The organism is Aeribacillus composti (assembly GCF_031760945.1).
Lineage (GTDB): Bacteria > Bacillota > Bacilli > Bacillales > Aeribacillaceae > Aeribacillus > Aeribacillus composti.
The window spans coordinates 3325403-3786775 of the sequence record NZ_CP134501.1 but is presented as its reverse complement, the minus strand read 5'-3'; the positions used below and the strand labels follow the sequence as shown (position 1 = coordinate 3786775).

Annotated in this window: 399 protein-coding genes, 14 pseudogenes, 3 CRISPR repeat arrays, 4 riboswitches and 1 other annotated feature (1 of these 421 running past the window's edge); of the genes and pseudogenes, 309 read left to right on the top strand and 104 right to left on the bottom strand. The window is 38.9% G+C overall.

The features are described 5' to 3' along the window. Nucleotides 1-1261: the 5' portion of an RNA polymerase recycling motor HelD gene (helD, locus tag RI196_RS18240; protein WP_066251807.1), read on the bottom strand. The gene continues 1082 nt to the left of window position 1, outside the view; only the first 1261 of its 2343 coding nucleotides appear in the window; its start codon is at nucleotides 1259-1261; its stop codon lies beyond the left edge, outside the window. 930 nt (nucleotides 1262-2191) lie between these two features. Between helD and RI196_RS18775 the strand changes: the two are divergent. Further along, nucleotides 2192-2314: pseudogene (locus tag RI196_RS18775) on the top strand (IS256 family transposase); the annotation flags it as partial. Nucleotides 2315-2600: 286 nt separating this feature from the next. Here the strand turns inward: RI196_RS18775 and RI196_RS18235 are convergent. From RI196_RS18235 to RI196_RS18225, 3 genes are all read right to left on the bottom strand, one after another. Beyond that, a complete protein-coding gene (locus tag RI196_RS18235; RefSeq protein WP_117016908.1) occupies nucleotides 2601-3383 on the bottom strand; it encodes a CsxC family protein in 783 nt (260 codons plus the stop codon). Between the two features lie 148 nt (nucleotides 3384-3531). Continuing rightward, a complete protein-coding gene (locus RI196_RS18230) occupies nucleotides 3532-6477 on the bottom strand; it encodes a BC_2427 family protein (RefSeq protein WP_311066695.1) in 2946 nt (981 codons plus the stop codon). Nucleotides 6478-6973: 496 nt separating this feature from the next. Then, on the bottom strand, nucleotides 6974-7852 hold the full coding sequence (locus tag RI196_RS18225; protein WP_311066496.1) for an IS982-like element ISGth1 family transposase: 879 nt from the start codon (nucleotides 7850-7852) through the stop codon (nucleotides 6974-6976). A gap of 139 nt (nucleotides 7853-7991) precedes the next feature. Between RI196_RS18225 and RI196_RS18220 the strand changes: the two genes are divergently transcribed. The 5 genes from RI196_RS18220 (at nucleotide 7992) to RI196_RS18200 (ending at nucleotide 13562) form a co-directional block, all read left to right on the top strand. After that, nucleotides 7992-8903, top strand: coding sequence for a LysR family transcriptional regulator (locus RI196_RS18220; protein WP_063388274.1), 912 nt, complete (start codon nucleotides 7992-7994; stop codon nucleotides 8901-8903). Nucleotides 8904-9054: 151 nt separating this feature from the next. Next, on the top strand, nucleotides 9055-10917 hold the full coding sequence (locus RI196_RS18215; RefSeq protein ID WP_311066694.1) for an IS1182 family transposase: 1863 nt from the start codon (nucleotides 9055-9057) through the stop codon (nucleotides 10915-10917). Between the two features lie 349 nt (nucleotides 10918-11266). Continuing rightward, on the top strand, nucleotides 11267-12316 hold the full coding sequence (locus RI196_RS18210) for an NAD(P)/FAD-dependent oxidoreductase (protein WP_311066693.1): 1050 nt from the start codon (nucleotides 11267-11269) through the stop codon (nucleotides 12314-12316). A gap of 334 nt (nucleotides 12317-12650) precedes the next feature. Further along, nucleotides 12651-13166, top strand: a complete 516-nt coding sequence (locus RI196_RS18205) for an acyl-CoA thioesterase (protein WP_082829614.1) — start codon at nucleotides 12651-12653, stop codon at nucleotides 13164-13166. Nucleotides 13167-13190: 24 nt separating this feature from the next. Then, the gene (locus RI196_RS18200) at nucleotides 13191-13562 is read left to right on the top strand and encodes a hypothetical protein (protein ID WP_063388277.1); all 372 of its coding nucleotides are present in this window, start codon (nucleotides 13191-13193) and stop codon (nucleotides 13560-13562) included. 233 nt (nucleotides 13563-13795) lie between these two features. Here RI196_RS18200 and RI196_RS18195 read toward each other — a convergent pair whose 3' ends face one another. Next, the gene (locus tag RI196_RS18195) at nucleotides 13796-15214 is read right to left on the bottom strand and encodes an NAD(P)-binding domain-containing protein (RefSeq protein ID WP_311066692.1); all 1419 of its coding nucleotides are present in this window, start codon (nucleotides 15212-15214) and stop codon (nucleotides 13796-13798) included. 608 nt (nucleotides 15215-15822) lie between these two features. Between RI196_RS18195 and RI196_RS18190 the strand changes: the two genes are divergently transcribed. From RI196_RS18190 to RI196_RS18180, 3 genes are read left to right on the top strand one after another with little or no spacing between them, the layout of a single operon-like run. Then, entirely contained in the window at nucleotides 15823-16545 is a 723-nt protein-coding gene (locus tag RI196_RS18190; RefSeq protein WP_311066691.1) for an ABC transporter ATP-binding protein, read from the top strand. After that, nucleotides 16542-17567, top strand: coding sequence for an ABC transporter permease (locus RI196_RS18185; RefSeq protein WP_311066690.1), 1026 nt, complete (start codon nucleotides 16542-16544; stop codon nucleotides 17565-17567). The genes RI196_RS18190 and RI196_RS18185 overlap by 4 nt, the downstream gene beginning before the upstream one ends. A gap of 31 nt (nucleotides 17568-17598) precedes the next feature. Further along, nucleotides 17599-18252, top strand: coding sequence for a TetR/AcrR family transcriptional regulator (locus tag RI196_RS18180; RefSeq protein ID WP_130156921.1), 654 nt, complete (start codon nucleotides 17599-17601; stop codon nucleotides 18250-18252). Nucleotides 18253-18468: 216 nt separating this feature from the next. On the opposite strand, the gene RI196_RS18175 is transcribed toward RI196_RS18180, so the two are convergent. Beyond that, nucleotides 18469-19218 carry a DeoR/GlpR family DNA-binding transcription regulator gene (locus tag RI196_RS18175; protein ID WP_066251483.1) on the bottom strand — a complete coding sequence of 250 codons (750 nt, stop codon included), beginning with the start codon at nucleotides 19216-19218 and terminating at the stop codon, nucleotides 18469-18471. 171 nt (nucleotides 19219-19389) lie between these two features. On the opposite strand from RI196_RS18175, the gene RI196_RS18170 reads away from it, so the two are divergent. The 5 genes from RI196_RS18170 to RI196_RS18150 all read left to right on the top strand — a co-directional run bounded on the left by RI196_RS18170 (nucleotide 19390) and on the right by RI196_RS18150 (nucleotide 23882). Further along, a complete protein-coding gene (locus RI196_RS18170) occupies nucleotides 19390-20085 on the top strand; it encodes a ribulose-phosphate 3-epimerase (protein WP_066251481.1) in 696 nt (231 codons plus the stop codon). Nucleotides 20086-20099: 14 nt separating this feature from the next. Next, a complete protein-coding gene (hxlB, locus tag RI196_RS18165) occupies nucleotides 20100-20660 on the top strand; it encodes a 6-phospho-3-hexuloisomerase (protein WP_066251479.1) in 561 nt (186 codons plus the stop codon). Between the two features lie 72 nt (nucleotides 20661-20732). Further along, nucleotides 20733-21890 (top strand): mannitol-1-phosphate 5-dehydrogenase, encoded by a 1158-nt coding sequence (locus tag RI196_RS18160; protein ID WP_144598301.1) that lies wholly within the window; start codon nucleotides 20733-20735, stop codon nucleotides 21888-21890. Nucleotides 21891-21923: 33 nt separating this feature from the next. Continuing rightward, on the top strand, nucleotides 21924-22361 hold the full coding sequence (locus tag RI196_RS18155) for a PTS sugar transporter subunit IIA (protein ID WP_066251473.1): 438 nt from the start codon (nucleotides 21924-21926) through the stop codon (nucleotides 22359-22361). A 102-nt stretch (nucleotides 22362-22463) separates the two neighbouring features. After that, the gene (locus RI196_RS18150; protein ID WP_066251470.1) at nucleotides 22464-23882 is read left to right on the top strand and encodes a PTS mannitol transporter subunit IIBC; all 1419 of its coding nucleotides are present in this window, start codon (nucleotides 22464-22466) and stop codon (nucleotides 23880-23882) included. A 939-nt stretch (nucleotides 23883-24821) separates the two neighbouring features. On the opposite strand, the gene RI196_RS18145 is transcribed toward RI196_RS18150, so the two are convergent. Next, nucleotides 24822-26099, bottom strand: coding sequence for a cation:dicarboxylate symporter family transporter (locus RI196_RS18145; protein ID WP_066251467.1), 1278 nt, complete (start codon nucleotides 26097-26099; stop codon nucleotides 24822-24824). A 283-nt stretch (nucleotides 26100-26382) separates the two neighbouring features. Here RI196_RS18145 and RI196_RS18140 point away from each other — a divergent pair, with 283 nt between their 5' ends. Then, a complete protein-coding gene (locus RI196_RS18140; RefSeq protein ID WP_375338773.1) occupies nucleotides 26383-27690 on the top strand; it encodes an ATP-binding protein in 1308 nt (435 codons plus the stop codon). Between the two features lie 4 nt (nucleotides 27691-27694). Then, nucleotides 27695-28624: a response regulator gene (locus tag RI196_RS18135; RefSeq protein ID WP_311066688.1), complete on the top strand. Its 930-nt coding sequence runs from the start codon at nucleotides 27695-27697 to the stop codon at nucleotides 28622-28624. A gap of 139 nt (nucleotides 28625-28763) precedes the next feature. Here the strand turns inward: RI196_RS18135 and RI196_RS18130 are convergent, their stop codons facing one another. After that, on the bottom strand, nucleotides 28764-29174 hold the full coding sequence (locus RI196_RS18130) for an Rrf2 family transcriptional regulator (protein WP_063388285.1): 411 nt from the start codon (nucleotides 29172-29174) through the stop codon (nucleotides 28764-28766). Between the two features lie 184 nt (nucleotides 29175-29358). Here RI196_RS18130 and RI196_RS18125 point away from each other — a divergent pair, with 184 nt between their 5' ends. Next, complete coding sequence (locus tag RI196_RS18125; protein WP_094244775.1) at nucleotides 29359-29988, top strand: NAD(P)-dependent oxidoreductase; 630 nt, start codon at nucleotides 29359-29361, stop codon at nucleotides 29986-29988. Nucleotides 29989-30228: 240 nt separating this feature from the next. On the opposite strand, the gene RI196_RS18120 is transcribed toward RI196_RS18125, so the two are convergent. The 4 genes from RI196_RS18120 to RI196_RS18105 all read right to left on the bottom strand — a co-directional run bounded on the left by RI196_RS18120 (nucleotide 30229) and on the right by RI196_RS18105 (nucleotide 34689). After that, on the bottom strand, nucleotides 30229-32151 hold the full coding sequence (locus RI196_RS18120) for an ABC transporter permease (protein ID WP_311066687.1): 1923 nt from the start codon (nucleotides 32149-32151) through the stop codon (nucleotides 30229-30231). Next, nucleotides 32141-32902, bottom strand: coding sequence for an ABC transporter ATP-binding protein (locus RI196_RS18115; RefSeq protein WP_117016894.1), 762 nt, complete (start codon nucleotides 32900-32902; stop codon nucleotides 32141-32143). Before RI196_RS18115 ends, RI196_RS18120 begins: the two co-directional genes overlap by 11 nt. A gap of 94 nt (nucleotides 32903-32996) precedes the next feature. Continuing rightward, the gene (locus tag RI196_RS18110) at nucleotides 32997-34001 is read right to left on the bottom strand and encodes a sensor histidine kinase (RefSeq protein WP_063389122.1); all 1005 of its coding nucleotides are present in this window, start codon (nucleotides 33999-34001) and stop codon (nucleotides 32997-32999) included. Next, entirely contained in the window at nucleotides 33994-34689 is a 696-nt protein-coding gene (locus tag RI196_RS18105) for a response regulator transcription factor (RefSeq protein ID WP_066251529.1), read from the bottom strand. Before RI196_RS18105 ends, RI196_RS18110 begins: the two co-directional genes overlap by 8 nt. 341 nt (nucleotides 34690-35030) lie before the next feature. Between RI196_RS18105 and RI196_RS18100 the strand changes: the two genes are divergently transcribed. The 6 genes from RI196_RS18100 (at nucleotide 35031) to RI196_RS18075 (ending at nucleotide 39370) form a co-directional block, all read left to right on the top strand. After that, entirely contained in the window at nucleotides 35031-35546 is a 516-nt protein-coding gene (locus tag RI196_RS18100) for a DUF4879 domain-containing protein (protein WP_311066686.1), read from the top strand. 6 nt (nucleotides 35547-35552) lie between these two features. Beyond that, nucleotides 35553-35906 carry a YolB family phage-derived protein gene (locus RI196_RS18095; protein WP_066251453.1) on the top strand — a complete coding sequence of 118 codons (354 nt, stop codon included), beginning with the start codon at nucleotides 35553-35555 and terminating at the stop codon, nucleotides 35904-35906. Nucleotides 35907-36145: 239 nt separating this feature from the next. Beyond that, nucleotides 36146-37051 carry a carbon-nitrogen hydrolase family protein gene (locus RI196_RS18090; protein ID WP_311066685.1) on the top strand — a complete coding sequence of 302 codons (906 nt, stop codon included), beginning with the start codon at nucleotides 36146-36148 and terminating at the stop codon, nucleotides 37049-37051. Further along, nucleotides 37017-37685 (top strand): GNAT family N-acetyltransferase, encoded by a 669-nt coding sequence (locus RI196_RS18085; protein ID WP_311066684.1) that lies wholly within the window; start codon nucleotides 37017-37019, stop codon nucleotides 37683-37685. Before RI196_RS18090 ends, RI196_RS18085 begins: the two co-directional genes overlap by 35 nt. A gap of 247 nt (nucleotides 37686-37932) precedes the next feature. Then, nucleotides 37933-38478 (top strand): hypothetical protein, encoded by a 546-nt coding sequence (locus tag RI196_RS18080; RefSeq protein WP_311066683.1) that lies wholly within the window; start codon nucleotides 37933-37935, stop codon nucleotides 38476-38478. A 442-nt stretch (nucleotides 38479-38920) separates the two neighbouring features. Continuing rightward, nucleotides 38921-39370, top strand: a complete 450-nt coding sequence (locus RI196_RS18075; protein ID WP_063389118.1) for an SgcJ/EcaC family oxidoreductase — start codon at nucleotides 38921-38923, stop codon at nucleotides 39368-39370. A gap of 275 nt (nucleotides 39371-39645) precedes the next feature. Here the strand turns inward: RI196_RS18075 and RI196_RS18070 are convergent, their stop codons facing one another. Further along, nucleotides 39646-41217 (bottom strand): bifunctional metallophosphatase/5'-nucleotidase, encoded by a 1572-nt coding sequence (locus tag RI196_RS18070; protein ID WP_311066682.1) that lies wholly within the window; start codon nucleotides 41215-41217, stop codon nucleotides 39646-39648. Between the two features lie 188 nt (nucleotides 41218-41405). On the opposite strand from RI196_RS18070, the gene RI196_RS18065 reads away from it, so the two are divergent. From RI196_RS18065 to RI196_RS18045, 5 genes are all read left to right on the top strand, one after another. Further along, the gene (locus RI196_RS18065; protein WP_133309174.1) at nucleotides 41406-42347 is read left to right on the top strand and encodes a phosphate/phosphite/phosphonate ABC transporter substrate-binding protein; all 942 of its coding nucleotides are present in this window, start codon (nucleotides 41406-41408) and stop codon (nucleotides 42345-42347) included. A 114-nt stretch (nucleotides 42348-42461) separates the two neighbouring features. Continuing rightward, entirely contained in the window at nucleotides 42462-43253 is a 792-nt protein-coding gene (phnC, locus tag RI196_RS18060; protein ID WP_311066681.1) for a phosphonate ABC transporter ATP-binding protein, read from the top strand. Beyond that, on the top strand, nucleotides 43237-44028 hold the full coding sequence (gene phnE / locus RI196_RS18055; protein ID WP_311067379.1) for a phosphonate ABC transporter, permease protein PhnE: 792 nt from the start codon (nucleotides 43237-43239) through the stop codon (nucleotides 44026-44028). The genes phnC and phnE (RI196_RS18055) overlap by 17 nt, the downstream gene beginning before the upstream one ends. Then, on the top strand, nucleotides 44022-44825 hold the full coding sequence (gene phnE / locus RI196_RS18050; protein ID WP_375293581.1) for a phosphonate ABC transporter, permease protein PhnE: 804 nt from the start codon (nucleotides 44022-44024) through the stop codon (nucleotides 44823-44825). Before phnE (RI196_RS18055) ends, phnE (RI196_RS18050) begins: the two co-directional genes overlap by 7 nt. A 109-nt stretch (nucleotides 44826-44934) precedes the next feature. Further along, nucleotides 44935-46857 (top strand): motility-associated ABC transporter substrate-binding family protein, encoded by a 1923-nt coding sequence (locus tag RI196_RS18045; protein ID WP_311066680.1) that lies wholly within the window; start codon nucleotides 44935-44937, stop codon nucleotides 46855-46857. Nucleotides 46858-47145: 288 nt separating this feature from the next. Here RI196_RS18045 and RI196_RS18040 read toward each other — a convergent pair. Continuing rightward, nucleotides 47146-47457: pseudogene (locus tag RI196_RS18040) on the bottom strand (IS256 family transposase); the annotation flags it as partial. Nucleotides 47458-47769: 312 nt separating this feature from the next. Between RI196_RS18040 and RI196_RS18035 the strand changes: the two are divergent. The 20 genes from RI196_RS18035 to RI196_RS17940 all read left to right on the top strand — a co-directional run bounded on the left by RI196_RS18035 (nucleotide 47770) and on the right by RI196_RS17940 (nucleotide 71896). Next, complete coding sequence (locus tag RI196_RS18035) at nucleotides 47770-48579, top strand: ATP-grasp domain-containing protein (RefSeq protein WP_063389112.1); 810 nt, start codon at nucleotides 47770-47772, stop codon at nucleotides 48577-48579. Nucleotides 48580-49218: 639 nt separating this feature from the next. Further along, the gene (locus RI196_RS18030) at nucleotides 49219-49560 is read left to right on the top strand and encodes an IDEAL domain-containing protein (protein WP_063389111.1); all 342 of its coding nucleotides are present in this window, start codon (nucleotides 49219-49221) and stop codon (nucleotides 49558-49560) included. A gap of 900 nt (nucleotides 49561-50460) precedes the next feature. Continuing rightward, nucleotides 50461-52389, top strand: coding sequence for a sigma-54-dependent Fis family transcriptional regulator (locus tag RI196_RS18025; RefSeq protein WP_144597642.1), 1929 nt, complete (start codon nucleotides 50461-50463; stop codon nucleotides 52387-52389). 205 nt (nucleotides 52390-52594) lie between these two features. Beyond that, on the top strand, nucleotides 52595-53584 hold the full coding sequence (locus tag RI196_RS18020; protein WP_144597639.1) for a thiamine pyrophosphate-dependent dehydrogenase E1 component subunit alpha: 990 nt from the start codon (nucleotides 52595-52597) through the stop codon (nucleotides 53582-53584). Between the two features lie 25 nt (nucleotides 53585-53609). Then, nucleotides 53610-54629 carry an alpha-ketoacid dehydrogenase subunit beta gene (locus RI196_RS18015; protein ID WP_144597637.1) on the top strand — a complete coding sequence of 340 codons (1020 nt, stop codon included), beginning with the start codon at nucleotides 53610-53612 and terminating at the stop codon, nucleotides 54627-54629. A 29-nt stretch (nucleotides 54630-54658) separates the two neighbouring features. Then, nucleotides 54659-56044, top strand: a complete 1386-nt coding sequence (locus RI196_RS18010; protein WP_144597635.1) for a dihydrolipoamide acetyltransferase family protein — start codon at nucleotides 54659-54661, stop codon at nucleotides 56042-56044. A gap of 391 nt (nucleotides 56045-56435) precedes the next feature. Further along, complete coding sequence (srtD, locus tag RI196_RS18005; protein WP_375338772.1) at nucleotides 56436-57017, top strand: class D sortase, LPxTATN-specific; 582 nt, start codon at nucleotides 56436-56438, stop codon at nucleotides 57015-57017. 728 nt (nucleotides 57018-57745) lie between these two features. Next, nucleotides 57746-58762, top strand: coding sequence for a LacI family DNA-binding transcriptional regulator (locus RI196_RS18000; RefSeq protein WP_066251427.1), 1017 nt, complete (start codon nucleotides 57746-57748; stop codon nucleotides 58760-58762). 76 nt (nucleotides 58763-58838) lie between these two features. Continuing rightward, on the top strand, nucleotides 58839-59720 hold the full coding sequence (locus RI196_RS17995; RefSeq protein WP_242009308.1) for a sugar phosphate isomerase/epimerase family protein: 882 nt from the start codon (nucleotides 58839-58841) through the stop codon (nucleotides 59718-59720). A 24-nt stretch (nucleotides 59721-59744) separates the two neighbouring features. Then, a complete protein-coding gene (locus RI196_RS17990) occupies nucleotides 59745-60920 on the top strand; it encodes a substrate-binding domain-containing protein (protein WP_130156907.1) in 1176 nt (391 codons plus the stop codon). 38 nt (nucleotides 60921-60958) lie between these two features. Continuing rightward, complete coding sequence (locus tag RI196_RS17985) at nucleotides 60959-62122, top strand: levoglucosan dehydrogenase (RefSeq protein ID WP_063389101.1); 1164 nt, start codon at nucleotides 60959-60961, stop codon at nucleotides 62120-62122. Between the two features lie 62 nt (nucleotides 62123-62184). Next, entirely contained in the window at nucleotides 62185-63684 is a 1500-nt protein-coding gene (locus RI196_RS17980) for a sugar ABC transporter ATP-binding protein (protein ID WP_066251423.1), read from the top strand. Continuing rightward, the gene (locus tag RI196_RS17975; protein WP_144597631.1) at nucleotides 63665-64669 is read left to right on the top strand and encodes an ABC transporter permease; all 1005 of its coding nucleotides are present in this window, start codon (nucleotides 63665-63667) and stop codon (nucleotides 64667-64669) included. Before RI196_RS17980 ends, RI196_RS17975 begins: the two co-directional genes overlap by 20 nt. Nucleotides 64670-64696: 27 nt before the next feature. Next, on the top strand, nucleotides 64697-65860 hold the full coding sequence (locus RI196_RS17970; protein ID WP_144597629.1) for a Gfo/Idh/MocA family protein: 1164 nt from the start codon (nucleotides 64697-64699) through the stop codon (nucleotides 65858-65860). Beyond that, entirely contained in the window at nucleotides 65857-66828 is a 972-nt protein-coding gene (locus RI196_RS17965; RefSeq protein WP_311066679.1) for a sugar phosphate isomerase/epimerase family protein, read from the top strand. The genes RI196_RS17970 and RI196_RS17965 overlap by 4 nt, the downstream gene beginning before the upstream one ends. Before the next feature lie 501 nt (nucleotides 66829-67329). Further along, nucleotides 67330-68538, top strand: coding sequence for an ABC transporter substrate-binding protein (locus tag RI196_RS17960; RefSeq protein WP_063389097.1), 1209 nt, complete (start codon nucleotides 67330-67332; stop codon nucleotides 68536-68538). Nucleotides 68539-68559: 21 nt separating this feature from the next. After that, nucleotides 68560-69432 carry a branched-chain amino acid ABC transporter permease gene (locus RI196_RS17955; RefSeq protein ID WP_063389096.1) on the top strand — a complete coding sequence of 291 codons (873 nt, stop codon included), beginning with the start codon at nucleotides 68560-68562 and terminating at the stop codon, nucleotides 69430-69432. Next, nucleotides 69429-70427 carry a branched-chain amino acid ABC transporter permease gene (locus tag RI196_RS17950; RefSeq protein ID WP_311066678.1) on the top strand — a complete coding sequence of 333 codons (999 nt, stop codon included), beginning with the start codon at nucleotides 69429-69431 and terminating at the stop codon, nucleotides 70425-70427. The genes RI196_RS17955 and RI196_RS17950 overlap by 4 nt, the downstream gene beginning before the upstream one ends. A gap of 10 nt (nucleotides 70428-70437) precedes the next feature. Beyond that, nucleotides 70438-71211 carry an ABC transporter ATP-binding protein gene (locus RI196_RS17945; protein WP_311066677.1) on the top strand — a complete coding sequence of 258 codons (774 nt, stop codon included), beginning with the start codon at nucleotides 70438-70440 and terminating at the stop codon, nucleotides 71209-71211. After that, nucleotides 71204-71896 (top strand): ABC transporter ATP-binding protein, encoded by a 693-nt coding sequence (locus RI196_RS17940; RefSeq protein WP_063389093.1) that lies wholly within the window; start codon nucleotides 71204-71206, stop codon nucleotides 71894-71896. Before RI196_RS17945 ends, RI196_RS17940 begins: the two co-directional genes overlap by 8 nt. Nucleotides 71897-72496: 600 nt before the next feature. Here the strand turns inward: RI196_RS17940 and RI196_RS17935 are convergent. Together RI196_RS17935 and RI196_RS17930 are read right to left on the bottom strand one after the other, a co-directional pair. Next, nucleotides 72497-73609, bottom strand: a complete 1113-nt coding sequence (locus RI196_RS17935; protein WP_063389091.1) for a cobalamin-independent methionine synthase II family protein — start codon at nucleotides 73607-73609, stop codon at nucleotides 72497-72499. 188 nt (nucleotides 73610-73797) lie between these two features. After that, nucleotides 73798-74325, bottom strand: coding sequence for a YceI family protein (locus tag RI196_RS17930; protein WP_311066676.1), 528 nt, complete (start codon nucleotides 74323-74325; stop codon nucleotides 73798-73800). A 559-nt stretch (nucleotides 74326-74884) separates the two neighbouring features. Between RI196_RS17930 and RI196_RS17925 the strand changes: the two genes are divergently transcribed. Continuing rightward, nucleotides 74885-75331, top strand: coding sequence for an alpha/beta fold hydrolase (locus RI196_RS17925; RefSeq protein WP_311066675.1), 447 nt, complete (start codon nucleotides 74885-74887; stop codon nucleotides 75329-75331). 455 nt (nucleotides 75332-75786) lie between these two features. Here the strand turns inward: RI196_RS17925 and RI196_RS17920 are convergent, their stop codons facing one another. Beyond that, nucleotides 75787-76440, bottom strand: coding sequence for an HAD family hydrolase (locus RI196_RS17920; RefSeq protein ID WP_311066674.1), 654 nt, complete (start codon nucleotides 76438-76440; stop codon nucleotides 75787-75789). A gap of 590 nt (nucleotides 76441-77030) precedes the next feature. Beyond that, complete coding sequence (locus RI196_RS17915) at nucleotides 77031-77816, bottom strand: HAD family hydrolase (protein WP_066251396.1); 786 nt, start codon at nucleotides 77814-77816, stop codon at nucleotides 77031-77033. Nucleotides 77817-77998: 182 nt separating this feature from the next. Between RI196_RS17915 and RI196_RS17910 the strand changes: the two genes are divergently transcribed. After that, nucleotides 77999-78298 carry a hypothetical protein gene (locus RI196_RS17910; protein ID WP_063389087.1) on the top strand — a complete coding sequence of 100 codons (300 nt, stop codon included), beginning with the start codon at nucleotides 77999-78001 and terminating at the stop codon, nucleotides 78296-78298. Between the two features lie 414 nt (nucleotides 78299-78712). Here RI196_RS17910 and RI196_RS17905 read toward each other — a convergent pair whose 3' ends face one another. The 3 genes from RI196_RS17905 to RI196_RS17895 are packed head-to-tail and all read right to left on the bottom strand — an operon-like array spanning nucleotide 78713 to nucleotide 80967. Further along, the gene (locus RI196_RS17905) at nucleotides 78713-79435 is read right to left on the bottom strand and encodes an amino acid ABC transporter ATP-binding protein (protein WP_311066673.1); all 723 of its coding nucleotides are present in this window, start codon (nucleotides 79433-79435) and stop codon (nucleotides 78713-78715) included. Next, nucleotides 79432-80088, bottom strand: a complete 657-nt coding sequence (locus tag RI196_RS17900) for an amino acid ABC transporter permease (protein ID WP_063389085.1) — start codon at nucleotides 80086-80088, stop codon at nucleotides 79432-79434. Before RI196_RS17900 ends, RI196_RS17905 begins: the two co-directional genes overlap by 4 nt. 57 nt (nucleotides 80089-80145) lie before the next feature. Beyond that, a complete protein-coding gene (locus RI196_RS17895; RefSeq protein ID WP_311066672.1) occupies nucleotides 80146-80967 on the bottom strand; it encodes a basic amino acid ABC transporter substrate-binding protein in 822 nt (273 codons plus the stop codon). Nucleotides 80968-81388: 421 nt separating this feature from the next. On the opposite strand from RI196_RS17895, the gene thiM reads away from it, so the two are divergent. Both thiM and thiE read left to right on the top strand, forming a co-directional pair. Then, nucleotides 81389-82195 (top strand): hydroxyethylthiazole kinase, encoded by an 807-nt coding sequence (thiM, locus tag RI196_RS17890; protein WP_130156408.1) that lies wholly within the window; start codon nucleotides 81389-81391, stop codon nucleotides 82193-82195. A 16-nt stretch (nucleotides 82196-82211) separates the two neighbouring features. Then, nucleotides 82212-82862, top strand: a complete 651-nt coding sequence (gene thiE, locus RI196_RS17885) for a thiamine phosphate synthase (protein WP_130156409.1) — start codon at nucleotides 82212-82214, stop codon at nucleotides 82860-82862. A 200-nt stretch (nucleotides 82863-83062) separates the two neighbouring features. Here thiE and metE read toward each other — a convergent pair whose 3' ends face one another. Next, nucleotides 83063-85360 carry a 5-methyltetrahydropteroyltriglutamate--homocysteine S-methyltransferase gene (metE, locus tag RI196_RS17880; protein ID WP_277986806.1) on the bottom strand — a complete coding sequence of 766 codons (2298 nt, stop codon included), beginning with the start codon at nucleotides 85358-85360 and terminating at the stop codon, nucleotides 83063-83065. 138 nt (nucleotides 85361-85498) lie between these two features. Next, nucleotides 85499-85698: riboswitch (cobalamin riboswitch) on the bottom strand. A 398-nt stretch (nucleotides 85699-86096) separates the two neighbouring features. On the opposite strand from metE, the gene nfsA reads away from it, so the two are divergent. From nfsA to RI196_RS17850, 6 genes are all read left to right on the top strand, one after another. Further along, nucleotides 86097-86846, top strand: coding sequence for an oxygen-insensitive NADPH nitroreductase (gene nfsA / locus RI196_RS17875; RefSeq protein ID WP_094246395.1), 750 nt, complete (start codon nucleotides 86097-86099; stop codon nucleotides 86844-86846). A 487-nt stretch (nucleotides 86847-87333) separates the two neighbouring features. After that, complete coding sequence (qoxA, locus tag RI196_RS17870) at nucleotides 87334-88299, top strand: cytochrome aa3 quinol oxidase subunit II (RefSeq protein WP_277986807.1); 966 nt, start codon at nucleotides 87334-87336, stop codon at nucleotides 88297-88299. 68 nt (nucleotides 88300-88367) lie between these two features. Next, on the top strand, nucleotides 88368-90263 hold the full coding sequence (gene qoxB / locus RI196_RS17865) for a cytochrome aa3 quinol oxidase subunit I (RefSeq protein ID WP_232515722.1): 1896 nt from the start codon (nucleotides 88368-88370) through the stop codon (nucleotides 90261-90263). 1 nt (nucleotide 90264) lies between these two features. Further along, nucleotides 90265-90879: a cytochrome aa3 quinol oxidase subunit III gene (qoxC, locus tag RI196_RS17860; RefSeq protein ID WP_063389078.1), complete on the top strand. Its 615-nt coding sequence runs from the start codon at nucleotides 90265-90267 to the stop codon at nucleotides 90877-90879. A 1-nt stretch (nucleotide 90880) separates the two neighbouring features. Beyond that, nucleotides 90881-91186, top strand: coding sequence for a cytochrome aa3 quinol oxidase subunit IV (qoxD, locus tag RI196_RS17855; protein WP_130156413.1), 306 nt, complete (start codon nucleotides 90881-90883; stop codon nucleotides 91184-91186). A 493-nt stretch (nucleotides 91187-91679) separates the two neighbouring features. Further along, the gene (locus RI196_RS17850; RefSeq protein ID WP_063389076.1) at nucleotides 91680-92381 is read left to right on the top strand and encodes a TrmH family RNA methyltransferase; all 702 of its coding nucleotides are present in this window, start codon (nucleotides 91680-91682) and stop codon (nucleotides 92379-92381) included. A 41-nt stretch (nucleotides 92382-92422) separates the two neighbouring features. On the opposite strand, the gene RI196_RS17845 is transcribed toward RI196_RS17850, so the two are convergent. Further along, entirely contained in the window at nucleotides 92423-92704 is a 282-nt protein-coding gene (locus RI196_RS17845) for a biotin/lipoyl attachment domain-containing protein (protein ID WP_235600486.1), read from the bottom strand. A gap of 293 nt (nucleotides 92705-92997) precedes the next feature. On the opposite strand from RI196_RS17845, the gene RI196_RS17840 reads away from it, so the two are divergent. Next, the gene (locus RI196_RS17840) at nucleotides 92998-93795 is read left to right on the top strand and encodes a glycerophosphodiester phosphodiesterase (RefSeq protein WP_242009305.1); all 798 of its coding nucleotides are present in this window, start codon (nucleotides 92998-93000) and stop codon (nucleotides 93793-93795) included. 343 nt (nucleotides 93796-94138) lie between these two features. After that, nucleotides 94139-95605: a nicotinate phosphoribosyltransferase gene (locus RI196_RS17835; protein WP_144597608.1), complete on the top strand. Its 1467-nt coding sequence runs from the start codon at nucleotides 94139-94141 to the stop codon at nucleotides 95603-95605. A gap of 61 nt (nucleotides 95606-95666) precedes the next feature. Here the strand turns inward: RI196_RS17835 and RI196_RS17830 are convergent, their stop codons facing one another. Further along, nucleotides 95667-96476 (bottom strand): bifunctional hydroxymethylpyrimidine kinase/phosphomethylpyrimidine kinase, encoded by an 810-nt coding sequence (locus RI196_RS17830; RefSeq protein WP_311066671.1) that lies wholly within the window; start codon nucleotides 96474-96476, stop codon nucleotides 95667-95669. A 142-nt stretch (nucleotides 96477-96618) separates the two neighbouring features. On the opposite strand from RI196_RS17830, the gene RI196_RS17825 reads away from it, so the two are divergent. Next, nucleotides 96619-97248: a TetR/AcrR family transcriptional regulator gene (locus RI196_RS17825; RefSeq protein WP_311066670.1), complete on the top strand. Its 630-nt coding sequence runs from the start codon at nucleotides 96619-96621 to the stop codon at nucleotides 97246-97248. 82 nt (nucleotides 97249-97330) lie between these two features. Beyond that, a complete protein-coding gene (locus RI196_RS17820; protein WP_311066669.1) occupies nucleotides 97331-98278 on the top strand; it encodes an SDR family NAD(P)-dependent oxidoreductase in 948 nt (315 codons plus the stop codon). Between the two features lie 137 nt (nucleotides 98279-98415). Here the strand turns inward: RI196_RS17820 and RI196_RS17815 are convergent, their stop codons facing one another. Then, nucleotides 98416-99051, bottom strand: coding sequence for a L,D-transpeptidase (locus RI196_RS17815; protein ID WP_063389070.1), 636 nt, complete (start codon nucleotides 99049-99051; stop codon nucleotides 98416-98418). A gap of 748 nt (nucleotides 99052-99799) precedes the next feature. On the opposite strand from RI196_RS17815, the gene RI196_RS17810 reads away from it, so the two are divergent. The 3 genes from RI196_RS17810 (at nucleotide 99800) to RI196_RS17800 (ending at nucleotide 102018) form a co-directional block, all read left to right on the top strand. Then, on the top strand, nucleotides 99800-100483 hold the full coding sequence (locus RI196_RS17810; protein WP_063389069.1) for a uracil-DNA glycosylase: 684 nt from the start codon (nucleotides 99800-99802) through the stop codon (nucleotides 100481-100483). A 523-nt stretch (nucleotides 100484-101006) separates the two neighbouring features. Continuing rightward, on the top strand, nucleotides 101007-101561 hold the full coding sequence (locus tag RI196_RS17805) for a YqxI family protein (RefSeq protein WP_311066668.1): 555 nt from the start codon (nucleotides 101007-101009) through the stop codon (nucleotides 101559-101561). 28 nt (nucleotides 101562-101589) lie between these two features. Then, on the top strand, nucleotides 101590-102018 hold the full coding sequence (locus tag RI196_RS17800) for a hypothetical protein (RefSeq protein ID WP_063389066.1): 429 nt from the start codon (nucleotides 101590-101592) through the stop codon (nucleotides 102016-102018). A 717-nt stretch (nucleotides 102019-102735) separates the two neighbouring features. Here RI196_RS17800 and speE (RI196_RS17795) read toward each other — a convergent pair. Continuing rightward, nucleotides 102736-103584, bottom strand: coding sequence for a polyamine aminopropyltransferase (gene speE, locus RI196_RS17795; protein WP_063389065.1), 849 nt, complete (start codon nucleotides 103582-103584; stop codon nucleotides 102736-102738). A 150-nt stretch (nucleotides 103585-103734) separates the two neighbouring features. Here speE (RI196_RS17795) and RI196_RS17790 point away from each other — a divergent pair, with 150 nt between their 5' ends. From RI196_RS17790 to RI196_RS17765, 6 genes are all read left to right on the top strand, one after another. Continuing rightward, nucleotides 103735-104040: a YwdI family protein gene (locus tag RI196_RS17790; protein ID WP_063389064.1), complete on the top strand. Its 306-nt coding sequence runs from the start codon at nucleotides 103735-103737 to the stop codon at nucleotides 104038-104040. Nucleotides 104041-104120: 80 nt separating this feature from the next. After that, nucleotides 104121-104492, top strand: coding sequence for a DUF423 domain-containing protein (locus tag RI196_RS17785; RefSeq protein ID WP_063389063.1), 372 nt, complete (start codon nucleotides 104121-104123; stop codon nucleotides 104490-104492). A 286-nt stretch (nucleotides 104493-104778) separates the two neighbouring features. Further along, the gene (locus RI196_RS17780; protein ID WP_117016867.1) at nucleotides 104779-104934 is read left to right on the top strand and encodes a cytochrome c oxidase subunit 2A; all 156 of its coding nucleotides are present in this window, start codon (nucleotides 104779-104781) and stop codon (nucleotides 104932-104934) included. A gap of 15 nt (nucleotides 104935-104949) precedes the next feature. Next, entirely contained in the window at nucleotides 104950-105423 is a 474-nt protein-coding gene (locus RI196_RS17775; RefSeq protein ID WP_094244737.1) for a cytochrome c oxidase subunit II, read from the top strand. Further along, entirely contained in the window at nucleotides 105420-107060 is a 1641-nt protein-coding gene (locus tag RI196_RS17770; protein WP_094244736.1) for a b(o/a)3-type cytochrome-c oxidase subunit 1, read from the top strand. Before RI196_RS17775 ends, RI196_RS17770 begins: the two co-directional genes overlap by 4 nt. 304 nt (nucleotides 107061-107364) lie before the next feature. Further along, nucleotides 107365-108546, top strand: coding sequence for an IS701 family transposase (locus RI196_RS17765; RefSeq protein ID WP_311066339.1), 1182 nt, complete (start codon nucleotides 107365-107367; stop codon nucleotides 108544-108546). 267 nt (nucleotides 108547-108813) lie between these two features. Here RI196_RS17765 and gerQ read toward each other — a convergent pair whose 3' ends face one another. The 3 genes from gerQ to hemQ all read right to left on the bottom strand — a co-directional run bounded on the left by gerQ (nucleotide 108814) and on the right by hemQ (nucleotide 111031). Continuing rightward, nucleotides 108814-109260 (bottom strand): spore coat protein GerQ, encoded by a 447-nt coding sequence (gene gerQ / locus RI196_RS17760; RefSeq protein ID WP_311066667.1) that lies wholly within the window; start codon nucleotides 109258-109260, stop codon nucleotides 108814-108816. 10 nt (nucleotides 109261-109270) lie between these two features. Next, the gene (locus tag RI196_RS17755; RefSeq protein ID WP_066251518.1) at nucleotides 109271-109648 is read right to left on the bottom strand and encodes a cell wall hydrolase; all 378 of its coding nucleotides are present in this window, start codon (nucleotides 109646-109648) and stop codon (nucleotides 109271-109273) included. A gap of 615 nt (nucleotides 109649-110263) precedes the next feature. Continuing rightward, on the bottom strand, nucleotides 110264-111031 hold the full coding sequence (gene hemQ / locus RI196_RS17750; protein WP_063389059.1) for a hydrogen peroxide-dependent heme synthase: 768 nt from the start codon (nucleotides 111029-111031) through the stop codon (nucleotides 110264-110266). Between the two features lie 225 nt (nucleotides 111032-111256). On the opposite strand from hemQ, the gene pta reads away from it, so the two are divergent. After that, nucleotides 111257-112231, top strand: coding sequence for a phosphate acetyltransferase (gene pta / locus RI196_RS17745; protein ID WP_311066666.1), 975 nt, complete (start codon nucleotides 111257-111259; stop codon nucleotides 112229-112231). A 76-nt stretch (nucleotides 112232-112307) separates the two neighbouring features. Here the strand turns inward: pta and RI196_RS17740 are convergent, their stop codons facing one another. From RI196_RS17740 to RI196_RS17720, 5 genes are all read right to left on the bottom strand, one after another. Next, entirely contained in the window at nucleotides 112308-112814 is a 507-nt protein-coding gene (locus RI196_RS17740; protein ID WP_063389058.1) for a YwhD family protein, read from the bottom strand. 15 nt (nucleotides 112815-112829) lie between these two features. Then, entirely contained in the window at nucleotides 112830-113492 is a 663-nt protein-coding gene (locus tag RI196_RS17735) for a site-2 protease family protein (protein WP_066251353.1), read from the bottom strand. A gap of 100 nt (nucleotides 113493-113592) precedes the next feature. After that, nucleotides 113593-114111 (bottom strand): YwgA family protein, encoded by a 519-nt coding sequence (locus tag RI196_RS17730; RefSeq protein ID WP_063389056.1) that lies wholly within the window; start codon nucleotides 114109-114111, stop codon nucleotides 113593-113595. 17 nt (nucleotides 114112-114128) lie between these two features. After that, a complete protein-coding gene (locus RI196_RS17725) occupies nucleotides 114129-115454 on the bottom strand; it encodes an HD domain-containing protein (RefSeq protein ID WP_063389055.1) in 1326 nt (441 codons plus the stop codon). Between the two features lie 177 nt (nucleotides 115455-115631). Next, the gene (locus tag RI196_RS17720; protein WP_063389054.1) at nucleotides 115632-115856 is read right to left on the bottom strand and encodes a YuzB family protein; all 225 of its coding nucleotides are present in this window, start codon (nucleotides 115854-115856) and stop codon (nucleotides 115632-115634) included. 182 nt (nucleotides 115857-116038) lie between these two features. On the opposite strand from RI196_RS17720, the gene RI196_RS17715 reads away from it, so the two are divergent. Beyond that, complete coding sequence (locus RI196_RS17715) at nucleotides 116039-116716, top strand: RsfA family transcriptional regulator (protein ID WP_066251351.1); 678 nt, start codon at nucleotides 116039-116041, stop codon at nucleotides 116714-116716. Nucleotides 116717-116942: 226 nt separating this feature from the next. Here the strand turns inward: RI196_RS17715 and RI196_RS17710 are convergent, their stop codons facing one another. From RI196_RS17710 to RI196_RS17700, 3 genes are all read right to left on the bottom strand, one after another. Continuing rightward, nucleotides 116943-117557, bottom strand: coding sequence for a PH domain-containing protein (locus RI196_RS17710; RefSeq protein ID WP_063389052.1), 615 nt, complete (start codon nucleotides 117555-117557; stop codon nucleotides 116943-116945). Nucleotides 117558-117576: 19 nt separating this feature from the next. Beyond that, nucleotides 117577-118410, bottom strand: coding sequence for an octanoyl-[GcvH]:protein N-octanoyltransferase (gene lipL, locus RI196_RS17705; RefSeq protein ID WP_063389051.1), 834 nt, complete (start codon nucleotides 118408-118410; stop codon nucleotides 117577-117579). 283 nt (nucleotides 118411-118693) lie between these two features. Continuing rightward, entirely contained in the window at nucleotides 118694-120754 is a 2061-nt protein-coding gene (locus RI196_RS17700) for a transglycosylase domain-containing protein (protein WP_063389050.1), read from the bottom strand. A 197-nt stretch (nucleotides 120755-120951) separates the two neighbouring features. Here RI196_RS17700 and speE (RI196_RS17695) point away from each other — a divergent pair, with 197 nt between their 5' ends. The 4 genes from speE (RI196_RS17695) (at nucleotide 120952) to argS (ending at nucleotide 125024) form a co-directional block, all read left to right on the top strand. Next, nucleotides 120952-121782, top strand: coding sequence for a polyamine aminopropyltransferase (gene speE, locus RI196_RS17695; RefSeq protein ID WP_082829608.1), 831 nt, complete (start codon nucleotides 120952-120954; stop codon nucleotides 121780-121782). Between the two features lie 93 nt (nucleotides 121783-121875). After that, the gene (gene speB / locus RI196_RS17690; protein WP_063389049.1) at nucleotides 121876-122757 is read left to right on the top strand and encodes an agmatinase; all 882 of its coding nucleotides are present in this window, start codon (nucleotides 121876-121878) and stop codon (nucleotides 122755-122757) included. Nucleotides 122758-122921: 164 nt separating this feature from the next. Beyond that, nucleotides 122922-123347 (top strand): YwiB family protein, encoded by a 426-nt coding sequence (locus RI196_RS17685; RefSeq protein WP_063389048.1) that lies wholly within the window; start codon nucleotides 122922-122924, stop codon nucleotides 123345-123347. Then, nucleotides 123348-125024, top strand: coding sequence for an arginine--tRNA ligase (gene argS / locus RI196_RS17680; RefSeq protein ID WP_144597590.1), 1677 nt, complete (start codon nucleotides 123348-123350; stop codon nucleotides 125022-125024). Nucleotides 125025-125542: 518 nt separating this feature from the next. On the opposite strand, the gene RI196_RS17675 is transcribed toward argS, so the two are convergent. After that, complete coding sequence (locus RI196_RS17675) at nucleotides 125543-126067, bottom strand: RNA polymerase sigma factor (RefSeq protein WP_063389046.1); 525 nt, start codon at nucleotides 126065-126067, stop codon at nucleotides 125543-125545. A 222-nt stretch (nucleotides 126068-126289) separates the two neighbouring features. Between RI196_RS17675 and RI196_RS17670 the strand changes: the two genes are divergently transcribed. The 3 genes from RI196_RS17670 to pyrG all read left to right on the top strand — a co-directional run bounded on the left by RI196_RS17670 (nucleotide 126290) and on the right by pyrG (nucleotide 131062). Beyond that, entirely contained in the window at nucleotides 126290-128407 is a 2118-nt protein-coding gene (locus RI196_RS17670) for a (Fe-S)-binding protein (RefSeq protein WP_311066663.1), read from the top strand. A 292-nt stretch (nucleotides 128408-128699) separates the two neighbouring features. Beyond that, a complete protein-coding gene (gene rpoE, locus RI196_RS17665; RefSeq protein ID WP_117016863.1) occupies nucleotides 128700-129254 on the top strand; it encodes a DNA-directed RNA polymerase subunit delta in 555 nt (184 codons plus the stop codon). Between the two features lie 203 nt (nucleotides 129255-129457). Beyond that, entirely contained in the window at nucleotides 129458-131062 is a 1605-nt protein-coding gene (pyrG, locus tag RI196_RS17660) for a CTP synthase (RefSeq protein WP_063389043.1), read from the top strand. 428 nt (nucleotides 131063-131490) lie between these two features. Here the strand turns inward: pyrG and RI196_RS17655 are convergent, their stop codons facing one another. Then, nucleotides 131491-132009, bottom strand: coding sequence for a DUF2529 domain-containing protein (locus tag RI196_RS17655; protein WP_063389042.1), 519 nt, complete (start codon nucleotides 132007-132009; stop codon nucleotides 131491-131493). 178 nt (nucleotides 132010-132187) lie between these two features. Here RI196_RS17655 and RI196_RS17650 point away from each other — a divergent pair, with 178 nt between their 5' ends. The 9 genes from RI196_RS17650 to RI196_RS17610 all read left to right on the top strand — a co-directional run bounded on the left by RI196_RS17650 (nucleotide 132188) and on the right by RI196_RS17610 (nucleotide 140054). Then, complete coding sequence (locus tag RI196_RS17650; protein WP_063389041.1) at nucleotides 132188-132559, top strand: response regulator; 372 nt, start codon at nucleotides 132188-132190, stop codon at nucleotides 132557-132559. Nucleotides 132560-132736: 177 nt separating this feature from the next. Beyond that, the gene (locus tag RI196_RS17645) at nucleotides 132737-133597 is read left to right on the top strand and encodes a class II fructose-bisphosphate aldolase (RefSeq protein ID WP_063389040.1); all 861 of its coding nucleotides are present in this window, start codon (nucleotides 132737-132739) and stop codon (nucleotides 133595-133597) included. Nucleotides 133598-133710: 113 nt separating this feature from the next. Further along, nucleotides 133711-134352 (top strand): fructose-6-phosphate aldolase, encoded by a 642-nt coding sequence (fsa, locus tag RI196_RS17640; protein ID WP_066251329.1) that lies wholly within the window; start codon nucleotides 133711-133713, stop codon nucleotides 134350-134352. Between the two features lie 285 nt (nucleotides 134353-134637). Further along, nucleotides 134638-135927, top strand: a complete 1290-nt coding sequence (gene murA / locus RI196_RS17635; protein WP_063389038.1) for a UDP-N-acetylglucosamine 1-carboxyvinyltransferase — start codon at nucleotides 134638-134640, stop codon at nucleotides 135925-135927. A 48-nt stretch (nucleotides 135928-135975) separates the two neighbouring features. Then, a complete protein-coding gene (gene glpX, locus RI196_RS17630) occupies nucleotides 135976-136941 on the top strand; it encodes a class II fructose-bisphosphatase (protein ID WP_063389037.1) in 966 nt (321 codons plus the stop codon). A gap of 272 nt (nucleotides 136942-137213) precedes the next feature. Then, nucleotides 137214-138491, top strand: coding sequence for a transcription termination factor Rho (gene rho, locus RI196_RS17625; protein ID WP_063389036.1), 1278 nt, complete (start codon nucleotides 137214-137216; stop codon nucleotides 138489-138491). Between the two features lie 138 nt (nucleotides 138492-138629). Then, a complete protein-coding gene (rpmE, locus tag RI196_RS17620) occupies nucleotides 138630-138830 on the top strand; it encodes a 50S ribosomal protein L31 (RefSeq protein WP_063389035.1) in 201 nt (66 codons plus the stop codon). An 85-nt stretch (nucleotides 138831-138915) separates the two neighbouring features. Beyond that, nucleotides 138916-139488: a thymidine kinase gene (locus tag RI196_RS17615; protein WP_063389034.1), complete on the top strand. Its 573-nt coding sequence runs from the start codon at nucleotides 138916-138918 to the stop codon at nucleotides 139486-139488. Between the two features lie 134 nt (nucleotides 139489-139622). Beyond that, on the top strand, nucleotides 139623-140054 hold the full coding sequence (locus RI196_RS17610) for a hypothetical protein (RefSeq protein ID WP_066251326.1): 432 nt from the start codon (nucleotides 139623-139625) through the stop codon (nucleotides 140052-140054). Nucleotides 140055-140143: 89 nt separating this feature from the next. On the opposite strand, the gene RI196_RS17605 is transcribed toward RI196_RS17610, so the two are convergent. Then, on the bottom strand, nucleotides 140144-140638 hold the full coding sequence (locus tag RI196_RS17605) for a MerR family transcriptional regulator (RefSeq protein WP_311066662.1): 495 nt from the start codon (nucleotides 140636-140638) through the stop codon (nucleotides 140144-140146). Nucleotides 140639-141200: 562 nt separating this feature from the next. Between RI196_RS17605 and prfA the strand changes: the two genes are divergently transcribed. The 27 genes from prfA (at nucleotide 141201) to spoIID (ending at nucleotide 165869) form a co-directional block, all read left to right on the top strand. Further along, nucleotides 141201-142271, top strand: coding sequence for a peptide chain release factor 1 (gene prfA, locus RI196_RS17600; protein WP_063389031.1), 1071 nt, complete (start codon nucleotides 141201-141203; stop codon nucleotides 142269-142271). Between the two features lie 3 nt (nucleotides 142272-142274). Beyond that, entirely contained in the window at nucleotides 142275-143135 is an 861-nt protein-coding gene (gene prmC / locus RI196_RS17595; RefSeq protein WP_130156429.1) for a peptide chain release factor N(5)-glutamine methyltransferase, read from the top strand. Between the two features lie 114 nt (nucleotides 143136-143249). Continuing rightward, nucleotides 143250-143894 (top strand): stage II sporulation protein R, encoded by a 645-nt coding sequence (spoIIR, locus tag RI196_RS17590; RefSeq protein WP_066251316.1) that lies wholly within the window; start codon nucleotides 143250-143252, stop codon nucleotides 143892-143894. A gap of 64 nt (nucleotides 143895-143958) precedes the next feature. Continuing rightward, entirely contained in the window at nucleotides 143959-144390 is a 432-nt protein-coding gene (locus RI196_RS17585) for a GNAT family N-acetyltransferase (protein WP_063389028.1), read from the top strand. Nucleotides 144391-144564: 174 nt separating this feature from the next. Continuing rightward, entirely contained in the window at nucleotides 144565-145608 is a 1044-nt protein-coding gene (locus RI196_RS17580) for an L-threonylcarbamoyladenylate synthase (protein WP_311066661.1), read from the top strand. Nucleotides 145609-145870: 262 nt separating this feature from the next. Further along, nucleotides 145871-146416: a manganese efflux pump MntP gene (locus tag RI196_RS17575; RefSeq protein ID WP_063389026.1), complete on the top strand. Its 546-nt coding sequence runs from the start codon at nucleotides 145871-145873 to the stop codon at nucleotides 146414-146416. A 262-nt stretch (nucleotides 146417-146678) separates the two neighbouring features. After that, nucleotides 146679-147083: a low molecular weight protein arginine phosphatase gene (locus RI196_RS17570; RefSeq protein ID WP_311067378.1), complete on the top strand. Its 405-nt coding sequence runs from the start codon at nucleotides 146679-146681 to the stop codon at nucleotides 147081-147083. A gap of 16 nt (nucleotides 147084-147099) precedes the next feature. Further along, a complete protein-coding gene (locus tag RI196_RS17565) occupies nucleotides 147100-148395 on the top strand; it encodes a methyl-accepting chemotaxis protein (protein ID WP_066251307.1) in 1296 nt (431 codons plus the stop codon). Between the two features lie 16 nt (nucleotides 148396-148411). Further along, a complete protein-coding gene (rpiB, locus tag RI196_RS17560; protein WP_063389024.1) occupies nucleotides 148412-148858 on the top strand; it encodes a ribose 5-phosphate isomerase B in 447 nt (148 codons plus the stop codon). Nucleotides 148859-148870: 12 nt separating this feature from the next. After that, the gene (locus tag RI196_RS17555; protein WP_311066660.1) at nucleotides 148871-149419 is read left to right on the top strand and encodes a TIGR01440 family protein; all 549 of its coding nucleotides are present in this window, start codon (nucleotides 148871-148873) and stop codon (nucleotides 149417-149419) included. Between the two features lie 503 nt (nucleotides 149420-149922). Further along, entirely contained in the window at nucleotides 149923-151164 is a 1242-nt protein-coding gene (glyA, locus tag RI196_RS17550) for a serine hydroxymethyltransferase (protein WP_311066659.1), read from the top strand. A 189-nt stretch (nucleotides 151165-151353) separates the two neighbouring features. Further along, nucleotides 151354-151983, top strand: a complete 630-nt coding sequence (upp, locus tag RI196_RS17545) for a uracil phosphoribosyltransferase (protein WP_063389021.1) — start codon at nucleotides 151354-151356, stop codon at nucleotides 151981-151983. Between the two features lie 169 nt (nucleotides 151984-152152). Next, on the top strand, nucleotides 152153-154399 hold the full coding sequence (locus RI196_RS17540; protein ID WP_311066658.1) for a S8 family serine peptidase: 2247 nt from the start codon (nucleotides 152153-152155) through the stop codon (nucleotides 154397-154399). A 183-nt stretch (nucleotides 154400-154582) separates the two neighbouring features. Continuing rightward, complete coding sequence (locus tag RI196_RS17535) at nucleotides 154583-154810, top strand: AtpZ/AtpI family protein (RefSeq protein WP_311066657.1); 228 nt, start codon at nucleotides 154583-154585, stop codon at nucleotides 154808-154810. A gap of 2 nt (nucleotides 154811-154812) precedes the next feature. Continuing rightward, nucleotides 154813-155196: an ATP synthase subunit I gene (locus RI196_RS17530; RefSeq protein ID WP_063389019.1), complete on the top strand. Its 384-nt coding sequence runs from the start codon at nucleotides 154813-154815 to the stop codon at nucleotides 155194-155196. A gap of 6 nt (nucleotides 155197-155202) precedes the next feature. Continuing rightward, on the top strand, nucleotides 155203-155913 hold the full coding sequence (gene atpB, locus RI196_RS17525) for a F0F1 ATP synthase subunit A (RefSeq protein ID WP_311066656.1): 711 nt from the start codon (nucleotides 155203-155205) through the stop codon (nucleotides 155911-155913). 69 nt (nucleotides 155914-155982) lie between these two features. Beyond that, nucleotides 155983-156195 (top strand): F0F1 ATP synthase subunit C, encoded by a 213-nt coding sequence (gene atpE, locus RI196_RS17520; protein WP_063389017.1) that lies wholly within the window; start codon nucleotides 155983-155985, stop codon nucleotides 156193-156195. 281 nt (nucleotides 156196-156476) lie between these two features. Then, nucleotides 156477-156941, top strand: a complete 465-nt coding sequence (gene atpF / locus RI196_RS17515; RefSeq protein WP_082829615.1) for a F0F1 ATP synthase subunit B — start codon at nucleotides 156477-156479, stop codon at nucleotides 156939-156941. Further along, a complete protein-coding gene (locus tag RI196_RS17510) occupies nucleotides 156938-157477 on the top strand; it encodes a F0F1 ATP synthase subunit delta (RefSeq protein ID WP_066251296.1) in 540 nt (179 codons plus the stop codon). The genes atpF and RI196_RS17510 overlap by 4 nt, the downstream gene beginning before the upstream one ends. Nucleotides 157478-157492: 15 nt before the next feature. Then, complete coding sequence (gene atpA / locus RI196_RS17505) at nucleotides 157493-159001, top strand: F0F1 ATP synthase subunit alpha (RefSeq protein WP_063389014.1); 1509 nt, start codon at nucleotides 157493-157495, stop codon at nucleotides 158999-159001. Nucleotides 159002-159091: 90 nt separating this feature from the next. Further along, a complete protein-coding gene (gene atpG / locus RI196_RS17500; RefSeq protein WP_066251293.1) occupies nucleotides 159092-159949 on the top strand; it encodes an ATP synthase F1 subunit gamma in 858 nt (285 codons plus the stop codon). Between the two features lie 36 nt (nucleotides 159950-159985). Next, nucleotides 159986-161404: a F0F1 ATP synthase subunit beta gene (gene atpD / locus RI196_RS17495; protein ID WP_066251292.1), complete on the top strand. Its 1419-nt coding sequence runs from the start codon at nucleotides 159986-159988 to the stop codon at nucleotides 161402-161404. 28 nt (nucleotides 161405-161432) lie between these two features. Further along, the gene (locus tag RI196_RS17490; protein ID WP_063389011.1) at nucleotides 161433-161846 is read left to right on the top strand and encodes a F0F1 ATP synthase subunit epsilon; all 414 of its coding nucleotides are present in this window, start codon (nucleotides 161433-161435) and stop codon (nucleotides 161844-161846) included. A 386-nt stretch (nucleotides 161847-162232) separates the two neighbouring features. Beyond that, nucleotides 162233-162463: a DUF1146 family protein gene (locus tag RI196_RS17485; protein WP_162877012.1), complete on the top strand. Its 231-nt coding sequence runs from the start codon at nucleotides 162233-162235 to the stop codon at nucleotides 162461-162463. Nucleotides 162464-162575: 112 nt separating this feature from the next. Continuing rightward, complete coding sequence (locus tag RI196_RS17480) at nucleotides 162576-163310, top strand: YwmB family TATA-box binding protein (RefSeq protein ID WP_311066655.1); 735 nt, start codon at nucleotides 162576-162578, stop codon at nucleotides 163308-163310. A 32-nt stretch (nucleotides 163311-163342) separates the two neighbouring features. Next, the gene (gene murA, locus RI196_RS17475; RefSeq protein WP_311066654.1) at nucleotides 163343-164656 is read left to right on the top strand and encodes a UDP-N-acetylglucosamine 1-carboxyvinyltransferase; all 1314 of its coding nucleotides are present in this window, start codon (nucleotides 163343-163345) and stop codon (nucleotides 164654-164656) included. A gap of 193 nt (nucleotides 164657-164849) precedes the next feature. After that, nucleotides 164850-165869, top strand: a complete 1020-nt coding sequence (spoIID, locus tag RI196_RS17470) for a stage II sporulation protein D (RefSeq protein WP_066251285.1) — start codon at nucleotides 164850-164852, stop codon at nucleotides 165867-165869. Between the two features lie 256 nt (nucleotides 165870-166125). On the opposite strand, the gene RI196_RS17465 is transcribed toward spoIID, so the two are convergent. Beyond that, nucleotides 166126-166563, bottom strand: coding sequence for a VanZ family protein (locus tag RI196_RS17465; protein ID WP_063389006.1), 438 nt, complete (start codon nucleotides 166561-166563; stop codon nucleotides 166126-166128). A gap of 134 nt (nucleotides 166564-166697) precedes the next feature. On the opposite strand from RI196_RS17465, the gene spoIIQ reads away from it, so the two are divergent. The 14 genes from spoIIQ (at nucleotide 166698) to RI196_RS17395 (ending at nucleotide 178975) form a co-directional block, all read left to right on the top strand. Beyond that, on the top strand, nucleotides 166698-167561 hold the full coding sequence (spoIIQ, locus tag RI196_RS17460) for a stage II sporulation protein SpoIIQ (protein ID WP_311066653.1): 864 nt from the start codon (nucleotides 166698-166700) through the stop codon (nucleotides 167559-167561). A 269-nt stretch (nucleotides 167562-167830) separates the two neighbouring features. Beyond that, the gene (locus RI196_RS17455; RefSeq protein WP_311066652.1) at nucleotides 167831-168334 is read left to right on the top strand and encodes a GNAT family N-acetyltransferase; all 504 of its coding nucleotides are present in this window, start codon (nucleotides 167831-167833) and stop codon (nucleotides 168332-168334) included. A 527-nt stretch (nucleotides 168335-168861) separates the two neighbouring features. Beyond that, nucleotides 168862-169596 (top strand): 5-oxoprolinase subunit PxpB, encoded by a 735-nt coding sequence (pxpB, locus tag RI196_RS17450; RefSeq protein ID WP_063389003.1) that lies wholly within the window; start codon nucleotides 168862-168864, stop codon nucleotides 169594-169596. Beyond that, nucleotides 169593-170381 (top strand): LamB/YcsF family protein, encoded by a 789-nt coding sequence (locus RI196_RS17445; RefSeq protein WP_063389002.1) that lies wholly within the window; start codon nucleotides 169593-169595, stop codon nucleotides 170379-170381. The genes pxpB and RI196_RS17445 overlap by 4 nt, the downstream gene beginning before the upstream one ends. Next, nucleotides 170359-171318, top strand: a complete 960-nt coding sequence (locus RI196_RS17440; RefSeq protein ID WP_311066651.1) for a 5-oxoprolinase subunit C family protein — start codon at nucleotides 170359-170361, stop codon at nucleotides 171316-171318. The genes RI196_RS17445 and RI196_RS17440 overlap by 23 nt, the downstream gene beginning before the upstream one ends. 595 nt (nucleotides 171319-171913) lie before the next feature. Further along, nucleotides 171914-172189: a sporulation transcriptional regulator SpoIIID gene (gene spoIIID / locus RI196_RS17435; RefSeq protein ID WP_063388999.1), complete on the top strand. Its 276-nt coding sequence runs from the start codon at nucleotides 171914-171916 to the stop codon at nucleotides 172187-172189. 144 nt (nucleotides 172190-172333) lie between these two features. Next, nucleotides 172334-173335: a rod shape-determining protein gene (locus RI196_RS17430; protein WP_063388998.1), complete on the top strand. Its 1002-nt coding sequence runs from the start codon at nucleotides 172334-172336 to the stop codon at nucleotides 173333-173335. Nucleotides 173336-173624: 289 nt separating this feature from the next. Beyond that, on the top strand, nucleotides 173625-174443 hold the full coding sequence (locus RI196_RS17425; protein ID WP_063388997.1) for a flagellar hook-basal body protein: 819 nt from the start codon (nucleotides 173625-173627) through the stop codon (nucleotides 174441-174443). A 16-nt stretch (nucleotides 174444-174459) separates the two neighbouring features. Next, a complete protein-coding gene (locus RI196_RS17420) occupies nucleotides 174460-175290 on the top strand; it encodes a flagellar hook-basal body protein (RefSeq protein WP_311066649.1) in 831 nt (276 codons plus the stop codon). Nucleotides 175291-175515: 225 nt separating this feature from the next. Further along, nucleotides 175516-175932: an IS200/IS605 family transposase gene (tnpA, locus tag RI196_RS17415; protein WP_094246129.1), complete on the top strand. Its 417-nt coding sequence runs from the start codon at nucleotides 175516-175518 to the stop codon at nucleotides 175930-175932. Beyond that, the gene (locus tag RI196_RS17410) at nucleotides 175933-177213 is read left to right on the top strand and encodes an RNA-guided endonuclease InsQ/TnpB family protein (RefSeq protein WP_311066648.1); all 1281 of its coding nucleotides are present in this window, start codon (nucleotides 175933-175935) and stop codon (nucleotides 177211-177213) included. It begins immediately after the preceding gene. A 134-nt stretch (nucleotides 177214-177347) separates the two neighbouring features. Beyond that, nucleotides 177348-177614 carry a DNA-directed RNA polymerase subunit beta gene (locus tag RI196_RS17405; RefSeq protein ID WP_094244698.1) on the top strand — a complete coding sequence of 89 codons (267 nt, stop codon included), beginning with the start codon at nucleotides 177348-177350 and terminating at the stop codon, nucleotides 177612-177614. Between the two features lie 198 nt (nucleotides 177615-177812). Beyond that, on the top strand, nucleotides 177813-178235 hold the full coding sequence (fabZ, locus tag RI196_RS17400) for a 3-hydroxyacyl-ACP dehydratase FabZ (protein WP_094244697.1): 423 nt from the start codon (nucleotides 177813-177815) through the stop codon (nucleotides 178233-178235). A gap of 479 nt (nucleotides 178236-178714) precedes the next feature. After that, nucleotides 178715-178975 carry a hypothetical protein gene (locus RI196_RS17395; protein ID WP_311066647.1) on the top strand — a complete coding sequence of 87 codons (261 nt, stop codon included), beginning with the start codon at nucleotides 178715-178717 and terminating at the stop codon, nucleotides 178973-178975. A 186-nt stretch (nucleotides 178976-179161) separates the two neighbouring features. On the opposite strand, the gene RI196_RS17390 is transcribed toward RI196_RS17395, so the two are convergent. Continuing rightward, the gene (locus RI196_RS17390; protein ID WP_311066646.1) at nucleotides 179162-179620 is read right to left on the bottom strand and encodes a YwpF-like family protein; all 459 of its coding nucleotides are present in this window, start codon (nucleotides 179618-179620) and stop codon (nucleotides 179162-179164) included. A 73-nt stretch (nucleotides 179621-179693) separates the two neighbouring features. Further along, nucleotides 179694-180095: a helix-turn-helix domain-containing protein gene (locus RI196_RS17385; RefSeq protein WP_066248034.1), complete on the bottom strand. Its 402-nt coding sequence runs from the start codon at nucleotides 180093-180095 to the stop codon at nucleotides 179694-179696. A gap of 260 nt (nucleotides 180096-180355) precedes the next feature. Here RI196_RS17385 and RI196_RS17380 point away from each other — a divergent pair, with 260 nt between their 5' ends. Both RI196_RS17380 and RI196_RS17375 read left to right on the top strand, forming a co-directional pair. After that, nucleotides 180356-180751: a hypothetical protein gene (locus tag RI196_RS17380; protein ID WP_117017298.1), complete on the top strand. Its 396-nt coding sequence runs from the start codon at nucleotides 180356-180358 to the stop codon at nucleotides 180749-180751. Nucleotides 180752-180898: 147 nt separating this feature from the next. Then, nucleotides 180899-181282 (top strand): single-stranded DNA-binding protein, encoded by a 384-nt coding sequence (locus RI196_RS17375; RefSeq protein WP_311066645.1) that lies wholly within the window; start codon nucleotides 180899-180901, stop codon nucleotides 181280-181282. 826 nt (nucleotides 181283-182108) lie between these two features. On the opposite strand, the gene RI196_RS17370 is transcribed toward RI196_RS17375, so the two are convergent. Next, nucleotides 182109-184856 (bottom strand): DEAD/DEAH box helicase, encoded by a 2748-nt coding sequence (locus tag RI196_RS17370; RefSeq protein WP_311066644.1) that lies wholly within the window; start codon nucleotides 184854-184856, stop codon nucleotides 182109-182111. Between the two features lie 49 nt (nucleotides 184857-184905). Next, on the bottom strand, nucleotides 184906-186522 hold the full coding sequence (locus RI196_RS17365) for an SWIM zinc finger family protein (RefSeq protein ID WP_311066643.1): 1617 nt from the start codon (nucleotides 186520-186522) through the stop codon (nucleotides 184906-184908). A gap of 178 nt (nucleotides 186523-186700) precedes the next feature. Here RI196_RS17365 and RI196_RS17360 point away from each other — a divergent pair, with 178 nt between their 5' ends. The 11 genes from RI196_RS17360 to RI196_RS17310 all read left to right on the top strand — a co-directional run bounded on the left by RI196_RS17360 (nucleotide 186701) and on the right by RI196_RS17310 (nucleotide 197706). Further along, entirely contained in the window at nucleotides 186701-186844 is a 144-nt protein-coding gene (locus tag RI196_RS17360; RefSeq protein ID WP_186439282.1) for a YwzD family small protein, read from the top strand. A gap of 348 nt (nucleotides 186845-187192) precedes the next feature. Beyond that, nucleotides 187193-187330, top strand: a complete 138-nt coding sequence (locus RI196_RS17355) for a hypothetical protein (protein WP_311066642.1) — start codon at nucleotides 187193-187195, stop codon at nucleotides 187328-187330. A 163-nt stretch (nucleotides 187331-187493) separates the two neighbouring features. Then, on the top strand, nucleotides 187494-188240 hold the full coding sequence (locus RI196_RS17350) for a YveK family protein (RefSeq protein WP_066248041.1): 747 nt from the start codon (nucleotides 187494-187496) through the stop codon (nucleotides 188238-188240). Next, the gene (locus RI196_RS17345) at nucleotides 188230-188928 is read left to right on the top strand and encodes a CpsD/CapB family tyrosine-protein kinase (protein WP_144597815.1); all 699 of its coding nucleotides are present in this window, start codon (nucleotides 188230-188232) and stop codon (nucleotides 188926-188928) included. Before RI196_RS17350 ends, RI196_RS17345 begins: the two co-directional genes overlap by 11 nt. 96 nt (nucleotides 188929-189024) lie before the next feature. Next, a complete protein-coding gene (locus RI196_RS17340; RefSeq protein WP_311067377.1) occupies nucleotides 189025-189789 on the top strand; it encodes a tyrosine-protein phosphatase in 765 nt (254 codons plus the stop codon). Between the two features lie 652 nt (nucleotides 189790-190441). Further along, nucleotides 190442-191323 (top strand): UTP--glucose-1-phosphate uridylyltransferase GalU, encoded by an 882-nt coding sequence (galU, locus tag RI196_RS17335; RefSeq protein WP_117017291.1) that lies wholly within the window; start codon nucleotides 190442-190444, stop codon nucleotides 191321-191323. Between the two features lie 19 nt (nucleotides 191324-191342). Then, complete coding sequence (locus tag RI196_RS17330; protein ID WP_375338771.1) at nucleotides 191343-192029, top strand: sugar transferase; 687 nt, start codon at nucleotides 191343-191345, stop codon at nucleotides 192027-192029. Between the two features lie 26 nt (nucleotides 192030-192055). Beyond that, on the top strand, nucleotides 192056-193318 hold the full coding sequence (gene wecC / locus RI196_RS17325) for a UDP-N-acetyl-D-mannosamine dehydrogenase (RefSeq protein WP_311066641.1): 1263 nt from the start codon (nucleotides 192056-192058) through the stop codon (nucleotides 193316-193318). Nucleotides 193319-193326: 8 nt separating this feature from the next. Then, nucleotides 193327-195327, top strand: a complete 2001-nt coding sequence (locus tag RI196_RS17320; RefSeq protein WP_311066640.1) for an alginate lyase family protein — start codon at nucleotides 193327-193329, stop codon at nucleotides 195325-195327. Next, complete coding sequence (locus RI196_RS17315) at nucleotides 195321-196418, top strand: glycosyltransferase family 4 protein (RefSeq protein ID WP_311066639.1); 1098 nt, start codon at nucleotides 195321-195323, stop codon at nucleotides 196416-196418. Before RI196_RS17320 ends, RI196_RS17315 begins: the two co-directional genes overlap by 7 nt. Before the next feature lies 1 nt (nucleotide 196419). Beyond that, nucleotides 196420-197706 (top strand): flippase, encoded by a 1287-nt coding sequence (locus RI196_RS17310; RefSeq protein ID WP_311066638.1) that lies wholly within the window; start codon nucleotides 196420-196422, stop codon nucleotides 197704-197706. Between the two features lie 268 nt (nucleotides 197707-197974). Here the strand turns inward: RI196_RS17310 and RI196_RS18690 are convergent. Further along, nucleotides 197975-198131, bottom strand: a pseudogene (locus RI196_RS18690) (IS66 family transposase); the annotation flags it as partial. Between the two features lie 502 nt (nucleotides 198132-198633). Here RI196_RS18690 and RI196_RS17305 point away from each other — a divergent pair. The 12 genes and pseudogenes from RI196_RS17305 (at nucleotide 198634) to RI196_RS17250 (ending at nucleotide 212947) form a co-directional block, all read left to right on the top strand. Beyond that, a protein-coding gene (locus RI196_RS17305; RefSeq protein WP_311066637.1) for an IS3 family transposase occupies nucleotides 198634-199796 on the top strand; the annotation gives its coding sequence in 2 pieces (ribosomal slippage) (nucleotides 198634-198895 and nucleotides 198895-199796; 1164 coding nt in all). Nucleotides 199797-200426: 630 nt separating this feature from the next. Then, entirely contained in the window at nucleotides 200427-201698 is a 1272-nt protein-coding gene (locus tag RI196_RS17300; RefSeq protein WP_311066636.1) for an O-antigen ligase family protein, read from the top strand. 84 nt (nucleotides 201699-201782) lie between these two features. Further along, a pseudogene (locus RI196_RS18770) lies at nucleotides 201783-202329 on the top strand (transposase); the annotation flags it as partial. Between the two features lie 991 nt (nucleotides 202330-203320). Continuing rightward, nucleotides 203321-204511: a glycosyltransferase family protein gene (locus RI196_RS17290; RefSeq protein ID WP_311066634.1), complete on the top strand. Its 1191-nt coding sequence runs from the start codon at nucleotides 203321-203323 to the stop codon at nucleotides 204509-204511. 2 nt (nucleotides 204512-204513) lie between these two features. Beyond that, nucleotides 204514-205374, top strand: coding sequence for a glycosyltransferase family 2 protein (locus tag RI196_RS17285; protein ID WP_311066633.1), 861 nt, complete (start codon nucleotides 204514-204516; stop codon nucleotides 205372-205374). Between the two features lie 19 nt (nucleotides 205375-205393). Continuing rightward, on the top strand, nucleotides 205394-206551 hold the full coding sequence (gene cps2T / locus RI196_RS17280; protein WP_311066632.1) for a beta 1-4 rhamnosyltransferase Cps2T: 1158 nt from the start codon (nucleotides 205394-205396) through the stop codon (nucleotides 206549-206551). A gap of 18 nt (nucleotides 206552-206569) precedes the next feature. Further along, entirely contained in the window at nucleotides 206570-207457 is an 888-nt protein-coding gene (rfbA, locus tag RI196_RS17275; RefSeq protein ID WP_311066631.1) for a glucose-1-phosphate thymidylyltransferase RfbA, read from the top strand. 17 nt (nucleotides 207458-207474) lie between these two features. Further along, nucleotides 207475-208032, top strand: a complete 558-nt coding sequence (rfbC, locus tag RI196_RS17270) for a dTDP-4-dehydrorhamnose 3,5-epimerase (protein ID WP_311066630.1) — start codon at nucleotides 207475-207477, stop codon at nucleotides 208030-208032. A 2-nt stretch (nucleotides 208033-208034) separates the two neighbouring features. Then, on the top strand, nucleotides 208035-209048 hold the full coding sequence (gene rfbB / locus RI196_RS17265) for a dTDP-glucose 4,6-dehydratase (RefSeq protein ID WP_311066629.1): 1014 nt from the start codon (nucleotides 208035-208037) through the stop codon (nucleotides 209046-209048). Then, nucleotides 209045-209887 (top strand): dTDP-4-dehydrorhamnose reductase, encoded by an 843-nt coding sequence (gene rfbD / locus RI196_RS17260; RefSeq protein ID WP_311066628.1) that lies wholly within the window; start codon nucleotides 209045-209047, stop codon nucleotides 209885-209887. Before rfbB ends, rfbD begins: the two co-directional genes overlap by 4 nt. Nucleotides 209888-210869: 982 nt before the next feature. After that, entirely contained in the window at nucleotides 210870-212396 is a 1527-nt protein-coding gene (locus tag RI196_RS17255; RefSeq protein ID WP_311066627.1) for a YifB family Mg chelatase-like AAA ATPase, read from the top strand. Between the two features lie 5 nt (nucleotides 212397-212401). Beyond that, nucleotides 212402-212947: a transposase gene (locus tag RI196_RS17250; RefSeq protein WP_094244295.1), complete on the top strand. Its 546-nt coding sequence runs from the start codon at nucleotides 212402-212404 to the stop codon at nucleotides 212945-212947. 536 nt (nucleotides 212948-213483) lie between these two features. On the opposite strand, the gene RI196_RS17245 is transcribed toward RI196_RS17250, so the two are convergent. Genes RI196_RS17245 through RI196_RS17230 form a run of 4 tightly spaced genes read right to left on the bottom strand, consistent with a single transcriptional unit; the run spans nucleotide 213484 to nucleotide 217519 of the window. Beyond that, nucleotides 213484-214311: an energy-coupling factor transporter transmembrane component T family protein gene (locus RI196_RS17245; RefSeq protein WP_130158466.1), complete on the bottom strand. Its 828-nt coding sequence runs from the start codon at nucleotides 214309-214311 to the stop codon at nucleotides 213484-213486. Next, a complete protein-coding gene (locus RI196_RS17240; protein ID WP_311066626.1) occupies nucleotides 214283-216013 on the bottom strand; it encodes an ABC transporter ATP-binding protein in 1731 nt (576 codons plus the stop codon). Before RI196_RS17240 ends, RI196_RS17245 begins: the two co-directional genes overlap by 29 nt. A 50-nt stretch (nucleotides 216014-216063) precedes the next feature. Continuing rightward, nucleotides 216064-216618 (bottom strand): ECF-type riboflavin transporter substrate-binding protein, encoded by a 555-nt coding sequence (locus RI196_RS17235; RefSeq protein ID WP_144597802.1) that lies wholly within the window; start codon nucleotides 216616-216618, stop codon nucleotides 216064-216066. A 31-nt stretch (nucleotides 216619-216649) separates the two neighbouring features. Then, complete coding sequence (locus RI196_RS17230; RefSeq protein WP_094244298.1) at nucleotides 216650-217519, bottom strand: SAM hydrolase/SAM-dependent halogenase family protein; 870 nt, start codon at nucleotides 217517-217519, stop codon at nucleotides 216650-216652. Between the two features lie 56 nt (nucleotides 217520-217575). After that, nucleotides 217576-217871: a binding site (T-box leader), on the bottom strand. A 319-nt stretch (nucleotides 217872-218190) separates the two neighbouring features. Between RI196_RS17230 and RI196_RS18685 the strand changes: the two are divergent. Together RI196_RS18685 and RI196_RS18680 are read left to right on the top strand one after the other, a co-directional pair. Then, a pseudogene (locus RI196_RS18685) lies at nucleotides 218191-218491 on the top strand (transposase). Continuing rightward, the gene (locus RI196_RS18680) at nucleotides 218476-218649 is read left to right on the top strand and encodes an IS3 family transposase (protein WP_375338821.1); all 174 of its coding nucleotides are present in this window, start codon (nucleotides 218476-218478) and stop codon (nucleotides 218647-218649) included. The pseudogene RI196_RS18685 and the gene RI196_RS18680 overlap by 16 nt, the downstream one beginning before the upstream one ends. Nucleotides 218650-219035: 386 nt before the next feature. Here the strand turns inward: RI196_RS18680 and RI196_RS17220 are convergent, their stop codons facing one another. Next, on the bottom strand, nucleotides 219036-220163 hold the full coding sequence (locus RI196_RS17220) for an ROK family protein (RefSeq protein ID WP_311066625.1): 1128 nt from the start codon (nucleotides 220161-220163) through the stop codon (nucleotides 219036-219038). A 177-nt stretch (nucleotides 220164-220340) separates the two neighbouring features. Here RI196_RS17220 and xylF point away from each other — a divergent pair, with 177 nt between their 5' ends. From xylF to RI196_RS17180, 8 genes and pseudogenes are all read left to right on the top strand, one after another. Next, entirely contained in the window at nucleotides 220341-221423 is a 1083-nt protein-coding gene (gene xylF / locus RI196_RS17215; RefSeq protein WP_311066624.1) for a D-xylose ABC transporter substrate-binding protein, read from the top strand. Between the two features lie 251 nt (nucleotides 221424-221674). After that, a complete protein-coding gene (locus RI196_RS17210; protein WP_375338820.1) occupies nucleotides 221675-223195 on the top strand; it encodes a xylose ABC transporter ATP-binding protein in 1521 nt (506 codons plus the stop codon). Further along, entirely contained in the window at nucleotides 223170-224336 is a 1167-nt protein-coding gene (locus tag RI196_RS17205) for a sugar ABC transporter permease (protein WP_311066622.1), read from the top strand. The genes RI196_RS17210 and RI196_RS17205 overlap by 26 nt, the downstream gene beginning before the upstream one ends. Nucleotides 224337-224369: 33 nt before the next feature. Continuing rightward, nucleotides 224370-225692, top strand: a complete 1323-nt coding sequence (gene xylA / locus RI196_RS17200) for a xylose isomerase (RefSeq protein WP_311066621.1) — start codon at nucleotides 224370-224372, stop codon at nucleotides 225690-225692. A gap of 86 nt (nucleotides 225693-225778) precedes the next feature. Continuing rightward, nucleotides 225779-227278, top strand: a complete 1500-nt coding sequence (gene xylB / locus RI196_RS17195; protein ID WP_311066620.1) for a xylulokinase — start codon at nucleotides 225779-225781, stop codon at nucleotides 227276-227278. Nucleotides 227279-227330: 52 nt separating this feature from the next. Beyond that, nucleotides 227331-228326 carry a Gfo/Idh/MocA family protein gene (locus RI196_RS17190; protein ID WP_311066619.1) on the top strand — a complete coding sequence of 332 codons (996 nt, stop codon included), beginning with the start codon at nucleotides 227331-227333 and terminating at the stop codon, nucleotides 228324-228326. An 85-nt stretch (nucleotides 228327-228411) separates the two neighbouring features. After that, nucleotides 228412-229470: an aldose epimerase family protein gene (locus RI196_RS17185; RefSeq protein ID WP_311066618.1), complete on the top strand. Its 1059-nt coding sequence runs from the start codon at nucleotides 228412-228414 to the stop codon at nucleotides 229468-229470. Between the two features lie 575 nt (nucleotides 229471-230045). Further along, nucleotides 230046-230421, top strand: a pseudogene (locus RI196_RS17180) (ISL3 family transposase); the annotation flags it as partial. A gap of 484 nt (nucleotides 230422-230905) precedes the next feature. Here RI196_RS17180 and RI196_RS17175 read toward each other — a convergent pair. Beyond that, nucleotides 230906-231559, bottom strand: a pseudogene (locus tag RI196_RS17175) (IS110 family RNA-guided transposase); the annotation flags it as partial. 41 nt (nucleotides 231560-231600) lie between these two features. Between RI196_RS17175 and RI196_RS17170 the strand changes: the two are divergent. Beyond that, complete coding sequence (locus RI196_RS17170) at nucleotides 231601-232026, top strand: phospholipase A2 family protein (protein ID WP_311066617.1); 426 nt, start codon at nucleotides 231601-231603, stop codon at nucleotides 232024-232026. 314 nt (nucleotides 232027-232340) lie between these two features. Here the strand turns inward: RI196_RS17170 and RI196_RS18765 are convergent. Then, nucleotides 232341-232607 (bottom strand): annotated as a pseudogene (locus tag RI196_RS18765) (IS1634 family transposase N-terminal domain-related protein); the annotation flags it as partial. Nucleotides 232608-233044: 437 nt separating this feature from the next. Here RI196_RS18765 and RI196_RS17165 point away from each other — a divergent pair. Beyond that, nucleotides 233045-234388 carry an MFS transporter gene (locus tag RI196_RS17165; protein WP_311066616.1) on the top strand — a complete coding sequence of 448 codons (1344 nt, stop codon included), beginning with the start codon at nucleotides 233045-233047 and terminating at the stop codon, nucleotides 234386-234388. A gap of 464 nt (nucleotides 234389-234852) precedes the next feature. Here the strand turns inward: RI196_RS17165 and pdxA are convergent, their stop codons facing one another. The 5 genes from pdxA to gabR form a co-directional block, all read right to left on the bottom strand. Beyond that, complete coding sequence (gene pdxA, locus RI196_RS17160; protein ID WP_311066615.1) at nucleotides 234853-235848, bottom strand: 4-hydroxythreonine-4-phosphate dehydrogenase PdxA; 996 nt, start codon at nucleotides 235846-235848, stop codon at nucleotides 234853-234855. Continuing rightward, nucleotides 235845-237137 carry a four-carbon acid sugar kinase family protein gene (locus tag RI196_RS17155; protein WP_311066614.1) on the bottom strand — a complete coding sequence of 431 codons (1293 nt, stop codon included), beginning with the start codon at nucleotides 237135-237137 and terminating at the stop codon, nucleotides 235845-235847. Before RI196_RS17155 ends, pdxA begins: the two co-directional genes overlap by 4 nt. Before the next feature lie 56 nt (nucleotides 237138-237193). Continuing rightward, the gene (locus tag RI196_RS17150; RefSeq protein WP_117017418.1) at nucleotides 237194-238177 is read right to left on the bottom strand and encodes a 2-keto-3-deoxygluconate permease; all 984 of its coding nucleotides are present in this window, start codon (nucleotides 238175-238177) and stop codon (nucleotides 237194-237196) included. A 160-nt stretch (nucleotides 238178-238337) separates the two neighbouring features. Then, complete coding sequence (locus RI196_RS17145; protein WP_117017417.1) at nucleotides 238338-240131, bottom strand: sigma-54-dependent Fis family transcriptional regulator; 1794 nt, start codon at nucleotides 240129-240131, stop codon at nucleotides 238338-238340. Between the two features lie 712 nt (nucleotides 240132-240843). Then, complete coding sequence (gene gabR, locus RI196_RS17140) at nucleotides 240844-242259, bottom strand: MocR-like transcriptional regulator GabR (protein ID WP_445958367.1); 1416 nt, start codon at nucleotides 242257-242259, stop codon at nucleotides 240844-240846. Between the two features lie 342 nt (nucleotides 242260-242601). Here gabR and RI196_RS17135 point away from each other — a divergent pair, with 342 nt between their 5' ends. From RI196_RS17135 to RI196_RS17125, 3 genes are all read left to right on the top strand, one after another. Next, nucleotides 242602-243984: an APC family permease gene (locus tag RI196_RS17135; RefSeq protein WP_311066612.1), complete on the top strand. Its 1383-nt coding sequence runs from the start codon at nucleotides 242602-242604 to the stop codon at nucleotides 243982-243984. Between the two features lie 225 nt (nucleotides 243985-244209). Next, a complete protein-coding gene (gene gabT, locus RI196_RS17130; RefSeq protein ID WP_066248811.1) occupies nucleotides 244210-245511 on the top strand; it encodes a 4-aminobutyrate--2-oxoglutarate transaminase in 1302 nt (433 codons plus the stop codon). Between the two features lie 105 nt (nucleotides 245512-245616). Beyond that, complete coding sequence (locus RI196_RS17125; protein WP_311066611.1) at nucleotides 245617-247014, top strand: NAD-dependent succinate-semialdehyde dehydrogenase; 1398 nt, start codon at nucleotides 245617-245619, stop codon at nucleotides 247012-247014. A gap of 31 nt (nucleotides 247015-247045) precedes the next feature. Here the strand turns inward: RI196_RS17125 and RI196_RS17120 are convergent, their stop codons facing one another. Then, complete coding sequence (locus RI196_RS17120; RefSeq protein WP_311066610.1) at nucleotides 247046-247210, bottom strand: hypothetical protein; 165 nt, start codon at nucleotides 247208-247210, stop codon at nucleotides 247046-247048. 1768 nt (nucleotides 247211-248978) lie between these two features. On the opposite strand from RI196_RS17120, the gene RI196_RS17115 reads away from it, so the two are divergent. Together RI196_RS17115 and RI196_RS17110 are read left to right on the top strand one after the other, a co-directional pair. Further along, a complete protein-coding gene (locus RI196_RS17115) occupies nucleotides 248979-249908 on the top strand; it encodes an Rpn family recombination-promoting nuclease/putative transposase (protein ID WP_311066609.1) in 930 nt (309 codons plus the stop codon). A gap of 534 nt (nucleotides 249909-250442) precedes the next feature. Further along, nucleotides 250443-251555, top strand: a complete 1113-nt coding sequence (locus RI196_RS17110) for a hypothetical protein (RefSeq protein WP_311066608.1) — start codon at nucleotides 250443-250445, stop codon at nucleotides 251553-251555. 763 nt (nucleotides 251556-252318) lie between these two features. Here RI196_RS17110 and nagA read toward each other — a convergent pair. Next, nucleotides 252319-253503, bottom strand: a complete 1185-nt coding sequence (nagA, locus tag RI196_RS17105) for an N-acetylglucosamine-6-phosphate deacetylase (protein WP_311066607.1) — start codon at nucleotides 253501-253503, stop codon at nucleotides 252319-252321. Nucleotides 253504-254014: 511 nt separating this feature from the next. Between nagA and RI196_RS17100 the strand changes: the two genes are divergently transcribed. From RI196_RS17100 to RI196_RS18835, 8 genes and pseudogenes are all read left to right on the top strand, one after another. After that, nucleotides 254015-254566 carry an RNA polymerase sigma factor gene (locus tag RI196_RS17100; protein WP_311066606.1) on the top strand — a complete coding sequence of 184 codons (552 nt, stop codon included), beginning with the start codon at nucleotides 254015-254017 and terminating at the stop codon, nucleotides 254564-254566. Beyond that, a complete protein-coding gene (locus tag RI196_RS17095; RefSeq protein ID WP_311066605.1) occupies nucleotides 254556-255314 on the top strand; it encodes a hypothetical protein in 759 nt (252 codons plus the stop codon). The genes RI196_RS17100 and RI196_RS17095 overlap by 11 nt, the downstream gene beginning before the upstream one ends. A gap of 2 nt (nucleotides 255315-255316) precedes the next feature. Further along, nucleotides 255317-256186, top strand: a complete 870-nt coding sequence (locus tag RI196_RS17090) for an ABC transporter ATP-binding protein (RefSeq protein ID WP_311066604.1) — start codon at nucleotides 255317-255319, stop codon at nucleotides 256184-256186. Continuing rightward, the gene (locus tag RI196_RS17085; protein ID WP_311066603.1) at nucleotides 256186-257439 is read left to right on the top strand and encodes a hypothetical protein; all 1254 of its coding nucleotides are present in this window, start codon (nucleotides 256186-256188) and stop codon (nucleotides 257437-257439) included. The genes RI196_RS17090 and RI196_RS17085 overlap by 1 nt, the downstream gene beginning before the upstream one ends. Before the next feature lie 11 nt (nucleotides 257440-257450). Further along, nucleotides 257451-258584 (top strand): hypothetical protein, encoded by a 1134-nt coding sequence (locus RI196_RS17080; RefSeq protein ID WP_311066602.1) that lies wholly within the window; start codon nucleotides 257451-257453, stop codon nucleotides 258582-258584. Nucleotides 258585-259452: 868 nt separating this feature from the next. Continuing rightward, nucleotides 259453-260412: an Rpn family recombination-promoting nuclease/putative transposase gene (locus RI196_RS17075; RefSeq protein WP_311067375.1), complete on the top strand. Its 960-nt coding sequence runs from the start codon at nucleotides 259453-259455 to the stop codon at nucleotides 260410-260412. A gap of 99 nt (nucleotides 260413-260511) precedes the next feature. Beyond that, nucleotides 260512-260710: pseudogene (locus RI196_RS18760) on the top strand (Rpn family recombination-promoting nuclease/putative transposase); the annotation flags it as partial. Between the two features lie 17 nt (nucleotides 260711-260727). Then, the gene (locus RI196_RS18835; protein ID WP_498633646.1) at nucleotides 260728-260832 is read left to right on the top strand and encodes an Rpn/YhgA-type helix-turn-helix domain-containing protein; all 105 of its coding nucleotides are present in this window, start codon (nucleotides 260728-260730) and stop codon (nucleotides 260830-260832) included. A 341-nt stretch (nucleotides 260833-261173) separates the two neighbouring features. Here the strand turns inward: RI196_RS18835 and RI196_RS17065 are convergent, their stop codons facing one another. The 5 genes from RI196_RS17065 to RI196_RS17045 are packed head-to-tail and all read right to left on the bottom strand — an operon-like array spanning nucleotide 261174 to nucleotide 265997. Then, nucleotides 261174-262595, bottom strand: coding sequence for a PepSY-associated TM helix domain-containing protein (locus RI196_RS17065; RefSeq protein WP_311066600.1), 1422 nt, complete (start codon nucleotides 262593-262595; stop codon nucleotides 261174-261176). Nucleotides 262596-262630: 35 nt separating this feature from the next. Then, nucleotides 262631-263332, bottom strand: coding sequence for an ABC transporter ATP-binding protein (locus RI196_RS17060; protein WP_117017156.1), 702 nt, complete (start codon nucleotides 263330-263332; stop codon nucleotides 262631-262633). Then, on the bottom strand, nucleotides 263329-264141 hold the full coding sequence (locus RI196_RS17055) for an ABC transporter permease (RefSeq protein WP_144597383.1): 813 nt from the start codon (nucleotides 264139-264141) through the stop codon (nucleotides 263329-263331). The genes RI196_RS17060 and RI196_RS17055 overlap by 4 nt, the downstream gene beginning before the upstream one ends. 43 nt (nucleotides 264142-264184) lie before the next feature. Next, on the bottom strand, nucleotides 264185-264727 hold the full coding sequence (locus RI196_RS17050; RefSeq protein WP_117017157.1) for a nitrous oxide reductase accessory protein NosL: 543 nt from the start codon (nucleotides 264725-264727) through the stop codon (nucleotides 264185-264187). Beyond that, nucleotides 264720-265997: a right-handed parallel beta-helix repeat-containing protein gene (locus tag RI196_RS17045; RefSeq protein ID WP_311066599.1), complete on the bottom strand. Its 1278-nt coding sequence runs from the start codon at nucleotides 265995-265997 to the stop codon at nucleotides 264720-264722. Before RI196_RS17045 ends, RI196_RS17050 begins: the two co-directional genes overlap by 8 nt. Nucleotides 265998-266327: 330 nt before the next feature. On the opposite strand from RI196_RS17045, the gene RI196_RS17040 reads away from it, so the two are divergent. The 10 genes from RI196_RS17040 to RI196_RS16995 all read left to right on the top strand — a co-directional run bounded on the left by RI196_RS17040 (nucleotide 266328) and on the right by RI196_RS16995 (nucleotide 278675). Then, nucleotides 266328-267011 (top strand): response regulator transcription factor, encoded by a 684-nt coding sequence (locus RI196_RS17040; RefSeq protein ID WP_063388886.1) that lies wholly within the window; start codon nucleotides 266328-266330, stop codon nucleotides 267009-267011. After that, nucleotides 267008-268411 carry a sensor histidine kinase gene (locus RI196_RS17035; RefSeq protein ID WP_066251154.1) on the top strand — a complete coding sequence of 468 codons (1404 nt, stop codon included), beginning with the start codon at nucleotides 267008-267010 and terminating at the stop codon, nucleotides 268409-268411. The genes RI196_RS17040 and RI196_RS17035 overlap by 4 nt, the downstream gene beginning before the upstream one ends. A 1878-nt stretch (nucleotides 268412-270289) precedes the next feature. Then, nucleotides 270290-271090: an SDR family oxidoreductase gene (locus RI196_RS17030; RefSeq protein WP_063388884.1), complete on the top strand. Its 801-nt coding sequence runs from the start codon at nucleotides 270290-270292 to the stop codon at nucleotides 271088-271090. A 115-nt stretch (nucleotides 271091-271205) separates the two neighbouring features. Further along, entirely contained in the window at nucleotides 271206-273146 is a 1941-nt protein-coding gene (locus RI196_RS17025; protein WP_311066598.1) for a BglG family transcription antiterminator, read from the top strand. Nucleotides 273147-273150: 4 nt separating this feature from the next. Continuing rightward, nucleotides 273151-273603, top strand: a complete 453-nt coding sequence (locus tag RI196_RS17020; RefSeq protein ID WP_186439333.1) for a transcriptional regulator GutM — start codon at nucleotides 273151-273153, stop codon at nucleotides 273601-273603. Between the two features lie 13 nt (nucleotides 273604-273616). Next, entirely contained in the window at nucleotides 273617-274171 is a 555-nt protein-coding gene (srlA, locus tag RI196_RS17015; protein WP_066251165.1) for a PTS glucitol/sorbitol transporter subunit IIC, read from the top strand. Nucleotides 274172-274191: 20 nt separating this feature from the next. Then, complete coding sequence (gene srlE / locus RI196_RS17010; protein WP_063388882.1) at nucleotides 274192-275211, top strand: PTS glucitol/sorbitol transporter subunit IIB; 1020 nt, start codon at nucleotides 274192-274194, stop codon at nucleotides 275209-275211. A gap of 84 nt (nucleotides 275212-275295) precedes the next feature. Continuing rightward, nucleotides 275296-275661 carry a PTS glucitol/sorbitol transporter subunit IIA gene (locus RI196_RS17005; RefSeq protein ID WP_063388881.1) on the top strand — a complete coding sequence of 122 codons (366 nt, stop codon included), beginning with the start codon at nucleotides 275296-275298 and terminating at the stop codon, nucleotides 275659-275661. 917 nt (nucleotides 275662-276578) lie between these two features. Then, nucleotides 276579-277130 (top strand): glutathione peroxidase, encoded by a 552-nt coding sequence (locus RI196_RS17000; protein ID WP_063388877.1) that lies wholly within the window; start codon nucleotides 276579-276581, stop codon nucleotides 277128-277130. Nucleotides 277131-277703: 573 nt separating this feature from the next. Further along, the gene (locus RI196_RS16995) at nucleotides 277704-278675 is read left to right on the top strand and encodes an MBL fold metallo-hydrolase (RefSeq protein ID WP_311066597.1); all 972 of its coding nucleotides are present in this window, start codon (nucleotides 277704-277706) and stop codon (nucleotides 278673-278675) included. A gap of 219 nt (nucleotides 278676-278894) precedes the next feature. Here RI196_RS16995 and RI196_RS16990 read toward each other — a convergent pair whose 3' ends face one another. Beyond that, nucleotides 278895-280076: an IS701 family transposase gene (locus RI196_RS16990; RefSeq protein ID WP_063388773.1), complete on the bottom strand. Its 1182-nt coding sequence runs from the start codon at nucleotides 280074-280076 to the stop codon at nucleotides 278895-278897. Between the two features lie 93 nt (nucleotides 280077-280169). On the opposite strand from RI196_RS16990, the gene RI196_RS16985 reads away from it, so the two are divergent. Then, entirely contained in the window at nucleotides 280170-281141 is a 972-nt protein-coding gene (locus RI196_RS16985; protein ID WP_311066596.1) for an endonuclease I family protein, read from the top strand. Between the two features lie 356 nt (nucleotides 281142-281497). Here RI196_RS16985 and RI196_RS16980 read toward each other — a convergent pair whose 3' ends face one another. Continuing rightward, nucleotides 281498-281665, bottom strand: a complete 168-nt coding sequence (locus RI196_RS16980) for a hypothetical protein (RefSeq protein WP_157727840.1) — start codon at nucleotides 281663-281665, stop codon at nucleotides 281498-281500. Between the two features lie 2 nt (nucleotides 281666-281667). Then, the gene (locus RI196_RS16975) at nucleotides 281668-282804 is read right to left on the bottom strand and encodes a carbon-nitrogen hydrolase family protein (RefSeq protein ID WP_063388870.1); all 1137 of its coding nucleotides are present in this window, start codon (nucleotides 282802-282804) and stop codon (nucleotides 281668-281670) included. A gap of 712 nt (nucleotides 282805-283516) precedes the next feature. Here RI196_RS16975 and RI196_RS16970 point away from each other — a divergent pair. The 9 genes from RI196_RS16970 (at nucleotide 283517) to RI196_RS16930 (ending at nucleotide 293489) form a co-directional block, all read left to right on the top strand. Further along, on the top strand, nucleotides 283517-285568 hold the full coding sequence (locus RI196_RS16970; RefSeq protein ID WP_311066595.1) for a BglG family transcription antiterminator: 2052 nt from the start codon (nucleotides 283517-283519) through the stop codon (nucleotides 285566-285568). 34 nt (nucleotides 285569-285602) lie between these two features. After that, nucleotides 285603-286082, top strand: a complete 480-nt coding sequence (locus tag RI196_RS16965) for a PTS sugar transporter subunit IIA (protein ID WP_311066594.1) — start codon at nucleotides 285603-285605, stop codon at nucleotides 286080-286082. Between the two features lies 1 nt (nucleotide 286083). Continuing rightward, nucleotides 286084-286368: a PTS sugar transporter subunit IIB gene (locus RI196_RS16960; RefSeq protein ID WP_063388867.1), complete on the top strand. Its 285-nt coding sequence runs from the start codon at nucleotides 286084-286086 to the stop codon at nucleotides 286366-286368. 45 nt (nucleotides 286369-286413) lie between these two features. Next, a complete protein-coding gene (locus RI196_RS16955) occupies nucleotides 286414-287676 on the top strand; it encodes a PTS galactitol transporter subunit IIC (RefSeq protein WP_063388866.1) in 1263 nt (420 codons plus the stop codon). 38 nt (nucleotides 287677-287714) lie between these two features. Continuing rightward, entirely contained in the window at nucleotides 287715-288749 is a 1035-nt protein-coding gene (locus RI196_RS16950; RefSeq protein WP_311066593.1) for a zinc-binding dehydrogenase, read from the top strand. A gap of 104 nt (nucleotides 288750-288853) precedes the next feature. Then, entirely contained in the window at nucleotides 288854-289036 is a 183-nt protein-coding gene (locus RI196_RS16945) for a hypothetical protein (protein WP_063388864.1), read from the top strand. Between the two features lie 24 nt (nucleotides 289037-289060). After that, nucleotides 289061-290116, top strand: coding sequence for a galactitol-1-phosphate 5-dehydrogenase (locus tag RI196_RS16940; RefSeq protein WP_311066592.1), 1056 nt, complete (start codon nucleotides 289061-289063; stop codon nucleotides 290114-290116). Between the two features lie 1116 nt (nucleotides 290117-291232). After that, nucleotides 291233-292306 carry a BtaManbiosPhlase gene (locus RI196_RS16935; protein ID WP_066251199.1) on the top strand — a complete coding sequence of 358 codons (1074 nt, stop codon included), beginning with the start codon at nucleotides 291233-291235 and terminating at the stop codon, nucleotides 292304-292306. A gap of 241 nt (nucleotides 292307-292547) precedes the next feature. Then, nucleotides 292548-293489, top strand: a complete 942-nt coding sequence (locus tag RI196_RS16930) for an MTP-1 family protein (RefSeq protein WP_063388861.1) — start codon at nucleotides 292548-292550, stop codon at nucleotides 293487-293489. Nucleotides 293490-293913: 424 nt separating this feature from the next. On the opposite strand, the gene RI196_RS16925 is transcribed toward RI196_RS16930, so the two are convergent. Both RI196_RS16925 and RI196_RS16920 read right to left on the bottom strand, forming a co-directional pair. Next, nucleotides 293914-295206 (bottom strand): MFS transporter, encoded by a 1293-nt coding sequence (locus RI196_RS16925; protein ID WP_063388860.1) that lies wholly within the window; start codon nucleotides 295204-295206, stop codon nucleotides 293914-293916. A gap of 610 nt (nucleotides 295207-295816) precedes the next feature. Further along, nucleotides 295817-296788: a 2-hydroxyacid dehydrogenase gene (locus RI196_RS16920; protein WP_311066591.1), complete on the bottom strand. Its 972-nt coding sequence runs from the start codon at nucleotides 296786-296788 to the stop codon at nucleotides 295817-295819. A 679-nt stretch (nucleotides 296789-297467) separates the two neighbouring features. Here RI196_RS16920 and RI196_RS16915 point away from each other — a divergent pair. After that, nucleotides 297468-297908 (top strand): hypothetical protein, encoded by a 441-nt coding sequence (locus RI196_RS16915; protein WP_311066590.1) that lies wholly within the window; start codon nucleotides 297468-297470, stop codon nucleotides 297906-297908. 208 nt (nucleotides 297909-298116) lie between these two features. Here the strand turns inward: RI196_RS16915 and RI196_RS16910 are convergent, their stop codons facing one another. Next, a complete protein-coding gene (locus tag RI196_RS16910) occupies nucleotides 298117-299037 on the bottom strand; it encodes a LysR family transcriptional regulator (RefSeq protein WP_130156678.1) in 921 nt (306 codons plus the stop codon). A gap of 156 nt (nucleotides 299038-299193) precedes the next feature. On the opposite strand from RI196_RS16910, the gene hpaB reads away from it, so the two are divergent. The 18 genes from hpaB to RI196_RS16820 all read left to right on the top strand — a co-directional run bounded on the left by hpaB (nucleotide 299194) and on the right by RI196_RS16820 (nucleotide 316955). Further along, complete coding sequence (hpaB, locus tag RI196_RS16905) at nucleotides 299194-300654, top strand: 4-hydroxyphenylacetate 3-monooxygenase, oxygenase component (RefSeq protein WP_130156676.1); 1461 nt, start codon at nucleotides 299194-299196, stop codon at nucleotides 300652-300654. A 163-nt stretch (nucleotides 300655-300817) separates the two neighbouring features. Next, nucleotides 300818-301798 carry a 3,4-dihydroxyphenylacetate 2,3-dioxygenase gene (gene hpaD / locus RI196_RS16900; protein WP_063388855.1) on the top strand — a complete coding sequence of 327 codons (981 nt, stop codon included), beginning with the start codon at nucleotides 300818-300820 and terminating at the stop codon, nucleotides 301796-301798. A 26-nt stretch (nucleotides 301799-301824) separates the two neighbouring features. Beyond that, on the top strand, nucleotides 301825-303249 hold the full coding sequence (locus tag RI196_RS16895; protein WP_311066589.1) for an aldehyde dehydrogenase family protein: 1425 nt from the start codon (nucleotides 301825-301827) through the stop codon (nucleotides 303247-303249). Nucleotides 303250-303274: 25 nt separating this feature from the next. Next, a complete protein-coding gene (locus RI196_RS16890; RefSeq protein ID WP_130156672.1) occupies nucleotides 303275-303751 on the top strand; it encodes a flavin reductase family protein in 477 nt (158 codons plus the stop codon). 4 nt (nucleotides 303752-303755) lie between these two features. Continuing rightward, complete coding sequence (locus RI196_RS16885) at nucleotides 303756-304640, top strand: FAD synthetase family protein (RefSeq protein WP_157727842.1); 885 nt, start codon at nucleotides 303756-303758, stop codon at nucleotides 304638-304640. A gap of 105 nt (nucleotides 304641-304745) precedes the next feature. Next, nucleotides 304746-305663 carry a 2,4-dihydroxyhept-2-ene-1,7-dioic acid aldolase gene (gene hpaI, locus RI196_RS16880; protein ID WP_130156668.1) on the top strand — a complete coding sequence of 306 codons (918 nt, stop codon included), beginning with the start codon at nucleotides 304746-304748 and terminating at the stop codon, nucleotides 305661-305663. Nucleotides 305664-305711: 48 nt separating this feature from the next. Further along, the gene (locus tag RI196_RS16875; RefSeq protein ID WP_311066588.1) at nucleotides 305712-306503 is read left to right on the top strand and encodes a fumarylacetoacetate hydrolase family protein; all 792 of its coding nucleotides are present in this window, start codon (nucleotides 305712-305714) and stop codon (nucleotides 306501-306503) included. Continuing rightward, nucleotides 306500-307234, top strand: coding sequence for a fumarylacetoacetate hydrolase family protein (locus RI196_RS16870; protein WP_066252144.1), 735 nt, complete (start codon nucleotides 306500-306502; stop codon nucleotides 307232-307234). The genes RI196_RS16875 and RI196_RS16870 overlap by 4 nt, the downstream gene beginning before the upstream one ends. Before the next feature lie 57 nt (nucleotides 307235-307291). Then, nucleotides 307292-307678 carry a 5-carboxymethyl-2-hydroxymuconate Delta-isomerase gene (locus RI196_RS16865; protein ID WP_063388848.1) on the top strand — a complete coding sequence of 129 codons (387 nt, stop codon included), beginning with the start codon at nucleotides 307292-307294 and terminating at the stop codon, nucleotides 307676-307678. A 22-nt stretch (nucleotides 307679-307700) separates the two neighbouring features. Further along, on the top strand, nucleotides 307701-309215 hold the full coding sequence (gene hpaE / locus RI196_RS16860; protein WP_311066587.1) for a 5-carboxymethyl-2-hydroxymuconate semialdehyde dehydrogenase: 1515 nt from the start codon (nucleotides 307701-307703) through the stop codon (nucleotides 309213-309215). Between the two features lie 56 nt (nucleotides 309216-309271). Then, the gene (locus tag RI196_RS16855) at nucleotides 309272-309928 is read left to right on the top strand and encodes a GntR family transcriptional regulator (protein ID WP_063388846.1); all 657 of its coding nucleotides are present in this window, start codon (nucleotides 309272-309274) and stop codon (nucleotides 309926-309928) included. A gap of 379 nt (nucleotides 309929-310307) precedes the next feature. Further along, entirely contained in the window at nucleotides 310308-311495 is a 1188-nt protein-coding gene (locus RI196_RS16850) for an ABC transporter substrate-binding protein (RefSeq protein ID WP_311066586.1), read from the top strand. Nucleotides 311496-311571: 76 nt separating this feature from the next. Next, nucleotides 311572-312453, top strand: coding sequence for a branched-chain amino acid ABC transporter permease (locus RI196_RS16845; protein ID WP_063388844.1), 882 nt, complete (start codon nucleotides 311572-311574; stop codon nucleotides 312451-312453). A 13-nt stretch (nucleotides 312454-312466) separates the two neighbouring features. Then, nucleotides 312467-313519 (top strand): branched-chain amino acid ABC transporter permease, encoded by a 1053-nt coding sequence (locus RI196_RS16840; RefSeq protein ID WP_066252130.1) that lies wholly within the window; start codon nucleotides 312467-312469, stop codon nucleotides 313517-313519. Next, a complete protein-coding gene (locus RI196_RS16835) occupies nucleotides 313512-314288 on the top strand; it encodes an ABC transporter ATP-binding protein (RefSeq protein ID WP_094244349.1) in 777 nt (258 codons plus the stop codon). The genes RI196_RS16840 and RI196_RS16835 overlap by 8 nt, the downstream gene beginning before the upstream one ends. Next, entirely contained in the window at nucleotides 314288-315025 is a 738-nt protein-coding gene (locus RI196_RS16830) for an ABC transporter ATP-binding protein (protein ID WP_066252126.1), read from the top strand. The genes RI196_RS16835 and RI196_RS16830 overlap by 1 nt, the downstream gene beginning before the upstream one ends. 102 nt (nucleotides 315026-315127) lie before the next feature. Next, on the top strand, nucleotides 315128-316462 hold the full coding sequence (locus tag RI196_RS16825) for an aromatic ring-hydroxylating oxygenase subunit alpha (protein ID WP_117017176.1): 1335 nt from the start codon (nucleotides 315128-315130) through the stop codon (nucleotides 316460-316462). Continuing rightward, nucleotides 316455-316955 carry a 3-phenylpropionate/cinnamic acid dioxygenase subunit beta gene (locus RI196_RS16820; protein WP_144597431.1) on the top strand — a complete coding sequence of 167 codons (501 nt, stop codon included), beginning with the start codon at nucleotides 316455-316457 and terminating at the stop codon, nucleotides 316953-316955. The genes RI196_RS16825 and RI196_RS16820 overlap by 8 nt, the downstream gene beginning before the upstream one ends. A gap of 369 nt (nucleotides 316956-317324) precedes the next feature. On the opposite strand, the gene RI196_RS16815 is transcribed toward RI196_RS16820, so the two are convergent. Next, on the bottom strand, nucleotides 317325-317960 hold the full coding sequence (locus RI196_RS16815; RefSeq protein WP_094244352.1) for a hypothetical protein: 636 nt from the start codon (nucleotides 317958-317960) through the stop codon (nucleotides 317325-317327). A gap of 222 nt (nucleotides 317961-318182) precedes the next feature. On the opposite strand from RI196_RS16815, the gene RI196_RS16810 reads away from it, so the two are divergent. The 30 genes and pseudogenes from RI196_RS16810 (at nucleotide 318183) to RI196_RS16670 (ending at nucleotide 352424) form a co-directional block, all read left to right on the top strand. Then, the gene (locus tag RI196_RS16810) at nucleotides 318183-318662 is read left to right on the top strand and encodes a V4R domain-containing protein (RefSeq protein WP_094244353.1); all 480 of its coding nucleotides are present in this window, start codon (nucleotides 318183-318185) and stop codon (nucleotides 318660-318662) included. A 61-nt stretch (nucleotides 318663-318723) separates the two neighbouring features. Further along, nucleotides 318724-319203 carry a hypothetical protein gene (locus tag RI196_RS16805; RefSeq protein ID WP_311066585.1) on the top strand — a complete coding sequence of 160 codons (480 nt, stop codon included), beginning with the start codon at nucleotides 318724-318726 and terminating at the stop codon, nucleotides 319201-319203. Nucleotides 319204-319248: 45 nt separating this feature from the next. Further along, the gene (locus RI196_RS16800) at nucleotides 319249-319767 is read left to right on the top strand and encodes a hypothetical protein (RefSeq protein ID WP_311066584.1); all 519 of its coding nucleotides are present in this window, start codon (nucleotides 319249-319251) and stop codon (nucleotides 319765-319767) included. 53 nt (nucleotides 319768-319820) lie between these two features. Continuing rightward, nucleotides 319821-319976 (top strand): annotated as a pseudogene (locus RI196_RS18675) (hypothetical protein); the annotation flags it as partial. A 351-nt stretch (nucleotides 319977-320327) separates the two neighbouring features. Beyond that, nucleotides 320328-320495, top strand: a complete 168-nt coding sequence (locus tag RI196_RS16795) for an aspartyl-phosphate phosphatase Spo0E family protein (protein WP_082829641.1) — start codon at nucleotides 320328-320330, stop codon at nucleotides 320493-320495. Between the two features lie 276 nt (nucleotides 320496-320771). Further along, entirely contained in the window at nucleotides 320772-321488 is a 717-nt protein-coding gene (locus RI196_RS16790; RefSeq protein WP_311066583.1) for a 5-formyltetrahydrofolate cyclo-ligase, read from the top strand. 250 nt (nucleotides 321489-321738) lie between these two features. Beyond that, nucleotides 321739-322692, top strand: a complete 954-nt coding sequence (locus RI196_RS16785; RefSeq protein ID WP_130156652.1) for an AAA family ATPase — start codon at nucleotides 321739-321741, stop codon at nucleotides 322690-322692. Between the two features lie 5 nt (nucleotides 322693-322697). After that, nucleotides 322698-323900: a DUF58 domain-containing protein gene (locus tag RI196_RS16780; protein ID WP_242513761.1), complete on the top strand. Its 1203-nt coding sequence runs from the start codon at nucleotides 322698-322700 to the stop codon at nucleotides 323898-323900. Continuing rightward, nucleotides 323900-326065, top strand: a complete 2166-nt coding sequence (locus RI196_RS16775) for a DUF4129 domain-containing transglutaminase family protein (RefSeq protein WP_311066582.1) — start codon at nucleotides 323900-323902, stop codon at nucleotides 326063-326065. Before RI196_RS16780 ends, RI196_RS16775 begins: the two co-directional genes overlap by 1 nt. 33 nt (nucleotides 326066-326098) lie before the next feature. Further along, nucleotides 326099-326200: riboswitch (purine riboswitch) on the top strand. A gap of 115 nt (nucleotides 326201-326315) precedes the next feature. After that, nucleotides 326316-327836, top strand: coding sequence for a glutamine-hydrolyzing GMP synthase (gene guaA / locus RI196_RS16770; RefSeq protein WP_311067374.1), 1521 nt, complete (start codon nucleotides 326316-326318; stop codon nucleotides 327834-327836). Between the two features lie 38 nt (nucleotides 327837-327874). Next, a riboswitch (purine riboswitch) is annotated at nucleotides 327875-327976 on the top strand. Between the two features lie 137 nt (nucleotides 327977-328113). After that, complete coding sequence (locus RI196_RS16765) at nucleotides 328114-329439, top strand: NCS2 family permease (RefSeq protein WP_063388831.1); 1326 nt, start codon at nucleotides 328114-328116, stop codon at nucleotides 329437-329439. A 184-nt stretch (nucleotides 329440-329623) separates the two neighbouring features. Further along, nucleotides 329624-329725, top strand: a riboswitch (purine riboswitch). A gap of 164 nt (nucleotides 329726-329889) precedes the next feature. Beyond that, nucleotides 329890-330378 carry a 5-(carboxyamino)imidazole ribonucleotide mutase gene (gene purE, locus RI196_RS16760; RefSeq protein ID WP_063388830.1) on the top strand — a complete coding sequence of 163 codons (489 nt, stop codon included), beginning with the start codon at nucleotides 329890-329892 and terminating at the stop codon, nucleotides 330376-330378. Beyond that, the gene (gene purK, locus RI196_RS16755) at nucleotides 330365-331492 is read left to right on the top strand and encodes a 5-(carboxyamino)imidazole ribonucleotide synthase (protein ID WP_311067373.1); all 1128 of its coding nucleotides are present in this window, start codon (nucleotides 330365-330367) and stop codon (nucleotides 331490-331492) included. Before purE ends, purK begins: the two co-directional genes overlap by 14 nt. 47 nt (nucleotides 331493-331539) lie before the next feature. After that, entirely contained in the window at nucleotides 331540-332838 is a 1299-nt protein-coding gene (gene purB / locus RI196_RS16750) for an adenylosuccinate lyase (protein ID WP_063388828.1), read from the top strand. Between the two features lie 90 nt (nucleotides 332839-332928). Beyond that, nucleotides 332929-333660: a phosphoribosylaminoimidazolesuccinocarboxamide synthase gene (gene purC, locus RI196_RS16745; RefSeq protein WP_063388827.1), complete on the top strand. Its 732-nt coding sequence runs from the start codon at nucleotides 332929-332931 to the stop codon at nucleotides 333658-333660. Continuing rightward, nucleotides 333648-333902, top strand: coding sequence for a phosphoribosylformylglycinamidine synthase subunit PurS (gene purS / locus RI196_RS16740; RefSeq protein WP_063388826.1), 255 nt, complete (start codon nucleotides 333648-333650; stop codon nucleotides 333900-333902). Before purC ends, purS begins: the two co-directional genes overlap by 13 nt. Further along, complete coding sequence (purQ, locus tag RI196_RS16735; protein ID WP_063388825.1) at nucleotides 333899-334582, top strand: phosphoribosylformylglycinamidine synthase subunit PurQ; 684 nt, start codon at nucleotides 333899-333901, stop codon at nucleotides 334580-334582. Before purS ends, purQ begins: the two co-directional genes overlap by 4 nt. Beyond that, nucleotides 334566-336782 (top strand): phosphoribosylformylglycinamidine synthase subunit PurL, encoded by a 2217-nt coding sequence (purL, locus tag RI196_RS16730; RefSeq protein ID WP_066252092.1) that lies wholly within the window; start codon nucleotides 334566-334568, stop codon nucleotides 336780-336782. The genes purQ and purL overlap by 17 nt, the downstream gene beginning before the upstream one ends. Continuing rightward, nucleotides 336767-338176 (top strand): amidophosphoribosyltransferase, encoded by a 1410-nt coding sequence (purF, locus tag RI196_RS16725; RefSeq protein WP_063388823.1) that lies wholly within the window; start codon nucleotides 336767-336769, stop codon nucleotides 338174-338176. Before purL ends, purF begins: the two co-directional genes overlap by 16 nt. Before the next feature lie 26 nt (nucleotides 338177-338202). After that, nucleotides 338203-339243 (top strand): phosphoribosylformylglycinamidine cyclo-ligase, encoded by a 1041-nt coding sequence (gene purM / locus RI196_RS16720; RefSeq protein ID WP_311066580.1) that lies wholly within the window; start codon nucleotides 338203-338205, stop codon nucleotides 339241-339243. After that, nucleotides 339240-339821 carry a phosphoribosylglycinamide formyltransferase gene (gene purN, locus RI196_RS16715; RefSeq protein WP_066252087.1) on the top strand — a complete coding sequence of 194 codons (582 nt, stop codon included), beginning with the start codon at nucleotides 339240-339242 and terminating at the stop codon, nucleotides 339819-339821. The genes purM and purN overlap by 4 nt, the downstream gene beginning before the upstream one ends. Further along, the gene (gene purH, locus RI196_RS16710; RefSeq protein ID WP_311066579.1) at nucleotides 339818-341356 is read left to right on the top strand and encodes a bifunctional phosphoribosylaminoimidazolecarboxamide formyltransferase/IMP cyclohydrolase; all 1539 of its coding nucleotides are present in this window, start codon (nucleotides 339818-339820) and stop codon (nucleotides 341354-341356) included. The genes purN and purH overlap by 4 nt, the downstream gene beginning before the upstream one ends. An 18-nt stretch (nucleotides 341357-341374) precedes the next feature. Continuing rightward, nucleotides 341375-342625, top strand: a complete 1251-nt coding sequence (gene purD / locus RI196_RS16705) for a phosphoribosylamine--glycine ligase (RefSeq protein WP_117017208.1) — start codon at nucleotides 341375-341377, stop codon at nucleotides 342623-342625. 372 nt (nucleotides 342626-342997) lie between these two features. Next, on the top strand, nucleotides 342998-344737 hold the full coding sequence (locus RI196_RS16700) for an adenine deaminase C-terminal domain-containing protein (protein WP_066250763.1): 1740 nt from the start codon (nucleotides 342998-343000) through the stop codon (nucleotides 344735-344737). 37 nt (nucleotides 344738-344774) lie between these two features. Continuing rightward, the gene (locus RI196_RS16695) at nucleotides 344775-345812 is read left to right on the top strand and encodes a DUF3048 domain-containing protein (RefSeq protein ID WP_311066578.1); all 1038 of its coding nucleotides are present in this window, start codon (nucleotides 344775-344777) and stop codon (nucleotides 345810-345812) included. Nucleotides 345813-345815: 3 nt separating this feature from the next. After that, nucleotides 345816-346121, top strand: coding sequence for a YerC/YecD family TrpR-related protein (locus RI196_RS16690; protein ID WP_063388817.1), 306 nt, complete (start codon nucleotides 345816-345818; stop codon nucleotides 346119-346121). Between the two features lie 211 nt (nucleotides 346122-346332). Further along, on the top strand, nucleotides 346333-347019 hold the full coding sequence (gene pcrB, locus RI196_RS16685) for a heptaprenylglyceryl phosphate synthase (protein ID WP_066250770.1): 687 nt from the start codon (nucleotides 346333-346335) through the stop codon (nucleotides 347017-347019). Nucleotides 347020-347046: 27 nt separating this feature from the next. After that, entirely contained in the window at nucleotides 347047-349227 is a 2181-nt protein-coding gene (pcrA, locus tag RI196_RS16680) for a DNA helicase PcrA (protein ID WP_311066577.1), read from the top strand. A 26-nt stretch (nucleotides 349228-349253) separates the two neighbouring features. Beyond that, a complete protein-coding gene (gene ligA, locus RI196_RS16675) occupies nucleotides 349254-351257 on the top strand; it encodes an NAD-dependent DNA ligase LigA (protein ID WP_066250775.1) in 2004 nt (667 codons plus the stop codon). Nucleotides 351258-351272: 15 nt separating this feature from the next. Continuing rightward, nucleotides 351273-352424, top strand: coding sequence for a CamS family sex pheromone protein (locus RI196_RS16670; RefSeq protein WP_066250778.1), 1152 nt, complete (start codon nucleotides 351273-351275; stop codon nucleotides 352422-352424). 84 nt (nucleotides 352425-352508) lie between these two features. Here the strand turns inward: RI196_RS16670 and RI196_RS16665 are convergent, their stop codons facing one another. After that, entirely contained in the window at nucleotides 352509-352667 is a 159-nt protein-coding gene (locus tag RI196_RS16665; protein WP_082829587.1) for a YjcZ family sporulation protein, read from the bottom strand. 273 nt (nucleotides 352668-352940) lie between these two features. Here RI196_RS16665 and gatC point away from each other — a divergent pair, with 273 nt between their 5' ends. From gatC to RI196_RS16645, 4 genes are all read left to right on the top strand, one after another. Beyond that, nucleotides 352941-353231 carry an Asp-tRNA(Asn)/Glu-tRNA(Gln) amidotransferase subunit GatC gene (gatC, locus tag RI196_RS16660; protein ID WP_063388808.1) on the top strand — a complete coding sequence of 97 codons (291 nt, stop codon included), beginning with the start codon at nucleotides 352941-352943 and terminating at the stop codon, nucleotides 353229-353231. A 16-nt stretch (nucleotides 353232-353247) separates the two neighbouring features. After that, entirely contained in the window at nucleotides 353248-354705 is a 1458-nt protein-coding gene (gene gatA / locus RI196_RS16655) for an Asp-tRNA(Asn)/Glu-tRNA(Gln) amidotransferase subunit GatA (RefSeq protein ID WP_311066576.1), read from the top strand. Nucleotides 354706-354718: 13 nt separating this feature from the next. Then, nucleotides 354719-356149, top strand: coding sequence for an Asp-tRNA(Asn)/Glu-tRNA(Gln) amidotransferase subunit GatB (gene gatB, locus RI196_RS16650; RefSeq protein ID WP_144597463.1), 1431 nt, complete (start codon nucleotides 354719-354721; stop codon nucleotides 356147-356149). A gap of 269 nt (nucleotides 356150-356418) precedes the next feature. Next, nucleotides 356419-357348 carry a diacylglycerol kinase gene (locus RI196_RS16645; protein ID WP_063388805.1) on the top strand — a complete coding sequence of 310 codons (930 nt, stop codon included), beginning with the start codon at nucleotides 356419-356421 and terminating at the stop codon, nucleotides 357346-357348. 196 nt (nucleotides 357349-357544) lie between these two features. Here RI196_RS16645 and RI196_RS16640 read toward each other — a convergent pair whose 3' ends face one another. Beyond that, on the bottom strand, nucleotides 357545-357700 hold the full coding sequence (locus RI196_RS16640) for a Fur-regulated basic protein FbpA (protein WP_082829588.1): 156 nt from the start codon (nucleotides 357698-357700) through the stop codon (nucleotides 357545-357547). Between the two features lie 180 nt (nucleotides 357701-357880). On the opposite strand from RI196_RS16640, the gene rlmD reads away from it, so the two are divergent. Next, the gene (gene rlmD / locus RI196_RS16635; RefSeq protein ID WP_311066575.1) at nucleotides 357881-359257 is read left to right on the top strand and encodes a 23S rRNA (uracil(1939)-C(5))-methyltransferase RlmD; all 1377 of its coding nucleotides are present in this window, start codon (nucleotides 357881-357883) and stop codon (nucleotides 359255-359257) included. Between the two features lie 139 nt (nucleotides 359258-359396). Here the strand turns inward: rlmD and RI196_RS16630 are convergent, their stop codons facing one another. The 3 genes and pseudogenes from RI196_RS16630 to RI196_RS18670 all read right to left on the bottom strand — a co-directional run. Continuing rightward, nucleotides 359397-359672: a hypothetical protein gene (locus RI196_RS16630; protein WP_311066574.1), complete on the bottom strand. Its 276-nt coding sequence runs from the start codon at nucleotides 359670-359672 to the stop codon at nucleotides 359397-359399. Nucleotides 359673-359941: 269 nt separating this feature from the next. Next, nucleotides 359942-360286, bottom strand: coding sequence for an efflux RND transporter permease subunit (locus tag RI196_RS16625; protein ID WP_311067372.1), 345 nt, complete (start codon nucleotides 360284-360286; stop codon nucleotides 359942-359944). A gap of 453 nt (nucleotides 360287-360739) precedes the next feature. Further along, nucleotides 360740-360847 (bottom strand): annotated as a pseudogene (locus tag RI196_RS18670) (IS3 family transposase); the annotation flags it as partial. Between RI196_RS18670 and RI196_RS16615 the strand changes: the two are divergent. The 3 genes and pseudogenes from RI196_RS16615 to RI196_RS16605 all read left to right on the top strand — a co-directional run. Further along, nucleotides 360842-361201, top strand: a pseudogene (locus tag RI196_RS16615) (phosphomannomutase/phosphoglucomutase); the annotation flags it as partial. The pseudogenes RI196_RS18670 and RI196_RS16615 sit on opposite strands and share 6 nt — an antisense overlap. 462 nt (nucleotides 361202-361663) lie before the next feature. Continuing rightward, nucleotides 361664-362011 (top strand): DUF3147 family protein, encoded by a 348-nt coding sequence (locus tag RI196_RS16610; protein ID WP_066250803.1) that lies wholly within the window; start codon nucleotides 361664-361666, stop codon nucleotides 362009-362011. Between the two features lie 15 nt (nucleotides 362012-362026). Beyond that, entirely contained in the window at nucleotides 362027-362410 is a 384-nt protein-coding gene (locus tag RI196_RS16605) for a DUF3147 family protein (RefSeq protein ID WP_066250805.1), read from the top strand. Nucleotides 362411-363123: 713 nt separating this feature from the next. Here RI196_RS16605 and RI196_RS16600 read toward each other — a convergent pair. Beyond that, nucleotides 363124-363537 carry a DUF4304 domain-containing protein gene (locus tag RI196_RS16600; RefSeq protein ID WP_130156622.1) on the bottom strand — a complete coding sequence of 138 codons (414 nt, stop codon included), beginning with the start codon at nucleotides 363535-363537 and terminating at the stop codon, nucleotides 363124-363126. Between the two features lie 363 nt (nucleotides 363538-363900). On the opposite strand from RI196_RS16600, the gene RI196_RS18665 reads away from it, so the two are divergent. Continuing rightward, entirely contained in the window at nucleotides 363901-364101 is a 201-nt protein-coding gene (locus RI196_RS18665; RefSeq protein ID WP_375338769.1) for an IS3 family transposase, read from the top strand. A gap of 163 nt (nucleotides 364102-364264) precedes the next feature. Further along, on the top strand, nucleotides 364265-364489 hold the full coding sequence (locus tag RI196_RS16595) for a hypothetical protein (RefSeq protein ID WP_311066573.1): 225 nt from the start codon (nucleotides 364265-364267) through the stop codon (nucleotides 364487-364489). A gap of 604 nt (nucleotides 364490-365093) precedes the next feature. On the opposite strand, the gene RI196_RS16590 is transcribed toward RI196_RS16595, so the two are convergent. Both RI196_RS16590 and RI196_RS18755 read right to left on the bottom strand, forming a co-directional pair. Further along, nucleotides 365094-365336 carry a DUF4368 domain-containing protein gene (locus RI196_RS16590; protein ID WP_311066572.1) on the bottom strand — a complete coding sequence of 81 codons (243 nt, stop codon included), beginning with the start codon at nucleotides 365334-365336 and terminating at the stop codon, nucleotides 365094-365096. 15 nt (nucleotides 365337-365351) lie between these two features. Further along, entirely contained in the window at nucleotides 365352-365885 is a 534-nt protein-coding gene (locus RI196_RS18755) for a recombinase family protein (RefSeq protein WP_445206688.1), read from the bottom strand. Here RI196_RS18755 and RI196_RS16580 point away from each other — a divergent pair. The 5 genes and pseudogenes from RI196_RS16580 to RI196_RS16565 form a co-directional block, all read left to right on the top strand. Further along, nucleotides 365775-367918: pseudogene (locus RI196_RS16580) on the top strand (type I restriction endonuclease subunit R); the annotation flags it as partial. The gene RI196_RS18755 and the pseudogene RI196_RS16580 sit on opposite strands and share 111 nt — an antisense overlap. A 479-nt stretch (nucleotides 367919-368397) precedes the next feature. After that, nucleotides 368398-370569, top strand: coding sequence for an McrB family protein (locus tag RI196_RS16575; RefSeq protein ID WP_311066571.1), 2172 nt, complete (start codon nucleotides 368398-368400; stop codon nucleotides 370567-370569). A 9-nt stretch (nucleotides 370570-370578) separates the two neighbouring features. After that, complete coding sequence (locus tag RI196_RS16570) at nucleotides 370579-372627, top strand: DUF2357 domain-containing protein (protein WP_311066570.1); 2049 nt, start codon at nucleotides 370579-370581, stop codon at nucleotides 372625-372627. 141 nt (nucleotides 372628-372768) lie between these two features. Continuing rightward, entirely contained in the window at nucleotides 372769-373047 is a 279-nt protein-coding gene (locus RI196_RS18660) for a transposase (RefSeq protein ID WP_375338768.1), read from the top strand. 764 nt (nucleotides 373048-373811) lie between these two features. Further along, a protein-coding gene (locus tag RI196_RS16565; protein ID WP_445958364.1) for an IS3 family transposase occupies nucleotides 373812-374958 on the top strand; the annotation gives its coding sequence in 2 pieces (ribosomal slippage) (nucleotides 373812-374083 and nucleotides 374082-374958; 1149 coding nt in all). A 363-nt stretch (nucleotides 374959-375321) separates the two neighbouring features. Here the strand turns inward: RI196_RS16565 and RI196_RS16560 are convergent. Beyond that, nucleotides 375322-375623: pseudogene (locus RI196_RS16560) on the bottom strand (transposase); the annotation flags it as partial. Nucleotides 375624-375743: 120 nt separating this feature from the next. Here RI196_RS16560 and RI196_RS16555 point away from each other — a divergent pair. Both RI196_RS16555 and RI196_RS16550 read left to right on the top strand, forming a co-directional pair. Continuing rightward, on the top strand, nucleotides 375744-376217 hold the full coding sequence (locus tag RI196_RS16555; protein WP_133309162.1) for a hypothetical protein: 474 nt from the start codon (nucleotides 375744-375746) through the stop codon (nucleotides 376215-376217). Nucleotides 376218-376292: 75 nt separating this feature from the next. Further along, nucleotides 376293-376853 carry a hypothetical protein gene (locus tag RI196_RS16550; protein ID WP_311066568.1) on the top strand — a complete coding sequence of 187 codons (561 nt, stop codon included), beginning with the start codon at nucleotides 376293-376295 and terminating at the stop codon, nucleotides 376851-376853. A 1370-nt stretch (nucleotides 376854-378223) separates the two neighbouring features. On the opposite strand, the gene RI196_RS16545 is transcribed toward RI196_RS16550, so the two are convergent. Continuing rightward, the gene (locus tag RI196_RS16545; protein WP_311066567.1) at nucleotides 378224-379546 is read right to left on the bottom strand and encodes a short-chain fatty acid transporter; all 1323 of its coding nucleotides are present in this window, start codon (nucleotides 379544-379546) and stop codon (nucleotides 378224-378226) included. A 215-nt stretch (nucleotides 379547-379761) separates the two neighbouring features. Here RI196_RS16545 and RI196_RS16540 point away from each other — a divergent pair, with 215 nt between their 5' ends. Further along, nucleotides 379762-380640 carry a LysR family transcriptional regulator gene (locus RI196_RS16540; protein WP_311066566.1) on the top strand — a complete coding sequence of 293 codons (879 nt, stop codon included), beginning with the start codon at nucleotides 379762-379764 and terminating at the stop codon, nucleotides 380638-380640. Nucleotides 380641-381186: 546 nt separating this feature from the next. On the opposite strand, the gene RI196_RS16535 is transcribed toward RI196_RS16540, so the two are convergent. Together RI196_RS16535 and RI196_RS16530 are read right to left on the bottom strand one after the other, a co-directional pair. Then, nucleotides 381187-382494: an MFS transporter gene (locus RI196_RS16535; protein WP_144598291.1), complete on the bottom strand. Its 1308-nt coding sequence runs from the start codon at nucleotides 382492-382494 to the stop codon at nucleotides 381187-381189. Nucleotides 382495-382664: 170 nt separating this feature from the next. Further along, entirely contained in the window at nucleotides 382665-384224 is a 1560-nt protein-coding gene (locus tag RI196_RS16530) for an AMP-binding protein (protein ID WP_311066565.1), read from the bottom strand. Between the two features lie 190 nt (nucleotides 384225-384414). Here RI196_RS16530 and RI196_RS16525 point away from each other — a divergent pair, with 190 nt between their 5' ends. From RI196_RS16525 to RI196_RS16515, 3 genes are all read left to right on the top strand, one after another. Continuing rightward, nucleotides 384415-385005, top strand: a complete 591-nt coding sequence (locus RI196_RS16525) for a TetR/AcrR family transcriptional regulator (protein WP_311066564.1) — start codon at nucleotides 384415-384417, stop codon at nucleotides 385003-385005. 899 nt (nucleotides 385006-385904) lie between these two features. Continuing rightward, a complete protein-coding gene (locus RI196_RS16520; RefSeq protein ID WP_311066563.1) occupies nucleotides 385905-387434 on the top strand; it encodes a malate:quinone oxidoreductase in 1530 nt (509 codons plus the stop codon). A 962-nt stretch (nucleotides 387435-388396) separates the two neighbouring features. After that, nucleotides 388397-388726, top strand: coding sequence for an antibiotic biosynthesis monooxygenase family protein (locus RI196_RS16515; RefSeq protein ID WP_130157541.1), 330 nt, complete (start codon nucleotides 388397-388399; stop codon nucleotides 388724-388726). A gap of 452 nt (nucleotides 388727-389178) precedes the next feature. On the opposite strand, the gene ald is transcribed toward RI196_RS16515, so the two are convergent. The 4 genes from ald to RI196_RS16495 form a co-directional block, all read right to left on the bottom strand. Next, nucleotides 389179-390309: an alanine dehydrogenase gene (ald, locus tag RI196_RS16510; RefSeq protein ID WP_311066562.1), complete on the bottom strand. Its 1131-nt coding sequence runs from the start codon at nucleotides 390307-390309 to the stop codon at nucleotides 389179-389181. Nucleotides 390310-390421: 112 nt separating this feature from the next. Continuing rightward, nucleotides 390422-391672, bottom strand: coding sequence for a PucR family transcriptional regulator (locus RI196_RS16505; RefSeq protein WP_311066561.1), 1251 nt, complete (start codon nucleotides 391670-391672; stop codon nucleotides 390422-390424). Nucleotides 391673-392093: 421 nt separating this feature from the next. Further along, complete coding sequence (locus RI196_RS16500; RefSeq protein ID WP_311066560.1) at nucleotides 392094-392321, bottom strand: hypothetical protein; 228 nt, start codon at nucleotides 392319-392321, stop codon at nucleotides 392094-392096. Nucleotides 392322-393144: 823 nt separating this feature from the next. After that, the gene (locus RI196_RS16495; RefSeq protein ID WP_063387708.1) at nucleotides 393145-393900 is read right to left on the bottom strand and encodes an amino acid ABC transporter ATP-binding protein; all 756 of its coding nucleotides are present in this window, start codon (nucleotides 393898-393900) and stop codon (nucleotides 393145-393147) included. Between the two features lie 1511 nt (nucleotides 393901-395411). Here RI196_RS16495 and isdC point away from each other — a divergent pair. The 10 genes from isdC (at nucleotide 395412) to RI196_RS16445 (ending at nucleotide 405566) form a co-directional block, all read left to right on the top strand. After that, entirely contained in the window at nucleotides 395412-396089 is a 678-nt protein-coding gene (isdC, locus tag RI196_RS16490; RefSeq protein ID WP_066250113.1) for a heme uptake protein IsdC, read from the top strand. A gap of 15 nt (nucleotides 396090-396104) precedes the next feature. Continuing rightward, nucleotides 396105-398879 carry an NEAT domain-containing protein gene (locus tag RI196_RS16485; RefSeq protein WP_311066558.1) on the top strand — a complete coding sequence of 925 codons (2775 nt, stop codon included), beginning with the start codon at nucleotides 396105-396107 and terminating at the stop codon, nucleotides 398877-398879. Between the two features lie 126 nt (nucleotides 398880-399005). Further along, nucleotides 399006-399887, top strand: coding sequence for a heme ABC transporter substrate-binding protein IsdE (gene isdE / locus RI196_RS16480; RefSeq protein WP_063387711.1), 882 nt, complete (start codon nucleotides 399006-399008; stop codon nucleotides 399885-399887). 29 nt (nucleotides 399888-399916) lie between these two features. Then, complete coding sequence (locus RI196_RS16475) at nucleotides 399917-400897, top strand: FecCD family ABC transporter permease (protein WP_063387712.1); 981 nt, start codon at nucleotides 399917-399919, stop codon at nucleotides 400895-400897. Beyond that, entirely contained in the window at nucleotides 400887-401684 is a 798-nt protein-coding gene (locus RI196_RS16470) for an ABC transporter ATP-binding protein (protein WP_130157533.1), read from the top strand. The genes RI196_RS16475 and RI196_RS16470 overlap by 11 nt, the downstream gene beginning before the upstream one ends. Then, nucleotides 401681-402448 (top strand): class B sortase, encoded by a 768-nt coding sequence (gene srtB / locus RI196_RS16465; protein ID WP_144598284.1) that lies wholly within the window; start codon nucleotides 401681-401683, stop codon nucleotides 402446-402448. The genes RI196_RS16470 and srtB overlap by 4 nt, the downstream gene beginning before the upstream one ends. 74 nt (nucleotides 402449-402522) lie before the next feature. Continuing rightward, entirely contained in the window at nucleotides 402523-403470 is a 948-nt protein-coding gene (locus tag RI196_RS16460) for an ABC transporter substrate-binding protein (RefSeq protein ID WP_311066557.1), read from the top strand. Next, nucleotides 403467-404462 carry a FecCD family ABC transporter permease gene (locus tag RI196_RS16455; RefSeq protein ID WP_311066556.1) on the top strand — a complete coding sequence of 332 codons (996 nt, stop codon included), beginning with the start codon at nucleotides 403467-403469 and terminating at the stop codon, nucleotides 404460-404462. The genes RI196_RS16460 and RI196_RS16455 overlap by 4 nt, the downstream gene beginning before the upstream one ends. Further along, nucleotides 404449-405264 (top strand): ABC transporter ATP-binding protein, encoded by an 816-nt coding sequence (locus RI196_RS16450; protein WP_311066555.1) that lies wholly within the window; start codon nucleotides 404449-404451, stop codon nucleotides 405262-405264. The genes RI196_RS16455 and RI196_RS16450 overlap by 14 nt, the downstream gene beginning before the upstream one ends. Beyond that, the gene (locus tag RI196_RS16445; RefSeq protein ID WP_063387718.1) at nucleotides 405234-405566 is read left to right on the top strand and encodes an antibiotic biosynthesis monooxygenase; all 333 of its coding nucleotides are present in this window, start codon (nucleotides 405234-405236) and stop codon (nucleotides 405564-405566) included. Before RI196_RS16450 ends, RI196_RS16445 begins: the two co-directional genes overlap by 31 nt. A 426-nt stretch (nucleotides 405567-405992) precedes the next feature. On the opposite strand, the gene RI196_RS16440 is transcribed toward RI196_RS16445, so the two are convergent. From RI196_RS16440 to RI196_RS16420, 5 genes are read right to left on the bottom strand one after another with little or no spacing between them, the layout of a single operon-like run. Further along, entirely contained in the window at nucleotides 405993-406421 is a 429-nt protein-coding gene (locus RI196_RS16440) for an OsmC family protein (RefSeq protein ID WP_063387719.1), read from the bottom strand. Between the two features lie 19 nt (nucleotides 406422-406440). Beyond that, a complete protein-coding gene (locus RI196_RS16435) occupies nucleotides 406441-407187 on the bottom strand; it encodes an amino acid ABC transporter ATP-binding protein (protein WP_066250100.1) in 747 nt (248 codons plus the stop codon). Nucleotides 407188-407199: 12 nt separating this feature from the next. Next, the gene (locus RI196_RS16430) at nucleotides 407200-407841 is read right to left on the bottom strand and encodes an amino acid ABC transporter permease (protein ID WP_130157528.1); all 642 of its coding nucleotides are present in this window, start codon (nucleotides 407839-407841) and stop codon (nucleotides 407200-407202) included. Between the two features lie 18 nt (nucleotides 407842-407859). Beyond that, on the bottom strand, nucleotides 407860-408690 hold the full coding sequence (locus tag RI196_RS16425) for a substrate-binding periplasmic protein (protein ID WP_063387722.1): 831 nt from the start codon (nucleotides 408688-408690) through the stop codon (nucleotides 407860-407862). 15 nt (nucleotides 408691-408705) lie between these two features. Then, complete coding sequence (locus RI196_RS16420) at nucleotides 408706-409329, bottom strand: TetR/AcrR family transcriptional regulator (protein ID WP_232515597.1); 624 nt, start codon at nucleotides 409327-409329, stop codon at nucleotides 408706-408708. 876 nt (nucleotides 409330-410205) lie between these two features. Between RI196_RS16420 and RI196_RS16415 the strand changes: the two genes are divergently transcribed. From RI196_RS16415 to cas2, 9 genes are read left to right on the top strand one after another with little or no spacing between them, the layout of a single operon-like run. Further along, on the top strand, nucleotides 410206-411153 hold the full coding sequence (locus RI196_RS16415; RefSeq protein ID WP_311066554.1) for a helix-turn-helix transcriptional regulator: 948 nt from the start codon (nucleotides 410206-410208) through the stop codon (nucleotides 411151-411153). Between the two features lie 59 nt (nucleotides 411154-411212). Beyond that, nucleotides 411213-411929, top strand: coding sequence for a CRISPR-associated endoribonuclease Cas6 (cas6, locus tag RI196_RS16410; RefSeq protein ID WP_063387724.1), 717 nt, complete (start codon nucleotides 411213-411215; stop codon nucleotides 411927-411929). 1 nt (nucleotide 411930) lies between these two features. Further along, nucleotides 411931-413661, top strand: a complete 1731-nt coding sequence (gene cas8a1, locus RI196_RS16405; protein WP_311066553.1) for a type I-B CRISPR-associated protein Cas8b1/Cst1 — start codon at nucleotides 411931-411933, stop codon at nucleotides 413659-413661. Next, a complete protein-coding gene (gene cas7i, locus RI196_RS16400) occupies nucleotides 413661-414548 on the top strand; it encodes a type I-B CRISPR-associated protein Cas7/Cst2/DevR (protein WP_311066552.1) in 888 nt (295 codons plus the stop codon). Before cas8a1 ends, cas7i begins: the two co-directional genes overlap by 1 nt. Next, nucleotides 414548-415255 (top strand): type I-B CRISPR-associated protein Cas5b, encoded by a 708-nt coding sequence (gene cas5b, locus RI196_RS16395; RefSeq protein ID WP_063387727.1) that lies wholly within the window; start codon nucleotides 414548-414550, stop codon nucleotides 415253-415255. Before cas7i ends, cas5b begins: the two co-directional genes overlap by 1 nt. Nucleotides 415256-415311: 56 nt before the next feature. Continuing rightward, complete coding sequence (gene cas3, locus RI196_RS16390) at nucleotides 415312-417528, top strand: CRISPR-associated helicase Cas3' (RefSeq protein WP_311066550.1); 2217 nt, start codon at nucleotides 415312-415314, stop codon at nucleotides 417526-417528. A 13-nt stretch (nucleotides 417529-417541) separates the two neighbouring features. Beyond that, nucleotides 417542-418042 (top strand): CRISPR-associated protein Cas4, encoded by a 501-nt coding sequence (gene cas4, locus RI196_RS16385; RefSeq protein WP_235600436.1) that lies wholly within the window; start codon nucleotides 417542-417544, stop codon nucleotides 418040-418042. Between the two features lie 5 nt (nucleotides 418043-418047). After that, nucleotides 418048-419028 carry a type I-B CRISPR-associated endonuclease Cas1b gene (gene cas1b, locus RI196_RS16380; protein WP_311066549.1) on the top strand — a complete coding sequence of 327 codons (981 nt, stop codon included), beginning with the start codon at nucleotides 418048-418050 and terminating at the stop codon, nucleotides 419026-419028. A gap of 2 nt (nucleotides 419029-419030) precedes the next feature. Beyond that, on the top strand, nucleotides 419031-419294 hold the full coding sequence (gene cas2 / locus RI196_RS16375; protein ID WP_063387729.1) for a CRISPR-associated endonuclease Cas2: 264 nt from the start codon (nucleotides 419031-419033) through the stop codon (nucleotides 419292-419294). 561 nt (nucleotides 419295-419855) lie between these two features. Beyond that, nucleotides 419856-421902: a CRISPR direct-repeat array (repeat unit 29 nt; unit sequence GTTTTATCTGAACTAAGTGGGATATAAAG). An 82-nt stretch (nucleotides 421903-421984) separates the two neighbouring features. Here cas2 and tnpC read toward each other — a convergent pair. The 4 genes from tnpC to RI196_RS16355 all read right to left on the bottom strand — a co-directional run bounded on the left by tnpC (nucleotide 421985) and on the right by RI196_RS16355 (nucleotide 427699). Next, a complete protein-coding gene (gene tnpC / locus RI196_RS16370) occupies nucleotides 421985-423562 on the bottom strand; it encodes an IS66 family transposase (protein ID WP_094245431.1) in 1578 nt (525 codons plus the stop codon). A gap of 61 nt (nucleotides 423563-423623) precedes the next feature. After that, entirely contained in the window at nucleotides 423624-423980 is a 357-nt protein-coding gene (gene tnpB / locus RI196_RS16365; protein WP_003352857.1) for an IS66 family insertion sequence element accessory protein TnpB, read from the bottom strand. Beyond that, on the bottom strand, nucleotides 423974-424294 hold the full coding sequence (tnpA, locus tag RI196_RS16360; protein WP_311066156.1) for an IS66 family insertion sequence element accessory protein TnpA: 321 nt from the start codon (nucleotides 424292-424294) through the stop codon (nucleotides 423974-423976). Before tnpA (RI196_RS16360) ends, tnpB begins: the two co-directional genes overlap by 7 nt. A 286-nt stretch (nucleotides 424295-424580) precedes the next feature. Then, nucleotides 424581-426363: a CRISPR direct-repeat array (repeat unit 29 nt; unit sequence GTTTTATCTGAACTAAGTGGGATATAAAG). A gap of 179 nt (nucleotides 426364-426542) precedes the next feature. Continuing rightward, a protein-coding gene (locus tag RI196_RS16355; RefSeq protein WP_375338766.1) for an IS3 family transposase occupies nucleotides 426543-427699 on the bottom strand; the annotation gives its coding sequence in 2 pieces (ribosomal slippage) (nucleotides 426543-427438 and nucleotides 427438-427699; 1158 coding nt in all). A gap of 82 nt (nucleotides 427700-427781) precedes the next feature. Beyond that, a CRISPR array of direct repeats spans nucleotides 427782-428138; the repeat unit is 29 nt; unit sequence GTTTTATCTGAACTAAGTGGGATATAAAG. Nucleotides 428139-428957: 819 nt separating this feature from the next. Between RI196_RS16355 and RI196_RS16350 the strand changes: the two genes are divergently transcribed. Beyond that, nucleotides 428958-430661 carry a methyl-accepting chemotaxis protein gene (locus RI196_RS16350; protein ID WP_311066547.1) on the top strand — a complete coding sequence of 568 codons (1704 nt, stop codon included), beginning with the start codon at nucleotides 428958-428960 and terminating at the stop codon, nucleotides 430659-430661. 115 nt (nucleotides 430662-430776) lie between these two features. Here the strand turns inward: RI196_RS16350 and RI196_RS16345 are convergent, their stop codons facing one another. Continuing rightward, on the bottom strand, nucleotides 430777-431106 hold the full coding sequence (locus RI196_RS16345; protein ID WP_311066546.1) for a CHY zinc finger protein: 330 nt from the start codon (nucleotides 431104-431106) through the stop codon (nucleotides 430777-430779). Between the two features lie 656 nt (nucleotides 431107-431762). On the opposite strand from RI196_RS16345, the gene RI196_RS16340 reads away from it, so the two are divergent. The 3 genes from RI196_RS16340 to RI196_RS16330 are packed head-to-tail and all read left to right on the top strand — an operon-like array spanning nucleotide 431763 to nucleotide 434120. Continuing rightward, entirely contained in the window at nucleotides 431763-432329 is a 567-nt protein-coding gene (locus RI196_RS16340; protein ID WP_130157422.1) for a tyrosine-type recombinase/integrase, read from the top strand. Between the two features lie 54 nt (nucleotides 432330-432383). Continuing rightward, entirely contained in the window at nucleotides 432384-432884 is a 501-nt protein-coding gene (locus tag RI196_RS16335; RefSeq protein WP_066250077.1) for a cation:proton antiporter regulatory subunit, read from the top strand. 9 nt (nucleotides 432885-432893) lie between these two features. Next, nucleotides 432894-434120 carry a cation:proton antiporter gene (locus RI196_RS16330; RefSeq protein ID WP_311066544.1) on the top strand — a complete coding sequence of 409 codons (1227 nt, stop codon included), beginning with the start codon at nucleotides 432894-432896 and terminating at the stop codon, nucleotides 434118-434120. Nucleotides 434121-434464: 344 nt separating this feature from the next. Here the strand turns inward: RI196_RS16330 and RI196_RS16325 are convergent, their stop codons facing one another. Further along, nucleotides 434465-435643: a M20 metallopeptidase family protein gene (locus tag RI196_RS16325; RefSeq protein ID WP_311066543.1), complete on the bottom strand. Its 1179-nt coding sequence runs from the start codon at nucleotides 435641-435643 to the stop codon at nucleotides 434465-434467. Nucleotides 435644-436725: 1082 nt separating this feature from the next. Between RI196_RS16325 and RI196_RS16320 the strand changes: the two genes are divergently transcribed. After that, nucleotides 436726-437901: an acetyl-CoA C-acetyltransferase gene (locus tag RI196_RS16320; protein WP_063386832.1), complete on the top strand. Its 1176-nt coding sequence runs from the start codon at nucleotides 436726-436728 to the stop codon at nucleotides 437899-437901. A 324-nt stretch (nucleotides 437902-438225) separates the two neighbouring features. Here RI196_RS16320 and RI196_RS16315 read toward each other — a convergent pair whose 3' ends face one another. Next, nucleotides 438226-439653 (bottom strand): DHA2 family efflux MFS transporter permease subunit, encoded by a 1428-nt coding sequence (locus RI196_RS16315; RefSeq protein ID WP_144598421.1) that lies wholly within the window; start codon nucleotides 439651-439653, stop codon nucleotides 438226-438228. Between the two features lie 177 nt (nucleotides 439654-439830). On the opposite strand from RI196_RS16315, the gene RI196_RS16310 reads away from it, so the two are divergent. The 5 genes from RI196_RS16310 (at nucleotide 439831) to RI196_RS16290 (ending at nucleotide 442897) form a co-directional block, all read left to right on the top strand. Then, complete coding sequence (locus tag RI196_RS16310) at nucleotides 439831-440673, top strand: TetR/AcrR family transcriptional regulator (RefSeq protein WP_144598416.1); 843 nt, start codon at nucleotides 439831-439833, stop codon at nucleotides 440671-440673. 66 nt (nucleotides 440674-440739) lie between these two features. Beyond that, the gene (locus tag RI196_RS16305; protein ID WP_063386830.1) at nucleotides 440740-441510 is read left to right on the top strand and encodes a threonine/serine exporter family protein; all 771 of its coding nucleotides are present in this window, start codon (nucleotides 440740-440742) and stop codon (nucleotides 441508-441510) included. Nucleotides 441511-441527: 17 nt separating this feature from the next. Then, the gene (locus tag RI196_RS16300) at nucleotides 441528-441953 is read left to right on the top strand and encodes a threonine/serine exporter family protein (RefSeq protein ID WP_063386829.1); all 426 of its coding nucleotides are present in this window, start codon (nucleotides 441528-441530) and stop codon (nucleotides 441951-441953) included. A 273-nt stretch (nucleotides 441954-442226) separates the two neighbouring features. After that, a complete protein-coding gene (locus tag RI196_RS16295) occupies nucleotides 442227-442613 on the top strand; it encodes a gamma-glutamylcyclotransferase family protein (protein WP_311066542.1) in 387 nt (128 codons plus the stop codon). 74 nt (nucleotides 442614-442687) lie between these two features. After that, entirely contained in the window at nucleotides 442688-442897 is a 210-nt protein-coding gene (locus RI196_RS16290; protein WP_311066541.1) for a hypothetical protein, read from the top strand. A gap of 15 nt (nucleotides 442898-442912) precedes the next feature. Here the strand turns inward: RI196_RS16290 and RI196_RS16285 are convergent, their stop codons facing one another. Genes RI196_RS16285 through RI196_RS16270 form a run of 4 tightly spaced genes read right to left on the bottom strand, consistent with a single transcriptional unit; the run spans nucleotide 442913 to nucleotide 448088 of the window. Continuing rightward, complete coding sequence (locus RI196_RS16285) at nucleotides 442913-444067, bottom strand: mannitol-1-phosphate 5-dehydrogenase (protein ID WP_063386827.1); 1155 nt, start codon at nucleotides 444065-444067, stop codon at nucleotides 442913-442915. 2 nt (nucleotides 444068-444069) lie between these two features. Beyond that, on the bottom strand, nucleotides 444070-444504 hold the full coding sequence (locus tag RI196_RS16280; RefSeq protein ID WP_063386826.1) for a PTS mannitol transporter subunit IIA: 435 nt from the start codon (nucleotides 444502-444504) through the stop codon (nucleotides 444070-444072). A 1-nt stretch (nucleotide 444505) separates the two neighbouring features. Beyond that, nucleotides 444506-446608, bottom strand: coding sequence for a BglG family transcription antiterminator (locus RI196_RS16275; RefSeq protein ID WP_311066540.1), 2103 nt, complete (start codon nucleotides 446606-446608; stop codon nucleotides 444506-444508). A 40-nt stretch (nucleotides 446609-446648) separates the two neighbouring features. Beyond that, nucleotides 446649-448088, bottom strand: a complete 1440-nt coding sequence (locus RI196_RS16270) for a PTS mannitol transporter subunit IIBC (protein ID WP_311066538.1) — start codon at nucleotides 448086-448088, stop codon at nucleotides 446649-446651. 289 nt (nucleotides 448089-448377) lie between these two features. Here RI196_RS16270 and RI196_RS16265 point away from each other — a divergent pair, with 289 nt between their 5' ends. From RI196_RS16265 to RI196_RS16220, 10 genes are all read left to right on the top strand, one after another. After that, entirely contained in the window at nucleotides 448378-450153 is a 1776-nt protein-coding gene (locus RI196_RS16265) for a putative bifunctional diguanylate cyclase/phosphodiesterase (RefSeq protein ID WP_311067370.1), read from the top strand. Between the two features lie 334 nt (nucleotides 450154-450487). Then, the gene (locus RI196_RS16260; RefSeq protein WP_311066537.1) at nucleotides 450488-451747 is read left to right on the top strand and encodes a hypothetical protein; all 1260 of its coding nucleotides are present in this window, start codon (nucleotides 450488-450490) and stop codon (nucleotides 451745-451747) included. Nucleotides 451748-451927: 180 nt separating this feature from the next. Next, a complete protein-coding gene (locus RI196_RS16255) occupies nucleotides 451928-453355 on the top strand; it encodes an aldehyde dehydrogenase family protein (RefSeq protein WP_311066536.1) in 1428 nt (475 codons plus the stop codon). Nucleotides 453356-453381: 26 nt separating this feature from the next. Beyond that, on the top strand, nucleotides 453382-454383 hold the full coding sequence (locus tag RI196_RS16250; protein ID WP_066250038.1) for a zinc-dependent alcohol dehydrogenase: 1002 nt from the start codon (nucleotides 453382-453384) through the stop codon (nucleotides 454381-454383). Beyond that, nucleotides 454380-456140: a thiamine pyrophosphate-binding protein gene (locus tag RI196_RS16245; protein ID WP_311066535.1), complete on the top strand. Its 1761-nt coding sequence runs from the start codon at nucleotides 454380-454382 to the stop codon at nucleotides 456138-456140. The genes RI196_RS16250 and RI196_RS16245 overlap by 4 nt, the downstream gene beginning before the upstream one ends. Before the next feature lie 36 nt (nucleotides 456141-456176). Next, complete coding sequence (locus RI196_RS16240) at nucleotides 456177-456581, top strand: cupin domain-containing protein (RefSeq protein WP_242009354.1); 405 nt, start codon at nucleotides 456177-456179, stop codon at nucleotides 456579-456581. 200 nt (nucleotides 456582-456781) lie between these two features. Then, nucleotides 456782-457804 carry a TRAP transporter substrate-binding protein gene (locus RI196_RS16235; protein WP_311066534.1) on the top strand — a complete coding sequence of 341 codons (1023 nt, stop codon included), beginning with the start codon at nucleotides 456782-456784 and terminating at the stop codon, nucleotides 457802-457804. Between the two features lie 101 nt (nucleotides 457805-457905). Continuing rightward, nucleotides 457906-458472, top strand: a complete 567-nt coding sequence (locus tag RI196_RS16230; RefSeq protein ID WP_375338819.1) for a TRAP transporter small permease — start codon at nucleotides 457906-457908, stop codon at nucleotides 458470-458472. After that, nucleotides 458473-459756, top strand: a complete 1284-nt coding sequence (locus RI196_RS16225; protein ID WP_063386816.1) for a TRAP transporter large permease subunit — start codon at nucleotides 458473-458475, stop codon at nucleotides 459754-459756. A gap of 593 nt (nucleotides 459757-460349) precedes the next feature. Continuing rightward, the gene (locus RI196_RS16220) at nucleotides 460350-461366 is read left to right on the top strand and encodes a LacI family DNA-binding transcriptional regulator (protein WP_066250028.1); all 1017 of its coding nucleotides are present in this window, start codon (nucleotides 460350-460352) and stop codon (nucleotides 461364-461366) included. Nucleotides 461367-461373: the final 7 nt, after the last annotated feature.

The following is a 461373-nucleotide window of genomic DNA, read 5'->3' as shown; positions in this document are numbered from 1 at the left end:
TAAGCAGCTCGATTTCTTCCTGCACCCATGGCTTAGTCCGTTCAAGCTTCTCCGCTTCATCGATTTGCTTGTTTAGCCAATCTGCCAGCTTTTCAAGTCTGCTGTGAAAACGGAGCGAGGTGTCGCTGCTATAAAACCTTTCTGTGATTTGTTTGGCGGTGATGATCGGTTTTCCTCTAAATAGAATATCTTTGAATAGCATGCCGGATAATTCCAGCGACTTACAGTATGTTTTAATCGTCTCGAAGAAACGGGTTGATGCCTTGAATCGGATGCTCGCAGTTCTAGTCCGGTATAAAGAGTCATCCGCTTCAGTCAACATATATTCCAATTGCTCGTATGGATCCTCGATTTGAAATTCTTTGCTCAGCCGATATTCCAAATATTCCTGAAAGGTGACCTGCTGCATATTCTCTTCGCCTAGTTCGGGCAGCACATTGGATACGTAGCTGTTAAACATCGAATTAGGTGAAAATAAAATGATTTGATCGGCTCTCAGCTTATCCCGATACTTGTAGAGCAAGTAAGCGATCCGCTGCAGGGCAGCCGATGTCTTGCCGCTGCCGGCGGGTCCTTGCACGATGAGCAGCCGCCCGCGATCATGACGGATGATCTGGTTTTGTTCCCGTTGAATGGTGGCCACGATGTTGTGCATATGTTTGTCTGTCACTCTGCCAAGCACCTGCTGTAAAATGTCGTCTCCAATGGTGAGACTCGTATCGAACATCGACTTGATAACGCCGCCGCGGATGATATATTGCCACTTTTTCTCCAGCATGCCGCGGACTGTGCCTCCAGGAGTAGTATATTCGGCCGGGCCGGGCGCGTAATCGTAGTAGACACTCGAGACCGGCGCCCTCCAGTCGTAGATCAGTATGTTCTCTCCGCTTGTATCCGTGAGCGTGGAGATACCGATATAGATTCGTTCAGCAGCTGAAGTCCCTTCCTCAATGAAATCGATTCGACCGAAATAAGGCACCTCCTGCATGCGGCGCAGGGTGGACAACCTCTTGAAGGCTTGTCTGTGGGTGCTTTGGCTCACGGACAGGTTCTGCGCCTGTTGTCTCAAGGCGATGATCGTCTCAAGATAATCGTCGAACGTATCAGTATTCACCTTGACGTCATCCCAAAAATGTTTGCGGAAATCAATCACTTCTTTTCGACGCTGGGAGGTTTCGTTTTCCAGCATGCCGATTTGCTCCACAATGATCGCCATTATGCTGTCCAATCGTTCTTGCTCCTGCCGAAGTTCTGTATTCATATTAAGCACTCCTTTAAAAAATAAAAATGGGGATTGACTGAAGAGGATTTATGTTTTATAATTATAATAGGGATACTATTTTTATAATTTAAACAAAATGTGTTTCTTTACTAATTTATCATAGTTTCTCAATTTTTTCAATGTATTTAACGCTGTCGTCGATATTATAAACAAGTTGAAATTGTATGTGATGAAGATAAAAAGTTACTGTAAGGCCATTAATTAAAGTATTTCTCATGCATGGAAGAGAACCGATGGTTTTCTTTTAGACCGTCTAATAAAGTTTGCAAAATCGTGTTATAATTGAATAAGTTTGTATATATAAACAGTCTAACTAAATTAGTTAGGCTGTTTTTTTTGTTTTGTAAAAATTCTTAAATAACTATGAAAGAAGGAAATTGGAATATGTATAAAGTTGATTACAAAGATTATCCTTTAATCAGAAGTTGGAAACAAAATTTAATGAAAAATCAATTATTGTCTATTTCCGTGTAGCATGCGAATTTTATCGGATAAATCATATAAGCGGATAAATCGACTATATAAAAGGATGTGACATCCTTGAATACAGGTGAAACTGATAGGGAGACATGTTCCAAAGTTGATACTGTAACTAAAACGAAAGCTGGATCTTATCGTGAAAGAGTAGAGGGAAAGAAACAATAATTTTTAGACAAGCCCATTGTGCTTGTCCATTTTAAATGCGAGGGGGAGATTTTATAATCGAGCAACATTCCGGAACATTTTCCTCAACACTTCAGCTTCATGTACGTATTCTCATGTATGTATACATATTGACGGACTGCACCTGTAGAAAATTCAACTCCATACTTGCGTTATTGCCGCTTTGCGGCCTGAACTCATCAGAGTGATTTTATGTCTCAGAAATTAAACTGTACGCAATCAGGTGATGGAAGATTATACACGGACTTTGATGATGCCTCTGCTGTTCTTGCGTTTCCTAAACGCTGCAAAAACCGCTTGAGACTTACCGAGCGTGTGGAACAACTCATTGAAGAGATTCGTATTTTTCCAAACCGTGAGTCCATCCTGGTGATTGGGCTGTCTTTCGAGAAATCGATGAACAACCTAACATGACTGAATACTAAGAGCGGCGCAAAAGCACTGGAACATATCAGAGTTACTCAAGATAATGGCAAATAAGCTACGCTTAGAGCTGCAGTGAGTGAACAAGGGAAAACGTTTAGGAAAGCCTGAGCTCTCGCAGCAGGTTCAGCCGATAAAGGGCTTAAATTTTCTTTTAACGAGAAAGCGAAGAAATAACAGTTAAAAAGAAAAGTAGAAGCCATGACCCAAAAAGTCACGGCTTCTGAACTAGTTATTTGTGTTTAGATCTGTTTGTGGCAGCATCTAAAGTTCCTTCAGGGAAACTAGGAGTTACTTGTGTAGCTGTAGTTTGAAATTGTTGAACTTGTAATAATTTCACAGTAAGATCTAAGACGATTTTTTCGCGCAATGTTTTAAACTGGCCTTCAGGTCCTACTTTAACTGGTGAGAAATCAAGTTCATAGAAGTTTGCGGCTATTAATTCACCGTATGGTTGTTCATTATATTTGACGAGATTTTGGAAGAAATATTTATCCAAACGAGGAACAAGGTCATTTTTCTCATTTAAGAAGAGAGCTTTGCTTTGATCAGAAATTCCTATTATTGGGAAAAGAAGGAAATCTCCGGTTGGAGCAGCGTCTGCAAGTTCTGTAAAACCAGAGAACGGAACGTCTGCAATTCTGTCTTGAAGTGCTCCATTGCAGTCTCTGGAAGCATATTCAATATCTTTGCGAATAAATCCTGATACAAATAATTTCGCTCTAGTTACTCTAAAATAGTCCGTTGTACCAATACGTGTAAATCTAACAGGTACTAGTTTCGCTTGTTCCAAAAATACGTTTTTTGTCACTCTCTTAATTTCAGTTGCTGGCGGATCAAGCGGAATATCTGCCTCTACTACAACTTGAATAGTTTTTTCTGCTAATACAACTGGAGTTTTAAGAGTTACAGTAACATCTGGTGTAAGAACTAAATCGGTATTTTCATTTGATAATGGTACTTGTTCTGTCGATTTTACTGGGCAAGCTGGGATTTGATGATCGTCTTTACTCATGAAAAAATCCACTCCTTAATTTTTTTTGAGTTTTCCAAACTCTGCATTAATACAATATGCAGCATTCATTTTTAAGTTTGGGCTTTTCACATAATCATTTTTCTCATTTTTAAATCAAAGAGTGGATTTCGTATACATTCGATGATCTCTAGATTCCATTGCCAGCATAACTGACCCGAACTTGTTGTACTTGTAATAAATGAACGATTAAATCCAATATAATTTTTTGGTGCAATTGACGATAGTAAGGTACTGATTCATTTTGTTTGGAACCTTCATTTCCGTTGTCTGCGGCAGTGTACTCAATATTTTGTGATATATATCCTTTTATAAATAAATTTCCTTTCAGTGCTGTACATGTTCCATTATCTAATGATGGGGAGAATTGAGTAGGTACGAATTTACAATTTGTTAGTACGACCTCTTTAGAGATTTCTTTAACGCCCAAAATCTCTTCTTCAAATACAACATCTTCTTCTAAAATTATTTCCATTTTGTATTCCCCTGCTACAACTGGAACTCTAATTTGTATAAAGTCATGAGATGTACAAGTTTTGTTATCTGTTTCGCTTGTTTTCGCAGCTTTTGAGTCATGCAGGGGAACTGCAATAGATTGATAATGATTATTTGTATTATTCTTACTATAAGTGTGTACAGTGTCAGTTAAAGAGATCATTTCATGAATTTTAGAGCAAACTAAACGACATTCAGGCTGTTCAGGATAATAAGTTGTCGTATTGAGTAATTTTGTGTTTAATTGAGGAGTTTGTTTATTGTTTAAGTCAAGAAATTCAGCTGAATTTTGAACTATATTGCTAAAGATAGGAGAATGAAGAAAGTCATCTATTTCTACAAAAGTCGAAAATGGTCTTTTTATAGTCATTGAACATGTTTTTCCATATTTGATAGATTCATCTGCATTATCAAAATTAATAGCTTTTTGATCATTCGTTCCATCCGATTCGGATGAAGGATGAACAGGCTCAAAAACAGAATCGGTCGGAGATTTTTTATTTATCTCCTGTTCAGCATGAGAAACCTCATCCGTTTTCACAGCATGTTCATCAACAGCTGAAGGGGATTGTTCAGGATCAGCTCCATCTGATAAATGAACCGGCTCAACTGTATTGTTAATAAGATGGATTTTAAAGATATCTTGATTATTTATTTCACCCGAATTGAATGAATCATGGGCAGATTCAAAAACGGAATCGGTTGGAGGATGATCCTTTGTCTCCTGTTCAAGACCAGCATGGAAATACTCATCCGTATTCACAGCATGCTCATCAACAGCTGGAGGAGATTGTTCAGGAACGGCATCGTCCGATGAATGAACTGGCTCAACTGTATAGTCAATAGGATTGGTTTCACTGATATTCTCTTGATCATTTATTTTATCTGAGCTGGATGAGTCATGGGCAAATTCAAAAACGGAATTGGTCGTAGATTGATTATTTGTCTCCTGTTCAAGACCAGCATGGAAATACTCATCCGTATTCACAGCATACTCATCAACAGCTGGAGGAGATTGTTCAGGAACGGCATTGTCCGATGAATGAACTGGCTCGACTGTATAGTCAATAGGATTGGTTTCACTGATATTCTCTTGATCATTTATTTTATCTGAGCTGGATGAATCATGGGCAGATTCAAAAACGGAATCGGTTGGAGGATGATCCTTTGTCTCCTGTTCAAGACCAGCATGGAAATACTCATCCGTATTCACAGCATACTCATCAACAGCTGGAGGAGATTGTTCAGGAACGGCATCGTCCGATGATGAATGGACTAGTTCGACTGTATGGTTAATAAGATTGATTTCACGGATATCCTTATGATTGTTTATTTCATCCGAGCTGGATGGAGCATGAACTAGCTCAAAACCCGAATTGGTTGAAGGTTGATCATTCGTCTCCTGTTCATCAAGACCAGTTAGAGAAATCTGCTTAATATGAGAAGCCTCATCCGTATTCACAGCATGCTCATTAACAGCTGGAAAAACTTGTTTAAGATTGTTTTCATCCAATAAATGAGCAAGCTCGACTGAATAATCAAAAGAATTGGTTTCAAAGTGATCCTCTTGATCATTTATTTCATTCGAGCTGGATGCAAAGGTATACACAAGTTCAAAAACCGAATCCATTGAATCTTGATCGTATTTCTCATGATGTTCAAAATCAGTTAAAGAAATACGCCTAACATGAGAAAAACCATCCATTTTCAAAGTATGATCATTACTAGCGAAGAGAACTAGTTCAGAATTGGTTCTATTCGATGATGAATGAGCTCTATCGACTGAATGATCAATAGGATCAGTATCAAAGCCATCTTCTTGATCATTTATTTCATCCGAATTGGATGAAGGATGAACAGGCTCAAGAACCGAATCGGCTGAGGGATGATCCTTTGTCTCATGGTCAGGGCTAGGTAGAGAAATCTGCTTAATATCATGGGAAGAACAATCCGTTTTCAAATCATGATCAGCATTAGCTAAAGGCATTAGTTCAGAATCGTTTCCATCTGATGATGAATGAGCTCTATCGACTGAATGATCAATAAGATCAGTATCAAAGTCATCCTCTTGATCATTTATTTCATCCGAATTGGATGAAGGATGAACAGGCTCAAGAACCGAATCGGCTGAGGGGTGCTCCTTTGTCTCATGGCTAGGGCTAGGTAGAGAAATCTGCTTAATATGGGAATCATCCGTTTTTAAAGTGTGGTCATCAGTTGAGGAAACGTGTTCAGGATCAGTCGTTCTATTCGATGGTTGAGTAGGACCACAGATGCTGCCTGTATGATTTCTTTTAGACATATTATACTTTTTGTATAAATTCATCAGTTTGGAAACATTATTTTTATTTTTGTTTAGTTTGGGCACCTTTTTTATACCGTAATTTTCATGTGAATCATCTGCTTCTGCTGTATCAATGCGATTTGGCACAATATCTGATTTGTGACTATCATCATCTTCTTCTGTATGCTGAAAATTGGGGCATACAGATTTTTTTTGAACTCTTGAAGATTTAAAAATGTTCATTTGTTTAGAACGTATTTGCTGCATCCTCTCATGGTGAATCCATGGAGTTTTCATGACACCTCACTCCCAAATTAACGAATTTTTACTGTATTTATTTATGCTTTATTTCCCGCATTTGTCCCTGTACAATTCAGGAAATTTCAAAAATAAGCTCTATGTAGCATTTTTCTCAAATCAGATGATTTGCCTGTTTCTCTTCAAAAATTCGATAAATGGGGATACCATGCCCGCTAATCTTTTTATAATATTGATATGGAATATAAAAATAAATGATTGCATAGATGAATGAAATGAAAAGTTTTTAGATATAAGAAGGGGAACTTGAAGGATTAAAAGAGGACAAAATTAGAGCTTTTTATTTCCGAATAAGATACTTCCATTGTTGAAATTAGCGTAATTAAACACAAAAACACAAGGGGCTGTCTAATTAATGAACTGCCCTAACAAGAACATCAAGATTTTATGCTTCGCCTATTTAATAAAACAAATTTAAAGCGCTAAAGTGAAAAGTGTGGTAAACTTTATTATCACCCGTGGTGCTAGTTGAGTCTTAACGCTCAACTAGCCCAAGAACAACAAGGGAGTAAGCCAGTAAAATACCATCCAGTGCCGTTTCAAATCCAGAAACCGAGTTCGCTCGAATCTCGGTGATCCGATACGAATCGACTAAAATCGAAAACACGGTTTCAATCACTTTGCGTTTTCGTTTCATCCACTGTTTCCATGCGTCGGATTGGAGAATTCGCTGATTTTTTCGAACGGGCGTCCAAAAAGCGACTCGATGCTCTTCGTACAGCTTCTTTTGCAGTTTTTGGCTGATGTACCCTTTGTCACCTAGGTTATATGGATGTGGAATTTGCGTCATGACGGTTTCAGCGGCCACCCGATCGTGACAAGACGCTTCAGTGACGACATATCCCATCGGAAGCCCTTGGTCGGTGACCTGCAGATGAAGTTTCAACCCATAGAAAGCGATCTTTTTCGAAGCACAATAGCCAATATCCGCAATTCCACGAAACCGTTTGGCGCGATACATTCGGGATGAATGACACAGCTCGATCGGCAAACTGTCCACGACCGCATACGCATGGTGTTGTCCACGCTTGGCCAGCTGGTGCCGCATCCACTTGATCGCAAAGCCAAGCGCTCGGCAGCGACGGTTGTATCGAGAACGTTCAGGGAACAAGTCCTTGGAAAACAAATTCCCGATCACAAACCGGTGCCAAGCCCGTTCGGAAGTGAAGCCTAACAACTTTCCAAGGACATGGACGGCGATGATGACCTCGTCCTTCTGTTTCAACAAATGAAGATTTCGACGTTGAAGATGAATCTGGATACTCGATAGTTGAGCTGATACAAAACACAAAATCGATACATATTGTTTTTGAAGTTTGGCTCGATCTGTTGTAAAATGAAAGTGCTCTTGCATGTGAATTCTCCTTTTAAATGTTTGGTCGCACTTTCATTTTAAGGAGATCCTCATGCAAGGGCTATTTTTATGCTTGTCTGATTTTATCTAGCACCACGGGTTTTATTATCATTAAAATGTAATAGGGTGTTTGATTCAATTGGAAATTAAACAATTGAAGTGTTTTCTTGAGGTTACACGTACCGGCAATTTTACCACTGCATCTGAGAATCTGTTCATTACGCAGCCTGCTCTCAGCAGAATTATCAAATCATTGGAGGATGAAATTGGAGCACCGCTTTTCATACGTACTAGAAAAAAGCTGATATTGACGGATGCAGGCCGTATTTTAAAAAAACATGCTTTAAAAATTGAAAATCAGTTGCAGCAATTGGATGCAGAGCTTGATAAAATGTTTATGCAAAGAAAACGACAAATTCGCATCGGGCTACCTACGATTACGAATTCCATTTTCTTCTCAAAATTGATTGCATCGTTTCATGAAGAATATCCAGAGGTGATTTTCCTACTAGAAGAGGATGGTTCCAAACCAGTTGAAGAGAAGGTTCTTAATAATTTATTGGATTTTGGGGTCGTTGTTCTTTCTGAGGAAAATGAAAGTCTTGACAGTATTATATTTGTGAATGAGAAATTAAAACTAGTTGTCTCTTCGTCTCATCGTCTGGCGGGAAAACAGGAAGTGTCTTTGCAGGAGCTAAAAAAAGAGGACTTTATTATGTTCGACCGGGATTTTGTGCTAAGAAATCTTGTCATCAATTCTTGTAGAGAAGCCGGTTTTCAACCGAAAATTATTTCGGAAACATCACAACTGGAGTTTATTCAAGAATTGGTTGCCTACAATATAGGTATTACTTTGCTGCCTGAAAGTACGTGTATAGAACTAACAGATGATTTTAAAACGATCACCGTCACTAATCCGGAAATCGAATGGAATCTGGCAATGATTTGGAGAAAGGATGCAAGCTTATCACAGATTGCGCAGGAATTTGTACGATTTGCAAAAGAAAAGCTGTCGACAGCTAATCCCGGACAGGATTCTAAATCCGATTGAGTCAACTATAAGAAGGGGGCTGTCCAAAAAGTCAGGGTAACTGACTTTTTGAAGCCCCTCATTTTTTCACTTTTAAAAAAAATGCACAAAAAAATCGTCCTTTCTAGTAAAATGAAGTTGCGACACAACATTACAGAAAGGACGATTTTTTATGAGCAATCAAATGATTACTCCTGAAAATTATAACACACAAATGACACTTCCTCTAGATGGAAAAGAAGAAAAAACTCCTGCTAAAAGAAATTTAGCCCCTACTTTCAAACCATATGACAACCGTCAAGTTCAAATGATTTATGATATTGAATCGCTCATACCCGAACATCACGTGGCACGTGTCGTGGACGAAATGGTGGAGGCGATACCAGATGAACAATTGTTTTCTCATTATAAAGGCGGCGGCAGAAGCTCCTATCATCCCAAAATGATGCTGAAAATCATTCTGTATGCTTATTCTCAAAAGGTTTATTCTTGTCGAGGAATCGAAAAACTCGTTAAAGAAAATATTCCTGCCATGTGGCTTTCAGCGATGCAACAACCAGATTTCCGGACAATCAACGAATTCCGAGGCGGACGGATGAAGATCCTAATGGATGAGTTATTTGAAGCGATGATTCTGAAGCTGATTGAAGAAAATTACATCACGATGGAAAACTACTTTTTGGATGGTACTAAAATTGAAGCCAATGCCAATAAGTATTCTTTCGTGTGGAAAAAATCAACCTTGAAATTTGAAGCGAAGGTAAGAGAAAAAATTCAAGAAACACTTCAGTACATTCAAGAATTAACCCAATTAGAAGCAGGAACAGCACAAAAAGAGGCGAAAGAAGATCCAGAAATCACGGAACAGAACTTGGAAGCCATCGCTCAAAAATTAGAAGAAAAAGTCGAAATCCTAACAGAGGAAATCGAACAGGAATCTGATACAAAAGTTCGGAAGGAAAAACGAACAGAACGCAAGAAATGGAAAAAACCTTTAAAACGGATTCGAGAAAATTTTTTACCTCGACTAGCCAAATACAAGGAACAGAATGAAATCTTTGGCGATCGTAACAGCTATTCAAAAACGGATAAAGACGCAACTTTTATGCGAATGAAAGAAGATCATATGAAAAATGGTCAACTGAAGCCAGGGTATAATGTGCAAATCGGGACAGAGAATCAGTTTATCTTGTTTTATACCATTCATCAACGACCAACCGATACACGTTGCTTTATCCCACATATGGAGAAGCTAGCCTCCACTTCATTACCGATGCCCCAAACAGTTATTGCGGATGCAGGCTATGGTAGTGAAGAAAACTATGTATATGCAGTTGGTGATGAGAAAGAGCCCCGGTTTGAGTTTCTGATTCCTTATGGGAGCTATGTAAAAGAACAAACACGTACATACAAAAAAGACATTAAAAATGCCAAAAACTGGACCTATTGTGAAGAGGATGATTGTTTTATTTGCCCGAATGGAAGGAGAGTAACGTTTAAAAAATACCAAAACAAAAAGAATCCATCTGGCTATGAACAAAGCTTCAAAATATACGAATGTGAAGATTGCACCGATTGCCCATTGAAAGCGAAATGCACAAAAGCGAAGGGAAATCGTCAAGTTCACTGGAATCCCATCTTTGAAGAAATGAAAGCAAAGGCCAAAACAGCCCTTGAATGTGAAGAGAAAGCCGCCATCTACGCTCGACGCAAAGTCGAGGCAGAAAGTGTGTTCGGTCACATCAAGGGCAATCGGTCGTTCCGCAGATTTTCTTTACGGGGGCTCGACAAAGTACATGTTGAGTTTGGGATTGTGGCATTAGCCCACAACTTCCTGAAAGTAGCCGGCATCCGCCAGCTACTTTCAGATAAAAATCGAAAAAATATAAAAGCAAGTGGAGAGAAACGCATTGTTTTTCTCCACTTGCTTCATTTTAGGGACTTATCGGACAGCCCCTTTTTTTACTTGAAGCAGAAACAAGAAAAAAGTGTCTTTTTTGTGTGGAGCCGTCTCTTGTACTTAAGCAGGGGTTAGGAAGGATTCATTTGAATATCATGTTTCATATGTTCGTGGAAGCGGCCGCTATCTTTTCATGAAAAATAGATAGAGGTTCTAGATGTCCGTTGATTTCCTGCATCTACAAACGATTCATAGATAGCTTGAAGAAAGACGGATGTTTCCAACGGTTAGAAACCGTCTGGGACTTGCTCTCGTTGTGCGATTGCGAGACAGTGGTCCGACCGTCCATAAACAATACGAGCTCTATATGGTGTAAAAATTTTTTTCAATAGTCAATCACTGTTCGTTGTAAAAGAGGTAAAAACAATGTATATTTAATTGAGAATGATAATCATTTACTGAGTTCTAGGAGAGGTGGAAATAGATGAAATATGACGAATTATACGATGTGACGATTATTGGCGGCGGACCAGCGGGGTTGTATGCGGCATTTTATAGCGGATTGCGGGAAATGAAAACAAAGCTGATTGAGTATCAGCCGCAATTGGGCGGCAAGCTTCATGTTTACCCGGAGAAAATGATTTGGGATGTTGGAGGACATGCACCGATTACAGGAGAACAATTAATTAAGCAGCTTGTCAAGCAAGGATTAACATTTAATCCTACAGTGGTACTAAATGAAAAGATTGAATCGATGAAACGAAAGGAAGATGGCACTTTTATATTGCAGGCCGCTTCTGGACGGCAGCATTTTTCCAAGACGGTCATTGTCGCAGTGGGAAGCGGTATATTGAAGCCGCAAAAACTGGAGATCGAGGGTGCAGAAAAGTTCGAGGTGGCTAATCTGCATTATACAGTGAAATCGTTAAAGCTCTTCAAAAATAAAACGGTCATCATTTCAGGAGGAGGCAATGCGGCAATTGATTGGGCGAATGAATTAGTGCCGATTGCTAAAAAAGTGTATTTGACGTATCGAGGGGAGATGTTAAAAGGTCATGAATCGCAGGTGACGCAGCTTCTAAACAGCTCGGCTACTTGTTATTTTCATACCTCGATTACCAAATTGATTGCCAGCGAGGACCATGAACGGATTGAACGAGTCGAGCTAACAAACCGTGAAACAGGAGAGATCACCTATTTATCGATTGATGAAGTAATTGTGAATCATGGCTATGAGCGCGATTCCTCCTTGCTGGAAAAAAGCGAGTTGAATATTCAAATGATTGACAATCACTACATTGCGGGCAACGCCCATAGCGAATCTTCTGTACCGGGACTTTATGCAGCGGGGGATATTCTAAAATACGATGGGAAATTGCATTTGATTGCGGGGGCCTTTCAGGATGCCGCAAATGCGGTAAATAGCGCTAAACAATTTATTGAACCTAAGGCTGATAAATTTGGCATGGTATCATCCCATAACGAAATCTTTAAAGAACTCAACCGAGAATTGATAAAGCAAATGATGAAATAAAAGTTTATTTGGAATAGAATGTAACACACGACCAAGCTCAATGATACGATCCCTTTATAGTAGACAGGAAAAAGAAAGCCTGTTCATCTGTCTATTATGGAGGGATTTTTCTATATGTGCTTTTTTATTCCTGTCTACTTGACTGGGGACAGCTCATCACACGGGTGGTTTTTTGTTTAGGTTAAAGAGCGCTTCCATACTATTTTGTTATGAATTGTATATAGGATTGGCATTGTATCTTTGCAAACCAGCTATATTATAATTCTCTTTGTAAAAATTCTAATACGGATGAAGCGTACGCTTCAAAAGTATTTTTATACGTAAGGTGATCATGATGGAAGCAAAAAAAGTTAAAGAAACACGTGTTGTTCAAACAGATCAAGTGCTCATTAATGATTTGAACAATTATCATACATTATTTGGCGGAGTTTTAATGAAGAAGATGGATGCATGTGCGACGCTTTCCGCCCGCAGACATACAAGGGTAAAGGAATGTGTTACGGCGTCGACCGACTCCGTTAATTTCCTTGAACCGATCCGGGTAAGTGATTCGGTTTGTATTGAATCATTTGTTAGCTATACAGGTAAAAGATCCATGGAGATTTTCTGTAAAGTGATTGCAGAAGATCTAGAAACTGGGAAACGAAGAATTGCAGCTACTGCATTTTTCACTTTTGTTCCCTTGGATGAGAATAAAAGACCGTTGGAAGTACCGCCTATTATTCCAGAAACAGAGGAAGAAAAATATCTCTACGAAACAGGAAAAGAACGTGAAAGCATTCGCAAGTTAAAAAGACAACAAAATAAAGAACTCGTGTCCAGACTTTCACTGAATAAACCGTGGGATTAATACGGAACAAAGGAATGATATAGTGTGATAATAGACTCTAGTTACGATGAGTTGAAAAATGCACAAACCGCTATCGAAAACTTAAAGGCAACAACACCAACTATTTATCGGAAATTTTTAAATATCGTCCATTTGACTCGTCAATTACAATATGGATATCAATATATGGGCTCTTTACTAATGGATGAAGACCCGGATCGATTCCAACCGAAATTTCAGGATGATTATGTATTGTCTATCTATCATCAGGAAATCGAAAAACTAAAAAAAGATAAAAGATTTCCGGAATTAAAACAACTGCTGCAATCATATAAACATATTAGCTATACAAACATTAGCAAGCTGGCTTTAGGGGAAAAACCAGCAGCATTAATTGGTCCAGCCGTGGTCCATTAATTGTTCGAAGGAAACTGAAAAAATTTAATTGGGTGGATCGAACTTTGATTCGATTCACCTTATTTATTTTTAAAGAGTGTTAAAAGGCCGCTTTCTCAGACCATAAATTCCTTGCATTACAAACAGCTGTCCGAAAAAAATATAAACGTTATTTTTATTTGAAAAAGGGGCGCCTCTTAGCTGAAAAATCAGCTTGAGACAGCCCCCACACTACCAACGGTTATTCTAAGGCCTTACTCCTTTTTAGTCCATTCACCGACAAATTCGATTTCGTTATAGGAATAGAAGTCTTTCAATATCTTTTCGCAATCATCTAAGAAAAGCTGATCCGCTACTTCTGACACGAGCTTGCGTATCCCGTATTTCAGGCCGGAAAGAGCAGCTGCTGTAATGCCGCAGCTGATCAAACCCGAATAGTTGAAAGCGAAAATTCCGTACAGAAGCTTTTTGCCCTTTTCATCGCGGCTTATAAAAGCGAAACCAGGGCTGAGATAAGGATGGGCATCAAGCATTGGATTGGCCAGCTCCTTCGGGGGATGATAGCGGTCTCCCCAACGAGCAATGTGGCTTTCGACAAGTTTCAGCTCCGGACGCAAAGCAGGATCAGTGACGAGTCCAGTGCAGATGATCAGAAAATCGAAGGTGAACTTGCCCTGAGGTGTGGTCACTACTGCACCTTGATCTGCAGCTTCAACATCAAGCCATGGTGCTCCTAAGTGCAGGTGAAAACCGGGCCATGAGGCTGCGCGTCCGAAGGTATCGTTGGTCGGCGGCTGATTATATTTAAAGAAATGAGCGATGATTGCATATTTATCAGCGTCCGATAGAGCTTGGAAACGTTCAATTAGACCGGAAACTTCCATATAGCGGATCGGATTGATACGCTGCAATTTCTTGCGGCGGACAAAGACATGAACTTCGGCCGCACCCTCTGATAAGGCAAAATTGGCATTATCAAAGGCAGATGCGCCGCCGCCCAAAATTCCGATCTTTTTCCCTTGTAGTGCTTTAAAATCAATTGTTTCTGAGGAGTGGGCATAGAGATGATGCGGCAATTTTTCAGCAATGAAAGGAGGAACATGCCATTCGCCACCGCCTTGAATTCCCGTGGCTAAAATAACCTTTCGTGCGAGCAATATGTCAGATGGTGCACCCGTTCCTTCAATATGAAGCCGATGAATCCCTTCATCAGTCGGCTCTATCAACTTCAACTTTACTTCATTGATGACGGGCAGATTGAGAACTTTCCGAAACCAGCGCAAATAATTCATCCAATCTCCCCGAGGAATTTTGTCTAGCGCTTCCCAGCCTTCCGGTCCGAATTGTGCTTCCCACCAAGCGCGGAAGGTTAGGGAAGGAATCCCAAGGTCGATGGAGGTTAAATGTTTAGGTGTTCGCAAGGTCACCATACGGGCGTAGGTTTCCCACGGTCCTTCCCAGCCCTCTCGGTTTTCATCAATGACAAGAATGTTGGATATCCGTTCGCGTAGAAGACCGAAAGCCGCACCTAAGCCGCTTTGGCCGCCGCCGACGATCACGACATCGTAGACATGCCCTTCAGGTTTTTTTAGCGTTCGCACCCAGCTTGGACCTCCGAAGGCGAGATAGGAAAGATCGGTTTTCACTTGTTTGTTTAATGCCTCTAAGCTCATCCTTTTTCACTTCTTTCAACTGTAAGATTTGAAAGTCACATATGTCAGCCTTATCCGTAAACAGAAATCCGCATGAGAAGAATTATTATATTGAATCAATCATTATTGTTTTTACAGTACCACTTGCCCATATAGTATCACTTCAACCATTTTTATTGAATGTGTATTGTATCTAAAATCTCCTTTAATCATTATGTAAAATAACTAAAAATGCTTGTTTAATTTCCTCTAAGGAACGAATACCAAGACTATCTTCATCTAGTCATTCCTGTAAAACACTCCTAATGAGCCAATAGCTAACCGATTGCCCCGATTTCTCCTGCATATTAATAAATGGGCATAATTTGTGCAAAAAAGCGCATCTTCTGATGTTCATTCCTCAGTCAATTTGTGTGGATGTTTTTTCTAGTTCAAATGCTTATTGTTGCTTTTTGTATAAATCCGCAGCAGTCAGCTTTTTTAAGACGATAACTATTAAAGCCGAATCTGTTTAAAAAATTTTTTCTATCATTTACAAAAAATGAGTGATTACTCACTTCACAAAATTCGTTTGCACAACTATAATGTATGTGAGTACTCACTCATTTTGTACGAAAGGAAGGGAAAAAATGGCCTCAATGATTATTGTCCGTAAAGCTGCGATTTCATTTGGGAAGGAAAAAGTGCTAAAAAATATTGATTTGGACGTAAATGAGGGAGAGATTTTCGGGCTTCTTGGTCCATCCGGCTCTGGGAAAACGACGTTGGTCAAAATGATCACAGGAATTTTAGAGGGAGATCAAGGAGAAATTTTTATCAAAGATCAAAAGGTTCCTTCACTCGAGCTAATGAAATCAATCGGTTATATGGCGCAATCGGATGCTCTTTATCAGGAGTTGACCGCGAAAGAAAACCTGGAATTTATAGCCGCTATTTACGGGCTAAAACGCCAAGAACGGAAGAAAGCGATTCAGGAAGTTTTGGAAATTGTCGATTTAACTGATCATATGGATAAAGTTGTCAAGGACTTTTCAGGTGGGATGAAAAGGCGGTTGTCTCTAGCTGCTTCGCTCATGCATAAACCGGATCTATTAATTTTAGACGAACCGACGGTTGGAATCGATCCAGTGCTTCGCCAATCGATATGGAGTGAATTAAGAAAACTAAAAAACAACGGGATGACCATTTTAGTTACGACACATGTCATGGATGAAGCGGAAAAGTGTGATCGTCTGGCCATGCTAAGAAACGGTTATATCATTGCTTGTGACACGCCGGAAAAGCTAAAAGAAAACCAAAAGGTCGATTCACTTGAAGAAGCATTTTTAGCATACGGGAGGAGTGAGAAATGAGAGTAGGAGCTGTTGTCATCCGAATTATAAGACAGCTGTTAAGGGATAAACGGTCGATTGCTTTATTGATCTTTGCGCCGCTTTTAGTTATCACTCTTGTATGGCTTGTATTAGACGGCGACCCATACGAACCGAAAATAGCAGCAGAAAATATACCGGCGCCGCTTGAGCAAGTATTGCAAAATGAATTGGAGAAAGATGTTGTTCAAATGTCCGAAAGTGAAGCGAAGGAGGCTTTTCAAAAAGAGGATTTAGATGCATTTATAACGATAAAAAATCATGTTCCGTATGTTTTGCTGGAAGGAAGCGACCCGACAGCCAATTCAGCGGTTATGAAGGTGATTCAAACCGCCTTCAGCTCCCTGTCAGACCAAAAAAATATTCAGCCTGATGTCGAATATTATTATGGCTCTGACAAAATCAATCTTTTTGATCAGACGGGTTCAGTACTAATCGGTTTTTTTGTCTTTTTCTTTGTTTTTGTGCTAGGCGGTATTTCATTTTTGCGGGAAAGAACACAAGGAACATTAGAAAAATTGCTGTCGACGCCGATTAAAAGATGGGAGATTGTAACAGGCTATTTGCTAGGATTTGGCTTATTCACGATTATTCAATCGTTCGTTATTGTCACGTATTGCGTATATGTACTTGATATTTGGATGGCAGGGGATTTTTGGCAGCTGTTAGTAGTTACATTTTTATTAGCCATCACTGCGCTGGCGCTTGCTACCCTTTTATCAGCCTTTGCAAATAATGAGCTGCAAATCATGCAGTTTATTCCGATTGTCATCATTCCACAAGCATTTTTTTCGGGAATCTTTAACTTGGAGACATTGGCAGAGTGGTTGCAAGTGTTGAGTAAATTTATGCCGCTTACTTACGGAGCGGACGCCATTCAAGAAATCATGATTAAAGGAAAAGACTTGGTCGATCTTTGGCAGGATTTGCTAATATTGTTCGGCTTTGTGCTGCTTTTCTATGTCTTAAATATATTTGCATTGAAAAAACATCGCAGGTTATAACAATAAAAGAGAGAAATAAGGAGGAAAGTGTATGGACCAGAAAAATTTTATGGACGAGTTCATGAAGGCAGCGAATCAAGATTTAACGCCAAAGCAGGCAAAAATTCTTCAAGCGGCAGTCGAAATTTTCGCCGAAAAAGGGTATGCTGCGACATCCACGAGCGAAATTGCGAAAAGAGCCGGGGTAGCGGAAGGAACGATTTTTCGCCATTATAAAACAAAAAAAGATTTGCTGATATCCATCGTTTCACCGATCATTATAGAATTTGCCGTTCCCTTATTTGCTGAAAGGTTTATCAATGAAGTTTTCCAGGATCAACGACTTGATGATTTTGAAGATCTGTTAAGGAAAATCATCCGTAACCGCTATCAATTTGTCAAAAACAATGTCCCATTGTTAAAAATTTTTTTTCAGGAAATGGCGTTCCATGCAGAAATTCAAGAAAAATTTAGCGCGGTTTTTACTGAAAAAGTTTTGCCTCAGTTTATAAAAGTTGTCAACCATTTTAAACAAAACGGGCAAATAGGAGATTTTCCCACCGAGACTGTCATACGTTTAACGATTAACTCGATCGTTGGTTTTTTCATTACCCGCTTTTTGGTCATGCCGGATTATCCATGGGATGACGAGAAAGAAATAGAATACACGATCCAATTTATTCGGAACGGGTTAAAGGGGATTTGACGGCTTAATCAATCATCAAAGATACATGATTTTTTGCAGGATAGTCTGCCCTGAAGGAAGACTATCCTCTTTTAATTAAATTGGAATTAACCAAGCGGTCTTCGAAATTTAGCAATATAGTATATATTAGCAATACCAGCGGCTTGTTGAATCTTATTTCATTTACCCTCGTTTTTTCTCATCAAACTGCTGATTGTCAAATTTGTTAATGCATTATCAATCAACCACCACTACTTGTTGGCTGCCATATATCTTTTTAATGTTAGGACTAATATTTTCTGTTATTAAGTATGTTAAATCTTTAGTAGGACATACAATGTGATTGGAAACAGTGCTTAATTTATCAGATGTTGCCATCCCTAATATTTCAGAAGAGATGGAAGCCATTTTCCGCTTTACTAATGCTTCTGATAAGCTTGGGACGCTGATTCCTATATAAGGATCAATTTTGTAAATTCCCATGATATATAAATCTGCTCTCATATTACTTAAAGATTCGACAGTGTCTATTCCTAAATTAACCATTGATTGTTTGAATAAAGTTCCGCCGATCATAATAACATCAATATGTTGATGATTAGTCAGAGCCATAGCGATTGGCGGGCTGTTTGTAATGACGGTGGCTTTTAATGTTAAAGGTAATTGGTTTACTAGATGTAAATTAGTCGTTCCTCCATCAATTAATAAAACCATGTCTTCTTTTATAAAGGATAAAGCTTTTTTAGCTAATTTAATTTTAACTTCATTAAACATGTGCTGCCTTGTTGAAAAATCAACAACAGGAGGCCCTATCCTCAAGGCTCCGCTATGAACCCTTTTAATAAGTCCGCGGTTATCAAGCTCCTTTAAATCTCTTCGAATTGTATCCTCCGAAACTGACAAACGTTTACTTAAATCGCTTGCAATAACTTTATGTTCTTCATTTAAAATCTGCAAGATTTTTTGTTGACGTTCTTCCTTTAGCATAGTGACTTTACTCCTTTAAGTCTTTCTTATAGTTTATCATAATTTCAACAATTGATCAAAACGCATTCGCGCAAATAATGGCACAAAAACGCAAAAACATGCTTTACTTTTCATTATATGCGTTTTATAATAAAGGAAAACATGCAAACACATGCAAATGGAGGCACAAACATGCAAAACAATAAAAAAATAACGATTGCACCTTCTATAATGTGTGCTGACTTATGTAATTTAGAAAAAAGTGTAAAAGAAATTGAGAAAGAAGGACTGGATACTTTACATATTGATATTATAGATGGACACTTTAGCCCTAGTATGCCATTGGGAATAGATACTATTAAGCAATTACGAAAAATAACTGATATGAATTTTGATGTCCACATTATGTCCAATAATAATGAATTTTTTATACAAGAGATGATCAAAATTGATGTACAACAAATATCATTTCACTATGAAACGAGCACTCATATTGATCGATACATTAACTTAATAAAAAACAATGGAATTAAAGCAGGTTTAGCACTCAACCCAGCAACTCCCCTGTCTGTCCTGGATTATATTTTGCCGCAGTGCGATACCATTTTGTTAATGTTAATCAATCCAGGCTTTGCAACTGATGAAAATGAAAAGCAAGTTTCTTATGCAATAAAAAAAGTAGAAGATTTGGCGCGATTAATAAAAGAAAAAGAATTGGATACAAATATTGAGGTTGATGGCAGAGTATCTTTAGACACAATACCAAGCTTAGTAAAAGCTGGGGCCGACATACTAGTTGCCGGGAGTACAAGCTTATTTATTCGAGACAAAAGTTTAGCTGAGAATAAAAAAGCGATGGAAAAATGCATCATAGAAGGTTTATTGTGAAAAGAGGGGAAATAATGGTTAATTACTATGATATTGTAAAGGAAATTACAAACGAACTCACCACTACTTTAAACCAAATTGATATGAATGAAGTCAATAAATTGTTAATCGAGATAAAAAAAGCAGATAAAGTATTTTTTGTCGGGGTTGGAAGAGTTCTATTATCTTTGAAAGCTATCGCTAAACGATTAGCTCATCTTGGTATTAAAACTTATATTGTCGGCCAAATCACTGAGCCTGCAATAACTGAAAAAGACTTGTTGATAGTGGGATCGGGAAGCGGAGAAACGGCTTTTCCATTAATCATTGCAAAGAAGGCAAAGCAATTTAAAGCAAAAGTTGCTCATATAGGTGCAAATCCAAATAGCTCAATGAATGAGTATTCAGATTGTTTCGTAAGGATACCAGTAGGTACAAAACTACAGCTGCCAAATGAAGTGAAATCTGTACAACCAATGACAAGCTTATTTGAACAAAGCTTATTGTTATTAGGCGACGCGTTAGCCTTAATGATGATTAGAGAGCAAAATATTGATATGTCTAGTCTTTGGCAATATCACGCGAATTTAGAGTAAAAAGTTAATAGCTTCGCTGGATTGGATATTCTTTGATAAAGAGTTTTAAGTATTGTAAAGGGAGATAATATTATGCTAGCGTTGCATTTTGGTGCAGGGAATATAGGGAAAGGTTTAATTGGTTACTTATTAAACAAAACTGGGTATGAAGTTTGTTTCGTGGATATAAATCAAAAAACGGTTGATAAATTTAACAATTACAATAGTTATCAGGTTGAGATATTAGATGATAATCATACGATAGAGACTATCTCTCCGGTTTCAGCATTAAACAGTGTAACACAAGAAGAAGAAGTGATCAATGCTATTGTGAATGCAGATTTAATTACAACATCTGTCGGCATCAATAACATACCTAAAATTGCTAATATATTAGCTCAAGGCCTTTTGAAAAGAGCAAAAGAAAATAAAAAGAAGATCGACATTATCGCAAATGAAAATGCAATTAACGCTTCTTCCAGTTTGAAACGTGAGATAAAGAGATATGTTTCAAATAAAGAAATGGAAAATATATGTACTTTTGTTGGCTTTCCTAATTCAGCTATTGATCGCCTAGCTTTATCAAAACATAGCGAAGGGGGTGAGAGTGTTCTTGTAGAACCGTTCTATGAATGGATCATTAACAAATCAGAAATCGTTAATGCAGATTCGCCTATTATAAAAAACGCAATCTATGTTGAAGATTTACAGCCTTATATTGAAAGAAAATTATATTTAGTGAATATGGGTCATGCGGCAACTGCTTATATTGGGTTTTTAGCAGGAGAATCTACAATACAGAGCGCTTTGAGAAATGCAAAAATTGAACATCTTGTACGGGAAACGCTAAATGAAGCTTCCCAATATATTTTAAGGAAATTTAATATGGACCCAAAAGATATGAGTGATTTTATTGAAAGAATTATAAAGCGCTTTAAAAACAAAAATATTAGCGACTCGATTTTGCGAGTAGGAAGATCGCCGATTCGCAAACTGGGCTATAATGAACGATTAATTAAACCCACTAGAGAACTTTTTGATTTAGGACTTTCAATAGAATATTTATCAGTTGCCGTTGCTGCTGCATTTTTATTCGATAACCCTGATGATGAAGAGTCTGTAATTTTGCAAAACTACATTTGTGAAAATGGGATCGAACAAGCCATTTTACATTTTACAGAGTTAGAAAATAAAACAATTAGAGAAAAAATTAAAGAAATTTATTATCAACTAAAAATACAGAAATGGTAGTGTAAATAGAATCATGAAGAAAGGTGAAACGGTGTGTTAAGTGAATATTTAAAAGGTAATATAAATTTCTTGAATAGAGTATCTTCATGGGAGGAATCTATAAGAGTTGCTTCCGATCCTTTATTAAAAAAAGGTAATATTACTCCTAAATATATTCAAGATATGATTGATAATGTCAATAAAAATGGTCCATATATAGTAATTGTTCCGGGAATTGCCATGCCGCATGCAAGAAACGAAGGAGGAGTAATCAAAACAGGCATTTCTTTTTTGAAATTACAAAACAACGTGCAGTTCCCAGAGGGAAAAGAAGTGAATATTATTATCGTCTTAGCGGCTGAAGACAATTCAAGTCATTTAGGTTTGCTATCCGACTTATCTTCTATACTAATTGATGAAGATGTTGTAAATAAGTTTAGAAATTCAAGCAATGAAGAAGAAATAATGAATGTTATTAAAATGGTAGAATAAAAAATGTTTTTTTGATTAAATTTAAAATTTAAACATCTTTTTTTTTCAAAAAAGTATAGAAATTTCTTCTATAAATATTGATATGAAGAAAGGGTGTTATACATGGAAAATGTAATTAAAGCCAAAACCCCATCTTTTCGTGCACGCATCCAAGCTGTTGGAGGATTCTTGACCAATATGGTTTTGCCGAATATTGGAGCTTTTATTGCATGGGGGTTATTAACAGCTTTGTTTATACCTTCTGGCTGGTTTCCAAATGAGAATCTTGCTAGTATAGTTGATCCGGCAATCAAGTATTTATTGCCTTTGCTTTTAGCAAGCACAGGAGGGAGAATGGTTGCCGGCCAAAGGGGCGCTGTAATGGGTACCATCGGAGCCATAGGGCTAATAGTTGGATCCGATATACCAATGTTTTTAGGCGCGATGATTATTGGTCCTTTGGGAGGCTGGCTTATAAAGAAATTTGATAAATTGATAGATGGTAAAATACCTGCAGGATTTGAAATGATTGTTAATAACTTTTCAATTGGTATTTTAGGCTTCTTTCTAATGATTTTCTCCTTTTATTTTATAGGACCGGTTATTGAAGCGGCAAATAATGTTGTTTCATCCGCTATTAAATCTCTAGTGGATACAGGGTACTTACCATTATTATCTCTTATTAATGAGCCAGCTAAAGTATTGTTTTTAAATAACGTCATTGATCAAGGAATATATTATCCTTTAGGTATGCAAGAAACGCTTGAAGCAGGAAAATCAATTTACTTTACCGTTGCGTCAAACCCAGGACCTGGTCTTGGATTATTATTAGCTTTTAGCTTTTTCGGCAAAAAGGCTGCTAAGCGGACTGCTCCGGGTGCTATAATAATTCATTTCTTCGGAGGCATTCATGAGTTATACTTCCCATATGTATTAATGAAACCATTAACAATTTTAGCAATGATTGCCGGCGGGATGTCAGGTATTACAACTTTTTATCTTTTCGATGCGGGTCTTGTAGCTGGACCTAGTCCGGGATCCATAATATCTTATTTAGCTTTAACCCCTAAAGGTAATTTCCTAGGAATCATTTCAGGTGTAATCGTAGCTGCGGTAGTATCCTTCATCGTTACTGCAATAATATTAAAGTTTGATAAAAAAACAGATGAAGAAGATTTTACAAGTTCAATCGAAAAGTCAAAAGCAATGAAATCTGAAGGGAAACAAATTTTAAATCCATCTAATGAACTGTCTAATACAAAAATAAGTAAAATTTCATTTGCTTGCGATGCAGGTGCCGGCAGCAGTGCATTAGGTGCAACCACATTTAGAAAAAGACTGCAAAAAGCAAATATTGACGGTATTGAAGTAAAACATTATAGAATAGAGGATGTTCCAGAAGACACTGACATTATCGTCGTTCATAAAGATTTATTAGAAAGAGCAAGATTATCTCATAAAAACAAAAGAATTATCACTATAGAAAATTATATAGAAGATCCTAATTTATTAAAATTAATTGATGAATTAGGGAAAAGGTAAACAAATGGTTTTGTGTAATTGGAGATTCTTTGCTTGCAAACGTTATCAACAATTTTATAGATATTAGTATTAAAAAGAAAAATAATCATTAGGAGATTAGAGATATGAAAACAGTACTCCCTTGAGATTTAACTTTTGTGGACGTGGTGTTTTTGCAAATGGCGCAAATAAGGCAATGCTCACTTTTGCAATCGCGGACGGCTCACCACGTCCACTATTCAAAATTAGATTGAACAAAGGCCCTAACTTATATAAGTTAAATAGCCTAAGATACCATAAATTTAATTTACGGTTTTTCTAATCTGAAATGAATTGAAAGCAATGGAACTCCTGATTTATCTTTTTAAAAATATGTTCAAAGTTTTTTAAGTTTCTATCTCTCTAATAAACGAAGAAGTTGTTTTATGGTAATTTTGCAAAATTAAGCGATACACCAATTATTTCAGATTCGGCTATTGTGATTTTGTGTTGAAGACAACAAGAAAATAATAAACATCCGTCCACTATAAAATTATTAATTTTCACTTTTTCAAACGTGCCTATTTCTAAGTCTTTCTATATAATACTTGAATTTGGAAACAGTTTCAAGTTTTATTTAATAATCATTATAGGTGACACCTTTTTTTCGAGTTTGAGCTGTCTGCTTATTCCTGTGAAAAATCATTCTACATGCGAAAAGCTTTTTGGGAAAGAATTGCACTTTGGAACAAACAAAGATAAAGAAATAATAGGAAATGACAGAAATGATGGAAAATACGCTCTGTTTTTTCTTAACGTTTAACTATGTAGAAAACGATCAAGATCAGAAGTATCATCTTTTACGAATGAATCTAACAAAGCTGTTGAAATCATTATCTTCAATCTATAGCAAAAGCCGGAATGGTATCATAACCACTCCGGCTTTTTGATTGCAAAGTTTTTGGAATTATATCGGTTATATTAAGCTGCGGATTGCTTATTATTTTTAAAAGAATTGATATATGAAATAGCTTTTTCAACATCGAACTGACCTTCCCATTTAGACATAACGACAGCGGCTAATGAATTTCCAATGACATTGACCACTGTTCTAGCCATATCGAGAATACGGTCAATACCTGCGATAAATGCAAGACCTTCAGGCGGGATGCCTACTGCTCCCAGCGTAGCCAACAATACAACAAATGAAACGCCTGGAACGCCTGCAATTCCTTTTGAGGTCAACATTAATACTAGCACCAATGAAATTTGATCAGCGATGGACAAATCAATGCCATACATTTGTGCTATAAACAGTGCTGCTAATGCTTGGTATAGGGTTGAACCATCTAAGTTAAAGGAATAACCTGTTGGAATGACAAATGCTGTAATGGATTTTGGGCATCCAAATTTCTCCATTTTCTCCATTATTCTTGGCATAACTGTTTCTGAGCTTGAGGTTGAATAGGCAAGGATAAGCTCTTCTTTAAGTAAACGGATGATGTGAAAAATGTTTAGACCGACTAATTTTGCAACAAATCCAAGAACGACGACAACGAAGAATAACATTGTTCCATAGCCGACAATTACTAATTTACCCAACGGCACCAATGATTCGATACCGAATTTAGACACAGTCACACCGATAAGGGCAAACACACCAAATGGTGCAAATTTCATCACTTGGTTCGTCACCCAGAACATCGTTTCAGCTGTACCTTGGAAAAAGGCAATGATCGGTTTTCCACGCTCTCCGATGGCTGTGACTCCAAGTCCGAAAAATACAGAGAAGAAAATGATCGCCAGCATATTTCCTTCAACAAATGCCTGGAAAATGTTTGGTGGAACAATGTTGACAAATGTATCAGCTATTCCGTGGCTTTCAACTGCTTCTGCCGTATCGACATAACTATGAATATCTGTTTTCTCTAATGAGCTCATATCGACGCCGGAACCAGGCTGAAAAATGTTAGCTGCTAAAAGTCCGACAATAATGGCGACAGTTGTAATAATTTCAAAATACAAAATTGTTTTTCCGCCAAGCTTTCCGAGCTTTTTTGTATCACCTACACTTGCAATACCGACAATTAAGCTGGAAATAACAATTGGAATGACGATCATTTTAATTAATCGTAAAAATATATCCCCAATTGGCTGCAAAAATTTCGCAACATCTGGGTTACCATAAAAAATAGTACCAACAACAATACCTAGTACAAGACCTATTAAAATTTGCCAAGCCAAGCTTATTCTTTTCATCATAGCACCTCTTTTCTTTTATAATTGCCTCCAAAACGAATGGATGACAAAATTGATTATCATTATCTTTTAAATGATTACTCGTCGAAATAATAAGCTATAATAATTAGTAGAGTTGTTTGCGAGAGCGCTTACGAGTTATCTCATCTAATTTAAAATTGAAACTACAAGATCAGACGATAAATCTACAAAATTCTACAAATTGATTATTTACTTCGTTTTTAAAATTCTAACTTTTATTCAATTTTTTAAGAGGAACCATTATAACAAGGTTGTGGTAATATTGAACTTGCACTCTCTTGAAAAAAAAGAACTTCAATTATTGGTTGCAATGATCATTTTGGTTCCGCTCGCTGGCGAAATTAAATTTTATCCATTTAATGAAGTTTATCGGGTGAGTTTTGGACCTCCAACATTGTTTATTTTTTTATTGTGGCTGAGAAAGGTACCAGCTGTTATATGTGGTGTTCTTGCAGGCTTATCAATTGTGACATTTCGGGTTCTTCTCGATTTGATATCCCTTACATCTGTTGATTGGATGGCTTCCATTCATACAAATTCCCCTTATTTTTTCTATTACTTCACGTATGCGCTTGTTTTTTCTGTTTTAAGAATTCACCGATTTTACAATCGACCATGGGTGATCGGCCTTTTGGGGATTGTGATAGAATTGGCAGCCGGGATTGTCGAGCTACTCGCTGAAAATATTATGATTGGAACGGTAATGACTTTAGATGCCTTTAATAAAATTATGATTATTGCCATATTCCGAAGTTTTTTTGTGATCGGTTTATTTAGTATGATAAAATTGCATGAATCTAAGCTAAGGGAAGCGGAGATTCAAAAACGAAATGAACATATGATCATGCTTGTATCGAACCTTTACGAAGAGTCGGTGCTATTAAAAAAATCCGTTCAAGATGCTGAGGAAATTACGAGGCAATCTTACAACCTGTATCAAAAATTGCAGGAGATCAGGAAAGGGAAGAAAAGGCTGTCGCTGGAGGAGCTTTCACGGCATGCCTTGAGGATTGCCGGCGAGGTTCATGAGATCAAAAAAGATAATCAACGCATTTTGTCTGGACTTTCAAAAGTAATTTCAGAAGAAAGCTCCCTTGATTATTTAGATGTCCGATCACTTTTATCAATCATTGTTCGAACACATGAGAAGTATGCTGAGCTGTTGGGGAAAAACATTGAATTCAGTATTGCATATAATGGGTCACATCCTGAGTATCATGTGTATACGTTTATTTCCATTGTGAATAACCTTGTCGCTAACGCAGTGGAGGCCATCAAAGGAACTGGCAGCATTGAGATTGCAGTGGAGCGGGAAAATGATTGGCTCCAAATACGCGTTCATGATGATGGTCCCGGAATTCCCGATCAATATAAAGATATTATTTTTAAACCAGGATTCACCTTGAAATTCGACAGCACGGGCAATTCATCAACAGGTATTGGGCTTTCATATGTGAAAGAATTGGCAGAAAAGCTTAACGGGGAAGTAAAATTTGAGCATCAGGAAGATAGCAAAGGGGCAACATTTATCGTTCGTCTGCCAATTGGAAATTTAACCCAGAAAAGGTGATTTTATGAGGTTTTTTATAATAGATGACGATGAGTCAATTCGTACTATGCTATGGCATATCATTGAAGACGAGGAACTTGGTGAAGTCGTCGGCGAAGCAGCAGACGGTGCTGATGTTAGCGGTGAATTTTTAAATTTGAAGAAAGTCGATATTTTATTAGTTGACCTGTTAATGCCCATTCAGGACGGCATTGAAACGATTAAGAAAATCAAGCCGATTTTTAAAGGAAAAATTGTTATGATATCGCAGGTGGAATCAAAGGATATGATCGGCCAAGCTTATGAATACGGAATCGAAAACTATATAACGAAGCCGATTAATAAAATTGAAGTATTGTCAATCTTAAAGAAGGTGATGGGTCATATACGTTTGGAAAAAACCATTCAGGATATCCATCACTCTTTATATAGTGTTATGAACGTTGATCATCTTCTAAAGCAAAATGTAAATCCTTATAAAGAAAATTCTCTTTCTGCCAGTGCACGATTCCTCCTTTCAGAACTAGGCATTGCCGGAGAAAGCGGCAGTAAAGATCTCATTGAAATCATGCAGTTTTTATATGATTACGAACAAGAGAAAACATTTGCCGGCGGATTTCCTTCATTAAAGGAGATATTTAGAAATATTGCGTTGAAGAAGCTTGGAGAAGCAGCCAGTGAAGAGGAGCTGAAAAGGGAAATTAAAGCGTCTGAACAACGTGTGCGAAGGGCGATCTATCATTCCTTGAACAACTTAGCGTCACTTGGGCTCACAGACTTCATCCATCCAAAGTTTGAAAATTACTCATCCAAATTTTTTGATTTCATTGCTGTTCGTCAAAAAATGGAGGAATTAAAAGCCGATCGGCCTGCAGCTGCATCGTCTATACGAATCAATACGAAAAAATTTATCCATGCTTTTTATTTTGAAATCAAGCACTTGATGGAGGAATAAAATCGATTTCAAAGATTCCCTGCATGCGTGCAAACTAATGAAAGTAAAAATGAATCATTCACCTTATTCAAAACAGCGAAACGGTCATAAGTGCCGAAAAAGAGGAAATAACTACAGCTTCATTTTTTATGGGCCATTCTTATTGTAAGAAATGGCCCATTACGTCTTTTAGGGATTGGCTGGACAGCTCGTCTTCCATCGCTTTTTGAACGCGCGTAAATGTGCTGTCCAGGGCGGATTGAATGTTTTTTCCAACGGGACAATTGGGGTTCGGATTTTCGTGAATAGCGAATAATTCATCTTTCGGTTCGACCGCTTTAAAAATATCCAAAAGTGTTATGTCTTCAGGGTTTTTTGTTAATTTTGCTCCGGTTCTGCCGGCATGGGAAGTTAATAGTCCCGCTTTCTTGAGCATGCTTGTAATTCGCCGGATCACCACGGGATTCGTGTTGACGCTTTTGGCAATAAATTCTGAAGACATATGCTCAAGGGGATTTGATGCTATTAAGATCATAATATGAATCGCCACTGCTAAACGGCTGTTAATCATAAGTTTCCACCACCATTTGTCACTATTTTAGTGACAAATTTGAAATTTTGTCAAACAGGTTGGCAGGCAATGATTTCCGGATGACAGCTTCAATCAATAAGTTGACAGGGATTTATATTTGTAACTATAATAGTTACATAAAATTTGTAACTGAATTGGTTACATAAAGGGAGGAAAATTGTTTATGAAAATTGCCGTTATTGGTGCAACGGGAAAAGCAGGAAGTTTAATAGTAAAGGAAGCAAAGGAACGAGGACATGATGTTACGGCTATTGTCCGCAATGCTTCTAAAGTGACTGATGTACCAGCTGTTGAAAAGGATATTTTCGATATTACATCAGAGGATATAAAAGATTTTGATGTTGTTGTAAATGCATTTGGCACTGCACCTGGTGAAGAGCATAAACATGTGGAAGCAGGAAAAGTATTAATCAATGCCTTGAAAGGAGCGCCTAATACGCGGCTTATTGTTGTAGGAGGAGCGGGCAGCCTGTTTGTCGATGAAGCGAAAACAACCCGCCTCTTTGATACGCCGGATTTTCCGAAAGAATATTTGCCGGTAGCGAAAAGCTCAGCTCAAAATTTGCAAGATCTTGAAAACTCTGAAGGGATTCAATGGACTTATATTAGCCCAGCTGCATTTTTTGATCCGCAAGGTCCGCGCACAGGTGAATATAAAGTTTCAGGCGATGTGCTTGCTGTCAACTCTGAAGGCCAAAGCTACATCAGTTATAGAGACTATGCGATAGCACTTGTAGATGAAATTGAAAACCGTAAGCACATTAATAAACGTTTTTCCGTCGTATCCAAATAAAAGCTTGATTGCCGAGCGGTGCAGATTTTCTTATTTTTTTACGGTTTGAGATTTGGGAGGATTTCGGGGGTTATTCATATAATGAAATATAAGCCTCAGACACCCTGTGGGGAGCTGAGGCTTATATTTTTCTATAAAGTTGAACAAACTACCCGTTTTTCACACGGGCGGTTTTTTTAAAAATAAAGAGGGGGTTCCCAAAAGTCAACTTATACTGACTTTTTGGACAGTTCCTTAATATTAAAGAGCCGCTTTTATTACTTTTTTATAATAAAGTACGGAGAGAAAGCCGAAAATCGAATACAAAGCTGTATATAGCAGCATGACGAGAATCATTGGCGTCCAGAGCTCTGTGCCGAATAAAAACCATCCGGATTGAACGGCAAAGTAGCTGTGGAAAAGTCCGATGATCAAAGGAATCCCAAAATTAAAAGCTTGTTTGGCTTGAACTCCTTTGAGCAAGTCGCCTTGTGTGAAGCCGAGTTTTCTTAAAATGGTATAATTTAGCTTTTCATCTTCGCTCTCATCCATTTGTTTGAAATAAAGAATGCAGCCGGATGTAATCAGAAAAGTTAAACCTAAAAAGCCGACAATAAACATGCTGAGCCCCATAGATCGTTTTTGATTGCTGCTCATGGCGAGCCGTGAATCATGATTGCCGCTAAACGTCGTTTTTTGAAAGATTTCATTAGCTTCCTGTATTTTAGCTTCATCTTGAATATCAATTCCTATATGAACAGACGGTTTCATGTCCATGTCCTTTTGTAAACGGTCAAATATCGTTTCGTCGACAATGGCAACAGGCAGGCCGCCGCTTGTGAAAAAATAGGAAATGTAGTATTCCTTTTGTAACCCTAAATATTTTTGCGGTATGACTTCGTGCCGGCCTTTTAATTCGATTTGACCGGAACTTTTCAGCGGCATAAACTTCTGCATCATATCGTTATACCCTGCAAAAAGAGTTTCATCTGGAGACAGATTGATCTTTTCTACATCGTCGTCACTAATGATTGGGAGAGTCATGGATGCCGGGTCAACTTTCATTTCCTTCAGCTTTGTATCTAATATTTTTTCCATATTGATGTTTGCGTGGATCACATCAATCATTTTTTCACTGTATGGAATGTGATGCGCATGTAATGCTTCTTTAAAATGCTTTGCATCTTCCGCATTCGTCAGAGCAAAATCGGCGGCAACATAATTTTCAGCGGATTTTTCCGATGAATAGTAGGAAATATAACTTAAAGATAACAATCCGATGGCAAGAGCAGAGACGGTTGTAATGATCGTTAATAATAAAGCATTTGACTTCATTCGGAACATAATCGATGAAAGAGATAGTACCTCATGAATATTTAAATAACCATCCTTCTTTTTTCTAATGAGATAAAAAATAAAGCTGACAGACCCTTTATAAAATAAATAGGTTCCGATAATGACAGATCCTAGTATAAAGATCATCGCAAGGAATAGCTCATTCATCGTAGTAAAATCGCCGCCAAATAACTTAGACGAAATATAGTAGCCTATAATGATGAAGAATATGCCGAGAATCCCGATAATCATTTCCAACAGGGATACTTTTTTTACTTCTGTAGTGGAAGCAACTTTAAATAAAGATAAAATGTTCTGCTTTTTAATAAATACGTAATTCAACAGCATGATACAAAGATAAATCGCACTAAAAACGATCACTGTTTGGATCAAAGCATTAGGTGAAAAAGTAAGCGTTGCAATGGCATTGACGCCGGTAATTTTAAACAAAATCATAATGAATAATTTGGAGCTGGAAAATCCAATAAAGACTCCAATGAATAATGAGCTGAAATAAATGATAAAATTCTCAGCCGTAAGAATGCGGAATATTTTCCCTTTTGTCATGCCGATTAATTGAAGCAAGCCAATTTCTTTACTGCGCCGTTTAATGAAGATGTTATTGGCATACAAGAGAAAGACAGTCACAATGACAATCAATAATACGGATGCAGTTCGAATGGCAGCAGCCCCTTTAATCGAGCCTTTTGTTGCATCCATTGACGGATCATATTGCAATGTGACAAACGCGAAATAAAGGGCTACTGTAAACATTAAGGCAAATACATATAAATAGTAGTTTTTCAGATTTTTTTTCAAATTACGGAAAATCAGCTGATTAATGCTCATTTTGCACCCCGCCTAATACCCCTTGGGTTTTCATAATATGCTGAAAGAACGTTTGTCTTGTTTCTTCCCCTTTTATTAATTGGGTATAAATTTGTCCGTCTTTTATAAAAATGACCCTGCTTGAGAAGCTTGCTGCAACCGGATCGTGGGTGACCATAACAATGGTGGCTTTTCGTTTTTGATTTAATTTTTGCAGCTTGTTTAATAGATCAGATGCCGACTTTGAATCAAGAGCGCCTGTTGGTTCGTCGGCGAAAATAATGCTCGGCTCATGAATAAATGCCCTTGCTGCTGAAGTGCGCTGTTTTTGGCCGCCGGAAATTTCATTCGGATATTTGTCTTTGATCTCATAAATTCCTAGTTCTGTCGCTAGTTCATTAAATTTTTGCTCCGCGTCTTTTTTTGCTGTTTTTGTAATGGATAAAGGCAGCAGGACGTTTTCTTTCACTGTTAGTGTATCGAGCAAATTGTATTCTTGAAAGATGAATCCTAAATGTCTTTTGCGGAATTCAGCCAGTTGTTTTTCTTTCATGCTTACAATGTCTTTTCCTTCTATTTTGATCGTTCCTTGGCTGACTTGATCAATTGAGGATAGAACATTGAGCAATGTTGTTTTCCCTGAGCCGGATGCCCCCATGATGCTGACGAATTCTCCCTTTTCGACACGAATGTCCAATCCCTTTAACACTTCTTGTTTATTAAATTTGTTTCCATAGCTTTTGTAAATTTTTGTTGCCTCTAAAATATACATATCGCGTCCCTCCTTGATATTTTTATCATAATCGTCCTTCTTGTATTTTTCCTTCGATTCAGCGAACAAAATGAAAAAGCATGTGACAAAATTGTCACATGCTTGTAATGCGGACAAATTCATTTTTCTTTGGAAAGGTTAAGGTAACAGTCGTTCCTTCTCCAAGCTTTGACTCTACTTTAATATCTATCAGCAATGTTTCGGCGGCTTTTTTCGCCAAGTATAATCCCATGCCTGTTGAGGCATTGTCCTGATGTGCGGTCGTGGATGTGAAGCCTTTGTCAAAAATGCGCGGCAGATCCTTCGGGTCAATGCCACGGCCAAAATCCTTCACTTTGATCATTGTTTGATCATTTTGCCGATAGCTTTGAATGATGATATCGGATGAATCGCTGTATTTTACCGCATTTGTTAACAGCTGTCTCATGATAAAGGCGAGCCATTTCGCATCGCTTAGCACTTCGGCAGCCTCTAGCTCGACCTCAAACCCAATTCCTTTTTGCATACACCATGATTGCAAAGCTTTTATCTCTTTGAAAATGAGTGGTTCCAGTGCAACATTTTCAATATATAAATCATTTTCCATGAAAGGAATCCGTTTTTGATGAAGCTGCTGGTCAAGCAGCAGATGAATGCGCAGCCATTCATATGTCAATTGTGCTTTGATAACTTCATCATCTAATCGTTCAATGATTAAATGCATCGCTGTCAGCGGTGTTTTAACTTCATGAATCCATGACAGCAATTCATCTTTTTCCTGCTCGAGCGCAATTCGATTTTGCGAAGCCTCTTGTTTCAAAAGCTTCGTTTGGTTTATTATCCGCTGTTCAATCATTTTTTCAAAAGGGCTTTCAGCATTCGCTATACTTGTTAAATCAAGGCTGTTTTCCCATCCTTCCAAGCTTTTATAAAACTTTGTTTCTTTATTGTAGCGGATGATGACAAAAATGAAAAAAATAATCATCAATAAAAAGACAATATAGAGAACGGACTTTAATGAAATGGTTGAATCAAGATAAGAAATAAAAAGGATAAACAGCTGCATGAATAAAAAGAGAAGGATCCAGCTCTTTCTTTCAATAATATATTTTTTAATCATATACGGCTGCCTCTTCCTTTGCCATGTAGCCTTGGCCGACTTTCGTTTCAATAAAGCGTCCCAACCCGAGCTCATCCAATTTTTTTCGCAAACGATTGACATTGACCGTTAAGGTATTATCGCTGACAAAGCGCTCATCCTCCCACAGGCTTTTGATTAATTCTGTCCGGCTGACGATTTTGTTTTTCTTCTCAAGCAAATGCTTTAATATCAATAGTTCATTTTTAGTTAGTTCAATTGTTCCTTTATCATTTGTGACCGTATTGTTCTCATAATCGACCGTCGCCCCGCACCATGCCTTCAGCTTCATTCGTTCTGTATTATAGTTGTATACTCGGCGGAGAATTGCTTGTATTTTTGCGATAAGCACCTCGAAATGAAACGGTTTTTGTATAAAATCATCCGCTCCAAGCTGCATTGACATCACCATATCGGTCGGGTGATCCCGCGATGATAAAAAAATAATCGGAACGTTGGAATGGGAGCGGATCATTCGGCACCAATGAAATCCATCAAACTTTGGCAGCTGAATATCAATGATGACCAAATCAGGCTTGATGGCTGTAAATTCTTCAATCACTTTTCCAAAGTCAGTAATGCCGTATACATCATAAGACCATTGTAATAACCGTTCTTTTATTTCATGAAACAGGGTGGTGTCATCCTCAATCAGCAAAATTTTAAACAATGCTTTCACCACACTTTTTTCACTTATGTTTGTTAGACTTTTTCCCGCTGTCCTATATTGTGCATGATTGAGCGGATAGCGGTGTTTTTTTGCGATTTTTCTATAATTGATTGTATAAATCATTTTCCGGCTTTCTGAAGATTGCTGTTCCCGAGGGAAAAAAATGATCTTTGCCCTTATTATAATTGATTTTACAAGGTAATTGAAACGGTTTAATGTTGCGATGAGCCGTTTTTCAACTCGTTTAAGAGTTTTAAAGGTTTATTAAAGGCGGATGTGAGGTCAGAATACTTCTTGTTAAATTTTGTTTTTATATTAAAAATATTCCAGTTTATACCGATATGAAAAATGGAAATTTTATAAAATATGGAGGAGGTTATTATGAAAAAAATTGTCGGAGTTATTTTTACGCTGGCTGTTCTATCATTTTCGTTCGTATTTGCATTCTTTCCTGCAAAAACTTCAGCTGCATCCGCACCACCATTAACGGATTTACAGATAATTGGTATTACGTCGGATGGAAAGATAATGAATGGGAAATCATTTCACCAAATCAATTGTCGGCAATCACTCCTTTAAAAGGGAGAAACATAAGAATTGCCATTTATGTTGAAGGTACTGAGCGTCCAGGCTTTCTTAGAATATATAATGGTGGAAGGGATATTACTTCTCAAACTCGTAAACCTTTAGCGGATGAACCTTTATCAGGATCTGACAAAATTGTGTATGGGTGGATCAAATATTATGAAATACCTATGAGGCTATTGACTACAGAATCGATCAGCATTTCAGCGTTAGATTATTTTTCAAATAAAACACTTTATGATCACATAAATTTTACAATTGTTAGGGAGTGATCTTATATGAATATTACTGAAACTCAATATTTTGCTGCTTATACGCAATTGACGCTTGTAGCTCCGTTCAAAAAACATTTGGAAACAGGCAGCCCTTATGGCAACGAGACCAGAGAAGAATACAACAGCAAAATGGATTTTTATGAATTTATGGACGCAATAAAGGAAGGGAAAATTGTAAATGAAGATTTAGCCAGAGAAACGTCTCATTTCCATAATAAAATTTTGGATGATAAGATGAGGTATGGTGGAGATCCATTTTTCAATGCTGAAGTAGCAAAAATTATTCAAAAAGCATTTAAACTCGGTTTAGTCGGAAAAAACGAAGAACTTATTGCCAAATACGAGCAAAGCATTTAAAAATGGAATAAAACAAGCCGCTTGAACGCCAAATCACCGGCAGTCAAACGGCTTGTTTTCGTTTTGTCTGTTAATTTTGAGTGAATTATTTCACTTCTAAATAAATAGTTCAAGTATTCTCTTTTGTTCCAGCAAAATGCTTTACACAAAATCAAATTAAATTAAAATAAACTGGTTTTATGTTATACTTTGTTCAGTAATAAGCGGGGAACAGATTATGATGAAGGGAAAGAGGCTACATGAAAATACGTGTATCTGCTGTTCAATATCATCTTCATTCCATCGAAAGCTTTGAAGATTTTGCAAACCAAGTAACGCATTATGTGAAAACCGCAGAAGAGTTTGATGCTGATTTTGTTCTTTTTCCTGAATTTTTTACGACTCAATTGCTGTCCATTCCGAATCAAAAGCAGACGATTCAAAATTTACCTCATTATACGGACCGATATTATTCACTATTTACATCGCTTGCTAAAGAAACGGGCATGCATATTATTGGAGGCACTCATATTATCGAAAAAGAGGGACGATTGTATAATACAGCCCATTTATTTTATCCCGATGGCCGGATAGCTGAACAAGCGAAGCTTCACTTGACGCCGACGGAAGTGAAAGAATGGCATCTGACTCCCGGAGAAACGGTTCAAATATTTGAGACCGAAAAAGGAAAAATTGCCATGTTGACTTGTTATGATATCGAATTTCCAGAAATCGTTCGAATTGTACGAGGAATGGGAGCTGACGTTGTGTTCTGTCCGTCTTGTACAGATGACCGCCACGGATTTCAACGAGTGCGGTATACAAGCCACGCCAGAACGATTGAAAATCAAATCTATGTGGTGACAACAGGGACAGTAGGTTCGCTTCCTACCGTTGATTTTATGAGGGCAAATTTCGGCCAGGCAGCGGTCATTACTCCGAACGACGTCCCATTTCCGAAAAACGGGATTTTGATGGAGGGGGAAATAAACCACGATATGATTATTACGGCGGATCTTGATTTATCTCTCTTATACAAAGTGAGAGAAAACGGATCTGTCACCACTTGGAGAGACCGCCGCTTTGATTTATATCCTGATTTAAGTGTTCATGGACGAAAGGGGAATGGAGATGAGCCGCTACAGAAAGAGATTTTATCTGAATAATCAAGGCCGCAATGTCGAAGTGGTGATAAGGAATTATAATGAAGCAGATTTTGATGAATTAATTGAAATTCAAAAGGAAAGCTTTCCGCCGCCTTTTCCATCAGAACTTTGGTGGAATAAAGAGCAATTAACGAATCACGTGACATTGTTTCAGGAAGGCGCTTTATGTGTTGAGGTAGAAGGAACGTTAGCAGGATCGATGACATCTTTAATCGTGAATTTTGATCCCGCCCATCCTGATCATACTTGGGAAGAGATAACGGACAACGGCTATATCCGTAACCATGATCCGAATGGCAACACTTTATATGTTGTGGATATTTGCATCCGTCCGTCCCACAGAAAGCTGGATTTAGGAAAATGGCTTATGCAATCAATGTACGAAGTAGTTGTCCATAAAGGATTGGATCGCTTGCTCGGCGGCGGCAGAATGCCGGGATATTATAAATATGCGGATGAGATGTCAGCTGAACAATATGTCGATGCTGTCGTCAGCGGAAATTTAAAAGACCCGGTTATTTCATTCCTTCTCCGTTGCGGACGGACGCCTCTTGGAATTGTGGCTAATTATTTGGAGGATGAGGAATCCCGTAACTATGCTGTTCTAATGGAATGGAAAAATCCGTTTAAATAAGTAATTGAAAAAAGCTGCTTGAACGCCAATTATTGGTGATACAGCGGCTTTTTTTCATGCTCGCTCTCTGCTAATATTTTAAACTTGCATTCACATGGAATATGAGCCAGTTTCCATATCAAACTTCGGCTTTTTGGATCTGTACTTCCGATATGATCGTTCGGCATTTACATATTGCAGCCATTGCCTATTCACTTTTGCCTAAGGTAAAATCAAGCATAATAAGGCATGACTGGGGCGATAAATAGTGGATGAACGAACGAGGCATTATTTTGCGGAATTGCAGTCAAGTGATAAAAATGCGCAGTACGAAGCGTACAGCAGCATTATGAAGATCACTGAAGAAAAAGTCGATTGGGCGTATGAAGTATGGGATCAGCTGAAGGAAGAGCTGACAAGTAAAGACCCTCATAAGCGCTCGCGTGCTGCTCAGTTTTTAAGCCGCTTAGCGATCAGCGATCCCGAACAGCGAATGTTGGAGGATTTTCCTCAAGTTTGGGAAGTAACCTATGATAAAAAGTTTGTAACTGCCAGACATAGTTTGCAGGCTATTTGGAGGATTGGTTTAGCTGGGGAAAAGCAAAAAGAGATGGTTATCCGTCATTTGGCAGCCCGGTTTGACAACTGTGTTGACGAAAAACATGCGACACTTATTCGGTTCGATATTATTCAAGGGCTGCGAAACTTGTATGATAAAGTGCAGGATGAAGCGATCAAGCAGCTTGCCTTCGATTTAATTGAAAAGGAAGAAGATCCGAAATATCAAAAAAAATATGCAGCAGTATGGAAATAGAAAAAAAGAGCCGTCAGTAGCAACACTCCCAGTAAATGAATGGCAATATGATTGAAAGAATGATTGTTTGCTGATTATGTAGTGGCTTTAGAGGATCGGAAGGTATTTGCAGACTGTCTCAGGCATTCATCTCCAACAGATTAATTGAAGAACAAACATATTCTTACAATAACAGAAGGAAAAATAATGCCCTTTTAAAGTGATTGCACATCAAATAAATGCCGTTTGAAGTGAAAAAAGAAGAAAATTTTCATTTTGAAGTATTATACGCTGTCAAGCTTCTATAAAAAATGCTTTTGATCATTCGTCTCAGCGTTTCAAAGCAGAGGTTTCAAAAGAAAAAACTGCACGTAAATATTAAATCGGCAACATTTTATAAAAAATAATTTTTCAGTTGATTGGCTATCATAGAACAAAGAATTACATTTCGGAGTGATAAACGATGGAAAATTCTCAAATAAATGAAGTTCAAGAGCTGTACCAGCAACTAATCAATGCGTGGAACAATCGAACTGCTAGCGGAATGACGGATCTGTTTACTAAGGATGGCGAAAGCATTGGTTTCGATGGCAGTCAGTCGATTGGACGCGATGAAATATTCGCACATCTCCAGTCCGTCTTTGAACACCACCAGACAGCTAAATTTGTCAGCAAAGTGAAAAATGTCCGGTTTCTAGCTCCTGATATCGCTATTTTACGAGCGATTGCCGGTATGGTTCCTCACGGCCAGTCCGATTTAAATCCTGATGTGAACACTCATCATACACTTGTTGCAGTGAAAACGGAAGGAATTTGGCGTATTCAACTTTTTCAAAATACTCCAGCCCAGTTTCATGGCAGACCTGAATTGGTTGAACAAATGACCGAAGAGTTAAGACAGCTGCTTAAATAATCCATGTCCTGTTCAGGGGAATGGTGAAATATACTTTCATGCAAAAAGAAGATTAGGAAAATCCTAAATCTTCTTTTTTGATGTGTGCGAATAAAACGCTTCACATTTTCATAACGAAAAAATCATTTTTATATAATCATCGTTGATATCAAATTTGTTATTAATGACTTTTTGTTGCTGTAAGCCTTTGTGATATTTGGACAAGTATTCTTTGATACCTATTAGTGGCATTTGTTTTAAATAAAAAGCGGGCAAATCGGAAAATGCTTTTACTACTATAAAACTACCCTCCAATTATGATTGCAAGCTGCGATGATAGTTTTGTGCTCTAATATGTAGTTGGCAATGAGTTCGGTCATGTCGATGGGGATATTTTTAACGATCGGTTTTTCTTTAAACATATCAAAATTGCCTGTTCCACCTGCGCGGTAGCTGTTCATGACGACATCATATTCTTTGTCAAGCTCCAATGGGCTGCCGTGATAATTTAGCTTCACAACTCGTTGGCCAACTGGATTAGAGATTTTTAATTCGTATTCAATTCCTTCCCACATATCATAATTGTAATGCTGCGGTTTAGGATATAAGAAAGCGGGATTGACAGAGATTGTTCCGTTTTGAACCGTAAAATACTTGGCGCTTTGCTCTAAAGCATCTTTAATATCTTGGCCGCTGATGCGGATGACAGTTAATGTGTTCGGATAAATATAATTGGAAACAATATCGCGCATTGTAACATGTTGTTTGAATCCAGGCAAGTCATTATTGAATAAGGCAGTGGCAGAAATATCAACTTTGGCTGTTTCCATTTGCACCTTATTGATAAATTCTATAAAAGGATTGTCTTGTAATCGGGTCTTCAATGGATCAGATACGGTCATGTCACCAATAACGGTTCCGATCGGCTGATCCAGCCATTTTTGCGTTTCTTGTTCAATATCGGATATCAATGCCAAAACATCTTGATTCGCTTCCATTTTTTCATCAATTTTGATTAAGTTGAAATGACTAACGATTGCGGGGCTGTTTCCATTTGCCTTCTGTCTAACTTTCATCGTCACTTCACCCAAAAATTGCCCCAGATGGCTTGGCTGAATGATTGTGATGCCGTTTAGTTTATCTGCGAGTGGGCGGTGCTGATGGCCTGTGATTAAAATATCAACACCCTCTAGTTCTTGGCACATTTGGTATGCTTGGTTTTCTCCTGTCAGCTGTTCTATAGGCTCTCCAGTTTGTAGATCTCTTTCAAATCCCCCATGATATGAGACGATCATCACATCTGGTTTTTCTTTTTGGCGAATATCGCTCACCCATAATTTAGCCGTTTGCAATGCATCTTTGAAAACAAGTCCCTCAATATTTCGCGGCTCTTCCCAATTAGGGATGAAATGAGTGGTTATACCAAGTACAGCAATTTTGACTCCGTCCAATACCTTGACGAGATAAGGTGTTCCAAAAGCGGGCTCTCCTGTTGTTTGCTTCAAGATATTAGCGGACAGCCAAGGAAAAGCTGATTGATCAATCGCCTTTTGTAAATAACTTCGTCCATAATTAAATTCATGATTTCCCAATACGCATGCATCATATTGGAGATCATTCATAACTTGAATCATCGGATTTTCACTGTCGGGCCTGTTTTTTGCATGGTAATAAGTCAACGGGCTTCCTTGAATCAAGTCTCCATTATCAAGTAAAAGTACATAGCCTTTTTTTCTTTTTTCTTTTATAATCGTGGCTATTTTAGCCAGTCCGAAATTTTGTTCTTCTTTGTCTCTGTAATTGGTCGGGTAAATGTAGCCGTGAAGATCGCTGGTTACAAGCAGATGAATCGCAGTTTCTTTCTCCATTATTTTCCTCCTTCTTTTTTTTCATCATAACAAATCGTTGTAAAAATGAAATAGATAATTGAATGAAAAGAAATAATTTACAAAGTTAACAAAATATTTGTGATATTTTGTAACAAAATTTACAAATAATTAAAAATTTGGTGTTAAAATGGAAATTAGATTTTCAAAAAGATATGGGGGAAATTAATATGTTTAAAAAATTAGTAGCTTTTGGAACAATACTAGCTTTAACAGCGGTGGTCATCAGCGGATGCGGGGACTCCAGCAATTCCCAACAAACTAATAGCAGCAAAGAATCAGATGGATATATTCCGGAAACTCTTTCTGTACAATTTGTACCTTCTCAAAATGCAGATACATTGGAGGCCAAAGCAAAGCCGCTTGAAAAGTTATTGGGAGATCGTTTGGGTATACCTGTAGAGGTAAGTGTTTCAACGAACTATAATACCATTGTTGAAGCAATGGAATCCAAAAAAGTAGATGTAGGATTTTTGCCGCCAAATGCTTATGTGCTGGCGAAAGAAAGAGGAGCTGCTGAAGTAATTCTTCAAGCGCAACGTTACGGAGTGGATGATGAGACCGGGCAGCCAACAGATGAACTAGTAGACAATTACAAATCAATTTTCGTAGTGAAAAAAGATTCTGGTATTACTAGTGTGAAAGATTTAAAAGGAAAGAAAATCGCTTTTCAAGATGTCACTTCATCTGCAGGTTATGTTTGGCCGGCCGCAACGCTGATGGATAATGGGATTGATCCATTAAAAGATGTACAAGGAATAACAGTAAAAGGGCACGACCAAGCAATTATTTCTGTTTTGAACGGTGATGTCGATTGTGCGGTTGTTTTCCAAGATGCCCGCAATACCGTAGCAGGAGATTACCCAACTGTTTTCGAAGATACGAAAGTCATTGAGTTTACAGAACCGATTCCGAACGATACGATTTCCGTCCGTTCCGACATGAATTCGGAATGGATTGAAAAAATCAAGCAAGCTTTCATTGATATTGGAAAAGACGAAGAAGGGCATGCGATTATAAAAGACATTTACACGCATGAAGGCTACATAGAATCGAAAGACAGTAACTTCGATATCGTCAGGGAGTATGCTGAAAAAGTGAAAACTGAATAATTTATTTTCATAAAATATAGCCAGGCGAATCGTTCGTACTGGCTAATCCTCTATGAATAGATAAAGCAACGTCGGGATGTTTAGATAAATATTTAAAAAAGGTTGGTATGCAGAGTGATAGAATTTCATCGTGTTACAAAAATTTATCCTAATGGTGTAGTAGGATTGGAAAATATTGATTTGAAAATTGAAAAAGGGGAATTTGTTGTGATTGTCGGTTTATCTGGCGCTGGCAAATCAACGTTGCTACGTTCTATTAATAGATTGCATGAAATTAGTTCCGGAGAAATAACAATAGACGGGAAATCCATCACGAAAGCAAAGGGGAAGGAACTCCGCCGCATCCGTCGCGACATTGGGATGATCTTCCAAAATTTTAATTTAGTGAAAAGGTCGACTGTTTTACGAAATGTTTTATCTGGAAGAGTTGGCTACCATTCTACTCTCCGAACCGTTTTGGGATGGTTTCCAAAAGAAGATGTGGATTTGGCCATGAATGCTCTGGAACGAATGAATATTCTTGAAAAAGCGTACACCAGATCGGATCAGCTTTCAGGAGGACAGCAGCAAAGAGTGTCGATTGCTAGAGCTTTGGCGCAAAAAGCTAAAATCATTTTAGCGGATGAGCCTGTAGCATCTTTAGATCCTTTGACAACAAAACAAGTAATGGATGATTTAAAAAAGATCAATCAAGAGTTAGGAATAACGCTTGTTGTCAACCTGCACTCGGTCGATTTAGCTAGACAATATGCCACAAGGATCATCGGCCTGAAAGCAGGACAAATTGTGTTTGACGGATCTGCTAGGGAAGCGACAGATAAACGGTTTTCTGAAATATATGGAAAGCCTTTTGAGGTGGGAATAAATGAAACGGATAGAGAGTTTAAATATGAATCGATTAACTAAACAAGAAATTCCTAAAGCACCTACTAAAATAAAGCATTACTTGACAGCAGCGTTGATTGTGCTGCTGATCGGCTGGAGCGCCTATCAAACGGAAAGTTCTTTCATCGATTTTGTTGAAGGGTTTCCAAATATGTTTGATTTGCTTGTACAAATGTATCCTCCCAGCTGGTCATATTTTGATGATATTGTTCCGGCAATGCTTGACACATTCCGCATGGCGGTTATTGGGACAACGATGGGAGCTTTGCTTGCGGTCCCATTTGCTTTGTTATGCGCAAGCAACATCGCTGCCAGCAATTGGATTTATTACCCGTTCAGATTTATTTTAAATTTAATTCGTACCATTCCTGAACTTCTTTTAGCCGCTATATTTGTTGCGATTTTCGGATTGGGGCCATTACCAGGAATATTTGCATTAGCTGTTTTCTCAATGGGCATTATTGCGAAATTAACTTATGAAGCGATGGAAAGTATTGATAAAGGCCCATTGGAGGCGATGACGGCAGTTGGCGCCAATAAAATTCAATGGATCGTCTACTCTGTCGTTCCGCAAGTGTCCCCTTACTTTGTCTCTTATGTTCTTTACACCTTTGAAATTAATATAAGGGCTGCAGCTATATTAGGACTAGTGGGAGCAGGAGGAATCGGAGAATATTATGATAAAACATTAGGTTTTCTTGAATACGACAAAGTGAGTACAATCATTATTTTTACATTAATGGTTGTTTTGTTGATCGACCATATTAGTACTAAATTGCGGGAGAAACTATTATGAAGAGTGTTGCAAGACCAGTTAAACCAAAAAAGAACCGGTTCATGCTTTGGAGTATATATGTGTTGTTGGCTGTTATTTATATATGGGCATTATCCGGTATTCCAATAGAAGGATTTAAAGAAACGGCCGGCCAAATTACAAAAGCGATTTTATCCGGCATTCTTTCTCCTGATTGGGGATATGTTTACTTGCCCGAAGGCGAAGATCTGCTCCGAGGGCTATTAGATACATTAGCGATTGCCATATTAGGCACATTTATTTCAGCTTTTCTATGTATACCGTTTGCTTTTTGGGCTGCTAACAATATGACGAAAGGGAAGATTGCGGCAGGAACAGGAAAATTTATTTTAAGCTTTATCCGGACATTTCCGGAACTAGTGATGGCGTTGTTATTTATTAAAGTAGTAGGCCCTGGCTCTTTTGCCGGTGTGTTGGCGCTCGGACTCCATTCCATCGGGATGCTTGGCAAATTGTTTTCAGAAGAAGTGGAAAATATTGATTTCGGACCAATTGAAGCTTTGAAAGCAACAGGAGCAAGCGGCTTGCAAACGCTGTGGTTTGCCGTTGTTCCACAAATCATTCCTGGGTTTATCTCTTACACCTTATATCGTTTTGAAATTAACCTCCGTTCCGCAAGCATTTTAGGAATCATCGGTGCAGGCGGAATCGGTACACCGCTTATATTTGCCATGCAGTCTCGCGACTGGAGTCGTGTCGGTATTATTTTATTAGGAATCATTGCCATGGTTACGATCGTCGATATCATTTCCGGCTATTTGCGCAAGAAGGTGGTTTAGCAGATGCTCATAAGGCAGCAATGTATATCGAAAGCTCCAGCAATAGCGGCTGAACTCAATAAAAGGCTTTTGCCTCGTTGAGTTAATAAATTATGGAGGTAGAGTAATTATGAGAAAGATGCTGTTGCAGGGCCTTGTGGCAGTATTGGCGTTTTTTATTTTTGCTTTGGAAAACGTAACTGTAAGTGCAGAAGGTCCGAATGATCCGGCCCCAATCTTAGTTCCTAGCGATCCGAACGGCAAGAAAGTTTTGTTTGATAACAGCCATGGGCAAACAGCAGGCCAGTCCGATTGGGTGATTGATGGTGCATTTTCCGATTTTGCCAATGCATTGCTTGAAGCGGGATATACAGTGAAGGAGCATCGGAGTTTAGATCCACTTACTCTGGAGGATTTAGAAGGTTATGATGTTTTTATTATTCCAGAGGCACAAATTCCTTTTAAGAAGTCTGAACAAGATGCTATTGCCGAGTTTGCAGAACAAGGGGGAGGCGTATTTTTTATTGCCGACCACTATAATGCCGACCGAAATTTTAACCGTTGGGATTCAAATGAAATTATGAATGGTTGGCGCAGAGGGGCTTTTGATAATCCAACAAAAGGAATGGATCAAGGTGAACAAGCTGCAATGGCTGGTGTTGAAAGCACCGATTGGCTAAGTGAAGAATTTGGTGTAAGATTTCGTTTTAACTCGATAGATAACACAACAGCAAATGTGATTATACCATCTGATGAATCCTTTGGTATAACGAGTGGCATTGATGAAATTTCGATTCATGCTGGTTCTACACTGGCTATTATGAATCCTGAAATTGCTAAAGGGATTGTTTATTTGCCTGATGGGCTTACTGTAGAAGAAAACAAATGGAGCAATGCAGTTGACGAAGGGGTTTATTTTGGCGGCGGAATTCATGAAGGGCCCTTTGTAGCGATAGGAAAAAAGGAAAGAGGAAAGGCCGCTTTCATCGGCGACTCTTCTGTGGTGGAAGACAGCACCCCTAAATATAGAAATGAAGAACACGGAGGAGTCAAGAGAACGTACGACGGATTTACTGAAAAAGATAATGGCCAATTGCTAATGAAAATTGTCGAATGGCTGTCTCATAAAGAAAGTTATCTGACCTTCTCTGAACTTGATATACCGCTTGATCAGCCTTCACCAATATTAGAAATGGAGACCCCAGAGCATTCTGAGGAGCTGAAGCCGGAGCCTTGGCGTTCACCGAATGAAGGTTATCTTTGGTATGATCAATCGACATTTGCTGACGGTTCATTTGGCTCGGAAATGGATCCTCCAAAAGATATTAAATATAACATTGAAACCCCTGAATATTTGCCAACTGGCGGAGAACCTTTTCAAGTAACACTCAAATTAACAGATATGAAACCGGGACAAGTCATTGAAAATGGGGAAATTCAAGTATATTTAGAAGGTGGTACATCAATTTCGCAAGTTCGGCTTCCGAATGGAACATGGCCTACCACTTACGGTTATCAAAGTGTTGGGAGCATTCAAGCTAATCAGCATGGTGTGGCGGAAAAAGTACTGACAATGAGACTTAACCCAACGGTACAAGACGGAACAACAGGATATATTCGCCTTCGAATAGGGGCTGGAAACAACGTCTTCACCAAAACAGTCAATATCGGTCAGTCAATTGTTGAGACGCCGCCTGGCGGTGAAGAAAAATATCAATTGTTAACACCGAAATTCATTCCGCTCGGAGGTATACCATTTCCGGTAGAAGTGGTGATGAGTGGTTTAACACCTGGCCAAGCAGTATCAAATGGACAAATTCAAATATATTTGTCAGGCGGGCAAAGCATTTCGCAAATCCAATTTGAGGATGGAACATGGCCAATCACTTACGGTTATTTCAATATCGGCAAACTGACAGCAGATGAAAATGGAAAAGCAAAGAAAACGATCATGATGCGCATTAATCCAAATGTTTCGGCGTATGAAGCCTATATCCGTTTGCGCTTAGGTTCGGGCAATAACGTTCTCACGCAGAAGGTAACTATGAGATAGCCATTACAAATTGAAAATGTGTTAGTGTGTATCAGGTTTTTAGAACAGTATTTTGCAACGGCAACGGGGGTAATAATTATGTTTACATTACCCATTCGATAAGGTATCACTAAAATGTTATTCAGCTGAAAGAAGGAGATTGTCTCAAAACATAAGACTAAATATTTACTCTTATGTGTGGAAAAGCGGTGTTCCTTATATGCCCCTTTTTACATTATTTAGTTAATATAGGGACGGTTCGATAAGTCCTAATAAGATGAAGCCAGTATAGAAAAACAGCTCATTTTTCTATACTGGCTTTTGTATATGTTTACAATTTTTACTAGAAAACAGCTGGCGGATGACGGCTATCCCTTCATGAGCCTCGGCAAATTCTTGAAGCTTTCTCTCCGCCTATTTCTCATTAAAATCCTGAATTGTTTTCCTCAGCTTTTGAGCTCAAACTGTACATCGACTTCAAACGTTTCCGAATCTCCTTGATCGTCTGTTCGATTACATTGGTCGCATACATCACGCTCCGAATACTGACTGGATTCGTCCATAATTGTCAGAAGGACATCCAAGTCGTTGCCGCGATTGCGCCTCTCTCAGATATTTGGTAATGACGGAATGGCAGATCATAAAATATTGCCTGCGCCCCGGGAGCAATGGTGATACGCTTTCTCAGGCAGCACTGGCGGGATCACTATAAATAAAAACAAGGGGATTCCCTTTTTCCGCTTCAGAGTCGAAGTAATAGCAAAAAAGCATCCGCCTGTTCTACGTCCTTTCAAGATGCCATAATGAAGTAAAAAATTTCTCACGGCATTTGAAAGGGGAAACTATTGAAAATTTTATTTGCGAAAAATTCATGAAGATTCTATTATTTATGTTAGAAAATTGTTATATGTTTTGGAGTGTGGTCACGAATTTATGAAAATGGTTTCCTTTAATGCATACCGGACCATCGGAATTCCAGGTGTACACTATATAAAGCCTGACAATATGTTTAAAGAATTAGAAACCATTCGACAAGCGGATATTGTTCTTTTTCCTGAGACGTGGCAAGCCCCTGCTCTAGTATACGGATTAAAGAAAAAAATTTTCCCAAGCATTGAATCATTGCAGCTGGGCTTTAGCAAAGTAGAAATGACGAGAGCGCTGTGGACGGTGGCGCCTGAGCATGTTCCATATACGGAAATATTGGCGAGCACCCCAAGCAATATCGAAAAAGTATTAGAAACGTTCCCGTTCCCATTTGTTGCAAAGGAAGTCCGGAATTCAATGGGAAAAGGAACCTTTTTAATTAAAAATGAGTATGATTTTTATCAATATGCTAATCAAAATGATGTTTTGTACGTACAAGAATATTTAGAAAACGACGGAAAAGATTTACGCATTTGTGTCATTGGAAAAGATATTTTCACCGCCTATTGGCGGGTTGGGGCGGAAGGGGAGTTTCTCCACAATGTTGCCCAAGGCGGAAGCCTCTGTTTTGAATTTATACCGCAAGAAGCTTGTGATCTTGTTTTGAATGTCTCGAAACAATTGAACATTAATCATGCCGGCTTTGATGTGCTAATAAGCGGAGGGCATCTTTATATTCTCGAGTTTAATGTTCTTTTTGGGAATATGGGCATCACAAAAAGTGGCTTATCAGTTGAAAAAGCAATTTATGAATATTTATTAAGTGAATTTGTGCCGCCTTTTCCAACATCACCGACTACAAAAAAGGTTATTTAAATCAATAAATGCTAAATGTTCATTTTTGTAGATTCATAGTGATACTTAATAAGGAAAAGACGGAAGAAATACAATAGTTTTTCTTATCATAGAGTGGGAAGCGGCCAATTGGAAATTTTTGTTTTTTAAATGGGAAATACAGTATGAGATTGCTTGTGGATAGAGCGTGCGCCAGCTTTGGAAAAGATGTTTAACGGGCTTCCTTCGTCGATTGTGTACATGCTTCAGGAAGAGCATGTAAAGGTTCATTTGCATGAAGAATTATTTTAAAAAAACTTTTTTTCTCGCTATTGCTCAGCTGATCACAAAGGGTAGATTTTTTCATCTTTAAACGAAAGGACAGCCGAAAGTTGCACTTTCCTTCAATAACGATTTGCCGCACAAAAGGTAAAATTTGAGCCGGCTGTCTGATTTATGTTTCACATGGAACAAATGTGCTGAACGTTTGTCTATTGCAATAAATATGAAAACATTTATTATAAGTTATATATTTGAAAAAATGGAATTTTAAAATTTTTATTATTTCCCAGGTTAAATTGTTTGCGTTCCCTTTATTATCATGTAATAATTTCTGTTAACAACTAGATATTTAGTATTTCAAAACAGATCTCTATAATACTGCAAGTGGTGGTGTATAAAATGGAAGGAATCAATCAGTTGCCAGTGAAAGTAGGGGATTGGGTAAAAGGAAAAACAAAAAGCGGCGAATTTATTTACGGTTATGTTGAAACGATAGATTCATCACAAAAGATTATAAGAGTAAAAGTTATGGCTTGTGACAATGAAATCGTCGTTGGTAAAACAGTTGAAACATTAAATCATTGGGTAAAAAAATTGCCCGTATCTCCAATAGAAAATGAAGAGCAGATTAAAGCATTAATTGATTTAGCCTTGTTAACAAAAGATGAAAATTGGTTTATGGAGCTGTCCAACAAATTAAAACAATTAACGAAAGAAAAGGAGAAAGAAAACATAATATAAATGAATAGGACAGCTCCGATGATAATTTTTTCACAATAATTTTTATGATCGTTTTAATACGATTCACGTTCCCCCGTTATAACTTTATGTTATCCTCCCAGAATATAGAGCATTTTATTATTTCAATATATTATACTTCTTTCCCATTGCCAAAAACCTTTATTCTTTTATAGCTGCCCACATTCCTACATTGTATATATTTTTTATCAGCTCAATTCAGTTGTTATGTAATGAAGGAAGACGTTTGAAAAACATCATCATACTGATCAATATTTGTTCACAATAGGGAGTTCTGCTTACATATGCAGAAGAACCGGCGGCATTTTTCAAAGTGATCGTTGGAACGTCGTTTCGTCTTTTTTTGAAGCATACTAAAAAATCACTGATTTTAAACATTAAGAATTACCGTTTAAATGCCATGAAGCCGTTTCATTTAGAAAGAACAAGGCTTTGCCAAATCACCATTCGATCAAGTTAATAACTGGTAATACAATTTCCAAACATATGCATAACGGAAAAAAGAGAATGATTTGGCCTTCCGTGCAGCAGCAAATAAGGCTGATTCCAATCTTTTGGAATCGGTTTTTTTTATGACCAATTTTGTACAATTTTGTCGATGTGTCCAGTACGATCGGCAACTGTAAATTTCTGTATTTACGGGATATCAAAAGAAGGGAGCCCCAATTTCTCATGATTGAAAAAGCAAAAGGGGGTTTCCAGCATTTTTGATTTAAAAAGTTTCAAAATAAAAGGAGCTTCATTCAGTGGATCGCTAGTTCTCACAGCTTTTTTGTAATGCTACAATAAAGGAGAATATTAAAAAATACGATAAACATTGTAAGCTGGCATGTGATGCGATTGGACGGAGAAGCTTCAATCAACAATTGAAGGAGGTGTTTTATGATGAAGAAAAGAGAGTATGTCAAACAATGTTGGAAGCGCTTTATTTTTGAAAATAAGCTCGACGAAAAATTATCTCCCATTGTAAAAGATTCATGGATTCGTTCCAAAGAAATGGAAGTTGACCCTTTTCAGCGATACGGTCAAATAAAAAAAATCGAAATAGACCATTACAAGCCTTTAATTGAATGTTCGGTTCCGTTTATGGAAGGATTGTATTCAATCGTAAAGGGCTCGGGTTTTTTAGTGATTCTTTGCAACGAAAAGGGACAGTTGTTAAAATCAATTGGCGACGCTGATACGTTAAAGATGGCAGCTGATATTCAATTTGTGGAAGGTGCCGATTGGAGTGAACAAGCAATGGGAACGAATGCAATCGGCACTTCGATTGTGATCAATCAACCTGTACAAATATATGCTGAGGAGCATTATTCGGAAATTTGCCAGGCATGGACGTGTTCGGCCGCGCCCATTCACGATTCAAAAGGAAAGATAATCGGCGTATTAAATGTTTCAGGCCCATATGAAAAGGTTCATCCACATACTTTAGGCATGGTAGTGTCAGCAGTGAAAGCCATTGAGTACCAGCTGGAGCTGATTGAAAAGACAGAAAAAAACATTATGATGCAAAGATTTCTTGAAGCGACTACCAATAATATGAAAGAGAGCATCCTCATTTTCGATACGGAAGGGCTCATTATTAAAGTGAATGATCAATTAAAAAAGCTGCTTCAATTGAATCATTCTTGCCTGGAAGGGAAAAAGATCAGCGAAGTTTTTAGCAACAAATCGATTATTTCCAATCGCCCTCGACATCTTCAAAATCATGAACTGCACTTAAAAATAAAACAGTCAAACAAAGTTTTTCATGTTCTAGTTGATAAACTCCCCATTTATAAAGACAGCCAATGGATCGGTTCAATGATGATTATAAAAGAGATTCAAAAGATAAGACAATTTATTAATCATTTATCTGGCAATCAGGCGAAAATCACTTTTTCTGATATGATCGGGAAGCATCCTCAGTTTCTCCAAAAAGTAAACGAAGCGAAGCTAGCAGCAAAAACGGACTCAAATGTATTAATTTTAGGAGAAAGCGGTACGGGAAAAGAAATGTTTGCACAAGCGATCCATAATGAAAGCGACAGAAAGCATAAGCCTTTTATAGCCATCAATTGCGGCGGAATTCCTCGAGATTTATTAGGAAGCGAACTGTTTGGTTATGCGGACGGTGCTTTTACCGGAGCGAAAAAAGGGGGAAGTGCAGGAAAATTTGAGCTTGCCGATGGCGGTACGCTTTTTTTAGATGAGATTGGAGAAATGTCTTTGGAAATGCAAGTATTGCTTTTGCGAGTCATACAAGAAAAGGAAGTGGTGCGAATCGGCGGGCATAAAGTTTTGCCTGTTGATGTTCGCATCATCGCAGCGACGAACAAAAATCTTCGGGAAGAGGTCGAAAAAGGAAGCTTTCGGGAGGATTTGTTTTTCCGGCTTAATGTCATGCCGATCACTTTGCCGTCATTGCGAGAAAGAAAAGAAGACATACCGCTCCTTGTTCATCATTTTATTGAAAAAAATTGTGAAAAGTTAAATAAGCCTTTTCCTGAAATCAAACCGGATTTTTTTCAAGCGTTAATACATTATCATTGGCCGGGAAACATTAGAGAATTGCAAAATATAGTAGAAAGAACTTTAAACAAATTGACGAAGCCTGTTTTAACTATTAAAGATTTGCCTGAGGAAATTATAAAAACGGACTCCAAGCCAAAAGCGGAAACGGTGTTTATTCATCGAGATGAAATGAAAAAGCAGTCGATCTTGCAAGCTTTACGTCTATATAACGGCAACATCACAAAAGCTGCGCAATATTTAGGGATATCACGAAGCACTTTTTATCGGCAAATGCAAAGATTTCAAATCCCTTATTAATATCATTTTGTTTTATTTCGTATCAAATTGTATCATTGTGTCTCTAAAAAGCGTCCCAAAACGGGACGTTTTTTTGTAGCATAAGAAAATCTTATTCATTTTCAATGAAACTAAATATATCAATCACGAAAAATGTAGTTTGGCACAATTTTTGCATTTAACTATTTGAAACCGTTTTCTATTTTGGTAGAAGGGAGAGAATACATTGGCAATTTCTAAAAATGATCTTTTATGGATGTATGAAAACATGTACAAAATCCGTTATTACGAAGACAAAATGGCAGAAGCTTATACTGAAGGGAAGAATCCGGTTTTCAATATTGGGGCTGGTCCTGTTCCTGGCGAAATGCATTTGGCAACAGGGCAAGAACCGGCAGCCGTCGGCATATGTGTCCATTTGAAAAAAGAAGATACGGTTACGTCGCCTCACAGGCCTCATCATCATGCCATCGCCAAAGGCGTTGACCTAAATAAAATGACGGCTGAAATTTTTGGAAAAGAAACCGGGCTTGGCAAAGGTAAGGGAGGACATATGCATTTGTTTGATCCGGATGTCAAGTTTTCCTGTGGAGGAATTGTTGGAGCAGGAATCCCGCACGCCCTTGGCGCAGCACTAGCTGCTAAGAAAAAAGGAAAAGACTGGGTTGCGGTTTCATTTATCGGAGAGGGAGCCGCAAATCAAGGAGCTTTCCATGAGTCATTAAATATGGCAGCACTTTGGAATTTACCTCTTATTGTGGTGATTGAAAATAATCAGTACGGAATTTCTGTTCCGAAAACAGCATCGACATCTGTAGCATCCAATGATGTTCGTGCAGCTGCATATGGCATTAAAGGATATTACGTCAAAGACAACGATCCGATCAGCATGTACGAAGTATCAAAAGAAGCAGTGGAACGCGCCAGACGAGGCGAAGGTCCATCGATTATTGAAATTGAAACATATCGTTACTTGGGACATTTCCAAGGGGATCCGGAGCTGTATAGAGATAAAAATGAAGTGTCGCTTCTTCGGGATAAAGATCCGATCATACGCCTTCGAAATCTATTAATCTCTGAACAAAACATAGCGGAAAACGATCTTGACATCATTGAAAATAAAGCAAAACAGGAAGTAGACGCTGCTTATCAATTTGCACGCAGCAGCAATTATCCGAATCCGGAAGATGCTTTAAAAGATTTATACGTTTCGTAAATAAACAGGAAAGGGGTTATAAGCTGTGCAAGGAACAAAAACGCGCTTGTTAACGGGAAATAAGGCCATGGCGGAAGCGATTAAATTGGAGATGGAGCGAGATCCAAACGTGTTTGTCATGGGGGAGGATGTCGGAGTTTACGGGGGTATCTTCGGATCGACAGAAGGGTTATTTCAACAATTTGGATCAGATCGAGTGATTGATACCCCGATATCTGAAACTGCATTTATTGGAGCGGCCATTGGCGCAGCAACCGAAGGAATGCGGCCGATCGTTGAATTGATGTTTGTCGATTTCTTCGGAGTTTGTATGGATCAAATTTATAACCATATGGCAAAAATCCCTTATATGTCGGGCGGCCGAGTGAAGCTGCCAATCGTGTTAATGACCGCTGTTGGCGGAGGGTATAGTGATGCTGCTCAGCACTCTCAAACTTTGTATGCAACGTTTGCGCATTTGCCGGGAATGAAAGTGGTGGCTCCATCCACTCCATATGATTTAAAAGGGATGATGATTTCAGCCATTCGGGATGATAATCCTGTAGTCTTTATGTTCCATAAAACGCTGCAAGGCTTAGGATGGATGGATCAATTAGACGCATCAGTCGGTCATGTGCCGGAAGAAGCTTACACGGTGCCGCTAGGAAAAGCAAACGTTGTCAGGGAAGGGAAAGATATAACAATTGTAGGGATTCAAATGACGACTCATCATGCATTGGAGGCTGCCAAAAAGCTGGAGCAAGAAGGAATTGAAGCAGAAGTCATCGATTTGCGTTCACTTGTCCCGTTAGATCGTGAAACAATCCTGCAATCCATTAAAAAGACTCATCGATTACTTGTAGTAGATGAAGATTATTTATCATACGGCATGACGGCGGAGATCGCTGCCATAGCTGCAGAGGAAGGCTTGTATGACTTAGAAGCTCCGGTCAAACGATTGGCTGTACCAGACGTGCCGATTCCTTTCAGCCGCCCGCTTGAACAGTTTGTTTTACCGAATGCAGAAAAAATTTATCAAGAAGCTGTAAAACTCGTTAATGAATAAATCTACCATTTCTTTCACAGGAGGCCAACATGATTATTGAAATTAAATTGCCGCAATTGTCGGAAGAATATAATGAGAGCTTAATTGCATTTTGGCATGTGTCAGAAGGGGATGCGGTGGAGCAAAATGACATACTTGTTGAAGTTCAAACGGAAAAGGCGGTTTCGGAGCTGCATGCACCTGCAAGCGGAATCGTGAAGGAAATCCGCAAAAAAAGAGGAGATACAGCATCTGTTGGCGAAGTGCTTGCAACAATTGAAACAGCTGAACGCGACGGGCAGCCTGACATCAAACAAGAAGAAACGAATGAAAGATTGAAAGAACAAGAAAGATCGGAAGGACAAGCAGCGACGGAGCAAAAAGTCGAGAAAAAGGCGACGCCGCGCGTGAAGAAATTAGCGAAAGAGCTAGGGGTGGATTGGCGGCTTGTGGAGCCGACTGGTTTAAACGGGAAAGTAACGGAAGAGGATATTCGCAACGAGCACAAGAAAAGGGAAAAAGAGAAGCAAACAAATTCTTCATTCATAGTTGCCGCTCCATCCGTGCGCAAATTTGCAAGAGAACATCAAGTGAATCTTGAAGAGGTAACTCCATCGGGTCCAAACGGCAAAATATTAAAAGAAGATATTGAGGCCGTGATCAAAAGACGCAAAAATCAGCTGCATGAGATGGAAAGTCCGCAAAAAAATCCGAAGGAAGAAACAAAGATCAATTCGATACAAGATGAATATATTCCGCTTTCAAACATTCGCAAACTCATTGCACGTTCAATGGTTCATTCGAAAAAGACGATTCCGCATGTAACACATTTTGATGAAGTGAATGTTACAAAGCTTGTTCAGCATCGGCAAAGCGTAAAATCATTTGCGGAAGAGGAAGCAATCAAACTCACCTATTTAGCTTATGTTGTGAAAGCATTGACGATCGTTTTGAAAAAATATCCACAATTAAACGCTTCCTTTCATGAAGAACGTGAAGAAATCATTTTGAAGAAACAATACCATATCGGTTTTGCGGCTGATACAGACCGCGGTCTTGTCGTTCCGGTCATACGGCATGCAGACCAAAAAACATTATTTCAAATTGCTAAAGAAATTCACGAGCTTTCCCTAAAGGCAAGAGATGGTTCTATTCAAGCGGATGAAATGACAGGCTCTACATGTACGATATCGAATATTGGATCAGCTGATGGCGCATGGTTTACACCGATTATCAACCATCCGCAATCGTGTATTCTTGGCATCGGCCGAATCGAGAAAAAAACTGTTGTGGTCGATGATTCGATTGAAATTGCATCCATGATGGCGTTATCGCTCAGTTATGATCACCGGATTATGGACGGAGTGTTGGCACAAAAAGCATTGAACGAGCTAAAAAAATATTTGAACGAGCCAAATTTCATTTTTGTCAATTAATGTGGGTTTGAAGAAATATAGACAAATTGGGGCTGTTCAGACAGTCAAATCTCCATTGAAAACAAAAAACATCAAATATCAACGTTTTTAAAATTTTAAAGGGGGCCGTCTATAAGCCGAAAAAGTCTTATAGACAAGCCCCTTTGTCCTTCACAACAATTTTAAATTCTGCCCTTGAGACGTTCTTACTTTTTTTACTTATTTCAGATCAATTGAAAACAGACCGACGCCTAGCATTTTTATGGGCTGCTTTAACAGGTTTCCCTAAGAACAGTAGCTGGGGTCCGATTATTTTATTTTTTGGTTTTCTCCGCAAAATGAAGCGGATGTCTTCTCGACTTTTTATGGTAAAATAATTAACAACAGTCTCAATTAAAGGAAGAGGATGCATGTGAAAAATTGGCTGCCCATTTTGTTTATTGGCTGTGGTTTGTTTTGTGTCGCATATGGCGGATGGAAGTTATGGTCAATGCACAGCGCACAAAATGAGGCATTGAAGGAAGCCCATCAGCTTGTTGGTGCAGAAGGTGTAAAGAAAAAGGAGAGAAGCGAAGTTGTACCAAGCGACTTTCAACCGAAAATGGACGAGGTGATTGGCATTTTGCACATCCCGAAACTTAAAGCACAATTGCCGATCGTTGAGGGGACGGATGAAGACGAATTGGAGAAAGGCGTCGGTCATTACAGAGGCACTGCTTTTTCTGGGCAAAACGACCAAATCGTTTTATCAGGACATCGGGATACAGTTTTTCGCAATGTTGGCGATTTAAAAATTGGAGATGAACTCATTGTTGAAATGGAGTATGGTCGTTTCACATATTTAATTCAGGAAACAGAGATTGTTGATGCCGATGATCGAACAGTGATCCGATCTACTGCTCCAAACGAAGTTTTAACGTTAACAACATGCTATCCGTTCGGTTATATTGGAAATGCGCCACAGCGATATATTATTTATGCGGTACCGGCATAATTCAGTGGAAAAACGAGCCCTTGCTATAAAGCATCAAGGGTTCTTTTTTGTTTTAATAAAGTCATTCAGCCGTCTATCGGTAACTGTTCATTTAGCATTTGAATGAAGTTAAATGAGCGGTAATTGAATGATAAATTTGGGGCTTTAATTGCAGATTAAGGCGATGTCGATTTCAAATTATTTCATAGTAAGATCCAATAGGCATTCATAAATAAAAAATTCTAATTTTTGATCGGAGAGTTGTTCGAGTTTTGTTTTTCAATATTTCATTACTGTACACGTGCATGTATGCTGGATGTCTCTTGCAATTGGCAGTATATTTTACACTTTACATCTGCATTTTGCTGAAAAAAAGACTGCTAAACTGTCTGGATGAATAATATTGGATTACCTGTTATGACCAGAAACCCGGTTTTTTTCTATTGGCACCCAATGGTTCAGTTATTGCTGTGATTGGATATTTGCCATCGGATACAATGTGTTGCGTAGTTTGAAGAATTGACTTTGTCAATCATTTAAAATGCCGCCTCGGAATATATAACAATTTGTTTTTTATTCTAAAAACCTTTTTTCCCTTTTAACGCTAATAAAGTTTTACAAACAATTAATTTTTAAAAAAGTAGAAAAAGTATTGCTTTTTATTTTGTAATCGATTACACTAGATTACAAATCTAGCATAAAAAATAATACAGCCAAAGGATTTTTATCTAGGAAATGGAGATCTGGATATGGTTAGAATTAGCGATGTTGCAAAAATGGCAAATGTGTCCACAGCTACTGTTTCCAGAGTTTTAAGCAATTCTGGGAACGTCAAAAAAGAAACGGCTGAAAAAGTATTGGAAGCAATCAAAAAGCTGAATTATCAACCAAATTTATTGGCTCGACAGCTGAGACGCTTAGAAACAAAAACGGTTCTTGTTGTAGTGCCTGATATAACAAATACATTTTTCTCAAAAATATTGAGAGGGATAGAGCAAGTAGCGATTGAAAACGATTACGAGGTCCTTCTCGGCGACACCGGGAATAGTTTAGAGCGTGAAAAAGGCTATTTAGATATATTGCGCCAGAAAAAAGCAGATGGAATGATTTTGTTGACCGCAAGACTTGAATCTCATTTATTAGAGGAGATTTCTCATGAATTCCCAGTGGTGCTCGCATGTGAATATTTGGAGGGATCGGATATTCCAACTGTTTCTATTGATAATATTAGCAGTGCCAGAAAAGCTACGGAATATTTGATCAGCTTGGGCCATAAACGAATAGGATTTTTATCAGGCCCAATGGACGTAATATTGAGCAGAGACCGCTTAAAGGGCTTCAAGCAAGGAATGATGCAGCATGATATTGCGATCGAACCGAATTTAATTCAAGAGGGAGATTTTTCATTTGAGAGCGGTTTTAATTTAATGACAAAACTGCTTGCGCTTACTGAACCGCCAACTGCTGTTTTTGCGTCAAGCGACGAAATGGCCATTGGAGCGATAAAAGCGATCAAAGCAAAAGGATTGAAAGTTCCAGATGATATCTCAATAGTTGGTTTTGACGATATTAAATTCGCATCTATTTTTGAACCTGCGCTAACAACTGTTTCACAGCCTATGTTTGAGATAGGTCAGAAAGCGATGGAATTATTAATAAAACTTATTCAGAAAGATAAGCTGGAAAAAAGCCAATATATATTAGAAGATCAACTGGTTATTCGCGAGACATGCAAAGAGAAGAAGAAAGATATGATTAAAATGTAATGGATTACAAAAATATACGCCTTATTTTCCCTATTTTTTTCATTTTAATGTAATCGATTTCATTTTATGGGAGGTGATGGCAGCTTTTCAATACGAATGGGGTAAAAAAGCAACTGATGAACATGTAAAAGAATTAGGAGGGGTAAAAATGAAGCTAGGCTACCAGACCAATACTTGGGGCGGTGTTGTTGGCCATCCGGCAGGGGTTACGTCAATTAAAGATCTTTACTATTTGGCAAATGGATCAACAGAAGAAGCATTAAAAGATATAGCTGCTTCCGGTTATAAAGGTTTTGAAATTTTTGACGGAAATTTGATGCAATATGTAGATAGAAAAAAAGATTTTCAAGCATTAATGAACGAGTACTCTTTAGATTTTGTGGCGGTGTATACAGGCGGAAATTTTATTTTTCCAGATATTTTGGAAGAAGAAATGTTGAAAATTGAAAAGGTTGCAGCATTTGCTTCCGAATTAGGCGCCAATCATCTAGTTGTCGGCGGGGGAGCTGTACGTTCAAACGGGATTTTAGAAAACGATTACATTCATTTGGCAAATGCATTAAATAAAGTTGTGGAGATTGCCCAAAAGTACGATTTAATCCCAAGTTATCATCCTCACCTGGGTACGATCGTAGAATCACCTGCTCAATTAGATAAGCTGATGCCTTTAACAACTATTAATCTATGTCCTGATACGGCGCATCTTGAGGCAGGCGGAGGCGATCCAATCGAAATTATCAAAAAATACTCATCTAGAATCAAATATGTCCACTTTAAAGATTATGATAATGGTCAATTTTTGCCATTAGGAAAAGGACACCAAAATTTTGAAGAGATGACGAGAGTATTGCAAGAATCTAATTATGACGGCTGGATCACGATAGAATTAGACAGCTATTCGGATCCAAAACAAGGTGCAGAAATCAGCAGAAATTATTTAAAAAATATTGGTTTGTAACATTTTATGAAAAGGGGATGGCTTATGAGAAAATTTTTCGCGATATTTTCCATATTTGCAATAATTAGCAGCCTTATTCTCGTCGGTTGTAATCAAAACAAATCAAACAATGAAAATAGCTCTTCTGATCAAAACAAATCATCATCTGAAGCTCCTGCATCAGGACCTATCACGATTAATAAGGAAATTTCAGATGATCAGTTAATTTTAAGTAAAGGCCCGCACGGGGAAACAGCAGTTTCCGCCAAAACATTGGAGCTGACCGAAGAGGAAATAGCAAAAATAAAACAAGGAAACTATAAAGCGGCGATTGTCATGCATTATGCAGGGAACGACTGGTCAACCGCCCAAATTGACGGGCTAAAAGCAACGTTTGAAAGAATGGGAATAGAAGTAGTGGCTGTAACGGATGCAGACTTTAAATCTGAAAAACAAGTTTCGGATATTGAAACAGTGCTTGCTAAAAATCCGGATATTATTGTCAGTATTCCAGTAGACCCGGTATCTACCGCTGAGGCTTATAAAAAAGCTGCTGAATCAGGCGTAAAATTAGTTTTCATGGATAATGCGCCTCAAGGGCTAGAACATGGAAAAGATTATGTGAGTGTTGTTTCAGCAGATAACTACGGAAATGGAGTTGCAGCAGCTGAAATTATGGCTGAAAAACTGGGCGGTAAAGGGAAAATTGGAGTTATCTTTCACGATGCTGATTTCTTTGTGACGAAACAGCGTACAGAAGCTTTCGAAAAAACAATTCAAGAAAAATATCCTGATATTGAGATTGTTGCACGAGGCGGTATAACAGATCCAAACGATGGTGAAAAAGTGGCTTCGGGTATTTTGACGAAAAATCCTGATTTAGACGGCTTGTTTGTCGTTTGGGATGTACCTGCTGAAGGTGCACTCGCAGCAGCACGGACAGCCGGGCGTGACGATTTAGTTATTACGACCATTGATCTAGGAACAAATGTAGCTTTGGAAATTGCTTCTGACGGTATTGTGAAAGGATTAGGAGCGCAGCTTCCGTATGACCAAGGAATTTCAGAAGCTATTTTAGCTGGATATGCATTGTTAGGCAAAGAAACCCCTCCGTATGTGGCAGTTCCAGCTTATAAAGTCACAAAAGAAAATGTTCTTGATGCATGGAAGCTTGTTTACCATAAAGAGGCACCAGATTCTATTCAGAGTGCAGCAAAATAATCATTATTCATTTTTTAAACTCAATGGGAGGTAAGGTTATGAAAAAGTTTAACATAGCAATGATCGGCGCTGGATTTATGGGGAAAGCCCATTCGCTTTCATATGCAGGTATGCCCATGTTTTTCTGGCCTGCTCCTGGAATCCCCCATCGCAAAACGGTTGTCGATGTTACGGATGAATTAGCAAAAGAGGCAGCTCAGCGTTTTGGTTTTGAAAGCTATTCTTCTAACTGGAGAGAGGTTATAGAAGATCCTGATATAGATATTGTTGATATTGTAACACCTAATGATACTCATGCTGAAATTGCCATTGCAGCGGCAAAGGCCGGCAAACATATAATAAGCGAAAAACCGTTGGCTAGAAATGCTGAAGAAGCAAAAAGGATGCTGGATGCTGTAAGAGAAGCAGGAGTTAAACATATGGTTGCTTTCAACTACAGAAGAACGCCAGCCGTAGCTTTAGCAAGAAAATATATTGAAGAAGGAAAAATTGGAAAAATACTGAATTTTCGCGGAACGTATTTGCAGGATTGGTCCGCAGATCCTCAATCACCTTTGTCCTGGAGATTCCAAAAAAAAGTTGCAGGTTCAGGTGCACTCGGAGATATTGGAACACATGTAATTGATTTTGCGCGGTATCTCGTTGGGGAGATCACAGATGTCATGGCAGTAACAAAAACATGGGTGCCGGAAAGACCGATTCAAACGAGCGGAGTTGATAAACTCGGCACAGTCAAAGGTGAGGCAGAGGCTCCTAAAGGTCAGGTTGACGTTGATGATGAATTTACAACGTTAGTAAAATTTGAAAACGGTGCCATCGGCAGTATTGAAGCAACACGTAATGCATGGGGAAGAAACAATTTCTTGACATTTGAAATCCATGGAGAAAAAGGGTCATTATATTTCAACTATGAACGACGTGATGAGCTGCAAGTTTGCTTTGCTGATGATCCAAGCGACAGCAAAGGATTTAGAACAATTTACACCGGTCCTGAGCATCCGTACGGTCAAGGATTATGGCCAATCCCAGCGTTGGGAATAGGGTATGGCGAAACAAAAATTATCGAAACTTATGATTTCATAAAATCCATTGTAGAAGATACTGAAGTTTCGCCGAATTTCTACGATGGCTATCAAATTGCCGTAATTTGTGATGCGATTTTAGAATCAGCTGAAAAAGGGATATGGGTAAATTTGAAATGAAAGAACAACTATTGAGGCTACTCTTGCTTTGAGTAGCCTCAAATTAAAAGAAGGTGATCAAAATGGACAAACCTTTATTATCAATGAAAGGAATTTCAAAATATTTTAACGGCATCAAAGTTTTAGACTCGGTTGATTTTACTTTAAACAAAGGTGAAGTTCATGCATTAATGGGGGGAAATGGCGCCGGCAAATCCACATTAATGAAAATATTAACAGGCGTCTATCAAGCTGATGAAGGTGAAATATATATTGAAGGAAACAAAGTAACGATTAAGGATGCGAACGATGCGAAAAACAATTATATTTCCATGATTTTTCAAGAATTTAGCTTAATCCCTTCACTGACTGTCGCTGAGAATATTTTTTTAGCTCGAGAGCCAAAAAATGCAATCGGGATACTTAATGATAAAAAGAGTATAGCCAGAACAAGAGAAATACTCAAGGAAATGGAAATTGACATCAATCCAAAGGATATCGTCGGAGATCTTGGTGTTGGGTACTGGCAAATGACTGAAATAGCAAAAGCTTTGTCGCATGAGACAAAAATATTAATTATGGATGAACCTACATCATCCTTAACGGAAAAAGAAACAGATGTTTTATTTAAAATCATCAATAAGTTAAAAAAGAAAGGTATTTCTATCATATATATCTCACACCGTATGGACGAGATTTTTAGAATATGCGATAAAATTACCATTTTACGTGATGGAAAAAAAGTTGCAACTGAACAATGTAATCAAATCGATATGGAAACTGTCATTCAGCATATTGTAGGGGATGATTTAGATAAATCGTTTGAATGGAAAGAAAGATATTATTCGACAGAGGGAACTCCAGTCTTAGAAGTCAAAAATTTAACTTCCAACTCCAAAGTAAAAGATATCAGCTTTCAGCTCTACTCAGGAGAGATTTTAGGAATTGCTGGATTAATGGGGAGCGGAAGATCTGAATTAGCGCGTGCCATTTTTGGCATTGACCCAATAAATAAAGGTGAAATTTATATAAAAGGCAAGAAGCATACAATCAAAAGTCCATCAGATGCGGTTAATGCCGGCATAGCACTTATTCCAGAGGACCGGAGGCTGCAGGGGTTAATTCTAGATTATAGTGTGAAAGAAAATACGATTTTACCGATTCTATCAAAATTAAAAAAAGGAATTTTCATCGACCATCGCAAGGCTAATATGATAACGGAAAAATTTGTAAAAAGACTAAATATTAAAACAGATCATATTTTTAAAACAGCAAAGCTGTTGTCTGGGGGCAACCAGCAGAAAATTGTATTAGCGAAATGGCTTGCTAATGACCCTGAAATATTAATTTTAGATGAGCCTACGATCGGTGTAGATATTGGCGCAAAAACCGAAATCATAGATATTATTCGTGAATTAGCTGACAGCGGGAAATCAATCATCGTCATTTCTTCTGAGCTGCAGGAGCTGTTAGCGGTAAGTGATCGAATTCTAGTAATACATGAAGGAAGAAATGTGAAAGAACTAAAAAGAAAGGAAATTCATTCAGAGGAGGTTCTCCAGCATGCTATCCAAGGACATTAAATTTAATGAGCAAGATCAGTTGCAAAATAACCTAAGTCCTTCGAAACGATCAATGGCATTTGATTGGCGCAATTATATTGTATATATAGCTTTTATTGGAGTGTTAATCTATTTTTCCGTTACGTTATATGACGATGGTTTTCTATCAACATCAAACTTATTGAATATCGCCCGCCAAACGGCGATGATTTCGATTATGGGAGTTGCGATGACTTTTGTAATCAGCACGGGCGAAATTGATCTTTCTGTCGGATCTATTACGGCGTTATCCTCTTTAACAGCAGCATTAGCGCTGCAAGCTGGCTTCGGCTTGATCGGGGGTCTGTCAGCTGGATTAGGAACCGGTTTGTTAGTTGGATTAGTAAACGGTTTTCTAGTTACGAAGATCGCCATCCCCTCATTTTTAGTTACGCTTGGGATGATGGAAGCGGTAAAAGGCTTGGCGATGTGGATAACAAATACTGCACCAGTGCCGATTGTCCATTCTACGTTTAATTATTTATTTGGTTCAGGAGATATCGGACCGATTCCTATTTTATTGATTTGGACAGTTGTGATTACAGTTATCGGCCATATTTTATTGAAAAAAACCGCGTTTGGCAGGCAGACATTAGCAACCGGGGGAAATGAAATTGCTGCCAAATATACAGGAATCAAAACGAATCGAATTAAATTTATTGTGTTTCTAGTTTCCGGTTTAATGGCAGGATTTGCTGGCTTATTATATGCCGGCCGGATGCATTCCGGGAGGTTTACATTTGGTGAAGGCGACGAACTATCCGTTATTGCTGCTGTAATTCTTGGCGGAACAAGCCTATTCGGGGGAGTCGGAACCGTTATCGGCACCGTTTTTGGTTCTATCATGATTGGAACAATAAACAATGGATTAATCATCATGGGGCTTGATGTAAGCCAGCAGATGATTATTAAAGGGTTGATCATCATTTTGGCCGTGGCGTTCGGAAGGAAAACGTTAAAAAAATAATCATCCAAAAGAAAAGGAGCATTGTTTATGTCAGTTATCAAAGTAGGCGTAATCGGGACAGGGTTTTCTGCCAAGTCGCACATAGAAGCACTGAGAAGATTAAAGTGTGTTGAAGTGGCTGCAATTAGTGCCAGAACATTAGAGAAGGCAAAAAAAGCAGCCGAACAATTTGGGATCCCAAGGTATTATGGAAATGAAGATGATTTAATAAATGATCAAGAAATAGATGTCGTTCATAATTGTACTCCTAATTATTTGCATTATTATATCAATAAAAAAGTTTTAGCTGCCGGCAAGCATTTGCTGTCAGAAAAGCCGTTAGCAATGACGAGTGAAGAATCGAGTGAATTAGTAAGGTTAGCCGAAACAAAAAAGGTCGTCGCAGGAGTATGCTTCAACTACCGTCATTATCCGCTAGTTGCCCAAGTGAAAGAGCTGATGGCCAGCGATGAATACGGTCCGGCACATTTAGTGTATGGAACGTATCTTCAAGATTGGCTCCTGTATGATACTGATTACAACTGGCGTTTAAATGAGGAAAAAAACGGCAGATCACGTGCGATTGCTGACATCGGTTCCCATTGGTGTGATACTATTCAATATGTTCTCAATCAAAAGATTGTCGAGGTATTTGCTGATTTAAAAACGGTTTATCCTGTAAGGAAAAGACCGGTTGGAGAAATCGAAACCTTTAAAAGTGGAGGTCAAGATTCTTTCGAAGAAATAGAGATTAATAGCGAAGATTGCGGCAGTGTGCTGGTTCATTTTGAAAATGGAGCACATGGGGTATTCACCGTTTCGCAAGTAAGTGCTGGAAGGAAAAATTTCTTTACGTTTGAAATTGCCGCGCAAAAGAATACTATTTATTGGAATCAGGAAGAGCCAAACAAAATATGGATTGGACGCCGTGATCAGGCGAATATGGAGCTAGTACGGGATCCTTCCTTGCTATCTGACTTTTCTTCTTCGCTGGCGCATTACCCTGGCGGTCATCCAGAAGGATGGCCAGATGGTTTAAAAAACTTATTCATTGATTTTTATAAAGCAGTAAAAGCACATCCAAATCCAGCCTCTTCGTCCTTTGCCACTTTTGAAGACGGACACTACATTATGAAGCTGATTGAGGCTATATTAAAAAGCCACGAAGAGAAAAGATGGGTCAAGGTTGAGACAGGGGAGGTATTGAAATGAAATTAGGCGTTTTTACCGTACTTTACCAAGACCTGCCGTTCGAGGAAATGCTTGATAAAGTGCGAGAAATGGGGATAGAGGCGATAGAATTGGGGACTGGCAATTATCCGGGCAATAAACATTGCAATCCGGATGAATTGCTTGAAAACAGCATGAAACTAAAAGAATTTCAGCGGGCCATTGAAAGCAGAGGGCTGACGATAAGCGGTCTAAGCTTTCATGGCAACCCGCTTCACCCGGACAAGAAGTTTGCGGCTGAATCCCATGATGTATGGAGAAAAACAGTGCTGTTAGCAGAACGTTTGGGAGTATCAGTTGTGAATGGGTTTTCCGGATGTCCAGGCGATCATCCAAATGCGAAATACCCTAATTGGGTTACTTGTTCCTGGCCTCCGGAATATATGGAATTACTGGAATGGCAATGGAATGAAGTGACAATACCGTATTGGCGGGAAGAAGCAAAATTTGCCAAATTGCATGGTGTAAATAAAATTGCTTTTGAAATGCACCCAGGTTTTATTGTTTACAATCCTGAAACTTTATTAAAGTTAAGAGAAAATGTAGGGCCAAGTATTGGAGCGAATTTTGATCCAAGCCATCTCATTTGGCAAGGCATTGATCCTGTTGAAGCAATAAAAAAATTAGGACGTGAAAATGCCATATTTCATGTACACGCTAAAGATACTTATTTGGATCAAGCAAATATACAAGTGAATGGCGTTTTAGATACAAAGCATTACAGTAAAATTTTGGACCGATCATGGACATTTCGGTCGGTTGGCTATGGCCAAGGTGAAAAAGTGTGGAAGGATATTGTAAGTGCTTTGCGTGCTGCCGGATATGATTATGTTCTTTCAATTGAACATGAGGATATGCTGGCATCCATTGATGAAGGATTAGGAAAGGCAGTAAGCTTATTAAAGCAAATTCTTTTTAAAGAAGAAGTTGCTGAAATGTGGTGGGCATAACAGTCACATTTGTAAAGGCAATCCCTAGGGAATTTTGAGAGTCCCTAGGGTTTTTTATTTGGGTTACGATGGGCATCACTTTTAATGCTTATTTTTTTGCGGAAAGTCCTCTGCAAATAAAAGCTTAGGATAATCATCTGTCTTTCTTAAACAATTACGAATAAAATTTATTCATTAAGCCATTTGTTTGTATGACGAGTGTAAAAAAAATAAATAATAAAATTTTCGTTATTAAAGAAAAAATGAAGATTGAATGATGAGAAAAACAAGAATTTCCAGCGTTTTCTGCGACGATCATAGATTTCATTAACTATATGTTTTTTTGACGAAATGAATAAAAAATATTGAAATTTTAAAAATTCAGATATATTATAATATTTGAAATATTAGTTCCGGAGGAAAAGGGAGGAGAAAAGATACCCAGGAAAATGAAAGCGTTTTAAAAAAAGGGGGAGGCGAATTTTGAAAGCGTTTTACTTGACGAGTACGGGGGGGATTTTGATGAAAAAGAAGTTATTTTTGATTATGCTAGTTGTTTTCTTAGCCGTTTTATCGGCTTGTGGCAACAGCGCGATTCAGTCAACATCGAAAAAAGAAGAAGGCGGGAGCAAAAGCGGAGGAACAATAAAAATTGGTGTGCTGCTTCCAGATTCGGGGGTTTATGCTTCACTTGGAAAGCATTTGCACAAAGGTATGGAGCTGTATTTTGACAGCATTGATTGGAAAATTGGCTCCAAAAAAATCGAAATTATTAAAGAAGACAGTGAAGCTGATCCGCAAGTAGCATTAAGGAAAGCGAGAAAATTGATTGATCAAGATAAAGTGGACATTTTAACAGGAACGGTAAGCACGGCGGTAGCCTATGCCATTCGCGATGAAGTGGATAAGAAAAAAATTCCGTTCCTTGTTTCGCATGCGGGAGGAAATGATTTAACGAGAAGCAAACGAAGTGACTATATTTGGCGTTCTTCTTTTTCCTCGTGGCAGATTGGCAATTCATTAGGAGAATGGGCGTTTCATAACGTAGGAAAGACAATGTACATTGCAGCAGCAGATTATGCGTTTGGACGGGAAGTATCTGAAGCGTTTAAAGAAGCTTATACTGCCGCAGGAGGAAAAATTGTCGGTGAAGTTTACCCGCCTCTCGGAAACAATGATTATTCCTCTTATTTGACCACGATTAAAAATGCAAAGGCTGAAGCAGTATATGCATTTTTCGCAGGAAGTGATGCGGTGAGATTTGTTCAGCAATACGATCAATTCGGGTTAAAAGAAGATAAGAAATTAATTGGTTCCGGCTGGCTTGTTTCAGAGGACGTGCGGAAATCACAAGGAAACGCAGGAGTTGGAACAATTTCCTCTATTTTCTGGGATTATAGTATAAAAACAGAAGAAAATAGACAGTTTAAAGAGGCTTTTGAAAAGAAATATAATGAACGCCCGACCATTGAAGCATTGGAAGGCTATGATGCTGCCAAAATTATTGCAGAAGCGCTGACAACGCTTGACGGCGACGCCTCAGATCCAGATAAAGTGGTAGAAGCGATTTCTAATGTTGAATTCATAAGCCCGAGAGGCCCGATTAAGTTTGACAAGGAGACCCACCACGTTATTCAAAACATGTATATCATTGAAACCAAGCTTGTGAATGGACAGACGGAAAACGAAGTGATCGAAATTATTGAAGAGGTGAGAGATCCAGGAAAATAGATAAAAAAAGAGGTGATAATCATGGATATTATCGGGGCGCAGCTAGTAAACAGCATTTCATACGGGCTTTTGCTCTTCGTCATTACATGCGGATTGTCGCTCGTCTTTGGCATTTTAGGAGTATTGAACTTGGCGCATGGATCATTGTATATGATAGGAGCTTATGTCTCATATTCGATTACCGTCCATTCTGGACAAAATTTTTGGCTTGCCTTAATCATTGCACCTTTAGCAGTAGCTGTTTGCTCTCTCATTATTGAAATGATCTTATTGCGGCCGACTTATCAGCTAGGGCACCTGTCACAAGTATTGTTAACATTTGGGCTTGCGTATGTCATTCATGATATGACAGCGGCGATATGGGGATCGGATGTTTTATCGATCCCTTTGCCTCAAAGTTTATCAGGTACGGTAACCTTATTTAATCAAGCCTTTCCTGTCTATCGTTTAGCTGTAATTGCAATAGGTTTAATTTTAGCGGGGCTGTTGTGGTTCATTCAAGAAAAAACGCGCTGGGGGGCGATCATTCGCGCTGGACTGAGCGATAAAGAGATGATATGTGCTTTAGGTGTAAATATTCAACTAGTTTTTACCGTCGTGTTTTTCATAGGGGGATATTTAGCAGGTTTTGGCGGAGTCATTGCTGCGCCGATCCTCGGGCTTTATCCAAGCATGGAATTCCAAACGCTTATTTTGGCATTAGTTGTTCTCGTTATAGGGGGTTTAGGGTCGATCGCTGGAACGTTTGTGGCCAGCTTAACGATTGGGATTGTTGAGACTTTTTGCCGATTTTTAGTTCCTGAGTTAAGCTTGTTCGTTGTTTTCGGATTAATGGCGGTCGTCTTAATCGTCAAACCGAACGGATTGCTCGGAAGGCAGGTGGTTAAGCATTGAACAAAAAAGGTTTCGTTCTTATTGCCGCAGTTATGTTGCTCATCTTTTCCCCCTTTATCTTTTCTTTGTTTTATTTAAATTTGGTAACTGAAATTTTAATTTTAGCTATTTTCGCTCTTAGTTTAAATATTTTGGTCGGATATACCGGGCTGGTTTCGCTTGGCCACGCGGCGTTTTTTGGAATCGGGGCTTATATGTCCGCCATTCTTGCAAGGGAGATATCTCCAAACTTTTTCCTTACTCTTTTCGCCTCGCTTGCGGCTGCAATCATTGCATCCGCCATCATCGGAATTTTTTGCGTAAAGGTGAGCGGCTTTTATTTTCTTATGTTAACATTGGCTTTTTCGCAAATGATTTATTCATTTGTCCACCAGTCAACGACTATCACGGGCGGTTCAAACGGATTATCAGGCATTCCAAGCCCTTTAATTGGATCACTTGATTTTTCAAACCCGGTTTACTTTTATTATTTGATATTGCTTTTGTTTATATTGATCTATGGCGGTTTAAGCCTCATCGTACACTCCCCTTTTGGGCAAGTATTAATAGGGATTCGCGAAAACGAAACAAGATTGAAATCGATGGGCTATCATACAACACTATATAAGCTTGCCGCATTTGTTATAGCTGGCGGGCTCGGCGGAGTAGCAGGATCGTTATATACAAGCTTTAACAGCTTCATTTCGCCTAGCGATGTATATTGGACGATGTCTGGCTCTGTTTTAATTATGGTTCTTATCGGCGGTTCTGGAACAATGATCGGACCCGTTTTGGGAGCAGCTTTTATCGTCATTTTAGAAACGATTGTCAGCTCTTATACGACCATGTGGATGATGATTATCGGGATTATCTTTATCTTGTTTGTCGTATTTTTCCCAAAAGGAATTGTCGGGCTTGGGAAATTGCTCTTGCAGTCGTTTTCAAAATCCAACAAGCTGTCAGCTATTTCCGGAAAAAAATCCAATGTGTTGTATAACAATAATGTGAAGAATTGAGGGATGGGGCATGGAGAATCCTGTAATCTTGAAGATTGATCGCGTCGGCATGCATTTTGGCGGTCTTGAAATTCTTAAGAATGTTTCATTGGAAGTGAAAAAAGGTGAGCGGATAGGCATTATCGGTCCGAATGGAGCCGGGAAAACGACCTTTTTCAACATTTTAACCGGCGACCTGAAGCCGAGCAGCGGGTCTATTTATTATAAAGGAGAAAATATAACGAATGTTGCCAACTTTAAACGTACAAACGCCGGAATCGTCCGCACATTTCAACGAAACAATTTGTTGAACGAACTGACGGTGCTTGACAATTTATTATTAGTTTTACAGCGGAAACATCATTTGCAAAACGTGTGGTTTAAAAAGAGAAACGAAAAAAAATACCCGAAGCTTTTCGAGGAAGCAAACCAATTGATCAAAACTTGGGGATTGGAAAAGCGTGCAAATGAAATAGTGAAAAAGCTGTCATACGGCGAACAACGGCAAATCGAAATTTTGCTTGGCATTGCGATCAATCCGCAAGTTTTATTATTAGATGAGCCGACTGCCGGCATGTCGCAGGCGGAAACGGATTATATTGTCGATTTGCTGCACAATTTGCCGAAGGACTTGACCGTTCTAATTATTGAGCATGATTTGGAGGTCGTATTTGGACTGGCGGATAGAATGGTCGTTTTATATGACGGAGGAATTCTCATTGACGGCGATCCAAATGAAGTGAGAAACGACAGGAGGGTGAACGAAATATATATTGGAAAGGAGGAAGCGGCAGCACATGCTTAAAATTTCAGATTTAAATACATTTTACGGCGACAGCCACGTCCTCCATAATGTTTCGTTAACGGTTGAACAAGGCAAGGTAACCGTCCTGCTGGGAAGAAACGGAATGGGGAAAACAACAACGATTCATTCTATCATGGGAATCATTCAATCAAAAAAAGGAAAAATTGTGCTTGAAGAACAGGAAATTCAATCAAAGACGAGCTTCCAGGTTTCGAAATTAGGCGTTGCTCTTGTTCCGCAAGGGAGAAGAATATTTCCGAATTTGACTGTAAAGGAGAATTTAATGACCACTTATAGGCCTGCCGAAAATGGCTGGACATTAGAACAAATTTATGACACGTTTCCAAGGCTGAAAGAAAGAGAAGCATCGATGGGAGGGGCTTTGAGCGGAGGAGAGCAGCAAATGCTCTCAATTGGACGCGCTTTGCTAACGAATCCTAAATTACTGCTGCTTGACGAGCCGTCAGAAGGATTGTCCCCATTGATGGTTCAGGAAGTGAAACGGATTATTCGTGAATTAAAGAAGCAAGGTCTTACAATGCTTTTAGTTGAACAAAATTTATCGATGGCGCTTGAGCTTGCAGACCGCATATATATTTTAAACAAAGGCTCGATCGTGTTTGAAGGCTCTCCCGACGAATTAAGCTCTGCTGTAAAGCATAAATATTTGCTGTTAAGTTCGTAAATTGCTCAGAAACATCTGATGGTGATGCTGTCAAAAAGAAAAAGGGGCTCTTAGAAAGTAAAATCGCCATTGAAAACAAAAAATCATAAACACCGATATATCAACGTTTCTAAAACATTAATGGGGGCTAATAAGCCGTAAAATCGACTTATTAGCCCCCCCTTTTTTACATATTTTCCAGAATAATAGAACGGAAGAAACAGGTCATTACGGTGATTTTCCTAAATAAACTGATGAGCGGGCAGCACCTTATTTTGCAAAAATAAATTGTCGGCGATTTGCAATCAAATTTTCCAAAAGAAAAACAGAGCTGCTGCAATTTACGGGTATCATTTCTAGAAATATTGATTCTTGATGCATAACCCGAATAGAGCTTTCGCAAAGCAGAAAAAGGTTCAATTTGGAACTCTTACATGCTGCAATTGCTTCGGAATGAACGATGAAACCAATCAATATAGGTAAAGCAAGCTGCTGCCCTTTATCGAAATTCCGCCACATTCTGTCCGCAAGCCTCGCTTAATCGATAGTTCATTGCACGAAATTCACATTCGACAGGCTCTTAACATTACACACTTATGTAAGTATTTCTTTAGTAAACGATTATTTCCAAACCTCTTCGGCAATTTCTACGACATGGCGAAGTTTTGCCCATTGCTCGTCCTCTGTGAGCAGGTTTCCTTCCTCAGTTGATGCAAAACCGCACTGAGGGCTTAAGCAAAGCTGATTGAGATCAACAAATCGGGATGCTTCATCAATGCGCCGTTTAATTTCATCCTTATTTTCTAATTCTCCAAATTTTGACGTGATCAAGCCGAGAACGATGGATAAATTTGACCGGTTTACGAAGCGAAGGGGTTCAAAGCCGCCGGCTCTTTCGCTGTCGTATTCCAAAAAGAAGCCGTCCACATTTACGCCTTCAAACAATATTTCCGCCACTGGCTCATAGCCGCCGGATGAAATCCAAGTGGAACGGAAATTGCCTCGGCATATGTGCATCGTAATTCTCATATCATCAGGACGATTGGCAACAGCTTCATTAATTGTTTTCGCATACAATTGTCCTAACGTATCCGGATTTAAGCCGCGGGCCCGCATTTGCTCCTTTTGCTCTTCTGAACAAAGATATGCCCATGATGTATCATCCAGCTGCAAATAACGGCATCCAGCATCGTAAAATGCTTGAATTGCTTTTTTATACGTTTGGGCTAAATCGTGGAAAAACTCGTCTTGATCTTCATAAGCGCTTTTTTCAATCGTCCCTCTGAAATGAAGCATGCTCGGGCTCGGGATAGTCATTTTGGCTGTATGGCCGGAAGCGATGCTGTTTAGAAACTTGAAATCTTCAAGCATCGGATGGCCGTTGAAATCTAGTTTGTCAACAACTTTAATAGAATGAGATTTTGTTTGTTTTTGATGGAATTGGATTCCGGTCTCTGTGTCGTATCCTTCAACACCTACTAAATTTTCAAGGAAGTCAAAGTGCCACCAAGCTCTTCGGAATTCGCCGTCTGTCACCGCTTTGAGGCCAATTTCCTTTTGTTTTTCGACGATGCGTGTGATTTCTTCGTTTTCCACCTCTCTTAATTGCTCAGCTGTTATTTCCCCATTTGCTTTTTTCAATCGGGCTTGTTTAATTCGGTCTGTTCTTAACAGACTGCCTACATGATCTGCTCGGTAAGGCGGCAAGTGGCGTTGCAATGATTGATGGGACATATGCTGTTTTCCTCCTTCTCCGGTTGAAATATTATGAATAATAACAAAAAATAAAAGAAAAGTAAACTTTATAAGCAAGGGGATTTTTCATTAGAGAGGTATGAATGCCATTTTTTGATATATTTTCATAAAATAAAAGCCCTCAGCCGCCATGTGCGGCCAAGGGCAAATCACTTGCCTGAGAAAGATTAGCTAATGACAAATTCGAAGCTGCCGAATAATTTTACATCTTTGCCGATGAGGAATCCTCCTGTTTCAAGAGCAGCGTTCCATGTTAAACCATAGTCTTCGCGATTGATTTTTCCTTCTACATCAAATCCTGCGACAAAGCTTCCGTCCAACGGGTTTTTCGATTGACCGTTGAATTCTACTTTGAACGTTTCGGTTCTAGTAACATTTCTAATTGTCAATTTTCCTGTTACTTCATAGTCATCGTCGGAAACCTTTTTAATAGATTCGCTGACAAACGTGATGACCGGATAGTTTTCGACATCAAAAAAATCCCCGGAACGAAGATGGTTGTCTCTGTCTTCATTTTTTGTGTCAATAGAAGAAGCTTGAACTGTTACTTTTACTTTTGCAGATTCGAGCTGATCGACATCACCGTCAACTTCTACATCAAATTGTGTGAATTCTCCCTTTGCTTTGGAAACCATTAAGTGTTTTACTTGGAAAGAAATAGAGCTGTGCACCTTATCTAATTGAAAATTTGCCATTTTTTATTTTCCTCCTTTTGTTTTGATATTATCATAACCGAAAAATATCTCGAATTCAAATATTTTTATATAAATATTTTTTGACAAGGTAAAAGAAAAAAGAACCAATTTTGATAAGATATTCTTTAAGTAGACAGTGGACAAGGCCCATATACTTAGAGGGGATTTTTTTGAAACGAAAAGAGCAAACATTTCGTCATTATTAAGAAAAAGGCTCTGCTTCCTTATTGACGAAAAGCACCCTTTAGAAAATTCGCGTTTTTTATTTTTGTTTAACCTCTGCAAGCAATTGGCCTATTGCAAAGGAATCAGGGCGGGAGAGATGGTTCGAATGGCGTTGGCATAGCCGATCAATAGAATGTTTTATAGAGAGAAGTGAAAGAATGAACAGTAAAAAGAAATCTTGATTTTGGATAATTCCAAAAAATATTTTTTTGTTTATGATTACAGCGGCTCTGATTTGAGGCGTTTTCCATCACATCATGACAGTGTATAAGCAAAATATCCATAAGCAAAATATCCACCATTAGGACAATTAGTTGAAGTAGATGGAAAGAATATGCACGTTTATACAAAAGGTGATGGAGAAAACACGATTGTGTTATTAAGCGGTTTAGGCACAGCAGCTCCCGTGTTAGATTTCGAACCCTTAGTAAATGAATTGGCAAAGAATCATAAAGTGGTCGTAGTAGAGAGCTTTCGATATGGTTGGAGCAACGTAACGAATAAGGAACGAACAGTGGAAAATATAGTGGAGGAAATTAGAACCGCTTTAAAATCAAATATAGAAGGTCCTTACATATTGATGCCGCCCTCTATTTCTGGCATATACAGCATGTATTATGCTAATGCATACCCAGATGAAGTGAAAGCAGTTATAGGGATTGATTTCACCTTGCCGCAGGTTTTAGAGTATTTCGACGAGTCAGCTCCAACAATGTCCGAATATATGAAGTATGTTTTCACCAACTGGAATTGCACGATTGGCATTATATATCATTCCTGATGATTTCCTTCCTGGTAGCTGAAAAAGGTACTTATTCCGAAGAGAATTGAACAATGACCAAAGCCATTTCTAGGCATATCAGGCGGGAAAGTTAAATTGACTGTTTGCTCAATATATTTTTTATTTCATTTGCTTCTTGTTGTATCCTTTGTCTTGATTTTTACTTCGAAAGAAGATCGAGTGAACGAAGATGGGAAATCCAATGTAACTTTTTATCAAACGTAATTAAGCCGCAGTTTTTCAAGTAAAATAGTTACTTTAGAAGGAAATCATTATCTTCATTGGACTCGTTATAAAGAAATGGGTGCCACACGTTAATGATTTCACGAAAACATTTGCAGGTGGTGTTCATTGAGGAAGCAGCTAGATAAAGGACCTCCTTGGGGGGTTCTTTATCTAGCGAATTATCAAATATTATTTGATAGAGCTTAGCATTAATACGAGATTTTAATTCTTTATTGTTCAATAAATTTTATGACATCGCTCAAACTTTTTTCTGCCATGGAATGAAGTCGCAAATCATAATTTTCGAAAGGTAAAGACTCCGTTACTGGATTTGGCACAATTACGCATTTCAGTCCAGCAGCTAGAGCTGCTTGGAGCCCATTTAAAGAATCTTCAAATGCTAATGCTTCATTTGAGCTGATGTTTAAGGCATCAACTGCTTTTAAATACAAATCAGGTGCCGGTTTTACCTTCTCAACATCATCCTGTGTGATAATAGTATTAAAATAGTTTAACACCCCAAGTTCATCTAAATAATGAGTTACCCACTCCCTTGTGGAGCTTGAAGCAATAGCAATTTTATATCCTAAATTGTTTGCTTCTTGCAAATAATCCTTTACACCTTCACGTGCCTGAGGTGTTTTCATCTTTTCTTTATAAATGCTTTCTGCTTTGGCATCAATTTCCTCAATATTACAGCTTTCTCCCAATTGTTGTTTGAAAAACTCGTAAAGTACTGTATTATCTGACCCAACGCTTTTTACATATTGTTCAAGGGGCAAATCAACATTATAATAACCTAAAGTTTCTTTATAAGCCTCAAACCAGGGAGTCTCTGTGTCTATAATTAAACCGTCGAAATCAAAAATAATTGCTTTTATCAAAGCTTTTTCTCCTTTCCACTCATGAGGATAAAATAAATACACCTTCATAAACTATATGCAATAAAGTTAACTCAGTATGTTCCAGTAATTCTGAACACCAATCGATTGCTCATGATTTCAATAATAGTCTAATCGTTTCTTTTTATGCGGATAAAGGAATATATATTGTATCGGTTCACGCTCATAATTAGGAGCACATTTCCTGACCTTTCAGTTTATTTCGTCAAATAAATTAATTCGGTCCTCTCCCTGCCGCAAAACCTTCATCGCCCGTTTTTTCTTTCCAATGTGAACAAAGATGACTCACTTCGTTTTGAAGATGAGGGAAGACCAGTTTTCTATTTTCTGGTATTCGTCTAAGCAGAATAGAAGGACTCGGTCACATGGCAGCCGTTCTGGCAAAGACATCTGCCTGGATCACGCTGCATCGAGTCCTTTTTTTCCTTAAAGTAGAAATGTTGTATTTTTCTCACTGTAAAACAACAATTTTTGCATTGTGCTCCAGCTGAATACCGAAACACAGTTTTGCATAATCTTTTTTTACAACTGTCTATTTGGCAGGGAAAAGACTATTTACACAGTCTTCTTACTTATTCAACGAGACCAAGCTTTTTCAAACCGTGATAGACACCGGAATTTGTTACGTCTGTTGTTTGGTGCTTCGCATATGGCAAAAGGTTTGGATCTGCGTTCCCCATTGCAAAACCTTCGCCGACTATTGAGAGCATCTCTTTATCATTCATGGCATCGCCAAAGGCAATGGCGCTTTCTTTTGGCACGCCAAGATAATTTAATATTGCTTTGACAGCTTTGCCCTTATTGACCTTTTCCCTAATGACATCGTAGCATTGGGCCAGGCCTTCGATATTCACTTGGGATAAGTATATAAGATCGTCTTTTTCATAAAGAGAAACATCGCGATCAGCTAAATTTAATATCGTCATTCCTAAAACTTGATCGATGATATCATATGAAAACAACTCATTTTTTTGTAAATGAAATTTTTGAATGAAATTTTTCATAGCAGGGGAATCAAACGAGCTAAGGACATTTTTTTCTCTTGTATACATGACGAGCTCATGTCCATGGTGTTTGGCGGTATGCACAAAGTTTTGAACAATATCTGGATTCATCGGCTCTTTTAAAATCTCGCGGCCCCTATAAACCGTAAATGCGCCGTTATAGCCAATAAACGATTGAACGTTCAGCTCTTTGCCGATATGCGAAATTTCATGCAAAGGTCTCCCTGTTGCCAGAAAGACCTCTACACCTTGTTTCTGAACTGCAGCTACAGCTCTTTTCGTAGATTCTTGAATTTGATCATCCGGTGTCAAAATTGTTCCGTCTATGTCCAAAAATAAAAGTTTATATGTCATCTCCATAAACTCCCGTTAAAATTTATTTTGTTGTAAGATTTTATCATAAAATAAAAATTGTGAAAACTCTAACAAGATGAATTGTCTTGCAAAAATAGTTTTTGTGCCGGGCTGAAGAATATTTGAAACATTTCAATTCGCAAATTCGTATATTGAAAAAACGGATACAGAGGTGGATTTATATGTCAGTAGTCAACATTTTAAAATGGGTAAGCGGGGGTCTTGAAGCATTTTTCGGAATTCCAGTTATAGGTGGAACGATTATATTATCTTTCCTATGGACGCCTTTGGCGTTTATGTTTGTACTGCACCTTGTGACGTTGATTTTTGCCATTATAACAAATAAAAACAAGCATGGCAGCATTTTAGGAATTATTACTTCCTGCATTGCATGGATTCCGATTGTTGGAATGGTGATGCATATCATAACGGCAATTTTCCTCTTGATCGATGCATACCGTGAGTTTAAATATGAAATTTAATGTTTTTTTGCTTACAGGGTCTTAGACCCTGTTTTTTTTAGAAAAAAAGTTACTGACCTAAAAAATTGGATGTGTTATCGGCATCTGTGCCTTCTGCTTTCTAATCCAAGATGAGAAATGTCAGTCTTCAAAAGCTGAACAACTTTGGTACAAGCCGCGATGCTACGACAATTCAAATAGTACTTCCAAGCAGGAACTTCAGGCTGGGAAATATACGAAAGGCTTACCGTCCAAACACTTTTGGATGCTGATGGCAAATAATATATGAAGAACGAGTGTGTAGTGCGTAAGAGGGGAGAAGCTCCATTGAGAAAAAGATAAAGGACAAGCTTTTCGGCTTGTCCGAAATGAATTCGTATGAGATTTGATTGAAAAGGAGTTTAAGTCAACCCGCATGCCGGATACTTGCCTTGTTCACAGCACTTTGCTTAAAAAAGCTTTTGTTCGTTCGTGTTTAGGATTGTTAAAAAGCTCGCTAGGTATGTTTTCCTCTACAATATATCCGCCGTCCATGAAAATCACTCGATCGCTCACTTCTTTGGCAAATCCGATTTCATGCGTCACGACGACCATCGTCATTCCTTCCGCCGCTAATTCTTTCATAACTGTTAACACTTCACCGACCATTTCTGGATCGAGGGCGGATGTAGGTTCATCGAAAAGCATGATTTTAGGATTCATTGCAAGAGCGCGGGCAATGGCAACGCGCTGTTTTTGGCCCCCTGATAATTCGCTTGGATAGCTTGAAGCTTTTTCGCTTAATCCCACTTTTTTCAGCAGCTGCAAAGCTTTTTCGTTTGCTTCCTGTTCCGAGACTCCTTTTACTTTTATCGGAGCAAGTGTAATATTTTCCAACACTGTTTTATGCGGAAATAGGTTAAACTGCTGAAACACCATTCCAACCTCTTGGCGAACTTTATTAATGTCCAAGTTTGGATTTGTAATATCTTGACCGTTCACGATAACCTGTCCTGCCGTAATGTCCTCAAGCTTGTTTAAACAGCGAAGAAACGTGCTTTTGCCTGAACCGGATGGACCAATGACGCATACAACTTCTTTTTCTTTAATGTCTACACTGATGTCTTTTAACACTTCAAGATTCCCAAAGCTTTTCTTTAAATGTTTTACTTGAATCATCCGGTTGTTGTTCTCCTTTCAACAAAGCTTAATAATTTGCTTAAGGACAATGTCAGAACAAGATAGATGAGCGCAACGGTGAGGTATGGCTCCCAAACGATATAATATTGCCCCTGCATAGCCCGTCCCCAATACATCAGCTCAGGGGTGGCAATGATGGCGGCGATTGACGACTCTTTTATTAAAATGACGAATTCATTGCCAAGAGGCGGAATCATCCGTTTCGTCGCCTGCGGCAAAATGACATAGCGCATCGCCTGTTTATGGCTCATACCGAGAGATCTTGCAGCTTCCATCTGTCCTTTATCAATCGATTGAATACCTGCACGGAATATCTCTGCAATGTAGGCGGCAGAGTTTAAAGAAAGTGCAACAATTGCCGCTATAATTCCATTCGTATCACCGATTAGCAGCGGTACGAGCCCGAAATGAACGAGCAGCATCTGGACAAAAAGAGGCGTGCCTCTGAAAAATGTAACGTACCATGAAAAGGGCAGGCGAATAAATTTATTTTGAGCAATTTTCCCGATGCCGATAAAAAGACCCAAAATGGTGCCGATGGCGATTGCACCAAGAGAGAGTCCAATTGTTACAAGCGTTCCTTGGAAGAAAAAGGGTGCATATTCAGCTATGAGATCAAAACGAAAATTCATACATATATCTCCCCGCGTGCATTCCGGACAAGCAAAATACCTGTGGAATGCTTAAAATTATTGCTGATTTTTTAATATATCGATATCTGGTTCGACACCAAACCATTTTTTATAAATCTCACTGTACGTTCCGTTTTCAAACAGTGTATTGATCGCTTTGTCAAGTTCTGGTTTTAATTTGCTTCCTTTCGCGAACATTAGACCGTAAAACTCCGAATCGAAATTTTCCGGATCTTTAATTGCTTTCAATTTTTTGTCCGGATTATTTTTAATATATTCATTGACAACCGCGTTATCGGCCACAACTGCGTCTGCGCCTCCGTTCAGAAGTTCCATGATCGCGAGGACGTTGTCTTCAAATTTTTTAACCGTTCCATCGCCGGCAAGTATTTTTTCAGCTGCTGTCTGACCGGTTGTTCCGTTTTGGACAGCAACTTTTTTGCCTTTCAGATCAAGCGCATTTTGAATATCGCTGTCTTCAGGAACTAAAATCATAAGAGTTGATTCAAAATACGGAACAGAAAAATCGTATGTTTGCTTTCTGTCTTCAGTAATGGACACAGAGGAAGCTGCCAAGTCAGCTTGTTTTCTTTGAACTTCAGCAAACATTGGATCCCATCCGGTATGTTTAATGTCTACTTTATAACCGGCCTCTTTAGCCACAGCGTTTATGAAATCAATATCAAAGCCGACAACTTTACCTTTGTCGATATATTCAAACGGAGCGTATGCTGCGTTTGTAACAACCTTTAACGTTTCTTTCTTCTCACTGCTTGCTCCTTTATCGCCTTCAGAACCTCCTGCACCGCATGCTGAAAGTATAAGCATTAGGCTTGTGAAAACAGCAAGTGCAATTATTTTGCTAAAATATTTTTTCATAAGTACCTCCTTATAAATGAATCAAAGAATGAAATTCGTTTCGACATTCACTGGTCTATTATAAATGAAAGATGTATATTCTTTCAATAACATGCATATTGATTCGAAATGATTGTTTTATTTGAAATTATATCATAAAAAGTGTCATGTTAAAATGAACAATTGCAGGCGTATAAAGAGCAAATTTTTCATGAAGAAGACGAAAATTTGGATTGTAAATAAAAAGAGAGTATAATGATTGGCAGAAATTATCATAAAAAAGCAGGTTCAGAACTTTTGGCATCAACCTGAAAATACAAATTCTTCTGTCTTATCGTTCGAATTTGTTGGGGAATTACGGAAGTTATTGGAATAATTTCCAATACATGATGCACTTTGCAGCTTGGACAAGGTGCTTTAGCTTTCTAGAAGGAGTGAGAAAATGAATAAAGAACAATTGATTTTGGCGCTAGAAAAGGTTCGCGCCCAAAATCCTCTCGTCCACAACATTACGAATGTCGTCGTCACCAACTTTACAGCAAACGGTTTGCTGGCGATCGGCGCTTCTCCGGTTATGGCGTATGCAAAGGAAGAGGTTGCGGATATGGCGAAAATATCCGGCGCGCTCGTTTTAAATATTGGCACATTATCCCCTGAAGTAATCGAAGCAATGATCATTGCAGGAAAATCAGCGAATGAACACGGGGTTCCAGTCATTTTAGATCCTGTCGGTGCGGGAGCCACCCCTTACCGGACGGAAGCTGTTTGGAAAATATTAAAGGAGGTCCGCATCTCAGTTATTCGCGGGAATGCACCTGAGATTGCCAATGTGATAGGTGAAAAGCTTGCAATGAAAGGGGTGGATGCGGCGGATTCAGCTGCTGATCCTGTTTCGCTGGCCAAAAAAGCGGCCGAAGAGCTGAATACAGTTGCAGTCATTACCGGAAAAGAAGACGTGGCAACGGATGGGAAGACAACGTATTTGATTCAAAACGGCCATCCAATTTTAACAAAAGTTACCGGAACAGGATGTTTATTGACTTCCATTATCGGTGCTTTTTCAGCCGTTGAAAAGGACTTTCTTGCTGCTTCAGTAGCCGGCCTCGTCACTTATGGGGTCGCTGCAGAAATCGCATTTGATTTAACGGAAGAAAAAGGTCCTGGAAGCTTTCAAATTGAATTATTGAACCAGCTGGCAAAGGTGACGGGAGACGAGTTGCTGAAAAAAGGGTCTTTTGTAAAAAAATAAAGCAAAGGTGATAAACATGGCGCGAGTGTCGGCAAATAAAATGCGGGAGCTGCTAAAGGTGTATTTTATTATGGGCAGTGTAAACTGCAAAAGGAAGCCTGCTGATGTGCTTGAAGAGGCGATTGCAGGCGGAATTACGCTTTTTCAATACCGTGAAAAAGGTGCGTGGGCTTTAACAGGCGAAGAAAAATGGCGGCTTGGAAAAGAGCTGCAGGCTATTTGCCAAAAACATCACATTCCGTTTATTGTCAACGATGACGTTGATCTGGCTATTGAACTAGATGCAGACGGCGTTCATATCGGGCAAGAGGATGAACCGGCTGATCTTGTCCGGAAAAAAATCGGTGACAAAATTTTAGGCGTTTCTGCACATACAATTGAAGAGGCGCAAAAGGCGGTTGTCCAAGGCGCTGATTATATCGGTGTGGGGCCAATCTTTTCTACAAACACGAAAGAGGATGCAAAAAAGCCACAAGGTCCAAAATTGATTGAAAGCATGCGCAAACAAGGGATCGACATCCCTATTGTCGGAATTGGCGGGATCAACATCGCCAACGCCGGTCAGGTGATCGCTAGCGGAGCAGACGGCATCTCCGTCATTTCTGCCATTTGTCTAGCGGATGATGTTAAGGAAAGTGCAGCTCAACTGAAGAAAGAAACGATGTGAAACATTTTTTTTCAATAAGATTTTGTGGATATAAAATATTTACATGTAGGTTCGGCTTTTGAAAGTCGGCGAAAGGGGAGTTCTTTTATAAACGTAAAAAAGGAGCGGCAAGGCTCCTTTTTTAAATGAAAGTATAGAAACTGACATTTCTGCCGGTTTTATCGGGATTTGACTGCTGAGAGAATCGGCCTACACTTTTCTTAAATTTGTGCAGCAGTTATTTTTTCTCGATAGGTTTTCGCAGCTTCGACCATGACTTTTAAAGCACTAATCGTTTCATCCACTGATCTTGTTTTTAGGCCGCAGTCAGGGTTAACCCAAAACTGGCGCACGTCAAGCACTGCTAAGGCGCGGTCGATATTTTTTGCCATTTCTTCAACGGATGGAATTCGCGGGCTGTGAATGTCATATACGCCTAAGCCAATCTCTCTTTTATATTGATACGTTTCAAAAGCATGAACAAGCTCTCCATGGCTTCGGGAAGATTCAATAGAAATGACATCCGCATCAAGGTCATCAATTGCCTCCATGATATCCTCAAATTGCGAATAGCACATATGAGTATGGATTTGTGTTTCCGGGCGAACAGAGCTGGTGGCGAGCTTGAAGGCTTCAGCAGCTCCTTCGATATATTCTTTTTGTTTTGATTGTTTCAGAGGCAATCCTTCACGTAATGCAGGCTCATCAACTTGAATCATGCCTATTCCATTTTTCTCTAAAGCTAGCACTTCTTCGCGAATGGCAAGGGCGAGCTGGCGAAGAACGCTTATACGGTCGATGTCATTGCGCACAAATGACCAGTTTAGGATCGTGACAGGTCCTGTCAGCATCCCTTTAACAGGCTTGCTTGTCAGTGATTGTGCATATACGCTTTCTTTTACGGTCATCGGCTGATCAAATGCTACATCTCCGTAAATAATCGGCGGTCTCACGCATCGTGACCCGTATGATTGCACCCAGCCGTTATTCGTAACAGCAATTCCATTTAATTTTTCCCCGAAAAATTCGACCATATCGGTCCGTTCAAATTCCCCATGGACGAATACGTCTAAACCGAGCTGTTCTTGAATGTCAATCCATTTTTTTATTTCATTATTGATGACCGATTCATACTGCTCGTTTGTATATTCGCCTTTCCGCCATTTTAAGCGGATTTGCCGGATTTCTTTCGTCTGCGGAAAGCTTCCGATCGTAGTAGTTGGTAAAATCGGCAGATTCCATCTTTTTTTATGCAGTTTTTGCCGTTCGGTATAATCCACACGTTTCGTTGGATATGCTCCGATATTTTTGGTGGCCTCTTGAACCTTCTCATTTGTCCGAAAGGAAGAATGGATAAAATCCGTATAAGAGCGGTCATATTGTTTTAAATCATCGATCGTTCTTTTTCCTTTTGCATATTGAGCAAGTTCATTTACTTCATCCAATTTTTCATCAGCAAAGGAAAGAGCATTTTTCAATATGGACGGCAAGCTCTGTTCGTTTTGAACTGTGACAGGTACATGAAGCAAGCTGCATGAAGGCTGAATGATCAATCTATTAATATCTACATATTGCGCAAGATCATCGATTTCCTTAGCTTTTGATACTAAGGATGCTTTCCAAATGTTGCGTCCGTCGATCAAACCAGCTGCGAGAATTTTGTCTTTCGGAAAGCCGAGCGTTTTGATGTTCGACAGATTGACGCCATGATCATGTACAAAGTCCAGGCCAATTGCAGCGACAGGAAGAGACACGATTTCTTGATAATGGGTTATACTTTCAAAGTATGTTTGCAAAATGATATTTAACGAAGGAAGCGCTTTGTGGAAAGCATCGTATACCTCTTTAAACAAAGGAATCGATGAATCATCCAGCTCCTGTACAAGAATCGGCTCATCAATTTGCACCCATTTCGCACCGGCCTGAGCAAGTTCCGTCAACAATTGGACGTAAACAGGAATTAAAGCAGACAAATGTTTATGAAAATCGTGTTGATCGTATTGTTTTGCCAGCTTTAAAAAAGTAATTGGACCTAGCAAAACCGGTTTTGCTTCAATATTCAGCTCGTTTTTCGCTTCCTGAAAAAGTTCAAGCAGACGGTTCTTTACTAACGCCGGCGTTTTATTTTCAAGCTCCGGAACAATATAATGGTAGTTTGTGTTGAACCATTTGGTCATTTCCATTGCTTCTGCTTCATCAGAGCCTCTAGCCATTGCAAAATATGTTTTTAATGAAGTCGGCTCCATATGCTGGAATCTAGAAGGAATATACCCAAACATAAAAGCAGTATCGAGGACATGGTCATATAATGAAAAATCTCCGACAGGAATCAGGTCTATTCCTTTTTCCTTCTGTTTTTTCAGATTGAGAAGACGTATATCTTTTAATGTTTCCTCCAAGCTGCTTTCTGAAATGTTTCCGTTCCAAAATGATTCCAGCGCTCTTTTCCATTCTCTTCTTTCACCAATTCTTGGATAGCCAAGATTTGAACTAATTAATGTCAATAATGACACCCCCATTTGATTTGTATCTCAACACATAATAAAAACCCTCTTTTTACGCGTGAAAGAGGGAATTGTGGACTCTAACTCGTGTTGAGATACATGAAGGGCTTAAATCTCAACATGGCTTCATCACTCCTCCCTATGACGCGTAGGTGGCAGTGCATACAACAGGCAGGTCTCCTGACTTAGGATCATCGCTTTCGATCCTCCTTCCCATTTCAAAAATTGAAACAGTGGATGATGGCCAAAAGCTCCCCATCACAGTGGCGCGACCGTGTTGGAATTTCACCAATCTTCCCTTTTAAGCGCATATTGCCGACGCAATATGACGCACCTGCTGCTTGGAACACTATATGAAACTATAATTATCAGAATAGATGATTTTTTTTGTTTTTTCAATCCCTATTTTTTAGGTTCAGAAAAGTGCTGCCCTATTTTGGGAAATCAATGGACAGAAGCAGAAATTCGCATACAAATTGCGAAATGTTTATAGGGTCGTTTTTAAAATTTAATTTTTCTAATAACGTAAATTTGAAAAATTTTGTTGTTTACAATACAGGATCGTTGCAGTGAATAGTTTGAGATACGATGGTAAAATTAGATGCTTGGAGCCTTCACTGAAAAAGGAGCTGTAAAAAACGTATTTTTCAATACGAATCATTTGAAAGAGCAGCATTTTCATGTTAATACTTGGATTGGAAGAAGTGTGATTTTTCAAAAAATAAGTGAGATCATAGAAAGGATGATTATGTTGAACGATATTATCAAAACCATTTTAAATCACCGTTCCGTTCGTCATTTTGAGGATCGGCCTTTGACAGATGAGCAAATCCGATTAATTGTCGAATGCGCCCAAGCCGCTTCAACTTCAAGTTACATGCAAGCCTATTCCATTATCGGGGTGAAAAATATACAAACGAAAAAAAAGCTCGCTGAACTGGCAGGAAACCAAGCTTACGTAGAGAAGAGCGGACATTTATTTATTTTTTGCGCTGATTTGCACCGTCATGAAGTCATTGGTGAAATGGAAGGCAAAAATGTAGAAGATTCATTGAGGAGCACTGAAAAATTTATGGTAGCTCTCATTGATGCTGCACTGGCCGCTCAAAATGCTGCGTTGGCGGCTGAGTCAATGGGACTCGGCATTTGCTACATCGGAGGCATCCGCAATAATTTAGAAGAAGTATCGAGGCTGTTGAAAATTCCAAACAAGGTCATCCCTCTTTTTGCATTAACTGTCGGCTACCCTGCAAAAGAAACGGCGAAAAAACCAAGAATACCTTTTGAGCATATTTATCATGAGGAAGAATATAAGCAAGATCAAGAAGCATATGTGCGCGAGCTTGAACAATATAATGAAATAGTATCCAATTATTATGATCAGCGAACAAACGGGATTCGCAAAGATACTTGGACTGGTCAAATGGCTCGCATGCTTTCGAATCCGACAAGAATGTACATGAAGCAATTTGTTCAGAAAAAAGGATTGAATTTAAACTAAAGCTTCAGCTCCTATCTCGATTTTATGAAGATAGGAGCTTTATTTTTGAACAGAAAATTGTATGTAAGTCATTTATCCGAACTCTTCCTTTCAGCATGAATTTGTTTATTTTTCCCCTGACTCGGCTGCTAACTCATTTTGCTTATTTCCTCACTTGGCAAATTTAGAATGATACATCGGTTCAAGAAAACAGATGAAAACGTCATTTTTCAGCTTCTTCATGTACATCCCTCGAAAATACATTCCCATCAGCTTTTATTTGGAAAATATAGAGAAGATTCCCTGAAAAAACGGAATTTCTCTATATTGTGTCAGATTCGTGGCAAAAATTTTACAAAAAATTTATCGTTTCTTGACTGTTTTTTGAATTAAAGTTTATTTCGATAAAAATGTGATAAAGTTCATTTACAACTCAATTATTTTTTGAATCGATTAAGTCGGTTTTTTATGAAAATTTAAAACATTTCTGATTTGAGAGGGATCGAAAATGCCGGCACAACAACAAAAATGGTTGAACTTGTTTATGAAGGTTTTACCACTGTCATTACTTTTTTTGTTGACAGGTTGCAGTGAACGCTTTGTTTTATTAAATCCGAAAGGACCTGTTGCAGAGGTTCAAAAGGATTTAATCCTTTGGTCAATTTGGTTTATGCTGTTTATTATTGTTGTCATCTTTGTGCTGTTTGCCATTATTTTATGGAAATACAGGGAGAGACCAGAAAATCTTGATTATGAGCCTCCTGACCAGCACGGAAATACACTTCTGGAAATCATTTGGACAGCTATTCCTGTGTTGATTGTCATTGCATTGGCGATACCAACGATTAAGGCGACTTTTGAGCTTGAAAAACCGCCGAAGGAATCTAGAGGGGTTGAACCAATTGTAATTCATGCGACAGCAGCCGATTGGAAATGGATTTTCAGCTATCCGGAGGAAAATATTGAAACAGTCAATTATGTCAACATTCCAAAAGATGTTCCAGTTGAATTTAAATTGACAGCTGTCGGCGGGATGAGCGCTTTATGGATTCCAGAGCTGGGCGGACAAAAATATAATATGGCTGGAATGGGAATGACTCTTTATTTGCAGGCTGATCATGTCGGTACGTTTAAAGGGCGGAATTCAAATTTTACAGGAGAAGGATTTGCCCATCAAACATTTGATGTGAACGCAATGGAAAAAGAAGATTTTTATAAATGGGTGAAAGAAACACAAGCATCAGCTCCATTGCTGACGAAAAAACAATTTAACGAAATCATCCAAGTCGGAGTTTTAAAAGATAAATTGACTTTTTCTGGAACACATTTGGCGTGGGTTGATTTTGCGAAACCAGGTGAGCATTTAGACAATATCCCTGCAAAAGAAAAGCACGGTACCATAAAATTGGAGGAAGTTGAATCTGATCATCATGATAATCGTGAACATGAAAGCCATCAGCACGAAGGACATTAATCGGAAGGAAGGAGGAACGTGCTGTGAAATGGGATGAATTTTTCGTTACCGGCGAACCCCTTATATATATGGCGGATGCAGCCATTGTATTAACAATTATTGGTATCGTTTTTGTATTAACCTATTTTAAAAAATGGAAATGGCTGTGGAAAGAGTGGCTAACGACTGTTGACCATAAAAAAATAGGGATTATGTATATTATTTCCGCCGTATTAATGCTATTCCGAGGGGGCGTAGACGCACTTTTAATGCGCGCCCAATTGACAGTGCCAAATAATACGTTTTTAGATTCACAGCATTATAATGAAATTTTCACTACACATGGAACCATTATGATTTTATTTATGGCAATGCCGTTCATATTCGGGATCATGAACATTGCAGTTCCTCTCCAAATTGGAGCTAGAGATGTGGCGTTCCCGTATTTGAATGCACTCAGCTTCTGGACGTTTTTCTTTGGCGCCTTGCTGTTCAACATTTCATTTGTGATCGGCGGCTCACCGGATGCAGGGTGGACGGCATACATGCCTCTTGCTGGAAATGAACTCAGCCCGGGGCCGGGCCAAAATTATTATTTATTAGGATTGCAAATTTCAGGGATCGGTTCATTAATCTCCGGTATTAATTTCATTGTAACGATTCTAAAAATGAGAGCTCCTGGAATGACTTTAATGCGCATGCCGATGTTTACATGGGCAACGCTTATTACGTCTATATTGGTTGTTTTCGCTTTTCCGGTATTGACGGTTGCTTTAGCATTAATGACATTGGACAGAATATTTGGCACTCACTTTTTTACGCTTTCAGGCGATGGAGTGCCAATGCATTGGGCGAACCTGTTCTGGATTTGGGGGCACCCGGAAGTGTATATTGCCATTTTGCCAGCGTTTGGGGTTTTTTCAGAAGTTGTCTCAACGTTTGCAAGAAAACGTCTTTTCGGTTATACAGCCATGGTTTGGTCCATGGTGGCGATTTCTGTATTAAGTATGCTCGTTTGGGTGCACCACTTTTTCACAATGGGTTCAGGAGCCCCGGTTAATGCATTTTTCTCTGTATCGACGATGGCGATAGCCATACCGACAGGGGTAAAAATCTTTAACTGGCTCTTCACTTTATATAAAGGTCGAATCAAATTCACATCTGCGATGCTATGGTCTTTGGCGTTTATTCCAACTTTCGTCATCGGCGGGGTTACAGGTGTGATGCTTTCGATGGCTGCGGCCGATTACCAATATCATAATACGTATTTCCTTGTAGCCCATTTTCATAATACGTTAATTTGCGGTACGGTCTTTGCTGTCTTTGCAGCGCTTCATTATTGGTATCCGAAAATGTTTGGCGTCATTTTAAATGAAAAGCTCGGCAAAATTACGTTCTGGTTTTTCGTCCTTGGCTTTAATGTATGTTTCTTGCCGCAATATGTTTTAGGATTTATGGGCATGCCAAGAAGAATTTACACATATCCGGCAGATGCCGGCTGGACGGAATTAAACGTCATTTCGACTATTGGCGCAGTTATGATGGGAATCGGCTTTATCTTCCTGTGTATTAATGTTGTGTACACGTACTTTAAAGGCGAGCGTGACCTCACGGGAGATCCTTGGGATGGCCGGACGCTGGAATGGTCTATTCCGTCGCCTGCACCGCATTACAACTTTGCCGTAACACCGCAGGTAAAAGGTCTTGACGCTTGGTGGATGATGAAGAAGGAACGGAAAGAAGGAAAAGAAGAAGAGGAGCCGGAATATAAACCAATCCATATGCCATCAAATTCGGGGCGGCCTTTCATCATGTCGATCTTCTTCTTTATAGCCGGCTTCGGTTTAGTTTTCGAATGGATGCCGGTTGCGATCATCGGATTGATCGGCGTTATCATTTGCATGATTTTGCGCTCTTTTGAATATGATGATGGATACTATGTGCCGGTCGAAGAAATTAAACAGACGGAAGCAGGGAGGGAGTAACATGTCGGAAATTGCTCCAAAACAATCGAATCTTCCACTTGAGTATTCAACGAAACAAAATCAATTAAATATTTTAGGTTTTTGGATTTTTCTCGGGGCAGAGCTTGCCCTGTTTGCCACCCTCTTTGCTACGTATCTTGTGCTCGTCTCCAGAACAGCGGGCGGACCAGGTCCCGAGGAATTGTATGAATTGAAAACAGTTTTGATTGAAACTTTTCTTCTGCTTACAAGCAGCTTCACTTGCGGTCTTGCCGTTTATGAAATGCGAAGAGGCAAGCAAGCCGGTATGATCGGCTGGCTGATTGTTACGATATTGTTGGGAATCGGTTTTTTGTACTTTGAAATAGAAGAGTTCATTTTGTATGCTGTTCATGAAGGTGCAACAATGCAAACAAGCGCGTTCCTTTCATCCTTCTTCGCTCTTGTTGGAACGCACGGGCTTCATGTTACGATCGGGATATTTTGGATTTTGATTATCATTTTGCAGGTGCTGAAAAGAGGTCTTAACGCGGATACGGCAAGAAAAGTGTTTATTTCAAGTCTATATTGGCATTTCCTTGATGTCGTTTGGATTTTCCTCTTCACACTCGTCTATTTGACAGGGATGGTGAGTTAACTTGGCACAAAACGAAAAAGGATTTCCTTGGAAGCATGTCTTCGGGTTTTTGTTGTCTATAATATTGACGTTATTGGCGGTGTGGATTGCATTTTCAACCGATCTGCCGACAAATACGATTATTACATTAATTGTCGTTTTAGCATTTTGCCAAGCGTTTATTCAGCTTTTGCTGTTCATGCATATGAAAGAAGGAGAAAGCGGTTCTTGGCAGGCAACAATGATTTATTACGGGATCTATATCGCAATTGTCATTGTTGCAGGGTCTATATGGGTTATGTCCTTAGGCCATCAACATCACTATTAACATAAGCGTCCCGAAAAAAGGTTACGAAACCTCTTTTCGGGATTTTTTTGTTCAAAACAAGCAATTGAGTGTTTTCCGTTTGTAAGCTGTGCATAAGTGGATAAGTTTATCAACAAATGTGAATTATTTAATCATATATGTAGTAGGGAACAAATGTGCCAATACGAAATGTGGATAGCTAATGTGGATATGTGGATAAAATATGTGTAAAAGCTGTTTATATTAGGGGGATTTCCTGTGAATATCCGTTGATATATACAAAGAAGCTTTGCGGAAATTCTCTTCTTTGCAAAAACAAATGTTTATACTTTGTTGTTTTTGCCCAATGAGTACGAACGAAACAGTACAAAGATAATGTGGATAAACTGTTTATATTTAATCTGATCTATAACGTGTCCAGCTATAGGAGGTAGATTTTTTTTGGAGAAGACGTATAATAAATGAGAACGTTCGATCTTCTTGCCCGCACGTGCTTTCAAGGAGGTAAAGGGATGTGAATGTTAATAAAGAAAATAATATTGTGGAATTATTGCTGAAAGAGAAGATTGTAAATGATGAGGATCGCCAAATTCTTGATATGATTGTGCCGGAAAGGCTGAATCGTTTATATGAGGTATTGAAGGAACGGACTCGTTACGTATCCATATTGTTGGAAGCGGTGGATGACGGCCATAATCAAGCGGCTGTTCTTCGTTCTGCTGAAGCTTTTGGCGTGCAGAATGTAACGGTTGTAACCGGAAGAGCGCCTTTTGCCCCTAATGAATTGGTGACGAAAAGTGCAGACAAATGGCTGACAATTGATTATCAATCAGATATTTGTGCAGCCATCAGTCAATTAAAAAAGAAAGGATATCAAATATATGTTAGCCATTTGAGTGAACAGGCTGTTCCTCTTGAAAAGCTTGATGTAAGCAGACCGACTGTCCTTGTTTTTGGAAATGAACATAGCGGTGTTTCAAAAGAGGCGGTTGACATGGCTGACAGAACGTTTGTAATTCCTATGAAAGGATTTGTGCAAAGCTTAAACATTTCCGTTGCTGCTGCCTTGTCAATTAAACATATAACGGATCTTGCAAAGGGGAGAGCTGGCGCCGAGTATTATTTAACATTGGAAGAAAAACAGGAGATCTTTCGGGATTGGATGCTTAAATCGTTAAATAACCGGTTGAGAAAAATTGTTGCTCAATACAAGTAGCTATTACTGGACCCCTTTTTTCTTCTTAGGGGTCCTAATTCTTAATCGCTGCCAGTGACTATTAAATCTTCATCAATATATGCTAAGACTGCTCCAGGAATAACCCGATCTCCCTCTTTGACGAACAGCTTGTCAATGATTCCACCAATACCGACGCTGATTTGGACAAGAGTACCCTCATCCGTTTGAATGGTAAACAACGGTTCCCATTCATAAATCCGGTTTTTTGCTTCGGTCATAATTTTTTTTATGACACCATAAAACGGACTTGTCACAATTTCTTTATTTCCCCATGTTTTTGTCATCACGTCTTTTCTAATCATTCCATCACTCTCCTTGAACTTAAGATTTTTTGCATAGGGCATAATCCGGGACAAAAGCGAAATGGGTGTTATGAAGAGGAGATTTGGCCAAAACTTCTCATCATGAGGTGCAGGCTGAAAACAATGGTGTGTTGTAAGATGCGTTAATTAAAAATTTTTTTATATTCTAAATACTATTCTATTCCAAAACGAAATATCCTGCAAAAGAAAAATAAAATTGTAAAAAAAATGTTATAAATTAATGTAAGTGATTATTATTTAGTATAAATCTAAAAAAACGGGGATGGTTATGCATGCTTGATTATGTTCGTTATTATGTTCACCGCTTTTTTTATAAAATATTTCATTTTCAAAAAGAGCCTAACAAAACAATTGCCGTCGCACACCGGGGAGCATCTGGATATGCTCCGGAAAACACATTTGCAGCCTTTGATCTCGCTATTGACATGAAGGCGGATTATTTAGAATTGGATGTACGGATGACGAAAGACGGGTTGCTCGCCGTTATTCATGATGAAACGATTGATCGTACAACAAACGGGTCAGGTTTAGTTAAAAATTTCACATATGAAGAACTAAAACAATTTGATGCTGGAGCCTGGTTTCATCGAAAATTTTCCGGAGAAAAAATACCCCTTTTATGCGATGTCCTTAAGAAATACAGGGGGAAGATCAATTTTTTAATAGAAGTTAAAGAACCGAAAAAGCAGTTCGGCATTGTAGAGAGGTTGGCAAAAGAACTGATCGAAAAAGGGGATCAGCAACTGAATGTGGTCGTTCAATCCTTTGATACCGCTTTTTTACAGGAATTCCACAGTGTCTTGCCGTCGATTTCTCTTGGAGTGCTCATCGGATATAGACATGGCGCTATTACGGAGGAGCATTTACAACAATATGCAGCATTTGCGACATATATCAATCCGAATAAAGCGCTTGTAACCCCTAAATTAGTTTATATGATTCATCAGAGCGGCATGAAAATTATGCCTTATACAGCTAGAGATATACACGATATTCAACATTTGATGGCCATGAATGTCGATGGAATTATTACGGATTATCCCGATTATTTGACAAATTTGCCAAAATAACCCTCTTATAGTAAAAGAAGCAGGATTAGGTAATTTCGGCTTTTAAAATGGACACTAATTTTGGCAAATATTGAATGACGGTATAGAAAGGAGTACAATACGGTTAGTGCTTTCATAATATAATGGAGATTCGTCCTTGAGATTTGTTTCAACGATTAAGCCCGTTAGATAGATCTGATAGATTGCAAGGAAGCTTGAAGGGGATGCCCGCTCTGAAAGGTTTCAAATTTTTGCTGAACAGGCTTCATCCATCTATCATCGCCGCTAGACACAAATGGGCCTCTTGGACATTTCAACATTCCGTATGGAACAGACAGCGATTAAATATTATGGGGGTTTCATGATGATGAAAATGTATAATGATGATAGTTTGACGCTCCATACCGATTTATACCAAATCAACATGGTCGAATCGTATTGGAGGGATGACATCCACCAAAAAAAGGCAGTTTTTGAGTTGTTTTTTAGAAGACTTCCTTTTGGGAGCGGTTACGCTGTTTTTGCCGGCCTGGAACGAATTATTGATTATATACAAAATTTCCGCTTCACAGAAGAGGACCTTGCTTATTTAAGGGAAGAGCTGAATTACAAAGAAGATTTTATCCGTTACTTGGAGAACCTTCGTTTTACCGGCACGATTCGGTCCATGAAAGAAGGAGAGCTTGTATTTGGAAATGAACCAATTTTGCGTGTGGAAGCCCCTCTAGGGGAAGCGCAGCTTATTGAAACAGCTCTTTTAAATATTGTGAACTATCAAACGCTTATCGCAACAAAGGCTTCAAGAATTAAACAAATTATTGGAAATGAATCAGCGCTTGAATTTGGAACAAGAAGAGCCCATGAGATGGATGCAGCTATTTGGGGAACCCGTGCAGCTTATATTGCCGGCTTCGATGGGACAAGCAATGTCCGAGCAGGGAAGATTTTCGGAATTCCTGTTTCCGGAACCCACGCACATGCATTTGTTCAAACGTATCGTGATGAATATGTTGCATTTTGTAAATATGCAAGTACTCATAAAGACTGCGTTTTTTTGGTGGATACATATGATACGCTTCGCTCCGGTGTTCCGAATGCCATTCGGGTCGCAAAAGAATTTGGCGATAAAATTAATTTTATCGGTATTCGCCTTGACAGCGGGGATTTGGCTTATCTGTCCAAAAAAGCGAGAAAAATGCTTGATGATGCTGGTTTCCATAACGCAAAAATTATAGCTTCGAGCGATCTTGATGAACATACGATTGTCAATTTAAAAGCTGAAGGAGCGAAAATCGATGTGTGGGGGATTGGAACGAAGCTAATTACCGCCTACGACCAGCCTGCATTGGGAGCTGTGTACAAATTGGTTGCCATTGAAGGGGACGACGGCAAATTAGTCGATACAATAAAAATTTCATCAAATCCGGAAAAAGTGACAACACCAGGCTTGAAAAATGTATATCGAATTATCAACAACAAGGATAAGAGGGCTGAAGGAGATTATATTACATTACATTTTGAACAGCCGCAAAAAGAAAAGCGGCTGAAAATGTTCCATCCTGTCCATACATTTATCAAAAAATATGTAACCGATTTTACGGCAAAGGATTTGCATCACGATATTTTTGTTGATGGCGAGCTTACGTATGAATGTCCTTCATTGGAAGAAATCCGGTCATATGTAAAAGAAAATTTGGAGCTGTTATGGGATGAATATAAACGCATTTTAAATCCTGCCGAATACCCTGTTGATCTGAGCGAATTGTGCTGGGAAAATAAAATGAGAAATATTGAGGAAGTAAAGCAAAAAGTTAAAAATATGGATTATTAACATGAAAAGAGCCGAACGAACAGCCACAATGGTCGTGAGCTAATCGATTCGGCTCTATTATTTATTCGTATAATCTTAATGCGGCATGACAAGTTGGGCCGACATATTGATTTAAAGGAAAGGAATGGCGGATGGCTGCTGTAATAAACTTTTTGGCGGAATAAACGGCTTCTTTAACCGTTTTGCCATTTGCTAGTTCAGCTGTAATCGCGCTTGAATATGTGCACCCAGCACCATGTGTATAGGTTGTGTCGATTCGTTCGCCTTCTAGGATTTCAAAATCCTTTCCGTCATATAAAACATCAACAGCATATTTATGTTCAAGCTTTCCGCCGCCTTTCACCAAAACATATTTTGCACCAAGATCATGAATAATGGCAGCTGCTTCTTTCATTTGATCGACCGTTTGAATAGGACCTAACCCGCTCAATTGCCCTGCTTCAAAGAGATTTGGAGTAATAACCGTCGCGACTTTTGTCAGAGAATTGCGAATCGCTTCCGCATGGTCGGGATAAAGCACTTCATCTGCCCCTTTGCATACCATGACAGGGTCGATGACCGTGTTTTTTAAATTATATTTTTTAATTGTATCTGCTGCCAGCTCGACAATTTCTGCTGTCGGGAGCATTCCGGTTTTCATGGCATCTACACCGACTCCCTCTATAATCGTTGCGAGCTGGGCCTTTATGGTATCGATTTCAATAGGGAATACTTGATGCTGCCATCCGTTATGAGGATCCATTGCTACAATTGTAGTGACCGCAGTCATTCCATAAACTCCGTATTCTTGGAACGTTTTTAAGTCCGCTTGTAAACCTGCTCCACCGCTGGAATCAGAACCTGCGATCGTCAATGCTTTTTTCATTGTCATTTTGTTACCTCCATCCAGCTGTAAAGATTTTATAACAACATTATAGCAGTTTGTACCATAAGAAGAGAAAAACATTTGCTTAAAAACAAAAAAAGGATTAAAATATAATTAACCATCGGTTAATAAATAAGAATGCAGCTAAATGCCAACACGCCAAAATAGAGGCACGCTTGTTGTTGTTAAGAAAGGAATGGAACAATTGGCTCCTAGAAAAAAAGACACTGAATTAACGAAAGAAGCAATTATGAATGCTGCTAGAGAGCTTTTTGTCATAAAAGGATATGAACATGTTTCCATGCGGGAAATCGCCAAAGAATTGCACTGCACACATGGAGCACTTTATTATCATTTTCAAAATAAAGCAGAGCTTTTTTATAAAATTGTGCAGACGGATTTTCAATTTTTAGACGGGCTGCTAGAAAAAGTGCTGCAAGCCTCGTATTCTTCTAAAGAAGAAGCTGTAAAAACGATCTTGTTAAAGTTTATTGAATTCGGGCTGACATATAAAAGTCATTATAAGCTGATGTTTTTAACACAAAATCTCGAGCTTGATATGCTGATGGAGCAAGAGCCGAATAAGTCATATGAACGTTTTGCGCAGGCTATTTTTCAGTTTGCTCCCGATAAAGCAAACCCAACAGTCATTTGGTGTTTGTTTCTTGCAGTAAGCGGTTTTGTAACGAAATATGTACAGACCGATGCTGAGTATAAAGATATGGAAGGACTTGCTGAGCAATATGTTGCTTTTTTAATCAAAGGATTTTTAAGTTAAAAAAAGTAATAAGCACTTAAGCTTATTTACTTTTTTGCATATTATTGACCAATGGTTAATTTTAAGATCGGAGGTAAAAAGGATGAAAAAAGCGGTTATTTTAGGTGCATCAGGCGGAATGGGCTACAATTTAGTTCATGAATTGCTGAATAGAGAGAATATTGAGGTTGTCGCCGTAGCCCGCAATACAGAAAAAATGAAAAAAATGTTTCACCGTTTGAACGATCGCGTCAGCATTGTCGCTGGAGATGCCCTCCATCGATCCAGCATCTTGCAAGCATGCGAAGGTGCGGAATGGATTTTCCATGCCATTAACATACCGTATCCGCAGTGGGAGAGAGATCTACTGATCATCATGGAAAATGTGCTGGCGGCAGCAAAAAAAGAAAAAGCTAAGCTTGTTGTCGTTGATAATATTTATGCATATGGACGGTCAAATGGAAAAACAATGTCCGAGACTGATCCGAAAAATCCTCATACTAAAAAAGGAAAAATACGATTGCGGCTTGCTGAAATGGTGGAAAAAAGCGGAGTAGACTACTTGATCGCTCACTTCCCCGATTTTTACGGTCCATGTGGGAAAAAAACATTGTTGCATCATACGTTAAAAAAAGTTGTCCAAAATAAACGATCTCAATTTATCGGGGATTTAAATATACCGAGGGAATATATTTTTTTGCCGGACGGTGCCAAAGCTTTAGTTGAACTTGCATTAAGGGACGATACCTATCATGAGCACTGGAATATACCGGGGGCGGGAGTTATTTCCGGACGGGAAATTATTCAAATCTTGAGGGAAAAGCTTCAATATGAAAAGAAAGTAAGTGTTGTCACGAAATCGATGATTTATTTTTTAGGGTTATTCAGCCCGATGATGAAGGAAATGGTTGAAATGATGTACTTAGTCGAAGAGCCTGTCGTATTATCGGGTGAAAAATTTGAAAAAAGAATCGGGCCGCTGCCAAAAACTCCTTACGAACAAGGCATCATCGCAACTGTTGATTTTATGAAACATCAAGAAGAAGCGTGATCACCCCGATGTTGCAACTGGCTTCGCATGAAACGGAGAGACTAAATGCTCAATACTTTCCCGATTTCGTCTAATTCAGCAAACCTTTTGAGTGGAACGGAGTAATTCAGCTGCTTGCTCCGTCTCCGCCCCATGGTTTATTGTTTAGCAAAAGCTCCCTGCGGTGAATACATATTTTCGGGTGATTTCGTTAACTGTTCCCTTTCAAACAGCACTCTTCCATTCCGAATAGTGACAGGAACCCCTTGTTCAGTATAATATCCGTGCTCTTTTGCAATAACGTCAAAGCTTTTATTGGATTTTAGAATAATGACTGGCGTATGCAGCTCAACTTTTTCAAAGAGCCAGCGAATTTCGGCGTTATGCATGCGGACACATCCGCTGCTTGCATACGTTCCAATCGATCTTGGATTATTATTGCCGTGAATGGCAAAATTATTTCCATAATATCCTAAAGCATCAAGACCAAGCCAGCGATCACCCAATGGATTTCTCGGGTCTCCTCCTGGAATCTTTTCTTTAAAATAAGGGCGGTTTTTAATTTTTGTGACAATGGGGAAAATGCCTTCTGGAGTTAGCTGAGCATATTTTCCTGTTGCGACATGAAATACTCTTTGAAGAATTCCGTCTTCAAAAAATGCCAGTTTATTTACGCTCTTGTTTATTATGATCAGCTGACCATCAATCTTTTGTTCAGCTGCAACTGGTGATGAAAGAATAAAAAAGAAACAAGAAATAAATGCGATACCTATATAGATTTTCTTTATGCTCATATGTTTTTAAACCTGTCCTTTCTGTCCATTCTCTTTATAAAATTATGTGCTTATGCAAAGAACTATTCAAAAAAAGCTGCAATTACGAAAAAATTTGTAATCAAAAAGAAACATAAATAATTTTTTTGTGAACTTGAATAAAGGAGTAAGCAAAAAAATTATTTCCGTCTTGTGTATCGACATCAAGCTCGAAACCTCTTCTAGCAAATGATTGGGATGAGGTGTGCCTCAGGATCATGACCCTCGCCTAAAATGCCTTCCTTATGGGCGTCTGCCACATTAAAGCATCGAGGGGGGCAGCACCTTTGATGTCGTAGGCCTTGTCCGTCTGTTTCAGCATTTTTTCAATGACGAGCTTTGTCTCATTTGGCTATTCGGTAATTGTTAAAAATGAATGGATATTCCGTTTACCTGCGAGTTTCTAACAGACGAAAATCAATAGAATCGTCAGAACATTTGCGTTATCTTGGAGCATTACGGCTTGTTTAAACGTGATAAAAATGCATCAAATGTTTTTCGTACATTTAGGGCACCAAGCTTCTCACTTTATAATGGGAACGGCAAAAAAGTTGATATTTCAGTCTTTACTGCGATTTTTGCCCTCTTGCTTCTGTCGAAAGCCTTAATGTTTCATGTGGAACATTTTGCAAAATATTAGCGACAGCTGTCACCCTTTGACAAAAAAAGCCGAATCATCATAACATTAAAAATAGTGATAGATCAGTAGAAGCTAAGAGGGTGGCAAACGTTGAAGCAGATTTTAAAAAATGATTGGTGGGGACTGTTGAAAGAAGAGTTTGAAAAGCCATACTACAAAGAGCTGCGGGAATTTTTGAAGCAGGAATATGCCCATCATACGATTTATCCGGATATGTACGACATTTTTAATGCTTTGCATTACACGCCTTATGAAGAAGTAAAGGTTGTCATTTTAGGCCAAGATCCGTATCATGGACCAAATCAAGCACATGGATTAAGCTTTTCCGTAAAGCCGGGGATTGCTCAGCCGCCGTCTCTGAAAAATATTTTCATCGAGCTTGAGAACGATCTCGGCTGCAAGCCTCCAAACCACGGTCATCTTGTCAAATGGGCGAAGCAAGGTGTTCTATTATTGAACACTGTGCTGACGGTAAGGCAGGGACTAGCCAATTCTCATAAAGGAAAAGGATGGGAACAATTTACCGATCGAGTGATTAGCTGTTTAAACGAGCGAGAGCGTCCAGTCGTCTTTATTTTATGGGGAAGGCATGCACAGGCGAAAAAAGAAATGATTAACATGAATAAGCATTTTGTCATTGAGTCGCCGCATCCATCGCCATTTTCGGCAAACAGAGGCTTTTTTGGCAGCAGGCCTTTTTCTAAAGCAAATCAATTTTTAAAGTCCATCGGATCAGAAGAAATTGACTGGTGCATCAGCGATAATGACATTTAATTGCTGCCTGCCGTTTGCGTGATAAGTGGAAACGTGAAAAAGAGACTATCCAAAAATAAAACGGATGAAGAAACATCATAAAGTTTTTCTTCATCCGTCTTTTTATTTTTTTGGAGATTCTGTTGAAAGTGAATGACTTTCCGGACGCTTTCAATAGATTGTGTTCCATGGCCACAATTCCAACTCCGTTTGGACTTTCGAAAGCCCTCGAAAAGAAAATCTGCGGAACGACCGATTGCCTTTGATATGACGGGGCGCACTTTCTGCCTCGGTTTTTCTTCAAGAATAGATTTGTGCACCCTCGTCATTGCATTGGAATCTGTCATATTTGCTCATAAAAGGATTTTTTAGGAAATATTGAAACAATATAGACTTGTAAAACGTCTTTCAAATAGAAAGGAGGTTCGAAGCAAATGACCAATATCTCAAGACTACAAAAGCATCGCTTTGTTCTTTGCGGAGTAGAGGATTTGACAAAGTACGATCATTCCTAACAATTTTATTTATTACAAGGAGGAAAAATATGTTAAAAAAAGGTATCTTAATCTTAAGTTCTTCAGCAATACTATTAACAACATTCGTAGGATTTGAAGGTAATAAAACAAGTGCTGCGACAAATGAACCAACTACTGTATTACCAACTGAAAATGATTATGATGCTTTAAATAATGAGAAAAAAGAGTTAGTTCTCGACTATAATAGTTTTGCTAAAAATTATCAATTAGATAGACCAGGTTCTATTACAGTAACTGACCCAGTTAGACCTGGCGGCGTTCAAACAAACTCTGTTCCTAGCTATGCAGTTAAAAAAGCTTTAAAATGGGCGATTAATAACACTACTACCATAACTAATTTTGTAGGTAAAACTTTAGGGAAAGACGCAGCTGTTAAAGTAGGAAATTTAATGCATACTTACGTTAAACCTGCTTTAAGAAAATTAGAAAGTGTGGAAAATTTAACCTATGGTAAGATAGAAGATGCTGTTTATCAAGCATTAAAAAAACCTCTAGGAAAAACCACAGCTAGAATTGTAGCCTCCGTAATTAGAGAAGCTATTGAATTTTTGGCTCCAGTGTAAGACACATAGGTAGGGAGGGGAAGTATGAATGAAAGAATTAGAGGATAGAATTAAACATATTGAAGAAGAAATTGAACAAATTAACAGACTTGATAAAGAAACATATCAATTAACACAAAAACTGGGTAAAGTAATGAAACTATTGGTTGAACTTGTTGAAACAAACAAACATATTGATAAAAATGATATAGACTATGTTCTTTTAAAATTAAATATTGATGCAACTAAGTATCATAAATTAACCTTATTAGTCAGTAAAACAGAAAGAATGTATAGAAAAACTGGTGAATTTCCAAATCTTCAGGAGTTTCATCAGTATGTCATTGAAACACTTTCTCTCACTGATGAAGACAAACAAAGTTTTCCAATTGAAGTTACTGAAAACCTATTAAAAAAATTTGCAAAAGATGAAGATAACCTTTTTCCAGTATGCAAAAAGATTCTTTCAACAAAATAATAAAAGAGCACACTCGTCCGAGTCGAATTCTGGTTAACTAAAACTGTTTTCCGAGCAATAATTAAAGGTGGAATTGGTGGAGCAGTTGCAGGAGCTATCGTAGGGGCTATTTTATCTGAATATGTAACTGGCGTCCCAGTATAGAAAGTATAATTATAGTAAATATTCTATAGTCTTTCCCCAATTGGGGGAGAAATGATTATTATGAAACAAGCCGTTTTTTCCGCAGTTTTTGCGGGATTAGTTGTTTTAGTAGGTGAGTATATTTCACAAATAGTTTCATCAAGTTATCAAAATACCATTTGATGATTGGCATCCCATTTATTTGTAAACTGTTTGAAAAATAAGCAACATATCATATTTTAGACTTTCTGATAAAGTCGCTAAATGAAGTAAGTGGAGAAAACAGCTCGTTTTTCTTCATTGGCTTTTGTATTTTTGAAAGTAGCTGGCGAATACCAGCATAGGCGAATTCCCAGTTGCAAAAGAGATTTTATCTAAGTGAGAGGTGCTTTACCATCGCCTCTCACTTTTTGCGTTTCTTTAAGCAAATTCTCGTCTTTGTCTGATTGCAATATTATGTACTTTATTTTGCAGCACACAGTTCTTTCTTTATTGTTCGTTTGACGCTTGCATTTTTACTAGAAAGTATGTTTTTTTGTCAAAACAAATAGAGGCCCAAAAAGCCAACTTTCAATGACTTTTGGGCCAGCTCCATTATTTCAATGCTTGCTGCAAAAACTCAGGAAGCTTAAAGCACCCTTCGAGAATAGCTTGATTTACATATTTTGTATCTTTCGAAAAATTGTCCGACTTTACATCTTCATATTTTTTCGATCCGATTGTAAAGCTCCATAGTCCTCCCGGATATGTAGGAACAACAGCTGTGTATAGTTTTGTAATCGGGAATAAAGATTGAATATGGCTATAAGACCGTTTTAAAACATCCAAGTGGAAAACAGGCGATTGACTTTGGCATACCATGAGGCCATCGTCTTTTAACGCTTTATATAGGTTGGTATAAAAATCTTTTGAAAACAGCTGTTCTGCCGGTCCAATCGGGTCAGAAGAGTCAACAATGATCACATCGTATTCATTTTGTTTGTTTTCTACATATTTCACGCCGTCAATAAATAAGAAATTTACGCGCGGGTCGCTTAAGTTTCCTGACACTTCAGGCAGATGCTCCTTGCATGCGGAAACGACAAGCTCGTCAATTTCCACCATATCGATTTCCTTCACTGAATCATATTTGCATACTTCTCTGGCAACACCGCAGTCTCCGCCGCCGATGATCAGCACTTTTTCCGGATTTGGGTGGAGATTGAGCGGGATATGGGAAATCATTTCATTATATATATGCCCATCAATAGAAGTGGTTTGCACAACTCCATCTAGCACTAGCATGCGGCCAAAATCATATGAATCCAATACCATAACATGTTGAAAAGGGGATTGCTTTGAAAAAAGCACTTCTTTGATTCTATAGCTGATTTTTAAATTTTCTCTTTCATCTTCTGTTAACCATAAATCGCCGTTTATTGTTTGCAAATATTGATTGTCCATCTGCAGGCCCTCCTTGTGCTCAAAAATTCCTTACTTATTGTAACAAGTTTGTTATGAAAAGTGAATGAAGCAGACAAGTTTGTCAATAAGGAAAAAATCAAATATGATAAAAAAGCAAGATCATTATCTTTCAATAAGGAGCGATAGGAGTTGAATATACCGGTCTCAAGCATAATAGGAAAAATGGAGGAGGAACTGAAAAAGGCAAAGGCAGCAGGAACACCTCATGATCTAAAAGCCCGGCTTCTTGTCATCCGTTCTTTATGTGATGTTATTTTGGATCAACAAGAGGAAAATTATGATTTTTCAGCTATTCAAGAGCCAAAAAGCGAAAGTGAAATAACTCCATTAGAGCTGGAAAAAATGATCGGAAATGCAAACAGCAAAACGCTGACAATGAAAGAACGTTTGTTGGTCGAAGACGATGCAAATGGAGAATCTATTTTTGATTTCTAACAAAATCTTGTCATCTGTAAAATCTTCATTTAAAAAAAACGGACGATAAGGTAAGATGAAGGGAAAAAGGGGTGAAGATGATGAAAATATTTTTCATTCTTGGAGCCGTCGGTGCTTTTTTGTCTGTAGCTTTAGGAGCATTCGGCGCCCATGGTTTGGAAGGGAAAATTCCGCAAAAATATTTGGAGACATGGCAAACAGGTGTACAATATCAAATGTTCCATTCGATAGGCCTTTTTGTCACGGCTCTGTTTTTGCAGCAGCATCCGCAGGCAGGCTATGCAAATTGGGCCGGGTGGCTGATGCTCATCGGTATTCTCCTGTTTTCCGGAAGCCTGTATATATTAAGTGTGACGCAGATCAAAGTGTTAGGTGCAATTACGCCGCTTGGAGGCATTTCATTTTTAATTGCATGGGTTCTTCTTGCTGTTGCTGCAGTTAAATATATGTAAATATAAACGTCTGTCTACTATATCGGGACAGGCGTTTTTTTGTGCAAAGAAATGAAAGGGTGACCTTCTTAACCGATTCAAAGGTCATAGCCAGAGCTTTATCCAAAAATGTGTCCCGTTCATTTTGGCTCCTAGCTTCCTAATGATAGAAGATTCAGTGTGAATGCAATGTTTTTTTGTTCAACATACTGTCAAAAAGTACTATGGAAAATGTGATTTTTTTCACAGATTGACTAACGTAAGCTAAACTACAATTTTTTTAAAAGAAGAAAAGGTGGTGTTATGGGTGGCAAAAGAATTCATCTCCGATAAAAAAGAGCAGGAAATTGCTCAAAAGAAAGAATATTCGTTATTTGGCACTTTTTTATCTGTTCTTATGCTGGCTCTTTTTTTAATACTTTCTTGGTTTGGAGTTTACTACTTATTTATTCAACGATTATAAAGGAGGGGGATCATCTTGCATTTGCACAAACTTGAAAAGGTTTGGCTATTAATAGGTATAGGTACGCTTGTGATGTTTTTAACAATCGTGGGCATCAGTGCATTTGCACAAGGTCATCATCCGCCGAGTGATCTGACCACATTGGATCCGCAAAAAGTAGACACCACAGAGCCGTTTAATCAACCAGGCTTAAAGAAAATTGGAGACAACGAATACGAACTTGTTATAGTTTCTCAAGCTTTTGCCTTTATGCCGAATGACATAAAAATACCGGAGGGAGCAAAAGTTCATATTATCGTGACAAGCAAAGATGTTGTTCATGGCCTTGAAATCGTTGGCACAAATGTCAACATGATGGTGACCCCGGGACATGTGAATTCGCTTACACATACATTCCATAAACCCGGCAGCTATTTAATAATTTGCAACGAATATTGCGGTACTGGGCACCAAATGATGAGCACGAAAATTGAGGTGACAAAAGCATGAAAAATACAGCGCTTCACCCAAACGATGGAAAGCTGGCGCTCGCCCATATTGCAGTTGGTTATATTGCATTGTTTTTAGGAGCGATTGCCGGGTTATTGCAGGCTTTTGTTAGAAGCGGAACGCTTGAGCTTCCGGCAGGGATCGGGTATTATCAGCTTTTGACTGCTCATGGCGTTTTGTTGGCACTTGTTTTTACAACATTTTTTATCATTGGTTTTTTATATGCTTCCATGAGTCGGACGACAGGTGATTTAACTCCGTTTGCCAAAAAGGCGGGTTGGATCGGCTTTTGGCTTATGACGATTGGAACAGCGATTACAACGGTTATGATCTTATTAAATAAAGCGACCGTTCTATACACTTTTTATGCACCACTTAAAGCATCACCATGGTTTTATATCGGTCTGACGCTTGTTGTAGTCGGCAGCTGGGTAAGCGGAGCTGGCATGTTTAGCCAATACGCTGTCTGGAAAAAGAAAAATGAAGGAAAGCCGTCTCCTCTATTAAGCTTTATGGCAGTTGCCACAATGATTTTATGGATCATAGCAACATTGGGCGTAGCAGTAACGGTATTATTCCAGTTTATTCCTTGGTCCTTCGGGTTAGTCGATAAAATCAATGTGCTGTTAAGCAGAACACTTTTTTGGTATTTTGGCCATCCATTAGTGTATTTCTGGTTATTGCCTGCCTATATGTGCTGGTACGTCATCATTCCAAAAATAATAGGCGGGAAAATTTTCAGCGATTCGCTTGCAAGACTGGCGTTTGTACTGTTTGTTCTTTTTTCCATCCCAGTCGGCTTCCATCATCAAATACTAGAGTCTGGGATCACTCCGTTTTGGAAGTTTTTGCAAATTGTGTTGACGTTTATGGTCATTGTTCCATCTTTAATGACAGCTTTCGCTTTGTTTGCAACATTTGAAATAAGCGGAAGAGAAAAAGGGGCCAGCGGACTGTTTGGCTGGGTGAAAAAACTTCCGTGGACAGATGTTCGCTTTTTTGCACCGTTTATGGGAATGCTCGTTTTTATTCCTGGCGGAGCAGGCGGAATCATTAATGCAAGTAACCAAATGAACCAAGTCGTTCATAACACTTTATGGGTAACAGGACATTTCCATTTAACAGTGGCCACCACTGTAGCGTTGACGTTTTTTGGTATTTCCTATTGGTTGGTTCCTCATTTAACAGGCAGAACGTTAACACCGCGATTAAATAAATTAGGGATCATTCAAACCGTTTTCTGGTGCATCGGTATGTTCCTAATGTCAGGAGCCATGCATACAGTTGGTTTGTTTGGAGCTCCTCGGCGGACCGCTTATACAACATATGGAGACCATCCGCAGGCGTTGGAATGGATGTCTTATCAAACTATCATGGCGGTTGGCGGAGCCATCTTATTCGTTGCCATTTTGATGATTCTTTATATTGTTATAAATTTGGCAGTGGCTGCTCCAAAAGGAACGGAAGAATTTCCAGTTGGTGAAGTTCATGAAGATGCGGAAAAAACGCCATTGCTTCTAGAAAATTGGAAAATTTGGATCGGCCTGTCTGTTGTGCTAATTGTAATCGCTTATACAGTACCGGTCATCGATATCATTGAAAATGCACCAAGTTCACCGGGATTTAAATTCTGGTAGAAGAAACTGGGCGTGGAATTTTCACGCCCAGTTTTTTTTATTGCTATGGATGCGGAAAATGCCCTAGATGAAATGGGGGAGGTAATCGGAAATTTTTTCTGAATCTCGATTATACGTTTTAAGTCGAAGGGAAAAAAAGCTTTATTGGCCTTTTTTGAAATTTAAGTGCTTTTATTTATATAACTGTAGATGAGCAAAATCACTAACATAAATTTACATCGAAACAAAAAAGGAGACATGAACCCGATTCCTTGGTTAGAATAGATGTGCCAACAAACCATTCACACAAGGAGGTTCATGTCTCATGAATAGATTAGCACATCATCAAGGAATCCACAAGTTTTTCACGATGTTGGGGTTGGCACTTTATTTTTCAAAACCTGTCATGAAGCATCTCGTTCATATCGTGGATGCGATGATCACGAAAGGCTTTTCTGGAACGTTGACCGATCTTCATCATTGGAGCTTTCACCCCAATCATCGAACGACACTCAGCCATTTTTTCACGAAAAGCCCTTGGGATGAAGAGACGCTGCTTCGCAAACTCCAGCAATGGATGCTTCATCGTGTCGAACGGATCGCCAAACAGAAAAATCAACCCCTTTTTGTTTCGATCGATGATACGATTTGCCAAAAAATCAAGCCTTCGTCACGGGCAACGCACGCCATTCAAGGGTGTGATTGGCACTATTCTCACACAGAGAAAAAGTCGATCTGGGGACATTCTCTTGTTTGGCTCATGGTTCATACGATGACCCAAGCTTTTCCCTTTGCGTTCCGCCTCTACGACAAGGCGGCTGGGAAAAGCAAGGGGGAACTCGCGATCGAGATGCTTTCTTCTTTGGATGTACGCCGTCCCGTTTATGTGCTGATGGATTCGTGGTATCCATCGCAAGCGCTCGTGGAAGCCTGTCTGAAAAAAGGATTTCACGTCATCGCGATGCTCAAAACGAACCGGATTCTCTATCCGAAAGGCATCGCCATCCAAGCCAAACAGTTTGCCCGCTATATCGAACCGAACGACACCCATCTCGTCACGGTGGGAGAAGAGCGTTATCGCGTGTATCGCTACGAGGGATCGCTGAAAGGTCTCGATGATGCCGTTGTGTTGTTGGCTTGGAAAGCCGATCAGCCGATGACACCCGAACATCTTCACTGCGTCTTGAGCACCGACCGGGAGCTAAGCGATGAAGAGATCTTGCGCTACTATGCCCAGCGTTGGTCGATCGAATGCTTTTTTCGACAAGCGAAAGACCAGCTGAAGCTCGATGGGTACCGCGTTCGTCAACGTCGTGCGGTGAAACGGTATTGGATCTTGGTGCAACTCGCTTATGTGTACAGTATGGTCGAGTCCAACCGGGATTTCTCTACTGGGCTTGATCTTCTCCGAACGAAGAAAGGGCATAGTCTCGTCGAGTTCATTTACCATGCAGCGAAGCAAGATATTCCCATTGATGTTGTCAAAAAACAGCTCCATGTGGCATAAGGGGTACCCTGTTTGTCTCTTTTGGTATGGTAATTATTGTTATGAAAATTGCTCATCTACAGTATATAAGTAAGATCGAAATGAAAATAAAAGCTCATAGAAAAGCTGAATAACCTTGCTTCATTAAAGAAGCAAGGCTGCTTAGACTTCTGTCCTGCTTAGACTTCTGTCTATTTGACAAGGAAGCTAGACAAGGGCAGGGCGCTGTTCAAGAAATTATAAAGCGTCTTGCAGCATTACTTCCGGTCCCTCTCTGCTAGTGTTTTCTTATCTTGGTGGATAAGAAGCGAGACTTTGAGGGGATGTATATACGATTTCCTCATCGAAAGTGACGTAATTCAAATAAACCATCAGCAATAAATATCGCCTTCCTGTTTGCGGGTCGCTTAAAATGAGATGATCTCTTCCGGCAGCTTCAATGACGCCGCGAAATACTTTCGCAGGCCATTCAGGGTTGTTTTCAAAGGTCATGTATACGGTGGCCAATTTCCCTTTATTTAAGCGCAAAATGTTTTCGACGAAGGATTCTTCAATCGGAAGCATTCCGGGTACAGCTTGACCGCTGGTCCCGCTTGGCTGAGCCGAGGGAGGGGCACCGATAACAGACCCGCTGGGTGCGTAAAATCCGTACGGATAGGTTGGCTGTACAGGAGTAACCGCCGGTATTGGATACCCTTGCTGCTGCTGCCGTTGGCTCTGTTTTTTGTTGCTCATGTTCAACCTCCTAAAATCTGTATACGCTTGGGCAAGCAGATTGTGCAGGAAAATAAAAACAATGGGATTTATATCGACCTGAGTTATATTGGTTATACCATGTAGCAGGGCAATCGCCATATGGCTTAAAAAACCACAAAGCGGTTTCTGCAGGATTGTAGCGGTTTCCTCTCAAAACTTTTCTTGCTAAGTCTATTTCATTTTGCCTTGCAGCCTGATAAAAATATCCTTTCTGCGTGGCTTCAAAGCCTCCAGGACTTTGGAACACCATACTGCGAACGGTGCGTATATCCCTAAAGTCTAAACAATCTGCAAGGACACGGTTGACACCGACATTGCCTACTAGAAGCATGCCTAAATCTCCGTCTCCTTCTGCTTCAGCTCTCATCAATCTGGCCAATAGCTTTACATCTTCTTCAGTATGTGGGAATTACAGCCATTTTTTCACCTGCCTTTTTTTAAAAGACATTGCCTAAATAGTAATCTTTCATTCCAATGTATGACGACGAAGTCTTTTTTATGACATTCGGAAAAATTCCCATTCCGACATCTTTGTTCTGTATAAAAGAAAAAAAGAAGCTTATAAAGTATGAGGGGCTGTCTAATAAGTCGATTTTCCGGCTTATAGACGCCCCTTTAATGTTTTAGAAACACTGATATATCAATACTTATGATGTTTTATTTTCAGTGGATTTTGACTTTCTGGACAGCCCCATATTTTGAGAAGTGGGCATGGATGGCAGCATATGTATTCATCCATGGCGCTTGGCATGGTGCATGGTGTTGGGAAAAGTCACCCTCTCGCCCATTCTTTCCATTGAAATTTTTCTTCAAATCTCCCGTACTTTTATTTTTTGCATGTGAAGAAAGAGATAAATCGTGATTTATTACACTTCCTGTATAGTATGACATTTTTTCTTGCACATTAAGCATGCAGCTAGATTACTTGCTTACTATTGGTAGGTCTTCAGCAGAAAAAACCAGTACTGAAAGCAGTACTGGTTTATACATGTAAAAATGCTGCAATTTTTTCAGGATGTAAAATGTTTCCGACAAAGAAGGAGCCAAATTCGCCGTATCTGGCGCTTACTTCATCAAAACGCATTTCATATACGAGCTTTTTAAACTGCAAAACATCATCAGAGAAGAGCGTGACGCCCCATTCCCAGTCATCAAATCCGACAGAACCGGTAATAATTTGTTTTACTTTATCTCCGTACTTGCGGCCGATAAGTCCGTGGCTTCTCATGAGGCTCCGGCGCTCTTCCATCGGCAGCATATACCAATTGTCATTGCCTTGACGGCGTTTATCCATCGGATAGAAGCAAACATATTTTGATTTCGGCAAAATAGGATATAGTCTAGATCGGATATATGGATTTTGATACGGATCTTCATCATTTCCGCCGCCTACGTAGCTGCTCAATTCCACAACGGAAACATATGAATAGGCAGGGCTTGTATATTCAGCCAGTTTTGTTTTATTAAATTCCGTTTCAATTTCATTCAATTCTTCCATCGTTGGCCGGAGAATCATGATCATCAAATCTGCTTTTTGTCCAACGATCGTATATAAAGCGTGGCTGCCTTGTTGGTCTTTTTCCACTGCACTCCATTTTTCTAACAAATTCAGAAATTCATGAATAGCTTCCTGGCGTTCATCGCTAGATAAAGTTTTCCAAGCGCTCCAATCGATCGAGCGGAAATCGTGCAAACAATACCAACCATCGAGCGTTTCAACGGCTTCATTTGAACGAACTTCTTCACTCATTTTCGTCACCTCTCATATTGGCTATGTACAAGTTTACTATACCACAGTTTAGGGGAGAATATCCGGGTAAAACAGTATGACAATTATGTGACAGAAAAAAGTGCTGTTGAAAGCGCTATGATGAAATTTTTCATTTTAAATTTAAGAGCAGGTGGGGTATGCTAAAAGTGAATGGAACAATTCATGTTAAAAGAATGTTTTAAGATTAAGGAGGCTGACTTTGTTTTGGCAGACATTTTTGCAGCATTGAAAAATAAAATATCGGGAAAAAATATTAAAATTGTTTTTCCTGAAGGATTGGATGAGCGAATTTTAACAGCAGTTTCCCGATTAACAGAGGAAAATTTGTTACAGCCCATTTTAATTGGGGATGAAACAGAAATTGAAGAAAAAGCAAAGAGTTTAAATATTTCTGTTGCAGGTGCAAAAATATATAATCCTGCCAATTACAGTGGAATAGAAGAGCTTGTTCAAAGCTTTGTTGAACGCCGTAATGGAAAGGTGACAGAAGAAGAAGCACGGAAGCTTCTTTTGGATGAAAATTATTTTGGCACGATGCTTGTTTATAAAGGGGAAGCGGACGGGCTTGTGAGCGGTGCGGCACATTCAACCGCAGATACAGTGCGGCCGGCTCTTCAAATCATTAAAACGAAACAAAACGTGAAAAAAACATCAGGCGTATTCGTCATGGTTCGTGGTGAGGAAAAATATATATTTGCTGATTGCGCGATCAACATCGCTCCAACCAGTCAGGAGTTAGCAGAGATCGCTATTGAAAGCGCGAAAACGGCAAAAATGTTTGATATCGACCCTCGCGTTGCTATGCTCAGCTTCTCGACAAAAGGTTCAGCAACATCCCCGGAAACAGAAAAAGTGGCAAAAGCAGTTGAATTGGCAAAAGAAATGGCTCAGGACTTAATATTGGACGGAGAGTTTCAATTTGATGCAGCTTTCGTCCCGTCTGTTGCGGAAAAGAAAGCGCCGGGATCTGTAATTAAAGGCGATGCCAATGTATTTATATTCCCGAGCCTTGAAGCTGGAAACATCGGCTATAAAATTGCACAGAGACTTGGAAACTTTGAAGCGATCGGACCGATTCTCCAAGGATTGAATGCTCCGGTGAACGATCTATCTCGCGGCTGCAACGCTGAAGATGTATATAAATTAGCGATAATCACAGCCCTTCAGGCGCTTGCATAAACAAAAAGCAGGGAATTTTCCATCAAAAATTCCCTGCTTTTCGCATTTTTTGCTGAATCAACAACACCTTCCGCTTCTAAACAGAAAGGCTTTGCTTTAATTCATCGCTTGAGCGCTCCCACATGCCTTCATCATGGTTTCGAAGAAAATCGGAAAGAACTTTTTTCGAGCTTTCATCCATGTGGTCGACAATGATGTTCCGTTTTAGCGATTTATCCATGCGGTTTACGTGTTCAGGCAATGATTTATAACCTCGTCTTGCCTCGCGATCAACAGTCATATAACAGGCAGCAACCCCGGCATAATATGGCCCATCTTCTTTTCTGTCAATTGTTACCCATACAAGCCAATACGGTTTTCCGTTCGGAACGTCTTCTTTCACATGAGTAAATTTAATGCCGCGTTCTACCTGGCTTCTTGCATGCATTGCGCCGATATCTACAAATGCCGTTTTTTCCTCGATGTCAATGAAGACAGGGGAAACATTTTCCAGGCTAAGGGTGCCTGCTCCAAAGCCGCGATGGCCGTCAGTTGGATCGTTTTTAATAATTTGGAACTCGACCTTTTTCTTTTTTTCTGTCATGGCAACATCCCTCCTTTAAAAGAACGGTTGTAAAACGAAATGAAAAAGAGTGATAACGGCTCGGCTTCCCCAATTAAATATCGGATGAATAATATATTGATCCAAAGGGGTGATAACAATAATTAAAAAAATAAGCACTCCGTAATTTTCATATTGAGTAAGCTTGGCGCGGATGTCCGGCGGGGCTAAATCTTCAATGATGCGATAACCGTCAAGCGGCGGAAACGGCAATAAATTAAAGATAAACAACATAATATTTAATGATATAAGAATATTAAAAAATTGTTCAACCATTCTGGCTCCATCATAAGATAAGCTGGCAAATAATCCAAACGAAAAGAGAAAGTTCAGCAGCAAAAAAGCGAGAAAGGCAATGAATAAATTGCTCAATGGACCAGCTACAGATACTAATACCCCGGATAAGCGGGGATTTTTAAAATAGAAACGATTCACCGGAACGGGTTTTGCCCAACCAAACCCTGCCAAAAATATTAAAAGAGTACCGATCGGATCTAAATGGGAGATCGGATTAAGGGTCAGCCTCCCTTGATTTTTCGCTGTCGGATCTCCGAACTTATAGGCAACAAATGCATGTGAAAATTCATGGATAGTGAAGCCGACGATCAAAGCAATAATGACAAACGGTATAACTTCTAAATCGTAATATAAAAACGGCAAAAATGCGCCCTCCTATTCTAACAATTTCCTTTGCTTACAGTATACTATAAAAAGGTTGAAATACATAAAAAGGATTTTCTTCATTTTTTTAGGGGAAAATTCAGCTGATTTTTGCACTGAATTTGTGATCTTGCAATCGTTGAATAAATTGATAAGCTTCCTCCACTTCCTCATCCGTATAACGCTGCTTTTTTTTGAGCGTGAATACTTTTTCCTTCACTTCTTCCTTGTCCAAATGATCAAAATATAAAATGGTTGATACAAGTTCTAAAAAACGTGCTGATTGGGCGTTTAATTCATTTATGCAATTCTGCAGTTCGGGCATGTCCAAATCGTAATGGCTTAAAAATTCCTGCCCCGACTTTGTAAGGGAATATTTGTATTGATAATAGCCGCCTTTTTTTTCTTTTACTTCATTGATAAAGCCCATGTTGCAAAGCTCTTCAATGCGAAGCGTCAACTCTTCTGAATACGGCCCGTAAAAATGGAATTCGTATTTTTCATAAAAGGGATAATTAAGTTTTTTTGCTATAAATATAATTTTTTGCAGTTTTTTTCGTCCGATGATCTCTTTCGAAGCGGACAGCACTTTCATTAATTTTGCGTGTTCGGTTAACACACCCTTCATCTCCTCACCTACAGAATAAATCCATCTTTGTCAGTTAGCTGCAAAATTTCTAAAATTTGTTTTTTCAAGTTTCGTTTCTCCGAGAAATCTTTTAAAAAATCAAGAGGAAAATATAATTTATGATCCGTTCTCCGCTTTCCGGTAATGGCGTCCACAATTTCCGACTCTCTTGAAAGCTCCCGTATTTCCCCGTTTGGCATGAGCAAATGGATCGGCAGCCGTTCTTCTTCCTCGCCCGGTCGGTAAAAATCGTACGGAAGATCTGAAGACGAGTCGACAACAAGATAATATTCCGGATCAATGCCTGCTTTTTTGAACAAATTCGTTAGTTCAATCAGCTTCATCAATTGTTCATTGGACGGTTGAAACTCCACATATTTAAACAGGCGCCTGTTTATAAATCTGTTGCACAGATCGCTTAAAATCGGATCCTTTTCCTTTTGCCATTCTTGGAAATAATAAAGGATGATGGATTCGTCTAATTTTAAATAATCTTCGACTGTAACATCTCCTTTGAAAATCGAATAAAAATGGACTGGATCTGCTTGGAATGAATAATTATTTTCATACAGAGCTTTTGCTCGATGGAGAATTTTGGACAAAATGACTTCAGCGCTTCTCGTTACTGGATGAAAATATACTTGCCAGTACATTTGATATCGGCTCATAATATAATCTTCGACAGCATGCATGCCGCTGTATTTAATGACGACTTGATCCTCTCTCGGCCTCATCACACGCAAAATGCGTTCCATGTCAAAATGGCCGTACTGAACGCCTGTGTAAAAAGCATCTCGTTGCAAATAATCCATTCGGTCGGCGTCAATTTGGCTGGAAATTAAGCTGATAACCTGCTTATTTTTGTATGTTTTCGCAATGACCTCTGCCACTTTTTTCGGGAATTCCGCCCCTGCATTTGAGAGAACACGGTTTATTTCTGTATTTCCTAAAATAATGGCTTGGGTAAAATCTTCGTGATCCAGATGGAAGACCTTTTCAAACGAATGAGAAAAGGGACCGTGTCCGACATCGTGCAAAAGGGCAGCGCATAAACTTAGCAGCCTCTCATCTTCGTTCCATTCCGGTCTCCCGCGAAATACGTCATCAACAATTCGGCGGACGATCTCATAAACGCCTAATGAGTGGTTGAATCGGCTATGCTCCGCACCGTGAAAAGTTAAAAAAGTTGTCCCGAGCTGGCGGATGCGGCGCAGCCGTTGAAACTCTTTTGTCCCGATCAAATCCCAAATGATTTTATCGCGAACGTGGATGTAACGGTGAACCGGGTCTTTAAAAACTTTTTCTTCTGGCAGCTTTTCACTTGCATAGGTCATTTTCTTCCCTCTTCCGTTTTGACATGATTATATTATAACTTGTTTAAATTCAGGTGAACACCTCGTTTTTTAAAGTGCGATTCTAAACAGACACAAAGGAAAATCGGGTCCATGTCGTTCAACAACCTTAAATAAAAAACCGCCTCAGGAAGCATTCATTCCTTAAAAGGCGGTTTCTTATTTTTTAAGCTTTGCTTTCACTTTTTCTATTAACTCTTCTTCCGTTAACGCAGCGACCGGACGGTTGTTCACAAATACAAACGTTTTCTTTCTTCCGGGCCCGCAGTACGATTGGCAGCCGATTTCAATTTTAGCATCGGGATCCAAATTCTTTAATTTCGGAATAAGCGATTTTAAATTTGGCGCTTTACAATCGTCGCATACACGGAACTCATTTGCCATCCTTTTGAACAATCCTTTCTTCATGAATAAGCACTATCGGGTAGTATACCTTGTCTTTTTTTTGAAATCAAGTACAGCGCTTTTCTGTAAAAATCTACTATCCTTGTATATATTTTTAATCTTTTGGGAAAAATGATGCTAGAACAAATAGTATTATTCAAGAATAAGGGAGTTGAGAGTGAATGAAAACAAGACAGGATGCTTGGACAGAAGAAAACGATCTGCTATTAGCAGAAACCGTTTTGCGGCATGTCCGTGAAGGAAGCACGCAATTAAACGCTTTTGAAGAAGTTGGTGATAAGCTGAACCGCACGTCGGCCGCCTGTGGCTTCCGCTGGAACGCCGTTGTGCGCCATAAGTATGAAAAAGCTTTGCAGCTTGCAAAAAAACAGAGAAAGCAGAAAATGAGAGCGCTTGGGAAAGGCCAGACTGCAAAGAAGCGATTGCTTTATACGCCGCCTGAAGCGTCGCCTGGTGATTTTACTGAAGTAAATGCGGTGCAAAATTCAAAGAATTATAATCATCCAGAGCTCGCAGCCAATTCAAAAGTGGAGCTGACAATGGATAGTGTAATTGAATTTTTAAGAACTTACCAAGGGAACAGCGAACATATCGAGGCTTTGCAGCAAGAAAACGAGCGTTTGAAAAAAGAAAATGAAGAACTGATTAAGAAAAACGAAGAGTTGGAGAAGAAGGTTGCCAAGCTTGAGGAAGAATCGAAAACAGTTCAAGAAGACTATGAAACACTTATGAAGATTATGAACCGCGCTCGAAAGCTAGTTCTCTTTGAGGAAGAAGAACGTCCGACAACAACGTTTAAAATGGATCGAAACGGCAATCTGGAAAAAATGGCGGAATAGCGGAAGACGCTCCGCCTGCGTCTTTTAAAGGACAAAGGGCGGCAGCCTGATCTTATTCAATATTTTGAATAATAGCCATACAAAAAATAAAAAGGGATTGCGGCATTAGCCGCAACGTCCGAAAGTAGCAGGCATTCGCCAGCTACTTCAAACAAACATACGAAATCAAGTAGAGAAACGGTTTGTTTTTCTCTGCTTGATTTATTTTTTAGCATTTATTTAGTGTTTATTGCTGGATAAAAAGGTCAAACACAAACCCGTAATCTTTTAAATTGTATTGCTTTTTCGCATTCATCAGCCAATTGAACGCAATATCGTTAATTTCTTTAAATTGCTCGGAAATATTGCTTTCATTTATGCGGTTGTTGGTGAATACAGAGGCGGCCATTTGCAGGCTTTGTTTTGCATACTCCATATAATTGTCATGATCGTTTGAAATTTCTTCTATTTTAATCAACGCTTTATACAAATCTTTTAGCTCTTCTAAATGTTTTTTATGAACATCAATGGAAAAAGGCGTGTTTCCAATTTGGAATTTGATTTCTACATCTAAATCAATAGTCCCTGCCGTTTCAAGCACAACGTTTGAAACGCGGTGGGCATAGTAGTCATACCGCTTTAAAGTGCGTTTTTTGCTGACAGCGCTTGTGCCGTCAACGTGGATTAACGCTTTGTTTGTGAAACAATACTCGTCGGTTTTCGACTTAATGAGGAAGTAGATTTTTTCCCCATCCTCATGCATGACATAATCATCCGCGTCCACTTTATCATAATCCTCCGGCTTGATCACCGTGCCGATATCACTTAATCCTAAAACATCAGAAGCTACTTTTTTAAACATAACTTTCTCCCTTCCCGATTTACATATTAGGCAAAAATTTTTCATTCCGCTCTATCATTCTTATGAAGTTTGCTTCATACAATTCCAGTTCAAAGTCGGTTAAATTGGAGGAATAAATGCGGCCGCTCAAATGTTGTAAGGCTGCAAAAAGGTCGTGCACCACATCCTGGACGGTTAACTTCACCTTTAATAATTCATGTAAAGACGCCATCGTGCTCGGATTTACGTTTGGGTACTTGAAATGTTCGGCTTGTCCTTTTGTCGCCTTGTCATAAAACTGTTTAATCTCGTTTGCGCGCGCTGCTCCGCTTCCTGTGATGCATAAATAAATTTGAACCGCTACGCCTCTCTTAAGACGGCGCTGAGAAATGCCGGCAAATTTTTTGCCGTGAATGCTGAGGTCGTAGCTCCCGGGACAATATGAACCGACAATTTCTCCTGCTTCGACTTCTGCGCCATACGGTTTCAAGAGAAAACAGATTAAATCCTTCATCGCATCATAACCGCGGTTAATGTCAATTCCTTTTTCCTTTTCCGGTAAAATGATCGATACGTTTAAAATCCCTTCATCCAAAACAACAGCCAACCCGCCGGAATTTCGAACGATGACTTTATATCCTTGTTTTTTTAAAAAATCTACTCCATCTTTTAAAAACGGGGCTCTTGTATCTTGAATGCCGAGAACAATCGTATCATGATGCACCCAAGTGCGGACTGTCGCGGGGGACATGCCGCTCCCGACTGTCGTGCACAACGTATCATCGTAAGCGAATGATTGCTTGGCATCAAAAAAGAGTCCTAAGCTTGAATGATCGATGATTCTCCATTCCGGCTGTTTTAATAATTCGTTCATTGCTGTGATAATCCTTTCAGTCATGTGTTTTTAAGCATGAAAAGGATAGTAGAAATCGGCTATTCGTTTATTTTTCCTCAGATTTTTCGCTGAAGCTTTCGAAAAATATAAGAGCTGTAGCATACATGTAATCGGTCGATTTCTACAAGGACTGGCCTCTTGTTATGACATCTGAATATATATCGTCCTTTTTTATAGTATATCATAGGAGCTGCATCTTCTTTGAAAAATAAATAAGGGCTTGTGTCAAGACTATGCGCAAACCCTTATTTTGCCTATATGTCTAAAACCACGGCATAAGCCTTCTCCATAATGGTTCATCCTTTTTTTTCCGCCCGCTGTTTTTCGGCTCTTCCATATTGTCGAGGTGCTCCATGCAATATTTTGTTGGTTCCGTGCCTTTCACATAATACGCAAGGCGGGAGACGGGACATTCTTTCGTCGCTAAAAGCCCGTTTTCCGGATTGACATAAACGCCGACAACTCCTTCAGGCGGCTTAAATTGTTTTACAGGTTCATGTTTCAACGCTTCTTCCATAAAGCCGGCCCAAATTTTTTTCGAATAGGCTCGTTCCTCGACCATGTCAATCGTCTTTCCTTTGTCATAACCTGTCCATACACCTGCTACGAGCTGCGGGGCAAATCCGATCATCCAGCTGTCAGTCTTTGTCGTCCCGGATTTCCCAGCAAAAGGCCTTGATAGTTGATCGATAATGTTTTCCCCTGTAACAGTTGTATAACTGTTTAGCTTTCGATCAAACATGCCGGTCATTAAATGTGCGGTGATAAAGGCTGTTTGTTCATTTAGAATTTGTTCCTTTTCAACATTTGCCTCATATAAGACTTTTCCATTTTTATCAATGATTTTACGGACAAATATCGGTTTTATTTTTTGACCGCCGTTCGCTAAAATGCCGTAAGCGTTCATGAGATCGAGCGGCCTTACGGGAGAAGTTCCTAAAGCTAGCGACGGAACCATTTTAAAATTTTCTCCGATTCCAAAAAGCTTTCCCATTTTTATTAATTGATCCATACCGATAAACATATGGGTTTTAACAGCATAAATATTGTCGGACAAAGCAAGGGCTTCTATTAATGTAATTTCATCATTTGCGTAGTAGCCATTGTAGTTGCCCGGGGAATATGTGTTTGTTCCATTTTGAAAATGGAACGTTGTCGGCTCGCTTTTCAGCATTGTGGACGGCGTAAATCCATTTTCCAAGGCTGCATAATATAGAAACGGCTTAATCGTTGAACCAGGCTGACGTTTTGCCTGAGTCATGCGGTTAAAAGGGCTCTCTTTATAATTCCGTCCGCCGATTAGAGCTTTTACCTCGCCTGTTTTCGGATCGATTGCCGAGAAGGCAACTTGGATATCCGAGTCTTTCCTCATGACTTTTTCTACGGTCGATTCAGCAATTTTTTGCAGATTTGGATCAAGAGTAGTAAAAATTTTCAGACCGGCTGTTTCAATTAATTGGTGGTCCTGCAATATTTCTTTTACTTCTTTCATAACCTCATCTTGAAAATAGGGGGCAAACTTTTCTGTTTTGGTGTTTTCGTTCGTTTTGAACGTTAATTTTTCCTTTGCAGCCAGTTCACTTTCTTTTTTTGTAATTAACCCTTGTTTGACCATTGTCTGCAAAATCATCTCTTGTCTTTTTTTTGATAAATCATAGTTCACCATCGGTGAATAGGAGTACGGTCCTTTCGGAATGCCGGCAAGTAGAGCGGCTTCGGCGAGCGTCAAGTCCTTTGCCTTTTTGCCGAAGTAATAACGGGAGGCCGCCTCGACCCCGTAGGCTCCGTGTCCATAATATATTGTATTTAAATAGCCTTCTAAAATTTTTTCTTTCGAGTAGTTCATCTCGAGCCGAATGGTATAAAAAGCTTCTGTCATTTTCCGAGCCCACGTTTTTTCAAATCCAAGATATAAATTTCTTGCGTATTGCTGGGTGATTGTGCTGGCTCCCTGCACCTTTGCCATCGCTTTGAGATCGGCAACGGCAGCACCTGCTATTCGTTTAAAATCAAAACCGTGATGATCATAAAAATTTTTGTCCTCAATAGCGATTGTCGCATTGATTAAATAGGGTGAAATTTCATCAAGTTCCACCCAAAAACGGCGGCCGCCGTGATGCTCCTCACCGATTTTCGTTCCGTTGCTTGCGTACAATACAGTTGATTGCGGCACAACAATGGAAGGAGCGCCTTGTACTTTAGCCGCAATCAAAACAACCGCAATACAAATAGCTGCCGCAGCAAAAACAAAAAAATGAATAAAAAATAATGCCCGGATTGTTTTGATGGTAAGACGAATGCCTTTTGGCGTCATCGCTTCCATTTCCATCACCTCTTAAGCCCGTTCGTTTTGTTATTCAGTATGAGGTGATTCGCAAGTTTTTAAACTTCCACCTATGAAAAATGAAATTTATTCTTTGCAATTTTGATAGATTCCACTATACTTTTTTTGAGGTTTACGTGTTGTCTGTTCAAATTAGGGAAAGATATTGGAAAAACATATGAAAGGAAGATTAAATCTTGGGAGGACTTTGGTATACAGAAAAACAGACAGAACATTTCGGGATTACGATGAAAATTAAACGCACTTTACATACAGAACAGACCGAATTCCAAAAATTGGAGGTAGTGGAGACAGAAGAATTCGGCAACATGCTTTTCTTGGATGGAATGGTAATGACATCGCAAAAAGACGAATTTGTCTACCATGAAATGATGGCCCATGTACCGTTGTTTACTCATCCGAAGCCAGAATATGTGCTAGTTGTCGGAGGAGGAGACGGAGGCGTTATCCGTGAAGTGCTGAAGCATCCAAGTGTAAAAAAAGTAACACTTGCAGAAATTGACGGCAAAGTGATCGAGTATTCAAAAAAATACTTGCCGGAAATTGCCGGAAAACTAGATGATCCACGCGTCGAAGTGAAAGTTGGCGACGGCTTTATGCACATTGCACAAAGCGAAAATCAATATGACTGCATTATGGTTGATTCAACCGAGCCTGTCGGTCCTGCGGTCAACCTCTTTACAAAAGGGTTTTATGCAGGAATATCCAAAGCTTTGAAGGAGGACGGCGTTTTTGTCGCGCAAACGGATAATCCTTGGTTTAAGGCAGATTTGATAAAAAATGTCTATCATGATGTGAAAGAGATTTTCCCGATTACAAGGCTATATACTGCAAACATCCCGACATATCCTAGCGGGCTGTGGACATTCACGATCGGATCGAAGAAATATGATCCAATTGAGGTAAGTGACGATCGTTTCTTTGACTTGGATTCTAAATATTATACGAAAGAAATTCATAAAGCTGCATTCGCTTTACCGAAGTTTGTTTCCGAAATAATTAAATAGCCTTTAGGAAAACTGAACAAAAAGCGAATAGCATAATACAGTTTAAGCAAGAGGGATCAGCCTCTTGCTTTTTCAGACAGGAGGGTGATGTCCATGCGATTTGATGAAGCTTATTCAGGAAATGTTTTTATTAGAAGCCATCCAAGCTTTGAGGAAAGTGAAGCAGTCATTTATGGAATGCCGATGGATTGGACAGTCAGCTACCGGCCAGGCTCCCGTTTCGGTCCGGCCCGCATTCGGGAGGTTTCCATCGGGTTGGAAGAATACAGTCCTTATTTAGATCGTGAGCTTGGGGATGTAAAATATTTTGATGCAGGCGATATTCCTCTTCCGTTTGGAAATGCAAAGCGGAGCATTGAGTTGATTGAAGAGTTTGTGGACAAAATTTTAAAAGCGGATAAATTTCCTCTCGGAATTGGAGGAGAGCACCTTGTAACATGGCCTGTCATTAAAGCGATGCATAAAAAATATCCAAATTTAGCGGTCATTCATATCGATGCGCATACAGATTTGCGCGAGCATTATGAAGGCGAGCCTCTGTCTCATGCCACTCCGATCCGGAAAGCAAGCGATTTGATTGGCCCGGAAAATATTTTTTCATTCGGCATCCGATCTGGGATGAAGGAGGAGTTTGAATGGGCGAAAGAGGCTGGACTTTACATTGCCAAATTTGAAGTGCTCGAGCCGCTCAAAAAGATTCTTCCGAAACTTTCACAAAGACCTGTATATGTTACGATTGACATCGATGTGCTGGATCCTGCTCACGCGCCGGGAACCGGAACAGTCGATGCTGGCGGCATTACATCAAAAGAGCTGCTTGCTTCTATACATGAAATTGCCCGTTCTGATGTGAAAGTTGTCGGCGCTGATTTAGTTGAAGTCGCACCTGTATATGACCATTCAGAACAAACAGCGAATACAGCGAGCAAATTGATTCGCGAAATGTTATTAGGCTGGGTGGCAAAAAGAAAGTAAAGTCATTTTTCTGCCATAGTGCTTCTGCTATGGCTTTTTATTATTCAAAAGCTGAACAGCTTGGATCGAGCGTCAAGCGGCAGGCAGGCCAATATAAAGCTTTTAACAGCAAATGATTTCCACTAAAATATAGAATAAATCCCTAAAAAGGATGATATAAAGACATGCGCGTACCTGTTCAAATTTATGTTCAAAACAAGATTTTTCAAAATCAAACAGAAGAAGAGCGGATTGAATTTTATACAACCGGGGAATTTTTCAAAAAGCAGCACACTTTTTATTTGGTTTATGATGAGATTCAAGATGATGAAACCGTTAAGACGTTAATCAAAATCAGCGAAAAGGAAACGACTCTCATACGTTCCGGAGGCATTCGCTTAAGACAGCGCTTCAAGCAGGGACAAAAAACGTATGCCAATTATGAAACACCGTACGGGACGCTGAAGCTCGCAGCAGAGACAAAATCGCTTATCTGGCATACAGATGAAGAAAAACATGGTACACTTAGCATAGAATATTTGCTCGAAATAAATGGAGATACCCCTCGTTTACACAGTTTAAGCATTCAATTTAAGAAGGAGGAGCATTGAATGAACATTGTAGATGAAGTAAAGGAGCAGCTGAAACAAGAAATAAAAAATGCTGTATTGAAAGCAAACATCGCAGAAGAGGAGCAAATTCCGGAAGTTATTTTAGAGGTGCCGAAAGAAAAAGCACACGGCGATTACTCAACAAACATGGCCATGCAGCTTGCTCGCATAGCTAAAAAAGCGCCTCGGGCGATTGCAGAGGAAATTGTTCAACATTTTGATCGAGCGAAAGCATCCATTGAAAAAATTGATATTGCTGGTCCGGGCTTTATTAATTTTTTCATGAATAATGAATATTTAACTAAGTTGATTCCAGCCATTATTCAAGCGGGTGACAAATACGGCGAATCAAATGTTGGGGAAGGTAAAAAAATCCAAGTGGAGTTCGTTTCTGCAAACCCGACGGGAGATCTTCACTTAGGGCATGCGCGCGGAGCAGCATTCGGCGACTCTCTTTGCAACATTTTAGAAAAAGCGGGGTATGATGTAACCCGGGAATATTATATTAATGACGCTGGAAATCAGATTCACAATTTAGCTCTGTCCGTAGAGGCAAGATATTTAGAAGCGCTTGGAAAAGAAGCGGAAATGCCTGAAGACGGGTACTATGGACAAGATATTATGGAAATCGGAAAAAAAATTGCTGATGAATATGGCGACAGTCTGCTTGAAAAAAGCGAAGAAGAACGGCTGCAATTTTTCCGTGACCTCGGTCTGAAATATGAGCTTGAGAAAATTAGAAAAGACCTCGAAGAATTTCGCGTTTCCTTCGATGTTTGGTATTCTGAGACATCCCTATACAAAAGTGGCAAAATTGATGAGGCGCTCGACATGCTTCGGAAAAACGGCCACATTTATGAACAAGACGGGGCAACATGGTTCCGCTCTACTGCATTTGGCGATGATAAAGATAGAGTGTTGATTAAGAAGGATGGGTCTTATACGTATTTAACACCAGATATTGCTTATCATAAAGATAAATTGGATCGCGGCTTTGATAAGCTGATAAACATTTGGGGCGCGGATCATCATGGCTATATACCGAGAATGAAAGCAGCCATTCAGGCGCTGGGTTATGATCAAAATATTCTTGAAGTGGAAATTATGCAAATGGTCAGCCTCTTTAAAAACGGCGAAAAAGTGAAAATGTCAAAACGTACTGGCAAGGCTGTCACGATGAGAGAATTGATCGAAGAAGTCGGCTTGGATGCCGTTCGTTACTTTTTTGCTATGAGAAGCGGCGACTCGCATATGGATTTTGACTTGGATTTGGCTGTATCGGAATCAAATGAAAATCCTGTTTATTACGCACAATACGCTCATGCGCGTGTATGCAGCATTCTCCGCCAAGGAAACGAGCAAGGCCTGTCTTACAACGCAAACGAAAGCGATCTTTTGAATGAAATTCAATCTGAGAAAGAAATAGAGCTGTTAAAAAAGCTTGGTGAATTCCCTGGCGTTGTCGCTGAAGCCGCAGAGAAAAGAATTCCGCATCGGATTACGAATTACATTTTTGAGCTGGCATCTGTGCTACACAGCTTCTACAATGCAGAAAAAGTGCTTGATGCAAGCAATGAAATGAAATCTAAGGCGCGGCTTGCTCTTATGAAAGCAACGCAAATCACGCTGAAAAATGCCCTTACCTTAATTGGCGTATCCGCTCCTGAAAAAATGTAACGAATTTAGATGTGGGAAATGATTCGAGTAAAAGGGAAATAGGAATGCTTTCCGATTTCAACCTAATCGCACCTCATTTTCTAGGATGTTAAAACGAAGAGAGCAGAAAAAGCCTTTTTTCAACAAGTTATTGTGTGAAAAAGGGCTTTTTGCTTTTTTGTTTGCATATATTTGAAGGAGACATGCTATTTATTTTCCGACAGCTGTGCTGTTTGTTGAGTTATAACCCCTTTTGTATTTTGTTTATTATAGGGAAGAGCTTATTCATTTTTTGCTGTATTAAACAGGATCCATCATACTGCTTTTTGAAATGAGGCTGAACCAGCTGAGACTATGGAAAAGCAGACAATGAAAAAAGCGAAAAACAAAAAGCGCGATCCAAAAGTAAATTGCAGGCTCTATTGCTAGGTCAAGAGAGTTTTCCACAGCGATGTGAATGCTGTTTGAGTTGTTCAGCAAACGCCCGGCAGTCGTTGCAGAGATTATTGGTCGCTTAGTTATATTGAAAACTAACATCCTCATAAATCATTTTGAAAAACCCCGTTCTTTTGCAGAAATGTCATTAACTGTTTTCGGCCGCGGAAAATTTTTGTTTTCACCGTATTTTTAGGCAAATTCATCTGCTGGGCAATTTCTGTATAGGATAATCCCTGCTGCCGCAATAGAATAATCTTTTTTGTATTAGGATCCATTTCGTTTAATGCATTTTGCACGTATTCAATCATTTGTTTTAATAAGGCCTCGGATTCGGGATTCCATTCTGAGCAGTTGTGAAAAATTGCTTCTTGCTGCAGATGGTTTAGCAAATGATTGTTTCGTTGAATTTTTCGAAGATGGTCGGTGGCTGTATTTTTTGAGACAGTCGTAATCCAAGCGCTGATATTGGTAGGCATATCATTCGTTTGAAAATATATATATATTTTAATACAAACTTCTTGGACGATATCATCAACAAGAGATTCGTTTTTCACAGTCCTTTTGACAGTTTTTTTTATTTGATGATGGTGTTGTTTAATGAGCCCGACAATGTCAGTTGTATCCATTTTTCCGGCACTCCTCTAGCAAAATTAACAAATAAATTTTGGAATTTGTTCAATATTTTAGGAATAAATAACTGTCATTATATACGAAACAAAGGAAAAATGGTTCCGATTTTCAACGATTTGGTGAATTGACTGAACGTTCATTCATTATATAATATAATTAAGAAACGTCCGAAATTTCAGTCAAATACAACAGGGGGATTTTATGAATGGGGGAGAATAATGAATACACTATTATGGATTAATTTTTTTGCGTTTTTGCTTGTAACCGTTTACGCAGTGTATTTGTTTATTTATTTAATTCAAACTAGAATTGCTTATATCAAACTTGGAAAAAAAGAAGAATTCGACGGGAAGGTAAAAGAACGTTTCGAACGGATTTGGGTCAATGTGTTCGGACAGAAAAAACTATTAAAAGACAAGAAAATGGGCTGGGTTCATGTTATTTTTTTCTACGGCTTTATTCTTGTCCAATTCGGTGCGATTGATTTCATTTTAAAAGGGCTGATTCCGGGGAGCCATTTGCCTTTCGGACCGTTGTACCCGATTTTCACCTTTTTCCAAGAAATTGTTACCCTCCTTATTTTAGTAGCGGTAGTTGCTGCTTTTTACCGGCGATACATTGAAAAGCTTGTCCGTTTAAAACGAGGGTTTAAATCCGGACTTGTCCTTGTTTTTATCAGCGGATTAATGCTGTCTGTACTGCTTGGAAACGGTATGTACATGATTTGGAGGGGATATGAACGAAGCTTTAGTGAACCTGTTGCCTCATCGGCTGCTTTCCTGCTGGGCTTTGTCGGTGAAACAGGCGCCGCTGTTATTTTTTACGTTTTTTGGTGGGTGCACCTGCTCATTTTGCTCACATTTTTAGTGTATGTCCCTCAGTCTAAACATGCCCATTTAATTGCAGGACCTGCCAATGTTTTTTTAAGTCGTTTGTCAAATCCAGGGAAGTTGGAGAAAATTGATTTTGAAGACGAAACTCAAACATCATATGGAGTCGGAAAAATTGAAGATTTCCGGCAAACGCAGCTTCTCGATTTGTACGCCTGTGTTGAATGCGGACGGTGTACAAATATGTGTCCGGCGACTGGTACTGGAAAAATGCTTTCGCCGATGGATTTAATCATAAAGCTTCGGGATCATTTAACAAATAAAGGGGCTGCCATCACTTCCAAGTCCCCTTGGGTGCCTGCCTTTGCATTTCAAAATACGATGGGAAATCAGCTGGCTCTTCAGTCGCTGCAAAAGGGAACAGGTGAAGCGGCGGCGGCTCTTGACTACAATCCAAGCCTCATCGGGGAGGTCATTTCAGAGGAAGAAATATGGGCATGTACGACGTGCCGGAATTGTGAAGACCAATGTCCAGTAATGAACGAACATGTCGATAAAATCATTGACCTGCGCCGCTACCTTGTATTAACAGAAGGAAAAATGAATCCGGATGCGCAGCGGGCGATGCAAAACATTGAGCGGCAAGGAAATCCGTGGGGCCTAAACCGCAAAGATAAGGAAAATTGGCGCAAATCACGAGAAGATGTCTACGTGCCAACGGTGAAGGAATTGAAAAAGCAAGGCGAGGAGTTTGAATATTTATTCTGGGTCGGTTCCATGGGATCATTTGATAATCGCAGCCAAAAAATCGCTTTATCGTTTGCTAAACTTTTGAACGAAGCAGGTGTGAAATTTGCTATATTAGGAAATAAAGAGAAAAATTCAGGTGACACACCGAGACGCCTCGGCAATGAGTTTTTATTTCAAGAGCTTGCTGCAAGCAACATAGCCGAATTTGAAAAATATAATGTGAAGAAAATTGTTACAATCGACCCGCATGCTTACAACATATTTAAAAATGAATATCCGGATTTCGGTTTTGAAGCTGAAGTGTACCATCATACAGAACTTTTAGCAAAACTGTTGAAAGAAAAGAAGCTCGTTCCGAAATATGAAGTGAATGAAACGATTACTTTCCACGATTCTTGTTACCTTGGAAGATACAACGAAATTTATGATCCGCCCCGTGAAATTTTGGCATCCATTCCAGGTGTAAAAGTTGTTGAAATGGAACGGAATCGGGAAACGGGCATGTGCTGTGGAGCCGGCGGCGGCCTTATGTGGATGGAAGAAGACACGGGAGTGCGCGTCAATGTTGCGCGCACCGAACAAGCACTGGCTGTCAATCCAAGCGTGATCAGCTCCGGATGTCCATATTGTCTAACAATGCTGACAGATGGAACGAAAGCAAAAGAGGTTGAAAATAAAGTGAAAACGTATGATGTAGCGGAGCTGCTGGAAAAAGCTGTTTTTGGCGAATCGAAGGAGCAAGAGCTCATTTCATAAAGATATGATTAGATAGAAAGCAATTTTAAAAGGAGCCTCAAGGGCGCCTTAAGATTTTAAAGAATAGAAAGATAGACAATGGAATTTGACGAAAAAATTTAAAATCAAGACACAATACGGTAGCATAAAGTTGTAAAATTTGTTTATAATGAATGGTATGCAAACGTATCATATGGTACATCACTGAAAGGGCGGCATTTCATCATTCGGAATTATATCATGCTTTATTCTATTTTCGTTGCCCTTTCATTTAATAAAGATAGATGAAAGACGAGAAAGGGAGTGCCTGACCTTGAGCTTAACGCAATACTCGCAGGAGCAGCTGAAAGAAATGTCGATGGTGGATATCGCTTACCTTATTCTTTCCGAAAAAAGGCAAGCTATACCGTTTGAAGAATTAATGAAAGAAGTTAGCAGTTTATTAGGGCTTTCGGAGGAAGAAGCGACCGAACGCATTGCACAGTTTTATACGGATTTAAATATAGATGGAAAATTTATTTGTATTGGGGAAAATAGCTGGGGCATTAAGAGCTGGTATCCGCTCGATCAAATTGAAGAAGAAACCCAGCCGACGGTTAAAACGAAGAAGAAAAAAGCGAAGATTGCATACGATGAAGAAGATCTTGACGATTATGAAGACTTGGTTGAAGACGATCTTGACTATGACGATCTTGACGATTATGTGGATGAAGAAGAGCTTGATCTTGATGAAGAAGACGATGATTTTGAGGACGAAGAAGATGATGAAAGCTTTGATGATGAACTAATTGACGATGATTACGATGTAGAAGATGACGAGTTGGATGCTGATTTCGATCTCGATGAGGAAGAATTGGACGAACAATAATGTCCTAAATTTAAGGGTTGACTTTCATAGTTTTCCTCGCTAATATTTTAATTGGGCTTTAAAAGTACGGAAAACAAATTACAATATGAAAGCTCCCTTTCCGAAAAGGAAGGGAGCTTTCATATTTTTTTGTTGATGCCTTCTGACGATTTATTTTGTGCAAATTAACAAAAGGATAGATTGCAACTGGAGGGAATTTTTGCATGACCAAGTATATTTTTGTAACCGGTGGCGTTGTTTCATCTTTAGGGAAAGGAATTACTGCCGCATCTCTTGGCAGACTTCTAAAAAACCGCGGGTTGAATGTGACGATTCAAAAATTCGATCCATATATCAATGTTGATCCGGGGACAATGAGTCCGTATCAGCACGGCGAAGTGTTCGTGACGGATGACGGCGCTGAGACTGACCTCGATTTAGGCCATTACGAGCGCTTTATTGATATTAATTTAAATAAGTACAGCAATGTCACAACAGGAAAAATTTATTCGGCCGTCATTAAAAAAGAACGGAGAGGCGATTATTTAGGCGGAACCGTTCAAGTCATCCCCCATATTACGAATGAAATTAAAGACCGCGTTTTTCGCGCTGGCAGAGAAACAAATGCTGATGTCGTTATTACCGAAATCGGCGGTACCGTCGGAGATATTGAATCATTGCCGTTTTTGGAAGCAATCCGCCAAATGAAAAATGAAGCAGGCCGCAAAAACGTCATGTACATTCATTGTACTCTTGTGCCATATATTAAAGCAGCAGGAGAAATGAAAACAAAGCCGACACAGCATAGTGTGAAAGAATTGCGCTCATTGGGAATACAGCCAAATGTGATTGTAGTGCGCACAGAAATGCCGATTTCCCAAGAGATGAAAGATAAAATTGCTTTGTTCTGCGACATTGAACCGAAAGCTGTCATTGAATGCCGTGATGCCGATATTCTTTACAGCGTCCCTTTAGCATTGCAAGAACAAAACCTTGATCAAATTGTTTGCGATTATTTGGATCTTCAATGCGGACAAGCTGATATGACGGAATGGATCGAGCTTGTCAATAAAGTCCGCAATTTATCAAAAACAGTCAAAATCGCCTTAGTCGGCAAATATGTCGAGCTTCAGGACGCCTATATTTCCGTTGTGGAAGCTTTGAAGCATGCCGGATATTATTATGATGCCGATGTGGAAATTGATTGGATCAATGCGGAGCATGTTACGAAAGAGAATGTAGCAGACTTGCTTCAGGGAGCTGAAGGTATATTAGTTCCTGGCGGATTTGGAGACAGGGGAGTGGAAGGGAAAATAATCGCGACTCAATACGCCCGCGAACAAAAAATTCCTTTCCTTGGCATCTGTCTTGGCATGCAGGTAGCTTCGATCGAGTTTGCCCGCAACGTTCTAGGATTAAAAGGTGCGAATTCATCTGAAATTGATCCAAACACTCCATATCCGATTATTGACTTGCTTCCGGAGCAAAAAGAAGTAGAGGATTTAGGAGGAACGCTCCGTCTTGGTTTATATCCTTGCAAATTGAAAGAAGGAACAAAGGCTTATGAAGCCTACAACGATGAAGTAATTTATGAACGTCATCGCCATCGGTACGAATTTAACAATGAGTTCCGTCAGCAAATGGAAGAGGCCGGATTTGTATTCTCCGGAACAAGTCCAGATGGACGGTTAGTAGAAATCATTGAATTACAAGACCACCCTTGGTTTGTTGCGTCCCAATTCCATCCGGAGTTTACATCACGGCCAACTAGACCGCAGCCTCTTTTCCGGGAGTTCATTCACGCTTCTCTAAACAAGAAAAATCAATAAGAAATGAAAGAAAAGGTTGTCTGAACGATTGGTTAGACAGCCTTTTTTTGCTCGTAATACAAATTTTTTTATTACGACAAATCTTTCACTGATTTCCGAAAGCAGCGGCTTTGTTTTTCATTTTGAAGAAAGAATCGGCCGGGAAATCGACGCTGTTCTAAATTTAAAAACCATCCCTATAAACGGCGTCGCATTTTTCATAAAATTTTATTAGAGTATCGCAAAAAAGACTTATACGCGATTTTTCATAAAAACGCATTGTAAATCATGAAACAGGTCATCAGCTTCTCTGCACTACAAAATGTATTGATAAAGGTCTAAAGTCTGTACAAGAGAGGACTAAATTTGAAATCAATAGGTTTCTATGCTAATTCATAAAAAAAGAAATTGGCGATTTGCCAATTTCTTCGCATTCTTGCATGTAAAGTTTATTCTTCATGTTCCTCCAATATTTCTTTCACAGTCAAAAATAAGCAGTAGTAAACATATAATGAAGTCATGAGCACAGGGAAGCCGATTCGTTCATTATGTTCAGTGGGAATAATGGGTTTTGTTAATTTGGAATCTACATGTATATCGACAAATTGCTGTAAGCTTTTTTCGCCGTTAACAGCTGCGGAAACCCCAACGGTTGGAATCCCTTTTTCGGCCAATTGCTGCGCAGTATCAATCGCATCAAGATCAGTCGAAAACGGGGTGAAAAGGAGAACACGGTCTGCTGCGGTTACGTTATCCACATCAGGCAAAGGCTTGCATGCCGGAAAGGATTCTCCTTTTTCAACTTGGGCATAAATTCCTTCAAGAATTCCCCATCCTTTTACATAAATGGCGCCTTCTCCGATTGCAGCTTGCGCCAGAAGACGTGCGGCATCTTCTATTTGGCTGTTTTCTTTCTCTTGAATTCTTTGGAAAAACCCTGTTAATTGTGTCGTAAAAATTTTTAACATTCAATCATCAGCCACCTTTATACAAAGTTCTCTGCTTATATAATAAGAAAAAGCGGCGAAGAATCAAAATATGAATAATTTGTGAATCGGTTGGCAGGAAATTGTAATTTAATCGAGAATACATAACTAAATAAAATTTTAAAAAGTATTGCATTTGTTTAAGTTAAGAGGTGTAAAAATGGATGGGAAAATTTTAATTGTCGACGATCAATACGGAATTCGGATTTTGCTGAATGAAGTGTTCAATAAAGAGGGTTATCAAACTTTTCAAGCTGCTAACGGTTTTCAGGCATTAGAAATAGCCGAAAACCATTCCCCTGATCTCGTTTTATTAGACATGAAAATTCCAGGGATGGACGGGATAGAAATTTTAAAAAGGCTAAAAAAGGTTAACCCTGATATACGAGTCATTATCATGACCGCGTATGGAGAATTGGATATGATTCAGGAAGCGAAAGATTTAGGGGCATTAACACACTTCGCCAAGCCGTTTGACATTGACGAGCTGCGGGATACAGTGAGAAAATATTTGCCTTCCCGAGCGAAATAAAGTGTATAATCCATGAATTTATCGGGATAAAGTTGCCGAAATCCTCATAAGTTGGTATTCTATTTAGTAAGAAAAGATGATTGGCATCATACATACATTTTTCTTGCTCAGGTCATGCTAGATTTGAGCTTTTCCCTAATCGCAACATAGGCTACTTAATTTAAGGAGGATTTTTCGATGCCCTTAGTTTCAATGACTGAAATGTTAAATCGTGCAAAAGAAAACGGCTATGCTGTAGGACAGTTTAATTTAAACAATCTCGAGTTCACACAAGCAATTCTGCAAGCAGCAGAAGAAGAAAAATCACCGGTTATTTTAGGCGTTTCTGAAGGCGCTGGTCGCTATATGGGCGGTTTTAAAACGGTTGTGAACATGGTAAAAGGTTTGATGGAAGATTATAAAATTACCGTTCCAGTTGCCATCCATTTAGATCACGGCTCAAGCTTTGAATCATGTGCAAAAGCTATTCATGCCGGTTTTACTTCTGTTATGATCGATGCCTCTCATCATCCTTTTGAAGAGAATGTCGCTTTAACTTCCAAAGTAGTGGAGCTTGCTCATCTACATGGTGTTTCTGTTGAAGCGGAATTAGGTGTTGTCGGCGGACAGGAAGATGACGTAGTAGGAGAAGGAATTATTTACGCTGATCCAAATGAATGTGAAGAGCTTGTAAAACGGACAGGTATTGATTGCCTAGCTCCTGCATTGGGATCTGTTCACGGTCCGTATAAAGGAGAGCCGAACCTAGGCTTTAAAGAAATGGAGGAAATCAGCAACCGGACTGGCGTTCCATTGGTACTGCACGGGGGAACAGGAATTCCGACAAAGGATATTCAAAGAGCAATTTCTTTAGGAACTGCGAAAATTAACGTTAATACAGAAAACCAAATAGCATCTGCTAAACGCGTACGCGAAGTTTTGGCAGAAAATCCGGATATGTATGATCCGCGCAAATATTTAGGTCCTGCCCGGGAAGCCATTAAAGAAACAGTTAAAGGCAAAATGCGCGAATTCGGTTCATCCGGAAAAGCAGAATAAATAGATAAGGTTTCATATTTCTTTATGCAATTAACGGCCGCCTTTCTTTTATGAAGTATGGCGGTTTCGTTTCTTGTTTTTGCGAAAGCGATCACATAAGGGAGGTACCAGGCATGTTATTTTTTATTGATACAGCAAATATCGAAGAAATTAAGGAAGCTCAATCACTAGGCGTTTTGTCAGGAGTAACAACTAACCCTAGCTTGGTTGCAAAAGAAAAAGGCGTAACGTTTGAAGAAAGATTGAAAGAAATTACATCCATTGTTTCCGGATCTGTCAGCGCGGAAGTCATCTCAACTAAAGCGGAAGAAATGATTAAGGAAGGTCAAGAATTAGCTAAAATTGCACCAAATATTACGATAAAAGTTCCTATGACCCCTGATGGTCTAAAAGCAGTCAAAAAATTCTCAGAATTAGGAATTCATACAAACGTGACGCTTATTTTTAACGCCAATCAAGCGCTACTAGCTGCAAGAGCAGGTGCTACATATGTTTCTCCTTTTTTAGGTCGGTTAGATGACATCGGTCATAATGGATTGAATCTCATTTCAGAAATCTCCCAAATATTTGATATTCATGGCATTGATACGAAAATTATTGCTGCTTCCATCCGTCATCCGCAGCATGTAACTGAGGCAGCATTGCGCGGAGCTCATATTGCCACGATTCCTTATAAAGTGTTGATGCAGCTGTTCAAACATCCGCTGACTGATCAAGGTATTGAGAAATTTTTAGCAGACTGGAACAATCGATAAATGATAAAACGGGGGATTTCCCCCGTTTGAAAAATCTTTTGCCGCAGAATCCGGTCTTTTGACTTGCTGTAACGCCTGAAGGAGTAGAATCTGCTCGTTTTTCTGATGAACGTTTTGTCATGCCCTATCTATTTGTGTACAATAAAATTGCCGCCTTTTCGTATGTATTTTTCAACAAATGGTAATCAATGTGTAAAGAGGGCTTTTCATCATGACAGTTTGTTAAAGAAAATCTGGATCCCGTTTTCTTTAGCAAACTGTTAGGTCACAAGAAGGGAGACTGCTATGGAAAAGTTAAAAGTTGCAGGCGGGCAGAAGTTGAAAGGTACGGTGAAGGTAAGCGGCGCCAAAAATAGCGCAGTAGCATTGATTCCAGCGACAATTTTAGCAAGCTCATCCGTTACGATTGAAGGGCTTCCGGATATATCTGATGTACATATTTTGGGCGATTTATTGGAGGAAATAGGGGGCAAAGTTTCGTTTCATCAAAACGATATTACAGTCGATCCGACAAGCATGCTTTCAATGCCGCTTCCAAACGGAAAAGTGAAAAAGCTGAGAGCCTCTTATTATTTAATGGGAGCGATGCTTGGCCGGTTTAAAAAAGCGGTGATCGGGCTTCCCGGCGGCTGTCATTTAGGCCCGAGACCAATCGACCAGCACATAAAAGGGTTTGAAGCTTTAGGTGCTTCTGTAACAAATGAGCATGGTGCCATTTATTTGCGTGCGGATGAGCTTAGAGGAGCTCGGATTTTTCTTGATGTTGTAAGCGTGGGTGCCACCATAAACATCATGCTTGCAGCGGTCTTGGCAAAAGGGCGGACAATTATTGAAAATGCTGCAAAAGAACCTGAAATTATTGATGTTGCAACTTTATTATCCAGCATGGGTGCAAAAATAAAAGGGGCCGGAACGGACGTCATCCGGATCGATGGGGTTGAAAAGCTGCATGGCTGCCGCCATTCGATTATTCCGGATCGAATTGAAGCAGGGACGTATATGATTATCGGTGCCGGCATTGCAGAAGAGCTCATCGTTGACAATGTCATACCTCTTCATCTCGAATCCCTTATTGCGAAGCTTCGGGAAATGGGGGTCCATGTAGAAACGAGCGATGATCAAGTTTATATCGCCCGTCGAAATAAAGAATTAAAGCCTGTCGATATAAAAACTCTCGTTTACCCGGGATTTCCAACCGATTTGCAGCAGCCTATGACAACGCTTTTGACACAGGCGAACGGAACGAGCATGGTGACGGATACCATTTACTCTTCAAGATTCAAGCATATTGATGAATTAAGAAGGATGGGTGCTCAAATCAAAGTGGAGGGTCGGTCTGCGATCATAACAGGTCCGTCAACTCTTCAAGGTGCAAAAGTAAAAGCGAGCGATCTTCGGGCAGGGGCATCGCTTGTAGCAGCGGGTTTAATGGCCGATGGAATAACAGAGGTAACCGGCATCGACCATATTGATCGCGGATACAGCCATTTGGAAGAAAAACTTGCCGGGATTGGCGCCAAAATATGGAGGGAGAAATTAACTGACCAAGAAATTCAGCAATTGCAAAATTCATAAGAATCACCAATTTTGCATGAAATGACATCAAAGGGGGAGGAACACAAAATGGAAAGAAGTTTATCAATGGAACTTGTACGTGTGACAGAAGCAGCTGCCCTTGCGTCTGCACGTTGGATGGGCCGCGGCAAAAAAGATGAGGCGGATGATGCCGCGACCTCAGCAATGCGAACCGTTCTAGATACGATCCCGATGAAAGGAACAGTTGTGATTGGAGAAGGAGAAATGGACGAGGCTCCGATGCTGTATATTGGGGAGAAGCTTGGCAACGGCTACGGCCCGCGTGTCGATGTCGCCGTAGATCCATTGGAAGGAACCAATATTGTGGCGTCAGGCGGCTGGAATGCACTTGCAGTTATAGCGGTAGCCGACCATGGGAACATGCTCCATGCGCCAGATATGTATATGGACAAAATTGCAGTAGGGCCTGAAGCTGTCGGGTGCATAGATATTGATGCTCCGATTATCGACAATTTAAAAGCTGTTGCAAAGGCGAAAAATAAAGATATCGAAGATGTTGTAGCAACTGTTTTAAATCGAAAAAGACATGAGCATATTATTCAAACCCTTCGAGAAGCGGGTGTTCGCATTAAACTGATCAATGACGGCGATGTCGCTGCGGCAATTAATACCGCCTTTGACCATACGGGCGTTGATATTTTGTTCGGATCTGGAGGGGCTCCTGAAGGAGTGTTGGCAGCAGTTGCTTTAAAATGTTTAGGAGGAGAAATACAAGGAAAGCTGCTGCCGCAAAATGACCAGGAGCTGGAACGATGTAAAAAAATGGGGATTGATGTCAACAAAACTCTTCGAATGGAAGACTTAGTAAAAGGCGATGATGCGATTTTTGCTGCAACAGGTGTAACGGATGGCGAGCTGTTAAAAGGTGTGCAATTCAAAAGCTCTATTGCAACGACTCATTCTGTTGTGATGCGTGCGAAATCCGGAACAGTGCGCTTTATCGATGGCCGCCATTCTTTGAATAAAAAACCGAATTTAGTTATTCGATCTTAGTGAGAGGAGACGAATAGATCTCCTCTGCTTTTTAAAAATATACCCTTCAAAATACTTTCCGCTGTTTTTTAGCTTGAAATGTATTGCGAAAAGTAAAAAAATAAGGTAAAAATAAAGAGGTTGTTATAAAAAGATTTCTGCTTTTAAGCTTCCTACCTTCCTGCCTCCTTCTCAATCCATTTGTCCTTACATTTTCAAACAACATAATTTTAATGGATGGAAGAACGAAACGTGAAACATTTTGAATATGGTAAGAAAAGCGTGGTGTAAGTATGAGCGAGATTTCCATTTCAACTCTTGAAAATATGAAATTAAAAGAGTTGTATGAACTAGCACGGCAATTTAAAATTTCATATTACAGCAAATTAACAAAAAAGGAATTAATTTTTGCAATATTAAAAGCAAATGCGGAGAAAGAAGATTTGCTATTTATGGAAGGCGTCTTAGAAATCATTCCTTCTGAAGGATTTGGTTTTCTGCGTCCAATTAACTATTCTCCCAGCGCAGAGGATATTTATATTTCAGCCTCGCAAATCCGCCGTTTTGATTTAAGAAACGGCGATAAAGTATCTGGAAAAGTCCGCCCGCCAAAAGAAAATGAACGATATTACGGATTGCTGCACGTTGAAGCGGTAAATGGCGACGACCCCGAATCTGCGAAAGAACGCGTCCATTTCCCGGGCCTTACTCCTCTTTATCCAAATAGACAAATGAAATTGGAAACCGAACCTAAAAATTTATCAACAAGGATTATGGATTTAATTACACCAGTCGGCTTTGGACAGCGCGGTTTAATTGTGGCACCCCCTAAGGCAGGAAAAACAATGCTTTTAAAAGAAATTGCCAATGCCATTACGACGAACCATCCTGAGGCTGAACTGATTGTGCTGCTTATTGATGAACGTCCTGAAGAGGTAACCGATATTGAACGTTCTGTAAAAGGGGATGTCGTAAGCTCAACTTTCGATGAGGTGCCGGAGAATCATATTAAAGTCGCTGAACTCGTTCTTGAACGAGCGATGCGTCTTGTGGAGCATAAACGGGATGTCATTATTTTAATGGACAGCATAACCCGGTTGGCCCGCGCGTATAACTTAGTAATTCCGCCAAGCGGCCGGACGCTGTCAGGAGGGATTGACCCTGCCGCATTTCACCGTCCAAAGCGGTTTTTTGGGGCGGCGCGGAACATTGAGGAAGGCGGCAGCTTGACGATATTGGCAACTGCGCTTGTAGATACGGGATCGCGAATGGATGATGTCATTTACGAAGAATTTAAAGGAACGGGAAATATGGAGCTTCATCTTGATCGTTCATTAGCGGAAAGGAGAATATTCCCTGCCATTGATATTCGCCGTTCCGGTACACGAAAAGAAGAATTGTTAATTCCGAAAGAGCATTTAGAAATGTTATGGGCGATTCGAAAATCTATGTCGGATCAGATGGATTTTGCTGAACGCTTCTTAAAGAAAATGCGCCAAACGAAATCAAATGAGGAATTTTTTGAAATGCTAAAAGAAGAATGGAAAACAACTGGCATAAAAAGTTTCTAACTATGTTGCATTTCTTGTAAACCCTTGTTATAATTTTTTCATGTGTGTTTAAGAATGTTGAAGCGTGAAATAATTGCACGTTTCCGAATAGATAAACTCTGTTTCGAAATGATTCAGGGCGTAAAGGAGTTGAAAACTATGAAACCGGGAATTCATCCAAATTATAAAAGAGTACTCGTAAAATGTGCATGCGGAAACGAATTTGAAAGCGGTTCTGTTAAAGATGAGGTGCGCGTTGAAATTTGTTCTGAATGCCATCCGTTCTATACAGGCCGCCAAAAATTTGCAACTGCAGCCGGACGTGTAGACAAATTTAACAAAAAATACGGTCTTAAATAATTATGTAAAACAGGCAGTCTTTTCATTCTGCCTGTTTTTTCACTTATTTGACATGTTTTTATAAAACGGGGAGAGATTTTTAAATATGGCGCAATTGTTTTTTAAATACGGGGCGATGAACAGCGGCAAATCCATCGAAATTTTAAAGGTTGCTCATAACTATGAGGAACAAAACAAATCGGTGCTGATTTTCACGTCTGCCATTGATACTCGTGATGAAGTTGGATATGTATCAAGCAGAATTGGCTTCAGACGAAAAGCGATACCGATCTACGATGATACGAATATTTTCCAAATTGTGAAGGAGTATCAGCCTAAGCCGTACTGTGTGCTAGTGGATGAGGCACAATTTTTAAAGAAAAAGCATGTACTTGAGCTTGCGGATATTGTTGACAAATTGAATATTCCCGCAATGGCGTTTGGATTGAAAAACGATTTTCAAAATGAGCTTTTCGAAGGAAGCAAATATTTGCTGCTTTTTGCGGATAAAATTGAGGAAATGAAAACGATTTGCTGGTTCTGCGAAAGGAAAGCAACAATGAATTTACGGATTGACGACAACGGCAAACCGGTATATTCGGGCGAGCAAATCCAAATCGGAGGAAATGACAAGTACTATCCTGTCTGCCGAAAGTGCCACGCGAATCCGCCGTTATGAATCATTGCTTATTTGCATTAGATGGGAAGAAACGTTGTCGGCAAAGTGTGATGAAGAGAATCTTACGATAAGGAAATATTTTCATTTAAAAGAGCTGATCCTTTTGGGCACCTTAAGAACAGGAGGTGCTTTTTATGCGAATATTGATACCATTCATTTTGGCGGCAATATATTTACTGTCAGGGTGTGGAACGGCGGATAAAATATCAGATAATCGCTCATTAAATCTCGATCATAATGGATCCAACCTGATGACGAGGGACGTTAAGCCTGAAAATACAGGAGATGTGGTCGACCAGCAAACACAAAATCCAAACATAAATATTGCGAACAGCCCCTTGACGATCAGGGAAGCAAAAGAACAAATCGTCCGTACACTGGAAACTGAAAAAGGTTTAGAGCTCGATTCTTTTTGGACAAATGGGGACGATGCTTGGGCGGTTATTTATACATCGCAAAAATTGACGGAACAACAACGCGAAAACCGGCAAAAGGAGCTGTATGACAAGTTGCAGCGCGCACTGCCCCGATACAACTTGCATGTTCAGTTAATCAATAAAAAATAAAACTCGTTCACCGATTGAGCGAGTTTTATGAAAGAACTTATAAATCGAAAATTGATTTCGTGTATCGAGTGTGTGTCATGAAGACGGGCTTATAAACCGAAAATGGAGCTAAGCAGCGTTTTATATACTGCCTTCTTTTTTCGGGGTTTATCAATCGAAGACATTTGAAGTTCAGGCATATTTTTTTTGCTTTCAAGCTCTTTTATTTTTCTTTCGAGCGTCTCGATCCTTCCTGTCAGCTCTTCAATTTCCTTTCTTTGCACTAAAAGCTGATATGACACGACATCGTCAGCTTTTGAATAGATCATTTGCTCCAGATCCGCTATTTTTTTCAACAATTCGTTCGAAACCGTTCCACTAGCATTTTTAGCCGATTCTTTTCTTTTCGCTTTTACTATTACTTGTTGCATTGGAACTCCTTGTTTTATTTGATTGTGAACTTCTTTGAGCAAGGCGATATCCTCGTCAGAAAACATATAATGTCCAAGTTCGTTCCGTTCCATTGGAAGATTAAGCTGTTTGATCCAGCGCTGAACTGTTTTCGGAGAAACACCGATTTTTTTGGCAGCATCGGTTGTATTCATCGAACCTCCCCTTTCAAACGATCATAATATACATATTCAGCTTTTTATAGGAGAACCCTTCCTGTTTGACAAAACAAGCGGTCATCCGGCAAAAGTTCTAGAATATCGACAGAGGAGCCGGCAATTATCCGAACGTTTGAAACTGCGAGAGCTTCAAAAAATATATTCTGTTCCATTCGGCCGCTGATTCTATTTCATGGCAGAATCATTCGTCCGCATACATCTGGTTTTGTCTGTCAGCCGACTTGATTTTGTCCTGCACTCTAGATCAAAAACGAAAAATTTTAACAGGTTCCTAGTTTTGTGCAAATGATGGCAGCATATTGGATTGATTAATCGCTTTTTAACAAAACCTTGATTTGATTATAAAAGCCGTCCGAACCTGTAAAATCGACTTTGCAGCATCGCATATCGAAAAAAGCTTTTTTGCTTCCCAATTGTTAAAAACGGTTGTTTTTGACTGGTACAGTTTCCTATACTATAATTTAGAAAGTTACAAACGGTGCACCACATAGGAGTTTCCCTATGAGTGGGCTATGATTAAAAATAGAGGTGAAATTCCGTGTTAGAACGTTTGCAAGCGGTTGAAGACCGATATGAAAAATTGAATGAGCTTTTAATGGATCCGGAGGTTGTCAACGATCCGAAAAAGCTGCGCGAATATTCGAAAGAACAATCTGATCTTCAAGAAACGGTTGAAGTTTACCGTGAATATAAAAAGGTAAGAGAGCAGCTAGAAGATGCAAAAAGCATGCTTGAAGAAAAGCTTGATCCAGAAATGCGGGCAATGGTAAAAGAGGAACTGGCAGAGCTTGAAGCGCGGGAAAGCGAGCTGATTGAGCAATTAAAAATTTTACTGCTTCCAAAAGATCCAAACGATGAAAAGAACGTTATCATGGAGATCCGCGGTGCAGCAGGCGGAGAGGAAGCAGCGCTTTTTGCTGCAGACCTTTACCGCATGTATACTAGGTATGCGGAAGATAAAGGCTGGAAAATAGAAGTGATGGAAGCAAACACGACCGGGACTGGCGGCTATAAAGAGATCATTTTTATGATTACAGGAAAAGGAGCCTATTCCAAATTAAAATTTGAAAACGGTGCCCATCGCGTGCAGCGGGTACCGGAGACGGAATCGGGAGGCAGAATTCATACGTCAACTGCAACAGTCGCCTGTTTGCCGGAAGCGGAAGAGGTAGAAGTAGAAATTAACGAAAAAGATATCCGTGTTGATACATTCGCATCAAGCGGTCCTGGGGGACAAAGCGTTAACACTACGATGTCAGCTGTACGTTTAACACACATTCCAACCGGAATTGTCGTATCCTGCCAGGATGAAAAATCGCAAATAAAAAATAAAGAGAAAGCCATGAAGGTTTTGCGTGCCCGCATTTTAGATAAATACCGCCAAGAAGCGCAAGCGGAATATGATCAAAACCGAAAGCTTGCTGTTGGAACCGGTGATCGATCGGAACGCATTCGTACGTACAACTTCCCGCAAAACAGAGTTACAGACCATCGCATCGGTCTCACATTACAAAAGCTTGATCTCATCCTAGAAGGAAAATTGGATGAAATTATCGATGCCCTCATTTTAGAAGATCAAGCGAAAAAACTGCAATCCCAAGGGGAGTAAACCATGCCGAAAGTTTTCGAAGCCCTCAAATGGGCTTCTTCTTTTTTAAAACAAGCGGGAAGAGATGAGAATGCGGGAGAATTGTTGCTTTTGCATCATATGAAGAAAAGTCGGGCGGGCTTGCTTGCCGATTTAAGAATGGATATTGACAAACAAGTATGGGAAATCTTTCAGCAGGACGTGCAAAAACATGCTCAAGGGATGCCTGTGCAATATATTATCGGTTGCGAACAATTTTACGGCCGCCCTTTTAAGGTGAACGAGCATGTATTGATTCCGAGACCGGAAACGGAAGAGCTAGTTCAAGGCGTGCTGCTCCACTCTGAACGTTTATTTTCTGAAAGGGAGCAAATCGATGTTGTAGATATTGGCACGGGGAGCGGTGCTATTGCCGTCACATTGGCTCTTGAAAATAAAAAAATGCGCGTGTCTGCCACCGATATTTCCGAAAAAGCGCTTGCAGTGGCAAAAGAAAATAGCGAAAAGCTTTGTGCTAATGTGCATTTTTATCAAGGCGATTTGCTGAACCCTATTATAAATGCAAAGCAAAAAGCGGATGTTGTTGTGTCCAATCCGCCGTATATTCCGGATGAAGAAATCATGGAGCTGTCAACGGTTGTAAAGGACTGGGAGCCGACATTAGCGCTTTCAGGAGGAGCGGACGGCCTTTTGTATTATCGAAAAATTGTGGAGCAGCTTCCAGATGTGATCCGCTACCCTGGATTAATCGCATTTGAAATCGGGCACGGGCAAGGAAAAGATGTGAAAAGCATGCTAGAGAATAGGTTTCCAAAAGCAGAGGTACAAATTGAATACGATATGAATGGAAAAGAACGGAAAGTATTTGCTGTCCTTTCGTTATAATAAGCTTTTCGAGCCATTCCCTCCTTTTCTAGCAAACTTTAAATCTGAACCAATTTTATGTTTAAGATCTCTCTCTTCTGTCGATAATGACGTACTGAAGGGAGAGGAAAAACGATGAAAAAGAAATTATCTGTTATATATATTTTTTTAATGCTGTTTGGCAGCCTATTAACAGCTTATGAAATGCCGACAGACGCAAAACAAAATGAGACGGTGATCATTCCTGACGAAGCCATTCGTCTGCGAATTTTAGCAAATAGCGATTCTCCGGAAGATCAAGCTTTAAAACGGAATGTTCGGAATGCGGTCAATGAAGCAATTAATCAATGGGTTCAGGATCTAACTTCGATTGATGAGGCGCGTAAAATCATTCGAGCAAAAATACCAGAAATTAAGGATATCGTCCAAAGCGTTTTAAAACAGGAAAACAGCAGCCAATCCTTTACAGTGGAGTTTAAAAAAATTCAATTTCCGACAAAGCTTTATGGAAATTTCCTTTATCCGGCTGGAAACTATGAAGCCATATTGATCACTCTTGGAGAAGGAAAAGGAGCCAACTGGTGGTGTGTGTTGTTTCCGCCGCTTTGCTTTGTCGACTTTTCAAGCGGTGAAGCTATTCAACAGGATGAAGAAAAGGATAAAGTAAAAGAAGAAAAGAAATTAGAGAAAACAAAAAACTTATTCGCTCCTGAAGAACATGATGAGGAAGTAGAAGTGAAATTTTTCTTAGTAGAATGGTTTACAAATCTGTTTTCATAGGTCTAATTCAGCTTTTGCCTCATACATTGATTACTAGATTTGTCCGAATAAAAGGGGTGAAAGCGTGTATTATTCATTGCGGTTTGCGGAAAGGGAAGACTTAAAAACCATTCAACAATTTGCAGATCAAGCGGGCGTTTCCACGGAAGGCTTCGACAACAGCCATTTTATTATTATGGAGACTGATCATGGTGAAATAGCGGGATGTCTAGGAATGGAAGTCATCAATCAGGATGGTCTCCTCCGCTCTTGCGTTGTGTCCAGCAATTTGAATCAAGGACATATCATCTCCCTATTAAAATCGGCAGACTTATTAATGGAACAGTTTCGTTTGAAAAATATTTATTTTGCAGTCAACAAAAATTCTGTAGCAGAGTTATTAGAAATATTGGGATTCAAGAGGATTCAAGCGGATGAATTGCCTTCCCACATGCTTGCGTCAAATCTGATGAATCAGTTGGTATCCGTTCCAAATGTAGAGTTTATGGTAAAATAACGCTAAGGATACGTATAAATTATACACAATATCCACAATATTTATCCACTGCAATCAACAGCTTTATCCACAATTTGTGGATAAAGCTTGTTCTTGAAAAATAATTGAACAGTTTCACTATTGCTTAGAAAGATTCATAACACTCGTTCATGTATTAGCAAAGGAGTAAACGAAATGAAAACGAAGCATTGGATTGTGGATAATTTAGAGCATGTTACAAAAAATTCTCCACAAATTGTTCAGGCAGCCGAACTATTGAAAAAAAATGAATTGGTTGCCTTTCCAACAGAAACAGTCTATGGACTAGGAGCAAACGCGAAAAGCGATGAAGCAGTAGCAAAAATTTATAGCGCGAAAGGAAGACCGAGCGATAATCCGTTAATTATCCACATTGCTAAAAAAGAACAGTTAACAGAGATTGTGGATAGCTATCCCGATTGGATTGATCCATTAATTGACCGTTTTTGGCCAGGCCCGCTCACCCTTGTTTTGCCAAAAAAAGAAGGTCTGTCGAATCTTGCCACAGCAGGATTATCAACAGTAGCAGTGCGCATGCCGGATCACCCTGCAGCATTAGCATTAATCGAAGCAGCAAATCTGCCGATTGCAGCTCCGAGCGCCAATCTTTCCGGAAAGCCAAGTCCCACTTCTGTTAAACATGTCATGGATGATCTCGAAGGGCGAATCCCGGGAATTGTCGATGCAGGCCCTACTGGACTTGGCGTAGAATCAACAGTACTTGACTGCACCGAGGATATTCCAGTGATCCTGCGTCCAGGTAGTGTTACAAAGCAGCAATTAGAAGAAGTCATCGGTTCGGTGCGCATAGATGCTGCGCTGCTGAATCAGGAGGAATTGCCGAAAGCGCCGGGCATGAAATATACACATTATGCACCTGATGCTCCTTTAACGATTGTCGATGGAAGCAAAGAATTTATTGAACAATTAATACAAAAAGAGAAAGAAAAAGAAAAAAAAGTCGGGGTGTTGACAACAGAAGAAAATAGTCGTTTTTACAGTGCGGATAAAATTGTTGTCTGCGGAAAAAGAAGCGATTTGCGAACAGTTGCCAGCGCACTGTATGATTCGCTCAGAAAGTTTAATGAAGAACAGCTGGATGTATTATTCAGCGAAGCGTTTCCTGCGGAAGGAGTTGGACAAGCTATTATGAATCGCTTGTTAAAAGCTGCATCCCACCGGATCATAAAAGAACGGTAAACTTTTAATGCCTTGAACAAAAATCGGCGCTCAGGCCGGTTTTTTTGAGTCCAGACTTTCTGATCCTTTGTTTAACAGGCGGAATTGACAGATCAAAAGCAAATATAAAAATGGTAAAGGCTCATCTGCCATCGCACGCATAGGCAGAAACAGATCGCGCAGTTAAATAAACAGAGATCAATGAACCGGGCGCCATTCTTTGTCATAATGTCCCTCTGACGTGCATATCGTTCAATATGCGTGTCCGGGGGAGGTTATCTATATGGCTGCAGAAATAGTAACTTTATTTTTAATGGCATTTGCATTAGGGATGGATGCCTTTTCAGTTAGCCTTGGGATGGGCTTAGTTCGTTTGCGATGGAAGCAAATTTTTGACATCGGTATATATATTGGGATTTTTCATATGATCATGCCGCTTATCGGAATTGTCTTGGGGAAAGTACTATCGGAAAAGTTTGGTTTAGTTGCCATGTATATTGGAGGATGTCTGCTCACTCTTTTAGGAATTCAAATGATTTATTCGTCTTTTAAACGCGATGAATCGCCTTTCATTGCACCGGTCGGCATCGGCCTGTTCCTTTTTGCGCTGAGCGTCAGTTTAGACAGTTTTTCGGTAGGATTAAGTCTAGGTATCTACGGAGCGGAGGTTTTGTTAACCGTCGTAATGTTTGGTTTTATGAGCATGGTGCTCACTTGGAGCGGGTTATTGATCGGCAAACGGGTTCAAGATTGGTTCGGCACATATAGTGAAGCTTTTGGCGGCAGCATTTTGCTTGTATTTGGCTTGAAATTATTATTTTCAATGTAGAAAGCTGTATTGTCTAAACCAATCATTTGAGCACAGTCATTGGACCTGCTTTTTTTGTTAATTTTTTTGGTTAAATATGCCTATTATGCAAAAAAATTGTGACTTTTTGTCGATAATAAAAATAAAAAAAATTCCTCATGGTTTCCATTCTTTCGAACTTTTTGATTATAATGAAGGTAACATCAAAAGGGAGAGATAGAAGGGAGAAAACCTTGTGACAAACATTTTATTCGTTTGCACCGGAAATACATGTCGAAGCCCGATGGCGGAGGCTATTTTTAAGCATTTGCAAAAAAACGGCGGATTTAACGTTCGTTCAGCAGGCGTGTTTGCATTGGATGGGCAAAAAATTTCAGAAAATGCAAAAAAAGTGCTGGAGGAAAAGGGAATACATGTTGAGCACAGTGCTTCAAAACTTACGGAAGAACATATCGATTGGGCAACATATGTATTTACGATGACTAAAGATCATAAAAACATATTATGCCAATTTTTTCCTAAAGCAGCCGAAAAAACATTTACGGTAAGCGAGTTCGTTGTTGGAAAAGATGGGGAGATACGTGATATTACCGATCCGTTTGGCAGTTCCGTGGAAAAGTACAGAAAAACAAGGGAAGAGCTGGAGCAATTGCTTCAAAAGCTTATTTCAAAATTAGAAACAAATTAGCAGGCAGGTGGACTCTGTGAAAAACAAGAATCGATACAAATTCAGCATCCGTTTAAAAATCGTCATCTTTATTACGATTGTTGCTCTTATTACATATTCAACAAGCGGATTTTTCATTTATGTTGTATACGAGTATGTGAAACAATATATTGACCGAACATCTTTTACCATTTTGACGTTGACTCTTGGAATCATATGGTCAGGGATTTTAACAGCTATTGCAGCTGGATTTCTTATTTCTCCGCTAAAGCGGCTTGAAAAGGCTGCTCTTATAGCGGCCGATGGCGATATTTCCGTAAATGTTCCTGACATCAAATCAGATGATGAAATTCGGTCCTTAAGCAGAGCCTTTAATGAAATGCTTTCCAATTTAAGACATATGGTGAAAAACATTGAAATAAATTTTGAGCAAACAAATGAGCAGGTGAAACAAATACATGCTGCAACAGAACAGGCAACAAGACAAGCTGAAAGCATTTCATATACGATTAAGGAAATTTCAACAGGAGCCGACCAATCGGCGGCTGCTATTCAGGAAACAGCAGAAGCGGTGGAAGATACGGTAGAGCTTGCTAGTCAGGTAAAAGAAAAAGCAAAAGTATCCGAAAAAATGGCAAATGAAATGGTTCAATCACTTGACCAAAGCAAAAAGATATTTCAATCTTTAATTAAAGGGATTCAATCGTTGGCCGAAAAAAACGAGCAATCTATTTTGGCGGTACAGCGTCTTGAAGAAAATGCCAAAAAGGTGGAGACTATTGTATCCCTTGTCGGCGATATTGCCGATCAAACAAACCTGCTGGCGTTGAACGCGTCAATTGAAGCGGCAAGAGCAGGTGAACACGGCAGAGGGTTTGCTGTCGTTGCGGAAGAAGTTCGAAAGCTTGCTGACCAAAGCGCCAAAGCTGTTCAAGGAATTTCCGAGCTGATCTCTAACATTCAAAAAGAAGTAAGCAATGTTGTTGAACAGATTGGAGATCAAGTGAAAACAGCTCGACAAGAAGCGCAAAGAGGGAAAGAAACAGAGAAAATTCTTGTCGAGATGTCGAAATCGATTTTGCATGTTGCCGAAGCGGTTAAGGTGATCAGCGAGCTGATGGACGAACAGCAAAAAAGCATTCAACAAACAGGAGCGCAATCCGAAGAAGTGGCAGCGATTGCCGAAGAGACATCTGCTGGTGCACAGGAAGTGGCCTCATCTGTACAAGAACAAGCTGATAATATTTCTAACATTAATCAATTAACGAGAGAGCTTGAAGCAAGCGCTCAGCAGCTAAAGAAAGTAATCGATCGATTTACTTATGAAAAATAAAAAGGAGGAGCAGCTAGTGAAAGTTATAATTGCCTCAGATCACGGAGGGGTCAACATACGTGAAGAAATCAAAAAATTGCTTGACGAGATGAATATCGAATACGAAGATATCGGCTGCGACTGTGGGACATCAGTTGATTATCCTGATTACGCATTGCCGGCAGCTGAACGAGTCGCGAAAGGCGAATTTGACCGCGGTATTTTAATTTGCGGAACAGGGATCGGAATGTCAATAGCGGCCAATAAAGTAAAGGGTATTCGCTGCGCCCTTGTACATGATGTGTTTAGCGCAAAAGCAACCCGGGAGCATAACGACAGCAACATGCTTGCAATGGGTGAACGTGTCATCGGGCCGGGACTTGCCCGCGAAATTGTGAAAACGTGGCTGACAACTGAATATGTGGGAGGCAGGCATGCGAATAGAATAGAAAAAATTTCAAAATATGAAGAAACCCATTTATAAGGTGATGATCGAATGCCGGAATTGCAAGAATACCGGGAACAGCTTTTAACAGTGTTGGCCGATTTTAAAGAAAAAGCACCAATTCAAAAAGGGCAGCTGATTGTCATAGGGTGCTCAACGAGCGAAGTAATCGGAGAAAAAATCGGTACTGCCGGAAATACGGATGTTGCCGAAATGATATTTTCTGCATTATCGGAATTTCAAAAAGAAACAGGTGTAGAGCTCGCTTTTCAATGCTGCGAGCATTTGAATCGCGCTCTTGTCGTTGAACGGGAAACAGCAGAAAAGCGCAATTACGAAATCGTTTCTGTCATCCCAATCCCGAAAGCAGGCGGTTCCATGGCAGCGTTTGCTTATGAGCATATGAGGGATCCGGTTGTTGTTGAATTTATTAAGGCAGATGCAGGCATTGACATCGGAGATACACTTATTGGCATGCATTTAAAGCATGTTGCTGTCCCTGTTAGAAGTTCGGTCAAGCAAGTCGGACAAGCCCATATAAACTTAGCTTTTAGCCGGCCGAAGCTTATCGGCGGTGCGCGGGCAGTTTATACAAAATAAACATTCGAATATTAGCAGTGCGAACTTACGTCATGGTTTGTGCTGCTATTTTTTTATAAAAGAAGTGGAGCGGAACGAAAAAAAACATGCACATCATTTCTTTGAAGTATCGGGGCCCCTCCATCTTTAGAAATTGTAAGCAAAAGTCGTATCAAACTTTGATGCGATTTTGTTTAGTGAAAATACAGGTTGCCGATCATTTCCTGCTTGACGACTCTGTGCATTGAGCTAGGTATAGAAGCTCCGTTGGTCGAGTTGTACAAGACATGATTCATTTTACAAACTGATAGTTTAAGTATACAGGCAGAATCGAGGTTTTAAGAAATTCCGAATTAAAAACTATTCATGCCAAAAAAAGTTTGGAAAGAATACGCTTACATAAAAGAAAAGGGTTGCCAAAGGATGATCAATACGGTTATTCTGATTAATAAGTAGATCGGCATGACGATTTTGTCGCTCGCCTGTGCCGTTCAATCGATGAAAGACTAGAGGGGGAACATTTCATGAAATATATTCAACAACAGGATCCTGAAGTATATGAAGCGATACAGAATGAATTAAAGCGCCAGCGTACGAAAATCGAATTGATTGCGTCTGAAAATTTTGTCAGTGAAGCGGTAATGGAGGCCCAAGGTTCTGTATTAACAAATAAATATGCAGAAGGTTATCCGGGACGTCGCTACTATGGAGGATGCGAATATGTTGACGTTGCGGAAGATTTAGCTCGCGAACGGGCGAAAAAAATTTTTGGAGCTGAGCATGCAAACGTTCAGCCGCATTCCGGTTCTCAAGCCAATATGGCTGTTTACTATGCTGTCTTAAATCATGGGGACACTGTTCTCGGAATGAATTTGTCTCACGGCGGCCATTTAACGCATGGAAGTCCGGTAAACTTCAGCGGAATGCAATTTAATTTTGTTGAATACGGTGTTGATCCTAACACTCATCTTATCGATTATGATGATGTTCGAGCTAAAGCTCTTGAGCATAAACCGAAAATCATTGTTGCTGGTGCCAGCGCTTATCCTCGTGAAATTGATTTTAAAAAGTTTCGGGAAATCGCTGATGAAGTGGGAGCTTACTTAATGGTTGACATGGCTCATATTGCCGGCCTTGTTGCTGCAGGTCTTCATCAAAATCCTGTGCCGTACTCCCATTTTGTAACAACTACGACGCATAAAACACTTCGCGGTCCAAGAGGCGGAATGATTTTATGCAAAGAAGAATTTGCAAAACAAATTGATAAAATCATTTTCCCAGGCATTCAAGGCGGTCCGTTAATGCATGTTATTGCAGCAAAAGCGGTAGCATTGGGAGAAGTTTTACAAGAAGAATTTAAAACATATGCGCAAAACATTATCAACAATGCGAAGCGGCTGGCAGAAAAATTAAAAGAAGAAGGACTGACTTTAGTATCTGGAGGAACAGATAACCATTTGATTTTAGTTGATGTCCGCAACCTGCAATTAACAGGAAAAGTTGCTGAACATGTTTTGGACGAAATCGGCATTACTGTGAATAAAAACGCGATTCCATACGATCCTGAATCACCTTTTGTTACAAGCGGAATCCGTATTGGAACGGCAGCTGTCACAAGCCGCGGTTTTGGTTTGGAAGAAATGGATGAAATCGGATCGATTATTGCATTTGCATTGAAATTCCATCAAGACGAAGTTAAATTGGAAGAAGCGAGAAAACGGGTGCAAGCTTTAACAGAAAAATTCCCGCTCTACCCAAATTATTGAGGAAATATTGAGTGTTCGAAGCCACATGCTTCGGACGCTCTTTTTTTTATTTTAATTTTCTGCCTCTTAAAACTATTTAAAATGGATTTCATCGTTTGGAATGTTGTCGAAAAAGGTTGGTGAAAATGTTGAAACTCAAAAATTTTTTCTGTAAAATCTATTGAGGCAAAAGAAAAGGAGATGTGAAACTTGGGCAAAGTGTTTGTATTTGATCACCCGTTAATTCAGCATAAGCTATCCTATATTCGCGATAAAAAAACCGGAACAAAAGAATTTCGAGAGCTTGTGGATGAGATTGCTACATTAATGGCGTTTGAGATAACACGAGATCTTCCGCTGGAGGAAGTGGAAGTAGAAACCCCGGTAGGAGTAGCGAAAACAAAAATCTTGTCAGGAAAAAAACTTGGGGTTATTCCCATTTTGCGTGCGGGGCTAGGAATGGTTGACGGCATTTTGAAACTGATTCCTGCCGCAAAAGTCGGCCATATCGGGTTATATCGGGATCCGAAAACATTAAAGCCTGTAGAATACTATGTAAAACTTCCTTCTGATGTGGAAGAGCGGGATTTCATCGTTGTTGACCCAATGCTGGCTACCGGCGGTTCAGCAGTTGAAGCAATAGAGTGTCTAAAAAAACGCGGTGCAAAAAATATCCGTTTCATGTGTCTAGTAGCTGCTCCTGAAGGGGTAAAAGCAATGGAAGAAGCTCATCCAGATGTCGATATTTACATTGCCGCACTTGATGAGAAATTAAACGACCATGGCTATATCGTACCAGGTTTAGGAGATGCAGGAGACCGTTTATTTGGTACAAAATAACAGGAGAGGGCGAAGTCCCCTCTCCTTCTTTTTAGTAAAGTATAGGAAATTCATTATAGAAGGAACAGCATATTCCCGCTCCATCAATTTCTCACTTTTCCCTTAAAACGACTTTTTTCATGCAATAAACTGATGTTCATAGCGAACAATAAGTGCTGAGGTGATAGAAATGGGAAACCCTTCAGTGCGAATTTGTTTGCTTTTTTTCTTCATTTTCCACGTTTTTGATGTAACTGCTTTTGCAAAGACCTTCCCCGAACATCCACAAATCCCTGAAGAGAATGCTGATGAACAAGTCACAATGATCATTGTTTTGTCAGATCAGAACCTTTCAAAAATAAAAGAGTTGATTCAAAAAAAATATCCGGAAATAAACATTTGCTGGGAATATAAAAAAACGTTTACCGGATTTTCAGTAAAAGGGAAAAAAAGAGATCTAGATCAGCTAGTAAAAGAGCCTTACATTGAACATGCAGAGCCTGTAACGACTTTTCAAGCAACGGTTGAAGAAAGTGTTCCTTTTATAGGCGGCATCGATGCACGCGGCTATTTTGACGCGAAGGATGAAAGATTGACAGGAAAAGGAGTGAAAGTAGCTGTTATAGATACGGGGATCGACTACAACCACCGAGATTTACAAAAAAATTATCAAGGCGGATTTGATTTTGTAGATCAAGACAAAGACCCAATGGAAACAGTCGCGAAAGACAATTCGAGGACAATTCACGGCACTCACGTAGCAGGAATTATAGCGGCAAATGGAAAATTGAAAGGGGTTGCTCCGGAAGCCTCCATCATTGCCTATAGAGCGCTTGGCCCTCATGGGTACGGGACGACAGACCAAGTTATTGCAGCGATTGAAAAATCGATTGAGGATCAGGTAGATATCGTAAATCTTTCCCTTGGCAATGATGTGAACGGTCCGGATTATCCGACAAGCCTGGCGTTAAACCGAGCCGTTGAAGAGGGGATAACTGCAGTTGTATCAAGCGGAAACTCTGGACCTAACATTTGGACCGTCGGTTCGCCTGGCACTGCAAGCAAAGCAATTTCCGTCGGCGCATCGACACCGCCGCTTGACGTAAAGTATTTAACCCTTTCAGGATTTCAAAAGAAAATACCAGCTGAATCTTTGTTCAATTCTGCCCCTTGGACAACAATTAGAGGACGGATAGAATATGCAGGCTTAGGGGAGAAAAAAGACTTTAAACCTTCTGTTAAAGGAAAAATAGCCTTGGTGAAGCGCGGGGAGATCACGTTTGCCGAAAAAGTGAAAAATGCAAAATCAGCCGGAGCCCAAGCGTTGATTATTTGCAACAACATGAAAGGGAGATTTACCGGCAATTTAGAAGAAAAATTGGACTTTCCTGTTGTCTCCATCTCAAAGGAAGATGGCGAATGGCTGCTGAAACAATTGAATGAAAAATCGTTCATCAAAACAACCATTCAGATAGAAAAAGATCGCCTCGCACCCTTTTCATCAAAAGGACCGGTAACAGTCACATGGGAAGTGAAGCCCGATCTTGTCGCGCCTGGTGTAGCAATTGACAGCACAATACCTAAAGGGTATATGGCTCTTCAAGGAACAAGCATGGCTGCTCCGCATATAGCAGGTGCAGCGGCATTGATCAAACAAAAGCATCCAGATTGGTCGCCGGAACAAATAAAAGCAGCTATGATGAATACTGCTAAACCGCTTTATGATCAAAATGGAAGGCTGTACAAGGTGTTTGAGCAGGGGGCGGGAAGAATCGATATTTTATCGGCTGTTCAGACAAGAGCTCTCATTTATCCGGCATCTCTATCATTCGGTCAATTTCACAAAAATATCGGCAGGAAAAAGAAAGAGATCACGTTAACTCTTGAAAATCTCTCCGATCAAGAAAAAACGTTTGTTTTTTCTAAACCGCATTATCAAAAAGGGGTTCAATGGCAGCTCCCTATTTCCGTAAAGGTTCCTGCTAACGGGAAAAGAGAAGTATCCGTCTCGATTGATGTTGCACCAAAATCATTGAGGGAAGGATTGTATGACGGGACTCTTGTTGTAACAGCCGGCAGCCAGACAATCCGCCTTCCATATTTATTCGTTGTTGGCGAACCGAATTATCCAAAAATCATGGGATTTGAATTTGGGCTTGCCGATCAAGGGAATATGTACCATTATGAGCTTTATTTGCCGCAAGGGGCGGATGAATTCGGGATTGCCCTGTATGATCCGGACACTTTAACATTCAAAGGCTTTTTAGACTGGCAAAGAAATATTCCGGGAGGTTTGTTGAAAAGAGACATTTCCGGGCAATTTAAGGACATTCCAAACGGCGTTTACAAAGCGCTTATTTTTGCAAAAAAAGACGGGGAAGAAAGCAGCTATGAAACGACAATCATTTTAGATAAAAAAATATTAAAAAGTCAATAGAAACACCAAAAATATTTGTGAACAAATTGTGATATTATTAACAAATAGCTCAACTTTTGACGTGAAACAGATTGACATTGATTGGTGCCTATTGTATGCTAAACGGGGTGGGATGATAAGGTTTTCAACAGCCTTTTAACATAATGAAATATAAGGTAATTTTATATTGTGAGGACATACCCAATGCGGCAAAAAGAGCACCATCCGCTCCGAGCATACGCTTTAATGACCGCCATTCTTTCCTATTTGACAGGGTCAGTGCTCGTTGGGATTTTTGCAGGAAGATGGCTTGATCGACATTTGCATACAGAACCCGTTTTTTTGATCATCGGTCTTCTAATTGGACTGGCTGCGGGAATAATTGCGATGCTGAGATTAGTCCAACATTTTTTTCAGGAGAATGAACGGTAACTATGGATCGTATAGAAAAATTGTTTGTGCGCAGCAAAAAATATTTGCTGTTTTTGCTTGCCATCTATGTGTTAGCGTGGGGGTTTACTCCTTATCAAGATATTTTCCTCGGTCTTGCCCTTGGTACAAGCTTTAGCCTCTATAATTTATGGATACTAGTGCGTAAATCAAAGCAAATACAGCAAGCAATTGAAGAAGGCCGTACAGCACGTTCGCTTGGAACGGTTTCAAGGATGGCAGCCGCAGGACTGGCGGTATTAATCGCACTTAAATTCCCTGAACATTTCCATTTAATTAGCGTGGTTATTGGTTTAATGACAATCTATATTGTCATTATGATAGATTCTATTCTATACATTTGCGGACAAGCTTGGGAAGAGAGGTGAATTTTGTTGGGTCACGAAGCGCCGATAGTAAAATTATTAGGGCTTGAATTTAATTTGTCCAATATTTTAATGATTCTTGTATCTAGCGCAATTGTATTTATCATCGCCGTATTGTCGACCCGCTCTTTGGCAATGAAGCCAACGGGCATGCAAAACTTTTTGGAATGGGTCATGGATTTTGTGAAAAACATTATTAACAGCACGATGGACTGGCAGACAGGCGGCCGATTCCTTACATTAGGAATGACGCTCATCATGTACATTTTTGTTTCCAACATGCTTGGTCTACCATTCGCTATCGTTGTTGACCATAAGCTTTGGTGGAAATCGCCTACGGCTGATCCTACTATAACGCTGACACTGGCCATTTTAGTCGTCGGTTTATCGCATTATTACGGGATTAAATTAAAGGGCTTTTCCGCCTATGGAAGCGACTTTTTCAAGCCACTGCCGTTTTTGTTCCCGCTTAAAATTATTGAAGAGTTTGCAAACACGTTGACGCTTGGTCTTCGTCTTTACGGTAACATCTATGCTGGGGAAATTTTGCTAGGTCTGCTTGTCAGCTTGGCAACTAGCGGAGCATTTGGCTTCCTCGGGGCAATTATTCCGATGATGGCGTGGCAGGCATTCAGTATTTTTGTAGGTGCAATCCAAGCTTTTATCTTTACAATGTTGACAATGGTTTATATGGCGCATAAAGTTAGCCATGACCATTAAAAATAAATGACTTCATCATTATGTTTGTGTAAAAAATTATTTTTAAACAAATAAAGGAGGACTTTATTCATGAATTTATTAGCAGCTGCAATTGCAATTGGTTTAGCGGCACTTGGTGCTGGTATTGGTAACGGACTTATCGTATCTCGTACAGTAGAAGGTATTGCACGTCAACCTGAGGCGCGCGGTATGCTTCAAACAACTATGTTTATCGGGGTTGCGTTGGTTGAGGCGATTCCGATTATCGCGGTTGTTATTGCATTTATGGCTTTTGGTGCATAATTCAAAAATTTCAAAAGAGCCTTGCCCAGATTGGTGTTGGAAAAAGGCTTTTTAGAAGTGCATGCAATCAATTTGCGTGAAGTCCGAATCGAAAGGACAGCAAGTGAAAAAGAGGAAATGGCGAAGTTTTTTAAGCATCTTCGCCATTCCTTTATGTTGTGAATGGTAAAAGAGTCCCAATATAGCCGGTAGTTGGAGAATGGAAGTTTTGAAGGGAGTGAAACGAAGCCGTGTTAACAGTTGAATTTGCCCTCGGAGCTGGAGGCTTCGCAGCAGGAGATATGCTCGTTCAGCTCGTCGTATTCTTAATTTTGTTAGCATTGCTCAAAAAATATGCTTTTGGTCCGCTTATGGGCATTATGAAACAGAGGGAAGAATTTATTGCAAATGAAATAAACGCTGCGGAAGAAAAGCATGCGGAAGCCAAAAAGCTTGCCGAAGAGCAGCGTGAGCTATTAAAGCAGGCCCGCATCGAAGCACAGGAGCTTGTTGAAAATGCGAAAAAACTTGGCGAACAGCAAAAAGAAGATATTATTCAAGCGGCTCGTGCGGAGGCAGAAAGACTGAAAGAAGCAGCCAAAAAAGAAATCGAACACGAAAAAGAGCAAGCTGTTGCTGAATTGCGTAATCAAGTGGCATCATTATCCGTTCTTATTGCTTCCAAAGTGATTGAAAAAGAATTGAATGAAGCTGAGCAAGAGAAGCTGATCAATGATTATATTAAAGAGGTAGGAGAACAATTATGATTGGCGGAGTGGCAAAGCGCTATGCGTCAGCTCTTTTTCAAATTGCAAAGGAAAAAAATCAAGTGAAGCAGTTTGAAGAAGAATTGCGAATTGTAAAGCAAGTGTTTGTTGAAAATCAAAAAATGCTGCAAATTTTAGAGCATCCGAAGGTGTTGCTTGAAAACAAAAAATCATTAGTCAATGAAGCGTTTTCTTCATTGAATGCTGAAATTGTCAATACTCTTCTTCTGCTTATCGATCGCCATCGCATCCGCTTAGTTCCCGAACTTGTAGATAACTTTGTGGAGCTTGCAAATGAAGAACAGCAAACAGCAGAAGCAACGGTTTACTCCGTCCGTCCGTTGAAAGATGAAGAAAAGCAGGCTCTTTCAGAAGTATTTGCGCAAAAGGTCGGAAAAAAATCGCTTAAGATCACAAACATCATTGATCAGAACTTAATTGGCGGACTGAAACTTCAAATCGGCAATCGTATTTTTGACGGTAGCATCAAGAGTAAGCTCGAACGCATCGGGCGGAATTTAGCGAAAAGTTCGTAGATAGGGGTGAAACTCATGAGCATCAAAGCTGAAGAAATTAGTGCACTGATAAAAAAGCAAATTGAAAACTATCAGTCTGAAATAGAAGTTAGCGATGTCGGCACAGTTATTCAAGTAGGTGACGGGATCGCACGTGCTCATGGCCTCGACAATGTCATGGCCGGTGAGCTTGTCGAATTTTCAAACGGCGTTATGGGATTAGCCCAAAACCTTGAAGAAAATAACGTCGGTATTGTTATTTTAGGCCCTTTTAAAGACATTCGTGAAGGCGATGAAGTGAGAAGAACGGGACGGATTATGGAAGTTCCTGTTGGAGAAGAGCTGATCGGCCGCGTTGTAAATCCGCTTGGACAACCAGTGGACGGGTTAGGCCCGATTGAAACAACAAAAACACGTCCGATTGAAAGCCCTGCCCCAGGCGTCATGGACCGGAAATCTGTTCATGAACCGCTGCAAACGGGTATTAAAGCGATCGACGCTCTTATCCCAATTGGCCGCGGACAACGCGAGCTCATCATCGGTGACCGTCAAACAGGTAAAACACAAATTGCGATCGACACAATCATTAACCAAAAAGAAGAAAACATGATTTGTATCTATGTTGCGATCGGACAAAAAGAATCAACAGTTCGAAATGTTGTTGAAACACTCCGTAAACACGGCGCATTAGATTATACGATCGTTGTAACGGCATCTGCGTCTCAACCGGCTCCATTGCTTTATTTGGCCCCATATGCCGGTGTATCTATGGGCGAATATTTTATGTACCAAGGAAAACACGTCCTTATCGTATATGATGATCTTTCAAAGCAAGCTGCCGCTTACCGTGAGCTTTCTCTATTACTACGCCGTCCACCTGGACGTGAAGCGTTCCCTGGGGATGTCTTTTACTTGCACTCCCGTCTATTGGAACGTGCAGCAAAACTTAGCGATGCAAAAGGCGGCGGATCTTTGACGGCATTACCATTTGTTGAAACGCAGGCTGGCGACATCTCAGCTTACATTCCTACGAACGTAATTTCCATTACAGACGGACAAATTTTCTTGCAATCTGACCTATTCTTCTCAGGTGTGCGCCCTGCGGTAAACGCCGGATTGTCCGTTTCCCGCGTCGGCGGTGCAGCGCAAATCAAAGCGATGAAAAAAGTTTCGGGTACGCTTCGGTTAGACCTTGCGGCATACAGAGAGCTTGAAGCATTCGCTCAATTCGGTTCAGATCTAGATAAAGCAACTCAGGCGAAGTTAAACCGCGGTATGCGTACAGTTGAAGTATTGAAGCAAGGCATCAACAAGCCGATCCCAGTTGAAAAACAAGTCATGATCCTTTACACCTTAACAAAAGGATTTTTAGATGATATTCCTGTTGAGGATATTCGCCGCTTTGAAGAAGAATTTTATGCTTATTTAGATCAAAATGAAAAAGAGCTTCTTGAAGAAATCCGTTCGACAGGAAATCTGCCTGAAGACGAGAAAATGGAAAAAGCCATCAAAGGATTCAAAAAAACTTTTGCAGTTTCTGAATAAAGAACGATAAGGCTGTGAAAATACGGGGATTCTTTTCACAGCCGTTTTCAAAACATGATCGGCTATTTTTCAAAAAGGTGGTGAGAACCTTTGGCATCGTTGCGCGATATTAAAACACGCATCAATTCGACGAAGAAGACAAGCCAAATTACAAAGGCGATGGAGATGGTTTCAGCTTCGAAGCTGAATCGGGCGGAAACCAGCGCCAAGTCATTTGTGCCTTACATGGAAAAAATTCAAGAAGTTGTGGCAAACATCGCCCTTGGGAGTACGGACGTAAGCCACCCGATGCTTGAAAAGCGTCCGGTCAAAAAGACAGGATACGTTGTCATTACATCAGATCGCGGGCTTGCCGGTGCGTTTAACAGCAACGTGCTGCGCGCCGTTTATCAAACGATTCAAGAACGGCATCGTTCGACGGATGAATATGCCGTGATTGCCATCGGAAAAGTCGGCCGCGATTTTTTCAAAAAACGCGGTATGCCTGTCGTTGAAGAAATTGTCGGATTAGGCGATGATATAAGCTTTTCGGATATTAAAGAAATTGCTTCCAATACAGTCAAGCTGTTCGAGGATGGAAAAGTAGATGAAATTTATATGTTCTACAACCATTATGTCAGCGCCATCCAGCAGGAAGTAACGGAGAAAAAGCTGCTGCCGCTTTCGGACATCGCTGCGAATAAAAAAATGACGTCTTATGAATTTGAACCGTCTCAGGAAGACATTTTGGCAGTGCTTTTGCCGCAATATGCTGAAAGTTTGATTTACGGCGCCTTGCTTGACAGCAAAGCGAGCGAACATGCTGCGAGAATGACGGCAATGAAGAATGCAACAGACAACGCAAAGGAACTGATCAATACGCTGACTCTTTCCTACAACAGAGCTCGTCAGGCAGCGATTACGCAAGAAATTACAGAAATTGTTGGCGGGGCATCAGCGCTTGAATAGATCACTGAAACAGTACGTTAGGAGGGAAACAGGAACATGAAAGGACGCGTAGTTCAAGTAATGGGTCCGGTAGTGGACGTAAAGTTTGAAAGCGGACATTTGCCGGAAATTTATAACGCCCTAAAAATTTCACATAAAGCGCGCAATGAAAACGAGGTAGACATTGATTTAACGTTGGAAGTAGCGCTTCATTTAGGGGATGACACCGTTCGGACAATCGCTATGGCTTCAACGGACGGCGTAACGCGCGGAATGGAAGTCGAAGACTTAGGCGCTCCAATCTCCGTGCCAGTTGGAGATGTCACATTAGGACGGGTATTCAATGTGTTAGGGGAACATATTGACCTTGGAGACCCGATTCCAGCGGAAGCGCGCCGGGATCCAATTCATAAGCCTGCTCCGAAATTTGAACAGCTGTCAACACAAGTTGAAATTTTGGAAACAGGAATCAAAGTTGTTGACTTGCTTGCTCCATATATTAAAGGTGGAAAAATCGGCTTGTTCGGCGGTGCAGGAGTTGGAAAAACGGTTTTAATCCAAGAGCTGATCAATAACATTGCACAAGAGCACGGCGGTATTTCCGTATTTGCTGGAGTTGGGGAGCGTACTCGTGAAGGAAACGACCTATACTTTGAAATGAAAGACTCCGGCGTTATCAGCAAAACAGCAATGGTGTTCGGACAAATGAACGAGCCGCCTGGAGCGCGTATGCGCGTTGCATTAACAGGTCTGACAATGGCTGAATATTTCCGTGATGAGCAAGGGCAAGACGTTCTCTTCTTCATCGACAACATCTTCCGCTTTACACAAGCTGGTTCCGAAGTATCTGCGTTGCTTGGACGCATGCCTTCTGCTGTTGGATACCAACCGACGCTTGCGACAGAAATGGGACAATTGCAGGAGCGGATTACATCAACAAACGTAGGATCTGTTACATCGATTCAGGCGATTTACGTGCCTGCTGACGACTATACAGACCCTGCTCCGGCTACAACATTCGCACACTTAGATGCGACAACAAACCTTGACCGTAAGCTGTCAGAGATGGGGATTTATCCAGCGGTGGATCCACTTGCTTCAACGTCACGTGCATTGGCTCCGGAAATCGTCGGTGAAGAACATTACAACGTTGCCCGCCAAGTTCAGGCAACATTGCAAAGATATAGAGAGTTGCAAGATATTATTGCAATCCTTGGTATGGACGAGCTTTCAGATGAAGATAAGCTTGTTGTACATCGTGCTAGAAGAATCCAATTCTTCTTATCACAAAACTTCCACGTTGCTGAGCAGTTTACAGGACAGCCTGGTTCATATGTGCCTGTAAAAGAAACTGTACGTGGATTTAAAGAAATTCTTGAAGGTAAGTACGACCACATTCCTGAAGATGCGTTCCGCTTAGTGGGCACAATTGAAGATGTCCTTGAAAGAGCGAAGCAAATGGGCGTTGAAGTATAATATTTTGGGACCCTAGGAGGAACTGAATATGAAGACCGTACAAGTCAGTGTCGTCACTCCCGATGGCCCAGTTTATGATGCGGATATAGAATTGGTCAGCGCCAAAGCTCAAAGCGGCGAGCTTGGAATCTTGCCTGGTCATATTCCAATGGTTGCGCCGCTTGCAATTGGCGCAGTTCGGCTGAAAAAAGGAAATAATACAGAACTCGTGGCTGTCAGCGGAGGTTTTTTGGAAGTTCGCCCTGATAAAGTCACGATCTTGGCACAAGCAGCTGAAAGAGCTGAAGATATCGATGTTGCCCGCGCGGAAGCTGCAAAGAAACGTGCAGAGGAACGCTTGCAGCGCAAAGGCCAAGGGCAGGAAGACATAGATTTTAAACGTGCTGAGCTGGCGCTGCAACGTGCCATCAATCGTATTAACGTGGCGAAAAAGAACTTTTAATTTCTCATTTAAGACGTCCCGGCGCTTAAGTTCGGGCCGTCTTTTTTGAAAAAACTAAGAAATCATGATCATGGCTATTTTGCAATGTTGGCTCTAGCCTGGATGCAAAAAATCGGCAACTTACTTTTATTGACAGCAAAAAATGGACAACATGTAATCGCATCATTCAACTCTAAAACTGCAAATCCAAAAAAATAACGAATTGACCTCCTATCTACATTCCACATCAATGAATGCTTCATTTATAAGAAATAACAACATGAAAAAACTGCCTAACCATTGTTTTTCACAAAATCAAATAAAAAGTGTGCATGAATAGGAAAGATTTTTATATAATAAAGTGGGTTTGTGAAACAAGAAAGGAAGATTTCGGAAGGAGGAGTAATGTGGCGGGGCTAGGCCAGCAGGCGCTCATTAGCATCATAGTAAATTTAGTATTTATTTTTCTAACTTGGCGGGCTTTACAGGCTCTTCAAATTGAAAAAATTATTCGTAAAGGAAGAGTTGTCGAGACAAGGCTTTTGCTCATTTTATTGACCATCGCCATTGCGTCATCTGTGAGCAATTTTTTCTTGAACTATTTTTTTTGGTCACAGCAGCTGCAATATCTTTTTTAAACATGTCGAGGGACAATGAATACATAAAGGCTGTTGTCTAATCTTGACGACTTTTTCCACGTATGCCAAAACCCTTTCCGGCAACACTTTTAATAAGGAAAGGGTGATGGCGGTGAAAAATTTATATTTTGTCTTTATTTTCATATTTTTATTCGGTTTTCTTTTGTCAGCTTGGCACACAGAACGAACGAATGCTGAAAGACACGATTTTCACGTAGAGGAAATCGTGGAGCAATTTCAGCAACAAAACATAGATGTGGCAGAATGGTCAATTTTTGCAAAATTTTCTTTTTCACAAAAAAGCAAAAAAGTGAAACGAATCTACACACAGTTTCGTCAATTTAATTGGTCTTACTTGGAAAGCGGTAATTTTGAAAAGTGGACCGGCACTTATTACAACAGCGATAAGCAGATCACTGAAACATTGCAAATTATTAAACCTCATGCAAAGGCAAGCCCGAAAATTCAAGTTATATATGAAGCAACAGGGAAACGTTGGAATGGCCGTGCATGGATGAAGCTGGAGCGCTATTTTAACCGTCACATTTTCGACAAAATTCCTGGAAATCCTACATTTTTCACTTGTGTCAAAGGCTATACAGATGATAAGATGGAAGGTGTTTTGTTTTTTGAGGCAAATAACCTTTTAAAAAGGTTTCATGCAAAACCGGTGGAAAGCTTAAACGAGCAACGCTTCGTTTCCATATCCGGTTTTACAAACGATTGGGATCATTCTATTGAAACGAAAAATGGAAAGATGAACATTCAAATTTCGCTCAGAAGTGCAGGAATGGGCGAAAGAACTACTGTAACAGTAGGAACACCTATTATTACAACTGAATATTAATATAGAGAAAATGGGACGCGGAGGGGAATACCTTGGAAAAAATCATCGTCCGCGGCGGTCGAAAGTTAAACGGTACAGTAAAGATCGAAGGAGCTAAAAATGCCGTTTTACCTGTCATCGCTGCATCTTTATTAGCTAGTGAAGGAAAGAGTGAAATTTGTGATGTTCCTAAGCTCTCCGATGTTTACACGATAAACGAAGTTCTCCGCTATCTCGGAGCAGAGGTTCGTTTTGATGGTAATCAAGTAGTTGTCGATGCATGCGGAGAGCTTTTAACGGAAGCATCATTTGAATATGTTAGAAAAATGCGTGCATCTGTGCTTGTTATGGGACCTCTTCTTGCCCGCAAAGGCCGTGCACGTGTTGCTTTGCCGGGAGGATGTGCCATCGGATCCCGTCCGATTGATCAGCACTTGAAAGGCTTCGAAGCGATGGGTGCAACGATAAAAGTCGGCAACGGCTTTATTGACGCAGAAGTGAATGGCAGACTTCGCGGAGCCAAAATTTATTTGGATTTCCCAAGTGTCGGCGCAACAGAAAACATTATGATGGCAGCCGCACTTGCAGAAGGAACAACTGTAATCGAAAACTGTGCAAAGGAGCCTGAAATTGTCGACCTTGCGAATTTTATAAACAAAATGGGCGGAAATGTCCGTGGCGCAGGCACTGGTACTATCAGAATTGAAGGTGTAGATTCCTTGCACGGTGCAAAGCATTTAATTATTCCAGATCGTATTGAAGCAGGAACATTTATGGTTGCTGCTGCCATTACGAAAGGGAATGTCCTTGTAAAAGGAGCAGTTCCGGAGCATTTGACATCATTAATTGCGAAAATGGAAGAAATGGGCGTAACCATTATCGAGGAAGAAGAAGGCATTCGTGTCATTGGTCCGGAAACATTGAAGGCAGTGGATATTAAAACTATGCCTCATCCAGGTTTTCCTACTGACATGCAGTCTCAGATGATGGCCCTGCTGCTTCAGGCAAACGGAACTAGCGTAATTACCGAAACGGTATTTGAAAACCGCTTTATGCACGTAGAAGAATTTCGTCGTATGAACGGAGATATTAAAATCGAAGGCCGCTCTTGTATCATTAACGGTCCTGTAAAGCTTCAAGGTGCAGAAGTAACGGCAACCGATTTAAGAGCGGCAGCTGCATTAATTTTAGCTGGGCTTGCTGCAGAAGGGTATACACGGGTTACGGAGCTGAAGCATTTAGATCGCGGCTACGTCCGTTTTCATGAGAAGTTAAAAGAACTTGGCGCAGATATTGAACGCGTCAATGATGAAGCAGACATCCCGGCAATTGAACAACAAGCCGTTGCAACGAATTTAAATGTATAATTTCACAAAAGAAGCTAGCCTCTTTTAGGAGATGCTAGCTTCTTTTTCGTATTACCCGCTTATTTTTTTCATATTTTTTCGTTTTATACTTAAAACTCCCCCTGTAAATGGCATCTCCGATTTCAGTCATAAAAGGTTGTCCTTCCCCATAAACTTTACTGAAGTCAGCGATAAAAGAAATGGGGGCTGTAATATGAAACGAGTGAAACCGTTCTTTCTTTTTTTTGCAGCAATATTTTTCATTATTTTGATGGTGCCAAGTTTGCTGGTAGCCCCGTTTGCCGAAAAGACGAAAGCTACGCTTGGCGAGGAACTAGCCGAAAAGAAAACAACGGATGTGCTACAAAAGGAATCAAAAGTTTCTGTACCAATTTATCGTTCTCAAGAAAAAAAAATTGATGAAGTTCCGCTTGAAGAATATGTGGTCGGTGTTGTCGCCGCCGAGATGCCCGCAGAATTTGAAAAAGAAGCGTTAAAGGCTCAAGCTTTAGCTGCTAGAACGTACATCGTGAAAGAGCTGTTTACGGGCCAAAATGTCGGCTCTCCCAAAGGAGCGGTAGTCACGGATACTGAGCTCCATCAAGTTTATAAAAATGAAGAAGAATTAAGGAGAATTTGGAAAAAAGATTTTGATTGGAAAATAAAAAAGATTAAAGAAGCTGTTGCCGAAACAAGAGGCCAAATTTTAACGTATGACGACAAGCCGATTGATGCTTCTTTTTTTTCAACGAGTAATGGATATACGGAAAATTCGGAGGCCATTTGGCCGAACGCCCTTCCTTATTTAAAAAGCGTAGAAAGCCCTTGGGATGAGAAATCGGAAAAATTTCTCGCCAGGGAGGTATTCACCGTTCAAGAGTTTGAACAAAAATTAGGGATTAAAATAGGGAAAGGCAATTCAATTGGAAAAATTATCGAAAGGACGCCAGGACACAGGGTCGCTCTAGTCGAAATTAACGGGAAAAAGTTTACTGGAAGGGAAATAAGAGAAAAGCTAGGTCTAAGGTCAACGGATTTTTCGTGGACATTGAAAGGCGACCAAATTATTGTTACGACAAAAGGATACGGACACGGAGTCGGCATGAGTCAGTACGGTGCCAATTTTATGGCGCAGGAAGGGAAAAATTATAAAGAGATTGTCTCACATTACTACCAGGGAATTGAAATTTCACAAGCCAACCCGTTTTTATCAAAATATATGGCGAAAAAATAAAAAAATCGGTGCGTTTTGTGAGAAAATCGGTAATCGGTGTTCTCACATTTGTTTCTTTAGGGCTACCGCTGATAGTGCCATTAAGCTGCCAACTTCATTTCGAACTAAATGAAATATTGATCGACTCGATAAATTCTTTTTTAGAGGGGCTGTCCAGAAAGTCAAATCCCCATTGAAAACAAAAAATCATAAACACCGATATATCAACGTTTCTAAAACATTCATGGGGGCGTCAATAAGCCGTAAAAACGACTTATTAGACACCCCCTCTTTTTAATGCTGCTAATTTGCAAAAAAACGTTTTCAGCTTCGATTCGTCTTTTTGGAAATAAAAGATTTTGACGATATAGTAGGATGCGAAAACACCGATTGTATCCTTAATAAGATCAATGATTGTCGCAGATCTTGAGGGAACGAAATATTGATGAATTTCATCACACAGCCCGTAAAAAACAGCGATCATCGCTGAGGCGAAACTTAATTTTTCTGTAAGCTTTTCATGGACAGCGAAGGCGAAAATGAAAAGCCAATAAAGAATTCCGAACTCAATGAGATGAAGCGACTCTTTCAAAAAATGGTCGAACGAAAACGGCGTTTTGACGAAAGTGTCAGCTGGATAGCTCGACAAGATCCAAATGACCGCCATATACATAATCGGTAAAATACTGATTACATATACCGCAAACTTCTTCATGATCCAAACTCCTTCAAATATTTTTCAACAATATGCATAGAAAAAAACAAATAGCAAAAAATAAAAGAAAAAATTTTATTTTGATGTATAGATTCTCTCAAACTTGTTCACAATGGTTGCTGAGGTGATGAACAATGAGAGAGGAAGAAAAGAAACGTACTTCTCAAGGCTCGAAGTTCCAACAGTTTTTCAGAAAAAAATGGGTTTTTCCTGCTATTTATTTAGTCAGTGCAGCCGTTATTTTAACAGCCGTTTTATGGTATCAAGCAATCCGCAACAATGATGCAAACGATTTATCAACGGACGATGGTACAGACGTTTCCTATAATGAAGAACAATCGGTGGAAGTAAATCAATCCGTCGAAAACTTCAAAATGCCGGCCATCGATCCTGATGCTGTGAAGGTAGTAACAAACTTTTATGACTTTAATGCTTCAGAAAAAGAACAAGAAACGGCACTTGTCTTCCATAATAACACATACCATCCAAACCAAGGTATCGATATCGCATCAAATGATGGAAAAGCATTTGAAGTCACTGCATCTTTAAGCGGAACGGTTGCAAAAGCTGAAAAAGATTCTCTTTTAGGATATGTCGTAGAAATTGAACATGAAAACGGTGTAAAAACCATTTACCAATCGCTTGCCGATACGAAAGTACAGGCCGGCGACAAAGTTAAACAAGGAGAAATTATTGGACAAGCTGGGAAAAACCAATTCAATAAAGACGCTGGCGTCCATGTTCACTTTGAGATCCGCAAAGACGGTAAAGCCTACAATCCATTAAACTACATGGACGAGCCGTTAACAAGTTTAACTGAAAAATCTGTTGAAGAGCCTTCTGACGGGGCAGCACAAAAAGAAGATAATAAAGATGGAGAGGAAGCTACTTCAGACGAAACAGCCCCATCAGATGAAACTCAGCCTGATGAAGAACAATCTCAGTCAAAGGAAAATTCAGAACAAGAAAAATCTGATAATTCTACAACTAAACCTTAACCAATACAATCCTACTCAAACGAGTAGGTTTTTTTTTTGTCTAAATCATATCTGGTAAAAATTAAATGAGCATAGGCGCTGAAATTTTCATAAAGAACAGACCGAAAAATTTTTCATAAACGGTACAAGAAACAACGTACGGTGAGGTGCAAGCGAGAAAGCAGGCTTGCCGAAACATTTTTTAAAAACATAATGTGAAGCGATTATCGAAAATTCACTTTATTCCATATATAATAGAATCAATCTAAGCAGGAGAAAGGAAGAAGCACGTGGAAAATATTCGCTTTCGAGATGCAACGATACATGACTTGCCTAGTATCGTCTCGATCTACAATTCAACGATCCCAAGCCGGATGGTGACAGCTGATACTGAACCTATTTCAGTGGAAGACCGCATACAGTGGTTTCATGAGCACAATCCAAAAACGAGACCGTTGTGGATGATCGAACAGGATGGAAACGTAGCTGGCTGGCTCAGCTTTCAATCCTTTTATGGAAGGCCTGCTTATAACGGAACTGCGGAAATTAGCATTTACATTGATGAACAGTACCGGGGAAAACAAATCGGCGATTTTGCCTTGAAGACCGCTATAGAAAAGGCTCCAAGCCTCCAAATAAAAAATTTGCTTGGCTTTATTTTCAAGCACAACATCCCGAGCTTAAAGCTGTTTTACAAAAATGGATTCCGAGATTGGGGGCACTTTCCCCGTGTGGCGGTACTGGACGGTGTTGAGCGAGATTTAGTGATAGTGGGGAAACGTGTAGCCGATTGAACGTATTAACAGTGTCTCCGCTCGCAATATAGTATTTTAGCTTCTTTTTCATTCGCCAGTTGAGAAAAAAGCGTCTTTTTAGCCAAACTGCAATCCTCTTTTAGAACATGATTGTTCGACTGTTTAAATTTGTTTGAATCTATAGACTGATGTTGAGTTTTCCTGCGGAAAATTGTTCGCTGCATGATAATGGGCGATCCTGTTTTCTGGCAGTTTGTGCAGCGAAAGAAATTCAATCAGATCTGCCATCTGCGAGTATGTATATTTTAATTGCGTACCAGAGTATTAAATAAATGTTTGCTTCCATTGAGTGATAGGGGCATTTTATGCCGATTTCTTTTTGATACGAACGCTTCGATTAACGATTTATGTGGACTGGAAAACTTGCTTAACAGCAGCAATCCACCAGTGCTGAAAAAAACATCCGCAGCAGCTGATTTGGCCGGATTGACAAGCTTTACACAGAAGCAGCAAAAGTAAGTGTTTTGCTGCGTAAAAGCACTTTTTCAAAAGGAGGGTGGAAAACGGTGGAATTTTCGATTCAACCGCTTGGTGATACAGGAATCATCATTCAATTCGGTACGGAGATTTCCGAAGCAATTTATCAACAAATCCGTCAATATGTATATTGGCTGGAACAAAGCTGCATTGAAGGAATAGTCGAATGGGTTCCTGCTTACACCACCCTTGCTGTTTTTTATCGACCAAATATTATTTCGTACGATGAACTTTCTCAAAAGCTTTTAAAAATTGGAGAAAAGATAGAAAGCATGCCAGTGCCGGATCCAATAGTCATTGAAATTCCGACATTATATGGCAAGGAGGCAGGGCCAGATATTCAGTTTGTTGCTGAAACGAATGGATTGTCGGAAGAAGAAGTAGTGAAGATTCATTCATCCTCCGATTATTTGATTTATATGATTGGGTTTGTTCCAGGTTTTCCGTATTTAGGCGGAATGGACAAAAGAATTGCGGCGCCGAGGAAAAAGACACCCAGATCTAGAATTCCTGCTGGTTCAATCGGAATTGCCGGGGAGCAAACAGGGATTTATCCTTTGGAAACACCGGGAGGCTGGCAAATCATCGGGAGAACGCCTGTCAAATTGTATGATCCGCAGAAACAAGATCCAATATTGCTAAAAGCCGGCGATTACATCCGATTTGTCCCCATTACGGAAAGAGAATATGAAAAAATTGAACAGCAGGTGCTAAAGGGTTCATATAAAGTGGCCAAATATAAAAAGGAGGCGGCAGAAACATGATATCTGTTGACTTAAACAGCGATTTAGGGGAAAGCTTCGGCCATTTTAAAATTGGCAATGATGAAGAACTGCTTCGCTGTATTTCTTCAGCCAACATTGCTTGTGGATTTCATGCCGGCGACCATAATGTCATGATGCGGACTGTAGAGCTTGCGAAAAAGTTTGATGTGGCGATAGGCGCTCATCCAGGGTTGAACGATTTAGCCGGATTCGGACGAAGGGAATTGAAAGTATCTCCTGAGGAAGTCTACAATATGGTCGTTTATCAAATTGGAGCTTTGCAGGCTGTGGCGGCATCAAAAGGGATGAAGCTGAACCATGTGAAGCCCCACGGTGCTCTATACAATATGGCTGAAAAAGACAAGGCGTTAGCGGAGGCGATTGCTCAAGCAGTAAAAGATGTTGACGAGTCGCTTATCCTATATGGACTCTCAGGAGGCGTCCTTTGCCGTGCGGGGGAAAAGATCGGGCTTACGGTCGCGCATGAAGTCTTTGCCGACAGAACGTATCAGCCTGACGGAACATTAACTTCAAGATCAGAAAAAAATGCAATCATACACGATCCAGAGGAAGCGGTAGAAAGAGTTCTCCGTATGGTGAAGGAGGGAAAAGTAGCGGCAATAAACGGGCATGACATCCCCATTCAAGCTGATACAATCTGCATCCATGGCGACGGTCCGAAGGCATTAGCATTTGCTGAAGCTTTAAAAAGCAAACTGGAAGAAGAAAATATTCGTATTGTCAATCCGGGAGCGAAAAAAGATGAAAGAAATATTGTTAGTTGAAAAGCCTGGTTTGTTAACGACTGTTCAAGATTTAGGAAGAACGGGCTATCAGCAATACGGAGTTGTTGTTGCCGGCGCTATGGATTCGTTTTCCATGCAAATCGCAAATCTTTTAGTCGGCAACCGAAAAGATGAAGCGGTGCTGGAGGCAACAATCGCAGGTCCTTCCTTAAGGGCCGTCCGTGATATTGTGATTGCGATATGCGGAGGCGATCTAGCGGCAAAAATCAATGGGAAAGACGCTCCGTTATGGAAAAGCGTGCTGCTGAAAAAGGGAGATCAGCTTTCTTTTACCGGTTTAAAAAGCGGAGCGAGAGCCTATATCGCAATCGCAGGCGGAATTAACGTCCCTAAGGTCATGGGAAGCAAATCAACGTACTTAAAAGCGGGAATAGGAGGATTAAATGGAAGAGCCCTTCAAAAAGGGGATGTAATCATGGGTTCAGATGCTGTAAAAACAAGCACGATTGGCCGAATGTTATCCCCTTCCCTTATCCCGAAATACGAAAAGCACATGACCATTCGCATTGTCCCGGGTCCACATGAAGAGGCGTTTACAAAAGAAGGAATCGATACTTTTTTTTCTTCTGTATATGAAGTCACACCGCAATCGGACAGAATGGGCTATCGGCTGAAAGGGCCGAAAATTTCTCATAGAAAGCCTGCCGACATTTTGTCGGAAGCTGCTCCCCTTGGCGGAATTCAAATACCTGCTGACGGACAGCCGATCATTTTAATGGCTGATCGGCAAACAACGGGCGGATATACGAGAATCGGAACAGTCATTACAGTGGATTTGATGTACGTTGCTCAAGCAGTGCCAGGGGCAAAGATTCGCTTTCAGCCGGTTTCCGTTCAAGAGGCTCAAAAGCTTTATTTTGAGCAGATGCGCATCATACGCCAAATTTCAGTCGGAGCTGGCATATATGATGAATAAACGAAAGTTGGAAAGTGAATATGTATGATCATTGAACGAAATTTTATTAAATAGGCCCTATAAGGTCTGAACAATTTCGGTATCTGCGCTAATAAAAGCCTGAACAAGTCAAATATTTTAGGAACATAAAAAAGCAAGAGAGAACTTGTCCACATTGCCGAAGAGCTCATCAAAAATGTTTTTCTGTTTTGTCATAAGAATCAAACCATTCTCCATTTCTCGACATCTGTTCCAAAAAGGGGCAGATGTTTTCTTTTTTTCACTGGAATTATACATATTCCCGGAAAATGATTGGCGCATATCGTCGAAAAACTAATCAATGAAAAGTGTCGAAACATGCCCTCGACTTTAAGTGGAAAATAAATTTTCATAAATCCCTTGTCCTTCTTGACTTTTCAAGAATATATCTTCACCCAAGCTAATAAAATGTTACAAACCTAACAAGAGAGTGTTTGAGGTGAGGGATCGTGGAGATAGATGATCAATACAGCAAAAATGGCAACTTTAGATTCTACATCATGTATATAGCTGTATACACTGTGCATGCGAATCTCATTTCACACTTCTCACATCCACATTAGGGAGGTCGAGTGGTGTGCACGATTACATCAAAGAACGCACAATCAAGATTGGAAAGTATATCGTGGAGACGAAAAAAACTGTTCGTGTAATCGCGAAAGAGTTTGGCGTTTCCAAGAGTACCGTCCATAAAGATTTAACAGAAAGGCTGCCGGAGATAAATCCTGATTTAGCAAACGAAGTAAAGAAAATACTAGATTATCATAAATCGATTCGCCATCTTCGTGGCGGAGAAGCAACAAAATTAAAATATAAAAAAGAAGAACAGCAAAAAGAACCGATAAAACGATGAAGATTCTCGACGCCAACCGACAAAACTCTCCGAAAATCTTGTCTTTTTTTACAAAATCATACTTTTTATGCAATTATATGATACAATAAGAAATTAGGATATTAGTTGGAGAGATGATGATTGGCAAGGGAGGATCATAGTAATATGTTTTCAAAAGATGTAGGAATCGACCTAGGAACAGCAAATGTGCTGATTCATGTAAAGGGCAGAGGCATTGTGTTAAATGAGCCTTCTGTTGTGGCACTTGACCGCAACAACGGAAAGGTGTTAGCGGTTGGCGAGGAAGCGAGACGTATGGTTGGCCGTACACCTGGCAATATTGTTGCCATACGCCCGCTGAAGGATGGTGTCATCGCAGATTTTGATATTACAGAAACAATGCTCAAACATTTTTTGAATAAGTTAAATGTCAAAGGCATTATATCAAAGCCGCGGATTTTAATTTGCTGCCCGACAAACATTACTTCAGTGGAGCGGAAAGCGATCCGAGAGGCAGCTGAAAAATGCGGCGGCAAGCAAGTCTTTTTAGAGGAAGAACCAAAAGTGGCTGCAATTGGCGCTGGGATGGAGATTTTCCAGCCGAGTGGAAACATGGTGGTGGATATTGGCGGCGGGACGACGGACATAGCTGTACTATCCATGGGTGATATCGTTACCGCCTCGTCCTTGAAAGTGGCTGGAGACAAATTTGATCTTGAAATTTTAAATTATATTAAACGGGAGTATAAGCTTCTGATCGGTGAACGAACTGCAGAAGATATTAAAGTGAAAGCGGCAACAGTATTTCCAGGTGCACGCGACGAAGAAATCGATATTCGGGGTCGTGATATGGTCACAGGACTGCCTCGGACGATCACTATTAGGTCGAAAGAAATCGAGCAAGCATTAAAAGAACCTGTTGAAGCCATTATTCAAGCAGCTAAAAATGTGTTGGAGCGCACACCTCCTGAGCTGTCTGCAGACATCATTGACCGCGGTGTTATTTTAACAGGCGGCGGAGCACTCCTGCATGGGCTTGATCTGCTCTTGTCTGAAGAGCTGAAGGTTCCGGTTACCATAGCGGATGATCCGCTGCACTGCGTTGCTGTCGGAACAGGAATCATGCTTGAAAACATGGACAAACTGCCAAAAAGAAAGTTTATATAACAAAATCGTAGCAATAAGTTTTTTAGAAATCGGCTTTTACGCCGATTTTTTTACTTTCAAATCTGAAAGACCAATTCTTGCTTTTACATACCCATTCAGCTCCCAACATCCAAATGATATTTATCTTTATGAACAGTTTGGAAAGGAGACGGAAGATAAAAGACCTATCAGAAAATTGTGATCTTTTACCTATAAGATAATAAAAAAATTGTAATGAGAATCATCGAAAAGTCCTTTATAATATAAAATTAGGAGAACATGTCGGATTTGTTGGATGGGGTGAAAAATCATGCTTCGAGGATTCTATACAGCTGCAGCAGGAATGCTCACACAGCAGCGCCATGCGGAAATGCTTTCAAACAATATAGCCAACGCTAACACGCCGGGATATAAATCTGACCGGGCTGCAATACGGGCTTTTCCGGAAATGCTTTTGTCAAGAATTGAAACAAAAAACGGTGTGACAAATATTTCGGAAGTTGGATCTGTCAATACAGGCGTTTATATGCAAGAATTGATTCCACTATTTACCCAAGGGGATATCCGTGCAACTGATTTGCCGACTGATGTAGCTTTAGTGGAAGAAGCAGTTCCAATTCATGAAGAAACGAATTTAAAAGGCACTCTCTTTTTTGCTGTTGAAACGGGAAATGGTGAAGTGAAATATACGAGAAACGGCCACTTTACGATTGATGAGCAAGGCCGCCTGACAATGGCAGGAAACCCTGTCCTGTCTGTAGCCGGAACGCCGATTATTATTGAAGGAAACGATTTTACTATTACGCCTGAAGGAGAAGTTCTGGAAAACGGACAATACACAGGTCAAACGATCGACATTCGGTTTGAAGATGATGTCCGCAATCTTGTCAATGAAGGGAACGGCTTGTTTCGAACGGCTGACGGAACAGAGCTGCCAAGTGCAATTGGAAACGGCAATGTGCAATATGTGCTGCGCCAAGGATATATTGAACGTTCCAACGTTGATGTTGCAAGGGCTTATACGGATATGCTGACAGCCTATCGTTCTTTTGAAGCAAATCAGAAGGTGCTGCAAGCATATGACAGAAGTATGGACAAAGCAGTCAATGAAATCGGCCGCATCGGCTGACAAAGAGGTGTTGTAAATGCTCCGCTCAATGATTACAGCGACTAATACGATGAATCAGTTACAGCAGCAATTGGATGCAATCGGTCATAACTTAGCGAATATCGATACAAACGGTTATAAAAAAACGAGCACAACCTTTCACGAATTGATGAGACAAGAGCTGAACAATCAGCCGGATCTTCAAAAAGAAACAGGCAGATTGACTGATTACGGCCTTCGTCTTGGCGTCGGCGCCAGACTGGATAAACAGCTTGTCTTTCATCAAGGCGCTATTAAAACGACAGGCAGAGAGCTAGATGTTGCGCTTTTACACAAGGATCAGTTTTTACAAGTGGAAGTAGACGGCGAGGTCCGGTATACAAGAGACGGTGCTCTTTATTTATCTCCTGCAAATGATGGTACGAACCGCCTTATGCTTGTGACGAAAGACGGCTACCGCGTGCTTGATGAAAATCAAAATCCGATTTACTTGGACGGAGATATTCGCGAGATTGTCATTTCTGCAAACGGGACGCTTACAGCAGCGTCACGAAATGAAGGAGAACTGCCGCAAACGGTTAACCTTGGCGTTGTCAGAGTAGACCGTCCGAGCATGATGATTTCTCTCGGCAATAATATATACGGCTTACAGCAATTAGGAAACGTGCCCATCACAGATGTGCTGACGAATTTGGAAGGGGATTTGCGGACGGAAATCGGCATGCGGCAAGGGGCTCTGGAAAGCTCAAATGTCGACCTGACTCAAGAAATTACAGACTTAATGATCGCACAACGCTCCTACCAACTAAATGCTCGGTCAATCACGATCGGCGATCAAATGCTTGGACTAATCAACACGGTGAGGTAATAGGGCGATTTCTGCAATTGTGTTGAACAGTTGAAAATCGGCAAAAATTCAATTTAACAAGTTTTACCTCTAGCCTTAAACGGGTGTTAGGATAGACAAGCGAGAATCCTCCCCTTTTTAAAGGGGAGATGAATCGCTTTTTTTTTTATATTTTATAAAGACTATATGTGGTTTATTAAAGATTGAAATAATTGGTTTTTTGTATATTTTTGATATACTATATGTATGAAGAAAACAAATTTAATTCACGCAAGAACTTGTGTTTATAATGTCAATTATCATATTGTATGGTCTGTGAAATATCGAAAGAAGGTTTTGACACAAGAGGTTGAGTTATATCTCAAGAAAATTTTTAAAGAGATTGCAGAAGAAAAAGGTTTTCTGTTGCAGATGGTAGAGGTGGGTGAACAAGATCATATTCATGTATTTGTATCAGCTCATCCAAAAATAGCACCTTCTTATATTGTCAAAATGTTAAAAGGGATTTCAGGGAGAAAAATTTTTCTGCAATTTCCTGAAATCAAACAAAAATTATGGAAAGGAGTATTATGGAACTCTAGTTATTATATTGAAACCGTTGGCTCTATTAGTGAGGATGTCATAAAACGCTATATTGCTAACCAAAAGAAAGGTGGTGACTAAATGAAAAAGGTATCGTATTTCACCTATAAAGCGAATCGAACCAATCAAATCATCTTATATCACTTGTGTTATGCCAGTCGTAAGTTATGGAATGTGGGGAACTATGAAAAACGGAATTGGTCGAAAGAACAAGGTGTACCGTTCCCGAATTGGTATGAACAGAAAAAACGATTAAAAACACATTTTTGGTATAAACAATTACCTGCTCAATCAGCACAAGAGGTCTTAAAAGTCTTGCAAGAAGCGTGGGTGTCTTTTTTCAAACTAAAGGAAAGCAATGGAATAGATAATCCACAACCACCACGATTCAAGCATCAAAACTTTAATGTCCGTTTTCTAAATAACAGTTTCAAATTGGTGGAGAACAATACCAAAATTCGTGTACCCATTCCAAAGGCTCAAAAAGCCTTTTTAAAAGAAACGTATGGATTGGAAGAAAGTTATCTTTATATCCCGATTCCGAAACATATCGAAATCGAAAAGATAAAACTGATTGAAGTGAAACCCATCAGTCGAAAAGAATATACGATTTATCTGATTCAAGAATACAAAGATGTACCATTGAAACAAAAGAATAGCACGAAATTTTTATCGATTGACTTAGGGATTGCCAATGCGATGACTTGTTATGATTATCAAGGAAAAGCACACATCATTTCAGGAAGGCAATGGCTATCCGTTGAACGCTACTTTCATAAACAAATCGCCCATTTTCAAGCGATTGGTTTCGCTCAACAATGTGCTAAAGGAATACAATACCCGAAACCTTCCAGACGTGTGTTACAACTTTATCAAAAGAAAAGAAAACAAGTGCATCACATGTTGCATTGTATGACAAGAAAAGTGATTGATATTGCTCTGCAACAAGGAGTCGAAACGATTGTGATTGGTGACATTACAGGTATACGAGAACAAGCGAAATTCAACAAGAAAACGAATCAAAAATTGCATGGTTTTCCGTATGCGAAAATCATTCAAATGATACGGTATAAAGCGCAGGAGCAAGGAATAGATGTTCGTTTATCAACCGAAGAATACACCTCTCAAGCATGTTCAGTATGCCAAATGTTCCCTTGTGAAGAAAACGCAAAGCCGAGTAATCGGATTCATCGAGGGTTATATGTATGTAACGACTGTCATACAACCATCAATGCGGATGTGAATGGTGCTATCAATATCAGCAAAAAGTATCTGAAAGAGATTAAGGCTTTATCTCAATCAGTAGTGGTGTTGGACACGCCGACTGTGTATACGTTTAACGGACAACAGTTCGTTGCGTAGAACAGGAAGCTCGTCATTTCAATGACGAGTAGTTCACCGTGAATATAGAAATAGGTCTTTTTGATCTTTGACCTTAAAAGAAGCTGCTGTATCAGCTTTTTAAAACTTGTTATTTTTTTAAGGGAGTTTTTATGATGGCTGCTCAGGAAAAAGTTGATATTTTAACAAGGGAAGAACGGAAAAAAGCGAAAAAAGAGGACGGAGTCAAGAGAAAAACGCGCACACGAGTCCGGCTTATTCCAATTTGGCTTCGTCTCATTTTACTTGTTTTTGGAATGGTCATCAGCATGGCAATCGGTGCGATAATCGGATATGGAGTGTTGGGGGACGGACGTCCACTAGATGCACTTAAACCGTCTACATGGCAGCACATCATAGATCTTGTTGAAAAGGACGCGTAATTCTAATATACTTGATGAAAGGCTGGGGGAATTTTCCTCCTTGTTAAGATCTTCTGCAAGACTGGTTCTAAGAAACGAGCTGTGCATTGCTCAGATGCCGGAGATCGGGAGACGAAAAAATGGGGCATAAATCGTTTATTAGAGCCATAAAAAGCTGCGGAAACAGACAATCGTTTTAATCCTTAAGGAGGCATCTTCATGTTGGATATTCAGCAAATAAAAGAGATCATACCACATCGATATCCGTTTTTGCTAGTCGATCGAGTTGTTGAATTAGAGGAAGGCAAGCGGGCGGTCGGCATCAAAAATGTCACAATTAATGAACCGTTTTTTAACGGACATTATCCGGATTATCCGGTTATGCCAGGCGTTTTGATCGTTGAAGCACTGGCTCAAGTAGGCGGCGTTGCCATGATGAAAAAAGAAGAATATAAAGGGAAGCTCCCTCTTTTTGCTGGCATTGATAAATGCCGTTTTAAAAGACAAGTACGCCCCGGGGATCAACTAAAACTGGAAGTGGAAATGATCGCACAGCGGGGTCCGATCGGAAAAGCAAAAGGAATTGCAAAGGTTGATGACGAAATCGCTTGTGAAGCTGAATTAACATTTGCTGTGAAATAAACGGGTGCCTTATAATGGCATCTGTTTTTTATTAAAAAGCAAATTAGACAGCCGCTTTTTTCAAAAATTTTCAAGGAGGCTGTTGTATTGACCTCGTTTTGAATGTACTTGCATCTTAAAAGATCTTCTTTCTGTATTCTCTCCCAAAATTTTTGATGTGCTCCAGTACGGTGTATTCATCTCTATATCTTCATTTTTTATTTCTTCTGATGTTGAAAATATGGCTTTCGTTTGTTTTTCCCCGATTATGAGCCCTTCTAAAGTGTTTTCTCTTACATTTGGATATGAAAATGTTGGATTGCAAAAGTTTATTTTCGAAATCGTTCTTTTACGAATATTTCTTCTTATCCTTTCTTCAATCTATGTCATCATATACTGAAGGTTGAAAAATTCAATCTGTGTTTTAGAAAAATTTGTTGAATGTGTTAAAAATACTTGGGCATGTTAAGAACGTATAACAATAAGAAAGGAGCAATCATATGAAAAAGAAATGGATGTACATGTTATTTAGCATGCTAATGGCGTTGATGGTGGTGACAGGGTGCAATACGAATGATGAGGTCCCTCCGGACAATAATAACGATACAGAAGAAAATACAGGTCCAACAGATGAAGACAATAACGGGAATACTTTAGATGAAGAATTGCCACCGGATGAAGAAGAAGGTGCTGATAACAATCAAGATGATACTGCCGACGATAATAACGACGAAAACAACGAAGAACAAGAAAATCAATAATTGAAGAAGGCCGTCTGTGCCTTCTATTTTATTTTTAGGAGTTAAATGAGGTGTCTCATAACTGATTTAAGTTAAAATTGATTAGATGTGGAGCATCTGCGGTTTCATCTAGGCAAATCTGGTCCAAGGATTTTTGTTGGCTTTCTCATTAAATACGCATGACTATCCTTTTTCATGGAGGACTATTCAATTTTTTTTAAATCGGCATTTTACTTTCGGATCATTGATTTTATTGATTGCTTTACTAAATGCCTCCAGCAGCTCTTGTCCGGATAGACCTTTTGAAATTAGTTCTCTGAGGACCATTTCTGCTTCCTGTTTGGAAGTTCGGTTATTATAAATTCTGCCGTCAAATAGGACAGAAATATGATCCTTTAACATAGTGATCGAACGAATTTTTGCAATGATATGAGCGGGTCTGTTATTTTTTTTAGTAATCGTGGCTAAAAGCTTGAGTTCATCATTATTTTGCAAATGGTGTTCAAAATAAGGACGAAACTGTTTAGAAAGAAGCGCCTCAATTAACCACGAATTTTCGCCGTCCTCTTTATTAATGATCAGCCCATCAGCAAGAGGTAAATTTTCGATGCGGTTTTCCTGATCTTTCCTCTCAACTTTCAATTCGACAAGCTTAAAGGTTTTCATGGTTCAAGGCCCCCAACTAGAGTTTATGCTTTATTATAACATAAAATAAAAAAGGCTTGACAAAAGTCAGCCTTTACTCTATTTTCAACAGTTCATGAATCATCGTAGCAACATACTGGGATAATTGCTGTTGATTATGATTCGTTTTCGCTAATTTTTTAATCGCATCGTATAAATTGGGATGTTTTATTAAAAAGTCAATTACTTCCTCCAAATGTTTTTCTGACCGATATGGTTCAAGCACTTCTGCCAACATGCTCGGGGTACCGCCTTGACCAACTAGATGATCAATGCTGATTTCGAGTGCTTCACTAATCGAAACAAGCTGCTCCAGACTAGGCTGCTGCACTCCAGTTTCCAATTTGCTGATTACTGATCTTGTCATATTCAATTTTTCGGCCAGCTGTTTCTGAGTCCATCCTTTTTCTTTTCGGAAAAATTTCATATTCATTTGAAATTTTTGCTGTGCGTTCACGATTCCACCAACTTTTCCATACCATTAAAAAATATGGTAAAGGAAAAAGAAGGCATCGTCAGATCGTAATAAGATCAATAAAATAAACGTTCAGTATTAGAACGAAATTGAAAAATGAAGAAAATACAAGAGATAAGGAGAATTTTCGACATTTTATAGGAAAAATGAACTAAAATACATATATTACAAATATTTCGTAAATATAGATAATTTTGACATTAAGGATTATACTTTTTTAAAAAGGCCTAAGGGGGGATTTGATGACGAAATATAAACTCAAAAAAATTCATATTATCCGCGGTCATGAAAATAGAACTAGAAATAAGGAATTCATGATGTTGAGGATTGGCGATTTTTCCGAAAATGAGCTTAGCTATCATTATTTTCAAATCCCGAGCGATGCGGTAATTGATGTATATTTTCAAATGGAGGATAAATTGTCAATATTGCGGGTAATGTTTGGTATGCAAGAAAAGCAGTTTTATGTTCAATTGTTTACATACGACCACACAACTCTTCGCTATAAAGAAGAAATCATCGATGAGCAAATGAAATCTTCTCCAATCTTCTCAAAGCTCTTGCAGAACATACACATCTATGGGTCGAATCATTTTTCCTTCATTGCGACAAAAAATATGAAAAATCGCGAAAATTAATAAATCTTTGTTTATTTTCGAAAAATAGCTATAGGAAAATGAGAAAATCAACGTCGTTAAAGGCGGAAAAATCTAAAAATAGACATTTTTCTATTTTTTTAACTTCAGCTACAATAAGGGTGCACATTACGAGAAGGGAGGGATGATGTGATCAACCATGTGACGCTCGTCGGTCGATTAACGAAAGATCCTGAAATCCGCTATACAAGTGAAGGGGCTCCTGTTGCCAATATTACGCTGGCTGTGAGCCGCAACTTTCGCAATGCGGCAGGGGAAATCGACACAGATTTTGTTCATTGTACACTTTGGAGACGAACAGCTGAAAATACTGCAAATTACTGCCGGAAAGGATCGATCGTTGGCGTAATCGGAAGAATTCAAACGCGAAACTATGAAAACAGCGAGGGCAAAAAAGTGTACGTAACAGAAGTTGTTGCGGATTCCGTTCGATTTATGGGCACTCCGCCGCAAAGAATACGGGCAAGAGAGCTTTTCGATCCGGAATCCGCACCTGAACAGTCTGAGGCATAGTAAGTCTGACTTTAGAGGAAAAACAATCCTTTCGTCCTCAGCAAAATAAGGCATGTTTGATGTAAAGTAAGTTTGCTTTTGATTCCGCAGAAGAAACGTAAATCAATCTTATGAGAAGAAAGTCCACCTTTTGACACAAATCGAAAATGGACTTCCGTTAGCTAAGTCGTCCGCTTTTTTCCTTCCAGTGAAAAGAAAAAATCACAAGGCATCCCCTAAAAGCTCCCTCAACCTTTGGCCAGCCGTTTTTTTGAGGCTGGCTGTTTTGTTGAGAGGAAAGGAATTATCAGCTAATGAAAGGCAAGAGCCGTTTTTTAGAAATGACGTTTTGATACATTTTGTTCAAATTTTTTAGAGATGAAAATGATGCTTCATTTTATAAAAGCTTCAACCGCTCCATTCTTGGCTTCCTTTTAATGTATTTATGCTGTTTCGTCGAGACTGCTTCCAGCTTTCGGTCTTTGCCTCAGCCTCATTAAAATTGATAAGACTCCCAGATCTTTTTTTGTGGTGTATAGACTCCGCTGCTCACTCCCAAAAAGAGTGGTTAAAAGAGTTCTTATTTATTTGCAGCTTTTATTAATTCTTCATAAAGTTTTTCCCATTCCGGGGCATGTGCTTCCGTTTTAGAATCTTTTTTTGCCAAGAAGATTCCCTCCTTTTTTAACAGCTTAAGAATGGAATAATCCCTTTGCTTTCAAACTTTGACAAAAGAAGTCGCTAAAGTAGACACGGTCACTTTTTAAAAAGCTTTACATTTAAAAAAACCTTAACACTTTATCTCTTTTTTTATTCCTCAGTCGTTTTCGATCGATGCAGACACGCTTTATCGTCTTTCTTCATTTCTGAGTGCAATTAAGTCCTTCAATTCTTCTGTGGAAAGTTCGGTGATCCAGTTGTCGCTTTGGATCAGCTCTTCGTTTAATGCTTGTTTTTTCTCGATCATGTCGTCGATTTTCTCTTCAATTGTGCCGGTAGTAATCAGTTTATGCACGTGGACAAACCGCTTTTGGCCGATGCGGTAGGCGCGGTCGGTTGCCTGGTTTTCAACGGCCGGGTTCCACCAACGGTCAAAATGGATGACGTGGTTGGCGGCTGTCAAATTTAATCCTGTGCCTCCGGCTTTCAGCGACAAAATAAACAAGCGGCTGCCTCCATTTTGAAACGTCTCGACAAGTTTGTCCCTTTCTGTTTTGGATAAGCCTCCGTGCAAAAATAAAACGTCTATTTTAAATGTTTTTTCAAGCAAGTTTTTCAGCATTTTCCCCATTTGAATGTACTGGGTAAAAATTAAACAGCTTTCGTCTTGATTCAAAATAGCTTCAACTAATTCAAGCAGCTTATCGATTTTATGAGACCGGCCTTGAAGAGTAGAAACAGCCTCTTCCTTCAAATAAAGAGCGGGGTGATTGCAAATTTGTTTCAGCTTGCCCAGCATTTTTAAAATGAGTGCTTTCCGCTCGAAGCCGTCCGCTTTCATTACTTCCTCAAGTGTGTCTTTGACAAGCTGTTCATATAATGATGCCTGCTCGACGGTGAGCGGCACGTACTCCTTTTGTTCTTGTTTTTCCGGTAAATTCAATGCGACATGCTCATCGCGTTTTGTTCTTCGAAGCAGAAACGGCCTGATCATGCTGCGCAGTTTTTGAATTTTGTCCGGTTTTTCCCCTTTTTCGATCGGAAGCACATATTGCTTCTGAAATTGGTGAAGGCTTCCTAAAAGACCTTTATTGATAAAATCAAAAATGGCCCAAAGCTCCGTTAGGCGATTTTCTATCGGCGTTCCTGTCAGCGCAATGCGCTGATGGCTGTTCAATTTCCGGATAGATCGCGATTGTTTCGTATGGGCGTTTTTAATATTTTGCGCTTCATCGATGCAGAGGCTGGACCAATGAACAGAAGAAAGTTCGTCAAAATCAACGTGGCTTAAGCCGTAAGATGTCAAAACAATATCGGAGTCCAAAACCTTTTTTTGAAATGCTTCGCCTTTTTTCCGGTTTTGGCCGTAATGTAAATAAACGTTTAATTGAGGAGCGAATTTTTCTATTTCCTTTTGCCAATTGCCGAGCACGGACGTCGGCACGATGATCAGTGCGGGCGTTTCCGGCTTCTCCCGTTCCTTTACATATTGAAAATAAGCAATCATCTGCACTGTTTTCCCGAGCCCCATATCGTCTGCCAAACATGCGCCAAAACCGAAGCGGCGTAAAAATAACAGCCAATCCAAGCCTTGTTTTTGATAAGGTCTGAGGGTGCCGGCGAAATGCTTCGGCATGCTTACGGAAGGGATTTCCGAAAGCTCCCCCAGCTGCTTCACCATTTTTTTTAATGTGCTGTTTAATTTGATTTCGATCCCAGCAAATGGGCGCTCTAGCTCGTCCCCCTCTTCGCGATTTCGCCCAAATTCCTGCTCTAAAATATCAAAAATGTGGAGGCCCTCTTTTTCTGCACGCTTCAGCATTTTTTTCATCTGCTCGATCATTGACGGATCAAGCATGACCCATTTTCCCCGTATGTTGACGAGCCGCCGTTTTTGCTCAACCAGCTGTTCAAATTCTTCTTCGGTCAGCTCCACGCCGTTTGTTGCGATCCGCCAATTAAAGTCGATGAGGGAATTCATCCCGACAAACGATCTTCCTTTCGGGACGGTATTCACATGCGCTTTCAATGCCAGGCTCGATTGCTTCACCGCCTGCCACCAGGATGGCAAAAGAATCTCGATGCCTGATTTGATGAATGTTTCGCTTGCTTCAAATAAAAAACGCCACGCCTCCTGTTCGCTTAATAGAGCTTCTCCATTTTCAAATGCAAGCCATGGGACGATTGCAGTAAGGCGCTGCTGTTCACGCTCAATTGTGTCCGTATATTTCCGCCATTTAGCCGGCAGCGAGCTTTTCCCCTTGTATAAAAGAAAAGAATCTTTGTCTGTTTGATCACGCAAAAACATTTCCAGCTTCCAAATGCCACCATCCTGTTCAGGTTCATTTAGACGGAAGCCGATTTGAAACGGCCGATCGTTTAATCGCCAGCCTATATTCTCAAGCCAGTCCTGTTCGTCAAGAAAATGCCCTTCAAATGATGTGAGCAAAGGATATGTTTCGACAAGCTGATCCCAAGCACGTTTCGCTCCTGCGCTTCTTTCCAAAAGGTCAGAAACGGCAGCGGAAAACCATGGAAGATCAATTTCCTTAACCGTGTTATCCTTCGGCTTCCAGCCCAGCTTTCCTTTTTGCCAAGATGAATAGTCAGGCATGAAGTTACCGGTCTGAACAAGCTGAAAAATCAGTTCAGCTGTTTGCGATGTCTGGTCAAGATCGCTAGAAAAGGAAATATTGAGCAAAGAGTTGACAGGTCGTTTGGCAAAAAATTCGACCGCCTGCCACGGCGAAAGCAGAATACAATTGTCTGATACACGCAAATCGGTGCCGTAAAAGGAAGAAGTATGCCAAATAAATGCATATTGCTGCCATTCCTTAAGCGCAAGAAAGGTGCCAACTTCATCTGTACACCAAATGCTGTATTGATGATCTCCGATTTTCTCGGCACAAATCACAAGACTAGTTGTGGTGAACATGTCCCCACTTCCTTTTCTGTTGAATACTTTTGATCTTTAAGCGTGTGCATTACATCAATTTTCCTTTTACGAGCTCTTCTTGAAAAGCGCGAAGGCGTTTATACTCGCTCGTAATATGCTGAAAATAGTGTTCCCAAGTGTCCATATCGCCCGTTTTTTTATAAACGCGTTTCAGTCTTTTTAAATATTTCACAGCGTCTTTGTAGCTTGATCGGTTTTTGGCAGCGATTTTGCCGGCAATTTCTTGATGCAATAGGGGAAGCAGCACACCGGGTGCTTTTTTTTCAATGACAGTAAGAAGCCGGCTCTCTACATCATCTAGAGAGAAACCGATCGAAAGCTGAAGCTCCGCCCATGTATGAAACAGGCCTTTTTCTATTAAATATTCATGATAAACTGCATAGCTGTACGGAAGAAGCTTTCGGCAAGCGTGTTCGAACGTCTCGTCATCCCCAGCTTGAGCGCGATAATGTTCAAACTCATTTAATAAATAATATATTGTTTCTTGTCGATCGTAAAAATCTTCCACTTGAATATACAAATTGGCTTGATCAAGAATCACCGGGACCCATTTTCGGAACCGTTTAAATTCTTTTCGTTTGTTCATCGATATAATCCAATCAAACAAAAACGGCAAAAGAGGAAGATCAGTTTCATGCAAGTAATGGATGATATGGTCTTCGTTTTTGTCTAAAAAATCAAAATGGAAAATAGCGAGTTCGCATTCAAGAATGAACAAACCGTCTTTTTTCATTTCATCATCTTTTCGATGTTCAAGCATCGTCCGCTCTTCTTCTATCCACTTTTTTCGGTTCAGCAAATGCTCCCAGATGATCCGGTAAATAACGACTCGCTCGTAAAGAAAAGCTTTGCCGCAAAACAAAAGCTCGCGGATGTGATCCGTCATGTCATGTAAAATAGGATCAGCGGAAAAAGGTAAAGGCGTTGTTTTTATTTGCTTTACATGTTCAATGATCGCAAGCTGCAATTCTTCTATCACTTGAGCAGCGTATTGGAAAAGAGCTGGCGAATTTGTATTTGTTTCGTTTTGATGGCAAAAGCGGCAAATTTCAACAAGCAGACTACTTGCCAGCATGATATGGTAGAGAGGTTTTAATTCTCGGTTTTTAGGCTCCTTCTTTTTCAGAAGAGGATACACTTTATACCAAATCGCGTAAATTCTTTGTGTACCGAAGAGTGTTTCAACATTGTCCAATTCGGCTTTAAAAAGCTCCGACCAGTCTTCGGCCGGTTGTTCACTCGGCTTCATTCCTTTTTGAATCAAGCCTTCCTCCTTCAACACGGCCAGCTTTTTATTCGGTTTTTCTTTCCACTTGTTAAAAAAGTCACCGAGATCGTCTGTTAATGCATAAATATATAAAAAAACAGCAATGAGATGACGGCATGGAAACTCATTAGAACAGGAGCAGCTTGACAGCTGAAAATATTCCAAATCAAGCTTGACATGAGCGCGCTTTACGTCCTCAACTACTGCCGCCGTAATAAATATTCCTTCTTGCTTGACATTAAACACGTTTCCTTGTCTATATAAAAGAAACCCTTTTTTCATCCATTCACGGTGTTCCTCTGTTTCAGGGGAAAGCATGTTCATTACTTGTTCCGAACATTGAAGCACTAATTGTTTATCGAATATATGGGAAGGCATGAGAAGGTCCGCTCCTTTGTCGTTTATAGCAACACGTTCCTTACGATTATAGCGCAAAATGCGAAATCGAACACGATTCTTGTCTAGTAAACTATTGCAACTTTGCTTTGAAGTTTGTATAATTGTCATATCTTGCTGTTTAATTTTGTAAAAATTTGAAGAAAGGAAATTTTTCAGAATGAAAGAGACAAAGAAGATCCAGGACGAATTTCTGAAAATTCTCCTTAATGCGTATAAGCAAGGTGAAACAAACGAACATGTCACAACGAAAGAATTATTAAAACAGCTTGAACACGAGATTAAAAAGGTGTATGTATCATAGCTGTGGGATTGTGACATTATCCCACATCATACTGAAAGTAGCAGGCATCCGCCAGATACTTTCAAGCAAAAATAGAAATATACGAAATCAAGTAGAGAAAAACGGTTTGTTTTCTCTACTTGATTTATTTTAAGTGACTTATCTGACATCTCCTTTCATTCTGCATGTTTTAAAAGCTAGGGAACGTTTGATTGTTCTATCTCCACCGAACTAAAAATAAGCCTTTTTTCCTGTAAACATCATAAGGCGGCTGACCGATATGGGTATTGTAGTCTTACTTCCATATTACTTTAGTAAGAATTTTGATATATCAGCCAAGAAAAGTGTGTTCGGGGGAGGGTAAAGGGTTTGAAGAAAGGTCGATGGCTGACGCCGGAAGAAATCGAAGCAAGAAGAAAAATCAAAAAAATGTGCCTTTATATCGCTTTTCCGGTTTTTGCTGTTGCCATTGGGGCGGCTGCCGCAATTTTGCTGAATACGATGTAGGAAGAAAGTGTAAGGAGGAGAATTGAAACGATTCGCCTCCTTACGCTTTTTTCTGAAAAAGGACAAAATTCTCTATAAAAAATGTCGGATCAACTAGATGTTGGAAGAGTTTAATATTATAATAAATTGATAGGTAATGACATATTTTGCAACGGAGGTTAACATGGAAGAAACAATTAGCTTAAAAGAGATATTGGATACATTGAAAAAACGGATCAGCTTAATTATTCTCATTACGGCGATTGCAACGGCGGCAAGCGGCATTGTCAGCTATTTTTTTATTACTCCGATTTATCAAGCTTCCACCCAAATTTTAGTCAACCAAACGAAGGATGACCAAGCCGCTTTTCAATACAACGAAATTCAAACGAATTTGCAGCTCATTAATACATACAATGTCATTATTAAAAGTCCAAGGATTTTGGAGCTGGTGATTGAAGAGCTGGGTTTAAACGAGACGGTCGACGAATTAAATGAAAAAATTACGGTCGGAAGCGAAAAGGACTCGCAGGTCGTCAACATTTCCGTTCAAGATCCTGATCCGAATCATGCAGCAAATATTGCCAACACGATCGCGAGCGTTTTTCAAAAGGAAATTAAAAATATTATGAACGTTGACAACGTCAACATTTTGTCGAAAGCGGAAGTGAAAGAGAATGCTTCTCCTGTCAAGCCGAAGCCTGTCTTAAATATGGCGATTGCGTTTGTTGTCGGATTGATGGCCGGCGTTGGACTTGCGTTTTTGCTTGAGTATCTTGACAACACGGTAAAGACAGAGCAGGATATTGAGAAGCTTTTGGAGCTTCCTGTGCTTGGGGCAATTTCTGAAATGGACAATGAAATGAACAGTTCGACAATGAATCAAGCGGTAAAAAAATCGAGAGTCAGGGGTGAGACGTATGGCGCCTAGAGCGAAAGGAATGAAGCAAAAACAGCGCACATTGGTCACGGCGCTCAACCCGAAATCGCCGATCTCTGAACAATACCGGACGATTCGGACAAACATTCAATTTTCGTCTGTGGACCATGAAATTCGTTCAATCATGATTACATCAACAGGCCCTGGAGAAGGGAAGTCGACAACGGCGGCAAACTTGGCTGTTGTGTTTGCTCAGCAAAGGAAGCAGGTGCTGTTAATTGACGCTGATTTGCGCAAACCGACAGTTCATTATACATTCCGTCTGCAAAACATTCACGGATTGACGAGCGTGCTGTTAAGAAATGCGACTTTACAGGAAGCTGTGTCGGTAAGTGAAGTTGATCATTTGGACGTTTTAACGAGCGGACCGATTCCTCCGAATCCAGCCGAGCTTTTGTCATCGAGAAGCATGGTGGAGCTGCTCAAAGAAGCTTATGATCATTACGACATTGTGATTATTGATTCTCCGCCTCTTTTAGCGGTAGCGGATGCGCAAATTTTGGCTAATCAAGTCGATGCGTCGATCATGGTGGTGGCAAGCGGAAAAACGGAGAGAGAAGCAGCGTTAAAAGGAAAAGAATCATTGTTGTCGGCAAAAAGCAAGCTGTTAGGAGTTGTATTAAACGGCAAGCCGCAGAAAGACAGTCATTATTACTATTATTACGGCGGGAAAAATTAGGTATTTTTTCCTATTTTTCTTTGAAAAAAACAGTCTACTTGTTTAAAATGAGAAATATCTGATTTTTTTCCGTGATTTGAAGGATGGTGTCGTATGATGATTGATCTGCACTGTCATATATTGCCGGAAGTGGACGATGGAGCGAAGCATTTGACTGAAAGTATCGAAATGGCGCGAGCGGCTGTCCGTCAAGGGATTTCGGTCATTACCGCTACACCGCACCATAAAAACGGGAAGTTTGACAATGAATGGAGCTTCGTTAAAGAAAAGACAGAAAAATTGAATGAAACATTGAAACAGGAAGGAATTCCGCTTACAGTTGTTCCCGGCCAAGAGATCCGGCTGTACGGGGAACTGCTTGAAGACTTTTCGGCTGGGAACTGCGGCGGTTTAAATCAGTCAAACTATATTTTAATTGAGTTTCCTTCAAACCATGTGCCAAGATATGCGGAACGGTTGATATTTGATATGATGATGGCCGGGCTGAATCCGATCATTGCCCATCCAGAGAGAAACAGCGAAATTGCGCAAAATCCCGACCTTTTGTACAAGCTTATAAAGCAAGGAGCGGCAGCACAGCTGACAGCAGCAAGCATTACGGGAACGTTTGGCAGCAAAATTAAAAAATTTTCTTTCGAGTTGCTAAATTCCAATCTTGTCCATTTTATTGCTTCAGATGCGCACGATTTGAAGTATAGGAGCTTTCACATGCAGGAAGCTTTTGCGGAAGTGGAAGAACAATTTGGCATAGATGCGGTCGAATATTTCAAAGAAAACGCCGACTGCGTCATTCGAAACGAAGCGATTTACAAAGAACCTCCCGAGCGCATCAAAAAAAAGAAGTTTTTTGGAATTTTCTAAATTACAATATATGACTGGCTATTTGACAGATTGTTTTGTGAAATAAAAGATGCCTTAAAAAGGTGATGTCTCTTTACCTTTATCAATAGAGGCACTCGGCCGCGCTGTGGGTGCTTCCAAAAGGACACCTTAGACGCTAGTCGTCGATGGTGCGGTGTGAGGGCGGGTTAGATGCCCGGTTTATTAACACGGTATATTGAAAGAATTCACTGGATAACGCCCAAAATTGTAGGCAGCTGTCAAGCATTCTTTACTCTGCATGGAAAGGAAAATTATACTATTTTATGAATGATTGGATTGAGTAAAAAAGCAATATTGAACAAACACAAGAAAGTATTGATAAAATTAACAGGAAAACATTGACTTATATAAAAAATCTTAATTGAAATTTGCATCAAACATATTAAGCTTTGTTTATTATACAGTCTGCAAATTGTCAGTAAATAATTTACCTAAAACAGAGAGAACTAAATAAAGAGTATTTAAACAAAAAATGCTAAAACTAAAAAACAAAACTGGAAAACCACTGGGGACGACATCAAGTGGTTATTTTTTTTTCAAAACCGATATGAATCTACGTATGCTCTATTGATGAATAGATTATACGTAGGTCCGTATAAACAAAAAGTACAAAGGGAAGTGAGTGAGTATATTGAAAAAAGTGAGGAAAGCCATCATACCAGCTGCGGGGCTCGGAACAAGATTTTTGCCTGCAACGAAAGCGATGCCGAAAGAAATGCTGCCGATCGTTGATAAACCGACGATTCAATACATAGTAGAGGAAGCGATCGAATCCGGAATTGAGGACATCATCATCGTCACCGGAAAAGGAAAAAGAGCGATCGAAGACCATTTTGACAACAACTTTGAACTCGAACACAATTTAGTGGAAAAAGAAAAATTTGATCTCTTGGAAAAAGTGCGCCAATCTTCCAAAGTAGATATTCATTACATACGGCAAAAAGAACCAAAAGGGCTTGGACATGCTGTCTGGTGTGCCCGAAAATTCATCGGCGACGAACCGTTTGCTGTACTTCTTGGAGATGACATCGTGCAGGCGGACAAGCCTTGCTTAAAACAGCTAATGGACGAATATGGAAAAACGGGAGCATCGATCATCGGCGTACAGCCTGTTCCTGAAGAAGAAACACACCGCTACGGCATCATCGAGCCGCTCGAACAAACGGGCCGCCGATACGAAGTCAAAAACTTCGTCGAAAAACCGGCAAAAGGAACCGCGCCATCCAATCTCGCCATCATGGGTCGGTACATACTGACACCTGAAATTTTTCTGTTTTTAGAAGAACAAAAAATTGGAGCCGGCGGCGAAATCCAATTAACAGACGCCATCCAAAAACTAAACGAAATTCAACGTGTCTTCGCCTACAACTTCGAAGGAAAACGATATGATGTCGGAGAAAAGATCGGATTTATTAAGACGACGATTGAGTTTGCGATGAAAAACGAAGAACTGAAGCAAGAGCTGATTCAGTTTATGGAAGAGTTGATAAAAGAGGAAAGGATAACAAAATAGAGAAAAAGGGTGAGTCGATTTGGCCTTTGTGAAAGCATCTAATCAAGAGGATACAAATCAGCAGCTATTGTTAATTGACAAAACAGCGGTTAATCATAAAAGAGGATATTTGCTTGCGAAACGAATTATGGATTTATTGGGAGCGTTTCTCGGAATTATACTGTTATTACCTGTTTTTATCATTGTAGCTATTTGTATCAAACTTGAAGATCCAAAAGGTCCTGTGTTCTTCAAGCAAATACGCATCGGCAAAGACGGCAAAAATTTTTATATGTATAAATTCCGATCGATGGTTGTAGATGCGGAAGAACGACTAAATGATCTATTAAAATATAACGAAGTATCCGGTGCGATGTTTAAAATAAAAGAGGATCCAAGAACTACGAAAATAGGAAAATTCATCCGAAAAACAAGTATTGATGAACTTCCGCAGCTTTGGAACGTTATTAAAGGAGATATGAGTTTAGTTGGCCCCCGTCCTCCACTGCCTAGAGAAGTAGAACAATATACAAAGTATGATATGCAAAGACTGCTTGTGACTCCTGGATGCACAGGCCTTTGGCAAGTGAGTGGGAGAAATGATTTAGGATTTAATGAAATGGTAGAACTGGATTTAAAATATATTCGTGAGCGTTCGATTTTATATGATTTAAAGATCATACTTAAAACGATTAAAATAATGATTAAACCGAATAGTGCTTATTAAAAATGAAGAAAAGAGGAATGCATAAAATGAAAAAAGTTTGTGTGATTGGCTTAGGGTATATTGGATTACCAACAGCGACTGTATTAGCGCACAATGGATTTGAAGTTCATGGAGTTGATATTAACGAAAAAGCAGTTGAGTTAATCAATAATGGGCAAGTACATATTTATGAACCTGATTTAGATATAATGGTCAAAAAAGCGGTAGAGAGCGGGAATTTAAAAGCATCTGTTGTACCTGAAAAAGCAGATGTTTTTATTATTGCCGTTCCGACGCCGTTTAAAGAAAATCATAAACCAGATTTGACTTATGTGGAACAAGCAACAAGATCCATTTCTCCTTACTTAGAACCAGGAAATATTGTTATTTTAGAATCGACAAGTCCTGTTGGAACAACAGAGAAAGTGGCAGAATGGATTTTAGAAGAGAGAGCAGATTTGAGTATTGATGAAAATCATGAAAAACGTATATTTGTTTCTCATTGTCCAGAACGGGTTCTCCCAGGGAAAATTTTAAAAGAGTTAATTGAGAATGATCGTATTATTGGTGGCATTAATGAGGAATCGACGAAAAGAACAGTTGAATTTTATAAGAATTTTGTAAAAGGAAAAATATTAGAAACGAACGCGAGAACTGCAGAGCTATCTAAATTAACAGAGAATGCGTTTCGTGATGTAAATATCGCGTTTGCCAATGAGCTCTCTATGATTTGTGATGAGCTCAACATTAATGTGTGGGAGTTAATCAATTTAGCGAATCATCATCCGCGTGTGAATATTTTGCAGCCAGGTCCTGGGGTAGGTGGGCACTGTATAGCGGTCGACCCTTGGTTTATTGTGGATGCAGCTCCTGAAACAGCAAAACTTCTTCGAACAGCTCGTATGGTAAATGACTCCAAACCGTATTTTATCATTGAAAAAATTAAAGAAGCAACGAAAAATCTCCAAAACCCAACAATTGCATGTCTAGGTTTAGCGTTTAAAGCAAACGTGGATGATTTACGAGAAAGCCCAGCGGTGAAAATTGTAAAAGAATTATCTGCTATTTATGATCAAACTATATATGTAGCTGAGCCGCATATCGAGGATATTCCAAAAGATTTACTAGAATTAAATGTCCAACTTGTAAAAACAGAGGATGCGATTGAAAAGGCTGATGTTGTCGTGTTACTAGTAGATCACGACTGTTTTAAAATAATAGAAAAGAAAGCACTATCCAATAAAATTGTTATTGATACGCGTGGGGTGCTCCCGATAACAAGTAATATAGAGGTATCGATGACAATTTAGGAGGAAATATGGGAGAACTAACACGAAAGATACAAAATTTAAGAAAACTGCCAATCGATAAAGCTTTAAAGAAAATTGTGATTAAATTATATGAACTACCTTATTACAAGTTAAGAAAAGAAATAATTAAGCTTAAGCCAATTGATATAGATGATAAATATTTTAATAATTTTAAACCCAATTGTGATTTTTTCTTTAATATTACAGATAAACAATTATTAGTAGAGAAAATTAAACAGCTAAACATTGAAAAACAAATTATTAACGACGCTAATAAAATCTGTTTCCATATATTTAACCTATTAGGTTCAGGCGATATATATCTTGGAAAGCAGCTGCCTTGGAATACAGACTTTAAAACAAACTTTGTTTGGGAAAACAAGTTTTATAAAGACATTAAAATAGTAGACTTGTCAAACAATGCAGATGTTAAAGTTCCTTGGGAATTATCTCGTTTTCAACATCTGTTTACGTTAGGTAAGGCTTATTGGTTAACTAACGATGAAAAATATGCCATAGAGTTTAAAGAAGAAATTGAAGATTGGATAGAAAAAAATCCGGTTGAGATGTCAGTCAATTGGACTTGTACAATGGATGTTGCAATAAGGGCTGTCAATTGGATTGCAGCCTATTTCTTTTTTAAAGACTCTCCATCAATCGATAAGAATTTTTGGATTCAATTTCATAAGTCCCTATACCTACATGGTCGATTTATTATTAAAAACTTAGAAAATAAAGGACCGCATACCGGAAATCATTACTTATCTAATATTGTCGGACTAGTTTGGCTTGGTCTTTATTTTGGTTCATTTATTGTAAATGATCGAAATAAGAGCAACAATCCTAAAAAGTGGCTTGACTATGGACTTAGTGAATTAGAAAAAGAAATGTTTGTTCAAAATAATCCGGATGGTACAAACTATGAAGCCTCTACTTCTTATCATCGATTAGTAACAGAGTTATTTTTAAAGACTACGGTGCTATGTACTAAGAACAATATAGATTTCACTAAGGATTACATGGCTAGGTTGGAAAAAATGTGTGAATTCATTATGAATATCACTAAGCCAAACGGATTAGCTCCAATCATTGGTGACGCTGATGATGGTAGGTTATTAATTTTATCTAATTATAGCACATGGATAAAAAACGATTTCCGCCATTTACTAGGTATAGCAGGAGAGCTATTTGATCGAGATGACTTCCGGTATTATGGAAAAGATTATATTGAGGATACGCTATGGATTTACCAAAGCTATAAAGGTAATGTAGAAAAGCCTGAACAACTAACATCCATTGCTTATAAAGATGGAGGGTATTATATTTTAAGAAATGATCGGGTTTATTGTTGTATTAGATGTGGAGAGCTTTCATTCAGAGGAGATGGAGTCCATAGTCATAATGATCAGTTAAGCTTTGATCTCAATGTAGATGGAGAGGATTTTATTGTTGATCCAGGTTCGTATGTCTACACGGCTGATTATAAAATGAGAAATCTCTTTAGAAGTACAGAAATGCATAATACAGTACAAGTAGAAAAGCTTGAACAAAACGATTTTGAAGAATATAACCTATTTTATATGAAAGAACAAACACATGCTAAAAATCATGGATTTAACATGAACTTTTTTGAGGGGACGCATATAGGATTTAAAGAAAAGTGCAACGTTATTCATAAACGAACCGTATTATTAGAGGAAAGTAGTGTTTTAATAAAAGATCAGTTAATTGGGGATACAAATAAAAATGCTCAACTCACGTTAATCTTATCTCCAGATGTAGTGGTCAAACTAGAGGAAAATGAAAATAAAATTGTACTTGAAAAAGGAAGTATATGTATCAAATTTGATTATATACGAGATCTCAAAATAGAAAATTGTTGGGTTTCGAATTCATATGGTTATAAGCAATCGAGCAAAAAGATAACCATACCTTTTAGCAAGGAACTTTCAATTAAAATGACTATTGAAACAAAAGATAAATTGAATTGGATGGAGAGTTTATGGTAAAAAAAATAGCTTTATTTGGAACTTATCCTCCTCCCTATGGTGGCCGATCAATTCATGTAAAAAGATTGGCAAAGAATTTAGTAGACCAAAATGTTGAAGTCCATATATATTCCAATACAGGAGTTTTAAAGAAAAGAAAAGGGATTAAATTACGCAAAACAAAAAGCATATTATTTTATATTTTAAAAGAAAAATATGATATTTTACATTTTCACGATAGAAATTTTAAATTAATTGCTATACTTGTCTTTCTATCAAAAATCCTTAAATATAAAACAGTTTTAACTTATCATAGCTTTAGAGACGATCCACAGTCTTATAATCTTATAGAAAAATTACTTTTTAAATACTGTATTAAACGAATTGATCAATTTATATGCGTTGGTTCGAATGAAAAAGAAAAATTAAGTCAATTTGTTTCTAATTCAAAAATTAAAGTCATCCACAGCTATATACATCCTTTTGAAGACGAAGGGGATTATCATTTAATACCAGATAATGTAAAAGATTTTATTCAAAATAGCAACTTTTTAATTACCGCCAATGGAAATATAAAGTTCTTTAATAATGAGGATATGTATGGTTTCGATTTATTAATAGAACTGCTAAATTACTTAGTTAATCATAAGAGTTATAATGTACAATTGCTACTAGCAGTTCTTGGAGTAAATGAACAGACTAAGGATGAAAAAGAATATTACAATCTCCTTCAGAAAAAAATCCAACAGTATAAACTCAATAAATATATTTGTATTTATGAAGTAAAAGACACAGAGTTATTTCCGATATTAAAAAGATCAAAATTATTTATAAGACCAACAAATACAGATAGTTATGGAATTTCGATAGCTGAGGCAATCTATGCGGGTATTCCAGCTATAGCAAGTAATGTATGCGAAAGACCCGAAGGGACAGTATTATTTGAATCGAGAAATATAGATGATTTATGTAGTAAAACGCTGGAGATAATAGAGAATTATGAATATTCCAAGCAAAAGATTAATAACTTTAAATCTGAAGATTGTTTTAATTCCATTTTTTCTCTGTATAAACGAATATATGATGATATTAAAGATATGAGAGAGGATTAGAGTGGTACATATAAAAGAACGTCTTTTATCACTTTTAGGAATTGCTCGGAGAATAGGATTTTTTCATCTTTTATCTGCAAATCTATTAATCCAAATAGCTGGTTTTGGAGGACAGATATTTTTAACAAGGATATTAAGTGTTGAGGATATTGGAGTAATAAAAATTTTGCAATCTTATTTGAACATCTTTCTAATAATTGCATCGTTGGGAATAAATACATCTATTTTGAAGTTATGTTCAGAGGATATTGAAGATAAAGAGAAAATAAACATTTTTAATATCGGATTTATTTTGACCATATTCAGCTCTTTTAGTTTAATCATATTAATTTTAGCTATTGAGCATTTTTCATTATTAAATATTGATAGTACTATTAATAAGCTCTTGAAAATATATATCTTCTTAGTTCCAATATTAACTCTAATAAATTTAATTATTGTTTATTTACAGGCGCAGCAAAAAATAAAACAGATGTCTTATATCCAAAGCTTATCAAAGATTATTATAATTATATTTAGCACACTATGTGCATACTTATCAGGATTACATGGTTATATATGGTCTTTAGTTATTTTAAACTTCATTTCATTGTTAATGACCGTTCCTTTTATTAAAAATGAATTAGTATCAATTTTTTCTATTAAAATCTCGACAGGAATTGTAAAGAGGATCTTTAATATTGCGTTTTTTGCATTTGGTGCTAATTTATTAGGAGTCTTATTATCAAACATAAATATAATTATGGCAAATCACCTAATAAATGACACTAAAGAAATTGGATATTATGGTATAGCACAATTAATTGTTACAACAATGATGTTGATACCATCTACTCTAGGACAAATTATGGTACCAAAAATCTCAAAGGTCTCTAATAATATAAAGGATGTTCAGGATATTCTTAGGATTTATCAAGTGCGTAATACATTTCTCGCAGTTTCGGTGGCAGTATTAGCAGCAATATCTGCTCCATTCATTCTTCCTTTTGTTTTTGGTATTAGTTATCAGAATTCAGTTGTTTATTTTGAAATACTATTAATAGGGTTTGTGTGTTGGAGTCTATATTCTCCCAAGGGAATGACACTAATGAGTATTGGGAGATCAGACATGAATTTTTATGTTAGTTTAATTTCTCTTGTTTTTAACATTATTTTGAATTATATACTAATAAATAATTATGGTATGTATGGCGCAGCTATTGCAAACTCTTTGACTTATTTTATAACAATTTTTATAAATATTTATTTTTTTAATAAAGTGGTCAAAGGGAAGAAAGAGCTATTGTAATGAAACTTATTAAAATTTTAAGAAGAGTTCACTTTTTGGTAGGTGATAACTTATTAATTTGGTTACAAGGTTTAATAATTTTATATAATTTAATTGTTGAAACTATTCAGCCCATTATAGCTAATTTGCTAGAAGTCAAAACGAAGAGGGCTTTTTCTCTCGCGAAAAAAACATCCTATCTTGTCTAGCTGGAAGAAAGCAATAGGCAATGGAGATTACCTTCCAGAAATTACTGTAGTGTATCTCATATGCGTTTCTTCTACTCTTTGATGATAGAGATGACGTTGCGCACCAGACAAAAGACGTGTACATTTTCTTCCTCGCGAAACGTACGGAGATGTGTTGCTTGACTTTGGTCATCCATAAATCCCGTTTCAGCTTGATTATTGTCAAAGGGAACTTTTGGGATCACGAAGGAAGCGAAGCATTCGTCTTAATACGCTACAGCCGTTTGAGTAGCTTCATGGCTTCAAGAACGCCAGTAAGGGCGCCTCTTTTTTGAAGCAGAAAAGTCTGGTAAGCAACGCCTTGAAGAATGCGTTCATACATCCTTTCATATTTGATTATAAAAATACTTTTATATTGTGATATGGAGAAAAGGAAAAGAGTATGTAAACATATTATCTTTTAAGTGGGTATGGTTCCTATTGAGAATGTTCTAGAAAAATGTTGTGAGTGGAGAGAGATAAACCTCAGGATTCTCTCAGAAAAAAGAATGTTTTGTAACCAAGTATGGAAATTATGAACGTGTCCATATGTTGGCGATTTGTGGTTAGATTGCTATATATGATTTCCAAGATGGTGGATTTTTTATGTTCATTTATGCATTATTATTGCGTTTTGCAACATGTTCCTGTTGATGCTAGTATAGTTTCATGGACACATCTTAGTTAAGTCATTACAATCAATTTTAGGAGGATGTGTCCAATGAATCATAAAAATAAAGAAAATAACGGAAAACGGTATAATGATGATTTTCGTAAAATGGTTGTTGAATTATATCACTCTGGTCAATCTGTTAGAGATTTAAGCAGCGAATATGGCGTTTCTGAAGTAACTATTTATGCATGGATTAAAAAGTTTTCTTCCGTTGAATTAAAAGATGGCTCATCTATTACTTCGGATGACTATGCAAAACTTCAAAAACAATTGCTCCGTTTGCAGGAGGAAAATGAAATATTAAAAAAGGCTATGGCCATATTCGCCAAAAAGTAAACGACGATGAATTAACTGATTTTATTAACGACCAAAAAGATAATCATCCTATTCAAACAATGTGTGATGTACTTGATGTACCAAGAAGTACGTACTATAAGTCACTAAACAAGACTATATCTAATCGTGAACGGGAAAATAATGAATTAACGAAACGAATTATTGAGATTCATAGCGAAAGTAAAAAACGCTATGGTGCACCTAAAATCCATCAACTATTAGTAAAAGAGGGTTATCAAGTTAGCCTAAAGCGTGTTCAGCGATTAATGAAAAAAGCCGGTATACAGTCTATTATTGTGAAAAAATTCCGTCCAGCTCCAAATAAAGAAAAGGTTGTAGAGCGTGAAAATATCTTGAATAGAGACTTTTCTACGAAAAGCAACAATGAAAAATGGGTTGGCGATATTACGTATATTCATACACTAAAAGATGGTTGGTGTTACCTCGCATCCGTTATGGATCTACATACAAAAAAGATAGTCGGTTATTCCCTTTCTCGCACAATGACAACTGATTTAATTACAAAAGCCTTAGAAAATGCTTATTATACACAGAAACCAGGTGAAGGGTTGATATTCCATTCAGATCTCGGCACACAGTATACAAGCGATGAATTCGCTAAAACGATTCAAAAGTTTAAGATGACACATTCCTTTAGTTATAAAGGCAGCCCTTATGACAATGCTTGTATGGGATCCTTTCACGCTATTTTAAAGAAAGAAGAAGTAAATCATGTTCAATATTACGACTTTCATTCAGCGAATATTTCGCTATTTAAATATATAGAAGGTTGGTACAACCGTAAAAGAATCCATGGTAGTATTGGTTACAAAACTCCACAGGAAATGGAAGATTCACTACGTGAAGTAGTATAAGCACGCACAACAATTAATGTTCGGCTTTACGTGGAGAGGCGGGCATGATACCTTTTTTTGGCTAGCCAGCAATGTTTTTTGTAAGCTGGCTTCCTGGCTTAGAAATCATGCCCGCAGAGGCTCCATGTCAAGCCTTCAAGTATATTTTTAAACATGAGATAGAAAGTAAAAAAACTTAACTTATATGTGTCCAAAATATTGACGTAGATCCATTTTCGTAAAAAAAGTTTTACGTTTTTTAAGATTATATACTTTGTTAACTTTTTTTATTTTCAATTAATTTGTCTCCTAGATCAAATTTGATTTATTATCTGTAGTATGTTCTAATTATAGTTGATGATTCTTTCTGTAGAATTGGGCGGGTTAATCAATATGAGTGTGTGATGCCAAGCTCTTCTCGTTGTTGAGACGAGTCTGCAAAAAATGACTTTGCCAACCAACATGTTTACTATAAAATGAAGGGAGATGTCCCCTGTGCTACCGATTAGAAAGAATTTTTACGGTCCAAAGTCCTGAAGTTACATTAATGTAACTTGAGTAGTCTAAAGTATTAGTTAAATCTATTTGAAGTTGGAGTTATTTTATAATTTCGAATGAAATTTTATAACTATATAGTAGAGGTGCAATCACTTGTTTGGAGATACATTGGGGGTAAGTACTAATTACAATAGTAAAAACTATTTAAAGATAAATTTTGCTATCTTGTTTTTTTTCTCATTGTATTTATTTAATAATGCTTTAAGAACTACTGTATTATATGAATTATCTTTTTACAATATTCCTTTTTTTATAACATCTTTTCTTTATATAATATTTTCTTTTAAAAAAGGTAATATAAATTATTTATTATTTTATATGATTTTAAGTTTGTCTATATTTATTAGTTTAGAATATGTTTTTTTATGGAAACATCCAATAAGTTTTTTGATTATGTCTATTATATCACTTTTTTTACCTTTATTAATGACTGCAATTATAATTGATAGAGAGTCAATTATGCAAGGGTTTTTGAAATTTTTAAAGTTTTATAATTCCTTAATAATCATTTTACTAATCTTTGGGGTTATAGATTATATATCAGGAAGTAAAATTCAATTATATTTGGCAAATAATTTTTTTAAGGAAAGTCAATTATCTCAACTTATAATGACTGAGTATTATTATTATGGTATTTATAGATACTATTCTTTTCTAGGGCATCCGCTTACAAATGCAAACTATTTTCTAGTTTTTATTGTGTTAAATAACATATATTCTAAGATTAATAAAAAGTATATAATTAGCAAATATTTAATTATACTTATCTCTTTGTTTGGTCTAATATTAAGTGGAAGTAAAACGGGGATTGTCTTGGGTATATTGGCTAATTTGTTAATGATTGATATTAAGAGAAATAAGTTTGTTTTATTATTTATTGTGTTAGTTGCAACTTTATTCTATTTTTCTCCTTTGTTTCAACAAAATTTGTTAGCTAGGTTTGTGGAAGGAATTGAAACTGGCGATATTACTACTGGAAGAAATACTCTTCTTACAGATTTGATCAGATATGGTAAGGAGAAACCGGGAATTTTTATAGGTGGTGGAGTAGATTATTCAAGAGAGGTAGCTATAAACTTAGGAGGGGGTATTACTAATTTTGAATATCCTGCTATTATGTTAGCATATGATTACGGTATTGTTGTTACGATAATTATATACTTAATTATATTTATAATTCCTATAGTAAGAATGCTTTATAATAGGGAGTATTTTATTGCGATTAACTTTCTGCTAATATCGGTTATGGTAAATACTAACAATGGTATTGCGAATTTAGGTTCTGATGCATTAGCACAATTATGCTTTTTAATTTTTCTATTTAATAATTTAGTTAACAGGAATCTGAAAACAAATAATGCATGATTATTTCTTTTAAAGAGTAACAGAAATCTAACTATATCCTAATTTCGACAGTTTGCAACTCCCTTTTAAGTAAACAAAATTTTCTATCAAAGATTTGGATTTGATGAGATTCCTGAGAAGTTGTTTGATTCTCGTCCTCATTATATTCCTCTTGGGCGGTTGATTTTCGTAATGGTAGCGAATCGGGTGATTCGTCCTTCTAGTAGATTAGTAATAGAGAATTGTTTCAGGAAGAAGTCTATATTTCGAATCTTCCCTAAGTGGCAAGCCACCAACTATACCAAGCAATGGATGAATTGCTTGCGGTGCACTCGGAACTAGAATGTCAAGTATTCTAGGCGGTCTCCGATTTATTGAATTTGGAAGTGAATCTCGTTTATTTCGATACTACCTCTTCCCTATTTTGAAGTAGATCCGTACGAAGTGCCAAACGATGAGGCTTTACTGAAGCAAGCTTTTTCGAAAGATAAATGACCCGATCTCTTATAAGTTGTCATGGAACTTGCTGTCACCTGCGAAGGAATCTCGATTCGCACTTAAGTATGGATAGGAAATACAGTCGACATGACGGTGGTCAGTCAGGTGAAAAAATTTGATTGGCTGGAAACTAGGGTGTGTCGTCACTATTATGTGTTGGTGTTTCATCCGAAAGAAGCCAAGCGTCAACGACATGTAACAAGAGAAACTGCTAGAAGCGCTTCAAGCAAAATTAAAGGGTTTTCGCCAAATGCTGAATGAAGTCCCTCATAAGGCAATATGACGGTTGTGTTTTCATTCTTCGTATGGAAAATATTTATGTCAATTAAAAGTCGGAGCATTTTGCATCGATAAATAGGCTGGTCGGTATCAAGAATACCTTTCGGACACTCAATTTAACGCTCTAATCCCAGAATAATGGTGAAAGATAGGGGATGAACTACAACGACTCACTCTGGGACATTTTTCTTCAAAATGTAGAACCGGTATCAATGTACGGAGCCAACAACGCTAGCTCTTTGTGGCTGTAGGAATGAAGCCTCCTCCAAGAATCCTAGACATTCAGGCTAACTCATAGATATACGTTTGAAGTGTATCCAATCGTTCATCAACCCTTAGGTATCAAGGGATGATGAACGATTTGTTTATCTAGTAAGTGTTGAACTCGGAGAGTAGAAAAACAATGAGTGCTTCTAGGCGTAGTTGATAGAGAAGATATGTTTTAAATCTTTTGTTTATCTGAAAAGTAGAGGCACAGTGCTGTGTGGTTTATAAGTTCCATAACGCTTATTAAGCATGTTGAGAATTGAGTTTCTCACAATCACTAGTTAGCTCTTTGAATTAAAACAATGGAAAAATTATAAAACATTGGTATCATTAATAAGTTTAAATTTAAGATTTTATTTTTGATATATAAAAAATTTATTAAAGAGCTTTTCGGCTAAAGGAAGCGAGTTACTGACTTTCCTTTTTTAGCTAAAAAACATTAGGATCCTTGGATACAAAGCACAAAAAACGAAATGTCAAGTCACATTTAAATATAACACCAATGGGTTTCATTCAGTATGATTTTCTTATCAAATCAGTTAAAAAATAAGTAGATGAATTGGATTATTTGTTTCTTATGAAGTATGGGGGTATTTATTATGGTTAATAAATCAGTTTTAATCGTTGGTTATTGGTATTTACCGAATAATTCTGCTAGAACTTTTCATACACAAGGGTTAATAAACTCTCTTTTAGACCATAAATACAATGTAGATCTTGTAGTCCCGTCAGAGAATAATAACATAAGTGTAATCAAAATAAGTGATCAATTTACTATCCATAAGATAAAAAAGGGCTTTTTGTTAAACAAACCGTCCAATTCCAGAATGTATAGTAACAATTTAGAAATAAAAAATTCTTTCAAGCATTTTTTAAAAAAATTTATTTGGCCAGATAAAACAATTGAATGGACAATTAATTCATATAGATATATAAATAAAAATTTAAATATAAGTAATTACGATTGTTTAATTACTATTGGATTACCTATAAGTTCTCATATTACCGGGGCATTAATAAAAAAACTTAAACCTTCAATAATTTGGTTAGCTGATTATGGTGACCCATATACGCACAATCCTGCTAGATCAAAAGAAAAAAGAGCTATCGATCCAGTATTGGAGAAAATGATAATTAAAGAAGCTAATTATATTATTATCCCTCATTCTGAAACATTGAAAGCATATACTGATTTAAATATCCCTAGAGAAAAAATTAGAGTTATTCCGCAGTTATTTCAATATACACCAGTTTCTGCAGATTACTTTATAAACGATAAATTAACTAATTTAATTTATGCAGGCACACTATATGAAGATATTAGAAATCCAAAAGAATTCTTATTGGGTTATTTAAATGCCTTTAAAAAAAGGAAGGATTTGTCATTACATTTTTTTGGAGAAGAAAGAGATTTTTATTACTTTTTTAAACAAATAACAAATTGTAATCCTGCAACTTATAACATTAGAGTTAATCCCTATATTCCAAGAAATGAATTATTAGATATATTAAAAAAAATGGATATACTTGTAAATATTAATAATAAATTTTCTCTACAGTTGCCAAGTAAATTAATTGATTATGTACATTCAGGTAAACCAATTCTCAATATAGGGAGAGAATTAAATAAAGAATTTTTAAATGTTCCTAATAATCACGAAGTCATTACAGAATTTTTAGTTAATTATAATAAAAACGAACAAAAAGTTGATTATCAAAAACTACTGGACTTCTATAATTATAAAAATAACTCATTAAAGTATATTTCATTGCTTAAAGAAAGGGATTAAATATGGAAATTGATTTTTCTTTGATAGTAGCCACATACGGCAGAGAAAAAGAGTTTGAAAAATTGTTGTATAGTCTTTCAAATGTAAATTATAACTTAAATAAGATAGAAATAATAATTTTAGATCAAAATGATAAAAATGATATTGATTTAGAAAAGATAATAAAAAAATTTCCAATGCTAAATATTAACCATATTTATTCGGATAAAAAAGGAAGTTCATATAACAGGAACCTAGGGATTAAAAAAGCAAGGGGAAAATTTATTGCCTTTCCAGATGATGATTGCGAGTACTTTCCTGAAACGCTAAATAAAGTATATGAGACTTTTAAATTGACGGGAGCAGATCTAGTTATAGGAAGGATAATAGATAAGTTTGGTAACAATGTTATTAGAAATTGGCCGAATAATCCAATAAAAGTAAACAAGAGAAATTTTTATGATAAGTATTCAGCGATAACTATTTTTTATAGAAAATCATTTATTAATAATTTATTTTTCGATGAAAAATTAGGTCCAGGAAATATTTATGGTGCATGTGAGGATACAGATTTAGTATATCGCTCTGTAAAATTATCCGAAGCATATTATAATCCTGAAATAGAAGTATTTCATCCGGACACAACAACTAAATATATGAGTTTGGAAAAGGTTAAATCTTATGCACTAGGGTTTGGTGCTTTTGTGAGAAAAAACGCAGATTTTTGGACTGTTTTTTTATTTATCAAGGTAATTATTTATCATACATTACATTTAATAAAGTATTTTATTAGTAGAGAAGAGTTAGAATTAAGAAAAAGAAGAGTAGCTATTATTTACAGATTTAAAGGCTTTATGAGTTTTAAATTACAAAATAATAAATAAAATTAGGAGCTTATTAATAATGAAAAATGTATTTATCATAGGTTCAAAAGGCATCCCTGCCAAATACGGAGGCTTTGAAACGTTTGTAGAATATTTAACGAAAAGAAAGGTAAGTGAAAATATCATTTACCATGTTTCATGTTTAGGGGAAAATAATGACGAATTTTATTACAACAATGCTAGATGTTTTAATGTGAAGGTTCCTAATGTGGGAAGTGCGAAAGCGGTTCTTTATGATTTAATGAGTTTACAGGAATGTATTCGATATATTAAAGAAAAAAATCTAACTAACAGCATTGTTTACATTTTGGCTTGTCGAATTGGTCCATTTTTCTCATTTTATAAGAAACAGCTAGAAAAAATGGGTGTTCAAGTATTTGTGAATCCAGATGGACATGAATGGAAGCGAAGCAAGTGGAATTATTGGATTAAACGTTATTGGAAATTTTCAGAGCGTTTAATGGTTAAACATGCAGACTTATTAGTATGTGATTCGCGGGGGATTGAGTCTTATATTCAGGACGAATATAGTCACTATCACCCTAAAACCACATTTATTGCTTACGGAGCTGACGTGAAAGAATCTTTACTTGCGGATGATGATCAGAAACTAGTTGAATGGTATCGTCAACATCAAGTAAAGCCGTTTGAATATTATTTAATTGTTGGCCGTTTTGTGCCTGAAAATAATTATGAATTAATGATTCGAGAGTTTATGGCATCTAACTCTAAAAAAGATTTAGTTATTATTTCAAATGTTGAGCAAAATGCTTTCTATCAACAGTTGCTTGAGCGAACTAAATTTGACCGTGATCCTCGTATTAAATTTGTTGGGACTGTGTATGATCAGGAACTTTTAAAGAAAATTCGTGAACAAGCTTACGGATATTTACACGGTCATGAAGTGGGAGGAACAAACCCTTCTCTTCTGGAAGCATTGGCATCAACAAGAATTAATTTATTACTAGATGTAGTTTTTAATAAAGAAGTTGGTGCAGACGGGGCCTTATATTTTACAAAAGAGCAAGGATCATTAAGTCAGTTGATTAATATGGCCGATCAATATACTCAAGAGGAAATAGAATTACTAGGAGCAAAAGCAAAAAATCGCATCATTAAAGAATATTCATGGGATAAAATTGTAAGTGACTACGAACAACTATTTCTGGATAGCTAATTAAGGGGATGTATAACAATGAAAGGGATTATTTTAGCAGGCGGGAGTGGTACCCGCCTTTATCCGTTAACAAAAGCAGTATCTAAACAATTATTGCCTATTTATGACAAGCCAATGATTTATTATCCATTGTCGATTTTAATGTTAGCTGGCATTCGTGATATTTTAATTATTTCCACTCCTAATGATACGCCTCGATTTACGGAGCTATTAGGAGACGGATCACAGTTAGGAATCTCGTTGTCTTACGCCGTGCAGCCTTCCCCAGACGGTCTTGCGCAGGCGTTTATTATTGGGGAAGAATTTATCGGTGATGACAATGTTGCGTTGATTTTAGGAGACAATCTGTTCTATGGCCATGGGTTGACGAAGTTATTGCAAAACGCCGTGGAACGGAAAACAGGCGCGACGGTGTTTGGGTATTATGTAAACGATCCAGAACGTTTTGGCGTTGTAGAGTTTGACGAAAAAGGCAAAGCCATTTCTATTGAAGAAAAACCAAAACATCCGAAGTCCAATTATGCAGTGACAGGGTTGTATTTTTATGACAACCGGGTTATTGAATTCGCAAAAAGTATCAAGCCATCCGCTCGTGGCGAGTTAGAAATTACGGATGTGAACAAAAAGTATTTAGAGCTTGGCGAGTTACATGTAGAAATTTTAGGAAGAGGTTTTTCATGGTTAGATTCCGGTACGCATGAATCTTTGCTTGAGGCTTCGCAATTTATCGAGACGATTGAGAAGCGACAAAGTTTAAAAATCGCGTGTCTCGAAGAAATTGCCTATTTGAAAGGATACATTGATCGAGAGCAGTTATTGAAATTAGCGGAGCCGTTAAAGAAAAATCAGTACGGTCAATATTTAATTGATATTGCCTACCAGAAAAAACGACCTATTTATATGTAAAGATGAGGTGCTTTAGAATGAAAGTGAGTAAGACGCTGTTACCCGGTGTATTGTTGATTGAGCCAAAAGTGTTTGGTGACCACCGGGGCTTTTTTATGGAAAGTTACAATAAAAAAATTTTTGCAGAATATGGGCTTGATTTCGACTTTATTCAAGATAATCACTCGTTATCCCAACAAGCGGGAACGATCCGCGGACTTCATTATCAATTAAATCCAAAGGCGCAAACGAAACTTGTTCGTGTTACTAGAGGTGCTATTTACGACGTAGTTGTTGATATTCGTAAAGGTTCGCTGACTTTTGGAAAGTGGCAAGGTTTTATTTTAAGTGCGGATAATAAACGGCAACTGCTCGTACCAAAAGGATTTGCTCATGGTTTTTGTACGTTAGTGGAAAATACGGAAGTACAATATAAAGTTGATGAATACTATTCTCCAGAACATGATCGTGGTATTCTTTGGAATGATCCGGCATTAGGAATTGACTGGCCAACAACGAATCCAATTCTTTCTGACAAAGATACGAAACATCCACTATTAGCAGATGCCGAAATCAACTTTGAGTGGGAGAGATAATAATGAATCTTTTAGTTACAGGTGGAGCAGGTTTTATTGGCAGTAACTTTGTTCGTTATATGCTTGAGAAATATCCAAATTATAAAGTAGTCAATTATGATTTATTAACCTATGCTGGTAATCTTGAAAACTTAAAAGATGTTGAAAATCATCCTAACTATACATTTGTGAAAGGTGATATTAATAACCGTGAGTTAGTCGATTATCTTATTAAAACGCACGAGATTGACGTTATTGTGAACTTTGCGGCGGAATCGCATGTCGACCGCAGCATTGCAGATCCTGACATTTTCGTGAAAACAAATGTATTAGGCACGCAAGCGTTATTAGATGTGGCGAAAGCCAATAATATTATAAAATATGTACAAATTTCAACAGATGAAGTGTATGGAACGCTTGGAGAAACGGGATATTTTACAGAACAAACACCATTAGCGCCAAATAGCCCTTATTCGGCAAGCAAAGCTGGCGGAGATTTGCTTGTAAGAGTGTATCATGAAACGTACGGTCTCAATGCGAACATTACGAGATGTTCCAATAACTATGGGCCGTATCACTTCCCTGAAAAACTCATTCCGTTAATGATCACGAACGCGTTGGAAGGAAAAGAGCTTCCGATTTACGGTGACGGCCAAAATATTCGCGACTGGCTGCATGTGAAAGACCATTGTGCGGCGATTGATTTAGTCATTCATAAAGGAAGACCGGGGGAAGTATACAATATCGGGGGTCATAATGAGCGAACAAATAATGAAATTGTTTATTTAATTGTTGAAAAGCTTGGTGTATCAAAAGATTTAATTAAATATGTTGCCGATCGTCCGGGACATGACCACCGTTATGCGATTGATCCAACAAAGATTATGACAGAACTTGGTTGGAAGCCCCAATATACATTTGAAACAGGTATCCTTGAAACGATCCAATGGTATATTGACAACCAAGAATGGTGGAAAAATATTAAATCCGGTGAATATATGAATTACTATCAAAAACAGTATGGTGACAGATCATGAAAGTGTTGGTGACTGGTGCAAAAGGACAGCTTGGGACTGATCTAGTACTTTTGCTTTCAGACCGTGGTTATGAAGTTTATGGATATGGAAGAGAGGAGCTAGATATTACCAATTTTGAACAAGTTAAAAGAGTTATTGTTGGAATCCAACCAGATGTAGCTATTCATGCCGCAGCGTATACAAAAGTTGATTTAGCAGAATCTGAGCCAGACCAAGCCTTTTTAGTTAACGCATATGGGACGAGAAATGTTGCTGTTGCATCAGAAGCGGTAGGAGCAAAACTGGTCTATATCAGTACCGATTATGTCTTTGATGGAACAGCTAATACACCATACAATGAGTTTGCTCCAACCAATCCACTTAGTGTATACGGTAAAAGCAAGTTGGCAGGGGAACAGTTTGTTCGCGGCTTGCATTCTAAATTTTTTATCGTCAGAACTTCTTGGGTGTATGGAAAGCATGGAAATAATTTTGTCAAAACCATGTTAAAGCTGGGTCAAGAACGGGATGAATTGATGGTTGTCCATGATCAAGTCGGATGCCCAACTTATACAGTGGATTTAGCCAATTGCATTTTGGAACTGATTCAAACGGAAAAATACGGCATTTACCATGTTTCCAATTCTGGACATTGTTCTTGGTATAAATTTGCGAAAGCAATTTTTGAGGAAGCGGGGATAAAAGTTAAGGTAAATCCGTGTACAACAAAAGACTTTCCAAGACCAGCACCAAGGCCGGCTTACTCGGTGTTTGAGCATATGGCATTAAGGTTAAATGGGTTTAAAGAAATGCCGAATTGGCGAGATTCTTTAAAAAACTTTTTGACAAATGGTTATTAAAGAAATTATTTATTCTTTGTATCTGAGAACAATATATTAAGGCATATCTATCTTAAAAAGGGACTTTCTCATAATTTGTGAGGAAGTCCCTTTCTATATGTGCGCCCGGCATGTACATGAACTATAGGGTGTAAGTCCCGAACCCCGAAGACAGAAGTAGAGGTTAGCTCAACGAAAGGGTGTCCGTGGTGACGCGGAATCAGAAGGAAGCTGGAGGCAAAACACCGGTCCGAGGAACACGAACCTCATATAAGGCTAGGTATGATTGAGTGAGTTTGCGAAACAAAACAAAGCTCTTTCTGTCGAAGGTCATATCGAGTAAATGAGGCGGATAGATGGTGTGAAAGTGCATGTACTTACCCGGGGAGGTCTGGTGGATATGTGAAGTACGCTTCATAACCTACTTAGTGATAAGTAGCTGAACCGTCAGAAGTCAGCAGAGGTCATAGTATTAGTTGATCTAGAACAACTGAGAAGGACCGAACAATTAAGAGAGAATAGCCCTTGGCATTCAGTGAGTCATGATGAACACAGAAAACGTAGTACCTCACTTGAGGGAGGAAGCGGTGAATCCCGTGGGAGACCTCTTGGAGGGTGGAGTGACCACTGGCATAAAGAGAACAGCTATTCACGGAAGTTATGAAAACTTGCGTCAATTATCTTAATTGAACCGCCGTATACCGAACCGTACGTACGGTGGTGTGAGAGGACGGGAGTTAATCGCTCCCTCCTACTCGATATATTTTTAAGCTCAAGTTTGACACCATTTCACTACATGTGGATAACTAAAGGTGATTATACCAATAGTTATCCACTTTTTTATCGAAAATATAATCATTATGTAGTGTTATGTGGATAACTTTTGGGTTCGGTGCCTGTCACCGCCCGAAATTTGTCGAAATATTGGTAATTGAAAGATAAAAGGGAGGGTATTACAATAATGGGTAAGAACTAATGTTCTGTGATTGGGAGGGATGGATGAGTGACGGTGAAGATTTTAAGCATTGGGTTAAGGGGGTTAGAAGGGTATCGAGTGCAGGTGGAGGTGCAGGAAGTGCCGGGGATTGCGGCGATGGTGATTGTTGGGTTGCCGGATGCATCGGTGAAAGAGGCAAAGGAACGTGTTCTTGCTTCGCTTTATGCTTTCGGATGCGACTTTTTTGATAAAAGGCTTGTTGTTCATTTGTCTCCGCCGGAGCGGAAAAAGCATAGCCCGATGTTTGATTTGGCGATGGCGATTGGGATTTTGAAGGCAATGGGCAAGCTGACAGCGCCGGCTTCCTCCGATGCAGCGTTTTTAGGTTCGTTATCGTTGGATGGAACGATTCAGCCGGTGGATGGCATGCTTCCAGCGATATTGGCAGCAAAGAAGCTCGGTTTTCAAAAAATATACCTTCCGTATGATCCCACACTTCCGCTTCATCATTTGAAAGATCTCGATTGTATCTTTGTTCAGACGTTGGAAGAAACGGTGCAATATCTGCATGGACAACGTGTTCTTTCGTTACCCCCAGTTTTTCGCTCTCCTGAAATTATGGACTCCCCTCGAAAGCATCATCGAGATTTTCAATCGATTATTGGCCATCATCAAGCAAAGCGTGCATTGGAGATCGCAGCGGCAGGCGGACATAACGTGTTAATGGTTGGACCGCCTGGGTGCGGGAAAAGTTTGTTAGCGGAAACGTTTCCGTCGATTTTGCCGGGTCTTTCTCATGATGCGCAGTTAGAGGTGATCAGTTTGTACCAGCTGGCAGGAGAAAAAATCGAGAGTGGCTATCCACCTTTTCGTCATCCGCATCATTCCGCTTCATCGGTTTCTTTAATTGGCGGGGGAACGCACCCAAAGCCTGGCGAAGTGTCGCTGGCACATCGCGGTGTTTTATTTCTCGATGAAATGGCGGAATTTGCAAAAAAGACGCTGGATATGCTTCGCCAGCCGTTAGAGACGGGGAAAGTGACGATTAGCCGTATTTCGTCGACGGTGACATATCCTGCGGACTTTATTTTGCTTGGGGCGATGAATCCGTGTCCGTGCGGATATTTAGGCTCAAGAACGCGCTATTGCACATGTAGTCCGAAACAAATTCAAGCGTATCGAAATCGTGTTTCCGGGCCGATTTATGACCGGATGGATGTTTTATTACCATTGGAAGTCATTGATTTCACCAAAGAAACGAGGGTTTCGGAATCTTCGGAAACCATAAGGAAAAGAGTAGAAGAAGCAAGAAGAAAGCAATATGAACGTTACGGAAAAGAAATAACGAATGGGCGTGTTCCTTTTGAGTTATTAATGGAAAAAAGCCCGCTTGCTAAAAGGCAGCAACACCTGTTGCAGCAATGGGCATCCCAGCATCAATGGAGCAATCGTGTGCAAACGAAAATCATTCGGCTGGCAAGGACTATTTCCGATTTAAAGGGAACCGAAGAGATAGCAGATGAATCGCTTTGGGAAGCGATGACGCTAAGATGGCTGAAAACATATACGAAGCAACAGGCAACAGCGAGGTAAAAAGAATGGGACGGCAAAAGCGGATCTGGGTGCCCCATCGGTTTTATCATATCGTTTGCCGCGGCAATCGGCGTGATCCCCTATTCAAGGAAACAAATGATTTTCTCGCTTTTCTTCATATCCTCCACCAGCTACATGAAAAAATCCCGTTTGAAATAGCCGCATATTGCCTTATGACGAATCACTTTCACCTGCAGCTGCGCTCAAAACAGGAGCCGATTTCGAAAGTCATGGCGCTCATGAACAAACGGTATGCAAATTATTATAATACTCGCTATCGTTTGACGGGACATGTATTTGAAAAGCGTTATTATGGTAAATTGATTGACAATGATAGCGGAATGTTGGAAGTGAGTCGATATATTCATCTCAACCCGGTAGAAGCTCATATGGTACATGCGCCGGAACTTTACCGATGGAGTAGTTTTTATTTGTATATGCATCCAAAATCGCTGCCTCCGAAATTTATGAATATGGATGCATTATTAGATTACCTTTCAGGCACAAAAACAGAGCGGAAGAAAAAATATGCTGAATTTGTGAGGGGGTGAGGCTGCCTGTCACTTGTCAGCCATCGAAAGCGCGTGGAAATGGCATCAGTGGAAAGGGTCCAAATGGTCGAGACGCCCTTGATGGGGCGGTTTGTTTTTATGGGTGCTGTTAACTGAATATTCGGTCTATTAATTGGTTAATAGGGCGTGCTGGCGGTCGGTTATGGAGCAGTCCATACGTCACAGGTATATTTTCGTAAAAAGTTTATGGAGGAAAAAGGATTAAGAAGAAACGTGTAGGAATAAAGGGATTGATGTCCATATCACGAATATGGGAAGATGAACTAGGAGTGATTGGCGTAACAAATGTGGGCAGTTCTGTTTAGGTGATGCGCATGAGTGTTTATTGCAAAATAAAAATACAGAGTTCTGCAACAAAAAAATGCAGAACTTGATTGCATAAAAAAAGGCTTGCCAGCTTAGAGGCCCAAGGAAGCAACCTGCCCACCCCTAAAATAGGGCTAATTTAAATGTTTTCACAAAAAAACGCATCCAGCAACAAACAGCGTTACTGGATGCGATCAGTAGGAGTATTTTTAAAACGGATTATAAAACCGGCTTCCATCATGGAATGTGATGATTAAGGTGACCATGAACAGAATAGTAAATAGAGCGATTGCAAAGTAGTCGCTTTTTTGAAAAGGTCTTGCACTATACCATGTGCGTTTTTTGTTTTTGCCAAAGCCGCGCAGTTCCATTGCGTTGCTGATGGTGTCAATTTTGTTTAGGCTTGATAAGATAAGCGGTGCAAGGATGGAGGCGGCATTTTTGATCCGTTTAGGAAGTTTTTCTTTGCGGGACATGTCAAGGCCTCTAGCTTGTTGGGCGCGTGCTATATTCCGAAAATCCCGCTGTACGTCCGGTATATATCTTAATGCCAAAGAAACAGCATACGAAATTCGATAACTCACACCGATGCGATTGAGGGAAGCGGCGAATTCGCTTGGATGAGTCGTCACAATAAAAAGCAAAGCCGCTGGGATCACTGTGAAATATTTTAACGTAATATTCAATTGGTAAAAAAGTTGTTCCAATGTGACGTTATACCTTCCTGATATTTCAAATAACACATGGCTGGAGCCGTAAATTTTTACTCCTTCTTGCGGTGAAAAGACATAAATGGCAACATTGTTTATGAAAAGAAATACTAAAATAAATACAAGAACAAACAATATCTCTTCAAGTTTAATTTTTGAAATAATAAAAATGAGAATACTAATTAAAAATAAAAATAGTAGAATACGAGTGTCGTATGTCAGCATAGCTGCTGTCGACCATAAGATAAAGCATATTAGCTTTGTTACACCTGTCAACTGATGAACAGGAGATTTTCGGTCAATATAAGATAGCATTTCGGCTGCCAACCTGCCTTACCTCCCGATCATATTCTATGAAACGTTCCACAAACTTCCTCGGTTCTGGTATTCCTGTTTTTAATGCCAGGTTATAAAGAGACGTTTCTTTTAAATTTGCCTGTTTGATGATGTCAATATCAGAAAGGACATTGACAGCAGAATCATCGGCAATTTTCCTGCCTTCTGCAAATACTATCGCTCTTTCTGTATACTCCAGCATTAAATGCATATCGTGAGTAATCATCATAATTGTGACGCCTTGCTGATTTAATTGAACAAGAAACTCCATAATATCTGTATAATGGCGAAAATCTTGTCCGGCAGTTGGCTCGTCCAAAATAATGATGTCTGGCTCTAACACTAAAATGGAAGCAATCGTAACCCGCTTTTTTTGACCGAAGCTTAATGCTGAAATCGGCCAATTCCGAAATGGGTACAGCCCGCAAATTTTTAATGTATTGTCGACGCGTTCTTTTATTTCAGCTTCCGCTACGCCGCGAACCTTTAAGCCTAAGGCTACTTCGTCAAAAATCATATGCTTTGAAATCATATGATTTGGATTTTGCATGACCATGCCGATTTTTAACGAGCGTTCTTTAATCGTTTCGTTTGTTATATCCTTGCCGTTAAACAATATGCTCCCTGAGGAAGGCTTTTCAAATCCACAAATTAATTTTGTAATTGTAGATTTCCCTGCTCCATTTTTTCCAACAATGCTCACCATTTCCCCTTTGTTAATTGAAAAAGAAACATCCTTTATCGTTTCGTGACCTGGTGAATAGCTAAACGAAATATTTTTCAGCTCTAAAATTGGTTTTCCTTCTTTACTTGGCGTTTTTGGATTTGAATCTTCAAACCATTCCAACAAGTTTTTTCGGCATAAATCCGCTTTAAACTGATTGAAATCAGCAGGATGCATATCTTCAGTTAGCTTGCAACCGGCATATTTGACCGCTTTAATATATAACGGCTCCCGTATATTCGTCTCTTCTAAAATGTTAGTTGTTAAAAGCTGGTCAGGGCTCATATCAGCTACTATTGAGCCGTCATTGACCACAATAATGCGATCGACATGGCGATATAAAACATCTTCTAAACGGTGTTCAATAATGACAACGGTTGTATTCGTTTCTTTTTGGATTTTGTCGATTAAAGCCATTGCATACTTTCCAGTAGCGGGGTCAAGGTTTGCGAGCGGTTCATCAAACAACAGGATATCCACTTTGTCAACCATTACACCAGCGAGGGAAACCCTCTGCTTTTGCCCGCCTGACAAATGATGGACAGAGGCAGGCAAATAATCATCCATTTCGACCATTTTGGAAGCATCTTTTACGATCTCGAACATTTCCTTTTGCGGAGTGCAATCATTCTCCAGTGCAAAAGCTATGTCTTCACCAACAGTTAATCCTATAAACTGGCCATCAGGATCCTGTAAAACAGTACCAACCATTTTTGATAAAGCAAAAATATTTAACTCCTTTGTTTCCTGACCCATTACTTTTAAACTTCCGGTCATTTCTCCTTTATAAGAAAAGGGGATTAGACCATTGATGCAGTGGCCAATGGTGCTCTTCCCAGATCCTGAAGGCCCAACGATTAAAACTTTTTCCCCTTCGTAAATGTTTAAATGAATATTTTTTAATGTTGGATTTTTTTGGCTATAATACTTAAAGCTAAAATTATGAAATTCAATCACTCGTTTTCTCATTCGTAAAAGCTCCTGTAAGTAAATATGTTGTCAAAACTCACAATGTGCTTTTATTCTTTATCAAGACTTCCTTTTTGACTGCGTGTTTTTGCATAGAGTAAAAGAAGAAGTGTTCCAATGACGGCAACTGTTACCATATTGGAAATTCCAACAACTAATCCTTGCAGGAAGACTTTATTTGCTGGCTCAGCATAAATCAGTATATCAAGAGAAGGTGCGACAAGGAACCAGCCGATTGCTTGAACAATCACCTGAACAATATTAAATGTAATAATTTTTTTAGTGCCGAATTCACCAGATTCGATATCGATGCTTTTAGAAGCCAGACCAATTAAAAATCCGACAAGCAAGCTGACAACAACCCAACTCCACCAAATAGATCCATAAAATATTAAGTCTTTTAACGCATGACCGATAAGTCCGATTAAACCGCCTGCGACAGGCCCAAAAATAATTGACATAAGTGCTAAAAATGCATAAGTTGTTTCAATATTGGAATTTGGTATCCCTGTTGGAATGGACGCAAATCTTCCCAGAATAACAAAGACAGCTGCTCCAATTCCGATTGCTACGATTGTTTTGATCGATAGATTGTTTTCTTTCATGAACTTCCTCTCCTTTTTTTTATTTTTATGATTATATTGAATTTCCATTATATACGAAATTCGGTACTTTGCAGATAGTGATTTTCCATTTGGCACCTGCTTCAATATGGTAGGCCTTCGCAAATGATCCTTGATTGATTGCCACACCGATTTTGTCGAGCGAATTGACGTAAAGCAAAGGCTCGCCCAAATGACTATCCGCAAATGATCTGCCAAACGTCATAATATTTTTATATACTTGTCTTGTTTCATTTTCAATCGTTACTTCAAAAGAATCTCCGTAATCTACGTCTAACTTCTGAAACAAGCTGCGATCAATATTGGTCCATAAGTTTCCAAAGCGGACATCAAGTATATCAATATTCCCTTTAATCGCACCATTTTGAATATAGGCTTCTAAAACCGGCAGTTCAATTAGCGAATCGATTGGAATTTCCGGCCCCACCTGTTCAAACGTAATCACTTCGGATGCAAGCCGTGCGCCGGTATAAGCGTAAATATCACGTCCGTGGAAGGTATAAGAATGGCCGGAATTTGGCAGCCGGTTTACCTTTTCATCGATCAGCCTTGCTTCTTCGATCCCAATATACTTCTTTATATGTGTGATCGTTCCATTGTCGGGTGTCACAATATATTGGTTTGATTTTGTCTTCACAACAATGCTTCTCCGTTCTGAACCGACACCCGGATCAACAACAGAAATAAATACCGTCTCCTTTGGCCAATACGATATCGTTTGGTACAGCCTATAAGACGCTTCCCAAATATTATATTGGGGAATATCGTGGGTCAAATCAAAAATCCTCAGGCTGGGATTAACATTCAAAGCGACTCCATACATTGCACTGACAGCTCCATCGCTTAATCCAAAATCAGTTTGAATAACTAAAAAACGATTCATAAATTTTCCCCCATACATTGTTGTTTTATAAAAAAAACCACGTCTTTATCTATATAGATAAGGACGTGGTTTTGCTCACGTGGTACCACCTTACTTCACTGTTTGCTCGCACAAAACAGCCTCTGCCAGTACTACGGGCTTAATCCCTTCATACTGTGGTATTTGTAACGAGTACCAAACTCGGCGGAACCTACTTGTACTTTCGTGCTTTGTTGGGATAAAACACGAAAATAATACTTTCAGCACGCAACTCAGAGGCCATTGTTCGGGTTCGTATTTTTGCTTCTTCTCAGCTACCGAAGCTCTCTGTGAAAAATAACTGAACCTTACTTTTCCTCTTCATAGTTATTGTAAGAAAATTATTAACAATTTTTTAATTAATTATAATCACCGCTGCGAACATGTCAAGCGTTGGAATACGAAAAGTATGGAATGTGGCGGGGATTTGGTGCGGAGTGCTGGATATTAGGCTTGATGTGGAAGGTCTGATGTGGAAAAGATTTAGGTCGAATGAAAAATATGTTTGTGCGTATGTGGAACAAACTTGGTTCGGATAGTGAACAACCTTTTGCACGGCTGTACTTCACCCGTAGTGGGCTTGAAAACGCAGATATGCTTCATTAAACCAACATTTTACTGTTACGAAACCAAATGAAGTATGGGTAGCTGATATCACATACATTCCAACGGATGAAGGTTGGCTTTATCTAGCTAGTATTATGGATTTGTATTCAAGGAAAATAGTCGGCTGGCATATGCTGTTCCATGAAAAAGGAGCTAGTGTTAAGTGCTTTAAAGCAAGCCTATCAGCGTCAACAGCCACAGGGTTCTATCCTCCATCATTCTGATCGAGGGAGTCAATATGCTTCAAATGACTATCAAGCTAAGCTAATGGAATACGGAATGAAATGTAGCATGAGCCGCAAAGGAAATTGTTATGACAACGCTGATATTGAATTATTTCATGGATAATTAAAAAAGAACTAATTTATCAGACTCGTTATAAAACAAAAAAGAGCATATTTGAGTATATAGAAATATTTTACAATAATAAACGTATTCACTCCGCAACAGAGTATTTTTCACCATCTGAATACGAACGTATGTACGAAAAAAAGGGGCTTAATTAGCATATTATAGTTAGACCCGAAAATTTACCTTTAAAAATAATTAGGACAACGTCGTAATTATTTTTAAAAGGCTACCAAGTGATAGCGCGGTAGCTGCGAAAAAAATTTATAAATTTTTGTGTCTACTTTATTGACCTAATATCAGAATCCCTCAAAGACAAACTTCTGAGAATAAAATATGTAATCGATATTAAAAACACATAGGTGACAAACAAAAACAATCATAAAACAAAAAATAGACCTCGCTTGAACGAATGAGGTCTAGTACTTGTATTCATACACTAATCTTTGTTTCTCAATCAAACTGCCTGTTTTTTGCTTATAAAAAATAATCTTCAACTCACTTGAGGAAGCCCATGCTCTGTTTTTTAAATAAAGATTTATTTTTAACCCTTTCCAATCGAAAGAAAATTTTCAATCGCAAATGCTGATACTCCCAGTGCTGCGGAGTAAATCGATAGTTTTGAAAAGTTTATTTGTAAGTCTTTTTGGTGAAAATCTAATGTATGCTCGTTAATGGATTTTATAGTTGGTTGCTCGATTAAGTGTTTCGCCTTAGCTAGCCTATTTCCGATAATGATTTGTTGTGGATTAAATGTTTTAATTAAATTGGAAATACCTATCCCTAAGTAGGAGCCAATTTGCTGAAAAATGTCTTTAACGTTTTTGTTTTCTTCGGCCATTTTGATAAGCTCCTCTAGTGTCGCGTCTGGTAAAATATGTTTCGCTTGATGGAGTAATGCATGCTCAGAAGCATAAGCTTCCCAGCAACCAGAATTCCCACACCGGCATTTTTCTCCATCGACTACAATCGTCATATGTCCACTTTCACCAGAATAGCCATTCATCCCCTTGTATAGTTCTCCTTTCAGTATAATACCTACCCCAATACCGATTCCTGCGCTAATATAGATAACGTTATGGAAATTTACACCAGCTCCAAATCGAATTTCTCCATACGCGCCCGCATTTGCTTCATTTTCAACAATGATTGGGTAGTCAAATTCATGATAAATGATGTCCAGCAAATCGACATTCTTCCACTTTAAATTCGGGGCAAGCAATACTTTTCCGCTTTTATCTACAATACCTGGTACGCCAATTCCGATCCCAATAACCCCATACCTGCTTTGAGGTGTATGTTCGATAAGGTTTTTAATCGTTTCTATTGTTAAATGAATAATTTCGTCAAAGGAAAGATTGTGTATTGATTTATGTTTTTCGTACACCACGTTGCCTTCTAAATCAGTTACAATTCCTAAAATATAGTTCACACCAATATCTAATCCGATGGAGTAACCGGCCTTCTTATTAAAGAGCAGCATAACCGGTCTTCTTCCTCCGCTAGATTCCCCAGGCCCTGACTCGTAAATGAATTCTTCTTCGATTAATTCATTGACTAACGAAGAAACTGTAGCTTTATTTAGACCTGAGTGTTGCGCGATATCTGCACGTGAGATGGGAGCATTTGTGATGATCGTTCTAAGTACGATTTCTTTATTCTTTTTTTTCACGATTTGTTGGTTCCAAGTAGTTATGGTCAAAGGTTCTTCAGTCCTTTCTTCACTTAATATAAATGATATAGAAAAATTATATAACAAACTTTGTTTATTGTGTAGACAAACTAAGTTTTCGGTGATAAGATTGAATTGTAAAAAAATTTATATTTATTAGAAGAGGAGGTTCTCTTTGTGAGGAAATGTAAGGGTTTTCTATTCATTCTTTCTATTTTTCTATTAGTATTTGCGTTAGTAGCATGTGGTCAAGATGTCAGCAATGAAAGCGGTAACAAGAATTCTGAAGGCGAAAAAGATAAACTCACCATTGGACTATCTGTATCAGATTTAACATTAGAGCGTTGGCAGCATGATCGGGATTTTTTTGTAGAAAAAGCGAAAGAGTTAGGAGCAGAGGTTTTAGTTCAATCCGCGAATGGTGATGAAGCAAAACAATTATCACAAATTGAAAATATGATCTCACAAGGTATTGATGCGCTTGTTATTATTGCCATCAACTCAGATTCACTAACGACCGTTGTTGAGCAAGCAAAAAGTAAAGGTATTCCCGTTTTGGCATACGATCGATTAATAAATGGTGCAGAAATTGATGCCTATGTATCATTTGATAACGTTAGAGTGGGTGAAATGCAAGCAGAGTATCTTGTTGAAAAAGTTTCTAAAGGAAAATATTTCCTAATGGGTGGTTCTCCAACAGACAACAATGCAAAAATGTTTAGAGAAGGCCAAATGAATGTTCTTCAACCGCTTATCGATAAAGGGGATATTGAAGTTATAGGGGATCAATGGGTGAAAGGCTGGGACGCAAACGAAGCGTTAAAAATTATGGAAAATGCATTAACAGCTAATAATAATGACATTGACGCAGTTGTAGCATCAAACGATAGTACAGCTGGAGGAGCTATCCAAGCCCTTGAAGCTCAAGGCTTAGCAGGGAAGGTTGTTATTTCCGGTCAAGATGCTGACTTGGCAGCAGTCCAACGCATTGCGGAAGGAAAACAGTCTATGACAATTTATAAGCCTATTAAAGCCATTGCAACAAAGAGTGCGGAAGTTGCTGTTCAATTGGCAAAAGGTGAGAAGATTACATCCGATTCCACAATAAATAATGGAAAAGTAGATGTCCCATTTATTAAATTAGATCCAATTAAAGTGGATAAAGAAAATCTTGTTGATACAGTAATCAAGGATGGGTTCCATTCTTACGATGAAGTATATAAAAATGTACCAGAAAGTGAACGTCCACCACGTCCATAGTCAGGTTTTAAATCATAACAAAGCGTATAAAATGGGAGGAAGTTTCCCAGAGCTATCAAGTTAAGAAAATCTCTTTTCAGCATCAGTGTTCTTTTATCCTTTCGCGTTTCAATTTCTTTTCTTAATGCGATTGAAATATCGAAAAAGAAAGAGTTATTTCACTAACTTGGCGTGTATGGGAAAGCTCCCCCCATTTATCTGATTACTTTATTGCAGGTGGTGAAAAAGGATTGGAAACGTTTGCGCTTCAAATGAAAGGAATTACGAAAGATTTTCCTGGTGTACGTGCATTAGATAACGTCACATTTTCAGTACGTAAAGGGGAAATCCATGCTCTATGTGGTGAAAATGGAGCAGGAAAATCAACTCTAATGAAAATACTTAGCGGTGTATACCCTCATGGAACTTATGAAGGTCAAATATTGATTAACGGGAAAAAAGTTCAATTTAAATCGATCAAAGAATCCCAAGACGCAGGAATTGCTATTATTTATCAGGAGCTGGCATTAGTTGGTGAAATGACAGTTGCAGAAAATTTATTTTTAGGCCATGACTTTATGAGATCTAAAATCATTAACTGGAACAAAATATATGCAGAGGCTCAGAAATGGTTAGATCAAATTGGATTAGATATTGATCCGGAAACAAAAGTTAAGGATTTAACAGTTGGTAAACAACAGTTAATAGAAATTGTGAAAGCACTTACAAAGAAAGTAGATATTTTAATATTGGATGAGCCGACAGCAGCTTTAACTGAAAGTGATGTTGAAATATTGATGAACCTTTTACATGATCTGCGTTCAAAAGGGGTTACCTGCATTTATATTTCTCACAAGCTCGGTGAAGTGATGTCATTGGCCGATTCAGTTACTATATTACGAGACGGGAAAACAATTAGCACGGATTCTATTGAGAATTTAACTGAAGATATGATTATTACGAAAATGGTAGGTCGAGAATTAACAGAACTTTTCCCATATGAACCTCATCCAATTCGTAATGAAAAAATACTGGAAGTGAAGAATTACTCTGTTTTCGATGAAAATGGAAAACAAGTGATTCAGGATGTATCCTTCTCGCTAAAAAAAGGTGAAATACTCGGTTTTTCTGGATTAATAGGGGCCGGGAGGTCAGAATTATTTATTAGTCTGTTTGGCGGATTTAAGGGAAAAAAAACGGGAACAGTCCTGATCGATGGAAAGCCAACAAATATACAAAAACCTGCTGATGCAATCAAGGAAGGTTTAGCCTATGTATCTGAAGATCGAAAACGATACGGTTTAGTTTTAGGGATGGATATTACGAAAAACACGACTCTTACAGCTTTAAACAAAGTTATGAAGTTGAAAGTGATTGATGAAGCTTTAGAAATAAAAAGTACTGAGGACATAACGAAGAAAATGAATTTAAAAGCTCCAAGCTTAGAAGCAGCTGTAGGTCAATTAAGCGGTGGAAATCAACAAAAAATCGTTTTAAGTAAATGGTTACTAAATGATCCGAAAATCTTAATACTTGATGAACCGACAAGAGGAATTGATGTCGGGGCAAAGTATGAAATATATAAAATCATGAATGATCTTGTTAAACAAGGTGTCGGTATTATCATGATCTCATCTGAGCTGCCCGAAGTAATGGGAATGTCCGATCGTATTCTTGTCATGTCAGAAGGAAGAATCACCGGAGAATTTTTAAGAGAAGAAGCGACTCAAGAGAACATTATGAGATGTGCTACTGGAGGGAAAAAAAGTGTCCAGACAACTATCAACAGTTAATGTAAATGAGCAAAGGAATAAAGGTATAAGTTTTAAACTTGATCTGCAATCATACACGCTTATGATTGCCCTTGTGTTAATAGCTGTTATTTTCAGCATTTTTACAGGAGGAGAATATTTATCTTCTCGTAATCTCTCTAATTTATTTACCCAAATGTCTGTCATTGCTGTGCTTGCGGTTGGTATGACACTTGTTATAGTAGCAGGTCATATTGATTTATCTGTAGGTTCGTTGGTTGGGTTAACTGGAGGCATTGCTGCTATTTTACAAGTTTGGCATGGCTGGAGTACTTTTTCAGTCGTTTTCGCTGCGATCATCATTGGAGCGATTTTAGGTTTATGGCAAGGATGGTGGGTAGCTTATCGGGCGGTGCCTGCTTTTATTGTAACACTCGGGGGTATGCTTGTTTTTCGAGGTATTCTAATTGGATTAAGCAAAGGACAAACTATTGCACCAATGAGTGAAAGTTTTAAGCAAATTGGGAACAGTTATCTTCCTTATGTACCGGGGTATATTTTAGCATTAGTTAGTATAGTAATTCTTGTTTTTTGGACTATTAGAAATCGTTCTAAAAGAATGAACATGGGACTTATGATACCAGCTGCAACTGTAGATTACGGAAAAGTTGCAGTATACTCTATTTTAATTCTCCTCATTACATATATGTTAAATCGATATTACGGTATCCCTGTTCCATTTTTAATTGTTGCTTTGTTATCGATTATTTTTATCTTTATTTCTAATAAAACAGCGTTCGGGCGTTATATTTATGCGATTGGAGGGAACCAAGAAGCTGCAGCTCTTTCTGGTATCAATATAAAGCGTAATATACTTTGGGTGTTTATTATAATGGGAGGGCTTTCTGGTGTTGCAGGTGTTTTATTAACTAGTAGATTAAATGCAGCGACAGTAAATGCAGGTAATATGTATGAGCTTGATGCAATTGCAGCTTGTGTAATTGGCGGTACTAGTTTAATGGGTGGTAAAGGTAAAATATTTGGAGCCCTTATTGGAGCTTTAATTATGGCTAGTATTGACAATGGCATGAGCATAATGAATATTGAAACATTCTGGCAATACATTGTTAAGGGTCTCATTCTCATAATCGCAGTATGGATTGATATTTCTAGTAAAAAATAAATAAAACTAGTTTAAGAATGGGAGGAAATGAATATGACATACTTTGAAAATGTAAATGAAATCAAATATGAAGGACCTAAATCTTCGAATCCTTTAGCTTTTAAATATTATAATCCTGATGAGGTTGTCGGTGGAAATAGGATGGAAGACATTTTCCGTTTTAGCGTTGCATACTGGCATACATTTACAATGGACGGGAGTGATCCTTTCGGCCACGGAAATATGATTCGTCCGTGGGATAAATATACGGGAATGGACTTAGCAAAAGCACGTGTGGAAGCTGCATTTGAATTTTTTGAAAAGCTGAACATACCATACTTTTGCTTTCACGATGTAGATATATCGCCAGAAGGAAGTAATTTAAGAGAAACTTATAAAAATTTAGATGAAATTGTTGCGATGATAAAAGAATATATGAAAACAAGTAAAACGAAGCTTCTTTGGAATACAGCCAATTTGTTCTCACATCCTCGTTTTGTTCATGGAGCGGCAACTGCGGTAAATGCCGATGTGTTTGCTTACGCTGCAGCAAAAGTGAAAAAAGGGTTGGAAATCGCAAAAGAACTTGGGGCAGAAAACTATGTATTCTGGGGTGGACGGGAAGGTTATGAGACCCTGTTAAATACGGACATGAAGTTAGAACTGGATAATCTTGGACGCTTTTTGCATTTAGCTGTTGATTATGCGAAGGAAATAGGCTTTTCTGGTCAATTTCTCATTGAACCTAAACCGAAGGAACCTACAAAACATCAGTATGATTTTGATGTAGCAACGGCTTTAGCGTTTTTACAAAATTATGGTCTTAAAGACTATTTTAAATTTAACATTGAGGCCAACCACGCTACATTAGCAGGTCATACTTTTGAACATGAACTTCGTGTAGCAAGAATTAATGGTATGCTAGGTTCTGTTGATGCGAATCAAGGAGATCCGTTATTAGGGTGGGATACAGACGAATTCCCAACAGATTTATATTCTACAACGTTGGCGATGTATGAAATTTTACAAAACGGCGGGCTTGGCAAAGGCGGATTAAACTTTGATGCAAAAGTGAGAAGAGGCTCATTTGAACCAGAAGATTTATTTTATGCACATATTGCGGGTATGGATAGTTTTGCAATCGGTTTAAAGGTTGCTCAAAGATTAATAGATGATAAAGTTTTAGAAAGCTTTATTGAAGAACGCTATAGTAGCTATCATCATGGAATTGGAAAAGATATTGTAGAAGGCAAAGTGGATTTCCATAAATTAGAGGAATATGCGCTGCAGCTTGGAGATATTCAAAACTCTTCAGGAAGAACTGAACGATTGAAGTCGACAATCAATCAGTATTTATTATCTGTTCTTTCTGAATAGATTTTATCTTCGTTAGGACGTACCTGGTTTAAATAAATAACAATCTGGTATGTCCTTTTATTTAATAACAATAAAGGGTGATCTCAATGAAATATGTGATTGGTATTGATTTAGGGACTAGTGCGGTAAAAGTTTTATTAATGAACCAAAACGGTGAAGTATGTAAAGAGATTTCTAAATCTTATCCGCTTATTCATGAAAAATCGGGGTATAGTGAGCAAGATCCATCTGAGTGGGTAAAAAAAACAACGGAAGCATTAGCAGAGTTAGTGAAAGATTTCGATGGTCATGTTGAGGACATTGAAGGAATAAGCTTTTCGGGACAAATGCATGGGTTAGTATTGCTGGATAAAAATTACCAAGTACTACGGCGTGCAATTTTATGGAATGATACAAGAACGACTCAGCAATGTAAGAAAATTTATGATGTGATCGGAGAGGAAAAGCTACTTAATATCACAAAAAATCCTGCATTAGAAGGCTTTACACTACCGAAGCTTTTGTGGGTGAAAGAGAATGAAAAAGATATTTATGAAAGAGCATCTGTATTTATGCTGCCTAAAGATTATTTACGTTATTGTATGACTGGTCAAATACATAGTGAATATTCAGACGCTGCCGGTACTTTATTATTGAATGTTCACGAAAAAGTGTGGAGTAAAGAAATATGCGAGTTGTTAGGTATTGATATTTCTCTGTGCCCACCTCTTGTCCATTCTTATGAATGTGTAGGAACAATCACATCATCATTGGCTGAAAGTACCGGGCTATCAAAATCGACTAAAGTTTATGCCGGTGGCGCTGATAATGCGTGTGGTGCAATTGGTGCCGGCATTTTATCAGAAGGAAAAACGTTATGCAGTATTGGAACATCAGGTGTCATCCTTTCTTATGAGGAAAATAGTGATCGGGATTTCAAAGGTAAGGTTCATTATTTTAATCACGGAGAAGAAAATGCTTATTATACGATGGGAGTGACTCTATCAGCCGGTCACAGCTTAGAGTGGTTTAGAGAAGTTTTTGCTAAACAAGAAGATTTTCATACATTACTTTCAGGTATTGAACATGTACCAATCGGATCGAATGGACTAATTTTTACTCCATATTTAGTTGGAGAACGGACACCTTATGCCGATTCTGTCATTCGGGCAAGTTTTATTGGGATGGATACTTCCCATCATAAAAAAGATTTTGTACGAGCAGTTCTAGAAGGAATTACAATGTCTCTCAATGAATCGATCCAGATCTTTAGGGAAAGCGGAAAGAAAATAGATACCATTGTATCAATTGGTGGGGGAGCAAAAAATGAAACTTGGCTGCAAATGCAGGCAGATATCTTTAACGCTAGAATTGTAAAATTGTCGAGCGAGCAAGGACCGGCTGTTGGGGCAGCTATGCTAGCAGCAGTTGGGGCTGGTTGGTTTGCATCTTTAAACGAATGTGCAGAAGTTTTTATTAAGCATTCTAAAGTGATTGAGCCTATTCAAGAAAATGTTGATAAATATAGAGAGCTATTTGCCATTTATCAACAAGTCTATGCAAAGACAAAAGAATTAAATGAATCATTAGCATTTTTTAGGAATTAATACATAGATGGTAAGACCTGTTCAATATTTCATTTAAATTTGGAGGTAAAAAATGAAAAAGGTTCGCTGGGGTATTTTAAGTACGGCAAATATCGCTAGAACACAATTCATTCCAGCTATGTTTAGAGCTGAAAATGCAGAACTAACTGCCATTGCAAGTAGAGGCAGTAAAGTTCATGCGATTGCACAAGAATTCAATATTCCAAAAGCATACGAAAGTTATGAGGCGCTTCTTAACGATCCGGAAATAGATGCAGTATATATACCGCTGCCTAATCATTTGCATAAAGAATGGGTGATAAAGGCGGCAAGTAAGGGAAAACACATTCTTTGTGAAAAACCCGTTTCATTGAATGCAGAAGAAGCCGTAGAAATGGACAAAATTACGCTTGAATGTAATGTGAAGTTTATGGAAGCCTTTATGTATCAGTTCCACCCGCAACATGATCGTGTTCGTGAAATCATATTATCTGGGGAAATTGGCGAAGTAAAATTATTTAAATCGAGTCATTCTTTTTATTTAGAAAACAGAGAAGATGATATCCGCATGGTTAAAGAGATGGGCGGCGGAAGCTTGTATGATGTAGGCTGCTATTCGATCCATGCTGTACGATATATATTAAATACTGAACCAATTGAAGTTCATGCAATTGGGAATATAGATCCGATTTCAAATGTTGACCTATCTGCATATGTGCATATGAAATTAGAAAACGGTGTGACTGCATTAATGGATTGCAGCTTTGATATGACGGAAAGAAATGAATACGAAGTTGTCGGTACAAAAGGAACGATTAAAGTATCTTATGCATTTCGTCCCGATCGAAATGGAGGAGTTGGGATTCTCATAGTAGAGAGGAATGGAGTAACGCGAGAAGAAAAAATTCATGGCGACATTTATAGACTTGAGGTAGAACACTTTTCAAGAGCCATATTAGAAGACTTGAAAGTGAAGTATTCTGGAGAATCGTCAATAAAAAATATGAGGGTGATTGATGCTTGTTATGAATCCATTCGAACAGGAAAATCGATAAGAATCAATCAATAATTCATGGTGGCTTTGATAACAGGGGTCTTATTGAACCTTGTTTCAGATCATTCAAAATAAATGATAAATAAAGGCGATGGAAACTATGGAAATTCGAAAAGAATTATTTGGATATAAACATAACCAGCCAGTATACTTGTTCAAACTAAGAAACGATCATGGATTAGAAATTTCTTGTATCAATTATGGGTGTATTATTACAGAGATTCTTGCCCCCGATCGAGAAGGGAAGCTTGAAAATATCGTATTAGGGTTCGATAGTATAGAAGAATATGAGCGACACTCCTCTCCATACTTTGGTGCTGTGGTAGGGAGATTTGCAGGCAGAATAAAAGAAGGGAGATTTACCTTAGACGGTCAAGAGTACCAAGTAACAAAAAATGAGAATCAAAACCATTTACATGGCGGAAACAAAGGGTTTAGCAAAGTATTATGGGACTATAACGTTGGGGAAGAAAAGGAAAACGAGATTTCAATCGAATTTTGTTATTTTAGCCCTAATGGTGAGGAAGGATATCCGGGTAGCCTTGATGTGAAAGTCATCTATTCGTTAACAAATGAGAATGAGTTGATTATCACTTACTATGGTAAATCTGATAAGAAAACATTACTAAATATGACGAATCACACTTATTTTAACTTAAGTGGTGATTTAAAACGAGATATCTTATATCATGAACTGACTATAAAAAGCGATACATTTATAGAATTGGATCGTGAATTGCTTCCAACCGGAAACTTGATTGATGTAACAGGTACCGTCTTTGACTTTCGAATGGGAAGGAAAATCATTACTGGAGTGAATTCGACTCACCCTCAGATTCTTTTAGCGAATAAGGGCTATGACCATCCATTTTTATTAAATACGAATCATCAGCAAGAAATTATTTTATACGATAAAGAGAGTGGGCGAAAACTAGTAATTGAAACGGACGAACCAAGTGTCGTTCTATATACTGGAAATAAGTTAGGAGAACAACGATATAAAATTCGAAATGTGAATTCTAAAAATTATTTAGGGTTATGCTTAGAAACACAGGCTCCACCGGATTCCGTGCATCATCCTCATTTTCATTCGTCTATTTTAAACGAAAATAATATTTATCGAAAAAGAACTAAATATTTGTTTGCGTCAGATAAATGAATATTAAATTATAGTAGAATAATAATGTGTTTAAATGTAATCTTTTAAAAATTATTGTATATATGGAATAATCGTTTAATACGATTGTTCCATTTTTATAAACGAGTGTAATGCACTTCTCCAAAATTTACCTAAAATTGGTAGTCTAGCAGAAAAGATTTGTTGTTTACCATATGGTTTCTATATGACGAAGCTTGTGAAAAGGTCATTGGCCATAAAGAAGTTATTGAATACACCAACCGCCGATCGAGCAATCTGGCTCGTTTTGTCGCCTCATCGCAGAAAATTTACGGAGAATTTGACTGGAAAGCGCGGAATACTCATTGGAAAAAATCATCGTCTCTCCTTGAAAGTGGCAAAGTACAAATGTTAGGTAATCACGTAAGCCTCCCTGCTGAATTGTTTTCAGCGGGAGGCTGCTTTTTTATACATCATTATAGAACAAAGCCATCAGGATCAGAAAAAATTTTATAGTTTGATAATACAGAGCTAAAAATACTTATTTGCACGCTCATTTTCTCCATTAGTCTCTTCCTTTCACCAAGATTGAGTAAGAACCATTTTTAGTTTGCTTACTACAGGATCATCAGAAAGCACGCTTGGAAGAAATCTTAAAAGAGTACCCAGAACTTGCTTGTGCTTACGATTTAAAGGAACTATTTCGAGATTTCTATAAGTTGACCGATTACGGGATGCCCATGATCTTTTAGAAGAATGGATTCAATTAGCACGGAATAGTCCATACTCATCTTTTCATAAAGTGGGCAACACTTAGAAAAGTGGAAAGTACCCATACTCCAATATTTCTTATCTCCATACACGAATGCCCGAACAGAAGGAACCAATCATAAAATCAAACATATAAAACGGAGGGCTTATGGATATCGGAATCTAAAGCGTTTTCGACTTCGTGTATTTTTGGAATGTACAGGGAATACGAATGTTGATTAAATTGCTTAAGGGCTCTTTTTCAGTAGCTAACATGATAGTTGGTAGAATAGAAGCCGTCAAGGAAGGCACTTGACTACTCCCATTCTACCAACTTAGTGGTCAGTAAGCTGAAGAAGGAGACGGTCTGATTGACATCTAAATCCAGCTAACATGATGGCAAGGTTTGTGTACAAATCACAGAAAATGGAGAAGAGACCTTATTTATGAAATGGGTGCGATTGTGGAGCAATATAGATAGGAAATAATCAAACTTTATTTTGAAGGAGTGGAAATATATTGAATTTATGTAAAATAATATGTTAATATTATGTTAGGTTGTTATAATCAAAAAAGTCCTGCGGTAATATGTCAAGGTGAAAAATCATAGAAATTGGAAATTCCCTTGTCCGATGATCCGAAAAAAGGCAATACTGAAGAAACCTAGTATTGGTACATGTAATAAACTAGGTCTAAAGGTTTATATTGGTATACAAGATCGATCCTTTTATCGATTTTCCCCCTTTCTTGGCGTGTAGATTTGACCGTTGCGTAGCAGCGCATCGATCACACGCACGAGTTTTCTAGCGGTGAGGACGAGGGCTCGTTTATGTTGGTGTTTGGGCACTTCCTCATACTTCTTCCGGTAGTACGCACGAAACGTCGCATCATGCCGTTGCACCGAGTTGGCAGCCTCCACTAGGTAGTAACGGAGATAACGATTGCCGGAACGAATGAGGGAGGTGACCTCGGCTTGAAAACGGCCCGATTGGTGCTTGGACCATGTCAAGATGGCATATTTTGCCAAAGTGGCCTGATTGTGAAACCGCTCGATTTGCCCGATTTCGGCCAGGATGCCTGCGGTGTAAACCGGTCCGTTGCCTGGGATGGTTTGCAGTGTGTTCGGAATGCCTTCAAGATGGCGGGTAATGGCTTTATCGAGCTCTTTCAGCTGCGATTGCAGGCTGCGGATTGATTGAATCGACAGCCCTAACAGCAAGTCGATGGAATCCTCGACACACTTGGACAACCGATACGGCGAACGGGCCGCCTTTTGAATCGACTTGGCGATGCATTCCGGATCGGCAAAGCGATTGCGCCCTTTTTGGCGCAGGAAGTCGGCCAACTGCTTGACATCCATTTGGCAGATGTCATCGAGGCTCTACGACTCAAGGTATTAATGAGAATAGTAGTGTTGAAGATATGCTGGAAGAAATGCAGAAATATATATATCAAGATGAAGATGGTAAACTTATATTTAATGTAGATAAAGCGATAGAAGAAGAACAAAGTGATTTTATTATTGATTCAGGGAAAGAATTCAATGCTTTAAGTAATCATGTTGAAAATAAAAAAGAGTCACAATCTGTATCTCAAATATTAAGAGGTATGCCAGTTTGGGGAAACTGGTGCGGACTTGGACATGGTGGCGGTGTACCAAAAGATAAATTAGATTCTTTACGTATGACACATGATCTTTGCTATAAAGTAAAAGGATATTTCGATTGTGGCTGTGATAAAGCTTTAGTAGCTGGGATAACTGCCGCTCTTCCATTTATGAAATATGACGAAAAAAGAGCTGCCTTAGCAGTAGCAGCTTACTTTAGTATAGCACCTTGTAAAAAATAATAGAGTGGGGAATTAAATGATTTATAAACTTATCATGTTTATAATATTTTGTATTTTAATGTTTATAGGATATTTAATTGAATGGATTACAGGAGGAAGACCTTGAATTTAGGATCATTATCCTAGTCAGTTCTTGAAAAATACAAAACATCAGCTAGTACTTTCGCTTGTTGACAAAGTCTCTGCTTAGACAGTCTACAAGCTTTATTACTATATCTAAAAGTTTGACAGAGTACACTAAAGAAAAGCCCGAAAATACTGGTGTTTTGGACTTTACCCACAACACGGGGGTGTCTAATAAGTTGTTTTTACGGCATGATTTTACGTAATAGCCGACCAAGCCCTAACTTTTCCCATATCTTTCGGAACAGATAAACCGGCCCAAACTCTTTTGTCCAAAGCACGGAGACAGAAGAGGAAGAGCCTTGCCCGTGAATTCGGTCAAAGTAACGCTCTGAAAATTTGGCTAATCCCTCGATTTATTGATCGACAGAGCCATTCTCTAATAAATGTTCTAACCTCCCTAGATTACAAAGCGTTTGTTGCCGAACTTTATTGTCTACACGAAATGTACGACATATTTGTAGATATTGACGAACAGAACCATTTTTATTTTTTTGCTTGGGTCAGGTGCCTGTCACCACTCGATGCCCTGTCTGAACTCAAGGGATGGTAAAAAAAGTATACATATCCGTCTGTCATGACAAGGGATGAGAGTCCAAAAGCACTTACGCAGGAAATTCAAAAAATGGTTCGCTAACCTATGACTTACACCTGTTTTCAGCGAACCAAAAAAGCTCCAACAAAGTCTTGACTGACTCCGGAAAACGATGCTCATACACAAATGCACATTTATTTGTTAAAATATTAATTATATTCTGACAAAAATGAAACCTATCGTTTTCGGAAGCAAGAGGTATTCTTTCGAAAAATTTACATCCATGAAACAAAATCATTAAATATACAAAGTAATCTATATATGGAATAAACGGTTTGCGGCCGTTTTATCACCGACAGAATGGGGGAGGGTGCAGTGGAGAAGATTGCCTCGCATGCGTATGAAAAGCCGGGCTGGAAACTGTATGTTTCGTTGCCGATTTTATCGTGGGCGTTGTATGATTTTGCGAATACGATTTTTTCCTCGAATGTGAATACGATTTTTTTCCCGCTTTATGTTTCGGAAACGGTGGGAAAAAGCGAGAGCTTGAACCAAATCGCCAGTACATTTATTTCGTATGCAAATGCGTTAGCCTCTTTCTTTTTAGTGATATTTTCCCCTTTATACGGCACATGGATTGACCGGACCGGGAGAAGAAAGAAATGGCTTGGGATTTTTACGACTCTTTCGGTTACGGCAACTTTGCTTATGGGTGTTGCCGGATATTCGAATCTTGGGAATGCCATGTTTGGAATGCCGGCGTCTTTTGTCATAATCGTGCTTTTATTTGTCGCAGCAAAGTTTTTTTACCATTCGAGCCTTGTTTTTTACGATTCCATGATTTCCAGTTTGGGGAATAAACAGGAAATACCGCTTATCTCCGGTTTTGGCGTTGCTGTCGGATATGTCGGAACGCTTGTCGGGCTCGCTGTGTATCCGTTTGTTGGAGAAATGGATTACTATCGGGCTTTTATTCCAAGCGCCCTTTTGTTTCTCCTCTTTTCTTTCCCGCTGTTTTTCTTTGTCAAAGAAGAAGCCGAAAAAGCCGATGCCTTAAAGCGAAAGGCCGGATTTTTTGCAGGTTATCGGGATATTTATGCAACATTGAAAGAAATGAAAAAGTATCAAAACATTTTTACTTTCATGATTGCTTATTTCTTTTTGAATGATGCGGTGGCGACGACGATCGCCATCATGTCCGTTTATGCCAAAGTCATTGCCGGGTTTACGGCAGGGGAGTTCATCCTTTTATATTTAGTCTCCACAGTTTCGAGTATTATCGGTTCCTTTCTTTTTGGCTATATTACGAGAAGCAAGGGAGCCAAAAAAGCGGTTTTGTATGTCGGCATCGTGATGTGCATCGCACTGGCGATAGGGGTGCTTGCTTTTTCCAAGCTATCTTTTTGGATTGCTGGGAGTTTGTTCGGCGTCAGTTTAGGAGCGATGTGGGTCACTTCGAGAACATATATAGTCGAACTTTCCCCGCCAGATAAGCAAGGGCAATTTTTCGGACTGTTCGCTTTTTCTGGAAAAGTGTCAGCCATCATTGGTCCAGCGATTTATGGAAGCATTACCCTCCTTTTTCATTCATATGGAAACATTGCCAATCGGTTGGCGATGGGATCGCTTTTGATGATGGTGCTCCTTGGCATTTTCTTTTTGCTGAAGGTAAAGCCACAGAAGCCTGCCGCGCCGAAAAGCTGATGAGAGGTTTTAAGGAGGACATTGCCGAAAGCTATTCCGTCATTGAAATCATGGAAACAGAAATAACTACCAGCCGCCATCTGGGCGCTCTTGTTCGTCTTTCTTGTTGCCTCATCGCTAAAAATTTATGAAGAACTTATTTTAAAAATTGGTTCTAAAATGAATTGACTTAACCGGACAAAAAATTAAGGTCAAGTAGATGAACAACCATATCTGAGCATACTGCTTATTTAGCATAAATGATCCGAATAGAAATTTTACATGGAGTGGCGGACATGTTAGGCTTGATGCCTTGCGAAGCAAGGATTGGCGCTCGCTCCTTTCGCTAGGAAACATGTCCGCAGAAGCTCCGTGTCAAGCGATATAGACCTAAAATTTTATACAGGGAATGGAATATTCGTATTTTGTCATTCATACATTTTTTAATTGCCAAAAACAGATAAATAAAGCAAAAAGGTTGGTGTTTAAACTTTCGGAGCCAGTTCGACAGCGGCGCGAATGGCTTCGAGCATGCTGCGTTCGTCCGCCAGATTTTTTCCTGCGATATCAAAGGCTGTTCCATGGTCGACAGATGTGCGGATGATACCGCCTTTGAGGCCGACGGTGATGTTTACTCCGGCTTCCAGCCCCAGCACTTTAATAGGGGCGTGCCCTTGGTCATGGTAGCAAGCGACAACAATATCAAAATCTCCGCGCACCGCACGGTAAAATAATGTATCTGCCGGATATGGTCCGGTTGCATTGATTCCTTCCACTTGTGCTTTTCGGATGCCGGGAATGAGTTTTTCCTCTTCCTCTCCATTGCCAAACAGTCCGTTTTCTCCAGCGTGAGGGTTGATGCCGCACACGGCGATGCTTGGGTTTTCTTTTCCAGCTCTTGTCAACGTTTCATGAGCCAGTTTAATGACTTTGTAGGTCCGATCGGGATTAATCATTTCTATCGCTTTAATTAACCCGACATGGGTAGTAATATGAATGACTTTAAGTTTTGGAGAGGATAACATCATCGCATAATCTTGAGTGCCCGTTAAATCGGCCAAAATTTCTGTATGTCCCGGGTATAGATGTCCGCCTTTGTGCAGGGCTTCTTTATTTAAAGGAGCTGTACAAATGGCCTGTATATATCCGTTTTTAGCTAATTCGATGGCACGTTTTAAAAATTGGAATGCGGCATCTCCTGCAGCTGCTGATACTTGTCCAAAAGACAAATTGGCAGGAAGCAAATTTAAATCAATGCAATCAATTGTACTGTATTGGTAAGTTGCTTCCTTTACAGATGAAATAGGGTGAATGGTCAGTTTGGAATTGGTAATTCTAGCTGCCCGTTCTAATATTTTTGCATCTCCTATCACTAAAGGATTGCATTGCTCATAAATGGATCGGTTTTGTAGGGCTTTTACGATAATCTCCGGTCCAATACCGGCAGCATCTCCCATCGTTATTCCGATGATAGGTTTCATTTGACATCTACTCCTTGTAATTGGTGAATTGCTTGAATAAATGTATTTTCCGAACCAAAGGCTCCCGCCTTTGTCACTACATGCATTCCTGAGTCATGAATTAATTTCGCTATTGGCACTCCTGTTTCCACTTCATCCAGCAATTCAAAACCCGAAGCTCCGATTTTCTCGCATACATGTTTTGCAGTATCCCCGCCTGTTAATATCATCCCTCTAAAATAGCCCTTGTTGATCAATGTGGAGGCAACTTCGCCTAATTTTTGAACAATGAAATTGCTTATTTCTATTGTGCTTAATCCTTTCGATTTTCCTATTTCCTGTACCTGTTTTATTTCATTGGGTGAAGCAGAAGAATATAGTGCGACATGATAACCCTGTTTGACCCAATCCTCTGCCTGGTGAATGGCTTTTTTCATTTCATCGCAGCGAATTTGGTCATCACTAACCAATCTTATGGAATCAAGCTGTACACCTTTGACATTCGTTAAAGAAAGGGCAAGATCTAACTGTTTGCGGGATACTTGGCTGACGCTACCAACTACTAGCAGGATGGGCTGTCGATTTTGATCAATCTTGATCGTTCTTTTTGCTTTTTGAAGCTGATAAACCTCGGGAAGGTAATTAGCCAGACCTGCCGACCCGACCCATACGACTTTTTCGTTAATGTGGCAAACGTATTGTGCGATACAACACAAATCTTCTTCAGTTAAAGAGTCAAAGACAATGTAAGGAATATGATTCGCACGATAATCGTTTAGTCTCTCTTTTACTTTATCAAATCCGAGACGAAGTGTTTGATAGTCAATTAATCCTATAGGACGCTTTGTCTGTTTGGCAATTAAACTGGGAATATACGACTCTTTAACTGGACATTTAGGGTCTCTTGATATTTCTGTCTCATGTAGCAATGTATCGTGTAAAAAATGATATCCTTTATAAGTGGTTCTTCCGTTTTTGGGATAACCTGGCGCAATAATCATAAATGTCGGCTTTATTGCATCGTAAACAGCATCGATTTCCGCTCCGATATTTCCTCTAAGGGTGGAATCGATTTTTTTGTAGATAATCGGGAAACAATCTTTTAGTTTTTCCGATACGACCTTTACTTTCTCATAGGCTTCTTTCTTAGATAAAGAGCGGCTATCAGTATCAATGACAACCGCATCGTTTTCGTCTAGTTGGCTCGAATGCAGTTGAAATAGTACGGATGTTTTTAAACCGTAATGAGCAAGCTGAACGCCGCTGTCGTTGGCTCCTGTTAAATCATCTGCGATGATTGCGATCTTCATGGTGCATCTCCTTCCTTAAATGGAGGAGCCCAAGTCATAGACATGGGCTTTATGGGTTAGTTTGGTAATTGGTAGTATTGCTGCAATTTATTTTTCTTTTCCAATCGTTTCGCCAAAAACGCGATGTAAATTGGTAGTAAAATCGCTGTCGTGACCGTACTTGCCGCTACTTGGACTGTCGCTAAATCAGCTACGCTTGCGAAAGAAGCATTCGCTGCCGCGATCGCAGCAGGAGTAGCTACAGCGTTTCCTGCGGTAGAGCCTTCAGCAGCACCGACAAGTGGATTCCAGCCGAATGCTTTAAAGATTAAGTATCCGGCAGTTCCTGTTAACAATACTGTAGCTACGCCCAACAATACGCCACTTAATCCCCCTTTGATGATGGCCCCAAAGTCGATCCCCATTCCTAAGGCGAACGCAAAAAATGGTATTAACATATCGCTGCCTTTTGCTAAAAATTCTCTCATTTCATTGTCTAAGTTTCCAAGTATCATGCCGATTGCAATTGGAAGTAAAACGGAGATAAAGGAGACAATGGAAAACATTCCATCGACAAACCCCATTGCGCCGAAAATAGATAACGCTACCATTGTTAAGAATGGTCCATCATTTAATGCTAATAGAGAATAGGCCGCTTTGTCATCTTCTTTCCCATACTGACCGACAATCGCCATATAAAGACCGCCGTTACTGTTGGTCATTGCCGCAATAATAGCCAGTGGTGTTAAACCTAAAAATAAACCACTTGGACCAGCTGCTATATAGGCGATTAATCCTACAAGTGCCCCTACCGCCCACTTGACGAACAGTAATGTAAACCCTTTACCAAGCGCAATGCCTGCGCTTCTTACATTAATTTGTGCTCCTGCGCAAAGTAAAAATAGAGCGATTAAAGCACTTGCGCTGTTGACGAATAGCGCTTCTGTAAAGTTGCCGATTCGAAGCAGATTCGGTGCGAACGTATTGATCGTCGCGGCCAACAGCAATGGCACGACCATCATTCCACCAGGAATGCGGTCTAATGTTGCCTTAATTTTCATTCTTTCTCCTCTCCTTTGTTGTTGTTTTAAAATGAAACAATTTTATAAATAATATAATAATAAACCGCTTTCAATTTAATTTTATTAGGGTATGTTTTATTTATCAACAATATTTTTACATAAAAATAATAAAGCTGAAATAATGTTGCATTATGCAACATTATTTCAGCTTTCTCCATAACGTACTTCGATTGATCCCCAATCTTTTGGCTGCTCTTGTCTGATTCATTTCTTCTTCTTGTAACACTTTCCAGATAATATCCTTTTCAATCTCAGCTAGCGGTTTATTGAGATCAATCACGGAACAACCTAGTTGAGCGTGTTCATCTGTATTTTTCCAAATGTTGTTTAAATCTTCTTTATTAATATACTCATTATTCGTAAACTGGACGGCTTGTTCAATCACACTGCTTAATTCTTGTAAATTATTTTTCCAAGTACGGCTGTACAGCCATTTTAGCGCTTCTTCCTGCACGCCTACGATTTGCTTTCCATATTTGACGTTATATTGCGCAATAAATTTTCGAACATATTCGTTTAAATCTTCCGCGTGTTCTTTCAGAGACGGCAATCGAATTTGGTTTTGTTTAAATTGTTTAAAAATTTGAACCGATAATTTTTTTTGCTGCAACAAATCAATCGGGTTATCATGAAATAAAAAAATAATGCGTGCTTTTGTCTGGTGGATCAGGTGCGCTAGATGATTTTGGTGTTCCAACCGCAAACGTTCAACGCCTTCGAAAACACATGTCCCTATGTCCAAATGTACTAAGATAAGCTTGAGATAGTCTGCTATCTCGCGATGATCTTCTAAGACTCGGATGAGCAACAGAAAACTATCTTTCGCCTCGCTTTCACAATGAATGATTCCTGCTAGTGTTTTTTTTCCAGTTCCTTTTTCTCCGTATAATGCAACTGGCTTATTATGTGCAGCAGCCTTTTTCCCTTGCTTAATAACAGCTTTCATCAATTGGCTATTCCCGAGAATCTGTGAAAAGGAAGTCATGATTGGTTGTATGGCAGCAACGGATAGGCCATAATCTTGTTGGTCTTCCTTCTCTTCGGCTGAAAACCGCAGGTAATACTGGTGGTTTTCGGAGTTATCTATTTTAAGATACCCTTGCCGAAACTGCATATGTTCATCATCTGTAACGAAAGTGTACAATATTTCTATTGGTTCAATTTTTTTGCATAATTGTGTGCATGCATTGTTGAGAAATGGAAAATACGAATAAATAGTAGATTTATCCGAATCATTTTTGAGTGCTGGAAATATTTTTTGAAAAGAAGAACTAGTAAATTGTATCATGCCATTTTCGTCATAAACAACTAAAGGTTCTTTTGTTTTTTGCAGCAGTTGTTGATATACCTTTGTTTGTTTGGCAGTGTTTTTAATAATTTGATAAGTTTGTTTTGCTTGTTCAAACGCTTCGATTATGGACTCTCTGCCTGAAGTAATCAGTATGCTCTGAAGCCCGTTCGCTTCCGCAGTCTTGCAAGTAATCGTGTCTCCGATAATCGCTTGGGCGCCGTTGGCTTTAGCTTGTTGGACTGCCTCCTCTACCTCTTCTTGGTCATGGATAATGGTATAAGGAATTTTAACATCTAAAAGATTGGATACAGAAACAAAACCTTGGCATATGTTTAGGAATCCAATAATGTGAAGATGTGCGTTATGGTCTTTAACCAATGTCAATATACGTAATAAGTCATAGCCTGAGACTTTTATTTCAATAACTGGCAATGAGATATGCTGGCGCAGCAACTGAGCGGTGCCGCCGCGACTGATAATGAGATCATAACCTTCTTTTTCATATTGTTTCGCAATGGGTATAGCCTCTTGTAAATCTCCTTGTACAACTGTAATGTCCAGGGATTGTTGTTCTTTACCGAGAGTTAAGGCTAATTCTTTTAAACCGGGGTAGGGAGCAATCAATAATGTTTTTATTTTCATGTTTATCAATCCACCCATCTCATTTGTTTCTGCTACCATTCATTATAGCCTAGTTTCACTTTGAGGTAAGTTTCCTTATTGTTATTTTAGCTTTTGTCCTCTATCTCTCCCGATCCGGAATGATGGTTCCATTTTTGTAAATGTTGATGAATATTTTGGAAAGGCTGACAGTGGTGAACGGCGTCTTTGCACAGAATTTTGTACAGCTAGCAAGAAATAGGGATATAAAAATGTTTCGTGATGTAGATCTATGGCAATTAGCCGACTTAGCCGGCTTATGAGTGAATCATAACCGTTGTAGATGTAAGGAGATATTTTCGGGAGAGGATAAAGGAAAGCAAATAGAAAATATTTCGTTAGTGAATTTATTGAGGATTTGACAAGATAAGAGATTGAGGTAAAAGAGAATTAAAAGAAGAGGTAGTTTTTTCGGTTGTGTACTTCGCTTTCTAGCATGACTAGTGGGAAAAAGGCTTTTAAGAACCTTCCCCATGAGTCATGCCAGATCGAAAAATTTTAAATAAAATTTCTTTTGCTCTTAAATGGGTTGTGCGTATAAAAGCTGATAGTTCTCTTTTAACTACGGACAGATATTATAAGTGAAAGGGAAAAGGTCACAGCGGAAAATAGAAATTGAGCATTCTTAACCAAGATGAATCATTTTAAAACATTATGGCATTGTTCCTAAAGCGGCTATTCGTCCGATGTAAAGTTAATAAATAACACGGTACAATCTATCTACGGCAACTGGTATGTCTTCATTTTTTATATTGGCAAATCCGATAATCAAAATAATTTTTTTCCCTTCTTCGATATTGCCTAGTAAATTGAATCTCTTCATGGAGTATATTTCAAGTTTTTCTTTTTTTGCTCTTTCTTCAATTTCTTTATACCCTTTATCCGTTTTGAATTCCGCAATGAAATGAAGTCCTGCCGGCACATTTTTAATCTTAATGCCATTTCGAAATTTCCATTTCAATTCCTTAATCAGATTTTCTCTTTTCATCTCATAGTGATTGTTCATGCGCTTGACGTGTTTTGCGTACTCGCCGCTTTCAATAAAATAGTGAAGCGTAAATAAATTCAGTGTATTGCTTCCCTGTATCCAATATGAAAAATGTCTTTTGTACTCTCTTAATAAATCGGGAGGCAAAACGAGATAACTGATTCGGAAACTTGGCATGATCGTTTTGGAGAATGTTCCTGCATAAATCACGCGTTGATTCCGATCTAGGCTTTGCAGCGACGGAATATTGTCCGTTCCGTATTTAAATTCGCTATCGTAATCGTCTTCTACAATATACCTTCCTTCAGAAGCCGAGGCCCAATTCAAAAGTTCAATTCTTCTTGAAATAGGCATAATGATTCCGGTCGGGAATTGGTGTGACGGGGTGATAAAAAGGAAATGTGGATTCAAAGCTTCCACTTTCTTGATGTCTATTCCTTTTTTATCAAGATCGATTGGAAAAACTTCAAAATTCATATCTTTTAATAATTGGTAGATGCGAGAATACCCAGGGTTCTCAATTGCAGCTTTTATATTTTCCCTCTGCATGCCCAACACTTGACGTATCAAGGGCTGTGTCCCGGGGCCGATAATCACTTGTTCTGGTTCGCATTTAACGCCGCGTGTAAGCGCAATCATACGCGAGATGGTTTTTCTCACAAGGTAAGGACCTTGAGGATGAGAAATGTCCGAAAGTTCGTTTTTGTGATTTTTTATTGCTATTTTTTCACACTTCATCCATTCTTTAAACGGGAACATGGAGATGTCAGCCGTCATATGTGATAAGGAAAGCCATCCCTCATCTTTCTTGGAGAATTCTTCTTTTAAATCATCTGGAAAGTTCATTTTAGCCTCTTTTTGATTGTTGAACTGTGTAATATTTTCCACATAGTAGCCTTTTCTTTCAATTGCGTAAATATATCCTTCAGCCAGGAGCTGCTCGTACGCATTTGAAACCGAATTAATGCTCACTCCTAATTTTTCTGCTAATTTTCTTTTGGAAGGCAATTTCTCATTGGTAGGAATCTTTCTCTCTAAAATCGCTTCTTTTAACGATTTATAAATTTGTTGATAGATATGATTTGACTTATCCTTTTTATCTATTTGAAAAAATATCATGATCTATCTCTCCCTCTGGTACCTGAAAAATCAGAAAACTGGTACTTTTCTTTTAATGTATTTATCGTAATATTATTTATTATCAGTGTAAATTATCAGGATAAATGATGTTAGAAATAGTAACATAAAAAGAAGATAAAAATGTAAGGGGATTCAGGCTTTTATTTTTCCTTAGAATTGTTTTTAGTCTATGCGATTTCCGTTATTAATTGCAAAAGCTGTGGAGATGGTTATAGAAATGTGCATTTTCTAATTATGTATTCGTATGTGACGGAACAAAGCTTTTGTTTTCTACAATGTTTTATAATAATACTTTCTTAATAAATTTAAAAGGGAGTGAGAGTAATGAGTAATAAATTTTCAAAATCAATGTCAAGAGCCGATGTTCTATTTCTTTCTGTTGGAGCAATGCTTGGATGGGGATGGGTTGTTCTTTCTGGTGATTGGATAAGTAAAGCAGGTTTTCTAGGAACGGCAATTGCCTTTTTGTTAGGTGGGCTGCTTGTTACTTTTATTGGTCTGACCTATGCAGAGTTAGCAGCTGCAATACCTGAAACTGGCGGTGGATTAGTGTTCGTCCAGCGAGCCTTTAATGATAGGTTGGGATATATTGCTGCATGGAGTGTCTTGTTTGGATATGTATCAGTTATTACCTTTGAGGCAGTTGCATTACCTACCGTCATTGATTATATAATTCCTGTTGATCACCAACTCTTTTTATGGAATCTCGGAGGATGGGATATTTATTTAACTTGGGTTTTGATTGGATCCTTTGGTTCGCTGTTGTTGACATCGATGAATTATTTTGGAATTAAACCGGCTGCTATTTTTCAAAATATTTTAACTATTGCTGTTATTTTAATAGGCTTAGTTTTAGTTTTTGGAGCATTTGCAAATGGAGGTTCGGTGCATACGAATTCAATTCTTGGAGAAGGAGTGGGGGGAGTGATGACCGTTCTTATCATGATTCCATTCCTATTTGTAGGGTTCGATGTTATTCCGCAAATCGCTTCAGAAGTAAAAGCACCACCAAAAGTAATAGGTAGGATACTTATTTTTTCTATTATACTGGCCATTGTTTTCTACATTTTAATTGCATATGGGGTATCAGTTGGATTAACACCGTCTCAACTCGAGGTTACCCGACTTGCAACTGCTGATGCAATGACGAATCTATTTAGAAGTCCAGTGTTTGGAACAATTCTTGTGATTGGTGGGGTTGCCGGAATCGTGACAAGTTGGAATGCATTCATTATTGGTGGAAGTCGAATTTTATTTGCCATGGCGGAGAGAGGGATGATTCCAAAATGGTTTGCTTACATTCATCCAAAATATAAGACACCGACACATGGCATTATCTTTTTAGGATTACTTGGTTTTTTTGCACCATTTTTAGGGCATTCAGCTTTAAACTGGTTTGTAAATGCTGGTGGCATTGGAATTGTCATCGGTTATATGCTTGTTTCCATCTCATTTATGAAACTTAGAAAAACAGAACCTGAATTAGAACGTCCATATAAGATACCAAATTGGAAATTAACTGGAGTCATTGCCATAATTTTAAGTATTATATTTATTACTTTTTATTTACCTGGAATGCCATCTGCGCTTGTTTGGCCTATGGAATGGTTAATTGTGTTTGGGTGGTATGGAATCGGAACAATCTTGTATCTGTTTGGTTCTAGAAAAGACTCTGTGAAAAAATTTAAAGATGTCTCGTCGACTTAGCCTTTGACGAGAATCCCCTTTAAAGGATTTCTAATTTATATAGAAAGTGAATTGGAAGGTAAATGAGAACAGTGTGCATTTTAAGTTTTTACCATGTCCCTAGCTTTATAAAGAGTGTTTAACGTTTTAACTGGTACCTGAAAAATCAGAAAACTGGTGCTTTTCACTATAACAGAAAATTGACATAATTCGTATATATATTGATTTTGAGGAGGCAATGAAAAAATGGCATCATCGACAACGATGGAAGACTTGCAGGCTAAACGGAAAAAGTATGTTCCTAAAGGGGTGAGCAATGGAAATTTAAGTATTGCGCATCATGCAAAAGGGGCTACCATCGTAGACATTGACCAGAATGAATGGATAGATTTTGCAGGGGCAATCGGAACTTTAAATGTAGGGCATAGTCATCCCAAAGTAACGGCTGCGGTAAAAGAACAGGTTGATAAATTTTTGCATCCTGGTTTTAATGTGATCATGTACGAAGGATACATTAAGCTGGCGGAAAAATTATGCAAGATTACTCCAGGCAACTTTGATAAACAAGCAATTCTTTTTAATTCGGGGGCTGAAGCAGTCGAAAATGCAGTTAAAGTGTCCCGTAAATTTACAGGCAGACAAGCGGTCGTTTCATTTGTCAGAGGGTTTCATGGAAGAACGAATCTGACGTTGAGCATGACGAGCAAAGTCAAACCATATAAATTCGGATTCGGTCCTTTTGCTTCAGAAGTGTATCAAGCTCCTTATCCATACTTGTACCGAAAACCGGATCATATGACAGATGAACAATATATTGATTGGACGATTGAAGAATTCAAGAGGTTTTTCGCTGCTACTGTGGCACCTGAAACGGTTGCTTGTATCGTAATGGAACCTGTTCAAGGGGAAGGCGGTTTTATTATCCCACCGAAGAAATTTGTCAAATTTGTCAGGGACTTCTGTGATGATCACGGTATTGTTTTTGTGGCAGATGAAATTCAAACTGGTTTTGGCCGTACAGGCAAATTATTTGCAATTGAACATTTTGATGTTGTCCCGGATTTGATTACTGTTTCCAAGTCATTGGCTGCCGGGTTGCCTTTAAGCGGTGTAGTAGGCAAGGCGGAAATTTTAAATGCTGCCGATCCGGGTGAACTGGGTGGAACGTATGCTGGGAATCCTGTAGCTTGTGCCGCCGCACTGGCAGTCATTGATATCATCGAAGAAGAGGATTTGCTCACAAAATCAGAAATACTGGGACAAAAGATTGAGAAAAAACTGCTGGAATTACAAGCGAAACATGAGTTTGTGGGGGAAATTCGCCGCTTAGGTGCTATGGTAGCGGTGGAGATCGTAGATAACCGTCAGAACAAACGACCGAATAAAGAGAAAACGAATCAAATTCTGAAATATGCGAATGAACATGGTCTTTTATTGCTTTCAGCTGGTATTGATGGAAATATTATACGCTTTTTAGCTCCGTTGGTTATTACTGACGAGGAATTAAATAAAGGGTTATCCATATTGGAAAAAGCTTTTGCTCAATGAACTGGGTGAAGAAACTGAGGATAAAATTGCCGGGAATCCATTAACCAGTGGCGTTATATATTATTATATCCCGGCAAAGAAAAACCCAGAGGGAGGTAAACCTTGATGGCAGCGACGATTAAAGTCACGAATCCTGCAACAGGTGAGTTGATCCAGGAAGTAAAGGCAGATACAGAAGAAGAGATTAATCTTGCATTGCGGAGAGGGCATGAAAGTTTCCGAAAGTGGTCCAAAATAAATGCACATGAACGATCGAGACTATTAAAGCTTTGGTCTAAAAAAATCCAAGAACATAAAGATGATCTTGCAAAGATCATGACAATGGAAAGCGGTAAACCTTTGCACGAATCATTGGGTGAAGTTGACTATGCAACTAGTTACATTGATTGGTATGCAGAAGAGGCGAAGCGGCTTTATGGACGAACAATTCCTGCAAATACGGAATCCAAACGTATCATTGTCAGCCGCCAACCGGTAGGATTGGTTGCAGCCATTACTCCTTGGAATTTTCCAGCCGCAATGATGACAAGAAAAGCTGCACCGGCATTGGCAGCTGGATGTACATTCGTTGTGAAACCAGCAGAAGATACCCCGTTAACCACGATGAAATTGATTGAGCTCGCTCATGAAGCCGGAATACCAGCGGATGTAATTCAATGTGTGAATGGCTATGGCAGTGAGGTAGGAAAAATATTTACGGAAAGCAAATATGTCAGAAAAATTACGTTTACCGGCTCGACCCCTGTAGGAAAATTATTGATCAGAGACAGTGCCAGTACGGTTAAACATGTTTCAATGGAATTAGGCGGCCACGCACCGGTCATTGTTGCACATGATGCTGATATTGACTTGGCGGTAGAACAAACGATAGCTTCCAAGTTCAGAAATGCCGGTCAAACATGTATTTGTGCAAACAGAGTTCTAGTGCATGAAAGCATTGTAGAGGAATTTGCTGAAAAATTAACAAATGAAGTTAAAAAATTAAAAGTTGGAAATGGTTTGGAAAAAGGCACTCAAATTGGGCCAGTTATTAATGAAAAAGGCTTTCATAAGATTGTCTCGCAGGTCAATGATGCAATCAGTAAAGGTGCTGAAGTTCTATGCGGCAATAAATACAATGCAAATAGGGAAAAAGGCTATTTCTTTGTTTATCCGACGGTTCTCAAAAATGTCAATGAGAACATGAAGATTATGCAAGAGGAAACATTTGGACCCATTTTGCCAATCACAACGTTTCAGGAATTAGAAGAAGCTGTTAATATTGCAAACAGCACGCCTTATGGTCTGGCCGCTTACTTTTTTACAAATGACTATAGAACAGGCATCTATCTGCATGAGCATTTAGATTTCGGAATTATCGGCTGGAATGACGGTTCTCCATCTGCTGCCCACGCTCCTTTTGGAGGAATGAAAGAAAGCGGAATCGGCCGTGAAGGTGGAGTGGAAGGCATTGAACCGTATTTGGAAACGAAATATTTGTCAATCGGGGATATTTATAAATAAAGGACTTTTTGCAGGGAGCTTTTAACAGCTGTTAATTTTCAATTTGATAGAAACTAATCGGTTTTTCATAAAGTTGGTTATATCCACCATCCATGATCAGAAATTCGATTTGGAAATTTGTACAATCTGTCACATTTCCGATCAATGTTGGGTCGACTTCTCCATCGTTTACATGAGTTGGAGTTACTTCGATCACAATCGGTAATTCACGTATCTACAGAAAGATGCACTTTATGGCCAAACCAAGTGATTTTATTGCTAAAAGAATCAAACTTTGCTCCCCAATTTGCATTGCCTGTTTGTTTTTAGGCTTGTTCTTTTCATAGGCGTTAATGGCGGCACTATCGATAGCCTGATGCCCTCCATTGATCACGCCTTCAGCTTGGCCTATCTGGACAAGATCATAAAAGATTTTTTCTGCTAGATTTTTTTGAGTGTGTTCATGGAAAATACTGTACTAAAAGTAGAGATAGATGATGCAGGTCGACCGATATTTAAACCACATTGATAACGGAACGAATGTCTTAATCCAGTCGGTTACGAAGGGCTGTAAACGTATCAAAACCTTCTAATGGAGCAGCAATAAGAGCTCTTAAAATTCCTTTCCCTAGAATGACCTTCAGCCCCCTTGGGCTGAAGAACTTTTCAATTGCTTAGCAAAGGGACGTAAATCAAGAGTACTAAAAAAGATTTGGCAAATTTTCTTTAGAATCTAAAATTTACAGTTCTTCAAAAAGGAAAATAGACTTTCTTGTAGAATGTACAAAGTGACTTCCCCCTAGCGAATTATTGTGTTTTGGTCACATCAAGAATTCTACAAATGAGGGGTGAAGTCCTTTTTTCTTTTGAAAGTCTTATGGCTCTTAGAACAAAAAAATGTAAAATGTTCAAATAAAAAACTTGATTAGAAGTTAAAATTTTTTATTTTTGTTCTTAATTTCTCTAAATTTCAAATGGTTCAGGTATCAATATTTGGATTTCCACAACCTAAGTTTAGTATCCTTGATAACTGGGCACTTCATAGTACAGCTTCCAGTTCATTAGGGTTTCTGTTTTTTTCCAAAATAAAAGTGCAGAGAATCGCAAAATTCTTATGCAGTGATATGCAAAGTGGCTATACATGGAGGGAGAGCCATCATAACCTTTTTTGGTTTTGCCAAAATTATTGAAGCTGACGCTTGACTAAAGAATCATGGCTACAGAGGATCCACGCCAAGCCCTTGTGGATAGATCGCATATATGTATATTTATACATAATTTTGATATAGATATACTGCAACACTCTGTATTTTTTTCTTGCAGAAAACAGTTTTTTGAGTCACGAGATTTATTTTCATAGAATGCAAGAGTTTTCCTGATGAATTCATGAAGAAGAATATTTGTTACAGCCTGAATACGTGTTTTGATTTGCCGCAAGTCTTCGTACCCATTCATACACTCTCCCTTTCAATAAGTACATGCAGTCAAAGGAATGCGGAATATGATGAAACTCGTCTAATGCTTCTTCGCATGAAAGGCACGGATCATGCTTGTCTTTTCTCAGATCCTGTCTGCTATTTCGATCGAGTCAAATAAAATAACGCCTTTATTTCCGCCTCCATTTGAAAAATAAGGAAGGATTACTCATCTAGAAAATAATTAGGATCTATTTTCAAGGGAAGAAGAACTTACTGACTAAAAGGGCTTACCTTTTGTATGGTTTTGGCTCGGTTCGAATTTTGTCGAATCATTGGTGATTGAAAGATAAGATAAAGTGTATTACAATAACATTATCAGAACATATGTTCTGAATATATATGGTGGCAAAGTTTTCATTAGAACGGCTGCTGGTTGAGATTGTCAAACAGTACGTTTTTGGAAGGCGATGCGCTTTTTTTATCTGAAAAATCTGTAAATAACTTCGGTTTTTCTTTAGATAAACCTCTACTCCCCTCCAAATTCTCCTCGAAAGGATGATTCCCGTTATGAAGGAATACCTTGATTTAAAACTGGACTTTATGTTTAAACAATTGTTCGGCCATCCGAGTCGAAAGCAGCTTACAACCGCTTTTTTGAATGCGGTTTTGCATCGGACAGGCCATGATCGTATCATCGATGTGCAGTTTGAAAACACAGAGCTGGCAAAAGAGTTCGAAGAAGGGAAAATGAACCGGCTTGATGTGCTCGTGTGGACCGACCGAGGCCAGCGGATTAACGTGGAAATTCAAATCATTGACCAGCACGATATGCCGGAGCGGATTTTGTATTACTGGGCGAGGCTCTTTTCCCAGTCGCTCTTCAAAGGTCAAGGGTACAGCGAACTTCCTCCCACCATTATGATTGCAATTCTCAACTACCCGCTCTTTCCGCATGAAACCGATCGGTTTCACACCATCTTTCATATCCGCGAAGATGAAGAACAATTTCTTTGGAGCGCGCATCTTGAATTTCACGCCATTGATTTATCACAATTTATGGTAAAATGGAAGAAATATAGACGTGATGTGAAGCGATCTTCGGAGTGGCCCTGGTTGATGATGCTGTCAGCGGTGGATGCCCGGAAACAAGAGATCGATGAGACGATTCTCAAGGAACTGGAGGTGTTGGCGATGAACGAGCAAGAAATTCGCGAAGCATTGGAAGAGTGGGAGAAGCTAAGCGTCAGTTCGGAAAATCGCTACGCGTATGAAATGCGACTGAAATGGCTGCGGGATCAATTGTCCAATCTTCTTGGCGAGCGGCGTGCTGGGATGGAGGAAGGGTTGGAAAAAGGGTTGAAACAAGGGCTAAAGCAAGGTCGGGAGGAAGAACGGAAGAATATGATCCGGCATATGTCGGCGAAAGGAATGGTAGCGAAAGATATTGCCGATCTCACTGGACTTGCGGAAGAGGAAGTGCGAAAGTGGTTGAAATAGATTGCCTGTCATTTGTCGAATCCGTTTGGCATTCATCCGAAGAAGTAGTGGAATGTTAGAAAACCTGCCGCCTAATAAGGCTTTGTTGCACCATCGAAAAATAAATGTAGCACTCGGAACTAGGAAATCGGAATATCTGCTCGAACGAATCGTTAAACAGGCGGTGGATGCCCGGAAACAAGAGGTCATGAATCGATTCTCAAGGAATTGGAGGTGTAGCCACTGGAAAATTAGAAAGGCTACAAAATATATATTACGAAATAAGAACAGTAAAAAATAGAAAAGGCAGAGTTGTTGCTAAACGAAAGAATCCTACTGATGAATTAATACGTGTTGTGAAAAGGAATTAAAAATTGAGTGTGTGATGATGAAACAACTGAATAATGGCATTTTTTCCTGAAAGGTTGCTAGGGAAAAAATGTTGGAAATGTCAAGTTTATGGATAGGATGGCTAAAAATCCATTTGCAACCAGTCGATCTAAAAAATAAACAGGTTGTTCGTGCACAGCCAAAAACGAACAGGAGGAAAGTAAAATGTTGAAAAAACTTTTTTCATTTACTGTTGCGACTGGACTTATTTTCGGTTTGTTTTCATCATCACCAAGTATTGCAAGTGCAGGAGAAAAGAAAGGTACAGGAAAATGTTCCATTACGATTACGACAGACAATACTTACAACAACAAAGCACAAGCAACAGGACTTTGTAAAGGATTCATTTATGGCTACTATGTAAGTGGTCAGTTCGTAGTAGATGGGTCTTACACTGGAGAAGTTGTAAATGGTCAAAAAATTACATTTTTCTTGCCGCCATTTGTTAGTGACTATGAAAATTACGAATTGACGGTCAAAACAGTGGTAAAAAAAAACCCAGTGGAACCAGCACCAAAGCCAACACAACCAAAACCGGAGCCAAAACCGGAACCAAAACCGGAAGTGGAAAAACCGTCAAAGCCAAGCCAAACACCAAAGCCAGCAAATCCAAAACCAGCGCAAAATCCAAAGCCAACACAAAAGCCAAATCAAGCAACAAGTCAAAATCAAACTCAAAAGTCAAATCAAACACCAAAGCAAAATCAAACACAAAAGCCAAATCGAGCAACAAATCAAAATCAAGCAACAAGTCAAAGTCAAGCGCCAAGGCAAAATCAAGCAAGTCCAGCACCAAAAAATGACAGTCATGAATCCAAAACTTCTTCTAACGTAGCAATGAACAAAGTAGAAGGAGATAAAAAGATCCCAGATGAAAAGGAAGTAACATCATGGACGACAGAAGATCTTAAAGCAAAAGGCGCAAAAGTCGTTGAAAAAGATGGAAAATTGTTTGCATTTGTTGATGGGGTTTATGTGGAAATAACGGAAGATCAAGCAAAAGAACTAGGGTACAAAAAGGAAAATGAAACACAAAAAGCAGAAAATGATGAAAATGATGATGAAGGAGAAAATGTAGTAGAGGACAAAAAAGATGATGAAAAACAAAACAGCGAAAAGAAAGAAGAAAAGAACAATGCAGGTAAAGTTCTTCCTATTGTAGCAGGTGCGACAACAATTGCAGGTGCAACAATTGCAGGTTTATACTACTTCCACCCATCTACAAAGGAAATCATCAACAAGATTATACAATACATTTTGAATCTCTTCAAAAAGTAAAAAATAAATATTTTTAAATAAACAGAGGGAAGTGTTTTTTCAATCAGAAATGGTATTATCCCCTACAGGTAGACAGTAAAAAAAAGAGGCTATTTGATATGACACCTAGGAGGGGATTTTTTATGGCTAAAAAAGTCGAAAACACTATGATGGAAATGCTAATTTAACTATGTACAAACATGATTGTTTAAAGCTATATAGTTTCTCTCATTGCCTTAGGGCAACTTTACATGGAGAGGCGGGCATGATAGCCTTGTTAGGCGGAGCCAGCTATTGATATTGCTGGCTTCTTGGCTCGTAAGTCATGCCCGTAGAGGCTCCATGTCAAGTTATTACTATCCACCACTTAATAACATAATTATCCATAAAATCATTTTTGTACATCACTTTACAATCAAAATTGTGCATTCTTATTTTGACATTTACACTATGATAGTCGTGTAAAAGAATTGTATCCAGTAAAATATAATCAGTTTGGAGAACTCTAACCGAAAATCAAGGGAAAACAAGATAATCCTATGAAAAATAGATCAAAGCGTCATTACGGAATAATCCAGACTGACTGATTATTGCTGAAACAAGGGGTTCAGAGCTTATGATATGTTTAGATCAAGATGCTTTAAATCAAACTATTGAAACGATGGAAAAGGAAGCTGTTTTAAAAACGGATCATTTTAGCAAAATTCAGTTTTTGTTTACCTAATCATTTGTGCTGCTTTCATGCTCGTATCACCGTAATCTTTCGCTGGCAGCAATATCTTCGTCACATTTCTTGTTGTGAATAGGCAAGTTTTCCGCGGCAAAATGTCATTACTACTTCAAGGCGGTCATTTAAAACAACTAAGTCAGCATCTTTTCCTTTTGCGATGCTTCCTTTGCGATCATAAACGTTTATTTGTTTAGCAGGGTTAACGGCTGCCATTTGAATAATGTCTTGAAGCGTACATCCGGTGTAAGCCATCATGTTTTTGGCTGCATCGTTCAGCTTCAAAATACTTCCTGCCAGCGTCCCATCCCGCAAAACTGCCCGATCTTCATTCACTTGGACTTCTTGGCCTCCAAGTTCATAGATTCCTTTACCGAGACATTTCGCTCTCATTGCATCCGTGATTAAAATAAGCCCGTCATTTCCTTTGTTTTGATAAGCAAATTTCACCATTTCCGGACACACATGAATGCCATCTGCGATAATTTCGCACAACACCTCATCATGCATGAGCACTGCTAGAGCAGCTCCCGGCTTGCGATGGTGCACTCCGCTCATTCCATTAAATAAATGGGTTGCATGGGTAATGCCAGCTTGTATGCTTTTAGCAGCTTCAGCATAAGAAGCATCTGAATGCCCGATGGAGGCGACAACTCCTGTTTGTTTTAAATAATCGGTTAATTCTATTCCACCTTTTCTTTCAGGCGCCAATGTCACAAGCTTTATCGCTCCGCTGGACATATGCTGCCATTTTTTAAATAACTGCAAGTTCGGTTCGAGAATATTTTCTGAGTGCTGCGCCCCTGCTCTTTTAGGGGAAATAAACGGACCTTCCAAGTGGACTCCTAACACTTCTGCATATCCGGGTTCATTCGCTGTTTCCATGTACTTTCTTACATTGATCAGAGCTTCTTCAATCCGCTGTTCAGAGCTTGTCATCGTTGTTGCTAAAAAACTCGTCGTTCCTTCCCGGGGGAGTGCCGCTGCCATTTTACGAATTGCCTCATCGGTTGCATCCATCGTATCAGCGCCTGCTGCTCCATGAATATGCAAATCGATAAAACCAGGAATGACTGCATAATTGTTTTTGCTTTCAATTTTTTCAACCTGTTCGTCTGTAACAGTCAGCTTTTCTTGAGGACCAACGTCAAGAATTTTCCCATTTTCTATTAATACATATCCATTTTTGAAAACTCGTTCTTCAGCATATACCGTCATATTCGATAACAAAATCTTGTTCATAAAGATCTCCTTTTTCTAGTAACAATCTCTATTTAAATTGTATGTATGTGGAACAAAATGTTAAATGACTTTTATGGGATTTTTAAGCACATATATTGGGTCTGTCCGGAAAATTAAAAAAATATAAAACTACTGCTCCAGATAAAGAAGATTTCAATAATTCTTTTTAGCAGCTTTTCCATTAAACCGCAGTCGTTTTAGTATTTTGAAGCAAACATATCGTTCATCTGCATTCCGAAATACACATTATATCACAATCGCTTATTCGTAATGTAAGCTTCCGTTCTGAAAGAAACGTTTTTTTCGCTAGTGTGCATAAAGCAGACCGATCCAATCAGTAAGGATAGTCGTTAAGCGTCGCCTGCGAAGCTCCGAACAATCGAGAGGCTAGCGGTTGGATAAAGCGGCTTAGTAATTTTTTTGATTTTCGCAAAACTTTTTATTTATTATTTGCGAATATATAGGTAGTGATAGAAGTTTTGAGCTTTGGGATTGGAAGTGAAGCTTCACGATGGATCAAGAGAAGAAATGGATAAAAGCAATACAGAAGCGGGCAAGTGAAAAAGCGGCAAATAAGCTGATCTCTTATTATTACAAAGAGATTTATGCGTTCGTATTTAAACAAACGTTTGATCAAGAATTAGCGAAAGATTTGACGCAGGAGATTTTCATCAGCATGCTGCGCGGCATTCACCATTATGAGGGGAAAGCGGCGTTCCGGACATGGCTGTATAAAATCGCAAAGGCGAGAATCATCGATTACTATCGCTCGAAAGAATATAAACAGCAGAAAAAAACAGTCAATTTGTTAACAGATCAGCGGGAAAGTGATGACGTGCTTTTTACAATCGAACAAAAGGACGAGGTAAAACAGGTTTTAAACCTGCTTGAACAATTTGATCATGAGAATCGACGAATTGTGCAAATGAAAATTTTTGCAGGCCAAACATTTGCCGAGATTGCCGCAAAGCTCCAGATAAAAGAATCAACCGTAAAAACGAAATATTATTCTACATTGCGAAAAATCAATGAGCAGTTAAAGGAGGATGTCCATGGCCATTGATAACGAAAAAATTCCTTTTCCTAGCGATAAGGAGATCAAACAAGAAATTCAGAAGATTATTGCAAAAGGCATGAACAAAAAGCCTTCCTTTTGGCAATATATGTTCACTATGTATCGCGAAGTCGGTTTCCGCAACGTCTTTCGTGATCTGACGGAAATCGCTTTTACGATTGTTTTAACTATCGCTGTTTTCGCTATGTTTGTTCTTTCAACCGCAGAATATTTTTCATGGACAGCCTTGGATGTATATACATTGATCTTTTGTTTTTCACCTGTTGTTTATTTTGTTATTGTTTTCTTCTTTTTTATTTGCCAAAAGCAAAAGCCGGCGTTTGAGGTGGAAATGACTTGTAAATACAATGTGTATCAATTAGCAGCATTCCGTATGTTCATGTTCAGCATTTTCGCTATGCTCGCCAATGGAGTCATCATTTTCTGGCTAGCAACAGAGTTTTCCATTCATTTTCCTTTTGCCTTTTTATTATCTGTTGCATCTTTATTTCTTTTTGCTGCTGCTTTTTTGTATGTATTGCTTTATGTACCGACAAAAAGTGGGAAAATTGCTTTATTTATCAGCTGGATTACCGCAAACTTGTTTCTTTCTTACATGAACAGCTATGTTTATCAAGCCTTTTTGTTAAACGTTCCGTATTTTATTTACATCATCATCGTGATGGCTGCGATGTATATATATGTTCATCAGCTTAAGCTGTTTTTCGTCAAAACCAATATAAAAGGAGTTTTGTAAAGATGTTAATTGTCGACCATGTTTCCAAATATTACGGCAATTTTATTGCTCTTGAAAATGTTCATTTACAGTTTGAAAACGGAATTTACGGACTATTAGCCCCAAATGGCGCTGGAAAGACAACATTGATGAAAATGCTTGTCACACTCATCTTTCCGACAAAAGGAGAAATTCGTTACAACGGGGAAAATATCATCCATCTCGGCAGCAAATATCGCGAGCTCCTCGGTTATTTGCCGCAGCAATTCGGATATTACAAGCATTACAGCCCTGCAAAATATTTGCTTTACCTTTCAGCATTAAAAGGGATTTCAAAGCATGAAGCAAAAGAAAAAATACCGAAGCTTTTAAAGCTCGTTGGACTTGAAGATGTCATGCATAAAAAAATGAGGAAGTTTTCCGGCGGGATGATTCAGCGGGTCGGCATCGCCCAGGCATTGCTGAACGATCCAAAAATTTTGATTCTTGATGAGCCCACAGCAGGTCTTGATCCGACCGAACGCGCCCGTTTCCGCAAGCTTTTAACCCAATTAGCAAACGATCGGATCATTATTTTATCAACGCATATTGTGTCTGATGTCGAATCGATTGCCAATGAAATCATTATGATTAAAGATAAAACGATTTTATATAAAAAGCCGATACGTGAATTATGTCAATTATTGTCCGGCCGCATTTATGAGACCACAGCTGATTTTCAGGATGCGGAAATCTTTCGGAAGCGATTTGCAACAATTTCGGAAAAGCAAGAAAATGGCCAGATGATCTTTCGGTTTGTTAGCGACGAACAGCCAAATGAAAATTGGGAAAGTGTTGAGCCGACATTAGAGGACGTATTTCTTCATGTATATGGAGAAGGAGCGCTGGCATAATGATCAAATACGAATTAATAAAAGTTGTCAAGTCGCCGATCTTTATCATTTTACTATTATTTTTTGTGACGTTGAATGGTTTGATTATTTTCGACCATAAAAATGAACGGGAAAATTTACCTGTTTTACAAAACATAGTTGAGCAATACGGGACGAAAATCGATGATGAAGCATTGGCAGGTATGAAAAAAGAAATCGATCATGAAATGGTATGGGTGAATGAGCTGAATCCAAAAAGCGAGAAGCAGTATCAGTTTCCATATGAGTTTATAAAAGGCCATGAAGCGTTTCTGTACCAACATCTTACGGATCGTGAATTAAACAGGCTATTCAATCTCAACTTGTTCACTCAATATTATGAAACCGCTAAAAGCGTCGATGATATTTACAGCGAGCTGGATGCGACAGAGTTTGCCCGGCAACAAATCAAGAAATACGGATTAAGCGGGGAGGCAGAAGAAACGGTGCTGAACCAAGCCAATCTTTTAGAAAAGCGGCTGAAGCAGCTAGTGAAAAACGGTGAACATCGCCATTTCTTTTATTTAGGATCAGTCTATGAAATGCATTCCTTGCTATTTAAAAAGCTTGGCCGGGCGATCGCTTTTGAAGGAATGATCCTCGTCGTTTTAATCACAGCATTGCTAACTAATTATGAATTTGAGAACCGTACATCCTTTGTTGCATTTACGAGCAAACGCGGGAGAAATTTGCTATGGGACAAGCTTGCTGCAAGTGTAATCGCTAATGTGTGTGCTGTTATGTTGTTAATCGCAGCGACATTGATCATTTACTTTTCTGTCTATGATTATTCTAATCTTCTGTTTGTGCCGATTAGCAGCTATTTTAATAGCGAAACGCCTTTTCCTTACATATCGTGGTGGAATCTATCATTCTTGCAGTATGTTTGTTTATTTGTCGGCTGTTTACTATTAAGCCAGCTGCTGTACCTGCTGCTCACCTTCAGCTTATCTATATGGCTGAAAAACAGCTATCTTGTTTTCTTTACATTTGCTTTGTTCGCTGGTGTTAGTTTATGGCTTCCAAGCGTTGTTTCACTGAATAGTAACTTTATCTTGATCATGCATGTGAATCCTTTTTATTTAATTATGAATCCGCATGTATGGTTTATGGGAAACAACATTTTTACGATGTTTCCATATTTTGAAGCTGTAACGATAGCAGCGTGGGCGGTCATATTTGTTCTATTAGGATTCTTCAGCATGTACAAATTTAAACGGCAACCATTAAATTAGGGGGAAGAATATTGAGAGTTTTTTTATACGAACTAAGAAAATTGTTCAATTGGAAAGTGCTGCTGCTTATTTTGTTCATCAGTTTTCTGTTTTACAAGCTGTTTTTAAGCTTTTATTTTGAAAATTTCCCTAATGGACGGCCTGCAAAAGATGAGTTTATGATTACGAAAGAAATGATCAATAAATATGGGCATGAAATGGACGAAAAAGAGTTTCAACATTTTAAAAACTGGTATAAGCAAAAAAAAGACGAGGCCAATGCCTATTTAAAATCACAACAAGATGCGGAAAAACTAGGCATTACAACATATGAACAGTTTCGACAATTGGATTTAACAAATAAACAGTATGCAGATTTTCATGAAAAAGTCGTGTTTGTTGATCAAGCAGATGTTTTTTGGGAGCTGCAAGCATTCGAAAATATCATTGAACAATATGAATCGAAAGGGAGGGATATTGAATCTTATACCGATGAAGATCAGCAAGAACGTGTAAAACAAATCATGGCAAACAATGATGTCAATTCTGTTTTTCCATATCTTGTCTATGAAAATTACAATGAACTCATCCGCTTTTGGGCGGTTTTGATTATTATAAGCGTTGTCATGGTAACATGCCGCGTTCATATTACAGACAGACTAAACAATGCGATCAGTCTGCAATACACGACGAAAACCGGTCGGAATTTGTTTTCTGCAAAACTTCTTGCTGCTTTAGCAGCCACAGCATTGATCACAACTGTGCAGATCGTCATTTTTTGGTTTTTCTATCTTGGGAATGTTACGCAAGCTTTTTTTCCGCTTTCCATCAATTCGTTCTATAATTTTTACTATTTTTGGTTTGACTTTACATTTGAAGGCTATATCATCACAACGGTGATTGCTATTTATATTGTTGCCATTGTTGCGGCGCTCTTTTCAGTATTTTTCTCACGGATCGCACAAAACTACATCACATTGATCGGCTCGCTTGTCCCGATCGTTGTGCTGCTAAGCTATTGTACTTTAAAATACCTTGTTGGCGAACTGTTTGCGATTCTTCATCCGCTTATGCTTACAATCGGCACCTTTCTTGTATTGATCGCGATCAGTACGATATTCATCATTTACAGAATGAAGCAGGAAAAGCTTGTTGATCTTATATAAACCAAGCGATAGCGGACAAAGCACGATCTTGCTGATAGCGGGCTGGAGATCGATGAAGCAGGAATTCACGGGGTTGCTTCCTTCTTCTGATTTTCCTTCCTCCAGCCTCGATAAAATAACAGACAGTCTGATACGATTTACATTCATTTTTTAGAGCTTCGGCAAGCAATCAGAAACATCATGCCGCTATACCTTCTGATTTTTATCTGCCTATTTTTTGACTGATTTCTATAAATCCCTACCATTTTGAAATTTGATTGATCGAGAGAGGCTCGAAACTTTAAGACAATCAATCTCATTGAAACAATTTTAGTATCGGCTATTCAGTTTATGGGATTCGAAAACTTTAAGACGATGAATCTTAGACTTTGCCAGCCTTCCTTTCTATCTGCTCCGTATGGTTTAAGGTGGACATTTCAGGAGGATGGCAAGGTCTTTTTTATTGAAGTGCATTACTTTTGGACACCTGTATCAAGCGAAACGATGAAGGTTTCCGTCATTTCTGTTTTTTTCTAAATCTAAATGTTTTTCCTCTTTTATATTCATTATTGTTATATGATGCAGTGAGGCTTTAACAGCATTACTTGAGCGTTTACAGTAAAACTGAAAAAATGCCTGTCTCTGCTGTTTTGAATTGTAGCGGGCTGGAAACGTTCAAAAATCTAGTAAAAAACTTCATTATTTAAATTCCTATTAATAAGTTTGAAATTTTAGGTTGACATTTCTTATAGTTAGTTTTATATTAGAAACAGAACATACGTTCTGTTTGGTGAGAATATTAATACTTGTCCTAGCTGTTACGATTTTTAATCTTTCCCCCTCTTATGTTTTCCTCTTATTTTTATTCTCCATCGAAAGGACGATCTCCATTATGAAAGAATACCTCGATTTGAAGATGGATTTCATGTTTAAGCAGCTGTTCGGCGACCCGAACCGCAAGTCGCTTACCATTGCTTTTTTGAATGCGATTTTACATCGGAGCGAAGCAGATCGCATTGTCGATGTTCAGTTTGAAAGCACGGAGCTGACGAAAGAGACAGAAGATGGAAAAATGAACCGGCTTGATGTACTGGTACTGACGGATCGAGGCGAGCGCATCAATGTGGAAATTCAAATCGTAAATCAGCACGATTTACCGGAACGAATTTTGTATTACTGGGCGAGGGTTTTCTCCCGGTCATTAGCAAAAGGACAGCCGTACAGCATGCTTCCCCCTACCTTTATGATTACCATCCTTAATTATCGGCTTTTTCCTCATGAAACGGAGCGATTTCATACGGTTTTCCATATACGAGAAGATGAAGAACATTTTCTTTGGTGTCCGCACCTTGAATTTCACGTCATTGATTTACAGCAGTTTATGGTAAAATGGAAGAAATATAACAGAGAAATAAAACGATTGCCAGAGTATCCGTGGCTGATGATGCTGTCAGCAGTAGACGCCAAAAAGGGGAAAATCGATGAGTTTATGCTCAGTGAACTGGAGGTGTTTGCGATGAATGAGCAGGAAATTCGTGAAGCGCTGGAAGAATGGGAAAGCTTAAGCGTCAACCCGGTAAACCGTTATGAATACGAAATGCGTTTGAAATGGCTGCGGGACCAATTGTCAAACCTTCAAGGCGAACGGCGAGCAGGATGGGAGGAAGGGCTGAAAAAGGGAATGGAAGAAGGATTGAAAAAAGGGTTGAATCAGGGCCGGGAAGAAGGAGTTCGACAGGTAGCCATAGACATGCTTCGTTCAGGGCTAGAACAGGAAGTTATTATGTCAGTTACGAAATTAACTGAAGAAGAGCTAGATGAGCTGAAGAAGAAACTATTGGATGAATGACTTTTTTGACCATGAGTAGAATAGTTCATTTTATGTGAAAAGAGGTATGAACTAAAATTTTTTTCATGTCTCCAGTGGATGGCGAAAAGTGAAAAATCGAAACTGGAGGTGTTTGCGATGAATGAGCAGGAAATTCGTGAAGCGCTGGAAGAATGGGAAAGCTTAAGCGTCAACCCGGTAAACCGTTATGAATATGAAATGCGTTTGAAATGGCTGCGGGACCAATTGTCAAACCTTCAAGGCGAACGACGGGCAGGATGGGAGGAAGGGTTGAAGCAGGGCCGGGAAGAAGGAGTTCGACAGGTAGCCATAGACATGCTTCGTTCAGGGCTAGAACAGGAAGTTATTATGTCAGTTACGAAATTAACTGAAGAAGAGCTAGATGAACTGAAAAAGAAACTATCCTCCAACTCCTTTTAAGCGGGAAGGAACGAGACTCTCATTACATGACTAACTATTGCCAGCTGTTCAGGTCAATTTTGTAAAAAGGAAGTTACCTGAATTTTGTGGACGAGATAGAGGAGTTATACTTGTTATTCCAGTAAAATGGGAGAGTGGGTAGCTGCTGCAAAGCATGTGCCAACATTGAAGGCGCCTGCCAGCGCGCACGAACTTGAAAACTTTCCTCCCTTGACGGGGATTCACGGAATCAGACGTATGCAATCGATGAGCTGACAGGCGAAATGATTTATTGGCTCTGGTGCCAGTAAATGGTTGATAACAATTTATTCATTATTCGTGTGATACTCCCATTTAGCTTTCTACCCGATCCACTGTTTCGCAATGGGAATTCTTTTAATGACGAAATAATCCAAAACCCACACTATCAATAGTGACGCGCCTACTAATGGGAAGAAAAGACCTAGAACAATGACAATGACGGCTACTCCCTTTAACATTTTAAAGTTTTCTGGCAAAGCCGGAGCACCCAATTTGCCTTTCGGTTTTCGCTTCCACCACATTATAACGCTACTTACAACAATCATTATAATGCCAATAGTTAATGCAAGCATGAACAGCTGGCTAATGAATCCAAATTCTCCTTGATGAAATGCAATGCCTAGTGAAATTAATTTTCCCAATGCACCATAGTCACTCCATGCAAATTTAGCTAAAACTTTTCCGCTGTATTGATCTATATGCAGCGTTTGTTGTGCCCAAGGCAGTGGGCGGTTAGGATAGACGTCAGCAGGATCTAAAAAGATCGTATATACACCGGTTTCTCCATCAGGAAATGCAATTCTATATCCCGGTTGGACGTTGTTTTTTTCTGCAATTTGCATAACTTTATCAACAGAAATTGTTTTCACCCCATTGGGACTTGATTCGGGCACAGGTAAGTTTTCAGCTGCCCAAGGAACATCTGCTATTTCTTTTGTTGGAATTGTTGATTTAGGAAATGCATATTTTTCCCATGGTTGATCTCCTTCCGGGTTTCCGGAAATGGGATCAACGATACGATGTGCCATGCTTCCCCAAACACCGGACCACATGAGTCCAGAAAACAATTGTACGACGATAAAAAGAGAAAGCCAGATTGCTGTAACGGCATGCATATCGCGCCAAAACGTGCGGTTTCTTTTACTCAGGTTTATTCGCGGAATCAATGTCCCAAAAAGAGATTTTCTATTTCGCGGCCACCATAAGTAAACACCAGTAATAATTAGGATAATGAACCAGCAAGCGGAGAGCTCTACTAACCAGTTTCCAATGGTGCCGCCCCATAATTCACCGTTATGCAAATCTTTCACCCATGCCATGAAGCGTGCATTCTCATTTAACTTTCCAATAATGTCGCCGTTGTATGGATTGACAAACACAGATATACTTTCCCCGTTCACCATTATTTCAACCTCAGATGATCTGTCCGGTGCAAAGGAAGGTGTAAAACCTGTAATTTTTGCATGTGGATAATTCTTTTTCACTTCATGAATCTGTTCTGTAGATGAAATTTTTTGCTGACCTTGTTGGACGTAATAAAGATCATGGTACATGTAATTTTCAATTTGCGGTTTAAACAGGTAAATTCCTCCGGTAATAGACAAAAAAATAATCAACGGTGCGAAAAAAATCCCTGCGTAAAAATGCCATCTCCAGACTGTTTTATATAAAGAAGCTTTCGTTTGTTTATCAGTGAATGCTTTTGAATCCTTTGCTACTGCATCTATTCTTTCAAATTCCATTTTTTTCACCCTTTTTTTAAGCAATGACAAAACTTTTATAGATCATGTCGATATAACCTCAACAATTGCAATGCGGTTTTTTCCTTGTGAATCGTATTTTTCATATGGTCAATAATAGAGCCTTCCTTTATAAACAGAATTTGATCGCCTGCTTCTGCGGCAACATCCATCATATGAGTGGAAAAAATGATGATTGTGCCTTTCATCTTTTGTTCTTTTATCAAATTGACAAACTGATCAATCCAAAATGGGTCTAAACCATTTGTTGGTTCATCTAACAAGAGCAGTTTTGGATTTCCTAACAATGCTTGTCCTAATAATAGTCTTTGCCTCATTCCTTTTGATACATTTTTCACTAGTTCTCTTTTAAATTCTTCCAAACCTATTTTTTTTAAAATGTCTTGTACAGATGATTGATCTTTTTTCCGCAGTTTGGCATAAAATGATAAAAATTCTTGAAGCGTCATGAATTGCTGAGCATGAAAATCATCAGGCATGTAGCCGATCTGCTCGATATAGTTTTTTCTGTTTTTAATTAGACTGATATTGTTTAAAACAATGTCCCCGGAGGACGGATTTGAAATACCCGCCAAAATGCGAAGAAGCGTGCTTTTTCCGGCTCCGTTTCCGCCGCATAATACGATGCATTCCCCTTTTTTTGCTTCCAGTGACATGGAAGAAAGCACAACTTTTGTTTTATATTTTTTTGAAACGTCGGAGACTTGTAATGTTGTCATTGTCTTTTCTTCCTTTCAAGCTTCCAGACGGAAAATGCAAGCATGATGCTTGAAAAGATGAACATATAACCGACGAACAGCACCCATAACGCTTTTGTTTGCATAAAAGAGATGAGCTCGTCGTATGATTGTCCAAAAACAGCTCCGCCGTCAAGCTGAACAACAAATACTATACGGAGCAATTCCGCCGGATTACAGAATAAAGATGCCTTTAAAAGCGGAGCTATCATCGGATAAGGGACAAAGCTCAAAACGGAAATGACTGCAGTCGGCCATATCATGATAAGAAAGAACCACACGCCGACCGAAAGTATGAGAGCTTGCCATCTCGTTTCTGAAAACGAGCCAATGGTCAAGCCGATGACGAGAAAAAACCATATTAGCGAGATAGAAAAAATATATAAAATGAGCACCCATTTCAAAGATAATGAACTTCCCAATAAAGTGCCGACCAAAAGGCTCAAACTGAAGCTTAAGCTGAAGATGGCAGATTGTGCGGTCAATTGCCCGCAAAGCTTCCCAACCCAATAGGCAATAGTCGGCAACGGATACGTGCATAAAAGACTCCACTGGCCATTTTCCATTTCATTCGCGATGGAAAACGATCCAGCCACCAGCATAAACAGTGGTACGATGTACAGCACAATGTTGGCGATTGTGCCTGTCATGTTTGTATAGCCTGTGAGAGCAGGGTTATTCCGCTCTAACAAAAATAGTAATGATAAAACGAAAATCCATAGAAACACAAACGTGTAAGAAGAACGCTGCCTGATTGTCAAACGCCATTCGGCTTTCCATATGTTCCGCATAATTCCTCCCACTGTAAAAAAAGGGCACTTATAAATTTGCCCTTCATTCATGTGAATGATCATTGCCCTCATCCATGTGGCTGTCGCCATTCATATCCGTATGACCATCCTGCATATTCTTTTCCATCATTTCTTTATTCATTTTCCATTTATGATCTTGCAATTGATCGAAGTTTAATATTTTTCCGCTATTTTTTGATATGAAGGCTTCAGCATCTTTTTTATCTTGGAAAGAAATGACGTTGTAGGCCATTGGCGTCCGTATCGATTGATCATACACGTAGGTTGCTTTATCAGATTCAACCCATTCTTTCGAATGATAATCTCTGACGAATTCCGCTTCGATGTTTTCATTTTTATTTTCGCTTTTCCATTTATACATACATCCGATATCATCAAAAATGAATGTTTTGCCATTTTTTAAAATAAGCTGTGTTGCAAACTGATTATCCATTACAGCCATGTTACATTGAGCGCATTTATCGTTTTTTTCATCAATGGCTCTTGGCGACACTTCCTTTTTTCCGCACGCAGCAGTGATAATCAGTAGAGCGCATAACATGAAAATGAAATACATTTTACGCATCCTCTTTTTTCCTCCCTATCCTCCATAAAGTAATGCTTCCTAAAAACAAGAGAAGACTGAAAACAATGATCACTCCAGAAGATGACTTTGATTCATCTTGTATTGGAGCTGTCATAAGCGGCGAGTCATCCGTCATCGCTTCATTGTCTGGACTTTTCCATAATTTTTGCAATACAACCATGCCTGGTGAATGGAAAAACAGCTGGTATTCTGGAATATCCTTCGTCAAACTTAAAAAGAACGGATTCGTTTTATAAGGTATGTCGCTATAACCGGATCCATCGGCATCAAGCTTTAGAGAGGCGTCCCAATAATTCCTTTTCACTTCATTGTCCGAGCTGCTCAAAGCTTGAGCTTCATTTACATTGCTAATAAACGTATTGTTTGAAACGATGTTTCCGTTCGCCTCTTTGAATTGAATGCCAATAAAATTCCCACGCACTTCATTGGATAAAATAAGGTTATTGGAGGCGCTTTCGGCCAAAATACCAACTCGATTATAAGAAATATTATTGCGAACCACCTTTGTCTCTGTCGCATCAAATAAAAGAATCCCCTGAGCATGAACATTGCGGTTGTTAAAAATGAATTCATTATTTTCGATTTTTCCACCCTTTGTTTCCATGACCATCGCTCCTGCCACGTTATTTTTGGAAATGTTTTTTTGAATTGTTATGTGGTCAGAATACATAATGTGTATGCCGTAATTTGATTGCTGGATGAGGTTTTGGACGGCCGTTGTATAATCGCTTTGCTCCATATAAATCCCATCTCTCACTTTTTCGATTCTGACTTTTTCAATGACATTTTGTTCTGACTTCCATAAATCAATCCCGTTATGTTGTTTTTCACCTTTTATCGAGCTTTGTGTGATGACGGTGTGATAGGCGTGTTCAAGCTTTAACCCGATCCCCTTTGTACGAATATGAACGTGTTCAATTCGGTGATGATTTCCTGATACTTGTATAGCGGCAGCGTTTTTCTCTTGGCTGCATTGAATGACCGTTACGTTTTTTACTGAAACGCGTTGACCTTTGATGGAGATGACGGGTTCTTTACGGCAGGATTGAATGGTTACTTGTCCATTTCCTTGTAACGTAACAGGTTTTGAGAGCACAATTGATTCATGATAAACGCCTCTCGGTATTCTCACGATTGAGTGCTCTGGAGCTTGATCAATCAGATATTGCAATGTGCTTTCGGCATGGATGCTGGATGGATGTGTCCAAAAAAGCATCAAAAAAACGATTAAATACCATAATTTTTTCATGACGGAATCCTTTTTTCAGTGTCATTGTTCTAATTGAAGGTTAGCGTATAATTGTGTGAAAACTATGAAGCCTATTTGGATATTTTTTTACATTTGTTTCCTTTCTTACATTCATTTACTGGCCTTTGCTTTTAAAATTGGCAATTTGTCAAATCCGCAGGAGGTCTAAACATGATGGACAGTCATGTGAAGCATTTGCTTGCCTTTCTATCGCTCGGAGCTTACTAGGACAAATTTATGAAAAACTTCAAACAAATTTCATAATTTCTGGTTATAATTAATAAATTAGAAAATTCATTTAATAAGTTGAGAGAAGGTGTCAAGTGGCTGATGTCTTTAAAGGTGTTAATCGTTGATGATGAAGAAAAGATGCGAAAGCTGATTAGAACGTATTTGACAAGAGAAGGATATATATGTTTGGAAGCAAAAGACGGGTTTGAAGCACTTGAAAGATTAAAAAAGGAAAACCCGGATATGCTGATCGTTGATGTCATGATGCCTTACATTGATGGTTTTACTTTAGTCGAGGAAATGCGCCAATATCTTCAAATTGATTCTCCAGTCATTTTTTTAACGGCAAAAGGGAATGAGGAAGATAAGGTGAAAGGTTTAAAGATTGGGGGAGATGACTATATAGTAAAACCTTTTCATCCTTCAGAGCTTTTGGCGCGTATGGAAGTGATTTTTCGCAGAACACATCGAATTGCAAGCGATGTAAAAATAGCAGCTATTGGACCGTTGCAATTTGATCTTCAAGGCCGGATTGCCACTGTTGAAGGCCGCAGGCTTGCGCTCACACAAAAAGAATTTGATCTATTATTCCTTTTAGCCAAAAATAAAGGAAAAGTATTTACACGAGGTCAATTGCTTGACCAAATATGGGATTCCGATTATGCAGGAAGTGAACGAACCGTTGATACTCATATTAAAACGATTCGTCTAAAATTAAAGGAGCACAGCCATCTAATTCAAACCGTTTGGGGAATCGGTTACAAGTTTGAGGTGCCGTCTTGAAAAAAATAAAACATTTTTCAGTTAGTCAGAAAGTATTGCTGCTCTTTTTCATCAGCATCATTTTTTCCATCTTGTTTTCATTTCTGTTCATTCACTTCCTATATAAAGAGCTTTACATTCGCAGTGTGAAAGAGCGGCTTATTTTTGAGGGAAAGCAGACAGCTGCTCACTTTCATTACGGCTCGCTAAGTGAAGATATTAAAGAAAAAATTGAATGGTATAATCTCATTTCACCTTATGAAGTAATAGCTGTTGATCAATTAGATGAGCTTCATCAACATTTTCCGTATCAAATTGATTACAAACATCTGATCAGTCAAGAAGATGAGAAAAAGCTCTCATCCGGGCAATACGTAGTTAAAGAGGGCTATGTTCATGAATTGGATCGAAAGATTGTCGGAGCAATATTCCCGCTAACTCACGAACAGAACTTAATAGGTTTTATATATATTTATATTCCTTTAGCCGAAATACCAGAGGTTTTTAGTAAAGGCATTCCGATTTTAATCTTGTTCGGTTTAATCTTTTTCGTATTGATCTATTTTGTTATCACGTACTCAATTCATTCGATCTTTCGTTCGCTGCGAACTATTCAAACGATTGCAAAAGAGATCAGCCGCGGAAATTTTTCTAAAAGAGTTCCTATCCAAACGTCAGATGATATAGGAGAATTGGCGAGCGCCTTCAACAAAATGACGGAATCTCTTGAAAAACAAGACGAGCGCAAGAAAGAATTTTTATCCAACGTGGCTCATGAATTAAGAACCCCTCTCACATATATTGGAGGATACACGCAAATCTTGCTGGATGAAGCTTATTCATCAAAAGAAGAGGCGAAAAATCATCTTCTGCTCATCAATAAAGAAACAACGCGAATGCAGAAGCTCATAAACGACTTATTACAATTAAATGAGCTGGAAAACAAAGATATGACTCTTGAAGCAGAGCCGATCGCCTTTTCCCAATTGATTCTTGATTCATTAGAACTGTTTGCGCCTGCGCTGAAGAAAAGGAATATATCCATCAAAACAGATTTAGATGATGAAATCATCATTATGGGAGATATGAACCGGCTGCATCAAGTTTTTTGTAATGTGATTGACAATGCCATTAAGTATTCCTTCGAAAACGGGATGATCAACATTGCATTGTATCAGAAAGAGAAGCGGGCTGTTGTTATCGTTCGGGATAATGGAATAGGCATACCGAAAAAAGAGTTGGATCGTATAGGGGAACGTTTTTACCGGACAGATAAATCGCGTTCAAGAGAAACAGGGGGAACAGGCCTCGGGCTTTCCATCGTCAAACAAATTGTTGCTTTACATAACGGGACGATGAAAATTGAAAGTGAAGAAGGGCAAGGAACATCGGTTATTTTGTCATTTCCGATAGTAGAGTAGATGTTTAAAAAGGCTATACGAAATGTGGCCTTCAGGCAGTACGATAAAAGTTTCCTCTGGTCTGCAAATGCTTTTGATCAATCTTTTTTTGAGGTTTCGCATTTTTTAACCTACTGACGAATATTTCAAGAACTTTTTTATCTAAACGTCGTTCCTGTTTAAGATTCCTAAACAACCATCATTGAAACTCATCAGTATATTTATTCTTTTATTTCCGTGAAAAATCCCTTTGTGAGACAGGTTAGGTGTTTTTTGCAAAATAAAAGTGCAGAGAATTGCAAAATCCTTATGCAGTGATATGCAATGGGGCTTTACATGGAGGAGGAGCCATGATAACTTTTTTTGGTTTTGCCAAAACTGTTGAAGCTGGCGCTTGACTAAAGAATCATGGCTACAGAGGATCCACGTCAAGCCCTTGATGGATAGATCACATATACATTTATTCAAAATTTTGATAAAGATATACTGCAACCCTCTGTATTTTTTTCTTGCAGAAAACAAGGTTAAACTTTTTCCTAACTGTCTGCACAAGAGGGATCATAATAAAAGCCGGGTTTAATTTGTAAGATTGCTTATATGTTATTGTTCAACATTTATTTTTATGTTCTTAATGGAAAATCTTTTACCTTCAACATCCTCGCTTTCAGATAATTTGGAAGTGTTGACTGCTACATAATATGTTCCCGTTTTATCTATAGCTATATGAAATTTCTCCTCAAATTTTTGATTAGGCTTGATTTCGTCTTTATATAAAATTCTGTTTGAGGTTTAATCTTTTGAATAAATTACTTCACCTCACTTATCCTTTATAATGAATGATTCTATTATTGGTTTACTATGAAATAAAGTTGTTTCAGCTCCGTTATTTTTAAAAGCTGTAATGATATCAAATTCTTGTTTGTTTTTAACCACTTTGGGGACTTTTAATTTCAGCTCAAAATTTCCGTAACTTGCAGTTTTCTCATCTTTCTTTAATTCATTTACATTATTGCAGCCAACCAAAAAAACATAATGAATAATAAAATAATGTTACGCAATCTTTTCACTCCTGAATCTATATTCATTTAAAACTAGTCTAATTCCTAATTGGGCAATTAGTAGGTATATAAATGATGACCTCACTTAATATTCCTATAAGTCTATTTTGCCGCTCACAAGTAATTAAGCTTGTCTTATTCCCTTACGTATGATGCCAGAATAAACTTTTTTATAATATTATGTAAATAAAAATCAGCAATTTAGAGTAATTCAAAAGCATTAAATCTTGCAAATTCAGTCCACACATTTGATAGTGTAAAAATGAAAACATGAAGACTGCTTCCCGTTAGTGAATACAAGGAGGAATACAATCGTGGTTCAACACCCATTGCCTTTGAAATGATAAGGTTTTGCATCGTTTTTTGACTAAAAATTAGGGATTTATAGTCTAATCCTTCATTTGATAAGAAAGATTATTTTTTCGTTAATAAATGATAGATTTCCTGTAGTCTAAAATTCATGCAATAAAAATAAAACAATACGATTCATTCATATATTTATCAGCTGCTGAAAGCGTGCGGTTTACACCATTTTGCTTTCATGAACGAATATCGCTTCGTTACGTCGTGCGCTTGCGTTCATTACGGTATTTCCTCTGGAACGTTGAACGTCTTTTTCTCGTTACTCCGTACTTTTATATGTCTTTTGGCTTATAGCCACCCTTGAAAGCAGGTAAGACTTTCTTTCATTTCTACAGCTCCAATCTGTTTCCACCGTTTTGTCCGCTCATGCACCACTTTTCAATTTTAAGTGAAAAACTGTGTATTAAATAAAAGGTTAAAACATTTTACACTAAAAGCATCTAATGAGCAGAGACTAGATCAAAAGGAGGAGATCGTAATGAGTGACTCATGGCTTGAATTAGAAGGAAAGGTGGCGATTGTAACAGGCGGCGTTTCCGGGATCGGATTACATATCACAAACGAACTGATCCGAAATGGGGCAAAAGTTGTTGTAGCCGATTTAAATGGAGAAGAAGGACCGCAAGATAATGGTTCTTATTTTCTAAAATGTGACGTTACAAAAAAAGAAAGCGTTGACAAAATGGTGGCCGAAACCGTGAAATTATTCGGCTCAGTCGATATTTTAGTAAATAATGCCGGAGTCAACCTGCCAAGACTGTTAGTCGATGTCAAAGGTGAAAAACCTGAATACGAGTTGAATGAGAAAGATTTTGACTTTATGGTAGCTGTCAATCAAAAAGGTCCTTACCTTTGTGCACAGGCGTCTGCCAGGGAAATGATTAAACAAAATAAAGGAGTTATTATCAATATTGCTTCCGAAGCCGGACAGGAAGGATCATCTGGACAAAGCTGCTATGCCGCGACAAAGGGAGCATTAATAGCTTTCACTCGTTCGTGGGCAAAAGAACTCGGCAAATACAATATCCGAGTTGTTGCGGTGGCGCCTGGCATCAACGAACCGACAGGCTTGACGTCAGATGCTTATAATGAAGCGCTTGCCTATACTCGAGGCGTCACAGTTGATCAATTGTCAACGGATTACAGCAATTCCATTCCTCTTGGGCGTCCGGGTAAACTAAAGGAAATAGCCGATTTAGTTTCTTACTTGGCTTCAGACCGTGCAAGTTATATTACTGGTACGACAGTTAATATTTCTGGAGGCAAATCCCGCGGTTAAGATCACAGCAGCCTAAAAAAAGGTCCTATAACGAAATATCACAAAATTCCAATCACTACCTTTGACTGATAGACGAAACTATGTCACTTTATTTTTACGTAAAAGGTGGTGAATATTGTTGGATTTTACAATTGATGGCCGTGTTGTTCAAATGCTAGAAACGTTTCAAAAAAAATCCTATTGTTCTTTGGATTATCTTGCCAACTCATTGGGGGTCAGCACGAGAACAATCCGCAATTATATTAAGCTACTTAACAGTGAACTGAATGGGATTGCAGCCATCAAAAACGAAAAGGGAAAAGGCTACCATTTGTTTATTGAAGATGGGCATAGGTTTGATGATTTCATTGAAACCGTTTCTAAGAAGAAAAACATGCTGGATTCATCACAAAGGCGTATCGCTTTTATCATTGATCGATTAATCAACAGCAAAGGAAGGAATACGCTGGATGAGCTCGCTTTTGACATGAATCTGGGGAGAACAACTCTTGTAAATGAAATAAAAAAAGCTGCCGTAGCGTTGGAATCTTACAATTTAGCCATTCATGGAAAACCGAACAGCGGGATGAGCCTAAAAGGAAATGAACTGGATATCCGTTTTTTTATATTAGATAACGTCTATGACTATTTATACGGGGATTACCCGCTGGATGAAGATATTAAAGAAGAAATAATGAAGATTGCCAATCACTACAATTTAGAGTCTACCACCCAAAAAAAGTTAATGCAATTTATTATTGTCATGTTGGATCGTTTTATAAAAAATCATCCTCTTACGGAATTGGATGAAAAATATAACAAACTATTAAATACACAGGACTATTCGATTGCTTCAGAAATCGTTTCCGTAATCGAACGGCATTTGCCGGTTGAAATTTCACAACCTGAAATACTGTTTATAACATTGCCGATCGCGGGAAGAAGAACGCCGACAAACATTCGAACAATTGCAGACATTACAATTTCCGACGATATTAAACGTCTCTTGGACTTAATAATCGAACAAGTAGGGTTTGATAAAAGCATTATTTTCGAAAATGAAACATTTTTCAAAGATATTCTGTATCATTTAACCTTTATGCTGAACCGCTTGATGTTTGATGTGCGTTTGAAAAATCCGCAGCTGGCTGATGTGAAGGAGAAGTATCCTGTCGCCTTTAAATTGGCCGAAATTGCCGGGCAAGTAATTGAGAAAGAGTATGGACTGAAGGTTCCTGAAGATGAGCTTGGCTACCTATCCTTGTATTTCGGAGTATTCATTGCCCAACATGATGAAATAACGAGAGCATTAAAAAAAGTTGCAGTCATTTGCGGAACCGGGCGGGGATCTGCCAAATTAGTCTCTATTCAACTGCAGCGCATATTAAATCCAAATACTCAAATTGATATTTACTCTGAAATTGAAATTTCAAAAGAGCTTTTGAATCAATACGATATGGTCTTTTCAACAGTAAAGCTTCATTTTGCAATTGATCCACCTGTCATCATAATTAACGAAATCTTTGACGAAGCGAGTGTTTCTAGGCAAATAGAAAAGATGACCTATCGGAAAAAATTTAAAATGAAAGATTTTGGCAATCACCGTTCAATTTTAAAACTTTTACTCAACAAAGATAAATTCTTCGTCTTAGATACAAATAAAGGCTACCACGAAAATGTGAATGATATGATCGACGTTTTAGTCAAGAAAGGCTATTTGGACGAAGGGTTTAAAGAGAGGCTGAGAGAAAGGGAAGAGAAAGGATCAATGGTTTTTGACCGGTATATATCCTTGCCGCATACAGTTAACTACAAGTCCAATCAGATTGAAATGGCGATCGGTGTTTTTCCTGAAAAAGCAGTGGTTGACGGGAAGGAAATCAAGCTTGTCTTTCTGTTGGGAATACCGGAAAAAGCCGATAATGATGCAAGCCTCCTGATTAAAATTTACGATGAAATCATCAAAATCGCCTCTGATCAGAAACAGGTAGAGGAATTGGCCGATGCAGCCAGCTACGAAGATTTTACAAAATGCCTCGAACAAGCAAGCAGTTCATCATCAATCTTAGGGATGTGATAGGATGCAATTGATCATCATTATGCTTTTTATAGCAGGAGCATTTATCGTGCAATTGGCATTAGGTTATTTTCAAATTAAACATTTTGCCAAAGCGTATATAGAGCTGCGAAAGATTGGAAAAGTGGCAATCGGAAAGCGCCCCGGCAGAATTCGGGCGGGGACCATTGTATTATTTGCCGTTTCCGACAGCGGGAAAATTCTGAAAGCAATGAAAATACAAGGGGTTACAGTTTTAGCGAAAGTTCGGGAATTGAAAGGCTTTACGGGCAAAAATATAAAAACGCTTGGAGAAGCCGATATGGCTCATTGCAACAAACTATTGAAATCAGCTATTTTGGATGCGGTCAGCAATTATAAGATTATTATGAGCGGCGGGGAAATTCCCGAAAAGCCGAGTATCTTTAAACGAATCATGATGCAGGCAGAAAACATTGTTTCGGTAAAAAAATCATGAAGAGGTGAGGAACGTGGATATTATTGTTACGATTGCTGAAGGTTTTATGAATTTGTTTAAAACTGGCGCAGAAACATTTATTTCGTGGATGCAAAGCATTGTTCCGCTTGTGTTGCTATTGATGGTTTGTATGAATACATTCATTCAGCTTATTGGAGAAAAGCGGGTCAATAAACTTGCGATGGCATCTTCTAAAAACCCGTTGTTAAGATATTTAGTCTTGCCGCTTGTCGGTTCATTTATGCTAGGGAATCCAATGGCGTTGTCATTAGGACGTTTTTTGCCGGAAAGATATAAACCGAGCTATTTCGCTTCAGGTGCATATTTTTGCCATACCAGCAACGGTTTATTTCCACATATAAACCCAGGGGAATTATTTATTTGGCTCGGTATTGCGGCTGGAATTGAGAAACTAGGTTTGAGCACTGCAGAATTGGCTGTCCGTTATTTCCTTGTCGGTCTCGTGATGAACTTCTTCGCAGGCTGGATTACAGATTTTACAACAAGAATAGTAGAAAAACAGCAAAATATTAAATTGAAAACAGAAGTAACGTTACATCATCGTTAGAAAAGGAGGAGGAAAGGGAAATGGCTAAATATCGGTCGATAAAAATTGTGAAGGGCAGCGGCGGTTTTGGCGGACCGCTCATCATTACACCGACGGAAAAAAGAAATAAAATTGTTTATATTACCGGAGGAGCAAAGCCTGAAATTGTAGACAAAATTGCTGAACTGACAGGTGCCGAGCCGGTCAACGGTTTTAAAACATCAGTACCGGATGAAGAGATTGCGCTTGCAATTATTGATTGCGGCGGTACATTACGCTGCGGCATCTATCCGCAAAAACGCATTCCAACTGTCAATATTATGCCAACAGGAAAAAGCGGACCGTTGGCCCAATATATTACGGAAGATATTTACGTTTCAGATGTGGGGTTGGATCAAATTCAGCCCGTTGAAGAGAGTGCTAGAGAGGCGGCTCCGGCTGAAGAAAAAATTCCGGAAGAAAAACCTGAAAGAGAGTTTAAATATAGCAGTGATAAAAAGATTTCTGAAACAATGGCAGCAAGCTCCAATAAAAACTTATTAACGAAAATTGGACTTGGCGCAGGAAAAGTCATTAGCACGTTCTATCAAGCAGGACGTGAAGCAGTGCAAACAATGATTAACACGATTATTCCGTTCATGGCTTTTGTATCATTGCTGATTGGAATTATTCAAGGTTCAGGAATCGGAAACGTATTTGCCAAGATCATGTCGCCGCTGGCTGGCGATATATGGGGATTGCTCTTAATCGGGTTTATCTGTTCATTGCCATTTTTATCACCTTTACTTGGACCTGGAGCAGTAATCGCTCAGATTATCGGGACGCTGATTGGAGTGGAAATTGGCAAAGGGAATATCCCGCCAAACTTGGCGCTGCCAGCATTGTTTGCCATCAATACGCAAAACGCCTGTGACTTTATACCTGTAGGTTTGGGACTTGCAGAAGCAGAACCTGAAACAGTAGAGGTCGGTGTACCGTCCGTCCTTTATTCAAGATTCTTAATCGGGGTTCCAAGGGTGTTTGTCGCTTGGCTGGCAAGCTTCGGACTTTATGATTCGTAAATTTGTAATTATAACATCATGAGTTTTGCAAAAATCTGACATATGGGAGGGAAGGCACAACCGTAACAGGTTTGTGCCGACTTTATGACAATCATTTATAAGAATAAAATAAAAGGAATCGGAACAATGGCCGATCATTTTTTGAAAGAGAAAATGATTATTTTATTTGGCAATGAAGCTCCGCAGGATCTGAAAGATTTTTGTTATGTCATTGATGTCGTAAAGGCGGAAGGAGTCATTCAAGCTGGACAGAAGCTTTATATTAATAATGAAAAATTTGAAATCACGTCTGTCGGCGATGCTGTGCAAAGAAACTTAACAACATTGGGGCATATTACTTTGCGCTTTGACGGATCGACAACACCGGAACTGCCGGGCACTTTGTACTTGGAAAATAAAGATATCCCTGAAATTGGATTGAATACCGAAATAAAGATTGCAAGTGAATAAAAATTTTGATATTTTCCATTCATTATTGGCTATTCATCCGACTTTTTTCAATAGGAGGGAAAAATGAGGCTGAATAGATTCAGTGAATGAATCATATACATAAAAGATTTTTTGCAGCTTCAATGGATAAACTGTGAAAGATTTAAGTGAAACAAGTAAATAAGACAGCAAACCGGGCACCCATTTTTTCGCCCGGTTTTTTTGGCTTTTTAATTCTTTCTCTTAACAGCAGTTTGCTTGCCGGCAATAAATTATGATCACTACGCCTTGACAACATTGAAAATAAGAAAAAGTCATGCAAGTTGTCCGGAATCATTTTCTATATGGAAGATTTGAGGCGCAATTAAATTGGCAGAATTAGTAAGAAAAATTCCAAATCTTCTTTGGTTAGATGGGATTTGTTCACTGTCCATTCATGCCAACTCAAAGATTATGATGATCTGTAGGCGGGAGCTTAAGATGAAAGGAAAGATTGGACAAAAAGTCCAGTTGGCACTAGTGGTTGAATACTTATAAGTATGGAACGGTTGAAGGAGAACTTTTGCTTGATTGCTTTATCACTTTAACACAAGAAATGGATGGAGGAATTAGTGAGTGTATCTAATTACAACTTAATTGCGGGCGCCGGAAAATACTCAATACTTGTGAAGGCTCGAGTTGTTTACAAAGAGGAAGCATATATTTTCAAAAATTAATGGATTCCGCCGAGAGCTCCCAAATTTTTATAGTAAAGGAGGACTAAGGCAGCCATTCTAAAAACATCAATGCTTCAAATTAAAAAAATAGGCGGGCATTCACCTTCTTTTTGATTCAGGAAAAAAGTTTCCAAATTTGTAACTGAGAGCAATTTTTTTTGCGTGATAATGTTTTTATATTATAATAATTATAACTTAATAATAGATTAAGAGGTGTTTCCCATGTCTATTTATCAATTTGAAGTAGAAAAAGCAAACGGCGAAAAAGTTTCTTTAGCAGAATTTAAAGGTCAAGTGCTCTTAGTGGTGAACACCGCTAGTAAATGTCGATTTACATACCAGTTTGAAGAACTGCAAAAGCTATATAAAAAATATCATGATCAAGGTTTTGAAATACTAGGATTTCCATGCAACCAGTTTGATCAACAGGAGCCGGGAACAAGCGATGAAGCAGCTTCTTTTTGCCAATTAAATTATGGCGTCACATTCCCGATGTTTGCAAAAATCGACGTGAACGGAAAAAACGCTCATCCATTATTCGAATATTTGAAAAATGAGGCGCCGTTCCGCGGATTTGATGAATCGAATACGGCAGAAAAACTATTAAAAATCAAACTAGCGAATGAATACCCTGAATGGCTGGTTGGCAACGATATTAAATGGAATTTTACAAAATATTTAATTGATGAAAACGGCCAAGTCGTGAATAGATATGAACCATGGGACGAACCGATTGATTTTGAGCAAGATATTCAGAAATTATTGAAAAACTAATTCCGGTTGAATCGTTTTTTCATTCGACCGGATTTATTTTATGTATAAGAATGCTAGCAAGAAGCTGCTAGTTCTTTTGCCTGTTTCGGACCTAGATCAACATGTAAAAAAGAATTTATGAATTTTAATGTTCAAGCAGATTTCCCTTTTCCATTGAAAATAAGGAAGAGGGTTATTTATTTTTCAGTAAAGAGCTTTGGTATTTAATATGAAGCGCGTCAATTTACAGTACCTTATCGGCCGGTTGGCGATGGGGATTTTTGATGTAAAATTAGCGTGAAATCAGCGGCCGTACTACCGGATCTATATTTGTTATTGCCTTACATGTTACAAATGGAAAATAAATTGGCAGCCTCTCTTTTACAAACCTTTTTAAAAAAACATATAATATGTTTATACAGTTCTAAATTTTCCAAAGGGTATGGCAAAAATGGGGATTTGGTTAAAGTAAGCGTCTGCACTGCAAAGACTGAAATAAATCACATAACTTTTTTTTTCACTTTGTATCAAATTTTAAAGTCGGGGGTTTTAAGCGGTTTATTTGGTTCGTCAAAACAAAGGGGGAGTAAAAATATGGAGCTTCGCAAGCAAAATTATGAAATCATCCCGATTATCGTCGATGTTCCGTCTAATTTAAGAACGATCAACTTTTTTTTAGTGAAAGCAAAAGAATCCCTTGCTTTAATAGATGCTGGTTTGGATCATGAGGCTTGTTGGAATGCATTGTTGGAAACGCTGCAAAAAAACGGGTTGGCTTTGCATGACTTAACCGAAATCATTTTAACTCACAACCATATAGATCATGTAGGATTAGTGAATCGAATCATTGCGGATCACCCCATTCAAGTTTATGCCCACAAAAATGCGATCCCGCGCTTAAAGAGAGACCGCCAATTTCTTGAGATGAGGGTGGAGTTTTTTTCTAAATTATATGAGGAAATGGGATGTCATGAAGCAGGGAGAAAGCAGGTCGATTATTTAAAAGAATCGATTGTGAAAAAAAGAAAACTTGCTATCCAAGCGGAGATCATTCCAGTCGAGAGCAGCCATTTGGATTTTCAAATTATCGAGGTGCCCGGACATGCTCCGGATCAAATTGCGCTGTATGATCCAAAGCATCGTTGGATGATTTCAGGTGATTTGCTGATTCAGCATATATCCAGCAACGCACTTGTCGAACCCGATTCTTTTGGACGGCGGATGCCGACTTTACTCCAGCATAAACATTCTTTAGAGAAAGTTTCGGATTTGCCTCTCGATCTCGTATTTCCGGGACACGGCGTATTCATTCAAGACCCGAAAGATTTAATAAATAAAAGATTAAAAGGGATTGAGAAAAAAGCAGAAAAAATTATGAATCTCATTTTAAACGGGGTAACAACCGCGAGCGGTCTAGCCCAAGCCTATTATGGAAATAAGTATTCGGAGCAGTTTTCGCTTGTGATGTCTGAAATTATAGGACATCTAGATTATTTAGAATTCAACGGAAAAATTAGAAAGGAGATGGAAAAAGGAGTTTGGCATTATTCCATTAATAAAGAATAATAGAAGGTTTTTGATTGGCTGTTGACGATGAAAATTTTTTTCTTGTATTTCGCAAGCTGCAAAAGTAACAAAGTTTCATTGTTTGCAAGCATGATACTAATTATTGAGGTATGAGGAATGATGGGAAGAAAAAGGAGAAAAGATGCACCTTTAATTACTGTAGTTGAGCAATTTTCATTACAATAATTACCATGTAAAAAGAGACAAACGGAGTACCCCTTATGCCACATGAAGCTGTTTTTTAACGACATCAATGGGAATATCTTGTTTCGCTGCATCGTAAATAAACTCCACGAGGCTATGTCCTTTCTTCTTTCGAAGGAAGTCAAGCCCGGTAGAGAAATCGCTGTTGGATTCGACCATACTGTACACATAAGCGAGTTGCACCAAGATCCAATACCGTTTCACCGCCCGACGTTGACGAACGCGGTACCCATCGAGCTTCAGCTGGTCTTTCGCTTGTCGAAAAAAGCATTCGATCGACCAACGCTGGGCATAGTAGCGCAAGATCTCTTCATCGCTTAGCTCCCGGTCGGTGCTCAAGACGCAGTGAAGATGTTCGGGTGTCATCGGCTGATCGGCTTTCCAAGCCAACAACACAACGGCATCATCGAGACCTTTCAGCGCTCCCTCGTAGCGATACACGCGATAACGCTCTTCTCCCACCGTGACGAGATGGGTGTCGTTCGGTTCGATATAGCGGGCAAACTGTTTGGCTTGGATGGCGATGCCTTTTGGATAAAGAACCCGATTCGTCTTGAGCATCGCAATGACGTGGAATCCTTTTTTCAGGCAGGCTTCCACGAGTGTTTTCGATGGGTACCAAGAATCCATCAGCACATAAACAGAACCGTGCACATCCAAAGAAGAAAGCATCTCGATGGCCCATTGACCCTTGCTTTTCCCATCCGCCTTGTCGTAGAGGCGAAACGCAAAGGGAAAGGCTTGCGTCATCGTATGAACCATGAGCCAGACGAGAGAGTGTCCCCAAATCGACTTTTTGTCCGCGTGAGAATAATGCCAATTACACCCTTCAATAGCGTGTTTCGCCTGTGACGAAGGCTTCGTTTTTCGGCAGATCGTATCATCGATCGAAACAAAAATGGGGTGATTCTTTCGCTTGGCCGTTCGTTCCACATGACGAAGCATCCACTGCTGGAGTTTGCGAAGCAAGATTTCTTCATCCCAAGGGCTTTTCGTGAAAAAATGGCTCAGTGTCGTTCGATGGTTGGGATGAAAGCTCTCATGATGCAGATCGGTCAAGGTTCCCACAAATCCTTTCGTTGTCAGCGCATCGATAATATGAACGAGATGCTTCATGACCGGCTTAGAGAAATAAAGGGCCAGCCCCAACATTGCGAAAAACTTGTCGATTCCTTGGTGATGTGGTAGTCTATTCATGAGACATGAACCTCCTTGAGAATGGTTTGGTGACACATCTATTCTAATCAAGGAATCGGGTTCATGTCTCCTTTTTTGTTCGGATGTAAATTTATGTTAGTGAATTTGCTCATCTACAGTAAAAATATTGCAGAGCACAAGGAGTGGCAGAAAAAAGATCGTACTCGGACATCTCTTACTCTTTTGCAGAATCAGGAAAAAATCCGCCAAAACACGAAGTTTTATTATGATCCAGAAAAAGATAAAAAAGATATAGAGCATTATTACAAAAATGTCATCGGAAAAGAAATCAAGGGGCTGAACCTATTTTACCATTATCATAATCTAGTGAAAAAAACACATAAAAATCAGCTGCCGTATTTTATATGCAAAGATCATTATTTGTATACGTGGGTCGATTTGCAGCCGGATGGAACAGTGAAAAGCATCTATTCTGGCGAAAAAAGCGATCCTAGCCGAATCATACAAGAAGATTTCGAAATAATTCAAAAAAGATATGAGCAATTTCAAGCTCTTTTAGAAATAGTCAGCAAAAAGGACATTTCTTTATTGAAAAAGATGAAAAGCATTGACTTGCGTTTAAAATATAATACAGAACATATTGTTCCGCAGTCTTGGTTTCATGCACGGGAACCGATGAAAAGCGATTTGCATCATTTATTTGTTTGTCATCCGGAGTGCAATGTCAAACGATCCAATTATCCTTTTCATGATTTTTCTTTTTATCAGCCGGAATCGCCAAAAGAAAAAATCCGCAATCGCTGCGGAGTTGTCAAAGACGGCCGATTCGAACCGGAACATGGCAAAGGTACTGTTGCGAGAGCAATGATGTATTTTTTATTGCGATACCCGAATGAAATAAAAAAAAGCAGCCTTAAACAAATTAATCTTTCTTTACTGATTCACTGGCATGAATCGTTTCCCGTTTCCATCTATGAAAAGCATCGGAACCAATCGATTTATTATATACAGGGAAACCGCAATCCTTTTATAGACTTTCAAGAGTTAGCGTATAAAATAAAGTTTCCGTTTCATATTGGATCATGTGGCGTCAAGGAATCGTGAAATCATAGACTATAGGAGCATACTTAGAGCACCTCGTTTTGCAAAATAATCACAAGAAGAGCCGTTCTTTCGAAATACCGATTGTAAAGCTCCTGATTTTTCCTGCTTAACTCTGAGCTAAAATTTCAAGATGCTCTTTCCATACAAGATGACGGTCAATGGCAGCTTGCGGTCAGAAGCATTTCGGATTTTGTTTGTCTCTGTTTATTTGCAACCTGCTGATCCGTAATGGTTGCTGGTCGGCGATTTATAATGAAGAACAGACGAATGTTCGTTCGTTTGAAAAATTGGCTATATTTCTGTCATTCAGAACTCCCTAGTTTCGAGAAAAACAAGGGAGTTTTTGTTGCATATGCTTATAATGATTGACTTTTTCCCTTAGGCAACGCTTCACTATCTGCTTGCTCTTGTTTGTTCGTAACTAAAGTACGATCATTGATATTATATTTGAAATACGTTACTTTTGATTTTGTCACATCATAAGTGTGAACACCAGAATTCGGACCGAAAGAACAAAGACACATGGTTAATTCCCCCTTGTAAATGCATGAACGGCTTCGCGCTGAATTTCTGATAATCTTCTGCTGAGCTCATCTGATTCACTGCTTCGAAGATTTTGTTCTAATTGCTTTAACAAGTTCATTATTTGATCAACAGATTGTTGATCATGACCACTTCCATTCTTCGGATTACTAATGTTATTGGCATTGTTCATATCTCTGAGCACTTTATAAGGCTCGCGGTTTAACAGAAGACTAGTCACATCAGGTCGTGAATAATGTCCGATGGCATCGTGCCAATGTGCCATATCAGCAATTAATTTCATATCAACTTCAGCGTACAAAATACCTTCCTTTCCTTTTAAAGGACCGGATAATATGGAACCACCGGGTGCGATAATCGCCGTCCAGCCCCCTCCAGGCTTTATCCACTCTTTTTGATAATCAGTCTGTGTTAACTTTTCCACATTGTCCTTGTCGACTGTACTTTGACAATTGATAACAAAACATCCGCCTACTTGAGCATGATAACGCGCAGATAGTTCAGTAGACATATCAAATAATGTATCCCAACCCGTTATACTTGAAAATCCTACCCATACGGCACAATGCAGCTGGGAGCGTTGTGCGATAAGGGAATGACGTACCAAATCCATAGTATGCTCCCAGCAGACCAGCCCGCTCATTCGTCCCAGCTCTGTGTCATAAACATTTAGATAACTTCCATCTCCCATGCCCCAATGAACACGCTCAACATGAGTCGGCATCAATTTCCTGTGTTTGCCAAAAATTTTCCCTTTATTATCAATAAATAAAATTGTGTTATAGCATGTTTTTCCGTCGCGCTCTGAAATACCAATAACGACATGTATATTATGTTTTCGTGCAGCTTCACATAAAGCATCAGTTGTTTTACTAGGTACTTCTACAGAATTGAGAAACCATTCCTTAAATAGTTCATGATACCACATTGGTGTTCCTAACCAGATGTGATACGGATAGCCAGGAATATAAGACTCAGGCAATACAACTAATTGAGCCCCTTGTTTCGCCGATTCTTCAATTAGCGAAATAGCTTTTTCCAAGCATTTTTCCCTGTCATATAAAATCGAAGAGGCTTGTACGGCAGCAACCGTGAATTTCTCATTTGAAAAATCGCTCATCAGCTAATCCCACCCCATAGAATTTTTAATTATAAGAATAATTAGAATATACAGTAAATTTTATTTGAGTTCAATAAAAAAATGACGTTTTTTATACGAATGAATAATAAGAATTTGTATTATGATTTCATACATCTTTCCTTAATTTATGATAAAATATGGATTTTTTATAATTATATTTTAAAATTTAGATAAAATTTTAAATATTTTTCATTATGTTTCTTTTATGAAATTATAAATAACATTATGTAATTGTGTTAGTATATTAGCTGATTCCTAACAAGACGGTTAAGAAGAGCTCGTACATCCAAGGACATTCGATTTTACAGTAAGTGTCAAACGAATCCCGTCTTATCTTTTCCGGATGGACAGTTTTTTCGTCGCTGTTGATTACAAGCGACTGGGTAAGATCTTTGACCTTGTACTTCTTTATATTCTAAATCCTTGTTGGGAAGTCTATAGATAAATTAAATAAGTAATTGGATTTAAATCCATTTACTTGATGCAGCATCCATTTCGGACTGCCTTAATGCCTGAAAATGAGATTTATCAGAAGGATGTCATTCGTTCAGAAGGTGTCCTTAATATTTGATAATAACGAGAACAGATCAGTTCATCCCAAAATTGTAAAGCGAAAATTCAAAAAAAGGAATGAAAGCGTAATCAATTTTAGGAAAAGTGGCCTAAAATTGTGCTTAGAAAGGAGGTACAAATGCTACTAGACATTCGAAGCAATTGTCTTTTGAAAGAAGTAATCAAAAATCCAAACATTAGTAGCAATGAACTTGCTCAAAAATTCAACTTGAGCAAGAGACAGATCAATTATAGTTTTTCCAAGATCAATGATTGGCTTTATGAACAAAATTTCCCTCAGATTGAAAGGACAAATCACGGCTATTTTGTTGTAGATCCGAGTTTACTAAAAGTATTGAGTGAAAAGGAAAATACTCAATCAGTCGATTTTTATGATTTATCGAAACTGCAGCGCGTCCATTTCATTATATTGATGATTTTAACGAGAATGGATGCCTTATCGTTGGCTCATTTCACATCTGAACTAAAAGTGAGCAAGAATACCGTTATTGACGATTTGAAAAAAGTAAAGGATATTGTCGAACAACACGGCCTTGAATACAAGTATTCAAGAAAATATGGATACGTCATTGAGGGAGACGAATTTCAATGCCGGAAACTGTTAATCTCTATCACGAACAGCATCTGGACAGCAGATCAAGGAAAAGAAAAGATCATTCAGATTTCGCAATTATCTGTAGATGAGTTAGAGGAATTTAAAAATCGCCTCGAAAAAGTGGAGGCATCGTTAAATCTGAAATTTACAGACGAAAAACTTGAGTTAATGCCTTATATTTTAATTTTTATTTTAAGAAGAATACGGAAAGGCCATCATATCGGTTCTTTTAACCTTAATTATAATGAGATTTCCGGCACAAAAGAATACTTGGCAACGGAAGAGCTTTTGCATGATTTTCCAAATGTTTCAGAGGAAGAACGGCTCTTTATTACTCTGAACTTGCTGACAACGAATGTTTATTGGTCTAAAGAGGAGATTGATAAAGAAATTCCTGAATTAAAAAGCGCGCTAAGTCAAGTGATCGACAACTTTGAAAAAAATACGTTCATTTTTTTGAAGGATAAAGAGCAGCTTCTTCAAAAGCTCGTCCTTCATATGAAGCCAGCCTATTTTCGAATTAAATACAATTTAACTGATACAAATGATGTTCTTGATGATATCAATAAAAATTTCAAGGAATTGCATCATCTTGTTAAAAAATCGGTTAAACCGCTGGAAGATTTAATCGGTTCAGCTATTCCGGAAAGTGAGATTGCTTATTTAACAATTTTAATCGGCGGGTGGCTTTCTAGGCAGGGCGACAATATTAGCCAAAGAATGAAAGCCATAGTTGTCTGCCCAAAAGGAATATCAGTTTCCAGATTGATGTATGGGACGCTAAGAGAACTGTTTCCTGAATTTATTTTTCTTGATTCATTGTCTGTGCGCGAATTCCAACAATATGAAATGGATTATGACATTGTCTTTTCTCCAGTTTATTTGAAAACAAATAAAAAGTTCTTCCTTGTAGATCATTTTATTGGTGCTGAAGAAAAAAGACGATTGCGAAAAGAAGTGATGTCTGACCTATATGGGTTTGTACCTGAAGTAATAAATGTTGAAGAATTAATGGGAATTATTGAAAAGCATGCTGTCATTAAAAATAAAAAAGAGCTTTACAATGCGATTCAAAGCTATATTCACCAAGGCTCTAACAACAAGTTAGAAAATCATTCTATTAAAAATCCGAATTTATGCGATTTAATTACTCCTTCAACGATGATATTCCGCCATTCGGTTCGTAGTTGGGAAGAAGCGATTAAACTGGCGGCCCAGCCTTTGCTGAAGGATAAAAGCATTAAAGAACAATATGTTGAAGCAATGATCAAACATTGCCAATCAGATCCTTATTTTGTCATCAGTGAACATGTAGCCATTCCACATGCTTCACCTGATGAAGGAGTAAATCGTTTATCGATGAGCTTATTGAAATTGCGAAAAGGAGTAGCCTTTGAAAACTATCAGTCCATTAAGTTAATCATTGTGATTGCAGCTTTAGATAAAGATCAACATTTAAAAGCATTCATGCAATTAATGAATTTAGTGAGAAATGAACAGGATTTGAATAAAGTATTGAACGTACAAAGCATGAAAGACTTACACGAAGTTCTGAAATTATATGCACAAGAATAAAAGCTCTTTTATTAATGGAGTAGGTGATATACCAGTGATTGATTTACATTTTGATGAATCTTTGATTTTTTGCGACTTAAAAGCGAAGGATCAGGAAGAAGTTTTGAAAGTAATGGGAAACCATCTTTACGAAAAAAACTTTGTAAAAGAGAGTTTTATAGATGCAATTATTGAGAGGGAAAAAACTTTTCCGACCGGTCTCCCAACTTCCAGTAATATATCTGTCGCCATTCCCCATACGGATTCCGTTCATGTCAATAAAAAGGCGATCAGCTTGGCGATACTAAAAGACGCTGTTGAGTTTGGAATCATGGGGGAGCAGGAGGCAAAAACTCCGGTAAAGATTGTGTTTTTATTAGCGATCGACAAGCAAGATTCTCATTTGAAAATTTTGCAAAAACTGATAAGCATCTTTCAAAACGAGGATGTCATCAAGTTTTTAACAACAGAAAAAAATAAAACATTAATCAAAACAAAAATTATAGAATGTTTAGATTTAAAGGAGATGAATTGAAATGAAGAAAAAACAAGTATTAGTCGCATGTGGTGCTGGAATTGCTACTTCAACTATTGTCAATGATGCGGTGCAACAGCTTTGCAAAGAACATAACATTGAATGTGAAATTATTCAAATAAAAATTACAGAAGTTGGTTCTTATGTGGACACGGCTGACTTATTAATTAGTACAACAATTGTACAACAGGAGTACCCGTTCCCGGTTATTAATGCACGCGCTTTCTTAACAGGCATTGGACTGGATGAAGTGAAAAAAGAAATTTTGGAAGCGCTGAAAAATTAAACAAACGTTTGATTATTTTGGCAGGGGTTTAAGGAGGGGAAAAATATGCAAGGTTTTGTTGATGCGATACGAGCATTTTTAGATTTAGGTGCAACAGTTATTTTGCCCGTGGCGATTTTTATACTAGGATTAATTTTCGGACAAAAACCCGGAAAAGCCTTTCGGGCCGGTTTGACGATTGGTGTTGCATTCGTAGGGATTTTCTTAGTAGTTGATCTTTTAGTCAATAATCTAGGGCCGGCAGCTCAAGGAATGGTTGATCGATTTGGAATCGAACTGAATGTTATTGATGTAGGTTGGCCGGCTGCTGCATCGATTTCTTGGGCCTCCCCAATTGCAGCCTTTATCATTCCTCTCGGATTGTTAGTAAATGTTTTGATGCTTGTGACAAAAACGACAAAAACAATGAATGTAGATATTTGGAATTTTTGGCATTACACTTTTACCGGTGCAATTGTATATACGTTATCAGGCAGTATTATTCAAGGCTTAATTGCCGCGGTACTATTCCAAATTGCTTGCTTGAAAATTGCAGATTGGACAGCTCCGATGCTTGATAAATATTTCGGGCTTCCGGGAATTTCTGTTGCAACGGGAAGCACGGTTTCATACGCAGTTCTTGGTATCCCATTGATCCAATTGATTCAAAAAATACCAGGTCTTAAAAATTTAAATGCTGATCCGGAAACGATTCAAAAAAGATTTGGGATCTTTGGTGAACCGATCTTTATGGGGCTAATTTTAGGTGTCGCATTAGGATTATTGGCTGGATATTCTGTCGGAGATACGATCGAAATCGGGATGTCTATGGCAGCAGTTATGGTGTTAATGCCGAGAATGGTGAAAATTTTAATGGAAGGTTTAATGCCGATTTCTGAATCAGCTAGAGAACTGCTTCAAAAGAAATTCGGCGCACAAAATATTTATATCGGGCTAGATGCTGCCGTTGCAATTGGTCACCCGTCCGTAATTTCAACAGCTCTTATTTTAGTACCAATCACAGTAGCAATCGCCATTATTTTACCTGGAAATAACGTTCTTCCGTTTGGGGACTTAGCTACCATTCCTTTCATTGTTGCATTTATTGTCGGTGCTGCAAGAGGAAACATTGTTCATTCGGTAATCGTTGGTACGTTGTTAATCGCCCTGTCACTGTACATGGCGACAGATTTGGCGGCGCTCCATACTGAGATGGCTGTAGAATCTAAATTTAACATGCCTGAAGGAGCGAGCAAAATCTCTAGTATCGACCAAGGTGGAAATCTGATCAATTACGTTATCTATAGAATTTTTGCGCTATTCAATTAATAGTCTCCAATATTGCAGCTTGCTGGAGGGATAAAGAAATGAAAGCTTTAGTAAAAAAAGAACTAGGATTTGGGAACTTGGAAATAGTAGATGTGGAAGAACCGAAAGTCGGACCGGATCAAGTCAAAATTTTAGTGAAATACAGCGGAATATGCGGTACGGACATTCATACGTATGAAGGACATTACAAAGTGAAAGCCCCCGTTACGTTAGGCCATGAATTTTCCGGTGTAGTAGCAGAAGTCGGGGAGAATGTAACTGAATTTCAGGTAGGAGATCGGGTAACCTCTGAAACTACTTATTATATATGCGGAACATGTAAATACTGTAAGTCCGGTGATTACAATTTATGCAGCAACAGAAAAGGGTTGGGCACGCAGCAAGATGGAAGCTTTGCAACCTATTTGATTGCACGTAAAGAAAGTGTTCATAAGCTTCCTGAAAATGTAGATTTTCTATCTGCAGCGATGACGGAGCCGCTTGCATGTGCACATCATGCAGTTAAGAAAGCTACGATTCATCAAGGTGATGTCGTTTTAGTACTCGGCCCCGGTCCTATTGGTTTATTAGTCGCTCAAGTCGTAAAAGATTTAGGAGCTAAAGTTATCATAACCGGATTAAGCAATGACAAGCTGCGGCTGGAAAAGGCAAAAGAGCTTGGACTGGATTATGCCGTAAACATTCAAGAAGAAGACGTCAAACAATTAGTCAATGAATTGACGGATGGCTACGGTGTAGACGCAGTATTTGAATGTACCGGTGCTGTACCTGCTTTGAACATGGGGCTCGATTTATTGAAAAAGAAAGGCCAATTTGTACAGGTTGGCATTTATGCAAAATCTGAAATCCCTATTGATATGGAAAAAATTATTCAAAAAGAAATTGTATTTACCGGATCTCGCAGTCAAAAACCAAGCGATTGGGAGCCGTCTTTAGCCTTGATGAATGAAAATAGAGTAAATACTAAAACACTTGTAACACATCAATTCAACATTTCTGAATGGGATAAAGCATACGAAGCAATTAAAAGCGGCGATGCAATTAAAGTTATTTTAACTCCTGTTCATGAATAATCAGTTGTTCCCCACCGCATAGCAGGTGGGGATATGTCTAATGTAAGTCTTGGCAAAGGGAAGAAGTAAAGTATTGACAAACATGTCAATAAGAAGGTGAAAAAATGATTGAGAGCATCATAGATTTTATTCTTGGACCGTATGGGAGAATGGTCAGCGATTTTTATATTGAACATCAATTTATCATAAATTCAATCGTGTTGGCGGTTGCATTTTACAAGCTTTTCAAAAATAAATCTAAAGGTGTTCGTTCGGAGCAAGCTATGAAGGTTCATAACGAAAATTAAACCATGCGGGAAAGGGAATAGGAAATGAAAGCGCTAAAACTTTACGGAAAACGAGATCTGCGGTTCGAGGATGCTATTGAACCAAGGATAGAAAATGAGAACGACGTGATCATTAAAGTAAAAGCAACAGGCATATGCGGTTCAGACATTTCAAGATATGCAAAACTGGGACCTTACGTACAAGGAATGATTTGGGGACATGAATTTTCCGGTGAAGTGGTAGAAGTTGGTCCTTCTGTCTCTCATGTAAAAGCAGGAGACAGGGTTGTCGGCTGTCCTGCTTTATATTGCGGTAAATGTGAAAGCTGCAAAAAAGGGATTTTGTCCCAATGTGAAAGCTTGCATGTTATTGGAGCCTTACAGCCGGGATCCTTTGCCGAATATGTGAAATTGCCTGGGGAAAATGTGCTTTTCATACCGGACGAGATAAGCTATGACTCCGCCGCTTTGATTGAGCCGTCATCCGTTGTCGTACACGGGCTTTACCGGACATCGTTGCAGCCGGGTGACAGCGTTGCTGTCATGGGATGCGGAACTATCGGGCTTCTCGCAGTCCAATGGGCAAAAATTTTTGGAGCAAGTGAAATTTTTGCGATTGATATCGATGATCAGAAATTAAATATTGCCAAAGAAATGGGAGCGGATTTTACGATCAACCCTCTTGAAAAATCGGCATATGATCAAATCATGGAGCTGACGAATGGAAAAGGAGTAGACATTGCTGTAGAATCAGCGGGATCCTCTGTAACATCCGCCCAAGTTTTTTCATTAGCGAAAAAGAGAGGGCAGGTTGTATTTATGGGAATTCCATACGGAGACGTCCTAGTCGAAAGATTTTACTTTGAAAAAATCGTCCGAAACGAATTAACCGTATTAGGATCTTGGAATGCCATATCGTCTCCGTTTCCGGGAAAAGAATGGAAAACGACAATCGATTGTATGAGAACCGGAAAAATAAACGCTGAGGCGCTGATCACACATCGCATCACGTTAGAGGAAGGACCGAAAATGTTTGAAAAAATTTTAGAAAAAAAAGAGTTCATCGGCAAAGTATTGTTTTATCCGGAAATTAGGCTTTAATTTTCAGCCGCTGTTTGAGCTATGCGGAAAGCCTTATTCTTGCCATTTGAACTATTGTTACCTCCTTGGAGCTTCATTTGCAAAATATACAAATGATAAAAACAGCCGAACAAAGTCTAGCCTTCCTTATTTGGGGGGCATTCAGACTGTCGGCGAATGCTTTCATCCAGCGTCACTGGCCTCGTCCGCTCATGAACTTTTTTGGTTCGATTCGCATCTTCCCTAAAGATCAGTTCCTTGTCTGCCAAGCGTTTTTAAGACAGACTAAGGTGGAAAAAATCGAAATGAATAGACGCTTAAAATGATGGTAGGGCTGTCCAAAAAGTCAGGGTTAACTGACTTTTTGGAGCCATTCATTTGGTACAGTCAAAATATTCCGTTGGAGAGGTGCCCAAGTTAACTGACTTTTTGGAGCCCCTTCATTTTAGGGATTTATCGGACAAACCATTTTTTCCTATCTTGTTTAATCCTTCAGAAGTCTTATGAAGGATTTTTCTTATGTTCTCTTTCTGAATTACGTTCTTCAAAAGTTTTATGATGGACATTCAGCACATACAATTGCTTCTTGTTGGACTTCATTGCCTCTATGAAGGACATTTACAAATTTTATTCGATTATTTTTGTCCTTCACAGTAGTATTCCTCCCCAATCCTTCATTTTAGGAACCCATCGGACTGTCATTTTTATATAGAGAATTTTGTTTGAATTTGCTCTGTACACCCCTTGATAACCATCCCTGTCATTATGCAGTATGTCAATCTTTCGTTTGTTTTGTCACCATAAAAATAATGGCTCATCTTTCAATACATAAGTGCTGCGTTTTCCTTGCCAATCCATTCAAGAGGTGTTTGTGGATTTTTGGACAGTTGGATTTCATGCTTTAACTCTTACCTTTGATTGAAAATTGCCATATCAACCTTGATTTTTATTCTGAATATTTATATTAGCGACGCTGTATAAATGAGATGTTCTTTGGATAGATAATTCAAACGTTGATCATGGATTGTTTAACATTCGATCACAATTGGTAACAGGAATTGAAAAGGGGACATTGAAGAAAAATAACATGGCAATTCAAAAAACTTCCTAGATTTTTTAAAACAGGAGGCATTGGTTGTGAAAGTTTTTCGTTTTCCAGAAAATCCACTGATTGCTCCGGACGATGTAAAACCTTTTCACCGTGGACATGAAGTAATAGGAGTTTTTAATGCTGGTGTTGCCCAGTTGAACGGCGAAGTGCTTTTATTGCTGCGCGTTGCTGAACGTCCTGTCTGTACTGATCCAAATGTCGTGAAAATTTCTTATATCGATTTTTCTTCAGGAAAAGGAAAGCTGAAAGAGATGGAATTGCAAAAAAATGACAAAAGATATGATTTTTCTGACCCAAGAATGATTTTTTACAGTGATTCCATGCATAGAGCTGCCTATGTCACATCTTTATCTTATTTTCGACTTGCCCGCAGCAAAGACGGACGGAATTTCACCATTGATGATAAACCTTTCATGTATCCGGAAACTGAACGTGAAGCATGGGGAATTGAAGACCCAAGAATTACTAAGATTGGTGCATCTTTTTACATTCAGTACAGCGCAGTGTCGCCTGAAGGCATTGGAGTGGGGCTTGCCTCAACAACTGATTTTAAAACATGCAGGCGGCTAGGGTTAATTTTTCATCCTGAAAACAAAGATGTGGCCATTTTTCCTGAAAAAATTAATGGCAAGTACTATGCGCTGCATCGACCTGTACCGAAAGGAATCGGCAGACCGGAAATATGGATTGCTGAATCGGACAATCTTTTATATTGGGGAAATCATCGGCATTTGCTTAGTCTTAGCGAAAAAGGATGGGACAGCTGCCGCATTGGCGGGGGAGCAGTTCCATTTAAAACCGATAGAGGCTGGTTGGCTATTTATCATGGCGCTGATCAAAACGACTGCTATTCTTTAGGTGCTCTGCTTCTAGACTTGAATGATCCTGGGAAAATGTTAGCTAAGACGGAGGAACCCATTTTAAAGCCTGAAGCGGATTATGAAATGAACGGATTCTTCGGTCAAGTTGTATTTACATGCGGAGCTTTGACGGAAAATGGTACAGTTCGGATTTATTATGGTGCATCGGATCAATCGGTTGCAGGTGCGGAAATTTCTCTTGAAGAAATAATGGAAAAACTTTGCAAACGTTTTATTTGAAATAGGGCAGGGCATATAAATAATTTGCTGATCTTTGTAAATGATATAATTGACGAAATACTTTTGTTATGTAAAATAATTAAAAGAATTCTTTTGAAAAGGTAAATAATATGATGAATCCATTTGTAAAATATTTTTCCCCCGTTACACATCATTGTCAAGCATCATTGGAATTGAATATGATAAAACATCAGAAAGTCTTTGCTAGAAACAGAAATGCAAAAGTGTGGAGGGAGCTTTTGTGCGGTTGGAGAAAACGGGCATTAAGTCAAGCGCTAAGCTGCTAAAAGAATTTGAAAATGCTCCTCAGCCGATCAATCCACAAAAGTTAATTTTCAAAGGTGTAGGAAATAGGGACGTATATAATATCTCGGCGCCGTTTTTAGATGATGGGGAACTTGTCATAGCAGGTAGAGTAGAGCCTCGAAACAGCGAGCATTCAGAAGTATATTTCTTTGTAAATCGGGATGGAAAGTGGATTCCGAAAGAAGGAGCGCCGAAATTTCAGCTGCAGGATCCGTTCGTGACGAGAATTGGAGGAGATTTAGTTTTTGGTGGAGTTGAAATTTTTCCGCATCCCACTTTTAAAAGCTCACTTTGGTGGAGAACGCTTTTTTATAAAGGGAAAAATATTGCAGATTTAGAAAAATTCGCTAAAGGTCCTGAAGGCATGAAGGATATCAGAGTGATTGAATTAAAAGACGGATCAATTGGAGTGTTGACAAGGCCTCAAGGCGAGAAAGGCGGTCTCGGCAAAATTGGGTTTATCCGAATACCGACTCTTGATGATCTTAATCCCGAAAATCTCGAAAAAGCCACGCTTTTAGAGGGCCAATTTACGGATGAAGAATGGGGAGGAGCAAACGAACTGCATTTGCTTTCTAACGGTCTGATTGGTGTGCTCGGACATATAGCAAGCAAAGATGAACAAGGGAACCGCCATTATTATCCGATGGTGTTTGTATTAGATCCTGATACAATGAAATTTTCTGATATGGAACTCATTGCAACGAGATCCCATTTTTTGAAAGGCGCTGCCAAGCGGCCTGACCTTGTCAATGTAGTTTTCAGCGGCGGTTTAATCAGAAAAGGGGATGGAACAGCTGATCTATATGTAGGCACCAGCGATGCAGAAGCGCAAAAAATTACCATTGCTGATCCGTTTGTGAAGTATGAAAAATAAGGAAGATTGCAAAATAAAAGGTTCATTATCAAAAGGCGGGGGTGACAAATTTCCTTCCCGTTTCTAGGCGGATACGAAAGAAAAGATGTGCGTTGTTTCGGTATCCATCCCCCCTTTTTGATGAGTTTTATTTTATTTTTTCCAAAAGCAAATGGGACAAAGAATGCATGGAAGTGCTGCTTGGGTTGGAAAAACAGCAGGCACTTCATCAGAAGGCATAGAAAAACCATAAAAAAGATGGTAATGGCAGAATAGATTTGATAAATTAGTTTGTCTAGTCAACAATTACGATACTAGAGTTTTCGCTTTTTTATACCTATTAATGGAAAAATTATTCATTTTTATATTAACAACCCCAAGTATGGTGAAAAATAAAGCCCAGATTATCCACATGGAATGGAATAATCTGGGCTTTGTAATTTTCTTAAGCCTTTATTTGTACTTTATCATTCAGCTCTCTATTCGCTCCATCTTTTACAGACCAAATAGCTATGAAGCTGATCAATGCAGCGAAAATAATATAAATGGCAACAGGAATGTAGGAATTGTTAAATTCCACTAATAAAGCGGTTGCAATTAACGGTGCGGTCCCTCCGGCAACTGCAGCCCCAAGCTGATAGCCTAGAGATATTCCTGTATATCGAACTTTGGCCGAAAAAATTTCTGAAATCATTGTGCCGAGAACTGCATTCACAGATCCCCAAATAACGCCTAGGCCGATCACCGTTGCTAAAATTAATAAAAACACCGAATTTTGTTGAAGCATCCAAAAATATGGGAACGCATATAAAATAGTGAGTATAATTCCGCTAATATAAATCGTTTTTCGTCCGATTCGATCTGATAAGCTTCCGACGAGCGGAATGACGATTGTAGCTACGATAGAGCCTATCAGTACAGCATTTAATGCATCTGTATTATCAAAATTCAAAGTTGAAGTGGCATACGATACAATAAACGTACCAAATATATAAAACGGTGCAGTTTCCACGACTTTTGCACCCATCGCAATTAAAACCTCTTTCCAATGGTAGCGAAGAGTGTCTACCAATGGAATTTTAGCAACCTCTCCTTCTTGTTGAGCTTTTTTAAAGGCAGGCGTCTCATCAATTCCTTTTCTAATCCACAGCCCGAAAATTACAAGCAATGCACTTAACAGAAATGGAACACGCCAGCCCCATGACATAAATTGATCATGCGGCAAAAGTGACATAATTGAAAGGGCAAGGGTACCTAAAATCAATCCTAAAGAAATTCCCATTTGAGGTACACTTCCAAAAAAACCTCTATTATTTTTTGAAGCATATTCAACAGCTAGTAAAACAGAGCCTCCCCATTCTCCGCCAAGAGCTAAACCTTGTATGAAACGCAACAGAGTCAAAAAGATAGGAGCCCAAATTCCGATCACTTGATACGTAGGCATTACCCCCATGCCAAATGTGGCAATTCCCATTAAGCTAAGGGTTAAAACCAATGTTTTCTTTCTTCCTAACCTGTCGCCAATATGGCTGAAAATAATTCCGCCAACAGGTCTGAGGAAAAACGCTAAAGCAAAAGAAGTATAGGCAATTAATAATCCGACTGTAGGGTCTTCATTAACAAAAAACAATTGGTTAAAAACTAATGATGCAACTGTTCCATAAAGAAAGTAGTCAAACCATTCAATCGCACTTCCTACTAAACTGGCAATCAATATTTTCCATTTACCCTTGACCATGGCTTTCTCCCCCTCTTTAAATTTTTCGTTATAAAATTGAATTGTTTAAACGCTTTCATTTTCACGAAGCTTTCAGTTCATTTAGAGCTTTGTCCGCCTCCTTTCATTTTATTAAATTTTCTGACAACAGATAAACGGGTCATCTGATGACCGGAAAATAGAAATATCTTTTTTTATATTAACATAAATGACATTTTTGTAAAAAGTATCTTTTTAAAAAAATTCCATTTCACGAATTATTTAACTAAATACGTAAATAAAGCAGATCATCCAACGTCCGATCTGCAAATAAAAACTAGCATCCATGACTGCTGAATGCTTTAAGAAAACGATTTGATTATTTCAGCACAATCATCAGCAGCGAATGAAATATAACAGAAAAAGCAGTTCATTGCAAAAAGAGTGCGAGCCTCCTCAGCCTGGAGCTAAAGGCTGAACTTAGAACGGCTTGAATGAATCATTATTTATCCAGGTTTCAGCAAGCAGCAGTTTAAGGACTCACATTTTATGTTTTCAAAGAAAAAAAGCGCCTCCGTGGAGAACGCTTTTTTCTTTGAAAAGATTTTTTGGAAAGGAGTGTTTCCGATGGTCAATGTTTGAAATTAGCAATTCACTTTCGCATCACTTCTTGATTTATTAAATTGGGCGGACATAATCCTTTCAGCCCCTTTATTAAATTTTCCGCCGCCAGTTTTGCCATTGCATACCGCGTTTCATAAGTTGCTGAGCCGATATGCGGTAATGTGACGACATTATTCATTTTTAACAGAGGGTGATCTTTTGGGACAGGTTCTTGTTCAAATACATCAAGTCCGGCACCTAAAATGAGTTTGTTTTGGAGCGCGTAAATAAGGTCTTTTTCGTTGACGGTCTGGCCCCTTGAACCGTTGATGAAAATGGCGCTTCGTTTCATCAATTGAAATTGTTTTAGCCCGATTAAATGCTTTGTTTCTGATGTTAACGGCGTCATAAGGCAGACAAAGTCTGATTGTTTTAGTAAGTCCTCAAGCTCGCAATAGGTGGCATGAAATTGTTCCTCTGCCTTTTGATTGCGGGATCGGTTATGATATAAAATGTTCATGCCAAAACCGAAATGTGCTCGTTTGGCAATGGCGGTGCCGATTTTCCCCATGCCAATAATCCCAAGTGTTTTATGGTGAACGTCAACACCAAATAAATTTTCTCCAATCGGGGCTTCCCATTTGCCTTCTTTTACGTAACGATCTAACTCCGCCATTCTTCTAGCTGTAATAAGGAGCAGCCCAAAAATTGCATCAGCCGTTGTTTCATTTAAAACATCAGGTGTATTGGTTGCCATAATGTTTCGTTTCGTTAATTCCTGAATGTCTAAATTGTCATATCCAACGGAAACATTGCTGACAATTCGCAATTTTGGAGCTTGCTTTAAAAAATGCTGATCGATTCGCATTCCTGCGCCAATCATCCCTTCAGCGTCATGTAAGTCATGTAAGAATATAGAATGGTCTTCACTGTCGGGGTAATATTTGATCTCACATACTTGTTTCAAGCTGTTTAAAATATCTTCAGGCAATTTTTTATATACTATCACCTTTGGTTTCATGTTTTTATCCTCCAAACATATATTTTACATCAAGGCGAAATCTATTATGGAAGAAATTGTGCTGCACGTATTCTAAAGGTGTCTTTCATGTGAGAAAAATGGAAGTAAGCGATTGACCGATCTAAAGTTGAGCATGGAGATTTTCCCAATTTATCTAGGAAAACAAAGAAGGTTATCAAGGCTGCTTGTCCACAAAACCTCTGTTGATTTTGCAATTTATCTCTTAACGGCGCGTTAACAATACAGGCTGCGAGCTTTCCCGCTTTATAACATCTAATACAAGTTTGTCGGAGCACAGTTATAAATGGGCGCAGCGATTCAAACGTCTTGGACGAGTTTGTCTGTTTGCTGAAAGGATGATTTTCTCACTAGGTAGTGTCCCTGTCAGCTGAAAACAACTTAAAACCTAAAAGCGCTCTTCTCCGTAATCAGGACTTCTGGACATTTAGCACTATTTCATGCGTTTTTTTCAATACGTTTTCGGCAATTTCATGACCTTCAATTTTTCCTCTGTGTGCTGATTGAGAAGCAGCAATTTGTCATTCATAGATTGAAAGATACTATTTTTCAAAAATCGGTTCTTTCTACTAAATTATGTTAGTTCATTCGGAGGATGCATTTATGATCCACCCATATTATAATCAATCTGGATAATGATGGGATAGGAGGAATATTCATAATGAAAAAGAACTTCATAATAGGTGCAATAGCTGTTGTCTTAATACTTTTTGGTTTTGCTAGTTTTGGAGCAGTTCCGAAAAAAGCAGCAGGTCTTTCTCTTTTTCAATACAAAAGCGGCTATTTTACCAATTATGTCGAAACGCCAAGCTATCAAGAAAAGTGGACGAGCAGCACAAAAAATGTCTCCATCTCATACGGACGCATTGAAGCTTCAAGTGCAGCAAAAGGAACATTTAAGCTGTATATACAAATTAAACAAAATAATAAAGGAAGCTGGAAAACGATCAAAACGATCAATGCTAACAAAAACGGCATAACCCGTTTCGATTCACCGAAATTTTCACCAAAAGATCGTTACAGATTCAAGCTCGTTAACGAAGGAACCAAAAAGAAAGTTACGTATAAATTGACATGGGCAACAACAGGATCTAAGAAGTGATGAGGAAATATATTTCTTCATCACTTTTTAGTTGATGAAAACTATCCGCCGCCCAATATTTTGCGAACACAACCGTAGAATATTGAGAAAAGAAGCCAGCCTTTTAATCTAGTTAAGTCGAGGTCTTCTCTCGATTTCAATTTTAAGTCCTTGTGCCACTATAATAGACATGAATTCCAAACAAAGATTCTCTTCGGTGTACATTTATTTATTTATTTGGCTGCGGTCTGCCAAGCTGATCATCAAGCGGGTATTCAGTTTTTAGTATCTTAATAAAATTCGCTGCACTTTTAGACAGGTACCGATTTTTTTCGAAAATTATCGATGCTTCAGCTGTAATGGATGAATCCTCAATTTCCAGCATTTGAATGTTTGGAATTTGAAAATTGGAAACGGCAGATTTTGGGACAATCGTTGCACCTACACCTTCTGCAACTAATGATAAAAGAATCGTTACATCGGGACACTCGCATAAAATTTTTGGTTCAAATCCATGCCGTGCGCATTCATTCACAACCATTTCATACTGGCCTTTCCCGCTGATTCGGTGTAATAGAAGCAAAGGCATTTCTTTTATATCTTTCATTTGAATAGAATGATGTTTATAATTCCAATGCTGCGGGATGACGGCCACATATGGATCGCTTGGCAGTTTTATTGTTTGATATTCATCGGTATCAATGGGCAATCGTATAATCCCTACCTCTATTTCTCTGCTTTTTAAAAATTCACTGATTAAGAATGTATCTCCTTCTCTTAAATGGAATTTGACATTGGGGAATTTCTCAAGAAGCTTCCGCATTGTTTTGGGTAAATAGGAAAAGCATGATTTCACACATCCTATTGATAATGTGCCTTTCGTTCCATCGTTTATTTCTTGGACTTCCAAAATCATATCATTCAATTGATGAAGGAGCTGTTTCGTTTTTTTGTAGAAAATTTTCCCGGATTCCGTTAATTCAAGTTTTTTTCCGTTCCGTTCTAATAAAATGACTCCAAGCGTTTCCTCCAATTGCTTCAACTGATGACTTAAAGGCGGCTGCGCCATATGCAGCTTTTTCGCCGCGCGTGTAATTTGTCCTTCCTCGACAATCGCTGCAAAATATTTCAGCTGTTTAATGTCAATCAATCTGATCACCTCATGTGAAGGTGTATATTTTTTTTATATACAAAACCAATTTTTTTCATATTTTTCATATATGATATCATATGTTATATTATTTTTGAAGATTCAAAAAAGTAAATCGAATTGTGAATGAAAAAATCTATTTAAGGGGGAATGAAGATGCCTGCAAAAACTGGAAAAGAGTATATTGAGCGTTTGAAGAAAGCGAAAAGCAGCGTTTACATTCATGGGGAGAAAGTAGATGACGTCACGGAGCATCCTGCATTGAAAAATGTGATTCAATCAATGGCAAAGCTTTACGATCTTCAATATGAAAAAGCTGATAAGATGCTGTATACTTCACCAACAACAGGAGAAAAAGTCGGTATAACATTTATGCAGCCTACCACAAAAGAAGAACTGATTGCAAGACGCGAAGCAATACAGGAATGGGCTCGAACTTCCGCCGGAATGATGGGGCGGTCTCCGGATTATTTAAATGCTGAAGTGATGGCAATGGGAATAGCGAATGATCTGTTCGCAGAAGATGATCCAATGTATGCGGAGAACGCAAGAAAATATTATGAATATGCGAGAGAAAACGATATTTCTTTAACACATACCCTTATACATCCGCAGATTAATCGCTCTAAAGCTCAGCATGAGCAAAAGGATGCAAATGTTTCCTTGCATTTAGTCGAGAAAAATAAAGATGGAATTATTGTTGATGGGATTCGTTTGTTGGCTACGCAAGGCGGCATAACGGATGAAATATTAGTTTTTCCTTCAACGGTAAAAAAATCAAGTGAAGGGGATGACCCGTATTCATTAGCTTTTGCAATTCCAAATAATACTCCAGGCGTAAAATTTATTTGCCGCGAAGCCTTTGACTATGGAAAAAGTCATTGGGATCATCCGCTCGGGTCGCGATTTGAAGAAGGAGATGCTATTGTTTCATTTGAAAACGTTTTCGTTCCTTGGGAACGGGTATTTGTCTGTGGCAATTCTTCCATTTGCAACCGAACCTTCCGTGAGACGAATGCCGTTGTCCACATGTCGCATCAAGTAGTTGCCAAAAATGTAGTGAAAACTGAATTTATACTTGGAGTTGTCCTTTTAATTATGGAGGCTATTGGAATTGAACAGTTTCAGCATGTAAAAGATAAAGGAACAGAAATTATGCTGACTCTTGAGACAATGCGCAGTCATTTATATCGTGCAGAGCATAATGCAAAGCTTGATAAATGGGGAACAATGACGCCGGATTTTGCTGCGCTTGATGCTGCTCGAAATTGGTACCCAAGAATTTACCCTCGTTTAGTGGAAATCTTAAGGATTCTTGGCGCTTCTGGATTAATGGCCATTCCGACAGAAGCTGATTTTAATAATGAAGAAATCGGCGATATTGTCAGAAGAGCGATGCAAGGAGCAAATATTGATGGATATGAGCGCGTTCAGTTGTTCCGTTTAGCTTGGGATATTACAATGAGTGCATTTGGAAGCCGTCAAACTCATTATGAATATTATTTCTTTGGAGATCCGGTCCGCATGGGTATGGTTTATTTTGACGGGTACGAAAAAGATTATTTCAAAGACTTGGTTCGTGAATTTTTAGGAACTACAAAAGTAACAACTGTTTAACAAATAATAAATGAAGGTGCCACACGTTAATTGTGAAAGTGATCATGACAGCATAGCGAGTTGAACTTGACTTAATATACAATATCATATATGATTCTAGCAAACTATATTTTTCTGAAAATTTTCTATTCTCGGGGGAATTTAATAGGGAGGGACTTTCAAGATGGTAGATTTTAATATTATTCGTTGTGCAAGGGCGGTACTGTTGGTGACAAATTTGGAGGCTTCACGCGATTTTTATGAAAACGCTTTAGGGTTCGTTGTGACAGAGGCTGATGAAAACCATTTATATCTCAGAGGGTATGAGGAACATAATCATCACAGCCTGGTGTTGAAAAAAGCAGAGCAGCCTGGTGTGGAAGCGATCAGTTACAAGGTTTATTCCGATGAGGATTTAAACAAATTATATGACTATTTTCAACAAAAAAATATGAATCCAAAATGGATAGAAAATCAGCATGCAGTTGAAAGGGCTTTCCGTGTGCAGGATATTTCAGGTCTTCCAGTTGAGTTTTTTGCCAGAATGGACACGGTCGAAAGGCTGCTGCAAAGATATGACTTATATAAAGGAGCAAGAATACAGCGAATTGACCATTTTAATTGCATGGTGCCGGATGTACAAAAAGCATATGACTTTTACGTAAAAGAGCTGGGGTTTGCGTGCTCTGAGTATACCGAAACAGAAAATAATGAATTATGGGCTGCATGGCTGCATCGAAAACCTAATGTGCATGATTTGGCGTTTATGAATGGAAACGGCCCTCGTCTTCACCATATCGGCTTTTGGCTGTCGGATCAACTTAGTCTCATTCATGCCTGTGATGTGTTAGCGGCTATGGGATATGCGAAAAATATAGAAAGAGGCCCTGGACGCCATGGTCTTTCAAACGCATTTTTCCTCTATTTGCGTGATCCAGATGGACATCGAATTGAATTATACAATGGAGATTACTTGACAAGCGATCCGGATTTTCTGCCGATTCGCTGGGATATAAATGATCCAAGACGCCAAACATTTTGGGGGCATGAAGCACCGGACTGCTGGTTTAATGAAGCATCACAAGTATTTGATATTCATAGCGGAGAGTTAGTTGAACTAAAAGAGCCAAGTGTGCAAAAGCTAAAACCTGATTTTGTCATTTAATTTTAAGTAAGAAAAGAGAGGTAGCGATGAAAAGAAAATTGTTTATTAATGGAAGTTGGGTAGGAGCAGAACATTATGCTCCTCTTTCCTCTCCATATAATAAAAAAGTAATTGCAGAAATTCCAATTGCTTCAGAAGCTGACGTTGAAAAAGCGATCGAAGCCGCACATAACGCCTTTCTGAAAATGGCGAAAATGCCAAAGCATGAACGCGGACATATTTTGGAAAAACTGGTGATGCTTTTAGATAAGAGGAAAGAGGAAGCGGCAGAAATTATTGCAAAAGAGGCGGCGAAGCCAATCAAAACAGCATTAGAGGAAGTGCAAAGAACCATTCAAACATACAAATTTTCGGCTGAAGAGGCAAAAAGAATTCATGGTGAGGCACTATCTTTAGATGCGGCGCCCGGCGGGGAAAATCGGACTGCTTATACGGTTCGTGAACCGATCGGTGTAATAGGAGCTATCACTCCGTTTAATTTTCCAATGAATCTAGTTGCGCATAAAGTAGGACCGGCCATTGCCTCCGGAAATACGATTGTCTTAAAGCCGGCCTCCCAAACACCGTTATCTGCTTTCTTTATAGCTGAATTATTGCAGGAAGCAGGACTGCCTGATGGTGCATTGAATGTTGTAACAGGAAGCGGCAGCATCGTTGGCAAAAAAATCGTAGAAGATGAGCGGGTTAAAATGATTACGTTTACGGGAAGTCCGGAAGTCGGAAAAGAGATCAGAAATAAAGGAGGCTTGAAACGCGTCACGCTTGAGTTAGGTTCCAACTCGGCTTTGATCGTAGATGAAGGAATTGATGTTAAAAGCATCATTCCAAGATGTGTTAAAGGGGCTTTTTCTAACCAAGGGCAAGTATGCATCTCGCTGCAAAGAATTTACGTACATGAACATGTATATGATGAGTTTGTAAATGCATTTGTGAAAGAAACGGAAAATCTGACAACAGGAGATCCGCTGGATTTTCAAACAGATGTTTCAGCGCTGATTTCCGAACATGATGTAATCCGTGTCATCAGCTGGATCGAAGAAGCTAAAAAAACAGGTGCAATAGTTGCAACAGGGGGAAATGCGAAAGGAAATATTGTCGAACCGACGGTTTTACTCAACACAAAACCTGATATGAAAGTCTCCTGTCAAGAAATTTTCGGCCCTGTAGTGTTAATCGAAAAGGTTTCATCGATTGAACAGGCTGTTGAGTATGTAAATGATTCTCGGTATGGACTGCAGGCAGGGATTTATACAAAAAATATCCACCATGCTTTATATGCGGCTGAAGAGCTAAAAGTAGGCGGTGTAATGATTAATGATATCCCGACGTTCCGAGTCGATCATATGCCATACGGCGGAGTGAAAGAGAGCGGAATGGGGAGAGAAGGAATTAAATATGCGATTGAAGAAATGACGGAGCTAAAATTAGTCGTGATAAATCGGCAAGTATAAAAAAGCGTAAAAAGAGGTGTGTAACATGGATGATCGCACGTTTCGAAATGCAATGGGGAAGTTTGCGACAGGGGTCACTGTTATTACGGCTGCCCTAAATGGGGAAGTACGCGGAATGACGGCAAATGCATTTATGTCTGTCTCTTTAGATCCTAAACTAATTCTCATTTCAATTGGAGAAAAAGCAAAAATGAATGAAATCATTAAGCAGACAGGAAAATTTACAGTAAATATTTTGTCTGAAGAACAACAAGATTTATCGATGCTTTTTGCCGGCCAATTAAAAGAGAAACAAAATGTTACTTTTGATTGGGTCGGTGATCAACCAGTGCTGCCCAATTCGTTAGCAAATATTTTATGTGACGTATACAATACACATGTTGCCGGCGACCACACTTTATACATTGGAAAGGTGACTGACATTTATATGAAGGATGGTGACCCATTGTTATTTTTTGAAGGAAAATATAGAAATTTGGCTAGTCATGCCAACGCGGGGTGAATGGATGGAAGTCGTTTATATTAACAATTCCAAAGTATTAGCGGAATGCAAACCCGAGCCGTGTGTCATGGCAGTCGGCTTCTTTGATGGAGTGCATTTAGGACATAAGAAAATCATTGAAAAAGCGAAAGAAATCGCGCAAGTAAAAAAACTAACATTTGCCGTAATGACATTTTTTCCGCATCCAAGTCAAGTCATTGAAACGGATAGAAAAGTTATCTCCTATCTGTCGCCGCTTCCTTCCAAAATGGAAATCTTTTCACAATTAGGGGTAGAGAAACTGTATATTGTGAAATTTGACAAAAATTTTTCTGAATTATCCGATCAAGACTTTGTGAATCAATACTTAAAAGGCTTGATGTGCAAACATGTCGTTGCCGGCTTCGACTTTACGTATGGTTTTAAAGGAAAAGGGAATATGGAGAAGCTGAAAAACGTTGGAACGGGATTTTTTGATGTGACGACCATACCGAAAATCCAATATAAACAAGAAAAAATAAGCTCCTCCATGATTCGGAAGCTGCTAGAGTCAGGCCTTGTAAGTGAAATACCTCATTATCTTGGAGATTATTATCGTGTTTCATGTTTAGTGAAATCGATGGAACGAGGGGATGCTGACAACAATTTTATTTTTAAAGCGCAAATCGATCAGGATTATTTCCTGCCTAAACCGGGAATTTATAAAATCCAAATAAAATTCAATGAGACATTTTACAACGGTTTATGCAATATAACGAACAAAACATTAAAACCTTACTTATTTGACGGTGTTATTGACGGATTGGATAGAATAGCAGAAAAAAATAATGTCCAATTGAGGTTCATAGAACAATTGCTTGATCAACCAGTTGCTGCTGCTTATGATCTTTTTAGCCGAACAGTCATATAATAATTTATAGTTGAAATCATATATGATTATATATATAATAAAAATAAATTAATGAGATTTGAAATATTCAGATAATAATCATTTTGTTCAGGAGGTTGCTTATATATGTCTTATAACGAAATAAAGCAAAGATTAAGAGGATCGATTGCTCCTGTTGTTACTCCATTTGATGCGGAAGGCAATATTGATTTTGAAACGATGAAAAATTTAATCAACTGGCAAATTGAAAGCGGCAGCCATGGGATTTCAGTGACAGGAACTTCTGGCGAACCCAGTTCATTAACAACGGAGGAACGCAAGCAGGTAATGGAGCTGGCGAAAAAAACAGTGAATGGCCGAGTCCCGTTTGTTCCGGCAACAGGATCGACTAATCATGATGAAACACTTGAACTAACGAAATTTGCACAAGAAATTGGCGCAGATGCTGCGATGGTCATTGTTCCGTATTATAATAGGCCGTCCCAGCATGCGTTGTATAAGCATTTTAAAGCAGTAGCTGATTCTGTAGATATTCCGATCATTATTTACAACATCCCAGGGAGAACAGCTGTAAATTTAGAGGTCAAAACAATGGCTCGTTTAGTGGAGGATTGCCCGAACATTATCGGTGCAAAAGAATCCAATAAAGATTTTGAGCATGTGAATCGGGTGCTGCTTCATTGCGGAAGAGATTTTTTACTATTTTCAGGAATCGAGCTTTTATGCTATCCAATGCTAGCAATCGGGGGAGCAGGTTCTATTAGTGCAACGGCTAATGTGGAACCGGCAAAAGTTGCGGAATTGCATGATGCTTGGTTTGAAGGCGATATAAAGAGAGCTCAGGACCTCCATTTCGAGTTAATGGAATTAAACGATATTTTATTTGCCGAGACAAATCCGGGACCTGTAAAGGCGGCGCTTGGAATGATGGGAAAAATCACGCCGAAATTAAGATTGCCTCTTGATTTGCCTGCGGAGGAGCTTCAAGAAAGAATTCGGCAAACGCTGCAAAAATATGGTCTTTTAGAGAAAGTAAAAAATTAAGGCAAGCTGAAAGGGCTGATGTATTGCGCCTGCTAAGGAGTGAATTGGATGGGCAATGCAGTAGTGAAAATTTTTGGAATGCCAAATATAACGGAAGCCGAAGTGGATCCAGAAAACAATTCAATGTTTTTAAATGGAACTCAATATCACGTCAATCAGCTTTCTTGGGAGCCTCCGGTTTCAGGTACGATTTACGGTGTCCTTTTGAATTATCAAGGCGCCTTTCATCGATATCGTGAGCAAATGACACATTCACCATATAACGAACCACCGAAAGCGCCAATTTTATATATAAAACCGATTAACACATTAAGTGGCTACAGGAGCCCCATACCATTGCCTGAGGATGCAGACGAATTAGAAGTAGGGGCAGCACTCGGCGTGGTCATTGGGCGTACTGCCACTAAAGTAAAGGAAGAAGAAGCCTTTCAATATGTTGCTGGATATACAGTTGTGAATGATGTAGCAATTCCGCACGAAAACATTTATCGTCCGGCGATTAGGGAGCGGGCAAGAGATGGATTTAATCCGGTTGGTCCGTGGATCATCAAAAAGGAATCGATAGTTGATCCAGATTCATTGGACATTCGCGTTTTTGTCAATGGAAAGCTTGCGCAAAAAAATAACACGAAAAATTTCATCCGGCCAGTTGCTCGGCTGCTGGCTGATATAACAGAATTTATGACGCTTTATCCAGGAGATGTGCTGCTGACAGGTGTTCCTGAGCAAGCGCCTTTAGTAAAGGCAGGAGACCATGTTCGCATAGAAATTGAAGGTGTAGGCAGTCTAGAAAATACAATTGTTCATGAAGCGGATTGTGTGAAGGGGGCTGTGCGATGAAACGAGCTAGAGTTGCTATGAACGGCACCATTTATGAAGCAATTGAAGATAACGGCTTCCTTCAACTGAATGATCATCGTAAAGTGACAGAAAAGGACGTAGTCTGGCTTCCGCCTGTAAGCCCGCGGACTGTTTTTGCATTAGGTTTGAATTATGCAGATCATGCTAAAGAGCTGTCATTTCATGCACCAACTGAACCGCTTGTGTTTCTAAAGGGACCGAATACGATTGTTGGGCATCGATCTGAAACGAAACGTCCTCCTGATGTAGATTTTATGCACTATGAATGTGAACTGGCAGTGGTAATCGGAAAAATGGCGCGTAATGTCAAGGCTAGTGAAGCGTATGAATATGTCTTAGGATATACGGTTGCAAATGACTACGCTGTCAGGGATTATTTAGAGAACTATTACCGGCCGAATTTGCGCGTGAAAAATCGTGATGCATTCACCCCGATAGGCCCTTGGCTTGTCGATAAAGAAGATATACCAGATCCGATGAACTTGGTCCTTCGGACTTACGTTAATGGAGCGTTAGTGCAGGAAGGAAATACAAAAGATATGATTTTTACAATCCCTATGTTAATCGAGTATTTAACTAGCTTTATGACCTTAAATTACGGGGACATAATTCTCACAGGAACACCTAAAGGAGCGGTCAATGTTAATGTTGGCGATGAAGTGATTACAGAAATAGAAGGGATTGGACGTTTAATTAATCGAATTATATGAAGCTGTCATTCAGAATCTTTTCTCCGTCACCAACACTTTAAAGGAGAGCTGACGTTTATGCCGCATTTTATTTTAGAATATACCGACAATATCAAAAAAGAGGCAAAAATTCCAGAGCTGCTGAAAAAAGTTAATGATGTGCTGATTTCCAAAAGCGATATATTTCCAATTGGAGGCGTGAGATCTAGAGCCATTGAATTGAAAGATTATTGTGTTGCTGACGGCTCTGAGGATGATGCCTTTGTCCACGGTACGCTAAAGATTGGCGCTGGGCGTACTGAAGAGGATAAAAAAGCAGTTTGTGATGAGATCTTTGCAGTGATGAAAGATCATTTTTCGATCCTTTTCAAAAGGAGATATCTTGCATTGTCTTTAGAACTATATGAATTTAGTGAATTTGGAACGTACAAATATAATAACATTCATCAGCGCTACAAAAATTAATTGCATACTTGGAGGAATCGAAATGACCACATATAAAGTTGGGAAAGTTCTTCATTATATCAATGGCAAGTTTGTAGAGGGAGTTGCAGGGAAAAGCTTTGAGAATATTAATCCCTTTAATAATGAAGTAATCAATGAGGTAGCGGAAGGATTTGCAGAAGATATTGACTTAGCAGTAAAAGCTGCCAAAAAAGCTTTTGATGACGGCCCTTGGGGAACAATGTCGGTAGATGAAAGAATGAAGTATATTTTACGAATTGCTGCATTAATTGAAGAAAATGCGGAAGAAATTGCTTATTTGGAATCTCTAGATACAGGATTGCCAATCAGTCAAACGAAAAAGCAAGCATCCCGTGCAGCTGAAAACTTTCGATTTTATGCACAAATGGTTAAAAGCCGCATGGTAGGAGAAGCGTATAAAGTAGACGGAGATTTTATTAATTATACTATTTACAAGCCAATTGGGGTGGCAGGTTTAATTACGCCATGGAACACTCCGTTCATGCTGGAAACATGGAAAGTGGCTCCGGCGTTGGCAACAGGTAATACGGTTGTCTTAAAACCTGCTGAATGGTCGCCGCTGACTGCTAACAAGCTGGCTGAAATTATTCATGAAGCGGGACTGCCAGAGGGAGTTTTTAATATCGTTCACGGCTTTGGGGAAACAGCTGGCGAGTCCCTCGTGAGACATTCTGATGTCCGGCTTATTTCCTTTACGGGCGAGACGACAACAGGTGCCGAAATAATAAAAAATAGCGCAGATACGTTGAAAAAAACCTCTATGGAGCTAGGAGGAAAATCTCCTGCAATTATCTTTGCCGATGCTGATTTGGAAAAAGCCCTGGATGCTGTCGTTTGGGGAGTATTTTCTCTTAACGGGGAGCGCTGTACAGCCAATTCGCGGTTGTTTTTGGAAAAATCGATTTATGATTCCTTTGTAGAACGGCTGAAAGAGCGTGTGCAAAATATCTCGGTAGGGGATCCATTGGATTCTTCGACAGAACTAGGGCCGCTAATTCACAAAAAACATTGGGAAACTGTTTTAAATTACATTGAAATAGCCAAAAAAGAAGGGGCAGAAGTGTTTTCAGGAAACGTTCCGCAATCATTGAAAAATGGCAACTTTGTTCCACCGACACTTCTTCTGAATTGCCATAACGGTATGAAAGTTGCTCAAGAGGAAATATTCGGACCTGTCATGGCAGTTATACCATTTGAGACTGAAGAAGAAGTCATAAAAATGGCTAATGATGTAAAATATGGGCTGGCTGCTTATGTATGGACGAACAATTTGAAGCTCGGACACCGAATTGTCCAATCGATTGAAAGCGGAATGGCTTGGGTAAACTCGCAAAACGTCAGGGATTTAAGAATCCCGTTTGGCGGAACGAAATATAGCGGTATTGGCCGAGAGGGCGGACATTATAGTTTTGATTTTTATACAGAGGTTCAAGTAATTCATGTGGCGATTGGAGATCATCACATTCCTCAGTTTGGTAAATCAAAAAAAGCCGAAACGATTTCGGCTCAGCAATAATAGAAAGCTAACTCGTTTTGCTTGTTAGTATATATTCTTTAATATATGATATAAGTATGGAACAGAAGGTAAAAAATAAAACACAAATTGCATATGATTATATTCTTTCACGAATTGAAAATGGTGCTTACGGGCCTGGATATCGAATAGTAATCGATCAAATTGCAAAAGAGCTGAATTTAAGCAGCATCCCTGTCAGAGAAGCGATCCGCCAATTGGAAGCAGAAGGCTTAATTCAATATAAGCCGTATAGCGGAGCAGTTGTAAGCAATATCAACGAAAAAGAGTATTTGCAAACCATTTCGGTTTTGGCGGTGCTAGAAGGCTACGCGACTGTTTTAAGTTCTAATATTATAAAGGAGGAGACGATCAAAAAATTAGAAGAATTAAACGAAAAGATGAAACAGTCGCTGCAAGATTTTGAATTAGAGCAATTCAGTGAATTAAATTATCAGTTCCACACCTTAATATATGAAAACTGCGGCAATAACTTTTTAGAGGAGCAGATTAAGCAAATTTGGCAGAGGATGAAGCGGATACGGACTTATGGTTTCACACTCGTTCCGAAGCGCTCTAAAGAGTCCATTAAAGAGCACGAAGAAATTATTCGATTGCTTCGAGAAAAGGCTCCGCCCAACCAAATTGAGGAATTTGTCCGCCAACACAAATTAAATACAGCAGAAGCATTCAGAAATCGGCAAAAATTTTCATAATAAAACAATTTCGAACAAATTCAACTGATCGTACTCAGTTGGATTTGTTCAAGGAAATTTTTTTGGCTAATATCATATATTATTTTATATATATTAATAGATAACAAGATCAAATTCTAAACCCTTGTTGTGAAGAAAATCAATAGATGAAGCTTCTTTCTCTACAAGTGGATTTTGAATGAGTAGAAAATGCTAGGAGGAAGAAAAGATAGAATTTTTTAAATATTTGAAACCATATTTTAAATCATATATAATATTATTGATGATTTGTTGGTCGAAGGAAAGGGGTGGTCCTCTGATTTCACTAATATGAAAGCGTTGTCACTAAGAAAGATAAAGCTTTTAAGGAATTTTGCCAAAAATAAAGGAGGGGGTTACGTTGAAAAAATTTGTTTCGTTGATCATTTTGATGTTATTTCTCTCTATGCTGGCAGCATGCGGAAATTCTGAAAGCGCCGGTGGAAAAAATAATGATTCCGGTGGTTCCGATGTCATTAAAATAGGTGCTATTTATTCAGCTTCGGGCGGCGGTGCTCCTCTAGGAAAATCACAGATGGAAACGGTAAAAATGCTGGTGGAGCTAGTAAATGAAAACGATGGAATAGATGGAAAGAAAATAGAGCTGATTGCCTATGATGATAAGTCCGATCAAAATGAAGCCGTGCTGTCTATGAAAAAATTAATTGAGCAGGATAAAGTATTGGCTGTTGTTGGGGGTACGCTAAGCGGAAATGCTTTAGCAATGGTGCCGCTTGCGGAAAAGTCAAAAACTCCATTCATTGCATCAGCTACAAGTAAACAAATTGTAAAACCTGATGATAATTCTTCACGGGACTGGATCTTCAAAACGACACAAAGTGATGATGTAGTAATTCCTAAAATTTTAGCCTATTTGAAAGAAAAAAATTTAACGAAAATTGCCTGGCTGAATGTTGCCAACCAATACGGCACAAGTGCTCATGAAGAATTTAATCGCCTGAAAGGTGAATACGGCATTGAAGCTGTTATTGAAGAGGAATTTGAAGCAACTGTTGATGATGCGAAAGCGATGCTGACTCGCGTAAAGAAATCAAATCCACAGGCAATTATCGTTTGGGGAACTGCTCAGGAGTCTTCAGTTATTACGAAAAATCTCCATCAATTAGGAATGAAACTTCCCATTATTGAAAGTCAGGGAATTGGTACTAAAGAGTTTATTGAGTTAACCGGAGAAGCAGCGGAAGGAGTTATTTTTCCTGCAGGGCGTTTAATTGTCGCTGAACAATTGCCGGATAATGATCCGCAAAAAGAAACACTTATTAAGTATAAAGAGGATTTTAAAGCAAAATTCAACTACGACGCAAATACGTTTGGAGGCCATACTTGGGACGCATTCTATTTATTAGTGAATGCAATTGAAAAAGCCGGAACTGACAAAGAAAAAATTAGAGAACAGCTCGAAAATACGAAAAATTTTGTTGGAATTTCCGGAATATTCAATTTTTCGAAAGATAATCATACTGGCCTTGATGAAAGCAGCTTAGTTATGGTTCAAATCAAAGACGGCAAATTTGTCATTGCAGAATAATGCTGTAAAGGGATCTTCAACGATTAAAAGTACGGGGAAGATCCCTAAAGACCAAAAATAGAAGGGAAGTGTGGGAATGGAACTGACCAGCCAATTTATCCAGTTAATTTTTTCTGGACTGACCATTGGAAGCATCTATGCACTGATTGCTATCGGATTTGTCATTATTTACAACATAACCGGCCTTTTAAATTTAGCACAAGGCGATTTTGCCATGCTGGGTGCACTTACTTGTATTTCGTTTGTCAATATGGGCTTTCCATTAATTATTGCAATAGCAGTAAGTGTTGTCATAGTCACGATTATCGGTGGTTTGTTCGAAAGGTTGGCAATTTATCCTGCAAGAAATTCATCAACCGCAACACTTCTTATTATTACGATAGGTGCAGCTTTTGTATTTCGGGGAATTAGCATTTTAATTTGGGGAACTCAGCCTTTGGCGCTGCGTCCTTTCTCTGGAAATCAGAATATCAATTTTTTGGATGCTACCATTCAGCCGCAAAGCTTATGGGCTATCGGCATTTCTTTATTAAGTTTAGCTGTCCTTTACTACTTTTTTAATAAAACCTACTTAGGAAAAGCGGTAACAGCTTGTGTTGTCAATCGTTTTGCAGCAAGGCTAATGGGAATCAGCCCACAAAAAATGTCGTTTTGGGCAGTATCCATTAGTGCTGGTCTTGGAGCGCTCGCAGGAATAGTGATTGCCCCCATTTCGGGTGCTTCGTATGATATGGGAATCATGATTGGCTTAAAAGCATTTATTGCTGCAGTAATTGGAGGGTTGTCAAATGCACCTGCTGCTATTGCCGGAGCATTTTTAATCGGAATATTAGAATCTTTTACGGAAGGATATTTATCTTCAGGATATAAAGATGCCATTAGCTTCACTCTTCTTTTAATCGTATTATTCTTCATGCCAAATGGATTGTTCTCGAAAGTATCAGGAAAACGTGTTTAGAGGAGAGGAAAAAATGGATAACAATTTAACGAAAATATACAACAGGAGTTTGAAAGGTCCTCTTATCTTTTTTGTCGTTATTATGCTTCTTCCTTTTATTTTTCAATCAAATAATTATATTTTAAGTACTTTCATTATGATCGGTTTTTACTCATTGGTCACTACTGGACTGACGCTATTAATCGGATATGCAGGGCAAATTTCCCTCGGGCATGCAGCTTTTTACGGTATTGGTGCCTATACCTCTGCATATTTTACGGCTACATTGCAGATGCCTTCCTGGATAGGAATTTTAGTTGGGGCGATTATTGCATCACTCGTTTCTTTAATCATTGGTATTCCAGTATTTAAACTAAAAGGGCATTATTTAGCCTTAGCCACTCTTGGATTTGGAGTGATCATATTTACATTTTTTAAAGAGTGGAAAACAATAACTGGAGGATTAAACGGGTTTTTTGGCATACCTCCTTTAAGCTTATTCGGCATTTCATTTTCAACAGATTTTCAATTTTACTTCTTAATTTGGATCTTTGTCTTTTTAGGAATTTTCTTTGCGCGCAATATTGTTCAATCAAGAGTCGGAAGAGCTTTAATGTCTATCCATGGCAGCGAAATTGCTTCGGAAGCAATTGGTATAAATATTAATAAATATAAATTGCAAATTTTTGTATTAAGCGCCGTTTATGCTTCAATTGCTGGAAGCTTATACGCACACTATGTCACCTTTATAAATCCTCAATTGTTTGAAATGATGACATCTATCTACTTTTTAATAATGGTTGTCATCGGTGGGATAGGGAATATTTGGGGCGGATTGATCGGAGCAGCGATATATGTATTTTTAGGAGAATTGTTGAAAGATATTGTACCGAAAATTATTCCAAATGCTAGCGGGGAATTCGAAATTGTATTTTTCGGCGTGCTGCTTGTAGTTATTTTAATATACATGCCAAATGGAATTTCAAAAGCGATCTTTCATTTTATCAAAAGAATCACTTCAAGCTTTAAAAATAAACCAGTTTCAGCATTTTCAAAGAAGTCAACGGGAAGTGATATTCATGACTGAGGAAACATTATTAAAAGTCGAAAATCTTTCAAAATCATTCGGCGGTGTAAATGCCGTTGAAAATGTTTCGTTTGAAGTGAAAAAAGGGGAAATTGTTGCTGTAATAGGTCCAAATGGCGCCGGCAAAACAACCCTTTTTAATTTAGTGACAGGTGTCATCCCTGCAACAAGCGGAAAAATAACCTTTAAAGGCGTTTCCATCATCGGGAAAAGACCTTATCAAATTGCAAGTCTTGGGATGACAAGAACATTTCAAAATTTGCAAGTATTTAATAATATGACCGTCATCGAAAATGTGATGACAGGAAGTCATATAAGATTAAAAACTGGAATTTTAAGCTCAGGCCTGCGATTGCCGAACGTTTATAAAGAAGAAAAAGAGGTAATGCAAAAAGCATTGCAATGCCTTGAACAGGTCGGTATTGCTGATTTAGCTTTTGAACGAGCTGAAACATTGCCTTATGGAAATCAAAGATTATTAGAGATTGCCAGGGCAGTAGCTGCAGAGCCTTCATTTATTTTACTGGATGAACCGATGGCCGGGCTGAATCCGCAGGAATCCCGCAATCTAGTGAATGTACTGAAAAATATGAGAAAACAAGGGATGACATTTTTATTTGTTGAACATGATATGGAAACGGTGATGTCGATTGCAGATAAAATTGTAGTTCTTGACTATGGGAAAAAAATTGCAGAAGGAACGCCTGAAGAAATTGCCAGCAATCCTAAAGTTATTGCAGCCTATTTGGGAGAGGAGGAAGCAATCTAATGTTAGTAGTAGACAACCTTCATACGTACCACGGATATTTGCACGTTTTGAAAGGGATTCACTTTGAAATAAAACAAGGCGAAATCTTTGCGATGGTAGGGTCAAATGGCGCCGGGAAAAGCACCCTTCTTGGAACAATAGCAGGCATTTATAAACCGAGATCAGGAACCATTGTATTTGAAAATGAAGAAATTTCTTATGGTAAAGTAGAAAAGATCGTTGAAAAAGGCATTTGTCTTGTCCCGGAAAGAAGACAAATTTTTGATGATCTTTCTGTTAAGGATAATTTGCTGTTAGGATCTTATCACCGATATAAAAATGACAAAAAAAGTGTTATGGAGGATTTCGAGCAAGTTCTAGACTTTTTCCCTAAATTAAAAACAATGTTGGATCGACCGGGCGGATTGTTGAGCGGCGGCGAGCAGCAAATGGTTGCCATAGGCCGCGGGCTGATGGCGAAGCCAAAACTAATGATGCTGGATGAACCGTCTTTAGGATTGGCTCCGCTTATTGTCAAAGACATTATGAATATTTTAAAGCAAATGAAAAAAACATTTGGAACGACCATTTTGTTAATTGAACAAAACGTCAAAGCAGCTTTGCAAATTGCAGATCACGCTTGTGTATTGGATCGCGGAGAAATTGTCATTCAAGGAAAAGCGAGCGATTTGCTGGAAGATGAAAAAATAAAAGATACGTATTTAGGTATAAGCAAAAAAGAAAGACTAAAGCTTTAGTATAAACAACAGGTCTGTACTAACCTAACTTGCCCAAAAGCCGGGAGTTTGGCGGCATAGTATTCCGAATATTCCAATAACCAAAGGAGGAAGGGAACGGATATGAGAACGATAGATTGGAAGGAAGTTGAGAAAAATATAGAAAACGGCCGATTTCCTCAATGGTTAGTTACAGATCCGGAAATATACGAACTAGAAAAAGAAAGAATTTTCGGCAGAACATGGCAGTTTCTGGCGCACGAATCGGAATTAAAAGAACCAGGAAGCTTTGTTACGAGGATGATGGTCGATGACCCGATTATTTTAGTGAAAAATAAAAATGGAGAAATCAACGCATTTTTGAACTCTTGTTCTCATAGGGGTGTTCGTTTGTGTACAGAAGATTATGGAAATAAAAAAGCATTTTCATGCCCTTATCATGGCTGGACTTATAATTTAAACGGTGAACTGATCGGGGTTGTTGCAGGGAATAAAGTATTTGGGGAATCGATGGATAAAAGCGAGTGGGGACTGCGCCCAGTTCCTCGTGTTGAAAGCTATCAAGGAATGATTTTTGGAAATCTTGATCCTGACGCTATGTCTTTAGAAGATTATTTAGGCGAAATGAAATGGTATTTTGATATAATGCTTGGCCGGAGCGACGGAGGGATGGAAGTGAGGGGAGTCCCTCAACGATGGGTGGCAAAAGCAAATTGGAAAATGACAAGTGAAAATTTCGCGGCAGATCCTTACCATGTTCAAACGACTCATAGATCCGCCGTGGAATTGAAGCTTACACCGAGCGATCCTTTGTATGCATCATATGGACATCAAGTTGTTTTGTCAAACGGACATGGAATTAATGTAATTACATCTGCTACTGGAAGATCGAATAACATATACCAAGGTATGCCTGAATCGATGTGGTCGATGTTTGAGAAAAATTTAAATAAAGAACAATTGGACATTTTTTCTAGAGTTCAAAATTTTGTTGGCGGAGTTTTTCCAAATCTATCATTCTTAAGCTCTTGCAGCGGAACAGAAGGAACAAAGTATAATCATCTTCAATTTAGAGTATGGCGGCCGTTAGGGCCCGATCAAGTTGAAATTTGGGTTTGGTATATGATTGATAAGGCGCTGCCGGAAGATTATAAGGAAAAATCGTACAAAGGCTTTATTGCAACGTTTGGCGCGGCAGGTACTCTTGAACAGGATGATACGGAAAATTGGGCTCGCATTGTTGAGGCCAGCCAAGGGTTAATGGCAAGAGATCGAAATCTCAGCTACAACAATATGCTCAACTACTTAATGGGATTAGATCACTTAGATCCGGATGAGAATTTTCCGGGACCGGGAAAAGCGTACCCAACTTGCTATACAGATCATATTGCAAGAAGTATGCATAAATACTGGCTGGAGCTGATTACGAAAGAGCCAGAGGTGAAATCTCATGAATAGTGATATTCAATATGAAATTTCTCAATTTTTATATTATGAGGCCTATTTGCTTGACCACCGAAAATATCGGGAATGGCTTGAATTGCTTGATGATGATATTCAATACACGATGCCCCTGCGGGTAACTGTTGATAACAAAATGGGAAGCAATTTGAATACTGAAATGACTTATTTTGCAGATTCGAAAAAGGACATAGAGATAAAGGTCGAAAGACTTTATACGAAATCAGCCTGGGTTGAAAACCCGCCTACAAGGCAGAGGCATTTTATAAGCAATGTGGTCGTTGAGCCTTGCTTTAGCTCTAATGATTATAAGGTTAGAAGTTATTTTCTATTTAAGCGCAGCCGAAGTTCAGAAGCAAAAACCGAGGAATTGTTCGGAGAAAGAGAAGATATTATTCGGAAAGTGAATGGAAAATGGAAAATAGCAAAACGAACTGTGTATCCAGATCAGTCCGTATTATCAGTCATGAATGTCAGTATGTTTTTATAAAAAACGTGTATGTGCCAATATATTTTTTTTGCCCATTTCTCGAATTATCAACATATTTAGGCTGTTTGCTGCTTGAAGAAGAAAATGATTGGAAAGGATTTATGAAGCTTCTATATTTTCTGTAAAGGCGGAAATAGCTTAAAGGAAATGATAGATTTGCTGATATTCCAATCGTTTAGTTTATGATTCGAAATGTTTAACGGCTTTTTTTGCTTTGATTACATTAGGCATAAATTTGCCAGCTTGCCATGTTTAGATGCATAAAACGCGAGAGAGTTATATTAGCTCCCTCGCGTCGGGCATTCATTCATGATGTACTAGACTCAAAAATGAATGATCGTGTGTTCGTCTTCATGAAAGCTCATTTTATCATTTGCCTTCCAGCTGTTGTTTTATAACTTCCAGCGTCCAATATTTCGGCGGTTTTTCTGCTTCTAATTTTGCCAAGCATTCCCGGTGGATTTCGGCAACTCGTTCTGGTGTGATGATGTCAGCAGGATCCACTTCTACAATTTTTACTGTACTTTTATCTTCGTAAAGATGCTCTCCCTTAAGTCTCCCCGTTTCATCATACGGCCATAAAAATACTTGACGGCTTGAGTAATGATAAATTTTGTCCGGATCATCTACTTCAAATCCTAAATCAAGCAATCCTTGGCCTTTAATTAATTGGTGGAAAGTCAGTTCATCTGCAATTCCCCAATCAGCCACAGCTAGCAAGTCATCAGAATGCCAAAGTACTGATTTTGATGCAATATGATAGAAGTTGAGGACTCCTTCTTTTCCTTCAATAACAGCAGGCTCGCTTCCCCAAGTAACACGATAAACGGGGTGATCGACCATCATATCGGAAGAAACAATTTCATTGAACATGCCAGCGCCTTCCAGATGAACGTGTCGGCGGAAGTTTTCAAGAATCGCAATATGCAGTGGATTGGTTGTTTTAGCCAGCAATTCTTCAACGGGTTTCATGCAATTATAAATTTGTTCTTCAAATTTATTCATATTATTCTCCCCCTCTTTTTTGTTAACGCTTACATTTTTAACAGAATCAATTCTGTTCATTACTGATATCTTATATAAAATTTCCTGAAAATTTATTAAATATTATGATAATTTTGATAAAAAATGCTAATAGTTTGTGGTGAGGGGGACGGAAATGGGGGAAGTTTTAGACTCCAACGAAATGATGAAATTTTTGCCTGAATCTGGGCAATCTTAAATACTTTGCGAAATCATTTAATTTCAGCTTTAGGTCTCGACAGAGCTAAAGGTTTTTTATTACGGTATGGCTGGGATTGCGGCAATAATTTTTCAAATCATTTAAGAAGGAAAGATGCTTATCATACGCTGACATTGAAAGAACTGTTTATCGCTGGTTCGCATATGCACGGCATAACGGCTGATTTAGGCATTTCAGTTAAAGAGCTGCATATCGACCCTGTAACAAAAGATTATTATTCAGAAGGCTATTGGAAGCATTCACAAGAAGCTGAACACCATATTGCCACCTTTGGATTATCTTCTGATCCAGTATGTTTTACACTAATAGGATTTGCAGGCGGATATGTGAGCAATCATTTGGGTAGAAAAGTAATTTTTAAAGAAGTTGAGTGTGAAGGAAAGGGTGATCCGCATTGTCATTGGATTGCCAAACCGGTTTTAGGATTGGGGAGAAGAAATCGAAAAAGAGCTGCCTTATTATGAAGAGGAAAATTTAGGACAAGAGCTAGACAAAGCTTTTATAAGGATAGAAAGGCAGAAAGAAATGTTTAAGAAAGCTCTTATGATTATTGAAAAGTTGACAAATTCGCTATTAAATGGGTGTGGACTAAAGGGGATATTGAACACTTTAGCGGTTGAGATGAATTGTGCTCTTCTGCTGGAAAACTCTCACCGTCAGTTGATTGAAGCGAGCGATTCGCTTCGAAAAATTTATTTAAACAGCGCTGATTATGTGAGGGAGAAAGTGGAAACAGTAGATATAAAAGAAAAATGTAATACGAATCGGATAAAAGTTTCTTCAGCAAAAGGCTATACATTTGAAAAATTAATATCTCCTGTTTTTGTAAGAAACAATATTTTTGGTTATGTTTCACTAATTCGTGAATCAGAAGGCTTTTCGGAATTGGACTATATCGTCATTAAAAAGGCGGCATCCATTTGTGCTATGCAAATAATAAATGAAACTTCTGCGTTTGAAAACGAACAACGAATTAAAAAGAGAATTGCTGAACGCCGTTTTTAGGGGGGGGAATTTTCAGAAGAGGAGCTTACTTACCGATTAAAATTAATGGGATACAATCTTAATCAACCGCAATATGTGTTTTTGTTTCATCTGGACAGCAGCCAAGAGTTTAATCGAAAAGAGCTTGAAGATTCGCTTAATCATTATAAAACTGCAGCAGCTGAAAGCTTAAATAAATTGATCAAGCAGCAAGGTTTAGCATGCATAATGACAACAAAAGTCAATCAGCTGATTGCTGTTATCCGTCAATTTTCATCTGAAGTTTCATGCGGGCAATGGCTAATTGATCAGATTTTCTCCGAGATTAAACCTTTTGAAATGAAATTGGGGATCAGCAGTTTATGTCAGCAAGCATCAGATTTGAAAAAAGGATTAAAAGAAGCAGAAAAAACAATTAAGATTATGAAGTTTTCTAAAAGCAATGCGAAAGTCAAAGCATTTAAGGAGCTTTTAGCGGTTGCGAAGTTAATATGCTCTGAAAATTTACCGGAAATGGAAGCCCTTTCACATACAATGCTTCAAAAAATAAAAAACTACGATGACAAGCATGCTCAGATTTATTAGAAACGCTTTATTGGTATGTTGAAAATAACGGACATCTATATAAAACAGCCGAAAGAATGCATGTTTCATTAGGGTATGTTCGTTACCGACTGAAGAGGATGCAAGAAATTGGCGGGTTTGATTTATCGTCGAGCCAAGGCTTCTTTGATGTTCATGCTGCGGTCAATATTTATCTTTTCTTAGGGCTCATTGAAGTCAAAATGAAATAAAGCGCAAGTTTTATAACCATGACAATTTGTCCAATAAACTCTACTCCCTCTTGCACGCTCAGGCTGCTTCAGAGGATTTTCATCAGAAAATACAATCCATTCAGGAAATTTGCAAAAATGATTATCCGATTTTTTAAGTGAACGCTTTTTAAAAATTTTACAATGGGTTTATGGTGCTAGGAACGTTTTTTTCTACACGGTGGAGAAAATAAACCCCAATACTTTTTAAATGGGGGAATTTACCCCCTTCTTCCGCAAATTTCTTCAATAAATTACAAATCTTTACATTATTCGTAAGAGTATGGTACTATTAATACTACTAAAACTCGTAAAAAATGGGGTTACTGAAAAATGAATAAAATGAATATTCTATCTATTAAAATAGAAAATGAACGAGCATATATGATTTCATTGGCTGAGAAATATGGATATACATCTGAGGTTGTGTTAAAAATCAGCCAGGAACTTGATAAGCTGATTCATCAATACCAAATCGAGCTCTTAAAAAAAACGAAGTGAACTTGGCAGTATTGATAAAATTATCTCCCGTCTTGAATCAAAATGGTATCTACCTTTCAGCTTTCAAATTGGGCAATCGTAAGAATGGCAGCTCTTTTGATTTTCCGACACATATTTTAGATTCCCGGAGTATACCGCTGTTCTTGTTCTATGAGCCCCAAGATAGAATATGAAAACATCATCTTTTCGTTTGTCAATTGGCTGTTTTTACAAAGTTTCACCACTGCTTTTTTATTTGTAAAGGTTAAATCACGGCGCAGGAAGAAGGTTTAGAAGATGGATAAACAGGCCGTCAGGGAAAAAATATGGACTCAGCTTGAAAAAGAGAAGCTTGGACGCTTTCCGTTTCCGCTGAAAAATAGAATTCCAAATTTCAAAGGAGCTGAACAAGCTGCAAAAATTGTTGCTTCGATGCCTGAATATAAATCGGCAAAAGTCGTAAAGGTGAACCCTGATGCTCCGCAGCTTCCAATTCGGACGAAAGTGCTAATTGATGGAAAGACTCTTCTTATGCCAACTCCAAGATTAAAATCCGGTTTTATCATGGTGAAGCCTGAATGGGTGCCAAAAGGAGAAGAGAGAAAAGCAGCCAGCTTGAAACATATGAATACGTTCGGAAAGGAAATCTCTCTCGATCAGCTGCCAACTATTGATTTCATTGTGGTTGGATCGGTTGCAGTCCATAGGGACGGGCGCAGAATTGGAAAAGGCGAAGGATATGCCGATCGCGAATATGCCATTATTCGGGAGCTTGGGCAGCCTTCTGTTCCTGTCGTCACGACTGTTCATAGCATTCAGCTGGTAGAAGACGATTTTCCTATTGATCCGTATGATTTGACGGTTGATTGGATTGCTACAGAAAAAGAATTGATCAAAACGAACACTCCTTATTCAAAGCCGGAAGGAATCATTTGGGAACAAGTAAGTGAAGAAGAGAAAGAACAAATGCCTGTTTTAAAAGAAATTTGGGCAATGCTATACAAGCGTTCTTAACGATCATTCCCTTGCATTTACTTTATTTAGCATGACGTCATCCCATTCATTTAGAAGCAGGAAAACTGGGAATACTCCGCATAAAGTTTGTGAAAATTCTCAATTTTCTATCTCTTATTATTTTCTCAGAAGAAAACGGAACAATGTACAATAAATTTTAAACAGTTTGAAAACGAATCGTTTTTTTCTGCTATTAGGCAATTGTATAATAGAGTTAGAAGTGCAGATATGATGATTGGGAGGCCTATAAATGCAAGGGGAGACGATGCATCCAAAATTAGAAAAAATTGTCGAAAATGTTGAAAAAGTTATTGTAGGAAAGAGTGAACTGGTCATTTTAAGTTTGTCGGCATTGCTTGCTGGAGGGCATGTGCTTCTCGAAGATGTACCCGGAGTTGGAAAAACGATGATGGTGAAGGCATTGGCAAAGTCTGTTGGGGCTGATTTTAAAAGAATTCAGTTTACACCTGATTTACTGCCTTCAGACGTTACTGGAGTATCGATATATAATCCGAAAACGATTGAATTTGAATACCGACCAGGACCGATTATGGCTAATATTATTTTGGCCGATGAAATAAATCGAAGCTCACCAAAGACCCAATCCGCCTTGCTTGAAGGCATGGAGGAAGGGAGTGTCACCATTGATGGCGTGACAATGCCGCTTGAAAAACCTTTTTTCGTTATGGCGACACAAAATCCGGTTGAGTATGAAGGAACTTATCCGTTGCCGGAGGCTCAATTGGATCGATTTTTACTAAAACTGAAAATGGGCTATCCTTCCGTTACAGAAGAAGTAGAAGTGTTGACAAGAGCTGAAAAAGGACAGCCGCTTGATGAACTAACGTCAGTCATCACCAAAGACGAATTAACGACACTTCAGGAAGAAATCAAACAAGTATATGTAGATGATACGATTAAACATTATATTGTAGACATCGTAAATAAGACGCGGAACCATGATTCCGTCTATTTAGGAGTCAGTCCCCGTGGTTCTGTTGCACTTATGAAGGCATCTCAGGCGTATGCGTTTATTCATGCCCGAGATTATGTGATCCCCGATGATGTTCAATATTTATCCGTGCATGTCCTGCCCCATCGCATTATTTTGACATCTGAAGCGCGTTATGAAGGGAAAACAGCTGAACAAATCATTGAAGATATTCTTGCCGAAATCCCTGTGCCTGTAGTGAGGTCGCTGTGAAATCAATGAAAGGCTTGCTAAAAGGCACACGGCTGGCGTGGAACCTTGCTTTTTTAATATTGCTCGTGGCGGCTTCCTTTGCATATGCCATGTTTCAAGGAGGATTTGTCAGCTGGTTTTTATTGTATTCATTGCTGCCGTTTGTTGTTTATTCTGTTGCGTTGGCTCTTTATCCGCTGAAGAAGCTGCGAGTTCGGCGCAAATTAAATAAAACGGAATTTCAAGCAGGCGAACCGCTTGTTTGTACTATCGAAATTGAACAGCCGTTTCCCTTCCCTTTTTTCTTTGGAATCGTTGAGGATGTCCTTCCTGAAAAGCTGAAAAATTCGGGATCAGCGAAGATTGTATTGTTTCCTTGGTGGAAAAAACGTTTTTCATTCCAATATTCGTTATCTAATCTTCCGAGGGGATCCCATCATTTTGAAACAGTGCGATTTAAAACAGGAGATTTGTTTGGAATCATTGAAAGAGAAGGCATTTATTCGGCAAACAATCACATTGTGGTCTATCCGCCATTTTTTGAGTTTCAGTACCGTCCCCAACAACTTTCACTTGAAAAGGATGCAGGTTTTGCAAGAACACGATATATAAAAGATGTTTCGATTGTTGCTGGGGTAAGGGAATATGAACCAGGAGACAAATTATCTTGGATAGACTGGAAGGCGACAGCGAGACGCCATTCGATCATGACAAAGGAATTTGAGCAGCTAAATAGCCAACAAATTGTTTGTTTCATCGATCGAACAAAGTCATCGTCATTTGAAGAGCTTATCTCATTTACAGCTTCGTTCTCTAAAGCAGTGCTCAAAAACGGTTCCAAGCTCGGGGTAGTTTCGGTTGGGAAAACGAAGAAAGTTTTTCCTATATCAAATCATGAGCATCATTGGAAGCATATCCTGTATCATTTGGCAGTGGCGGATTGCGACGGTGAGGACGAGTTTATCAACCAGCTTTTAGAGGAATTGAACAAATGGGGACAGCATTCATCTATCATGATTATGACAAGTCATTTACACCCTTCCTTGATTGACAAGCTTCTAGCGTTTCCGAAGCCGCGTCATGTCACCATTTGGCATGTGACAAAAGCGGTTGAAAAGCCGAGAAGAGATCAAGAACTAATAGATAAATTGCGGCGGCATTCGATAACTGTCCGCACTGTTGACGCCGGCATGTTCCGAGATGCAGCGCAAAGGGTGGGAAGCCGATAATGAAACAGCAAATCGTTAACTTTTGTTTATATTTGCTATCGTTTATTTTGCTGTGGGAATGGCTGCGGCCGCTTGAATATTCGACTGATTCTATCTATACCGTTATTTTCGTTATATTTATCGGAATTTCTCTCTTTTTTACATTTATGCAGCTAAAATGGTATATCTCGTATCCGGTTAAATTATGTTATATTTTCTTTTTTATTCATCAGCTGTTTTACAACGGCTCTGTTTTTGAAATAGGATGGATATTAGAATTTATTCATGATCTTCGCTATAACTTAAACTTGATCACCGAAAGGTATTTCGGCGGAATGACTCCTCCATTCCGGACGTTTCTTTTCTTTGTATTATTGTGGCTGCTTGTCTATTTATTAAACTATTGGATTATTCAGAGAAAAAGAATTTTATTATTTTTAATTTTAACTATTACGTATGTGGCAGTATTAGATACGTTTTCGCCATATGATGCAACTTATGCGATTATACGGTTAGCGGTGGTTGGATTTTTCCTTTTAGGTCTTCTGTATTTTGAAAGGATGATTTTTTCGGAGAAAATTCCGTTTAGGTCTATTTTGTATTGGAAATGGATTGTGCCGCTTTTGGCAATGATTGTTGTTTCCGCTGCGATCGGGTGGCTCGCTCCGAAAGCGGCCCCCCAATGGCCAGACCCTTTACCGTATTTTTCGAAGTATAAACAGGACGGAGAAGGGGAGCATTTGTCAAATTCGGTTGTCAAAAAAATCGGTTATGGTACCAATGATGAGCAATTGGGCGGTCCGTTCATTCCAAACGATGCACCTGCTTTTCGGGCGTATGTAGAAAGACAGCATTATTGGCGAGTTGAAACAAAAGATGTTTATACAGGAAAAGGCTGGATTACAAGCGACAGACAATTTTCCATTGCAAATGGATTTATCGGTCCGTATTTAAACTTGACGAGTAGTCAGGTTCAAACGGAACAGCTTGTTTCGACTGTAGAAATTGAGCGCGAATATCCATATCAGCATATTATTTATCCGCTTGGATTGCAGGAAATTTCCAGTGATGCTGATCAATACCGCATCGATCATGTTACGGAGAATATATTCCCAATGTTTAATGAATCGGGGGAACGGCTTTCCAGCTATTCTTTGAAATATTCTTATCCCTTGTTTGAAATTGAAAAATTGCAGGCTGTTCACTCGAATGAAGGTGCTCCAAAAGAATTGGTTGAACGATATACGCAGCTTCCTGCAAGCCTTCCGGAACGCGTGAAAAATCTCGCTGTGGAGATTACAAAAGATAAAAACAACTTTTATGATAAAGCCAAGGCGGTTGAACAGTATTTTTTGAAAGAACCGTTTGTATATGAAACGAATGATGTGGCTGTCCCGGAATTGGATGAAGATTATGTCGATCAGTTTTTATTTGAAACGAAGAAAGGATATTGCGACAATTTTTCAACATCTATGGTTGTTCTTCTTCGGTCTGTCGGAATTCCGGCGCGCTGGGTAAAGGGATATACCCCTGGGCAGTTTGTAGAAACGACAAGCGAAGGATTGGAAGTGTATGAAGTAACTAGCAACAATGCCCATTCGTGGGTAGAGGTTTATTTTTCTGGAATTGGCTGGGTCCCTTTTGAACCGACGATCGGTTTTTCCAATCCGCAGGAATTTGCACATCAATCAGATGAAAATCAACAAGATTCATCCGCTGCCGAACAAGAACAAAGTCAGCCGCTTGAGGAAGAAAGTCAAGAACAAATCGATACGGATGATGCTAAGCTGTCAAAGGAATTCCCTTTTTCGCTATCACCAGCTGTTATTGTCTCCATCGGTTTCATCTTGTTTATAGCGGCATGTGTGTTAATACTTTTCAAAACGAGAAATAAATGGATGACCAGTTGGATGACTAGCTTCTATAAACGGAATCATGATGAGAAAGATTTTTTGAAAGCATACAGACTTTTGCTTAAATCTCTGGAAAGATGCGGCTACAAACGTGAAAACGGGCAAACGTTAAGAGAATATGCAAAACAGATTGATCAAATGTTTGGAACAAATAGTATGTCGCAATTAACTTACATTTATGAGCGGGCGCTGTATCGGGGCGATGATCCAAGCAAGGAATGGGAGCAATCGAAAGAATTATGGGAAGATTTAATCAAAAAAACAACTTCTTGACCGGGTCTTGATCACTTGGTATGATAAGAAAAAATTCATAGCGGGAAGCTCCTTCGTATATCCTCGATAATATGGTTCGAGAGTCTCTACCGGGTTACCGTAAATAACCCGACTATGAAGGCAGAAGTTAGTAGATGTACTAGAATTCTGCCTTTTTTTCGGTAGAATTCTATTTTTTTGAAGTCAGATGTGAAACAATATATTGATCCATCAAAATAATGAGGTGAACACGTTGGAGAACATCCAAGACATGATCTTAGTGTTAGATTTCGGCAGCCAATACAATCAATTAATTACGCGCAGAATTCGCGAATTTGGTGTTTACAGCGAGCTTCATCCGCATACGCTGTCGATAGAAGATATCAAAAAAATGAATCCGAAAGGAATTATTTTGTCAGGGGGTCCAAACAGCGTATATGACGAAAAGTCTTTTCGCTGCGACGAGCGGATTTTTGAACTCGGGGTTCCAGTGCTCGGAATTTGCTATGGCATGCAATTAATGACCTATTTGCTCGGGGGAAAAGTGGAAAAGGCGAAGCACCGGGAATATGGGAAAGCAGCTTTACAAGTAAAGGAAAAATCGCCGTTGTTTGAAGGCTTGCCTGATGATCAAATCGTTTGGATGAGTCACGGGGATCTTGTGGCCGATATTCCGAACGGCTTTAAAGTAGACGCCACTAGCCCATCATGTCCATTTGCCGCAATCAGCAATGATGAGCGGAACATGTACGGGGTTCAATTTCATCCCGAAGTGCGCCATACAGAATTTGGAAACGACCTATTGAAAAATTTCGTTTTCCGCATTTGCGGGTGCACAAATTCGTGGACGATGGAAAACTTTATTGAAATGCAAATAGAGAACATCCGCAAAACTGTCGGAAATAAGAAAGTGCTGTGCGCGCTAAGCGGCGGGGTGGACTCATCTGTTGTAGCCGTTTTAATCCATAAAGCGATCGGCAATCAATTAACGTGCATTTTTGTTGACCACGGACTCCTTCGCAAAGGGGAAGCGGAAAGCGTCATGAAGACGTTTAGCGAAGGGTTTAACATGAATGTCATTAAAGTAGATGCAAAAGACCGCTTTTTAGAAAAATTGAAGGGTGTTACTGACCCGGAAAAGAAAAGAAAAATCATCGGCAACGAGTTTATCTATGTTTTTGATGATGAAGCGGCAAAATTGGAGGGCATTGAGTTTCTTGCTCAAGGAACACTTTATACAGACATTATCGAAAGCGGTACGCAGACGGCGCAAACGATCAAATCGCATCACAATGTCGGCGGACTTCCGGAGGATATGAAATTTCAACTGATTGAACCATTGAATACACTCTTTAAAGACGAAGTTCGCGCACTTGGAACAGAGCTTGGTATTCCAGATGAAATCGTTTGGCGCCAGCCGTTCCCGGGACCAGGATTAGCCATTCGGGTTTTAGGAGAAGTAACGGAAGAAAAGCTAGAGATTGTTCGGGAATCCGATGCTATTTTACGAGAGGAAATTAAAAAAGCCGGATTAGAGCGGGACATTTGGCAATATTTCACCGTTTTGCCTAACATCCGCAGCGTAGGTGTGATGGGCGATGCCCGCACGTACGATCATACAATTGGAATCCGTGCTGTCACTTCAATTGACGGCATGACTTCAGATTGGGCTCGTATTCCGTGGGAAGTGCTGGAAATGATCTCTACGCGGATTGTCAATGAAGTGCCGCACGTGAACCGAGTTGTCTACGATATTACAAGCAAGCCGCCGGCAACAATTGAATGGGAATAAATCTGACCAACTTGTATAAATCGGAATTATCATATTTATATAATAAATATAAACATTCTCGTATAATTTCGGGAATATGGCCCGAAAGTTTCTACCAAGCTACCGTAAATAGCTTGACTACGAGGTGTTGACGGTTCGATGGCTGAAGGAGGAGAGGATCCTTTTCCTTTCTCACATTGGGCTTTCAGCAACCTCATGGTCAAGCGCATCCTTGGAATGGAGCGCTTATTTTTTTGCTTAAAGTTTTTTATACAGCCAATTGTAGGAGGACTTTATAATGAAAAAATATTTTCAATTTGATGAACTTGGCACTAATTACCGCAGGGAAATTATTGGCGGAATTACAACTTTTCTTTCAATGGCCTATATTTTGTTTGTCAATCCAGCAACGCTTTCATTAAGCTCTGTTGCTGATTTTCCCAATGAATTGAGAATGGATCAAGGAGCTGTCTTCACTGCGACCGCGTTGGCTGCAGCCATCGGGACACTCATCATGGGTATTGTGGCACGGTATCCGGTAGCTCTTGCTCCCGGTATGGGATTGAACGCGTTCTTTGCTTTTACTGTCGTTTTGACGTACGGCATCCCTTGGCAAACAGCCCTTTCAGGTGTTCTTGTTTCAGGTCTCTTTCTTGTCTTGCTGACGCTTAGCGGATTGCGGGAAAAAATTATTGATTCCATTCCGCCGGAGCTGAAGCATGCAGTCGGTGCGGGAATCGGATTGTTTATCACATTTATCGGTTTTCAAAATGCAGGCATAATTGTTAATGATGACGCTGTTCTTGTCGGATTGGGAGACTTGCGGAATGGAAATACTCTTCTATCTATTTTTGGATTAACTATTACGATTATTTTAATGGTTCGGCAAGTGAAAGGCGGCGTGTTTTACGGCATGGTGATTACGGCCGTTGTCGGAATGATTTTTGGCCTTGTTCCAAAACCGGATAAAATTATTGGGGAAATTCCGAGCTTGGCTCCGACGTTTGGAGTAGCTTTAGGACATTTAGGAGATATTTTTTCTTTACAAATGCTTGTCGTAATCTTAACGTTTATGTTTGTTGACTTTTTTGATACGGCAGGAACGCTGGTTGCGGTTGCCAATCAAGCAGGGTTATTGAAAAACAATAAACTTCCGCGAATCGGCAGAGCTTTAGTATCTGATTCAATGGGAACAGTTGTCGGAGCGATTTTAGGAACATCTTCAACCACTTCTTATGTAGAATCATCAGCAGGGGTTGCGGCAGGCGCGCGGACAGGTTTTGCTTCCATTATAACGGCAGGATGTTTCCTATTAGCTTTATTTTTCTCGCCGCTATTGAGCGTTATTACATCTTCTGTTACGGCTCCAGCGCTCATTATTGTCGGAGTTTTAATGGTATCATCTTTAGGGCATATAAAATGGGATCAGTTTGAAATTGCTGTTCCGGCGTTTTTAATCTTGATTACAATGCCATTAACGTACAGCATCGCAACCGGTATTGCTATCGGCTTTATTTTCTACCCGATCACGATGCTTCTGAAAGGAAGAGGAAAAGAGATTCATCCGATTTTGTATGGTTTATCTATTGTATTTCTGCTTTATTTCATCTTTCTTGTCAATTAATAAGAAGTCGAAGGATCAGACTGAAATGCTGTCTGATCCTTTTCTTTTGTTTCAAAAGGCAGCAAAACGGCACAGATCATGATCAAGGTTCATCAAAATCCGAACATTCGGGGTTTAAAGAAAAATAATGTTCGATTTTATCGTTGACATAATGATTTTTCATTGTTAAGATGGAGTCGAAAACAGCATATGAAAACTAAAACCTCATATAATCTTGGGAATATGGCCCAAAAGTTTCTACCCAACAACCGTAAATTGTTGGACTATGAGGGAAAGTAATCGACAAGATTTTTCAACTGAGCATACATATTGCTTATGCCCGGTTTGTGTTACTTTCCCTTATTGATAGGGAAAATGCAGAAGCGGGCTTTTTTTATGCCTTTCAATTATTGTCAAGATTTTTAACGAAGGTGGCAACCTATAATTAAAAATAAAGAGGGGAGCATCGCCATGAATCCTGTCGTTGGAGTGATAATGGGAAGCACTTCAGATTGGGAAACGATGAAGCATGCCTGTGAAATATTAGATGAGATGAATATTCCTTATGAAAAAAAGGTTGTTTCTGCCCATCGCACACCTGATTGGATGTTTCAATATGCAAGCACTGCCAGGGATCGCGGAATTCAAGTGATCATTGCAGGCGCAGGCGGAGCAGCACACTTGCCGGGAATGGTTGCAGCGAAAACAACTCTCCCTGTCATCGGAGTTCCGGTTAAAACAAACGCGTTAAACGGATTGGATTCGCTGCTCTCGATCGTGCAAATGCCCGGCGGCGTGCCTGTTGCAACAGTGGCGATAGGAAAAGCGGGCGCGGTGAACGCTGGTCTGTTAGCGGCGCAAATTTTGTCAATCAATGATGCTGATGTTCAGCAAAAGCTTGAACAACGGCGAGAATATATAAGAAAAAACGTCATGGAAAGCAGTGATCAGCTTGTATAAAAAACTTTTGCCTCAAAGTACAATTGGAATCATAGGAGGCGGTCAACTAGGCAAACTTATGGCTATCGCTGCCAAAAATATGGGATATCGTGTGGCGGTGCTTGATCCAACACCGAATTCTCCATGCGGCCAAGTGAGCGACATTGAAATCACAGCCCGTTACGATGATTTGGATGCAATCAAAGAGCTTGCGAAGGTGAGCGATTGTATAACGTATGAATTTGAAAATATTGATTACGAGGCGTTAACTTGGCTTGAGCAAAACGCCTACTTGCCTCAAGGAAGCAGACTGCTCGCCATTACACAAGATCGCCAGACGGAAAAGGAAGCAGTGGCGAACGCTGGTGTAAAAGTTGCGCCGTATGAAGTCGTTGAATCAGAAGATGATTTTTATCAAGCCGTATCCAACATAGGCATCCCGAGTGTTTTAAAGACATGCCGCGGAGGATATGATGGGAAAGGCCAATTTGTACTAAAGCAAGAAGAAGATATAGAAGAAGCAAAAGCTTTGTTGAAGAACGGACGCTGTGTATTGGAAAAATGGATCGCGTTCGACAAAGAAATTTCGGTTATTGTCACTAGAAGCGTGACAGGTGAAGTCAGCACATTGCCTGTTGCCGAAAACATTCATGTTAACAATATTTTGCACGAAAGCATTGTACCTGCAAGAATTTCTGATTCGTTGAAGGAACAGGCGGAGGAAACAGCAAAAACATTGGCGGCGAAGCTTGGGCTGATTGGAACGCTGGCAGTTGAAATGTTTGTGGCAAACGATGAAATTTATATAAATGAGCTCGCCCCCCGGCCTCATAATTCAGGTCATTATTCATTAAATTTATGTGAAACATCGCAGTTTGAACAGCATATTCGCGCGATTTGCGGATTGCCTCTCGGAAACACGAAGCTCATTCATCAAGGAATTATGGTGAATATACTGGGCCAGCATCTAGAGCCTGTGTTGAAAAACGAAGAGCTGCTGAAAAAAGGGAAATTATTTTTATATGGAAAAGCGGAGGCAAAAATCAACAGAAAAATGGGACATATTACGTTCTTCAGTGATGAAATTGAGGAACTATTGACATATATCGAATCGACTCAAATTTGGAATGTTTGACAAGCTATTCATAAACAAGACGGAGAGATCAATAGGAGGTTGCAGGAATGATTGAACGATACACACGTCCTGAAATGGGCGCGATTTGGACGGAAGAAAACCGCTTTAAAGCTTGGCTTGAAGTGGAGATTTTAGCATGTGAAGCGTGGGCGGAGCTTGGTGTGATCCCGAAGGAAGATGTAAAAAAACTGCGTGAACGTGCTTCATTTGATGTGAACCGAATTAAGCAAATTGAAGAGGAAACAAGGCATGACGTAGTGGCGTTTACCCGTGCTGTATCAGAAACGCTTGGCGACGAACGAAAATGGGTGCATTACGGATTGACCTCCACTGATGTCGTGGATACCGCTTTATCTTATTTGCTAAAGCAAGCGAACGAAATTTTACAAAAAGACTTGGAAAATTTCATCGCTATTTTAAGAGATAAAGCGTTGGAGCATAAATACACCGTCATGATGGGGCGTACGCACGGGGTGCATGCAGAACCGACAACGTTTGGTTTGAAATTGGCGCTATGGTATGAAGAAATGAAGCGAAATCTAGAGCGGTTTAAACGCGCAAGAGAAGAGATTGAAGTCGGCAAAATTTCCGGAGCAGTCGGCACTTATGCCAACATTGATCCGTTTGTGGAGCAGTATGTGTGTGAAAAACTCGGTTTAAAGCCGGCGCCGATTTCGACGCAAACATTGCAGCGTGATCGACATGCCGAGTACATGGCTACGCTTGCTTTAATTGCTACATCGATTGAAAAGTTTGCAGTTGAGATTCGCGGCTTGCAAAAGAGCGAAACCCGCGAGGTGGAGGAGTTTTTTGCCAAAGGACAGAAAGGTTCATCTGCGATGCCGCATAAGCGCAATCCGATCGGATCGGAAAACATGACAGGAATGGCAAGGGTCATTCGCGGAATGATGCTGACGGCTTACGAAAATGTTCCATTGTGGCATGAGCGCGACATCTCTCATTCTTCGGCAGAGCGCATCATTTTGCCAGATGCTACGATCGCGTTGAACTACATGTTAAATCGATTTGGCAATATTGTGAAAAACTTGACGGTCTTCCCTGAAAATATGAAGCGCAATATGGAGAAAACGCTGGGATTGATCTACTCACAGCGGGTTTTGCTTGCGCTGATCAATAAAGGTATGACACGTGAAGAAGCATACGATTTAGTTCAACCGAAAGCGATGGAAGCGTGGGAGCGCCAAGTTCCGTTTAGAGAGCTGATCGAAGCGGAAAAACAAATTACAACAAAGCTTTCGAAAGAAGAAATCGATGACTGCTTCGATTACAATTACCATTTGAAAAATGTGGATTACATTTTTAAACGCTGCGGGTTAGAACAGTAGATGTCCAAATGGGGCGCGGCAAATCGCAAAAACTGCCCTGCCCCTTGACATAAAATGGAAGGCCAATATTCCGCATTAGGAGGCATGATCATGACCGTTCAAAAGGGCTCATTGCTGTACGAAGGAAAAGCGAAAAAAATTTATGAAACAGACGATCCCAACATTTTTCTTGTTTATTATAAAGATTCCGCTACCGCGTTTAATGGGGAGAAAAAAGCTGAGATTGTAGGCAAAGGACAGCTAAACAATGAAATTTCAAGTTTGCTGTTTGAAAAGTTAAATGAACACGGCATTCCGACCCACTTTGTTCAAAAAATTTCGTCAAATGAACAGCTTGTCAAACGGGTGACAATCATTCCGATTGAAGTAGTTGTACGAAATATTGTGGCAGGAAGCTTATCCAAAAGATTGGGCATTGCCGAAGGAACTGAGATTAAAAAGCCGATCATTGAGTTCTACTATAAAAATGATGACCTGGGAGACCCTTTAATTAACAGTTTCCATATTGAACTACTAGAGCTTGCGGATAAAGAGCAGCTGGATGAAATAAAAACATTAGCTTTCAAAGTAAACGATATTTTATTGAAGCATTTTCATGAAAGAAACGTGAGACTAGTAGATTTTAAGCTTGAATTTGGCTTGCTAAACGACGGAACGCTTGTTGTTGCAGATGAAATTTCCCCTGATACGTGCCGACTTTGGGACAAACATACAAATGAAAAGCTTGATAAAGATGTATTCCGCCGGGATATCGGCAATTTGACGGATGCTTATAAAGAGATTTTAAAACGTTTAGGAGGTACAGTTCCATGTACAGAGTAAAAGTATATGTTACATTGCGTGAAAGTGTGCTTGATCCTCAAGGAAATGCGGTGAAAAATGCTTTACATTCAATGAATTTCAATGAAGTGGAAGATGTTCGGATTGGGAAGTACATGGAGCTAGCAATCGGAAAAACGGATCGAAATGTCGAAGAGATTGTAGACGAAATGTGTAAAAAGCTTTTAGCAAATCCTGTGATTGAAGACTACCGTTATGAAATAGAGGAGGTAGCCGTCAAGTGAAATTTGCCGTGATCGTTTTTCCGGGTTCCAATTGTGACGTTGACATGTACCATGCCATTAAAGACGAACTGGGAGAGGAAGTCGAATACGTTTGGCATGACGCTCAAGATTTAAGTGGCTTCGATGGCATTCTCCTTCCTGGCGGCTTCTCATACGGCGATTATTTGCGCAGCGGAGCCATTGCCCGTTTTGCCAATGTTATGAAGGAAGTTGTGAAAGCTGCAGATGAAGGGAAGCCTGTACTTGGCGTTTGCAATGGGTTTCAGATTTTGCTTGAGGCTGGTCTTCTTCCGGGTGCCATGAGACGGAACGAGAAGCTGAAATTTATTTGCCGCCCTGTGAAATTAAAGGTGGAAAACAACGAAACGATGTTTTCGAACAAATATGATAAGGGCGAGATTATCACCATTCCGATCGCACATGGGGAAGGAAATTATTATTGTGATGAAAAAACTCTTGAAGAGTTAATCGCAAACAAGCAAATTGTTTTTACGTATCAAGATAATCCGAACGGAAGCTTAAATAACATTGCAGGCATCGTAAATAAACGCGGCAATGTCCTTGGAATGATGCCGCATCCGGAACGGGCAGTCAGCGAACTTTTAGGAAATACAGACGGGTTGAAATTGTTTCAATCGATTGTAAGAAGTTGGAGGGAAGCTCATGTCACAAATTCTTGAACCAAGTCCAGAAATGATAAAAAACGACAAAATTTATAAGCAAATGGGAGTTAGTGATGAGGAGTTTGCCCTCATTGAAAAAATATTAGGACGATTGCCGAATTACACGGAAATTGGAATTTTTTCTGTTATGTGGTCAGAGCATTGCAGCTACAAAAATTCAAAACCAGTATTAAAAAAGTTTCCAACAAAAGGAGAACGTGTGCTGCAAGGACCTGGTGAAGGAGCAGGGATTGTTGATATCGGCGACAATCAAGCCGTCGTCTTTAAAATAGAAAGCCATAACCACCCTTCTGCAATCGAACCGTATCAAGGTGCAGCAACAGGAGTCGGAGGCATTATTCGCGATGTTTTCTCGATGGGAGCCAGACCAATCGCTCTCCTTAACTCTCTTCGCTTTGGGGAACTTACAAGCCCGCGTGTCAAATATTTGTTTGAAGAAGTTGTCGCTGGCATTGCCGGATACGGTAACTGTATCGGAATTCCAACCGTTGGAGGAGAAGTGCAGTTTGACGCTTCCTATGAAGGAAATCCGCTGGTCAATGCGATGTGTGTCGGACTCATAAACCATGAAGATATCAAAAAAGGGCAAGCAACTGGTGTCGGCAATACAGTGATGTACGTCGGAGCCAAAACCGGAAGAGACGGCATTCACGGTGCTACATTTGCTTCCGAAGAATTGTCGGAAGCTTCCGAAGAAAAGCGTCCGGCTGTTCAAGTTGGAGATCCTTTCATGGAAAAACTGCTTTTGGAAGCTTGCCTTGAAGTAATCAAATCTGATGCACTTGTCGGCATTCAAGATATGGGAGCAGCGGGGCTTACAAGCTCATCGGCAGAAATGGCGAGCAAGGCGGGCTCAGGAATTGAAATGAACTTGGATCTTGTTCCTCAGCGGGAAGCAGGAATGACTCCTTATGAGATGATGTTATCCGAATCGCAAGAAAGAATGCTTCTCGTAATTAAAAAAGGGCGGGAGCAGGAAATCATTGATCTGTTTAAAAAATATGATCTGGAGGCTGCACCGATTGGGAAAGTTACAGATGACAAGATGCTGCGCCTTATTCATAAAGGAGAAATCGTTGCGGAAATTCCTGTTGATGCGCTTGCGGAAGATGCGCCTGTTTACTATAAACCGTCTAAAGAACCTGAATATTATCGCCAGTTTCAAAGCATGCCGCCCTATGTTCCAAAAGTTGACGATTACAAAGAAACGCTTCTTGCATTGCTGAAACAGCCAACGATAGCCAGCAAGGAGTGGGTATATGACCAATACGATTATATGGTGCGGACGAACACTGTTGTAGCGCCCGGTTCTGATGCGGCTGTCCTAAGAATCAGAGGGACGAAAAAAGCTTTGGCGATGACAACCGATTGCAACTCACGCTATTTATATTTAGATCCAGAAGTCGGCGGAAAAATTGCAGTTAGTGAAGCAGCAAGAAACATCGTATGTTCAGGAGCGGTGCCGCTCGCTATTACAGACTGTTTAAACTTCGGCAGCCCGGAGAAACCGGAGATTTTTTGGCAGCTTGAAAAAGCGGTGGACGGCATGAGCGAAGCGTGCTTAGCTTTAAATACACCTGTCATTGGCGGAAATGTTTCCTTGTACAATGAAACGAACGGAACAGCTATTTATCCAACTCCGGTTGTCGGGATGGTCGGACTTATTGAAGATACAGATCATATTACAACGCAATCATTTAAAGAGGCGGGCAGCATCGTTTATTTGCTTGGTGAGACAAAACTGGAATTTTCCGGAAGTGAATTGCAAAAAATGCTTGAAGGCAAGATCTTTGGCAAAGCGCCGGAAATTGACCTGGAAGAAGAGAAGCAACGTTTAGATCAGCTGTTAGCTGCCATTCGCGAAGGGCTTGTCCAGTCGGCTCATGACGTTGCCGAAGGAGGCCTGGCCGTTGCGCTAAGTGAATGCTTAATCGGAACGGGTCTTGGAGCGGAAATTACGATCAACGGTGATGCATTGGCAGGGCTGTTCAGCGAATCCCAGTCCCGCATCGTCGTTTCCGTAAAACCGGAAAACAAAGAGGCGTTTGAAAAGATTGTTCAAGCTGAAGCTATCGGAACGGTCACAAACAGCGGAATTCTTAAAATTGTCAACGGCAATGGAGAAACATTGATTCAAGCATCAGTGGAAGAGTTAGAACAAGCTTGGAAAGGAGCTATCCCATGCTTGCTGAAATAAAGGGGCTAAATGAAGAATGCGGTGTATTCGGCATATGGGGTCATAAGGACGCTGCTCAAATCACTTATTACGGTCTGCACAGCCTTCAGCATCGCGGACAAGAGGGGGCAGGGATTGTCGTAACAGACGGCGAAAAACTGACAGGGTTTAAAGGGGAAGGACTTGTCACAGAAGTGTTTGCCAATGGGGTAGACAATTTAAAAGGAACAGGAGCTATTGGCCATGTTCGCTATGCGACGGCTGGAGGAGGCGGCTATGAAAACGTCCAGCCGTTCCTTTTTCGATCGGAGCAAGGCGGTCTCGCATTAGCTCACAACGGAAATTTAGTGAATGCTTCCGGATTGAAGCATCAGCTTGAAAATCAAGGAAGCATCTTTCAAACAACGTCAGATACAGAAGTTCTTGCTCATTTAATTAAAAGAAGCGGCTATTTAGAGCTAAAAGATAAAGTGAAAAACGCGCTTACGATGATTAAAGGGGCATACGCCTTTTTAATCATGACGGAAACAGAGCTGATGATTGCCCTTGATCCGAACGGACTCCGTCCTTTATCTATCGGACGTCTCGGTGATGCATATGTTGTCGCTTCGGAAACCTGCGCTTTTGATGCTGTTGGAGCTCAGCTCGAAAGGGACGTTGAGCCTGGCGAGCTTATCATCATCAATGGTGAAGGACTGAAAAGCGAACGTTTTTCCAAAACGATTAACCGTGCGATTTGTACGATGGAATACGTTTATTTTTCACGCCCTGACAGCAATGTGGAAGGAATAAATGTTCATACTGCAAGAAAAAATCTCGGCAAACGGCTTGCGATAGAAGCGCCTGTAGAGGCGGACGTAGTGACTGGAGTTCCGGATTCCAGCATATCTGCGGCGATCGGCTATGCCGAGGCATCCGGTATACCGTACGAGCTCGGTTTAATTAAAAACCGATATGTCGGCCGTACGTTTATTCAGCCGTCCCAATCATTGCGGGAGCAAGGAGTGAAAATGAAACTTTCCCCTGTCCGCGGGGTAGTGGAAGGCAAACGGGTTGTCATGGTGGATGACTCAATCGTAAGAGGAACGACATCGAAGCGTATTGTCAAGATGCTGCGGGAAGCAGGGGCAACGGAAGTGCATGTCCGCATCAGTTCACCGCCGATTGCCAACCCTTGCTATTACGGTATTGACACCTCCACTCATGAGGAGCTGATCGCTTCTTCTCATACTGTAGAAGAAATTCGCAGCATCATTGGCGCCGATAGTCTTGCTTTCTTAAGCACAGAAGGGATGCTGGATGCGATCGGAAGGAAATATGAAGGTGAATTTCGCGGGCAATGTATGGCATGTTTTACAGGAAAATATCCGACAGACATTTATGAAGATACGATTCTTCCTCATGAGAAAGGCTAATATGACAGACCAAAGGAGGATAATTCATGTCCAAAGCGTATAGAGAAGCAGGTGTGGACATTCATGCGGGCTATGAAGCAGTTCGCCGCATGAAAAAGCATGTGGAAAAAACGAAGCGTCCCGGTGTTTTAGGAGGGATCGGCAGTTTTGGCGGAATGTTTGATCTGGCAAGCTTAGGATATAAGGAGCCGGTGCTTGTTTCCGGAACAGACGGAGTGGGAACGAAGCTGAAGCTTGCCTTTATGGCGAATAAACACGATACGATTGGAATAGACGCTGTGGCTATGTGTGTAAACGACATTTTGGCACAAGGTGCGGAGCCGCTTTTTTTCCTGGACTATTTGGGGCTCGGGAAAGCAGACCCTGAAAAAATTGAAAAAATTGTTAAAGGTGTTGCCGATGGCTGCCTGCAGGCGGGTTGTGCGCTCATCGGTGGAGAAACAGCGGAAATGCCCGGCGTATATGATGAAGATGAATACGACATTGCCGGCTTTGCTGTCGGTGTTGTCGAGAAAGAAAACATTGTCACAGGCGAACGGATCAAGCCTGGGCACTTTCTCATCGGCCTTTCATCAAACGGCATCCATTCAAACGGTTATTCACTCGTTCGCAAAGTGCTTTTGGAAGAAAATAAGCTTGATTTACATGAAATATACGAGCCTCTAACCGAAACGCTCGGAGAAGAATTGCTAAAGCCGACAAAAATTTATGTTTCTTCCGTCCTGCCGCTTGTGAAAGCATATAAAGTTGACGGCATGGCCCATATTACCGGAGGAGGGTTTATTGAAAACATCCCGAGAATGCTTCCGGAAGGGCTTGGAGCAGAAATCGATTTCGGTTCATGGCCGATTCATCCGATTTTTACCTTTATTCAACAGCAAGGAAATATCGATTTGTCTGAAATGTTTGAAGTGTTCAATATGGGAATCGGCTTTGTTCTGGCGGTCGAAGAAGATGTTGTTCAGCAGTGCCTTAATGAGCTTGAAAAGCTGGGAGAAAAGGCTTTTCTCATCGGCCGGGTAAAAGAAGGAAGCGGAATTCGGCTGAAAGGAGGGCCTTTTTCATGAAGCGGATCGCGGTGTTTGCATCCGGGAGCGGCTCTAATTTCCAAGCGATTGTAGACCATGTAAAGAGCGGGAAGCTAAAAGCAAATGTGATGCTTTTAGTTTGTGATAAACCCGGTGCTAAAGTGGTGGAGCGGGCAGAAAAGGAGCAGATTCCTGCTTTTGTTTTTGATCCGAAGCAATATGAGTCGAAGGAACAGTTTGAAGAAGATATTTTACAGCAATTGAGGCACTATCAAGTGGACTTTATCGTGCTGGCCGGCTACATGCGTTTAATCGGCCACACTCTTCTTGACGCTTTTGCGGGGAGAATTGTGAATATACATCCTTCCTTGCTTCCTGCATTTCCGGGAAAACATGCAATTGAACAAGCGCTCCGTGCCGGCGTAAAAATTACGGGTGTCACCATCCATTATGTTGATGAAGGAATGGATACAGGCCCGATCATCGCTCAGCGTGCGGTTGAAATCAGCGAAGATGATGATGCTAATACACTTGCAGAGAAAATCCATAAAATCGAGCATTCATTTTATCCTGAAACAATAGGAAAAATTTTAGAAAAATTAGAGGTGAAAGCATGACAATCAGACGGGCAATTGTCAGTGTATCTAATAAAGCAAACATCATTCCGTTTGTGCAAGAGCTTGTCAATCTTGGGATCGAAGTAATCTCCACTGGCGGAACGAAAAAGCTTCTTGAGGAAAATGGAATAGATGTCATTGGAATTCAGGAAGTAACCGGTTTTCCGGAAATTATGGACGGAAGAGTTAAAACGCTGCATCCTGTTATTCACGGGGGGCTGCTAGCGGTTCGCAGCAATGATATCCATATGAAGCAGATGGAGGAAAACGGTATTCAACCGATTGACTTAGTCGTTGTGAATTTATATCCGTTTAAAGAGACAATTGCCAAAGATGGCGTGACTTTTGAGGAAGCGATCGAGAACATTGACATCGGCGGGCCGACGATGCTTCGGGCTGCTGCAAAAAATCACCAAGATGTAGTAGTTGTCGTTGATCCTGAAGATTATCCCGTCATTTTAGCCGAACTGAAAGAGAACGGAGAAGTAAGCATAGAAACAAAACGGAAGTTGGCTGCCAAAGTATTCCGTCATACTGCTGCATACGATGCACTGATTGCGGAATATTTAACAGAGCAGGCAGGGGAAGAAGAGCCTGAATCGATTACTGTGACATTTGAAAGGAAGCAATCCCTTCGTTATGGGGAAAATCCTCACCAACAGGCAACGTTCTATAAAAAGCCGATCACGCCTCCATCATCTATTGCCGAAGCCGTCCAGCTCCATGGAAAGGAATTGTCGTATAACAACATTAAAGATGCGGATGCGGCACTTAGCATTGTCAAAGAATTTGATGGACCGGCAGCGGTCGCTGTTAAGCATATGAATCCGTGCGGCGTCGGCGCAGGTGAAACCATTTTTGAAGCTTATAATCGGGCATATGAGGCGGACCCGACTTCAATTTTCGGCGGCATTGTTGCACTGAATCGTGAAGTTGATCAGAAAACGGCTGAAAAAATGAGCGAAATTTTTTTGGAAATTATCATTGCCCCTTCGTTTAGCCAAGAAGCTCTTGAAATATTAACGAAAAAGAAAAATATTCGATTGTTAACGATCGACTTTTCGAAAAAATTCCAACCGGAGAAGCAGCTGACATCTGTTTACGGCGGCCTTCTTGTTCAAGATCAAGATATTTATACGCTCGATGACGCGAACATTTCAATCCCAACAAAAAGACAGCCGACTGAACAAGAATGGAAGGACTTAAAGCTTGGCTGGAAAGTCGTGAAGCACGTCAAGTCAAATGCGATTGTTTTGGCAAAAGATGAAATGACCGTTGGTGTTGGTGCAGGCCAAATGAACCGGGTTGGTGCTGCCAAAATCGCGATTGCACAGGCTGGCGAGAAAGCGAAAGGCAGTGCACTTGCATCAGATGCGTTCTTCCCAATGCCTGACACCGTTGAAGAAGCAGCGAAAGCAGGGGTTACAGCAATCATACAACCAGGCGGATCCATTCGCGATGAAGATTCGATAAAAAAAGCGGATGAATACGGAATTGCAATGGTCTTTACTGGAGTCCGTCATTTCAAACATTAAGAAAGGGGATGACTGATGATGAAAGTACTTGTTATTGGAAAAGGGGGCCGAGAGCATGCGATCGCTTGGAAGGCGGCCAAAAGCCCTCTCGTTGAAAAAGTGTATGTCGCGCCTGGCAATGATGGTATGAAAGACGTTGCAATAAGAGTTCCGATTTCAGAAGAACAAACAGACGAATTGATCCAATTTGCCAAAACAAACAACATTGATTTAACCATTGTTGGTCCTGAAATTCCTTTAATGAACGGTATTGTCAACGAATTTGAAGACGCTGGATTAACTGTATTCGGACCGAGGAAAGAAGCGGCAATTATTGAAGGAAGCAAATCATTTGCAAAAAATTTAATGAAAAAATATAACATTCCGACTGCCAATTATGAAACGTTCTCTGATTTTGCCAAAGCGAAGCAATATGTAGAAGAAAAAGGCGCCCCGATTGTGATTAAAGCGGATGGGCTTGCGGCGGGAAAAGGTGTCGTTGTTGCGATGACAAATGAAGAAGCAATTGACACGCTGTCCGGCTATTTAAAGGAAAATAAGCTGGGAGAAGCAGGAAAATCCGTTGTAATTGAAGAATTTTTGACAGGTGAAGAGTTTTCCCTTATGGCTTTCGTAAACGGAGAAAACATTTACCCGATGGTGATTGCGCAGGATCATAAGCGGGCCTTTGACGGAGACAAAGGACCGAATACAGGTGGAATGGGGGCTTATTCTCCTGTCCCGCAAATTTCTGATGATGTTGTTCATGAGTCTGTAGAGAAAATTTTAAAGCCGGTAGCGAAAGCTTTGAAAAATGAAGGAGCGGCATTTACCGGTATTCTTTATGCCGGCCTCATGCTGACAAAAGACGGCCCGAAGGTGATTGAATTCAATGCGCGTTTTGGAGATCCAGAAACACAGGTAGTTCTTCCTCGACTAAAATCAGACCTTATCGATGTGATGTTGAAAGTGTTAAAAGGAGAACCGGTTGAACTTGAATGGACAGATCAAGCGGTGTTGGGAGTCGTTGTGGCGGCGGAAGGCTATCCGGGCAGCTATAAGAAAGGAACACCGATCGGTTTGTTAAAGGTTGGTGCGGATGCCCTTTTATTCCATGCCGGAACAAAAGAGGAAGGCGGCCAATTTGTAACAGACGGGGGTCGTGTATACCTTGTGGCGTCATTTGGAGATAATTTAAAAAATGCGCAAGAAAAAGTGTACAAGCAATTAAAAGAGCTTGAGACGGAAGGTTTGTTTTATCGTAAAGACATCGGCTATCGCGCACTATAACGAATTTGGCTTTCAATATTCCGAACCGATGAATACTAATAAATAAAAGACATATCTACCACATATTTTATAAACCTTTCCAATGGGACAGGAGGTTGTTCCTGTCCTTTTCATTTTATAAAGGAATGTAATCGGTATTTTTGACATAGCTTCTTCTTAAACAACTTCCTATTTTGACCGCTCATTATTAAAAATAAACCAGCGTTTCTTCTATTAGGAAACGATCAATCAAGAAAGCCTCTGCACCGTTATCCCAAGTTCAAAATTTTGTAAGAAACTTTAGTGCTTTAATATTTTTCATATGTTAATATATAAAGTAACAGAGTCACTATTTTGAGTAATTACTTTTAATTGAGGAGGACTGAGCAGATCATGCGATCTGGTGCTTTTTGGAAAGCCCATGAAATTCGTGAACATATAGATGTCGTTTCAAATAGATTAGCACCAACCTTGTGGTTGAAAAATGCAGTATTTTTACATCCATATTTAAACCAGTGGGTGAAGTCAAATATTTGGATTTATAAAGACCGCATTATTTATGTCGGCAATGAGGAGCCGGAAAAAACAGCAAATACGGAAATATTTGATTGCAAAGGACTTTATTTAGTTCCTGGCTATATTGAACCGCACGCCCATCCGTTTCAATTATATAATCCTCATTCGCTTGCACAACATGTATCGCAAACGGGAACTACAACACTAATATGCGATAACCTATTTTTGCTATTACAATTCCCAAAAAAGAAAGCGTTTTCTTTTGTTGAAGATATGCAATCTTCTCCAGTTCAGTTTTTTTGGTGGGCCCGCTATGACTTGCAAACGGAATGCAGAGAAGAAGATCAACTCATTCCGCCAGATGTCGTAAAACAATGGATCGAGCATCCAGCCGTTATTCAAGGAGGAGAATTGACAGGCTGGCCAAAGCTTCTTTTAGGGGATGACTTGTTTTTACACTGGATTCATGAGACAAAAAAGGTCGGGAAGCGTGTAGAAGGCCATTTTCCAGGGGCTTCTCGAAAAACATTGACAAAAATGAAATTATTTGGTGTCGATTCCGATCACGAATCTATTAGCGGAGAAGAAGTATATAATCGATTGTTATGCGGATACAGCGTGCCGCTCCGCTATTCTTCAATACGGCCGGATTTGCCGAAATTGTTGGAAGAGCTGCTTGCATTTGGAGTTAATCGTTTTGACGAAATGTTTTTTACAACGGATGGTTCAACGCCTGCTTTTTATGAAAATGGAATGATTAATCAGACCATTCAAATAGCGCTGGAGGCCGGAATTCCAGAGTTTGAGGCTTATAAAATGGCAACGTACAATGTTGCTAGATATTATATGCTTGATTCAAAATTGGGGGTAATCGGTCCTGGTAGGTTAGCCTCCATAAATTTTCTGGAAGCGAAAAATAACCCGAACCCAGTGGCTGTTTTGGCGAAAGGGAAATGGATTCATAAGGACGGTCAGGTGTTTGATCATTTCCCTCAAGCAGACTGGAACAAATATGAAGTTGCACCGCTTGAACTTGATTGGGATTTGACAATGGATGATCTTCAATTTTCTATGCCGATGGGATTAAAAATGAGAAACACGGTTATTATTGAGCCGTATTCCATCACTATTGACAACTTCGTTGATGAACTTCCGCTAGATCATGACGAAAGCTTCCTCGCTGTCATCGATAAAAAAGGGAAATGGCGGATCAATACAATGTTAAAAGGCTTCGCAAAGGGGATAAAAGGCTTTGCAAGCACTTATTCAACGACTGGAGATGTGGTGTTGATAGGGAAAAACAAACAAGATATGATGCATGCATTTTCCAGATTGAAAGAAATCGGCGGGGGAATAGTAATAACGGAAAATGGCCAAGTGATTTATGAAATGCCTCTTAACATTAACGGCGCTGCGTCATCGAAAAAATTTAAAGATCTCATTAAGGAGGAAAATGGTTTAGTCCAAATTATGCGAGAAAAGGGCTATAAATTTTTAGACCCGATTCACAGCCTGCTCTTTTTATCCTGCACACATTTACCATATATCCGGGTTACACAGGAAGGAATTTATGATGTTATGAAAAAAACAATACTCTTTCCGACAATAATACGTTAAAATATAAAAGGGATAAATTAGTTAAGGTTGTGAATGAATGAAAAGAACATTGATTTTATTTACGATGCTTTTCTTTGTCTTTATAACAGCTTGCACAAATGAAAAAGAAAAAGAGAAAACAAATGACGAACCGTCATCATCTGAAAATCAGCCAGTTGAAAAAGAAACAGCCGTAAGCCCTTTGACAGGAAATGCTGCGACCGGAAGCATTGACAGCCGCCCAATTGCTGTCACGATTAACAACCATCCGAAAGCGAGGCCTCAATCAGGATTAAATAAAGCGGATATTGTTTACGAGGCTTTAGCTGAAGGCACGATCACGCGCTTTTTAGCCATTTATCAAAGCGAGAAGCCAAAAATTATCGGTCCAGTCAGAAGTGCGCGGGAATATTTTGTCGATTTGAGTAAAGGGTATGAAGCAATTTATATCAGTCACGGCTGGAGTCCCACTGCTAAAGAAATGCTGGAGTCAGAGCATCTAGACTATTTAAACGGTCTGTTTTATGATGGTACGCTGTTTTGGCGGGATTCAACCCGGAAAGCTCCTCATAACTCGTATATTTCTTTTGAAAATGTCGTAAAAGGAGCAAAAGAAAACGGGTATTCAATGACAAAGGAAGTTGCCCCGTTGCCTTTTCTTTCAGATGAAGAAATAAGCGGCATTTCTGGAGAAGAAATGTTAGAAGCTGTTGTTTCCTATGGTTCTAAACCGGAATGGCGCATTAAATATGTATTCGATCAGCAGCTAGGCCGGTATAAGCGGTATTCCGGGGACGAACTGACAATCGATCGCGAAACGGAAGAACCTGTTCTTTTAGACAACATTTTTATTGTCCAAACGGATCATCGTTTTCTTGATGATTACGGTCGCAGAACGATTGATTTAAACTCTGGGGGCGAGGGAATTCTTTTGCAAAAAGGTATGATGAAAAGGGTCGATTGGAAAAATGTGAACGGACGCATCCTTCCTTATGAAAATGAAGAACAAGTAAAATTAGTTCCCGGCCATACTTGGATCAATATCGTGCCAGATTTGGATAAGGCTTTTCAAAATTCAGCTGAGAAAGGAGAATGATGCATGCAAATTGACAAGCTGCGGGGGAGAGAGTTAGACCAATTGTTCCGGGCTATCCTTTCTTTAAGAGATTTGGAGGAATGCTACCGTTTTTTTGATGACCTTTGCACCGTCAATGAAATCCAATCGCTTGCCCAACGGTTTGAAGTTGCAAGAATGCTTCAGGAAGGCTATACGTATCATAAAATTGAAACAGAAACAGGTGCATCGACAGCGACAATCTCCCGGGTAAAGCGGTGCTTGAATTACGGAAATGATGCTTATGCAATGGCGCTTGAAAGAATTAAAGATGACAACGCTTCGTCATAAATTTGGGCTGCTGGGTGAAATCAGCAGCTCTTTTTTAGTTTAGAACTTTTAAAACTCTGAAAGGCTTCTTCAACATAGCTTAAAAAAAACCCCCTCTCATATTAAAAAAACTCTTTCTAATACATCTACAGACTTTCATTGATTCACCATTTTTTTGTCCTATTATAATTTGATATAATAATGAAATGGTATATGAAATGGAGGATTATGTATGTATGATGTGAACGAGTGGAGACATGTGTTTAAGCTCGATCCGGATAAAGCCATTTCCGATGAACAGCTTGAAAAAATTTGTGAATCAAAAACGGACGCTGTTATCATTGGAGGAAGCGACAATGTAACGGAAGATAATGTTCTTTCTTTGCTTTCGCGGGTGCGGCGTTTTCTCGTTCCATGCGTGCTGGAAGTATCGAATTTAGAATCGATTGTTCCAGGATTTGATTTGTATTTTATTCCGACGGTTTTAAACAGCCGAAATACTACATGGATTACGGAGCTGCATCACCAAGCAATGAAAGAGTTTGGTGACATTATGAACTGGAATGATATTTTAATGGAAGGTTATTGCATTTTAAATGGAGAGTGCAAAGCGGCAAAATTGACCGAAGCAAAGACGGAGCTTAATTTGGATGATATTAAAGCGTATGCGAGAATGGCGGAGAACATGTTTCATCTTCCGCTCTTTTATTTAGAATATAGCGGAACGTACGGCAATGTTGAAGCAGTAAAAGCAGCGAAATCGGTTTTAACGAATACTAGGCTTATTTATGGGGGCGGCATTCAAAATGCTGCGCAAGCAAAAGAAATGGCCGAGCACGCTGACATCATCGTTGTCGGGAATGCCATTTATGAAAATTTACAATCAGCGCTTGAAACCGTCCGCGCTGTCAAAGGGTAAAGAAAGTGAAAATGAGGTGAGTGTTGAATGCATTTTTTGACTGAGCAGCTCCTCTCAGGTTTGAATGAACAGCAGCAAAAAGCGACGAAGCATACGGAAGGCCCTCTTTTAATCATGGCGGGTGCAGGCAGCGGCAAGACAAGGGTTCTCACCCACCGGATCGCTTATTTAATGGCAGAAAAAGGGGTAGCACCTTGGAATATTCTTGCTATTACCTTCACAAATAAAGCAGCGAGGGAAATGAAAGACCGGATTGAACAACTGCTTGGCCCTGGCGCTGAAGAAATATGGATTTCCACTTTTCACTCGATGTGCGTGCGAATCCTTCGCCGAGATATTGACCGGATCGGCGTCAATCGCAATTTTACGATATTGGATACATCAGACCAATTGTCTGTCATCAAAGGGATTTTAAAAGAACGAAACATTGATCCTAAAAAATATGATCCTCGAGCTATTCTCGGCACTATCAGCAGCGCGAAAAACGATCTCATTTCCCCGGAGGAATTTGCTCGTCAAGCAGGAGATGTGTGGGAGCAAATTGTCAGCGATATCTATATCGACTACCAAAAAAAATTGTTGAAAAACCAAGCTCTTGATTTTGATGACCTCATTATGTCAACGATACTGCTTTTTCAACGTGTTCCAGAAGTACTCGAATATTATCAGCGGAAATTTCAATACATTCATGTTGATGAATATCAAGATACAAACCGCGCACAATACACGCTTGTAAAGATGCTGGCATCCCGTTTTCAAAATATTTGTGTTGTCGGCGATTCGGATCAATCGATTTATCGCTGGCGAGGGGCGGACATCGGAAACATTTTATCGTTTGAAAAAGATTATCCGAACGCTAAAGTGATTTTGCTTGAACAAAATTATCGTTCTACCAAGCGTATTTTGCATGCGGCCAATGAAGTCATTAAAAATAATATGAACAGAAAGCCGAAAAATTTATGGACGGAAAACCCTGAGGGGAAAAAAATTGTTTACTACCGGGCTGATCACGAAATTGGGGAGGCCCAGTTTGTCGCCAAGCAAATTCAAGAGCTCGTCCAATCGGGCAAAAGAAAACTTTCCGATATTGCTGTATTGTACCGTACAAATGCACAGTCCCGTGTCATAGAGGAAGTGCTGTTAAAATCGAATATTGATTATAAAATTGTCGGCGGCATAAAGTTCTATGACCGGAAAGAAATCAAGGATATTCTTGCATACATGCGTCTAGTGGCAAACCAGAATGATGATATTAGTTTGGTGCGAATCATCAATGTTCCGAAACGGGGCATCGGGGCATCAACCGTTGAAAAAATAATGAATTATGCAGCCCAGCAAGGCATCTCGATGTTTGCTGCTTTAGAAGAAATGGAACATATCGGGGTCAGCACTCGTGCTATGAAAGTGTTGACGGAATTCCGTGAATTGATCCAGCAGCTGTCACAAATGCAAGACTATGTGTCCGTTACTGAGCTTGTGGAAGAGATTCTTGACAGAACCAGCTACAGGGAGATGCTTAAGCAGGAAAAAACATTGGAAGCCCAAGGTCGTTTAGAGAACATTGATGAATTTTTATCTGTAACTCAAAACTTTGAAAAACAAAATGAGGACAAAAGCCTTGTCGCCTTTTTAACGGATTTGGCCTTGATTGCGGACATTGACCGCATTGATGAAGAGCAATCGGAGCAGAAAGATTCCGTGTTATTGATGACGATCCATTCGGCAAAAGGTTTAGAGTTTCCGGTTGTATTTATGATCGGGATGGAAGAAGGTGTATTTCCTCACAGCCGAGCTTTGATGGAAGAGGCGGAAATGGAGGAAGAGCGCCGGCTGGCATACGTGGGGATAACGCGGGCAGAGGAAGAATTGTATGTAACAAATGCGAAAATGAGGACCCTTTTTGGAAGAACAAACATGAACCCGGAATCTCGTTTTATTGAAGAGATGCCGAAAGAGGTTTTAGAAGACTTAAATGAAAAGAAATCTCCAAAGCCGAAACTAAATAGAACAATCGGAGCGAAATCAACGGGAGGAGATGTAAAGGCTTGGTCAGTAGGTGATAAAGCCGTGCACGGAAAATGGGGTGTCGGTGTTGTCGTCCGAGTGAAAGGCGATGGGGAGGATCAAGAACTTGACGTGGCATTTCCAAGTCCTGTCGGCATAAAACGGTTGCTTGCTAAATTTGCACCAATTGAAAAAGTACAGTAACTATTTGAAGGAAGGAATTGACACATATGGACAAACGTACGGCAGAAAACCGTGTAAAAGAATTGCACAAGCTTTTGAATCAATATAATTATGAATATCACGTTCTTGACAATCCGTCTGTTCCTGACGCAGAGTATGACCGCCTCATGAGAGAACTAATAGAACTTGAAGAAAAATATCCAGAGCTGAAAACCCCTGATTCTCCCTCCCAGCGGGTGGGGGGCGCTGTTTTAGATGCTTTCCGAAAAGTGGCGCACCGCGTGCCGATGCTAAGTTTGGCAAATGCTTTTAATGAGCAGGACTTGCGTGACTTTGACAGGCGAGTCCGCCAAGCAGTTGGGGATGTCGAATATGTAGTGGAGCTGAAAATTGACGGGCTTGCGGTTTCCCTTCGATATGAAAACGGCCTGTTTGTACAAGGATCAACACGAGGAGACGGCACGACCGGGGAAGATATCACGGAAAATTTAAAAACGATCCGCTCGATCCCTTTGAGACTAAAGAAAAATTTATCGATGGAAGTGCGCGGAGAAGCATTTATGCCGAAAGCATCATTTGAGAAATTAAATGAGGAGCGCATTGCAAAAGGGGAAGTTCCGTTTGCCAATCCGAGAAACGCTGCCGCTGGTTCCTTGCGCCAGCTAGACCCAAAAATTGCCGCGAAACGAAATTTAGATATTTTCGTCTATAACATAGCAGAGCTTGGCGATACCGGAGTGTCTTCTCATAGTGAAGCATTGGACTTGCTTGATGAACTCGGCTTTAAAACAAATCGTGAACGCAGAAAATGCAAAAACATCGACGAAGTGATCGAGCTGCTTGATCAATTGTTGGAAAAGCGCTCTCAGCTTCCGTATGATATTGACGGAGTTGTAATTAAGGTTGATAGTTTGCGTCAGCAGGAAGCGCTTGGGGCAACTGCGAAAAGCCCGAGATGGGCGATTGCCTATAAGTTTCCGGCAGAAGAGGTGGTGACGAAGCTGCTGGATATTGAACTCGCTGTCGGACGCACCGGCGTCATTACCCCAACAGCGATCTTAGAGCCTGTAAAGGTTGCCGGGACAACCGTCAAACGAGCTTCCCTTCATAATGAAGATTTGATTCGGGAAAAAGATATTAAGCTTGGGGACTTCGTCGTCGTGAAAAAAGCCGGGGACATCATTCCTGAAATTGTAAATGTTCTTGTTGACAGAAGAACAGGCAATGAACAGGATTTTCGGATGCCTTCGCACTGTCCAGAATGCAATAGCGAGCTGGTCCGGTTGGAAGGAGAAGTTGCGCTTAGATGCATTAATCCAAAATGTCCGGCGCAAATTCGCGAAGGTCTCATCCATTTTGTTTCCCGAAATGCGATGAATATTGAAGGACTAGGGGAGCGCGTCATCACCCAATTGTTTAAAGAAGGCTTGATTCAAGATGTAGCGGATTTATACAAATTAACAAAACCCCAATTGCTTCAGCTTGAACGGATGGGTGAAAAATCAACGGATAATTTGTTGCACGCGATTGAACGGTCGAAGGAAAATTCGCTGGAGCGCCTTTTATTCGGTTTAGGCATTCGCTATGTCGGCGAAAAAGCCGCCAAGATTTTAGCAGAGCATTTTGAAACAATGGAGCGGCTGCAAAGCGCGACAAGAGAACAATTAATCAACATACCGGAAATCGGAGAAAAAATGGCTGATTCCATCGCTACTTTTTTTGAACAGCCTGAAGTAAAAGAATTGATTGAAGAATTAAAGTCGTTCGGCGTCAATATGACGTATAAAGGTCCGAAACGGACAAATTCAGATGAAGGGGATTCGTATTTTGCCGGTAAGACAATCGTTTTAACAGGGAAGCTTGCTGAAATGTCCCGCAATGAAGCAAAAGAACAAATTGAAGCAAGAGGCGGAAAAGTTACTGGCAGTGTGAGCAAAAAAACAGATCTTGTAATCGCTGGTGAAGATGCCGGCAGCAAGCTTGCAAAAGCTCGCGAATTAAACATAGAGGTTTGGGATGAGTCTCGTTTACTTGAAGAACTAAGGAAATAGGAGAGGGAAGGTACCTTGAAAAAACTTTTGATCATAGCGGCAGCGTGCATGGCTGTGCTCAGTGCATGCTCGCAGGACATTGGAGAACCGGAGCAAATTGTACAAGAGACGGAAGAATCAACGGAAGAAAAAGCAATTATTCCGAAATACAGAATTTCGGAAGATTATTATAAGATGCTCGTGCCTTTTAAAACGAGTGAAGCGCGAGGGCTTGTGGCAAGCAATCTCAATACAAGATTTGATGTTGATGAATTTGAAACTGGTCTTATGCGGATGGCCAGCGACAAGTTTCCAACGGATAAATATGTGTTTCAAGAAGGACAATATTTAGACAAAAAAACTGTCCAAAACTGGCTTAGCCGCAAGCTGGAAGGAAAAGATTTGGAAGAAGCGAAAAAAAAGGATAAATCTTTCAAAAATGAAGGTTTAAATCCGCCAGAAAGCTCCGAAAAAAGCCCCATTTATGTAACGCATATACTTGAACATAATTACCTTGTAAAAAAAGATGAAAAAACACTTGAGCTTGGCGGAGTGTCGATCGGTTTGGCCTTGAATTCTGTTTATTATTACCGCACGGAAGACGGCATCCAAAAAGAAAATAAAATAGACAAGGCCACCATTGAAAAGAAAGGGAAGGAAATCGCACAAGTGGTTGTGAAGAGGCTTCGAGATATAGAAGGATTAGAAAAAGTGCCGATTGTCGTTTCCCTTTACGAACAAGCGCCTAAATCTTCGATTGTTCCAGGGCACTTTTTTGCAAGAACAATCGTTGATGGCGGAAGCGAAAATATCGGAAAGTGGGAAAATATTAACGAAGAGTATTACTTTTTCCCATCTGAAGAGGGAACAAAGAAAAAACCGGATGATGCCAACACATTTAAACGTTTAAAAGGAGATATTGAAGACTTTTTCCCTAACTACACAGGCGTCATTGGGAAGGCTTTTTATCAAGACGGTGAAATGAAGCAAATGAAAATAGAAATACCGGTTCAGTTTTACGGAAAAACAGAGGTCATAGCCTTTACGCAATTTTTAACTGGAAAAGTTGTGGAATATTACAAAAACTATATTTCTCTGGAAGTGACCATCAACTCTTCAAGAGGTCCGGAAGCGCTCATCGTTAGAGAGCCAGGGCAGGACAAACCGACAGTTCATGTTTTTCAATAAAAAAACAGGTGATTTCAAAAAGGGGGGATTTTGAAATCACCTTTATATTGATCGTTTTTTGGCGGGCATTTGGTTAAACGGTGTTTACCACTTTACAAAAGCAGTACCGACAATGATCAACAAAATGAACAATACTACTATAAGGGCAAATCCGCCGCCGTGTCCGAATCCACCACCGTACCCGAATCCGCCGTCATATCCTCCGTAACCGTAGCCTTGACAAGAACCGAATCCAAAACTCATGTTTTTCACCTCCGAATAATGTACCGTACAATATTTTTATATTCACGAATGAATAAAACGTTTGGACGAATGTACCTATATTTGAATTTTTGGTTGAAGTCCTTCGACGTTTTGAAAATTACATATGAAAAGAAAATCATCTGTAAGAGGGGCTTTTTTCAGCCTGCCTTCGTGCAATATTGTTTCAACATTTCGGGGGTGTTGCTTTATCTGGCTAAAATTTGATATTATCAGAGTATTGCAGTGTGTTCGAAAAAGTGGAGGTGAATTGGAATGTCACGCATTTCGAAAGAACAAGTAAAACATGTTGCGCATCTTGCCCGCTTGGCAATTACGGAAGAGGAAGCAGAGATGTTTACCAATCAGCTTGACGCGATTATAACGTTTGCTGAGCAGTTAAATGAATTGGATACGGAGAACGTTCAACCAACTTCCCACGTTTTGGATATGAAAAATGTCATGCGCGAAGATCAACCTGAGCCGGGTCTTCCACGGGAAGTTGCGTTGAAAAATGCTCCTGACCAAAAAGACGGACAATTCCGCGTACCAGCCATTCTTGAGTAAGGAGGACGAAGCGAACATGGCTCTGTTTGATCATAAAATATCTGAATTAAAACAAATGCTGCACCGAAAAGAAATTTCCGTCTCCGATCTTGTCGACGAGTCTTACAAGCGCATTCAAGAAGTCGACGGAAAGGTAGAAGCTTTCTTAACCCTCGATGAAGAACGAGCCCGGGAAAAAGCAAAACAACTGGATAATGAAATAGGAAAAAAAGATACATACGGTTTATTGTTTGGCATGCCGATAGGGATTAAAGATAACATTGTGACAAAGAATTTACGCACAACCTGTGCAAGCAAAATTCTTGAAAACTTTGACCCAATTTATGATGCAACGGTTATGCGCAAGCTGGAAGAAGCTGAAGCGATTACGATCGGCAAATTAAACATGGATGAGTTTGCGATGGGATCATCCACTGAAACGTCCGCATTTAAAAAGACGAAAAACCCATGGAATTTAGAAGCGGTTCCAGGCGGTTCCAGCGGCGGCAGCGCAGCGGCTGTCAGCGCAGGAGAAGTTCCGTTTGCACTAGGCTCTGATACAGGCGGCTCGATTCGCCAGCCGGCAGCATTCTGCGGGGTTGTTGGCTTGAAGCCTACATATGGTCGAGTCTCCCGTTTCGGATTAGTCGCATTCGCGTCTTCATTAGATCAAATCGGACCGATAACAAGAACTGTTGAAGACAACGCTTACCTTCTTCAAGTCATTTCAGGTCTTGATCCAATGGATTCCACAAGTGCAAATGTGGAAGTTCCTGATTATATATCCGCTTTAACTGGAGATATTAAAGGGCTGAAAATTGCGGTTCCGAAAGAGTATTTAGGTGAAGGGGTAAGCCGTGAGTCGCGCGAGTCCGTACTGGCTGCTTTAAAAGTACTCGAAGGATTGGGCGCAGAATGGGAAGAAGTATCTTTGCCGCATTCCAAATACGGTATTGCTACATATTATTTGCTTGCCTCATCCGAAGCATCTGCGAATCTCGCCCGTTTTGACGGAGTCCGCTACGGCTATCGCTCCGACAACGCTGAAACCTTGATCGATATGTATAAACAAACACGCGCGGAAGGCTTTGGAAATGAAGTAAAACGCCGCATTATGCTCGGTACATTTGCATTAAGCTCTGGATATTATGATGCATATTACAAAAAAGCGCAGCAAGTGCGCACGCTTATTAAAAAAGATTTTGAAGACGTTTTTGAAAAATATGACGTCATCATCGGACCGACAACCCCGACTCCAGCATTTAAAATCGGCGAAAAAATTGACGATCCACTCACGATGTATGCGAACGATATTTTAACAATCAATGTGAACCTTGCTGGAGTTCCTGCTATTTCCGTACCTTGCGGATTTGCCAACGGCCTGCCGCTGGGATTGCAAATCATCGGCAAGCATTTTGACGAGAGCACCGTTTATCGCGTTGCCCATGCATACGAACAAGCAACAGACTTCCATAAACAAAAACCGGAACTGTAAGGGGTGAGAACTAATGAACTTTGAAACGGTCATCGGACTTGAAGTACATGTGGAATTGAAAACGAAATCGAAAATCTTTTCCAGTGCACCAAACGCTTTCGGTGCTGAACCAAATACAAACACAACGGTCATTGACCTCGGATACCCGGGAGTTTTGCCCGTTTTAAATAAAGAAGCCGTTGAATTCGCAATGAAAGCTGCGATGGCATTGAACTGCGAAGTGGCTACTTATACAAAGTTTGACCGGAAAAACTATTTTTATCCGGACAACCCGAAAGCATATCAAATTTCCCAATATGATCAGCCGATCGGTCAAAACGGCTGGATTGAAATTGAAGTGAACGGAAAGAAAAAGAAAATCGGCATTACGCGCCTTCATTTAGAAGAGGATGCTGGCAAATTGACGCATACTGGCGACGGCTATTCTCTTGTAGACTTTAACCGTCAAGGAACACCGCTGATTGAAATTGTATCAGAGCCGGACATCCGCTCACCTGAAGAAGCCTATGCATATTTGGAAAAATTAAAATCAATTATTCAATATACTGGCGTATCCGACTGTAAAATGGAAGAAGGATCTCTTCGCTGTGACGCAAACATTTCGCTCCGCCCGATCGGACAAAAAGAATTTGGCACAAAAACAGAATTGAAAAACTTAAACTCATTTAACTTTGTGCGCAAAGGGCTCGAATATGAAGAAAAACGTCAGGCGGAAGTGCTTTTATCCGGCGGCGTCATTCAACAAGAAACACGCCGTTTTGATGAGGCTACAGGGAAAACGATTTTAATGCGCGTTAAAGAAGGATCAGACGATTATCGTTATTTTCCTGAACCTGATTTAGTCACTCTTTACATTGATGATGAGTGGAAAGAAAGAGTCCGGTCATCGATTCCGGAGCTGCCGGATGCGCGCCAAAAACGATATGTTGAAGAGCTTGGACTCCCAGCGTATGATGCTAAAGTGCTGACAATGACGAAAGAAATGTCTGATTTCTTTGAAGCAACAGTTAAAGCCGGAGCTGATGCGAAACAAGCTTCTAACTGGCTGATGGGAGAAGTATCAGCATATTTAAATGCAGAGCAAAAAGAGTTGTCTGAAGTGGCGCTCACCCCGGAAAGTCTTGCAGGAATGATCAAGCTGATCGAAAATGGAACCATCTCCTCCAAAATCGCGAAAAAAGTGTTCAAAGAGCTGATTGAAAAAGGTGGAGACCCTGAAAAAATCGTGAAAGAAAAAGGGCTTGTTCAAATTTCTGATGAAGGTGCCATCTTAAAGCTTGTAATCGAAACATTGGATGAAAATGAGCAATCGGTTATCGACTTTAAAAACGGAAAAGATAAAGCGATTGGCTTTCTAGTCGGTCAAATTATGAAAAAAACGAAGGGGCAAGCCAACCCGCAATTAGTAAACAAATTGTTATTACAAGAAATAAAGAAACGATAATTTTAATAGACGCTCAGCTTAGCAGCTGGGTGTTTTATTTATAGTAAAATGGAAATAAAACCCATCCGTGAATTTTTGAAGCTGGAATTTGAAAAAAGTGTTTAAATGGCGAACAGTTTTATCAAAATAAAAATAGAATAAACGTTTATTGACAAAAATAGTATAAATGAACACAAATGATAGAAAAAACTTGTTTGTTTTGGCAAAAAGGAATAATCTATTAATGATTCTATTTTTACAATAGAAATGGATAGTATAGGATGATGTGAATGAAACGCGCAAGAATCATTTATAACCCCACATCTGGTCGAGAGGCTTTCAAAAAACAGCTCCCTGAAGTTCTTGCTAAATTTGAAGAGGCCGGCTATGAAACATCGTGCCATGCTACTACCGGTGAAGGAGATGCGACAAATGCAGCGAAACAGGCTGCTGAACGCGGGTTTGACCTCATTATCGCTGCGGGTGGAGACGGTACGGTGAACGAAGTTGTGAATGGGCTCGCAGTCATGGAAAATCGTCCGACGCTCGGAATCATCCCCGTCGGAACTACAAACGATTTTGCCCGTGCAATCGGCATTCCCCGCGACAATATTTTGCATGCAGTCGATACGCTGCTGAACGGCGTAAAAAGGAAAATAGACATTGGAAAAGTGAATAACCAATATTTTATTAATATTGCCGGCGGCGGAAAATTAACAGAGCTTACTTATGACGTTCCGAGCAAATTAAAGACCGTTTTAGGACAGCTTGCTTATTATTTAAAGGGCATTGAAATGCTCCCTTCCATCCATCCGACAGAGGTGGAAATTGAATATGATGGCAAGCTGTTTCAAGGAGAGATCATGCTGTTTTTAATCAGCTTGACAAATTCGGTCGGAGGGTTTGAAAAATTGGCTCCAGACTCAATTTTAAATGATGGCATGTTTGATTTACTGATTTTGAAAAAAGTCAGCCTCGCGGAGTTTATTCGCCTTGCCAGCTTGGCATTAAAAGGCGAGCATATTCACAGTGAAAATGTAATTTATACAAAAGCCAATCGGATAAAAGTAAAGACAGAAGACAAAATGCAGTTAAACTTGGACGGCGAATACGGAGGACTCCTGCCTGCTGAATTTGAAAACCTGTATCAATATATTGAGATCATCATGTCGAAAGAAAAAGCAGAAAAAAACGCGCCAATTGAAAAGAGCAGCGAATAGGCTGCTCTTTACCGTTTTTGAATAGATGAAATGCGGCTCCCCGCGCTAATTTCAACGATTTATATGACTTGTCTGCAACATTTTGCTTAAAAAAAACACTGCAAAAGCTTTGCAGGCAGCTTGTTAAACAAAATGTAATGAAAGAAAGGTGCAGCTGTTTTTACAGCCTTGCTTTCAAGCTGGAAAAACGAAATTTTTATTTTCCATAATGGTAATGATCGCTTTCAATTTTATTGACAAGTTTTAACAACTCAATGACGTTCAATTCATATAATTGTTGTCCATCTTCCCCTTTGTAAACACCGTTGGCAATAAGCTGTTCGATGAGTGACTCTTTAAAACTTTGATCCATGTAAATTCACTCCTTCAGCTAATATAGACGCTTTTTCATCAACCAATGTTACGTGCCGCCCTTTTATATTTTCATTACAATAGTATTTCCTATTATGACAATAATAAAATCACTTGGGTCATTTTTACGGTTGTGATACAATTTTTTCAGTCCATTCTGATCAAAAAGGAAGAAAACAACATGGAAGCACCAGTGAAGAAAAATGATTATTACGATGTATTGTTTGAAGATTTAACACATGACGGGGCAGGAGTAGCCAAAATCAACGGCTTTCCTTTATTTGTCCCGAATGCTTTGCCTGGAGAAAAGGGAACAGTCAAAGTTGTCAAAGTAAAAAAAGGCTATGGATACGGACGTCTCATGAAATTATCGGAAACAAGCCCCGATCGGGCAGATGCGCCTTGTCCTATATACAAACAATGCGGAGGCTGCCAGCTTCAGCATGTAAGCTATGACGGCCAACTGCGCCATAAGCAAAAAATAGTAAAAGAAACGCTTGCCCGCATCGGAAAAGTGGATGTAGAAAAAGTCACGGTTCATCCAACGATCGGAATGAGCGATCCTTGGAATTATCGAAATAAAGCACAGGTTCCAATCGGGGAGCGGGAAGGCGCCCTGATTGCAGGCTTTTATCAGCAAAGAACGCACGAAATTATCGATATGGAGAGATGTCTCATTCAGCAGACGGAAAACGATCGAATTGTCCGAGAAGTTAAAGCGATATTGAACCGCTATCACATCCGGGCTTACAACGAACAAACCCATCAAGGATGGCTGCGCCATATCGTTGTCCGCTACGGGTATCAAACAAAGCAAGCGATGCTTGTTTTCGTTACCCGAACAGCTGATTTTCCACATAAAAAGAAAATTTTAGCTGAAATTACCGCTAAATTTCCAAACATTCGATCGATTGTCCAAAACATAAACCCGAAACGGACAAACGTCATATTTGGCGAAGAAACAAAGCTGCTTTCGGGTTTGGAATATATATATGATTATATCGGATCAATTAAGTTTGCCATTTCCGCACGCTCTTTTTACCAAGTGAACCCTGAACAGACGAAGGTGCTTTACGAAAAAGTGTTAGAATACGCCGAACTTACCGGAGAAGAAACGGTCATCGACGCCTATTGCGGGATCGGAACGATTTCACTCTTCCTTGCGCAAAAAGCTAAAAAAGTGTACGGCGTGGAAATTGTGCCCGATGCCATTGAAGATGCCAAACGAAATGCAAAACTAAACGGCATCGAGAACGTTGAATTTGCCGTCGGTCAAGCAGAGGAGATCATGCCCAAATGGCATGCACAAGGAATTCGCGCAGACGTCATCGTCGTGGATCCTCCTCGAAAAGGCTGCGATCATTCACTGCTTCAAACAATTATAGCAATGAAACCAAAAAAAGTCGTCTACGTCTCCTGCAACCCGGCGACATTAGCGCGCGACATTGCCATCCTAGAACAAGGCGGCTACGAAACAAAAGAAGTCCAGCCAGTCGACATGTTTCCGCATACGGCGCATGTGGAGTGCGTTTCACGGCTAGTGTTAAAAAATGATTGAGCGTGTTTAAACTTTTACACACTCAATCGGCGCAAACTTGTAGTAAATTTTAACATTTTGGTTTTATCTACTTGTATCCGTTCAATAAACCGTAAAACCACCATTTCAGTAGTAAGGGTTTTGAAGGATAGAAATTCATCTACTTGCTTTCTGATGGTTGATAAGTCAGTGGTGACTGACTGTCAACCATTACTTGTTTTATCGTTGACTTTTCCATCTCTAGATGTTGTAACTTATCTTGTACCATAGAAACAAAGTCGTGGTAATCTTCCTGTGAAATATCTCCACCGATGAACTTTTTCAGGGCATTTCTTTTCAAGTCCATTTGTTTTTGTATTTGCTTTTCAATGGTTTGTAGTCGGACTGCGTTCTTTTTCTGTAACTCATGGACTTTATTTTTTATTTGATTTTCCATATCAAGGTGTTCGAAACTTTTGTAAATACTTTTTAGGTCTGTTAGGATAGTTTCAATTAGTTGCTGTTCCTTAATGGCATGATGGCTACAAGCTATATTTCCGTGTTTGGCATACTTACCGCAAATATATCCTTTGCGGTTATGTCTGTACCACGCAGATTTTCATCGATTTTTTCTGATTGGCTCGTCAAACTTAATCGCATCACGGGAAAAGAGTTAGTACTGACCCGTGTAACCAAAGGTGTTTTCACACCGTCCGGCAATTTGATTTATTCAACGGCCGTCTTTACTTCATTTTCCGCCTTTTCCATATTGGTATGGCCTGGAAAATAGAGGCTCGCCATTAAACCGCCATCAAACGAGTTTGTTTCCATATAGTCAAGCTTATCAACAGATCGGACAGCTTCCTCGACTTTTTCGGTAATCATCTGTTTGACCTGATCAGCTTGATAGTTGTCCGCCTGTATCGTTACCATAAGTGCAGTATTGTTTATTGACGGGAGGTAATCACGCTGCATCTGAAAAGCTGACAACGCCCCCCATGCCATAATCAGGACAACGCATGTCAGAATCAAAATCGACCGTTTCATTGCTCCTTCAATTAATCGTGTCATCAAAATTGAACCTGCCTTTTAAAATATTTGGAATGGGTAAAATAAGTTTCTTTGATTGCTTTTCAAATAAAAGACCAAAGTGGTATGGAGGAAGTTCAACTTGTTTTTCTTAAATTAACCTAATATCACTTACCCGTTTAATAATCATTTCTGGTTTTGGATGAATATTCTAATGAAATTGCGAAGTTCAGCTTGCAAATAAAAAAGGGGACTGACCCACAAGTAGAAATCTGCTTGAAGGGATAGTCCCCCTTTTTTTAAATTAAATAAGAGTTCGCACCTTGTCTTAAGAGAGCTGCTGAAGATACATTACATTAAATTATTTTTATTCTCATTCTTCACCTTTGGATAGTACCCTTTAATGATCTTCCAGTTTTCTTTATTAAGTCTTTCAAGGTCAGCAGAGTCCGTTATGGAGAAATCCATATCTTCCGGGTAAAGGGAACCTTCTGGTGTTCCATGTATTCTAACATGATTAAACCAATGAACATAATCATCTAATTCCAGTTTCAATTGGTCTAAATTTTCGAAATATCTACCCTTAACAAATTCTGTTTTGAGGCGGGACGGCTATTGCGCATACTCTCCAACGATGACCGCAAGCTGTCGCAGCTATTTGCAGATGTCCCGCGGTATCACGCCACTCCGGAGAAACGCATGCCTTGCCCGGAGGAGCAGAAGGCGGAAGCCATCGCCGTGGTCAAACAGCGGTTTGCGAGCAGTCACGAGGTCGTGGACGTGGACGGTGCCCGCATTCAGTTCAAAGACGGCTGGGGGCTGGTACGTCCGTCGAACACGCAGCTAATCCTTGTTCTGCGCGCTGAAGCCGTGTCACCGGAGGCATTAGCCGACATCAAACAGAAGTTGGCTGACGCACTCGGCGAGCCACCGCTTAACTTGACTATCCCATGGTGAGGCGGGGCACAATTGGATTACGATTCGTATCGGCGCTGATCCGAACAACTCATGCTATTCGGATCAGCGCCGTTTTTCTTTCTTGACAGTTATAATTTAGAAGAGAAAACAAAAATGTTGTCATCATCAGTTGCCATACTTTTGAATGCTTGCATTACGTTTTTCATAAGATGGCTAAATGGATTTACTGTAAATTATATTACTACAAGGATGAAAACAACAAGTGTCGTGGTTGAAAGTAAGAAAGACTTTGAAACCATTAAGTTTTATTCAAATATTTGCCACAACTTTGGAAGTGTAAGCGTTACAATCAAAAAATTAAATAAAAGTTCACAAATGTTTGTACTATCATCGTTTACAATATATACGTGAAAATATTCACAAACAAATATACAAAAATAATATTTATTCCGCTAGATTGGTCGCCAAAGAAAGGATGAATCTGTCTTGGAGATATTATCGATGAGTGGAATTGTTATTCGATTTTTATTAGGCGGAGGCGCGGTCGTCGCTTCTACCATTATCTCAAGAAAATTAGGATCAAAAGTCGGAGGAATTTTTGCGGCCTTTCCTGCTGTATTTTTCGCGGCATTATTGACACTTCGCTTAGATGTAAAAGGCGGTGAGCTAGTGGAAAAGTCGATTGTTCTATCCCAAGGGGCAGTTGTCGGGATGTTCATGAATATTATGTGTGCAATAGCGGTCGTTTATCTTTGCACTAAGCAAGGTTGGAAACGCGGGCTTGCACAATCGCTAGCTGGATGGTTTCTTGTTTCCATTGCTTATGCTTTTATTTCAAGATATTTCTAAGTTAAGGTGATTTTTATGGACGGACGTGATTTATTTTTCCGTTTTTTATTTGGTGGCTCTGCAGTTGTACTAAGTTATGAAGCGGCAAAACTGTTGCCATGGAAAGTTATCGGGGGGATTTTCGCGGCATTCCCAGCCGTTATGGTCGTTGCCGTGATGATGGTTGGCACGAAGAACGGATCTAAAGAAGCAGCAAAAACAGCGCAAGGATCAGTTTATGGAATGGTCGGTTGTTTTATTTGTGTATTAGCTGTGCTATTTTCCCTGCAATTTACACACAATTGGTGGGGAAGTTTTATTTTTGGTTTAATTACATGGTTTGCAAGTTCGTTATTCCTTGTATACATGCGAGATCATAAAAAGGAAAGCAGAGTATCAAGCATCAAGTCGCAACATTGATAAAGAGGCGCAGAGCAAAAAGCCAATGGAACCATGAGTAGCGAATATAGAAACCTGGCACGATACGAACGTGCCGGGTTTTTTGTGTGTCATGAAAAAATCGTTCTTTTCTTTTAAAAAGTTGGAGTGATAGGGGGGACGATGGTTAAATATATTCAAGATCCAATACTGATTTCTGAGTCCATTCTGGATGTATCCTTGTGAAAATCGAAGAAATTCAAAGAAAAACAGTATTTTAGAAAGTGTTCTCTCGTTCAATAATTATGATTTTAACATCAGAATTTTTTAAATATACAAAAACTGGACAACGAAATTAAGGTCAAGCAGATAGACCGCTAAATGATGCTGCACACCAATCATAAGTGATCTGTTCTAGAAACTTTACATGAGTGGAGGGCATGCCGGCTAGTTGTACAGATTATCTGAATTCCCGGCTTAGAGGCATACCTACAGAGGATCTATGTTAAGTTGAGACAGTAATTCTAAAACCTATTGATTTCTGCTTTCATTTCGACTGGTAAATGATCCGATGAAGAAATTGTGACGTTAGTCTTTAAAGAACAAGAACACCTTGAGGTTTTGCTCTAACGCGCTTCCCAAGCTGTAGAAGCCCTGCCCCAGATCACTACCGACATAGTGGACTTATTACCAATAACCTGCCTGAGAGCATCGAGCTTACAGTTCAGCTCGCGGCAGGATTAATTAAGGGGAATCTAAAATAGACTTTTTATCCAATTAGGATCTGAGACATGTAGTAAGTTTTTAACTTTTTTTGCTACTAAATCGTAATCTTCTTGATTCTTTGCAGCCTCATAGTTAAACCATCGAGCATCTGGGTCATTTGGATTTTCACTAAGTCTATATCGGTCATTTACATCATGTGCCGTTACTTTATTTGGGGGGATTTTTTCTCCCCAACTCATTGTAACTCCATCTGCTGGACAAACAGCTAATTCTACTACAAAAGATCCACCATGACGATTAAATTGAAAAGTAATGAGGTCAATATTATCTTCATTTTGTCTTCTAAAGTGGGGAAATGACCCTTTAAAACCATGTTCTCGTAAATATGGAACAACAATATTTTTTAATGAATTTGTCATAGTTTGACGGGCTTTTGTAGACATGTTAATGATGTCCCTCCATTTTTAACATATAGTCATTCATTATGAAAATGTCTTTTAAAAATAAAGGGATTCCTTAGCATTTGAGAAAAATTGTTGTTAGGAATCCCTTTATTTTTAATCATAAATTTTATAGGAAATTCCTTTAGATTTCAAATAATCTTTTACAGACTTACTTGCACCGACTTTACCTGTCTTATCACTTCTAAAGAAATGCCATTTAGCCCCTTTAACATCCTTTACAGATTTATCTTTTATTAATAAGTAGTCTTTATCAATCTGTTTTTTATTGTTTTAGTTAATGTAACATAACTGATGTTAGACTAAAAGTAGACACAGATTATTATAGTAATAATAGATTAAAAAATGAGGTTCTACATGACAAAAAAACAAAGGCGGTACGAGGAAGACTTTAAGCGTCAAACTGTTCGTTATATTTTGGAGGAAGCAAAAAAGAGCATATTTGAGTATATAGAAATATTTTACAACAATAAACGTATTCTCTCCGCAACAGAGTATTTTTCGCCATCCGAATGCGAACGTATGTACTATAAAAAGGGAGCTTAATGAACATATTATATAGAATAGTTAGACCAGAAAATTTACCTTTTAAAAATAATTAGGAAACGTCGTAATTATTTTTAAAAGACCACCAAGCGATAGCGCGCTAGCTGCTAAAAAATTTATAAATTTTTGTGTCTACTTTATTGACCTAATATCAGATATTAAATTGATTCAAGAGGAAATAGAAAGAACAAATGAAGATAATAAGCTCATAGAGTTTGGAACCTTTGATGTGACTTATAAAGGAAAACAGACAAAAATACGAATTCAAGTTGAAATACAAATTGAAGACGAGGATAAAGAGGTAGTTATGTATATATATAGTAGTCAAGAATTAGTAGATATTATAGATAAGGAAATGTTGAAGGTAGAGGGACAAAGGGAATTTTAATAAGTCAATAACTTGCTGTACAAAACTATTCACAGCTTGAAATAAAATATTTTACTCCAAAAAATAATAACATTTTAATGTAGATTAAACTAAGCGCTAAGTGATCCCCTCCATAATAGGTGGAAATTATTTTACGTTTACAATTCACAGCATCTTATAGTCAAAAGTACAATTGAAAATAGGAAAAAAGTAAAAAATATGAGTTTCGTAGTAAAACTTTATTTTAGCTAGAATGAAAGAAGGGGTCATTACACATATAAGGAAAAAGAAAGAGAAGAGGAAACAGAAAAAGGAGGAATCTGTAAAGAAAACTAAAAAATTGATAAAAGAAATACTGAGTAATAAATTTACGAACCTGTTTAGTGAAATTTTGTCTATTTATATTAATTTTGTTACTAAAAAGAGCATTAGACCTTATTATTGAAAACATTAATAAATATATAACTCCGGTATTTAGAAGTAAACCGGTAAGATTAAAAGTTGACCATTTTAAGGTAAACACTGCTAAATCGATTTATCTGCGATTACCACTCAAGACATGTGGAGTGTGTGGCGAAGATGGTTTTAAAAAAAGAAGCAGGAAATAATTAAAAATTTCCTGCTTCTATTCAATTTTCGGGGCGGAGAATCGATAAAAGATTTTTGGAGTTCTATTCGCTTTAATTTCAATACGATCAATTAAACAATGCAAAATTTCCGGTGTTAATTCATCAAAGTTTAAAAATTGGACCAATTCCTGCTTCAACTTTTGGATATTCTCGACAACTTTATGGCTTGATAACAAAGATTCAAGTTCTTTTTTTGAAATGACAAGCTCATTGATTTCTTTGCTATTTGCCTCAATCATATCTTGATAATCCTCTTAAGTGATTTTTTCATCGGCGAGCAGCTCGATATATTTGCGTTTTCGTGCTTTTAAGGCGTCAATTTTCTTGTTTATTTTATCCAGTTTCTTTATCAATTTGCTGCATGAGAGACTGGATGTCATGAATGATGGTCTGTTTAAGTACTTCCTCTTTGATGACATGGCTGCTACAAGCTTTTTTGCCGAATCTGGCATATCCACCGCACATATAACTTTATGATTTGAGCGATACCACATGTCTTTGCCGCAATCAGCGCAATAGGCGATATTCGTAAATAGGTGCCGTTTTGGAGCAGGGATTGTTTTTGACCGTAATTTCATCTGATGTTGTACAGCTTCAAATACGTCTCTTGGAATAATCGGCTCATGAGCGTTTGGAATAATAATTAGTTCCTCATCAGACGCCTTTTTCCGTTTGTTGGCGACAACGGTAAGCCGCTTGCGGTTATCGAAGTGAAACGAACAACCGCTGACCCGAACAAAGGAAAGCAACAGGCGAAATTGTACGCCGACTGCATTGAAAAAATGCACGGCCAACGTCCAATCATTTTTTACACAAACGGTTTTGAAACGTATATTTGGGACGATCTGAACTATCCGGCGCGGAGAGTTTCCGGCTTTTACAATAAGGAAGAATTAAGCTTGCTTATTGTAAAAGCCGCATGATGAAGCGGCCGCTAAAAAATGTGCAAATCAATGACAACATAACAAATCGCTATTACCAAAAAGAAGCAGTTTTAGCCGTATGCGACGCGCTCGAGAACAAACGGCGCAAAGCATTGCTTGTCATGGCGACGGGGAGCGCCAAAACCCGGACGGCGATTTCGATTGTCGATGTTCTCACTCGCCACAATTGGGTAAAAAATATTTTGTTTTTAGCGGATCGCAAAACGCTTGTAACGCAAGCGAAAAATAGCTTTAGCCATTTGTTGCAGAACTTGACGCTTTGCAATTTGCTCGATAACAAAGACAATCCAGAGGAAAGCCGCATGGTGTTTTCGACGTACCCGACGATGATGAACGCGATTGACGAAGCGAAACGAAAAGACGGCAAACGCCTCTTTACCGTCGGGCATTTTGATTTAATTATCGTCGATGAATCCCATCGCAATATTTATAAGAAATATTGGGCTATTTTTGACTATTTTGACGCGATATTGCTTGGGCTTACCGCCACACCAAAAGACGAAATTGACTGCAATACGTATGAAGTGTTTGATCTGGAAAACGGTGTGCCGACCTATGCCTATGAGTTAGATCAAGCGGTTCAAGATGGCTATTTAGTGGATTATCGTACCATTGAAACAAAACTAAAGTTTCTCGAAGAAGGCATTCATTACGATGAGTTATCTGATGAAGAAAAAGAACGGTACGAAGAAACATTTGATGATGAAGTAGGCGAGGATATTGACAGTGCCGCGTTAAATGAATGGTTGTTTAATGACGATACGATTGATACGGTACTGAGAAATTTAATGGAAAAAGGGATTCGCGTAGAAGGCGGGGACAAACTCGGCAAAACGATTATTTTGGCGAAAAACCATCGCCATGCGGAACGAATTGTGGAGCGCTTTGATCAATTGTTCCCTGAATACAAGGGCGGCTTTGCACGAGTCATTGATAACAGCGTGAACTATTACCAAACATTAATCGATGATTTTCCAATCATTTGCCAAAACTTTGGTTTGGATCGTACTTTCTTGAAGAACACAAGGTTGACGACTTTCGGAATATCCACTCCAGTCGCGGAACCCGTTTATGCAAAGATTTATTCGGAGCCGGGCAAGATAAAACGCATTTCCTTATTTTTGACTATTGCGGCAACTTTGAGTTTTTCCGGGAAAATCCGAAAGGAATCGAAGGAAAAGCGGTGAAAAGCTTAACGGAGCGTCTATTTAATGCCAAAATCGAAATCATTAAAGAACTGCAGCATTTACAATACCAAGAAGAAGAGTATATTGCCTATCGCAATGAATTGATTGACGAGGTGCTAGCGGAAATCAATAAAGTTAAACGAAGAAAACTTCCTCGTACGCCAACATATTCAATACGTACACAAGTTTAAAAATCGGGCTAAATGGGATTCCTTAACAGCGATGGATGTCAATGAAATCAAAGAACATATTTCGCCGCTGATTGTTCCGCTAAACGATGATGAATTGGCGAAACGTTTTGATTTGCTTATGTATACGATTGAGCTGGCGAAGCTGCAAACGAAAAATGCGACGAAGACGATTCGGAGTGTGATTCGCACCGCAGAGGCGTTGTCGAAACTCGGTTCTATTCCTCAAGTGATGGAACAAAAATACATCATCGAAAAGGTGCAGACGGAAGAGTTTTGGAGCGAAGCCGATATTTTCGAATTGGAAGCCGTTCGCGAAGCGTTGCGTGATTTAGTGAAATTCCTTGAAAAAGAAACGCAAAAAATTTACTATACGAACTTTAAAAACCAAGTTTTAGAGGTCAAAGAAAACGGTCCGATGTTTAATGTCAATGATCTGAAAAATTATCGGAAAAAGGTGGAACATTATCTGCACGAACACCGCGACCAGATGGCCATTTACCATACCCACTATTATAGTCACAAAGACTTATTTGATAAACAGCATTATATTCCTAAATAAGTTGGGGTTTAAGTCATTTGCGAAAAGAGGGGAGTTTCAAGAAACATGGCAGAGGAAAATGTTTCTTCCGCAGAGACGAAGCATCTCGATCTTGTTCTCTCTTGGAACGAATCAGATGATTTTATTTGAGAGGGGTGCTAATGTGAGAATATAGGTCGAATATGGGTGATTTGTTGTTATTGGACTTTTGTACTAAAATAGTGGTTGTAAATTATGGTAGTGATAGTAACTAAGAAATTGGTGGATAGAATTGAATAGATTAAAGCTCTACTGTTAATGGAGAAGTAAGAAAAGTACATAAATAGAAGTTATTTACACAAATAGCAGACTGAGCATTATATCAGGCAAAAGAAACATTCAAGGGTCTCAACCAATAGTTTATGTTTGTTAGGAAGAAGTAGTTATCGGGAGGGATTGTTATGACGGAAATAACAGAAGATAAAGAATTACTGAGTTATGTTGACTCGTTTCAGGATATGCAAAATTTCTTACTAAATGAAGAGAATATAATTGATATTGATGTGATTGAAAAAGTAATTTTATTTATAAGGGAAGGGACAAAGAATCGAAGAAAGAAAAACTTTAAAACGTATTTTGAGAACATAGAAATGAATATTGATACGATAAAAGATTGGGGGAATATTCTTGAAAAGCTAATAGACGCGATTAAACATCAGGAGATCAACTCTATAAAAGAGCTAAAAGATCATTTGATCTTGCAAGGAATGCTTGGATTTAATCGAAAATATCTAGATACTTTTTCTATTAGTGGGCGTCAAAAGTATTTGAATTGGCTTAATAATCAGATCGGTGATTTAAAAAATAAATTGTTAGAAGCATATCGTAATAACTCATTAAATAGCGAATTGGTTGGCGAGTTTGTAACTGAATTTAAAAAATATCTAAATGGTAGATTATTATTAAAGATAGTAAATATAGATACTAAGCAAATCATAGGAGTACCGATTCATTTAAATAAAAATGGAGATGTTGAAATGTTACCCCATCCTTTTCTAGATTCTGAATGGGAATTGTCACGTTCGATCGACACATTAAAAGATAAGGAACGAATAAAAGTAGGGGATATTGTAGCTGCTTATTTTACTGATAACAAAAGTGAACGATATATGCATACATTGTTGTATGTGGATTTCGATGGAGCAGAAATTCTTCCACAAACATTACAGCAGGCACTCTCAGAATTTGTTGACAATGAATATATTGAACAATATATGGAGAAAATCCGTAAAATCTTTGGAATAGATGATAAAAACGATGAACAGATCGCAACATTAATATTGCAAAAATTATTAGATATAAGTAGTGATATACGTCAAAAATTGTTAGAAGAAAGGGATGAAATAAGAAAAGAAAAGGAAAAATTGTTAATAGAAGAAAAAGAACTCGATGAAAAGCGTAGAGAATGGTATCGTATAATGAAAAAAATTGATGAAATGATCGAGATTGAAGAGCAGACCACCCCAAATAAAAATGAGACTTATACAGTGATCGAGTATGAACCTGAACAATTTATCTCGCATTTACAATCATTATTTTATTATAATGATGATCAACATTTAATCTATAAGGAAGAGATTATAAAAACTTTTATTTATTCTTTACAAGCGAATATCTTAACGTTACTTGCAGGGCCATCAGGAACGGGGAAGTCCAGTATTGTCCAAGCTTTGGGAAGAGCAGTTGAAAATGTAGAAGTGCGTATGATACCAGTGCAATCTAGCTGGACTGATACACAAGATTTGTTGGGATATTTTCATCCGATAGATAAAACATTTGTTCCCACTCCGTTTATGGAAGCACTAGCTGAAGCAGCGCAGGAACAAAATCAATCAAAACTGTTTTTAATCTGTTTGGATGAAATGAACTTAGCTCATATTGAATACTATTTTTCAGAGATCTTAAGCGCACGTGAGCAGAAAACACCAGTACTTCATTTATATCCAAAAAGGTATTTGGAAATTGCAAAGTTTATTTTAAGTGATGAAAGAGCGAGTGTTGAACAACGAAAAAGTGCTGAAGAATTAATAAGGCTATATCCACCTGTATTTAAGATACCTGAGAATGTCCGTTTTGTTGGCACGTTAAATATGGATCATACTGTAAAACCACTAAGCCCAAAAGTGATAGATAGAAGCTTTATATTTGAAGTGGGACACTTGAAATCTGATGAAAAAGAAAAAATAAAAAAGAAGCTGAAAACGCTAACTGGAAAGATCAAGATGGACTACGAGACATTTACATCACCGTTCCTAGACGATACAGCTGTAAACGATACGGTTGAGAAAATTGAAGAAATATCAAAATTATTTGAAGATTATCCGAATGCTTCACTAAATAGTCGAGGAATTAAACATGTTCGTAACTTTTTAAAGTATGCCAAAAATAAAGAGGAACACGAAGAATTAATTGATTATATTATTTTAGGAAAAATTCTACCTAGAATTGAAATAAAAAGATCAGAATTCGACAAGATTTACAATAAAGTCCTAAACGAATTAAGTCCTTATTCACGATCTTATCAAAGATTAAAGGTTATGTTAGAGGCAAAACACACAGTGACGTTTTGGTAGGTGGAAAAGGTGAAGCTTTACCATGTCGCAAAGGAAAAAGATCGATTAGTGATCTATGATGAACTTCAATTTGACGGAAGTACGTATTTTACTTGTGAATATAATAAGATTAAGAAAAGAATGACCCAAATTGGTGTTTGTGTTGAGAACGCAAGCCGAATTGTTGTGAAACAATTTGATATAGAAGTTGCCCGATTAACGTTCGATGAGGAATCAGGTATTTGGTATCACAAGGAAAAAGAATGGATGGAAGACGGCTTTCCTAAAACAACAGACAGTATCTTTGGGATTAATGCAGGCGGCAGTTTTGATGTTATTGCGTATGATGAAGATGGTAATGAGATAACGAAAGCCACAGTCATGATTACTCCTGGAACCATGTCTATCGAAGAATATCAACAAATGCAACAGGAGGTTCGAAGATTATTTGAATTGTTCTCCTATGATCTTGCGCAAATTGATTATAATGATCAGAATTGTTTGAGAAGAGTACAAATGCCTCTTTATCCACAACAACAATTTCAAGAACTCTTTGATCAATTTTTCGACTGTTTTAATGAGATTTTAAAAATGCCTGAACAAGAATTGATTCAGGTTGAAAAGAAAATCAATCTACATCAAGTAAAAAAGTGGACGACTTCTATGATTATTGAAAATGAAATTAGAAAAAATGGAAAAGTCACGGCGCTTATAAGCGAGAAAACAACAGATATAAAAGAACATCGTATGATTCGGTTTATGGTAGAAGAGTTTCAGCAACGAATCGACATGGAGTTAACTGCTGAACAAAAACAGTTGAGTTCGTTGCAAAACGAGCTACAGCAACTAGAAGAAGTAGAAAAGATGGAGCAGTCTTCCTCTTTGTCATCAAATTTTCGTAGTCTTATCGAAATTGTGCGCTCTGATTGTGAGAAGTTACAACGCAGGATTTGTATATGGAGAGAAATGAAGGATAAGGTTAGTGAGCTATTAAACCAACCCTTATTGCAATGCGAGCCACAAGTCATAGAAGAGACACATCTTTTTCGCATGCATCCTGTTTATAGTGAACTCTATTCCATTTATGTTGCATATGAAAATTTATCTCCCCGTTTATCGGAGACATTTCGGCTTTTTATTCAGTCAATAGTAAAGTCGCCAACACTTTATGAGATTTGGATTTTATTAAAAATCATTGAGCAAATGAGTCAATGGGGTGTAAATCCGAATGAATTTATGAAAGATGTACAGGAAAAGTACATAAATCAAAAAACGATTAGCGGATATAAGAAGCGATTTAGATTAATGGACAGGCCATTTGATATCCTGCTTTGCTATGATTATACATTCGATGACATAGGATATAAACCTGATTTTGTTATTGGCTTCTATAATAAAAAGAAAAAGAAGTGGTACATGCATACATTAGATGCAAAATATAAATGCTACAGCAAAATGCCGAGAAGTCGAAAAGCAATTCTAGATGATTTAGAACGTTCGGGGACTCGCTATTTAAATAATTTATTTCGTAATACACCCCATATTCATTTACAATCGGCTACGCTAGTTCATACTGATGTAGACTCGTTGAATTGGAATATTAAGCATCAAACGTTAAATCCAAGTGGTCATCAACACAAACTTACACATTTTTATTTCACTCCATCTGAAAATAAGAATTTAAGTATTTATCTGAAAAGATTGTTGCATGAATGTAGTCATTTTGAAAATTGTTGCCCAAAATGCGGAAAAGAAATAGATGGGATAAGGGAAGAAAGGGAACCTTACAGAAACAAATTAAGATGGAAGACAACGTATATTTGTCAAGAATGTGAAGAGGTTTGGGTTGCTAATTTTTGTAGTTCTTGTTTTTACAATAACAGGGGGTTGAGAAGCACTACAATTAACGGCAGGATTTACAAATATCCAAGACCTCTTTATAAATATCCAACTAATAACTATAATCTACAAGTTAAAAATAATTGGGATGTTCACTGTCCAATGTGTAATAAAACTGCAAATCATCTGTTATCTTTCAGTATACAAGAAAATATTTTGAAAGGAACAATTATTACCTGAATTCAAAGTTGAGACCAGAGCCAATTCAAAAAATCACACTGAAGAATAGTTGTGTAACTTCATTTTTCAAATCAATGGTCTGTCCGCTGTGCAAGGGGCTTGATCCGTCAACTGGGACTGGAATCAACGATCATTGCATGAATGCGTATATCCGTTTCAGGGATCAATGAGCAAGAATATCGGGAATTTCTTGGTCTACAAATCGGAAACAGCGGAGCGAGTCGAGCTGGAGCGAAATCTTTGCATGCTAAACTAAAAGGTTGTAGGCTAGGTCGTCTCAGAACAGCAAAAAGGGCGGTGCGGGCCATTGAACAGCAGCTCCAAGCAGTGACACGGCAGCGGTGGCAGACGCACTTTCTTCGCAATATTCTTGATGTCACCCCAAATAGGCACGTGTGGATCGTTGCGAGGTGCTTGTAAAACGTCTATAGCCCTTCCGATATATGGATATTTAGCAATTAAGGGTATGTACGCGCTATTTCGTGCATCCCCTTTGTTACAACGAATGATCCGTTTTTTCCTTTCTTATCAATCCGTATAGGTTTTCTTTTGTGCGATGCTTGAACATTACCGGGGGAAAAGTAACTTCCCAAAAGAACCTCCTCGGTTTTGGAATCATGTTTCAATGTCATGGCTGATTTGGCTTGTTCCCCAATGTCCTTTCCTTATCAAAAACGAATTAGGTGAACACTGCTACTTCTCGATATCTGCGATCACCACTCAAGGTATGTGGAGTGTGTGGCGAAGATGGTTTTAAAAAAAGAATTATAATAGGGTCTTCTTTTTATGAATTATGTTATTGTATTGCCAAATACGGCTACTTCAATATTCAATCATTTGTTGATCAGCATGGATGATCGGCTTACTCCTTGTTTCTAAAAGAAAATATAATCAAAGATAAAACAAAAGGGCCGTCATGTGGGAGTGCTTGGAAGAGATTGTGTTGAGGGAAAATTAAGCAGAGGGAGCCGGAAATCCGTAAAGATTTTCGGAGATCCCTCTGCTTTTATTTCGATTTAGTCAATGAAGAAAATTCAGGAATTGCCTCATGAAAAGACAGGAACTTTTAAAATTGTATTTTGATTATTTGTTGGCTAATCCATTCAACCAATTTTTGGTTGGGAATGTATAATGCTCCCATAAGGTGAGACACATGAGCGTGATAAATAAGTTATAATGATACCATGAAAAAAAGAAACCGATATACCGCAGAATTTAAAGCTAAGGTGGTTCTTGAGGTGTTGCGTGAAGAGCAAACCGTCAATGAAATAGCCGCCAAATATGAATTAAGCCCAGTCATGGTCAGTCGTTGGAAAGCAGAATTTCTAGAACGATCCTCGATGGTCTTTGAAAAAGGCTCAAGCGAAGTGGATAAAATCCGTAAAGAATATGAGGCCAAACAAGAAAATTTAGAGAAATTGGTAGGTCAGTTAACGGTTGAAGTTGACTGGCTGAAAAAAAAATCTGGGCTCAAATAAGTCTGTTGACGAACGAAAGGCTATGGTCGAATTCAATCACCCATCGATCAGCATCAAGCGTCAGGCACAGTTATTAGGTATTCATCGTACTAGCGTGTATCGCCAATCAAAGGGGCAAACAGAAAGCTCAGAAAACATCATGCTCATGCACGAAATGGATATGCTTTATACAGCTCATCCCTACTTTGGCTACAGGCGCATGACTGCGAAACTTCGTGAGAAAGGATTTGATGTGAATCGTAAACGCGTACGCCGTCTCATGCGCCTTATGGGTATACAAGCTATTTACCCAAAACCCAACCTTAGTAAGAGGCTACATGCCAAGTACTGCCGGCCTTACCTGCTCCGTGGATGGGAGATCACCCGTCCGAACCATGTATGGGGAGTGGATATCACCTACCTTCGTATGGGACGGGGCTTTATGTACCTGTTTACCATCATCGACTGGTTCAGCCGCAAAGTGATCGATTACGAGTTATCTAGTACGCTGGAGAAAGGATTTGTCATCGACTGTCTGAAGCGGGCATTGCGTCATGGTAAGCCGGCCATCATCAATAGTGACCAGGGCAGCCATTTTACAAACGCTGACTATCTCGGGCTGTTGAAAGAGTATGGCATCCAGGTATCAATGGATGGCAAAGGACGAGCAACAGACAATAGTCGTACGGAACGATTCTTTAGAGCTTTAAAGTATGAATGTATCTATCTCAATGAATTCGAGAATCCTAAAGAGTTGCGAAAAGGCATTCGACGCTATGTTACGTTCTATAATACAGACCGACCTCACCAATCCTTGGACTATTTGACGCCAGCAACAGTGTACAAGCAACCTAAGATGGCTCAAGCATCCTAACCATCGAACGTGATGAGAGGCTTTATATGGAGAGACGGGCATGATAGGCTGTTTTAGCCATGCGATGTTATCTGTCCATCGCTCCAGCGCAAAAAATCGTGCCCGTAGAGGCTCCATGTCAAGCCTTTTTTGCACACGCACCACATTCATAGCGAAAGGAGAGAATGGATAACTTAAATATTATCAATTTGTGTCTTGACAAAGGGGTGCATTACAATGGGTGTGTGAAAAGAGGTTCCGTTCAAACTATATAGAATATTTCTTGATTGATCACGATTGCTTTTTTCAATTAAATCGAACAATTCTTCTTTACTTAAATCAGCTTGATGAAAAAGAGAAAGAATTAAGGATTCATAGGACATGAATTGGACTATTCTCCCGCACTTTAAGATACAAGGCATCTCAATTAAAAAAGGGTAATGAGTTTGTAGGGGCTTCATTTTAAATTCATGGACTATAGGGTCTAGTTTTTTGCAAAGGGCTGAAACGGTGGATTTCGAGAATTTCTTGTCACATAATTGTTCTGTAATTTTTTGTACTTTCCGAGTTGAAACACCGTTTACCACTATTTCCAACATAGCAAGCAATAATGCTTGTTCGCTACGCTGATAGCATTCAAAGAGATCGGTACTAAATTTGCCATTACGATGCCGTGGTACGTGTAAGTGGCAAATATGAAATTTTGTGTAAAATAATGGTAATATCTGGACGATATATATAATGAGGGTCAATTATTCTATGGGCTGGTGAATCCTCAAAAATAACATTTGAAAGGGGGTGCTTATATGAAAGCAAAGAGGTTAATCAGTTTATTGCTTGTGATGGTCGTAGTATTTTTCATGACAACAACCGCATTCGCCGCTTCGTCATCGAAAACATTCACCTCATCCTCTGGAACAATCGGTTCAATGAGTCTGTATCTTGACCCGGGTGAGAGTGGTTCCTCGTCTATTGCTACAATTAATGTCTCCGGATTACCGGCAGATGCGGTCATTACAAAGGTCGTTGCTGATTGTAACACGATGTCGTATTCTGGCGCAATCCTGTCAAACAGATTGTATATAACAACTAGTAACATTTCCGGATGGACATCGGCACCATGGGGATCTGGTAACAAAACAGAAATTTCTGCAGAATTGATTGGCACACTTGCGAATGGCACATATCAACTTTACTATACGGGAACCAACGTCAGCAGTTTGTCTCCCGGTTATAAAACATATAAAAATATAAAGCTGACGGTGTACTACAACTACTAAACAACATCTTAAACCCGGATAGGTAAGTAGTGGTTATCGCCAGGTATTTTCCAGCAAAGTATCAGGCGAAATCCTATGAAAAGGAGTGAATGGAAAATAAGTCGTATAAAACCATTAGATGTCAACTTAATCAATATATTGCTTGGAACAAAAATTGACAATAAGCTGCGGATGAATGGCTTTCCGTCCCCTGACTTTACCAGGTTCGATTTCTGCACGAAAACAGCCCCTGCCATGAGTGAAGAAGAATTCAGAGAGGCTATTATTGAACAGGCAAAAAAAGATGCTGCCAAAGGTATCTGTGGCGGTGAATCTGCGGGCTACAGAAATCTTATGAAAAGCTATATTTCCGTTGTGTCTCCAGATAGAAAAGGTATTATCGCAAAAGCATCCCAAAGTTTTGCCGGCAAAGGCCGAATATCCTTTGTGGAGTTCAAAGATGCAGGTAATAATGTCATTGCCCATTATTCACAAAATAATGGTTGGACAATGGTGATGACAAAAGCAGAAATGGCACGAACTAGTGAGTTTAGCGCAATATACGTTGAAGCATGGCGCGAGGCATATTATGGGAAAGGCAATACTATCGATGGTGCTGCCATCTCATCGGGAAGTACATTCAGCGTATCTGTTTAATCTCACCAGTTTCTATTCAATTTTCGAGCTGGGTGTCCGATAAGTCCCTAAAATGAAGCAAGTGGAGAAAAACAATGCGTTTCTCTCCACCTGCTTTTATATTTTTTCGATTTTTATCTGAAAGTAGCTTTTGGAAATGGATTAGCAGTTTACTACCGCGGTGGAACCTCACACCACTCACTAAAGTGGCGTGCTTCTCCATGTTTCTATGAGAATTTCCTGCTCCATCACCTCGCAGCCTATCTCTTCAGGCTTCGATCCACTCCTTCATTGATTGCGTAAAATATGCTTCGAGAATTCTCTACTGGCTGTACAATCTTTTTTAGAAAAATAGTCTGTCAAACAATGACAAAAACAATTCCTGCTCCTATGAGTCAGGAGTTTCTTTGTTGTATTTTCTCCCTTTTTGTGACAAAAAACGGATTTACCGAAACATAGACCTTATATATAAAAGTTAGTGTTTTTTTCGACATAGGGTGAAAAACCACGTCAGAAATGACAGACATCACACCACTGCTGGCGAGAAAACCAAACAAAGGAACAAATCCAAAAAACAATTAGAACTGTTTGTTAAAATTATCTATTTTGTATTTTGGGAGGCAGATTATTGAAAAAAAGGCACATCGTTTAACTGATATGTCTTTTGCGAATAGGTTTCTATAAAATGCAATAGGCTTTCCCTGTTGCGATCCTCTCTTATTTTTCTTCTCCTCTATGAAAAAAGAGATGGTGATTTTTTCTGGTTTACGGTTTTTGAGTGATAGAACCGATCTTTTTATCTATTATTAACGTTTTCAATAGAAAATTGAAATTGGAATTATCCAATAGTTTAGAAGGAGAAGAAAATGATGAATGAGGAAAAAATGAAAATGATTGAGTTGGCTGTGAAAGATTTGGTTTTGTAATGCACAAATTCAGGACACAAAACGGTCTGCTTTAATTGGATTATGTCAAAAATTATTTGAATAAAGCTCATCGGCCGGGATTCGATTCATCCTCAGTATCTAACGGGGGAGATAGTAACCTTCTGCACAGCACAGCAAGCATGGCAACATTTTTTAAGGAGAAACAGCAAAGTGGGAGTATTTTTTACAAGAAAATATGCATCCAGTCCCATCATTAGACAAGAATGCTGGAACGATCATGTTCCTAATTGGAACAAAAAAAAGGGAACCATTTTCAAAACACCCGGGATACCGTCAATCCTGTCAAACGGAGAAGGAACAAAAAAAGGATTAAAAGCAAATGATAGTTTTTGATAAACTTAAAAAAACCCATCCCAAGAATGCTGGCGTCATAACAGCATTCTTGGGATTTGTTTGTAAAACATAGAATATTGGGAAAATTTTTGTTATGGGACAACTGAAGCTTTAAAACAGCAGAAATCCAATGGAGATCGGGATAAAACTGAAAATTAGAATCATGACGCAAAATCCCATAATATCTCGGATGTGGAGGCCTGCGATCGCTAAAATGGGAAGCGCCCAAAACGGCTGGATCATATTTGTCCAAGCATCTCCCCAGGCTACCCCCATTGCTGTTTTGGCCGGATCTGCTCCCAATTCCATTGCTGCCTGAATCATAATCGGTCCTTGAACCGCCCATTGCCCGCCCCCGGATGGAACAAAGATATTGATTAAGCCAGCACTAAGAAAGGAGAGGTAAGGCAAGGTTTGTTCGGTCGAAACACTGACGAACCATAATGCGATTTGCTCAGACAATCCTGAATGAATCATCATTCCCATAATTCCAGCATAAAAGGGAAACTGGATGATAATCCCACCGGCGTTTTTAACGCCGTTCGCTACCGTATCCAGAAACCTTTTCGGTGTTTGATGAAGTAAAATTCCAAGGAAAAGGAAAATAAAATTGACGATATTAATGTTTAGGTTAAATCCGTTTACAGCAAAATGATAAACAATAAATGCAATTCCCATAATGCCGATGATCAGGGATATTGTCCGACTGTTTTCCAATTTTTCTGCTGGTGTCATAGGTGTCACATGTTCTACTGCTGCTGCTTCTTCATTTGGAATCACCCATTTCGTTCGATCTTCGAGCTGGCTCTCTGCATTTTTTAACAAATAACGGTTAAACAGCGGCAAGGTGATCAAAAGGGCAATAACAATAAATAAATTTGTCGGGCTAAAAAGGGTTTTCGTCACTGGGATCACGCCCATGGATTCCTCCAAAAAGTGGCCCGGGGTTGCAATGGTAAGTGGGATCGAACCGGAAAATCCCCCGTGCCAAATGAGGAATCCGCTGTATGCACTGGCAATTAAAATACGGTAGTCGACGGATGGAACATGCTTGGCAACATGTATGGCAAACAAAGCGCCGATCACCAGCCCGAAACCGTAATTAATCAGGCAGGCGATTAATGAAACAATGGTTACAAGCATGACGGCATGGACAGGGGTGCGTGCAAAGGTGCTTACTTTCGCCAAAAGCCTTTTAATGACGGGGGTGTTTGCTAATATATAGCCGGTTACAACCACAAGGGTCATCTGCATGGTAAATTCCAGTAAATCCCAAAAACCTAAACCCCAATGGGTGACCATGTCCACTGGACTGTTGTCTGTAAAGAAAACACCTAATAAATATACTAAAAACGTTAAAATAATGGCGAACAGCAAGGCATCAGGCAAATAACGCTGCACCACGCGGTTGAAAAAGGATGTAAGTGTCTTCAATGGTTTCTCCTCCCTTTAGCAAATAATAAATTCTGTTTGATTTTTCCACCGGTTCCGTTAAAAAATAAGAACAAGTAAATGAGCGCATGATGGAATCGCTTTCAAAATTCCTTTTTGCATCCGCTTACATAAAAGTTTACACAGGGACAAACGGTAAAGTAAAATAAATAAAATGAATCTTATTTATTACATTTGGGAATAAAAAGGGGGATTCGATGGAACTTCGGGACATTCAATCCTTTATTGAGGTGGCCAATCATCAGAGTTTTACAAAAGCTGCGGAGCACTCCTATTTATCCCAGCCGTCATTAAGTAAAGCCGTGAAAAAGCTGGAAGAGGAATTTCATATGGAACTATTGGAACGGTCCACGAGGCATATTCAATTGACGGATGCAGGAAAAGTTGTTTATGAACAGGGAAAAAAGTTAATGAGTATTTTGGAAGAAACGAAAATGCTGCTGGATGAACTGGCAAACGTCGCCATTGGAGAAATTAAAATCGGCATTCCTCCCCTTATTGGAACGTTGTTTTTCCCTTCCATTGCCGGGAACTTCCATCAACAATACCCGAATGTCAAATTGGAGTTGGTGGAGGTTGGCGCAAGGGTAGTAGAGCAGCTGGTAGAAGAGGGGGAAATTGATGTCGGCATTGTGGTTCTGCCGGTGGATGAATCCATTTTTCACATTTCTTCTTTTTTTACGGATGAATTTGTCCTTTTTATCCACAAGGATCATTCTCTGGCCTGCAAACAAAGGGTGTCCGTCAAAGAATTGGAGAAGGAAAGCTTTATATTATTTGCAAAAAACTTTACGTTGCATGAATTTATTATTAACACCTGCAAAAATTCTGGTTTTACCCCGAATATCGCCTATGAAAGTTCCCAATGGGATTTAATTTTGGAGCTTGTTTCATCAAAAATGGGGATCACATTGCTGCCGAAAGTGATAGGCGGAAAACAAAATAATCCGGATATTGTTATTATTCCCTTGAAAGAAAAGATTCTTTGGCATCTTGGTATTATCACGAAAAAGGGTCGGTACCGCTCCTTTGCTTTGAAAAAATTGCTGGAGATGCTTACGGAGCAAGAGAAGTGAAATCTATACATTCCATTTCGAGTAACATTGTATTTCAATGAATAAATAAACCGTTTCCTAATGATGGAAAGTACCTTAGGACGGAAATTCCTTGGCTGCAGTCTTTCATTTTTTGTACAAAAGATATAATAAACATATAAATTGGTGGTGAATGAAAAAGTTATCCGTACGACGAACATTGATAACCGTCTTTAAACGATTCTCTGTCAGGGGGACCAGCCGATTCAGCGGCACTAACTGTATCCACTCTGAGCCGCCAACTCAAGAGCGGATTACTTTTTTTAAAAAAGACAGTATTGGTCCAATCCACCCCCAAAGGAAATAGCGAACATGAGAGATTCAAATAATGTCAAGGCATCCCCTTTCCTTCAGGAAGTGGCTCCACCCTTGAGTTTTTCGTTTCTAGCAACTGCGTAAGAGGCATTCACACCATAAATAGGCCCCACACATAGATATACCAAAGGAGTTTATTTAAAAATGAAAACAGGGTAACCTCATTCAATAATTTTATGGTACCCCGTTTAAGGATAGAAATCTTATTTTACCTTACATTTTTATGCTGAAATTATTTTCAGCTGTTTCAATATGATGATCGTATAACGAACGTTTTCTCGTATCCGGAACTAACAGACTTAAAATTAGGGATAATATAATGCCTCCCATCATAAATCCGCCAAAGACCCATGGGGAAGGACCGAAGGATTCGGCCATTGTTGTCCAAATCATTGGACCGAAACCAACAATGGCGGCTGCCACTTGATACCCGAAGGATAAACCTGTGTAGCGAACCTTTGCCGGAAATAATTCGGAGAATAAGGTGCCCTGTGTTGCGAAAATCGATGCCCAGATGATTCCCAGCATCACGCCTTGCATGATGTATAACCAGGAAGCGCCCTCGTCAACCAATGAAAAATAAGGGATAGATAAGATAAACAATAAAATTAATCCGACAATATAAATGAGTTTTCGGCCAATATAATCAGACAAGTATCCTACAACCGGAATGGTGATAATCATAGTCGCGCAGCCAATGGTAAGGGCTGTTAGTGCCACTTGGTTGGAATACCCCAAGTACACCGTAGAATAAGAAAGAATAAATGACATTAAGAATACATTGAAAAATCCGTCCCCAATTTTTAAACCGATAGCATGCAAAACACTTTTCCAATTCGTTTTGAACGTTTCCAAAAATGGTATTTTCGCAATTGCTCCAGCTTCCTTTTGTTGTTTGAAGGCAGGAGTCTCTTCAATTCCGCTTCGGATCCAGAGCGCGAGTCCAATCAGAACGACACTAAATAAAAACGGAATCCTCCATCCCCATGCCAAAAATTGTGTATCAGAAGTAAAATAACTAATAACCGTTAAGCTTAATGAACCGAGAACTAAACCGATAGGTACACCTAGCTGGGGAATGGAGCCATACAGTCCGCGAAGGCCTTTCGGGGCATATTCGGTGGCCAACAGAACAGCTCCACCCCATTCACCCCCAAGGGAAATACCTTGGATGAGCCTTAAAAGGACGAGTATAATCGGCGCCCAAATACCAATTTGCTCATAAGTAGGAAGAAGACCAATCAAAAATGAACTTCCGCCCATTCCAATAAGTGTAAATATTAAAGCGGCCTTTCTTCCCATCTTATCACCAAAATGACCGAAGATAATGCTGCCGATAGGTCTGGCTGCATAGCCGATGCCAAAGGTTGCAAAAGAAAGCAACAATCCTACAGCCGGATCATGACTTGGAAAGAATAGAAATGAAAACACAAGTCCCGTAGCAGTACCATATAGGTAAAAATCATACCATTCAATGACAGACCCTGATAAGCTGGCAAACAAGATACGGATTTTGTTCATAAAAATACACCCCTCATCTCACATATCTAATAATCAAATTCAAATTCTCTTTTTGAGGGAATTCACGGTTATTTCATTATCGCTTGCACTGGAACGGCGGAATTCCATTAATGACATTCCGAGGTTTAACATGTTGGAAAAGCAGGTTCATAAAGGTAAATTGAATGATTTTAAAGTACATTTTCGGATTTCCTCAACAAATGTTTTTGAATTTTTCCGACAGACGTTCTAGGAAAGTCCTTCACAAACTCGATGGTATTCGGTATTTTAAATTTTGAAAGACGGTTCCGACAATGTTCAATCAGCTCCTGTTCCGTCGTTTGTCTTCCTTCTTTTAAAATTACAAACGCTTTAATGGCCTCATCCCGCATCTCATCAGGCACGCCGATGACAGCAGCTTCATACACGTCCGGATGTTCCATGATTACATTTTCTACTTCCATTGCCGCTACGTTTTCTCCAGCACGTTTGATCATATCCTTTTTCCGATCAACGAAGTAAAAATAACCGTTTTCTGTCATAATGGCGTTGTCCCCTGTATACAGCCAGCCGTCTTGAATAGTTTCGTTGGTTGCCTTTTCATTTTTGAAATACCCTTTCATAATAGTGCGCCCCGGAATGCCTTTTACAATGATCTGACCAGGTTTGTTGACCGGTACTTCTTTTCCCGCCTCATCCACAAGTTTGACTTCGGCGCTGAGGATGGGCTTTCCGATTCCGGTATTATCCTTTTGCCCGTATAATGGATTCATTAATGGCGGTGCTACAGTTTCTGTCATTCCGTATAGCTGCAACAGCGGTACATTGTATTTTTGTTCAAATTCCTGCAGTTGTTCAGGTGTGACCGATTGGGCAAAGATGATTAAGCGGAGAGGATTTTCTTTGTCTGCCTCATCAAAACGCTGTGCTAAAATCATGCGGATGGGAGCTGCAAACAATGAACCGACCGTTGCATGCAATCTCTTTGCCTGCTTAAAATATTGGGAAGCACTGAACCGTTCCGTGATGGCAACACTTGCTCCAACGGTTAAGGCAGGCATAAACAGATAGTATTGGCCATTGCCATGAAAAAGAGGAAGTACGATCAAAGCCCTGTCTTCTGGGGTAAAGTTCAGGGTCTTCGAAACAGCCTCGCCAGTATAAAGATAATTGGCATGAGTAATCATGCATCCCTTCGGCTTAGAAGTTGTTCCCGAAGTATACATGATGGAGACAATATCATCGCTTTTGAGGGATACAGGAGGAATGTCTCCCTCTGCTTTTTCAATTAAATGATCCATGCTTATTTCTTTGTATAGATCATTTTTGCAGCGGCTTAACAATATTTTTTTAAGATTTGGCAATTTGTTTTGAATTGATTGAAATTTTTCCAAATACCCCTCTTCTGTAATTAGGAGAACCGATTCCGAGTGGGCGATGTAATATTCCATTTCATTTGCAGTCGAGAGGATGTTTGTTGGTACCATAACCGCACCGACTCTAGCCAATGAAAACCAGCAGACAATGAAGTCAGAACCATTTGGAAGATGGAGAGTAACCCGGTCGCCTTTTTGAATCCCTAAATCCAAAAGTACTCGGCTGAATTTATTCACTTTTTGCAAAAACGTCTGATAAGTATACATGGTGGTTTTTTTGTTATTATCTTCAAAGACAAGAAATGGTTTATCTCCGTGTAACCTGCATTTTTCATGAAGCAAATCGATAATCGTTCTTTCTCCAATAATATCCATCGATTTCACCCCCCTATAGTAAACGCTTACACCGAAAATAGACTGTAGTCTTTATAGACCATAGTTTATTTCAATATATTTGATTTGTCAATAATATTTTGTTAATTTAGAATATTTTGTATAATAGGTTTTCCAAGACCATTAGATATAATAAAAGACAAGTTGAGTTAGGAAAAAAGGGGATTTTTTTATGACATTAAATGCAAAGCAAAAAAAAGCGCTTAAAACCAAAAAAAGAATTTTGGAAACAGCTTTGGAGCTGTTTAGTCAAAAAGGATATAACCAAGTCACTGTGGATGAAATCGTCGAGAAAAGCAAAACGTCGAAGGGAGCCTTTTATGGGCATTTTGCTTCGAAGTCAGAAATTTTTTTGGAAAAGTTTAAGGAAATTGATAACTTTTATGATGAATTTTGCAAAACATTGCCGAATGATTTATCTGCTAAGGAAAAGATTATACGTCTTTCCATCACACAAATGAAGTATTTGAAAAACGATTTAGGGAAAGAGTTAATGCAAACGATTTATATGAATCCCCAAAGCGCAAAATTTCTGGCGGATACGAATCGAAGATTATATCACATTCTTGAAAATTACTTACAAGAGGGACAGGAAAAAGGGGAGTTCACCAAAGATTTTTCAATACAAGAGCTGGCCATGATCATTTCCAGGTGCATGCGGGGAACTTTATATGATTGGTTTATTTTCGAAAAGGAACTAGATCCGGTCATCGAGATTGAAAAGATGCTTCAAGCGGTTTTTCAAGGAATTGAAAAATATTGATTCAAAAAATTACTAGAGCTTCAGGATCATAGGAAATTACTTATCCTTGATATGAAATTGAGCCATACTGATCATCCTTTTCTTCCTCTCTTATGTTTTAATGTTCTGACACTTCCAAGCATAAGAGAGGTTTTGAAAATTGGGAAATCAAGTGGCTTATTTTTTTATGTGGTCGATCCTCTGTAAAGTGACTTAATATTAAATGATCAAATTCAAACATACATCCTATATGTAAAAATTTGTGTTTTTTTGCATAGAGTGAAAATCCACGCCAAAAATGACAGAACATCATCGCTGCTGGCAAGATAAGCAAACAAAGGGATAAATCCTAAAAAACAATTGGAACTGTTTGTTAAAATTATCTATTTTGGGAGGCAGAATAAGTGACTGATTTTATAATTGAGTGACATGTTCATCATCTGTTGTTTGAAGAGATGATTTATCTGTTTTATTTTGTGTAACTGTTCGCGTTTCATCGATATCCCCCTTTAACCAAGATATATCTCATAAAGAGCTCTATTTGACTGCTTATGGATTTTTTTTGATCTTCTTTATCGGTAGAAACTCTTATTTAAACAGCACATCTCATTCGTTCAGGTGATATCTGATGATTGGTGAATAATGGGATATGTTGATGGAGTAAAATGATTCATTTTCAAGAAAAAATTAATTTTAGCGGTCTGGTTATATAAAGTTGATATAGAATCTGTAAATCTATAAATAATCGTGATGGACTTTAATTAGAAATACTAATAATGAACTATACTTAAATAATGATATACTATAATTAAGATATAATTGTTGTAGAAAAGGCGTGTGGCGAAAGCCATGTAGAGCTTTGAATTAGGCAGGTCGCCTGCATCCTTTCTACAAATATTGGGGGATAAGGATGGGGAAAAATGAGTAGCAGACAAACTAACACAGACGTTATTTTAATTGGTGCCGGAATTATGAGTGCGACTTTAGGGACACTGTTGAAAGAATTAGCGCCGGAATGGGAAATTAAAGTGTTTGAAAAACTCGACAAACCAGGAGAAGAAAGCTCTAATGAATGGAATAATGCAGGAACGGGGCATGCTGCACTATGTGAGCTTAACTACACACCCGAGAAACCGGATGGATCTATTGATATTAGCAAAGCTATAAAAATTAATGAACAGTTCCAAGTTTCCAGACAGTTTTGGTCTTACCTTGTAAAAAACAATCTAATACAAAATCCGCAGGAATTCATCAGACCGCTGCCCCACATGAGTTTAGTCCAAGGGGAAAATAATGTGAGATATTTAAAGAAACGTTTTGAAGCGCTATCAAACAATCCATTATTCCAAGGAATGGAATTCTCTGATGACCCGGAAAAACTGAAAGAATGGATTCCGCTTATAATGGAAGGACGTACATCGAATGAACCGATCGCAGCAACCAAAATCGACTCAGGTACGGATGTTAACTTTGGAGCTTTAACACGCATGTTATTTGACTACTTAAAAGAGAAAGAGGTCGAAATATACTACAAGCATAGTGTTAAGGATATTAAACGCACAAGCGACGGTTTGTGGGAATTGAAAGTGAAGGATCTCAATAGCGGTTCAGTTGAAATCCATAAGGCTAAATTCGTATTTATTGGAGCCGGCGGGGGAAGTCTGCACTTGCTTCAAAAATCTGGTATTCCAGAAGGTAAACATATTGGTGGTTTTCCTGTAAGCGGATTATTTATGGTATGTAATAATCCAGAAGTTGTAGAGCAGCATCATGCAAAAGTTTACAGTAAGGCTAAAATTGGTGCACCTCCTATGTCAGTTCCGCACCTTGATACACGGTATATCGACAACAAAAAAACGCTGCTCTTTGGACCGTTTGCAGGCTTCTCGCCTAAGTTCTTAAAAACTGGTTCAAATATGGATTTGTTTGCTTCCGTAAAACCGCACAATTTTGTAACTTTGTTAGCGTCAGCCTTTAAAAACTTTTCTTTGGAAAAATACTTGATCGAGCAGCTTCTGTTAACGAAAGAAAAGCGCATGAATGAGTTGCGTGAATTTATCCCGACGGCTAAATCAGAGGATTGGGATATAGTCGTCGCAGGCCAACGTGTGCAAATTATCAAAGATACTGAAGCTGGCGGTAAAGGAACGATTCAATTTGGTACAGAAGTTGTTACGGCTGCAGATGGTTCGATCGCTGCATTGCTCGGCGCTTCTCCTGGTGCTTCTACTGCCGTACACGTAATGCTTGAAGTAATTAAAAAATGCTTCCCTCAACATTTGAATAAATGGGAACCGAAAATTAAAGAAATGATTCCTTCTTATGGTGTGTCACTAGTGGAAAACCCGGATCTTTTCCATGAACTTCATACTTCAACAGCAGAGACGCTCGGTCTAAACGGACAAGAACCGATCTCTGGTGTAAACGAAAAAGAACCGGTTTATAGTTAATTTCTTGGATGAGAAACAAAGGTGTGGAATGAATAAAGTTTAAAACAGCCACTTTTCATCAATGGATAATTGTTTCTATAATAAAGAAAAGAGACTGATAAGTCAATGATTTTAAAGCAGAGATAATATAAAAAAATTGCAGAATAATAGAATATAATTGAAAATAATCCGTTTTTAAAAATTTTTTGTCACGACGAAAAAAAGAGGGATGTCTAATAAGTCGTTTTTTCGACTTATAGACCTCCCCTTTAATGTTTTAGTAACGTTTATATATTGATGTTTATGTGTTTTTTGTTTTAATGACGTTTTGATTTTTGATATGCCTCCCCATTAGGTAGACAGATTAAAAAATAAAAATCTGTTTATCTTCATGGGGAGTTTTATTATGATAACCAAAAGAGTTTATCCTTACGGTGTTACACACATGCGGAATTTGAATGGAAAGCCATTTTGACAATAAAGAGCTTGCTCTCCCGCAGCCTTAAAAGCATTGTAAAACTTGTGTTCGTAAAAAGACACCTGTCTTGGATAAAATTTAAACTTATTTATCAAGATTGGCAACAATATTGCCACGTAAAAAACATGTTAGGAGTTGATTTCGTTTGACTTCATAAACGTGTGTTTTTTTGTTGCGAACTTTTATATTAAAATAGTTTTTTAAAATAATGAACGAATATTATCTTGGCTAATGGAGTATCTGATACGAAAGCCGGACAAGTAGAGAAACAATTAAATAGTGATAGTGTGCCGGCAATTCAATTTTTCATCTGATGGGGACAGCGGAGCCATATCGTCATATGTTGTGCTGCGGATCAGGCGCTTTGCTATTGGCCATCATCTTTTTAAATGAATTGATTGAGAAGCGTTTTGAAAAAAGATGAATATTTCTTGCGGGTATTATTGAAAATGATAATTGTTATCAAATATAATAATGTATAATCACAATGAAAGGAGTAATGTGAGTGTTTGTTCAAATAAAAACTATTTTAGTGACAGAAGGACATGCCGATCGAATTGTTGACCGCTTCACTTCACAGGGAATAATCGAACAGCAGCCGGGTTTTATTGATTTAAGTGTGCTTAAGAAAAGGCAGAGAAAAGGGAATGAAGAAGTACTCGTTATGATTCGCTGGGAATCAGAAGAGGCTTGGAAAGCCTGGGAGAAGAGCGAGGCTCATCTTGCTGGTCACCGAGCGAACCGAGGCAAGCCTGCTCCCTCCTACATTTTGGAGAGTCGTCAAGATGTCTTCTATGTGCTGGGTCAGAAGGGCTATGTAGAGTCCTCTACTTGATAAAATAAAGCAGCCTCCAGTCCCAAAGTAGGTTTTTCCTGAACATATGCTCTAAAATTTTTTAAATGCCCATTCATTTATAGATGATGGTCAATTGTGAATGGGTGTTTTTTAATTGCTTAAGAATCTATTCATGCGTGGGGTTTCTGGATCCAATTGAGCGTCAAAAAGGATTAGAAGAACTTAAATCATTACTATTAGAAGAATAGTAGATACATAAGAAGGGGAGATCATTGATGGACGCGATCTCCCCTTCGGGATTTTATGATATGCAAAGTCCGTACACGGTGGCATTAAGACACACATCTAATTTTCAGTTGCTGAGTGTTCTTGAAAATTATTATTCAATAATTGGCATGATGTTCCGAAAAAATGCAAATGGACGTTCGTCCATTTAAAGAATCCTAAAAACACCCTTCACAGCTAAGCATGAAGGGTGTTTCATCAGCGTTTTAAGAATACAATCGTTCGGAGATAACGTCATCGACTGGAACATAGTCATAGCCAAGGTCATGTGCTACTGCTTTAAAGGTTATATTCCCATTCATGACGTTCACGCCTGTTTTAATCGCTTCACTTTCTTTAATTGCTTGAACTACACCTTTGGAAGCAATTTGCACAGCATATGGAATCGTGACATTTGTTAGGGCAATTGTTGCTGTACGTGGAACCGCACCTGGAATGTTGGCGACTGCATAATGCAGCACTCCATATTTTTCGATAATAGGATTGTCATGAGTTGTTGCATAATTAATCGTTTCAAAGTTTCCGCCTTGATCAATAGCAACGTCGATTATGACTGACCCGGGCTGCATAGATTTTACCATTTCTTCCGTTACAAGCTTAGGTGCTTTTGCACCGGGAATCAGCACCGAACCGATAACTAAATCGGAGTCTTTGACAGATTCTGCAATATTATAAGGATTTGACATTAACGTCTGCACAGTTGAACCAAAAATGTCTTCTAATTGACGCAGGCGAGCAGGATTTAAGTCAATAATTGTTACACCTGCACCAAGGCCTTGTGCAATTTTTGCTGCATTCGTTCCGACTACACCGCCGCCAATAATCGTGACTTTCCCGCGTTTGACACCAGGAACACCGCTTAGCAGTATTCCCTTTCCTCCTTTAGATTTTTCCAAATATTGCGCCCCGAGTTGAGCTGCCATGCGGCCGGCAACTTCGCTCATTGGTGTCAATAATGGCAGTGTATTATTGACAGTAATTGTTTCATAAGCAATAGCGGTCACTTCATTTTCCACTAAAGCTTTGGCCAATTCCGGTTCATTTGCCAAATGGAGATAGGTAAATAAAATTAACCCTTTTCGGAAATATACATATTCAGCCGGGAGGGGCTCTTTTACTTTCAGAATCATTTCTGCTATTTCCCAAACCTCTGAAGCTCTTTCAACAATCTCGGCACCAGCCTGTTTATACTCTTCATCGGTAAAACCGCTTCCGATTCCAGCGTTTGCTTCAATAACAACTTTATGTCCTGCATTTATTAATTGCACAACCCCTGCAGGTGTGATAGCTACACGATTTTCATTATTTTTAATTTCTTTCGGTACCCCGATGATCATCCTCACCATCTCCTTAAAATAACATCTGCACCACTATCATATCTCTTTTAGTTGAACCTTACTTTATGAAAAAATCAGAAAACCGCAAAAGTAATTTGTGTAAATATACAAATTACTCGACATTCATGCTTTCAAGTTTTAAATCCAGAAATAATGTTATTTTCTGGTTAGGGTCTTTCAGGTTTACTCCTGTTATTTCTACTACTCTTTTTAAACGGTAATTTAACGTATTCGGATGAACATGTAATAATTGCGCTGCTTGATAAACATTGCAGTCACATTCTAAATAACTTTTAAGCGTAAGCAATAAATCGGTGTGATGCTTGAGGTCATACTCTCTTAATTTTTTGATTGCCTCACTTTGATAGTGGTCACGAACTCGGATTTGATAAAGTTCATCTAAAAACTGATAGATGCCGATCTCCTGAAAACTATACTTTTGCTGTAATTCATCGGGGAATTTTTCCTTAAGCCTTAATACTTTCAATGCTTGTTTATAGCTGCAATGAACATGCTCCGGAGAATGATAAACGGAGCCGAAAGCACCAGATATATTTCGGATTTGTAAACGCATACTCATTTTGTTGATAAAATCTTTAATAAAACCGGAAAGAGCGTTAATCGCCTCTTTTTCTGTTCTGAGCCGGGTAAGCAATATTAGTTGATTTTGATCAAATAATTTGCTGACTACTTGAACTTGGTGCAATGTTTCAGCTAAATAATAGGCATGTTTTTCAATAGCTTGTGTTATATCATTTTCAAAGTTAATGATAGCAACAGCAAGCCTTCCATCCAGATTAACCCCAACTCGTTTAGCCTGGTGTTTAATCTTAGACACATCGTTCAGATGACCTGTTAATAGCTTCCATAGAAATTCTTGATGACTCTCTTCTTCTTTTCGTTTTCTTATTCGCTGAAGGAGGAGCTGGTTTTTCACAAGCTTTGCAGCTTCCTTGAGCAAATGCAATTGATCATCGTCCATTGTTTTATCATTGATTTGTGCCCATATAAAACCTAAAACCTCATTATGTTTTCGAATCGAAACAGCGACACGGTTGCCTAGTCCAACTTCTTTGATTGCAGGGACAATAACAGGTTCATCGCTTTCGAACAGTTTTGCCATAATCCCATTTTTCCAAAGGCTGTTAATGATTTTATCTGGCACTTTTCTACTCATAATCGTGGCCATTCTTGCTTCATCTACATTTTCTTTATGTCTGCTGTAGGAAATGATCTGATGATTTGAATCCTCTATCGTAATTGGACATTCAAGCATTTCACCAATACGGTCTGCCAAAAGGTCTAGGGAATCGTCTTGCCGCAACTGCGAAAGTAATTGTGGATAGCCTAATGAATTCCTCATTAATTCTTGCCCCCTTTTGCATTTTTACAGTCTTAAATCCAATAATGAAGGGTCAATTGAAATGAACAAGAATCACCCGTTTAGTCGATCATTATTGAAAAAATTCTAAACAATTAGAAGAGTCTAAACAATATTCATGCCAAAATATCCTGCGCAAGAAGCTCATACCGCCGAAGGTAACATAAAGAGTAATATAGCGAAAAAAAGAATATCTACATGGTCAGCCAAACACCGAGAATCGCAGATTACATTTTGTTTGCTTCTATAAATGCAGCCAATTCTCCAAGGATTTACAGTTATGAAGAAAACTAAATATTTGCTTTTCCTTTTTCATTTACGTGTTTTGCTAATTTCATGATATTGATTTTTCCTAAATTCGGCCTGGCTTTCCTTTTTGATTGATCGATTCTTTGCCGATCATTTATCCTGCAAAAGGGATGTAATACGAAAAATTACTAATAGGAAACGCGATTTTTGCTAAGTAGAAAAACACGGGGTCAGCATATATAAAAATCTCTGTTAGTTCATAGTTATTTTTAATTAATCTTGCCGATTGTTCAGCAGTTTCACAAATCAAAGGTGTCGTCATCAATTCATTACATTCGGCAGCGATCATGGTATTAGGCTCAAGCACAACATCTGCAATCATTAATTGAATGATTCCACCTCCTTAAAATGGTTTTAATAATCTATAATGAAAATATTCCGTCTTTATTAAAAGCAGCATCCCATTTAAACTGTCTTTAAATAGATTATTTTTTTAAAATGCAGCATTCTCAATATTATCGTCAGGAAATCTGACAAATTATAAAAAGTAAACGTTTTCAAAATTACCTATTTTAGAAAAAGTTGGCGAACGTATAGGATAAAATCTGGGTAAAACCGATGAACTGCTTGTTCATTGCATAGACAACAATGCTTACATTTTGCCGGGTTCCAAAAGAATAGGACATTTTTGCCGGAAACATATGGATAGATATTCAGCTTTGTATAATTGCCACTTGATCGAAATCTTCCTTGAAAAACTTCTTCGTATAACGGGTGAGAATTTGCATTACTGTTGGATCAATAAAGTGCTTGTACTCATGCATTTCGAAAGAATACAGCGCTGCTGAACAGTGCTATGCTGATGCTATTATTTTACCACGTTCTTGAGAAACTTGCTTTTGCTTGTCGTGTCGTTAAAATATTTGGCTGTTGTGGATATTTAATACTTTAATGGGAAACGCTGGCTCATTTCGAAGGTTCTTTATTTTACGGGAGCTTCCACGTCCTGATATGTTCATTCCGTAGGATGCCCAGTGGAAACAGCTTGAATAGTGGTGCTCGTAAAGGATATGGAGGAAATCAATCAATATTCGGCAAAAGCCCTAAACAATTGTATGGAATCGTTTAGGGCTAGGAATTTTAGGAGGTTTCTGTGTTTGGGCCTGTATTTACAGTGATGTGAAAGGACAGAGGCTGTTCACTTTTTAAATATAGTAAGTAAAATCCTCGGGTATTACCCGCTTTAAGAACTGTTTTGTTCTTTCTTCTTTTGGGTGTGTGAAAATTTCTTTAGGTGATCCTTCTTCTACAATGACTCCGCCATCCATAAAAATCACCCGATTGGCAACATCTTTCGCAAAAGACATTTCATGAGTTACAACCAACATTGTTGTTCCTTCTTTGGCAATTTGCTTCATAACTGTTAAAACTTCACCAACTAATTCCGGATCCAGTGCTGAAGTTGGTTCATCAAATAAAATGATGTCTGGATTTAAAGCAATCGCTCTTGCAATGCCAACCCTTTGCTGCTGCCCGCCCGATAATTCACTAGGGTAAGCATTGTATTTGTGGGACAGTCCTACTTTATCCAATGCTTTTTTTCCAATTTCATTCGCTTTTTCTTTTGGAATCTTCCTGCCAATAATAAGCCCCTCTGTTACATTTTCTAATGCTGTTTTATTATTAAACAAATTGTAATTTTGAAATACAAATGCAGTCTTTTGTCTTATTGCATGAATTTGTTTTCTAGTTGCTTTATGAAGATCAACCTGAATATCCCCAAAAATTGCCTGACCTTGATCTGCTTTTTCAAGAAAATTTATGCATCTTAGCAATGTTGTCTTTCCTGATCCGCTCGGTCCAAGAATGACGACAACATCCCCTTTATCTATTTTTAAATCAACTCCGTTTAAAACTTTGTTTTTCCCAAATGATTTATGTACATTTTTAATTTCCAGCATGTTATCCACCTCTTGCCTTCAAGCTTAAGTCTGGTAGTTTTATAAATATTCTCCAAAACTACATATCAATATAAAATTCAAAAAATTGCGACATGCTAGGCTCTTAATATTATTTCATGCAATGGCACCCTATGACTTAATGATGTGCTTTAATAAAATTGACAGTGGCTGTACAAAAATTTGAAAGTGCTGCAGCCGGCGTTTGAGGAATGAGCATTCTAAATGCCTGAACATTTATTAATCCAACTGACTATGCAGTCACAAATTATATATGATTTCATTTGCATAAGGATAGGCTCTGTCATATGCAAGCTTTTGAATCACTATTTTTGCAGTGTCAAATGATGAACGAGAGGATGTATTTGATCCACACCCTGTTAGTAGATGAGTAATGCTAAATCTGTACCTGCCGCTTCGTCGTCTGCACCTTTTATCCATTCAAAAATCTGTACCATCTAATTGAGTCGTTTTAAATTTAAATCATACTATTTAGCTAGGTTTAATTTTCTATAATAATAGATCTTAATAATTTGAAAGTCAACAGTTGATTGTACAGATCGGACAAATTGATAAAAAGAAATGAGAGTTACTAGTATTATGAGCTTGTTTTGAAGTTTCATTGTAGGTGCAGCGAAAATATTATTGTTTGAAGAATGTCATATGTATTTTCAATACTTTATTGCCTAGTTGTAAACTCATATAGAATAGCTGGCGGATATTATTTAAAAAAATTATTCAAAAATAATTAATTCCGTTTTACACTCGATTTCGTATGCACACTTTTTTAAAAAAGTTTATGTCTAATTTTTACCGTTTTTGTATCTGCTTTATATTACTTTTTTATAGAATCTAAACTTATTTTTATGGAGATAACAGCTTCTCCATACATATTTTTATGGAGTTCATATTGCGTTATCGATACATAAAGAAGAAAGTGCTGGTACAAACATTAAATTTTCTTAATAAAGTTTAATCAATGAAAAAGCATTTTTTAAAAAATACTCCAAGTCTTCCATTTCATTTTCCCCTTGGCCTTAACAGCTTTATTACCCTACCACGTTTCCGGAAAAAGGGAACTGATCTAATTTGTTGCATCTCCATTTTTTCTTCTATTCATTTTGTTAATCGATAGCTTATATTCACATGAATAATACACTGTCCGAATAATTTTTCAGACATAAAGCGAATCAATCATTCCGATAAATACAAATTATTTTTTTATGGATGAAATTCAATTAAACAAGATTTTTCTATTTTCCTGTAAAAAATTCGACTAAAGTCTTCTAATACGGAGTATCCCACTGAATAAAAAACTACTAAATGAAAAATTTCTATAATGATGGAAAACTGGAAGATTCATAAAAATTTATTGACAATGAGAATCGTTATTAATAAAATGACTCTTGAGATTGAGAATCATTATTGATAAGTGGCCGAAAGGGGGAAAGCTATTTAATTCTGGAATATAACAATCTATTAATTAAATTTTAAAGGAGGGTACGGATCAAAAAATGAAAAAAATTTTTTCAGTCGTCTTTTTACTATTTGTAGTTTTTTATGCTTCATTGCCGGCATCGGCGAATAATTCCTTGGCTGATGGAACATATACCATCAACTATAAAGTTTTAAAAGCAGATAATGATTCGGTATCCATGGCCAATGATTATTGGGAAAAGCCTGCAAAACTAATTGTGAAAAATGGCAAATACTTCGTTCAAGTAAGATTAAATCATAGTTCGTGGATTAAAGAATTTAAAGTTTCTAATGTGGATACAAAAGTGATAAGCACAGATACTTCTGCAAATAAAAGAGTTGCGCAATTTGAAGTAGATCAAGTTCCCGACATTGTAACCTCTCAAATACATGTTTATATTCCAGAAGACGAATTTCCTGGAGAGGGTGTTTATGACAGCCATTACACAATAAGACTAAAGTTTGATCAAAATAGCATTAAAGCTGTTAGCTCAGATTCTAATAGTTCAAACGAATCATCTACCTCTGCTTCTACAAAAACAAGCAATGAAAAAAGTAGTCAAAATAAAACAAACAATCAAAATGAAACAGACAAGCAGACAGAAAATAATCCGGAAACTAGTGACAGCACGTCACTTTATGTTTTCGTCGGTTTATTTTTATTATCTGCAGCATTTCTAATTTTTAAATTCAAATCTAGATTTAAAGTTTCGTAGAAGGGGAGGTTTCTTGTGAAGAAAAGGATTAGAAAGTTTTTTGCCATTTTTATGGTTTTCCTGCTATTATTGCCGACCGTCAAAATACAGCCTGTTTTTGCTGAATCGGCTTTAGCAGACGGAGAATACACGATTGGCTTTAGGGTCTTGAAAAACGGAACAGAAGATACCTCGACAATGGACGGCTATACCGTGAAGCCGGCCGGCTTAACAGTGCAGAACGGCAAAACATATGTATCAGTGACATTAAAAAGCAGCGAATGGATTAAAACCTTTCAAGTAGAACGAAATGGTGAATACGTCGATGCGGAGGTTGTATCGACGAATGAAGCAGAAAACACGAGAGTCGTCAAGTTTGAAGTGGATGATTTGACGAAAAAACTGAATGTTCAAACAAGAGTCGCCGTACCAGGTGTATATGATACAGTTCATACGGTTCAATTCCAATTTGATGTAAACAGCATTACACCAGTGCAGGCAGAGCAGCCGGAAGAGGGCGGGCAAGAGCCTGAAAATCCGGGTCAAGAAGATGGGGAAGAGCCGAAAGATCCAACTCCTGGAGATACTGAGCCAAATCCGCAGCCGGGAGAAGATGGCAATCAAGATGAGCAGCCTGCGGACCAGCTTCAAGACGGCGAATATACGATTGGCTTTAGGGTCTTGAAAAACGGAACAGAAGATACCTCAACAATGGACGGCTATACTGTGAAGCCAGCTGGTTTAACAGTGCAGAACGGCAAAAAATACGTCTCAGTGACGTTAAAAAGCAGCGAATGGATTAAAACATTTCAAGTAGAACGAAACGGTGAATATGTCGATGCGGAGGTTGTATCGACGAATGAAGCAGAAAACACGAGAGTCGTCAAGTTTGAAGTAGATGATTTGACGAAAAAACTGAATGTTCAAACAAGAGTTGCCGTACCAGGTGTATATGATACGGTTCATACTGTTCAATTCTTGTTTGATGTAGACAGCATTACACCAGTGCAGGATGGACAGCCGGATGAAGGCGGCCAAGAGCCTGAAAATCCGGGTCAAGAAGATGGCGAGGAACCGAAAGATCCAGCACCTGGAGAAGACGGCGATCAAGATGAACAGCCTGGAGAACAGGTTCAAGACGGAGAATACACGATTGACTTGACAGTGTTCAAAAACGGGACAGATGATATCTCATCAATGGATAACTATACAGAGAAGCCGGCCCGTTTAACAGTGCAGAACGGCAAAAAATACGTCTCAGTGACGTTAAAAAGCAGTTCATTAATTAAAAGCTTTAAAGTAGAGCGAAATGGCGAATATGTCGATGCAGAGGTTGTATCGACGAATGTAGAAAAAAATACAAGAGTCGTCAAGTTTGAAGTAGACGATTTAACAAAAAAATTGAATGCTCAATTGACTGTTTCGGTTCCGAACATGTATGAAATGACGCATACCGTCCAATTCAAGTTTGACGTAGACAGCATTACACCAGTGCAGGATGGACAGCCGGAAGAAGGAGGCCAAGAGCCTGAAAATCCGGGACAAGAAGATGGCGAGGAACCAAATGATCCAGCACCTGGAGATAATGAGCCAAATCCGCAGCCGGGAGAAGATGGCGATCAGGATGAACAGCCTGCTGAAGAGCTTCAAGACGGCGAATATACGATTGACTTTAAGGTCTTGAAAGACAAGACAGAAGATATCTCGATGATGGATGGCTATACTGTGAAACCGGCTCACTTATCGGTGAAGGATGGCAAAAAATACGTCTCCGTGACGTTAAAAAACAGCGGATGGATTAAAACCTTTCAAGTAGAGCGAAACGGTCAATATGTCGATGCGGAGGTTGTATCGACGAATGACGTAGAAGACACAAGAGTCGTCAAGTTTGAAGTGGACGATTTAACGAAAAAACTGAATGTTCAAACAAGAGTTGTTATACCGCAATATGGTTATGATGGATCTTATACGGTTCAAATCCAGTTTGATGTAGACAGCATCAAACCAGTGAAGAAGGATCAGCCGGATGAGGATGGACAAAAACCAGAAGATCCTGGGAAAGATCCGGGTACAAATAAGCCTGGAGACAATCCATCGAACAATAACAATCAAAATTCTGGAAATAACAATGGCGGCCAAACAAGAAATGAGTTGGCTGACGGTTTATATACCGTGGAATTTACTGTATTAAAAAATGGTACAGAAGAACCGTCAATGGTCAATGATTATGTTGTCAGCCCGGCACTATTAACTGTAAAAAATGGACAATTAGATGTTGCGTTCACATTGCTAAAAAGCTCATGGATCACGAAATTACAAGTGGAAAGAAACGGCCAATATCAAGATGTGGAAGTGCGAAGCAAAAATGAAAAAGAAGATACAAGAGTAGTAGGTTTCCCGATCGAAGATTTATCTAAAAAAGTGAATGCTAAGATCAAGGTGGATATTCCAGATCTTCAATATCACAATACGTATGATATCCAAATTGCTTTTGATCCAGATAGTGTAAAACCATATGATGGAACAGGCGTTCCAACGAAGAATACGAATTCCACCGATCAAGATCAAAACCAAAATCAAGATCAAAATCAACAAAATAGCAATAGCGATGACGATTCACTAACCTTTAACCGAGATGCAGATCAACAGTCGACAGACGATGACGCTTCCAATAACTCAAATAATTCAACCGTGAATGCCAAAACGGCTGATCTTTCCCAAATTGGTTTGTATTTGGCATTGCTGCTAGGATCTCTTGCCATCATAGTTTGGAAGAATCGCTCAAGGCTCCTTATTCATTTGAAAAAATAACCTGACTGTTGTCTTGATGCGGACATGCGCATCAAGACAACATTTTCTTATTTAAAAAATATGACAACGACTTTTTAGGTCGGTCGAAAGCGGGGAGGCTTTGTTTAAGTGTGTAAACAAAGAAGAATGGGATGGCTGATCCTTTTGATAATGCTGCTGGTTGTCGTCGCCGGTTGTTCTTCATCTGCTGCTGAATCAACGGAACAAAAAAAGCCGAAAAAACAGGATCATCGAGTTGTCTCATTATCTGTTGCCGTTACGGAAATTTTTGATGCGTTAGATATTGATTTAGTTGGCGTCCCCACAAGCAGCAAAAAACTGCCGGAGCGGTATAAGAATGCGAAAAGAGTGGGGTATGCTAAAAATCCTGATATGGAAGTTTTGATGTCTTTAAAACCTACTGATGTATACTCTGTTTCAACTATTCAATATGATTTAGAGCCAGTGTTTGAAAAACATAACGTTCAAGTAGATTTTTTGGATTTAACCAGTCTTCAATCAATGGAAAAGGAAATTCTTGCACTCGGAGAAAAATATGAACGACAAAAACAAGCGAAGAAGATCGTTGATAGATTCGAAAAAAAAGTAAAAGAAATCCAGAAAAAAACTCGTAACTTGGAAAAACCAAATGTTTTAATCTTACTCGGAGTTCCCGGAAGTTACTTAGTGGCAACAGAGCATTCCTATATTGGCGATCTAGTGAAATTGGCGGGTGGAAACAACGTGATTCAAGGAGAGAAAGTGGAGTATTTAGAATCTAACACAGAATATTTATATGAATCCAATCCCGATGTCATATTAAGGCTTGCTCACGGCATGCCGGAGGAAGTAGTCAAAATGTTCGATGAAGAATTTAAGAAGAACGATATATGGAAGCATTTTGATGCTGTCAAAAATGGCAGGGTGTATGATCTGGAAGAAGAATTGTTCCCGACTACCGCAACCATTCGAGCGGATGAAGCTTTAGATGAATTGGTGAAATATTTGTATCCTGAGTTTCATGAATAAGCGGACAAAAAAGAAAAGGGTGCTGATCCATGAAGAAAACGTGGCTAACTTTTGCAGTGGTGACCACAATGCTGGTTGTTGTCACTTTTTTCTCTATTGTGAACGGAAGTTTGGAAATTGGCGTTGCTGAGTTGATCAGAGGCCTTTTGTTTGGTGGAAATGAAGATGTAGAAGTCATAAAAGATATGAGATTTCCGCGGATCATTGTGTCCCTTTTTGCTGGAGCAAATTTGGCGGTATCGGGATTATTATTGCAGGCAGTCATGAGAAATCCTTTGGCGGAAGCTGGGATCATCGGGATTTCTTCAGGAGCCAATTTTGTTGCATTAACTATGATCAGCTTCTTTCCTACGTTGTTTTTTTGGATGCCGCTGTTTGCTTTTCTTGGAGGGATACTTGCCTGTTTTCTTGTCTATTCCTTTTCATGGAAATCAGGGCTCAGCCCCCTTCGATTAATTTTAGTTGGGGTGGCAGTCAATGCGGTGTTTACTGCATTATATGAATCCTTTAACTACAGAGGTTATACGACAACCAGTTCTGCGAAAGCTACTGCATCAACATTATCTCAACAAACGTGGGACGATGTTCAAACAATTGTTATATATGGTTCCATCGGTTTAATATTGTCCTTGCTCGTTTATTCTTGGTGCAACATGCTGGCTTTACAAGATAAAACGGCGCGAAATCTGGGGCTTCACGTGACAAGAGCTCGGGTTATTATATCTGCGATTGCAGTTTATTTGGCAAGCGTCACAACCGCAACTGTTGGGGTCATTGCATTTGTCGGTTTGCTAATTCCCCATATTGGACGGCTATTAGTCGGTTCAGATTATAAAATATTAACACCATTCTCCATTTTATCAGGAGCTTTGCTTATTTTAACGGCCGACACAATCGGACGGGTGTTTTTAGCGCCGACGGAACTTCCTGCATCCATTATTATGTCATTAATCGGCGGTCCCTTTTTGATTATATTGATTAGAAGGAGTGATCGCATCTATGGAGGTTAAAAATGTTTCATTTTCATATAATCAAAAAGAGGATCAGTTAAAATCAATTAACCTTGCTGTTGAACCTGGTAAAATTACGACGATTATCGGTCCGAATGGATGCGGAAAGTCCACATTATTAGAAGTTATGTCTAGCCACAATGCACCGCAAAAAGGCCAGATTATTTTGGACGGAAAATTGATTCAACAATATAAGCCGAAGGAATTGGCGAAGAAACTATCGGTTGTTCATCAAAAAAATGAAATTCCTTTTGATATCAATGTCGAAAACCTGGTGAGCTACGGCCGCATGCCGTATAAAAGATTTTTTCATCATCATAACTCAGAAGAGGATGAAGAAGTGATTGATTGGGCGCTTTCCATTACCAATTTACAATCAAAACGAAAAGAAAAAGTAGAACAGCTGTCTGGGGGAGAAAGACAGCGAGTTTGGATAGCGATGGCATTGGCGCAAAAAACCCCTATTTTGTTTTTGGATGAACCGACAACATATTTGGATGTTTATTATCAATTCGAAATTTTAGAGCTCATCAAGAAGTTAAACAGGGAGTATAACATTACGATTGTGATGGTGCTGCATGATATGAATCAAGCCATTCGTTATAGTGATTGGATTATTGTGATGAAAAACGGCGAAATTGTGACGGAAGGTTCTCCAAAAGAAGTGATCACGGAAGGAATGATTGAAAGCATTTATGGGGTAAGAGCCATAGTCAATCATAATGATCAAAGCGGATTTTATGTTGTGCCAATGGGAGTTGCTAGAAGGAATGACAATGCGACATGAATGATCGGGGATTGAGAAAGATCATTGGGAAACTCGTTAGCATTGTTTGCATTGGGATTTTGTTTTTTTCAGCGTATCAAATTATAAGTATCCTTTACGATTACTATACAAACCGGCAAGTTTTAGCTGAAATACAAGAGGTTTATCAAGAAAATCGTACCGAGAGAACTTCTCACGAAGGCAAGGACTTTGAAAGAATTCGTTCGTCTTTTATTGAATTGCAGCGCATTAACCAAGATATTGTTGGTTGGATTGAAATTCCCGACACATACATTTCGTATCCGATTCTTCAAGCGGAAAACAATGAGTTTTATTTAACAAGAAATTATAAAAAAGAGAAATCGAGGGCTGGAAGCATTTTTATGGATTATCGAAATGATGTGAAAGGCCTAAATCAAAATGTTATCCTTTACGGACATCGTATGAAAGATGACACGATGTTTGGACAATTAGATAAATATCTGGATGAATCGTTTTTCCAGCATCACCGCACCATTTATTTTGATACGTTATATGAAAGCTACGATGCTGAAATCTTTTCAGTATATAAAACGACTACAGATTTTTATTATATCGATACTGAATTTTCCTCTGATGACGAATTTTTATCATTTGTCAATCAGTTAAAAAATCGTTCCATTTATAAGACCGATATTGATATCGAACCGAATGATCAAATTTTAACTTTATCTACTTGTGATTACACGTTTCCTGGAGGAGAAGGGAGACTTGTCATACATGCAAAATTAAAGAAGAACAAGTAAATGGTTGAAAATTTTGAAAATAACAATTGACAATGATAATCATTTTTAATTAAAATGATAAAGGAGGGATACTTTTGAAAACAAAACTTTTCCAAATCACCCTCACGTTTTTCTTATTGCTCTTATTTACCGGATGCGGGGTAAAAGGAACTGAATCAACAGGAGGGACAAAAGTAACAGAAAGCAAAGTGAAAGTGACCGATGCATCAGGTCGTGAAGTTGCTTTTGACACTCATCCGAAAAAATTTGCTTCATTAACGATCGGTGATATGGATATCATTCATCAATTAGGAGGGGAAATTGTCGGCAGGCCTAGTACGAAGGTAGAGATACCGGAAGAATTAGTAAAAGTAGAAGAAATCGGAAATACACACCAGCCGAATATAGAGAAGATCGTAAGTTTGAAGCCAGATGTGTTAATTGCCAATGTTGGTTTTGATAAAAACATCCCCGCATTGGAGAATCAAGGAATACAAACTATCATGACGGAAGCGAATTCCATTGAAGATATAAAGAAAAACATCGAAACATATGGAACTCTTCTCGGTAAAGAATCGAAAGCTCAAGAGTTGATTAAACAAATCGAGCAAGTCGTTGAGAAGCAAACGGAAGCTTCCGAAGCTCAAGCATTGCTTGTTTATGGAGCACCTGGATCATTTTTAGCAGCTCTCCCAACGTCATTGGCAGGAGATATTTTAGAAAAATCGGGTGGAATCAATGTAGCATCGAACTTTCCAAAGTTAAAAGAATATCCGCAATACGCTCAATTAGCGGTAGAACGTGTGGTGGAAGCTGATCCAGATATCATTTACTTAATCACACACGGTGATCCTAGCGGGGTAGAAAAAGCATTTAAACAAGAAATGGAAAAAAATGCAGCTTGGAAAAACTTAGATGCAGTAAAAAAAGGAAACATTGTGGTGCTGCCATCGAATTTGTTTGGCACTAATCCGGGGACAAAGATCACAGAAGCAGTGGAATATATGCGTCAAAGCTTGAAAGATATAGGAAAGGATTCATGATGAATCGAAAGAAACGAATATGGCTTATCATCATTCTGATCATCTTATTGTTTCTAAGCGTATTCTATAGCCTGACAGCAGGCAGTATCTCTATTTCATTTAAGGAAATTTTTGCGGATATGGGCGATAAGGAATCGTTAGTGTACCGTGTTGTTTGGGATTTGCGGCTCCCAAGGATTCTCGTTGGGCTGCTTGTCGGCATGTGTTTAGCGGTTTCGGGTGCGATTTTACAAGGTGTAATGAAAAACCCGCTTGCGGATCCCGGTATTATTGGCGTGACGTCTGGGGCAGGACTGGCAGCGACGGTGATCATGGTGCTATATCCCGATCAACTGCACATTTTGCCTTTAGCAGCCTTTCTTGGCGCTTTTCTTACGGCTATGCTCATTTATTTGCTAGCTTGGCAAGATGGAACTTCCATTGTTCGAATTATGCTGGTCGGGATTTCAATCAACGCCTTTTTAGGTGCGATCATGTCATGTATTATGATTTTACATAGCGACAAAGTTCAAGCGGTTCTGCCGTGGCTAAATGGCGGGATTAGCGGCGTAAGCTGGGTGCATGTAGAGATGATTGTTTATTATGCCATTTTTGCACTGGCATTAGCATTTTTTTCTATCAAACATATCCGCATGCTGATGCTGGGGGATGAGGTAGCCACTTTATTAGGCCATCAAGTGGAAAGAAGCAGATTTTTCTTAATTTTTGTCAGTGCTCTTTTAGCTGGAATAGCCGTCAGTGTTGCCGGACTGGTAGGATTTGTAGGTCTTATCGTTCCGCATATCATTCGATTGCTCATCGGAAACGATTATCGTTATTTGCTGCCATTATCCTGTGTAGGCGGCGGCATACTCGTTGTGTTCGCAGATGCTGCGGCAAGAAGCTGGTTTGATCCTATTGAACTGCCGGTAGGGATCCTGCTGTCTTTTCTAGGCGGTCCGTTTTTCCTATATTTGGTCTTTAAAGGGGGAGTGAAGCATGCTCACCGTTAAAGATCTGACTTACCACCATTCCAAACGATTCGGCATCAACGAAATGAATCTGGAATTGCCAAAGGGTGAAGTGATTAGTATTATCGGGCCTAATGGATCAGGAAAATCCACCTTGCTGCGGCTCATCGCTGCCTTATTACAGCCCCAAAATGGCGAGATCATTCTCAATGGAAAAAATATCGTTTCTGCGAATCGAAAAGATATCGCAAAACAATTAACTATGCTGCCGCAAACACATGATGTTACGCTCGATTTTACCGTACGTGAATTAGTAGAGTTCGGCAGGAACCCTTATAAACGCAAATTTGCCCCATTCAGTCAAGAAGATAAAGAAATCGTTGATTGGGCGTTAGATCTTGCCAATGTGAAACAATATGAACATCAACACTTGTCTTCCTTATCAGGAGGCGAGAGGCAAAGAGCGTGGATTGCGATGGTTCTTGCCCAGAGTACTGAATATTTATTATTGGATGAACCGACCACGTTTTTAGATATTGTACATCAATTGGAAATTTTGGAGGTTGTCCAAACGATCAATCAACAGTATAACAGGACGGTCATCATGATTCTTCACGATCTGAATCAAGCCGCACAGTATAGTGACCGCTTAATCGTGATGAAAGACGGGACGATTTATCAACAAGGCAGTCCAGAGGAAGTATTTTCGGAAAAAATGTTTGAAGAGGTATTTGGTATTTCTGTCTCCATCCATGATATGGATGGAAAACCAATGTTTATTCCAAAACGATTCAAAAGAAAGGGGAAAAAAGAATGTACATCGTTACCAATTCCATTCGCGTGAAAAAAGGATATTCCGGAAAGTTAGTGGAGCGTTTTAAAATTAGAAAGGGAATTGAGAAATTTCCTGGGTTCATTCGTTTAGATCTCTTAGTAACAGACGGATTAAAAGATTATGACGAAGTTCGTGTATACACAACATGGGAGAACAAAGAAAGCTTCGAAGGTTGGTTCCACAGCGATGTGTTCCAAAAAGCGCATGAAAATCGAAAACAACATGACTATGTTATTGGAAATCAAGTGTCCTTCCATGAGCTAGCATATTCCTATGTAAAAGAAGATGAGCGTGCTGTCGAAAATTTATAAATAAAAAATGGCAGAACGATTTTTGTGAAGAAGGTTACAAAAATTGATTGGAAAAAGAATAGATATCCGAATTGCGGCCTTTTCCAAATGAATTGCGGGAAAAGGTCGTTTATTTTTTTCAGCAAAAACAAAAAATGTGGCACGGGGCTGTCCAGAAAGTCAAATCCCTATTGAAAACCAAAAATCATTAACATCGATATTTCATAAAAGGGGGGCCGTCAATAAGCCGAAAAAACGACTTATTAGACAGCCCCAATCAAGAAAATAGTTAGTTAAAACCGCAAACACTCCGGCTTGGACAGCGGAACAGCTGTTAGAAACAAGAAAATAGGTAGTTAAAGGCAGCTGCTAAAACAAAATTTGTATAAAAAATGATTGCAAAAGATTTTTCAATATCCTTTGCAATCAAAACTTTACTTCGTTTTTTCACTCTTTTTCAGCAGGAATTTCTTTGCCGTTCAATATTAGTTTGAACGTAACGTCACCCTTTAAAGATGCAGAAACCGCACAATATTTTTGTTTGCCTAATTGGATGGCGCGCCAAACTTTTTTCGGCGTTATATCCCCATTTACTGTAAATGTGATGGTATAAGCGGTGAAAGAAGAGGGCAATTCTTCGCGACGCGTGCCGTCGACTGTAATATCAATTGCCTCAATATGATCTAATTCATGTCTTAAAATCATCGTTACATCAATTCCAATGCAGCCGGCAAGAGCCGCTAGAAGCATTTCTGTTGGGGTTGCGGCACTTCCTTCTCCACCGTAGTTTTCCGTGGCATCCATTGCCATTTTGTATCCGGATGGACCGACTGCTTCAAAAGCACGGCCGCCCTGCCATGTTGCTTTAATTTGCATATTGTTCAATTCCTCTCTTTTAAAACTCTGTAACTTGTTGCAAAAATTTTTGTGCCCGCGCTGTTTGCGGATGTTCAAAAAATGCTGCTGGCTTCGCATCTTCTACGATAACGCCGTCTGCCATAAACAAAATGCGGTCAGCGGCACTCCGGGCAAATTTCATCTCATGCGTTACAATAATCATCGTCATGCCGTCTTCTGCTAATTCTTTCATTACTTTTAATACTTCTCCTACAAGCTCCGGATCAAGTGCAGAAGTCGGTTCATCGAATAGCATCAACTTCGGTTCCATCGCAAGAGCTCTTGCGATCGCTACACGCTGTTGCTGCCCGCCTGACAGCTGAGACGGATAAGCATCTTCTTTTGCTGCAAGCCCGACTTTTTCTAACAAATTGGCTGCGATGCTGTATGCTTTTTCCTTCGGCATTTTTTTCACTACTAATAAAGCTTCCATTACATTTTGGACGGCCGTTTTATGCGGGTATAAATTAAATTGTTGAAACACCATCCCTGTTTTTCGACGAATGGCATAAATTTCTTTTTGTTGTGCTTTTTTTGAAGCATTTGCATCAATCACGTGACCGTCGACTGTAATGGTGCCGCCTGTAATTGTTTCAAGTCCGTTGATGCATCTTAAAAACGTACTTTTTCCTGAACCGCTTGGACCAATGACTGCCACTACTTGATGGGCTGGAATGGATAATGAAATATTTTTTAATATTTCATGCTGTCCAAAATTTTTCTGTAAATTTTTAATCTCTATCATGCTGTCACCACCTTAATAAACAGACAGCCGTTTTTCGATTTTATTTAATAAAAATGTAAAGAATGTACTCATAATCCAATACATCGCTGCAATGGCTGCATAAAACGGCATGTAAACATAATATTGCGCCACTAATAATTGAGCAGAGCGCATTAATTCTGTGACCGCAATAACGGATACGAGCGATGTTTCTTTTAACATTCCGACAAATGTATTGCCAAGTGGGGGGATAGCGTAGCGAATCGCTTGAGGGATGATAATTCGGCGCATCGCCTGGCGTTCCGTCATACCAGTTGCGAGCGCTGCTTCTGTTTGCCCTTTTGGTATGGATTGAATCGCACCGCGAAACGCTTCTGAAACATAAGCGCCGATGTTAATACTTAGTGCAATATACGCAGCAGTTAATGGGCCTAATTCAATCCCATAATCAACTAAGCCATAATAAACGATGACGATTTGCACCAATGCCGGTGTCCCCCGAATAATGGACACATAGGCTCTTGCTATACCACGCAGAATGCGATTGCCCTTAAGCCGGGCAATCGCAATGATTAAACCAATGATTAAACCGAAGAACATGGAAACTACAGTAATGAGTAATGTATAATATGCCCCTTTTAACAAAAATGGCAAGTTTTCAATGACTAAGTCCATTTTGGCAACCTACTTTCATCATTCTTCGGTCGGCTCTTCGTCAAACCATTTTACATAAATTTCTTTATATGTTCCGTCTTCTTTCATTTCTTTCAATGCTTTATTTAAAGCATCCACCAATTCTTTATTGCCTTTTTTCACAGCAACGCCAGCTTGGTCCTCCTTAATTGGATCGCCGACGGCTTTAATTTTATAGCCGTTTTCTTCAATGACTGGTTTTAATGCATAGACATTGTTGATCGTTGCATCAATTCTGCCAGCATCCAAGTCTTTTAATGTTGTAATCACGTCATCATATGTGTTGATTTTAAAATCGCCCACTTTTGGCAATAATTCATTTCGCAAATATGCTTCATCATTCGTACCAAGTCCAACTCCGATTGTTTTTCCTTTAAAATCATTAACAGATTTGATGTCATTATTGTCTTCCCGAACGATCACTTTGACTTTATTTGTAATATATGGTTCTGTAAAATCGATTTGTTTTTTCCGTTCATCTGTGATTGTCACTTGGCTTACTAAAATATCAAATTTACCTTTTTGAAGCCCAGGAATTAAACCAGAAAATTCTTGTGCAACAAAATTTGCTTTAACTCCTAGACGTTTTGCCAATTCTTTCGCAATGTCAACGTCAAAGCCGTCGTATTCTTTGTTTTCATTCATAAAATTATAAGGTGCATAAGTACCCATAATGCCGACAGTGATTTCGCCTTTATCTTTGATTTCCTGTAATGCGTTTTTCTCTTGATCTTGAGTTTGTTTTTCTTTTTGATCATTGTTATTGCCGCATGCTGAAAGTATTAGAGCTGCTATTGCAATGAGTGAAATGAACCATCTTATTTTTTTCATGTTTATCCTCCTTCATTAGACACCAAAGATTCCAAAAAATTCAAAGTGTACAGTTTCTTCAATGAGCTGTTGAAGTGTTTTTTGCTGTAATGCATCTTTTGATGATGGCGATTGAAATAGCCATCTGGCTAAAACTCCTTCCAGGAGGCTCATGATGAATACTGCCAGTAATTTTGGATCTACTTCACGCGAGATCATTTTCAGTTCTTTGGCCTGTGCAATATTTTCCGCAAAAGCTGTTTCCATGTCTGCTTTAATCTCTTCCACTTTTTCTTGTATCTTTGGCTGAGAATGAATGCCTTTTAGCAATATGTTCATGAAATACTTATTGTTTTCAGCGAAATGAAAAATACGTTCAAACATTTGTGTCGTGGAAGCAACGGAATCTTGCAAGTCCACTTTTTTTGTGCGGTACCCTAGTTTGATTGCATCTAAAAGTTGGGCACGACCTATTTCCAGCATCTCAAGCGCGATCGCTTCTTTGCTTTTAAAATACCAATAAAATGTCCCTTGGGACACATTGCCTTTTGCGACGATATCTGAGACTTTCGTTTTTTCATAGCCAACTGTCGCAAATAATTCTAATGCAATTTGCAATAATTGCTGTTTTCTTTCCTGTCTTCGAGCTTCTGCCTGCACTATACCCCCCCTGACTGACTCATTAGTCAATTAAATCCTATAAGATTACTATAAATTAGTCAACACTTTTGCTTCATTTTTTTAAAAAGCCATGCTGCAAATTTAGAAATGGTTCGGCTGAAAAGAATAACAGAGCGAATCACCGTTATTTTATGGAAATTTGCATTACGTTATTCGTCCCGCTTTCACACACTGTCCTCTGTGTTCGTTCATGAACATAGCAAGAGAAGAAATCAAATAAACAATGCTTTTCATGTGGAAAAAATGAATCCTCCGATGTCTGCAGTTGTTTTGCTGTTAACGAGATCAACTATCAACGTTTTCTTCATTATTTTCGACTGTATATCCCAGCAATTGATTTAGCTGACTTAGGAAATCAGTGAAAAAGGAGATAAAGATGGATTCATTGTGACTTTGACCCTTTAGGATTTTATTAGCAAAAAACAATGACGCCGTTTGCGAGCACTGATCCTTCTGCAAAGAGCCTTGCTTTTTGCGCAAAAAAAGAGCAGGAATGAGGATAAAATTTTGACACGTAATCAAGTTGTCTTGCATTTAGTTGTGGATAAAGCCAATTCACCTATATTTTCAAAATGATCCTATCTTCTTTAAGTTTTCCTTCAAAAATATCTTCCTCAATTTCTGCTCGACGGTTTTTTATGAAATGTCCTTGCCTTTGTTCACTTAACGTGTGCTAAAGATTACTATGAAAAGCCGATGGCAAGAGCATCTTCTGTGGTTGAAGCGATCACACTCTGTTCTAATAGACCTAATTTCAAAAGTTTTATAAATTTTCCATACAGATTGTCTATAGGATTAATTTACTATGGTAAAATATTACACGTAAATGTTGTTAGGTATTTTGGAGGTATCATTATGTCGAAAATTGTCAATGCTTTTCGAATGCTCCTTTTATTGAAATCACGAGGACGAATGCAAATTAAAGAATTAGCAGAAGAACTTGAATTAAGTGAAAGGGTTATTCGAGTTTATCGAGATCAATTAGAAATGGCTGGATTCCATATTCAGACAGCTAGAGGAAGATATGGAGGTTATGTTCTGCCGAAAAGCAATATTTTTGAATACTTGTCGCTTTCACCAAAAGAATTAGAAGCATTAGTAAAGGCAAGTGAATATTTAAAAAATCATCCTACCTTTTTGCAATTCGATGATTTTGAAAGTGCCGTCATGAAGATTCAAAGTATTTCCAAACAGCAGATTCAGTCTTCGTCTGAATGGCAGCCAATTATTTTAGAGGAAAAAGCAAATGTCGATTGGAATCATGAAAAAGATAAGTATGAACAATTAAATTTTGCAATCGCGGCTCGCAGAAAAGTGAAGATTGTTTATGAGGCTTTAAATTCAGACCGCACTGAACGCATCATTCATCCTTACAAACTGATTCCGTATAAAGAATTTTGGTATTGCATTGCTTATTGTGAGCTGAGAAATGATTATCGTGATTTTAAATTAACTAGAATTCAAGATTATCAAATATATGAAGAAAGGTTTCAGCGTGATGAATCATTTCGGCTCGAAGACTATATTGGTAAAACGAGTATTTATGCTGATACCTATTTTGTTGAATTGCATGTAAAACCACCATTTTCCAAGATTTTAAGTGAAAAGATCTATTCAGAGGATCAAGAAATAGAGCAACAACAAGATGGATCCATCATTTTTCGGGCGACGATGTCCGGGTTGCCGGAATTAACTAGTTTTGTATTAAGCATGGGATCTTCAGTTCAGGTGCTCGGTCCGAGTGAACTTCGCCAAAGCGTCGAGGAAGAAGTAGAAAAAATGTCAAAAAATTTTTTAAACTGACATATTAAGTTCCGGAATAGATGATAGGATGATGATAGAAAAGCTTGGAGGGAAAAGAAATGAGACTTCGATGCCAATTTGAGGTTGAAAGGCTTCCCGTTGCCTATCGTATGATGTTTGTCAGTCTGATCAAGGAGAGCATAAAACGGTCAGCTCCGACATTGTATGAATCTTTGTATTTTTTTAACGGAAAACCTAGTAAGAACAGCAAACATTTTAGCACTGCATTATTTTTACCAAAGTATAAACTTATCGATGATGAATTCCATATCGAAGGCAAGATATCATTCTTGATCAGTACGCCTGACTATGAATTTTTTCTTCACCTTTATAATGGGTTGCAGCAGATACAAGAGTTTACTTATCAAACGTATACACTTCATCGGGGAAAAATTACACTTTTAGAAGAAAAACAAATAGATCAAATCCCTGTTTATTTTAAAACACTTTCTCCCATTTATATTCGTGATGCTCATAACAGATCAATCGCGCCAGATGATCCTGCATTCGAGCGTGAGCTGAATTATATTGCTAATCTCCTATTGAAAAATTTTCGTGGGCACGGACTTAAACAGCCATTGCAAGTCTTAGAAAATCAACTAAAGAAAACTGTAGTTAAAGAAAAAATCAGAGAATTTGACCACGGGTATCTTTACTTCACTGCATATAAAGGAAATTTTTGTCTAAATGGAGACATCGATGATTTACGCTTGCTTTCCCAGCTTGGAATTGGGTTTCGCAGGAATCAATCGTTCGGCATGGTGGAGGTGATATAACTTGGAAATTTTTTTGCCTACGGGTGAATGGATGATTAATCAAGGTTTGGTTGGATTTGTACGGATTGCTAGGAAAGCCGGACATCATATAGAAATGAAGCAGGACGGTATTTGTTTTGATAGCAGCATATTTAACACAATGGCTAAAGATTATTTTACATATTTTCTTGAAAAATTCAGTGTTGCTGATCGGGATGAAACAAGGCTAAAAAAAATTTTAAGTCGGTGTCGGAAAGAAGAAACATTTAAAGAAGCGAAAAAAAAGCTTGATGAATCGTTAAAGAGAATATGGGATAAGGCAAAAAATTACTGTTCTGATACAGCTGAAGGAACCGAAATGTCTTTGTTGATTGAACAAATTAAGGGATATGATCAGTTCGAAGACATTGAGCAAATAGAAAAGGAAGTTAACCGTTATCTCGACCTACTGAAAACACCGTTTATTAATGAAAAACAAACAGTAAACTTTTTTAAACTTTCTATACTTCAACCTTATTTCGGTCAGAATAGTTTTCTCAATATTAGTTTAAATAAGTTGGCGATTGAGGAACAAATTCAACGCATACATCAAGATTACATCGTTCCAATTTTGTGTGAACTAAAGCTTAAACAACTGCTTATGAATGCAGAGGATGAAAACCAACTATTAAGTTGGCTCAAAGAATGTCCCTATAAACCGATCAAAAATTTACATAAAACGTGGAAGAAAACATCTCTTGCTGACATTCGGGAAAACGAAAATGAACAGTTTTTATCATGCAGTTTTTTTGATGAATGGTATGCATTCGAACATTTAAATGAAGGTCATTTTGTTCCCTTACAGGTTAGTTCTTCAAATGCTTTGAATTATTTTTGGGATTTTGACAATGAAATGAAAATTCCTATTTCCAATCTTGCCAAATTTATATTGTTTTGTGCGCCTGCCGGAGCGGCACTTTCACCAAACGGAAACCAATCAAGCTTTGTGCAAATCGATGGGAGTATGAATAAACTTTTTGAAGTAAATGAACGTTATGCATTATTGCGCGAAGAAGAGAACCCTTTAAACGAAATTATTTTTGATTTAGTTACAGAATTGAAGGAAAAGGGAAATGCGAATCATCGAAATTATCTTTTTATTGATTATTCATCCGATTATCGGTCGAGAAAGACGATATTGAATTATTTTGATTTACCCCGTTCATTAAGTCGTTTCTTCGTGAATGAGCACGAACTATTGAAAAGGATGCATTATTCTTTGCGCAATGCGCTTGCATATGACTTTTTAACAAGGCGCGATGCAAAATGGAGGATTTTCAATGTACTCCGCCAATGCATCGAGAAAAAATATTCATCATTAGATGCTCAGACGGCAGTAGTTGTCCGTCATTTATACCAAAAATATTTGGAAGGAGATGGAGATGTGAAGATCGATTCGAAAACTGAAAGCAAAAGTATCTGGTTTTTATACAACTGTGGACGTGAAGTTCGGCAAAAATACGTGGAAAAAGGACAAGAACCGAAAGTTCAGGGAATTGCTTACCGATTGTTAAATGCAACAAAAGCGAACAATAAAAAGACTTTTATGGATTCTTTAATTCGCGTGTATATGTCTTTGGAGTTGCCAATGCCCTCTCTCTTTTTACAAGTGCTGCACGAAGAAAAGCTTGATTTTGCGACTGTTGCTAATGCGTTTATCGCAGGCTTGGTATCCCAACCTAATGACAAACAACCTGAAGGAGGAAATGAATAATGAGAAAGGCTTTATCATTTACAGTAATATTTCAAGGGAATTCATTAAATTATGGGGAAGGTATCGCCAATATTTCTGAATTAAAAAAATTCCACCGCGGGAATGGTGATGTTCATACATTTGCCTCTCGCCAAAGTCTCCGCTACGACATCGTCCGCCTTGGTAATCAACTTTTTAACTGGAATTTAGATGTTGTAGACAAATCGAAAGGAGTTATTCAATTTAAAGACGAATGCACCATCAAAGATTCAGTTGAAATGGATTTATTTGGATATATGAAAACAAAGGCGAAATCAGGCGCAGAGAGAAGATCTGCAGCTGTTCGCATTAGTCATGCGATTTCACTCGAACCTTTTCGAAGCGATCTTGAATTTTTAACAAATATGGGCCTCGCTAATCGAATTGGAACAGACGCGAATTTAGCAAATTTAGAGCAGCATCAAAGCCTTTATACGTATACGGTAACCATAGATTTTGCTCGTATCGGAGTGGACGGAAAGATTGAACTGCCGAATGAAGAACGTGCTGCCCGTATCAAACAACTTTTGACAATCATTAAAATATTAAATCGTGAAATTAAAGGAAGACAAGAGAATCTTGCACCTCTATTTATTATTGGAGGGGTATACAGTGTTGCTAATCCATTTTTCCTTGGGAGAGTGTCGTTAAAACAAGGAAATCAATACGAACTCAATACAGGAAAAATTGCATCAGTGCTTGAACAAACGATACTTGGAGAAAAGGTGGCAGATCGTACTAATATCGGGCTAGTACGTGGAGTTTTCGATAATGAAAGTGAAATTGAAACACTCGGGAATATCGTGACAATTGAGCAGTTTTTTACAATTCTTGAACAAGAAATCGACGAATATTTTGGTGATAAATGATGCAAGTACTACGACTAAAAATGTTTCAAGAAACTGCCTGTTATACAAAACCGTTTGCTTTGAAAGTAGGAGAAACATATCCGCTTCCTCCATACTCAACAGTAAAGGGCATGATACATGAAGTGTTAAAAGCCAATGAACTGATTCCATTTCGTTTGAGCATCCAAGGTGATTATGAAACAAGAGTTGTAGATTATAAAAAAAGTTATTTTATAAAAGATAGAAAAAGTAAAGAATTTCCTATAATTTTGGACGGGCTTTCAGGAATTGATTATTCCTATACTTCCATGACAGCGATGCCGCTTTATATGCATCTTTTGTACAATGTTCAGTTAGTAATACATATCGCTGCAGAGGACGAAATTTTGCAAAAAATTTATAAAGCTTTTTATAGTTATGACGGTCATATCAGCCTTGGACGCCATGAAGATCTCGTGCGTATGGATGAGATAAGATTTATTGAGCTGATAACAGTTGATGAAAGTGACTTAGCTCATTCGATGTATATCCCGAAAAAGATCATTGCAGAGGATGACCTAACGGGTATCCCTTATCGCCTAAATTGGACTTATACAATTAAAAAGGGAGTTCGTGATTGGGTGAAAATCCCAACATTATATGTTGCACAGGGTGAAAAAATTTACAGTGAATTGTTTTATGAACCAATTCATTTTGATGAAGAAGGATATACTGTCTTCTTTAATTAAGCTTTTGTCTATGGACAAAAGCTCTTTTCTTACAGATATAAGGGAGGGAATCAACATTGTGCATCATTTATGCAAAATCAAATCCCGTTGAATCCTTGAAGGAGCACACAGACGAATTATTGAGACAATATGAAAAATTACGTAATGCATATGGCATTTACATACAGAATGAAAGAGTTTGGGAGCTTTTAAAAATTGCCATTCACTATCATGATGCTGGAAAGGTGTATGGACCCTTTCAGCAACGCATTTCAGATGTGATCGGCATTCCTTATAAGGCAAAAACTGAAGCACAAAAATATTTGCCGCACAATTATTTATCTCCATTTTTTCTTCCCTTGGAGAAGCTTTCACTTACTCGTTTTGAACGAAAGGTGCTTATCCAAGCAATTGCTTATCATCATGAACGTGACCATGAGTTAAATTTTGAAGAACTTCGAGAAGCAATTGAACTGGACTTAGTGAAGAAACAAGATCTAGTTCGAAGCCATCTTGAAATTCCTGTTCCGGATCAAATTAAATTGTCCAATCGAGTTTTTAGAGAAATGGAAAAAAGAATTGTCTACGATGAGGAAAAAATAGATGAATATTTATTTTATGTCTTAGTGAAAGGTCTTCTTCATCGAATAGATCATGCGGCCTCTGGGCATATCGATATTGAAGTAGGGATAGAAGAAAATATCGGTGAACGAGCAGTACAATTTATCCTAGGGAAAGGGTCTTCATTAAGAGATGTTCAATTATTTGCGAAGGAGCAACAAGGAAAAAATGCAATTATTGTAGCACAGACGGGAATGGGAAAAACAGAGGCAGCTTTATTATGGATCGGTAATCAAAAAGCATTTTTTACATTGCCTCTTCGAGTCAGTATCAATGCACTATTTGATAGGGTATTTGAACAAATGGGATTCGAGCAAGCCGGACTTCTGCATTCGACAAGCAGCAACTATCTTGATGAAACAGGAAAAGAAAATTGGGAGGTCATCTATGATCAGTCGAAAAATTTTGCTTCAAAATTGCTTTTTACAACGATTGATCAAATTTTAAAATTTCCTTTTAAATATAGAGGATATGAAAAGCTGTATGCAACCATGGCTTATTCGGTAGTTGTCATCGATGAAATCCAGGCTTATGAACCGAAAATTGTAGCGGTATTAATTAAAGCTTTAGAAATGATTAAACAAATTGGTGGAAGGTTTCTAATTATGACAGCGACACTCCCGACTTTATATGTAGAAGCACTTGAAAGTCGTGGAGTAATAAAAAAAGAAGATTACGTATTTCAAACTTTTGTGAATGACGATATTCGTCATCGTATTGCCATATATGATCAACCAATGAGCGATTACTATGAAAGGATCGCTGAAAGTGGGAAGAAGAAAAAAGTATTAGTTATTGTAAATACCGTTAAGCAAGCTGTGGAAGTTTATTCGAAATTGTGTAAACTTACTGATCAAGTATCGCTTCTGCACTCCATGTTTATTCAGGAAGATCGCAGCATTCTTGAAGAAGCCATTAAAGCATTTGACAAAGATCGAAATCAATCAGGCATTTGGGTGACGACTCAGCTTGTTGAAGCATCTATTGATATCGATTTTGATGAGCTTTATACAGAAGTAGCAACATTGGATAGCTTATTTCAACGATTTGGCAGATGTTATCGAAGACGCTTGCTTGATCACGACAATCCAAACATTTTTATTTTTACTAAAGATGCTTCAGGTATCGGCTATATTTATGATCAAGAAATTGTTTTAAAAAGTATTGAGGCGCTTTCGTTATTTCATGAAAAGGTGATAAAAGAAAAGGAAAAAGTAGAGCTGGTTGCTAATCTTTATAAGCGGGAATCATTAAAAAATACAAAATTTTTAAAGGAATTTGATCATGCAATGAGGGCGATTGATTCGATTACTGACCATGAATTAACGAACAAAGAAGCACAAAATATACTCCGTGACATCCAGGCTGTTCTTGCGATTCCGAGAAAAATATTTGATGAATATGAGTACCTCTTTGACCAGTTAGCTCAATGTGAAGATCGTTATGAACGCATGAAACTGCGGAAAGAAATTGAGCGAAAAACGGTGTCCATTACCAAAGCCCGAGCAAGAGGTAATACATCACCGATTTTAAAGACGTATCGATCATCTAACGGTAAAGAATATCCATTACTGCCATATATCGAAATATTAGACTTAGATTATGATTTTGACAAAAAAACAAAAAAAGGTACTGGAGTTTCGCTTACTCCTTCTTTATCCCCTTTTGTATAAAGAGGTGTCATTTGTGCGGCTAGATATTCAAGGGATAAAAGTACACTATTATTTTGTTTGTAAAAGGAAGCTGTGGTTGTTTTCAAAAGGTATACAACTTGAGAGTGAGCATGAAAAAGTCGCCATCGGTCAATTGCTTCATGAGCATTCCTATAAAAGAGTACAAATGAAAGAGAAAATGGTAGATGATGTCATAAAACTTGATTTAGTAGATGATGATTATGTCAGGGAAGTCAAAATGTCTAGCAAAATGGAAAAAGCTGATCGGATGCAACTTTTGTATTACTTATATTATTTAAAGCAGATGGGCATTGAAAAAAAAGGGAAGCTTCATTACCCAAAGGAAAAACGAACGGAAGAAATTGAATTAACATCAGAGAATGAGGTGGAAATAGAAAAATTAATAAAAGCGATCAATGCTATTCAATATCAGCCGACAGCCCCGAAAGTAAAGAGACTTCCATACTGTTCATCATGTGCTTACTATTCTTTTTGTTTTGCTCAAGAGGAGTGAGTGAGTTGCAAGATTTTTATGTGTTTTCAAATGGACAATTAAAACGACAGGATAATACTATTTATTTTATCGATGGTGAAGGAAAGAAAAAATCCCTTCCTGTTGATAAAGTAGAAAATCTTCACTTATTCGGAGAAACACAATTTAATAGCAGCTTTTTAAACTTATTGAATCAATATGATATTAATCTTCATATATACAATTATTATGGTTTTTATGCTGGTTCATATGTTCCAAGAGAAAAAAAGGTTTCCGGTTTCGTACTAGTTAAACAGGCTGAACATTATTTGAAAGAAGAAAAAAGACTGGAGATTGCCCGTTCTTTTATAGAGAGTGCGTCATTTCATATATTGCGGAATTTAAAATCTCATAAAGAAAAGACGACAGATACAATTCGCATGATAACTGAAGAACGAAAAAAATTGGAAAATGCCAATAGTGTTCAAGAAATAATGGGAATTGAAGGCCGAATTCGAAATTGTTATTATCAATCATTTTCACAATTTTTACGTCCTGAGTTCTCTATGGAAAAAAGAGAGAAGCGTCCGCCAACCAGTCCGATAAATGCCTTACTTTCTTTTGGGAATAGTTTAATGTATACGACAGTGTTGACGGAAATATATAAAACACAGTTAAACCCTACGATTAGCTATTTGCATGAACCTTCAGTTAAACGATTTTCTTTAAGCTTGGACATTGCAGAAATTTTTAAACCCCTTATCGTAGAACCGCTAATTTTTTCGCTAATTAATAACCGTCGAATTACACCAAAGCAATTTTCATATGAACATGGCTTCTGTTTATTAAATGAAGAAGGGCGCAAACGGTTTATTGAAAGTTTGGAAAAGAAAATGCAAACTTCTATAAAACATCGAAAGTTGAAGCGTCAAGTAACGTATCGATATTTAATCCGATTGGAATGCTATAAGCTGATCAAGCATGTAATCGGTGACGAAAAATACAAGCCTTTGAAAGCGTGGTGGTAAGTGTGTTTGTCATAATAACGTACGATGTTGGAGAGAAAAGAGTAAATAAAGTTCGAAAAAAATTAAAAGAGTATCTTTATTGGACGCAAAATTCTGTATTCGAAGGGGAAATCACTTTAAGCAGCCTTGCCAAATGCATGTCAGAGCTTGAGGCGATTATTAACAAAAACGAAGATTCGATTTATGTTTATGAAGTGAAAAACCCGCGGAACATAAAAAAGAAAGTGTATGGGCAGGAAAAAAGTTTTGAGACTTTATTCCTTTAATGAAAAAAGCAGTATAATTGATTGTGCCGATTTTTTAAAAAATTCAGTAATATGTGATAGTGATTACGAGAATAATGTTGTTATAATAGATTGTATTGATTGACATAGGGTACTAGTGTTTCCAATCTTTTTTTGGGAAGGTTAGTATACATTCATTATTTTAATGAACTCAATTCATGATGATGCATGAAATGGGCTGCTGACGGCTAGTATGTATTTGTAATTTTAATGAAAAAGACTTAAATGAGACTTGTTTTCGTAGGGATATGGATCAAGATTGGAAGAGTAGCAAGGATAGACAAATATTCTTAGCCTAAGGAATGTTGTTTTTGTCAACAAGTATCAACATTATCTCAATGTTGAAGGCAAAAATCAATATTTGCAGCAAACCTATTATATGAAAAAAGTGATGAAACCTTCGATGAATTCTAGGTTTCAAAGCTTTTTTTCATAGATCCCAAAACACGATTTAACCTTTACTGCAAACTGCACAAATACTTGATCTCGCAAGTTTATAAAAAAGCTTGATACTATCGTTATTTTGGCATTTTTGTTTGGTGGGTTTTATCTGAACTAAGTGGGATATAAATTTTTTTTCTATCGAGGAAAATGTACAAATCATCGAGGTTTTATCTGAACTAAGTGGGATATAAATTAAAATCGCCGGAACCGTTTGGGCGAAAATTGTTTACGAGTTTTATCTGAACTAAGTGGGATATAAATTTGTCTTCGATTTTCATTATTGTCATTTCCTCCTTTGTTTTATCTGAACTAAGTGGGATATAAATAACGAGTATTTGAATGCGCCGCAGCCTACGGAAGTGGTTTTATCTGAACTAAGTGGGATATAAATTTGACCGTATTTGTGCGTTTCTTGACGTGCCAATCGGTTTTATCTGAACTAAGTGGGATATAAATTTAATACGCGACTGCGGGCGATTCGAGCGTTTTTCGTTTTATCTGAACTAAGTGGGATATAAATCAGAAACGATTGTATCAAACATCCCCCACATAATTGTTTTATCTGAACTAAGTGGGATATAAATCATTTCTGTTTTTCAAACTTTCATCAAATGCGCCTTGTTTTATCTGAACTAAGTGGGATATAAATATTGTCGGTGCGGTCAGTTGCGGAAACGGAGTCGTCGGTTTTATCTGAACTAAGTGGGATATAAATGCGACATCCTATTTGCAGCTGTAACAACTGCATTAATAGTTTTATCTGAACTAAGTGGGATATAAATTAGTTACTACCCATCCTCTCCGCTCATACGAGTGGAGGTTTTATCTGAACTAAGTGGGATATAAATTTCTCTTTCGCTAAGTCAGCACTCGCCTTGATCGTTGTTTTATCTGAACTAAGTGGGATATAAATTTTGAATTTCAGCTTTCGCCGCTGCTGTTAGATTCTGTTTTATCTGAACTAAGTGGGATATAAATCCGGTTCGGACTATATCTTCACCCTCGCCATTACAGTTTTATCTGAACTAAGTGGGATATAAATAAGTTTAAAAGACGAGTACAACAAAAAGTTGCAGGGTTTTATCTGAACTAAGTGGGATATAAATGGTAAGCTCTTTCGACAAGCCAGTGAAATTTCGGACGTTTTATCTGAACTAAGTGGGATATAAATTCGTTTCCTTGTCCCGAAATCGTTTCGCCACTTGATGTTTTATCTGAACTAAGTGGGATATAAATTAATATTGAATCACAAGGCACTTGCTCGCCAATTTGGTTTTATCTGAACTAAGTGGGATATAAATGGTCAAGCGATACATTAAGCGCATAACGAACATCATCGTTTTATCTGAACTAAGTGGGATATAAATGCGTCAAATGCTCCGCAGTTTATCAGAGATCGCAGGGTTTTATCTGAACTAAGTGGGATATAAATTGAAAAAAGAATTGCGTGAATTGCTTGCTAAACTTGGTTTTATCTGAACTAAGTGGGATATAAATAAAGCAACCAAAACCAACGCCACCGCCGCCCGTTACCGTTTTATCTGAACTAAGTGGGATATAAAGTTGATTGTTTTTTTCAACTTCGAGCAATGAAGGAGTTTTATCTGAACTAAGTGGGATATAAAGAACGCTTTTTGTAGCGCTTTTGTCGTTTCACTTCCCCGTTTTATCTGAACTAAGTGGGATATAAAGTGTTACTAGTATGATTAGGATTCCACGGGTCATAGAGTTTTATCTGAACTAAGTGGGATATAAAGAGCCATATGTGGCAGTTGAAAAGAGGGTAGATTACGTTTTATCTGAACTAAGTGGGATATAAAGGGCGAGTATTCAACGCCGTATCGTTCGAGCGTATTGTGTTTTATCTGAACTAAGTGGGATATAAAGCGAAAGGAGGACGTATTATGCAACGTTTTCAATTCGGTTTTATCTGAACTAAGTGGGATATAAAGAATAAACGAATCTTCTCAAACGGCGTAGATTATTTCTGTTTTATCTGAACTAAGTGGGATATAAAGTCAACGATTGCAGCCGCAGTAGTTCCGGCATATCCGTTTTATCTGAACTAAGTGGGATATAAAGCGCAGAAATCTTTTTCGTATCGAATTTCACTTCGAGTTTTATCTGAACTAAGTGGGATATAAAGTACATTCAAGCGTTCGCAATGTGGCTTAGCGGATGTAAGCGTAAAATAATCCCCACCTTTTAATGATAGGGATTAAATACTATTATTGTGATAAGTTATTAAAAACCCGACAATTCAAAGGAATTGTTTTGGACCAAGGAAGTAGTTGATCAAGCTCATCCATATTGCTTATATCCATATTGGGAAGCCTTTCAAATAAGTAGCGAAGATAATAAAATGGATTTAATTTATTCTCTTTTGCTGTCTCCACAATACTGTAAATGATTGAGCTGGCCTTAGCTCCTTTCGGAGTATTGCTAAAAATCCAGTTCTTCCTTCCGATCACAAATGGTTTAATGGATCGTTCACTTCGATTATTATCGATTTCTAAACGTCCATCCTCTAAAAATGCCACGAGTTTTTCCCATTGGTTGAGGCAGTATGTAATGGCTTGACCTAATAGACTCTTTGGTAAAACATTGCTTTTCTCTGTTTTTAGCCATGCTGAAAAAGCCTCCAACAATGGTTGGCTGTGTTTAAGTCGTTTTTTATATCGTTCTTCTGGTGTACATTCTTTCAAATCACGCTCGATGGCAAATAGCTGATTACAGAAATTGAGTCCTTCCCGAGCTGTGACTGCTGAATGACGTTTGGATTCAGGAAGTACGTTTAAAGCCTCATCGAACTTTCTGCGGGCATGAGCCCAACATCCAACTAATGTTACGCCGGATACCTTATGGTATCCTGCATATCCATCGACATGCAGGTATCCTTTAAACCCTTTTAGGAATTCTTTGGCATGTTCTCCTGCTCTAGTTTCCTGATAGTCATAAAGGACAAGTGGTGGATCCTCTCTTCCAGTCCGATAAAGCCACATGTAAGATTTCGATGTGCTTGACCTTCCAGGTTCATGTAAAACCTGAACAGTTGTTTCATCCGCATGTAGAATGTCTTTAGAGAGGAGATGCTCTTTCATTCGTTGATAAATTGGCGCAAGCCATTTTTCGGCACCATAAAGCATCCAATTGGCCATGGTTTGCCTGGATAAGATCACACCTAATCGTTTGAACTGTTGTTCTTGGCGATATAGAGGTAGCCCCTCTACATATTTTTGATTCATAATATATGCCATGCTTGACGGTGAAGCTAAACTTTTTGGATACACAGATTTTGGGGCAGGTGCTGTAACGATTGGTGTCTCTATTTCATTACGCTCACAATGACGGCATCCATAGACATATCGAACGTGTTTTAAAACTTTGACTTGAGCCGGAATAATCACTAATTCTTGTCGTACTTCTGTGCTCATTTCGTGTGTTTTTTCACCGCAACACGAACAGACCTGCTCTTCTTCGGGTAAACGATATTCAATCGTTTCCATAGGCAGGTTTTCAAACGTAGCTTGACGTTGACCACGTTTCTTTTTACGACGATATGTAATTGTTTCAACAGTTGGCTCTTCGGCTTTTACATTAGACTCTACCTCTGCTTCATTGAATAAAGGTAGTTCTAATTGATTAGGATTTGTTTTTTCGCTTGAAGAGCCAAATTTTCGTTTTTGACTAAGACGATACTGTTCTTCATACCATTGTAATTTCGCCGTCAATTCAACGATTTGCTGTTGAAGTTTTTCAATTAATTCAAATGGGTTTTGGTTAGGATTCTTTAAATTTTTCATCATGTAGTAATAATTCGACGGTTTTAGCTATTTTCCTCCAAGGTTTTTGTTAAAAGTAAAAAATTCATATAACTGTTCTAGCCTTTACTTCTGGGTGTGCTTTCTTTTGCTCCATTGCAAGACCATCCAATAACCAGCGTAATTGCCGATAACTAATTTGTATCGTTCCAGTGTCATTTTCATTTGGCCATTGAAATTTTCCTTTTTCCAATCGACGATAATAAAGCCAAAAACCATTATAGTCCCAGTGAAGAATTTTTAATTTATCTCGCTTTCGATTACAGAACACAAAATAGCTTGATGAAAAGGGATCTAAATCAAATCCCTCTTTCACCAAAGCAGCTAATCCATCAATGGATTTTCTCAAATCAGTACTTCCTTTTGCCAAGTAAACTCGTTCAGCTCTTGTACCAACTAACATGTTGATTTCAACGTCCTAACCACTTCTGAAAGAAAGGCCGGATCGAAACCAGGTTTTACTTCAATTGAAATCCCACTAATTTCAATCCGTAATGAATTTTCAACTGTTTGTGAATGATCTTCTAGGGTAACGGATGCCCATTTTGTAGACTTTCCTTGATTTTTTATTGGATTTTCAATTTTTCTTAACCAGTATTTAAACTGGTGAATATTCCATTGATTTTCCTTGCACCAGTTTACTTGAGTTTGACCGCTTTTACGATAGTCAGCGATTCGTTGTTCCCAAACCTTTCGTAATTCAGGATTCTTAGGCATAAAAAAACCTCCTTCAATTTCATCTTGAGGAGATTATCTCATGAAATTAGCACACCAAGAAGGTGTGCAAGATTTGACGCTTACTAGCGGATTAAGTTTTATCTGAACTAAGTGGGATATAAAGAAGAAGAACGTAAGAAAGCGGAAATGAGCGAACTTGGTTTTATCTGAACTAAGTGGGATATAAAGAATATACTGGGCAATTAGCACAAATTCAAATCCAGTTTTATCTGAAACTAAGTGGGATATAAAGTTATACGCTGCATACGCTTAAATATGGGGGTGTCGTTTTATCTGAACTAAGTGGGATATAAAGAGTACAAACAAGACATCCATGTGTGGGAAGAATCGGTTTTATCTGAACTAAGTGGGATATAAAGAGCATGGAAAGAAGCGAAAAGAATCGCTGCAAACGGTTTTATCTGAACTAAGTGGGATATAAAGTGTAATGCGTTCCCCCAATGCAATCATCTGTCGTTCGTTTTATCTGAACTAAGTGGGATATAAAGTGCAACATTTATGAATGTTTTTAACGCAGTACGTTCGTTTTATCTGAACTAAGTGGGATATAAAGAAAAACGATATAACAAAAGCTATTTATTCCGGTATTGTTTTATCTGAACTAAGTGGGATATAAAGCAGTAATCGCTTTTGCGGCGATTTTGTCGGTTGTTACGTTTTATCTGAACTAAGTGGGATATAAAGAATATTCATTTTTCCTATTACATTCATCGATTCGTCGTTTTATCTGAACTAAGTGGGATATAAAGTGCAAAAAGCAGTTTGTGAAGACGGACGTGTGAGAGGTTTTATCTGAACTAAGTGGGATATAAAGATCTCTTTTGCCGCTTCAATCGCTGCATCAATTGCGTTTTATCTGAACTAAGTGGGATATAAAGTCAGTTTTGGATCTAAGGGAGAAGCATGTTTCTTCTCGTTTTATCTGAACTAAGTGGGATATAAAGAAAGCTGTTGGAGCGCAAGTGACAACATCAACCGCGTTTTATCTGAACTAAGTGGGATATAAAGCTCACTCGAGTGGATAGGAAAACAGATGTATTTCCGTTTTATCTGAACTAAGTGGGATATAAAGTGAAACGTCAGTTACGTAAATATATGGCGGTTCGCGGGTTTTATCTGAACTAAGTGGGATATAAAGATCGCCTTTTAGCACAGAAGTAAACAACTTGATGACGTTTTATCTGAACTAAGTGGGATATAAAGATGAAAAAAGTTGCGAATTTCTTTTTCATCTTCATCAGTTTTATCTGAACTAAGTGGGATATAAAGACTACTCCAAACAAGAAAAACGGCGGGAGAACAAGTTTTATCTGAACTAAGTGGGATATAAAGAAAAATACTATGATGATGATTCATCGTGCTTGGACGGTTTTATCTGAACTAAGTGGGATATAAAGCTATAAGAAACGTTCTCGGTATCTTACCCTGACTGGTTTTATCTGAACTAAGTGGGATATAAAGTGGATATCAAGTAATCTTTATCAGCCAATTTTACAAGCGTTTTATCTGAACTAAGTGGGATATAAAGGTCGATTGTGTTCGTTGGGTGCCTGCGGATAAAGTGCGTTTTATCTGAACTAAGTGGGATATAAAGTACATAATTAGAGAAAATAAATATACAAGAATTAATGTTTTATCTGAACTAAGTGGGATATAAAGTCGACAACTCTAGCGACAGTGGCAGCTACTAGACCAGTTTTATCTGAACTAAGTGGGATATAAAGCGGAACTAGGTGCGGAACTAACTCCGGAACTAACCTGTTTTATCTGAACTAAGTGGGATATAAAGTGTAATATGGAAGGAAGAGCAGCAAGTGATTTGTCGTTTTATCTGAACTAAGTGGGATATAAAGTTTTTCTTGAGCTCTGCAGCCAATTTTTCCGCATTTTGTTTTATCTGAACTAAGTGGGATATAAAGATGAAAAAAGTTGCGAATTTCTTTTTCATCTTCATCAGTTTTATCTGAACTAAGTGGGATATAAAGACTACTCCAAACAAGAAAAACGGCGGGAGAACAAGTTTTATCTGAACTAAGTGGGATATAAAGTATTGAAATTGAGGGGAAAGCAATGATATTAGGTCAATAAAGTAGACACAAAAATTTATAGATTTTTTTTCGCAGCTACCGCGCTATCGCTTGGTGGCCTTTTAAAAATAATTACGACGTTGTCCTAATTATTTTTAAAAGGTAAATTTTCGTGTCTAACTATTCTATTAATATGTTCATTAAGCTCCCTTTTTATAGTACATACGTTCGTATTCAGATGGCGAAAAATACTCTGTTGCGGAGTGAATACGTTTATTATTGTAAAATATTTCTATATACTCAAATATGCTCTTTTTTGCTTCCTCCCTTGTTTTATAACGAGTCTGATAGATTAGTTCTTTTTTTATAACCCCATGAAATGATTCAATACAAGCGTTGTCATAACAATTTCCTTTGCGGCTCATGCTACATTTCATTCCGTATTCCATTAGCTTAGCTTGATAGTCATTTGAAGCATATTGACTCCCTCGATCAGAATGATGGAGGATAGAACCCTGTGGTTGTTGACGCTGATAGGCTTGCTTTAAAGCACTTAACACTAGCTCCTTTTTCATGGAACAGTCTATATGCCAGCCGACTATTTTCCTTGAATACAAATCCATCATACTAGCTAGATAAAGCCAACCTTCATCCGTTGGAATGTATGTGATATCAGCTACCCATACTTCATTTGGTTTCGTAACAGTAACATGTTGGTTTAAGACATTTTCGTGGACCGGATGGTTATGTTTTGAGTTAGTGGTAGCCTTATGCTTTTTCACGGTACGAGACTTCATTCCCTCTTTGTTCATTATGCGGGAAACCGTCTTCTGTGAAACCTTCATGCCTTCATGATTAAGCTTTTTGGCAACCTTTGGACTCCCATACAGTTGGCGAGATTCGATATACACACGACGCACTTCCTGCGTCCATTCTTCTCGACGCTCTTGTCTAGCACTTTTGGGACGATCACGCCATTTATAATAACCGCTTCGAGAAACTTTCAATACTTCGCACATCTTCTCCAATCGGTAATCGAAGCGATGCTCATGGATAAATGAATATTTTACCGATGGTCTTTCGCGAAGAAGTGCATCGCCTTTTTTAAGATGGAGTTTTCCTCCTCCAGATCCCGAATACGTTTCTTTAGTTCACGAACTTCGTGGTCTTCGGATCGAAACGTTTGGGTTTCTGTTATTTCAGGTTCTTGCTTATATTTTTTCATCCAGCCGTGAAGAGTATTTTCGTTAATTTTGAGCTCACGAGCCACTTGTGCAACGGATTTCGCTTCCTCCAAAATATAACGAACAGTTTGACGCTTAAAGTCTTCCTCGTACCGCCTTTGTTTTTTTGTCATGTAGACACCTCATTTTTCAGTCTATTATTACTATAATAATCTGTGTCTACTTTTTAGTCTAACATCACAATTGACCAAAAATGTTTTATCTGAACTAAGTGGGATATAAAGAAGCTTGCAATCGTTCGGCTTGCTTTTCAGCTTCGGTTTTATCTGAACTAAGTGGGATATAAAGACTTCCGGATTAGGATAGGTCGTTGCAATATCTGCGTTTTATCTGAACTAAGTGGGATATAAAGGAATACGAATATAAAGGAAATTGTATGATTGGGGATTTAGTTTTATCTGAACTAAGTGGGATATAAAGATTAATCTTCTAAGAAAAGAAATGTCTGATCAGTGTGAGTTTTATCTGAACTAAGTGGGATATAAATTCACTGACAAGGAATATTCTGACCGTTCCCGGAAGGATTTTATCTAAACTAAGTGGGATATAAAGTTTTTTCCGTTAGAACCGAAATAAAAAGTAGATTTGTTTTATCACTAAGTTGGATATAAATAAGGGGAACTTGAACGTATTCGGACAGGCTGGAAATGGTTGTATCAAAACTAAGTGGGATATCAAACCGCTAAGGCTAATTTAAGCGTTAATCATTTCATAAGCAGGCAACACGAATATAACGGAAAAGCTGGAGAAGAACAGTGCCTGCTTTCTTAATTTTTGTTTTATACTAGCTTGTCTCAATGATGGTTTCCATCTTCAAAGGACGGGTCAGTGCTTACTCTTTCTCATAAATCATTTGTACAAATGTGTGATTCTTTTTAATGAAAATATTTTTGTAAAGGTTTAAAATGAAACATATACTAGTGCTTTTGTCATAATGCAAGAGAAATTAGCATTGCATGAATCAGAGGCTGGTTTAGGGGGAGTTTCCAATGGCTTGAAAAAGCGGTGAGACGATAATGAATATAAGCTTCTAAAGGAAAAATATTTTATCTATTTGGTTAGCATTCGGCTTGCTTCTTATTCGTGATGCCATTCGGAAAGATTTTATATTGCATTTTTCCTGAAATGGTTGTTTGTTATATTTCAGTCGGTGCTCAAAATAGAAAGATTTTTGGTTATGCGGCAGCTTAAGTGCTTTCTGGTTTACCTGTTTTCTTTTTAGTATTTTCCGGCTCTTTTGCAACGGCTATATTCAAATAGCTTCCTGCTTTGCCGCTTTCATTTTAGTGATTTCATACGTTCTTTGCCGATGTGTAACTTCCAACTAGAAAAAGAAAAAAAGTTACATAAGAAGGTACGAGGGGGATTATTATGATACGTATGTATAAAAATTTAAATATTGGCTGGAAATATTCAATTGGTTTGATCGTAACAGTGGGATTATTTATTATAGCGTCTATTATTATAGGAAACCAATTTTTTCAAATAAAAAACAACATTGAACAAATTGACCGTAGAGGAGAAAAGGCTGTACATATAACAGAAATGGCTTCGCTTTTCAGAGCTGCTGACATTCGAGTGGCCGATTATATAAATACAATGGATGAAAAAAACTTGCAAGAGTTCAATGATCGTATGCAGGAGTATGAAGACAAAAAGAAGGGAATAGAGTCTCAACTGGAGACTAAAAATCAACGGGATTTATTAGCAAAGATTGAAACAAACAAGGAAATGATTAATGATCTGTTTTTAAACCAGCTAGTTCCGGCTTTGAAGGGTGGAAACAAGGAAGAAATCGGCAAGTTAAGAGAACAAATCGCTGAATTGCGTAAAGAAACAGTTGCTCAGCTTGATCAATTGACAAAGGCCGTAGATGAAGAACGCATTGTAGCTGTCAATCAAACATTAAATGTTATGCAGCACAGCCTACTCATATTGGTTTTATCTGTCCTTTTATCAATCGTTCTTGGGGTAACAGTTGTTTTCCTTATTACGCGGACGATAAGGAAAAATTTACTTGTAGCAGTAAAAATGGCGAATCAAATCGCAGACGGGAACCTGCAAGGTCATGCAGTCATTTATGAAGGTAAAGACGAAATCGGCCAATTAGTCAATGCTATGAATAAAATGAAAGGAAACTTGCATCAGATTATTGGACATATGACAAATGTTTCAGGCAATTTAAGCAAACAAAGCAGAACGCTGTCACAATATTCCGAAGAGGTTCAGCAAGGCAGCCAACAGATTGCTTCTACCATGCAGGAATTATCAAGCGGTGCTGAAGAACAAGCGAACTCTGCATCAGAGCTATTAGAACAGATGAATGAATTTGAATCGATCGTAACAAATGTATTAAAAAATCAACAAGAAGTGCAGACATTTTCAGACTCCATGCTTACGCTGACGGAGGATGGCAGTCAGGCAATGATAAAATCAATCGAAAAAATGGAATCAATTGATGCGAAAATTCAAGGTTCACTCGCAATGGTAAAAGGGTTAGATACGAAAACAAACGATATTGCCAATTTAATTAACGTCATCCAAGAAATTGCCGATCAAACCAACCTTTTAGCGTTGAATGCTGCGATTGAGGCTGCGAGAGCAGGAGAACATGGAAAAGGTTTTGCAGTTGTCGCTGATGAAGTGCGCAAGCTTGCAGAACAGGTAGCTTCCTCTGTTTCGGAAATTACTTCTATCATTCAAGGCATTCAAACTGAATCTAAAAATGTTGTTATTTCATTGGAGGATGGCTATAGAAACGTAGCAGAAGGTACGGAAACTATTTCTAAAACAGGTGATATCTTTAATGAACTAAAAGAGACCATTAAAAAAGTCTCGCATAAAATTCGCGGTATGTCAGAATCGATTAACAGTGTTCTTGACAATACGAAAAAAATGGGAGAATCCATTGAAAGTATTGCATCTGTATCAGAAGAATCTGCAGCTGGAATAGAAGAGGTGACAGCTACTGCTGAACAGTCTAATTCTTCTATGAAGGAAGTAGCAAATTCAGCAAAACATTTGGATAAAGAAGCAATGGATTTTGATCGATTAATACAGCAGTTTAAAATTTAGTTAGTTTTTGAGATTGTATGTAACACACGTCTATTTTAAAAAATGAGGGCCATTTCAAACTTTGATAAATGTAAGTTTGAAATGGCTTTTTGTAATGTGTTTTGAAATGAATTTTTTAAGATTCAAAATAATAATGACGGTGAAGTCCACAGCCTGGATTAAACTGCGCATTGCAGTTCGGGCATTGATATGCACTGTGCAAATACTCATTAATAGTCAATTCTTTCCCGCAATGGCCGCATAAAATCGCTTTCTCATCAAACAAGGCTTTGGGCCAAACTTGTGGATTTCCGCATCCCTCTTCCTCATGGCATTTATGACATGGATAATAAGTCTGGCAGCAATAAAATTTGATTGCAATAATATCCACATCTTTATGGTAATGCTTGCAACGAGATTGTCTGTCGACAACTTTACCTTTCACTTCTATTCCATTTATGTGCATTGGCTTTTCACCCCAGTTCAAAACGTCTTTATCATGTGCCACAAACAGAACGAAAAATAGTCATTTTTTTATATAAAAGTATAGCATAACTGTTTCTTTCAATTGTGCTTGGTTGTGATGACTTTGGGGGCTGTCTTAGAAAGTCAAATCGCCATTGAAAACAAAAAATCATAAACACCGATATATCAACGCTTCTAAAACATTAATGGGGGCGTCAATAAGCCGATTTTCTAAAAATAGATCAGTCTTTTCTTGATGATTTTGTGATATTGAGCAAAAACGATTATTTTAATGGCGCACAATATGGGCTTAGGGCATGCCGCAAAAGGACAAAGGTGCAACTCGAAATTTGGGAAGCGATGAGGTTCAAGCGAAATTCATAAAAATGCAAGATAAAAAGCAGGTACCTAAATTGTTTCCTATGAAATGGAATGAAGAAAAAACCGTATGCAAAATTGTTTAAAGAAGGCTTGAAACGGGCAGGATTACATATTAAAATTCCTCTTTATTAGGAATAACAGGACCGCTAAACATAAAAACAACAGTTTGTTTACCTTATCCCTTATTTTCGTCTTAAAATACAAAGCTTTGTTTGCGTGTTACATAATAATAGTATATAATAGCATTAAGTAACGTGGATTAAGGGGAATAACTATATGGAATATGTTGAAGCTCTAAGAGATATAAAACAAATCAATGCCATGAAAAGATATTTAAAGAAGCATTCAGAGCGAGATTATGTACTCTTTGTGTTTGGCATCAATACCGGTTTAAAGATCACAGAAATATTGGAAATAAAAGTAGGAGATGTTTTGGGGGATGACGGCTACATAAAGGATTTTTATCTGCTTCCACATAAAGAATCTAAAACGACTAAGGAAGTGTATCTCAACCAAAAAGTAAAAAGGGCGATTCTCCATTATATCCAATCGAGACAATTGAACCGCGAAGATTATTTATTCCAGTCCGCGAAAACGAAAAAGCCCATCACGCGTCAACAGGCTTACCGCATTATCCATCGTGCCGCAGAAGCGGTCGGCATACAAGGGAAAATTGGAACGAACTCTATGCGTAAAACCTTTGGATTTCATGCCTATAAACGAGGAGTCGCCATTTCTTTGCTTCAGAAATATTTTCACCATTCGTCTCCTTCTGAAACACTCAAATATCTAGGAATTTCGAAAGATGAAAAAATTAGAACGGAAATTGATGTAAACCTTTAATATTCAACAACCTTAATCCATTCATTTAAAACATTTATAAGGAGGAATTTTTGCATGAATATTAGAGAAAGTGAACTTCCGGGAATTGGATATAAGTTTGAAATTATTACAAAGAACCAAGATAAGCTTGTTATTGTCATCCATGATGATGGACGGAGAGAAATTTATCATTTTGATTCAGATGATCATGATGAGGTTTTAAGTACTGCCACATTTGATGACTCAGAAGCAAGACAAATTGCTGGAATTTTAGGCGGAATGGCATATAAACCTAAAGCATTAGAAACCGTTGACTTTGCGTTTGATGATTTAATTATTGAATGGTATCAAGTAGAACCTGGTGCACCAGTTGTGAATAAAACGATCGGTGAGATTGATATAAGAAACAATTATGGAGTTACGGTCATTGCTATTAAGAAAAAAAAGACAAAGAAGACACACAACCCAGGTCCGGATACGGTGATTGAGGCAGGCGATACATTAGTAATTTCAGGAGAACGAAACCAACTAAAACAACTAGTTAACAACTTATTATCGAACAAAGGAAAGGAGTGAGGTTTATAGATGGATCATTTAGTCTTTGAAGTTGGTACAGCACTTGTCCTTGTTGCAATTGCAGCTATTATCGCAAATAAGCTTAAATTTTCCATTATCCCTTTCCTGATTGTCCTAGGTATGCTTGTTGGCCCGCATGCCCCAACGATTGGGATTATCGACTTAACCTTTGTTGAAAGTAAAGAAATTATCCAATTTTTAGGACGCATTGGTGTTCTGTTTTTGCTTTTTTATTTAGGTTTGGAATTTTCTGTTGGAAAATTGATGAAATCAGGCCGAAATATTGTGGTAGGCGGGAGTCTTTATGTAGCAATCAATTTTGTTTTAGGCCTTTTATATGGATTTATCGTCGGGATGCCATGGATGGAGACTCTTATTATTGCTGGGCTTGTCAGCGTGTCTTCCAGTGCAATCGTCGCCAAAGTCCTTGTTGATTTAAAAAGAACAGCAAATCCAGAAACAGAGTTAATCCTTGGGATCATCTTATTTGACGACATTTTCCTTGCTTTATTTTTAACCACAATGTCAGGTGTCTTGCTTGCCGGCTCTACTTCTGTCCTCGGTATCATTACCTCTGTTCTTATTTCGGTTGGCTATATGCTGCTGTTTTTTTTCATTGCACGAAAAGGTTCGCCTTTATTAAATAAATGGTTGAATATTAAATCTGACGAAATTTTCATTATTGTTATATTTGCTACATTGTTTTTTGTTGCTGGGTTTTCAGAAACCCTTCATGTTGCAGAAGCGATTGGCGCATTGCTGTTAGGTCTAGTTTTTTCAGAAACTGACTATCGAGACCGCATTGAACATATGGTAGTTCCGTTTAGAGATTTCTTTGGCGCAATCTTCTTTTTCAGCTTTGGATTGAGTATTGATCCATCAACATTAGCTGGTGCGATCTGGTTAGCTTTAGGCGCTGCCGCACTCACAATTGCTGGGAACTTTGTAGCTGGTATGATTTCGGGGAGGAAAGCGGGGCTATCCCATAAAGCTTCTACCAATATTGGTTTAACCATTATGGCTCGTGGAGAATTTTCGATCATTGTTGCAAATTTAGGGATTACAGCAGGATTAAATCCCATTTTAACTCCTTTTACTGCCCTTTATGTTCTTATTTTAGCGATCGTAGGACCGCTACTTGCGAAAGAAAGCAAAAATATTTACAAGTTTTTAAATAAGATTTTCAAATGGAGTAACACACCGGAAAAGAAAAAAATAAAAGTCCCAGGCGAGTAGCTCGCCAATGGGAAATTTTAAGCTCAATGAACATTATTATACACCAAAAACATCTCTCAAGAAATATAGAAATAAAACGCGAAAAATGTACGTAAGCTGTTTTCAAAAATTTATTGAAAATGCAGGTTTTCTCCTTATAACAGAAAACCTGCATTTCCTTGTAAACTATTATTTTGCGTACAAAATTTCGCATTTTTTGTTTGCGTTTCTTTAACGTATGGATCGAAGCGGCTGAACAGAATGTGCATTTGCTTGTTGACAGTTTCGCTACATAAAATCATCATTATTGTTGTTTCAATGTACATTTCGAATTTGTTGCACCACTTTTAATTGACATCATTTTTTTATTGTAAAAGATAATGATTGACAATACTTAAAAATATTTTCCCTGAGACGAGAAGCGCACGCTCGTCAAAGTCAAAGCGGGGATGGTGATGAGGATAATGAGTTTTTGGATCGTCTCCTCTTGCACCGACATGAAAATAAACACCTGGTTTATGCTTTAAATAGTATGCAAAATCTTCTGCTCCCATTGACGGCTGATAATTATAAAAACAGTCAGATGCATACGTCTCGCTAATAATGGCTCGCAATTGTTCGGTTTCATTTCTAGGATTGATAACTGGAGGATAGCCGTTTAAATAATCAATTTCGTAGCTTGCGTGCGAAGCTTGGCATAGTCCTTGAACAATCGCTCTGATTTCCTCCTCAATTTGCTTCCTAACGTTTGGATTAAATGTTCTTACTGTCCCTTCTATTCTAGCGTTTTCTGCAATGACATTGAAAGCTGTTCCAGCTTGAAACACACCAACTGTCACAACAGCTGAATCTATCGGATTCACGCGTCTGCTGACAATTTGCTGCAAGTAGTTCACAATTTGGCTGCCGATGACAAGAGCATCTACTGTTTCATGCGGACGGGCCCCATGGCCTCCTTTTCCTTTTATTTGAATCGTAAATGCATCGACAGCAGCCATAACGGGTCCTTCTCGTAAGCCTATTTTGCCGTACGGAATATCAGTGGAAACATGTGCGCCAAATACAAGGTCAACATCGTCCAGGCATCCATCTTCAATCATAAACTTGGCGCCGCCGGGCGGTTTTTCCTCCGCGTGCTGAAAGATGAATACGATGTTGCCTTTTAAACGGCTGCGGTCGATTTCACTTAATACTTTTGCAACCCCGAGGAGAGCTGCTGTATGCCCGTCGTGGCCGCATGCATGCATAACTCCTTTTACGGACGATCTGTAAGGAGAGTCGTTCTCTTCATGGATCGGAAGCGCATCAAAATCAGCGCGGAAGGCAATGGTTCTTCCTTCTTTTCCGCCCTTGATCATTCCGACAACTCCATTTCCACCGATTCCGGTCTTTACCTCAATCCCAAAGGAGGAAAGCTTCTCTGCAATAAATTTCGGTGTATTTTCCTCTTGAAAAGAAAGCTCAGGATGACGATGCAAATATCTTCTCCACGAAACCAATTGTTCGAAATTTTCCATTAAAGAACGATGAAGCTCCTTAATCATTTTCGCACCTTCTTTCAAAAATAATGATCCTTTTTTTCGATTAAAAGCTGTTAAATCATCATCAGAAATATGAAGTATCTAGTAGTCTAGCTGGGAAGAGAAGTAAGCTGAGTTTTAAGATCAAAAGTAACTCTTTAGCAGCGTTAGATAAAACTCGTCTTTACTTCTAAGCCAACTAAAAAAGGCTTCATCACGTATTATTTTCTTTAATATTTCGCCTTCTTTAGAAGTACGAAAACTGCTTTTTCAGGTATGGTTAAATATTTTAATCACCAATTCTTTATTAAACCTATACAATATATTGCAATTACTTAATATTCATTTTACCTCCCTTTTTTTGTCACACCAAGTAAAATTTTTCATTTATTTATATTTTACAGAACCATTTAAGAATGCATTCGCTGCCTCTATATAGAACTCTAGTAGAAACAAAAGAGGTTAACTCATGAAAAGTTCGCTATTTCTCAAAACGAAAGAACCAAGCTGGAAAAGAGATATAAAGAAAGCGCCATAAAAATAATCAAACAACCAGAAAATAAAAATGACCTGTCCTTTTCCTAAAGCGAGAAATGTAATATTCGATGATTGGTTTTTAAAAACAACACGTCCGGATTAGTACCATAAGATAAGCTGCCATCTTCTTTTCCGGGTTTCTACCATTTTTAAATTGTACATTCCAGAGTGGTTTAATAATTAATTCTTTTTTTCTAGAATATAATGTATCTCTAATTCTTCAAGATCCAATACTAAACCATCATACTTTCATCAAATGATCGAAAATATTCACCCCAACTTATTTTGACATCATTCCATTTTTTACCTTATTAACAATCCAGCGGTTGTTTTTGAAAAACCGTTTTTACCTGACGTTTAGTTCATCTATACGCAAATTTGCTGAATTCTCCTTTGATTTTTAAGTATTTTTAACATTGTTATTTAATTTTCGTAATTTTATAATGAGCGTGTAAATAATTTTCATTATTCTGATAAATGAAAACGTTTTTGTGCACTAACGCATCAGAAATATTTGATACATGCAAAGGAACTGTTGGAATACCGAAATGTTTAGAGGAGTGAATAAAATGAAAGATATCGTTTTGCTGGAAGGAGCAAGAACGGCATTTGCTGAAATATCTGGATCATTTCGAAACACTACTGCGACTGATTTAGGTGCATTTGCGGCTAAAGAAGCTATTCGAAAATCTAATATTTCGCCTGATGAAATTGATCATGTTGTGTTTGGAAACGTTCAGCAATCAAGCAGAGATGCACACATTTTAGCAAGACATGTTGGATTAAAAGCCGGCACCCCGATTGAAGTTCCTGCCGTAACGATTAATCGTTTATGCGGGACGGGGATTGAAGCAATCCTAACAGGCGCCCGCTACATTTTAACGGGAGAAGCAAATGTTGTGCTGGCTGGCGGCACGGAAAATATGAGTCAAGTACCGCATGTCATTCGCGGTATGAGATGGGGAAGTCCTCTAGGTTCGCCTGTTGTAGAAGACTGGTTATGGGATGGACTATATGATACGTATGGCGGCTGCACAATGGCTGAAACAGCTGAAAATTTAGCTGTCAAATATAATTTAACGAGGGAAGAAATTGACCGTCATGCTTTATCTAGCCATGAGCGTGCGATTGCAGCGAGAGAAAAAGGGTATTTTAAAGAAGAAATTGTACCGGTTACTGTGAAAGGGAAAAAAGGAGACATCATTATTGATCAAGATGAACATATCCGCCATACGAGCATGGAGCAGCTTAGTAAATTAAAGCCTAGATTTATTGAAAATGGTGTTGTCACGCCGGGAAATGCAAGCGGTATGGTTGATGGAGCAGCAGCTGTTGTCATTGCATCAAGTGATTATGCAGAAGAAAAGGGGTTAAAACCGATTGCCCGCCTTGTTTCCTGGGATGTTGTAGGAGTAGAACCGAAGTATATGGGGATCGGTCCGGTTCCTGCTATTCAAAATGCATTAAAGAAAGCAAATTTAACGATTTCTGATTTGGACTTAATTGAAATCAATGAAGCTTTCTCTGCTCAATATTTAGCATGCCAAAAAGAATTAGGCTTTGATCTTGAAATAGGTAATGTAAATGGGGGAGCCGTTGCGCTAGGACATCCTCTTGCTGCAAGCGGAACAAGAATCACGACAACTCTTATTTATGAATTAAAAAGGCGAAACAAAAAATATGGCGCTGTATCTGCATGTATTGGCGGAGGACAAGGAATCGCCGCTGTTTGGGAAGCGCTGTAAATCCGCAGAAAAAATTGAATGCTTCGGCTACACGAGAAAATAACGGGTTAAATATATTGTCGGATCAAGCCTTATTTGTTTCCATGCGGCAAGGCGATTTCAAAAGAAAAATGGGGTAACTGTATCGGATGTCAACTTCTGATGCAGAACATATTATTGAAGCAGTCTCTGCAGCTTTTTGATTATAAGAGGGTTGATGATAAGTAAATAGGTATGAAATGTTCAGCTGCTGTTGAAGCTGCCTTTTAATTCCGGCTGGAAAATCTAGATATTTTGAATGAAAAAGCCTCTAGACTGATGAACTTAGTCTAGAGGCTTTCTATTTTATGATGCGGATTGTTTTAAAAATGTTTCTCCTTCTGGTTTTGCCCGTTTGATAAAGAAAGTGAGAACGAGGGCGATCAGTGCAATTAACACTGATATTTTGAAAGAAAAGTTGATTCCATTTAGCATTGCTTCATTCATGATATCGGCCATTTTTGCTGGATCACCCGCTGCGGATTGCGCCAATCGCTCCGCTTCCGACTCTGCTTTGTTTTGCATGAGCGTGACCAGCAGCGCTGAACCAGCAGCTCCTGAAACTTGCTGCAACGTGTTGTTCATCGCTGTAGCGTGCGGGTTCATGGTTTGCGGCAGCTGATTGATTCCGTTTGCCATGACGGGCATCATCACCATCGACATTCCCAACATTCTTAATGAGTACATAAGCATTAAAAAGCTGTAGGATGTATCCATTGTTAAGTGGCTGAATTCATATGTTGTAAAAATGGTAATAGATAAGCCGATAATGGCGAGCGCTCTAGCACCAAATTTATCAAAAAGCCTTCCTGTTATCGGCGACATAATTCCCATGATGATTGCTCCCGGCAGCATTAAAAGTCCGGAATCAAAAGGTGAAATGCCGCGAATTGTTTGAATATATATTGGCATAAGCAGCATCGCTGAGAACATCGTCATCGAAAGGACGATCGAAATAGCGGATGATAAGGCGAACATCGGATATTTATAAATTCGAAATTGCAAAAGAGGCTCTTCCATTTTTAATTGCCGCACAATAAACAAGACTAAGCTGATCGTTCCGACAATAATGGTTCCATATACATAAACGGAATCCCAGCCTTTTTCCCCGGCGGAGCTAAACCCGTATAAAATGCCGCCAAACCCGATGCTTGATAAGATGAGCGATAAAATATCCAAAGATATTTGTTTTTGAGGCAAAATGTTTTTTAATTTAAAGATTGCAAGGATGAGTGTGAGAGCAGCGATCGGAATAACGATGTCAAACAATGTACGCCATGAATAATGCTCAACAATCCATCCGGATAGCGTTGGCCCTATCGCTGGCGCAGTGATCATTACGAGTCCAAAAAATCCCATTGCTGTGCCGCGCCGTTCAACAGGAAAAGCGACAAGCATGACATTCATTAATAAGGGAGCCATGATCGCTGAACCGGCCGCTTGAAACATTCTTGCAACCAATAACACGCCAAATGTCGGCGAAAGTGAAGCTAGCACTGTACCGGCTGTAAACAAGCTCATTGCTGTTAAATATAGTTGGCGATTCGTAAACTTTTGCAACAAGAATGCGCTGGCAGGAATTAAAATCCCATTAATCAGCATGTAGCCTGTTGACAGCCATTGCGCGGATGAAGGAGATATTTCAAAATCCTTCATAATGGATGGAAGTGCAACATTTAGAAACGTTTCGTTAACAAAAGACACAAAGGCACCAACAAATAAAATGGCAATCATCCCATAAGGCGGTTTGTTTAATGTTTCATGATTGGTCAAGCGAGAATCCTCCTTGTACTTATAGTATATTATTTTATACTGTTGTTATAAAAGATAATAATAATATATACTGATAGTATAAAAAAATCAACAATAACTTTTATTTTTGAGTTCAATCATAAAGGATGTGCAGTCAAATTGAACGATCGAAAAAGACAAGTAATGGAAGCGGCGCATACTCTTTTTGTTGAAAAGGGATTTGTGAGAACATCAGTTCAAGATATTTTAGATAAAAGCGGGATATCGAAAGGGACATTTTATAATTATTTCTCATCGAAAAAAGAACTTTTAATTAGTATTTTTGAAAAGATTAAAATGGAAACAGATCAGCGGAGAATGGAAGTGTTGGCTGGCAGGCAAGCAAACGATAAAAACGCGTTTATCGAACAAATTCAAGTCAAGATGGAAATCAGTAAAGAAAATAAACTATTCGCTCTGTTTTATGGTGTGCTGATGTCAGAAGATGAAGAGCTTAAAGGATTGGTGCAGCAGTATCATTTTGATGAACTTTGCTGGGCACAGAAGAGGATTGCAGAAGTATTCGGGGAACAAATACGTCCGTATTCGGTTGATTTGGCCGTGTTGTTGTATGGAATGGTTCAAAACGCCATTCATTTCGCTGTCACTGCCGGAGCAGAAATAGAAATTAACAGCATAATCGCTTATTCGTTGAGAAGAATTGAAAAAATAGCGGAAAATGTTGTGAAAGCGAAGGATCAGCTATTTGATCCGGATATAGTAGAAAGGCTGGAGCCGGAAGAGGCTTTGAATCGGAAAAAGAAAAAGGAATCCCTTTTCAATCAAATTGATAAAATAAAAAAATCGGCAGATGAGGAGCAAAAGGAATTGCTATCCTTTCTAAAGGAAGAATTGCAATCTTCTGTTCCGCGGCGAGCGCTGATTTACGCGGTGATGTCCCAAATTGATCAGAAGAAAAAGCTTGAGCATTTGGTCGATGAGGTGCTAAGATTTAATACTTAAAGACCTATAAAAGGCTGAATCGTTTTGCCATTCACTTACCAAAAGACTTGGATATAATAATAGGAAATGAAGTTTATTGGAGAGATTAGCGTGCAATTAAATTCCAACAAGATTATTGAAGCCTGTTTGCTAGCTGGTAAAATTATGCTTGAAAATGGAGCGGAAACGTACCGCGTTGAGGATACGATGCAGAGGATGGCTACATCCCTTGGTGTAAAGCAGTCTCATTGTTTTGCTATGCCCACTGGAATTATATTTTCCATTGACGAAATGGAACAGACAAAACTTGTACGTGTGCTGGAACGGACAATAGATTTAAATAAAGTTGCGATGGTGAACAACATTTCTAGAAGGATGGCGCAGGGTGAAATATCTGTTGATGAAGCTTTGCTGGAACTGAAGCAAATAGACGAATCAAAACCTGAATATCCAGTTTGGCTGCAATTGACCTCCGTTTCCATCTTGAGCGGCTGGTTTTTAATCATGTTTCAAGGAAAGTGGGCAGATTTTGTTCCTGCCATGATTTCAGGCGGCTTAGGTTTTGCATTTTTAGTTTATGTTCATCGTTTTGCTAAAATTAAATTTTTTTCAGAGTTCCTAGCATCGTTTGTCATTGGATTTACAGCCATTTGGCAGGTGAAGCTGGGCATCGGGACCGATTTAGATAAAATTATTATCGGTTCTGTCATGCCGCTTGTACCGGGGCTGCATATCACGAATGCTGTCCGCGATTTGATGGCAGGACATTTAGTGGCTGGATTATCAAAGGGAGCTGAAGCGTTTTTAACAGCTTTTGCGATCGGATCAGGAATTGCCATCGTTTTATCGATTTATTAATTGAAAGGATTGTTGTCATGCTGTCACAACTTGCAGCAAGCTTTATTGCAGCATTTGCATTTGGAATTATTTTTAATGTACCAAAAAAGACGTTATTTGCATGCGGAATTGCGGGAGCAGTTGGATGGCTTTCGTATTTATTCTTGATTCATTTTAAGATGGATTTAATTATCGCTGCATTTATTTCAGCGCTTCTTGTTGCCTTCATTAGTCACTTGTTTACGAAAATGTATAAAGCGCCGATCATCATTTTTTCTGTTCCAGGTATTATTCCGCTTGTCCCAGGAGGGATTGCGTATGATGCCATGCGCCATGTAGTCGAGCAAGACTATTTTACGGCGATTGAACTAGCAGCTAAAGCTTTTATCATATCAGGAGCCATCGCCATGGGACTAGTGTTTTCCGAAGTATTGAATCGGATGATTATGAAAATTATTCGGTAGTAGCTCTTTTCAATTAGTTTACCGGTGCATTTGCCGCTTAGGGAACAAATTTTTATACATGTCAGTTTTCATGGTCTTGCTTAGCTGGTTATGTTTTTTAAGGTGGGGGCGGTAGCTCTTTTCAATTGATTTGCCGCCTAGGAATAAATTTTTTTACATACTAGCTTTCATAGTCCCGCTGACCGGCTATGAATTTTTGAGGTGGGAAATCGCTCTTTTCAACTGACGTGTCGATGTTCACTGACCGGATTAAACTTTTTGAGGTGAGCTGCCATGCTTTATCAAGTTTTTGTGTATGGAACGTTGTTAGTCGGGGAAGCAAATCATCATGTTGTAGAGCCTTATTTAATCTCTTGCGAAAGAGGACATGTGAAAGGACGCCTATATGATGTAGGAGATTATCCAGCGCTTGTCCTTGATGAAGGTGAAGATGAAGTTGCCGGTGAATGGTTCATTGTAACAGAAGAAGGATTGAGGCAAATGGATTTGCTGGAGGATTTTATAGAAGGGCGGCCGAATAATGAGTATGAGCGCGTTTGGGTCAAGGATAGCCGGCAAAATATAGAAGGTTTTGTTTACGTATATTCCTTGGAAAAAGCGCAGCATCTTCCTATCATATATTCCAATTCATGGAGAGAGCATCGGAGAAATCAAAAGTAAAAGGCTGATTCAACACATTGCTTTTCAGCGATGTTGAGTCAGCCTTCTTTGTATAGTTTTAGTATTGATTGTGAATGATGAATATGTTTTCTTGTTCATTACATTTGATTGACGGGATTGTGGCATTAGCCCACAACTTCCTGAAAGTAGCCGGCATCCGCCAGCTACTTTCAGATAAAAATCGAAAAAATATAAAAGCAAGTGGAGAGAAACGAATTGTTTTTCTCCACTTGCTTCATTTTAGGGACTTATCGGACAGCCCCGTGTTTAAACAGGCAGAATGAACCATCCTGCTTACATTATTTCAATTTGATGAGCTGTTCATATTTTTCAAGAATTAGTTTTGTTAACGGGTCGTTTTCGTCAAGCTGGCTGTACTGCTTCAAAGCTGCAGCTGCTCCTTTTGTTTTAATGATTTCTTGCAATTCGACTGCCTCTTGGTCTTCTTTATAGTCAAACAATAGCGCAGCTGCTACGGCTGTTGCAAGATTTTCAGGTTTTTGACCGAATTCCATTAATCTTTTTGCTGGTAAAATTAATCGGTCGTTTGCGCCAAGCTTGCGAATAGGTGATCTGGCTACTCTAGTGACATTATCGGAAATTTGTTTGTTTTCAAATCTAGAGATAATCTTATCGATATATTTTTGATGCTCGGAACGATCAAAATGATAAGTTTTCGCCAGCATGTCGCCGGTTTCAGCTAGCGCGCCTTCTAAAATTGGGCGGACAAACGGGTCCAATACAGCTTTGTCGATTGTTTCTATATTTTTGAAATAGCCTAAATAAGCTGCAGTAGCATGTCCAGTGTTGACAGTAAATAGCTTGCGCTCAATATATGGATTTAAGTCGTCAACATAGGTGATTCCTTGAATATTTGGCAAGCTTCCTTTTATGTCTGTTTTTTCCACGACCCATTCAAAAAATGGTTCAACAGAAACTTTTAAAGGGTCCTCGTGGGTTTGTAATGGAACGATGCGGTCGACAGCTGCATTAGGAAAGCCAACATATTGATCCAATTTTTGTTTTTCTTCATCTGTAAGCGATTTGCGTACCTCTTCTTTTAATAATTGGCTGCCGCCGATCATATTTTCACATGCAATAATGTTTAAAGGCTGGACTGACTGTTTAAATCGTTCCTTAAGTCCTGAAGCGATTGTCGGTGCAATGATTTTTAAAATATTTGGACCGACAGCCGTTGTAATTAAGTCAGCTTGGCAAATGAGATCGATAACTTTGTCAGTTTGTTTTGCACTGTTAATTCCTTTTACACCTGTGACGGTGATTGTTTCTTTTTTTTCGCTGGCTAATTCGATGATATAACTTCCTCTTTTATTTAGCTCAGAGATTAGATTTTCATTCACGTCAAGAAAATATATTTCATAGTTAGCTTGATTTAGAAGAGCGCCGATGAATCCTCTTCCTATATTTCCAGCGCCGAACTGCAAAGCGATCATGTTTATTCCACCTCATTGAATAAATTGATTAATTCTTCTTTAGTCGCTGCATTGATGATACGGTCAACATTTTCTTCCTCTGAGCAAAGGATGGCGATTTTCGACAAGAGCTCCAAATGTTCGTTGTCTTTTCCGGCAATTCCGAACACTACTTTAGCAATGTTGCCTTCTCCATATTCTACACCTTCAGGAATTTGAATAATGGAAATACCTGATGATAAAATGTCTTTTTTTCCTTCTTCTGTTCCATGAGGAATAGCTATATGGTTTCCCATGTATGTGGAAGTGATTTGTTCTCTTTCAAGCATTTTACTGATATAATGTTCGTTCACATAGCCGTTTTCCACAAGAACCTTTCCAGCTAATTTAATAGCTTCCTCCTGATTGTCCACTTTTGCATTTAAAACAATATTCTCTGCTGTTAATATTTGCTTCATCTTAGTCACTCCAATTAAAAAATTTTTCTTTCATATAACGATGGAAAATCTCATTCAGCTTATGATAGACAGCTGCTTCATCTCCGCTTTCAAATAGTGTTAAACTGCTATTGCTCTCAATAATAGATGAACTGATTTGGCTTAATATTTCCAGCTTATTTTGAGTTAGCTGTTCAGGAGCTAAAAGCAGCAATATCCGGCTGATTTCCATCGCATTTCCGTCCATTCCGAGGACGTTGTCCGCTTTGTCCAAATCATAAATACGAAATAAAGGAATCAATACTTCTTCATCTTTTAAATGAAATAAAGCAATTTTTGTCCCGGGAATTCCCAATCCTCCTTTTTGTTCTCTCGCCAAAAGCTTCTTCGCAACGGATTCATCATTTGTGATCAATTTTTCTTTATGCAATGTGCGGGCGATTTCCAAAAGATTTTTTTTATGCTGTCCTGTATTTTCAAGCAAGCTCACATTGAAATGGAGCAAAACTGTTTTGATAATATCGCCCAGTTCAAAAAATTGATCGATGATGTGAATCATATCGTTTGAAGGATTTTTCCGGAAAGGAATGCCCGGAACATTGTTTTCGCTTCTTTTGAATTCTGTCAGCTTTTCATTCATGTACCTTTTTATTTTGGCGATATCATGCTCATTTAACAGCGGGTTAACTGTAATATATGACACATGACGATACGGAAGATCGGTAGTTGAAATAATAATATCGTATTGGCTGACATCCAGCCTTTTTAAATCAATAAGAGAAGCAATATGAATGTTTTCTATTTCAGGAAATTCCTTGCGAAGTCTCGTTGCCAGCATTTTGGAAGAACCGATTCCGCTGGGGCAAACAACTAATCCCTGCAGCGAAATATTCTCCATCTTTGATTCTAAAGCGGAGCCAAAATGCAGTACGAGAAAGCCAATTTCATCCTCTGATAACTGAAGATCATAAAAGATTTTTTTTACCCCTTCTTCGACAGACGCGAAAAGGGTGGAAAATTTTGTTTTGATCTGTTGCAGCAGAGGATTGTGCGTATGAATCTTCTCTTTTGAACGTGTAATAGCAGGGACAAAATGGGCTACCAACCCTTGATATAAAGATTGATCTTCCGTCAAGGGAAAGCCGGTTTTGTTGGAAACAAATTCAATGAGCGCATGGACCTTTCTTGAAATGTCTACATCTACATCAAAGAAGGAAAAATCTTTATCTTCTTTTCTGCGCGCTCCTAATAAATGAGTCGCGACATAGCCGATTTCCGCTTCAGGGAACTTGACCTGAAAGGCTTTTTCCAATTCTTTGACGATCATGCGGGCGGATTCGAATTCTTTTGTGCCTTTCAATTCTTGAAAAACTTGAGGATCGATATCGATCGTTTCGCCTTTTTGGATTCTTTCCGCTGCAAGCATTAAATGGACTGCAAGAGCAATATAGGCACTGTCCGCAATAGAAAATAAAATAGTTTGCCGAAAATTTTCAAGTACTCCTTCAACCGTTTTTATTTTTTCTTCATCAATGATTTCAAAAATTTTTTCCCTTTTTTCATTTTTCTCTTCTTTTATCTGCCTTTCAATTGCTTGCAAAAAACTTTTTTCATCCAATTTCTCCATTATAATGTTTCCAAGGAGAGCCCTCTTTCCATTTTCTGGTCCAATGAGTTCTATTCCGTATCCTCTTTTTCGGATGAGCTTCAAATCAAATTGAGCAATCCATTCTTCGATTTGATCTAAATCATTGCTTACGGTTGCAGAAGTGACGTTTAATTTTTCAGCTAGTGTAAACAGTTTTAGAGGCTCGCTGGCCTCTAAAAGTGAACATAGGATGAGCACTTTTCTTTCTTCCTGGCTAAAGTCTGTGTGCTCTCCAGATCGGATATCTTTTAATAAATTTTGTTTCCGCAGCGATGGACCGAATAAGCGAATTCCTTTTCCTTGCAGGCTGTCAATATAAAGACCATATTTTTTTATCACTTTTTTTATATTTTTAAGCTCCCGGTGAACTGTTCTTGAGCTGACGTTTAATCGTTCAGCGATCTCTTTTGTGGAAATGTGTCGGTCCTCCTGCAGCATTAATTCGATGATTTCCCGTTCTCTCGCCCGCAAGTACATGGAATTCACCCCTTTTAAAGTGCACTGCTGTGCAATCTGCTTATGACTGTTCTTTTAATTTTTCTAGCAGTTCATCGTACTTAGGACTGTTTAAGAAATTCTCAACAGAAATGTGTGTTGCATTAGGAAGCTTTGCTTTTGCTCTATCTGTTAAATCTTTATGTGTAAATACAATGTCTGCGTCATCAGGCAAATTGTTGATGGCAGTGTTTGTTACTTCGATATTTAACCCAGCTTTTTGGACTTTGTTTCGCAAAATGGAAGCGCCCATTGCACTGGATCCCATGCCTGCGTCACAAGCAAAAACAATCTTTTGGACATTGGCTAATTCATTTTCTTGCAGCTCGGCATCTCCGCTGTCTTTTTGCGCTTGATTTGTGAGCATTTCTGCTGCTTTGCTTTCTTTACCTTTTAATTGCTGCATTTTCTCTGCTGCTGCTGATAAGTCTTCCTCGCTGTCTGCTTTCGCTGCTTTTAAGATGATGCTTGAGATGAGGAATGAAACAGCAGTTGCAACAATAACACCAGCCAACACACTTATATAATGTCCTTTTGGAGTCATAATCATTAATGCAATAATACTTCCCGGTGAAGGCACTGCCACAAGTCCGGCATCAAAAAGTAAGAATGTTAACACTCCGCTCGCTCCACCGGCAATAGCAGCTAAAATTAATAATGGTCTCATTAAAATATAAGGGAAGTAAATTTCGTGAATTCCGCCCAAAAAGTGAATAATGGCTGCACCAGGAGCAGTTTGTTTAGAATTTCCTTTTCCAAACAGCATATAGGCAAGCAAAATTCCTAGACCTGGCCCTGGATTCGTTTCAAGCAAAAATAAAACGGATTTGCCTGTTTCTGCTGCTTGTTCAATTCCGAGCGGGCTTAAAATTCCATGATTAATCGCATTATTTAAAAACAGCACTTTTCCGGGTTCGATAAATATACTTGCGAGCGGAAGCAGGTTGGCATCGACAATGAATTTAACTCCACCTGCCAAAATGCCGCTCAAAGTTAAGACAATCGGGCCGATTCCTAAAAAAGCAATAATCGTTAAAATAGCAGCGACAATACCAGCTGAAAAATTGTTGACAAGCATCTCAAATCCGGATTTAACTTTTCCTTGGAACAGTCTGTCCACTTGCTTTATAATATACCCACCAAGAGGCCCCATTATCATGGCACCTAAAAACATTGGAATGTCCGCTCCAACGATTACTCCCATCGTTGCGGTTGCACCCACAACTCCTCCGCGCAGATCATACACCATGCGCCCGCCGGTAAAACCAATTAGAAGCGGCAACAAATATTGTATCATCGGATTCACTAGTTTTGCTAAAGCTTCATTTGGTGTCCAACCAGTCGGTATAAATAACGCAGTGATGAGTCCCCACGCAATAAATGCGCCGATATTTGGCATAATCATTCCGCTTAAATAACTGCCGAATCTCTGTATTTTTACTTTAATATTTGATTCTGCCATTGTGTTCACCCCTTTTATTTTTTTAGAATAATGTTTCTACATTTTAAATTTTAAAGCGTTATCATTGCGAGTCTCAATTTAAAGAAAAGTCAAGTTTGTCACTTTTGCTGCTGACAAAATTTATTTGAAGTTTAACCAAACGCATGCTTTTTATCCTTCTTTTTAGCTATTTTTTGGCATCTATCAGATGACAAATTTCCTGTATTTTATTACTATAAATGTAACTTCTATTTTCTGTATAAGGTGCTTGAAAATGGAATCGTATTATGTGGAGGGTATCGTAGTGGGGATGAAAAGACACGAAGCTCTGGAAGAGATTGAGAGAGTGCTGGGTATACGGGCTGTTGAAGTGCTGACTCATGTTGGAGAAGAATACTTTCGCTCCCTTGTTAAGTATATTGCAGAAACATTACATGCGCCAATAGTCCTTGTCGGAGAAGTGGACGAAACATCTTCAAAAATAAATGTACTAGCAATGTATCGAAACGGAAATTTGTCTGATGGAGATGTTCAGCCAATACTAGCTTTGGAAAGTTCTTTAAAGGAAGCGAGCTTTTACGAAAAATTAATTCACCAGTTATTCTCTAGATTAAAGGGAGATATAGAAGGCGCCGGTTATTTGGAAATACCTCTTAAAAGCAGCAAAGGGGAGATCATTGGGCTCATTTTTATTATAAACATAGAGACGACGGAGACAAAGGAGAAAGCCGAAACGATTTTTCGCTTGTTTAGGGATCGGACTGCGAAGGAAATAGCTAGGAATAAAAAGGAAAAAAGATTATTAAAGCTGGCACACTACGATTCGTTGACTAATTTATTAGAACGGGCTACTTTTCGAAAAATGGTTGATGAAGAAATAGGAAAACATCCTGAAATAAAAAGAGGCTTTTTCTTTATTGACATTGACAATTTTAAAATGATCAATGATTCTTTCGGGCATAAGAAGGGAGACGAGCTGTTAGTCAAATTTGCAAAACGATTAAAAGACATAATGAAAAACGAAAACGCGCTTCTTTGCCGCAATAGCGGCGATGAATTTGTCATCATGCTGAGAGATGTAGAAAAGGATCAAGTTTATAATTTAGCTGCAAACCTTGTCAATGAGCTTCAATATCCACTAATTTTAGGAGAAAATGCTGTGTTTATCACAGTAAGCATAGGAGTTTCTTTTTTTCCTGAGCATGGCCACAATGCAGACACACTGATCCATCATGCTGACTTAGCCATGTATGAGGCAAAAAAGGATGGGAAAAGCACATATCGCTTCTATCAATCTTTTATGGAACATCATTACGAACGTTTTCTTTTGAAGCAGGAGCTGCGGCGCGGTATTGCCAAGAACGAGTTTGTCTTATATTATCAGCCGAAAGTTGACATCATTCAAAGGAGAACCATCGGGTTTGAGGCTTTAGTTCGATGGAATCACCCGGAGAAAGGGTTTCTATCTCCATCAGAATTTATTGAGTTGGCTGAAGAAGATAATACGATTGAATTGATAGGAAACTTAGGATTGGATGAAGCGTGTAAACAGCTTAAATGCTGGCAGGAGGAATTTAGTAATCAACAATTAACAATTGCGGTTAATATGTCGGCACGTAAATTTTTTCATAGTGATTTAGTTCATCAAGTCCAGGAATCGATTTCAAAATACAAGCTGCCGTATTCTTCGCTTGTCATCGAAATAACGGAAACAACGGCCATAAAAGATTTTGAACATGCGGTAAAAATTATTCAAAAGCTCCAATCATTAGGTGTGCACATTCATCTGGACGATTTCGGCAAAGGTTTTTCCTCTCTTTATTATTTGAATAGACTTCCTGTCAATGCAATTAAGATCGACCGTTCGTTTATACAGCAAATCGGGCAGGGGCAAAAGGAAAATCCAATCGTCAACGCCATCATCGCAATGGCTCATTCTCTAAATTTGGATGTCATTGCAGAAGGGGTCGAGTCAAATGTTCAGCTCAAATATTTGCTAGGGAAGGGCTGTCATATTATGCAAGGATACTATTTCAGTAAACCTTTGCCAGCGGATAAAGCCGGGGATTATTTAAGAAGAATGTAAATAATGATTCACTTCTGCCTCCATTTCTCAAGCCGTTTTGGGAGAGGAGGCATTTATATTTTTTGGATCGGCGTGTTATCAGAGTGCGTTTTTTCATATAAAAGATGCCGGCATATCGAGTCCGGACTTTTTGTTTTGTAAAAATGTTTATGTGTTTGATAGACTGTATTATGTTAAGGGAAGATCCCGTAGATTATGTATTAGTATATTTTAAGAAAGAAAGGATGAGAGAAAGGTTTTGCGCATTTTTGTGTATACAGTTTTGATAGCTATTTATATTTTATCTCGTTTTTTTCATGCTCCAGTCATAAGCTATAGCACTGGAGCTGTCGCTTTGGTAGCACTCGCAATTTCAGCGGTTTATGCCAGAGGACTATATCTCATTTCAGGTGCCATATTTTTATTGATTGGATTTGTTTTATTTATTCAAAGTAAGCAGCCATGGCATACGTTTATTTTGCATTTTGAGCAAGTGCTTGGTTTGCTTTCATTGTTTTTTGTATTGCCATTTATGAATTCCATCATTCGTGTCGGAAGGTATGATAAACATTTAAGCTTGTTACTTCAGGATCAAGCTGCTGATCTGAACCATTTATATCGGCGAAGCTCAGGAGTTTGTCATATACTCGGTCTATTTTTAAATATTGCTACAGCCCCCCTTCTTATTAAATCATTAAATGTTATACTGCATGATTTGCCCAAAAAAGTGCTAACGAAATTTTATTCGCAAAACTTGCTGCGCGCCTATGCTTTATGTCTTACTTGGAGCCCGATGGAGGTGATGGTGAGTTCAACGATAGACATTACAAAAGTGCAGTATTTTATCATTTTTCCAATTTTGCTTTCGATGGCAATCATAATGCTTGGGTTTGATTGGCTCATGTCTTCGTATAAATATAAAGGTATCCAAATCGCCTTTCATACGCCTCATTTTTTTAATAAGAAAAAGGGTTATAAAAAAGCTTTTGAATTAATCGGAATGCTGCTTTTGTTGATATTCATGGTGTCGACTGTTCAACATTTTTTACAAAAAGGTTTTCTGTTTTCTGTTGTATTATTGATTATCCCATTTTCTGCTATTTGGTCTTTGTTTATTAAAAAAGGAAAAAGATATTTTACAGTTGCAATCCAGCATTGGAAAGAGCGGACAAGGGGATTAGCCAATTACTTTTTCATGTTTTTGGGAGCAGGTTTATTTGTAGAAATGCTGGCAGACTCGCAATTGCTATCATTTTTAAAACCTGTTTTTGAATTAGGAACTGAAAAGACGTTGATTTTATATAGTACAATAGGACTTTATTTTTTCATTACATCGTTAATTGGTTTTCACCCTTTAGTAGGTTTTGCTTTATTGGCAGAGCTCTTGCAGCCGTTTTTAGTCGACATACCACCAATTCCGCTATCCATTGTGTTAATATGCAGCAGCTTGTCGACTGTGATGTTCAGCCCTTTTAATATATCAGTATCAATTTTGTCTGATGAATTAAGCGTACAATCTTATCGGATCGGTTCATGGAATATGATTTTTGCATTAGGGTACATTGGGTTCGGCATTGTGGTAGCATGTTTTGTTGAAATGTTTTTTATGTATTGACACCGTTTACAATAAAATTTATAATCTTCTTAAAAAGAGATTATTTTCAAAATTCTCAACAATAAATATTTTTTTAGATCGATCTAACAGGATTTTAGATCGATCTAAAAAGCTCGGATATTGGATCGATCTAATAGAAGAGTAAACAGAGCCAAATCGATGTGATAAGCAGGTGATTAGATGAGAAAAGCTCAGCCATTTATTAACGGATGTTGGATCAATTCGGGGCGGCCAGTAGTACAGGTGCGGAGCCCTTATTCTGGCGAAATAATCGGTGAGCAGCTGCTGTCAACAAAGGAAGATGTTGAAAATGCTTTATCCTCAGCATTTCAAGCAAAAAAAGAGATTGCAGGAATTCCAGTTTACGAGAGAGCCAATATTTTAAAAAAAGCATCTTCCTTGCTAGACAGCAGAAAAGAGACATTCGCAAAATTTATTTCCGAGGAACTCGGCAAGCCATTGAAAAACACATTGGATGAAGTATCCCGCTCGGTTGAAACATTGGAACAATCAGCGGAAGAAGCAAAACGGCTGATCGGAGAAACGATACCGGGAAGCGCTTCGCAGCGCGGAACGAAAGCATTGGCCATGACGTTTCGTGTTCCGGTTGGGGTTGTTGCAGCTATCACCCCATTTAATGCGCCGTTAAATCTCATTTGTCATAAGATCGGACCTGCATTTGCAGCCGGAAACAGTGTTGTGTTAAAGCCTGCTCCTCAGACGCCTTTAATTGCAGCGGAATTGCTGAAACTTCTGCTTGAAGCAGGCTTTCCAAAACACGGTATTAATATGGTGCTCGGAGGAGCAGAAGTTGGACAGCAAATTGTTCAGGATGACCGGGTCAATGTTATTTCGTTTACAGGAGGAGTTGCTGCCAGCCGTAATATATGTGACTTGGCTGGAATGAAAAAAGTGCTGTTAGAGCTAGGAGGAAATGCCGCAACCATTGTACACGAAGATGCTGATTTAAAGAGAGCGGCAGCTTTATGTGCCTTAACAGGCTACAGCAATTCCGGTCAAAGCTGCATTTCCGTTCAAAGAATTTATGTACACGAGACTGTTGTTGAGACGTTTACAAAACTTTTCAAAGAGAAAGTGGAGCAATTAAAGGTTGGAGATCCATTATCGCCGGATACAGATATTGGCTGTTTGGTGGATGAGAAAGCGGCGGAACGCGTTATGAATTGGATCAAGGAAGCAGTCCAATCCGGAGCCGAGTTGATTACCGGAGGAAAACAGCATGGGGCGACAGTTGAGCCGACTGTTCTTCTGAATCCGCCGAAGCAAAGCAAAGTTGTATGTGAAGAAGTGTTCGGCCCGATTGTCAGCATTATTCCGTATTGTACGATTGAAGAGGCAATAGCGGAAACAAATAATTCGTCCTTTGGACTTCAAGCGGGATTATTTACAAACCGCATGGATGTCATTTATCAAGCAGCTAAGGAGCTGGAAGTAGGAGGCGTTGTAATCAACGGCACTTCAAATTTCCGGCTTGACCATTGGCCTTACGGCGGTGTGAAAAATAGCGGGATTGGCCGGGAGGGGCCGCGTTATGCAATTCAGGAAATGACAGAAATGAAGATGATTGTTTTTCAAGATCCTTATTGAATGAAACAAACATGGTGGTGTACAGATTGATTGAGCTATATGTAAAAAAACCGAACGAACTAGAGCTGCGGCATAACAACTCAGTTCCAGCTCCAAAAGGCGATGAGGTAAAAATTCAATTAGTATATGGAGGGATTTGCGGTTCTGATTTAAGTGTTTATAAAGGAAAGCTCCCTTATGCAAAATATCCCGTTCGCGCCGGCCACGAACTTGTTGGGGTGATTGTGGAAAAAGGGGAACAAGCTTCATTTAAAATTGGAACAAGGTGCGTTGTTTTACCGAATACATTTTGTGGAGTATGCGATCAATGCCAAAAAGGTTTGACAAATATATGCCGAAACAAGAAATCGTTAGGCGTAAATATTGATGGAGGGTTTGCCCAAGAGTTTAACATTTCTTCCAAATATGTTTTAGCAGTGCCTGATGACTTACCGAATAAAAAAGCAGTTCTCGTAGAGCCGCTCGCAGTTATCGTCCATGCCTTTAAAAAGGTCAATGTGGAAAAAAATATGAAGGTAGCTGTCGTCGGCTGCGGGAATGAAGGAATGCTGGCAGCGGCGCTCGCCCATTATTTAGGTGCAAAAGTGACAGCGATTGACATCAATCAGCACAAGCTTGATTTAGTTAGAGAAATCGGTGATATTTCAGTTTTCTTGCCGCATGAGATTGAATCGCTTGAAACGTTTGACGTTGTATTTGAAGCAGCCGGTACAAAGGTTTCAGTTGAAAGCGCTGTAAAATTGGCGAAGCCAGGAGGAGCTGTCGTTTTGATTGGGCTGGCGCAGGAGGCGAATTTTCCGATTGTTCATATTGTGCGCAGTGAAATCACAATATATGGTTCAATAATTTATCAATTTCCAGATGACTATTTGCAAGCGATTGAATATCTACGGGATCCTGAGTTTTCCGTCGAACAAATTGTTTCTAAAATTTTTTCCATTACCGACTACAAGGAAGCTTATGAAACGGCCGCTTCCGGAAATGCTGGAAAAGTTATTTTAAGCTTTAAGGAGGCAGAAAAATTATGAAAAAGCTGGTTTCCGATCAACTCGTTCAATATTTGGAAAACCGCGGGGTTGAACATATTTTTGGTCTTTGCGGCCACACAAACATTGCTGTTTTAGCCGCTTTAGAAAAAAGCTCCATCAAGTTTGTAAATGTAAGGCATGAGCAAATTGCTGCACATATGGCAGACGGGTATGCGAGGGCAAAAAAGGAAGCGGCAGTTGTCTTAAGCCATCTTGGACCAGGATTGACGAACGCTGCAACAGGTGTTGCAAATGCCGCTTTAGATTCCATTCCGATGGTTGTCATTGCAGGGGATGTACCGAGTCATTTCTATGGAAAGCACCCACATCAAGAAATTAACCTGCATGCAGATGCATCCCAATACGAAATATACCGCCCGTTTGTTAAACGTGCATGGCGGGTTGACCGGCCGGATCTGTTTCCGGAAATTTTAGAAAAAGCATTTCAATTAGCTGAAAGCGGAAGACCAGGACCTGTTTTAGTATCTGTGCCAATGGATATTTTCTCGAAGGAGGTCGATATTGCTTTATTTGAAAAATTGAATCATCATACGAAAAAGTTGCATAAGCCTTCTATCGATAACGAGACTGCAAAAGAAATTGTCGAGAAACTAATCAAGGCGGAAAATCCATTGATTTATGCTGGAGGAGGCATTATGCTAGCCGATGCTTCCAAAGAATTGAAGGAATTAGCTGAACATTTTGACATTCCTGTTGCCTACACATTAATGGGCAAGGGAGCCATTTCCGACGATCATCCATTAGCCTTGGGCATGACAGGCTTCTGGGGAACAAAATTTGTAAATGATATGTGTTTGCATGCAGATTTGATTTTAGCACTCGGCACAAGATTTTCAGAGGCGGATTGCAGCTCCTGGGAGCCGGAATACACCTTTAACATTCCGAAAACGAAATTGATTCATATTGATATTGATCCGAACGAGATTGGAAGAAATTATCCGACTGAAATCGGAATTGTGGCAGATTTAAAACAAGCGCTTTCCGTAATAAACCGGGTGGCGAAAGAGCTCGTTCCAAAGGGAAAAGAAAATAAAGAGCTGAAACAGAAAATTTCTCAATATAAACAAGAATTTCGTAAACAGAATGAGGAACATATTCGCAATGACTGCTATCCGATGCGTCCGGAGCGGATTTTACAAGAAGTTCGTGAAGTGCTGCCAAGAAATGCTTTTATAACAACGGATGTCGGCTGGAATAAAAATGGGGTTGGACAGCAATTTCCGGTATATGAAGCGGGCACTATTTTCACGCCTGGGGGCTATTGCACGATGGGCTTTGGTGCGCCCGCAGCATTAGGAGTAAAAATAGCACATCCAGATAAAGTGGTCGTTTCATTAGTCGGTGATGGAGGCTTCGGACAAAATCCGGCGCTTCTTGCCACCGCTGTTGAAGAAAATATTCCGGTTGTCTGGGTGATCATGAACAATCATGCTTTTGGAACCATAGCCGGACTGGAAAAAGCCCACTTCGACACAACCTACGGAACGGTATTTCGAAAAGATGGAAAGCCGTATTCACCTGATTATGCAGCCATTGCGAAGGCTTACGGTGTGGAAGGTGTAAAAGTTCAAGCTGCAGCGGAATTCAAGCCAGCATTGCAGCGGGCCATTGAAGCAAATAAACCGTTTGTGATTGATGTGGAGATGATCAATGTACCAACGCCGACAGCAGGACATTGGAATATTATGGACATCTATTCCCCGGATAGGAAAGTTCACCATGTTTCAGTGGATTAAAACATTTCCAATTAAATTATGAAGGAGGAATTGATTATGCCGAAAACGAGCGCAGGCATGAAAATTAAAGTTCTTGATCCTTTTCAAGACGCTAAAACATTATGGTTAGGGCTGGATAAGCCGGAGTTGAACCAGATTCGCAAGGTTTTCCAGCTGATTACCCCGCAAACTGTAGGATCTAAACATATTATGGCTGGAATTACGATTTTTTCCCCCGGGGAAGCAAGCTCCCTTCACAACCATCCAGAATCTGAAGAAATGGACGTAGTTATAAAAGGTTCAGGAGAAGTGGTTGATGGAAATGGAAACCGCCGTCCATTTAAAGAAGGAGACTATATGTTCATACCCGAGGGCGAATATCACCAGCATGTTAATACAGGAAATGAACCGCTTTGGTTGTTGTGGTGCTATAGCCCGCAAGGAAGCCTGCCAGAAGATTAAAGAAGCAATTTTTTGCAGGAAAACAAAAACGATCATTTTCAAAAAGATGGACTAAGAAAGGGGTTATTGACAGGGTAGAAATGAGGATAATCCATGCCATGTCAGCCCTTTTCTGCTCCCCCAAACGCCTAGTTATTAATAAAATCAAAACTATAAACCTTTCGAAAATCAAATTGATTGTAAGATAGGAGTGTGAAAAAATGAAAAAAATTTCTTTCATCTTAATATCTTGTTTGTTGCTGTTAGTCGGATGTTCAAGCGGTTCGAGTTCGGGAGAAAATAATGAATCAGGCTCAAAATCTTCAGAAACTAAAATTATGAAATTAGCAGTGGCGACTACAAAAGAACGCTCTCTCTCAAAAGGACTTTATAAATTTGGTGAAATCGTCGAAAAAGAAACAAATGGATCTATTAAAGTTGAAGTATATCCCGATGGACAGCTCGGAGGGGATTTAGAAGTATTTGAAGGATTAAAAATGGGATCTATTCAAGGATCAACCATGTCGACTGGGCCGATCGCATCTTTCGCTCCAAGATTTAACGTATTGGACTTACCTTTTTTATTTAAAGACAGAGAAACCGCTTACAAAGTTTTGGATGGCGAAATTGGGCAAGAATTAATGAAAGATCTGGAAGGAACAGGTGTTATTGGTATAAACTACTGGGAAAACGGGTTTCGCCATTTAACGAACAACGTCAAAGAGGTTAAAAGTGTCGATGATATTAAAGGATTAAAAATTCGTACGCTTGAAAACAAGCTTCATATTGATCTGTGGAAAGAATTAGGGGCGAATCCTGTTCCAATGGCTTTTACAGAGCTGTTTACTGCACTTGAACAAGGGGTTGTCGATGGACAGGAGAATCCTGTTGGAAACGTTGCAGCTAATAAAATGTATGAGGTTCAAAAGTACATTACAAAAACCGGTCACGTGTATAATGCAAGCCCGTTTTTAATAAGCGAAAAGTTTTGGAAAACACTTTCCAGCGAAGAACAAGAGATCATAAAAAAAGCAGCTGAAGAAGCGAAAGAATATCAGCGTCAGTTAAATGCAGAAGAAGATGAAAAATTATTTAAAGAGATTGAAAAAGAGGGGATGGTTGTTACAGAGTTAACAGATGAACAAAAGCAAGCGTTTATTGACAAAGTACAGCCAATTTATAAAAAATACGGAAAAGAATTTGGTGAAGATCTAGTTGCTAAATTATTGGAGGCAGGCAAATAAATGATGACACTATTTAACTCTTAGGAGTGTGCTCACTCTTAAGAGTTATTTTCCAATTATTTGAAAGTGAGGAGGAAGTACGGTTGAAAAAGGTTGCATTTATGCTAGATAAGCTGTTGCAGATATTAATGGCGTTATGTTTAGCATCCATGGCAATTCTCGTCTTTGGCAATGTCGTATTGCGCTATGCTTTTCATTCCGGCATTACATGGTCGGAAGAAATGTCGCGATATCTATTTGTTTGGATGGTGTTTTTAGGAGCCATCGGTGCTTTGAAAGATAACGACCATTTAGGGGTGGATGTACTCTTAAAAAAGCTGCCGCTTGGGGCAAAGCGAATTGTATTTATTTTAAGTAATGCGATTGTTCTTTATGTACTGTGGTTGCTTCTGGATGGAAGCTGGAAGATCACTATGAGCAGCTTGGAAAGCAGAGCTCCTGCCACGAATTTGCCACTCGCTTATGTGTATGGAATGGGTATTGTGGTGAGTATCGGAATGGGAATAATAGTAATATTTAATATTTATCAGGCTCTCTTTCGGCCAAATACGCTTGAAAAGCTTATCCGAATGAAAGAATCGGAAGATGAAATTATGGAAGCGGTTCATGAAGAAATCGTGGAATTACATCATGGGAAAAAACAAGGGATGGCAGGAGGTGAGAGGTAGATGGCTTTTGTTGTTTTTGTCAGCTCATTAATTGGTGTCATGGCGTTGGGGATGCCTATTGCGTTTGCGCTTTTGGTGAGCGGTGTTGCTCTCATGTTTTTTCTGAATATTTTTGACACTCAAATTATGGCACAGAACCTCATTAATGGGGCGAACAGTTTTCCGATGATGGCTATTCCTTTCTTTATTCTTGCGGGAGAATTGATGAACGCAGGAGGCATTTCTAATCGAATTATTAACTTTGCCATGTCTCTTGTCGGTCATATTCGTGGAGGATTAGGATATGTAGCGATCATGGCAAGCGTCCTTTTCGCCGGTTTATCCGGTTCAGCGGTAGCGGATACGGCGGCTCTTGGCGCTATTCTGATTCCGATGATGGTCAAGGCTGGATATGACCGAAATCGGTCTGCTGGGCTCATTGCAGCCGGCGGTATTATTGCCCCGATCATCCCTCCGAGCATACCGATGATTATTTTTGGGGTAACAAGCGGCGTGTCGATTACAAAATTATTTATGGGAGGGATCATTCCAGGGCTTCTTATTGGTTTATGCTTGGTTGTCTGTTGGTGGTTAATGGTAAGAAAAGAGCAGGTAGAAGTCTTCCCCCGAAAATCTGCAAAAGAAGTATTGTCTGCTACCCGTCAGGCTATTTGGGCGCTTTTACTTCCAGCTATTATCGTTGGAGGACTTCGGGGCGGGATTTTTACTCCGACAGAGGCTGCTGTTGTAGCTGCATTTTATGCGTTATTTGTCGGGTTGTTTGTTTATCGAGAACTTAAAATACAAGATTTGTTTAAGGTGTTAGTAGCTGCTGCAAAAACAACAAGCGTTGTAATGTTTCTTGTAGCAGCAGCAATGTTGTCAGCTTGGTTGATAACAGTAGCCAATATTCCATCAATAGCTGCGGATATGCTTGGACCGTTAATCGAGAACAAATTGCTGCTTCTGCTAGCAATTAATGCGTTAGTTCTTTTAGTTGGTACGGCAATGGATTTGACGCCTACTGTTCTGATTTTAACTCCTGTTTTAATGCCTATTATTGAAAAGGCGGGAATCGATCCGGTGTACTTCGGGGTGCTGTTTATACTGAACAACTGCATTGGATTGCTCACTCCTCCAGTTGGTACTGTGTTAAATGTCGCTTGTGGGGTTGGAAAGATAGGAATGGAGGACATTATGAAAGGAATATGGCCTTTTTTACTTGCAGAAACACTTGTTCTTTTACTGCTTATTCTGTTTCCGTCCATTGTTACCGTTCCGCTTCAATGGTTTACAGATATGTAGATTTTTAAAGTGTTTACTATCTGATTTAAAAAGGTACTTTGATTGGACTGAAGGTATTGTTAATTTGCACATTATTTCAGGAAGGGTGGAGCAAATGATTGGCTCCTTTTCTGAAATAATGTGCAGTTTTTTATGATTAAATCTTTTATTTTGCGATTTTCTTCAGATACTCGTACTTGAATGAATTTTTCCCTATTCAAAAAAGCTGTCTTTCGCACATCGAGCTTCACTCTCTTGGTGATATTCCACTGCCTCCAATCGCGCGATTTCTTTTTCGAACGGGGCTTTTTTCATTTGGTATCCATATAACAGGCAAAGGTGAATCACTTGGAGCCATTTATGAAACGGTTATATGGCGGCTCCCTCCCGCCAGAAGTACATATTTGATCTATGATCTTGTCTATATAAACCGACTTCAGCCCATTTTTTCAGGTGATTTGTGGTGCTCCTGCAGCCAGAGGGGAGGTGATTATTTATAACATTTTCAAAGCCGTAAAGCATGGAAATAAACAAATTGACAACGTTTTAAATGTAAAGGTATACTTTTCTCAACTGAATTCGTTGATTAATTGCGTTAGCAGGTGATTAGACAGATGGGACGAAAAAAACAGTCCCGCGTGACGCTGCAGGAGGTTGCAAAACACGCGGGTGTGTCGAGGGCTACAGCTTCCCTTGTTGTTCGGGGCAGCCCAAATATTTCAAAAGAAACAAGAGAAAAAGTGTTAAAATCGATAAAAGAGTTGGGATATATATATGATCGTGTTGCAGCGAATTTACGATCCCACCAATCTTCAACAGTTGGTTTGATTATAACAGAGATCGGCAACCCCTTTTTCTCGGAATTATTGGTGGGCGTTCACGAAGCTTTAGATAAAGAAGGATATACCGTAATATTAGGAACGACGTTTGATTCCCCTGATAAACAAGATGCGCTGCTTGCGACAATGCTTGAATATCGTGTCGGCGGGGTAATTATGAGCCCTGTCCCAGGCAGTTCACCAGATATGGTAGAACGGTTAAAGCAATGGGGGATTCCTGTTATTTTAGTAGCGAGAAAAATGCTGTCAGAAGAGCCGTTTGATTATGTCGGAATCGATAATGTTGCAGGCGGACGGATAGCGGCTGAACATTTAATCGAACAAGGCCACCGCCGCATCGCTTTTTTGGGCGGTTTTTCTAATTCATCAGTATGGACAGACAGGAAAAAAGGATTTTGTGAAGCGATTGAACAAGCCGGGCTGGAAATGGATGAATCGCTGTTTGTCCAATCTCCCGCAACTAGGCAAGGGGGAATAGAGGCGATTAAGCGAGTTATGCAGCATCCTCAGCCTCCAACCGGGGTTTTTTGCTATAATGATGTTGTTGCATCTGGTGTTATGCTCGGATTAAAAGAACAAGGAATAGTTCCAGGCAAAGATGTGGCTGTGGTTGGTTTTGATAATATTCCGGAGTCAGCGGTATTCAGCCCTTCTTTAACAACCATTGCAGCTTTTCCTGATCGGCTCGGTGCAAAAGCTGCTGATCTCTTGCATCGGAGAATGAAAGGTGATGAAGAAGAGGCAAAAAAACTGATTTTACAGCCTGAGCTTGTAGTGCGGGAGTCAAGCTGACACACCA

Coding starts and splice junctions, on each gene's coding strand:
- RI196_RS18235 (WP_117016908.1), bottom strand. CDS start 3,383: ATGAGTAAAGACGATCATCAAATCCCAGCTTGCCCAGTAAAATCGACA.
- RI196_RS18230 (WP_311066695.1), bottom strand. CDS start 6,477: ATGAAAACTCCATGGATTCACCATGAGAGGATGCAGCAAATACGTTCT.
- RI196_RS18225 (WP_311066496.1), bottom strand. CDS start 7,852: ATGCAAGAGCACTTTCATTTTACAACAGATCGAGCCAAACTTCAAAAA.
- RI196_RS18215 (WP_311066694.1), top strand. CDS start 9,055: ATGAGCAATCAAATGATTACTCCTGAAAATTATAACACACAAATGACA.
- RI196_RS18210 (WP_311066693.1), top strand. CDS start 11,267: ATGAAATATGACGAATTATACGATGTGACGATTATTGGCGGCGGACCA.
- RI196_RS18205 (WP_082829614.1), top strand. CDS start 12,651: ATGGAAGCAAAAAAAGTTAAAGAAACACGTGTTGTTCAAACAGATCAA.
- RI196_RS18195 (WP_311066692.1), bottom strand. CDS start 15,214: ATGAGCTTAGAGGCATTAAACAAACAAGTGAAAACCGATCTTTCCTAT.
- RI196_RS18190 (WP_311066691.1), top strand. CDS start 15,823: ATGGCCTCAATGATTATTGTCCGTAAAGCTGCGATTTCATTTGGGAAG.
- RI196_RS18185 (WP_311066690.1), top strand. CDS start 16,542: ATGAGAGTAGGAGCTGTTGTCATCCGAATTATAAGACAGCTGTTAAGG.
- RI196_RS18180 (WP_130156921.1), top strand. CDS start 17,599: ATGGACCAGAAAAATTTTATGGACGAGTTCATGAAGGCAGCGAATCAA.
- RI196_RS18175 (WP_066251483.1), bottom strand. CDS start 19,218: ATGCTAAAGGAAGAACGTCAACAAAAAATCTTGCAGATTTTAAATGAA.
- RI196_RS18170 (WP_066251481.1), top strand. CDS start 19,390: ATGCAAAACAATAAAAAAATAACGATTGCACCTTCTATAATGTGTGCT.
- hxlB (WP_066251479.1), top strand. CDS start 20,100: ATGGTTAATTACTATGATATTGTAAAGGAAATTACAAACGAACTCACC.
- RI196_RS18160 (WP_144598301.1), top strand. CDS start 20,733: ATGCTAGCGTTGCATTTTGGTGCAGGGAATATAGGGAAAGGTTTAATT.
- RI196_RS18150 (WP_066251470.1), top strand. CDS start 22,464: ATGGAAAATGTAATTAAAGCCAAAACCCCATCTTTTCGTGCACGCATC.
- RI196_RS18145 (WP_066251467.1), bottom strand. CDS start 26,099: ATGAAAAGAATAAGCTTGGCTTGGCAAATTTTAATAGGTCTTGTACTA.
- RI196_RS18135 (WP_311066688.1), top strand. CDS start 27,695: ATGAGGTTTTTTATAATAGATGACGATGAGTCAATTCGTACTATGCTA.
- RI196_RS18130 (WP_063388285.1), bottom strand. CDS start 29,174: ATGATTAACAGCCGTTTAGCAGTGGCGATTCATATTATGATCTTAATA.
- RI196_RS18125 (WP_094244775.1), top strand. CDS start 29,359: ATGAAAATTGCCGTTATTGGTGCAACGGGAAAAGCAGGAAGTTTAATA.
- RI196_RS18120 (WP_311066687.1), bottom strand. CDS start 32,151: ATGAGCATTAATCAGCTGATTTTCCGTAATTTGAAAAAAAATCTGAAA.
- RI196_RS18115 (WP_117016894.1), bottom strand. CDS start 32,902: ATGTATATTTTAGAGGCAACAAAAATTTACAAAAGCTATGGAAACAAA.
- RI196_RS18110 (WP_063389122.1), bottom strand. CDS start 34,001: ATGATTAAAAAATATATTATTGAAAGAAAGAGCTGGATCCTTCTCTTT.
- RI196_RS18100 (WP_311066686.1), top strand. CDS start 35,031: ATGAAAAATGGAAATTTTATAAAATATGGAGGAGGTTATTATGAAAAA.
- RI196_RS18095 (WP_066251453.1), top strand. CDS start 35,553: ATGAATATTACTGAAACTCAATATTTTGCTGCTTATACGCAATTGACG.
- RI196_RS18090 (WP_311066685.1), top strand. CDS start 36,146: ATGAAAATACGTGTATCTGCTGTTCAATATCATCTTCATTCCATCGAA.
- RI196_RS18085 (WP_311066684.1), top strand. CDS start 37,017: ATGAGCCGCTACAGAAAGAGATTTTATCTGAATAATCAAGGCCGCAAT.
- RI196_RS18075 (WP_063389118.1), top strand. CDS start 38,921: ATGGAAAATTCTCAAATAAATGAAGTTCAAGAGCTGTACCAGCAACTA.
- RI196_RS18070 (WP_311066682.1), bottom strand. CDS start 41,217: ATGGAGAAAGAAACTGCGATTCATCTGCTTGTAACCAGCGATCTTCAC.
- RI196_RS18065 (WP_133309174.1), top strand. CDS start 41,406: ATGTTTAAAAAATTAGTAGCTTTTGGAACAATACTAGCTTTAACAGCG.
- phnE (WP_311067379.1), top strand. CDS start 43,237: ATGAATCGATTAACTAAACAAGAAATTCCTAAAGCACCTACTAAAATA.
- RI196_RS18045 (WP_311066680.1), top strand. CDS start 44,935: ATGAGAAAGATGCTGTTGCAGGGCCTTGTGGCAGTATTGGCGTTTTTT.
- RI196_RS18035 (WP_063389112.1), top strand. CDS start 47,770: ATGAAAATGGTTTCCTTTAATGCATACCGGACCATCGGAATTCCAGGT.
- RI196_RS18030 (WP_063389111.1), top strand. CDS start 49,219: ATGGAAGGAATCAATCAGTTGCCAGTGAAAGTAGGGGATTGGGTAAAA.
- RI196_RS18025 (WP_144597642.1), top strand. CDS start 50,461: ATGATGAAGAAAAGAGAGTATGTCAAACAATGTTGGAAGCGCTTTATT.
- RI196_RS18010 (WP_144597635.1), top strand. CDS start 54,659: ATGATTATTGAAATTAAATTGCCGCAATTGTCGGAAGAATATAATGAG.
- RI196_RS18000 (WP_066251427.1), top strand. CDS start 57,746: ATGGTTAGAATTAGCGATGTTGCAAAAATGGCAAATGTGTCCACAGCT.
- RI196_RS17995 (WP_242009308.1), top strand. CDS start 58,839: ATGGCAGCTTTTCAATACGAATGGGGTAAAAAAGCAACTGATGAACAT.
- RI196_RS17990 (WP_130156907.1), top strand. CDS start 59,745: ATGAGAAAATTTTTCGCGATATTTTCCATATTTGCAATAATTAGCAGC.
- RI196_RS17985 (WP_063389101.1), top strand. CDS start 60,959: ATGAAAAAGTTTAACATAGCAATGATCGGCGCTGGATTTATGGGGAAA.
- RI196_RS17980 (WP_066251423.1), top strand. CDS start 62,185: ATGGACAAACCTTTATTATCAATGAAAGGAATTTCAAAATATTTTAAC.
- RI196_RS17975 (WP_144597631.1), top strand. CDS start 63,665: ATGCTATCCAAGGACATTAAATTTAATGAGCAAGATCAGTTGCAAAAT.
- RI196_RS17970 (WP_144597629.1), top strand. CDS start 64,697: ATGTCAGTTATCAAAGTAGGCGTAATCGGGACAGGGTTTTCTGCCAAG.
- RI196_RS17965 (WP_311066679.1), top strand. CDS start 65,857: ATGAAATTAGGCGTTTTTACCGTACTTTACCAAGACCTGCCGTTCGAG.
- RI196_RS17960 (WP_063389097.1), top strand. CDS start 67,330: ATGAAAAAGAAGTTATTTTTGATTATGCTAGTTGTTTTCTTAGCCGTT.
- RI196_RS17955 (WP_063389096.1), top strand. CDS start 68,560: ATGGATATTATCGGGGCGCAGCTAGTAAACAGCATTTCATACGGGCTT.
- RI196_RS17945 (WP_311066677.1), top strand. CDS start 70,438: ATGGAGAATCCTGTAATCTTGAAGATTGATCGCGTCGGCATGCATTTT.
- RI196_RS17940 (WP_063389093.1), top strand. CDS start 71,204: ATGCTTAAAATTTCAGATTTAAATACATTTTACGGCGACAGCCACGTC.
- RI196_RS17935 (WP_063389091.1), bottom strand. CDS start 73,609: ATGTCCCATCAATCATTGCAACGCCACTTGCCGCCTTACCGAGCAGAT.
- RI196_RS17930 (WP_311066676.1), bottom strand. CDS start 74,325: ATGGCAAATTTTCAATTAGATAAGGTGCACAGCTCTATTTCTTTCCAA.
- RI196_RS17925 (WP_311066675.1), top strand. CDS start 74,885: ATGCACGTTTATACAAAAGGTGATGGAGAAAACACGATTGTGTTATTA.
- RI196_RS17915 (WP_066251396.1), bottom strand. CDS start 77,816: ATGACATATAAACTTTTATTTTTGGACATAGACGGAACAATTTTGACA.
- RI196_RS17910 (WP_063389087.1), top strand. CDS start 77,999: ATGTCAGTAGTCAACATTTTAAAATGGGTAAGCGGGGGTCTTGAAGCA.
- RI196_RS17905 (WP_311066673.1), bottom strand. CDS start 79,435: ATGATTCAAGTAAAACATTTAAAGAAAAGCTTTGGGAATCTTGAAGTG.
- RI196_RS17900 (WP_063389085.1), bottom strand. CDS start 80,088: ATGAATTTTCGTTTTGATCTCATAGCTGAATATGCACCCTTTTTCTTC.
- RI196_RS17895 (WP_311066672.1), bottom strand. CDS start 80,967: ATGAAAAAATATTTTAGCAAAATAATTGCACTTGCTGTTTTCACAAGC.
- thiM (WP_130156408.1), top strand. CDS start 81,389: ATGAATAAAGAACAATTGATTTTGGCGCTAGAAAAGGTTCGCGCCCAA.
- thiE (WP_130156409.1), top strand. CDS start 82,212: ATGGCGCGAGTGTCGGCAAATAAAATGCGGGAGCTGCTAAAGGTGTAT.
- metE (WP_277986806.1), bottom strand. CDS start 85,360: ATGGGGGTGTCATTATTGACATTAATTAGTTCAAATCTTGGCTATCCA.
- qoxA (WP_277986807.1), top strand. CDS start 87,334: ATGCCGGCACAACAACAAAAATGGTTGAACTTGTTTATGAAGGTTTTA.
- qoxB (WP_232515722.1), top strand. CDS start 88,368: ATGGCGGATGCAGCCATTGTATTAACAATTATTGGTATCGTTTTTGTA.
- qoxC (WP_063389078.1), top strand. CDS start 90,265: ATGTCGGAAATTGCTCCAAAACAATCGAATCTTCCACTTGAGTATTCA.
- RI196_RS17845 (WP_235600486.1), bottom strand. CDS start 92,704: ATGATTAGAAAAGACGTGATGACAAAAACATGGGGAAATAAAGAAATT.
- RI196_RS17840 (WP_242009305.1), top strand. CDS start 92,998: ATGCTTGATTATGTTCGTTATTATGTTCACCGCTTTTTTTATAAAATA.
- RI196_RS17835 (WP_144597608.1), top strand. CDS start 94,139: ATGATGAAAATGTATAATGATGATAGTTTGACGCTCCATACCGATTTA.
- RI196_RS17830 (WP_311066671.1), bottom strand. CDS start 96,476: ATGACAATGAAAAAAGCATTGACGATCGCAGGTTCTGATTCCAGCGGT.
- RI196_RS17825 (WP_311066670.1), top strand. CDS start 96,619: ATGCCAACACGCCAAAATAGAGGCACGCTTGTTGTTGTTAAGAAAGGA.
- RI196_RS17820 (WP_311066669.1), top strand. CDS start 97,331: ATGAAAAAAGCGGTTATTTTAGGTGCATCAGGCGGAATGGGCTACAAT.
- RI196_RS17815 (WP_063389070.1), bottom strand. CDS start 99,051: ATGAGCATAAAGAAAATCTATATAGGTATCGCATTTATTTCTTGTTTC.
- RI196_RS17805 (WP_311066668.1), top strand. CDS start 101,007: ATGTTAAAAAAAGGTATCTTAATCTTAAGTTCTTCAGCAATACTATTA.
- RI196_RS17800 (WP_063389066.1), top strand. CDS start 101,590: ATGAAAGAATTAGAGGATAGAATTAAACATATTGAAGAAGAAATTGAA.
- speE (WP_063389065.1), bottom strand. CDS start 103,584: ATGGACAATCAATATTTGCAAACAATAAACGGCGATTTATGGTTAACA.
- RI196_RS17785 (WP_063389063.1), top strand. CDS start 104,121: ATGAAAATATTTTTCATTCTTGGAGCCGTCGGTGCTTTTTTGTCTGTA.
- RI196_RS17770 (WP_094244736.1), top strand. CDS start 105,420: ATGAAAAATACAGCGCTTCACCCAAACGATGGAAAGCTGGCGCTCGCC.
- RI196_RS17765 (WP_311066339.1), top strand. CDS start 107,365: ATGAATAGATTAGCACATCATCAAGGAATCCACAAGTTTTTCACGATG.
- gerQ (WP_311066667.1), bottom strand. CDS start 109,260: ATGAGCAACAAAAAACAGAGCCAACGGCAGCAGCAGCAAGGGTATCCA.
- RI196_RS17755 (WP_066251518.1), bottom strand. CDS start 109,648: ATGAGAGCTGAAGCAGAAGGAGACGGAGATTTAGGCATGCTTCTAGTA.
- hemQ (WP_063389059.1), bottom strand. CDS start 111,031: ATGAGTGAAGAAGTTCGTTCAAATGAAGCCGTTGAAACGCTCGATGGT.
- RI196_RS17740 (WP_063389058.1), bottom strand. CDS start 112,814: ATGACAGAAAAAAAGAAAAAGGTCGAGTTCCAAATTATTAAAAACGAT.
- RI196_RS17725 (WP_063389055.1), bottom strand. CDS start 115,454: ATGACCTATGCAAGTGAAAAGCTGCCAGAAGAAAAAGTTTTTAAAGAC.
- RI196_RS17720 (WP_063389054.1), bottom strand. CDS start 115,856: ATGGCAAATGAGTTCCGTGTATGCGACGATTGTAAAGCGCCAAATTTA.
- RI196_RS17715 (WP_066251351.1), top strand. CDS start 116,039: ATGAAAACAAGACAGGATGCTTGGACAGAAGAAAACGATCTGCTATTA.
- RI196_RS17710 (WP_063389052.1), bottom strand. CDS start 117,557: ATGTTTAAAAAAGTAGCTTCTGATGTTTTAGGATTAAGTGATATCGGC.
- lipL (WP_063389051.1), bottom strand. CDS start 118,410: ATGAACGAATTATTAAAACAGCCGGAATGGAGAATCATCGATCATTCA.
- RI196_RS17700 (WP_063389050.1), bottom strand. CDS start 120,754: ATGGAAGCGATGACGCCAAAAGGCATTCGTCTTACCATCAAAACAATC.
- speB (WP_063389049.1), top strand. CDS start 121,876: ATGCGATTTGATGAAGCTTATTCAGGAAATGTTTTTATTAGAAGCCAT.
- RI196_RS17685 (WP_063389048.1), top strand. CDS start 122,922: ATGCGCGTACCTGTTCAAATTTATGTTCAAAACAAGATTTTTCAAAAT.
- argS (WP_144597590.1), top strand. CDS start 123,348: ATGAACATTGTAGATGAAGTAAAGGAGCAGCTGAAACAAGAAATAAAA.
- RI196_RS17675 (WP_063389046.1), bottom strand. CDS start 126,067: ATGGATACAACTGACATTGTCGGGCTCATTAAACAACACCATCATCAA.
- RI196_RS17670 (WP_311066663.1), top strand. CDS start 126,290: ATGAATACACTATTATGGATTAATTTTTTTGCGTTTTTGCTTGTAACC.
- pyrG (WP_063389043.1), top strand. CDS start 129,458: ATGACCAAGTATATTTTTGTAACCGGTGGCGTTGTTTCATCTTTAGGG.
- RI196_RS17655 (WP_063389042.1), bottom strand. CDS start 132,009: ATGTTAAAAATTTTTACGACACAATTAACAGGGTTTTTCCAAAGAATT.
- RI196_RS17650 (WP_063389041.1), top strand. CDS start 132,188: ATGGATGGGAAAATTTTAATTGTCGACGATCAATACGGAATTCGGATT.
- RI196_RS17645 (WP_063389040.1), top strand. CDS start 132,737: ATGCCCTTAGTTTCAATGACTGAAATGTTAAATCGTGCAAAAGAAAAC.
- fsa (WP_066251329.1), top strand. CDS start 133,711: ATGTTATTTTTTATTGATACAGCAAATATCGAAGAAATTAAGGAAGCT.
- murA (WP_063389038.1), top strand. CDS start 134,638: ATGGAAAAGTTAAAAGTTGCAGGCGGGCAGAAGTTGAAAGGTACGGTG.
- glpX (WP_063389037.1), top strand. CDS start 135,976: ATGGAAAGAAGTTTATCAATGGAACTTGTACGTGTGACAGAAGCAGCT.
- rho (WP_063389036.1), top strand. CDS start 137,214: ATGAGCGAGATTTCCATTTCAACTCTTGAAAATATGAAATTAAAAGAG.
- rpmE (WP_063389035.1), top strand. CDS start 138,630: ATGAAACCGGGAATTCATCCAAATTATAAAAGAGTACTCGTAAAATGT.
- RI196_RS17615 (WP_063389034.1), top strand. CDS start 138,916: ATGGCGCAATTGTTTTTTAAATACGGGGCGATGAACAGCGGCAAATCC.
- RI196_RS17610 (WP_066251326.1), top strand. CDS start 139,623: ATGCGAATATTGATACCATTCATTTTGGCGGCAATATATTTACTGTCA.
- RI196_RS17605 (WP_311066662.1), bottom strand. CDS start 140,638: ATGAATACAACCGATGCTGCCAAAAAAATCGGTGTTTCTCCGAAAACA.
- prmC (WP_130156429.1), top strand. CDS start 142,275: ATGCCGAAAGTTTTCGAAGCCCTCAAATGGGCTTCTTCTTTTTTAAAA.
- spoIIR (WP_066251316.1), top strand. CDS start 143,250: ATGAAAAAGAAATTATCTGTTATATATATTTTTTTAATGCTGTTTGGC.
- RI196_RS17580 (WP_311066661.1), top strand. CDS start 144,565: ATGAAAACGAAGCATTGGATTGTGGATAATTTAGAGCATGTTACAAAA.
- RI196_RS17575 (WP_063389026.1), top strand. CDS start 145,871: ATGGCTGCAGAAATAGTAACTTTATTTTTAATGGCATTTGCATTAGGG.
- RI196_RS17570 (WP_311067378.1), top strand. CDS start 146,679: ATGGCGGAGGCTATTTTTAAGCATTTGCAAAAAAACGGCGGATTTAAC.
- RI196_RS17555 (WP_311066660.1), top strand. CDS start 148,871: ATGCCGGAATTGCAAGAATACCGGGAACAGCTTTTAACAGTGTTGGCC.
- glyA (WP_311066659.1), top strand. CDS start 149,923: ATGAAATATATTCAACAACAGGATCCTGAAGTATATGAAGCGATACAG.
- RI196_RS17540 (WP_311066658.1), top strand. CDS start 152,153: ATGGGAAACCCTTCAGTGCGAATTTGTTTGCTTTTTTTCTTCATTTTC.
- RI196_RS17535 (WP_311066657.1), top strand. CDS start 154,583: ATGCGGCAAAAAGAGCACCATCCGCTCCGAGCATACGCTTTAATGACC.
- RI196_RS17530 (WP_063389019.1), top strand. CDS start 154,813: ATGGATCGTATAGAAAAATTGTTTGTGCGCAGCAAAAAATATTTGCTG.
- atpE (WP_063389017.1), top strand. CDS start 155,983: ATGAATTTATTAGCAGCTGCAATTGCAATTGGTTTAGCGGCACTTGGT.
- atpF (WP_082829615.1), top strand. CDS start 156,477: ATGCTCGTTCAGCTCGTCGTATTCTTAATTTTGTTAGCATTGCTCAAA.
- RI196_RS17510 (WP_066251296.1), top strand. CDS start 156,938: ATGATTGGCGGAGTGGCAAAGCGCTATGCGTCAGCTCTTTTTCAAATT.
- atpA (WP_063389014.1), top strand. CDS start 157,493: ATGAGCATCAAAGCTGAAGAAATTAGTGCACTGATAAAAAAGCAAATT.
- atpD (WP_066251292.1), top strand. CDS start 159,986: ATGAAAGGACGCGTAGTTCAAGTAATGGGTCCGGTAGTGGACGTAAAG.
- RI196_RS17490 (WP_063389011.1), top strand. CDS start 161,433: ATGAAGACCGTACAAGTCAGTGTCGTCACTCCCGATGGCCCAGTTTAT.
- spoIID (WP_066251285.1), top strand. CDS start 164,850: ATGAAACGAGTGAAACCGTTCTTTCTTTTTTTTGCAGCAATATTTTTC.
- RI196_RS17465 (WP_063389006.1), bottom strand. CDS start 166,563: ATGAAGAAGTTTGCGGTATATGTAATCAGTATTTTACCGATTATGTAT.
- spoIIQ (WP_311066653.1), top strand. CDS start 166,698: ATGAGAGAGGAAGAAAAGAAACGTACTTCTCAAGGCTCGAAGTTCCAA.
- RI196_RS17445 (WP_063389002.1), top strand. CDS start 169,593: ATGATATCTGTTGACTTAAACAGCGATTTAGGGGAAAGCTTCGGCCAT.
- RI196_RS17440 (WP_311066651.1), top strand. CDS start 170,359: ATGAAAGAAATATTGTTAGTTGAAAAGCCTGGTTTGTTAACGACTGTT.
- RI196_RS17430 (WP_063388998.1), top strand. CDS start 172,334: ATGTTTTCAAAAGATGTAGGAATCGACCTAGGAACAGCAAATGTGCTG.
- RI196_RS17425 (WP_063388997.1), top strand. CDS start 173,625: ATGCTTCGAGGATTCTATACAGCTGCAGCAGGAATGCTCACACAGCAG.
- RI196_RS17420 (WP_311066649.1), top strand. CDS start 174,460: ATGCTCCGCTCAATGATTACAGCGACTAATACGATGAATCAGTTACAG.
- tnpA (WP_094246129.1), top strand. CDS start 175,516: ATGAAGAAAACAAATTTAATTCACGCAAGAACTTGTGTTTATAATGTC.
- RI196_RS17410 (WP_311066648.1), top strand. CDS start 175,933: ATGAAAAAGGTATCGTATTTCACCTATAAAGCGAATCGAACCAATCAA.
- RI196_RS17405 (WP_094244698.1), top strand. CDS start 177,348: ATGGCTGCTCAGGAAAAAGTTGATATTTTAACAAGGGAAGAACGGAAA.
- fabZ (WP_094244697.1), top strand. CDS start 177,813: ATGTTGGATATTCAGCAAATAAAAGAGATCATACCACATCGATATCCG.
- RI196_RS17395 (WP_311066647.1), top strand. CDS start 178,715: ATGAAAAAGAAATGGATGTACATGTTATTTAGCATGCTAATGGCGTTG.
- RI196_RS17390 (WP_311066646.1), bottom strand. CDS start 179,620: ATGAAAACCTTTAAGCTTGTCGAATTGAAAGTTGAGAGGAAAGATCAG.
- RI196_RS17380 (WP_117017298.1), top strand. CDS start 180,356: ATGACGAAATATAAACTCAAAAAAATTCATATTATCCGCGGTCATGAA.
- RI196_RS17370 (WP_311066644.1), bottom strand. CDS start 184,856: ATGTTCACCACAACTAGTCTTGTGATTTGTGCCGAGAAAATCGGAGAT.
- RI196_RS17365 (WP_311066643.1), bottom strand. CDS start 186,522: ATGCCTTCCCATATATTCGATAAACAATTAGTGCTTCAATGTTCGGAA.
- RI196_RS17360 (WP_186439282.1), top strand. CDS start 186,701: ATGAAAGAGACAAAGAAGATCCAGGACGAATTTCTGAAAATTCTCCTT.
- RI196_RS17350 (WP_066248041.1), top strand. CDS start 187,494: ATGGAAGAAACAATTAGCTTAAAAGAGATATTGGATACATTGAAAAAA.
- RI196_RS17345 (WP_144597815.1), top strand. CDS start 188,230: ATGGCGCCTAGAGCGAAAGGAATGAAGCAAAAACAGCGCACATTGGTC.
- RI196_RS17340 (WP_311067377.1), top strand. CDS start 189,025: ATGATTGATCTGCACTGTCATATATTGCCGGAAGTGGACGATGGAGCG.
- wecC (WP_311066641.1), top strand. CDS start 192,056: ATGAAAAAAGTTTGTGTGATTGGCTTAGGGTATATTGGATTACCAACA.
- RI196_RS17320 (WP_311066640.1), top strand. CDS start 193,327: ATGGGAGAACTAACACGAAAGATACAAAATTTAAGAAAACTGCCAATC.
- RI196_RS17315 (WP_311066639.1), top strand. CDS start 195,321: ATGGTAAAAAAAATAGCTTTATTTGGAACTTATCCTCCTCCCTATGGT.
- RI196_RS17290 (WP_311066634.1), top strand. CDS start 203,321: ATGGTTAATAAATCAGTTTTAATCGTTGGTTATTGGTATTTACCGAAT.
- RI196_RS17285 (WP_311066633.1), top strand. CDS start 204,514: ATGGAAATTGATTTTTCTTTGATAGTAGCCACATACGGCAGAGAAAAA.
- cps2T (WP_311066632.1), top strand. CDS start 205,394: ATGAAAAATGTATTTATCATAGGTTCAAAAGGCATCCCTGCCAAATAC.
- rfbA (WP_311066631.1), top strand. CDS start 206,570: ATGAAAGGGATTATTTTAGCAGGCGGGAGTGGTACCCGCCTTTATCCG.
- rfbC (WP_311066630.1), top strand. CDS start 207,475: ATGAAAGTGAGTAAGACGCTGTTACCCGGTGTATTGTTGATTGAGCCA.
- rfbB (WP_311066629.1), top strand. CDS start 208,035: ATGAATCTTTTAGTTACAGGTGGAGCAGGTTTTATTGGCAGTAACTTT.
- rfbD (WP_311066628.1), top strand. CDS start 209,045: ATGAAAGTGTTGGTGACTGGTGCAAAAGGACAGCTTGGGACTGATCTA.
- RI196_RS17250 (WP_094244295.1), top strand. CDS start 212,402: ATGGGACGGCAAAAGCGGATCTGGGTGCCCCATCGGTTTTATCATATC.
- RI196_RS17240 (WP_311066626.1), bottom strand. CDS start 216,013: ATGAGAAAACGAGTGATTGAATTTCATAATTTTAGCTTTAAGTATTAT.
- RI196_RS17235 (WP_144597802.1), bottom strand. CDS start 216,618: ATGAAAGAAAACAATCTATCGATCAAAACAATCGTAGCAATCGGAATT.
- RI196_RS17230 (WP_094244298.1), bottom strand. CDS start 217,519: ATGAATCGTTTTTTAGTTATTCAAACTGATTTTGGATTAAGCGATGGA.
- RI196_RS17210 (WP_375338820.1), top strand. CDS start 221,675: ATGAAAGGAATTACGAAAGATTTTCCTGGTGTACGTGCATTAGATAAC.
- xylA (WP_311066621.1), top strand. CDS start 224,370: ATGACATACTTTGAAAATGTAAATGAAATCAAATATGAAGGACCTAAA.
- xylB (WP_311066620.1), top strand. CDS start 225,779: ATGAAATATGTGATTGGTATTGATTTAGGGACTAGTGCGGTAAAAGTT.
- RI196_RS17190 (WP_311066619.1), top strand. CDS start 227,331: ATGAAAAAGGTTCGCTGGGGTATTTTAAGTACGGCAAATATCGCTAGA.
- RI196_RS17185 (WP_311066618.1), top strand. CDS start 228,412: ATGGAAATTCGAAAAGAATTATTTGGATATAAACATAACCAGCCAGTA.
- RI196_RS17170 (WP_311066617.1), top strand. CDS start 231,601: ATGCTGGAAGAAATGCAGAAATATATATATCAAGATGAAGATGGTAAA.
- RI196_RS17165 (WP_311066616.1), top strand. CDS start 233,045: ATGGGGGAGGGTGCAGTGGAGAAGATTGCCTCGCATGCGTATGAAAAG.
- pdxA (WP_311066615.1), bottom strand. CDS start 235,848: ATGAAACCTATCATCGGAATAACGATGGGAGATGCTGCCGGTATTGGA.
- RI196_RS17155 (WP_311066614.1), bottom strand. CDS start 237,137: ATGAAGATCGCAATCATCGCAGATGATTTAACAGGAGCCAACGACAGC.
- RI196_RS17150 (WP_117017418.1), bottom strand. CDS start 238,177: ATGAAAATTAAGGCAACATTAGACCGCATTCCTGGTGGAATGATGGTC.
- RI196_RS17145 (WP_117017417.1), bottom strand. CDS start 240,131: ATGAAAATAAAAACATTATTGATTGCTCCCTACCCCGGTTTAAAAGAA.
- RI196_RS17135 (WP_311066612.1), top strand. CDS start 242,602: ATGAGTAATAAATTTTCAAAATCAATGTCAAGAGCCGATGTTCTATTT.
- gabT (WP_066248811.1), top strand. CDS start 244,210: ATGGCATCATCGACAACGATGGAAGACTTGCAGGCTAAACGGAAAAAG.
- RI196_RS17125 (WP_311066611.1), top strand. CDS start 245,617: ATGGCAGCGACGATTAAAGTCACGAATCCTGCAACAGGTGAGTTGATC.
- RI196_RS17115 (WP_311066609.1), top strand. CDS start 248,979: ATGAAGGAATACCTTGATTTAAAACTGGACTTTATGTTTAAACAATTG.
- RI196_RS17110 (WP_311066608.1), top strand. CDS start 250,443: ATGTTGAAAAAACTTTTTTCATTTACTGTTGCGACTGGACTTATTTTC.
- nagA (WP_311066607.1), bottom strand. CDS start 253,503: ATGAACAAGATTTTGTTATCGAATATGACGGTATATGCTGAAGAACGA.
- RI196_RS17100 (WP_311066606.1), top strand. CDS start 254,015: ATGGATCAAGAGAAGAAATGGATAAAAGCAATACAGAAGCGGGCAAGT.
- RI196_RS17095 (WP_311066605.1), top strand. CDS start 254,556: ATGGCCATTGATAACGAAAAAATTCCTTTTCCTAGCGATAAGGAGATC.
- RI196_RS17090 (WP_311066604.1), top strand. CDS start 255,317: ATGTTAATTGTCGACCATGTTTCCAAATATTACGGCAATTTTATTGCT.
- RI196_RS17085 (WP_311066603.1), top strand. CDS start 256,186: ATGATCAAATACGAATTAATAAAAGTTGTCAAGTCGCCGATCTTTATC.
- RI196_RS18835 (WP_498633646.1), top strand. CDS start 260,728: ATGCTTCGTTCAGGGCTAGAACAGGAAGTTATTATGTCAGTTACGAAA.
- RI196_RS17065 (WP_311066600.1), bottom strand. CDS start 262,595: ATGGAATTTGAAAGAATAGATGCAGTAGCAAAGGATTCAAAAGCATTC.
- RI196_RS17060 (WP_117017156.1), bottom strand. CDS start 263,332: ATGACAACATTACAAGTCTCCGACGTTTCAAAAAAATATAAAACAAAA.
- RI196_RS17055 (WP_144597383.1), bottom strand. CDS start 264,141: ATGCGGAACATATGGAAAGCCGAATGGCGTTTGACAATCAGGCAGCGT.
- RI196_RS17050 (WP_117017157.1), bottom strand. CDS start 264,727: ATGCGTAAAATGTATTTCATTTTCATGTTATGCGCTCTACTGATTATC.
- RI196_RS17045 (WP_311066599.1), bottom strand. CDS start 265,997: ATGAAAAAATTATGGTATTTAATCGTTTTTTTGATGCTTTTTTGGACA.
- RI196_RS17040 (WP_063388886.1), top strand. CDS start 266,328: ATGTCTTTAAAGGTGTTAATCGTTGATGATGAAGAAAAGATGCGAAAG.
- RI196_RS17030 (WP_063388884.1), top strand. CDS start 270,290: ATGAGTGACTCATGGCTTGAATTAGAAGGAAAGGTGGCGATTGTAACA.
- RI196_RS17020 (WP_186439333.1), top strand. CDS start 273,151: ATGCAATTGATCATCATTATGCTTTTTATAGCAGGAGCATTTATCGTG.
- srlE (WP_063388882.1), top strand. CDS start 274,192: ATGGCTAAATATCGGTCGATAAAAATTGTGAAGGGCAGCGGCGGTTTT.
- RI196_RS17005 (WP_063388881.1), top strand. CDS start 275,296: ATGACAATCATTTATAAGAATAAAATAAAAGGAATCGGAACAATGGCC.
- RI196_RS17000 (WP_063388877.1), top strand. CDS start 276,579: ATGTCTATTTATCAATTTGAAGTAGAAAAAGCAAACGGCGAAAAAGTT.
- RI196_RS16995 (WP_311066597.1), top strand. CDS start 277,704: ATGGAGCTTCGCAAGCAAAATTATGAAATCATCCCGATTATCGTCGAT.
- RI196_RS16990 (WP_063388773.1), bottom strand. CDS start 280,076: ATGAATAGACTACCACATCACCAAGGAATCGACAAGTTTTTCGCAATG.
- RI196_RS16985 (WP_311066596.1), top strand. CDS start 280,170: ATGTTAGTGAATTTGCTCATCTACAGTAAAAATATTGCAGAGCACAAG.
- RI196_RS16980 (WP_157727840.1), bottom strand. CDS start 281,665: ATGTGTCTTTGTTCTTTCGGTCCGAATTCTGGTGTTCACACTTATGAT.
- RI196_RS16975 (WP_063388870.1), bottom strand. CDS start 282,804: ATGAGCGATTTTTCAAATGAGAAATTCACGGTTGCTGCCGTACAAGCC.
- RI196_RS16970 (WP_311066595.1), top strand. CDS start 283,517: ATGCTACTAGACATTCGAAGCAATTGTCTTTTGAAAGAAGTAATCAAA.
- RI196_RS16960 (WP_063388867.1), top strand. CDS start 286,084: ATGAAGAAAAAACAAGTATTAGTCGCATGTGGTGCTGGAATTGCTACT.
- RI196_RS16955 (WP_063388866.1), top strand. CDS start 286,414: ATGCAAGGTTTTGTTGATGCGATACGAGCATTTTTAGATTTAGGTGCA.
- RI196_RS16950 (WP_311066593.1), top strand. CDS start 287,715: ATGAAAGCTTTAGTAAAAAAAGAACTAGGATTTGGGAACTTGGAAATA.
- RI196_RS16945 (WP_063388864.1), top strand. CDS start 288,854: ATGATTGAGAGCATCATAGATTTTATTCTTGGACCGTATGGGAGAATG.
- RI196_RS16940 (WP_311066592.1), top strand. CDS start 289,061: ATGAAAGCGCTAAAACTTTACGGAAAACGAGATCTGCGGTTCGAGGAT.
- RI196_RS16925 (WP_063388860.1), bottom strand. CDS start 295,206: ATGGTCAAGGGTAAATGGAAAATATTGATTGCCAGTTTAGTAGGAAGT.
- RI196_RS16920 (WP_311066591.1), bottom strand. CDS start 296,788: ATGAAACCAAAGGTGATAGTATATAAAAAATTGCCTGAAGATATTTTA.
- RI196_RS16915 (WP_311066590.1), top strand. CDS start 297,468: ATGAAAAAGAACTTCATAATAGGTGCAATAGCTGTTGTCTTAATACTT.
- hpaB (WP_130156676.1), top strand. CDS start 299,194: ATGCCTGCAAAAACTGGAAAAGAGTATATTGAGCGTTTGAAGAAAGCG.
- hpaD (WP_063388855.1), top strand. CDS start 300,818: ATGGTAGATTTTAATATTATTCGTTGTGCAAGGGCGGTACTGTTGGTG.
- RI196_RS16895 (WP_311066589.1), top strand. CDS start 301,825: ATGAAAAGAAAATTGTTTATTAATGGAAGTTGGGTAGGAGCAGAACAT.
- RI196_RS16890 (WP_130156672.1), top strand. CDS start 303,275: ATGGATGATCGCACGTTTCGAAATGCAATGGGGAAGTTTGCGACAGGG.
- RI196_RS16885 (WP_157727842.1), top strand. CDS start 303,756: ATGGAAGTCGTTTATATTAACAATTCCAAAGTATTAGCGGAATGCAAA.
- hpaI (WP_130156668.1), top strand. CDS start 304,746: ATGTCTTATAACGAAATAAAGCAAAGATTAAGAGGATCGATTGCTCCT.
- RI196_RS16875 (WP_311066588.1), top strand. CDS start 305,712: ATGGGCAATGCAGTAGTGAAAATTTTTGGAATGCCAAATATAACGGAA.
- RI196_RS16870 (WP_066252144.1), top strand. CDS start 306,500: ATGAAACGAGCTAGAGTTGCTATGAACGGCACCATTTATGAAGCAATT.
- RI196_RS16865 (WP_063388848.1), top strand. CDS start 307,292: ATGCCGCATTTTATTTTAGAATATACCGACAATATCAAAAAAGAGGCA.
- hpaE (WP_311066587.1), top strand. CDS start 307,701: ATGACCACATATAAAGTTGGGAAAGTTCTTCATTATATCAATGGCAAG.
- RI196_RS16855 (WP_063388846.1), top strand. CDS start 309,272: ATGGAACAGAAGGTAAAAAATAAAACACAAATTGCATATGATTATATT.
- RI196_RS16845 (WP_063388844.1), top strand. CDS start 311,572: ATGGAACTGACCAGCCAATTTATCCAGTTAATTTTTTCTGGACTGACC.
- RI196_RS16840 (WP_066252130.1), top strand. CDS start 312,467: ATGGATAACAATTTAACGAAAATATACAACAGGAGTTTGAAAGGTCCT.
- RI196_RS16835 (WP_094244349.1), top strand. CDS start 313,512: ATGACTGAGGAAACATTATTAAAAGTCGAAAATCTTTCAAAATCATTC.
- RI196_RS16830 (WP_066252126.1), top strand. CDS start 314,288: ATGTTAGTAGTAGACAACCTTCATACGTACCACGGATATTTGCACGTT.
- RI196_RS16825 (WP_117017176.1), top strand. CDS start 315,128: ATGAGAACGATAGATTGGAAGGAAGTTGAGAAAAATATAGAAAACGGC.
- RI196_RS16820 (WP_144597431.1), top strand. CDS start 316,455: ATGAATAGTGATATTCAATATGAAATTTCTCAATTTTTATATTATGAG.
- RI196_RS16815 (WP_094244352.1), bottom strand. CDS start 317,960: ATGAATAAATTTGAAGAACAAATTTATAATTGCATGAAACCCGTTGAA.
- RI196_RS16805 (WP_311066585.1), top strand. CDS start 318,724: ATGTTTAAGAAAGCTCTTATGATTATTGAAAAGTTGACAAATTCGCTA.
- RI196_RS16800 (WP_311066584.1), top strand. CDS start 319,249: ATGGGATACAATCTTAATCAACCGCAATATGTGTTTTTGTTTCATCTG.
- RI196_RS16795 (WP_082829641.1), top strand. CDS start 320,328: ATGAATAAAATGAATATTCTATCTATTAAAATAGAAAATGAACGAGCA.
- RI196_RS16790 (WP_311066583.1), top strand. CDS start 320,772: ATGGATAAACAGGCCGTCAGGGAAAAAATATGGACTCAGCTTGAAAAA.
- RI196_RS16785 (WP_130156652.1), top strand. CDS start 321,739: ATGCAAGGGGAGACGATGCATCCAAAATTAGAAAAAATTGTCGAAAAT.
- RI196_RS16780 (WP_242513761.1), top strand. CDS start 322,698: ATGAAAGGCTTGCTAAAAGGCACACGGCTGGCGTGGAACCTTGCTTTT.
- RI196_RS16775 (WP_311066582.1), top strand. CDS start 323,900: ATGAAACAGCAAATCGTTAACTTTTGTTTATATTTGCTATCGTTTATT.
- guaA (WP_311067374.1), top strand. CDS start 326,316: ATGATCTTAGTGTTAGATTTCGGCAGCCAATACAATCAATTAATTACG.
- RI196_RS16765 (WP_063388831.1), top strand. CDS start 328,114: ATGAAAAAATATTTTCAATTTGATGAACTTGGCACTAATTACCGCAGG.
- purE (WP_063388830.1), top strand. CDS start 329,890: ATGAATCCTGTCGTTGGAGTGATAATGGGAAGCACTTCAGATTGGGAA.
- purB (WP_063388828.1), top strand. CDS start 331,540: ATGATTGAACGATACACACGTCCTGAAATGGGCGCGATTTGGACGGAA.
- purC (WP_063388827.1), top strand. CDS start 332,929: ATGACCGTTCAAAAGGGCTCATTGCTGTACGAAGGAAAAGCGAAAAAA.
- purS (WP_063388826.1), top strand. CDS start 333,648: ATGTACAGAGTAAAAGTATATGTTACATTGCGTGAAAGTGTGCTTGAT.
- purL (WP_066252092.1), top strand. CDS start 334,566: ATGTCACAAATTCTTGAACCAAGTCCAGAAATGATAAAAAACGACAAA.
- purF (WP_063388823.1), top strand. CDS start 336,767: ATGCTTGCTGAAATAAAGGGGCTAAATGAAGAATGCGGTGTATTCGGC.
- purM (WP_311066580.1), top strand. CDS start 338,203: ATGTCCAAAGCGTATAGAGAAGCAGGTGTGGACATTCATGCGGGCTAT.
- purN (WP_066252087.1), top strand. CDS start 339,240: ATGAAGCGGATCGCGGTGTTTGCATCCGGGAGCGGCTCTAATTTCCAA.
- purH (WP_311066579.1), top strand. CDS start 339,818: ATGACAATCAGACGGGCAATTGTCAGTGTATCTAATAAAGCAAACATC.
- purD (WP_117017208.1), top strand. CDS start 341,375: ATGAAAGTACTTGTTATTGGAAAAGGGGGCCGAGAGCATGCGATCGCT.
- RI196_RS16700 (WP_066250763.1), top strand. CDS start 342,998: ATGCGATCTGGTGCTTTTTGGAAAGCCCATGAAATTCGTGAACATATA.
- RI196_RS16695 (WP_311066578.1), top strand. CDS start 344,775: ATGAAAAGAACATTGATTTTATTTACGATGCTTTTCTTTGTCTTTATA.
- RI196_RS16690 (WP_063388817.1), top strand. CDS start 345,816: ATGCAAATTGACAAGCTGCGGGGGAGAGAGTTAGACCAATTGTTCCGG.
- pcrB (WP_066250770.1), top strand. CDS start 346,333: ATGTATGATGTGAACGAGTGGAGACATGTGTTTAAGCTCGATCCGGAT.
- pcrA (WP_311066577.1), top strand. CDS start 347,047: ATGCATTTTTTGACTGAGCAGCTCCTCTCAGGTTTGAATGAACAGCAG.
- ligA (WP_066250775.1), top strand. CDS start 349,254: ATGGACAAACGTACGGCAGAAAACCGTGTAAAAGAATTGCACAAGCTT.
- RI196_RS16665 (WP_082829587.1), bottom strand. CDS start 352,667: ATGAGTTTTGGATTCGGTTCTTGTCAAGGCTACGGTTACGGAGGATAT.
- gatC (WP_063388808.1), top strand. CDS start 352,941: ATGTCACGCATTTCGAAAGAACAAGTAAAACATGTTGCGCATCTTGCC.
- gatA (WP_311066576.1), top strand. CDS start 353,248: ATGGCTCTGTTTGATCATAAAATATCTGAATTAAAACAAATGCTGCAC.
- gatB (WP_144597463.1), top strand. CDS start 354,719: ATGAACTTTGAAACGGTCATCGGACTTGAAGTACATGTGGAATTGAAA.
- RI196_RS16645 (WP_063388805.1), top strand. CDS start 356,419: ATGAAACGCGCAAGAATCATTTATAACCCCACATCTGGTCGAGAGGCT.
- RI196_RS16640 (WP_082829588.1), bottom strand. CDS start 357,700: ATGGATCAAAGTTTTAAAGAGTCACTCATCGAACAGCTTATTGCCAAC.
- rlmD (WP_311066575.1), top strand. CDS start 357,881: ATGGAAGCACCAGTGAAGAAAAATGATTATTACGATGTATTGTTTGAA.
- RI196_RS16630 (WP_311066574.1), bottom strand. CDS start 359,672: ATGGAAAATCAAATAAAAAATAAAGTCCATGAGTTACAGAAAAAGAAC.
- RI196_RS16625 (WP_311067372.1), bottom strand. CDS start 360,286: ATGACACGATTAATTGAAGGAGCAATGAAACGGTCGATTTTGATTCTG.
- RI196_RS16610 (WP_066250803.1), top strand. CDS start 361,664: ATGAGTGGAATTGTTATTCGATTTTTATTAGGCGGAGGCGCGGTCGTC.
- RI196_RS16605 (WP_066250805.1), top strand. CDS start 362,027: ATGGACGGACGTGATTTATTTTTCCGTTTTTTATTTGGTGGCTCTGCA.
- RI196_RS16600 (WP_130156622.1), bottom strand. CDS start 363,537: ATGTCTACAAAAGCCCGTCAAACTATGACAAATTCATTAAAAAATATT.
- RI196_RS18665 (WP_375338769.1), top strand. CDS start 363,901: ATGAGGTTCTACATGACAAAAAAACAAAGGCGGTACGAGGAAGACTTT.
- RI196_RS16590 (WP_311066572.1), bottom strand. CDS start 365,336: ATGATTGAGGCAAATAGCAAAGAAATCAATGAGCTTGTCATTTCAAAA.
- RI196_RS16575 (WP_311066571.1), top strand. CDS start 368,398: ATGACGGAAATAACAGAAGATAAAGAATTACTGAGTTATGTTGACTCG.
- RI196_RS18660 (WP_375338768.1), top strand. CDS start 372,769: ATGCGTATATCCGTTTCAGGGATCAATGAGCAAGAATATCGGGAATTT.
- RI196_RS16555 (WP_133309162.1), top strand. CDS start 375,744: ATGAAAGCAAAGAGGTTAATCAGTTTATTGCTTGTGATGGTCGTAGTA.
- RI196_RS16550 (WP_311066568.1), top strand. CDS start 376,293: ATGAAAAGGAGTGAATGGAAAATAAGTCGTATAAAACCATTAGATGTC.
- RI196_RS16540 (WP_311066566.1), top strand. CDS start 379,762: ATGGAACTTCGGGACATTCAATCCTTTATTGAGGTGGCCAATCATCAG.
- RI196_RS16535 (WP_144598291.1), bottom strand. CDS start 382,494: ATGAACAAAATCCGTATCTTGTTTGCCAGCTTATCAGGGTCTGTCATT.
- RI196_RS16530 (WP_311066565.1), bottom strand. CDS start 384,224: ATGGATATTATTGGAGAAAGAACGATTATCGATTTGCTTCATGAAAAA.
- RI196_RS16525 (WP_311066564.1), top strand. CDS start 384,415: ATGACATTAAATGCAAAGCAAAAAAAAGCGCTTAAAACCAAAAAAAGA.
- RI196_RS16520 (WP_311066563.1), top strand. CDS start 385,905: ATGAGTAGCAGACAAACTAACACAGACGTTATTTTAATTGGTGCCGGA.
- ald (WP_311066562.1), bottom strand. CDS start 390,309: ATGATCATCGGGGTACCGAAAGAAATTAAAAATAATGAAAATCGTGTA.
- RI196_RS16505 (WP_311066561.1), bottom strand. CDS start 391,672: ATGAGGAATTCATTAGGCTATCCACAATTACTTTCGCAGTTGCGGCAA.
- RI196_RS16500 (WP_311066560.1), bottom strand. CDS start 392,321: ATGATTGCAGATGTTGTGCTTGAGCCTAATACCATGATCGCTGCCGAA.
- RI196_RS16495 (WP_063387708.1), bottom strand. CDS start 393,900: ATGCTGGAAATTAAAAATGTACATAAATCATTTGGGAAAAACAAAGTT.
- isdC (WP_066250113.1), top strand. CDS start 395,412: ATGAAAAAAATTTTTTCAGTCGTCTTTTTACTATTTGTAGTTTTTTAT.
- isdE (WP_063387711.1), top strand. CDS start 399,006: ATGGGATGGCTGATCCTTTTGATAATGCTGCTGGTTGTCGTCGCCGGT.
- RI196_RS16475 (WP_063387712.1), top strand. CDS start 399,917: ATGAAGAAAACGTGGCTAACTTTTGCAGTGGTGACCACAATGCTGGTT.
- RI196_RS16470 (WP_130157533.1), top strand. CDS start 400,887: ATGGAGGTTAAAAATGTTTCATTTTCATATAATCAAAAAGAGGATCAG.
- srtB (WP_144598284.1), top strand. CDS start 401,681: ATGAATGATCGGGGATTGAGAAAGATCATTGGGAAACTCGTTAGCATT.
- RI196_RS16455 (WP_311066556.1), top strand. CDS start 403,467: ATGATGAATCGAAAGAAACGAATATGGCTTATCATCATTCTGATCATC.
- RI196_RS16450 (WP_311066555.1), top strand. CDS start 404,449: ATGCTCACCGTTAAAGATCTGACTTACCACCATTCCAAACGATTCGGC.
- RI196_RS16445 (WP_063387718.1), top strand. CDS start 405,234: ATGTACATCGTTACCAATTCCATTCGCGTGAAAAAAGGATATTCCGGA.
- RI196_RS16440 (WP_063387719.1), bottom strand. CDS start 406,421: ATGCAAATTAAAGCAACATGGCAGGGCGGCCGTGCTTTTGAAGCAGTC.
- RI196_RS16435 (WP_066250100.1), bottom strand. CDS start 407,187: ATGATAGAGATTAAAAATTTACAGAAAAATTTTGGACAGCATGAAATA.
- RI196_RS16430 (WP_130157528.1), bottom strand. CDS start 407,841: ATGGACTTAGTCATTGAAAACTTGCCATTTTTGTTAAAAGGGGCATAT.
- RI196_RS16425 (WP_063387722.1), bottom strand. CDS start 408,690: ATGAAAAAAATAAGATGGTTCATTTCACTCATTGCAATAGCAGCTCTA.
- RI196_RS16415 (WP_311066554.1), top strand. CDS start 410,206: ATGTCGAAAATTGTCAATGCTTTTCGAATGCTCCTTTTATTGAAATCA.
- cas6 (WP_063387724.1), top strand. CDS start 411,213: ATGAGACTTCGATGCCAATTTGAGGTTGAAAGGCTTCCCGTTGCCTAT.
- cas7i (WP_311066552.1), top strand. CDS start 413,661: ATGAGAAAGGCTTTATCATTTACAGTAATATTTCAAGGGAATTCATTA.
- cas5b (WP_063387727.1), top strand. CDS start 414,548: ATGCAAGTACTACGACTAAAAATGTTTCAAGAAACTGCCTGTTATACA.
- tnpC (WP_094245431.1), bottom strand. CDS start 423,562: ATGATGAAAAATTTAAAGAATCCTAACCAAAACCCATTTGAATTAATT.
- tnpB (WP_003352857.1), bottom strand. CDS start 423,980: ATGTTAGTTGGTACAAGAGCTGAACGAGTTTACTTGGCAAAAGGAAGT.
- tnpA (WP_311066156.1), bottom strand. CDS start 424,294: ATGCCTAAGAATCCTGAATTACGAAAGGTTTGGGAACAACGAATCGCT.
- RI196_RS16350 (WP_311066547.1), top strand. CDS start 428,958: ATGATACGTATGTATAAAAATTTAAATATTGGCTGGAAATATTCAATT.
- RI196_RS16345 (WP_311066546.1), bottom strand. CDS start 431,106: ATGCACATAAATGGAATAGAAGTGAAAGGTAAAGTTGTCGACAGACAA.
- RI196_RS16340 (WP_130157422.1), top strand. CDS start 431,763: ATGGAATATGTTGAAGCTCTAAGAGATATAAAACAAATCAATGCCATG.
- RI196_RS16335 (WP_066250077.1), top strand. CDS start 432,384: ATGAATATTAGAGAAAGTGAACTTCCGGGAATTGGATATAAGTTTGAA.
- RI196_RS16330 (WP_311066544.1), top strand. CDS start 432,894: ATGGATCATTTAGTCTTTGAAGTTGGTACAGCACTTGTCCTTGTTGCA.
- RI196_RS16325 (WP_311066543.1), bottom strand. CDS start 435,643: ATGATTAAGGAGCTTCATCGTTCTTTAATGGAAAATTTCGAACAATTG.
- RI196_RS16320 (WP_063386832.1), top strand. CDS start 436,726: ATGAAAGATATCGTTTTGCTGGAAGGAGCAAGAACGGCATTTGCTGAA.
- RI196_RS16315 (WP_144598421.1), bottom strand. CDS start 439,653: ATGATTGCCATTTTATTTGTTGGTGCCTTTGTGTCTTTTGTTAACGAA.
- RI196_RS16305 (WP_063386830.1), top strand. CDS start 440,740: ATGAAGTTTATTGGAGAGATTAGCGTGCAATTAAATTCCAACAAGATT.
- RI196_RS16300 (WP_063386829.1), top strand. CDS start 441,528: ATGCTGTCACAACTTGCAGCAAGCTTTATTGCAGCATTTGCATTTGGA.
- RI196_RS16295 (WP_311066542.1), top strand. CDS start 442,227: ATGCTTTATCAAGTTTTTGTGTATGGAACGTTGTTAGTCGGGGAAGCA.
- RI196_RS16290 (WP_311066541.1), top strand. CDS start 442,688: ATGATGAATATGTTTTCTTGTTCATTACATTTGATTGACGGGATTGTG.
- RI196_RS16285 (WP_063386827.1), bottom strand. CDS start 444,067: ATGATCGCTTTGCAGTTCGGCGCTGGAAATATAGGAAGAGGATTCATC.
- RI196_RS16280 (WP_063386826.1), bottom strand. CDS start 444,504: ATGAAGCAAATATTAACAGCAGAGAATATTGTTTTAAATGCAAAAGTG.
- RI196_RS16275 (WP_311066540.1), bottom strand. CDS start 446,608: ATGTACTTGCGGGCGAGAGAACGGGAAATCATCGAATTAATGCTGCAG.
- RI196_RS16270 (WP_311066538.1), bottom strand. CDS start 448,088: ATGGCAGAATCAAATATTAAAGTAAAAATACAGAGATTCGGCAGTTAT.
- RI196_RS16265 (WP_311067370.1), top strand. CDS start 448,378: ATGAAAAGACACGAAGCTCTGGAAGAGATTGAGAGAGTGCTGGGTATA.
- RI196_RS16255 (WP_311066536.1), top strand. CDS start 451,928: ATGAGAAAAGCTCAGCCATTTATTAACGGATGTTGGATCAATTCGGGG.
- RI196_RS16245 (WP_311066535.1), top strand. CDS start 454,380: ATGAAAAAGCTGGTTTCCGATCAACTCGTTCAATATTTGGAAAACCGC.
- RI196_RS16240 (WP_242009354.1), top strand. CDS start 456,177: ATGCCGAAAACGAGCGCAGGCATGAAAATTAAAGTTCTTGATCCTTTT.
- RI196_RS16235 (WP_311066534.1), top strand. CDS start 456,782: ATGAAAAAAATTTCTTTCATCTTAATATCTTGTTTGTTGCTGTTAGTC.
- RI196_RS16230 (WP_375338819.1), top strand. CDS start 457,906: ATGCTAGATAAGCTGTTGCAGATATTAATGGCGTTATGTTTAGCATCC.
- RI196_RS16225 (WP_063386816.1), top strand. CDS start 458,473: ATGGCTTTTGTTGTTTTTGTCAGCTCATTAATTGGTGTCATGGCGTTG.
- RI196_RS16220 (WP_066250028.1), top strand. CDS start 460,350: ATGGGACGAAAAAAACAGTCCCGCGTGACGCTGCAGGAGGTTGCAAAA.